The following is a 461,373-nucleotide window of genomic DNA, read 5'->3' as shown; positions in this document are numbered from 1 at the left end:
GCGCTATCGGGATATAGCGCAAGGGTGAGGGTGCCGAATCCCTTCGTCTCTTTGGCGACAAATTTCCGGAAAGTATTCCACTTGCCAGCATTATCTAAAGCATACCTTTCAGGCAGAAATGAACGGTCATGAGCGGGAGCAGAAAAGGATTCAGCTGGCGTACGTTCACGGTAATGAGACGTTAAACACTCCTTCAAGGCCAGATGCTTCACATCCTGAACGGTGATTCCTTTCGGTTTGGCTTGTGCGCTGCAACTTACCGCTAAAACCAGAGATACTATCCATATTTTTGTTTTCATTACATTTTCCTCAGTTAGTCAGGCAAGTTCTTCCAGAACGCCTCAATCAGCGGCTCATGCAGCCGCTTTTTTTGTACGCAAACGCCCAGCTCGAACGGTGTTTTCTCATCGCTGCGCTCCAGAATCATTACGCGGTTGCGCACCGGCTCCGGACTGTTTTCCAGCACCACTTCTGGCAGCAGCGCCACGCCGCAGCCGAGCGCCACCATCGACACCATTGCTTCATGCCCACCGACCGTGGCGTAAATCATCGGGTTACTGATTTTGTTACGTCGAAACCACAACTCAATGCGGCGGCGCACCGGCCCTTGATCGGCCATGATAAACGGCACCGTTGACCAGTCGGGCTTTTCGACTGATACCTGATTACGCACCGGACAGGGCAGCGCAGGCGCGATCAACACCACCGCCAGATTCTCCAGCATCGAAAACGCCACCGCGCCGGGCAAGGTTTCCGGTTTCCCGGCAATCGCCAGATCTGCTTCGCCCGTGACCACCTTTTCCATTGCATCGGCCGCATCGCCGGTGGTGAGTTTAATCTCTACGGAAGGGTGTTCCGCGCGGAAGCGATCGAGAATCGGTGGCAGATGGCTGTAAGCGGCGGTTACCGAACAGAAGATATGTAACTCGCCCGAGAGCGACGGCCCCTGCTGGTCAATAGTGTGGCGCAGTTGCTGATACTGCAACAAGGTTTGCTGGGCGAAAACGCGTAGCTCTTCCCCCGCTTCGGTCAGTGTCACCGTACGGTTATCTCGTACAAAAAGCGCCTGACCGAGATCGTCTTCCAGGCGCTGAATCTGCCGGGAAAGCGTAGACGGACTGACGTGCATCGCCCGCGCGCTGCGGCCAAAATGGCGGCTTTCGGCCAGATGCAGGAAGGTTTTCAGATCGCGTAAATCCACAGGCGTTACCCTCGATTTTGACGTTGCAGAAATTGCAATGTGACGTTGTGAATATATCAATTTCCGCAATAAATTTCCTGTTGTAATGTGGTGACATTCTCGCTCAACAGCGAACCGAACAATAAGAAGCACAACATCACGAGGAATCACCATGGCTAACTACTTCAATACACTGAACCTGCGCCAGCAACTGGCACAGCTGGGCAAATGTCGCTTTATGGGCCGCGACGAATTCGCTGACGGCGCGAGCTACCTTCAGGGTAAAAAAGTAGTCATCGTCGGCTGTGGCGCACAGGGTCTGAACCAGGGCCTGAACATGCGTGATTCCGGTCTGGACATCTCTTATGCCCTGCGTAAAGAAGCGATCGCTGAGAAGCGCGCGTCCTGGCGTAAAGCGACCGACAACGGTTTCAAAGTGGGCACTTACGAAGAGTTGATCCCGCAGGCGGATCTGGTGGTTAACCTGACGCCGGACAAGCAGCACTCCGACGTGGTGCGTTCCGTTCAGCCGCTGATGAAAGACGGCGCGGCGCTGGGCTACTCTCACGGTTTTAACATCGTAGAAGTGGGTGAGCAGATCCGTAAAGACATCACCGTAGTGATGGTTGCGCCGAAATGCCCGGGCACCGAAGTGCGTGAAGAGTACAAACGTGGGTTCGGCGTACCGACGCTGATCGCCGTTCACCCGGAAAACGATCCGAAAGGCGAAGGCATGGCGATTGCTAAAGCCTGGGCTGCTGCAACCGGCGGTCACCGTGCAGGTGTGCTGGAATCTTCATTCGTTGCGGAAGTGAAATCTGACCTGATGGGCGAGCAAACCATCCTCTGCGGTATGTTGCAGGCCGGTTCTCTGCTGTGCTTTGACAAGCTGGTGGAAGAAGGCACCGACCCGGCTTATGCCGAAAAGCTGATTCAGTTCGGCTGGGAAACCATCACCGAAGCCCTGAAGCAGGGCGGTATCACCCTGATGATGGACAGGCTCTCTAACCCGGCGAAACTGCGTGCTTACGCACTGTCAGAGCAACTGAAAGAGATCATGGCGCCGCTGTTCCAGAAGCATATGGATGACATCATCTCCGGCGAATTCTCCTCCGGCATGATGGCAGACTGGGCCAACGATGATAAGAAACTGCTGACCTGGCGTGAAGAGACCGGTAAAACCGCGTTCGAAACCGCGCCGCAGTATGAAGGTAAAATCAGCGAGCAGGAGTACTTCGATAAAGGCGTACTGATGATCGCAATGGTAAAAGCAGGCGTTGAGCTGGCGTTTGAAACTATGGTTGATTCCGGCATCATCGAAGAATCTGCATACTATGAATCACTGCACGAACTGCCGCTGATTGCCAACACCATCGCCCGTAAGCGTCTGTACGAAATGAACGTGGTTATCTCTGATACCGCTGAATACGGTAACTATCTGTTCTCTTACGCTTGTGTGCCGCTGCTGAAATCGTTCATGACTGAAATCCAACCGGGCGATCTGGGCAAAGCGATTGCCGAAGGTGCTGTTGATAACGCACAACTTCGCGATGTGAACGAAGCGATTCGTAGCCATGCGATTGAGAAAGTCGGGCAGAAACTGCGTGGCTATATGACGGATATGAAACGTATTGCGGTTGCGGGATAACTGAGCGCTGATGCCCTCACCCCGACCCTCTCCCACAGGGAGAGGGTGAAAACCGCACACATTTAACTTTTTCACCATCCGTTCCCTCTCCCAGCGGGAGAGGGTTAGGGTGAGGGGCCTCAGTTACGGTACAACACCTTAATGATGTGATAACCGAACTGGGTGTGCAGCGGGCCAGTCGGCTCCAGCACCGGGCAGGAGAACACCACTTTATCGAACGCCGGAACCATCTGCCCCTGGCGGAATTCCCCTAAATCGCCACCGCGTTTGCCTGATGGGCAAATGGAGTGTTTCTTCGCCAGCTTGCCAAAGTCGGCGCCGTTTTTAATCTGCTCCAGAAGATCCAGAGCGGTTTTCTCATCTTTAACCAGGATATGCAGTGCTGCTGCTGTTTTTGCCATGATATGCGCCTTCGAAAGGGGTCAATAAGGCTGGCGATTTTAGCATGCGTTATCGGCGATATAACACCTTGATGATGTGATAGCCAAATTTGGTTTTCACCGGCCCGTAGGGTTTCAACAATGGACAACTGAAGACGGCATCATCGAACGGTTTTACCATCATGCCTTGTTTGAATTCCCCTAAATCGCCGCCATTGCGCCCGGATGGGCAGCTCGAATAGCGTTTTGCCAGATGGTCGAAGCTGACGCCACGATCCAGTTTGGCGAGGATCTCGAGGGCGAGTTTTTCTGTTTTGACCAGAATATGCAGGGCTGCGGCGCTCTTTGCCATGGCGGGTTTCTCATCGTGTTGTACTGTTCAACACTTTACCATTCGGCGGGTAAATCTCTGCGCAACTTTCTGCTACAATCCTCCCCCCGTTCGAAGATTGAGCAATACTCCTATGCGTCTAAACCCCGGCCAACAACACGCTGTCGAATTCGTTACCGGCCCCTGCCTGGTGCTGGCGGGCGCGGGTTCCGGTAAGACTCGCGTGATCACCAATAAAATCGCCCATCTGATCCACCAGTGTGGTTACCAGGCGCGACACATTGCCGCAGTTACCTTTACCAATAAAGCGGCGCGTGAGATGAAAGAGCGTGTCGCGCAGACGCTTGGGCGCAAAGAAGCACGCGGCCTGATGATTTCGACCTTCCATACCTTGGGGCTGGATATCATCAAGCGCGAATATGCTGCTCTCGGGATGAAATCCAACTTCTCTCTCTTTGACGATACGGATCAGGTGGCCTTGCTCAAGGATCTGACCGAGGGGCTGATCGAAGACGATAAAGTGCAGCTGCAACAGCTGATCTCGACGATCTCTAACTGGAAAAACGATCTGAAATCGCCTGCACAAGCGGCAGCGAGCGCGAAAGGCGAGCGGGATCGTATTTTTGCCCATTGCTATGGCCTGTACGATGCGCACATGAAAGCGTGCAATGTCCTCGACTTCGATGACCTGATTTTGCTGCCGACGCTGCTACTGCAACGTAATGAAGAGGTGCGCGAGCGCTGGCAGAACAAGATTCGCTACTTGCTGGTGGATGAATATCAGGACACCAACACCAGCCAGTATGAACTGGTGAAGTTGCTGGTGGGGCAACGGGCGCGTTTTACTGTAGTGGGTGATGATGATCAGTCGATTTACTCCTGGCGCGGCGCGCGTCCGCAAAACCTGGTGTTGTTGAGTCAGGATTTCCCGGCCCTTCAGGTTATTAAGCTTGAGCAGAATTACCGTTCCTCGGGGCGCATCCTGAAAGCGGCGAATATCCTGATCGCCAATAACCCGCACGTTTTTGAAAAACGTCTCTTTTCTGAGCTGGGCTACGGGAAAGAGCTTAAGGTGCTGAGCGCCAACAATGAAGAACACGAAGCCGAGCGCGTGACCGGTGAGCTGATCGCCCATCACTTCGTGAACAAAACGCAGTATAAGGATTACGCGATTCTTTATCGCGGTAACCATCAGTCGCGAGTGTTCGAAAAATTCCTGATGCAGAACCGCATCCCTTACAAAATTTCCGGCGGCACGTCGTTTTTCTCGCGTCCGGAAATTAAAGACCTACTGGCATATCTGCGCGTGCTGACCAACCCGGACGACGATAGCGCGTTCCTGCGTATCGTCAACACGCCGAAGCGTGAAATCGGCGCGGCGACGATGCAAAAGCTGGGCGAGTGGGCGATGACCCGCAACAAAAGCCTGTTTGCCGCCAGCTTTGATATGGGCCTGACGCAAACGCTCACCGGGCGTGGGTACGAATCTCTCACCCGATTCACCCACTGGCTTAGCGAAGTGCAGCGTCTGTCCGAACGTGAACCCGTTGCGGCAGTGCGCGATCTGATTCATGGCATTGATTACGAGTCCTGGCTGTTTGAAACCTCCGCCAGCCCGAAAGCCGCCGAGATGCGGATGAAAAACGTCAACACGCTGTTTGGCTGGATGACGGAAATGCTCGAAGGCAGTGAAATCGACGAACCGATGACCCTGACGCAGGTGGTTACCCGCTTTACCCTGCGCGATATGATGGAACGGGGGGAAAGCGAGGAGGAGCTGGATCAGGTGCAATTGATGACGCTGCACGCGTCCAAAGGCCTGGAGTTCCCGTATGTGTTCCTGGTGGGGATGGAAGAGGGGTTATTGCCGCACCAGAGCAGCATCGATGAAGATAATGTCGATGAAGAGCGCCGTCTGGCCTACGTCGGCATTACCCGTGCGCAGAAGGAGCTAATCTTCACGCTGTGCAAAGAGCGCCGGCAGTACGGCGAACTGGTGCGCCCGGAGCCAAGCCGCTTTTTACTGGAACTTCCGCAGGATGATTTACAGTGGGAGCAGGAGCGGAAGGTGGTGAGCGCCGAAGAGCGAATGCAGAAAGGGCAGAGCCATCTGGCGAATCTGAAAGCGATGATGGCGGCAAAACGCGGCCAATAAAACAGTGCCGGGGAGCGGCCTCGCCTTACCCGGCCTGATAGAGCAAAAATTCTCTGAAGGTCGGATAAGCGAAGCGCCATCCGACATGCGCTTTTTTACTGCACGATCAACGGCCAGTGCACATAACTCTGCCACTGACATTCTTGATCAACAATCTCTTTACCCAGCGGATGATGCGCCAGCCAGCCCTCAGGCAGTTTCAACGTTAATGCCTCTTCGTTGGCTGTAATCGTGATTTGCGGCAAAAGATCGTCACGGCGGCGGTTGGCAAAGATAATCGCCAGGCGTAGCAGGCGACACAGATGCTCGGCCACGCGTGGCGGCACCGCATTTTGCTGATGCAGTGAAGAGAGATCGATGGCGTTAGTTTGGTTAAGCAGCAGTGTTGCCAGCAGTTTTTTCTGCGCGGGCGTAAAGCCTGGCAAATCAAGATTACGTACAAGATACGCCGCATGTGCTGGCGCTTGTTTGAAATCGACGCTCAAACCAATTTCATGAAGATGGCACGCGCTTAGCAGCAGTTCGCGGCTTAATGGCTCAATATCCCACTGTTTTTCAACCTGATCGGCAAAGTGAGACGCCAGTTGTGACACGCGTGCTGCCTGTTCGGTATCAACAATAAACCGGCGCTGTACATTGCGCAGCGTGCGGCTGCGGATGTCTTCGTCAACTGCCAGATGGAGCATACCGTAAACCAGGCCTTCGCGCAGGGCGCCACCGGCCAGCGTCATGCACTGGATATTCAGCTCAGTGAAAATGGCGATCAAAATCGCCAGACCGCTCGGGAACACTAACGCGCGTTCCAGCGTCAGGCCTTCGATTTCCAGCTCTTCCAGACGTCCACACTGAATCGCGCGCTGTTTTAACTGCTGAAGTTTGGCAAGCGTAATGCGCTCGTCCATCCCCTGCGCCATCATGATTTCCTGCAACGCCTGAACTGTGCCGGATGCCCCGACGCAGACTTTCCAGCCATGCGCGCGCAGCTCATCAGCGACCGGACGCAGCACATCACGCGCGGCTTTCTCCGCTTCGTCGAAGTTTTCCTGCGCCAGATTACGATCGGTAAAGAAACGCTCCAGCCAGGTGACACAGCCCATCGACAGGCTGAACAGTGAGGTAGTTTGCGCCCCTTTTCCCGTGACCAGCTCGGTACTGGCTCCGCCGATATCCACGACCAGACGACGATCGTCGCCGCCCGTAGTGTGCGCAACACCCTGATAAATCAGGCGCGCTTCTTCTTCACCGCGAATGACCTGCACCGGGCAGCCAAGAATCTCCTGCGCTTTATCGAGGAAATCTTGCGCATTCACAGCCAGACGAAGTGTTGCGGTCGCGACGACACGAATTTGCGGTTGGGGAATATCCTGTAAACGTTCGGCAAACAGGCGCAGGCATTGCCACCCGCGCTCCATCGCTTCTACCGATAGGATATTATCGCCGCTTAACCCCGCAGCCAGACGGACTTTGCGCTTGATGCGCGTCAGCGTCTGAATACTTCCAGCCACCTCACGAACAACCAGCATATGGAAACTATTGGAACCAAGGTCTATAGCTGCATACAGCGAGGTGGAACTGGGCATATTCTTTTAACCTGAACGACGACGATTACGTGGCGCGCCAGAACGGCGTGGACCATTGCCCTGACGCACACGCGTCAGACGTAACGGTTTCGGCAGATCGGTTAACAGCGCATCGGGATTGTACTTACTAACCGGAATGGAGTGACCGATATAGGTCTCAATCGCCGGCAGATTCAGCGCGTACTCTTCACAGGCGAGGCTGATAGAGTGACCGCGTGCGCCCGCGCGGCCGGTACGGCCAATACGGTGAACGTAGTCTTCACAGTCGTCCGGAAGATCGTAGTTAAAGACGTGCGTAACGGCAGGAATATGCAGACCGCGCGCGGCAACGTCAGTCGCAACCAGAATATCGAGGTCGCCACGGGTAAATTCTTCGAGAATACGCAGACGTTTTTTCTGCGCCACGTCGCCGGTCAGCAGACCTACGCGATGGCCATCTGCCGCCAGGCTACCCCAGATATCTTCGCAACGGTGCTTGGTGTTGGCGAAGATAATGGTGCGATCTGGCCACTCTTCTTCTAACAGCGTTTGCAGTAAGCGCATTTTTTCTTCGTTAGACGGATAGAAGAGCTCTTCTTTAATACGATGGCCCGTTTTCTGCTCAGGCTCGACTTCAACGTATTCGGCGTTGTTCATCTGTTCGAACGCCAGTTCGCGAACACGGTAAGAAAGGGTGGCAGAGAACAGCATGTTCAGGCGCTGGTTTGCCGGCGGCATACGACGGAACAGCCAGCGGATATCTTTAATGAAGCCCAGATCGTACATGCGATCGGCTTCGTCCAGCACAACAACCTGAATTGCCGCGAGATTAATATGGTTTTGCTTCGCGTAATCGATCAGACGGCCAGTGGTACCGATAAGAATATCGACGCCGCTTTCCAGCACTTTCAGCTGTTTATCGTAGCCGTCGCCGCCGTAAGCCAGCCCCAGTTTCAGACCCGTTGCCTGAGCCAGCGGCTCGGCATCGGCGTGAATCTGCACGGCGAGCTCACGCGTCGGCGCCATGATCAGCGCGCGCGGTTGGTTCACCTGGCGGTCAGCAATTGCCGGGTGAGAAAGAAGATAATGAAACGTTGACGTCAGGAACGCCATCGTTTTCCCGGTACCGGTTTGCGCCTGCCCGGCAACGTCACGACCCGCCAGCGTCAGCGGGAGTGCGAGAGCCTGAATGGGCGTACAATTATGAAACCCTTTAGTTTCAAGGGCTTCAATCACCTTCGGGTGCAGGGCGAAGTCGGAAAACTTCTGTTCTGTTAAATGTGTTTTGCTCATAGTGTGGTAGAATATCAGCTTACTATTGCATTAAGAAAGCGTATCCGGTGAAATAACGTCAACCTTTGTTGGCGAAAGTAGAATCAACACGCCGTTGATTAATGCTACACAACACATCAGGCTTATTCCTGTGGAGTTATATATGAGCGATAAAATTATTCACCTGACTGACGACAGTTTTGACACGGACGTACTCAAAGCTGACGGGCTGACACTCGTCGATTTCTGGGCAGAGTGGTGTGGTCCGTGCAAAATGATCGCCCCGATTCTGGATGAAATCGCTGACGAGTATCAGGGTAAACTGACCGTTGCTAAACTGAACATCGATCAGAACCCGGGCACTGCGCCGAAGTATGGCATTCGTGGTATCCCGACCCTGCTGCTGTTCAAAAACGGCGAAGTGGCTGCAACCAAAGTGGGCGCACTGTCCAAAGGTCAGCTGAAAGAGTTCCTCGACGCTAACCTGGCGTAAGAGATCCTTATACGGGCGTGCAGTGGTCCTAAAATAGACAGGACTCTGGACGCCCGGCTTCAGTCGTGCTAAGTTAACTTTGACTTCGTTTTAAACATATCTTTGTTTGAATCTTGTTCGACCCGATACTTCCCGTTGGTACAACGCGTGAAGTTGACAGATTCCTGGCTTGTCACTCTTTCCGTCTTGTCGTTTCAGCTCTGCGTACGCTCTTGTTACCAGACCGCGAACAGACATGAGTCGATGGCCGTAAACAGGCATGGATGACCCTGCCATACCATTCACAACATTAAGTTCGAGAATTACCCCGAGTTTAAGAACCCACACCATTATGAATCTTACCGAATTAAAGAATACGCCGGTTTCTGAGCTGATCACTCTCGGCGAAAATATGGGGCTGGAAAACCAGGCCCGTATGCGCAAGCAGGACATTATTTTTGCCATCCTGAAGCAGCACGCAAAGAGTGGCGAAGATATCTTTGGTGATGGCGTACTGGAGATATTGCAGGATGGATTTGGTTTCCTCCGCTCTGCAGACAGCTCCTACCTCGCCGGTCCTGATGACATCTACGTTTCCCCCAGCCAAATCCGCCGTTTCAACCTCCGCACAGGTGATACCATCTCTGGTAAGATTCGTCCTCCGAAAGAGGGTGAGCGTTACTTTGCGCTGTTGAAAGTTAACGAAGTTAACTACGATAAGCCGGAAAACTCGCGCAACAAGATCCTGTTCGAGAACTTGACCCCGCTGCACGCAAACTCTCGTCTGCGTATGGAACGTGGTAACGGTTCTACCGAAGACTTAACCGCACGCGTGCTGGATCTGGCCTCGCCAATTGGCCGTGGTCAGCGTGGCCTGATTGTGGCACCGCCGAAAGCCGGTAAAACCATGCTGCTGCAGAACATTGCGCAGAGCATCGCCTACAACCACCCGGACTGCGTACTGATGGTACTGCTGATTGACGAACGTCCGGAAGAAGTGACCGAGATGCAGCGACTGGTGAAAGGTGAAGTTGTCGCTTCTACCTTTGACGAACCGGCATCTCGCCACGTTCAGGTTGCGGAAATGGTTATCGAGAAGGCGAAACGCCTGGTTGAGCACAAGAAAGACGTTATCATTTTGCTCGACTCCATCACCCGTTTGGCGCGTGCCTACAACACCGTCGTCCCGGCTTCCGGTAAAGTGTTGACCGGTGGTGTGGACGCCAACGCCCTGCACCGCCCGAAACGCTTCTTCGGTGCCGCGCGTAACGTGGAAGAGGGCGGCAGCCTGACCATCATCGCCACGGCGCTGATCGATACCGGTTCCAAAATGGACGAAGTTATCTACGAAGAGTTTAAAGGTACAGGCAACATGGAACTGCACCTCTCTCGTAAGATTGCTGAAAAACGCGTCTTCCCGGCTATCGACTACAACCGTTCCGGTACCCGTAAAGAAGAGCTGCTCACCACTCAGGAAGAGCTGCAGAAAATGTGGATCCTGCGCAAAATCATTCACCCGATGGGCGAAATCGATGCGATGGAATTCCTCATCAATAAGCTGGCGATGACCAAAACCAACGACGACTTCTTCGACATGATGAAACGTTCGTAAACATCGTTGAGTAGAAAAACGCCACGCTTTGCGTGGCGTTTTTATTTTGTGGTTCCATACTGTCAATCAATAACAAATTTATCACTGATAGTTATCCTTTACGGCGTCAGGATTGCTTTGTTCGTAGAATTGGTTGTAAATCAGTCAATTTTCGGCAAATCTCATCCGACTTCCTCTTCTGATGAAGGCGTATCGTGGGTATACTTTCGCTATTAATATTCTCTGCGAGTTTATATTGTGAGTTTGCTTACCGTTGGTGCTGATCTGATCAGTATTTTTCTGTTCACGACCTTGTTCCTCTTCTTTGCGCGTAAAGCAGCAAAAAAAGTGGGTTTGGTGGACAAACCTAACTACCGTAAGCGCCACCAGGGTTTAATCCCTCTGGTTGGTGGGATTTCTGTGTATGCAGGGATCTGCTTCACCTTCGGTATCGTGGATTACTACATCCCTCACGCTGAACTCTACCTGGCCTGCGCCGGCGTTCTGGTATTTATCGGTGCGCTGGACGACCGTTTTGATATCAGTGTGAAAATTCGCGCCACGATTCAGGCGCTGATTGGCATTGTGATGATGGTGGTGGGCAAACTCTATCTTAGCAGCCTGGGCTATATCTTCGGTTCCTGGGAACTGGTGCTGGGGCCGTTCGGTTTCTTCCTCACGCTGTTCGCCGTATGGGCCGCTATCAACGCCTTTAATATGGTGGATGGCATTGATGGGCTGCTGGGTGGGCTCTCCTGCGTTTCCTTTGCGGCGATGGGACTGATTCTGTGGTTTGACGGTCAGACCAGCCTGGCAATGTGGTGCTTTGCGATGATTGCCGCCATTCTGCCGTATATCATGCTTAACCTTGGTATCCTTGGCCGCCGTTATAAAGTCTTTATGGGCGATGCGGGCAGTACGCTTATCGGCTTCACCGTTATCTGGATCCTGCTGGAAACCACGCAGGGTCAGCGCCATCCTATCAGCCCGGTTACCGCCTTGTGGATTATCGCTATCCCGCTGATGGACATGGTGGCCATCATGTATCGTCGTCTGCGCAAAGGAATGAGCCCCTTCTCACCAGACCGTCAGCATATTCATCACCTGATCATGCGCGCCGGTTTTACTTCCCGTCAGGCATTTGTACTCATTACGCTTGCCGCTGCGCTTCTGGCCTCAATCGGCGTGGCTGCCGAGTATACGCATTTCGTCCCGGAATGGGCCATGCTCATATTATTTTTGGTCGCTTTTTTCCTGTATGGTTATTGCATCAAAAGAGCGTGGAAAGTGGCGCGTTTTATCAAGCGCGTGAAGCGAAGAATGCGCCGCAACAGTGGCAAAACACAAAACTTAACCAAGTAATACTGGGGATGTAATGACTCAACCATTACCGAAAGCACAATCGCAGAGTGCTGAGAATGAACTGGATATTCGCGGTCTGTTTCGCACGTTATGGTCGGGAAAACGTTGGATTATTGGCTTTGCGGTTCTCTTTGCCGTCATCGTCCTGATTTATACCTTTTTTGCCCGTCAGGAGTGGAGCGCGACGGCGATTACCGATCGTCCTACGGTAAACATGCTGGGTGGCTACTACTCCCAACAGCAATTCCTGCGTAATCTGGATGCGAAGGCGAGCCCGGCGGGCACTATCCAGCCTTCAGTAATGGATGAGGCGTACAAAGAGTTCATTATGCAACTCGCCTCCTGGGATACGCGCCGCGATTTCTGGTCGCAGACCGATTATTACAAGCAGCGTATGGTAGGCAATTCTCGCGCCGATGCGGCATTGCTTGATGAGCTTATCAACGACATTCAGTTTATGCCGGGTGACGTGCTTAAAAGTGTCAGCGACAGCGTGAAGCTGACGGCGGAAACCGCGCCGGACGCCAACAACCTCTTGCGCCAGTATGTCGCATTCGCCAGCCAGCGTGCGGCGGGTCATCTTAACGATGAGCTTAAAGGTGCCTGGGCTGCGCGGACTATTCAGATGAAAGCGCAGGTGAAACGCCAGGAAGAAGTGGCGCAGACCATCTTTAATCGCCGCATTCACAGTGTCGAGTCTGCACTGAAAGTCGCGGAGCAACACAATATTTCCCGCAGCGAAACCGACGTTCCCGCCGAAGAGCTGCCGGATTCCGAACTGTTTATGCTGGGCCGCCCGATGTTACAGGCGCGTCTGGAAAACCTTCAGGCCAGCGGGCCGACCTACGATCTGGAGTACGATCAGGGTCGCGCTATGCTCAACACGCTCAATGTTGGGCCAACACTCGACCCGCGCTTTCAGACATATCGTTATTTGCGTACGCCAGAAGAACCTGTAAAACGCACCAGTCCACGCCGCGCATTCCTGATGGCGATGTGGGGTATCGTGGGTGCGCTGGTCGGTGCGGGTGTTGCGCTGACGCGTCGTCGCGTCCAGTAACAGCATCGTCTTAATGAAAGGCGATGGGCCTGTCTCATCCAATCGAAGAGAATCGATGTGAAAGTACTGACTGTATTTGGTACGCGTCCGGAGGCGATCAAGATGGCGCCTTTGGTTCATGCGCTGGCAAGAGATCCTCATTTTGAGGCCAAGGTCTGTGTCACCGCACAGCATCGAGAGATGCTCGATCAGGTGCTAAATCTTTTCTCTATTGTCCCTGATTACGACCTCAACATTATGAGTCCGGGTCAGGGGCTGACGGAAATTACCTGTCGAATCCTTGAAGGATTAAAGCCGGTTCTGGAATCATTCAAACCGGATGTCGTGCTGGTGCACGGCGACACCACCACCACCGCAGCCGCGAGTCTGGCCGCGTTCTATCAACGTATCCCAGTCGGTCACGTAGAAGCCGGGTTGCGTACGGGTAACCTCTACTCCCCGTGGCCGGAAGAAGCCAACCGTACTTTGACCGGGCATCTGGCCATGTATCACTTCGCGCCGACGGAAACGTCGCGCCAGAATCTGCTGAAAGAGAACATTGCCGACACGCGTATTTTTGTCACCGGTAATACGGTTATCGATGCGCTGTTTTGGGTGCGCGATCGCGTGCTGAACAACGAAACGCTGCGTAATGAACTCTCCCGGCGCTATCCTTTCTTAGCGAACGGTAAAAAGATGATTCTGGTTACCGGTCACCGCCGCGAAAGTTTTGGCCGCGGGTTTGAACATATTTGCCACGCGCTGGCTGAAATCGCGGCCACCCATCCGGATGTGCAAATTGTCTACCCAGTGCATCTCAACCCGAACGTTAGCGAGCCGGTGAACCGCATCCTGGGGCATGTGAAAAACGTCATTCTGATTGAGCCGCAGGATTATCTGCCTTTCGTCTGGTTGATGAATCACGCCTGGTTGATTCTCACCGATTCCGGTGGAATTCAGGAGGAAGCACCATCACTGGGCAAACCGGTGCTGGTGATGCGTGACGCCACCGAGCGCCCGGAAGCGATTGACGCGGGGACGGTACGCCTGGTGGGCACCGACAGCCGCCGGATTGTCGACGAAGTGTCGCGCCTGTTGCACGATGAAAACGAATATCAGGCGATGAGCCGGGCACATAACCCGTATGGTGACGGCCAGGCATGCGAACGTATCTTATCAGCCCTTAAAAATAATCAGGTAACGCTATGAGTTTCTCAACCATCTCGGTAATTGGTCTTGGTTATATTGGCCTCCCTACTGCGGCGGCCTTTGCATCCCGGCAAAAAGAGGTCGTCGGTGTGGATATCAACCAGCACGCGGTTGATACAATTAACCGTGGCGAAATTCATATCGTTGAGCCAGACCTCGACAGCGTTGTGAAGACAGCGGTAAGCGCGGGACATCTGCGTGCGACCACCACGCCAGTTGAAGCCGATGCCTACCTGATTGCGGTACCGACGCCGTTTAAAGGCGATCATGAACCGGATATGATCTTTGTTGAAGCGGCGGCGAAGTCGATTGCGCCAGTGCTGAAAAAAGGCGCGCTGGTGATACTTGAGTCGACCTCGCCGGTAGGCGCGACGGAGCAAATGGCCGCGTGGCTGGCCGATCTTCGCCCGGATCTCACCTTCCCGCAGCAGGCTGGCGAAAAATCGGATATCAATATCGCGTATTGCCCGGAGCGCGTATTGCCAGGGCAGGTGATGGTTGAGCTTATCAAAAATGACCGCGTGATTGGTGGTATGACGCCGGTGTGCTCCGCGCGTGCCAGCGAGTTGTATAACATTTTTCTTGAAGGCGAATGTGTAGTCACTAACGCTCGCACGGCAGAAATGTGCAAGTTGACGGAAAACAGCTTCCGCGACGTAAACATCGCCTTTGCTAACGAATTGTCGCTGATTTGCGCCGATCAGGGGATCAACGTCTGGGAGCTGATTCGTCTGGCGAATCGTCACCCGCGCGTAAACATCCTCCAACCGGGCCCTGGTGTGGGCGGTCACTGCATCGCTGTCGATCCGTGGTTTATCGTGGCGCAGAACCCGCAGCAGGCGCGCTTGATTCGCACCGCTCGCGAAGTGAACGATCACAAACCGTTCTGGGTGATTGATCAGGTTAAAGCCAACGTGGCGGATTGCCTGGCGGCGACCAACAAACGTGCCAGCGAACTGAAAATTGCCTGTTTTGGCCTGGCATTCAAACCGAATATTGATGACCTGCGTGAAAGCCCGGCCATGGAAATCGCCGAACTGATTGCCCAATGGCACGCCGGTGAAACGCTGGTCGTTGAACCGAATATTCATCAGTTGCCGAAAAAACTCGACGGGCTATGCACGCTGGTTTCTACCGACGATGCGCTGGCTCAGGCAGACGTGATCGTCATGCTGGTCGATCACAATGAATTTAAAGCCATCGCCGCCAGGAACGTCACTCAGTCGTTTATCGTCGATGCGAAAGGGGTGTGGCGTTGAAACGAATTCTGGTCACTGGCGGGGCCGGTTTTATCGGCTCGGCGGTTGTTCGTCATATCATTGAACAGACGGCAGATTCTGTTGTGGTGGTCGATAAGCTCACTTACGCGGGGAACCTCGCGTCGTTGGCCCCCGTCGCGGACAGCGAGCGTTTTGCGTTTGAGCAGGTTGATATCTGTGACAGCGCGGCGCTCACGCGCGTCTTTGGCGAATACCAGCCGGATGTGGTGATGCATCTGGCGGCGGAAAGCCATGTCGACCGCTCTATTGACGGCCCGGCGGCTTTTATCGAAACCAATATTGTTGGTACCTACACGTTGCTGGAAGCGGCGAGAAGCTACTGGAACACGCTGGCTGATGAGAAGAAATCCGCATTTCGCTTCCATCATATCTCGACCGATGAAGTGTATGGCGATCTGCATTCCGCCGATGATTTCTTTACCGAAACCACGCCCTACGCGCCCAGCAGCCCTTACTCCGCGTCGAAGGCAAGCAGCGACCATCTGGTGCGCGCATGGCTGCGTACCTATGGCCTGCCAACGCTCATTACGAACTGCTCGAACAACTATGGCCCGTACCACTTCCCGGAAAAACTGATTCCGTTGATGATCCTCAATGCGTTGGCGGGGAAATCGCTTCCGGTTTATGGCAATGGTCAGCAGATCCGCGACTGGCTGTATGTGGATGACCACGCGCGCGCGCTGTATCGGGTAGCGACAAAAGGTGCCGTTGGCGAAACCTACAATATTGGCGGCCATAACGAACGTAAAAACCTTGAGGTGGTCGAGACTATTTGTGCCCTGCTTGAAGAGCTGGTGCCGCACAAGCCGCAGGGCGTTGCACACTATCGCGATCTCATCACTTATGTTGCTGACCGTCCGGGGCACGACCTGCGTTATGCAATCGATGCATCGAAAATCGAACGTGAACTGGGCTGGGTGCCTGAAGAGACGTTCGAAAGCGGAATGCGCAAAACCGTGCAATGGTATCTTGCCAACGAAACCTGGTGGAAACAGGTGCAGGACGGCAGCTATCAGGGCGAACGTTTAGGTCTGAAGGGTTAACCCGGAGGAGAAAACGGATGAAAGGTATTATCCTGGCAGGCGGGTCCGGTACTCGCCTGCATCCTATTACGCGCGGCGTATCGAAACAGCTACTGCCCGTTTATGATAAGCCGATGATCTACTATCCGCTGTCAGTGCTGATGCTGGCGGGGATCCGCGACATTCTGATCATTACCACGCCTGAAGATAAAGGCTATTTCCAGCGCCTGCTGGGCGATGGTAGCGAGTTCGGTATTCATCTCGAGTATGCAGAACAGCCGAGCCCGGATGGGCTGGCGCAGGCGTTTATCATTGGCGAAACGTTCCTCAACGGCGAACCTTCTTGCCTGGTGTTGGGCGATAACATCTTCTTTGGTCAGGGCTTTAGCCCGAAATTACGCAGTGTCGCCACAAGAACCGAAGGCGCAACGGTCTTTGGCTATCAGGTGATGGACCCGGAACGCTTTGGCGTCGTGGAATTTGACGACAACTTTCGCGCGGTTTCGCTGGAAGAAAAACCTAAGCAGCCAAAATCCAACTGGGCGGTAACCGGCCTCTATTTCTATGACAGCAATGTGGTGGAGTACGCGAAACGGGTAAAACCTTCCGAACGCGGTGAACTGGAGATTACCTCTATCAACCAGATGTACCTGGAAGAGGGAAAACTCACCGTCGAGCTGCTGGGGCGTGGCTTTGCCTGGCTTGATACCGGTACGCACGACAGCCTGATCGAAGCGAGTATGTTTGTGCAGACAGTGGAAAAACGCCAGGGGTTCAAAATTGCCTGCCTGGAAGAGATCGCCTGGCGTAACGGCTGGCTTGATGACGAAGGCGTTAAGCGCGCCGCCGCTCAGCTCGCCAAAACCGGCTACGGCCAATATCTGCTGGAGTTGCTCCGTGCCCGTCCGCGCCAATATTGAGCCGCTGAACTGGGAAAACCAGTTCTTCGGCATCAACAGCGCGAAGGTTTGTTTTGACGAACAGGCCGAACCGTTGACGCCGGAAGCACTCAACGGCTGGTCGCGCGTGCAGGCTAAAATCGCCGCTCATCAGACAGATCGGCTGGATGCATTACAACAGCTGGGTTTTCAATTGGTGGAAGGCGAGGTCGATTTGGCGCTGACGGTTAAAGCCGTTGCCCATTCATCTGCCGGGGTGGCGACGGTTGACGATATTCCGCAACTGCGACAGCTTGCCGCACAGGCATTCGCGCAAAGCCGTTTTCGCGCGCCGTGGTATGCCATCGACGCCAGCGGGCGGTTTTACGCGCAGTGGATTGAAAACGCGGTAAAAGGCGCGTTCGACGATCAATGTCTGGTTTTCCGCCACGATGACGGCACGATCCGCGCATTTGTTTCGCTACGTAAATTGAACGCCAGTGAGGCGCGTATTGGCCTGCTGGCCGGGCGCGGCGCGGGCGCAGAATTAATGCAGGCAGCACTATACTGGGCGCAGACGCGCGGCCTGTCGACGCTGCGGGTTGCGACGCAAATCGGCAATACCGCAGCACTGAAACGCTACATTCAAAGCGGGGCGAATATTGTCAGCACCGCATACTGGTTATACAGGTGACACCATGATTCCATTTAACGCCCCGCCGGTGGTGGGAACCGAACTCGACTATATGCAATCCGCGATGGGCAGCGGCAAACTGTGCGGCGATGGGGGTTTTACCCGCCGCTGCCAGCAGTGGATGGAGCAGCATTTTGGCAGCGCGAAAGTGCTGCTGACGCCGTCCTGCACCGCATCGCTGGAGATGGCGGCGCTGCTGCTGGATATCCAGCCGGGCGACGAAGTTATCATGCCCAGCTACACCTTCGTTTCTACCGCCAACGCGTTTGTCCTGCGCGGAGCCAAAATTGTCTTCGTGGATGTGCGTAAAGACACCATGAATATCGATGAAACGCTGATCGAAGCAGCAATCACCGATAAAACCCGCGCGATTGTGCCGGTGCATTACGCAGGCGTGGCCTGTGAAATGGACACCATTATGGCCATCGCGAAAAAGCATAATCTGTTTGTCGTTGAAGACGCTGCACAGGGCGTGATGTCGACCTATAAAGGCCGCGCGCTGGGATCTATCGGTCATATTGGCTGCTTTAGCTTCCATGAAACCAAAAACTACACCGCAGGCGGAGAAGGCGGCGCGACGTTAATCAACGATAAAGCGCTGGTGGAACGTGCGGAGATCATCCGCGAGAAAGGCACCAACCGCAGCCAGTTTTTCCGCGGCCTGGTAGACAAATACACCTGGCGTGATATCGGCTCGAGCTACCTGATGTCCGATCTCCAGGCGGCCTATTTGTGGGCACAGCTGGAAGCGGCGGAACGTATTAACCAACAGCGCCTGGCGCTATGGCAAACCTACTATGACGCGTTGCAACCGCTGGCGAAATCCGGGCGTATTGAACTGCCGTCGGTGCCGGAAAACTGCGGTCACAATGCGCACATGTTCTATATCAAACTGCGTGATAATGACGATCGCAGCAAGCTTATCGCTTTCCTGAAAGAAGCCGAAATTCTGGCGGTCTTCCACTACATTCCGCTGCATACCTGTCCGGCAGGTGAGAAGTTTGGCGAATTCCATGGGGAAGATCGCTTCACCACCCAGGAAAGCGAGCGTTTGCTCCGTCTGCCGCTGTTCTACAATCTGGCGGCGGTCAATCAGCGCACGGTGATCAATACGCTGCTGAACTACTTCGCCTGATATGTCACTGGCTAAAGCTTCCGTGTGGACCGCCGCGTCCACGCTGGTAAAAATTGGTGTTGGCCTGCTGGTGGTCAAACTGCTGGCGGTCTCATTCGGGCCGTCGGGCGTGGGGCAGGCGGGTAACTTCCGTCAGCTGGTCACTGTATTAGGCGTGCTGGCGGGCGCGGGGATTTTTAACGGCGTTACTAAATTTGTTGCCCAGCATCATGACGACCCGACACAACTGCGTAAAGTGGTCGGTACCTCGTCGGCGATGGTGTTGGGGTTCTCCACGCTACTCGCTCTCGTTTTCCTGCTGGCTGCAGCACCTGTCAGCCAGGCGCTGTTTGGTCATACGGAATATCAGGGGCTGGTGCGTCTGGTTGCGCTGGTACAGATGGGCATCGCGTGGGCAAACCTGCTGCTGGCATTGATGAAAGGCTTTCGCGATGCGGCGGGCAATGCGCTCTCCCTGATTGCCGGGAGTTTTATTGGTGTTGTTGCCTATTACGCCTGTTATCTCTTTGGTGGATATCAGGGCGCGCTGCTCGGCCTGGCGCTGGTTCCGGCGCTGATCGTTATCCCGGCGGCGGTCATGTTGACGCGTCGCGGCACCATTCCGTGGGGATACCTGAAGCCGCGGTGGGACACGTGGCTTGCCGGTCAATTAGGCAAATTCACCCTGATGGCGCTCATCACCTCGGTTACGCTTCCCGTGGCGTATGTGATGATGCGAAACCTGATGGCGGCGCATTATAGCTGGAATGAAGTGGGGATTTGGCAGGGGGTAAGCAGTATATCCGATGCTTACCTGCAATTTATTACGGCGTCTTTTAGCGTCTATTTGCTGCCTACGTTATCGCGATTGACAGGAAAATCGGAGATTACCCGTGAAATCCTCCGATCCCTTAAGTTTGTCTTACCCGCCGTCGCGGCGGCGAGTTTTACCGTTTGGATATTGCGCGATTTCGCTATCTGGCTGCTCTTCTCCGCGAAGTTTGCCGCTATGCGCGACCTGTTTGCGTGGCAGTTGGTGGGCGATGTGCTGAAAGTCGGCGCTTACGTATTTGGTTATCTGGTGATTGCCAAAGCGTCGCTGCGCCTGTATATCCTTGCGGAAATCAGCCAGTTTACGCTGCTTACTGCGTTTTCACACTGGCTGATACCGGCGCATGGCGCGCTGGGCGCGGCACAAGCCTATATGGCAACCTACATTTTTTATTTCGCCCTTTGTTGCGGCGCGTTTTTAATCTGGCGTAAACGGCTATGACAGCACTGATACATGTTCTGGGATCGGATATCCCTCACCACAACCAGACCGTACTCCGCTTCTTTTCTGAAGAACTGGCAGGCACCAGCGAACATGCGCGCCAGTTTATGGTGGTGAGTCGTGACGAAAGCCTGGTGGCGACATACACCGCTCTGGCCATCGAGTGCTACCCCGATAAAGCGACGCTGGCAAAAGCGGTGGTCGCGCGGGCGAAGGCATCACGCGCGCAGCATTTCTTTTTCCACGGCCAGTTCAATACGGGCCTGTGGCTGGCGCTGCTGAGTGGCGGTATCAAACCTGCGCAGTTTAACTGGCACATTTGGGGGGCGGATCTCTACGAAGTCTCTCAGGGGCTGAAGTTCCGTCTGTTCTATCCGCTGCGCCGCATGGCACAGGCGCGGGTGGGATGTGTATTCGCCACGCGCGGCGATCTCAGCTATTTTGCTCGTATACACCCTCGCGTACACGGTGAACTGCTTTACTTCCCGACACGCATGGATCCGGCGTTAAATACGCTGGCACCGGGCGCGCCGCGTAGCGGGAAACTCACCATTCTGGTAGGGAACTCCGGCGATCGCAGTAACGAGCATATCGCCGCGTTAAAAGCGGTACATCAGCAGTTTGGCGACACGGTCACGGTAATTGTGCCGATGGGCTATCCGGCCAATAACGACGCGTACATTAATGAGGTGCGTGCCGCCGGGCTGGCGCTGTTTAGCGAAATGAATCTGCAAATTCTCAGCGAAAAGCTGGAATTTGACGACTATCTGGCGTTATTACGCCGCTGCGACCTGGGCTATTTTATTTTTGCCCGCCAGCAGGGCATTGGCACGCTGTGTCTGTTGATTCAGGCGGGTGTACCCTGCGTGCTCAATCGGCAGAATCCCTTCTGGCAGGATATGACTGAGCAGCACATCCCGGTTCTGTTTACGGAAGACGCGCTGGATGAAGCGGTTGTGCGTGAGGCCCAGCGTCAACTGGCGCTGGTGGATAAAAGCGCGATTACTTTCTTCCGTCCGAACTATCTGGGGCCCTGGCATCGTGCCCTGCGTTTAGCCGCCGGAGAGCCGACATGACGGAAATGCAATTCACTGGCCTGTTTGTGGTGTGGCTGCTGTCGTCACTGTTTATCGGCACGCTCACCTGGTTTGAGTTTCGTCGGGTGCGTTTTAACTTCAACGTTTTCTTCTCGTTGCTGTTTCTACTCACGTTCTTCTTCGGCTTCCCGCTCACCTGTACGCTGGTGTTCCGCTTTGACGTGGGCGTTGCGCCGCCGGAAGTTCTGCTGCAAACGCTGCTGGCCTCGGTCTGTTTCTACGCCGTGTACTACGTGAGTTATAAAACGCGCCTGCGTCCGGCGTCGTCCGGCGTACCGCGCAGGCCGCTGTTCACCATGAACCGGGTAGAGACTAACCTGACGTGGATCCTGCTGATGGGGCTGGCGCTACTGACGGTTGGCATCTTCTTTATGCATAACGGCTTCCTGCTGTTTAAGCTGCGCTCGTACAGCCAGATTTTCTCCAGCGAAGTGTCCGGCGTAGCACTGAAGCGTTTCTTCTACTTCTTTATTCCGGCGATGCTGGTGGTGTACTTCCTGCGTCCTGGCTGGAAAGCGTGGATCTTCTTCCTGCTCAGCACCGTGGCATTTGGTTTACTGACCTACGCCATTGTCGGCGGCACGCGCGCCAACATTATTATCGCCTTCGCCATCTTCCTGTTTATTGGCATTATTCGCGGCTGGATCTCGTTGTGGATGCTGGTGGCGGCGGGCGTGATGGGGATTGTCGGCATGTTCTGGCTGGCGCTGAAGCGCTATGGCATGAACGTGAGTGGCGACGAAGCGTTCTACACGTTCCTTTATCTGACGCGTGATACTTTCTCGCCGTGGGAAAACCTGGCGCTGCTGTTGCAGAACTACGACAAAATTGATTTCCAGGGGCTGGCGCCGATTGCGCGCGACTTCTATGTCTTCATTCCAACCTGGCTGTGGCCAGACCGTCCCGGCGTTGTGCTCAATACCGCCAACTACTTCACCTGGGAAGTGCTGAATAACCACTCCGGGCTGGCAATTTCCCCGACGCTGATTGGTTCGCTGGTGGTGATGGGCGGCGTGTGGTTTATCCCACTGGGCGCGGTGGTGGTGGGGCTTATCATTAAGTGGTTCGACTGGCTCTACATGCTGGGTAATGAAGAGACCAACCGCTATAAAGCGGCCATTCTGCACAGTTTCTGTTTTGGCGCTATCTTCAATATGATCGTGCTGGCGAGGGAAGGACTGGATTCATTTGTTTCGCGCGTGGTCTTTTTCCTGGTTGTTTTTGGCCTCTGTTTACTGGTGGCAAAACTGTTGTACTGGCTGTTTGAAAGCGCGGGGCTGGTTCACCAGCGATTTAAACAGCTTAAGCATGTTTGAAAAGGATACTCATGACTGATTCACATACCGCGCCAACCTACGAGCTGCGCGGTCTGAAGCTTGTCGGCTGGCGCAACATGCAGCATGCGCTGGACTTTCTTTATGCCGATGGGCAGCTCAAAAGCGGCACGCTGGTGGCGATTAACGCCGAGAAAATGCTGACGGCGGAAGATAACGCCGACGTCCGCACGCTTATTAACGCGGCGGAATATAAGTACGCCGATGGCATCAGCGTGGTGCGCTCGGTACGCAAAAAATACCCGCAGGCGGACGTCTCGCGCGTGGCCGGAGCCGATCTCTGGGAAGCCTTAATGGAACGGGCGGGCAGAGAGGGTACGCCAGTCTTTCTGGTGGGGGGGAAACCGGAAGTGATGGCCCAAACGGAAGCGAAGCTCCGTCAGCAGTGGAATGTGAATCTGGTCGGCACGCAGGACGGCTATTTTAAACCGGAACAACGGCAGGCGCTGTTTGAGCGCATTCGCGACAGCGGGGCGAAAATTGTCACCGTCGCTATGGGCTCGCCTAAGCAGGAGATCCTGATGCGTGACTGCCGTGAAATCTATCCGGATGCGCTCTATATGGGCGTGGGTGGCACCTACGATGTCTTTACCGGCCACGTGAAGCGCGCGCCGAAGTTCTGGCAGAATCTGGGGCTGGAGTGGCTTTACCGTCTGCTTTCACAGCCGAGCCGCATTACCCGCCAGCTCCGCCTGTTGCGCTATCTGCGCTGGCACTACACCAATCAGCTGTAATCCTTTCCTGAAAATGTGAATGATTGCGCAATATTTGCGCGATTCATTCGCATATTTAATACTTTGTTTGCCATTTATCAAAAATTGTTAAACCATTCGCACCCTTGATGGAAAATCCGTCTGTTTTTTGATATCCCCCTACCTGTAAGCGTTATGCGTTTTACACATAAAAATAACCGGCAATGACCGGAAATCATGCAAACACAAGAGGATTTATGGCAGAGAAAAAACCGGAGCTCCAGCGCGGTCTGGAAGCCCGTCACATTGAATTAATCGCCCTTGGCGGCACCATTGGTGTCGGCTTGTTCATGGGTGCTGCAAGTACACTTAAGTGGGCTGGTCCGTCAGTACTGCTGGCCTACATTTTGGCTGGGGTATTTGTCTTCTTCATTATGCGTTCAATGGGCGAAATGCTGTTTATCGAGCCGGTCACCGGGTCGTTCGCCGTTTACGCGCACCGCTATATGAGCCCGTTCTTTGGCTATCTCACCGCGTGGTCCTACTGGTTTATGTGGATGGCGGTGGGGATCTCGGAAATTACCGCCATTGGTGTCTATGTACAGTTCTGGTTCCCGGAGATGGCGCAGTGGATACCGGCGTTGATTGCCGTCGGGCTGGTGGCGCTGGCGAACCTGGCGGCGGTGCGCCTGTACGGTGAAATTGAGTTCTGGTTCGCGATGATTAAAGTCACCACCATCATAGTGATGATTGTGATTGGCCTCGGCGTGATCTTCTTCGGCTTCGGTAACGGCGGCCACTCGATTGGTTTTGAAAACCTCACGGCACACGGCGGCTTCTTTGCGGGTGGCTGGAAAGGCTTCCTGACGGCGCTCTGTATCGTGGTCGCCTCCTATCAGGGCGTTGAATTAATCGGCATGACCGCAGGTGAAGCGAAAAACCCGCAGGTCACCCTGCGCAGCGCGGTAGGTAAGGTGCTGTGGCGTATCCTGATTTTCTATGTCGGTGCGATCTTTGTCATTGTCACCATCTTCCCATGGAATGAAATCGGCACTAACGGCAGCCCGTTTGTCCTGACTTTCGCCAAAATTGGTATTACGGCCGCGGCGGGAATTATTAACTTTGTAGTACTGACGGCGGCACTTTCCGGCTGTAACAGCGGGATGTACAGCTGTGGCCGTATGCTTTACGCGCTGGCGAAGAACCGTCAGCTTCCTGCGGCGATGGCGAAAGTTTCGCGCAGCGGTGTTCCGGCGGCGGGGGTTGCGCTCTCTATTGTGATTCTGCTGATTGGCTCCTGCCTCAACTACATCATTCCAAACCCGCAGCGCGTGTTTGTTTATGTGTATAGCGCCAGCGTTCTGCCGGGCATGGTACCGTGGTTTGTGATTCTGATTAGCCAGATTCGCTTCCGTCGCGCGCACAAAGAAGCGATTGCCAGCCATCCGTTCCGCTCGCTGCTCTTCCCGTGGGCCAACTATTTAACGATGGCGTTCCTGGTTTGTGTGCTGATCGGCATGGGAATTAACGAAGATACCCGCATGTCGCTGTTTGTCGGGATCCTCTTTTTAGTGGCCGTTACCCTGGTTTATAAAGTTTTTGGCCTGAATCGGGGAGTGGATCTGCAAAAAGTGGAGAAATAAGCGACAAAACGCACAAACCCTGAGCAAACGATAATTTTCTTTAAAAAGGCACTAGACAGCGGGGTGGGAAGTCCGTATTATCCGACCCCGCAACGGCGCTAAGCGCCCGTAGCTCAGCTGGATAGAGCGCTGCCCTCCGGAGGCAGAGGTCTCAGGTTCGAATCCTGTCGGGCGCACCATTTACCCGGTGCTGGAGCTGCGGTGGTTTTGATAACCGCGTAAAAGATTTGCAGTGGTGGCTATAGCTCAGTTGGTAGAGCCCTGGATTGTGATTCCAGTTGTCGTGGGTTCGAATCCCATTAGCCACCCCATTATTTAAAAGTTGTGACAATGCGAAGGTGGCGGAATTGGTAGACGCGCTAGCTTCAGGTGTTAGTGTTCTTACGGACGTGGGGGTTCAAGTCCCCCCCCTCGCACCACGACTTTAAAGATTGAACTAAAAATTCAAAAAGCAGTATTTCGGCGAGTAGCGCAGCTTGGTAGCGCAACTGGTTTGGGACCAGTGGGTCGGAGGTTCGAATCCTCTCTCGCCGACCAATTTTGAACCCCGCTTCGGCGGGGTTTTTTGTTTTCTGCGCATCGCGCACATTTCTGAATTTCCCGCCATTCGCAAAAAACGCCCCTTTCGCAAATCTGCATATCACTATGATGGCGGATTCTGATGCTTAAGGATGGCGACGATGTCACACCAGATCCCAATCCGCGCGTTTCATGCGATGGCGAAACCCAGCGGATCCGAATGCAACCTCAACTGTACTTACTGTTTCTACCTGGAAAAGCAGGCGCTTTATTCCGACGCTGGTACGTGCTCGCGGATGAACGATGCGACGCTGGATGCTTACATCAAAAACTATATTGCTGCCGTTGAAGGGCAGGCTGAGGTGGCGTTTACCTGGCAAGGAGGTGAGCCGACGTTGCTGGGGCTAGACTTTTACCGGCGTGCAGTGGCATTACAGGCGAAATATGGCGCGGGTCGGCGCATCAGTAACAGTTTTCAAACCAACGGCGTGCTGCTGGATGATGAGTGGTGTACCTTTTTCCTGGAGCATCACTTTTTAATCGGCCTGTCGCTGGATGGCCCGGCAGATATTCACAATGCATATCGCCTGACCAAAGGCGGAAAGCCGACGCACAAGCTGGTGATGCGCGCACTGTCGTTACTCCAAAAACACGGCGTTGACTACAACGTGCTGGCCTGCGTAAACCGGCAAAGCGCGCTGGAACCGCGAAAAGTGTATGATTTTCTCTGCGAGGCTGGGGTGCAGTTTATCCAGTTTATTCCGGTGGTTGAGCGACAAGCCGGAACGTGGGAAGCCAAAGCAGGCCTTTCTTTGCATGGGCCCGGAAGCGAAAGCGCGGCAGAGGGGGTCACGGAATGGTCAGTCCGTCCGAGAGCGTACGGTGAATTCCTGACGGCGGTGTTCGAACGCTGGATCCAGCGCGATGTTGGCACTGTCTTTGTAATGAACATTGAATGGGCATTCGCTAACTTTGTCGGCGCGCCAGGCGCGGTTTGTCATCATCAGCCCACCTGCGGACGCTCGGTGGTGGTGGAGCATAACGGCGATGTTTACGCTTGCGATCACTACGTTTACCCGAAATATCATCTCGGCAATCTTCATCACCACACCTTTGCAGATATGATTGATGTTCCCGCTCAGCAGCAGTTTGGGCAGGATAAATATGCGCGCCTGCCATTGGCCTGCAAGCAGTGCGACGTATTAAAAGCGTGCTGGGGGGGTTGTCCCAGGCATCGCTTTATGCCCGGAAATGACGGCGATATAAACTATCTCTGCGAGGGATTCCGTCACTACTTCCGCCATTTACCACCCTATCTGAAAGCGATGCGCGACCTGATCGCCAGCGGCCGCCCGGCCAGCGATATCATGAAGGCGCATCTGATTTTTCCGCAAAAATAAAAAAGCCCGCTGATGATCGGCGGGCTTGTGTCCATGCGTTACAGTTTGATCTGCACTTTAGGTGGATACTTCTTCAGAATCTCCATGTAGGCATGCGCTTCTGTTTGCAGCGGCACACCCATCGGGATATGACGCACCCCGATAGAATCAGACTCCTGTGGATCGGTGTAGAGGTTAAAGACCATTGAGCCGGCGGTTGGCATCACGGCGCCGGTGAAACCGCCCTGATAACCACTTTGTGTAAAGGCATACGGCTGTTGGATGACCATATGGTACTTGAACTCATCCATACGAACCGCCGCCAACTGACCATTCAGGAAATAGTGCTCGGCCTTACGATTAGACTGACCATTGTCGCCTACGAAGAACGAGGTCTGGTCTACGCCATCGATAAAGGTGGTCTTCGGTACCAGTTTCGCCACTTCCGCGCCCGGATGCCCGGCCAGATCCAGCGTGGTCGGGAACAGGTCGGCGAGATCGACAATGCCATCAGATTTACGCGGCTGAATCATTCCTTTCCAGTAAACAAACGTTGGTACGCGCACGCCGCCTTCCCAGGTTGATCCTTTAGAGCCGCGGAACGGCGTACGACCATGCGGCGGCACTTCCGCTTCCGGGCCGTTATCGGAGGTGAAAACAATCAGCGTATTCTCGAGCTGACCGGTTTTTTCCAGCGTTTTATACAGATTGGCGAAGATATCATTCATCTCAACCATGCAATCGCTGTAGGAGGTGCGCGCCGGAGAACTGCCCGCGTATTTCGCATTCGGGTAGTTATCGAAGTGGCAACCGCGCGTACCGTAGTAGAGGAAGAATGGTTTATCGCTCTTCGCCATCTTATTGATAAAGTCGACGCCGTATTTCATCCAGCGCTGATCGAGATCTTCCATATACTTCGGCGTGATATCGGCAACGGCTTCCTGCTTACCACCGCGTACGGCGTGAACATCATCCTTGCTGAACGGCAGTTTTTTGATGTATTCCGAACGTGCCGGGCTGAGTGCCACTTCCGGGTTAACGTTCACGTCACGCCACTCGGTGTACATATCCGATACCGAATTAAAGCCGCGGAAATCGTCAAAGCCGACATTCTGCGGCTGCGAGCCTTCATTTTCGCCCATGTGCCATTTACCGATGGCCTGCGTCACGTAGCCCTGATCGTGCAACAGTTGCGGTAGCGTGGTGAGCCCTTCCAGCCCGCCAGGCATGCCATACATCGGTGGCATCAGAATGCCATGGTGAACGGAATACTGCCCGGTCAGAATAGTGGCGCGGGTTGGAGAAGAACTTGGCTGCGAATAGGCAGAAGTGAGAATTAACCCCTGGCTGGCGACGGCGTCAATATCTGGCGTTGGGTTGCCCACCGCCACACCGCCGCCGTTAAAGCCGACGTCCATCCAGCCGACATCATCCAGCAGGAAAATCACCACGTTCGGTTTCTTACCGGTTTTTTTCTGCAATTCAGCCAGTTTCTGCTGAGTTTGTTTGTCCTGCGCCGGATGCTGCATAACCGGCATCATGTTATCGGCAATTTTGGTTGCCGGGGTAACCAGGTACTGGTTAGGATGATCGTATCCCGCAAAGCCTTTACGCGCGGTGGCGGAAGCTGTTGTATCCGCAGCGTAGGCCAGGACAGGAAGGGCTGCAGCCATCGCGACAACAAGCAATTTTGGTGAAAAAGAAAAGTCCATTATTAATGCTCCGTTTTCATATCTTCCACATGAAGGAGTAATTTCGCAGTGAGGCGCATAAATATAAATTTCTGTAGAGATAAAAGATCATGCGCTTCATCATCCTACTCTCCAGACGTATGATTTGTAAGATAATGGAATGGCATCTCTTTGATTATTATTGCGGTTTTTAATTTTTTGCGAATGATTTATTTATATTTCATATGAATTCAATTATTAAATATACCCATAATTATATTTTTAATGAATGGGCGTTTATTATTTATTCTCCAAATGAATTTATAAAATAAATATCATGTTATTTGATTGGGGTAGAAAAGAAATACAATTTTTGTACAGAAAAATCCCATTCCTTCAGAAAGGGGATGATTTTGTGTCAAAGTGTGTGCAATAATGCGCGCCGTAGATGCTCATTCCATCTCTTATGCTCGCCTTCTGGCCTCATAAACTCAGGAATGACGCAGAGCCGTTTACGGTGCTTATCGTCCGATGACAGATGTCGCTCAGGCCTCATCAGACACCATGGACATAACGTTGAGTGAAGCACCCATTGTTGTCATAAAGACCTGTTTTAACGCCTGCTCCTGTGAGCAGGCGTTTTTTTATGGCTAAAAAAGGGGGCCGATTGGCCCCCTGAAGCAGTGATTATTGCGGTGGATTATTTTGCAAGGTAAGCATCAATCCATCGCGGCGCATCGCCGCAGCCTCTTCCGGCCTTTTCAGACGGTCGAGGGTGTCGGCAAGCCAGGCATAGTCGAAGGCATCGGGGCGCTGTTTAAGCGCGGCGCGGAAAGCGATGCTCGCTTCCTGCCACTCGCCGTGTTTCATCAGCGATTGGCCCAGCGTGCTCCAGAGCAGTGGACGATCGCCAACGCTCTTAATCTGCTGGCGCAGCATTTTTTCCAGTTGTTCCGGATTATTGGTGCGCAGACGCGGGATCAACAACACCAGACGATCGTCATACTGGCGTTTCAGCCCGTCGATGATGATTTGCTGCGCCGTGTCATGGTCGTCACACTCAATTAAGTGCTCCGCCATGGCTACCTGAAGCGGCACTTCGTGGCGCGTTTTACGGCTCTGGTTTTTCCACCAGTTGCGTAACCCTTCGCTTCCTTCGTCGGCACGGGCTTTATCCATCAGGCCAATCCACGCCTGTTGCTCCAGCGCGGCACGATGGGCTTCATCACCCACGTTGGCTTTCGCCATGGAAGGGATGATATCCAGCAGGGAGCTCCATGCGCCGGTGCGGATGTAAGCCTGCTCGGCAAGACGTAGCACTTCCGGATGACGCGGAGTAATTTCCAGCAGCTTATCGACGCCGTGGCGTGCCGCGTGATCTTCATTGCGCGCAAGCTGTAAACGCACGCGGGTGATTTCAACCGGAATCAAATCATTGCCGGCATTCTCTTCTGCGCGTTGCAGATGCTGATTGGCGCGTGCCTCATCACCGCGCTGTTGGGCGGCTTCGGCGGCCAACAGATAGTTCACCACCGGCTGTTCGGCGTGATCGGCATTTTTCGCCATCAGCTTCTCAACCTGCTGGTAATCGCCTTCTGCCAGTTTGAGCAGCGCCTGTTCCGTTTGCTTACGCGCGCGGCGGCGTTTGCGGCCTACGAACCAGCCGCGCGTATGCGCACCGGTGCGGAAGATGCGACGCAGCACCCATTCCAGGGCAAACAGCACCACCATGATGAGGATCATAATGATCACTAACCCGGTGACGCTGGTTTCGACATTGTAGTTATCCGTCTGGATCAGCACGTAACCCTGGTGCCCGGCGAGCATCGGGCCGACGACGATCCCGGCGATCAGCAGTGCGAAGAGTAATAAAACTTTCAACATGTTTACTCTCCTTGAGGCGCGGCAGGGGCAGGCGTTTCAGCCGGGGCGGCCGCAGCGGGCTGCGCCATCAGATTACGCACGCGCGTCTGCATCAGCTTTTCCAGAATCGGCTGGCTTTGCAGCGTTTCCGGCACGTTCATGGTGATGCTCTGCTGGCTCAGTTTATCAACGTCATCAAGGAAGCTTTTGGTGGTGGCATCGTCGGTGTCGTAGTAGGCGCGAACCCACGTCGACACGTTATCCAGCGCCTGTTTGTAAGTCTCTTCCTGATGACGCGGTACAGCCTGTGCGGCAACCAGCAAGCGCGAGCGAATATTTTCCCGCAGATAGATATCCTGATTCGGTGCTAACAGCGGAACGGCGGTCTCATCGCGGCGACGAATGGTGATAAAGCTATCCATAAAGTTCTGCCAGCTTTTTTGCAGATTCACGCGCCACTCGCCAATAGAACTGGAGAGCTCATCGCTATCGGCATCCATCGGGGAATCATCGGTGTTGTTATCCGCCAGACGCAGGTTATCCACTTGATTCGCCAACTGATTTACTTTCAGGATGATGCCATCGTAGTCCACCTGAGAAACCGCGCCCAGGCTTGCGATATCTTCAGTGATGGCGCGACGGGCGCTAATCAGGCTCGGGTCATTCATGTCGGCCAGACTGGCGTCGGCGCTTTTCAACAGCGCGGCGGCGGTGGTGACATCCTGATCGCTCCACAACTTGCGGCCAGCCAGCTTCACGAGGAAGTCAGACTGCGCCAGTAGCCAGGTTTTGGCATCGGTACCGGAAATGGCCGCCACTTTTTGCTGCACTTCATCGAGCTGTTTCGCCAGCGCATCGCGTTGATTCTGCGCCTCGGCAAGCTGTGCGGCCTGTTGTTTCAGCAGGGCATCGAATTGTGTTTTCTGATCGTCCTGCGCTTTTTGTAGTGTAACCAGTTGATTTGCCAGCGTGTCGTTGGCGGTGGTTTGATTTACGGCCTGCTGTTTTCCCCAGCCATACAGCCCCACGCCTGCCGCCAGCGCAATCGCGATCGCCACGCCGCTCAGCACCAGGCTGGTTTTCGCGCCGCCGGATTTCTTTTCGGCGTTCGTGGATTTTTGTGCTTCTGGCTGTGGCGTGGTCTCCACGGCCTCCCTGGTCTCTTCAACCACGGCGGAGTTTTCTTTTTGATCCGTCATTATGGCTTCCAGTTTTGAAGTTATTGTAGTGCGCGCAGCAGCGCATCGTTGTCAGCGCTATCGGCAACCTGAATTTCCTGCCAGCCCAGCTCCCGGGCCAGTTGTGCAAGACGCTCACTGACAACCAACAAACGGCAGCGCAGCAGCCAGTGCTCGCGATACCATTGCGGAATGAGTGCCCAAAGTTGATGTAACATTTCCCCGCTGGTGACGACGAGGGTCGACACCTCACGTTTTTGCCAGCGCATGGCTTCTGCCGCGCCATCATAATGGACAGCGCTGCGTTGATAACATTCACAGAATGTGACTTCAGCGCCGCGTGCGGCCAGCGTTTCGCCTAACAGTTCACGCCCGCCATTGCCGCGTAAGATGAGCGCTTTCTTACCCGCAATATTTTGTAATTCAGGTAATTGTAGCAAGACTTCACTGATTTCCCGATCCAAAGGATACCGTACCTGGCGACCGCTCACCTGATGCAACGCCAGCGCTGTGCTGCGCCCAATGGCGAAACAAGCCGCTTGCTGCGGCCAATGCTGGCCCTGCTGTTGCAGATGAGCGTGAGCATAGGACACAGCGTGCGGCGATAGCGCGAAGAGCAAATCGTCGGGGCGCAAAGCGTCCAGGGCAGGAGAGAGTGCCGCAAGTTCGCGACCGGGGGTGATTTCAATCAGCGGAAAGCTCCAGGCCACTCGCCCCAGTGTGCGCAGACGGCTCACTAATTCTTCTCCTTTTGGAGACGGGCGGGTGACCAGGATACTCATTCGGGCTTCTCTCCGTTGTAGACGGCGGTGAGGATTTCGCGCGCACCGTTGTTCAACAGCTCTTCAGCGAGCTCAACGCCCAGCCGTTCAGCATCTTCAGGCTTGCCGCGTCGTTCGCCGCGCACCATCTGTGAACCATCCGGCGCGCCAACCAGCGCGCGTAGCCACAGTTCACCGTTGTTGAGCTCGGCATAGCTGCCAATGGGTACCTGACAGCCGCCTTCCAGACGCGTGTTCATGGCGCGTTCCGCCAGTACGCGCGTGGCCGTTTGCGCATCGTTAAGCGGAGCCAGTAGCGTCCGCGTGTAGTCATCATCCAGGCGACATTCGATGCCGACGGCACCCTGGCCGACAGCCGGTAATGATTGCTCAGGCGGCATCGCCTGTCGAATGCGAGCGTCAAGTTTCAGACGTTTCAGACCGGCGACGGCCAGAATAATGGCGTCGTAATCGCCATTATCCAGTTTACCAAGACGCGTTCCGACGTTGCCGCGCAGAGAACGAATCTCTAAATCGGGGCGATATTCCGCAATCTGGCACTGGCGACGCAGGCTGGAGGTGCCGACGATGCTGCCTGCCGGTAAATCGTCCAGCGAAGCATAGCGGTTGGAGACAAACGCATCGCGCGGATCTTCGCGCTCACAAATGGTCGCCAGACCCAGGCCTTCAGGGAAATCGACGGGAACATCTTTCATGGAGTGAACGGCGATATCGGCCCGGTTTTCCAGCAATGCCAGCTCAAGCTCTTTTACAAACAGCCCTTTACCGCCCACTTTTGCCAGCGGGGTATCCAGGATCACATCGCCGCGTGTCACCAGCGGCACGAGTTCAACCGTCAGCCCCGGATGACAGGCCATCAGGCGGTCTTTAACATAGTGTGCCTGCCAAAGTGCAAGAGGACTTTGGCGTGTGGCAATTCTCAAAACTTTGTCTAACATGCTTGTTACCGTCATTGTCGTCCACGGCCCATCCTAACATTGTTGCTTTAATGATGTTAGTTTTCACGGTGTTTGGGTAATGTCTGGCTGGCCCGTATTTTCTGGAAGTTTCCAATATAGACCTAAACGTATTGTGGAATTTACAGATAACAAACGGTGCTACACTTGTATGTAGTGCAACTTTCTTTACGGTCAACCAGCAAGGTGTTAAATTGATCACGTTTTAAACCATTTGTTCGTCCGCACCACCATAATCATAAGGACGGACGACAAAGGCGACGATTCTTGTTGAAATTCTAAAAACCTCCGTACTTCCCTTTACGGGCGCTACGCCAGGTTTTGAACATCAGGCGATATGTCTTGTACCTCTATATTGAGACACTGAAACAGAGACTGGATGCCATCAATCAACTGCGTGTGGATCGCGCGCTTGCTGCCATGGGCCCTGCTTTCCAGCAGGTATACAGTCTACTGCCGACATTATTACATTATCATCACCCACTGATGCCGGGTTACCTCGACGGTAACGTTCCCAAAGGCATTTGCCTCTACACGCCTGATGAAACCCAACGCCACTACCTCGACGAACTTGAACTGCACCGTGGTATGCCGCCGCAAGCCTCGCCAAAAGGCGAGTTGCCAATAACTGGCGTCTACTCGATGGGCAGTACCTCGTCCGTTGGGCAAAGCTGCTCTTCTGACCTCGATATCTGGGTTTGTCACCAGTCCTGGCTCGATAACGACGAACGTCAACTTCTGCAACGTAAATGCAGTCTGCTGGAAAGCTGGGCCGCCTCGCTGGGCGTGGAAGTCAGCTTCTTCCTGATCGACGAAAACCGCTTCCGTCATAACGAAAGTGGTAGCCTGGGCGGCGAAGACTGCGGCTCCACGCAGCACATCTTGCTGCTGGATGAATTTTATCGCACCGCCGTGCGCCTCGCGGGGAAACGTATTCTGTGGAATATGGTGCCGTGCGAAGAAGAAGAGCATTACGACGACTACGTCATGACGCTCTATGCGCAGGGCGTGCTGACGCCGAACGAGTGGCTCGACCTTGGCGGGTTGAGTTCGCTGTCGGCGGAAGAGTACTTTGGCGCCAGCCTGTGGCAACTGTATAAGAGTATCGACTCACCGTACAAAGCGGTGTTGAAAACCCTGCTGCTGGAAGCCTACTCCTGGGAATACCCCAATACGCGCCTGCTGGCGAAAGATATCAAACAGCGCCTGCACGATGGCGAGATCGTTTCATTTGGTCTCGACTCCTACTGCATGATGCTGGAACGCGTGACCGACTACCTCAAAGCGATCGACGACGAAACGCGTCTGGATCTGGTGCGCCGCTGCTTCTACCTCAAAGTTTGCGAAAAGCTGAGCCGCGAACGCGCGTGCGTTGGCTGGCGCCGTGAAGTGGTGAGCCAACTGGTGAAAGAGTGGGGCTGGGACGAAGAGCGTCTGGCTAAACTGGATAACCGGGCGAACTGGAAGATCGATCAGGTGCGCGAGGCGCATAACGAATTGCTCGATGCCATGATGCAGAGCTACCGTAACCTGATCCGCTTCGCGCGTCGCAACAACCTGAGCGTCTCTGCCAGCCCGCAGGACATCGGTGTGCTGACCCGTAAGCTGTACGCGGCGTTTGAAGCGCTGCCGGGCAAAGTGACGCTGGTTAACCCGCAGATTTCACCGGATCTCTCCGAGCCGAACCTGACCTTTATCCACGTGCCGCCGGGCCGTGCCAACCGTACCGGTTGGTATCTCTACAACCGCGCGCCGAATATGGAAGCCATCGTCAGCCATCAGCCGCTTGAATATAACCGCTATCTTAATAAGCTGGTGGCGTGGGCCTGGTTTAACGGCCTGCTGACCTCACGTACCCGCCTGTTTATTAAGGGCAACGGTATTGTCGACCTCGCAAAACTGCAGGAGATGGTGGCAGATGTTTCCCATCACTTCCCGCTGCGTCTGCCTGCGCCGACGCCAAAAGCGCTTTACAGCCCGTGTGAAATTCGCCATCTGGCGATTATCGTTAACCTCGAATATGACCCGACGGCGGCTTTCCGCAATCAGGTTGTCCATTTCGACTTCCGTAAGCTCGATGTCTTCAGCTTTGGTGAAGAACAAAACTGCCTCGTCGGCAGCGTCGACCTGCTGTATCGCAACTCGTGGAACGAGGTGCGTACGCTGCACTTCAACGGCGAGCAGGCGATGATTGAAGCGCTGAAAACGATTCTCGGCAAAATGCACCAGGACGCCGCCCCGCCGGATAGCGTGGAAGTGTTCTGTTATAGCCAGCATCTGCGTGGCCTGATTCGTACCCGCGTCCAGCAGTTGGTTTCTGAATGTATCGACCTGCGTCTCTCCAGCACACGCCAGGAAACCGGGCGCTTCAAAGCGTTGCGCGTCTCCGGCCAGACCTGGGGTCTTTTCTTCGAACGCCTGAACGTCTCGGTGCAGAAGCTGGAAAACGCCATCGAATTCTATGGTGCCATCTCGCACAATAAACTGCATGGTTTGTCGGTGCAGGTTGAGACTAACCACGTCAAACTGCCGCAGGTGGTGGATGGTTTTGCCAGCGAAGGGATTATTCAGTTCTTCTTTGAAGATTCCGGCGAAGAGCAGGGCTTTAACATCTATATTCTGGATGAATCCAACCGCGCGGAAGTGTATCACCACTGCGAAGGCAGCAAAGAGGAGCTGGTGCGCGACGTCAGCCGCTTCTACTCCTCCTCGCACGATCGCTTTACCTACGGCTCAAGCTTTATCAACTTCAACCTGCCGCAGTTCTATCAGATTGTGAAAGTTGATGGCCGCGCGCAGGTTATTCCTTACCGCAGCCAGGCGATTGGCACACTCCCACCGAGTAACCAGGATAACGACGCCCCGTTGTTGCAGCAGTATTTTTCGTAAGTCAGTGATGGAAGGCCGGATAAGGCAAAGCCGCATCCGGCAATAAACCTTAGCGGAAGCTCACCGTCTCGCCTGCCTGCTGTGTGGCAGCCTGTTCCAGCAAATCCCAGAAGGTTTCGCCGCTGCGATCGCAAACCCACTCATCGCCTTTCAGGTCAAAATGGTAGCCGCCCTGCTTAGTTGCCAGCCATACCTGGTGCAGGGGTTCCTGACGGTTGATAATGATTTTACTGCCGTTCTCAAAACTGATGGTCAGCACGCCGCCGTTGATTTCACAGTCGATATCGCTGTCGCCGTCCCAGTCATCCAGACGCTCTTCGATGGTCATCCAGAGTGTGTCGGCAAGGCGATGAAATTCACTGTCGTTCATTGTTGTTTCCCGTTATTGAGTGATGATGGCAGTATACCGTGAAACAAAACACGTTGCAGTCGGGTGCTAAACGCTTGCTTTTACGCCTTCTCCTGCGATGATAGAAAGCAGAAAGTCTTGAACTACAGGTACCCTGGAATGAAGAACATTTTCCGACCGCTGGCCGTGTTGGCTGTGCTGTTTAGCCTTACCGGTTGCGGCCTTAAAGGCCCGCTCTATTTCCCACCGGCTGATAAAACGGCGCCGACGCCGACCAAGCCCGTGGATAGCCAGATCCAAACGGATTCGCCGGATCGTAACGATCGCGGTGATGACGGCGGCCCGACGCAGGTTAACTATTGATATCACCGTTCTGTTCCGCGTAACTGGAGTAGATAATGCAGTTCTCTAAAATGCATGGCCTTGGCAACGATTTTATGGTCGTCGACGCGGTGACGCAGAATGTGTTTTTTTCGCCGGAATTGATTCGTCGTCTGGCGGACAGGCATCTGGGCGTCGGCTTCGACCAACTGCTGGTCGTCGAGCCGCCCTACGATCCCGATCTTGATTTCCACTATCGCATCTTCAATGCCGACGGCAGCGAAGTGTCGCAATGTGGCAACGGGGCGCGCTGTTTTGCGCGTTTCGTGCGTCTGAAAGGCCTGACCAATAAACGTGACATTCGCGTCAGCACCGCCAACGGACGTATGGTATTGAGCGTGACGGACGACGATCTGGTTCGCGTGAATATGGGCGAGCCGAATTTCGAACCTTCGCAGGTGCCGTTCCGCGCCAACAAAGCGGAAAAGACCTATATTATGCGAGCAGCCGAGCAGACAGTATTGTGCGGCGTGGTCTCGATGGGTAACCCGCACTGCGTGATTCAGGTCGATGATGTTGAAACGGCGGCGGTTGAGTCGCTGGGCCCGGTGATGGAAAGCCACGATCGCTTTCCTGAACGCGCCAACATCGGTTTTATGCAGGTGGTTAAACGCGATCACATCCGTTTGCGCGTCTATGAGCGCGGCGCGGGTGAGACGCAGGCTTGCGGCAGCGGCGCTTGTGCGGCGGTGGCTGTGGGTATCCAGCAGGGGCTACTGGACGAAGAGGTTCGCGTGGAGTTACCGGGCGGACGCCTGGATATCGCCTGGAGAGGCCCGGGTCAACCGTTGTATATGACTGGCCCGGCGGCACATGTCTATGACGGATTTATTCACTTATGAAACACGTCGGGGAAGAACAGCAGGAAGCATTAAGCGCGCTCGACGATCGCGCTGTCGTGGATTATCTGTTGCAACATCCTGAATTCTTTATACGAAACGCCGCGGTCGTGGAACAGATGCGTGTTCCGCACCCGGTGCGCGGTACTGTGTCGCTGGTTGAGTGGCATATGGCGCGCGCGCGTCATCATATTCACACACTTGAAGAGAACATGGCGCTGCTGATGGAGCAGGCGACGGCCAATGAAGGGCTGTTCTACCGTTTGCTGCATTTGCAAAATCGCCTGGCGAGCGCGGAAAGCCTGGACGATTTGCTGCTACGTTTCCACCGTTGGGCGCGCGATCTGGGCCTGGCGGGGGCCTCTATCCGTCTCTTCGCCGATCGCTGGCGTCTGGGCGCACCGTCGAAATACACCCAACTGGTGCTGTCACGCCAGGCGTTTGAACCGCTGCGTATTCAGCGTCTTGGTCAGGAGCGCCACTATCTGGGCACGCTGAACGGCCCTGAACTGCTGGTGGTGCTGCCGGAAGCGAAAGCCGTTGGCTCGGTGGCGATGTCGATGATGGGCAGCGACGCTGACCTCGGCGTAATTCTGTTTACCAGCCGCGATGCACATCACTATGAAGCCGGGCAGGGTACGCAGCTACTGCAGGAAGTGGCGCTGATGCTGCCAGGCCTGCTGGAGCGCTGGATTGAGCGCGCATGAATGACGAACTTCTCTCTGCGGCGGTAGCGCGTTTCCTGCGTTATCTCGGCGTCGAGCGCCAGCTCAGCCCGATTACGCTTCTCAATTATCAGCGTCAGCTTGATGCCATCATTGAACTGGCCCAGCAGATGGGCCTGACGCGCTGGCAACAATGTGATGCTGCGATGGTGCGCAGTTTTGCCACCCGCAGTCGCCGAAAAGGGCTGGGGGCGGCAAGCCTGGCGTTACGCTTATCGGCGTTGCGCAGCTTTTTTGACTGGATGGTGAGCCAGGGCGAACTGCCCGCCAATCCGGCAAAAGGGATCTCCGCACCAAAAGCCCCACGTCATCTGCCGAAAAATATCGACGTCGATGACGTCAATCGCCTGCTGGATATCGATATTAACGATCCGCTGGCGGTTCGCGACCGCGCGATGCTGGAAGTCATGTACGGCGCGGGCTTGCGTCTTTCCGAACTGGTGAATCTGGACATCAAACATCTCGATCTCGACACCGGTGAAGTGTGGGTGATGGGCAAAGGCAGCAAAGAGCGCCGCCTGCCCATTGGCCGTAATGCGGTGGCGTGGATTGAACACTGGCTCGATTTACGCGGGCTGTTTGGTAGCGACGATGACGCGCTGTTTCTTTCAAAACTGGGGAAACGTATCTCGGCGCGCAACGTGCAAAAACGGTTTGCCGAGTGGGGCATTAAGCAGGGGCTGAACAGCCATGTGCATCCGCACAAGCTGCGCCACTCATTCGCCACCCACATGCTGGAGTCGAGCGGCGATCTGCGCGGTGTGCAGGAGCTGTTGGGGCACGCCAATCTCTCGACCACCCAAATTTATACCCATCTTGATTTTCAACACCTCGCCTCGGTGTACGATGCCGCGCATCCACGCGCTAAACGGGGGAAATAATGCGTTTTTACCGACCACTGGGCCACATCGCCGCACTGACGTTTGACCTGGACGACACCCTTTATGACAACCATCCGGTGATTGATCGCACCCAGCAGGAATCGCTGGCGTTTGTGCGCAGCTATCATCCGGCGCTGCGCCATTTCGAAAACCGCGATCTACAGCAACTTCGCGACGCGCTGCGCAACGCGGAGCCGGAAATTTATCACGATGTGACCGAGTGGCGCCGCCGCGCGCTGGAGCTGGGGATGCTGAACGCAGGCTTAACCGCGCAGGAAGCGGCGATTGGCGCTAACGCGGCGATGGCCAATTTCGCGCAATGGCGCAGCCGAATTGATGTTCCGCAGGAAACGCACGATACGCTGGCAAAACTTGCGGAAAAATGGCCGCTGGTGGCGATTACCAATGGTAATGCCCAGCCAGAATTATTCGGCCTGAACGACTATTTTAAGTTTGTACTACGTGCCGGGCCAGATGGCCGCTCAAAGCCATTTTCCGATATGTATCACCGGGCTGCTGAAAAACTGGATGTGCCGCATAACGCTATTCTGCACGTGGGCGATGACCTGACGACGGATGTTGCGGGGGCGATTCGCAGTGGATTACAGGCATGCTGGATCAAACCTCGGAATGCAGACCTGATGCAGGTGGCTGACAGCCGTTTACTGCCGCATATCGAAATTTCCCGGTTGGCATCGCTGACCTCGCTGATATAATCCTCAATAGTTCTGTATAAAATTCCAGGGTTTTGGCGGATGGCGCTAGGCGTATCCGCCCTACGGTAACGTAGGCCCGGTAAGCGAAGCGCCACCGGGCATTTCGCTGTTTATCTATTCTTAACGCGGCGGTGCCATCAATGGACGTTTCTTACCTGCTCGACAGCCTTAATGACAAACAGCGCGAAGCCGTCGCCGCTTCGCGCACCAACATGCTGGTGCTGGCTGGGGCGGGCAGTGGTAAGACGCGCGTACTGGTTCACCGTATCGCCTGGCTGATGACCGTGGAAAACTGCTCGCCGTACTCCATTATGGCGGTGACGTTTACCAACAAAGCGGCGGCGGAGATGCGTCACCGTATCGGGCAACTGATGGGCACCACCCAGGGCGGCATGTGGGTCGGCACCTTCCACGGGCTGGCGCACCGCTTACTGCGCGCACATCATCTGGATGCCAATCTGCCGCAGGATTTCCAAATCCTTGATAGTGAAGACCAACTGCGCCTGCTGAAACGTCTGATCAAAGCCATGAATCTCGACGAGAAGCAGTGGCCGCCGCGCCAGGCGATGTGGTACATCAACAGCCAGAAAGACGAAGGGCTGCGTCCGCACCACATTCAGAGCTACGGCAACCCGGTTGAACAAACCTGGCAGAAGGTTTATCAGGCCTATCAGGAAGCATGCGACCGCGCGGGGCTGGTTGATTTCGCCGAGCTACTGCTGCGCGCGCATGAACTGTGGCTTAACAAGCCGCATATCCTTCAGCACTATCGCGAGCGCTTTACCAATATCCTGGTGGACGAATTCCAGGATACCAACAACATTCAATACGCGTGGATCCGCCTGCTGGCAGGCGACACCGGTAAAGTAATGATTGTGGGTGATGACGACCAGTCAATCTACGGCTGGCGCGGTGCGCAGGTGGAAAACATCCAGCGCTTCCTCAACGATTTCCCCGGTGCGGAAACTATCCGTCTGGAACAGAACTACCGTTCAACCAGTAATATTCTGAGCGCAGCGAACGCCCTGATTGAGAACAACAACGGGCGCTTAGGTAAAAAACTGTGGACCGACGGTGCGGATGGCGAGCCGATTTCGCTCTATTGCGCCTTCAACGAACTCGACGAAGCGCGTTTCGTGGTTAACCGCATCAAAACCTGGCAGGACAACGGCGGCGCGCTGGATCAATGCGCCATTCTCTATCGCAGCAACGCCCAGTCGCGCGTGCTGGAAGAGGCGTTACTGCAGGCAAGTATGCCGTACCGTATTTACGGCGGTATGCGATTCTTCGAGCGTCAGGAAATTAAAGATGCGCTCTCATATCTGCGCCTGATCGCCAACCGCAACGATGACGCGGCGTTTGAACGCGTGGTGAACACGCCGACGCGCGGCATCGGCGACCGTACGCTGGACGTTGTGCGCCAGACTTCGCGCGATCGCCAGCTTACGCTGTGGCAGTCGTGCCGCGAGCTGTTGCAGGAAAAAGCGCTGGCAGGACGCGCGGCGAGCGCGTTGCAGCGCTTTATGGAACTGATTGACGCGCTGGCCCAGGAAACGGCGGATATGCCGTTGCACGTGCAGACAGACCGCGTGGTGAAAGACTCCGGCCTGCGCATGATGTACGAGCAGGAAAAGGGCGAGAAGGGCCAGACGCGAATCGAAAACTTAGACGAACTGGTGACGGCGACGCGCCAGTTCGCGTACAACGAAGAAGACGAAGATTTAATGCCGTTGCAGGCGTTCCTGTCTCATGCCGCGCTGGAAGCGGGCGAGGGGCAGGCGGATACCTGGCAGGACGCGGTGCAGTTGATGACGCTGCACTCGGCGAAAGGTCTGGAATTCCCGCAGGTGTTTATCGTCGGTATGGAAGAGGGCATGTTCCCGAGCCAGATGTCGCTGGAAGAAGGCGGGCGTCTGGAAGAAGAACGCCGTCTGGCCTACGTTGGCGTGACGCGTGCGATGCAGAAACTGACGCTGACTTATGCCGAAACGCGCCGCTTGTACGGGAAAGAGGTGTATCACCGTCCGTCGCGCTTTATCGGCGAGCTGCCGGAAAACTGTGTGGAAGAGGTGCGCCTGCGCGCCACCGTTAGCCGTCCGGTGAGCCATCAGCGCATGGGGACGCCGATTTCGGAAAACGACACCGGTTATAAACTCGGCCAGCGCGTACGTCACGCTAAGTTTGGCGAAGGCACCATTGTTAATCTGGAAGGCAGCGGCGAGCACAGCCGCTTGCAGGTGGCGTTCCAGGGGCAGGGGATCAAATGGCTGGTTGCGGCGTATGCAAAGCTGGAAACTGTCTAACTATCCGAAAGATATCGTTATTTTTTGAGAGTCTGCTAGCCTTACAGTGAATGAGGTAAATCTTACCATTTAGCATTCCGTTGCGTGTTGACGCGGTTTTTTTGCTGGCGTAACATGCGCGCACGATTACGCTAAGAGGACAAATGCCTTGGACACACCCAGTAGATGCTGGCTCACTCTCCTGTCATTCAGGAACAACTCCTAAGGCTATCCTCTTATGCTGATAGCCTTAGCGGTTGTCGGCGACTCGTGTCATTTCCCCGTCGCAATGAGTCAGGCTGTTTAATGGTCTGAAACCCAATTTGTTTCTGTGTGCCCACCGGCTGTCCGATAATTTTTTGCATTGGGAGTCCCGGTCATGCTGAGCGCATTTCAACTGGAAAAAAATCGTTTAACGCGTCTTGAAGCGGACGAAATCAGCCATCTCGCCAGTTCGGTGTGGGTTGATTTAGTCGAACCCGACGATGAAGAACGAAACCGTGTGCAAAAGGAATTGGGCCAGAACCTGGCCACGCGCCCTGAACTGGAAGACATCGAAGCATCCGCGCGTTTCTTTGAAGACGAAGACGGTTTACATATTCACTCCTTCTTCTTTTACGAAGATGCGGACGATCACGCAGGTAACTCCACCGTGGCATTTACCATCCGCGAAGGGCGACTCTTCACCCTGCGTGAGCGCGAATTGCCGGCGTTTCGTCTTTACCGTATGCGTGCGCGAAACCAGGCGATGGTGGACGGTAACGCCTATGAGCTTCTGCTCGATCTGTTTGAAACCAAGATTGAACAGCTGGCGGATGAAATCGAAAACATCTACAGCGATCTGGAAAAGCTGAGTCGCGTCATCATGGAAGGCCATCAGGGCGATGAATATGACGAGGCGTTGTCCACGCTGGCAGAGCTGGAAGATATTGGCTGGAAGGTGCGCTTGTGTCTGATGGATACCCAGCGCGCGCTTAACTTCCTGGTGCGTAAAGCGCGTTTACCGGCGGTGCAGCTGGAACAGGCGCGCGAGATCCTGCGAGATATCGAATCTCTGCTGCCACACAATGAATCACTGTTCCAGAAGGTCAACTTCCTGATGCAGGCGGCGATGGGCTTTATCAACATCGAGCAGAACCGCATCATCAAGATCTTCTCGGTGGTCTCCGTGGTCTTCCTGCCGCCGACGCTGGTGGCCTCCAGCTACGGGATGAACTTCGAGTTTATGCCGGAACTGAAGTGGAGCTTCGGCTACCCTGGTGCGATTATCTTTATGATGCTCGCCGGGCTGGCACCGTATCTGTACTTTAAACGGAAGAACTGGCTATAAGTCTGTTGCCGGATGGCGTTGCGCCATCCGGCACACGGTTAGCCCCGACGTCCCCGGCGCTGCGTATACACCGCATCCATAATAAAGATCGCCAGTGCCACCCAGATAAACGCAAACGTCACCATTTTATCGGCGCCTGGTGTTTCGCCGTAGAAGGTCACCGCCAGGATAAACATCAGCGTTGGGCCGATATACTGGAAGAAGCCCAGCGTCGATAAGCGTAAACGGGTTGCAGCACCGGTGAAACACAGTAGCGGGATGGTGGTGACTACGCCCGCGGCAATCAGCAGCAGGTTCAGCGACCAGCTGTTGCTCCCCATATGACTGGTCGCGCTGTCGGCAATGCCAAACAGATAAATTGCCGCGATCGGCAGTAGCCACAGGGTTTCAAATAGCATGCCGGTTTGCGCATCGACGGCGATTTTTTTACGTACCAGGCCATAAAACGCGAAGCTAAACGCCAGGCCGAGCGCAATTATTGGCAGCGAGCCAAATGTCCACAGCTGCACCAACACGCCGCAGGCGGCGAGAGCCACAGCTAACCACTGCATCCGGCGGAAGCGCTCGCCGAGGAACAACATCCCCAGCAGAATATTCACCAGCGGGTTAATGAAGTAGCCCAGGCTTGCTTCCAGCATGTGGTGGTTATTCACCGACCAGATAAACAGCAGCCAGTTACCGCCGATCAGCACGGCGGAGAGCGCCAGCATGACGATTTTCTTCGGCGTTTGCAGCAGCGCTTTCACTGTTGACCACTGACGGCTGATGCTGATGAGCGCCACCATGAAGAAGAAGGACCAGATCACGCGGTGCGTCAGGATTTCATCGGCGGGAACATAGTAGATAAGCTTGAAGTACGCCGGAGCGATACCCCAAATAAAATAGGCGGCGAGAGCGAGAAGCACGCCCTGCCGCGTCTGTTTGGCATCCATCGGAGTCATCCGTTACAAAAAAGTAAACTGATTTTACCCGATTTTACTGTTTATCCCACCATATATGTGGCGGTTGCGCTGGCGATGTGAACCTGCTCTTCGTTGTGCAGCTCCACGCGGGCGACGGCAACTTTATTGCCCGCCCGCAAAAGGGTGCTGGTGGCGGTGAAGCGATTGCCGCGCCCTGGACGTAAATAGTCGACGCGTAAATCGATAGTGCCCATCCGTGAAAGCCGCTGACGGAGCTCTTCTTCGTTGATGGTGTCATGGCGAGTTAACGTGCTGCCTACGCAGACCAGACCTGCCGCGACATCCAGCGCTGAGGCGATCACGCCGCCGTGGAGAATGCTTTGCGCCCAGTTTCCTACCATCATTGGCTGGTTATTAAAATTGAGTTTGGCGAAGTCTTTTTCATAACGTTCCAGCTCCAGGCCAAGCGCCCGGTTGAACGGCATATGGTAAACAAAGATTTCACCGACCAGCTTGAGCGCGGCATCGGCAGTGAGTTCAGCAGACATAACAACCCTTTCAATCGTTAATAAAATGTTGATTTTATGCCTATGAAATGTTGTTTTCTATATTAGGAATGGATTACTGAGCATTAAATGCTTAAGTATGTAAAATGAGAGACATTCACATATTCAACATAACAATTTATCAGTTCAGGAGAACATGACTGATGCAGCTCACCCGGAGTTGGTTATTGGCGGCAGTGCTGCCTGTTTCAGCGTTCGCGCAGGAAGCGACAATTAAATCGGTTCACGACACGCCTGCTGTAAAAGGCAGTATCATGGCTAACCTGTTGCAGGAGCATGATAATCCTTTCACGCTCTATCCTTATGAAAGCAACTACCTGCTTTACACCTGGACCAGCGATCTCAATAAAGAAGCGATCAGTTCCTACGATTGGGCCGAGCACGCGCGCAAAGATGAAGTGAAGTTTCAGCTCAGCCTGGCCTTCCCGTTATGGCGCGGCATTCTGGGTGATAATTCGGTGCTGGGCGCGTCGTATACCCAGCGATCCTGGTGGCAATTGTCGAACAGCGGCGAATCGTCGCCGTTCCGCGAAACCAACTATGAACCGCAGTTATTTCTTGGATTTGCCACCGATTATTCCTGGGCTGGCTGGACGTTGCGCGATGTTGAGTTTGGTTTTAACCATGACTCAAACGGTCGCTCAGATCCAACTTCCCGCAGCTGGAACCGTCTTTACACGCGCCTGATGGCGCAGAACGGCAACTGGCTGGTGGAAGTGAAACCCTGGTATGTAGTGGGAAATTCCAACGATAATCCCGATATCACCAAATATATGGGCTACTATCGTCTGAAAATCGGTTATCAACTAGGTGATGCGGTATTGAGCGCGCAGGGCCAGTATAACTGGAACACCGGCTACGGCGGCGCAGAAGTGGGCGTCAGCTATCCTATCAGTAAGCACGTTCGCCTTTATACCCAGGTTTACAGTGGCTACGGCGAATCGTTGATTGACTACAATTTCAATCAAACGCGCGTGGGCGTGGGTGTCATGCTTAACGATCTGTTTTAACAACGGCTTTCCTTCGACGTTGCGAGCATGGCCGAAGGAATTCGTCTAAAACGTTGCAGTTTAGAACGCAGGCGCTGAAAATAGCGCCTGTTTTAATTTTTCGGTTAACGGAGTCAATGTGGCACAGGCGGAAGTATTAAATCAGGAATCGCTGGCTAAACAGGTTTTGCAGGAAACCTTTGGCTATCAGCAATTCCGCCCGGGCCAGGAAACCATCATTGATACCGTGCTGGAAGGCCGAGATTGCCTGGTGGTGATGCCGACAGGCGGCGGCAAGTCGCTCTGTTATCAGATTCCGGCGCTGGTGCTGAATGGCCTGACGGTGGTGGTATCGCCGCTGATCTCGTTGATGAAAGACCAGGTCGATCAATTGATCGCCAACGGCGTGGCGGCGGCCTGCATCAACTCAACGCAAAGCCGCGAGCAGCAGCAGGAAGTGATGGCGGGTTGCCGTACAGGCCAGATTCGCTTGCTCTATATCGCGCCTGAACGCCTGATGCTGGATAACTTCCTTGAGCATCTCGCCCACTGGAACCCGGTGATGCTGGCGGTTGATGAGGCGCACTGTATTTCCCAGTGGGGCCATGATTTCCGCCCGGAATACGCCGCGTTAGGTCAGCTTCGTCAGCGCTTCCCGGCGTTGCCGTTTATGGCGCTCACCGCGACGGCGGATGACACGACGCGCCGTGATATTGTTCGCCTGCTGGGGCTGAACGACCCGCTTATTCAAATCAGCAGCTTCGACCGTCCCAACATTCGCTATATGCTGATGGAGAAGTTCAAACCGCTCGATCAGTTAATGCGTTACGTGCAGGAGCAACGCGGCAAGTCCGGCATTATTTACTGCAACAGCCGTGCGAAAGTAGAAGACACCGCCGCGCGCCTGCAAAGCCGTGGCATCAGTGCAGGGGCGTATCACGCCGGGCTGGATAACGCCGTGCGGGCGGACGTGCAGGAGAAATTCCAGCGCGATGACCTGCAAATCGTGGTCGCGACTGTCGCGTTCGGGATGGGTATCAACAAACCCAACGTGCGCTTTGTGGTGCACTTCGACATCCCGCGTAATATCGAATCTTATTATCAGGAAACGGGCCGCGCCGGGCGTGATGGCCTGCCTGCGGAAGCGATGCTGTTTTACGATCCGGCGGATATGGCGTGGCTACGTCGTTGCCTTGAAGAGAAACCTGCCGGGCCCCTGCAGGATATCGAACGCCATAAGCTCAACGCGATGGGCGCCTTTGCCGAGGCGCAGACCTGCCGCCGTCTGGTACTGCTGAACTACTTTGGCGAGGGACGTCAGGAGCCGTGTGGTAACTGCGATATTTGCCTCGACCCGCCAAAGCAGTACGACGGGTTGAATGACGCGCAGATTGCGCTCTCAACGATTTATCGTGTGAATCAGCGCTTCGGGATGGGGTACGTGGTGGAAGTGATTCGCGGCGCTAACAATCAGCGTATTCGCGAGTTTGGCCATGACAAGCTCAAGGTCTACGGCATGGGGCGTGAAAAGAGCCATGAGCACTGGGTGAGCGTGATTCGCCAGTTGATTCATATGGGCTTTGCGACGCAGAACATCGCCCAGCACTCCGCTCTGCAACTGACTGATGCCGCACGTCCGATTGTTCGTGGAGAGATTCCGCTGATGCTGGCGGTGCCGCGTATTGTCGCCCTGAAACCGCGCGTGATGCAGAAAGCCGCGGTGGGTAATTATGACCGTAAACTGTTTTCGAAACTGCGCAAGCTGCGTAAAGCGATTGCCGACGAAGAGAACATCCCGCCTTACGTGGTCTTCAACGATGCCACGTTGATTGAAATGGCAGAGCAAATGCCGGTTTCCGCCAGCGAAATGCTCAGCGTCAACGGCGTAGGAATGCGTAAACTGGAACGCTTTGGGAAAGAGTTTATGGCGCTGATCCGCGCACATGTCGATGGCGACGATGATGAGTAGTCAACCGCGCTAAAAAGTGCCAATATAGTTACTCACTGAATTATTCCCCGCGAGTACGTTATGTTAACTCTGTTTCTGACAGTGGCGCTGGTGCATATCATTGCGTTGATGAGCCCGGGCCCGGACTTCTTTTTCGTGTCGCAGACCGCGATCAGCCGCTCCCGTAAAGAAGCGATGATGGGCGTACTCGGCATTACCTGTGGCGTGATGGTGTGGGCGGGCGTGGCGCTGCTCGGCCTGAACCTGATCATCGAAAAAATGGCCTGGTTGCACACGATTATTATGGTCGGTGGCGGCTTGTACCTGTGCTGGATGGGTTACCAGATGCTGCGCAGTGCGCTGAAGAAAGAGAACCACGCGGCACCGGAACCGCAGGTTGAACTGGCAAAAAGTGGCCGCAGCTTTATGAAAGGCCTGTTGACTAACCTGGCAAACCCGAAAGCGATTATCTATTTTGGGTCTGTGTTTTCATTGTTCGTTGGCGACAGCGTGGGCGCGGATGCGCGCTGGGGCATTTTCCTGATGATTATCCTCGAAACCCTTGCCTGGTTTGCCGTCGTCGCGAGCCTGTTTGCATTGCCAGCCATGCGTCGCGGATATCAGAAAGCCGCGAAGTGGATCGACGGCTTTGCCGGTACGCTTTTCGCGGGCTTCGGTATTCATTTGATTATTTCGCGCTAAGCCGTTGACCCACTCCGAACGCATCGGGGTGGGTAGCCGTCTTAGTGCTGAAGCTGCTTTAGGTCATCCTGCGAAAGGCCGGTCATTTCCATGATGGTCTGAAAATCAAAGCCGCGTTGTAGCATGGCTTTCGCGACGTCGATAAGGGCAATCTGCTTACCTTCTTTACGCCCTTCCCGTCTTCCATCATTCAATAATTTCTCCGCCAGAGTCATCAGTTCCTCTCCATGTTGCGGCACGCGCTGTGCCAGCCCATACAGTAATGTTTGAACGTCTTTTTCTTCACCTGCCAGCATCATGTATTTTACCAGGGTGCGGATTTGTTGTCCGCTCATCTGCTCTAACGTCAATAGCTGCGCCAGTTTATCCAGCAACGTCGCCATGTCGCGCTGGCGGATATGCTTCTGAACCAGCGTCAGAGCAGCCATGCTTCGGTGCTGCATGATTTCGTCATCAGGGATCAGCGTGATATCGACCAGTGGAAATGCATGAAGATAGAGCTCGCGCGCGGTGTCCGGATCCGGAAAAGCATCGAGCCAGTTCATTGACCAGGGGTAAGGGCTGCGCTTGCCCTGATAAAACAGAATCGGGATCACCAGCGGCAGGGTTTTGTTCCCGGCTTCCAGATGACGCTGCATGGTGGCAATGGCATAGCGCAGCAAACGAAATGCCATATTCTCATCCGGTGAGCTTTGGTGCTCAATCAGAACATATACATACCCACTTCCCTTACTGGTTTCCACCGAATAGAGAACGTCGTTGTAATACTGGCGGAGATTCTCTTCTACAAAACTGCTGGCTTCCAGGTGGAGAGTGTCAAGTCGGCAGAGTTTTACCAGCGCAGGCGGCAGATGAATTTCGATAAAGTCGCGAGCCGTTTCTGGTCGGGATAAGAATGCCTTAAAGACTGCATCATGAGGAGTGGTTGCATCCGCCATTTTCATCGTCCATGTGTGAAATCTGGCGGCATTCTGGCACCGGGGAGGCGGAGGTAATAGCGCTAAAAAAAAGTTTCAGCGCAGGTTCCGAGCCTCCTCGAACGCAGGAGTTAACGTCTTTTCTCGTTCACTAAAATTTGCGTGCACCCTTCCATTTCACGCATGTCTCGCCGACGCCAGTAGCGCGCCAACCAGCATAAACAACGAACCAAAGACTTTGTTCAGCGCCTTCATTTGGCGTGGGCCTTTAATCCAGCTTGCGATTCGTTGAGCGAGGGTGGCATAGCCAATCATCACAATAATATCGACCACAATGGTGGTGATGCCGAGCACCACATACTGCATCACCTGTGGCTGATGGGGCACGATAAACTGCGGGAACAGCGCAGCCAGGAAGACGATGCTTTTGGGGTTGGTAAGATTAACAAACACCGCGCGTCGATAGAGCTTTGAGCGTGACTGGGATTGCGCGAGGGTGTTGAGGTCAATCGCCCCTGCCGCGCGCCACTGTTGGATGCCAAGCCAGATTAGATAGGCCGCGCCCGCCCATTTCAGCACTTCGAAAGCGAGCACGGAACGGGAGAACAGCGTCCCCAGACCCACGCCAACCAGCACAATATGAATGGCAAGCCCGGTCTGTAACCCGGCGATGGACGCGACCGCGCCGCGATAACCGTGGCTGATGGATGTGGTCATGGTGTTGATAGCGCCGGAGCCTGGCGAAAGGCTGAGAATTATGGATGTCAGCAGGTAGGCGAACCACCACTCAAAGGTCATGAGAATCTCCCTGATTATCTGTTTTTATGCCACAATACGCTATTGTATGAGTGTTGTGTCAGGCCTCACAAAAAAACGATTTTCAGCGGTTAGCAGGGGTGGAAGCCCGATGTTTCAGCAGCAAAAGGACTGGGAAACAAGAGAAAACGCGTTTGCCGCGTTTGCGATGGGGCCGCTGACGGATTTCTGGCGTCAGCGTGAAGAAGCGGAATTTCGCGGCGTGGATAACGTTGCGGTGCGCTTCGTGCGTTTTTGCTCTGCGCATCACGATCGCGTGGTGGTCATTTGCCCAGGCCGTATCGAAAGTTACGTGAAGTATGCCGAACTGGCCTACGACCTCTTCCACAGTGGGTTTGATGTATTGATTATCGACCACCGTGGGCAGGGGCGTTCAGGCCGGATGCTGTCGGATACCCATCGCGGTCATGTGGTAAAATTCAGCGACTACGTTGATGATTTGGCGGCATTCTGGGAACAGGAAGTCGCGCCGGGTCACTGGCGTAAGCGGTTTATTCTCGCGCACTCGATGGGTGGCGCGATAGCCACGCTTTTTTTGCAGCGTTATCCGCATCAGTGTGACGCACTCGCGCTTTGTGCGCCGATGTTCGGTATTATCATGCGCCTGCCTGAATGGATGGTGCGTCATATTCTCGATTGGGCTGAGGGCCATCAGCGTCTTCGGGAAGGATATGCTATCGGCACCGGGCGCTGGCGAGCGCTGCCGTTTAGCATTAACGTTCTGACGCACAGCCGTCAGCGTTATCGGCGTAACCTGCGTTTTTATGCGGATGAACCACGTCTGCGCGTGGGCGGGCCAACGTATCACTGGGTCCGTGAAGGGATCATTGCCGGTGAGCAGATCATCGCCGGTGCCTCCAACGATACGTTGCCAACGCTTATCATTCAGGCGGAAGAAGAGCGCGTAGTAGATAACCGCATGCATGACCGTTATTGTGAACTTCGCGCAATGGCGGGGCATCCCTGTGATGGGGATAAACCGCTTGTCATACAGGGCGCGTACCATGAGATCCTTTTTGAAAAGGACGCCATGCGCTCGGTCGCACTCAATGCTATCGTCGATTTTTTCTATCGACATACTTAAACCGGCATTTATGCCGCCAGGCTTAAAGGTAGAATTCTCTTATGTACCAGGTTGTTGCATCTGATTTAGATGGCACGCTCCTCGCTCCCGACCACCGCTTAACGCCGTATGCGAAAGAGACACTGAAATTATTGACCCAAAAGGGGCTGAATTTCGTGTTTGCGACGGGGCGTCATCATATCGACGTAGGGCAGATCCGCGATAATCTCGGGATTGAGGCCTACATGATCACCTCTAATGGCGCGCGCGTGCACGATACCAACGGTAATCTGCTGTTTGCTCACAATCTCGATCGTGATATTGCCGCCGATCTCTTTGGCGTGATGCACAGCAGCCCCGATATCATTACCAATGTTTATCGCGACGACGAGTGGTTTATGAACCGCCATCGCCCGGAAGAGATGCGCTTTTTCAAAGAAGCGGTGTTCAACTATCAGCTCTTTGAGCCGGGCCTGCTGGAGCCGGAAGGCGTCAGCAAAGTCTTCTTTACCAGCAATAACCATGAAGTCTTGTTGCCACTTGAGCAGGCGATTAACGCGCGCTGGGGCGATCGCGTGAACGTCAGTTTCTCCACGCTGACTTGTCTGGAAGTCATGGCGGGTGGAGTTTCCAAAGGTCACGCGCTGGAAGCCGTTGCGAAGAAACTGGGCTATAGCCTGCAAGACTGTATCGCCTTTGGCGACGGCATGAACGATGCCGAAATGCTGTCGATGGCGGGCAAAGGCTGCATCATGGCCGGCGCGCATCAGCGCCTGAAAGATTTGCATCCGGAACTGGAAGTGATTGGATCGAACGCGGATGACGCGGTGCCGCACTACCTGCGTAAGCTCTATCTTGATTAAAAAAATGACGACTGAGTATTTATTGCTCAGTCGTCAACCATTCTCTTCGCTACAATGCGTGTTCATCTTCCTGAGAGACATTCATTGTGGCGCTACTCATTATTACCACTCTTCTGTGGGCCTTCTCTTTTAGCTTTTACGGCGAGTATCTGGCCGGGCACGTCGACAGCTATTTTGCCGTGCTGGTGCGCGTTGGCCTGGCAGCACTCGTCTTTCTGCCGTTTCTGCGTACCCGTGGCAACAGCCTGAAAACGGTCGGCCTGTATATGCTGGTGGGTGCGATGCAGCTTGGCGTGATGTATATGCTAAGTTTCCGCGCGTATCTCTACCTGACGGTGTCCGAACTGTTGCTATTCACCGTGCTGACGCCGCTCTATATCACCCTGATTTATGACCTGATGAGCAAGCGTCGCCTGCGCTGGGGCTATGCGTTTAGCGCCTTGCTGGCAGTGATTGGCGCGGGGATTATCCGCTACGATCAGGTAACCTCGCACTTCTGGACGGGCTTGTTGCTGGTGCAGCTCTCCAATATCACCTTCGCGATGGGTATGGTGGGCTACAAACGTCTGATGGAAACCCGCCCGATGCCGCAGCATAACGCTTTTGCGTGGTTCTATCTTGGCGCGTTTTTGGTGGCGATTGTGGCGTGGTCGCTGTTGGGCAACGCTCAGAAGATGCCTGAAACCACGCTGCAATGGGGCATTCTGGTCTTTCTTGGCGTGGTGGCTTCCGGGATTGGCTACTTTATGTGGAACTACGGTGCCACGCAGGTGGATGCCGGAACGCTGGGTATTATGAACAATATGCATGTGCCGGCGGGGCTGCTGGTTAACCTGGCTATCTGGCATCAACAGCCGCACTGGCCGACATTCATTACAGGCGCGCTGGTGATCCTGGCGTCGCTGTGGGTGCATCGAAAGTGGGTCGCTCCGCGCTCTTCACGAACGGAAGATGATCGCACGCGTGGTTCCGCGCTGAACGAATAAACGCCTCCGTCACCGGCTGACGCTGCTCGCCATCGCGCACGGCGGCGTACAGTCGGCTCCACAAACCTTCACCCAGGGGTTTGGTGACCATCAGACCCTGGCGCTCAAAACTCTCCACCACCCAATGCGGCAGCGCGGCAATCCCCATGCGAGCGGCAACCATCTGAATCAACAATAACGTGTTATCGACGCTTTTCAGTGACGGGCTGATGCCCGCCGGTTGCAGGAAGTGACGCCAGATATCCAGGCGTGAGCGCTGCACCGGATAAATCAGCAGCGTTTCGCTGGCGAGATCGTCCGGCGTAATGCGCGTTTTTGCCGCCAGTGGATGGTCAGGCGCGATCACCAGACGCACCTCGTAATCAAACATCGGCGAATAGTGCAGCCCGCTGCGCGGCAGAATATCGGACGTCATGACCAGATCCAGCTCGCCCTGCTGCAGCGAAGGCTGCGGGTCAAATGTGACGCCGGATTTAAAATCCATCTCAACCTGCGGCCAGTTTTTATGGAAGTTTTCCAGTGCAGGCGTCAGCCATTGAATGCAGCTATGACACTCAATGGCAATGCGCAGGCGTGTCTGCTGTGGCTCGTTACAGGCCTGAAGTGCCTGGCTGATTTGCGGCAGCACCTGGTTTGCCAACTGGAGCAGGATCTCGCCCTGCGGCGTAAAGCGCAGCGGCTGGCTCTTACGTACAAATAGCCGAAAGCCAAGGCGCTGTTCCAGATCGCTGAACTGGTGGGAAAGGGCGGATTGAGTCTGATGCAGCGTGGCCGCCGCAGCGGCGAGCGACCCGCAGTTCCGCAACGCTTGTAGCGTCTTCAGATGTTTAACTTCGATCATGAAAGTCCTTCACTTCGGCATGAACAATTTGCGCTTGAGGAATATACAGTAACCGCCAATTATGGATGTGTAAACATCTGGACGGCTAAATCATGAAAATTCCATAAGGGGCATACCATGACCATTCTTAATCACATCCTCGGTTTCCCTCGCGTTGGCCTGCGTCGCGAGCTGAAAAAAGCGCAAGAAAGCTACTGGGCGGGGAAGTCGACTCAGGAAGAACTGCTGTCGGTTGGGCGTGAACTGCGCGCGCGTCACTGGGATCAGCAAAAACAGGCTGGTATCGACCTGCTGCCGGTGGGCGATTTCGCCTGGTACGACCATGTTCTGACGACCAGCCTGATGCTGGGTAACGTTCCGGCTCGTCATCAGAACAGCGATGGATCGGTGGATATCGATACCTTATTCCGCATTGGTCGCGGCCGCGCACCGACCGGTGAACCGGCGGCGGCAGCGGAAATGACCAAATGGTTTAACACCAACTACCATTACCTGGTGCCAGAGTTCGCCAAAGGCCAGCAGTTCAAGCTGACCTGGACACAACTGCTGGAAGAAGTGGACGAAGCGCTGGCGCTGGGCCATAACGTGAAGCCCGTGCTGCTGGGCCCGGTAACCTATCTATGGTTGGGTAAAGTCAAAGGTGAGCAGTTCGATCGTCTGAGTTTGCTGAACGACCTTCTGCCTGTTTATCAACAGGTGCTCAGTGAGCTGGCAAAACGCGGCATCGAGTGGGTGCAGATTGATGAGCCGGCACTGGTGCTGGAACTCCCGCAGGCGTGGCTAGAGGCTTATCAACCTGCTTTTGATGCCCTTCAGGGGGCGGTAAAATTGCTGCTGACCACCTATTTTGAAGGCGTCACGCCTAATCTGAATACCATTACTACTCTGCCGATCCAGGGCCTGCATGTTGACCTGGTTCATGGCAAAGATGATGTTGTCGAACTGCATAAGCGCTTGCCTGCCGACTGGCTGCTTTCCGCCGGGTTGATTAACGGACGTAACGTCTGGCGCGCCGATCTTACGGAAAAATATGCACAAATTTGCGAGATTGTCGGTAAACGTGAACTCTGGGTTGCCTCTTCCTGCTCGCTGCTGCATAGCCCTATCGATCTGAGCGTGGAAACGCGTCTGGATGCGGAGGTGAAAAGCTGGTTTGCTTTCGCTCTGCAAAAATGTGAAGAGCTGGCGCTGCTGCGCGATGCGCTTAATAGCGGTGATACGTCTGCGCTGGCAGCGTGGAGTGCCCCGATCCAGGCTCGTCGTCACTCGACCCGCGTGCATAATGCGGCGGTGGAACAACGCCTGGCGGCGATTACCGCGCAGGATAGCCAGCGTGCAAATGCGTATGATGTGCGGGCGCAAGCCCAGCGTGCGCGTTTTAATCTCCCGGCCTGGCCGACCACCACGATTGGTTCCTTCCCGCAAACCACGGAAATTCGCACTCTGCGCCTGGATTTCAAAAAGGGGAATCTCGACGCTAACCACTACCGCACGGGGATTGCAGAACAGATTAAACAGGCCATTGTTGAGCAGGAACGTTTAGGGCTTGATGTGCTGGTTCACGGTGAAGCCGAGCGTAACGACATGGTGGAATACTTCGGCGAACACCTGGACGGCTTTGTGTTTACGCAAAACGGCTGGGTACAGAGCTACGGTTCCCGCTGCGTGAAACCGCCAATTGTCATTGGTGACGTTAGTCGCCCGGAAGCCATTACCGTTGAATGGGCGAAGTATGCGCAGTCACTGACCGACAAACCGGTAAAAGGGATGCTGACGGGGCCGGTGACGATTCTCTGCTGGTCCTTCCCGCGTGAAGACGTGAGTCGTGAAACTATCGCCAAACAGATTGCGCTGGCGCTGCGTGATGAAGTCGCGGATCTGGAAGCGGCAGGTATCGGTATCATTCAGATCGACGAACCCGCGCTGCGCGAAGGTTTACCACTACGCCGTAGTGACTGGGACGCATACCTCCAGTGGGGCGTGGAAGCTTTCCGTATCAACGCGGCTGTGGCGAAAGATGACACGCAAATCCACACTCACATGTGTTACTGCGAGTTCAACGACATCATGGATTCAATTGCCGCGCTGGACGCCGACGTCATTACCATCGAAACCTCGCGCTCTGATATGGAACTGCTGGAGTCGTTTGAAGAGTTTGATTACCCAAACGAAATCGGGCCGGGGGTGTATGACATTCACTCGCCTAACGTGCCGAGCGTGGCGTGGATTGAAGCGCTGCTGAAGAAAGCCGAACAGCGCATTCCGGCGGAACGCTTGTGGGTGAATCCGGACTGTGGCCTGAAAACCCGCGGCTGGCCAGAGACCCGTGCGGCGCTGGCGAATATGGTGCAGGCGGCGCAGAATCTGCGTCAGGGGTAGAATGTTGAGGCCCGGTAAGCGAATGCATTACCGGGCAAAACGCTTATTTCTTGCCGCCATATTGCGCAAACCACGCCAGCATGCGCTGCCAGCCATCTTTCGCCGATTCTTCATGATAGCTCGGTCGATAATCCGCATTGAACGCGTGCCCGGCATCCGGATAGACAATAATTTCCGCTTTGGCATTCGCAGCGCGCAATGCCTGGCGCATGGTTTCCACCGTTTCAACCGGGATCCCGGTATCCTGACCGCCATAAAGACCGAGTACCGGTGCATTCAGGTCAACGGCGACATCGACCGGTTGTTTCGGGGAATTCAGTGACTTATCACCGACCAGACGACCATACCAGGCGACGGCAGCTTTCAACTGCGGATTGTGCGCCGCGTACAACCACGCGATGCGTCCGCCCCAGCAGAAGCCGGTGATTAACAGGCGGCTGGCGTCGCCGCCGTTGCGTGCCGCCCAGTTGGCGACGTGGTCGAGGTCTGCCAGTACCTGCGCATCAGGCACTTTACTGACCAGATTGTTAAACAGCGTCGGAATATCGGCGTAATCGTTAGGATCGCCCTGACGGAAATAGAGCTCCGGCGCAACGGCAAGATAACCTTCCTTTGCCAGACGACGGCAGATATCACGGATGTGTTCATGGACGCCAAAAATCTCCTGCACTACGATTACCACCGGAAGCGGGCCATCGCTCTGTTTTGGCCGCGCGTGGTAAGCGGGTAGCAGATCGCCCTGAGAGGGGATCGATGTTTCGCCAGCGGTAATTTCTTCCTCTGACGTGCGAACAGCGGTCGTCGCGTGAGGTGATGCTGCAGGTGCAAAACCAGGTTGGTTGTTGGTGGTCATGGCATTCTCCGTACCTTTAAATGAGCCTTTAGCGCTTCTTTAATATAGACAAATCACAGTGCCTGAATACGGGCGATTTTTGTGCAACAACGAAAGATATAACTTGTTAATGTGATGTGAATCACTTTTTGCATGGAATCTGCTGCAATAATTTTGATTGCTGGTGATGTCGGTCACGAAATATTGTCTTCGTCTTCTGTAAAGTGGCTTTTTGCTTCTTCTGACAAACCCGATCCACAGAGGAGTTTTCTATGTCTAAGTCTGATGTTTTTCATCTCGGCCTCACCAAAAACGATTTACAAGGGGCTACGCTCGCGATCGTCCCTGGCGACCCGGAGCGTGTGGAAAAGATCGCCGCGCTGATGGAAAAGCCGGTCAAACTGGCATCTCACCGCGAATTTACCTCCTGGCGTGCTGAACTTGATGGCAAGCCGGTCATTGTCTGCTCCACCGGTATCGGCGGCCCGTCCACCTCTATCGCTGTGGAAGAACTGGCTCAACTGGGCATTCGTACTTTCCTGCGCGTGGGCACAACAGGTGCTATCCAGCCAAATATCAATGTTGGTGATGTGCTGGTCACCACCGCATCCGTTCGTCTGGACGGCGCGAGCCTGCACTTTGCGCCGATGGAATATCCGGCTGTGGCTGATTTTGATTGCACCACCGCGCTGGTGGCGGCAGCGAAAGAGATTGGCGCAACCACGCATGTGGGCGTAACCGCATCCTCCGATACCTTCTACCCGGGACAGGAACGTTACGATACCTTCTCCGGCCGCGTGGTAAGCCGCTTCAAAGGCTCCATGGAAGAGTGGCAGTCAATGGGCGTGATGAACTACGAAATGGAATCAGCAACCCTGTTAACCATGTGTTCCAGCCAGGGGCTGCGCGCAGGGATGGTTGCGGGCGTGATTGTGAACCGTACTCAGCAGGAGATCCCGAACGCTGAGACGATGAAACAAACCGAAAGCCACGCGGTGAAAATCGTGGTGGAAGCGGCACGCCGCCTGCTGTAAACCTTCTTCTCTTCTTAAAGGCCGACACGTTCGGCCTTTTTCATTTTGCGTACCTCCTCGCAGGAAAAACCTTTCCAACTGGACATCTATACAGCACAATTCTATTTTTGCCGTAAGACGTTCATGCAGGGGGCATTGTGGATATCGCCATTCTTATCTATTTTCTGGTTGCACTGGCGGGCGTTGCGCTGGGCTGGCTGGCCGCGAGCTATCGCGTGGCGCAGCAGCGGGCGGAGCAACTGGCCGAAGAGCGCGATATTTACGGCGAACTGAGCGCCGCGAAACAGCAGTTGGCGCAGAACGCGCACTGGCGCGAGGAGTGCGAGCTGCTGAATAATGAACTGCGTAGCCTGCGTGAAATCAACACCTCGCTGGAAGCTGATTTACGGGAAGTGACCACGCGGCTGGAAGCCACGCAGCATCATGCGGAAGACAAAATTCGCCAGATGATCAACAGCGAGCAGCGCCTGAGCGAGCAGTTTGAAAACCTGGCAAACCGTATTTTTGAGCACAGTAATCGCCGGGTGGATGAGCAAAACCGTCAAAGCCTGAACAGTTTACTCACACCGCTACGCGAGCAGCTTGATGGTTTTCGCCGGCAGGTGCAGGACAGTTTTGGCCAGGAAGCAAAAGAGCGCCACACGCTGGCCCATGAAATTCGTAATCTGCAACAGCTGAATGAACAGATGACGCGTGAAGCCGTCAACCTGACGCGCGCGTTAAAAGGCGACAATAAAACGCAGGGTAACTGGGGCGAAGTGGTGCTGACGCGTGTGCTGGAAGCGTCTGGCTTGCGTGAAGGTTACGAGTACGAAACGCAGGTGAGTATCGAAACCGATACTCGCGCCCGCATGCAGCCGGACGTCATTGTTCGCCTGCCCCAGGGGAAAGATGTGGTCGTCGATGCCAAAATGACGCTGGTGGCTTATGAGCGCTATTTCAATGCCGAAGATGATTACACGCGTGAACTGGCGCTACAGGAGCATATCGCGGCGGTGCGAAACCATATTCGCCTGCTGGGGCGCAAAGATTATCAGCAGCTTCCGGGGCTGCGCTCGCTGGATTATGTCCTGATGTTTATCCCCGTTGAACCCGCCTTTTTGCTGGCATTAGACAGACAGCCCGAACTGATCAATGAAGCATTAAAAAATAACATTATGCTGGTAAGTCCTACTACTTTATTGGTAGCGCTGCGCACTATTGCCAATCTCTGGCGCTACGAGCACCAGAGTCGCAACGCGCAGCAAATCGCCGAACGGGCCAGCCGTCTGTATGACAAGATGCGCCTGTTCATTGATGATATGACTGCTATCGGGCAGAGCCTGGATAAAGCGCAGGACAACTATCGTCAGGCGATGAAGAAACTCTCCTCCGGGCGCGGAAACTTGCTGGCACAAACGGAAGCTTTCCGTCACCTCGGTGTTGAGGTGAAACGCGAGATTAATCCGGATTTAGTCGAGCAGGCTACGGCGCAGGATGATGAGTTTCGTTTGCGGCAAGGGGGTGATTCTAGCGATGACGATCCTCTGGCCGTGGAAAACGGTTAACCCTGTTTGAGGGAGTGTGACGGGGTTGAATCGTAGGGCAATTGCGCCCAATCTGTTACACTCCATGAACATTTTCTTTATAAGCAGGCTTAGAGATGGCTGAGGAATCACAAGACACGACGCACTTTGGCTTTAAGACAATCGCCAAATCCCAGAAGGAAGACATGGTCGCCCACGTTTTCCACTCTGTCGCCGCAAAATACGATGTGATGAACGACTTGATGTCGTTTGGTATTCACCGTTTATGGAAGCGTTTTACCATTGACTGTAGCGGCGTTCGTCGTGGGCAAACCGTCCTCGATTTGGCAGGCGGTACGGGCGATTTAACGGCGAAATTCTCTCGCATGGTGGGTGAAACCGGTCGCGTCGTGCTGGCTGATATCAACGACTCTATGCTGAAAATGGGGCGCGAAAAGCTGCGCAACCATGGCGTAATCGGCAATGTGGAATATGTTCAGGCGAATGCCGAGGCGCTGCCGTTCCCGGATAACACCTTCGACTGCATCACTATCTCTTTTGGCCTGCGTAATGTCACCGACAAAGAGAAAGCGCTGCGCTCAATGTATCGCGTCCTGAAACCGGGTGGCCGACTGCTGGTGCTCGAGTTCTCTAAGCCGATTATCGAACCGCTGAGCAAAGCCTACGATGCATACTCTTTCCACATTCTGCCGCGCATTGGTGAAATGGTGGCGAATGATGCAGATAGCTACCGCTATCTGGCGGAATCCATCCGTATGCACCCCGATCAGGAAACCCTGAAAGCGATGATGCAGGAAGCCGGAATGGACAACGTTGAGTACTTCAACCTGACCGCAGGCATCGTGGCGCTGCATCGTGGTTATAAGTTCTGACAGGAGGGCCAGATGCCTTTAAAACCCTTAGTGACGGCCGGCGTCGAAACGGCACTGAACACTTTTCTGTGGCGTGAGCGGGCGCTGAAACCTGCCCGGCAGCGCCTGGTGGGGAAAGTGTTGCGCGTTGAACTTAAAGAGTTCTCTTCGCCACTGGTGCTGGTGTTTAGCGAGCGGCAGGTCGATGTGCTGGGGGCGTGGGAAGGCGAGGCCGACTGTACTGTCGCGACGCGTATCGGCGTCCTGCCGCAACTGCGTAATCGTCAGCAACTCACGGCGCTTATCCGCAACGGTGACCTGGAAGTGCAGGGCGATATCCAGGTCGTGCAAAACCTTGTCGCACTCGCTGACCTGGCCGAGTTTGACCCGGCAGAACTGCTGGCACCCTATACCGGCGATATCGCCGCCGAAAGCGTCAGTAAAGTTCTGCGCGGCGGCGCGAAGTTTCTGCAGCAGAGCTTTGCACGCCAGCAGCACTACGTGGCGGAGGCCGTCACCGAAGAGTGGCGACTGGCACCCGGCGCGCTGGAGTTAGCCTGGTTTGCGGAAGAGACAATGGCTGTAGAACGTGCCGTTGAAGCGCTGACGAAGCGGCTGGAAAAACTGGAGGGGAAATGACGCCAGGAGAATTACGGCGCCTGTATTTTATCATCCACACCTTTTTGAGTTACGGGCTTGATGAGCTCATTCCCAAAATGCGCATCACCCTGCCGCTGCGAATCTGGCGTCGGATGTTGTTCTGGATGCCGAATCGCCACAAAAACCGCCCGCTGGGTGAACGCATGCGTCTGGCATTGCAGGAGCTGGGCCCGGTCTGGATCAAGCTCGGTCAGATGCTCTCTACCCGCCGTGATCTTTTCCCACCGCATATTGCCGACCAGCTCAGTATGTTGCAGGACCGCGTTGCCCCGTTTGACGGGGTGCAGGCGCAAAAACTGATGGAAAAAGCGATGGGGGATATCCCTATCGAAAGCTGGTTTGATGATTTCGATATTAATCCGCTGGCGTCCGCGTCGATTGCCCAGGTGCATACCGCGCGCCTCAAAGAGAACGGCAAAGAAGTGGTGATCAAAGTCATTCGCCCGGATATTCTGCCGGTTATCAAAGCGGATATGAAACTTATCTACCGTCTGGCGCGCTGGGTACCACGCCTGCTGCCGGATGGTCGGCGCCTGCGCCCGGTTGAAGTGGTGCGCGACTATGAAAAAACGCTGATTGATGAGCTGAATTTGCTGCGCGAAGCGGCGAACGCCATTCAGCTGCGCCGCAATTTCGAAGATAGCCCGATGCTGTATGTACCGGAAGTCTATTCCGATTATTGCAGCGAAAACATGATGGTGATGGAGCGCATCTATGGCATTCCGGTGTCGGATACCGAAGCGTTACTGAAGCAAAATACCAACATGAAACTGCTGGCCGAGCGTGGCGTGCAGGTCTTCTTCACCCAGGTATTCCGCGACAGCTTCTTCCACGCGGACATGCACCCGGGCAATATTTTTGTCAGCTATGAGCACCCGGAAGATCCCCAATATATCGGCATCGACTGCGGGATTGTTGGCTCATTGAATAAAGAAGATAAGCGCTATCTGGCGGAGAACTTCATCGCCTTCTTTAACCGCGATTACCGCAAGGTAGCGGAGCTACACGTTGATTCGGGCTGGGTTCCGCCAGATACAAATGTTGAAGACTTTGAGTTTGCGATTCGTACCGTGTGCGAACCTATCTTCGAGAAACCGCTGGCGGAAATCTCCTTCGGGCATGTGTTGCTAAACTTATTTAACACCGCGCGCCGTTTTAACATGGAAGTGCAGCCACAGCTTGTGCTGCTGCAAAAAACGCTGCTTTACGTGGAAGGCGTGGGGCGACAGCTCTATCCGCAGCTCGATTTATGGCAAACGGCGAAGCCGTTCCTTGAATCCTGGCTGAAAGATCAGATAGGCATTCCGGCTTTAGTACGCGCGCTGAAAGCCAAAGCACCGTTCTGGATCGAAAAAATGCCCGAATTACCGGAACTGGTGTACGACAGTTTGCGCCAGAGCAAACATTTACAGAGCAGTTTGGATAAGCTTGCCGGCGACATCACCGTGCATCGTACTCGTCAGGGTCAGTCACGGTATCTCTTTGGTATAGGTGCTGTTTTATTATTGAGCGGTACACTACTGTTAATAAATCGCCCGGAATGGGGCTTCATGCCTGCATGGCTCATGGGCGCAGGGCTGGTGGTATGGTTTGCCGGCTGGCGTAAAACGCGCTGAATTTTGCATCGCTATCACAAGGGCGCATAACGTATAATGCGTCAATGGTTATTTCATCATCTATCACAGAGGAAGATGTATGGGTGGTATTAGTATTTGGCAGTTGCTGATTATCGTCGTTATCGTGGTTCTGCTTTTCGGGACTAAAAAGCTGAGCTCACTGGGATCTGATTTGGGCGCGTCCATCAAGGGCTTTAAGAAAGCCATGGGTGATGAAGACGACAAGAAAGATAAATCGACTCAGGATGCGGATTTCACTGCAAAATCAATTACTGACAAGCAGGAAGACGCGAAGAAAGACGAAGCGAAACGCCACGACAACGAGCAGGTGTAATTCGTGTTTGATATTGGTTTCAGTGAACTGCTGCTGGTATTCGTGATTGGCCTTGTCGTATTAGGGCCAAAACGTCTGCCGGTCGCGGTTAAAACGGTTGTTGGCTGGATTCGCGCGTTGCGCTCGCTGGCGACAACCGTGCAAAACGAGCTGACCCAGGAGCTTAAACTCCAGGAATTTCAGGACAGCCTGAAAAAAGTGGAGAAAGCGAGCCTGGATACCCTTTCGCCAGAGCTGAAGGCGTCAATGGACGAACTGCGTGAAGCGGCGGAATCCATGAAGCGCTCTTACTCCATCCACGATCCTGAAAAGGCGAGTGATGAAGCTAACACTATCCATAACCCGATAGTGAAGGACAGCGAGGAGCAGCGCGCCGGGGTTACCCCGTCGACGGCCGAACATCAGGCCAGCACCGACGAGCAGGTTCCATCCCCCGCTGAAACCCACACGCCAGAAGCGGCGGCGGTCGGCGACTCTGAAAAAGAGAAAAAAACCGCTTCCGTTCCTGATTCATCCCCTGCATCAAGTGATAAATCGTAAACATGGGCGTAGAAGATACTCAACCGCTGGTGTCGCATCTGATTGAACTGCGTAAGCGTCTGCTTAACAGTATCATGGCGGTGTTCATCATTTTTCTGGCGTTAGTCTATTTCGCCAACGATATCTATCAACTGGTCTCTGCGCCGCTGATCCGGCAGATGCCCGTTGGGGCGACGATGATTGCAACCGATGTCGCCTCACCGTTCTTTACCCCCATCAAGCTGACCTTCATGGTGTCGATTATCCTGTCGGCACCGGTGATTCTTTATCAGGTGTGGGCCTTTGTTGCGCCAGCGCTGTATAAGCATGAACGCCGTTTGGTGGTGCCGCTGCTGGTTTCCAGTACGGTACTGTTTTACACCGGTATGGCCTTCGCCTATTTCGTGGTGTTCCCTCTGGCGTTTGGCTTCCTGACGCATGCCGCGCCTGCGGGCGTGCTGGTCTCGACCGACATTAAGAGTTACCTCGATTTTGTGATGTCGCTGTTCATCGCTTTTGGGGTTTCCTTCGAAGTGCCGGTGGCGATTGTGCTGCTCTGCTGGGTCGGTGTGACCACCCCGGAAGATCTGCGCAAAAAACGGCCTTACGTACTGGTTGGCGCGTTCGTTATTGGTATGCTGCTGACCCCGCCGGATGTCTTCTCACAAACGCTGCTGGCGATACCGATGTACTGTTTGTTTGAGGTTGGCGTGTTCTTCGCCCGCTTCTATACCGGCAAGCGAGCGACGCGTGACGAAGACGCGGAAGCTGAAGCTGAAGCCGATAAAAACGAAGAATAATATCACCGCCCGTCAGGGCGGTTTTCGTATGGAGCCGAGATGTTTGATATTGGCGTAAACCTTACCAGCTCGCAGTTTTCCCACGATCGTGACGATGTGATTGCCCGCGCCAAGGCCGCAGGTGTTAGCGGGATGTTGCTTACTGGCACTAATCGACATGAGAGCGAAGAAGCCCAGCGGCTCGCACAGCGCTTTGCCGGTTGCTGGTCCACCGCGGGTGTACATCCGCACGATAGCAGCAGCTGGAACGCGGAAGTGGAAGCGAGCATCCGTAAACTGGCGCAGCAGCCGGAAGTGGTGGCGATTGGCGAATGCGGGCTGGACTTCAACCGTAATTTCTCTACTCCTGCGGAGCAGGAAGCAGCGTTCAGCGCGCAACTCGCCCTGGCAGCGGAACTGTCGATGCCGGTCTTTATGCACTGTCGCGATGCCCATGCGCGTTTTCTGGCGTTGCTCGACCCGTGGCTGGATAAGCTGCCGGGCGGAGTATTGCACTGCTTCACCGGCACGCGCGAAGAGATGCAGGCCTGCATCGATCGCGGCCTGTATATCGGCATTACCGGTTGGGTTTGCGATGAGCGTCGCGGGCTGGAACTGCGTGAGCTGCTGCCGTTTATTCCTGCAGACAGGCTGATGATTGAAACTGACGCGCCTTACCTTCTGCCTCGTGACCTGTCGCCAAAACCGAAATCACGACGTAACGAGCCCGCCTTCATGGCGCACATCCTGACGCAAATTGCCCACTGGCGCGGCGAAGAGGCGCAGTGGCTGGAACACGTCACAGACAATAACGTTAAAGCACTGTTTAATATTGCGTTTTAGTTGCTGTCGGTTTTGCGAAAATCGGTGTTCTTCACGCTTTGCATGACCTGCTTGTTGAGCAGATTGAGCAGCAACATCGAGCGGGCTTCGCCGTCGGGCTCAGAGAAAATCGCCTGCAGACCTTCGAACGCGCCCTCGGTGATCACCACGCGGTCACCGGGGAACGGGGTGCTGGGGTCGGTAACGCCTTCCGGTTTGTACACTGAAAGCTGATGAATAACGCTGGAAGGGACTGTGGCCGGATGCATGCCAAAACGCACAAAATGGCTGACGCCGCGGGTCGCGTTAATAGTAGTGGTATGAATCACTTCCGGATCAAATTCAACAAACAGGTAGTTGGGGAAAAGCGGTTCACTGACTGAAGTGCGCTTACCGCGTACGATTTTCTCCAGGGTGATCATTGGCGTCAGGCAACTCACCGCCTGCCGTTCGAGATGTTCCTGAGCGCGCTGAAGTTGACCGCGTTTGCAGTACAGTAAATACCAGGCTTGCATAATGACTCTTTTCCACAATGTAGCGTGCAAGCATAACAAAAGTGTGATGCGATCGCGATGATAACTAACAGCGATAAGTCGAGCGTATTGGTTCACGTGATTTTAACAAAAATACAGCATCACAGCCTCATTCGCCGTATAATGAGGCGCTTACCAGGAGGCCATTAATTTCCCCATGAAATACCACGATCTACGCGACTTTCTGACATTGCTGGAGCAACAGGGCGAACTGAAACGTATTACGTTACCTGTTGACCCCCATCTGGAAATCACCGAAATTGCCGATCGCACCCTGCGTGCTGGCGGCCCGGCATTGCTGTTTGAGAACCCAACGGGTTACGACATGCCGGTGCTGTGTAATCTGTTCGGTACGCCAAGGCGCGTGGCGATGGGAATGGGGCAGGAAGATGTCAGCGCACTGCGCGAAGTGGGGAAACTGCTGGCCTTCCTGAAGGAGCCTGAACCACCGAAAGGGTTCCGCGATCTCTTTGATAAGCTCCCTCATTTCAAGCAAGTGCTTAACATGCCAACTAAGCGTCTGCGTGGCGCGCCCTGTCAGCAAAAAATTATCTCCGGCGATGACGTTGATTTATCGCGCATCCCGGTGATGACCTGCTGGCCAGAAGATGCGGCACCGTTAATCACCTGGGGGCTGACGGTTACACGCGGCCCGCACAAAGAGCGGCAGAACCTGGGCATTTATCGCCAGCAGGTGATCGGCAAAAATAAACTGATTATGCGCTGGCTATCGCATCGCGGCGGCGCGCTCGATTTTCAGGAGTGGTGTGCGGCGCATCCGGGCGAGCGATTCCCGGTATCCGTGGCGCTGGGCGCCGATCCTGCGACGATTCTGGGTGCGGTTACACCGGTGCCGGATACCCTATCGGAATACGCGTTCGCGGGTTTGTTGCGCGGTACCAAAACCGAAGTGGTGAAGTGCGTATCCAACGATCTGGAAGTGCCAGCCAGCGCGGAAATCGTGCTGGAAGGGTACATCGAAATCGGTGAGATGGCACCGGAAGGGCCCTATGGTGACCACACCGGTTACTACAACGAAGTGGATAACTTCCCGGTGTTTACCGTCACGCATATTACCCAGCGCGATGATGCAATTTATCACTCGACCTACACAGGTCGTCCGCCTGATGAACCGGCGGTGCTGGGGGTTGCGTTAAACGAAGTTTTCGTACCGATTCTGCAAAAGCAGTTCCCGGAAATTGTCGACTTTTACCTGCCGCCTGAAGGATGTTCTTATCGTCTGGCGGTTGTTACGATGAAAAAACAGTACGCCGGGCACGCGAAACGGGTGATGATGGGCGTATGGTCGTTTTTACGCCAGTTTATGTACACCAAGTTTGTTATCGTCTGCGATGACGATGTGAATGCGCGTGACTGGAATGACGTTATCTGGGCGATTACCACCCGTATGGACCCCGCGCGGGATACGGTACTGGTCGAAAATACGCCAATAGATTATCTGGATTTTGCCTCGCCGGTTTCCGGTCTGGGGTCAAAAATGGGGCTGGATGCCACCAATAAATGGCCAGGAGAAACCCAACGTGAATGGGGGCGTCCGATCAAAAAAGATCCGGCGGTTACGGCGCGTATCGACGCTATCTGGGATGAGCTGGCCATTTTTAGCGACAGCAAACGCGATTAACGCGGCTGTTCTGCCTGTTCAGGCACTGACGATTGGGGCAGTATTCCGACCCTGAAATGACTATAAGATCCGACAGAGGGAGCGCATGACAATTTTAAGCTGTAAAGTGACCTCGGTAGATGCCATCACCGACACTGTATATCGCGTCCGTTTAGTACCCGAAGCCCCATTCTCGTTCCAGGCGGGTCAGTATTTAATGGTCGTAATGGATGAGCGCGATAAACGCCCGTTCTCCATGGCCTCTACGCCGGATCAGCAGGACTATATCGAACTGCATATTGGTGCATCGGAGCTGAATTTATACGCGATGGCGGTAATGGATCGCATTCTGAAGGATCGCGAAATTGTCGTTGATATTCCTCATGGCGAAGCCTGGCTGCGCGATGATGAAGAACGGCCGCTGATTTTAATCGCGGGCGGTACGGGCTTCTCCTACGTGCGCTCTATTCTGCTGACTGCGCTGAAGCGTAACCCTAACCGTGATGTCACCATTTACTGGGGCGGCCGTGAAGAGAAACACCTGTACGATCTGGCCGAGCTGGAAGCGTTAACGGTGAATCATCCGAAGCTGAATGTTATTCCGGTTGTTGAGCAGCCTGATGATGAGTGGCGTGGACGCTCCGGTACCGTGCTGACGGCGGTCTTACAGGATTACGGTACGCTGGCGGAGCATGATATCTATATTGCAGGCCGTTTTGAAATGGCGAAAATCGCTCGTGACCTGTTCTGCAACGAACGTCAGGCGCGTGAAGACCGCCTGTTTGGCGATGCGTTTGCGTTTATTTAAGCAATAAAAAACCCGCCCCTGACAGGCGGGAAGAACGGCAACTAACCTATTTATTCGTAGGCCGTAGCCCGGCCTACAAGCACTTATACGCGTTCAAATACGGTCGCAATCCCCTGACCCAATCCAATACACATTGTCGCCAGACCGAACTGGGCGTCTTTGCGTTCCATCAGATTCAGCAACGTGGTACTGATTCGCGCGCCGGAGCAACCTAACGGGTGGCCCAAAGCGATCGCACCGCCGTTGAGGTTGATCTTCTCGTCGATTTGCTCCATCAGCCCCAGATCTTTAATACATGGCAGGATCTGCGCGGCAAACGCTTCGTTCATTTCGAACAGGTCGATGTCGCTTACTGACAGGCCGGCTTTTTTCAGCGCCAGCTTCGACGCCGGAACCGGGCCATAGCCCATGATAGACGGATCGCAGCCGACAACCGCCATCGAGCGTATACGCGCGCGCGGCGTGAAGCCCAGTTCGCGGGCGCGGCTTTCGCTCATGACCAGCATGGCGGAAGCGCCATCGGAAAGCGCAGAAGACGAACCAGCGGTGACCGTGCCGGTGACCGGGTCGAATGCTGGTTTCAGCGTCGCGAGTGCTTCAACCGTAGTTTCCGGGCGAATCACCTCATCGTAGTTAAATTGTTTCAGAACGCCGTCGGCATCGTGACCACCGGTCGGGACGATCTCATTTTTGAACGCGCCGGACTGGGTTGCGGCCCAGGCACGGGCGTGAGAGCGGGCGGCAAAGGCGTCCTGCATCTCACGGCTGATGCCGTGCATCCGCGCCAGCATTTCGGCGGTTAAGCCCATCATGCCTGCCGCTTTGGCGACGTTCCGGCTTAAGCCGGGGTGAAAATCGACGCCGTGGCTCATCGGTACATGGCCCATGTGCTCTACGCCGCCAATCAGACATGCATGCGCATCACCGGTCATGATCATACGTGCGGCGTCGTGCAGCGCCTGCATTGATGAGCCACACAGGCGGTTAACGGTGTTTGCAGGCACCGAGTGCGGTACTTCCGCCAGCAGGGCGGCGTTGCGCGCAATGTTAAAACCCTGCTCCAGCGTTTGTTGCACGCATCCCCAGTAAATATCATCAAGAGACGCCGCTTCGAGCGCCGGGTTGCGTGACAGCAGACTGCGCATCAGATGCGCGGAGAGATCTTCCGCGCGTACGTGACGGAATGCGCCGCCCTTTGAACGGCCCATCGGGGTACGAATTGCATCGACAATGACAACCTGTTCCATTGTGACTCCTTAAGCCGTTTTCAGTGTGCCAACCGGACGGGCGGGCTCCACTGCGGGATAATACGGTTCGTTATGACGCGCTTTATTGCGCAGACCTTCCGGCACGTCATACAACGGGCCGAGGTGCTGATACTGCTGCGCCATATCGAGATATTTTGCGCTACCTAACGTATCCAGCCAGCGGAATGCGCCGCCGTGGAATGGAGGGAAGCCCAGGCCGTAGACCAGCGCCATATCGGCTTCTGCCGGGCTGGCAATAATGCCTTCCTCCAGACAGCGCACCACTTCGTTGACCATCGGGATCATCATGCGGGCGATAATCTCTTCGTCGCTGAAGTCGCGTTTGGGTTGAGAAACATCGGCCAGCAGGCTGTCGGTTTGCGCATCTTCTTCTTTTTTCGGTTTGCCTTTGCTGTCTTCTTTGTAGCGCCAGAAGCCAAGGCCATTTTTTTGCCCGAATCGATTGGCTTCAAACAGAGCATCGATCGCATCGCGATAATCCTTCTGCATGCGCTGCGGGAAGCCTGCCGCCATCACTGCCTGTGCGTGATGAGCAGTGTCGATACCGACCACGTCCAGCAGATACGCCGGGCCCATCGGCCAGCCGAACTGTTTCTCCATCACTTTGTCGACTTTGCGGAAATCCGCACCGTCGCGAAGCAACTGGCTGAAACCGGCAAAGTAGGGGAACAGCACGCGGTTAACGAAGAAGCCGGGGCAGTCGTTAACCACGATCGGCGTTTTACCCATCTGGCTGGCCCAGGAAACCACTTTGGCGATGGTTTGCTCGCTGGTCTTTTTACCGCGAATGATCTCAACCAGTGGCATGCGGTGCACCGGATTGAAGAAGTGCATGCCGCAGAAGTTTTCCGGACGCTCCAGCGCGTCAGCCAGCTCGCTGATAGGAATTGTCGATGTGTTGGAGGCCAGAACAGCATCCGGGCGGACTTTTTGCTCGGTTTCTGCCAGCACCGTTTTTTTCACTTTCGGATTTTCAACAACCGCTTCTACGACCACGTCTACACGGTCGAACCCGGCGTAATCCAGCGTGGGCTGAATAGTGGAAATGACGCCTGCCAGCTTCAGACCATCAATTTTGCCGCGCTCCAGTTGCTTATTCAGCAGTTTGCTGGCTTCTGTCATGCCAAGCGTCAGCGATTTCTCGTTGATATCCTTCATGATGACCGGCACGCCTTTCCAGGCGGACTGATACGCGATACCGCCGCCCATAATACCCGCGCCCAGAACGGCGGCGTGTTTTGGCGCATCGGTGGTTTTGGCGAGTTTTTTCGCCAGACCTTTTACGTATTGATCGTTCAGGAAGATACCAACCAACGCGCGTGCTTCGTTGGTGTGCGCCAGCGGGACAAAGCTTTGGTTTTCCAGCTTCAGCGCGTCATCGCGCCCCAGACGGGCAGCGGCTTCAATGGTTTTCACCGCCGTAATCGGCGCCGGATAGTGTTTACCCGCCGTCTGCATCACCATGCCTTTGGCAATAGTGAAGCTCATGGTGGCTTCCACTTTACTGAGCTTCAGCGGTTCCAGCTTCGGACGACGCTTCGCGCGCCAGTCGAGATCGCCATTTATCGCCTGACGTAATACGGCCAGCGCGCCGTCGATCAGTTTCTCTTGTTTAACAACGCCATCCACCAGGCCGATTTTCAGTGCTTGTTCAGCGCCAACATCTTTCCCGGCGGCGATGATTTCCAGCGCGCTGTCGGCACCCAGCAGGCGTGGCATGCGCACGGAACCGCCAAAACCAGGCATGATCCCCAGTTTGGTTTCTGGCAGGCCGATGCGCAGGTCTGGCGTCGCTAAACGGTAATCGGTCGCCAGTACACACTCACACCCGCCACCCAGCGCGTAGCCATTTACGGCGGCGATGGTCGGAACCGGTAAATCTTCCAGACGGTTGAAGACGCTGTTGGCGAAATGCAGCCATTCGCTGAGCTGTTCTTCCGGCACCAGGAATAGCGAGAGGAATTCGGTAATGTCTGCGCCGACGATAAACGCCGCTTTTTCAGAGCGCAGCAGCAGCCCTTTCAGCTCTTTTTGTTTTTCGAGGACATCGAGCGCGTGACCGAGGCTGGCTACGGTCGCCGTATCTAATTTATTCACCGAGCCGGGGGCGTCGAACACCAGTTCGACAATGCCATCTTCCAGCCAGTTGAGGTACAGGGTATCGCCTTTGTAGAGCATGTCAGTCTCCTGAATCCAGCAGTGTAATCTGGTCGTACCAGATGAGGCTGAGTGTGGTTTTTATGTTAATAAAATGCAAATTACTCTTTAAATATTTGCTGGGGAGATCACGACTGGTGGAGATCACGCAGGTTCGGTGAGGTGTGCTAAGATGCGAAAACTTGAGGGCAAAAATGTACAAGGACTAAAAATGGAATCACTGGCTGCACTCTACAAAAATCATATCGCCACCCTGCAGGAACGCGCGCGTAACGCGCTCGACCGCTTCAAGCTGGACGCGCTGTTAATTCATTCTGGCGAACTGATGAATGTGTTCCTCGATGACCATGCGTATCCGTTCAAGGTCAACCCGCAGTTTAAGGCCTGGGTGCCCGTAACGCAGGTACCGAACTGCTGGCTGCTGGTGGATGGCGTCAATAAACCGAAGCTGTGGTTCTACTTGCCGGTGGATTACTGGCACAACGTTGAGCCGTTGCCGACCTCCTTCTGGACAGAGGAAGTTGAGGTGATTGCACTGCCGAAAGCGGACGGTATTGGTAGCCAACTGCCAGCGGCTCGCGGAAATATTGGCTATATCGGTCCGGTTCCGGAGCGCGCGATTGGCCTGGGTATTGCAGCCGACAAGATCAACCCGAAAGGGGTGATTGATTATCTGCACTACTATCGTGCTTATAAAACAGATTACGAACTGGCCTGTATGCGCGAAGCGCAGAAAACGGCAGTTAACGGTCACCGCGCAGCGGAAGAAGCTTTCCGTTCCGGGATGAGCGAGTTCGACATCAACCAGGCGTACCTGACGGCGACCGGCCATCGCGATACGGATGTACCGTATGGCAACATCGTGGCGCTGAATGAACACGCTTCTGTATTGCACTACACCAAACTGGATCACCGCGTGCCGTCTGAAGTGCGTAGCTTCCTGCTGGACGCTGGCGCGGAATACAACGGTTATGCCGCTGACCTCACCCGTACCTGGTCGGCAAACAGCGACAATGATTTCGCCCATCTGATCAAAGACGTGAACGACGAGCAACTGGCGCTGATCGCCACTATGAAAGCGGGCGTCAGCTATGTGGATTACCACATCCAGTTCCATCAGCGCATCGCAAAAATCTTGCTTAAACATCAGATCCTTACCGACATGAGCGAAGAGGCGATGGTTGAAAACGACCTGACCGGGCCGTTTATGCCACACGGTATTGGCCACCCGCTGGGATTACAGGTTCATGATGTCGCGGGCTTTATGCAGGATGACACTGGCACGCACCTGGCTGCGCCGTCGAAATATCCGTACCTGCGCTGCACCCGCGTGTTGCAGCCGCGCATGGTGCTGACCATCGAGCCGGGAATTTACTTCATCGAATCTCTGCTGGCGCCGTGGCGCGAAGGGCAGTTCAGCAAGCACTTCAACTGGCAGAAAATTGACGCGCTGAAACCGTTCGGTGGGATTCGTATCGAAGATAACGTCGTGATCCACGAGAATAACGTTGAGAACATGACGCGCGATCTGAAACTGGCGTAATGGAAAGTTGGCCGATACCGGCGTCGCCGGTCACGTTTACTGAAGAGATCAAAAAGAGCCGTTTTATCACCCTGCTGGCGCATACCGACGGGGTAGAAGCGGCGAAAGCGTTTGTTGAATCGGTGAGGGCAGAACATCCTGATGCTCGCCACCATTGTGTCGCCTGGGTTGCCGGGCGGCCCGATGATTCACAGCAGCTTGGCTTTTCAGATGACGGTGAACCAGCGGGAACGGCGGGTAAGCCCATGCTGGCGCAGCTTATGGGAAGCGGCGTTGGCGAAATTACCGCCGTGGTGGTTCGCTACTACGGCGGCGTGCTGTTGGGAACGGGGGGCCTGGTGAAAGCCTATGGCGGTGGTGTCCAGCAGGCGCTAAATCAACTCACAACACAAATCAAAACGCCATTAACCGAATATACTCTGTTGTGTGAATACGGTCAGTTGTCGGGGATAGAAACGCTGCTGGGGCAATTCTCTGGCGTCATTGTTACCAGTGATTATCAGGCATCGGTACAGCTACGCGTGGCGCTCCCACAAGCGAAAGTGGATGCTTTTACAGCAAAACTGGCTGATTTTAGCCGTGGTTCATTGCAATTGTTTGCGATTGAAGAATAATCCCCCTCCTTACTTTTATACCAAAGGAAGCGCCAGAGATGCATTTTCGTGCCATAACCCGAATTGTCGGACTTCTGGTCATCTTATTTTCGGGAACCATGATCCTTCCCGGCCTGGTGGCATTGATTTACCGCGATGGCGCCGGGCGGGCATTTACCCAAACCTTTTTTGTCGCGCTGGTGATTGGCTCATTACTGTGGTGGCCGAACCGCCGCGAGAAGGGCGAACTTAAATCGCGCGAGGGGTTTTTGATTGTGGTTCTGTTCTGGACCGTGCTGGGCAGCGTGGGTGCGCTTCCTTTTATTTTCTCTGAGCAGCCAAACCTCACGATAACCGATGCTTTTTTTGAATCCTTTTCCGGGCTGACGACGACCGGCGCGACGACACTGGTGGGCCTTGATTCACTTCCGCATGCGATTCTCTTTTATCGACAGATGCTGCAGTGGTTCGGCGGTATGGGGATCATCGTATTAGCCGTGGCGATTCTGCCTATCCTCGGCGTCGGGGGGATGCAGCTTTATCGTGCTGAGATGCCGGGGCCGCTGAAGGATAACAAGATGCGACCGCGTATTGCGGAAACGGCAAAAACCCTGTGGCTCATCTATGTGCTGTTGACCGTCGCTTGTGCGCTGGCGCTGTGGTTTGCGGGTATGCCGGCGTTCGACGCCATCGGTCACAGCTTCGCGACTATCGCGATTGGCGGCTTCTCGACGCATGACGCCAGCGTGGGCTATTTTGACAGCCCAACGATCAACACCATTATTGCTATCTTCTTACTGATCTCCGGGTGTAACTATGGCCTGCACTTCTCGTTACTGAGTGGGCGGAGCCTGAAGGTTTACTGGCGCGATCCGGAATTCAGAATGTTTATTGGCGTGCAATTGACGCTGGTCTTTATCTGTACGCTGGTGCTCTTTTTCCATAACGTTTACAGCTCGGCGCTGACGACGCTAAACCAGGCTTTCTTCCAGGTTGTGTCAATGGCGACGACGGCGGGCTTTACGACGGACAGTATCGCGCGCTGGCCACTCTTCCTGCCGGTGCTGTTACTCTGTTCCGCGTTTATCGGCGGCTGCGCCGGGTCGACGGGCGGGGGGCTGAAGGTGATTCGAATCCTGCTGCTGTTCAAGCAGGGGAACCGTGAACTGAAACGTCTGGTGCATCCGAACGCGGTGTACAGCATCAAGCTTGGCAACCGTGCGCTGCCGGAACGTATTCTCGAAGCGGTATGGGGATTCTTCTCTGCGTATGCGCTGGTGTTCATTATCAGTATGTTGGCGATTATCGCGACTGGCGTGGATGACTTCTCCGCGTTTGCCTCGGTAGTGGCAACGCTGAATAACCTTGGGCCTGGGCTTGGGGTGGTGGCGGATAACTTTGCCAGTATGAACCCGGTGGCGAAGTGGATCCTGATTGCGAACATGCTGTTTGGTCGTCTGGAAGTCTTTACGTTGCTGGTATTGTTTACCCCAACTTTCTGGCGCGAATAAGTGGAGCTTGCGTTGAAAACATTAATCCTCTTCTCTACCCGTGATGGTCAGACGCGTGAAATTGCCGCCTACCTCTCTTCTGAGCTTAAAGAGCTGGGCGTTGATTCAGAACTGGTGAATCTGAACCGTACTCAGGACATTGAGTGGGAACAGTATGATCGCGTCGTGGTGGGGGCGTCGATTCGCTATGGGCACTTCCATTCTGCGGTCGATCGTTTTGTGAAAAAGCATGCCGCGCAGATGCAGGCATTACCGAGTGCTTTCTTCTCGGTGAACCTGGTAGCGCGTAAACCTGAGAAACGCTCGCCGCAGACCAATAACTACACGCGTAAGTTTCTGTTGGCCTCGCCGTGGCAGCCAGATGCCTGCGCCGTTTTCGCCGGTGCGCTGCGTTACCCGCGTTATCGTTGGTATGACCGTTTTATGATCCGCCTGATTATGAAGATGACCGGCGGTGAAACGGATACCCGTAAAGAAGTGGTTTATACGGACTGGCAGCAGGTCGCTCATTTCGCTCGCGAAATTGCACATATTCCGCGCAAATAGCGTGCGAAGGGAGCGTATTGCCTGGAAAATGAGCTAACGAAAAGTTTTTTGTATTTTATGCTTGCGGGATCTCAATTACTCCCTATAATGCGCTCCCACTGACACGGCAACAGCCGCTTCGGTTGAAGAGAAAAATCCTGAAAATCAGGGTTGACTCTGAAAGAGGAAAGCGTATTATGCGCACCTCGCAACGGTGAGCTTCATGCCGCGTTGCACTGCTCTTTAACAATTTATCAGACAATCTGTGTGGGCACTCAACGATACGGATTCTTAACGTCGCAAGACGATAAATGAATACCAAGTCTCTGAGTGAACACGTAATTCATTACGAAGTTTAATTCACGAGCATCAAACTTAAATTGAAGAGTTTGATCATGGCTCAGATTGAACGCTGGCGGCAGGCCTAACACATGCAAGTCGAACGGTAACAGGAATCAGCTTGCTGATTCGCTGACGAGTGGCGGACGGGTGAGTAATGTCTGGGAAACTGCCTGATGGAGGGGATAACTACTGGAAACGGTAGCTAATACCGCATAACGTCGCAAGACCAAAGAGGGGGACCTTCGGGCCTCTTGCCATCGGATGTGCCCAGATGGGATTAGCTAGTAGGTGAGGTAATGGCTCACCTAGGCGACGATCCCTAGCTGGTCTGAGAGGATGACCAGCCACACTGGAACTGAGACACGGTCCAGACTCCTACGGGAGGCAGCAGTGGGGAATATTGCACAATGGGCGCAAGCCTGATGCAGCCATGCCGCGTGTATGAAGAAGGCCTTCGGGTTGTAAAGTACTTTCAGCGAGGAGGAAGGTGTTGTGGTTAATAACCACAGCAATTGACGTTACTCGCAGAAGAAGCACCGGCTAACTCCGTGCCAGCAGCCGCGGTAATACGGAGGGTGCAAGCGTTAATCGGAATTACTGGGCGTAAAGCGCACGCAGGCGGTTTGTTAAGTCAGATGTGAAATCCCCGGGCTCAACCTGGGAACTGCATTTGAAACTGGCAAGCTTGAGTCTCGTAGAGGGGGGTAGAATTCCAGGTGTAGCGGTGAAATGCGTAGAGATCTGGAGGAATACCGGTGGCGAAGGCGGCCCCCTGGACGAAGACTGACGCTCAGGTGCGAAAGCGTGGGGAGCAAACAGGATTAGATACCCTGGTAGTCCACGCTGTAAACGATGTCGACTTGGAGGTTGTGCCCTTGAGGCGTGGCTTCCGGAGCTAACGCGTTAAGTCGACCGCCTGGGGAGTACGGCCGCAAGGTTAAAACTCAAATGAATTGACGGGGGCCCGCACAAGCGGTGGAGCATGTGGTTTAATTCGATGCAACGCGAAGAACCTTACCTGGTCTTGACATCCACAGAACTTAGCAGAGATGCTTTGGTGCCTTCGGGAACTGTGAGACAGGTGCTGCATGGCTGTCGTCAGCTCGTGTTGTGAAATGTTGGGTTAAGTCCCGCAACGAGCGCAACCCTTATCCTTTGTTGCCAGCGATTCGGTCGGGAACTCAAAGGAGACTGCCAGTGATAAACTGGAGGAAGGTGGGGATGACGTCAAGTCATCATGGCCCTTACGACCAGGGCTACACACGTGCTACAATGGCATATACAAAGAGAAGCGACCTCGCGAGAGCAAGCGGACCTCATAAAGTATGTCGTAGTCCGGATTGAGTCTGCAACTCGACTCCATGAAGTCGGAATCGCTAGTAATCGTAGATCAGAATGCTACGGTGAATACGTTCCCGGGCCTTGTACACACCGCCCGTCACACCATGGGAGTGGGTTGCAAAAGAAGTAGGTAGCTTAACCTTCGGGAGGGCGCTTACCACTTTGTGATTCATGACTGGGGTGAAGTCGTAACAAGGTAACCGTAGGGGAACCTGCGGTTGGATCACCTCCTTACCTTAAAGAACCGTTCCTTGAAGTGCTCACACAGATTGTCTGATGAAAAGTAAATAGCAAGGCGTCTTGCGATTGAGACTTCAGTGTCCCCTTCGTCTAGAGGCCCAGGACACCGCCCTTTCACGGCGGTAACAGGGGTTCGAATCCCCTAGGGGACGCCACTTGCTGGTATGTGTGAGTGAAAGTCGCCGACCGTAATATCTCAAAACAGACTGTAAAGTCTTGTTTGAGATATTTGCTCTTTAAAAATCTGGATCAAGCTGAAAATTGAAACGACACACGTTAAGTGTGTTCGAGTCTCTCAAATTTTCGCAACACGGTGGTGTTTTACGAAACATCTTCGGGTTGTGAGGTTAAGCGACTAAGCGTACACGGTGGATGCCCTGGCAGTCAGAGGCGATGAAGGACGTGCTAATCTGCGATAAGCGTCGGTAAGGTGATATGAACCGTTATAACCGGCGATTTCCGAATGGGGAAACCCAGTGTGTTTCGACACACTATCATTACGTGAATACATAGCGTAATGAAGCGAACCGGGGGAACTGAAACATCTAAGTACCCCGAGGAAAAGAAATCAACCGAGATTCCCCCAGTAGCGGCGAGCGAACGGGGAGCAGCCCAGAGTCTGAATCAGCATGTGTGTTAGTGGAACGGTCTGGAAAGTCCGACGGTACAGGGTGATAGTCCCGTACACCAAAATGCATATGCTGTGAACTCGAAGAGTAGGGCGGGACACGTGGTATCCTGTCTGAATATGGGGGGACCATCCTCCAAGGCTAAATACTCCTGACTGACCGATAGTGAACCAGTACCGTGAGGGAAAGGCGAAAAGAACCCCGGCGAGGGGAGTGAAAAAGAACCTGAAACCGTGTACGTACAAGCAGTGGGAGCCTACTTGTTAGGTGACTGCGTACCTTTTGTATAATGGGTCAGCGACTTATATTCTGTAGCAAGGTTAACCGAATAGGGGAGCCGAAGGGAAACCGAGTCTTAACTGGGCGTTAAGTTGCAGGGTATAGACCCGAAACCCGGTGATCTCAGCCATGGGCAGGTTGAAGGTTGGGTAACACTAACTGGAGGACCGAACCGACTAATGTTGAAAAATTAGCGGATGACTTGTGGCTGGGGGTGAAAGGCCAATCAAACCGGGAGATAGCTGGTTCTCCCCGAAAGCTATTTAGGTAGCGCCTCGTGAACTCATCTTCGGGGGTAGAGCACTGTTTCGGCTAGGGGGTCATCCCGACTTACCAACCCGATGCAAACTGCGAATACCGAAGAATGTTATCACGGGAGACACACGGCGGGTGCTAACGTCCGTCGTGAAGAGGGAAACAACCCAGACCGCCAGCTAAGGTCCCAAAGTCACAGTTAAGTGGGAAACGATGTGGGAAGGCTCAGACAGCCAGGATGTTGGCTTAGAAGCAGCCATCATTTAAAGAAAGCGTAATAGCTCACTGGTCGAGTCGGCCTGCGCGGAAGATGTAACGGGGCTAAACTGTGCACCGAAGCTGCGGCAGCGACACTAAGTGTTGTTGGGTAGGGGAGCGTTCTGTAAGCCGTTGAAGGTGTGTCGTGAGGCATGCTGGAGGTATCAGAAGTGCGAATGCTGACATAAGTAACGATAATGCGGGTGAAAAACCCGCACGCCGGAAGACCAAGGGTTCCTGTCCAACGTTAATCGGGGCAGGGTGAGTCGACCCCTAAGGCGAGGCCGAAAGGCGTAGTCGATGGGAAACAGGTTAATATTCCTGTACTTGGTGTTACTGCGAAGGGGGGACGGAGAAGGCTATGTTGGCCGGGCGACGGTTGTCCCGGTTTAATCGTGTAGGTTTGCAGACCAGGTAAATCCGGTTTGCTTCAGGACTGAGACGTGATGACGAGGCACTACGGTGCTGAAGTGACAAATGCCCTGCTTCCAGGAAAAGCCTCTAAGCATCAGGTAACATCGAATCGTACCCCAAACCGACACAGGTGGTCAGGTAGAGAATACCAAGGCGCTTGAGAGAACTCGGGTGAAGGAACTAGGCAAAATGGTGCCGTAACTTCGGGAGAAGGCACGCTGATATGTAGGTGAAGCGGTTTACCCGTGGAGCTGAAATCAGTCGAAGATACCAGCTGGCTGCAACTGTTTATTAAAAACACAGCACTGTGCAAACACGAAAGTGGACGTATACGGTGTGACGCCTGCCCGGTGCCGGAAGGTTAATTGATGGGGTTAGCTGTAAGGCGAAGCTCTTGATCGAAGCCCCGGTAAACGGCGGCCGTAACTATAACGGTCCTAAGGTAGCGAAATTCCTTGTCGGGTAAGTTCCGACCTGCACGAATGGCGTAATGATGGCCAGGCTGTCTCCACCCGAGACTCAGTGAAATTGAACTCGCTGTGAAGATGCAGTGTACCCGCGGCAAGACGGAAAGACCCCGTGAACCTTTACTATAGCTTGACACTGAACATTGAGCCTTGATGTGTAGGATAGGTGGGAGGCTTTGAAGTGTGGACGCCAGTCTGCATGGAGCCAACCTTGAAATACCACCCTTTAATGTTTGATGTTCTAACGTAGACCCGTAATCCGGGTTGCGGACAGTGTCTGGTGGGTAGTTTGACTGGGGCGGTCTCCTCCCAAAGAGTAACGGAGGAGCACGAAGGTTAGCTAATCCTGGTCGGACATCAGGAGGTTAGTGCAATGGCATAAGCTAGCTTGACTGCGAGCGTGACGGCGCGAGCAGGTGCGAAAGCAGGTCATAGTGATCCGGTGGTTCTGAATGGAAGGGCCATCGCTCAACGGATAAAAGGTACTCCGGGGATAACAGGCTGATACCGCCCAAGAGTTCATATCGACGGCGGTGTTTGGCACCTCGATGTCGGCTCATCACATCCTGGGGCTGAAGTAGGTCCCAAGGGTATGGCTGTTCGCCATTTAAAGTGGTACGCGAGCTGGGTTTAGAACGTCGTGAGACAGTTCGGTCCCTATCTGCCGTGGGCGCTGGAGAATTGAGGGGGCTGCTCCTAGTACGAGAGGACCGGAGTGGACGCATCACTGGTGTTCGGGTTGTCATGCCAATGGCATTGCCCGGTAGCTACATGCGGAAGAGATAAGTGCTGAAAGCATCTAAGCACGAAACTTGCCCCGAGATGAGTTCTCCCTGAGACTTTAAGTCTCCTGAAGGAACGTTGAAGACGACGACGTTGATAGGCTGGGTGTGTAAGTGCAGCGATGCATTGAGCTAACCAGTACTAATGAACCGTGAGGCTTAACCTTACAACGCCGAAGATGTTTTGGCGAAGAGACATCGAGAAGTAAGCTTGACACAGATTACATTAACCGGCAATAAGCGGGTTAATACAACAGAATTTGCCTGGCGGCACTAGCGCGGTGGTCCCACCTGACCCCATGCCGAACTCAGAAGTGAAACGCCGTAGCGCCGATGGTAGTGTGGGGTCTCCCCATGCGAGAGTAGGGAACTGCCAGGCATCAAATTAAGAAGTATGGCACTGACCTTTGAGGCAGTTCGCTACTTGATAAGAGAGTAGGACAAAAGCGAAAGCTTTTGAACGTTGCGAAGCAACGGCCCAAAGGGTGAATCACAAAGTGATTCATAAACTGCCAGGCATCAAATTTAGTGTGCTGATATGGCTCAGTTGGTAGAGCGCACCCTTGGTAAGGGTGAGGTCCCCAGTTCGACTCTGGGTATCAGCACCAGTTTTTTCGGTTAAAGTTCGGCAGATTTAGAAAAGAATTTGTCTGGCGGCAGTAGCGCGGTGGTCCCACCTGACCCCATGCCGAACTCAGAAGTGAAACGCCGTAGCGCCGATGGTAGTGTGGGGTCTCCCCATGCGAGAGTAGGGAACTGCCAGACATCAAATAAAGCAAAAAGGCCATCCTCAGGGATGGCCTTTTTGCGCTGGTGCGAAAAAAACGCCGGCTGCGGCTTTGCCATATCCGGCCTGCAAAAGAACAATCCCCGCCGAAGGATACGAACCCGCAGGCCTGGTAAGCGCAGCGCCATCGGGCGATACCACGCGCACAATCCCCTCATATACGGTAAACTAGCGACGTTTTTGCATCAGGAAAGCAGCTATGAACCATTCCCTAAGACCCTGGAACACCTTCGGCATTGAACATCATGCGAAGCACATTGTATGCGCGGAAAACGAACAACAATTACTGAGCGCCTGGCAGCATGCGATTGCAGAAAGTCTGCCAGTTCTTATTCTGGGTGAAGGAAGCAACGTTCTCTTCCTGGAGGATTACGCCGGAACCGTCATCGTTAACCGGATTAAAGGTATCAATGTCACCGAGTCAACAGACGCGTGGCATCTCCATGTCGGGGCAGGTGAAAACTGGCATCAGTTAGTTCGTTATACGCTGGATAACAACATGCCGGGTCTGGAAAACCTGGCGCTGATCCCTGGTTGCGCCGGTTCATCACCTATTCAGAATATCGGTGCCTATGGCGTCGAGATTAAGCAGGTCTGTGAATTTGTCGACTGTGTCGAACTTGCCACGGGCAAACACCTGCGTTTAACAGCTACAGAGTGTCGCTTTGGTTATCGTGACAGCATCTTTAAACACGAATATCAGGATAAATACGCCATCCTGGCCGTGGGTTTCCGCTTAGCAAAAGCCTGGAAGCCCGTCCTGACGTATGGCGATCTGACGTGCCTGGATCCACAAACCGTTACGCCACGTGATGTCTTTGATTCCGTATGTCATATGCGAATGACGAAACTCCCGGATCCCAAAGTCAACGGTAACGCGGGAAGCTTCTTTAAGAACCCGGTCGTAGAGCGCGAGCATGCTGAAATATTGCTGGCTTCATTCCCTAACGCGCCGCATTACCCACAAGCTGACGGAACCGTAAAACTGGCGGCGGGCTGGCTTATCGACCAGTGCCAGTTGAAAGGCTATGTTTACGGTGGCGCGGCGGTACATCAGCAGCAGGCGTTGGTACTCATCAATCAGGATCATGCGACCAGTGATGATGTGGTTGCGCTGGCTCACCACGTGCGAACGCAGGTCGGCAAGAAATTTAATATTTGGCTGGAGCCTGAAGTGCGATTTATGGGGCCAACTGGTGAAGTAAATGCGGTAGAGGTCATTGCATGAAGGACAACACGATTCCCTTAACGCTGATTGCCATCCTGTCTGACGGTGAATTCCATTCCGGCGAACAGCTGGGCGAAAAGCTGGGCATGAGTCGCGCGGCGATTAATAAACATATCCAGACCTTGCGCGATTGGGGCGTCGATGTGTTTACCGTTCCTGGCAAAGGATATAGCCTGCCAGAGCCTATTCAGTTGCTGGAAGAAGAACGCATTCGCCAGCAAATTGAATATGGCAACGTAGCGGTCTTACCGGTTATTGATTCCACCAACCAGTATTTGCTCGATCGCATTCACGAGCTGCATTCCGGTGATGCCTGCGTGGCAGAGTATCAAACGGCAGGCCGCGGTCGCCGTGGTCGTAAATGGTTCTCTCCATTCGGGGCGAATCTCTATCTATCGATGTACTGGCGGCTTGAGCAGGGGCCTGCGGCGGCAATTGGCTTGAGTCTGGTAATTGGCATTGTGATGGCCGAAGTATTGCAAAGCCTGGGTGCCGATCAGGTGCGCGTAAAGTGGCCGAATGACCTGTACCTCAATGATCGCAAACTTGCCGGGATTCTGGTGGAATTAACCGGAAAAACGGGTGATGCAGCGCAAATTGTGATTGGTGCGGGAATTAACCTCGTTATGCGTCACGTTGAAAATGATGTGATCAATCAAGGCTGGATCAACCTTCAGGAAGCGGGGATCTCCATCGATCGTAATACGCTTGCCGTCCGTCTGATTAAAGAGCTGCGTGAATCACTTCGTCTATTTGAACAGGAAGGGCTGACACCATATCTGGCTCGCTGGAAAAAACTCGATAACTTTATTGATCGCCCGGTGAAGTTAATTATTGGCGATAAAGAAATCTTTGGTGTTTCTCGCGGTATTGATTCTCAGGGGGCATTATTGCTTGAGCAGGATGGGGTGATAAAACCCTGGGTCGGCGGCGAAATATCGTTGCGTAGCGCTGAATGAAAAAAGGGAGCCTCGGCTCCCTTTTCTATAAAAATTTATTTTCGCAGGCGGACTTGCTCAACCGAGTGATTAGCGCTTTTGGTTAAAATCAGGCTGGCACGCTCACGTGTAGGTAATATATTTTCCTTGAGATTCACAAGGTTAATTTCATTCCACAAGTTAGTCGCCACGTTTATCGCTTCATCTTTCGAAAGTTGTGCATAGTTGTGGAAATAAGAATCCGGGTCGGTAAATGCGCCCTCGCGGAATTTCAGGAATCGGTTGATATACCATGATTGAAGTAGTTTTTCCGGCGCATCAACATATATTGAGAAGTCGACAAAATCGGAAACAAATACATGATGTGGGTCGTGTGGATAATCCATCCCGCTTTGCAGAACATTTAACCCTTCAAGAATTAAAATATCCGGATGCGTCACCGTTTTATCGCCGTCAGGGATGACATCATAAATCAGATGCGAATAGACAGGCGCCGTCACGTCAGGTACCCCAGATTTCAGATCTGAAACGAATTTAACCAGACGATGCATATCATAAGACTGTGGGAAGCCTTTCTTCTTCATCAGTCCACGCTCTTTCAGCACCTCATTAGGGTGCAGGAAGCCATCGGTGGTAATTAGCTCAACGCGACGGTGTTCAGGCCAACGACTCAGTAACGCCTGCAAAACGCGCGCAGTCGTGCTTTTCCCCACGGCGACGCTACCAGCAATACTAATGATATAAGGAATACGTTGCCCGTTGGTGCCCAGGAACTGTTCCAGCACAGCCTGGCGACGCAGGTTAGAGCTGATATAGAAGTTGAGCAAACGCGATAAAGGCAAATAGATCTCGGCGACCTCTTCCAGCGACAGATCTTCGTTGATACCTTTCAACCGCTTGATTTCCCCTTCAGTCAGGGTCATTGGTACGGAATCACGAAGCGCAGCCCACTGGCTACGATTAAACTGTAGGTAAGGTGTCATTAACGTTTGCTCTTTTTTTCTCATAAGCATGTTCTGACCGCCGCCTTGACGTACACACGACGCATCAACATTCAGTTAATCAGGACAATGGGCAGGAGGTTAACACCAGATGGAAGAGAATAAGAAGAAAAAATCAAAATGAGTGATGCTTTCGTGCACAAACGCAACACATCATGGCTCTCCTCGAAAGTGTTATACATACTCCATGGCGCAGCCAATACCTGGTACGGTAGATAACACGGTAAACGTCCTTTAAGTGCTGCGTTAAAAACATCCATTTTCTGCTCTGATATTCGCCAGCTTGCCGTGTTTTTACGCAGTTGCGCACAAAATATGAGCAAGAGAACATTTTATGCAAATTTTTAGTTGCATGCAGGCGCAGGTCTCCCTAGAATGCGCGCTACTTGATGCCGACTTAGCTCAGTAGGTAGAGCAACTGACTTGTAATCAGTAGGTCACCAGTTCGATTCCGGTAGTCGGCACCATCAAGTGCCTGGTGGGGTTCCCGAGCGGCCAAAGGGAGCAGACTGTAAATCTGCCGTCATCGACTTCGAAGGTTCGAATCCTTCCCCCACCACCATCTTCGGTTACGCGAAAGCGCAACCTGAGTCGGAAGCTGTATCCACCGGCTCAAACAGGAGAGTGTTCTTCTCCTTAAACAGAAAGAACTGGGTAGCCGAGTTTCAGGATGCGGGCATCGTATAATGGCTATTACCTCAGCCTTCCAAGCTGATGATGCGGGTTCGATTCCCGCTGCCCGCTCCAGACGTGCTGATATGGCTCAGTTGGTAGAGCGCACCCTTGGTAAGGGTGAGGTCCCCAGTTCGACTCTGGGTATCAGCACCACTTCACTTCTCCTTCCCGTTTCTCTCTGTTTACTTTTAAATGCATTCAACAAGTCGGGCGTGTTGCCTGGTTGATGTGGTGATATCACCGATTTATCCGTGTCTTAGAGGGACAATCGATGTCTAAAGAAAAGTTTGAACGTACAAAACCGCACGTTAACGTCGGTACTATCGGCCACGTTGACCATGGTAAAACAACGCTGACCGCTGCCATCACTACCGTACTGGCTAAAACCTACGGCGGTGCTGCTCGCGCATTCGATCAGATCGATAACGCGCCGGAAGAAAAAGCTCGTGGTATCACCATCAACACTTCTCACGTTGAATATGACACCCCGACTCGCCACTACGCGCACGTAGACTGCCCGGGCCACGCCGACTATGTTAAAAACATGATCACCGGTGCTGCGCAGATGGACGGCGCGATCCTGGTTGTTGCTGCGACTGACGGCCCGATGCCGCAGACTCGTGAGCACATCCTGCTGGGTCGTCAGGTAGGCGTTCCGTACATCATCGTGTTCCTGAACAAATGCGACATGGTTGATGACGAAGAGCTGCTGGAACTGGTAGAAATGGAAGTTCGTGAACTTCTGTCTCAGTACGATTTCCCGGGCGACGACACGCCGATCGTTCGTGGTTCTGCTCTGAAAGCGCTGGAAGGCGAAGCAGAGTGGGAAGCGAAAATCATCGAACTGGCTGGCTTCCTGGATTCTTACATCCCGGAACCAGAGCGTGCGATTGACAAGCCGTTCCTGCTGCCGATCGAAGACGTATTCTCCATCTCCGGTCGTGGTACCGTTGTTACCGGTCGTGTAGAACGCGGTATCATCAAAGTTGGTGAAGAAGTTGAAATCGTTGGTATCAAAGAGACTGCTAAGTCTACCTGTACTGGCGTTGAAATGTTCCGCAAACTGCTGGACGAAGGCCGTGCGGGTGAGAACGTTGGTGTTCTGCTGCGTGGTATCAAACGTGAAGAAATCGAACGTGGTCAGGTACTGGCTAAGCCGGGTTCCATCAAGCCGCACACCAAATTCGAATCTGAAGTTTATATCCTGTCCAAAGATGAAGGCGGCCGTCATACTCCGTTCTTCAAAGGCTACCGTCCGCAGTTCTACTTCCGTACAACTGACGTGACGGGCACCATCGAACTGCCGGAAGGCGTAGAGATGGTAATGCCGGGCGACAACATCAAAATGGTTGTTACCCTGATCCACCCGATCGCGATGGACGACGGTCTGCGTTTCGCAATCCGTGAAGGCGGCCGTACCGTTGGCGCGGGCGTTGTTGCTAAAGTAATGAGCTAATTGCTGATAACATTTGACGCAATGCGCAATAAAAGGGCATCATTTGATGCCCTTTTTGTACGCTTTCGAAGCAGAACCTGGCTCATCAGTGATTTTATTTGTCATAATCATTGCTGAGACAGGCTCTGAAGAGGGCGTTAGTCCGAAACTTACTTTCGGTTTGGATCGCCTCGCACCCGCGGGGTGAAAATGTTTGTAGAATTCTTCTGACAGGTTGGTTTATGAGTGCGAATACCGAAGCTCAAGGGAGCGGGCGCGGCCTGGAAGCGATGAAGTGGGTTGTGGTTGCGGTGCTGCTGATTGTAGCTATCGTCGGCAACTATCTTTATCGTGACATGATGCTGCCATTGCGCGCGCTGGCCGTAGTAATTCTTATTGCTGCAGCGGGTGGTGTCGCGCTGTTAACGACAAAAGGAAAAGCGACCGTTGCGTTTGCACGTGAAGCGCGTACTGAAGTTCGCAAGGTTATCTGGCCGACTCGCCAGGAAACACTGCATACTACGCTTATCGTTGCTGCGGTAACCGCGGTAATGTCGCTGATCCTGTGGGGACTGGATGGTATTCTGGTTCGCCTGGTCTCTTTTATCACTGGCCTGAGGTTCTAAGATGTCTGAAGCACCTAAAAAGCGCTGGTACGTCGTTCAGGCGTTTTCCGGTTTTGAAGGCCGCGTAGCCACGTCGCTGCGTGAGCACATCAAATTACACAACATGGAAGAGCTGTTTGGCGAAGTCATGGTTCCGACTGAAGAAGTCGTTGAAATCCGTGGCGGCCAGCGTCGCAAAAGCGAGCGCAAATTCTTCCCAGGTTACGTTCTGGTCCAGATGGTCATGAACGATGCGAGCTGGCACCTGGTGCGTAGCGTGCCACGCGTAATGGGCTTCATCGGCGGTACTTCTGACCGTCCGGCCCCGATCAGCGACAAAGAAGTCGATGCGATTATGAACCGCCTGCAGCAGGTTGGTGATAAGCCGCGTCCGAAAACGTTGTTTGAACCGGGTGAAATGGTTCGCGTTAACGATGGTCCGTTCGCTGACTTTAACGGCGTCGTTGAAGAAGTGGATTATGAGAAGTCTCGCCTGAAAGTTTCTGTTTCTATCTTCGGTCGTGCGACCCCGGTAGAACTGGACTTTGCACAGGTTGAAAAAGCGTAATACAGCGATCAAAAAAGCAGCGATTTAATCGTTGCATGAGGCGCGAAATTGGCATACAATTTCGCGCCTTTTGTTTTTATGGGCACTGCCCGTAAGACGATATACATCACGGGGAGCCTCATCGAGGCGCTATTACCCAATTAGAGGAAATTGCAATGGCTAAGAAAGTACAAGCCTACGTTAAGCTGCAGGTTGCAGCTGGTATGGCAAACCCGAGTCCGCCGGTTGGTCCAGCACTGGGTCAGCAGGGTGTGAACATCATGGAATTCTGCAAAGCGTTCAACGCAAAAACTGATTCCATCGAAAAAGGTCTGCCGATTCCGGTTGTTATCACCGTTTACGCTGACCGTTCTTTCACCTTCATCACCAAGACTCCGCCGGCTGCAGTTCTGCTGAAAAAAGCTGCTGGTATTAAGTCTGGTTCCGGTAAGCCGAACAAAGAGAAAGTAGGTAAAATTTCTCGCGCTCAGCTGCAGGAAATCGCGCAGACCAAAGCTGCCGACATGACTGGCGCCGACATTGAAGCGATGACTCGCTCCATTGAAGGTACTGCACGTTCCATGGGCCTGGTAGTGGAGGACTAAGAAATGGCTAAACTGACCAAGCGTATGCGCGTGATCCGTGAAAAAGTTGATGCAACTAAACAGTACGACATCAACGAAGCTATTGCTCTGCTGAAAGAGCTGGCCACTGCTAAATTCAACGAAAGCGTTGACGTTGCTGTTAACCTCGGCATCGACGCTCGTAAATCTGACCAGAACGTACGTGGTGCAACTGTACTGCCGCACGGTACTGGCCGTTCCGTTCGCGTAGCCGTATTTACCCAGGGCGCAAACGCTGAAGCTGCTAAAGCTGCAGGCGCTGAACTGGTAGGTATGGAAGATCTGGCTGACCAGATCAAAAAAGGCGAAATGAACTTCGACGTTGTTATTGCTTCCCCGGATGCAATGCGCGTTGTTGGCCAGCTGGGTCAGGTTCTGGGCCCGCGTGGCCTGATGCCAAACCCGAAAGTAGGTACTGTAACGCCGAACGTTGCTGAAGCGGTTAAGAACGCTAAAGCAGGCCAGATCCGTTACCGTAACGACAAAAACGGCATCATCCACACCACCATCGGTAAAGTGGACTTTGACGCTGACAAACTGAAAGAAAACCTGGAAGCTCTGCTGGTTGCGCTGAAAAAAGCAAAACCAACTCAGGCGAAAGGCGTGTACATCAAGAAAGTTAGCATCTCCACCACCATGGGTGCAGGTGTTGCAGTTGATCAGGCTGGCCTGAGCGCTGCTGCAAACTAATGCCTTTACGTGGGCGGTGATTTTGTCTACAATCTTACCCCCCACGTTTGCTAACAAAAGTTAGCGGCTAAAAGATTTGTTCGTTGGAGCCTGGCCTATCCAGGCCTCCGTCGAAGACCGCAGGAGTTTCGCAAGAAACTTAATCCCCTGCGTAGACGGTGACAGAACGCTAAGATTATTTTTTAAAGTACTCTTTGGCTTGTTTCTGCTCACCGTATTTAAGACGCTCTATCCGTTTGGAAGAGTGAAGTGAGTTCCAGGGCATGAGCCCTGGCAAACATCCAGGAGCAAAGCTAATGGCTTTAAATCTTCAAGACAAACAAGCGATTGTTGCTGAAGTCAGCGAAGTAGCCAAAGGCGCGCTGTCTGCAGTAGTTGCGGATTCCCGCGGCGTAACTGTAGACAAAATGACCGAACTGCGTAAAGCAGGTCGCGAAGCCGGCGTATACATGCGTGTTGTTCGTAACACCCTGCTGCGTCGTGCTGTTGAAGGTACTGCATTTGAGTGCCTGAAAGACGCGTTCGTTGGTCCGACCCTGATTGCATACTCTATGGAACACCCGGGCGCTGCTGCTCGTCTGTTCAAAGAGTTCGCGAAAGCGAATGCAAAATTTGAGGTCAAAGCTGCAGCCTTTGAAGGTGAGTTGATCCCGGCATCGCAAATCGATCGCCTGGCAACCCTGCCGACCTACGAAGAAGCAATTGCACGCCTGATGGCAACCATGAAAGAAGCTTCGGCTGGCAAACTGGTTCGCACTCTGGCTGCTGTTCGCGATGCGAAAGAAGCTGCTTAATCGCAGTTATCTTTATCAAGCACTCGCTTACGTATAAACTTATTCTGATTTTCAGGAACAATTTAAATGTCTATCACTAAAGATCAAATCATTGAAGCAGTTGCAGCTATGTCTGTAATGGACGTTGTAGAACTGATCTCTGCAATGGAAGAAAAATTCGGTGTTTCCGCTGCTGCTGCTGTAGCTGTAGCTGCTGGCCCGGCTGAAGCTGCTGAAGAAAAAACTGAATTCGACGTAATTCTGAAAGCTGCTGGCGCTAACAAAGTTGCTGTTATCAAAGCAGTACGTGGCGCAACTGGCCTGGGTCTGAAAGAAGCGAAAGACCTGGTTGAATCTGCTCCGGCCGCTCTGAAAGAAGGCGTGAGCAAAGACGACGCAGAAGCACTGAAAAAATCTCTGGAAGAAGCTGGCGCTGAAGTTGAAGTTAAATAAGCCAACCCTTCCGGTTGCAGCCTGAGTAATTAGGCTGATGGCTGGTGACTTTTTAGTCACCAGCCTTTTTGCGCTGTAAGGCGCCAGTAGCGTTTCACACTGTTTGACTACTGGTTGTCCTGACAATGCTTGTTTCTATCGACGACTTAATATACTGCGACAGGGTGCTCGCTCTGTGTAAATCGCAACGAAATGATTTAAGCGTGATAGCAACAAGCATTGCGGAAAGTATCCATTTTCCGGTCAACAAAATAGTGTTGCACAAACTGCCTTTCAATTGGGCAGATGGGTCGACTTGTCAGCGAGCTGAGGAACCCTAATGGTTTACTCCTATACCGAGAAAAAACGTATTCGTAAGGATTTTGGTAAACGTCCACAAGTACTGGATGTGCCTTATCTCCTTTCTATCCAGCTTGACTCGTTTCAGAAGTTCATCGAGCAAGATCCTGAAGGGCAGTATGGTCTGGAAGCCGCCTTCCGTTCCGTATTCCCGATTCAGAGCTACAGCGGTAATTCCGAGCTGCAATACGTCAGCTACCGCCTTGGCGAACCGGTGTTTGACGTCCAGGAATGTCAGATCCGTGGCGTGACCTATTCCGCACCGCTGCGCGTAAAACTGCGTCTGGTGATCTACGAGCGCGAAGCGCCGGAAGGCACCGTTAAGGACATTAAAGAACAAGAAGTCTACATGGGCGAAATTCCGCTCATGACTGACAATGGTACCTTTGTTATCAACGGTACTGAGCGTGTTATCGTTTCTCAGCTGCACCGTAGTCCGGGCGTCTTCTTTGACTCCGACAAAGGTAAAACCCACTCTTCGGGTAAAGTGCTGTATAACGCGCGCATCATTCCTTACCGTGGTTCCTGGCTGGACTTCGAATTCGATCCGAAGGACAACCTGTTCGTACGTATCGACCGTCGCCGTAAATTGCCTGCGACCATCATTCTGCGTGCCCTGAACTACACCACTGAGCAGATCCTTGACCTGTTCTTTGAAAAAGTTGTTTTCGAAATTCGCGACAACAAGCTGCAGATGGAACTGGTGCCGGAACGCCTGCGTGGTGAAACCGCATCCTTTGACATCGAAGCCAACGGCAAAGTGTATGTTGAAAAAGGCCGCCGTATTACTGCGCGCCACATTCGCCAGCTGGAAAAAGACGATATCAAACATATCGAAGTTCCGGTTGAGTACATTGCTGGCAAAGTTGCGTCTAAAGACTACGTTGACGAATCTACTGGCGAGCTGATCTGCCCGGCTAACATGGAGCTGAGCCTGGATCTGCTGGCTAAGCTGAGCCAGTCTGGCCACAAACGTATCGAAACGCTGTTCACCAACGATCTGGATCACGGCCCGTACATCTCTGAGACTGTACGCGTCGACCCAACCAACGATCGTCTGAGCGCGCTGGTAGAAATCTACCGCATGATGCGCCCGGGTGAGCCGCCGACTCGTGAAGCAGCTGAAAGCCTGTTTGAGAACCTGTTCTTCTCCGAAGACCGTTATGACCTGTCTGCGGTCGGTCGTATGAAGTTCAACCGTTCTCTGCTGCGTGACGAAATCGAAGGTTCCGGTATCCTGAGCAAAGAAGACATCATCGAAGTGATGAAAAAGCTCATTGATATCCGTAACGGTAAAGGCGAAGTCGATGATATCGACCACCTCGGTAACCGTCGTATCCGTTCCGTTGGCGAAATGGCGGAAAACCAGTTCCGCGTTGGCCTGGTACGTGTAGAGCGTGCGGTGAAAGAGCGTCTGTCTCTGGGCGATCTGGATACCCTGATGCCTCAGGATATGATCAACGCCAAACCGATTTCTGCAGCAGTGAAAGAGTTCTTCGGTTCCAGCCAGCTGTCTCAGTTTATGGACCAGAACAACCCACTGTCTGAGATTACGCACAAACGTCGTATCTCCGCACTCGGCCCAGGCGGTCTGACCCGTGAACGCGCAGGCTTCGAAGTTCGAGACGTACACCCGACTCACTACGGTCGCGTATGTCCAATCGAAACGCCTGAAGGTCCGAACATCGGTCTGATCAACTCCCTATCCGTGTACGCACAGACTAACGAATATGGCTTCCTTGAGACGCCGTATCGTAAAGTGACCGACGGTGTAGTAACTGATGAAATTCACTACCTGTCTGCTATCGAAGAAGGCAACTACGTTATTGCTCAGGCGAACTCCAACCTGGACGATGAAGGCCACTTCGTAGAAGACCTGGTAACTTGCCGTAGCAAAGGCGAATCCAGCTTGTTCAGCCGCGACCAGGTTGACTACATGGACGTATCCACCCAGCAGGTGGTATCCGTCGGTGCGTCCCTGATCCCGTTCCTGGAACACGATGACGCCAACCGTGCATTGATGGGTGCGAACATGCAACGTCAGGCGGTTCCGACCCTGCGCTCTGATAAGCCGCTGGTTGGTACCGGTATGGAACGTGCTGTTGCCGTTGACTCCGGTGTTACTGCAGTTGCTAAGCGTGGCGGTACCGTTCAGTACGTGGATGCTTCCCGTATCGTTATCAAAGTTAACGAAGACGAGATGTACCCGGGCGAAGCAGGTATCGACATCTATAACCTGACCAAATACACCCGTTCTAACCAGAACACCTGTATCAACCAGATGCCTTGCGTATCTCTGGGTGAGCCGGTTGATCGTGGTGATGTGCTGGCTGATGGCCCGTCTACCGACCTCGGTGAACTGGCGCTGGGTCAGAACATGCGCGTGGCATTCATGCCATGGAACGGTTACAACTTCGAAGACTCCATCCTCGTCTCCGAGCGTGTTGTTCAGGAAGACCGTTTCACCACTATCCACATTCAGGAACTGGCATGTGTGTCCCGTGACACCAAGCTGGGGCCGGAAGAGATCACCGCTGACATCCCGAACGTGGGTGAAGCTGCGCTCTCTAAACTGGATGAATCCGGTATCGTATACATCGGTGCAGAAGTGACCGGTGGCGACATTCTGGTTGGTAAGGTTACGCCAAAAGGTGAAACCCAACTGACCCCAGAAGAGAAGCTGCTGCGTGCAATCTTCGGTGAGAAAGCGTCTGACGTTAAAGACTCTTCTCTGCGTGTACCGAACAGTGTGTCGGGTACCGTTATCGACGTTCAGGTCTTTACTCGCGATGGCGTGGAAAAAGACAAACGTGCGCTGGAAATCGAAGAAATGCAGCTCAAACAGGCGAAGAAAGACCTGTCTGAAGAACTGCAGATCCTCGAAGCTGGCCTGTTTAGCCGTATCTACGCTGTGTTGGTTGCCGGTGGCGTTGAAGCTGAGAAGCTCGACAAACTGCCTCGCGATCGCTGGCTGGAACTCGGCCTGACCGACGAAGAGAAACAAAATCAGCTGGAACAGCTGGCTGAGCAGTATGACGAACTGAAACACGAGTTCGAGAAAAAACTCGAAGCGAAACGCCGTAAAATCACTCAAGGCGACGATCTGGCACCGGGCGTGCTGAAAATCGTCAAGGTATACCTGGCCGTTAAACGCCGTATCCAGCCTGGTGACAAAATGGCAGGTCGTCACGGTAACAAGGGTGTAATTTCTAAGATCAACCCGATCGAAGATATGCCGCACGATGCTAACGGTACGCCGGTAGATATCGTACTGAACCCGCTGGGCGTACCGTCTCGTATGAACATCGGTCAGATCCTTGAAACCCACCTGGGTATGGCTGCGAAAGGTATCGGCGATAAGATCAACGCCATGCTGAAACAGCAGCAGGAAGTCGCGAAACTGCGCGAATTCATCCAGCGTGCGTACGATCTGGGCGCTGACGTTCGTCAGAAAGTTGACCTGAACACCTTCAGCGATGAAGAAGTTCTGCGTCTGGCTGAGAACCTGCGTAAAGGTATGCCGATCGCAACGCCGGTCTTCGATGGTGCGAAAGAGTCTGAAATCAAAGAGCTGTTGCAGCTGGGTGGCTTGCCGACTTCCGGTCAGATCACACTGTTCGACGGCCGTACGGGTGAGCAGTTCGAGCGTCAGGTAACCGTCGGTTACATGTACATGCTGAAACTGAACCACCTGGTTGATGACAAAATGCACGCGCGTTCTACTGGTTCTTACAGCCTGGTTACTCAGCAGCCGCTGGGTGGTAAGGCGCAGTTCGGTGGTCAGCGCTTCGGGGAGATGGAAGTGTGGGCGCTGGAAGCATATGGCGCGGCATACACCCTGCAGGAAATGCTCACCGTTAAGTCTGATGACGTGAATGGCCGTACGAAGATGTATAAAAACATCGTAGACGGTAACCATCAGATGGAACCGGGCATGCCGGAATCCTTCAACGTACTGTTGAAAGAGATCCGTTCGCTGGGTATCAACATCGAGCTGGAAGACGAGTAACTCTCGCTCAAACAGGTCACTGGTGCTGGCGTAACAGCCAGCACCAGATTGTGCTAACTCCGACGGGAGCAAATCCGTGAAAGATTTATTAAAGTTTCTGAAAGCGCAGACTAAAACCGAAGAGTTTGATGCGATCAAAATTGCTCTGGCCTCGCCAGACATGATCCGTTCATGGTCTTTCGGTGAAGTTAAAAAGCCGGAAACCATTAACTACCGTACGTTCAAACCTGAGCGTGACGGCCTTTTCTGCGCCCGTATCTTTGGGCCGGTAAAAGACTACGAGTGCCTGTGCGGTAAGTACAAGCGCCTGAAACACCGTGGTGTGATCTGTGAGAAGTGCGGCGTTGAAGTGACCCAGACCAAAGTACGCCGTGAGCGTATGGGCCACATCGAGCTGGCGTCTCCGACTGCGCACATCTGGTTCCTGAAATCTCTGCCGTCCCGTATCGGCCTGCTGCTCGATATGCCGCTGCGTGATATCGAACGTGTTCTGTACTTCGAATCCTATGTGGTTATCGAAGGCGGTATGACGAACCTGGAACGTAACCAGATTCTGACCGAAGAACAGTATCTGGACGCGCTGGAAGAGTTCGGTGACGAATTCGACGCGAAGATGGGTGCGGAAGCTATTCAGGCCCTGCTGAAAAGCATGGATCTGGAGCAAGAGTGTGAAACTCTGCGTGAAGAGCTGAACGAAACCAACTCCGAAACCAAGCGTAAAAAGCTGACCAAGCGTATTAAACTGCTGGAAGCGTTCGTTCAGTCTGGTAACAAACCAGAGTGGATGATCCTGACCGTTCTGCCGGTACTGCCGCCAGATCTGCGTCCGCTGGTTCCGCTGGATGGTGGTCGTTTCGCGACTTCTGACCTGAACGATCTGTATCGTCGCGTCATTAACCGTAACAACCGTCTGAAACGTCTGCTGGATCTGGCCGCGCCGGACATTATCGTACGCAACGAAAAACGTATGCTGCAGGAAGCGGTTGATGCCCTGCTGGATAACGGTCGTCGCGGTCGTGCGATCACCGGTTCTAACAAACGTCCTCTGAAATCTTTGGCCGACATGATCAAAGGTAAGCAGGGTCGTTTCCGTCAGAACCTGCTCGGTAAGCGTGTTGACTACTCCGGTCGTTCTGTAATCACCGTAGGCCCATACCTGCGTCTGCATCAGTGCGGTCTGCCGAAGAAAATGGCGCTGGAGCTGTTCAAACCGTTCATCTACGGCAAGCTGGAGCTGCGTGGTCTTGCTACCACCATCAAAGCTGCGAAGAAAATGGTTGAGCGCGAAGAAGCTGTCGTTTGGGATATCCTGGACGAAGTTATCCGCGAACACCCGGTTATGCTGAACCGTGCACCAACACTGCACCGTCTGGGTATCCAGGCATTCGAACCGGTTCTGATCGAAGGTAAAGCAATTCAGCTGCACCCGCTGGTTTGTGCGGCATATAACGCCGACTTCGATGGTGACCAGATGGCTGTTCACGTACCGCTGACGCTGGAAGCCCAGCTGGAAGCGCGTGCGCTGATGATGTCTACCAACAACATTCTGTCACCTGCGAACGGCGAGCCAATCATCGTTCCGTCTCAGGACGTTGTATTGGGTCTGTACTACATGACCCGTGACTGTGTTAACGCCAAAGGCGAAGGCATGGTGCTGACTGGCCCGAAAGAAGCAGAGCGTATTTATCGCGCTGGCCTGGCCTCTCTGCATGCGCGCGTTAAAGTGCGTATCACCGAATATGAAAAAGATGAAAACGGCGAGTTCGTTGCTAAAACCAGCCTGAAAGACACGACCATTGGCCGTGCCATTCTGTGGATGATCGTACCTAAAGGTCTGCCGTTCAGCATCGTGAACCAGGCACTGGGTAAGAAAGCTATCTCCAAAATGCTGAACACCTGCTACCGTATTCTGGGCCTGAAACCGACCGTTATTTTTGCAGACCAGACGATGTACACCGGCTTTGCTTATGCAGCGCGTTCAGGTGCATCCGTTGGTATCGATGACATGGTCATCCCAGAGAAAAAATACGAGATTATCAGCGAAGCGGAAGCCGAAGTTGCTGAGATCCAGGAACAGTTCCAGTCTGGTCTGGTAACCGCGGGCGAACGCTATAACAAAGTTATCGATATCTGGGCTGCGGCGAACGATCGTGTATCCAAAGCGATGATGGATAACCTGCAAACTGAAACCGTGATTAACCGTGACGGTCAGGAAGAGCAGCAGGTTTCCTTCAACAGCATCTACATGATGGCCGACTCCGGTGCACGTGGTTCTGCGGCACAGATTCGTCAGCTGGCGGGTATGCGTGGTCTGATGGCTAAGCCAGATGGCTCCATCATCGAAACGCCAATCACCGCGAACTTCCGTGAAGGTCTGAACGTACTCCAGTACTTCATCTCAACTCACGGTGCGCGTAAAGGTCTGGCGGATACCGCACTGAAGACAGCGAACTCCGGTTACCTGACTCGTCGTCTGGTCGACGTGGCGCAGGACCTGGTGGTTACTGAAGACGATTGTGGCACGCTGGAAGGCATCACCATGACCCCGGTTATCGAGGGTGGTGACGTTAAAGAGCCGCTGCGCGATCGCGTACTGGGTCGTGTAACCGCTGAAGACGTTCTGAAGCCGGGTACCGCGGACATTCTGGTTCCACGTAACACGCTGTTGCACGAGCACTGGTGTGATCTGCTGGAAGAGAACTCCGTTGACTCCGTCAAAGTGCGTTCTGTTGTATCCTGTGACACCGACTTTGGTGTATGTGCGCACTGCTACGGTCGTGACCTGGCGCGTGGCCACATCATCAACAAAGGTGAAGCTATCGGCGTTATCGCGGCACAGTCCATCGGTGAGCCGGGTACACAGCTGACCATGCGTACGTTCCACATCGGTGGTGCGGCATCGCGTGCGGCTGCTGAATCCAGCATCCAGGTGAAAAACAAAGGTAGCATCAAGCTCAGCAACGCGAAATCGGTTGTGAACTCCAGCGGTAAACTGGTTATCACTTCTCGTAACACCGAGCTGAAACTGATCGACGAATTCGGTCGTACCAAAGAAAGCTATAAAGTGCCTTACGGTTCTGTTATGGCGAAAGGTGATGGCGAACAGGTTGCCGGCGGCGAAACCGTTGCAAACTGGGATCCACACACCATGCCAGTTATCACCGAAGTAAGCGGTTTTGTTCGCTTCACTGACATGATCGACGGCCAGACCATTACTCGTCAAACTGATGAGTTGACCGGTCTGTCTTCTCTGGTGGTTCTGGATTCAGCTGAACGTACTACCGGTGGTAAAGATCTGCGTCCGGCACTGAAAATCGTTGATGCTCAGGGTAACGACGTTCTGATCCCTGGCACCGATATGCCTGCGCAGTACTTCCTGCCGGGTAAAGCGATTGTTCAGCTGGAAGATGGCATCCAGATCAGTTCTGGTGACACCCTGGCCCGTGTTCCGCAGGAATCTGGCGGTACCAAGGATATTACCGGTGGTCTGCCACGCGTTGCGGATCTGTTCGAAGCTCGTCGTCCGAAAGAGCCGGCAATCCTGGCTGAAATCAGCGGCATCATTTCCTTCGGTAAAGAAACCAAAGGTAAACGTCGTCTGGTTATCACCCCGGTAGACGGTAGCGAACCGTACGAAGAGATGATTCCGAAATGGCGTCAGCTCAACGTGTTCGAAGGTGAACGTGTAGAACGTGGTGACGTGGTTTCCGACGGTCCGGAAGCACCGCATGACATTCTGCGTCTGCGTGGTGTTCATGCTGTGACTCGTTACATCGTTAACGAAGTCCAGGACGTATACCGTCTGCAGGGCGTTAAGATTAACGATAAACACATCGAAGTTATCGTTCGTCAGATGCTGCGTAAAGCCACCATCGAAAACGCAGGTAGCTCCGACTTCCTGGAAGGCGAACAGGTTGAATACTCTCGCGTTAAGATCGCTAACCGCGAACTGGAAGCGAACGGCAAAGTGGGCGCAACGTTCTCCCGCGATCTGCTGGGTATCACCAAAGCGTCTCTGGCAACCGAGTCCTTTATCTCTGCGGCATCGTTCCAGGAGACCACTCGTGTCCTGACCGAAGCAGCCGTTGCGGGCAAACGCGACGAACTGCGTGGCCTGAAAGAGAACGTTATCGTAGGTCGTCTGATCCCGGCGGGTACCGGTTATGCGTACCACCAGGATCGTATTCGCCGCCGTGCAGCAGGTGAAGTACCTGCTACTCAGCAGGTGAGTGCGGAAGAAGCATCTGCCAGCCTTGCAGAACTGCTGAACGCAGGCCTGGGCGGTTCCGATAACGAGTAATCGTTAAGGTAGCGCTTAAAAAGCCAGTCGGGTTCCCGGCTGGCTTTTTTTATATCTGTCAAAAATCAATGGCTAAAAATTCTACGCATATCAAAAAACCACATTTATAAAGTGGATATAGTCAAAGCATCTTAGTAATCAAATAAATGATTTTTACACCCGGCACCGTCGTGTCGGGCGGGTTTTGTTGCCCTGAAAAAGTCGAAGGAGGAAAGGTAAAACAATAATCAGTGCACGACAAAATAGCGGATATTAACGGACAGGATTTGGGGGATGCATGGAATTTGCTATACAACTCATTATCATCTTAATTTGTTTATTCTACGGCGCACGGAAAGGCGGTATTGCGCTGGGCCTCCTGGGCGGCATCGGACTGGTTATTCTGGTCTTTGTTTTTCATCTTCAGCCAGGAAAACCGCCTGTCGATGTGATGCTGGTGATTATTGCTGTGGTGGCCGCTTCGGCAACGCTTCAGGCATCTGGCGGCTTAGATGTGATGCTGCAAATTGCCGAAAAACTTCTGCGACGTAATCCAAAGTATGTCTCTATTGTTGCGCCTTTCGTGACCTGCACGCTAACCATTCTCTGTGGTACCGGACATGTGGTGTATACCATTTTGCCGATCATCTACGATGTGGCGATCAAAAATAATATCAGGCCTGAACGTCCAATGGCGGCAAGTTCTATCGGCGCGCAGATGGGCATTATAGCCAGCCCGGTCTCCGTTGCCGTGGTCTCATTAGTGGCGATGCTTGGTAATTTCACCTTTAACGGTAAGCATCTTGAATTCCTCGATCTGTTATCCATTACCATTCCCTCAACGCTGCTTGGCATTCTGGCGATTGGTATTTTTAGCTGGTTCCGCGGGAAGGATTTAGATAAAGACCCGACCTTCCAGGCGTTTATTGCCGTACCGGAAAACCGTCACTATGTGTACGGCGATACGGCGACGTTGTTGGATAAAAAACTGCCCACCAGTAACTGGGTAGCGATGTGGATCTTCCTGGCATCCATTGCGGTTGTGGCACTACTGGGGGCGTTCTCTGAACTTCGCCCGGCCTTTGACGGCAAGCCATTGTCGATGGTGCTGGTCATCCAGATGTTTATGCTGCTTTCCGGTGCGCTGATTATCATCATCACCAAAACCAATCCGGCGTCGATTTCCAAAAATGAAGTCTTCCGTTCCGGGATGATTGCGATTGTTGCGGTGTACGGTATCGCCTGGATGGCGGAGACCATGTTCGGTGCACACATGTCTGAAATTAAGGGCGTGTTAGGCGAAATGGTGAAAGAGTACCCATGGGCCTATGCAATTGTGCTGCTGCTGGTCTCGAAATTCGTGAACTCTCAGGCGGCAGCGCTGGCGGCGATTGTTCCTGTTGCACTGGCGATTGGCGTGGATCCCGCGTATATCGTGGCCTCAGCGCCTGCCTGCTACGGTTATTATATTTTGCCAACCTATCCCAGCGACCTGGCGGCAATTCAGTTCGACCGTTCAGGTACCACGCATATTGGTCGCTTCGTGATTAACCACAGCTTTATTCTGCCGGGCTTAATTGGCGTGAGTGTCTCGTGCGTATTTGGCTGGGTATTCGCCGGGCTGTACGGTTTTCTGTAATAAAAAAGCAGGTGCCGTAAGGCACCTGCTCTAATGCGTCTGATTAGGCGGTGCGACGATAGAGTTCGATCATATCCGTCGCTAAATCCTGAATCACCATAGCGTTCATCAGATGATCCTGAGAGTGAACGGTGATCAAGTTAACCGGTAATTTACCGGTGCCTTCATCCAGACCAATAAGCTGTGTCTGAATGGTATGTGCATGCTTCACGTAGTCGTGTGACTCCGCCATCGCTTTTTCTGAACCGGCGAAATCGCCTTTGCGTGCCAGCTGTAACGCGGTTAATGCGGCACTACGTGCTGCGCCAGCGTTAACCAGCAGCTCCATAATGGTGGTTTCCAAATCTTCCATGCCAGCTTACTCCATCAGTTTGAGGGCTTTTTCCAGAACGGCATCACCTTTCATCATGCCGTAATCCATCATGTCGATAACCGCCACTTTTTTGCCCAGCGGATCGGCCTGCGCCTGCAGCTTAGCTTGCTCATACTTGACCTGAGGGCCAAGCAGAATGATGTCGGCTTCATTAAGATTGTCTTTGAATTCCGCGACCGGCACAGCTTTGATGGAAACCTCAATACCTTTCTTCTGAGCCGCGTCTTTCATACGTTGAACCAGCATACTGGTGGACATACCTGCAGCACAGCATAAAACGATGTTCTTCATAATTCGCCCTCATGTTCCTTGATGTCACATCTTTATCGCGGGAGAGAGGGTTCAACAACTGCTTTGCGGCGATTGTGTGTAAGCCATCACAAAGAAAGGCTGAAAAAACTGAAACCGGTTACATTTTTGCTGGTGGGGTAAAAAAAGCCCACGGCTGTGGGCTTATTCAGAGGGAGGGAGATCAGGACACGGTCGTGCGCAAAATCCGGTTTTTCCCCTGCTGCTTTGCTTTATACAGCGCTTCGTCAACGCTAACAATCAACTGCTCCAGCGATTCCATATTCCATTCGCCCAGCCCACCGCTGAAGGTCACGGTGAGCCCCTCTTCACGCCACGTACGTTGAGCGACTTTCTCACGCCAGTTTTCCAGCAGAGTGCGAGCGGAATCAATATGCGTTGCCGGGAAGATAACGGCAAACTCCTCGCCACCATAGCGATAAATCGAAATCTCATGCGGTTGCAGAATCTGTAACCCTTCGCGTGCGACGTTACGCAGTACAATATCGCCGTTAAGGTGCCCCCAGGTATCATTGATTGATTTGAAATTATCAACATCGACCAGTGCCAGTGCGAACGGTTGGTGATCGTTCATCAAGGCGGCAATGTCTCTATCAAAGGCCCGACGATTTTTACAGCCGGTCAGTGCATCGATCGTTGCCTGGCGAACGTAGGCCATTTCTCGCTCTTTATTGGTTTCAATGGCTTTGCTTAACATCGCTTCAAGCCTTGGCGCGCGGTTAACATCGCCGGTTTTGATGGCATTGATGATGTTCATTAACACGGAACGCGAGGCGTGGCGCAAATAGAGACCGAAGACGATGATGACAAAGGCGGCTACAGCAAATCCCCAGGCCACAATTACCGTCTCGTGATGGGCGAGGTCGGCGAGCGTACGGTCAGACACTTTGTAAATGACGAACCAGTCCGGGTTAGTGAATGAGTAATAGTAGAGCCAGGTTTTGCTCTTCCCGTCGTGTATTTCCCCTTCCGCGTTGGTCATTTGGTCCATCAGTTTTTCAGGCACCATATTACTGAACAGGCGGGTGGTATCCGGGTGAAGCACCGCCTTACCATTACGATTAACCACAAAAAATTCCCCGCTGACCGGCGATTGCATTTGTCGCAGGGTGTAGCTCATTGACGGTAAATCCAGATGAAATGCCAGTGTTCCTTTCAATTTTCCATCCGGAGAAACGACAGGCTTGGCCATCGTGATGGTGGTTTCGCGGGTAAAGAAATCGGTATACGGCTGCGTGTATCGAGAAAACAGCCCGGAATCGCCCTGAGCGCGGAACCAGGGGCGTTTGGTGGCATCAAACTCACTGCTGTCAGATGACGCCATCACCTGCGGGACGCGCAAATAATTCCCATGAGGATCGGCGACAGAAATAGACGTTACTGTTGGCATTAGCGCCAGCAGATGCATCATGAGCTCGGTGCCTTTCTCCGGATCGCGATTGACGACATTGTCCAGCTGTTCATTGTTCGATAAAAACGCCGTCGCGCGGCTTAAAATATAATCATCTTCGCGCAGGATAGATTCCATGTAATTCACCGCCATATTGTGGGTGAAGTTACGATTGATATGGTGGTAATCCTCAATGATATCTTTACGCTGATTAAGCATCACCAGGGTTGCAATGACCAGAAAGCTCAAAAGGATACCAGCGAAACTGATGATTATCGGTGTAGTAAACGACAGTTTCCTGCTATGAGTACTCATAACGTTTTCTTCGTTCCAGAAGGTGAATGGCAAAAGTATAAGGGGCCAGGAGGTGTTGTGCGGCGATATAAAAAACTTATGCTTTCCTTATTGTTTATAGGGTAATCAAATCAGAGACGCAAAAATAGTTGCCGATTATCTTAAAAGCGTAGGGGAGGCAGGGCGGAAGAGGAAGGAAGAGCCGCCCTGGTCAACATCCTGCTGACGAGGGCTAGCGTATTCCGCCACGTGCTATTCAACAACGCGCAAAGTGAGGCTCTGCGAGGCTCTTCGCAGAGAAAATCATGCCCTTACATCACTCTCTTCAGGGTTGCGAGGCGCGTCCCAGCCAGCCGTCCCAGTCTTTCCACACCGGCTGTAAACCACGCTCGCGCAGGGCATCCGCCACGGCTTCCGGCCTGCGTGCATCGTGTGGAGAAAATTGCTCCAGTTCAGGATGATCGTCCGCATAACCGCCCGGCTGCGTTTTGGAAAAAGCGCTCACATTGTTAATTGCCAGCGGGATCACGTTGTCGCGGAACCACGGCGATTCACGGGTGGAGAGCGACAGCTCAATGTCCGGCGAGAAAAGGCGAAACGCGCAGATCACCTGCACCAGTTGCTTTTCATCCATCAATGACGCTGGCTCAATACCGCCCGCGCAGGGGCGTAGGCGCGGGAAGGAGATCGAGTAGCGGCTTTGCCAGTAGTGGTGCTGAAGCCACAGCAAATGCTCGGCCACCATAAAGCAATCCACCCGCCAGCTGTCTGACAGACCAATCAGCGCGCCGAGGCCAATTTTATCAATACCCGCCTGGCCCAGGCGATCCGGCGTATCCAGCCGCCAGAAGAAATCCTGCTTTTTGCCTTTCAGATGATGATGGGCGTACTGCGCCTCGTGGTAGGTTTCCTGATAAACCATTACCCCGTCCAGCCCCAGCGTTTTCAGTTCAGCGTACTCTTCGGTTGAGAGCGGCTGCACCTCCATCTGTAGCGATGAAAACTGGCTGCGTATGGCGGGAAGATGGCGGCGAAAATAATCCATCCCGACTTTACTCTGATGCTCGCCGGTTACCAGCAGCAGGTGCTCGAAATTCATTGCGCGGATAGCCGCACATTCACGGGCGATTTCGGCCTCATCCAACGTCTTACGCTTGATGCGGTTGCTCATGGAAAAACCGCAGTAGGTACAGTCGTTGGCGCACAGGTTCGAAAGATACAGCGGCACGTAAAAACTGACGGTGTTGCCGAAGCGCTGGCGGGTAAGTTGTTGCGCCCGTTGCGCCAGGGGTTCGAGATAATCGGCAGCAGCAGGTGAGAGCAGCGCCATCATATCGTCACGCGTAAGATGGCGGGCGGCCAGCGCGCGTTCAACGTCGGCCGCGGTTTTACTGCTGATTTTCAGGCGCAGATCGTCCCAGTTGAGTTCACGCCAGCGATCGCTGAAGGTGTTCATGCGCTGGCCTCCAGGAAACCGGTTAATGGGCTGGTGGCGACAGCGTGCGCGCGTCGTGCACCCGGAACGGCCTGTCGGGCCAGGATACCGGCATCAACCGCCATACGAAACGCGTGCGCCATCATCACAGGATCATCGGCGACGGCAATGGCAGTATTCACCAGCACCGCGTCGGCGCCCATCTCCAGTGCCTGTGCTGCGTGGCTTGGTACGCCAATTCCCGCATCGACCACCACCGGTACATTTGCCTGAGCGATGATAATCTCTAACATCGCGCGGGTTTCCAGCCCCTGATTCGAACCGATCGGCGCACCCAGCGGCATCACGGCGGCACAACCCACTTCTTCAAGACGCTTACACAGCACCGGGTCTGCGCCACAGTACGGCAACACCACAAAACCTTCCTTGACCAGCAATTCAGCGGCTTTCAGGGTTTCGATAGGATCGGGCAACAGCCAGCGTGCGTCGGGATGAATTTCCAGTTTCAGCCAGTTTGTGCCCAGCGCTTCCCGGGCTAATTGCGCGGCGAAGACCGCTTCTTCCGCCGTTTTTGCGCCGGAGGTATTCGGCAGCAGCGTCACGCCCGCTTCACGCAGCGGTTCCAGAATGGCATCGTTATTCTGGCGTAAATCGACGCGCTTCATTGCCAGCGTGACAAGCTGGCTGCCCGATGCGCGAATGGCATCGACCATCACCTTTGATGATGCAAATTTTCCGGTACCCGTAAATAAATGGGAATCAAAGTTTTTATCGGCAATGCGTAACATGTCAGCCCCCGGCTATAACCTGAAAAAGCAGGATTCGATCGCCGTCCTGCACAATGTGATGTTCCCAACGCTCGCGCGGCAGGATTTGTTGATTGAGCGCCAGCGCGACGCCCGGCTTTAACTGTTCAAGCTGCGTGAGCAGGGCAGTGACGGAGAGCCCTTCAGCGCACGGCATCGGTTCATCATTAAAGTGAATCTGCATGGCGACCTCCGCAAACCGGGCAGTCCACCGCGCGATGCAGCGCCAGGTTTCGCCACTGGTGCGCGCGTGCGTCAAACAGGCGCAGGGTATTGCCGGTGGGCATGCCGCTTAATAGCTTGATAGCTTCCAGCGCCTGCAGTGTACCCATGACTCCCACTACCGGGCCGACTACGCCCGCCGTTCGGCAGTTGCGTTCCGGTTCGGCATCGTCAGGCCACAAGCAACGGTAACAACCTTGCGTCCACGGCGGCGTCAGTACCATCATCTGCCCGCCAAATCCCACCGCGCTGGCGGTAATCAGCGCCGTGTTCTGCGCCACACAGGCCGCGTTTATTGCCTGGCGCGTCGCCATGTTATCGGTGCAATCGAGCACCAGATCCGCATCCTGCACCGCCTGTCTGAGCGTGTCGCCCGCCAGCCGCTGCGAAAGTGTGACGAGGGTAATATCCGGGTTCAATTCCGCCAGCCGCGCACGCGTGGCCTCTGCTTTTGGACGGGCGATGTCGTGCGTGGAAAAGGCAATCTGACGATGCAGATTACTCAGGTGTACTTCGTCGTCATCGGCCAGCACCAGCGTGCCGACGCCCGCACCGGCAAGATACAACGCCGCAGGCGCGCCTAAGCCGCCCAGCCCGACGATAAGCACCCGGCTGGCGAGCAGTTTTTGCTGGCCCTCCACGGCGATATCTTCCAAGAGCATCTGGCGGCTGTAGCGCATAAAATCGCGATCATTCATCGCCCACTCCTGCCAGAGCCAGCAGTTTCGCGGTGGCGTCGCGCCAGTCTGCGGCCTGCGTAATCGCGCTCACGACAGCGATGCTGCCAACGCCTGTCGCCAGTACCGCCGGGGCGCGTTCAAGGCTAATGCCGCCAATGGCAACGGTGGGATAATCGTCCAGGCGTTTAATATGCGCGGCGAGCTGTTCCAGTCCCTGCGGCGCGGAGGGCATCTGCTTGGTTTGCGTTGCGAACACGTGACCCAGCGCGATATAAGAAGGCTGTGCCGCCAGCGCCATGTCGATTTCCATATCATCGTGGGTCGATACACCAAGGCGTAAATTGGCCGCGCGAATCGCCTTGAGATCGGTGGTTTCCAGGTCTTCCTGCCCCAGATGCACACCATAAGCCTGGTGTTTAATCGCCAGACGCCAGTAGTCGTTGATAAACAGACGCGCGTGATAACGACGACCGAGTTCAATCGCGGCAACCACATCAGCCTCTACCTCGTCGTCGCGTTTGTCTTTGATACGCAACTGGATCGTGCGTACGCCCGCTTCCAGCAAACGCGCAATCCACTCCACGCTATCGACAACCGGGTAGAGTCCTAAACGGAAAGGAACCGGGGGAAAATGGGGCTGATACATTATAAGTTCTCCTGAGGGATATAGAGTTCGCCACCCCGGGCGCGAAACTGACCGGACATTTCGTTCATCCCGGCCTCTGCGGCCTGTTTCGCCGCGTAATCGCGCACTTCCTGGGTGATTTTCATGGAGCAGAATTTGGGCCCGCACATTGAGCAGAAATGGGCAACTTTGCCTGACTCCTGCGGCAATGTTTCATCGTGATACGCGCGGGCGGTGAAAGGGTCGAGCGCCAGGTTGAACTGATCTTCCCAGCGGAATTCAAAGCGTGCTTTCGACATGGCGTTATCGCGAATCTGCGCGCCGGGGTGGCCCTTAGCCAGGTCGGCTGCGTGGGCGGCAATCTTGTAGGTAATAAGGCCTTGCTTCACATCTTCTTTGTTAGGCAGGCCGAGGTGCTCTTTTGGTGTGACGTAGCACAGCATCGCGCAGCCGAACCAGCCAATCATTGCTGCACCAATCCCGGAGGTAAAATGGTCGTAGCCTGGCGCAATATCGGTGGTGAGTGGCCCCAGAGTGTAAAACGGCGCTTCGTGGCAGTGCTCCAGTTCCTCGGTCATATTGCGACGAATCATCTGCATTGGCACGTGGCCCGGGCCTTCAATCATCACCTGCACGTCATACTCCCAGGCAATTTTGGTCAGCTCGCCCAACGTGTGCAGCTCCGCGAACTGTGCTTCATCGTTGGCGTCCTGAATAGAACCGGGGCGCAGGCCGTCGCCCAGTGACAGCGACACATCATAGGCGGCGCAGATTTCACAGATTTCGCGGAAGTGTTGATAAAGGAAGTTTTCCTGATGATGTGAGAGGCACCATTTCGCCATAATCGAGCCACCGCGCGACACAATACCGGTCAGGCGTTTTGCGGTCATCGGCACGTAACGCAGCAGCACACCCGCGTGGATGGTGAAGTAGTCGACCCCTTGCTCGGCCTGTTCCAGCAACGTATCGCGGAAGGCTTCCCAGCTCAGATCTTCTGCGATCCCGTTAACCTTCTCCAGCGCCTGGTAGATCGGTACGGTGCCAATCGGTACCGGGCTGTTACGCAGGATCCACTCGCGTGTTTCGTGGATATAGCGGCCCGTGGAGAGGTCCATCACCGTGTCGGCGCCCCAACGGGTTGCCCACACCAGTTTTTCCACCTCTTCTTCGATGGAAGAGGTGACGGCCGAGTTACCGATATTGGCGTTCACCTTCACCAGAAAGTTGCGCCCGATAATCATCGGTTCTGATTCCGGATGGTTAATATTCGCCGGGATAATCGCCCGACCTGCCGCCACCTCGGCACGGACAAACTCAGGTGTGATATTTTGCGGTAGCAGTGTGTCGAAACTTTGCCCTGGATGCTGCTGGCGCAACACTCCGCTACGAATACGCTCGCGCCCCATATTTTCGCGCAGGGCGATAAATTCCATCTCCGGGGTGATTACCCCCCGACGAGCATAATGGAGTTGAGTGACGCGCTTACCGGGGCGTGCGCGTTTTGGCGTCAGCAAACCGGTGAAGCGCAGTTCGTCGAGGAATTCATCCGCGAGGCGGGCCTGAGTATACGCGGAGCTGCGCGTTGTTAAGGTTTCGCTATCGGCGCGCGCGTCAATCCATGGTTGGCGCAGTTTTGCCAGGCCCTGGCGGACATCAATTTTTTCTGCCGGGTCGCCATAGGGGCCTGAGGTGTCATACACCGGAATCGCTTCGTTCTCTTCGTACTGCGGATTATCCTCAGTGCCGCCGATTAATGTGGGGCTAAGCTGAATTTCGCGCATTGGCACGCGTACGCCAGGCTGGGTACCTGCGAGATAAATACGGTGTGAGTGAGGGAAAGCGGTGCCTTCCAGAGTATCAATAAAGCGTTGAGCCTGTTCGCGTTGTTCGCGGCGAGTGAGTGTTGTAGTAGACATAGCGCATACCAGGTAAAAAGGATATGGCTTGTCAGACGACGGATGGAGTAATGGATGCACAGCGCCCGTGAAGGCAGAGGCATAATGCTGAATTACTCTTGTTCCCTTCGCAGGTATTAGCCTGATCAGGTTCCGCGGATCCCGAATTAACGGTCTCAGCCTGTGTTTTCACACGTGGCACTCCGACAAGATGTAGCCCCACAAATGAGGCGATGAATGTAAACTACGCGTTAATGCGTAAAATCTCAAGCGGGACGTTTGATCCCGGCGTTATTGTGCATCGCATCCAGTACGAGCATGATGAGCTTATCTTCGAGCACAAAACGTGCCTCCAGCGCTTCACCGATATCCGACAATGCTTGTTGAAATTCAAAACAATTATCGTGATCGATGGCTGTCTCCAGGCTCGAGTCGTAGTAGTCCATAATCTGCTGGGTATTGGCTTCCAGCTTTGGCCAGATTTTGGTGGCCGTTAAAAGCGCGGCGTCGCCTTCCAATTTATGCAAAATGCGTTCATAAATACTGAAGTGGCAGGAGGAGAGGTAGTCCACCAGTCGCTGACAAAAATCATCCAGTGCTTTTTCATTCAGCCGTATAAACGATTCTTTGCCAGGCTTAATACCAATCAGGTTGGAATAGGCGATAAGCAATTGCTTGCGAATGTTTAGCCAGCGGTCGACCAGTTTGTTACTGCCTCCAACATGCTCCGTCAGGCTTTCGAGCTGGTTTAACATGTGATTGACTCCGCACAAGTGGGTTTAAAGACTGCGCACTAAGATGTAACGATAATGTAAATAACATGCCAGTGAAGCAAAGGTAGTGCAATAGATATGGATCGTATAATTGAAAAATTAGACATCGGCTGGTGGGTCGTCAGCCATGAACAAAAATTGTGGTTGCCGGGCGGAGAATTACCCTGGGGTGAAGCGGGGAATTTCGATCTTGCGGGCCAACGTGCGCTGTTGATTGGGGAGTGGCAAGGCTCACCGGTGTGGCTGATTCAGCAACAGCGCCGCCATGATATGGGCTCGCTGCGGCAAATTCTCGACCAGGACGTGGGGTTGTTCCAGCTCGCCGGGCGTGGTGTACAACTGGCGGAGTTTTACCGCTCACATAAATTCTGCGGCTATTGCGGGCATACGATGCACCCCAGCAAAACTGAATGGGCGATGCTCTGCGACCACTGCCGTCAACGTTATTATCCGCAAATCGCACCCTGCATTATCGTTGCCATCCGTCGCGATGACACCATTCTGCTGGCACAACATACGCGTCATCGCAACGGCGTGCACACCGTGCTGGCCGGGTTCGTCGAAGTGGGCGAAACGCTGGAACAGGCCGTCGCGCGCGAAGTTATGGAAGAGAGCAGTATAAAAATCAAAAACCTGCGTTATGTTACCTCCCAACCGTGGCCGTTCCCGCAATCACTGATGACCGCATTTATGGCCGAGTATGACAGCGGCGAGATCGTGATCGACCCCAAAGAGCTGCTGGAAGCCAACTGGTATCGCTATGACGATTTACCGTTACTGCCGCCGCCGGGAACCGTTGCACGTCGACTCATTGAAGATACTGTCGCACTCTGCCGGGCAGAGTATGAGTGACACTCATGTTACACTGGCGTGAAAGAGCTCAAGGAATGGAAAAATGACCGAACTGAAAAACGATCGTTACCTGCGTGCGCTGCTGCGTCAGCCTGTGGATGTCACCCCTGTCTGGATGATGCGCCAGGCGGGCCGCTATTTACCGGAATATAAAGCCACTCGCGCCCAGGCCGGGGATTTTATGTCCCTGTGCAAAAACGCTGAGCTGGCTTGCGAAGTGACGCTTCAGCCGCTGCGCCGTTACCCGCTGGATGCAGCCATTCTGTTCTCCGATATTCTGACCATCCCGGATGCAATGGGTCTCGGCCTCTATTTTGAAGCGGGCGAAGGCCCACGCTTCACCTCGCCGATCGCCAGCAAAGCGGATGTTGATAAGCTGCCGATTCCGGATCCGGAAGGCGAACTGGGTTACGTGATGAACGCGGTGCGCACGATTCGCCGCGAACTAAAGGGCGAAGTGCCGCTGATTGGTTTCTCCGGCAGCCCCTGGACGCTGGCAACCTACATGGTCGAAGGCGGCAGCAGCAAAGCGTTTACCGTGATCAAAAAGATGATGTATGCCGAACCGCAAACGCTGCATCTGCTGCTCGATAAGCTGGCGCAAAGCGTCAGCCTCTATCTGAATGCACAGATTAAAGCTGGCGCGCAGTCGGTGATGATTTTCGACACCTGGGGAGGCGTGCTCACCGGTCGCGATTATCAGCAATTCTCGCTCTACTACATGCATAAAATCGTCGATGGCCTGCTGCGTGAAAACGATGGACGTCGTGTACCGGTCACGCTGTTTACCAAAGGCGGCGGCCAGTGGCTGGAAGCGATGGCGGAAACTGGCTGTGATGCGTTGGGTCTTGACTGGACAACCGATATCGCCGATGCGCGTCGCCGCGTGGGCCACAAAGTTGCGCTGCAGGGCAATATGGATCCATCCATGCTCTACGCGCAGCCTGCGCGCATCGAAGAAGAAGTGGCGTCCATTCTGGCGGGCTTCGGCAAGGGTGAAGGCCATGTGTTTAACCTCGGTCACGGCATCCATCAGGATGTGCCGCCGGAACACGCCGGGGCGTTTGTCGAGGCAGTACATCGTCTCTCTGTACCTTATCATCAGTAAGGAGTGGTTATGGATCTCGCGTCACTACGCGCTCAACAAATCGAACTTGCTTCCTCGGTGATCCGTGAGGATCGCCTGGATAAGGATCCCCCGGATCTGATCGCCGGTGCTGACGTGGGTTTTGAGCAGGGCGGTGACGTGACGCGAGCGGCGATGGTGCTGTTGAAGTATCCATCGCTTGAGCTGGTGGAGTATCAGGTGGCGCGCATTGCGACCACCATGCCTTACATACCCGGCTTCCTGTCCTTTCGCGAATACCCGGCGCTGCTGGCGGTGTGGGAAAAGCTGTCGCAAAAACCGGATTTAGTATTTGTCGATGGTCACGGTATCTCGCATCCGCGTCGTTTGGGGGTTGCCAGCCATTTTGGCTTGCTGGTGGACGTGCCGACGATAGGGGTGGCGAAAAAACGTCTCTGCGGCACATTCGAGCCGCTCGACAGCGAACCCGGCGCGTTATCCCCGCTGATGGATAAAGGCGAGCAACTGGCGTGGGTGTGGCGCAGCAAAGCGCGCTGTAATCCGTTGTTTATCGCGACGGGGCACCGCGTCAGCACTGATAGCGCACTCGCGTGGGTGCAACGCTGTATGAAAGGCTATCGATTGCCGGAGCCTACACGCTGGGCAGACGCTGTCGCCTCTGAACGCGCCGCCTTTGTGCGTCTTACAGCAAAATAACCACAATTCAGGTAAACTGCGGCTAATTTCCGCATTTGAGAACTCATCATGTTACAAAACCCGATTCACCTGCGTCTGGAGAAGCTGGAAAGCTGGCAACACGTCACGTTTATGGCCTGCCTGTGCGAACGCATGTACCCGAACTACGCCATGTTCTGTAAAGAGTCTGCGTTTGGCGACCCGCACGTTTATCGTCGTATTCTGGATCTCATCTGGGAAACGCTGACGGTAAAAGATGCCAAAGTGAATTTCGACAGCCAGCTCGAAAAGCTGGAAGAAGCGATCCCGGCGGCGGATGATTTCGACATGTATGGCGTTTATCCGGCGATTGATGCCTGTGTTGCATTGAGTGAACTGGTGCATTCTCGTTTAAGCGGTGAAACCCTGGAACACGCTATTGAAGTCAGTAAGAGTTCTATCACCACCGTGGCAATGCTGGAGATGACTCAGGCTGGTCGTGAAATGACCGATGAAGAGCTCAAAGAGAACCCGGCGGTGGAACAGGAATGGGATATTCAGTGGGAAATTTTCCGAGTTTTAGCCGACTGTGAAGAACGTGATGTTGAACTGATAAAAGGCCTGCGCGCAGACCTCAAAGAGGCTGGTGAGAGCAATATTGGTATAAATTTTAAGCAATGAGACAACAAAACGTGATTTACCGCCTGAATTGTCGTGCCTGAAGGCTTCCCTTCCGCCCCCCGTCTGGTCTACATTTGGGGGGCGAAAAAAAGTGGCTATCGGTGCGTGTATGCAGGAGAGTGCTTTTCTGGCATTTTCGTCGCACTCGATGCTTAGCAAGCGATAAACACATTGTAAGGATAACTTATGAACAAGACTCAACTGATTGATGTAATTGCAGACAAAGCAGAACTGTCCAAAACCCAGGCTAAAGCTGCTCTGGAATCCACTCTGGCTGCTATTACTGAGTCTCTGAAAGAAGGCGATGCTGTACAACTGGTTGGTTTCGGTACCTTCAAAGTGAACCACCGCGCTGAGCGTACTGGCCGCAATCCGCAGACCGGTAAAGAAATCAAAATCGCCGCAGCTAACGTGCCGGCATTTGTTTCTGGCAAAGCACTGAAAGACGCAGTTAAGTAAGACCGCGTGGCAGTGAACAGTTTTAGCGAAGGGGTGGTTTCACCCCTTTTGTCTATCTGGCGCTCTGTGACGGCGTTAGGTGGCATACTGTTGCTTTCTGCCTGTAGCCATAACAGCGCGTTGCCGCCGTTTACCGCTAGCGGCTATGCTGACGATCAGGGTGCAGTACGCATCTGGCGCAAAGATTCCGGCGGAGAAACCCATCTTCTCGCCGTTTCCAGCCCGTGGCACAATGGGGCCACTACAACCAGCGAATATCGCTGGCAGGGCGATCAGCTCTCGCTGATTGAACTGAATATATACAGTAAGCCTTCCGAACATATTCGTGCCCGTTTTGACAGCCGTGGTGAACTGAGCTTCATGCAGCGGGAAGTTGACGGACAGAAGCAGCAGCTCTCCAGCGACCAGGTAGCGCTTTACCGCTATCGCGCTGAGCAAATCCACCAGACCAGCGACGCATTGCGTCAGGGGCGCGTTGTACTGCGTCAGGGGCGCTGGCATGCGGATCACAGCGTAACGACCTGCGAAGGTGAGGTGGTGAAGCCTGACCTCGATAGCCGCGCGTTGGCGCATGTTGAAAACCGTCAGCGTCGTTCATCGGTAGAGGTGAGTATTGCCTGGCTGGAATCGCCAGAAGGGACGCAACTGTTGCTGGTTGCTAACCAGGACTACTGTACCTGGCAGCCAACAGAAAAGAATTTTTAAGCCTTTCGCTTAAGAGCTGGTGGCTTGGCCCGGTGTATCACCGGGCATCTGGGATCGTTAGTTACTCGCCTCGCTCGCGCGCAATTGCCCGATAACCAATATCAGTACGGCTAAAGCTACCGTCCCAGTGAATATCGTTCAACAGTGTGTAGGCGCGTTTCTGGGCTTCCTCAACGGTATGTCCCAGCGCCGTCACGCACAGCACGCGCCCGCCGCTGGTCACCACCTGCTCGTCATCTGCCAGTTTTGTACCCGCATGGAACACTTTACCGCCTTCCACTTCTTCCAGCGGCAGACCGTGGATCACGTCACCGGTGCGGTAATCACCTGGATAACCGCCCGCTGCCATCACTACGCCAAGCGAGGCGCGTTCATCCCACTCGGATGTTTTCTCGTCCAGCTTGCCTTCACAGGCCGCCAGGCAGAGTTCAACCAGGTCGGACTTCATGCGCAGCATAATCGGCTGGGTTTCCGGATCGCCAAAGCGGCAGTTGAATTCGATAACCTTCGGATTGCCCTGTTTATCGATCATCAGGCCTGCGTAGAGAAAGCCAGTGTAGGTATTACCTTCCGCCGCCATGCCTTTCACGGTTGGCCAGATGATACGTTCCATGGTGCGCTGATGAACCTCATCGGTCACCACCGGCGCAGGAGAGTAAGCGCCCATTCCGCCGGTGTTCGGCCCGGTATCTTTATCGCCTACACGTTTGTGATCCTGACTGGTGGCCATCGGCAGCACATGCTCGCCGTCCACCATCACGATAAAGCTCGCTTCTTCGCCGTCGAGAAACTCTTCGATAACAATGCGATGACCCGCGTCGCCAAAAGCGTTGCCTGCCAGCATATCGTGAACAGCCGCTTCCGCTTCTTCCAGCGTCATCGCCACGATCACGCCTTTACCCGCTGCCAGACCGTCAGCTTTAATGACGATCGGCGCGCCTTTCTCACGCAGATACGCCAGTGCAGGTTCTACCTCGGTGAAGTTCTGGTATTCCGCCGTGGGGATCTTATGGCGGGCCAGGAAATCTTTGGTAAACGCTTTAGAACCTTCCAGCTGCGCGGCACCTGCCGTTGGGCCGAAGATTTTCAGCCCGGCGGCGCGGAAGGTATCCACTACACCTTTCACCAGCGGCGCTTCCGGGCCGACAATGGTCAGATCTACCTTTTCGTTTTGCGCGAAGTCCAGCAGCGCCGGGATATCGGTCACGCCGATAGCGACGTTTTGCAGCGCAGGCTCCAGCGCCGTTCCCGCATTACCCGGTGCGACAAATACGGTCTCAACCAGCGGCGACTGCGCCGCTTTCCAGGCCAGCGCGTGCTCGCGCCCGCCGTTACCAATCACTAATACTTTCATTTGTCGCTCCATTAATGGCGGAAGTGGCGCATGTCGGTAAAGAGCATCGCAATACCGTGCTCGTCAGCAGCGGCAATCACTTCGTCGTCACGGATTGAACCGCCAGGCTGAATAACGCAGGTCACGCCTGCAGCGGCGGCAGCATCAATACCGTCGCGGAACGGGAAGAATGCATCGGAAGCCATTGACGAACCTTTCACTTCCAGACCTTCATCGGCAGCTTTAATACCGGCGATTTTGGCGGAGTACACGCGGCTCATCTGGCCTGCACCAATACCGATAGTCATATTGCCTTTGGCATAGACGATAGCGTTGGATTTCACGAACTTCGCCACTTTCCAGCAGAACAGCGCATCACGCAGTTCCTGCTCGGTCGGCTGACGTTTGGTGACGACGCGCAGTTCTTCTGCACCGACCATCCCCAGGTCACGATCCTGAACCAGCAAGCCGCCATTCACACGTTTGAAATCGAGGCCTGGAACACGTTCGGCCCACTGACCACAGGTCAGAACGCGCACGTTCTGTTTGGCGGCAGTGATTTTCAGGGCATCTTCGCTGGCGGACGGCGCAATGATCACTTCGACAAACTGACGAGAAATGATGGCCTGTGCGGTTTCGGCATCCAGCTCGCGGTTAAAGGCTATAATGCCGCCGAATGCGGAAGTCGGATCGGTTTTATACGCACGATCGTAAGCATCAAGAAGGGAATTACCGATAGCTACGCCGCAAGGGTTAGCGTGTTTCACAATCACACAGGCCGGTTCGGCGAACTCTTTCACGCACTCCAGCGCCGCATCGGTATCGGCGATGTTGTTGTAGGAAAGGGCTTTACCCTGAACCTGGGTTGCGGTGGCAACAGAGGCTTCTTTCACATTCTCTTCTATATAGAAGGCAGCCTGCTGGTGGCTGTTTTCGCCATAGCGCATATCCTGCTTCTTAATGAAGTTCAGATTCAGCGTGCGTGGGAAGCGACCGGCGGCGTCTTTACTTTCGCCGTGATAGGCCGGAACCATGCTGCCGAAGTAGTTGGCAATCATACTGTCGTAGGCGGCGGTGTGTTCGAAAGCTTTGATGGCGAGATCGAAACGGGTAGCAAGCAGAAGCGAACCTTCGTTAGCATCCATCTCTTTAATAATGGCGTCGTAGTCGCTGCTCTTCACCACGATGGCAACATCTTTATGGTTCTTCGCTGCGGAGCGCACCATCGTCGGGCCGCCGATATCGATGTTCTCAACTGCATCTTCCAGCGAGCAGCCTTCACGGGCAACGGTCTGGGCGAACGGATACAGGTTAACGACCACCATATCGATAGGCTCAATGTGGTGCTGTTCCATGATGGCATCATCCTGGCCGCGACGCCCCAGAATACCGCCGTGTACTTTTGGATGCAGAGTTTTTACGCGTCCATCCATCATTTCCGGGAAACCGGTGTAATCGGAAACTTCGGTCACCGGCAAACCTTTATCTGCTAACAGGCGCGCTGTGCCACCGGTAGAGAGCAGCGCCACACCACGTGCGGAGAGTGCCTGGGCGAATTCAACGATACCGGCCTTGTCAGAGACACTGAGCAGGGCGCGGCGGACTGGACGACGTTGTTGCATGGTAAATCCCCTGGATTTGACTATTACAGAGAGCGTTAGCTGAATTTTTCGCAAAAAACTCAGCTAACGCCCCTTACGGGGCATCCTTGTTTTGCGGTCGCATTGTAACGAAAACGTTTGCGCAACGCTCGCGAATTTTTCTTTTTCATTCAGGTTGTCCGATTTTCGTCATCTCCATCTCCCTTAGAAAGAAAAAAGATCGGCAGTTCTGTGGGTAACTCTGTGTATAAAAGGGTATAAGGCGGGGTTTTGCTGTGAATTTCAGCAGTCAGTAAAATTACTGCATATTTAGGGTTGCAGCCTCATGAGAACTCCCTATAATGCGCTCCCACTGACACGGCAACAGCCGCTTCGGTTGAAGAGAAAAATCCTGAAAATCAGGGTTGACTCTGAAAGAGGAAAGCGTAATATACGCCACCTCGCGACAGTTCGCTAAAGCGCGTCGCAACTGCTCTTTAACAATTTATCAGACAATCTGTGTGGGCACTCAATGATACGGATTCTTAACGTCGCAAGACGATAAATGAATACCAAGTCTCTGAGTGAACACGTAATTCATTACGAAGTTTAATTCACGAGCATCAAACTTAAATTGAAGAGTTTGATCATGGCTCAGATTGAACGCTGGCGGCAGGCCTAACACATGCAAGTCGAACGGTAACAGGAAGCAGCTTGCTGCTTTGCTGACGAGTGGCGGACGGGTGAGTAATGTCTGGGAAACTGCCTGATGGAGGGGATAACTACTGGAAACGGTAGCTAATACCGCATAACGTCGCAAGACCAAAGAGGGGGACCTTCGGGCCTCTTGCCATCGGATGTGCCCAGATGGGATTAGCTAGTAGGTGGGGTAATGGCTCACCTAGGCGACGATCCCTAGCTGGTCTGAGAGGATGACCAGCCACACTGGAACTGAGACACGGTCCAGACTCCTACGGGAGGCAGCAGTGGGGAATATTGCACAATGGGCGCAAGCCTGATGCAGCCATGCCGCGTGTATGAAGAAGGCCTTCGGGTTGTAAAGTACTTTCAGCGAGGAGGAAGGTGTTGTGGTTAATAACCACAGCAATTGACGTTACTCGCAGAAGAAGCACCGGCTAACTCCGTGCCAGCAGCCGCGGTAATACGGAGGGTGCAAGCGTTAATCGGAATTACTGGGCGTAAAGCGCACGCAGGCGGTTTGTTAAGTCAGATGTGAAATCCCCGGGCTCAACCTGGGAACTGCATTTGAAACTGGCAAGCTTGAGTCTCGTAGAGGGGGGTAGAATTCCAGGTGTAGCGGTGAAATGCGTAGAGATCTGGAGGAATACCGGTGGCGAAGGCGGCCCCCTGGACGAAGACTGACGCTCAGGTGCGAAAGCGTGGGGAGCAAACAGGATTAGATACCCTGGTAGTCCACGCTGTAAACGATGTCGACTTGGAGGTTGTGCCCTTGAGGCGTGGCTTCCGGAGCTAACGCGTTAAGTCGACCGCCTGGGGAGTACGGCCGCAAGGTTAAAACTCAAATGAATTGACGGGGGCCCGCACAAGCGGTGGAGCATGTGGTTTAATTCGATGCAACGCGAAGAACCTTACCTGGTCTTGACATCCACAGAACTTAGCAGAGATGCTTTGGTGCCTTCGGGAACTGTGAGACAGGTGCTGCATGGCTGTCGTCAGCTCGTGTTGTGAAATGTTGGGTTAAGTCCCGCAACGAGCGCAACCCTTATCCTTTGTTGCCAGCGGTTAGGCCGGGAACTCAAAGGAGACTGCCAGTGATAAACTGGAGGAAGGTGGGGATGACGTCAAGTCATCATGGCCCTTACGACCAGGGCTACACACGTGCTACAATGGCATATACAAAGAGAAGCGACCTCGCGAGAGCAAGCGGACCTCATAAAGTATGTCGTAGTCCGGATTGAGTCTGCAACTCGACTCCATGAAGTCGGAATCGCTAGTAATCGTAGATCAGAATGCTACGGTGAATACGTTCCCGGGCCTTGTACACACCGCCCGTCACACCATGGGAGTGGGTTGCAAAAGAAGTAGGTAGCTTAACCTTCGGGAGGGCGCTTACCACTTTGTGATTCATGACTGGGGTGAAGTCGTAACAAGGTAACCGTAGGGGAACCTGCGGTTGGATCACCTCCTTACCTTAAAGAACCGTTCCTTGAAGTGCTCACACAGATTGTCTGATGAAAATTAGCAGTAAAAAATCTCTGCAGGCTTGTAGCTCAGGTGGTTAGAGCGCACCCCTGATAAGGGTGAGGTCGGTGGTTCAAGTCCACTCAGGCCTACCAAATTCGTTCTGATACTGCGTTGCGGAATGACTCGCATACTTCAGTATGCTTCGCCATCCCACGCCTTGTCTCAAAACGAATTACGGTTACAGAGATTGACCTACGATGGGGCTATAGCTCAGCTGGGAGAGCGCCTGCTTTGCACGCAGGAGGTCTGCGGTTCGATCCCGCATAGCTCCACCATCTTTACTGCAAAAACCAAGAAAACTTCAGAGTGTACCTGAAAAGGTTCACTGCGAAGTTTTGCTCTTTAAAAATCTGGATCAAGCTGAAAATTGAAACACTGAATAGTCGAAAGATTATTCGTGAGTCTCTCAAATTTTCGCAACGCGAAGTGAAACATCTTCGGGTTGTGAGGTTAAGCGACTAAGCGTACACGGTGGATGCCCTGGCAGTCAGAGGCGATGAAGGACGTGCTAATCTGCGATAAGCGTCGGTAAGGTGATATGAACCGTTATAACCGGCGATTTCCGAATGGGGAAACCCAGTGTGATTCGTCACACTATCATTACGTGAATACATAGCGTAATGAAGCGAACCGGGGGAACTGAAACATCTAAGTACCCCGAGGAAAAGAAATCAACCGAGATTCCCCCAGTAGCGGCGAGCGAACGGGGAGCAGCCCAGAGTCTGAATCAGCATGTGTGTTAGTGGAACGGTCTGGAAAGTCCGACGGTACAGGGTGATAGTCCCGTACACCAAAATGCATATGCTGTGAACTCGAAGAGTAGGGCGGGACACGTGGTATCCTGTCTGAATATGGGGGGACCATCCTCCAAGGCTAAATACTCCTGACTGACCGATAGTGAACCAGTACCGTGAGGGAAAGGCGAAAAGAACCCCGGCGAGGGAGTGAAAAAGAACCTGAAACCGTGTACGTACAAGCAGTGGGAGCCTACTTGTTAGGTGACTGCGTACCTTTTGTATAATGGGTCAGCGACTTATATTCTGTAGCAAGGTTAACCGAATAGGGGAGCCGAAGGGAAACCGAGTCTTAACTGGGCGTTAAGTTGCAGGGTATAGACCCGAAACCCGGTGATCTAGCCATGGGCAGGTTGAAGGTTGGGTAACACTAACTGGAGGACCGAACCGACTAATGTTGAAAAATTAGCGGATGACTTGTGGCTGGGGGTGAAAGGCCAATCAAACCGGGAGATAGCTGGTTCTCCCCGAAAGCTATTTAGGTAGCGCCTCGTGAACTCATCTTCGGGGGTAGAGCACTGTTTCGGCTAGGGGGTCATCCCGACTTACCAACCCGATGCAAACTGCGAATACCGAAGAATGTTATCACGGGAGACACACGGCGGGTGCTAACGTCCGTCGTGAAGAGGGAAACAACCCAGACCGCCAGCTAAGGTCCCAAAGTCACAGTTAAGTGGGAAACGATGTGGGAAGGCTCAGACAGCCAGGATGTTGGCTTAGAAGCAGCCATCATTTAAAGAAAGCGTAATAGCTCACTGGTCGAGTCGGCCTGCGCGGAAGATGTAACGGGGCTAAACTGTGCACCGAAGCTGCGGCAGCGACACTAAGTGTTGTTGGGTAGGGGAGCGTTCTGTAAGCCGTTGAAGGTGTGTCGTGAGGCATGCTGGAGGTATCAGAAGTGCGAATGCTGACATAAGTAACGATAATGCGGGTGAAAAACCCGCACGCCGGAAGACCAAGGGTTCCTGTCCAACGTTAATCGGGGCAGGGTGAGTCGACCCCTAAGGCGAGGCCGAAAGGCGTAGTCGATGGGAAACAGGTTAATATTCCTGTACTTGGTGTTACTGCGAAGGGGGGACGGAGAAGGCTATGTTGGCCGGGCGACGGTTGTCCCGGTTTAAGCGTGTAGGTTTGCAGACCAGGTAAATCCGGTTTGCTTTAAGACTGAGACGTGATGACGAGGCACTACGGTGCTGAAGTGACAAATGCCCTGCTTCCAGGAAAAGCCTCTAAGCTATAGGTAACATCGAATCGTACCCCAAACCGACACAGGTGGTCAGGTAGAGAATACCAAGGCGCTTGAGAGAACTCGGGTGAAGGAACTAGGCAAAATGGTGCCGTAACTTCGGGAGAAGGCACGCTGATATGTAGGTGAAGCGGTTTACCCGTGGAGCTGAAATCAGTCGAAGATACCAGCTGGCTGCAACTGTTTATTAAAAACACAGCACTGTGCAAACACGAAAGTGGACGTATACGGTGTGACGCCTGCCCGGTGCCGGAAGGTTAATTGATGGGGTTAGCCGCAAGGCGAAGCTCTTGATCGAAGCCCCGGTAAACGGCGGCCGTAACTATAACGGTCCTAAGGTAGCGAAATTCCTTGTCGGGTAAGTTCCGACCTGCACGAATGGCGTAATGATGGCCAGGCTGTCTCCACCCGAGACTCAGTGAAATTGAACTCGCTGTGAAGATGCAGTGTACCCGCGGCAAGACGGAAAGACCCCGTGAACCTTTACTATAGCTTGACACTGAACATTGAGCCTTGATGTGTAGGATAGGTGGGAGGCTTTGAAGTGTGGACGCCAGTCTGCATGGAGCCAACCTTGAAATACCACCCTTTAATGTTTGATGTTCTAACGTAGACCCGTGATCCGGGTTGCGGACAGTGTCTGGTGGGTAGTTTGACTGGGGCGGTCTCCTCCCAAAGAGTAACGGAGGAGCACGAAGGTTAGCTAATCCTGGTCGGACATCAGGAGGTTAGTGCAATGGCATAAGCTAGCTTGACTGCGAGCGTGACGGCGCGAGCAGGTGCGAAAGCAGGTCATAGTGATCCGGTGGTTCTGAATGGAAGGGCCATCGCTCAACGGATAAAAGGTACTCCGGGGATAACAGGCTGATACCGCCCAAGAGTTCATATCGACGGCGGTGTTTGGCACCTCGATGTCGGCTCATCACATCCTGGGGCTGAAGTAGGTCCCAAGGGTATGGCTGTTCGCCATTTAAAGTGGTACGCGAGCTGGGTTTAGAACGTCGTGAGACAGTTCGGTCCCTATTCTGCCGTGGGCGCTGGAGAATTGAGGGGGCTGCTCCTAGTACGAGAGGACCGGAGTGGACGCATCACTGGTGTTCGGGTTGTCATGCCAATGGCATTGCCCGGTAGCTACATGCGGAAGAGATAAGTGCTGAAAGCATCTAAGCACGAAACTTGCCCCGAGATGAGTTCTCCCTGAGACTTTAAGTCTCCTGAAGGAACGTTGAAGACGACGACGTTGATAGGCTGGGTGTGTAAGTGCAGCGATGCATTGAGCTAACCAGTACTAATGAACCGTGAGGCTTAACCTTACAACGCCGAAGATGTTTTGGCGAAGAGACATCGAGAAGTAAGCTTGACACAGATTACATTAACCGGCAATAAGCGGGTTAATACAACAGAATTTGCCTGGCGGCACTAGCGCGGTGGTCCCACCTGACCCCATGCCGAACTCAGAAGTGAAACGCCGTAGCGCCGATGGTAGTGTGGGGTCTCCCCATGCGAGAGTAGGGAACTGCCAGGCATCAAATTAAGCAGAAGGCCATCCGAAAGGATGGCCTTTTTGCGCTGGTGCGAAAAAAACGCCGGATGCGGCTTTGCCTTATCCGGCCTACACATACGCCAGGTTCAACAACGGATACGGCTTCCCAAGATCGTCCACCTCGCTGCGTCCTGTCACCCTAAACCCCATCTTCTTATAAAATCCAACCGCCTGCACGTTCTGCTCATTCACATTAGTTGTTAACTTCGGGGCCTGGGAAAGCGCATGTTCCACCAACAAACGGCCAACCCCCATACCACGCGCATCAGGATCCACAAACAATGCATCCATATGCTGCCCGCTCAACAACATAAAACCGACCGGCTCATCCCGCACATTTGCTGCAACCCAAAGCGGTGCTTCCGGTAAAAATGAGCGTACCAGCCTCTCTAGCTCAGCCCGATACTCAGCAGATAAAAAGTGGTGTGTGGCATCGACAGAACGGCACCAGACAGCAACCAGCTTCTCTCCCTCATCATGGCGGGAACGACGAATACTAATAACCATAAATGCTCCTTTTATTTATTCTTATATTCTACGGTAATGTTGTCGGTGAAACTTTCTCACCTTTCACATGCAGACTCGACATTTCCCCTATTCCTGGTTATTGTCAGCTATCTGGATGTCTAAACGTTTATACGTATGTTGTGAGGTAATAAGGTTATGCCGATTCGGGTACAGGACGAGCTACCAGCCGTCAATTTCTTGCGTGATGAAAATGTGTTTGTCATGACCGCATCACGTGCAACAGGTCAGGAAATCCGTCCACTTAAGGTCTTGATTCTCAACCTGATGCCGAAGAAAATCGAAACGGAAAACCAGTTCCTCCGTCTTCTCTCTAACTCGCCGTTGCAGGTGGATATCCAACTGTTACGCATCGACGCGCGGGAATCACGCAATACCCCTGCCGAGCACCTGAATACCTTCTACTGCAATTTCGACGATATTCGCGACCAGAACTTCGATGGCCTGATTGTCACCGGTGCGCCGCTGGGGTTAGTTGAGTTTAACGACGTTGCCTACTGGCCGCAGATAAAACAGGTATTAGAGTGGGCGAAAGATCATGTCACTTCCACGCTGTTTGTCTGTTGGGCCGTCCAGGCCGCGCTGAACATTCTTTATGGCATTCCAAAACAGACCCGCAGCGACAAACTCTCTGGCGTCTATGAGCACCACATTCTCCAGCCGCATGCGTTGCTCACGCGCGGGTTTGATGACAGTTTCCTGGCTCCCCACTCACGCTACGCCGATTTCCCGGCGGCGCTGATTCGTGACTATACCGACCTCGATATTCTGGCGGAAACAGACGGTGGAGATGCTTATCTGTTTGCCAGCAAAGACAAGCGTATCGCATTTGTGACGGGTCACCCTGAGTACGATGCGAATACGCTGGCAGGTGAATTTTTCCGCGACGTGGAGGCCGGTCTCAACCCGGTAGTGCCGCACAATTACTTCCCGAAGAACGACCCGCAGAACACTCCGCGTGCTACCTGGCGAAGCCACGGTAATTTGCTGTTTGCCAACTGGCTCAACTATTACGTCTACCAAATCACGCCATACGATCTGCGGAATATGAATCCCACACTGGACTGATCGTCTACCTCTCTCGATCCTAAAGCGTTTCAGCACTCTTCCTCAGGCACCTTCGGGTGCCTTTTTTATTTCCGAAAAGCACCTCAATCATTTAAAAAATTTTAATTTCATTGTAATCATAAGGTTATGTGTTATTTAATTTAAAAATGGAAATCGTTTTTGATTTTTATTAAATCCTGGATAGTCTTAAAAGTGTTGAATGAAAACTATGCAGCGATCGTCCGCTCACCCCAGGGGGATCGATCGCAATACATAATGAGGATCAGCACAATGACACAACAGGCAACAACGGCGGATGAACTGGCGTTTACCGAACCTTTTACCGGGCAGGAGCAGCAGATCTTAACGGCAGACGCCGTCGAATTTCTCAGTGAACTGGTCGCGCGCTTTACGCCGAAGCGCAATAAATTGTTGGCTGCGCGTATTCAGCAACAGCAGGATATCGATGACGGTAAGTTGCCTGATTTTATTTCGGAAACTGCTTCCATTCGTAACGGTGACTGGAAAATCCGCGGTATCCCCGAAGACTTACAGGATCGCCGCGTAGAGATCACCGGCCCCGTTGAACGTAAAATGGTGATTAATGCCCTGAACGCCAACGTAAAAGTCTTTATGGCGGATTTCGAAGATTCGCTGGCACCGGACTGGAACAAAGTGATTGATGGGCAAATCAACCTGCGTGATGCCGTGAACGGCACCATCAGCTACACCAATGAAGCCGGGAAAATCTACCAGCTGAAACCCAATCCCGCGCTGCTGATTTGTCGCGTGCGTGGCCTGCATTTACCAGAAAAACACGTTACCTGGCGCGGTGAAGCTATTCCGGGCAGTTTGTTTGATTTCGCACTCTACTTTTTCCACAACTACAAAGCGTTGCTGGCGAAAGGCAGCGGCCCCTATTTCTACCTGCCCAAAACCCAGGCGTGGCAGGAAGCGGCCTGGTGGAGTGACGTCTTCAGTTATACCGAAGATCGCTTCGACCTGCCGCGCGGCACCATCAAAGCCACACTGCTGATTGAAACGCTGCCCGCTGTCTTCCAGATGGATGAAATTCTGCACGCACTGCGCGATCACATTGTCGGCCTCAACTGTGGCCGCTGGGATTACATCTTTAGCTACATCAAAACCCTGAAGAATCACCCGGACCGCGTATTGCCCGATCGCCAGGTCGTGACGATGGACAAACCGTTCCTTAGCGCTTATTCGCGCCTGCTGATCAAAACCTGCCACAAACGCGGCGCGTTCGCGATGGGCGGTATGGCGGCGTTTATCCCGAGCAAAGATGCTGAGCGGAATACCCAGGTGCTCAACAAAGTCAAAGCGGATAAATCCCTGGAAGCCAACAACGGCCATGACGGCACATGGGTGGCGCATCCGGGCCTGGCGGACACCGCGATGGCGGTATTCAACGATGTGCTTGGTGAGCATAAAAACCAGTTATTTGTGACCCGTAATGACGATGCCCCGATCACCACCGAACAGCTGCTGGCCCCTTGTGACGGTGAACGTACCGAAGAGGGGATGCGCGCCAACATTCGCGTCGCGGTGCAGTACATTGAAGCGTGGATCTCTGGCAACGGCTGCGTCCCTATTTACGGCTTGATGGAAGATGCGGCGACAGCGGAGATCTCCCGTACCTCCATCTGGCAATGGATCCACCATGAGAAAACCCTGAGCAACGGCAAAGCCGTCACCAAAGCCCTGTTCCGCCAGATGCTGGCCGAAGAGTTGTTGGTGATTCAGGAAGAACTGGGTGAGCACCGCTTCAGCAGCGGACGCTTCGACGATGCCGCGCGCCTGATGGAGCAGATCACCACCTCTGACGACCTTATCGACTTCCTGACTCTGCCAGGCTACCGCCTGTTAGCGTAAATCCACCACATAACAATATGGAGCATCTGCACATGAAAACCCGTACACAACAAATTGAAGAATTACAGAAAGAGTGGACTCAACCGCGCTGGGAAGGCATTCGCCGCCCCTACAGCGCCGAGGAAGTGGTGAAATTACGCGGCTCGGTTAACCCGGAGTGTACGCTGGCGCAACTGGGCGCGGCGAAGATGTGGCGGCTGCTGCATGGCGAATCAAAGAAAGGTTACGTCAACAGCCTCGGTGCGTTGACCGGCGGTCAGGCGTTGCAGCAGGCGAAAGCGGGTATTGAAGCTATCTATCTTTCCGGCTGGCAGGTCGCGGCTGACGCGAACCTGGCGTCAAGCATGTATCCGGATCAATCCCTTTATCCAGCCAACTCGGTTCCTGCGGTAGTCGATCGGATCAACAACACCTTCCGCCGCGCGGATCAGATCCAGTGGTCGTCCGGTATCGAACCGAACGATCCACGTTATACCGACTATTTCCTGCCGATCGTTGCTGATGCGGAGGCCGGTTTTGGCGGTGTGCTTAATGCGTATGAACTGATGAAATCGATGATTGAAGCCGGTGCAGCGGCAGTTCACTTCGAAGATCAGCTCGCGTCGGTGAAGAAGTGCGGTCATATGGGCGGGAAAGTGCTGGTTCCGACACAGGAAGCCATCCAGAAACTGGTTGCGGCGCGTCTGGCCGCCGATGTCATGGGCGTACCTACGCTGGTGATTGCGCGTACGGATGCCGATGCGGCAGATCTGATCACCTCTGATTGCGATGCTTACGACAGCGAATTTATTACTGGCGAACGCACCTGCGAGGGCTTCTTCCGCACGCGTGCTGGGATTGAACAGGCGATTAGCCGTGGCCTGGCATATGCACCCTATGCTGACCTGGTGTGGTGCGAAACCTCCACGCCAGATCTCGACCTCGCGCGCCGTTTTGCTGAGGCGATTCACACTAAGTATCCTGGCAAACTGCTGGCCTACAACTGCTCGCCGTCATTCAACTGGCAGAAAAATCTGGACGATCAAACCATCGCCAGCTTCCAGCAGCAGCTGTCGGATATGGGCTACAAGTACCAGTTTATTACCCTGGCGGGCATTCACAGCATGTGGTTCAACATGTTCGACCTGGCGCGCTCATACGCGCAGGGTGAAGGTATGAAGCATTATGTTGAGAAAGTGCAACAGCCTGAGTTTGAAGCGGGCAAACAGGGCTACACCTTCGTTTCTCATCAGCAGGAAGTGGGGACGGGCTACTTCGATAAAGTGACGACCATTATTCAGGGCGGCACTTCCTCGGTAACCGCGTTGACCGGTTCAACGGAAGAATCTCAGTTCTGATCCAGATGCCCGGTGGCGTCTTGCTAACCGGGTGCACACCGTTCTGTAGGCCGGACAAGCGTCAGTGGCATCCGGCATTACCGCGCACCGAACGAGGTCGATTATGCCGCGTGGCCTGGAATTACTGATTGCCCAAACTATTTTGCAAGGCTTTGACGCCCAATACGGGCGTTTCCTGGAAGTGACCTCCGGCGCGCAGCAGCGTTTCGAACAGGCCGACTGGCACGCTGTGCAGAAGGCGATGAAAAGCCGTATTCATCTTTATGATCATCACGTTGGCCTGGTGGTTGAGCAGTTGCGCTGCATCACCGATGGTAAAGGCGCGGATGCCGATTTTTTATTGCGTGTGAAGGAGCACTACACCGCGCTTCTCCCCGATTACCCTCGCTTTGAAATCGCGGAGAGTTTTTTTAACTCGGTCTATTGCCGGTTATTCGATCACCGCTCGCTCACACCGGAGCGGCTTTTTATTTTCAGCTCTCAGCCAGAACGCCGTTTCCGTACCATTCCACGTCCACTGGCGAAGGATTTCTTTCCCGAACACGGCTGGGGGATGTTGCTCAATCGCCTGCTTACGGATCTGCCATTACGCTTGCCGTGGCAGAATAAACAGCGTGATATCAATTACATCATTGCGCATCTAAGCGAAACCGTTGGCCAGGCGATGCTTCAACAATCGCATCTGCAGGTAGCGAACGAACTGTTTTATCGCAATAAAGCGGCGTGGCTGGTTGGCAAGCTGGTGACCCCCTCTGCCACGTTGCCCTTTTTAGTGCCTATTCATCGCACGGATGAAGGGGAGCTGTTTGTCGACACCTGCCTGACAACCGCGACGGAAGCGAGCATTGTCTTCGGCTTCGCTCGCTCCTATTTTATGGTTTATGCGCCACTGCCCGCGGCGATGGTGGAGTGGTTGCGTGAGATTCTGCCCGGCAAATCCACGGCGGAACTGTATATGGCGATTGGCTGCCAGAAGCATGCAAAAACCGAAAGTTACCGTGAATATCTGCACTATATCGCCAGCACCGATGAGCAATTTATTGAGGCGCCGGGCATTCGTGGCATGGTCATGCTGGTGTTTACGTTGCCAGGTTACGATCGCGTCTTTAAGGTCATCAAAGACAAATTTGCCCCGCAAAAAGAGATGAACGCCGCCCACGTTCGCGCATGCTACCAACTGGTAAAAGAACACGATCGCGTCGGGCGGATGGCCGACACTCAGGAGTTTGAAAACTTTGTGCTGGAGAAACGGCAAATCTCGCCTGCGCTGATGGCGCTCTTGCAGCAAGAAGCGCCGGAGAAAATCACCGAACAGGGTGATCACATCATTATTAGTCATCTCTATATCGAACGGCGTATGGTGCCACTCAATATCTGGCTCGAGCAATCCGAGGGACAGCAATTGCGCGATGCAATTGAAGAGTACGGCAACGCCATTCGCCAGCTCGCCGCCGCCAATATTTTCCCCGGTGATATGCTGTTTAAAAACTTTGGCGTCACGCGTCATGGCCGCGTGGTGTTCTACGATTATGATGAAATTTGCTACATGACTGAAGTGAATTTCCGCGATATCCCGCCACCGCGCTACCCGGAAGACGAGTTCGCCAGCGAACCCTGGTACAGCGTCTCGCCCGGCGATGTTTTTCCGGAAGAGTTTCGCCACTGGCTCTGCGCCGACCCGCGCATCGGCCCGCTGTTTGAAGAGATGCATGCCGACCTGTTCAGCGCCGACTACTGGCGCGGCCTACAGACGCGTATCAAAAATGGTCATGTGGAAGATGTCTACGCCTACCGTCGTCGCCAGCGATTTAGCGTGCGTTATGACACCGATCGTAGGCTGGATAAGGCGCTTGCGCCGCCATCCGGCGTTGTGCCCCGATCAGCCTGATGGCGCTTTGCTTATCAGGCCTGCAAGGATTCTGCAATATATTGAATTATAACTATTTTGTAGGATGGATAATGCGTTTACGCCGCATCCGGCAAGAACAAAGCGCACTATATCAGCAATCTGCAATGCCCCATCAGCGATGGGGTATGTATGTTATCGAATCCCACCATACGCCAGCGTCACTTCCTTCGCCGCCTTGATCACCATTGCGCCAAACTCGGTTACCCGGTCGTCGGTAATGCGTGATATCGGCCCGGATATGGAGATTGCCGCAAACGGCTCGCGGTGCTCGTCATAAATGCAGGACGCCACGCAGCGCAGCCCCAGCGCGTGCTCTTCATCATCAAACGAATACCCACGCTTGCGCGTTTGGGCGAGGTCTTCTTTCAGATGTACTGGCGACACCAGCGTCGCATGGGTATAGGCGTGCAGCCCTTTACGGTGCAATAAGCTGGTAACTTGCTCTTCGCTCAGTTGCGATAAAAATGCTTTACCCGCACCGGAGGCGTGCATTGGCAGTTTGCCGCCAATGGGTGCAGACATGCGCATTAACTGCGTGCACTGGACCTGGTCGATAATAATGGCCTGATGGTCGCTTTGATCCAGCACCGCCAGGTTGACCGTCTCGCCGGAGTCTTCCATCAGTTTACGCAGGATAGGGTGGACAATCGCCAGCAAATTACGGCTCTGCAAAAAGCTGCTACCGACGATAAATGCATGCGCGCCCACCGCCCAGTGCCCCAGCTCGCCCACCTGACGGACGAAACCCTGCTGTTGCATGGTGGTCAGCAAACGGTGAGTGGTGGAATTGGGCAGCCCGGCCTGTTGGGCGAGTTCGGTCAGCGCGACGCTACCGTTTGATTCGGCGATCCATTCCAGTAATTTCAGCCCGCGCGTTAAAGACTGAACCTGGCCACTCGGTGGAGCGGCGGCTGCGGCGGGTTTTCTTCCGCGCTTTGCGGGAACGGTGGCAACCATAGCGAACTCCTGTTTCTGTATCGTGGAAATCATTTTCGTTTTATTTGATTATAATGCAATCGCCAGAGTTACTGATCCGATGAGTCATGGTGAACTTGTCTCATGTAGCGCGTTGTTCTCTTTTCCACCATCAGGGTTTATGCCAGTATGGTCTATTGCCGTTTTTTTATCTGGGTTTGGTTGAGCGTGGTCGGGAGTGCGTGTGAGCAGCAAAGTTGAACAATTACGTCAGCAGTTAAATGATCGAATTCTGGTTCTGGACGGGGGCATGGGCACCATGATCCAGAGCTATCGCCTGAGCGAAGCGGATTTTCGCGGCGCACGTTTTGCCGACTGGCCATGCGACCTCAAAGGCAACAATGACCTGCTGGTGTTGAGCAAGCCGGAGGTGATCTCCGCCATCCATGATGCCTACTTCGCAGCGGGCGCGGATATCATTGAAACCAACACCTTTAACTCCACGACCATCGCCATGGCGGATTACCAGATGGAATCCCTGTCGGCAGAAATCAACTTCGCAGCGGCCAAACTGGCGCGCGCCTGCGCTGATGAGTGGAGCGCACGCACGCCGGAAAAACCGCGCTACGTGGCCGGTGTTCTTGGCCCCACCAACCGCACGGCGTCCATCTCTCCAGACGTCAACGACCCGGCATTCCGCAATATCACTTTCGATGGGCTGGTGGTTGCCTACCGGGAATCGACGAAAGCGCTGGTGGAAGGCGGCGCAGACCTGATTCTGATTGAAACTGTCTTCGACACCCTCAACGCCAAGGCCGCAATTTTTGCGGTAAAAGAAGAGTTTGAAGCCCTGGGCGTTGACCTGCCAATCATGATCTCCGGCACCATCACTGATGCTTCCGGGCGTACGCTCTCCGGGCAAACGACGGAAGCGTTTTATAACTCCCTGCGTCATGCTGAAGCCCTGACCTTTGGCCTGAACTGTGCGCTGGGGCCGGATGAACTGCGCCAGTACGTACAGGAACTGTCGCGTATTGCGGAATGCTACGTCACCGCGCACCCGAACGCCGGGCTGCCGAACGCCTTTGGTGAATACGATCTTGATGCCGACACGATGGCAAAACAGATTCGCGAATGGGCGGAAGCGGGCTTCCTCAATATTGTCGGCGGTTGCTGCGGCACCACGCCAGAGCACATTGCTGCGATGAGCCGCGCCGTTGCCGGGCTGCCACCGCGCAAGCTGCCTGAACTGCCCGTCGCCTGCCGCTTGTCTGGCCTGGAGCCGCTAAATATTGGCGACGACAGCTTGTTTGTGAACGTCGGTGAACGCACCAACGTCACCGGTTCCGCTAAGTTCAAACGCCTGATTAAAGAAGAAAAATACAGCGAAGCGCTGGATGTGGCGCGTCAGCAGGTGGAAAGCGGCGCACAGATCATTGATATCAACATGGATGAGGGGATGCTTGATGCCGAAGCGGCGATGGTGCGTTTCCTCAACCTGATTGCCGGCGAGCCGGATATCGCTCGCGTACCGATTATGATCGACTCCTCGAAATGGGAGGTCATTGAAAAAGGCCTGAAATGTATTCAGGGCAAAGGCATTGTTAACTCTATCTCGATGAAAGAGGGCGTGGACACCTTCATTCACCACGCCAAACTGCTGCGTCGCTACGGCGCGGCGGTGGTGGTAATGGCCTTTGATGAACAAGGTCAGGCCGACACCCGCGCACGTAAAATCGAGATTTGCCGCCGGGCGTACAAAATTCTCACCGAGGAGGTCGGATTCCCGCCGGAAGATATCATCTTCGACCCGAACATCTTCGCGGTGGCGACCGGGATTGAAGAGCACAATAACTATGCGCAGGACTTTATCGGCGCCTGTGAAGATATTAAACGCGAGCTGCCGCATGCATTGATTTCTGGCGGTGTCTCTAACGTCTCGTTCTCGTTCCGTGGCAATGACCCGGTGCGTGAAGCTATCCACGCGGTATTCCTCTACTACGCCATCCGCAACGGCATGGATATGGGGATTGTGAACGCCGGCCAACTGGCAATTTACGACGACTTGCCGGCTGAACTGCGCGACGCGGTGGAGGATGTGATCCTCAACCGTCGCGACGATGGCACTGAGCGTTTGCTGGATCTTGCCGAGAAATATCGCGGCAGCAAAACCGACGACACGGCCAATGCCCAGCAGGCCGAGTGGCGTTCGTGGGACGTCAATAAACGCCTTGAATACTCGCTGGTGAAAGGCATCACGGAATTTATCGAGCTGGATACAGAAGAAGCGCGTCAGCAGGCCGCTCGCCCGATTGAAGTGATTGAAGGCCCGTTAATGGACGGCATGAATGTGGTCGGCGATCTCTTTGGCGAGGGCAAAATGTTCCTGCCGCAGGTGGTGAAATCGGCGCGCGTCATGAAACAAGCGGTGGCGTATCTCGAACCATACATTGAAGCCAGCAAAGAGAAAGGCTCCAGCAACGGTAAGATGGTGATCGCGACCGTAAAAGGTGACGTTCATGATATCGGCAAAAATATCGTCGGCGTGGTGTTGCAGTGCAACAACTACGAAATCATCGACCTGGGCGTGATGGTGCCCGCCGACAAAATTCTGAAAACCGCCAAAGAAGTGAATGCGGACCTGATTGGCCTCTCCGGCTTAATCACCCCGTCGCTCGACGAAATGGTTAACGTGGCGAAAGAGATGGAGCGTCAGGGCTTCACCATTCCACTGCTGATTGGCGGTGCGACGACCTCAAAAGCGCACACGGCGGTGAAAATCGAGCAGAACTACAGCGGCCCGACGGTGTATGTGCAGAACGCCTCGCGCACCGTTGGCGTGGTTGCGGCGCTGCTTTCCGACACCCAACGTGACGACTTCGTCGCCCGCACGCGTAAAGAGTACGAGACCGTGCGTATCCAGCACGGGCGTAAGAAACCGCGTACGCCGCCGGTGACCTTGCAGGCCGCGCGTGAAAACGATCTGGCATTTGACTGGGCGAGCTATACGCCGCCGGTCGCTCATCGGCTCGGCGTACAGGAAGTGGAAGCCAGTATCGAAACGCTGCGCAACTACATCGACTGGACACCGTTCTTTATGACCTGGTCGCTTGCCGGGAAATATCCGCGCATTCTTGAAGACGAAGTCGTTGGCGAAGAGGCGCAGCGCCTGTTTAAAGATGCTAATGAGTTACTCGACAAACTGAGCGCCGAAAAAACGCTGAATCCGCGCGGTGTGGTCGGCTTGTTCCCGGCAAACCGTGTGGGCGACGATATCGAAATCTACCGTGACGAAACGCGTACGCACGTGCTCACCGTCAGCCGTCATTTACGTCAGCAGACCGAGAAAGTGGGCTTTGCGAACTACTGTCTTTCCGACTTTGTCGCACCAAAACTGAGTGGTAAAGAAGACTATATCGGCGCATTCGCCGTGACCGGTGGGCTGGAAGAAGATGCGCTGGCGGATGCTTTCGAAGCGCAGCACGATGATTACAATAAAATCATGGTGAAAGCGATTGCGGATCGCCTGGCGGAAGCCTTTGCCGAATATCTTCATGAGCGCGTGCGTAAAGTTTACTGGGGTTATGCGCCAAACGAGAACCTCAGCAACGAAGAACTGATCCGCGAAAACTACCAGGGCATTCGCCCGGCGCCCGGCTATCCTGCTTGCCCGGAACACACGGAGAAGGGCACCATCTGGAAACTGCTGGACGTCGAAAAACACACCGGCATGAAGCTGACGGAATCGTTCGCCATGTGGCCGGGTGCTTCGGTTTCCGGCTGGTATTTCAGCCACCCGGACAGCAAGTACTACGCGGTCGCGCAAATTCAGCGTGACCAGGTGGAAGATTACGCCCGCCGCAAAGGAATGAGTGTAGAGGAAGTCGAACGCTGGCTGGCGCCGAATCTGGGGTACGACGCGGATTAACGTCACTTTTCCTTACAACAAACAAGGCGCTCAATGAGCGCCTTGTCTCTTTATTGTGCGTAAACCCTTATACTTAAGGAAGGCTCTGCCGATTTTGCCCGGTGGCGCTGCGCTTGCCGGGCCTACACGGTTCGCAGCCGGATTCACGGCTTGCCTGTAGGCCGGATAAGCGCAGCGCCATCCGGCAGAACCGCGCAGATAGCCTCAGGAAAACAATAACGATAAGGAGAACCCCATTCTGTGTTAACGCTGTTACACCTGCTTTCCGCTGTCGCCCTGCTGGTTTGGGGCACCCACATTGTCCGCACGGGCGTGATGCGCGTCTTCGGCGCGCGCCTGCGTACCGTCCTCAGCCGCAGTGTTGAAAAGAAACCGCTCGCCTTCTGCGCGGGCATTGGCGTTACTGCGCTGGTACAGAGCAGTAACGCCACGACCATGCTGGTGACCTCTTTCGTCGCCCAGGACCTGGTCGCCCTGACGCCCGCTCTGGTGATTGTGTTGGGGGCCGACGTGGGGACCGCGCTGATGGCGCGTATCCTCACCTTCGATCTATCCTGGTTATCGCCGCTGCTGATTTTTATTGGCGTCATTTTTTTCCTTGGCCGCAAACAGTCTCGTGCCGGGCAACTGGGGCGTGTCGGGATTGGCCTCGGCCTGATTTTGCTGGCGCTGGAACTCATCGTCCAGGCCGTCACGCCGATCACCCAGGCCAACGGCGTACAGGTGATTTTTGCCTCGCTCACCGGCGACATCATGCTGGATGCTTTGATTGGTGCGATGTTCGCCATCATCAGTTATTCGAGCCTGGCCGCCGTGCTGCTGACTGCCACGCTGACTACGGCGGGGATTATTTCCTTCCCGGTGGCGCTGTGCCTGGTGATTGGCGCTAACCTTGGTTCCGGATTGCTGGCGATGCTTAATAACAGTGCCGCCAACGCTGCCGCTCGCCGCGTGGCGCTGGGCAGTTTACTGTTCAAGCTGGTGGGCAGTTTGATAATCCTGCCATTCGTCCGCGTTCTGGCGGATACGCTGCACAAACTGCCGCTGCCGGAATCGGAACTGGTTATCTATTTCCACGTCTTCTACAACCTGATTCGCTGCGTGGTGATGATCCCCTTCGCCGAGCCGATGGCGCGTTTCTGCAAACGGATGATCCGCGATGAACCTGAACTGGATGCACGCCTGAAGCCAAAGCATCTCGATACCACTGCACTCGACACGCCAACGCTGGCGTTGGCCAATGCCGCGCGTGAAGCGCTGCGTATCGGTGATGCGATGGAATTAATGCTGGAAGGGCTGAAAAAGGTGATGCACGGCGAGCCGCGTGAAGAGAAAGAGCTGCGCAAGCTGGCCGACGACATCAACGTGCTTTATACCGCCATCAAGCTCTATCTGGCACGCATGCCGAAGGATGAACTGGCGGAAGAGGAATCCCGACGCTGGGCGGAAATCATCGAGATGTCACTCAACCTGGAGCAGGCATCAGATATCGTGGAACGTATGGGCAGTGAGATTGCCGATAAATCACTGGCAGCCCGCCGCGCGTTCTCGGTGGAAGGGCTGAAAGAGCTGGATGCGCTTTACGACCAACTGCTGAGCAATCTGCAACTGGCTATGTCGGTGTTCTTCTCCGGTGACATCACCAGCGCCCGCCGCCTGCGTCGCAGTAAGCACCGTTTCCGCATACTGAATCGCCGTTACTCGCACGCGCACGTCGATCGTCTGCACCAGCAGAACGTACAGAGTATTGAAACCAGCTCGCTGCACCTTGGGCTTCTGGGCGATATGCAGCGTCTCAACTCGCTATTTTGTTCAGTGGCTTACAGCGTGCTGGAGCAGCCGGACGAAGACGACGAGCGGGATGATTATTAGTGCGTTTTGATGCCGGATACGGGCAGCGCATCCGGCAAAGGTCTTTACAGGTGGTGTCCTGCTTCCAGCGGCACCGCCTCTTCCCCGGCTTTAAACAGATAGTTGGTATTTGGCCCGCCAAGCGTCGCCACTTCACCGCTTACCTGAATCCAGTTACCCTCCGGCAAACCAATCACCGTCAGTTCCGGCGCGGCAACCAGCAGTTCGCGGATGCGCTGTTCGCGCGTTTCACCCTGGTGCCCTTCCGGCAGTGCATTGGTGAAGTGCGGGTTAATTTGCAGCGGGAACAGCCCCAGCGCATCAAATCCTTGCGGATCGACAATCGGCATATCATTGGTGGTACGAATCGTTGGGCAGGCCAGGTTCGAGCCTGCGCTCCAGCCGATGTAGAGCGCGCCGCGCTTCACCACATCAACAATCGGTGCCAGCAGCCCGCGTTCGCGGCTCTCTTTCAGTAACTGGAAGGTATTCCCGCCGCCGACAATCACCAGGTCCGCATTTTCAATGGCCGAAATCGGATCAGCAGCACGATGAATACCGACGACCGACACGCCCATCGGCTCAAACACCGCCGCCGTTTTTGCCGTGTAGGCGTCCCATGTTTGCGTCACGCCCGCGAAGGGAATAAAGACCGCCGAACGGCGACCGTTCAGCGCGCCACGAATCAGCGGTAGCGCATGTTCCAGCCAGGCTTTACCCGGCAGCGTCGAGTTACTTAACAGCAGCAGTTCCATTTTTTCTCCAGACAATCAGGGAATTAAGGGGATTGATAACTATGCTATCACGGCAGGTGATAAGACTCGCAGACGGGGTTCACGGAGTTCAGGAAGAAGCGTGCAAGTTGCAGGGTAATCTGTCAGCAGTGTTAATCGAAGCGCTGCTGGAGCCATTTCGCGATTTTCAACGTGCGCTTTATTCATGCCGGATGCGGCGTGAACGCCTTATCCGGCCTACAAACGCGTGCAAATTCAATATAGTGAAGGAACTCGTAGGCCTGATAAGCGTAGCGCATCAGGCGATGTTGCGTATGTCATCAGTCTGAGCGCCAGTTAAGGCGCTCCTGCCGCTCACCCCTCTCGCGCAAATCTTGCCGCTTCAGTTGTTGCGATAAATTCCCAGCTCGCGGGCGATTTGCGCCTGAGTCATATCCTGCTCGTAATAGAGTTGGGCAATCTTCACAATCAAACGGATATCGTCACTGTTTTCCATCGCCGCCTCCTGATTTTGCACATTTGTGCAAATATGCTTTTTAACCGCTTGATCTGATATAACCCCATCACGCTGGCCTTTAAAAGCGATTTTTCACTCTTTACTCGGGCTGAAATGGCGCTTTCTCTTGCACATTTGTTTCTGTTCGTCGCGGTCATCAGCACAGGTGTGCAGGTATTCGTAATAGATTGATTATCTTGATTTTGACCATGCAAAATTGCAGCGGGTTTGTGGCGACACTTTTGTGATAAAAGGTGTGGTAGATCACATTTAATTTCGACGTTGCTGCATAACCCTGTTTTTCCTCGCTAAGAGGTAAGGTATATTCCGCGTTTTAGAGGAGAACCTATGCTGCCCGACTCATCCATCCGTTTAAATAAATACATCAGCGAAAGCGGAATTTGCTCTCGACGCGAAGCCGATCGCTATATCGAACAAGGTAACGTTTTCCTGAACGGTAAACGCGCCACCATTGGCGATCAGGTGAAGCCTGGCGACGTTGTAAAAGTAAACGGTCAGTTGATTGAGCCACGCGAGGCAGAAGATCTGGTGCTGATCGCGCTGAATAAACCTGTGGGCATTGTCAGCACGACAGAAGATAGCGAGCGCGATAACATCGTCGATTTCGTCAACCACAGCAAGCGCGTCTTCCCGATTGGCCGCCTGGATAAAGATTCTCAGGGGCTGATTTTCCTCACCAACCACGGCGATCTGGTCAATAAGATCCTGCGTGCCGGGAACGATCACGAAAAAGAGTATCTGGTCACGGTGGATAAACCGGTGACGGATGAGTTCGTGAACGGTATGGCGGCAGGCGTACCGATTCTTGGCACGGTGACGAAGAAGTGCAAAGTAAAAAAAGAAGCACCGTTTGTGTTTCGCATCACGCTGGTACAGGGGTTGAATCGTCAGATTCGTCGCATGTGTGAGCACTTTGGCTACGAAGTGAAGAAGCTGGAACGTACGCGCATTATGAACGTCAGCCTGAGCGGTATCCCACTCGGTGAATGGCGTGATTTAACCGATGATGAATTGATTGATCTGTTTAAGCTGATTGAAAACTCTTCCTCAGAAGCGAAGCCAAAAGCAAAGGCCAAACCGAAAACGGCGGGTATCAAACGTCCGGTGGTGAAGATAGAAAAAACGGCTGAAAAAGCGAGCCGCCCGGCGTCCAACGGTAAGCGTTTTACCTCGCCGGGGCGTAAAAAAAAGGGGCGTTAATCAGCGCCTGCCGCGCGTTGGCGTATTCGCCGACCAGGAAAATGATGCTTCCGCATCCGGTTTATAAGCCTGCTTTTTCTTCAACTGGCGGGCTTTCTTCGCTTCAGCTTCGCGCTCAACCATCAGCTTATCGATATATTCCTTTTTGACGCTGTTCGTTTCAGCATTGGTCAACACGCGGCCATGTGCGATACGCGCACGGTCAAGCAGCGTTTTCAGTTCACGCTGCTCGCGTTCGGTCATCTCTTTTTGGGTAATGCGGGGGAGTGCCATGGTGGTGCCCTCAGTTGGCCAGAGGCTCCAGTGTACGGGAATACCCATCGGGCGGATAGCGTTGCTTGCCGGGCAATATTATATTGCCCGGCATGTAATCATCCCTCTTTCACCGCATCCCGAGCCTTCTCATCAAGCGGCTTCCCGGACCAGTAACCCGCCAGCAGCGAGCCGGAAAGATTGTGCCACACGGAGAACAGGGCGCCGGGCAGCGCCGCGAGCGGGCCGAAGTAGATTTTACCCAGAGCAGCCGCGAGGCCGGAGTTTTGCATCCCCACTTCAATGGCCAGCGTGCGACAGGTGGACTCATCAAAGCCAAACAGTTTCCCACCCCAGTAGCCGCCGAGCAGGCCAATCGTGTTATGCAGAATAACGGCGATAATCACCACAAAACCGACCGATGCAATGTGCGAAGCTGAACCGGCCACCACGGCGCTGATAATTGCCAGAATACACACCATTGAAAACGCAGGAAGAAAAGGCTCTACGGCTTTCACCACCCGTGGGAAGAGATGATGCACAATCAGCCCCAGGCCAATAGGGATCACCACAATTTGCAGAATGCTCAGCAGCATGCCCATCACGTCGACCTGAATATGCGCATCGACGTACAGACGGGTGAGTAATGGCGTGGCAATCACCCCAACCAGCGTAGAAACAGAGGAAATGGTGACTGATAGCGCGACGTCGCCTTTCGCCAGGTAAATCATCACGTTGGATGCAGTACCGCTCGCCACGCTGCCAACCAGCACCATGCCAGCAGAGAGTTCCGGCGGCATCTTAAACAGCAGCGCCAGCAGCCACGCGGCGAGAGGCATCACCAGATAGTGCAGGAAAATCCCCGCCGCAACCGGTGCCGGGCGTGAAAGTACGCGTTTAAAGTCGTCCACTTTGAGATGTACACCCATGCCGAACATAATCAGCATTAGCAAAGTGGGAACCCACGGGCCGATGGCGGTAAAGGTGGGAGGCGTGTAATAAGCGATAACGGAGAGCAGCAGCGCCCATAACGGGAACAGCCGGGTCAGAACAGCGAGCATGGTGTATTCCTTGCGATAGTGTTGTGTTTGCGTTTTTTATAAAAATGGCCGGGATCGAGCCCGGCCAGAGGTATTGTTTATCGCGTGGAAGGATATTATTCAAACAAATTATGATGCAGTTTCTGCACAACCTGTTCGGCTTCGCTACCGGGTACCAGGAAGCACAGGTTATGGCTGGAAGCACCGTAGCAAATCATGCGGATATTGAACGGTTCCATCACGCCGAACACCTCTTTACCTACGCCGCAGGCTTTAGAGAGGTCGTTACCAATCAGCGCGACCAGCGCGAGATTCTCTTCCACTTCGACGCGGCACAGTTCGGAAAGCTCCATCAGCAGCGACTGCGTCAGTAAGGTATCGCCGGTGGAGGTTGAACCAGTGGTATCCAGCGTTAACGCCACGCTCACTTCCGAGGTGGTGATCAAATCCACCGAAATATTATGACGCGCCAGAATGCCGAAAACTTCCGCCAGGAAACCGCGCGAGTGCAGCATATTGAGGCTATGCAGGGTCACCAGCGTTTGTTTACGACGCAGAGCCAATGCGCGGAACAGCGGCGGGTTTTGGGTTTTATTGCACACCAGCGTGCCGCCCGCTTTCGGATCTTTGCTTGAGCCAACAAACACCGGGATATCGCTGCGCACGGCAGGCAGCAGCGTGGCAGGGTGTAACACTTTCGCGCCGAAGGTCGCCATTTCGGCGGCTTCTTCAAAAGCGATTTCATCAATGCGTTTTGCCGTCGGGACAACGCGCGGGTCGGTGGTATAGATGCCCGGCACATCCGTCCAGATATCGACACGGGTTGCGTGCAGCGCTTCACCCAGCAGTGCCGCAGTGTAGTCGCTGCCGCCACGCCCCAGTGTGGTGGTGCGGCCTTTGGCTTCGCTGCCGATAAAGCCCTGCGTGATGACCATACCTTCAGCAAGACGCGGGGCCAGTTGCTGGGTTGCCAGCTCGGCCAGCGCCGCAACGTCCGGTTCGGCACGGCCAAAGCGGTCGCTCGTGCGCATCACTTTACGCACGTCAAACCACTGCGCCTGCACATCGCGCTGGCGCAGCACTTCAACGAACAGCAAGGTCGACATCAGCTCGCCGTGGCTGACCAGTTCATCAGTCAGCGCGGTTGAGGTGGCCAGAGAAGCCGCTTCCGCAAGCGTGGTGATATTTTCCAGCAGGCGTTCCACTTCTTCACGAATGACGTTTGGGTTCGCCAGGCGCTCCAGAATCGAGAACTGTATTTTGCGAATAGCATCCAGTTTGGCGAAGCGTTCGGTGGCTTCCAGCCCTTCGGCCAGCGCAACCAGCAGGTTGGTCACGCCTGCGGAGGCGGAGAGCACCACTAAACGAACATTAGGGTCAGAGAGAACCACGTCCGCGCTGCGGTTCATGGCATCAAAATCGGCTACGCTGGTGCCGCCAAATTTGGCGACGACAAAATCTGTCATTGTGTACTGCCTCGTGTCAGGGGTTCCTTTTTTCAGCCTTGGCACAAGGGAAGAGCGGTATACAGGGGGACGCAGAAACTACGATTTCCCCAGAAGTGCTCCACCTTGCGAAACGCCGGACTGCCAACGTTTCTGGTGACAACCCAGGGGATTCAGCCCCTGTAGCCGATAGCGAACGTGACCAGGCGTTCAGCCACCTCGGCGTTGCTCCCCCTCACGTATCTTTCGCGGACTGGCTCCTGAAATACGATTACCTGGGCAACGCGCCTCTTCTGGCCTGCGCCATGCGCAGGTAGTGCCTTTATAAATAAAGGCTTAAGCCACCCCTGTCAACGATGGGGTTATGCGGATTTTTCATGCAAAAAGGGGTGTCAGAAAAATCGCTTATGACAGCTATACTTTTTGCGTCTTCATGCCTTGTTTGTTGCCTGTAACACTAAAACGATCACAAATTTTTGTAACAGGCGCTACAATCGAGGGCAGTAACGATTCTCAAATCAGAAGGGTATTGCTAATGAAAAATATCAACCCAACGCAGACCGCTGCGTGGCAGGCACTACAGAAACACTTCGATGAAATGAAAGATGTCACTATTGCCGAGCTGTTTGCCAAAGATAGCGACCGTTTCAGCAAGTTTTCCGCTACGTTTGACGATCTGATGCTGGTGGATTTCTCTAAAAACCGCATCACGGAAGAAACCCTGAGCAAACTGCAGGATCTGGCGAAAGAGACCGATCTGAGCGGCGCGATTAAGTCGATGTTCTCCGGTGAGAAGATTAACCGTACCGAAGATCGCGCCGTGCTGCACGTGGCGCTGCGTAACCGCAGCAATACCCCGATTATCGTTGACGGCAAAGACGTGATGCCGGAAGTGAATGCCGTGCTGGATAAAATGAAAGGCTTCTCTGAAGCCATCATCTCCGGTAGCTGGAAAGGGTATACCGGTAAAGCGATCACTGATGTGGTCAACATCGGTATCGGTGGTTCTGACCTCGGCCCGTTCATGGTGACCGAAGCACTGCGTCCGTACAAAAATCATCTGAATATGCACTTTGTGTCTAACGTCGATGGTACTCACATCGCGGAAGTGCTGAAAACCGTTAACCCGGAAACCACGCTGTTCCTGGTGGCGTCCAAAACCTTCACCACGCAAGAAACCATGACCAACGCCCACAGCGCGCGCGACTGGTTCCTGGAAACCGCGGGCGATCAAAAACACGTGGCGAAACACTTCGCAGCGCTCTCCACCAACGCTAAAGCGGTGGGTGAATTTGGTATTGATACCGCCAACATGTTCGAATTCTGGGACTGGGTCGGTGGACGTTACTCGCTGTGGTCAGCTATCGGTCTGTCTATTATTCTCTCCGTGGGCTTCGACAACTTTGTTGAACTGCTCTCCGGCGCACACGCGATGGACAAACACTTCTCCACCACACCTGCGGAGAAAAACCTGCCGGTTCTGCTGGCGCTGATCGGCATCTGGTACAACAACTTCTTCGGCGCGGAAACTGAAGCGATTCTGCCGTATGACCAGTATATGCACCGTTTCGCGGCATACTTCCAGCAGGGCAACATGGAGTCCAATGGTAAGTATGTTGACCGCAACGGCAATAAAGTGGCGCATCAAACTGGCCCAATCATCTGGGGCGAGCCGGGTACCAACGGTCAGCATGCGTTCTATCAGCTGATTCACCAGGGCACCAAAATGGTTCCTTGTGACTTCATCGCACCGGCGATTACCCACAACCCACTTTCCGATCACCATCAGAAACTGCTGTCTAACTTCTTCGCTCAGACCGAAGCGCTGGCATTCGGCAAATCTCGCGAAGTGGTTGAACAGGAATATCGCGATCAGGGTAAAGATCCGGCTACGCTGGAACACGTTGTGCCGTTCAAAGTGTTCGAAGGCAACCGCCCGACCAACTCCATCCTGCTGCGCGAAATCACGCCGTTCAGCCTGGGCGCGTTGATTGCGCTGTATGAGCACAAAATCTTTACTCAGGGCGCTATCCTGAACATCTTCACCTTCGATCAGTGGGGCGTTGAGCTGGGTAAACAGCTGGCAAACCGTATTCTGCCGGAACTGAAAGATGGTAGCGAAATTAGCAGCCACGACAGCTCTACCAACGGCCTGATTAACCGTTATAAATCCTGGCGTGCATAAGTCGTCTTAATCTGAAAATGCCGGCGTAATAGCCGGCATTTTTTTATCGGATAAATCTCCTTGTCCGTGATCTCAGCTGAAAATTACCGATGAGCATATTCCTAAAACATAAATAGACCTGAATTAAATAAGGTCTTATTTTAGGAAAATACGTAGGTTGATAATAACAAGGTTTATCATAACTTTATGATTTAACGTGATTTATAACCAATAAATAATACTTATTTTTTTATTTTTTCTCATTTTCTTAAAATCTGAGCCCCTCTTCCCTTAACGCTAATTCCCGGTATTGAGTTGTGTATACTCGATGACGCCTGAATATTTCAGGTATACCCGCTTATTTTCAGGTTGTATGTGCGTGAGCCACGCATGTATTACATGCTGACTTTCATTCTGCAACCCGGAATTCCCAGGGTATGTACCTCCATTTATTCAATGAAGGGAAATTGTTATGAAGAAAATCCTCTATGGCATTTTTGCCATATCTGCGTTTGCGGCGGCATCCGCGTCAGCGGCACCGGTGGAAACCGGTGATGCGGCGGGCTCTGCGGCGACGTCTGTCTCCGCGGGGAGTTCTACCGCGACCAGCGCCAGCACCGTGAGTTCTGCGGTGGGTGTCGCGCTGGCAGCGACAGGTGGCGGTGATGGCTCCAATACCGGAACCACGACCACCACAACAACCAGTACCCAGTAATACGGGTGCGTTTACCCATAACCACACTTCGGTGTGGTTATTTTGCCCCTCGGAGAAACGTCGTGAAGCGACTTGCCATTATCACTCTTTGCCTGCTGCTTCAGGCGTGTTCATCCAGCACAAAAGGGCTGGGAAAATCGTTATGGGATAGCCTGTTCGGCACGCCCGGCGTGCAACTCACCGCGGACGATATCCAGAATATGCCCTATGCCAGCCAGTACATTCAGCTTAATAACGGCCCGCAGATTTTTGTGGCGCTGGCTTACTCGGAAAACGGTCAGCACAAGTGGGTCACCCAGGATCAGGCCACGCTGGTCACGCAGCATGGTCGTATCGTCAAAACGCAACTGGCGGGCGATAACCTGCTGGATGTCAATAACCTCGCCAGCGATCCGCTAGCCAAACCTAATCAGGTGGTGGATGGCGCAAGCTGGACGCGCACGATGGGCTGGACTGAACATCGCCAGGTGCGCTACGCCACCGCGCATTCCACCTTCCAATGGGGCGAGCGCGAAACGCTGACGTTAGCCGGCAGCGAGACATCGGTTCGCGTGCTTGAGGAAACGGTGACCACCGAACAAACGACCTGGCGCAACCGCTTTTGGATAGATGACGAAGGCCAGATTCGACAATCAGAACAATACCTTGGGGCGGGCTATTTCCCGGTGAAAACGACCCTGATCAAGGCCGCAAAACAATGAAAAAAATCACGTTAGTTGCAGGACTTTTTTGTGCCATGACGGGTGGCGCATTCGCAGCAGGCACCGTAGATGTTCATCGTGAAGGTGAGGCAAAAATGCTCACGTTGACCAATGCTGAACATCTGGCGGATCTCGTCGCACAGCCGCGCCTCGCCGGAAGCTGGTGGCGCGGCGCGGTGATTGCCGAACAGCAGGCGACCACGGTTGCTGAAAAACAACATCAGGCATTGCTCACCGCGTTAAGCCGCGCGGCGATGGAGTCGAGTGGAAGCGATGCCGCCGCCATTAACGCCTTACGCCAGCAGCTTCAGGCTATCAACGTCACGGGGCGGCAGTTTGTCTCTTTGGACCCGGATGAAGTTCGCATAGGCGAAGGGAAAAATCCTCCGCTTCAGGGGAAATACAGCCTGTGGGTGGGCAATGAACCCTCGACAATTACGCTTTTCGGTTTGATCAATCGCCCCGGCAAAGTGGCGTTTACGCCCGGGCGCGATGTCGCCAGCTACCTCAAAGAGGTTGATCGCCTGAGCGGCGGCGAGCGCAGCTACGCGTGGGTAATTTACCCCGATGGCCGCACGCTGAAAGCGCCTATCGCCTACTGGAACCGACGTCATATTGAGCCGATGCCCGGCAGCATCGTGTTTGTTGGCTTTGCCGATTCACTGTGGACGAAGAAATACGATGAACTCAACGTCGCTATTCTTCGCTCCCTGTCGCAGCGGATACCTGATTAATGAAGAAAAAATACCTCTACAGCCTGCTTGCGTTGGGCGTTAGCGCCGCATGCCATGCCGAAACGTATCCGGCACCCGTTGGCCCTTCGCAGTCTGATTTCGGCGGCGTCGGCCTGCTGCAAACGCCTACCGCGCGAATGGCGCGGGAAGGGGAAATCAGCCTTAACTATCGCGATAACGATCAATATCGCTACTACTCTGCTTCTGTGCAGCTTTTTCCCTGGCTGGAAACTACGCTACGTTATACCGACGTGCGCACCAAACAATACAGCAGCGTTGACGCGTTCTCGGGCGATCAAACCTATAAAGATAAAGCCTTCGACCTGAAGCTGCGCCTGTGGGAAGAGAGCTACTGGATGCCGCAGGTGTCGGTTGGTGCGCGTGATATCGGCGGTACCGGGCTGTTTGACTCGGAGTACATCGTTGCCAACAAAGCCTGGGGGCCATTCGACTTCTCGCTGGGGCTTGGCTGGGGTTATCTCGGCACCAGCGGCAACGCGACCAACCCGTTCTGCTCCTACAGCGATAAATATTGCCACCGCGATAACAGCTACCGCGAAGCGGGCTCGATGGACAGCAGCCAGATGTTTCGCGGCCCGGCGTCGTTTTTTGGCGGGGTAGAATATCAAACGCCCTGGCAGCCGCTGCGCTTGAAACTTGAGTATGAAGGTAATAACTATCAGCAGGATTTCGCCGGAAAACTGGACCAGAAAAGCAAGTTTAACGTCGGCGCTATTTATCGGGTTGCGGATTGGGCCGACGTTAACCTGAGCTACGAGCGCGGGAATACGGTGATGTTCGGCTTCACTCTGCGCACCAACTTCAACGACCTGCGTCCGTCCTATAACGACAACGCGCGACCGACATATCGTCCGCAGCCGCAGGACGCGATTCTGCAACATTCGGTGGTCGCGAATCAGCTTACCCTGCTGAAATATAACGCCGGATTTGCCGATCCAAAGATTCAAACTAAAGGCGATACGCTCTACGTCACCGGTGAGCAGGTAAAATATCGCGACTCGCGCGAAGGCATTGAGCGCGCCAACCGCATTATCATGAACGATCTGCCGGAGGGCATTCGCACTATCCGCATCACCGAAAATCGCCTCAACATGCCGCAGGTGACCACGGAAACTAACGTCGCCAGCCTGCAGCGTCACCTGGAGGGTGAACCGCTCGGCCATGAAACGCCGCTGGAGCAGAAACGTGTCACGCCGATTGTGCCGGAAACCACCGAGCAGGGCTGGTATATCGACAAATCGAGCTTCGATTTCCATATCGATCCGGTACTGAGTCAGTCGGTCGGCGGGCCGGAAAGTTTCTACATGTATCAGTTGGGCGTGATGGGCACGGCGGACTGGTGGGTGACCGACCACCTGCTGACCAGCGGCAGCCTGTTTGCCAACATCGCCAACAACTACGATAAGTTTAACTACACCAATCCGCCGAGCGACTCAAAACTGCCGCGCGTGCGTACCCACGTGCGTGAATATGTTGAGAATAACGTCTATGTGAATAACCTGCAGGCCAACTATTTCCAGTATCTGGGGAATAATTTCTACGGCCAGGTTTATGGTGGTTACCTGGAAACCATGTTCGGGGGCGCAGGTGTTGAAGCGCTTTATCGCCCGGTAGACAGCAACTGGGCGGTGGGTATCGACGCCAACTATGTGAAACAGCGTGACTGGCGCAGCGCGCAGGACATGATGAAATTCACCGACTACAGCGTGAAGACCGGGCATCTCACCGCCTACTGGACGCCGCCGTTTGCCCAGGACGTGCTGGTGAAAGCCAGCGTCGGTCAGTATCTGGCGGGCGATAAGGGCGGCACGCTCGACATCTCTAAACACTTCGACAGCGGCGTCGTGGTCGGGGGCTACGCCACCATTACCAACGTTTCCGGCGATGAGTATGGGGAAGGGGAGTTCACCAAAGGCGTGTATGTCTCGGTGCCGTTGGATCTCTTCTCCTCCGGCGCGACGCGCAGCCGTGCCGCGGTGAACTGGGTACCGTTAACCCGCGATGGCGGCCAGAAGCTGGGGCGCAAGTTTGATTTGTATGGGATTACCAGTGATAAGAGTATGAATTTCCGGTAATTGTGCGGTCTGTGTGCCGGATGGCGGCGGAAATGCCTTATCCGGCCTACGGGGATTTGAAGGTGCGATGCAACGTTTTGACGCGTTCTGTAGGCCGGATAAGACGGAGCCGCATCCGGCATTGCTCATGTAAAAAATGTAGATCCAGATCACATTTTTGCGTTATACAAGAGACTCAGCCTGCACAGGAGATGCCACCATGACATCACTCCCCCGTCCACGTGTCGAGTTTATCTCGACGATCTTACAGACTGTTCTCAACCTTGGGCTACTCTGCCTTGGCATGATACTGGTCATCTTTCTCGGCAAAGAGACGCTGCACTTAGCCGATGTGCTTTTTGCACCTGAGCGCACCAGCAAATACGAGCTGGTGGAAGGTCTGGTGGTTTATTTCCTCTATTTCGAATTTATCGCACTGATCGTGAAGTACTTTCAGTCCGGTTTTCACTTTCCGTTGCGCTACTTTATCTATATCGGGATCACCGCGATTGTGCGTTTGATCATCGTCGATCACACCTCGCCGCTCGACGTGTTGATCTACTCCGGGGCGATCCTGTTGCTGGTGATCACGCTTTGGTTGTGTAATTCCAAACGTCTGAAACGCGAATAAGCCTAATGGGATAAGCTCAAAAAAAATGGCGCTCCGAAGAGCGCCAAACAACAGTCACAAGTTAAATCGAGGATTGCAGTGGCTTTTCCCGTTTCCGGGAGGGTAGAACGAGGGTATTAACCTTTCACACCGCCTGCCGTCAGGCCATTGACAAGCCAGCGCTGCGCCAGCAGGAACACGACGGTAATTGGTATGGCGGAGAGTACGGCTGCCGCAGCAAAGTCACCCCACAGGTAGTTTTGCGGGTTAAGATATTGCTGCATACCAACCGCCAGGGTGTAGCTGTCCACATCACGCAGCAGCAGTGACGCGACCGGAACTTCGGTGATGGCAGCGATAAACGACAGAATAAATACCACCGCCAGAATCGGTACGGAGAGCGGCAGCAGTACCAGGCGGAAGGCCTGCCACGGTGTTGCGCCATCCAGCGCCGCTGCTTCTTCCAGCGAGCTATCGATGGTTTCGAAGTAGCCTTTAATCGTCCAGACGTGCAGTGCAATACCGCCTAAGTAAGCGAAGATTACGCCGCCGTGGGTGTTCAGACCGATAAACGGAATGTACTGGCCGAGACGGTCAAACAACGCGTACAACGCCACCAGAGAGAGCACTGCCGGGAACATCTGGAAAATCAGCATCCCTTTCAGCAGGGTCGCTTTACCCGGGAAACGCATACGGGCGAAGGCGTAAGCACAGGTTGTGGAAAGGGTGACGATGCCAATCGCGGTGATGCCCGCAATTTTTACCGAGTTCCACAACCACAGCAGAACCGGGAAGGGTGGCGGGGTGACGCGGCCATCAGCGTGTTCTACGCTAAAGCCCAGCGCCAGCCGCCAGTGCTCCCAGGAGATTTTTTCCGGGATCAGGCTCCCGGTGGCGAAGTTACCTTCGCGCAGTGAAATTGCGATAACCATCAGCAGCGGAAACATGATTGCCGCGATGAAGATCAGGAGTAACAGGTGCGTGGTGAATAAACGCAGTTTCTGAGATTTCGGTTGTACCATAGCCATTGTCGTTATCTCCCTTAATCAAACTTCATTCGCGTGGCTTTCAGGTTCACAATCGCCAGCGCACCCACCAACAGGAAGATAAGCGTAGCAATCGCCGCCGCGAGGCCGAAGTCCTGCCCACCGCCGCCTTCGAACGCGATACGGTAGGTATAGCTCACCAGCAGGTCGGTATAACCGGCAGGCGTCGTGGTGCCGAGTCGGTCCGGGCCGCCGTTAGTCAACAGTTGAATCAGAACGAAGTTGTTAAAGTTAAAGGCGAAGCTTGCGATCATCAGCGGCGTCAGCGGCTTAATCAGCAGCGGCAGCGTAATCTTGAAGAAGTTCTGGAACGGGCCTGCGCCATCCATTGCCGAGGCTTCATACAGGTCGTCCGGAATGGCTTTCAGCAGGCCCATGCACAGGATCATCATGTAGGGGTAACCAAGCCAGGTGTTAACGATGATAATCATCGAACGTGCGGTGGTTGGGTCGCTGAACCAGGCCGGTTTGATCCCGAACAGGGCGCTCAGCATCATGTTGATTTCACCAAAGCTCTGGTTGAACAAGCCCTTGAAAATCAGAATCGAGATAAAGGAAGGCACGGCGTAGGGCAGAATCAGCAGCACGCGGTAAATCGCTTTGCCTTTCAGGGCTTCCCACTGCACCAGGCACGCCAGTACCATGCCGACGGCAACGGTCAGGATGACGGTCAGTACGGAGAAGACAATCGTCCAGATGAAAATCGCGAAGAACGGCTTCTGAATCCCTTCGTCGGTGAAGACGCGGGTGAAGTTATCCCAGCCGATGGTCACGGTGTAGCCTGGGCTCAGTTTTTCGCCGGTCAGGTTCCCCGCCGCATCCACAGCCTGATAAAAGCCGGCATCGTTGTTTGGCAGGTACTTCACGCCGGTTTGGTTGTTGGTCAGCTCGTCGTTGGCACCCAGCGTGTACAGCGCGCGGGTACCGGAGAACTGACGCAGCGAACTCATCACCACTTTGCTTTCGTCTGGCAGAACAGCCGTTAACTGGTTCAGCGCCTGACGATTTTGGGTGATCACGCGCAGCGCCGCACGCTCGCCTTCCGGCAGGGCGTCAGTCTCTTTCAGTGTAATTTTTTGCTCGCCGCCAAATTTAAAGGCGTCGGAGAGGTAATTCTTGCCACTTTCACCGTCAGTCAGTGCCAGTTGCCACTCATCACCTGCCGGGAAAAGCGTGAAGTTGTAAGACTTACCCGCCTGATAAGAGCGGTCCATCAGCACCTGCTGTGCACGTTCAAAGGTGAGCTGGTTGGTGCTGCTGTAGTTGGTGAAGGCGATGGCGATGGTACAAATCAGGGGGAACAGAACGAACAGTCCCATCCCGGCCATGCCCGGATAAACATAGCGCCAGGCGTAGGTTTTACGGTTGGCGAAAATATAGAGGCCAGCTGAGCTTAAAATCAGCGTCATGATGGCGAACAGGTACTCCCCTTGTGCGTACATTAAAACTACAAGGTAACCCACCAGCAGGCCCAGCAGACCGATCGCTGACCACTTCAGCGCGTCACTTTGCCACCAATGTTTCTTTTTAATGACATCCATGGGGATCTTCCTCTACAACGATTGATCTTTTCTCCCTCTCCTGGGGGAGAGGGCCGGGGTGAGGGCGAACTTTTAACACAACCCTCACCCTAACCCTCTCCCTGAGGGAGAGGGGATAAAAGCATTACTTAGTGATACGGCCCTGCGCGTCTTTCAGTGCAGCATCGACAGTCTGACGACCGCTTGCGGCGTTGATGACTGCGGTGCGAACGGCATACCAGAAGGCGGACATCTGCGGGATGTTCGGCATGATTTCGCCTTTCTGGGCGTTATCCATGGTGGCCGCGATGCGTGGATCTTTCGCCAGCTCATCCTGGAAGGATTTCAGCGCGACGGCGCCCAGCGGTTTGTCCTTGTTCACTTCATCCAGACCCTGATCGGTCAGCAGGTAGTTTTCGAGGAACTCTTTCGCCAGCTCTTTGTTCGGGCTTGCGGCGTTGATACCGGCACTCAGCACACCGACGAACGGTTTAGACGGCTTGCCTTTAAAGGTCGGCAGCAGCGTTACGCCATAGTTGACCTTGCTCTTATCGATGTTGGACCATGCCCACGGGCCGTTGATGGTCATCGCGGTATCGCCTTTGTTAAAGGCCGCTTCAGCGATGGAGTAATCGGTATCCGCGTTCATGTGTTTGTTTTTAATCAGGTCAACCAGGAAAGTCAGACCCGCTTTCGCGCCAGCGCTATCTACGCCGACATCTTTCACGTCATATTTGCCGTTTTCAAACTTGAACGCATAACCACCGTCAGCAGCAATCAGCGGCCAGGTGAAGTACGGTTCTTGCAGGTTGAACATCAGGGCGCTCTTACCTTTCGCCTTCAGCTCTTTATCCAGCGCAGGAATTTCTTCCCAGGTTTTCGGCGGGTTCGGTACGAGGTCTTTGTTGTAGATCAGGGAGAGCGCTTCAACCGCAATCGGGTACGCGATCAGTTTGCCGTTATAGCGAACAGCGTCCCAGGTGAACGGATAGAGTTTGTCCTGGAAGGCTTTGTCCGGGCTGATTTCAGCCAGCAGGCCAGACTGTGCGTAGCCGCCGAAACGGTCATGCGCCCAGAAGATGATGTCCGGGCCGTCACCGGTTGCCGCAACCTGCGGGAATTTTTCTTCCAGTTTATCCGGGTGTTCAACGGTGACTTTAATGCCAGTGTCTTTCTCGAATTTCTTACCTACCTCGGCGAGACCGTTATAGCCTTTATCGCCGTTGATCCAGATAACCAGTTTTCCTTCTTCGATTTTCGCGAGGGCTGAGGCGGAAAACATCATCGTGGTCAGAGCAGACAGCGCGAGGATGCGAGCGCCAGTTTTAATTTTCATATATCCCGTCCTTTTTGGTGATGTACTCGTGGATACACAGAGGTGGTTTTTACAGGGATGAGTCTCCTTTTTTAGCAACCTCTTTCCATCCTCCCTTCCTCTACGCCCCGGGGGGTGTTTATGTGATCTCTGTTACATAAATCAGAGTTATGAGCCCTGGCGCACATAAAAAACGCCCCGATTTTGCAGGCCAGCTCACGATTTTCCCTGTCGCCCCTAACCCCCGGTGGCAGAACGCGTTTTCTCATCCTCCCGCCTCCTCCCCCATAAAAAACAAGGGGGGTGGAGGATTCGCGACAACAAGGGATACCCCATAGTTCAATCCATCTTGAATGTTTCTGATAGTGACGGGTTGTAACAAGGGAGAAGGCGATGGCAAACGTACAACTGCGAAATGTAACGAAAGCCTGGGGCGACGTGGTGGTATCGAAAGATATCAACCTGGATATCCAGGAAGGGGAGTTCGTGGTGTTTGTTGGGCCGTCGGGCTGTGGCAAATCTACACTGCTTCGCATGATCGCCGGGCTTGAGACGATTACCAGCGGCGACCTCTATATCGGGGAAACCCGGATGAACGACATCCCGCCTGCGGAGCGCGGTGTGGGCATGGTGTTCCAGTCTTATGCGTTGTATCCGCATCTCTCTGTTGCCGAAAACATGTCCTTCGGCCTGAAACTGGCTGGCGCGAAAAAAGAGGTCATTAACCAGCGCGTCAATCAGGTTGCCGAAGTATTGCAACTGGCACACCTGTTAGAGCGCAAACCGAAAGCGCTTTCCGGTGGTCAGCGTCAGCGTGTGGCGATTGGCCGTACGCTGGTGGCGGAGCCGAATGTGTTCCTGCTTGATGAACCGCTTTCCAACCTGGATGCCGCATTGCGCGTGCAGATGCGTATTGAAATTTCCCGCCTGCACAAACGTCTGGGCCGCACGATGATTTACGTCACCCACGATCAGGTCGAAGCGATGACGCTCGCCGACAAGATTGTGGTGCTCGATGCAGGCCGTGTCGCGCAGGTCGGTAAACCGCTTGAACTCTATCACTACCCGGCCGACCGCTTCGTCGCGGGCTTTATCGGCTCGCCGAAAATGAACTTCCTGCCAGTGAAGGTCACGGCAACGGCGATTGACCAGGTGCAGGTTGAGCTGCCAAACCGTCAACAGGTTTGGCTGCCGGTAGAAAGTAACAATGTCCAGGTCGGTGCCAATATGTCACTGGGTATTCGCCCTGAACATCTGCTGCCCAGCGACATCGCTGATGTCACCCTGGAAGGCGAAGTCCACGTAGTGGAACAGCTCGGTCACGAAACGCAAATTCATATCCAGATCCCCGCCATCCATCAGAACCTGGTCTATCGCCAGAATGATGTGGTGTTAGTAGAAGAGGGAGCCACATTCGCTATTGGCTTGCCACCAGAGCGCTGCCACCTGTTCCGTGAGGATGGCACCGCATGTCGTCGGTTGCATAAAGAGCCCGGCGTTTGATTCCCATAACAAAGGCACAAAACCCGGCTACAAGGGTTCGTGTTTCAAAGAAAAGCAATGATCTCAGGAGATAGAATGATGATTACTCTGCGCAAACTTCCCCTGGCAGTCGCCGTCGCGGCAGGCGTTATGTCTGCTCAGGCGCTGGCAGTCGATTTCCACGGCTACGCGCGTTCTGGTATTGGCTGGACAGGCAGCGGTGGTGAACAACAGTGCTTCCAGGCAACCGGCGCACAAAGTAAGTACCGTCTTGGTAACGAATGTGAAACCTATGCGGAACTGAAGCTGGGCCAGGAAGTGTGGAAAGAAGGTGATAAGAGCTTCTACTTTGACACCAACGTGGCGTACTCCGTTGCTCAACAGAATGACTGGGAAGGTACTGACCCCGCGTTCCGTGAAGCCAACGTTCAGGGTAAAAACCTGATTGACTGGCTGCCAGGCTCTACCATCTGGGCCGGTAAGCGTTTCTATCAGCGTCATGACGTGCACATGATCGACTTCTACTACTGGGATATTTCAGGCCCTGGTGCGGGTATCGAAAACGTCGATCTGGGCTTCGGTAAACTGTCTCTGGCAGCTACCCGTTCTCAGGAAGCCGGCGGTTCTTATGCGTTCAGCACACAGAACATTTACGACCGTACTAAAGACACAGCAAACGATGTATTCGACGTACGTTTAGCGGGTCTGGAAACCAACCCGGACGGCGTGCTGGAATTAGGTGTTGACTACGGTCGCGCCAATACCACTGATGGCTACAGCCTTGCCGACGGCGCATCGAAAGATGGCTGGATGTTCACCGCTGAACACACACAGAGCATGCTGAAAGGCTACAACAAATTTGTGGTTCAGTACGCGACAGACGCAATGACCACTCATGGTAAAGGTGTGAACCAGGGCTCTTACGGCTCTTCTTCCTTCACCGTAACTAACCCGGATGGCACGAAGACCAATTACGCGAATAACGTCATCAATAACAACGGTAACATGTGGCGTATCCTGGACCACGGCGCAATTTCTTTGGGCGACAAGTGGGATCTGATGTACGTCGGTATGTTCCAGAAAACCGATCTGGATAGCGACCTGGGTACTGACTGGTGGACCGTAGGTGTTCGTCCAATGTACAAATGGACGCCTATCATGAGCACCTTGCTGGAAGTTGGCTACGACAACGTGAAATCTCAGCAGACTGGCGATCGCAACAACCAGTACAAAATCACCCTGGCGCAGCAATGGCAGGCGGGTGACAGCATTTGGTCTCGTCCGGCTATCCGTGTCTTCGCAACCTATGCGAAGTGGGATGAAAAATGGGGTTACATCAAAGATGGTGACTCTGTAAGCCGCTTTGCTGCTGCGTCTAACTCTGGCATCAACACAACCAGCCGTGGCGACAACGATGAGTGGTCCTTCGGTGCACAGATGGAAATCTGGTGGTAATCGTCGATTAACCCAATGTAATGCCTAAAAGAGGGGCGTAAGCCCCTCTCTCTTTAAGCGCAGCGCGCTATTGCCTGGCGAGCGCTGAGCTCTGTATCTGAGGTAATAACAATGAAAATGAAGAAAAGTCTCGTCGCTCTCAGCCTCTGCGCAGGCCTTCTGGCAAGCGTACCGGCAGTCACCTTTGCAGATGTAAACTATGTGCCACAGAACACTTCTGCCGCACCAACGATTCCCACCGCTGCGTTACAGCAACTGACCTGGACGCCGGTGGATCAATCTAAAGTTCAGACCACCACGCTTTCCACGGGGGGCCAGAGCCTGAATGCGCCTGGCATCAGCGGCCCGGTTGCGGCCTACAGCGTGCCGGCCAACATAGGCGAACTCACCCTTACACTCAGCAGTGAAGTGAATAAACAAACCAGCGTATTTGCGCCGAACGTTCTGATTCTTGATCAGAACATGACGCCATCGGCGTTCTTCCCGTCAAGCTATTTCACCTATCAGGAGCCGGGCGTGATGAGCGCTGACCGTCTTGAAGGCGTAATGCGTCTGACGCCTGCGCTGGGTCAGCAGAAACTGTACGTGCTGGTGTTCACGACCGAAAAAGACCTGCAACAAACCACCAAATTACTGGATCCGGCTAAGTCCTACGCGAAAGGCGTGGGTAACGCGATTCCCGATATCCCGGATCCGATTGCCCGTCATATCACCGATGGCACGCTGAAACTGAAGGTAAAAACAAACAGCACTTCCAGCGTCCTGGTTGGCCCGCTGTTTGGCTCTTCAGGCCCGGCACCTGTCACGGTGGGTAACACTGCTGCACCGGCTTACACAGCTCCTGCCGCCGCAGCCGTCGCACCTGCGCCAGCACCGGTGAAGAAAAGTGAACCGATGCTGAATGACACCGAATCTTACTTCAACAAAGCCATTAAACAGGCGGTTGCGAGTGGTGATGTAGATAAAGCGTTGAAACTGCTGGATGAAGCTGAGCGCCTCGGCTCTACCTCTGCGAGATCCACCTTTATCAGCGCTGTAAAAGGCAAGGGGTAATAACATCCCCACAGCGCTGATGTTTAGGCTATGCCTTTCGGTGCGCCCCTCGGGGCGCACTTTTTTTTCAGTTGTGCACCATGCTGTTGCATAACTGTTGCGCCAATGATCGTATTTAGCCATTACTGCACTCCCGCCCGCCACAATCTGCGATACAATAGCGTCACTTTATGTACAGGAGAGTCAGGCATGACGCATCCCGCACTGACGCAACTGCGTGCGCTAAACTATTTTGACGCCATTCCCTCGCTCGACGCTGAACAACTCGACTGGCTGCTGCTGGAAGATTCCATGACCAAACGTTTCGAACAATATGGTGTGGTCAGCGTCACACTGATTGACGAAGGGTTTGTCACCCGCGATGCTATAGCGGAAGAGTTACCGTTGTTGCCCGACGAGCAACGCTACTGGCTACGAGAAATATTGCTGTGTGTGGACGGCGAGCCCTGGCTTGCCGGGCGCACCGTGGTACCCGAATCGACGCTGAGCGGCCCCGAACTGGCGCTGCAACAGCTTGGTAAGACGCCGCTGGGTCGTTACCTGTTTACGTCTTCCATGCTCACGCGTGATTTTATTGAGATAGGTTGCCATGCAGACCTCTGGGGGCGTCGTTCCCGCCTCCGGTTGAGTGGGAAACCGCTGCTCCTGACAGAGCTGTTTCTGCCTGCATCGCCGTTGTACTAAGAGGAAGAGAAAATGGAGTGGAGTCTGACGCAGAATAAGCTGCTGGCATTTCATCGCCTGATGCGCACCGACAAGCCGATTGGTGCCTTGCTGCTGCTGTGGCCGACCTTATGGGCGTTATGGGTTGCCGCGCCCGGCGTACCACCGTTGTGGATTCTGGCGGTGTTTGTCGCGGGCGTCTGGCTGATGCGCGCCGCTGGTTGCGTGGTGAATGACTATGCTGACCGCAAATTTGATGGTCATGTAAAACGTACCGCCAATCGCCCGTTACCGAGCGGTGCGGTGACGGAAAAAGAGGCGCGGACACTGTTTGCCGTGCTGGTTCTTCTGTCGTTCCTGCTGGTGCTGACGCTCAATACCATGACCATTCTGCTTTCGGTCGCGGGACTGGCGCTGGCGTGGGTTTATCCGTTTATGAAGCGCTATACCCATCTGCCGCAGGTGGTGCTGGGTGCCGCGTTCGGCTGGTCAATTCCGATGGCATTTGCCGCCGTCAGTGAATCATTGCCGCTGAGCTGCTGGTTGATGCTACTGGCAAACATCCTGTGGGCGGTGGCGTATGACACGCAGTATGCGATGGTTGACCGTGACGATGACGTGAAAATCGGCGTGAAATCGACGGCGATTCTGTTTGGTCAGTACGACCGCTTAATTATCGGTATTTTGCAGATTGGCGTGCTGGTATTGATGGCGGCGATTGGCTATCTGAACGGGCTTAACTGGGAGTTCTACTGGTCTATTTTCATTGCGGGCGCGCTGTTTGCGTACCAGCAGAAGCTGATTCAACACCGGGAACGCGCGGCCTGTTTCCAGGCATTTATGAACAATAACTACGTTGGGCTGGTGCTGTTTATCGGTCTGGCGATGAGTTACTGGCACTTCTAAAAGCGAAAAAGCCGGATTTTCATCCGGCTTTTTTATGGCGGGGGCGCTACGCTTGCCCGCCCTACAAGCTCCGAACCCGTAGGCCTGATAAGCGAAGCGCATCAGGCGTCTTTCGGCGCCGGTTCTTCGTCCTGCGTCACACTCTCAATCGTCAAACGCACGTCTGAGGTGATCAGGTTCGCCATCATCTGGTAAACCTTCATCGTCTCTTCCGGCTCGGCGTCGCCGCTGTCGCTGATATAGCCTTCATCACGCAGCGTCAGCACCAGCGATGAGAACACCGCTTTATCAAAGAACTCCGGCGAGTTAATACCGTGCAGCACCGACAGACGTTGCGCCACGGTACGGCTCTCTTTCTCCAGCGTACTGCGGTTCATCGATGGGTTCGCGCTCAGCAGCCAGAACGTAATGGCATAGCGTTGCAGCGTTTCACGTGCGCCTGCGGCCAGCAGTTGCAGAGTGCGGGAGTGCGACGGATTAATATGCAGCTCATCGCCCTGACGGGTGATCAGCGCCTGGCGCTCCATCTCGTCAACCAGCGTATCAATCACCGACGCCAGCTCTGCTTTTTCCCAGCGCAGGAACAGCTCGGCCTTCAGCATCGGGTAGAGCACTTCAACCATGTTCTGCACATCCGCGCGAGAAACATGGCGATGCTGGGTCATGATGGTCGCCAGCAGAGACGGCATGATCAGCATATGGGCGATATTGTTACGATAGTAGGTCATCAACACCGCCTGTTCGCGCGGCAGAATGATGATATCGCCGATGGTATCTTTCTCGACTTCGAACTTGTTCATCTGCAGCGCGTGGTCGATAAGCTCGCCTGCCGTCACGTTTGGCGTGGTGGCGTCCGGCGAATACGGTGCGTTGCGCAGCAGCGACAGGTAGCAATCCAACTGTTGAGTTAACTGTTCGCGGGTCAGTGAACGCTGACGAGACGCCAGCAGCGCAGTACAGCACAGGTTCATGGCGTTCGCCGCGCCTGCGTTGTTGATGCGCACCATCAGTTCGGCGGCGATACCGTTAACCGTCGGCGTCAGCCATGCCGGACGAATGGCTTCGATAGGATCGATAGACTCGCGCCACTCCGGTACGTGATGGTTCAGGTAGTTCATCAGCGGAATCGGCTCGCCGAAGTTAACGTAGCCCTGGCCCAGGTTACGCAGTTTGCTCAAGCCCTTGAGCATCTGCGGAAGACTCTCTTTCTCTTTGGTCGCGCCACGCAGTTCTTTTGCATACGTACCGACTTCCATCACGTGCTCGTAACCGATGTAAATCGGCACCAGCGTGATAGGACGTGTGCCGCCGCGCAGCATCGCCTGAATGGTCATCGACAGTGTACCGGTTTTCGGATCGAGCAAACGACCGGTACGGGAACGCCCGCCTTCCACAAAGTATTCAACAGAATAACCCCGGCTGAACAGCTCGCCGAGATACTCGCGGAACACGGTGGAGTAGAGTTTGTTGCCCTTAAAGGTACGGCGAATAAAGAATGCGCCCAGACGACGGAAAATCGGGCCGGCTGGCCAGAAATTCAGGTTGATACCGGCGGCAATATGCGGCGGCACCAGCCCCTGGTGATACAACACATAGGAGAGCAGCAGGTAGTCCATATGGCTACGGTGACACGGCACATACACAATCTCGTGGCCGTCGTGCGCCAGCTGGCGAACGCGCTCGGCGTTGTGCACGTTAATCCCCTGATAAAGCCGGTTCCAGGTGAAGCCCAGAATGCGGTCAGTCAGGCGAATCATCTCGTAGGAGAAGTTGGCGGCAATCTCTTCCATCAGCGCGATGGCGTTCTGCTGCGCTTTCTCATGGGAGATTTTTTTGCTGCGTGCTTCGTCTTCAACCGCTTTGGCAATCGCGCGCGAAGCGAGCAGCTTATTGAAGAGATCCTGACGTGCCGGCAGTCGCGGGCCTACCGCCGCCAGACGCTGGCGAGCGAAGTGCATACGCGCCACGCGCGCCAGTTTTTGCGCGATAATTTTATCGGTACCGTGTTCATCGGCCATACGGCGCAACGAGACGGACGGCGAGAAGCGCACAAAGCTGTCACGGCCCAGCCAGGAGACGGCGAAGAATTTCTGGATGCCGTTTAGCATGCGCAGCGGCGGGTTCACCTCGCCTTTTTCACGCCCCGGACGACGACCAAACATCACCGATACCGGCACCATCTGCACGTCCAGATTCGGATTGCTGCGATGCAGATCGAGATAGTCGTGGAACAGCTTGATAGACTCTTCTTTCGGCGTGTAATAGGTGAACACGCGCGGGCCGCCATGGATGAACACATAGCGGGGCAATAGGGTGCCGTCGATCTCCAGCGGCTCAAGCGGGTCGGGGAGATCGTGCGCCAGGCACTGGGCGCGCAAGGTCAGTAAGTCGGCCTTCGAGTTATAAGGCAGGACGTACATGATCGGGCGCGAGGTATCGAGCCCCAATTCCTGGGCAGGCTCTGCCGGAATAGACTTGCTTTTTACCAGTATGCTTAATGGTAAATTCAGTAATTTGTAGTAAATTCGTGGCCAACCGGACATAAACGATGTAAAGCCTCTGGTTAATCATGCAAATGCGCGGCAAGAATATCAGAAAGTCAGCAGGATTTCTGTTCTACCGCCGATAACAGCTACTGTCATTGATGCGTATAACGCTAAAAGGTTCTATTTAATGGCCAATAATACCACTGGACTCACCCGAATTATCAAAGCGGCTGGTTATTCCTGGAAAGGTTTTCGCGCAGCGTGGATAAACGAAGCTGCGTTCCGCCAGGAAGGGGTCGCCTCGGTTGTGGCCATTATCATCGCGTGTTGGCTGGACGTTGACGCCATTACCCGCGTCTTGCTGATAAGCTCCGTCCTTCTGGTGATGATAGTGGAAATTCTCAATAGTGCGCTGGAAGCGGTGGTCGACCGCATTGGTTCGGAGTATCACGAACTCTCCGGGCGGGCAAAAGACATGGGCTCTGCGGCGGTATTGCTGGCGATTTTCGTCGCGGTGATGACCTGGGCCGTACTGCTGTGGTCGCATTTCCACTGAGCCTCGCATAATCTGCGAAAACTCCTGTATTTTGTGCGTTTTGCGGTTCCAAAATAGCCGTTAACTGTATATACTCACAGCATAACTGTATATACACCCAGGGGGCGGAATGAAAGCGTTAACGACCAGGCAGCAAGAGGTGTTTGATCTCATCCGAGATCATATCGGCCAAACGGGCATGCCGCCGACACGTGCGGAAATTGCTCAGCGCCTGGGGTTCCGTTCCCCGAATGCGGCGGAAGAGCATCTGAAAGCACTGGCGCGTAAAGGCGTCATAGAAATTGTTTCGGGCGCATCGCGCGGTATTCGCCTGCTGGTGGAAGAAGAAACCGGCCTGCCGCTGATTGGCCGCGTTGCCGCCGGTGAGCCGTTGCTGGCGCAGCAGCACATTGAAGGTCACTATCAGGTCGATCCTTCGCTGTTTAAACCCAATGCTGACTTCCTGCTGCGTGTTAGCGGCATGTCGATGAAAGACATCGGTATTATGGACGGCGATCTGCTCGCGGTGCATAAAACCCAGGACGTGCGTAACGGTCAGGTGGTTGTTGCGCGTATCGACGAAGAAGTGACCGTAAAACGCCTGAAAAAACAGGGCAACGTCGTCGAACTGCTGCCGGAAAACAGCGAGTTTTCCCCGATTGTCGTCGATCTTCGCCGTCAGAACTTCTCCATTGAAGGGCTGGCCGTTGGCGTGATCCGCAACGGCGAATGGCTGTAATCCTCTCCCGATAACAACGGCGCACCATGCGCCGTTGTTCGTTCTCTTTTCTGTTCAGGTTCGTAAGCATGTCGCTCTTCACGGCTGCCGACAAGGCATTATGGCGTCTCGCCCTTCCCATGATTTTCTCCAATATCACGGTTCCCCTGCTGGGTCTTGTGGATACGGCGGTGATTGGTCATCTGGATAGCGCGGTCTATCTCGGCGGCGTGGCGATTGGCGCAACGGCGACCAGCTTCCTGTTTATGCTGCTGCTCTTTTTACGCATGAGCACCACGGGCTTAACCGCGCAGGCCTTCGGCGCGAAAGATCCCCTCCGGCTTGCCCGTGCGCTGGTGCAACCGCTGTTGCTGGCGTTAGGCGCTGGTCTGCTCATCGTGGTGTTTAAAGGGCCGCTTATCAATCTGGCGCTCACCATTGTTGGCGGGAGCGATGCAGTGCTCGAGCAGGCGCGGCGCTTCCTTGAAATTCGCTGGTTAAGCGCGCCCGCCTCGCTGGCGAACCTGGTGCTGCTGGGGTGGCTGCTCGGCGTTCAGTACGCGCGTGCGCCGGTGATTTTGCTGATCGTCGGCAACGTCCTGAACATTGTCCTCGACCTGTGGCTGGTGATGGGCCTGCATATGAACGTGCAGGGGGCGGCGCTGGCGACGGTGATTGCCGAATATGCCACGATGATCATTGGCCTGCTGATGGCGCGTAAGGTGCTGGTGCTGCGCGGGATTACCTCTGACATGCTGAAGACGGCCTGGCGCGGAAATATGCGCAGCCTGCTGGCGCTCAATCGCGACATTATGCTGCGCTCGCTATTACTTCAGCTCTGTTTTGGCGCATTGACCGTATTCGGTGCGCGGCTGGGCAGCGATGTGGTGGCGGTCAATGCGGTGCTAATGACCATGCTCACCTTCACCGCCTACGCGCTGGATGGCTTTGCCTATGCGGTGGAAGCGCACTCCGGGCAGGCTTACGGCGCGCGTGATGACAGTCAGTTGCAACAGGTCTGGCACGCGGCCTGCCGCCAGGCGGGGATTGTTGCACTGGTTTTTGCGCTGGTGTACGCGCTGGCGGGCAGTCATATCGTGGCGATGCTGACGTCGCTGCCGTCGTTGCAGCAGCTCGCCGATCGCTATGTGCTCTGGCAGGCCATATTGCCGGTAATTGGTGTCTGGTGCTACCTGCTGGACGGCATGTTTATCGGCGCAACACGCGGCGCGGAAATGCGTAACAGTATGGCCGTTGCCGCCGCCGGGTTCGCCCTAACGCTGCTGACGGTGCCGGTATTAGGCAATCACGGTTTATGGCTGGCGCTGGCGGTGTTCCTTGCACTGCGTGGCCTGTCGCTGGCGGTTATCTGGCGTCGCCACTGGCAAAAAGGCACCTGGTTCTCTTCGCAGACATAACGGCGAGGATGGTTAAAGATTCTGAATAGTGAATCGTCAGCGATATCCTCTTCTACACTTATTATCACGTTCAGCAGAAATGAACGCCGAAGGACGAAGTGATATCTCATCCATGATCGAATGATAAGGAGCTGATGATGAACAAAGACGAACTCAGCGGTAACTGGAAACAGTTCAAAGGTAAAGCGAAAGAGAAATGGGGCAAACTGACCGACGATGACATGACCGTTATCGAAGGCCGACGCGATCAGCTGGTCGGTAAAATCCAGGAACGTTATGGATATGCCAAAGACCAGGCAGAGAAAGAAGTGAGCGATTGGGAAACCCATAACGACTACCGTTGGTAGTCTCGCTGACGGCGTAACGCTTAACTCCCCTCAATAAGCGTATCCTGCCCGCTGGTACAAGGACGTGCCAACCCTCGTATTACCGTGCCTTTTTCTTGATCTGAATCGTGTGGTCGTGGTGGCAATGTTCTTGTGAACTGCATGCCTCTACTTCCACACATTCTGCGCACAGACCGTGCGCTTCAATCACATTATGGCGTAGCGCAAAGCCCATTCGTGCTGCGACCATATGCATAATATCTTCCACGCCTTCCGCACACTCTTCCTTCACCACACCACAGCGATCGCAAATAAACATCGCCGATGTATGCGTCGGTTGATCAAAAAGATGGCACAGCACATAGCTGTTGGTGGATTCCACCTTATGGACAAAGCCCTGCTCGAGTAAAAATTCCAGTGCGCGATAAACGGTAGGCGGCTTGGCCTGCGGCTCTTTCACGCGTAACAGATCGAGAAGATCGTATGCGCTGATCGCACCCTGTTGCAGGCTCAGCAGACGTAGCACTTCCAGACGCTGTGGAGTCAGGCGCACGCCGCGCTGCGCACACAGCTTTTCAGCCTGCGCCAACATATCTTGCGAAGTGGTCTTATCCATTATGCGTCCTCGCGCTACGGGGGAAATAGACCTCTACTTTACCATGTTATGGCAAAAACACCGAGTGCCTGAATAATCGCCAACCTGAGGTAAATCCTAAACCGCGTCATTTAGCCGGTCTGAACGGCATAAATGCTGGGAAGCGCTGTGTCGCTCATCTATAAATAGGAAGGGTAAATTAATAATAACGATAGGGCGAAAAGCCTGTTATATCCTGTTTTTTCACACGTAATTCCGCTTTTTCACAGCAATCGTTCTCCCTTATGCGTTATTCGCATGGGGGCATTTTCACCTGCAAATAAACGGTAAGACTGTGAAAAAAAACATTAAATATTCGCTTATTCCTTTGACGGCGTCTTTATTTATGGCAAATCAGGCGCATGCGGCTAATACCTGGTCAGAAGCGCGAAATGATGCGATGGGGGGTACCGGCGTTGCGTCGGCACATTACGGTAGCGGCGTACTGATTAACCCGGCGCTGTTGGCGAAAGCCAAACCGGACGATGACATTACGGTGATTCTTCCTGCCGTGGGCGCGCAAATTACGGATAAAGACAATCTCCAGGATGAAATCGACGATATTAATGACAAAGTTAATAACTATCGCGGCGTGCTTAACGATCTAACCTTGCAGGATATTTTGCTGGATCCTCAGGGTACGTTAGGGCAGTTTCAGGGGGCGGCGGGCGATCTGGCGAGCGAGCTGGACTACCTCAAGGGCAAAACCGCGCGCGCCAGCGGAGGAGCAGGGATTGCCGTCAGTATTCCAAACGACGTGCTCTCGGTGGCGTTTGTCACTAAAGCCTACGCGCATGGGCGGGTGAGCTCTGCAATCGATCAGGGCGATATCGACTATCTGCGGGGGATTGAACGCAGCCAGGTGACGGCGATCGCTGAGGCCGGGAAAGCGGTGGTGGGGGGCTCGGATGAAATCACCAAACACCTCAATTCTACCGCATCGGGCCGGGTGGCGATTGTCTCTGACTACGGCGTCGCGGTGGCGCGGCAGTTTGAGCTGGGCGATGTGCCCGTTTCGGTCGGCATCACGCCAAAGCTGCAAAAAACCTGGCTCTATAACTACACCACCTCCATCTACAACTACGATAGCAGCGACTGGAACAGCAGCCGCTATCGCAACGATGATACCGGCTTCAACGTCGATGCCGGTGTTGCGGCAGACTTTGGCGAGAACTGGACGGTGGGGGTGAGCGGGCAAAATCTGATCTCCCGTGATATCGATACCAAAGATGTCTTTATCACTAACGGCGAAACGGGCGTGACAACCAACTATAAAGATACCTACCAGATCCGCCCGCTGGTGACTGCTGGGGTGGCGTGGCATAACGATTTGCTGACGGTGAGTGCCGATAGCGACCTGACCGAAACGAAGGGATTTAAAAGCGAGGATAACTCGCAGTATGTTGGCGTCGGGGCGGAAGTTCGCCCGCTTGACTGGCTCGCCGTACGTGCCGGTTATCGTGCGGACGTGAAGAATAATGACAGTAATGTTTTCACCGGCGGTGTCGGTTTTGCGCCGTTTAACCGCGTGCATGTCGATCTGATGGGGTTGGTGGGGGAAGATGAAACCTGGGGGGCGGGTGCGCAGTTAAGCGTCACGTTCTGAGCCTTTTGCCGGATGCGCTACGCTTATCCGGCCTACCACGTGTATGCCGTTTGTTGGCCCGGCAAGCGAAGCGCCCCGGGCATCCAGCCGCACCTTAGCCACCGTAGGCCCGGCAAGCGCAGCGCCCCGGGCATCCAGCCGCACCTTAGCCACCGTAGGCCCGGCAAGCGAAGCGCCCCGGGCAATTCACCGTCTCATTGCCAATGCGCCATCGCAACCTTGCCTCACGGCTTTTTCTTTGTGCTATAGTAGCGCCCCTTTTTCAGAATGCTTAATAAATCGCCATGCCAGAATCTTCGTCCACCGTTTTCCCTGCACACCGTTTCTCCATCGCGCCGATGCTCGACTGGACCGATAGACACTGCCGCTACTTCCTGCGCCAGTTGTCGCGCCACACGCTGCTGTACACGGAAATGGTCACCACCGGGGCGATTATTCACGGTAAGGGTGACTATCTGGCTTATAACGACGAAGAGCACCCGGTTGCATTACAACTTGGCGGTAGCGATCCGGCGGCGCTGGCACAGTGTGCGAAACTGGCGGAAGAGCGCGGTTATGACGAGATTAACCTCAACGTCGGCTGCCCGTCCGATCGCGTGCAAAATGGCATGTTCGGCGCCTGCCTGATGGGTAATGCCCAACTGGTCGCCGACTGCGTGAAAGCGATGCGTGATGTGGTATCTATTCCTGTGACGGTTAAAACGCGTATCGGCATTGACGATCAGGATAGCTACGAATTTCTCTGCGACTTTATCAATACTGTTGCCGGGCGCGGCGAGTGCGAGATGTTTATCATCCACGCGCGTAAAGCCTGGCTTTCAGGCCTCAGCCCGAAAGAGAACCGTGAGATCCCGCCGCTGGACTATCCGCGCGTGTATCAACTCAAACGTGACTTCCCGCATCTAACCATGTCGATCAACGGCGGCATTAAATCGCTGGAAGAGGCGAAAACCCATCTGGAACATATGGATGGCGTTATGGTCGGGCGTGAGGCGTACCAGAATCCTGGCATCCTGGCGACAGTCGATCGCGAAATCTTTGGTGTCGAAGGCGCGGATGCAGACCCGGTTGCGGTGGTGCGCGCGATGTACCCCTACATCGAACGCGAACTGAGTAACGGCACCTATCTGGGACACGTGACCCGTCATATGCTGGGTCTGTTCCAGGGCATTCCGGGCGCGCGCCAGTGGCGTCGCTACCTGAGCGAGAACGCCCATAAAGCCGGGGCGGATATTAACGTGCTGGAGCATGCGCTGAAGCTGGTTGCCGATAAACGTTAATATTTCACTAAATCCTGGTCAAATTCACCACGCCCGGCACAATGTTGCCGGGCTTTTTTATGGAATATCAATACGTTAAATTTGGCATGATTCTTGTAAAAGCACAGACAGAGAATGACGATATCTTTGGGAGAGAGCCATGTTTGAGCTACTGTTTGTAATTGGATTTTTTGTGATGCTGCTGGTAACGGGCGTTTCACTACTGGGCATTATTGCCGCGCTTTTCGTCGCCACGGCGCTGATGTTTGTGGGCGGCTTATTCGCGCTGATGTTTAAATTACTGCCCTGGTTGCTGCTGGCGGTTGCGGTCGTGTGGGTGATTCGGGCGATTAAAATGCCAAAGATTCCCGAGTATCGTAGGGAGTATCGTAGTAATAACCGTTGGCGTTACTAAGGTATTGAGGCGTTCGTCACACAATAGAAATTTTGCATAAAACGGCGTAGGTTTCGCGTAATAAATCTGTCACTATTGCGCGGTTAACGAATTCATCGAGCTGTACCCTACATACAGCCGAACTAAAAAAAGTAAGGGCTTCCCAGGTGGAAGCCCTAAGCTTTTCTAGGGGATCAGCAAGCTCGAACCCTGCGTCGCACGGCTCTCAAGTACCTCATGCGCATGCTTCGCATCCGTCAGCGCGAACTTCTGATTTTCCGCTACATCGACTTTAATCACTCCGCTGGCAATCAACGAGAACAGCTCGTTACTCGCTTCCTGCAACTCTTCGCGCGTTGTCACATAGCCATAAAGGGAAGGGCGGGTCACATACAGCGAACCTTTCTGGTTGAGAATCCCCAGATTCACGCCTGTCACTGGCCCGGAAGAATTACCGAAACTCACCATCAACCCGCGACGTTGCAGACAATCCAGCGACGCTTCCCAGGTATCTTTTCCGACCGAGTCATACACCACGCGCACTTTCTTACCGCCAGTGATCTCCTTCAGACGTTCGACGATATTCTCATCGCGATAATTAATTACCTGCCATGCACCGGCCTCCAGCGCACGCTTGCCTTTTTCTGCGCTGCCGACGGTACCGATTAGCTTCGCGCCCAGCGCTTTCGCCCACTGACAGGCAATCAGCCCTACACCGCCCGCAGCGGCATGGAACAGGAACGGCTCGTCCGGTTGAATTTCATAGGTTTTACGCAGCAGATAGAACACCGTTAATCCCTTCAGGAACGAGGCCGCCGCCTGCTCAAAGGAAATGGCATCCGGTAAAATCGCAACCTTATCTTCTGCCACGTTATGCACTGCGCTGTATGCACCCAGAGCAGATTGGGCGTAGACCACGCGATCGCCTGGTTTAACGTGCTTCACATCGCTGCCGACTTTACTCACCACGCCAGCCGCTTCAGTACCCAGGCTGCTGGGCAGCGACGGCGGCGGATAAAGCCCGCTGCGGATATAGGTATCGATATAGTTAATGCCGATAGCTTTGTTCTCGACCTGTACTTCATGACTGGCCGGATCGGCGGGGGTGAACGAGACGGCTTTCAGTACTTCTGGCCCGCCATGCTTGTCAAATTCGATGCGTGTTGCCATGCTTCCTCCTGAACAATGTGGTAATCTTTTGCCTCTTTCTTTCTTTAAACCTTTAAACCTTTATCTCGGTAACTCCATTCACTATGGCAGCAAATAAACCCTTCAACAAACAACAGACTGAAGCGCGTGAGCGTGACCCTCAGGTCGCCGGGCTGAAAGTGCCGCCGCACTCGATTGAAGCGGAACAGTCGGTGTTGGGCGGTTTGATGCTGGATAACGAACGCTGGGACGACGTTGCCGAGCGTGTCGTATCTGATGATTTTTATACCCGTCCGCACCGCCATATCTTTACCGAAATGGGGCGTTTACAGGAAACAGGCAGCCCGATCGACCTGATTACGCTCGCGGAATCGCTGGAGCGTCAGGGGCAGCTTGATAGCGTCGGCGGTTTTGCTTACCTGGCAGAATTGTCAAAAAATACGCCAAGTGCGGCGAACATTAGCGCTTATGCTGATATCGTCCGCGAACGCGCCGTTGTCCGTGAAATGATCTCGGTAGCGAATGAGATCGCCGAGGCCGGGTTTGATCCTCAGGGGCGTACCAGCGAAGATTTGTTGGATCTCGCGGAATCCCGCGTCTTTAAAATCGCGGAAAGCCGCGCCAATAAAGATGAAGGCCCGAAAAATATCGCCGATGTGCTGGACGCCACCGTCGCGCGTATCGAGCAACTTTTCCAGCAGCCGCACGATGGTGTAACCGGCGTAAACACCGGCTATGACGATCTCAATAAGAAAACTGCGGGCTTGCAGCCGTCAGATTTGATTATCGTCGCCGCGCGTCCTTCGATGGGTAAAACGACATTTGCAATGAACCTCGTCGAAAATGCGGCGATGTTGCAGGATAAACCGGTATTAATCTTCTCGCTGGAGATGCCATCGGAACAGATTATGATGCGTTCTCTGGCGTCGTTGTCGCGCGTTGATCAGACCAAAATCCGTACCGGTCAGTTGGATGATGAAGATTGGGCGCGTATTTCCGGCACGATGGGCATTCTGCTTGAGAAGCGTAACATCTACATCGATGACTCCTCCGGCCTGACGCCGACAGAAGTGCGCTCTCGTGCGCGACGTATTGCTCGTGAGCATGGCGGTATCGGCCTTATCATGATCGACTACCTTCAACTGATGCGTGTACCGTCGCTTTCGGACAACCGTACGCTGGAAATCGCGGAAATCTCCCGCTCGCTCAAAGCGTTAGCGAAAGAATTACATGTGCCAGTGGTGGCGCTGTCGCAGCTTAACCGCTCACTGGAACAACGTGCCGATAAGCGCCCGGTCAACTCCGACCTGCGTGAATCTGGCTCAATCGAACAGGATGCCGACTTAATCATGTTTATCTACCGTGATGAGGTTTATCACGAAAACAGCGACTTAAAAGGCATTGCCGAGATTATTATCGGTAAGCAGCGTAACGGCCCGATCGGTACCGTGCGACTTACCTTTAACGGTCAATGGTCGCGTTTCGATAACTACGCGGGCCCGCAGTACGACGACGAATAACAATATTGATTCAGGTAACTCAAGCAAACACTTTTCAAGGAACACAAATGCAAGCGGCAACTGTAGTGATTAACCGCCGCGCTCTGCGACACAATCTGCAACGTCTGCGTGAACTGGCGCCTGCCAGCAAACTGGTTGCGGTGGTGAAAGCGAACGCCTACGGACACGGTCTTCTGGAGACCGCGCGAACGCTCCCCGATGCCGACGCCTTTGGCGTCGCACGTCTGGAAGAGGCCCTGCGGTTGCGCGAGGGCGGCATTACCCAGCCCATCTTACTGCTGGAAGGCTTCTTCAACGCCACCGATCTACCGGTTATCGCTGAACAGCAGCTTCATACCGCCGTGCATAACATGGAACAGCTGGAAGCGCTGGAAACTGCGCAGCTCAGCCGTCCGGTGACGGTATGGATGAAACTGGATACGGGCATGCACCGTCTCGGCGTGCGTCCGGAAGCGGCGGACGCGTTTTATCAACGTCTGAGCCAGTGCAAGAACGTCAGCCAGCCAGTCAACATCGTCAGCCACTTTGCGCGTGCCGATGAACCCGAGTGCGGTGCGACGGAAAAACAGCTCGATATCTTCAACACTTTCTGCGAAGGCAAGCCGGGGAAACGCTCTATCGCGGCATCCGGCGGCATTTTGCTGTGGCCACAGTCGCATTTCGACTGGGCGCGCCCAGGCATCATTCTCTACGGTGTATCGCCGCTGGAACAAAAGCCCTGGGGGCCGGATTTCGGTTTCCAGCCGGTGATGTCGTTGACCTCCAGCCTGATTGCCGTGCGCGAGCATAAAGCGGGTGAGCCGGTCGGCTACGGCGGTACCTGGGTCAGCGAGCGCGATACGCGCCTGGGCGTGGTGGCGATGGGCTACGGCGATGGTTACCCACGCGCTGCGCCGTCCGGCACCCCGGTGCTGGTTAATGGCCGTGAAGTGCCGATTGTTGGGCGCGTGGCGATGGATATGATCTGCGTTGACCTGGGGCCAGAAGCGCAGGATAAAGCGGGCGACCCTGTGGTGATGTGGGGCGAAGGACTCCCCGTTGAACGCATCGCGGAAATCACAAAAGTGAGTGCTTACGAACTTATTACACGTCTGACGTCGCGCGTGGCGATGAAGTACATCGACTGATTTTGTGGTGCCGGATGCGCTGACGCTTATCCGGCCTACAAATCGTGCTTTCACCCAGGACGGATAAGACGCAAGTCGCATCCGACAATGTTCCTGACAACATCCTCTCGATCTTCTTCCGCTTCCGGTTTATTGTGTTATTACCTGCCTTCTGTAAACCTGGAGAACCACCTCGTGTTTCAAAAAGTTGACGCCTACGCTGGCGACCCCATTCTCTCGCTGATGGAGCGTTTCAAAGAAGATCCGCGCAGCGACAAAGTGAACCTGAGTATCGGCCTGTACTATAACGAAGAGGGCATCATTCCCCAGCTTCAGGCCGTTGCTGAGGCCGAAAAGCGCCTTGCTGCTGAACCGCATAGCGCCTCGCTTTACCTGCCGATGGAAGGGCTGAATAGCTACCGTCAGGCCATTGCGCCGCTGCTGTTTGGTGCTGACCACCCGGTGTTGGCTGAGAAACGCGTCGCCACCATTCAGACACTGGGCGGCTCCGGAGCGCTGAAAGTGGGTGCAGATTTCCTCAAACGCTACTTCCCAAATTCCGGCGTCTGGGTCAGCGATCCGACCTGGGAAAACCACGTCGCCATCTTTGAAGGCGCGGGTTTTACCGTCAAAACGTATCCATGGTTTGACCCTGAGACCAACGGCGTGCGTTTTGACGCGTTGCTGGAAACCCTTAATGCGCTGCCTGCACAAAGCATCGTGCTGCTGCATCCGTGCTGCCACAACCCAACCGGCGCTGACCTGACTAACAGCCAGTGGGATGCGGTGACGGAAGTGCTGAAGGCGCGCAACCTGATCCCGTTCCTTGATATCGCCTATCAGGGCTTTGGCGGCGGCATGGAGCAGGATGCGTATGCCATCCGTACGATTGCAGCGGCGGGCTTGCCAGTGCTGGTGAGCAACTCATTTTCAAAAATTTTCTCGTTGTATGGTGAGCGTATCGGCGGCTTGTCCGTGGTCTGTGAAGATGCGGACGCCGCAGGACGTGTGCTGGGCCAGTTGAAAGCGACGGTACGCCGCAACTACTCCAGCCCGCCGACAACCGGCGCACAGCTTGTCTCTACCGTGTTGAATGACGACGCGCTGAAAGCCTCGTGGCTTGCGGAGGTAGAGGCTATGCGCACACGTATTCTGGATATGCGTCAGACGTTGGTGAACGTACTGAAAGAGGCGATGCCGCAGGGGAATTTCGATTACCTTCTTAAGCAACGCGGTATGTTCAGCTATACCGGCCTGAGCGCTGCGCAGGTTGATCGTCTGCGTGACGAGTTCGGCGTCTATCTGATCGCCAGCGGGCGTATGTGCGTTGCCGGGCTAAACTCCCGTAACGTGCACCGCGTTGCGCAGGCATTTGCGGCAGTAATGTAAGCAAGTGCTCACTCTTCGCGCGGCAACGCTGCTGCGCGAAGCGTCCCCTCTGTAAAAATGTGATCCCTTATCCTTTTTCCAGGATAAATCCTGGAAAATCCTTTCTTTCACTCCCTGTAACCGTTAAGGTCTTTCTAATTTTTTGAAGCATCACTCACTTTAAAACAAAAACAAGACGACGATTTAGGGAAAACTATGCGCAAGATCACACAGGCGCTGAGCGCCGTTTGTTTGTTGTTCGCGTTAAATAACACGGTTACCGCTCACGCTTCATCACCTTCTCCGCTTTATCCGGGTACGGATGTCGCTAAACTGGCCGAACAGGCTCCCATCCACTGGGTATCAGTGGCGCAAATTGAAAACAGCCTGATGAATCATCCACCGATGGCGGTGGGTTTTGATATCGATGATACGGTGCTGTTTTCCAGCCCCGGCTTCTGGCGCGGGCAGAAAACCTGGTCTCCGGGCAGCGAAGAGTATCTGAAGAATCCGGCGTTCTGGGAAAAAATGAACAATGGCTGGGATGAGTTCAGCATTCCAAAAGAAGTGGCGCGTTCACTGATTGCGATGCACGTGAAGCGCGGCGACAGCATCTATTTCATTACCGGGCGTAGCGAAACCAAAACGGAAACGGTCTCCAAAACGTTGCAGGACTATTTCCTGATCCCGGCGACCAGCATGAATCCGGTCATTTTCGCCGGTGACAAACCGGGCCAGAATACTAAAACGCAGTGGCTGAAAGAGAAGGGCGTAAAGGTCTTCTACGGCGATTCGGATAACGATATCTCGGCAGCGCGTGAAGCGGGTGCGCGCGGTATCCGCGTGTTGCGCGCCTCAAACTCCACCTATCGACCGCTGCCGCAGGCGGGTAAGTACAACGAAGAAGTGATTGTTAATTCCGAGTACTAAACGCCCAGCAGATAAATGATGCTTTTTTAGTCAAAAAACAGACGCCGGAAGGTTTCACCTTTCGGCGTCTTGTTGCACACTGAGGTGATGACGTTTGGCACACCGTGGCTCGTGAGACTAAGAGGTATAATATGACCAGTTCGGATCTTTTGGTGTACTGCATGGCGAAGAGTGGCGCAGAACAAAGCGTGCACAGCGACTGGAAAGCGACGCAGATTAAGGTCGCGGATGTGCTTTTCGCGATGGTTAAAGAGGTGGAGGAGCGCCCGGCAGTGTCGTTGAAAACCAGCCCGGAGCTGGCAGAACTGCTGCGTCAGCAGCACAGCGATGTGCGCCCCAGCCGTCATCTTAATAAAGCACACTGGAGCACGGTTTACCTCGACGGCACGTTGCCGGATTCGCAAATTTACTATCTGGTGGATGCCTCGTATCAGCAGGCAATCACGCTGCTGCCGGAACAAACCCGGCAGCAGCTAGCGAAATGACTACTTCAGCATCGGTTTAAGGAAGCGGGCCGTATGTGAGGCTTCACATTCGGCGACGGTTTCCGGTGTGCCAGAGACGAGTATTTCCCCGCCGCCGCTACCACCTTCCGGGCCGAGGTCAACAATCCAGTCGGCGGTTTTGATCACATCAAGGTTGTGCTCAATCACCACGATGGTGTTGCCCTGGTCGCGCAACTGGTGCAGGACTTCCAGCAGTTGCTGGATATCCGCGAAGTGCAGGCCGGTAGTCGGTTCATCAAGAATGTACAGGGTCTGCCCGGTGCCGCGTTTAGAGAGCTCACGCGCCAGTTTAACGCGCTGGGCTTCACCACCTGATAGCGTCGTCGCCGCCTGGCCGAGACGAATGTAGGTCAGGCCTACGTCCATCAGCGTTTGTAGCTTACGCGCTAGCGCCGGTACGGCATCAAAGAATTCACGTGCTTCTTCGATAGTCATATCCAGTACTTCGTGGATGGTTTTGCCTTTGTATTTAATCTCCAGCGTTTCGCGGTTATAGCGTTTGCCTTTGCACTGGTCGCACGGCACATAGATATCCGGCAGGAAGTGCATCTCAACTTTGATCACGCCATCGCCCTGACAGGCCTCACAGCGACCGCCGCGCACGTTAAAGCTGAAACGCCCTGGCGTATACCCGCGCGCGCGCGATTCCGGCACGCCCGCGAACAACTCACGCACAGGCGTGAAGACGCCGGTGTAAGTCGCCGGGTTAGAGCGCGGCGTACGGCCAATCGGGCTTTGGTCGATATCGATGACTTTGTCGAAATGCTCAAGCCCCTGAACGTCACGATACGGCGCCGGTTCGGCGATAGTCGCGCCGTTAAGCTGGCGCTGGGCGATCGGGAACAGCGTGTCGTTAATCAACGTTGATTTCCCGGAGCCGGATACCCCGGTAATACAGGTGAACAGACCAACCGGTAGCGTCAGAGTGACATCTTTCAGGTTGTTACCGCGCGCACCGCTCAGCTTCAGGACTTTTTCCGGATTGGCTGGTACACGTTTTTTCGGCACGTCGATTTTACGTTTGCCACTCATGAACTGGCCGGTTAACGACTCCGGTACTGCCATGATGTCGTCCAGCGTCCCTTCCGCGACAACCTGACCGCCGTGGACACCTGCGCCCGGCCCGATGTCGATAACGTGGTCAGCGGCGCGAATGGCGTCTTCGTCGTGTTCGACCACGATCACTGTGTTACCGAGGTTACGCAGGTGAATCAATGTGCCGAGCAGACGTTCGTTATCACGCTGGTGCAGGCCGATGGACGGTTCATCCAGCACGTACATCACGCCAACCAGCCCGGCACCAATCTGGCTTGCCAGACGGATACGCTGGGCTTCACCGCCGGAAAGCGTTTCCGCCGAGCGGGAGAGCGTCAGGTAGTTCAGACCAACGTTGACCAGAAACTTCAGGCGATCGCCAATCTCTTTCAGCACTTTCTCGGCGATTTTTGCGCGCTGGCCGGAAAGTTTCAGGTTGTTGAAGAAGTCCATCGCATGGCCGATGCTCATGTCGGAGATGGTCGGCAGCGGGGTATTTTCAACATACACGTGACGCGCTTCGCGACGCAGACGCGTACCTTCACAGCTGGCGCACGGACGATTGCTGATAAATTTCGCCAGTTCTTCGCGTACCGCGCTGGATTCCGTCTCTTTATAACGGCGCTCCATGTTATGCAGCACGCCTTCAAACGGATGGCGGCGCACGGAGGTATCGCCGCGATCGTTCATATATTTGAATTCGATGGATTCTTTACCGGAACCGTACAGCACCACTTTCTGCACTGACGCGTTCAGGCTGCCCCACGGGGCTTCAACGTCGAAATCATAGTGCTCCGCCAGTGAGCGCAGCATCTGGAAATAGTAGAAGTTACGGCGATCCCAACCGCGAATCGCGCCACCCGCCAGCGACAGCTCCGGGTTCTGGATGATGCGATCCGGATCGAAATATTGCTGTACGCCCAGGCCGTCACAGGTTGGGCACGCGCCCGCCGGGTTGTTGAACGAGAACAGACGCGGTTCCAGCTCGCTCATGCTGTAGCCGCAAATCGGGCAGGCGAAGTTGGCGGAGAAGAGCAGTTCGTCCGCTTTCGGGTCATCCATATCGGAGACGATCGCCGTGCCGCCGGAAAGCTCCAGTGCGGTTTCAAATGACTCGGCCAGACGCTGCGCCAGGTCTTCACGCACCTTGAAGCGGTCTATAACCACTTCAATGGTGTGTTTCTTTTGCAGCTCCAGCGTCGGCGGATCGGACAGGTCACACACTTCGCCATCAATACGTGCGCGGATATAACCCTGGCTTGCCAGGTTTTCCAGCGTTTTGGTGTGCTCGCCTTTACGCTCTTTAATGATAGGCGCCAGCAGCATCAGGCGTTTGCCTTCCGGCTGTGTTAGCACGTTGTCGACCATCTGGCTCACGGTTTGCGCTGCCAGCGGCACGTCGTGATCGGGGCAGCGCGGCTCGCCTACGCGGGCATACAGCAGACGCAGGTAGTCGTGAATTTCGGTAATGGTCCCGACCGTGGAACGCGGGTTGTGGGAGGTCGACTTCTGCTCAATAGAGATTGCAGGCGACAGCCCTTCAATATGATCGACATCCGGCTTCTCCATCAGCGACAGGAACTGGCGCGCATACGCAGAAAGCGATTCGACGTAGCGACGCTGCCCCTCGGCGTAAAGGGTGTCGAAAGCCAGTGAAGATTTGCCAGACCCCGACAGCCCGGTAACGACAATCAGTTTGTCGCGCGGGATGATGAGGTTGATATTTTTGAGATTGTGGGTGCGGGCGCCCCGAACTTCGATCTTATCCATTTACCTTTCCCGGTAGAGACTCGGCTTGCCAGATTTGTTTGAAGGACAAACGGCGGAAACGGCTAATTATGACACAATTCACCCTGAATGAATATACAGTAGTGGAATGTGCATTCCATATAACAGTGTAAGATATTCAACGCCAATGAGTTTTATGGAATGGGCCTCGCATGCTATCAAAACACCGCTTTGTAATGCTACAATCGCGCGTTTACACTATTTATAACCGTATTCAGTAACGCATCAGGAGAGACAATCATGGCCAGCAGAGGCGTAAACAAGGTGATTCTCGTCGGTAATCTGGGCCAGGACCCGGAAGTACGCTACATGCCGAATGGTGGCGCAGTTGCCAACATTACGCTGGCTACTTCCGAATCCTGGCGTGATAAAGCGACCGGTGAAATGAAAGAGCAGACCGAATGGCACCGTGTTGTGCTGTTCGGCAAACTCGCGGAAGTTGCGGGTGAATACCTGCGTAAAGGCTCTCAGGTTTATATTGAAGGCCAGCTGCGTACCCGTAAATGGACCGATCAGTCCGGCGTTGAAAAATACACCACCGAAGTGGTTGTAAACGTTGGCGGCACCATGCAGATGTTGGGTGGCCGTCAGGGCGGCGGCGCACCGGCAGGTGGTCAGGGTCAGCAGCAGGGCGGTTGGGGTCAGCCTCAGCAACCGCAGGGCGGCAACCAGTTCAGCGGCGGCGCGCAGTCTCGTCCGCAGCAGCAACAGTCCGCACCGGCACCGTCTAACGAACCGCCAATGGATTTCGACGACGATATCCCGTTCTGATTTTCAGACATAAAAAAACCTGCGAAAGCAGGTTTTTTTATGAATACGATTTTATCAGGTCAACACCATCGGCCATTCTGGCGGTGTCTGGCTCATCACTTCCACCATCACCTCTTTGATGTTATTGCAGATAGTTGCAATATCCACCATCGTAATCCCCAGCAACCCCGTTGCGAACCAGCAGGCAGACGCCACGCCCAGAACGCTACAAATCACCGCGAGACCCGCGTAATCGGCTTTACGTAAGCGAATTTTCAGCGTACTGGCAAGGAACATTAAAACGGCGCTAAACAGCGGCCAGCGTAACAGCACGACACCTGTAGAGATGGAAACCATGAGACCTTATCCTCAGAGATAAACGGTATGCCCTGACAGCGCGGCGTTCTCACGAAGGTGCGGTTCACTCTGGCTATCGACAGGCATTCACAAATGATATGAAACGCTGTTTTTGTTTCACTCTATAATGTGAACTATATCACAATTGCTGTTTTATTCACCAGAGGTAAACACAGCAAATTGCGCCATTTATCGCTGACAATAGTTACATAAGAGAAGGGATGGATGTAACTTTCTGTTTTATCTGTAGGCCGGATGCACGTAAGCGTCATCCGGCGCGGTGTTCATGCTGACAGACGGTGGCGATAGTCGCTCGGTGTGCGGTCGAATTCGCGGCGGAAGACACGTGAGAAGGTCTGCTGGGAAACATATCCCAGATCCATCGCAATATCGAAAATCGGTCGTTGCGTGTTACGCAACTCCTGCGCTGCCAATAACAGACGACGTTGACGAATGTAGTCGCCCAGCGTTTGATGCATCTCGGTGCGGAACATCCGTTGCAGGTACCACTTTGAGTAGCCGGATTTTTTCGCCACAACATCAATGTTCAGTGGTTGATCGATATGTTCATCTATCCATTCGATAAGCGTTTGAATAATTTCCCGATGGGACATAAGGCTCTCCCCGTTGTCTATTTTTGCTTCAACTTTTGTCTTGCTGGCGAGTATAATTCCTCAAGTTAACTTGAGGTAAAGCAGAAAATGGAAAAAAAACCAACGCGCATTAAAACGCTGCTCACGCCGGGCGAAGTCGCCAGACGTACCGGGGTTGCCGTCTCCGCTTTGCACTTCTATGAGAGCAAAGGGCTTATTCGCAGCCAGCGCAATGCGGGCAACCAGCGGCGATACAAACGTGATGTGCTGCGCTATGTGGCAATCATTAAAATCGCTCAGCGTTTGGGCATCCCGCTTGCCACGATCGGCGAGTCGCTGGGCGTGGTGCCGGAAGGGCATACGCTGGGGCAAAAAGACTGGAAACGCCTGACCACCCAGTGGCGTCAGGAGCTGGATAAACGTATTCACTCGATGGAAGCACTGCGCGACCAGCTTGATGGCTGCATCGGTTGCGGCTGTATGTCGCTGCGTGACTGCCCGCTGCGTAACCCTGGCGATAAGCTGGGGGAAGAGGGCACCGGCGCACGCCTGCTGGAAGACGATTAAAAAACGAAAGCGCCACAACTGGGCGCTTTCGTATGTTCCGGTCTTTGTCTTTCGCTCTATCCCACTGGTTCATGGGAGGGTTTCCCCCGACATCAGCATCCCTCGGTCGAGCTACGGGTTGGAGGTTCCGGTTTGTGCTGACACTTTAAGTCTACCTCTCCTCCCCCTGTTCGCCAGTTGAATTGACGTTTTTTTCGCCGCAATTTTTACTGGGATCGCCGTCTGTTCCTATAGTTAATTTGAACAAACCTGCGGAGAAAACCATGTTAACCGTCCATCATCTGAATCAATCCCGCTCGCAGCGCGTGCTCTGGGCACTGGAAGAATTAAACCTGCCTTACCAGATTGTCCGCTATCAGCGCGGTGCCGATATGCTGGCACCCGATTCCCTGAAAAAAATCCATCCGCTGGGTAAATCGCCGATTGTTGAGAACGACGGCCACGTTATCGCTGAATCCGGGGCGATTCTTGAGTATCTGCAAGAAATCGGCGATCCCGAAAGCCGCTTTAAACCGCAGGATATTGACGGAAAATTGCAGTATCGCTTCTGGCTGCACTATGCCGAAGGCTCGTTAATGTCGCTCATGATGATCAAACTGGTTTTGCAGATGCTGGGCAAATCTCCGGTGCCGTTGGGGTTGCGCACGGTGGGCAAAGTGCTGGGAACGGGCGTTCAGAAAGCCTGGCTGAATAATCAGTTAGCCACGCATGCCGGGTTTATCGAAGCACATCTTGCGAAGTCGACGTGGTTTGCGGGAGAGAGCCTGAGCATGGCAGACATTCAGATGAGTTTTCCGCTGTTTGCGTTGCTATCTCGTGGCGGAATATCGTCTCTGCCTAATATCACCGCGTGGAAAGAACGCGTGGAAGCGCGTCCGGCCTGGCAACAGGCAATTGAAAAGGGCGGCCCCTTTTCGCTACCCGGTGAGTAGCGCCCGATTTGCAACGAAATTGTTGTTGAATTGCGCATCAACGATAACGTTTGCGCATAGGTTGGTGATTTCTTCATCGTCTTAAGCGAAATTTAGCGAAATGGCATAAACATCAGTTGAAAATGGTGGCATAAAAACCAGATAATCGTTTGCCTTAAAATTCTGACGCCTTCTGCTGGCTTTTTTAACGTTTTATGCTTCGTCAAGTTGCCGAAAGGTGCTCAGGAAATGCCTATGCTGCATCCGTAGCGTAGGTGGTAACGCTCAACCGTTTTGTATGCGCGGAGTTAAACGTTTGCTTTTTTGCGGCTCCCCTTTGCCGCGAGGTTTAAGCACAAGGAGATGACGTTTAGCTGGCAGTGGATTGTCCACCACGTGTACGGACGAATGATAAAAATTTTCAGGGGATGTTTTCTATGTCTACGCCTTCAGCGCGTACCGGCGGTTCACTCGACGCCTGGTTTAAAATTTCTGCTCGTGGTAGCTCCGTTCGTCAGGAGATTGTCGCCGGTCTGACTACCTTCCTGGCGATGGTCTATTCCGTCATCGTCGTGCCGGGGATGCTCGGCAAAGCGGGCTTCCCGCCGGCAGCGGTCTTCGTGGCTACCTGTCTGGTAGCCGGTGTCGGCTCCATCGTGATGGGCCTGTGGGCGAACCTGCCGTTGGCTATTGGTTGTGCTATCTCGCTGACTGCGTTCACTGCCTTCAGTCTGGTGCTGGGGCAGCAAATCAGTATTCCGGTTGCGCTGGGCGCGGTCTTCCTGATGGGTGTTCTGTTCACCATTATTTCTGCGACGGGCATCCGTAGCTGGATTTTGCGCAATTTGCCGCAGGGCATCGCGCACGGCACGGGTATTGGTATCGGCCTGTTCCTGCTACTGATTGCGGCAAACGGCGTCGGTCTGGTTATCAAGAATCCGCTGGATGGCTTGCCGGTTGCGCTGGGGCATTTTGCCAGCTTCCCGGTGATTATGTCGCTGATCGGTCTGGCGATGATTATCGGCCTCGAAAAACTGAAAGTGCCGGGCGGCATTCTGCTGACCATCATCGGTGTGTCGATTGTCGGCCTGATTTTTGACCCGAATGTGCACTTCTCTGGTTTCTTCGCTATGCCTTCTCTGAGCGATGAACACGGTAACTCCCTGATTGGTAGCCTCGATATTATGGGGGCACTGAATCCGATCGTGCTGCCAAGCGTGCTGGCGCTGGTCATGACCGCGGTGTTCGACGCTACCGGTACCATTCGTGCCGTAGCCGGTCAGGCTAACCTGCTGGATAAAGATGGGCAGATTATCAACGGCGGCAAAGCGCTGACCACGGACTCCCTGAGCAGCGTGTTCTCCGCGTTTGTTGGCGCAGCGCCAGCGGCGGTGTATATCGAATCTGCGGCCGGTACGGCGGCGGGCGGCAAAACGGGCTTAACGGCGATAACCGTTGGCGTTCTGTTCCTGCTGATCCTGTTCCTCTCTCCGCTCTCTTACCTGGTTCCGGCCTACGCCACCGCTCCGGCGCTGATGTATGTCGGTCTGCTGATGCTGAGCAATGTGGCGCGCATCGATTTCAACGACTTTGTTGATGCAATGTCTGGCCTGATTACCGCCGTTTTCATCGTACTGACCTGTAACATCGTGACCGGCATTATGATTGGTTTCGCGACGCTGGTGGTTGGCCGCGTGGTATCGGGCGAATGGCGTAAGCTGAACATTGGCACTATCGTGATAGCGGTGGCGCTGGTGGCGTTTTATGCGGGTGGCTGGGCGATTTAATGCCTTGGTAGAGTGGATAAGGCTCTAGCCACCATATAGAAAAATGCGGGGCACGAAAGTGCCCCGCATTTTATTGCAATTTACTTACTTTAGATATTCCCTTCTGAAACGCCAGGCACCTGACTCGTTCTTAAATAATTCATAGCATTATGTTGAGCCTTTATGAAATCTGATTTGTGCAGATTAAGCGGCAATATCACATTCGACATGTTAACCCCTATGTAAACTGCGCCTGGATAGAATGCGCGGGAAGAGCTTCAAGCCAGGCGGTAGCGTGCGTGGGATTAATCAGGGAGGTTACATGTCATCAGAAGGCTTACGTTTCACCCTGGCGGTGTACGACATCGTGGAGATGGCAACGGCGGTGGTGAGCTTTCGCCTGTACCAGCATCACTGCACGCCGTTCATCCTGAATGTGGATATCGCCAGCGGGCTGTTCGACCTGACGGCGGAGGATTTTCTGAAGAAGAACGCGATGCTGACGGTCTGGCAGGGTGATATTGCGCAGCGTTACGTCAGCGGTATCGTCACGGAAGTCCTGCTTGGTGAGAACAACGGGTGGCAGATGCGCTATTCCCTGAGCATCAGCCCGCCGCTGTGGCGCGCAGGCTTACGGCAGAATTTCCGAATCTTCCAGCAGTAGGACATCCAGACGATATCAGCCCAGCTTCTAAATGAGAACGGGGTGACGGCGTGGATGCCGCTGTTCTATGAAGACCATCCGGCGCGGGAGTTCTGCGTGCAGTACGGGGAGAGCAACCTCGCAATACCGTGCGTGGGTCAGGAGGTGATAGGGGACTTCCTCAACGGCGACCCGGACCAGCCCGTCGGCACGGGACGTACCTACCATGAAGATAACCGTCCCCGGGTGATTTACCGGGAACGAAGACGCAGATGACCATCCGCTCGAAAACGTACAAGGGCAGCGACTTTAACGAGCTGCGCTTGGAGGACGCCACCAATAATGAGCAGGTGTATATCCATGCGCAGAAGAACATGAACACGGAGGTGCTTAACGACCGGACAACGGACGTGAAGCATGATCATACGGAGACCATCGGTAACGACCAGAAGATAACGGTGGTGAAGGGGCAGACGGTTCAGGTCGGCACCAAAAAAGAAGGCGGCCACGACCAGCGTATCACGGTACGTAATGACCAGACACTGAAGGTGACGAACGACAGGATGGTGAGCGTGAGCCATGATGACGGTCTGTACGTAAAAATGACCGAAAGGTGACGGTGGAAGGGAAGCAGGAGCACAAAACGACGGGGAACCACGTCAGCCTGGTGGAGGGGAAGCACAGCCTGGAGGTGAAGGGCGACCTGGCGAGGAAGATTACCGGTGCGCTGGGAATGAAGGTCCGGGATGAAATCGTACTGGAGAGCGGCGGTAAAATCACCCTGAAGGTGGGCGGCTCGTTTGTGGTCATCCATTCAGGCTGAGTGGACATCGTCGGGCCGAAAATCAATCTGAATAGCGGCGGTAGTCCGGGAACGCCGGTGCCGACGCTACAACCGGCGGTTCTGAAAGCGCTGGCAGATACGGGGGATGGAAGTACGGGAAGTGAAGGCACTGAGCCGCCACGGAAAAATGTCCAGGACACCTTCAAGCCCCCACTACAGGAGCCTGTACCACCACAACGGCTGGGAAGATTCTCACGATAAGGACTGAACATGAAAATAAGTTACCCCATCAGGGATACAGACGGAAAAGAGTTCGACTCACTGGACAAGATAATGCAGCTAATTGACGCAGAAACGCACGGAACATGGCTGCTGGGTGGAAACCAATTGTGGCACGGCGGCATACATATCAGCGACGTATCGAACCCCTTCTCTTCCCTGAATCCGGATGCGCTGAATACCGGAGAGCCGGTTCCTCTGCAGTTTATGGCCGACGGCACGATTGCAGCGTACCGGATAAATAATGATTACCTGAAAGGCCCCTACAAAGGGCAGCAACTCCGGTACAGCAGCACATTTGTTCTGGTGAAATCATTGTGCCAGCCTGACCCGCAAAAAGAAGAAAGCTGGCTGGAGTTCTACAGCCTGTATATGCATCTGGCCCCGGTGAAAGATTATCCGGCGTCTCCCTGCTATAAAGTGAAAGCCGGACACAGCGGTATACTGTTGCGTAAATATATCAACGGGCAAAACGGACTTCCAGAGGGTCAGGAGAGCGGGGATTATGTAACATACCAGGCTCCACCAAAAACCAGCAAAAAACTAAACGCAGGGGAGCGGTTTGTCTCATCGCGAACCGGGCGTTTTTACGTAACGAAGAACAATCAGACAGATTTGATGACATTCGGTCTGGTTCGCCTGCTGAACGGTGAAACGACGGAAAATGAGCAGTACTGGGTGACGCTGGACCCGGCGTTAATGGAGCAGGACGGTGAAATACAGGCGCTGATGCCAGCGTGGATGCTGAAGGCGAAGGTAAAAGGGGAATTTGACCGGGTGCAACTGGGGGGAGAAACGGCAGAATGGCAGGTCAGCGCCGGAACACCGGTCGGATTTATGGGATGTGAGGAATACCCCGGCGAAGGCGGCGGTCAGGTTGAGCGTGAGTGGTTTGTTCATCTTGAGGTGCTGAGTGCTGATGCCAGAATGCCGACATTTTTATCCAACCCGGCGGATGTTAAAGGGGAAAAACGAACAGTAATGGCCCCGAAAGGCAAAATGCTCTACGCCCGTCAGTCTGCGTCAGAACAGGAGACCTTTACTGCAACCGCAGCTACGCTGGGCGCGCAGTGTGTGCTTCCACGTGAAACGACAACACCGGCCATGGATGAATCGCAACAGTGGTGGTTTAACATCAGCGGAAGCGGCTGGCTACCACAGAAGGATGTTGAAGAGGTCGGGCAGTACGATTTACTGAAGCTGGGTTTTCAGCCACTGGAAGAGAACAGCAGTGGTGATATGACGTACAGCCCCTATGAAGGTTGGGTACCGGAAGCATTTGGTTCAATAAGCCGTGCCGCAGAGCAGGGAGATGAATGGCTGTACGAGCAGGTGCCGCCCTATTACCGTCAGCTGATGGCTGAAATGGATAAGGACGGTGACGGAAAAGTGACGGAAGAAGAAATCCGGCAGGCGCTGGTCGTGCGTGAACCACTGGTGAGGAATGTGGTCAATCATCTGACAGTCAGACACCACAGCGAATGGTATGGCGGGCGCTCAACGGGGCGGTGGGAAGGATTTTATAAAGACCTGGATACCGATGAAGTGGCATATTGTGAGAAGTGGCAGACAGATCTGGAGTGGATGAGAGAAGTGCCGCCATTCAGTGCTGATAGCCCGGTGTGGCATTTTCATCCGGTGGTGTTTTTGGACATGATGAAGCTTTCAGATAATGTTGTGACATATGAAAAATTGAAAAGAGTTTTTCCGCAAGCTTTGGATGAAGATATAAACATTGTGGTTAAAGAATTAAGAGGAAACCTTGTTACATTTAAACTAGACACACCAATAAGATTGAGGCATTTTTTCTCTCAAATAAAAGGTGAAGTAGGTGAACAAATGAAAGCGAAAACAGAAAGTTTTCAGTTCTCTCCTTCTACGTTAAGAGCATTTAGTTCTTATTATCGAGCGCATTCACCAGAATCTGAAGAGGATGGCTATGAGAAAAATTCAGCAGGAGTTTTTATCCGCCGAGCTAATGAACAGGCTATTGGGCGAAAACACTATCTGAGACTGAATGGTAACAGGCAAGATCATCCCGATGATGGTTATAATTTTAGAGGTAGAGGGTTAATTCAAATAACAGGATATGAAAAATATAACAGATTCTCTACAGAGTATAACCTTTATTGGTCAAGTACAGCTCCTGATACCGTCAATCATCCTGAAAAAATTAATGAGATGCCTTACGCTATTCGTAGTGCTCTATGGTTTTGGGTAAAATATAAACCTTATAATGCTGATACAGGGGGAGGTTATGATGATGTTGAAAATGTCACAAGAGCTGTGAATGGAGGTAGTATGGGGCTTACAGAGCGAAAAGAGGCTTATCGTCTGTGCGAACAGGTATTTTCATGAAAATATTATTATTATTGTTTATTTTCTCATTTTATTCCTATGGCAGTGAATGTGATTTTAATGAAACTCTTTTGGCATCATGTGCTTTTCCGGGAGGAAGGCGCGTAGCTGTATTTTGTGCAAACAATTTTAAAAATGAGTCTCGATATTTTTTAAAAAATGTTGATATTGTTGAGCTTGAAGTTAAATTCAACGATAAAAATAAATTAAAAAGATGGTTGGATTTAGGTACATACACAACTTACATAGGTTTTAATAAAGGATATTACTCATATCTTATTGGTATTCCTGAGGAAAAGCCAGATGCTGTAGCATTTTTTGACATTAAGAAGAATGGAAGAGTTATCAGTACTAAAAAATGTTCCGCCAACTCATTTGGTGAAAAAAAAATTAAGAATAATAGTATTGATGATGTGTTAGATGGAGTTGTAAGAGACAATGGGTTCAAATTTCCTTAAATGATTAATAGATATTATAACAAAGCTGAACATGAAAATTAGTTATCCCTTAAAGGATACAGACGGAAAAGAGTTCGACTCACTGGACAAGATAATGCGGCTTATTGACGCAGAAGCGAACGGAACCTGGTTGCTGGGCGGAAACCAATACAGAAGAAAAAAGGACCACCGCTATATCTAATGGAAATACACAGCAAGGTGATGGTTATAAATATCGTGGCCGTGGTTGTGTCCATTTGACGTGGAAGAATAACTACCTGAAAGCAAAAGAAAAATTTGGAATAGATTTTGTAAATAATCCAGAACTTGCTGGTGATTTTCAATATTCAGTGCCAATTATGGTCTGGGGGGATGGAAGAAGGGATTTTTACAGGTAAGAAAATTTCCATGTATATTAACAGTGATAAAATTGAATATGAAAACGCGCGGAAGGTTATTAATGGAAGTTATCAGAAGAAATTAATAGCTTCTTTTGCGGAGAAGTTTCAATCTATTCTAGAAAAAACATCAACTGCCCCTAAGGATTTTTAACTTGATCAGATATACGTTTATATTTTTGATAACGTTAATTTATAGTTACGCTACTACATGTGCCGGTAAAGAAATCATCTATGGATATGATAAATTTAATAATGAGATCTATGCACAATTTGGTCATGAAATAAAAAAAATGAAATTTATAATTGATTATGAAAATAATCCTTCTTATTCATTTGATTTTTTTTCTGGCGCCCCAGCAATAGTTTCCGATGGACGTTCATTGCATGATTTTACTGCATATGCAACATTAGAATATAAAGACAATCAATTCCATATTGATTGTCTTTATTACAATGTAAAAAGTAAGAAAAATGGTATTTTGATAAAGGAAGGCATGTGCGGGCTAAACACTCCTGTGCCACAAAATTATGCTGAATATATAGAGGGAAAAATAACTGACATTGAAAATAATATAGACTCATATGATACATCATTAATTCTTAATGGGAAGGTTAAACATATCTCAATAATAATTTATCGTGACGTAGATAATGTGTTTTATCAAGTCTATGATAGCAAACAGTCATTTTTAAATGACAAATATACTATTTTGCATATGAATAATAGTAGGGGGTGTGAAGTTTACGTTGGTAATCCATGGTGGGTAACTGATGCAACAATACCCTTGCAATTCAATATAATGACCGAGGATTCGAAGAATGGGAAGATTACCATAACTAACTCATCACCAAAATATTCAGATAGAGATATGTGTTCTTTATATCCGGCTATAAGTGTTAAACTTAGTAAGGCTTTTTTATATGATTCGTCATTGAAAATGAAAAAAGCATATTTAATTAAAAATTATAAGGTTAATCTTATATCAATTAGTGATGATGGTAAATGGTGTCGTATTGAGTATATTAATCAAAAAAATAAAAGTGTTTACGGGAACATGCAATGTACCAATTTAAATTTATGATTAATTCTGTAAGTTGATATCCTGTGCTGGATAGGAGCGCGAATACTGTGATACATATTAAGTGAGATCTTGCATTTAGCTTATTATTTCGGTTGTAAGTTAACAACTGAAACCATTAGGGTTCGAGCAGAAGGACAGCACATGAATATTAAAAATTCACTGAATTATATTCCTATAAATCCTGACTGTCGTCAGAAAGGGAAAATAAAGCATAAATGATCAGATATTTTATCTCTTATTATATGCGCTATCATTGCCGGTTCTGATGAATTGGTGGGTATTGAAGCTTTGTTGCAGGAACGGATACATTGGCTAAAAAAGGCAGGTCAGCGCCGGAACACCGGTCGGATTTATGGGATGTGAGGAATACCCTGGCGAAGGCGGCGGTCAGGTTGAGCGTGAGTGGTTTGTTCATCTTGAGGTGCTGAGTGCTGATGCCAGAATGCCGACATTTTTATCCAACCCGGCGGATGTTAAAGGGGAAAAACGAACAGTAATGGCCCCGAAAGGCAAAATGCTCTACGCCCGTCAGTCTGCGTCAGAACAGGAGACCTTTACTGCAACCGCAGCTACGCTGGGCGCGCAGTGTGTGCTTCCACGTGAAACGACAACACCGGCCATGGATGAATCGCAACAGTGGTGGTTTAACATCAGCGGAAGCGGCTGGCTACCACAGAAGGATGTTGAAGAGGTCGGGCAGTATGATTTACTGAAGCTGGGTTTTCAGCCGCTGGAAGAGAACAGCAGTGGCGATATGACGTACAGCCCCTATGAAGGATGGGTACCGGAAGCATTTGGTTCAATAAGCCGTGCCGCAGAGCAGGGAGATGAATGGCTGTACGAGCAGGTTCCGCCCTATTACCGTCAGCTGATGGCTGAAATGGATAAGGACGGTAACGGAAAAGTGACGGAAGAAGAAATCCGGCAGGCGCTGGTCGTGCGTGAACCACTGGTGAGGAATGTGGTCAATCATCTGACGGTCAAGCATCATAGCGAATGGTACGGCGGGCGCTCAACGGGTCGGTGGGAAGAATTTTATAAAGATCTGGACACCGATGAAGTGGCGTACTGCGAGAAGTGGCAGACAGACATGGAGTGGATGAGAGAGGTGTCGCCATTCAATAGTGATAACCCGGTATGGCATTTTCATCCGGTTGTGTTTTTGGACACTATTAATTCAAAATCTGTGTGTGCTTGCAACAGAGATATAACATTAGATGAATTAAAAAAAGTTGTTCCTACAGTAAGTGAAAATCTTCTTAAAAGTTATCTCTCCGATATAAATGCAGGGTTTATTCGGTTTGGTATGACCACTTGTAGAGAAAAAGCCCATTTTCTTGCGCAAATTATTCACGAGAGCGGTTACTTTAGATATACGAAAGAAATTAATGGCGAATCAGCCTCATATAGCCCGTGGTATGGCCGTGGCTTAATACAAGTTACAGGGGAAAGGAATTACACCGCCTATGGGGAATATATTAATGAGGACGTAACATCTTCAGATTCTGCAAGAGATAAACTCATATCCTCCCCACATTGCGTATTATCTGCATTTTGGTATTTCAATATATTTAAAAAAATAAATGAAGATGCAAAAAATAATGATTTTAATGAAATTACAGCAAAGATTAATGGAGGGTATAATCATTATGATGAACGGTTGTCGCTATTTAATAAATTGGTTCCTTCACTTGCTGCCGAGCATTTAAATCAGAAAGAAGTGAATGACGCTTTTTTGTTTGATGATAGTGGCGTATATGATAATAAAGTATATGCCTTGGGATGGGGAATATGGCATGATCCCGATAGCTCTCGAAGAGGTACCATCAAGAGTATCGAAGAAGCATTAAAAGGTTATAGAAGGGCGAAAGAATTAATTGACCTGCATCCGTTTCCCCAAGAAGGTCGTGAGGGTGAAAAAAAGTTTATGGAATAGGAAAAAGGAATATATCTACATTTGTAGAGAGACGAATAACTGAATTGGAGTAATTAATATGAAAGTTAACTCATTGGTTTTGCTTTTTTTGGTGCCTTTTTGTTTATTGGCTAAACAACAAACTACGGTAGGCTGTTTTAGCTCTGGGAAAACAAATTTAAAGTTTGTTGAAATATCGTCTGGTGATATTTTTTTAGGCTATGTGATTTATGAGAAATCCTCAAAATTCATACCTCTTGCGTTTATAAATAAATTGGAAGTGACTTTTGATGACAGGCCTTCTGAATTTAATTATGCATGGAGTGAGGTTATAAATGGCAAGGTTAATGGGTTGTATGCTGTTTCCACGCAGGGTGCAAGATTTAATTGGTTTTATTATAAATCAATGAGTGGGAAAATAACTGAATTTGAAGAAAATATTGAGGCATATAATAATGATGGTACTGATTGCAAATGGTCTGGGTGACCATTGTGCAGTTTTTTATGAAATGGATGTAGTGTTATTAAAATAATGATGCGACTAGATTTAATTTGTTTATTTTTAATTTAAATGTTTAATGATTTTAAGTTAGACATGAACGACTGACTGGAAAGAGGGATATTGTATCAGGGCAGGATCGTGGTGTGCCGTAGGCACAAAGATGCAAAACGGGACGTTTTGCATGTAATAAGCATAAGCTTGTAAAGAGATGGTGGCAGGCCCACCAAGATCTGTTGTCGGAAGTCGGTCCCAAACAACCCCGTTAGCTATGGCGAAGATCCATGGTAATAAATGCTGGAGTAGGATCAAACAAGAATTGTTCACATGTTAGGTATAGTGGGATGACTAAATCCCGACCTGTATTAAAGCGTCGTCAGGCCACTGCGCCATCAATATCGGAGGTCAAGAAGTGATATGATGAGCGCTTCTCCTTAAGTTAGCCTGCGGCATACTTTTAGTGATGGCATGGGAGAAACTACCAGTTAGTTATATGATCTAGAAGTTGAGCACCGCGCTAAGCTTCTGTTAACCAGCCATCGCTGGGCACGTTACTCGTACGACTGAGCGGCAATAACTGGACCCCGAAAGCAACGATTTCCTCAAGGTTGTGTCAGCGCGACAGCTGTTAACGATTTTTCGCATTTTTTTACCGGTCAATTTTTCATTTTAAGGATCGTCTCGTTTCCTTTTGCGTTACTCTGGTATGCGTATGATACAGAGGCATGACGCTTCATATTTTACGTTTTAGATAATAAGACAACGCTGCAAACAGGGATCGCATGGAAATATTCTTCACCATACTCATCATGACCCTCGTGGTCTCGCTCTCCGGGGTTGTAACCCGTGTCTTGCCATTTCAGGTGCCGCTGCCGCTGATGCAGATTGCCATCGGTGCGCTGCTGGCGTGGCCGACTTTTGGCCTTCACGTGGAGTTTGACCCGGAGCTGTTCCTCGTTCTGTTCATTCCGCCGCTGCTGTTCGCCGATGGCTGGAAAACGCCGACCCGTGAATTCCTGGAGCACGGTCGCGAAATCCTCGGCCTCGCCCTTGCGCTGGTTCTGGTGACGGTGGTTGGCATCGGTTTCCTGATTTACTGGCTGGTGCCGGGCATCCCACTGATTCCCGCATTCGCCCTGGCGGCGGTACTGTCGCCAACCGATGCGGTTGCGCTCTCCGGGATTGTGGGTGAAGGGCGCATTCCGAAGAAAATCATGGGTATTTTGCAGGGTGAAGCGTTGATGAACGACGCTTCGGGCCTGGTCTCGCTGAAGTTTGCCGTGGCAGTTGCCATGGGCACAATGGTCTTTACCGTTGGCGGCGCGACGCTTGAATTTCTGAAAGTCGCCATCGGCGGCATCCTGGCCGGTTTTGTGGTCAGTTGGCTGTATGGTCGCTCGCTGCGCTTCCTCAGCCGTTGGGGCGGCGATGAACCGGCAACGCAAATCGTGCTGCTGTTCCTGTTGCCGTTCGCGTCGTATCTGATTGCGGAACACGTCGGTGTTTCCGGCATTCTGGCGGCGGTCGCTGCGGGGATGACCATCACCCGTTCCGGCGTGATGCGAACCGCGCCGCTGGCGATGCGTCTGCGTGCCAACAGTACCTGGGCGATGCTGGAGTTCGTGTTTAACGGCATGGTGTTCCTGCTGTTGGGCCTGCAATTACCGGGTATTCTCGAAACGTCGCTGGTGGCTGCAGAAGCGGATCCAAACGTTGAAATCTGGATGCTGTTTACCGACATCCTGCTGATTTACGCGGCGCTGATGCTGGTGCGCTTTGGCTGGCTGTGGACGATGCAGCGCTTCAGCCAACGCTTCCTGAAGAAAAAACCGATGGAGTTTGGCAGTTGGTCAACGCGCGAACTGGCGATTGCTTCCTTCGCCGGGGTGCGCGGGGCGATCACCCTTGCCGGTGTGCTCTCTATTCCGCTGCTGCTGCCTGATGGCAACGTCTTCCCGGCACGCTATGAGCTGGTATTCCTGTCGGCGGGCGTCATTCTCTTCTCGCTGTTTGTCGGCGTCATTATGCTGCCGATTCTGCTGCGCCACATTGAAGTTCGTGATCTACCGCAGCAGCAAAAAGAGGAGCGTCTGGCCCGTTCTGCAACGGCAGAAGTGGCGATTGTCGCGATTCAGAAGATGGAAGAACGACTGGCGGCAGATACGCAGGAGAACATTGATAACCAGTTGCTGACGGAAGTCAGTTCCCGCGTGATTGGTAATTTGCGTCGCCGCGCCGATGGGCGTAACGACGTGGAAACCTCAATGCTGGAAGAGCAGCTGGAGCGTCGTTTCCGCCTGGCGGCGCTGCGTTCAGAGCGCGGGGAGTTGTATCACCTGCGTGCGACGCGGCAGATCAGTAACGAGACGTTGCAGAAATTGCTGCACGACCTTGATTTGCTGGAAGCGCTGTTGATTGAGGGTGAGTAATTCTCCCCCTCATCCTCACCCTCTCCCACAGGGAGAGGGATCCGATCGCAGAAGATTACATATTGGTGCCGGTTTTCTCCCTCTCCCTGTGGGAGAGGGCCGGGGTGAGGGGGACGAGCCTACTTCGGTAACCAAAACCCTTCACAGCACTTCAGCCACGCCTGGGCGCTGTGCGACAAATAAACCCCCTCCCGCCAAATCATGCCCAGCTGCCAGTGGAGTTCGCTCTCAAGCGGTAGCCAGCGCAGCGTTTTCGCATCCAGCCTTTCGCAAATCGGCTCCGGTAAAATCGCCACGCCGACGCCTGCCTGCACCATCGCCGCGAGGAAATCCCATTGGCCGCTGCGCACCGCGATACGCGGCTTCACGTTGTGTTGATTAAACAGATGCATCAACTGACGACTTAAGGCGAAATCTTCGTTATAGATAAGCAAAGGATGCGCCGCGAGCTGCTCGGGGGAAACTGATGTCTGTTCCAGCCACTCGCCGGAACGGGGAACCAGCACGCAAAGCGGATGGCTGAATAGCGGCAACGTCGCAAGGCCACTCTCTTCTTCCACCGGTAGCGCGGTCATGGCTAAATCAAGCTCGCCGTTCATCACCGCCTGCTGTACCGTCAGCCCGCCGAATTCGGACACTTTGAGTTCTACGCCGGGGTAACGCTGGCGAAACAGGCTGATGGGCCCGGCCATCATCATGCCGACCATTGGCGGGATGCCGAGGCGCAACTGGCCTTTATTGAGATGGTTGATATCGGTCAGTTCGGCTTCCAGTTGGCGAAATTCATCAAGGATCACCAGCCCGCGTTCAAATACTACCTGCCCGGTATCGGTGAGCAGCAATTTGCGCCCGTCGCGGATGAGCAGGGTGCTGTTGAGTTCATCTTCCAGATTTTTCAGCATCTTGCTGATAGTTGGCTGCGTGACGAAAAGTTTCTCCGCCGCGCGGGTAAAGCTTTGCTGACGTACCACTTCAACGAAATAGCGCAGCGTTCTGATGTCCATGATTATGCCTCGAAACTATACCTGCGATGAGTTTAATTCATTTCTGCCATCCTCGTGCGCTCACTATACTGTGCGCCTCTGATTTTTTCCGGACACTTCTTTCATGGCTGAGGCCTTAGGGCGCGTGATGCCCTCCGTTTTGCAACGTCTTCAGGTGCCGGTGCAGGTCATTCTGTACGCCGGGCTGTTTGTTTTTGCTGAATATCTGGTGAACTGGCTGAATCTGCCGCTGCCCGCCAACCTGGTGGGGATGGTGCTGATGCTGGCGCTGATTGTCTGTCGTATTGTGCCGCTGAAGTGGGTACGTGCGGGCTCGCGCTGGCTGCTGGCGGAAATGCTGCTCTTCTTCGTGCCCGCCGTCGTGGCAGTGGTGAATTACGCGCAACTGCTGATGGTCGATGGCTGGCGTATTTTTCTGGTGATTGCGCTCAGTACCATGATGGTGCTCGGCGCGACCGCCTGGGTGGTGGATAAAGTCTATCGCTACGAACTGAAGCGGATGCGCCATGAGTAACTTTCAACTGAGCGTGCTGTGTCTTGCGATTACGCTGGTGCTCTATTTCGCCAATAAACGTCTCTATCGCCGCTTTCGCAAATTGCCGCTGATGCCGCTGGTGTTAACGCCGGTTCTGCTGGTGCTGATGCTGGTGTTCGGCCACATCTCCTATCAAAACTATATGGGCGAAGCGCACTGGCTGCTGTGGCTGCTGGGCCCGGCGACCATCGCGTTTGCCGTGCCGGTGTACGACAATCTGGCGATCATCAAGCGTCACTGGATGTCACTCTCTGCCGGGGTGATTACCGCAACGGTGGTGGCGGTGACCAGTTCCGTCTGGCTGGCACGGCTGTTTACGTTGCCGGATGAGATTCAGCGCAGCCTGGCAGTGCGCTCTGTCACGACACCCTTTGCGCTGGCGGCGGCCAAACCCCTTGGCGGGCAGCCTGATTTGGTCGCGCTGTTCGTCGTGGTGACCGGCGTCTTTGGCATGGCGATTGGCGATGTGCTTTTTTTACGCCTGTCTATTCAGGAAGGGATGGCGAAAGGCGCAGGATTTGGCGCTGCGTCACACGGCGCCGGAACCGCACGCTCCTACGAGCTCGGCCCGCAGGAAGGCGTGGTGGCAAGCCTGGTGATGATGCTGTCAGGCGTGGTGATGGTGCTGGTTGCGCCGCTGGTGGGCTGGGTGATGTTCTGATTTTGTAATGAAGAAGCCCGCACGAGGCGGGCTTCGGTAATGACAGGGTGCTCAGAGGATAACCGAACACATAAAGAGTGGCGGGGATTGCTCCCCGCCGATGCTCTTACTCGGATTCGTAAGCCGTGAAAACAGCAACTTCAGTCTGGCTGGTTCGGAAATGAACCTCACAGAGATCCTTTCTCATTATCAGCGCCGCCAGTAAGGCGGTAATACAGATGATGATTAGGGCGACAAGCATCGCCTTATGCTGCTTCATGGCTCTCTTCTCCTTGACCTTTCGGTCTGTAAGAGGCAGTCTATATGTGTGTGGCATATAGTAAGCCTCGGGTTGATTGAAAAATCACTCGGGGCTTTTCTCTATCTGCCGTCCTGCAAATGCCTGAGACAGATAGCCTCAAGCACCCACACGCATTCTACTCCCTGCGCCTTTGTTTTCTCGATTGATGAAATCCGAATTTTCACCTCTGTTTCTGTTGTGACCATCCCTCTCAGCAAGACTTAAGCTTTGCCATCCCGGGCGTGTTTCATCAGACGTGAAACCAGGTCAAACTCCCGGAAATTGACCGGGCGCTGCTGCAGCATCGAAATATTCCCGGCAATCCCGGTGAGAATCGACATCGCCCCGGCACGGTGGTCGGCGGCGCGTTGCAGCGGGTCGTTGCCCGGCACACCGAAAAGATCCGCCAGCATCGCGTTATCGCCACCACCGTGGCCGCCTTCGCCAAGGGTGAAATCCGCTTTCCACGGTTCGGCAAACATCGGGAAGACGGTGATATCACACTGCTCCAGACTCCCTTCGTTTTCACGCTCGCCGCCTGCATTAACGTAGGATTTCTCGATAATTTTCATCTCCAGACGCCCTTCGGTGCCGTTGAACACCACGTTCAGCCCTTCCCACGGCAAGTAAGCGTTCAGGGAGTAGGTGAGCTGCACCTGATTCTGGTATTTCACCAGCACCGACAGGGTGTCTTCGATGGTAATCCCATCGCTAAAGACGCTCTGATCGCGGAAATAGTTATCTTCATGTTCGGCGTCCAGATAGAGCGCTTTAAGCTGCGGGTTTTCCGCCATTTCCAGCGCAAACGGATCATTTTTCGCTTCCGCGTAGCCGTGAGTGCGTGGATAGAACTGTGTCACGCCGCGTTTTTCGGCGTTCTCTTTGCCGTAGAATTGCAGGCTGCCTTCGGCATAAACGCGTTCCGGGTAGCTCGCCAGCCAGAAGTTCATCAGATCGAAATGGTGAGTGGATTTATGCACCAGCAGGCCGCCGCTGTTACGTTTTTCCCGATGCCAGCGACGGAAATAATCTGCCCCGTGCTCGGTATTGAGCAGCCACTCGAAGTGCACCGATGTGACCTGACCAATCACCCCCTGCATCAGCAGCTCGCGTATCTTGCTGTGATGCGGCGCGTAGCGATAGTTGAACGCCACGCGCACGGTATGCCCGGTTTCTTCGATGGCATCCAGAATGCGCAGGGCTCGCTTCTCATCGATGGTCATCGGTTTTTCGGTGATCACATCACAGCCCGCATGCAGCGCCCGCACAATATAATCATCATGGGTGCGATCCATGGTCGTGACGATAATACTATCCGGGCGGGTTTCGCGGATCATCTCTTCAAACTGCGCGGCTTTCCAGGTGGAAACGGGCGCGGCACCTTCCTTTTGCAGCAGCGTATTAGCGTAATTCATACGCGTCTGATTGGTATCGCAAAAGGCCACCAGTTTGGCATTCTCGCGCCATTGACCGCCGATAGCCGAAATATATAAACCTGCACGTCCTCCCGTGCCGACCAGCGCATATTTTTTCATTGTGTCCTCGATTATGATAAACGACAAAATAACGGCAGGATGTCGCGATGAAACGTATTCCCCACCAGTTGATGGAACTGAATAGCACCTTTATCTGGCACTGGCCCTGGTTTATTCAGGGTGTGCAGAGTGCGAAACAGCATGGTTTCACCGGGATAATCCTGCACCAACAGGAACTGCTTTCTATTCTGGCTACGCCCTCGCCATTGAGTCAGAAACTGAATGTCGAGAACCTTATTCATCAGCAAAATTACGCGCTGCTGTATTTAAAACGCGTTGACCGTTATCTGGCCGACAATAATTTATCTTTTTGGCTTCAGGGCGAAGCCGCGCCGACGGATGACATTATTAAGCGCAAATTTCCCGAGATGGCATTCGATGAAAAAAGCGCGCCCGATTTCTGGCCGCAGTTTTATGCGGCAATCATGCATCCGTTATTACAGGCGTTGCCGCATCTGAGCGGTTTAATTCTTAGCCTGACAACGCCCGCGTTTCAGACCTCCGGCTGGCAGCGCAGCCTGCATTCCGTCTGGAGCCTGCTACGCGGGCAGGGCAAAAAGCTGGTACTGCGTGACTTTATCGATGACAGCTGGCCGCGCCAGCAGCTCTCGAGCATTCTCGCGACGCTGCCGGGCGATGTGCGCGCCTCCATCAAAGCCACCGAGCTGGATTACCACCCCGGCTTCGCCAACCATCCCAATATCGCCACGCTGCCCGGCCACAATAAGTGGATCGAGTTTGACCTCTTCGGCACCGGCTACGGCTGGACGGCGCTGCCGTGCTATCTCGCTGATGAAATCAGCGGTCGCCTGAGCTGGGCGCTGAGCGTGGCGGAAAATGAAGTGGAAGCCATCACTTCCCGCGTCAGCTGGCAGTGGCTGCCCGATAGCCGGGTGATGGACTCTGTCAACGCCATCAATCTGCTTGGTCTGTCGGCGGCGAATCAACTTCAGGAGGGCGCGCTTACCACCTTCGAACGCTGGACTGAGCAGCAACAGCTTCGTTTCCGTTCCGTACAGGATAAACAGCGTCTCGCCGCCCTGCTGCATACCAGCTATGACTGGCTGTGCAAAACGCCCAACCTGCTGGGGCGGCGTATGCACTATCAAAGCCAAATCCCCGAAAGCCTCGCCCAGGCGCAGCAGTTGCTGCACATGGATACCCGCAGCGCCAACTGGATGCAGGCTTACCAGCCGCTGATGCCCACCGACGATCCGTCGCTTGGTAATGAGCAGCGCGAGCTGATCGCCCTTGAGAAAGAGACCGCCTGCTTCCTCGCCGCCAACGCTGTGCAAAGTCTGCGGGCGCTCATGCCGCGCATCACCTGCCCGAACAATACGCTGGAACAACTTCTTGCCGCCTGGCGTAACGCCGAGGTCTACAGCCAGATGTTTTCTCGCGTCGCTGCCAGCGTGACGCTGCTCACCTGGCACGATCATTACGGTAGTGAGCCTTCCGCCAGCGTACTTGCGGAACAGCAGAACGCGCTGCTGCGTTATGCCGATACGCTCGACCGCTGGCTGGACACGCCGCCCGCAGGCAGCCCGCTGTTTTTGTCGATGTTGCTGAACCCGGCGCGTTTGAGCCGTTTTGCTGACAGTTTGTCGATGGGGTAAGAATAGGGAGCGGCTCGCGAAAAGTCGTCTGTGGGAAGGATGAAGAAGAGCGGAGAAGTGTAGAAGGGGTAAATAGTGTGATAGAGATAGCGAATTGATGAAAATCAATGTGATGCAGATCGTTTTTTAACAGCTACAAAGCGTGATTTCAGTCACCAGACGGGCGTGAAAATGTGATTTTTGAACAACACGAAAATCAGTGGGATATGCTGGACGATCGCAAAGGCCCATCGAATCAGTTCTCTCTATGTAAAAGGTCTTGATAAATTCCGCTCAAAATCCCGCCGGGAGCAAACTCTTTTTTAATCCACAGTGTTACCTGTCCGGTGGCGGAGTGGCGCGTCGCCAGCAGCATACGAGAATCCTGACGTGGGTTGTGGATTTGTCGGGTGACCAGCAGTGATTGTTCTGCTGCTTTACGCACCATGTAGTCAGGTAAAAAACCGATTCCAGCGCCGAGGATCTGGCACTGGCATTTGGTGTTGAAATCGGGCACCAGCACCGATTCCTGACCGTGCAGCAGCCAGCCTACCTTCTTATTGATGGTATGCGCGGTATCTTCCACCATGATATTGGGATAAAGGCGTAGCTGACTTTCGGCGATGGGCTCCGGCATAAAGGCCAGGGGATGATCGGGGGCGATGGCGAAAACCCAACGAATCGCGCCAATTTCGGTGTAATCAATGCCGCCGCCGTCGAGCAGGGTATCCGGCGCGCCGATAGCAATGCTGGCCTGGTTATTGATCATCGCATCCCAGACGCCGTTATACACTTCCGTGGTGACGGTAATCTGGCAAGTGGGAAATTGCTTTTTCAACACCTGAAGCAAGCGGGCGGTATGTTCCGGTGTATAAAGCAACTGGTTGATACAAATGCGAATTCTTGTCTCTATTCCCTGGGCGATGGTATCAATACTGCGGCGAATGGCGTGAAAGTCATTGAGCAGATCGCTCGCTTTACGCAGAAAGTAGCGCCCGGATTCCGTCAGTTCTATGCTGCGGGTATTACGGGTAAACAGCACCACATCAAGGCCGGTTTCCATCCTGCGAATCGTGTAGCTGATGGCGGAAGTCGTCAGCCCTAACTCCTCCGCCGCTTTACTAAAGCTGCCGTAACGTGCGGCGGTGGTAAACGCCAGCAGGTTTTCTTCCGTAAAAATTGAGTTCATTTTCCTGCTCCGGTTACCGCATTATGCTCCTGTTTTACTGTAGTGATTCTCAGGGCAAAGTGACAATCACTTTTGAATAACTTTTAAAACTGATTACACCTTCTCTTTTGAGGTGGCTTCACTCAGCCTGCGCCCGGTATATTCCGAGATGAGTCCGATGCCGTTCCCGACGATAAAACCGGACAGCGCAACGGCCCAGTTAAGCCCGGTGGCGAAAAAAAGCGTCATGCCAAGAAAGCCGCCGGGAATAAACGAGGTCAGCCAGAAGCGCCCCTGCCAGACGATCGCCGCTGAGAAAGGAATAGTCATTATCACGCCAGCCAACCACGGCGAAAGCCCGGACGTGGTGGCTAACCAGCCCGTCGCCAGCGCGGCCAGAGAAGCCCATACCGCCCCGGAGACGTTAACGAACAGGCTTTTCGTAAATCCGGCTTTTCCGCCGCCAGCCGCATAGAAACTACAAAACGAGACAAAACCCGTTGTGCCTAATAACTCCCAACCTGGCGTCATTCCGACCCTGGAGGCCACCATTTGCCAGAGCCCTGCGCAAATACCGACGGTGATACCTGTTGCGGTGAGTCCGTTCATGGTGCCCCCCAATATCATGTTTTATGAATGTGTTGGTTTCGTTTCGGAACTATATCGAAATAAAACCCGGTTGAGTTAAGGGGTATAGAGGTAAAGGAACAAACAGTGTCTTAACGCACACTCTGCCTCCATTGTTGAATTACTTTCAATAATAAGGCGTGTTATGGCGAATTAAATTTAACCGCCTTCTTTTCCTGAAATTTCATTGCTATCCTCGATTTATGGATCAAACAGCCACATCATCAGCAGGGGGAATATTTATGACCACGAATAATTTGGCGAGTGAGTTTTTGCTGGCAGCCCAACATGGAAATGTTGATGCGCTCAGAAACTGTTTGCGGCAGGGTGTTGATGTTAATACACGTAATAGAACGAAGCAAACCGCCATTATTCTTGCGAGCCTGAATAAACATTATGACTGCGTGCAAATATTAATAGATGCAGGTGCAGATATTAATATGCAGGATAACATCTGTGCTAATCCTTTTCTGCTGAGTTGCCTGAATAATGATTTAACGCTTTTGAATTTAATTCTGCCCGCCAATCCCGATCTCAACCGTTTAACGCGTTTTGGCGGCGTGGGGCTGACGCCCGCCTGCGAAAAAGGCCATATCAATATTGTACGCGAATTATTAACCCGCACAGATATTAACGTTAATCAGACCAATTATGTTGGCTGGACGCCGCTGCTGGAAGCTATTGTGCTTAATGATGGCGGTGAAACGCAGCAGGCAATTGTACGTCTTTTACTGCAACACGGTGCCAGCCCGCATATGACCGATAAATACGGTAAAACGCCACTCGAACTGGCGCGCGAAAAAGGTTTTTCTGAAATTGCCGAACTGCTGATTGCGGCGGGTGCATAACGAAGGAGAATCGCCATTAACACACCACCATTCCGGTGTGTGCAGGCGCTAACGGCAGATGCAGGTTTTCTGGCCGAACGGGGTTCAGGGCAGATTGCACAGGTATTTAATCGGGCGGTTAATCTCTGGCTTCCTGCCCGGCGGCGATGGTTGACACTGCTGAGTGAAAGCTGTGATAACGCCCCAAATAGCTGTAGGTTAGCGCTCACTCACTTTGATGCTTCATTCCAGCCTGGCCAGTCGATTGAGTTGCATCATCATGGCGTCATGGTTGCTGATAAACTGAAAATTGATACGCTGTCATGCCGCTGCTGGCAGCCGCCTGATTTAACGCTAAGTCGCGAACGTTTTCGCCAGATTCCGTGGCTTAAATTGCGCGATATAATTTTGCAGCAACTACAAAAGCATGACACGCTTTTTCTGGGAGGCGGAAATAACCCTTTTTATCAGGCGATATCTGAGCAATTGCAGCGTAACCGGGAAATACTATTTAAGGCGCTACGTGGTAATTTAAATATCACGTCCGCCGTTACACAGATGATCGGTTTGGGCATCGGGCTTACGCCGTCTTCCGATGATTATCTGGTGGGAATGAGTGCAATTCTCTTTATTCCTGGTCACCCGGCAGCGCATCTGCGTGATGAATTTATATCGGCCCTGGCGTGTGCCGGAAAAAATACAACAAGCCTGAGTGCCACGACGCTCGAGGCGGCATTCGATTATCGTTATCGTGAAAATATTTATGCGTTTATTGCCAGCCTGATTAATGACCCCAGGCAATTATCGGAAAAGAACATCGCGGATATTAAAAGTATTGGCTCCAGTTCCGGCTGCGACATGCTGTTTGGCATGGCCGATGGTTGTGCGCTGAGCCAAACCTACGGAGGGAATTATGTCAGTTAAAATAGTCATTAAACCGAATACTTATTTTGATTCTGTCTCGCTGATGTCCATCTCCACGCGCGCAAATAAACTCGACGGCGTCGAGCAGGCATTTGTGGCGATGGCGACGGAAATGAACAAAGGCGTGCTGAAGAATTTAGGACTGCTGACGCCGGAGCTGGAACAGGCGAAAAACGGCGACCTGATGATTGTCATCAACGGCAAAACAGGCGCGGACAACGAGCAGTTGCTGGCTGAGATTGAAGAACTGTTCAATACCAAAGCGCAAAGTGGCTCGCATGAAGCGCGCTATGCCACTATTGCCAGCGCCAAAAAGCATATTCCGGCAAGTAACCTGGCGGTGATTTCCGTTAACGGTCTGTTTGCCGCCCGCGAAGCGCGTCAGGCGCTGCAAAACGACCTCAATGTGATGCTGTTTTCTGATAACGTCTCAGTTGAAGATGAACTGGCGCTCAAGCAACTGGCCCACGAAAAAGGGCTGCTGATGATGGGGCCTGACTGCGGCACGGCGATTATTAACGGCGCGGCGCTCTGCTTTGGTAACGCCGTGCGTCGCGGCAACATCGGTATAGTTGGTGCATCTGGCACCGGTAGCCAGGAACTGAGTGTCCGCATTCATGACTTTGGCGGCGGCGTTTCACAACTGGTTGGCACCGGGGGGCGCGACCTGAGTGAGAAAATTGGCGGCCTGATGATGCTCGATGCCATCGGCATGTTAGAAAACGATCCACAAACGGAAATCATCGCCTTAATTTCTAAACCGCCCGCGCCTGCGGTGGCCCGCAAAGTGCTGGAACGTGCGCGCGCCTGCCTCAAACCGGTGGTGGTTTGCTTCCTCGGTCGTGGCGAAACATCCGCTGATGAGCCGGGGCTACAGTTTGCCCGCGGCACCAAAGAAGCGGCGCTGAAAGCGGTGCTGCTCTCCGGCGTGAAACAAGAAACGCTCGACCTGCATTCGCTTAACCGGTCGTTGATTGCGGACGTGCGTACTCGCCTACAACCCCAGCAAAAATACATCCGTGGCCTGTTCTGCGGCGGCACGCTGTGTGACGAAACAATGTTCGCGGTGATGGAAAAACACGGCGATGTCTACAGCAATATCCAGCCCGATCCTGAATTCCGCCTGAAAGATATCAACCGCAGCATCAAACACACCTTCCTCGACTTTGGCGATGACGATTTTACCAACGGCAAGCCGCACCCAATGATTGACCCGACCAATCGCATCAGCCGCTTGCTCGAAGAAGCGCGCGATCCGGAAGTGGCGGTGATCGTGATGGATTTCGTGCTCGGATTTGGATCGCATGAAGATCCGGTCGGTTCCACCATCGACGCGATCAAAGAAGCGAAAGCGATCGCCGCTGCCGAAGGCCGTGAATTGATCATTCTCGCCTATGTGCTGGGCACCGATCTTGATACGCCATCGTTAGCACAACAGAGCCAGATGTTGCTTGATGCCGGCGTGATTCTGGCCAGCAGCAGCACCAATACCGGATTGCTGGCGCGTGAATTTATCTGCAAAGGGGAGGAAGCCTGATGAGCCCGTCACTGTTTAGCCAACCGTTGAACGTTATTAACGTCGGTATTGCCATGTTTAGCGATGACCTGAAAAAGCAGCATGTTGAAGTGACCCAGCTCGACTGGACGCCGCCGGGGCAGGGCAATATGCAGGTGGTGCAGGCGCTGGACAACATTACCGCTTCGCCGCTGGCAGATAAAGTCGCCGCCGCTAACCAGCAGGCGCTGGAGCGCATTATCCAGTCGCATCCGGTTTTGATTGGCTTTGATCAGGCGATTAACGTGGTGCCAGGCATGACGCCGAAAACCATTCTTCACGCCGGGCCGCCGGTCACCTGGGACAAAATGTGTGGCGCGATGAAAGGCGCGGTCACCGGGGCGCTGGTGTTTGAAGGGCTGGCGAAAGATCTCGACGAAGCGGCTGAACTGGCGGCCTCCGGAGAGATTACTTTCTCGCCGTGCCACGAACATGACTGCGTGGGGTCTATGGCGGGCGTCACCTCGGCCTCGATGTTTATGCACATCGTGAAAAACAAAACCTACGGCAACCTCGCGTATACCAACATGAGCGAGCAGATGGCGAAGATTTTGCGCATGGGCGCCAACGACCAGAGCGTGATTGACCGTCTCAAGTGGATGCGCGATGTGCAGGGGCCCATGCTGCGCGACGCGATGAAAATTATCGGTGAAATCGATCTGCGCTTAATGCTGGCGCAGGCGCTGCATATGGGCGATGAGTGCCATAACCGCAACAACGCCGGAACGACGCTGCTGATTCAGGCGCTGACGCCGGGGATTATTCAGGCCGGTTATTCCGTTGAGCAGCAGCGCGAAGTGTTTGAGTTTGTCGCCAGCAGCGACTACTTCTCTGGCCCGACGTGGATGGCGATGTGTAAAGCGGCGATGGATGCGGCGCACGGCATCGAATACAGCACCGTGGTGACCACCATGGCGCGTAACGGCGTCGAGTTCGGCCTGCGAGTCAGCGGCCTGCCGGGGCAGTGGTTTACCGGCCCGGCACAGCAGGTGATTGGCCCGATGTTTGCCGGGTATAAGCCTGAAGATTCGGGGCTGGATATCGGTGACAGCGCCATCACCGAAACCTACGGCATTGGTGGATTTGCCATGGCGACCGCGCCCGCCATCGTCGCGCTGGTGGGCGGTACGGTGGAGGAAGCTATCGATTTCTCCCGCCAGATGCGGGAAATCACCCTCGGTGAAAACCCCAACGTCACCATTCCGCTGCTCGGTTTTATGGGCGTGCCGTCGGCAATCGACATTACCCGCGTGGGTAGCAGCGGCATTCTGCCGGTGATCAACACCGCCATCGCGCATAAAGATGCGGGCGTCGGCATGATTGGTGCGGGCATCGTGCATCCACCATTCGCCTGCTTCGAGAAAGCCATTCTTGGCTGGTGCGAACGTTACGGCGTCTGACTGAGATGTTCATGCCGGAGGCGGCGTGAACGCCTTATCCGGCCTACAAATGGCACGAGAATTTGTAGGCCTGATAAGACGCGCGAGCGTCGCATCAGGCATTTTTCACCATTGCCGGATAGCAACAGAATCTGTAGGCCTGATAAGCGTAGCGCATCAGGCAGTCTGACGTTGGTCATAACCCCATCACCCTCTGTCGCGGACATAACAATATGAAAGAGCTTGTGGTCGTTGCCATTGGTGGCAACAGCATTATCAAAGATAACGCCAGTCAGTCGATTGAGCATCAGGCGGAGGCGGTGAAAGCCGTCGCCGATACGGTGCTGGAAATGCTGGCTTCCGATTACGACATTGTGCTGACCCACGGTAACGGGCCACAGGTCGGGCTGGATTTACGCCGCGCGGAGATTGCTCACGAGCGCGAAGGGCTGCCCTTAACGCCACTGGCGAACTGCGTGGCGGATACGCAAGGTGGTATTGGCTACCTGATCCAACAGGCGCTGAACAACCGGCTGGCCCGTCACGGCGAGAAAAAAGCCGTCACCGTGGTGACTCAGGTCGAAGTGGATAAAAACGATCCTGGATTTGCTCATCCCACCAAGCCCATCGGTGCATTCTTTAGTGAAACCCAGCGTGACGAATTACAAGAGGCAAATCCTGACTGGCATTTTGTTGAAGATGCCGGACGGGGCTATCGCCGGGTTGTTGCCTCGCCGGAACCCAAACGTATTGTCGAAGCACCCGCCATTAAGGCGCTGATCCAACAGGGCTTTGTGGTGATTGGCGCGGGAGGCGGTGGCATTCCCGTGGTGCGTACAGAAGCAGGCGATTACCAAAGCGTGGACGCGGTTATCGACAAAGATCTCTCCACTGCGCTGCTGGCGCGCGAAATTCACGCCGACATTTTAGTGATCACCACCGGCGTGGAAAAAGTGTGTATTCACTTTGGCAAGCCGCAGCAGCAGGCGCTGGATCGGGTGGATATTGCCACCATGACCCGCTATATGCAGGAAGGGCATTTCCCGCCTGGCAGCATGTTGCCAAAAATCATCGCCAGCCTGACGTTCCTGGAACAGGGCGGCAAAGAAGTGATTATCACCACGCCGGAATGCCTGCCAGCGGCACTGCGCGGCGAAACGGGCACCCATATTATTAAAACCTAAGGACGTAAGATGAAAGAAAATAATAGCCGCCGTGAGTTTCTGAGCCAGAGCGGTAAGATGGTCACCGCCGCTGCGCTGTTTGGTACGTCTGTGCCGCTTGCCCATGCGGCGGTCTCTGGCACCACCCACTGCGAAGCGAATAACACCATGAAAATCACTGACCCGCACTACTATCTCGACAACGTGCTGCTGGAAACCGGTTTTGATTATGAAAACGGTGTGGCAGTGCAGACCCGTACGGCGCGCCAGACCGTGGAAATTCAGAACGGCAAAATTGTTGCCCTGCGCGAGAACAAGCAGCATCCGGACGCCACGCTGCCGCACTATGACGCAGGTGGTAAGTTGATGCTGCCCACTACCCGCGATATGCATATTCATCTCGACAAAACCTTTTACGGCGGGCCGTGGCGCTCGCTCAATCGCCCGGCGGGCACCACCATTCAGGACATGATCGCGCTCGAGCAGAAAATGCTGCCGGAACTGCAACCGTACACGCAGGAGCGGGCGGAAAAACTGATCGATCTCTTGCAGTCGAAAGGCACCACCATTGCCCGCAGCCACTGCAATATCGAACCGGTTTCCGGCCTGAAAAATCTGCAAAACCTGCAGGCGGTGCTGGCGCGGCGTCAGGCGGGCTTCGAGTGTGAAATTGTCGCCTTCCCGCAGCACGGTTTGCTGCTGTCGAAATCGGAACCCTTAATGCGCGAAGCGATGCAGGCGGGGGCGCATTACGTCGGTGGGCTGGATCCCACCAGCGTCGATGGCGCGATGGAAAAATCCCTCGACACCATGTTCCAGATTGCGCTGGATTACGACAAAGGCGTCGATATACACCTGCACGAAACCACGCCAGCGGGCGTGGCGGCCATCAATTATATGGTTGAAACCGTAGAGAAAACGCCGCAACTGAAAGGCAAGCTGACCATCAGCCACGCTTTTGCGCTGGCAACGCTCAACGCGCAACAGGTGGATGAACTGGCGCACCGCATGGTGGCGCAGCAAATTTCTATCGCCTCGACGGTGCCGATTGGCACGTTGCATATGCCGCTCAAACAGTTGCACGACAAAGGCGTGAAAGTGATGACCGGCACTGACAGCGTTATCGACCACTGGTCGCCTTACGGCCTGGGTGACATGCTGGAAAAAGCCAATCTGTATGCGCAGCTCTATATTCGCCCTAACGAACAAAATTTGTCCCGTTCGCTGTTTTTAGCTACCGGTGATGTGTTGCCACTCAATGAAAAGGGCGAGCGTGTCTGGCCAAAAGCCCAGGATGACGCCAGCTTTGTGCTGGTGGACGCCTCCTGTTCCGCCGAGGCGGTCGCGCGTATTTCACCGCGCACGGCGACGTTCCATAAAGGGCAACTGGTGTGGGGGAGTGTGGTGTAGGATGCGGGTTTCCCCGGCCTTGCGACCGGGGAATCTACTGTTAATGCGCACGCCCCTGCTCGACGCCGAGGCCGGTTTGTGAGCGGATAAACTGAGCGCGGAACTGTTCCCGCTCAAGATTACCCTCAGCAGAGTTGTCGGTTGCCGAGAAGAACCAAATCCCCAGGAATGCCACGGTGATGGAGAACAGCGCCGGGTATTCGTAAGGGAAGATAGCTTTTTCGTGGCCGAGGATCTGCACCCAAATGGTTGGGCCGAGGATCATCAGCACCACCGCGGTTAGCAGGCCCAGCCATCCGCCCATCATGGCACCACGGGTAGTCAGTTTTGACCAGTACATGGAGAGCAGGATGATGGGGAAGTTGCAGCTCGCGGCAATGGCAAATGCCAGGCCGACCATGAAAGCGATGTTCTGGTTTTCAAACAGCACGCCCAGCACGATAGCAATCACGCCCAACACCAAGACGGTGATCTTCGATACCCGCAGTTCATCACGCTCGGTTGCGCCTTTACGGAAGACGTTAGCGTAAAGGTCATGTGAGACCGCAGAAGCACCTGCCAGGGTCAGCCCGGCAACCACCGCCAGAATGGTGGCGAAGGCCACAGCGGAGATAAAGCCGAGGAACAGGTTACCGCCGACCGCATTTGCCAGGTGAACCGCCGCCATGTTGTTACCGCCGATCAGCGCGCCAGCCGCATCTTTATAGACCGGGTTCGCCCCCACCAGCATGATAGCGCCAAAGCCGATGATAAAGGTCAGGATGTAGAAGTACCCCATAAAGCCGGTGGCGTAGAATACGCTTTTACGCGCTTCGCGGGCATCGCTAACCGTGAAGAAGCGCATCAGAATATGTGGCAGCCCCGCTGTTCCGAACATCAGGCCAAGGCCCAACGACAGCGCGGAAATCGGATCTTTCACCAGCCCGCCAGGGCTCATGATGGCTTCACCTTTCGGGTGAACCGCCATGGCTTCAGTGAACAGGTTATTGAAGCTGAAGCCCACGTGTTTCATCACCATAAAGGCCATAAAGCTCGCGCCAAACAGCAGCAGCACGGCTTTGATAATCTGTACCCATGTGGTGGCGAGCATGCCGCCAAACAGCACGTACATCATCATCAACACGCCCACCAGCACGACCGCGATGTGGTAGTTCAGTCCGAACAGCAGCTCAATCAGTTTACCCGCACCAACCATCTGGGCGATGAGGTACAGCGCAACTACCACCAGCGAGCCACAGGCGGAAAGAATACGAATGGGCCCCTGCTTCAGGCGATAGGAGGCCACATCGGCAAAGGTATAGCGGCCCAGGTTACGCAGACGTTCGGCAATCAGGAACAGAATGATGGGCCAGCCTACCAGGAAGCCCAGCGAGTAAATCAGCCCGTCGTAGCCAGAGGTAAAGACCAGTGCGGAAATTCCCAGGAATGAGGCGGCAGACATATAATCGCCCGCAATCGCCAGGCCGTTCTGGAAACCGGTGATGTTGCCGCCAGCGGTGTAGTAGTCATTACGCGAACGTACGCGTTTAGAGGCCCAGTAGGTAATCCCAAGCGTAAACACGACGAAAATTAAAAACATAATAATCGCCTGCCAGTTGGTTGGCTGGCGTTGTACGGCACCGCTGATAGCATCGGCTGCGTTAGCGGCGAAGGGTAGTGTGGCGGCAAGCGCCGTCAGGACTCGCTTCATGATGCTTTTACCTCGTGCAGTACCGCGTTGTTAAGACGATCGAACTCACCGTTCGCGCGCCAGATATAAATACCGGTCAGAACAAAGGAGATAAGAATCACGCCCACGCCAATCGGAATCCCCCGGGTAACGCTGGTTCCCGCATGCAGCGGCGTACCCAGCCAGCCAGGCGCGAAGGCAATCAGAAGAATAAAGCTGATGTAAACTGCCAGCATGATAATCGACAGAATGGTGGCAAACCGTTGCCGTTTTTCGACTAACTCCCTGAAACGCGCACTGTCTTCTATCCGCTGATAAATGGTGTCATTCATCACAGAGTCTCCAGAGGTAGGGTTGGGATGTTTTAATTCCCTCTCCCTTAAGGGAGAGGGTTAGGGTGAGGGGGAAAGGTGCCCATGACGGCCCTCACCCCGCCCCTCTCCCACGGGGAGAGGGAGAAAGGCTAAGTTATGAAGGCATGGTGATCGCCTGCTTCTCTTCGAGCAGTTTGTCTACCACGCCCGGATCGGCGAGCGTTGAGGTGTCGCCGAGGTTACTGGTATCACCCGCAGCAATTTTGCGCAGAATACGGCGCATGATTTTGCCCGAACGCGTTTTTGGCAGCGAATCCGTCCAGTGCAGCACGTCCGGCGTCGCCAGCGGGCCAATCTCTTTACGCACCCAGTTACGCACTTCGGTGTACAGCGCCGGCGTCGGCTCTTCACCATGATTCAGCGTCACGTAGGCATAAATCGCCTGGCCTTTAATGTTGTGTGGAATGCCGACCACTGCCGCTTCTGCGACTTTCGGATGCGACACCAACGCCGATTCGATTTCTGCCGTACCCAGACGGTGGCCGGAGACGTTCAGTACGTCATCAACGCGCCCCGTAATCCAGTAATAACCCTCTTCGTCGCGACGCGCGCCGTCACCGCTGAAATACATATTTTTGAAGGTGGAGAAGTAGGTCTGCTCAAAGCGCTCGTGATCGCCAAACAGCGTACGCGCCTGTCCCGGCCAGGAATCGGTGATCACCAGATTGCCTTCGGTTGCGCCTTCCTGCGGATTCCCTTCGTTATCCACCAGCGCAGGCTGTACGCCGAAGAACGGACGGCTGGCGGAACCGGCTTTCAGTTCAGTCGCGCCGGGTAGCGGGGTGATCATGAAGCCACCGGTTTCTGTCTGCCACCAGGTGTCGATCACCGGGCATTTCTCTTTGCCGATTTTCTTCCAGTACCACTCCCACGCTTCCGGGTTAATCGGCTCGCCGACGGAACCGAGAATGCGCAGGGAAGAGCGGTCGGTACCTTCAATCGCCTTATCGCCTTCCGCCATCAGGGCGCGGATCGCCGTTGGCGCAGTATAGAGAATGTTAACTTTGTGTTTATCGACGACCTGACACATACGCGCCGGGGTCGGTGAGTTTGGCACGCCTTCGAACATCAACGTAGTCGCCCCGCAGGCCAGCGGCCCGTAAAGCAGGTAGCTGTGGCCGGTAACCCAGCCCACATCCGCGGTACACCAGTAGATGTCGCCCGGATGGTAATCAAACGCATATTTGAACGTCGTTGCCGCATAAACCAGATAACCGCCGGTAGTGTGCAGCACGCCTTTGGGTTTGCCGGTTGAACCGGAGGTATAGAGGATAAACAGCGGGTCTTCGGCGTTCATCTCTTCTGGCTGGTGCTGGTCGTCGGCTTTTTCGATCAGGTCGCGCCACCACAGGTCGCGGCTTTCATGCCAGTCAATCTTGCCGCCGGTGCGCTTCAGCACCACCACGTTTTCAATGGTTTTGACGTTCGGGTTTTTCAGCGCGTCATCGACGTTTTTCTTCAGCGGGATCCCGCGCCCGGCGCGCACGCCTTCGTCAGCGGTGATCACCAGGCGTGAACTGGAGTCGATAATACGCCCGGCCACCGCTTCCGGTGAGAAGCCGCCGAAGATAACCGAGTGCACTGCACCAATGCGGGCGCATGCCAGCATGGCGACTGCGGCTTCCGGCACCATTGGCATGTAAATCGCGACCACATCGCCTTTCTTAATGCCCAGCGAAAGCAGGACGTTAGCGAAGCGGCAGACGTCGCGATGTAGCTCTTTATAGGTGATATTTTTGCTCTGGCTGGCGTCGTCGCCTTCCCAGATAATGGCGGTCTGGTCGCCGCGCGCGTGCAGATGTCGGTCGAGGCAGTTCGCCGCCAGGTTCAGGGTGCCATCTTCATACCATTTGATGGAGATGTTGCCCGGCGCAAACGAGGTGTTCTTAACCCTGGTATACGGTTTCATCCAGTCGAGAATTTTGCCTTCTTCTCCCCAGAATGCGTCAGGGTCGGAGATAGAGAGCTGGTATCTCTGCTGGTATTGCTCCGGGTTGATCAGGCAACGATCTGCAATGTTCGCAGGAATGGTGTGTTTATGTATTTGGCTCATGCTTTTTTTCTCCTTGTAAGATGTTAATAATATGTCGCCAAAAAGTTAATTGTAGGGGTATTGCGAGCTTTGTTTACTATTTGGGCGGCAGATCACGCATTATTAGAATTGTTCAAATAATGTGCATTCGATTCTTTGAAGGGAAATAATTGCCAGGAGTTATTTATGAAAATTGTGTCAAAAAAATATTATTTATAACAAAAACTTATAATAGTTTATTGGTAGAAATTAATGAGAATATGCATGTTTGAAGTGAAAAGCCCTGTTCTTAAAGGGTTGCGCAAGATACCGTCCAGATGATACTGATACTGCGCGTTAAAAAACCCCATAAACAAACGCAACACAAATCATCCCTTTCAAGTAGATGTCATTCCCTTTTGGAATGATAGCTTTCATTGAGGAAGTCTGTTGTTATGAAAAAAACGAGAATCAGCCTCGCCTGGCAGATTTTGATTGCCCTTATTCTGGGCATCCTGCTGGGTAGTTACCTGCATTATCATAGTGATAGCCGTGAATGGCTGATTGCTAACCTCTTATCACCGGCGGGTGATATCTTTATCCATCTGATTAAAATGATTGTCGTACCGATTGTGATTTCCACGCTTATCGTGGGGATTGCGGGCGTGGGCGATGCCAAACAGCTTGGCCGTATTGGCGCAAAAACCATTATCTATTTCGAAGTGATCACCACGGTGGCGATTATCCTCGGGATTACGCTTGCCAACGTCTTCCAACCGGGCGCGGGCATTGATATGTCGCAACTGGCGACGGTGGATATTTCGAAATACCAAAGCACCACGGCGGATGTACAGAGCCATGCGCATGGCCTGATGGGCACCATTCTTTCACTGGTGCCGACCAATATCATCGCGTCGATGGCGAAGGGCGATATGTTGCCAATCATCTTCTTCTCGGTGCTGTTTGGTCTGGGTCTTTCCTCTCTTCCTGCAACGCATCGTGAACCGCTGGTTACCGTTTTCCGTTCTATCTCCGAAACCATGTTTAAAGTGACCCATATGGTGATGCGTTATGCACCGGTGGGGGTCTTCGCGCTGATCTCGGTGACGGTGGCAAACTTTGGTTTCGCTTCACTGTGGCCGCTGGCGAAGCTGGTGATTCTTGTTTATGCCGCGATCCTGTTCTTCGCGCTGGTGGTGCTGGGTGCGGTTGCACGCATGTGTAAACTGAGCATCTGGACGCTGATCTTCATCCTTAAAGATGAACTGATTCTGGCTTACTCTACGGCGAGTTCCGAGAGCGTGTTGCCGCGTATTATCGAGAAGATGGAGGCCTATGGGGCGCCGCCGGCAATCACCAGCTTCGTGGTGCCGACTGGCTACTCCTTCAACCTGGATGGTTCAACGCTGTACCAGAGTATTGCGGCGATCTTTATCGCGCAGCTTTACGGCATTGAGCTTTCCATCTGGCAGGAAATTATTCTGGTGCTGACGCTGATGGTAACCTCGAAAGGGATTGCTGGCGTACCGGGCGTATCGTTTGTGGTACTGCTGGCAACGCTTGGCAGCGTGGGTATTCCGCTGGAAGGACTGGCGTTTATCGCCGGCGTTGACCGTATCCTCGACATGGCGCGTACCGCACTGAACGTGGTGGGTAATGCCCTGGCGGTGCTGGTTATCGCCAAGTGGGAACACAAATTTGACCGCAAAAAAGCGCTGGCGTATGAACGCGATGTGCTCGGTAAATTTGATAAGAAAGCGAATATGTAACGTTTGCCAATAAAAAAACGGGGATGATTTTCATCCCCGTTTTTGTTGGTTTGCCCCCTCACCCTAACCCTCTCCCAAAGGGAGAGGGAACCGATGGTGCACGTACTTAAATACAGCGCCGGTTTTCACCCTCTCCCTTTGGGAGAGGGCCGGGGTGAGGGGGGCTCCCCATCATTAACCCAACGCGCTTTCGCGCAGACGGGCTTTCAGCTTGTCGTATTCCTGAATCACATACTGCTCTGCCGCCTGTTGATCCGCAATCGGCTCAACGTTGACCGCGCAGTACTTATATTCTGGCGTCTTGGTAATCGGGCTTAAGTTTTCACTCACCAGCTCGTTACACGCGCCAATCCACCACTGGTAGGTCATATACACCGCGCCTTTGTTCGGGCGATCGCTCACCTGAGCACGGGTAATGATTTTCCCTTTGCGTGAATTGACCCATACCAGCGCTTCATCTTCAATGCCGAGGCGTGCCGCATCAGCCGTGTTGATTTGCGCGTAGCCTGGTTCATCCGCCAGCGCGGCCAGTGCCGCACAGTTACCGGTCATTGAACGGCAGGAGTAGTGCCCAACTTCACGCACCGTCGACAGTACCATTGGATACTCGTCAGTCAGTTTGTCGATAGGCGCAACCCAGTCGCAGGTGAAGAACTGCGCCAGACCATTTGGTGTGTCGAACTTCTCTTTAAAGAGATACGACGTTCCCTGGTCGGCGTCAGATTCATCGCGGCACGGCCACATGACATATCCCAGCTCGCCCATTTTTTCATAGGTTGCACCAAGGAAGTCCGGGCAAAGATGACGCAACTCATCCCAGATTTCCTGGGTGTTGTTGTAGTGCATCGGATAGCCCATGCGGGTGGCGATTTCACTGATAATCTGCCAGTCGGTTTTCAGGTCCCATTTCGGCTCAACGGCCTTGAAGAAACGCTGGAAGCCACGGTCAGCCGCGGTGTAAACCCCTTCGTGCTCACCCCAGGAGGTGGATGGCAGAATGACGTCAGCCGCCGAGGCGGTTTTGGTCATAAAGATGTCCTGCACAATCACCAGTTCCAGCTCATCGAACGCTTTACGCACGGCAGAGAGTTCAGCGTCAGTCTGGAGCGGATCTTCACCCATAATGTAGGCTGCGCGCACTTCACCGTGTGCGACGCGGTGCGGCAGCTCACTGATGCGATAACCGGTGTGTTCCGGCAGGCTCTCAACACCCCAGGCTTTGGCGAATTTCTCGCGGTTTTCCGGGAATTTGACGTACTGATAGCCCGGATAAGTATCCGGCAGTGCGCCCATATCGCACGCGCCCTGTACGTTGTTCTGACCGCGAACCGGGTTTACGCCGACGCTTGGTTTCCCAAGGTTGCCGGTCAGCATCGCCAGGCTGGTCAGAGAACGCACGGTTTCCACGCCCTGATAGAACTGAGTCACGCCCATGCCCCACAGGATCGCCGCGCTTTTCGCGGAAGCATACATGCGGGCGCACTGGCGAATTTCCTGCGCGCTCACGCCGGTAATGTCCTCGACGGACTCCGGTGTATAGCCTTCAACAATTTTACGGTACTCTTCGAAGCCCTCGGTACGACCCGCAACGAACGCCTGGTCATACAGATTTTCTTCGATAATGACATGCCCGATGGCATTGAGCAGCGCGATGTTCGAGCCGTTTTTCAATGCGATGTGCATATCAGCAATACGTGCAGTTTCAATTTTGCGCGGATCGCAGACGATAATTTTTGCCCCATTGCGTTTGGCGTTAATCACGTGATTCGCCACAATCGGGTGTGAATCTGCCGGGTTATACCCGAAGATGAACACGAGATCCGTGTTATCAATTTCTGTGATGGCATTACTCATTGCGCCATTACCGACCGACTGGTGCAGACCTGCAACCGATGGGCCGTGTCAGACACGTGCGCAGCAATCGACGTTATTGGTACCAATAACGGCGCGCGCAAATTTTTGCATCACATAGTTGGTTTCATTACCGGTGCCACGCGAGGAGCCGGTCGTTTGAATGGCGTCTGGGCCATATTTTGCTTTGATCGCGCTCAGGCGGTCAGCAACGTAATTCAGGGCTTCGTCCCAGGAGACGGCTTCCAGCTTGCCGCCGCGCTGGCGACGGATCATTGGGCTTTTCAGGCGCGGAGTCAGGATCTGGGTATCATTGATAAAATCCCAGCCGTAATAACCCTTCAGGCACAGCGTGCCCTGGTTGGTTTTCCCCATCGCCGCTTCAGCCTTAACGACTTTCCCGTTATCGACCACCAGGTTGATTTTGCAACCTGAGGCGCAATACGGGCAAACCGTGACGACTTTTTTCATCGGTCTTGCTCCAGTTTCAATCAGCGCGGACGCGCATAACGACCTCATTATGCAGGTTCTATGCCATGTTTTTATTGTGGGTATCCACGGATATTACGGGGATTTTTTAGACAAAACCCTGACGAAAAACAGTCTGTCGTCAGTTTTGACGTGTCGAAGAGGCGCCGCGTGACGGGGCACGCGGCGTGAGGGTTACTTTTGGTGAATGGCCTGATAGCCGCCGCCCAGCGATTTAATGAGCTGGATGTTCTCAATGATCCGATGGGTGTCGAGCATCATCAACGACATCTGTTCTGCCAGCACCGGAAGTTGCGCTTCGGTTGCCTGCAAGCGGCTGCCAAGGCCTTGCTTGTAGGCGGCTTGTGCGGCGGCCTGGGTATAACGCGCGGCGTCGACGCGTTCGGTCTGCATCACGCGCTGGTCGTTGAGTGTTTGCAGGCGCGAGCCGTTAATCGCCACATCACGAACCGCGTTGAGCACCGACTGGTTGTAGCGCTCAATCAGCATGTTGCTGCTGGCGCGCGTGCTCGCCAGATTAGCGTTCAGACGCCCACCGTCAAACAGCGGCAGACGCAGGCCGGGGATGAAGTTAATCTGCTTGCTCGGGCTTTTGAACATATCCTCAAGGTGGATGGCGTCGAAGCCGAAGAAGGCTTTGATATCGAAGCTCGGATAGAAGAGGGCGCGTGCGGCATCGACCTGACTTAGCGAGGCTTGTACATACCAGCGCATAGCCTGAAGATCCGGGCGACGAGCGAGCAGTTCATAGGAGAGCGACGATGGCAGCCCGGTATCAACCTGCGGCAGCGCCACCGGTTTGATGTCCGGCATATCGGTCGCACCGATGATGGCGCGCAACGATTCCCGCGTCTCTTTGATTTGCCCTTTTACTGCGGCGATTTGTTTTTCCACCGCCAGTAACTGCGCGCGCGCGCCGTGCCACGGTACTTTCGCCTCCAGCCCCTGCTTCACTTTGCTTTGATGGGCCAGCACCGCGTAATCAATCACATCACGCGTCTGCTCCAGCAAATCAAGCATCTGGTAGTTAGCCTGCTGGCTGTAATAAAGCTGGGCGACGCCGGTGGTCAGCGACAGTTCGACGGCGGCGGTTTCCGCCAGCGCCGCGTTTTTCGCGCCAATGGCGGCTTCCACGGCTGAACGATGTACGCCCCACAAATCGGGATCAAACCCGGCGACTACGCCGACGGTCGCTTCCGTATAGTAAGGGCCGTCCATCCCTAAACGCGGCGCATCCATGGCGTAGGGGCTCAGAAAGCCACTGGCCGAAACGCGCTGACGGTTCAGCATACCCAGCGCCGCCATTTGCAACCGTGAACCGGCTTCCAGCAGTTCAGCCTGCGATTGCGCTTTCTCTTCGTGCTGCTTTGCTTCGGCCAGCGTATGCGAACCGGCAAGGGTTTTAGCGATCAGCGCATCCAGTTGCGGATCGTGAAATTGCTTCCACCATTGCGCTTGTGGCCAGCCCTGGCTTGCCAGATGAATGTCGTCGGCGAGCTTAATTTGCTCGGGGGCGATCTGCGGGCTCGGCGTGCCATCTTTGCGGATCAACGCGCAGCCTGAGAGCAGCGTGGTGGTGCCGAGCAGGCTGCAAATCAGCAAGCGGGAAAAATGTCGGGTCATTGTGGCATAGCTCCTTGCGCCCGCGCGGCCTCTGGGGGCGGCGGGTTGCTCCAGTCGGGTAAAAGAGTGATGTGCTGCGCGGTCGGGTTGGCGTGCGCAGCCGGGCTCAATGTGGGGGTGGCGCTACAGTTCTGCGGCAGCCCGCTGGCGTAGGCGTCCAGCGCATCAGCGAGTGCGGCGGCGTAGTGTGCGTCGGGTTGTTTATCCCAGGTATTGAGGATTTCACGCCCCTGACGGATCACCGCCTGGCTGTGGCTGATTAACCGTTCACGTTCATCGACAGGAAGATGACGCTCAAGCGCCACGCGTTCGCACATCTCTTCACTGGCGTTTAACGCTGCGTGGCAGCCGATGCGCAATTGCAGGTAACCGCTGAGCGCCGCGCCACCCTGGGTATGTGGCAGACGCATCGCTTTGGCGATCATTGCCAGCGCGCCCGCCAGCTTCTGGGGCAGTGCGCGGGCTTCGCTTTCGGGCCAGATAAAGGTGTAGATCACCGCAGAGACGGCGGTGCCAATCAGGATCCCAATGGCACGGTCGCGGATTTCTACCAGGTCATAGGTGGGGCCAAACACGTTCTCCAGCGTGGCGAGGGCAAAGGTGACGACCATTTGCGTGCCGATGTAAGAGGAGCGTTCGGAACTGGTCGCCAGCCATGCGCCAAGCAGGAAAATCGGCGCCAGCACGCACAGCAGCTCAACAATATTGTCGAGCCATGGCATGACCAGCAGGGTAAACAGCAGCGCCAGAATCGCGCCGAGAAACGCACCGCCGAAACGCAGCCCCATCTTCTGATAAGAGGAGCCGATACTGGGATTCGCCACGATCACGCAGGTGAGCATGCAGGTGTGGATGCCTTCCCAGTCGACGCCGGAATAAAAGACATAACACACCATGCAGGCCAGTAGCGTTTTCAGGGCATAGCGGATGTAGACCGGATTCGTCCAGGCATCGGCGGCCATCGACGGCTGTTTTACGGCAGGCGCAGGCGGGGTGTCCGGGGCCATTTTGCCAAGCTGACTCACTGCCTGACACACGCCCGCCAGACCGCAACGCTGCGCGGCGGCAAGCTGCTGTTCGTCTGGTTGCCAGTCTCCGCGCCACGCATCACCGACGCGAATGGCCGCACACAGCGCATTCATTTCTGTGGCCAGTGTAGCCAGCAACGCCTGCACCGCCGGATCATGCGCCCAGGCGGCGGTATCAAAGCGGTTAAGCGTCGTGCGCAGGTAAGTTACAGTTGCCACGCAGGTTTGCCACCAGGCGCAATGGTTTTTCCACTCGACGTCGTCCGCCATGCAGAAAACGTTCAGTTTTTGCAGCGCCAGCGCGTCGCGCTCAAGCTGTTTGTCACTGACCGGTAAATCAGGCTGCGTTAAGCGTGTGGCGGCTTCTTGCAAATGTGCGCAAAGCCCGCTGCGCATCTGGCTAATCGCCCTCGCCGGGAACCACAGCACGCCCATCAACACCATCAGCAGCGTCGGGTAAAGCCCGACCACGATGCACCATAACGTCAGGCGCAGTACAATTTCCGGGTAATCAAGCATCCCCGGAAAAGTTTGCCCGTAAATCGCCACAATCGCCACGGCGAAGAACACCAGCCCCAGCTTATGGGTACGCATCAGGAACATACAGCCAATAAGGATCAGACTGGCAATGACCATACGCACCAGCGGATAGCCGTAAGACCATTTATAAATCAGGAACAGGCTGCCGATTTCCAGCACCGTGGCGACCAGAAAGAGAATCGCCACAAATTTGGTGTAGAAAGCGTTGGACTGGATGCCGTAAAACAGCACCGCCAGCGAGATCGCCACAAAGGGGATCTCGAAGGTCATGGAGATGAGCACCACCAGTAAGCAGCCCGCCCAGAGCTGCATTGTCTGCGGGAAGCGACCCGGGCGCTGTTCACTGAGCTCTGCATGAAAGAAACCCAGCAGTTTAACCAGTGGGAGCGGCAGATAATCAAGCGCCTTCATCATTGCGGCTCAAGGTTAGCAACCGCTGATGCGCCGATGCGGAACATCTCTTCGTCCGGATTCTCGACCAAAATTTTCACCGGAAAACGTTGGGCGACGCGAACCCAGTTAATGGAGCGGGACACGCGCGGCAGGCCACCGAGCACCATGCCGCCGTCGTCCGGCATTACACCGTAGCCGATAGAATCGACCTTGCCGGAAAATGTTTTGCCGGAGTCACTCATCAGGCGAAGGGTGGCGGGAGTACCACTGTGGATGTTTTTCAGCTCGGTTTCACGGAAATTGGCGATCACGTACCAGTGGTGAGTATCAATCAGGGTGAAAACCGGTTTCATGGCTGATGCGAACTGACCGACGCTGGTTTTCAGCGCCACCACACGACCATCAAACGGCGCGCGCACGGTCGCCATTTCCAGATGCAGCTCGGTGAGTGCGATATCCGCCCGCACCACATCGCGCTGGGCTTCCAGCGCATCGACGCCGCTAACCGCGCTGGCGGCCTGTTTTGCCTGTTCGAGGATAGCATTGAGATCGGCTTCTGCGGCACGTTGCGCTGTCCGGGCCCGGTCAACGTCTTCAGCGGAAACAAAGCCCTGCGCCAGCAGCGGCTCGGTGCGATTCAGCGTTTTGGTCGCCTGGGCGGCGGCGGCGCGCGCTTTCGCGACCGCCGCTTCTACTGAATCAGCGCCGTGTTGTTGGGCATTAACACTGCGCTGCATCAGCATAATTTGTTTGTCGAGCGCTTCAAGTGAGGCTTTGGCTTTCGCCAGGTTGGCTTCATAAGTGCGGGGATCGATGCGCATTAACACATCGCCTTTCTTAACCCGTTGGTTATCGTGCACGGCCATGTCGACAATGCGGCCGCTGACTTCCGGCACGACATCAATGGTGTCTGCATAAACATAGGCATCATTTGTGGAGGGCGCGCTGTCCAGGCGCCAGATGACATAAACCATAACGACAATAGCCGCCATCACCAGAATCAGGGCAGGCGCCTTTTTATTGGTCGGTTTTTTGGGCGTACTTTCCATGTGTGCGTCTCAATAGAATTAGAAGAAGGCCAGCCATAACAGCATGGAGAAAAGGGCGAATAGCGCGGTATAGGCCAGCCCTGGGTAGCCCAGATGCGGCGTGCTGTTCGTGCGAATAAGAATGCGGCGGACGATAAGCGTCAGGATGACGCCGCCAATAATGCAAAAAAGCCAGCCAGGGTAATACGCGCCTATCACCGGTATCGCGGGTGAAAAGGTGCAGCCCGACAGCAAAAACAGGGGAAGCAGAAGCAGCTTGCCTGAAAAAGAAAAAAACCTACCCATGTTTTATTTTCCTGGATAATAAATGGAGCTATTAATATTCCTGTTAATTTTGAATAAAAGTCGCCCGGTTGAACTGAAAAGTATAATCAGCGCGAACACGGCAAAATTGATTTAACTTGCGGAATTGATTATCCGGCCAGTGAATAATTCGAGTGCCCCGGCATAAGCCGGGGCGCGTTTATCACGTTTTCAAAATGATTAATTCGGCGTGACAATATTTGTCCACAGCTCGAATTTATCCATGCAAGAAATAATTTCATTTAATTTATTAGCGTTGCCAATAATTTTCACTTTCTTCGCTTTCACCAGATCGGCCATTTTTGCCTGACCCACCAGTACGTCGTGCAGATCGCTACGGCTCATATAGAACGACGCATCAACTTTCGGTTGCAGGGTTTTACGGTAGTTCAGTACGCTGTTTTCCAACGATAAATTCATATTATCGTTATTGGAGAAATTAAAGTTCAGGCTTATGTTTTTACCTGCGGCTTTCTCGCTATCCAGACGTACTGCCAGGTAATCCAGCAGCATCTCGACGGTCATGCCTTTAATGGTGTCGGAAGAGGCAGTGCTGGCGTGTTCGAATTTTTTCACGCCTTCACGCAGCTCTTTTGCGCCGGTCAGGTAGAAACCGCGCCAGGTGGCGGATTCAGCCTGATAGCCGAGCTGTTCGAAGGTGTCGGCCTGCAGATTTTTCGCAACCTGGTCGCCCGGATCGGCTGCAATCACCTGTTTCAGCAGTTCAGATGCCCAGCGGTAGTCGCCCTCGTTGTAGGCTTCACGTGCGAGGTTGATAGCATGTGCAGAGCCGCCCAGCGCTTTAACGTAGCGTTTACCCATATCCACCTGACCATACGGATTCAGGTTCGCCGGGTTACCATCGTAGTAGCCGAGGTAGAAGTTATACACCGCGCGGGCATTATGACTGACAGAACCATAGTAGCCACGGCTGGCCCAGTTTTTATCCAGCGTTTCCGGCAGATGAATCATATTGCCGATTTCATTCATGGTGTAACCCTGATTCGCTAAATGCAGCGTCTGGTCATGAATGTACTTGATGGTGTCACGATATTTGCCAATGTAATCATTGATGTGCTGATTTCCCCACACCGGCCAGGTGTGCGGCATAAACAGTACTTCGGCCTGCGAGCCCCATTTATCCAGCGTTTCGTTCAGATAATCAGTCCACTTCGCGGTATCACGGGTTTTCGCGCCGCGCAGGGTGTAGAAGTTATGCAGGGTGTGGGTGCTGTTTTCCGCTGTACACAGGGCTTTCAGCGCCGGAATGTAGAGGTGCATTTCAGACGGCGCTTCGCTGCCTGGTGCCATCAGGAATTCGAAATCCAGACCGTCGATCGTGAGTTTTTCACCGGTTTTGGTGACGGAGTGCGTCGGAGCAATAATGCTCGGGTCGCCGGTGGCGAGCGTTACGCCGAGGCCGTTGCCGATATTACCCTGGGCATTATGCGGCAGCAGCAGCCCATAAGAGTACAGCGCGCGGCGGCTCATGATATTCCCCGCCAGCACGTTTTCGCTGATCGCCTCCTCCATAAAGCCTTCCGGGGCGATGATCTGCACTTTGCCAGCTTTCACATCGGCTTCAGAAACAATCCCTTTTACACCGCCATAGTGGTCTGCGTGGCTATGGGTATAAATAACCGCCACAATCGGCTTCTGCGGGCGGTGTTTGAAATAGAGATCGAGACTGGCTTTGGCGGAGTTGGGGGTCACCAGCGGGTCGATGACGATAATGCCGGTATCGCCTTCAATAAAGGTGATGTTGGAAATATCCTGGCTGCGCACCTGGTACATGCGGTCAGTCACTTTAAACAGCCCGGAGATGCCATTGACCTGTGCCTGACGCCACAGGCTTGGGTTGATGGTGTCCGGTGCTGGCGCATTAATATCAAACTGGTAATCCAGCGCACGATAATAAACTTTACCGTCCGGTGTTCTTAATTTCCCTTCATCAAGCAATGGCGCGATAAAGCCACGCTGGGCGTCTTCAAAATCCTGGCGATTGTTAAATGGGAGGGATTGCTGATATTGCTGATTGACGGATTTCGTAAATGTACTGGCGTCTTTAGCGGTTTCTGCCGCACCCACCGATTGGCTCATTAGTGCCATAATGGCGGTCAGCGCCAGGCAGGTTTTGGTTAATTTGAATGTTCCATTCATAAAATATCTAATCTCCATTTAATTATTTGTGAAATAAATAATAAGAAAGGTGAAATGGAGAACATTATAATAATAACTTTTTGCTGTGGATATTTCGGTTGTGATCGAATTAACTATTATCGTTAGGTTATTGTGCTATTCAAATTTGAGAATACTCCGCTGTTTTACTTTCTAACGTTTCATTAACGTCATCTCACTCTGGTTGTGTGAGACTTTCCTGATGAAACGTTACCTTACCGTCTTGTTGTTTGTGCTGATGAGCCCGCTTGCGCATGCTGATGTGATTGATGATGCGATAGGCAACATTCAACAGGCGATTAATGATGCTTACAATCCTTCCAGCGACCGCGCCAGCGATGATGACGATCGTGATTACGACGATGGGCGTTATCGGAACGATAACAGCCGCCAGCAATATGACGACCGTCGCCGCCAACTGGAGGATCGACGCCGGCAACTTGATGACCGCCAGCGCCAGCTTGATCAGGAACGCCGGCAGTTAGAGGATGAGCGGCAGAGGCTGGAAGATGAGTATGAGCGGTGAGGGGAGTAGGTGCTGGCATGGCCCCTCACCCTAACCCTCTCCCACAGGGAGAGGGAACCGACTGCGCCTTTTCTCCCTCTCCCTGTGGGAGAGGGCCGGGGTGAGGGCATCAGCGCGCACATGACCAACCCCATCACTCCACCCTAATCACCATCCCATCAAACCCGGACTCAAACCCCGGCGGAAGCGCGTTCTCCATCAGCCACGCATCAAACTGGTGACTGATATGCGTCAGAATCACCCGTGGCGAGCGGATAACCTCATTCAGCGCCAGTACGCTATTTAAATCACAGTGATTACGCGGCGCATCCGCGCGCGGTGGGTGGCTACAATCAATCACCATCACCTGCGGATGATTATTAAGTAAAAATTTCACCGTTTTTTCCGGTAGCCCTGCGGTATCAGACAGCCACGCCACCCGGCTGTGCGCCGTTTCCAGCAAGTAACCGAAAGTGAGTTTTGAATGGTTGAGCGGCAACGGCGTCACCTGCAATCCCTGCAAATCGAACACCACAAACGGCTCCACCGTGTGGCTGAAATCAAGCAGGCCCGGATGTTTAAACAGATCGTCGCAGCCCTGTTCATCCGGCGGGCCGTAGACCGGGATCGTGTCGCCCACGCCCCAGCGTAGCGGGAACAGCCCCTGCACGTGATCCATATGATAGTGCGTCAGCAAAAACTGTCGGAACGATCCGGGCGACCAGCGATCGGTGAGATCGTGTAGCCCGGCGTCGATCAGGGTGATCGCGTCGTTAAACTTCACCACGCCGCTGCACGGCTGACGGCGATACTGCGGCGAGCGTCTCGCTCGGGCGCACGCCGCGCACGCGCAGCCCCATGCGGGAACGCCCTGTGCGCCGCCGGTGCCGGTGAGCGTGAGGGTCAGGCTCATGTTACAGCGCCTTGGTGAAGCGGAAGTGGCTCTGCTCGTAGCCTTCGCGCAGATAGAAACGATGCGCGTCGTGGCGCTTCACGTTGGTGGAAAGCTCGGTCATTTCGGCCCCGGCCTGGCGGGCTTCTTCTTCCGCCCACGCCAGCAACTTGCTACCAACGTTCAAACCGCGCGCCTGCGGCATCACTACCAGTTCCTGAATTTCGCCGATCCAGTTGACATGATGCAGATGAAACTGCAAATGCAGGCCGATCATGCCGATAACTTCGCCATCCAGCAGCGCCAGATGGTAGCGCATGTTTGGGTCGCGCAGGTTGGCGTTAAAGCCCACGCGAAACGCGTGATGGTCAAACTCCGCCTGTTTTAGCTCACATATCAATGCGTAAACCGCGTCGGTATCGTACTGCGTGGCTGGGCGAAGCTCACAAACAGGCATGGTGTTTCTCCTTCTGATGAATCAGCGTCAGCAGCGTGTCGACCGACTGGCGCAGGCTGCCGTCATTGTTGAGCGTATGGCAATCCTGTGGAGTATAGCGGGCGGCGCGCGCCAGACGGGCGTTAATTTCACTGGCGTTTTCTCGGCCACGCTTTTCCAGGCGCTGGCGCAGGATCTCCGGTGACACCTGTAAACAGATAGGCAGCAGGGCCGATTCATAGCGTGCCCGCGCCTGCGGCAGGTGCGCGCGCGAGCCGTTAACCACCACGTCGAACCCGGCGTGTAGCCAAAGGTCGATCTCCAGCCCGATACCGTAATAGTAGCTGTTAGCATGCCAGCTCAACGCGAAGAGTTGCTGCCCCGCGCGGGCAAAAAACTCCTGCTCGCTCAGGGCTATATGATTTTCACTTCCGGCGCTGGCGTCACGCGTGATGTAGCGATGCGCCACTAGTAGCTGCGTCTGTTCCCGCAGACGGAGTTCCGCCAGCAGACTGTCTTTCCCGGAGCCGGATGGCCCCATCAACCAAATCAGTTTTCCCATCTTCAGAACACCCTTTTCCCCTGACGCCAGACGTGGTCGATGTGAATGTGGTTGCCTTTGCGATGCGCCAGCACCAGGTCGGCGCGTTTACCCTCGCCAATCACCCCGCGATCCTGAAGATTCAGTGCCTGCGCCGGGTTTTTGGTTACCAGTTTCACCGCTTGCGGCAGCGTAAAGCGGTTGCTCTCGTCATCGGCGACGCGGAACGCCGCATCCAGCAGGCTGGCGGGGTAATAGTCGGAAGAGAGGATATCCAGCAGGCCAAGCTGCGCCAGTTCACTTGCCGCCACGTTGCCGGAGTGCGAACCGCCGCGCACAATATTCGGCGCGCCCATCAGCACGTTCATGCCATGCTTGCGTGAGGCTTCTGCCGCTTCGAACGTGGTGGGAAATTCGGCGATTACGCTGCCAAGCTGGTGGGATTCGGCGACGTGGGCGTGCGTGGCGTCATCGTGGCTGGCGAGCGCAATCTGGCGTGCGCGGCAGATCGCGGCAATGGTTTCGCGATTCGGCTGCGACCAGCGTGCGGCGAGCGCCAGCTGTTCCTCTTCGTACTGCTGCATCTGCGCATCGGTGAGCGAGTATTTGCCCTGATAATATTCGCGATACTTCTCGCGGTTGGCGAACTGGCGCTGGCCAGGGGAGTGATCCATCAGCGACACCAGCGTCACCGGTTCGCGCTGCACCAGTTTTTCAAACAGCGGCAGCGTGGTGTGGTGCGGCAGTTCGCAGCGCAGATGCAGGCGGTGTTCGGCGCGGTTGACGCCGCGTTTCTGCGTCTCTTCGATAGCGTTGATCATCTTCTCCAGATTCTCCAGCCGATCGCCGCCATCGCGCACGTCGCCAATCGCCACGGCATCCAGCACGGTGGTGATGCCGCTTGCCACCATCAGTGCGTCGTGGCTGCTCATCGCCGAGTGGGCGGGCCAGTCCACTTTTGGGCGCGGGGTGAAGAATTTATCCAGGTTATCCGTATGCAGCTCAATCAGCCCCGGCAGCAGCCAGCCACCTTCGCCGTCCATCGCTTCTGGCAGGCGGCTCCGGCTTTCGGCAAAGGCGCGGATTTCGCCGTCCTGTACCTCCAGCGAGCCGTGTACTACCTCGTTTTCCAGCACCAGCTTAATGTTATTGATAATCATGAAGAGGCTCCCATTGGGTGGAGGCGGTCGGCGACGTCGTTGCGCACGGCTTCGTCATGGAAGATACCGACGATGGCCGCGCCGCGGGCTTTGGCTTCGCGGATCAGTTCGATTACGGCGGCGCTGTTTTTGGCGTCCAGCGAGGCGGTAGGTTCGTCGAGCAGCAGAATGGGGTAATCGACGATAAAGCCGCGAGCGATGTTGACGCGCTGCTGTTCGCCGCCGGAGAAGGTCGATGGCGCAAGGTGCCACAGGCGTTCCGGCACGTTCAGGCGAGTGAGCAGACGCGCGGCTTTAGCGGCGCAGGCTTCACGCGGTACGCCGGTATCGAGCAGCGGCTGCATCACCACTTCCAGCGCCGAAATGCGCGGGATGACGCGCAGAAACTGGCTCACCCAGCCGACGGTGGTTTTGCGAATTTCCACCACTTTGCGCGCTGGCGCGGTGACCAGGTCTACCCATTCGTCGCCGTGTTTGATCTGGATCTGCCCTTCGTCGGGCAGATAGTTGGCGTACAGCGAGCGCAGCAGGGTTGATTTGCCGCTGCCGGAGTGACCGTGGAGCACCACGCATTCGCCTGCGTTGACGGTGAGCGAGGCGCGTTGTAAGACGGGCAGGCGCACGCCGTTTTGCTGGTGCAAAATGAAGGTTTTACTGACGTTTTGTACGTTAATCATTTTTCGCCTCGTGGTTCGCATATTGGGGATCGGCGCACGCATTGCCCCCTCACCCTAACCCTCTCCCTCGAGGGAGAGGGGACCGATTGTGCGCGGTGTTAAATTCGGCGCGTTCTTCTCCCTCTCCCTTGAGGGAGAGGGGGCCGATTGTGCGCGGTGTTAAATTCGGCACGTTCTTCTCCCTCTCCCCTCCGGGAGAGGGCCGGGGTGAGGGGAGCAGCGCGCACATTGCCCCCTCACCCTAACCCTCTCCCTTGAGGGAGAGGGGATCGATTATGCGCGGTGTTAAATTCGGCACGTTCTTCTCCCTCTCCCTGCGGGAGAGGGCCGGGGTGAGGGGAGCAGCGCGCAAGGTGTTGCAACTCAATTCTGCAAAACCGATGACACCAGCAACTGGGTATACGGATGATGTGGATCATCGAGCACGCGGTCGGTTAACCCACTCTCCACCACCTGACCCTGTTTCATCACCAGCAACCGATCCGCCAGCAGGCGGGCGACGCCCAGATCATGGGTGACGATCACCACCGCCAGGTTCAGCTCCACCACCAGGCCGCGCAGCAGGTCGAGCAGGCGCGCCTGCACCGACACATCCAGCCCGCCCGTTGGCTCATCCATAAACACCAGCTTCGGATGCGTCACCAGATTGCGGGCGATCTGCAAACGTTGCTGCATGCCGCCGGAAAAGGTGGTCGGCAGGTCATCGATACGGTTAGCCGGAATTTCCACCTCTTCCAGCCACTTCTGCGCGGTAGCGCGAATGTCGCCGTAATGACGCGCCCCGGTTGCCATCAGGCGTTCGCCGATATTGCCGCCTGCTGACACCTGACGGCGCAGGCCGTCGAGCGGATGCTGATGCACCACGCCCCATTCGGTGCGCAGCAGGCGACGACGGTCGGCCTCGCTCATTGCGTACAACGAACGGTTCTGGTAGTGAATTTCCCCCTGCTGCGGCGTCAGGCGAGCGGAAATCGATTTCAGCAGCGTGGTCTTCCCGGAACCGGACTCCCCGACAATGCCGAGTACTTCCCCCGGCCATAAATCAAAAGAGACATCGCTAAAGCCTTTGCCGGGTGCGTAAAGGTGGGTCAGGTTATTGACCGAAAGTAACGGTTGATTCATTGGCTTTTCGCCTCGCTCTGTTGGCGGCAGTAATCGGTATCGGAGCAGACAAACATGCGGTTTCCGGCGTCATCCAGCACCACTTCGTCGAGATAGCTGTGGGTTGATCCGCAAATCGCGCAGGGTTCATCCCACTGCTGAACGGTGAACGGGTGATCGTCAAAATCGAGGCTTTCCACGCGGGTAAACGGCGGCACGGCATAAATACGCTTCTCGCGCCCCGCGCCAAACAGTTGCAGGGCGGGCATCATGTCCATTTTCGGGTTATCGAATTTCGGGATGGGCGACGGGTCCATCACGTAGCGATCGTTTACCTTCACCGGATAGGCATATGTGGTGGCGATATGACCGAAGCGGGCGATATCTTCATACAGTTTCACCTGCATGATGCCGTACTCCTCCAGCGCGTGCATGGTGCGGGTTTCCGTCTCACGCGGCTCGATAAAGCGCAACGGTTCCGGGATCGGCACCTGAAAGATAATGATCTGATCTTCCGTCAGCGGTGTTTCGGGAATGCGGTGACGTGTCTGGATAAGCGTCGCATCGTCCGTGCGCTCGGTGGTATTCACCCCGGTCACGCGCTTAAAGAAGTTGCGGATCGACACGGCATTGGTGGTGTCGTCCGCGCCCTGGTCAATCACCTTCAGCACGTCGCTCTCGCCAATCACGCTGGCGGTTAGCTGAATGCCGCCGGTTCCCCAGCCGTAAGGCATCGGCATCTCGCGCCCGCCAAACGGTACCTGATAACCGGGGATCGCTACCGCTTTTAAGATGGCGCGGCGGATCATGCGTTTGGTCTGCTCGTCGAGGTACGCAAAGTTGTAGCCGCTCAGATTAGCCATGGTTCTGCTCCTGTTGCAGACGTTTGAGTAGCTCCAGTTCGGCCTGGAAATCGACGTAGTGCGGGAGTTTGAGGTGCGAGACAAAGCCTGCGGCTTCGACGTTGTCGGCATGCGCCAGCACAAACTCTTCATCCTGCGCCGGGCCTGTGGGGTACTCGCCGTACTCCGGCGCTTGCAGAGCGCGGTCGACCAGCGCCATCGCCATCGCTTTGCGCTCGCTCATGCCGAACACCAGCCCGTAGCCGCGCGTGAAGTGCGGCGGTTCATCCGGCGGGTCGATAAAACCGTTGACCATTTCACACTCGGTCATCAGCAGTTCACCGACGTTCACCGCAAATCCCAGCTCTTCCGGCACAATAGAGACGTCGATATAGCCACTGCGAATTTCGCCTGCGAACGGGTGATTGCGCCCGTAACCACGCTGGGTGGAGTAGGCCAACGCCAGCAAATAGCCCTCGTCGCCGCGCATTAACTGCTGCAAACGGGAGGAGCGTGAGCAGGGGTAAACCGGTGGCGTGCGGGTGATGTCATCCGGCTGAGCGCCATTATCCTCTTCAAACTTCGCCAGCCCCTGACGCGCCAGCAGGCTGAAGACGTGCGGCGACGGTTGCTGTTCGCTGTCGGCGGTGGTCAGCGTCGGCGCTTCGCCATTCGCCAGCAGGGTGAAATCGAGCAGGCGATGGGTGTAGTCGTAGGTTGGGCCAAGCAGCTGGCCACCGGGAATATCTTTATATACCGCCGAAATACGGCGTTCGAGACGCATCTCCGTGGTGTCGAGCGGCTCGCTCACCGCCAGCTTCGCCAGCGTCGTGCGGTAGGCGCGCAGCAGGAAAATCGCTTCAACGTTATCGCCGCTGGCCTGTTTCAGCGCCAGTGCCGCCAGTTCGCGGTCGGCAATACCACCTTCGGTCATCACGCGATCCACCGCGAGGTTAAGCTGCTGTTCAATCTGGGCGACGCTCAGTTCAGGCAAATCAGTATCGCCCCGGCGTCGGCTCTCTTGCAGGGCGTGGGCGGCGTCGATCGCCTTTTCGCCCCCTTTCACGGCAACGTACATCAGCACACCTCCACATGAGTGGTTCGTGGGATAGCCAGCAGGCGCTCGCCGCAGGTCAGAATCAGGTCGATGCCGAGCGGGAACGGATGTGGGCGCTCGGTGAGTTCGTGCAGAATGCACGCCGGTAGCTGCGGGGCGATCATCCGTTCTTCGGCAATACCCGCGCCGGTGAGGCGCAGCATGCGTCCACCGCTCAGGCTGGCGACCTGTAAAATCAGCATCGCGCCCGATTCCGGCGCAACGGCGGTGCCGGTGGAAAGGGCGTTGAGCTGCTCGGGGGTAATCGCTTCATCCGTCACCGCGAAGGTCGCCTGTTCCGGTTGATTGACCAGCGGCGCGTTGGTATGAAAACGCAGGCTCTGGCTGACGATATCGTTACTTACTTGCGCGGAAAGCCACACCGGCGTGTCGTTATCGGCCAGCGTCAGCAACACGCTGGTGGTGGCGATATTCAGCGGCTGCCAGCCGCGCTTGAGTTGATGCAGGGCGACGATTACGCCCGGCTCGCTCATCGCCTTTAACAGGCGACGAAAACTGTGCTGGGCATCCTGCACGGGAAGCATAAAAGCGGTTTCCAGGGTCATGCGTTGTCTCCGCGAACCATCGTAAAGAAGTCGACCCGGCTGGCGTTCACTTCGGCCTGGCGTGCGGCAATGCGTGCCATACGGTCAGCGTCCAGCGGGGCAATAAGCGTTTCTGATAAGTTTTGAAAGTGGCGAGATTGCTGCATCAGCGCGTCAATCAGCGCGCAGCGTTCGGCGTGCTGTTTATCACGCCCCAGCACCCAGCTGTAGCCGAGCGTGCCGTCAGTCAGGCGTACGGCGGCGCGGGTGAGCGTGGCGTCGCCGGCAAAAAAACGTTCGCCGTTGCCGCCCATCCGCGCCTGAATCTGCACCAGGCCCGTTTCGGCGGCGCGGATAACGTCATAGTCGGCGGTGATGTTCAGCGCCTTGAGGCGCGTTGCCAGTTCAGCCGGTTGGCTGTGCGCCAGTACGGACATCCAGTGCTGGCGGGTCGCGGTATCTGCGTGCATTCAGTGCTCCATAGTGAATTCAATCATGTCGGCGCGGGTCAGGCTGACGGAGTACTCCGCCGGGCTGCTTTCACCGTCACGGTGGTTAAGGGTGCGCACGCACAGCAGCGGCGACAGATTCGGGATTTCAAGGCGCTGGCACTCTTTGGCCTGGGCGCGGCGGGCGCTGATCCGCGTCTGGCTGCGGCGCAGCGCAATCCCCGTTTGCTCGCGCAGAAAATCGTGCAGCGAGCCGCTGTCGAAGCGTTGCAGCGTCGGCCAGAGCGTGAGGTCTGCGAAGTAGTGGTCAATCAAACAGAGCGCGACGCCGTTGACCCGGCGCAGGGTGCGCAGGTGGATAACGTTCTCGCCTTCGGTGATCCCCAGCGCGTCAGCGACGTGACCAGACGCGGGGCGCAGCACCGATAGCAGTTTTTCGCTGGTTGGGTGGCTACCCTGGTCCAGCAGGTTCTGGCTGAAACGCGCCTGGGCATTGAGCGGGTAATCGAACGGGCGCATCAGCACCAGCACGCCGACGCCCTGACGGCGCTGTACCCAGCCTTTCTCCACCAGTTGGTCGATGGCGCGGCGCAGGGTGTGACGGTTTACCTCAAAGCGCGCCGCCAGTTGCTGCTCAGCGGGGAGATAGTCGCCGCAGCGGTAGTGTTGACGAAGCTCCTGCTCAAGTTTTGCGGCTATCTCCTGATAGCGTGTTGGGTAGCTGGTCGGATGTGTAGACAAGTGCATAGCTTTCAATGCCTCGCTAATCAGATAAAGTGCTTACGCAACCGTTGAGAGAGGAAATCCAGCAGGCTGACCGTGACGATAATCAGCACCATCAGGGCGCAGGTTTGCTGGAACTGGAAACCGCGAATCGCTTCCCACAGGGTGACACCAATTCCGCCCGCGCCGACCATGCCGACGACGGTGGCGGAACGCACGTTGGATTCGAAGCGATAGAGGGAATAGGAAATCAGCAGCGGCATCACCTGTGGCAGCACGCCGTAGAGGATCTCTTCCAGTTTATTGGCACCAGTGGCGCGAATGCCTTCCACCGGGCCGGGTTCAATGGCTTCCACCGCTTCGGAAAGCAGTTTGGAGAGCACACCGGTGGTGTGGATAAACAACGCCAGCACGCCAGCGAACGGGCCGAGGCCGACAGCGACCACGAACAGCATGGCGAAGACCATTTCATTAATGGCACGGCAGGCATCCATCAGGCGGCGAATGGGCTGGTACACCCACCACGGCACCAGGTTTTCGGCGCTCATCAGGCCGAAGGGGATGGAAAGCACCACCGCCAGCGCGGTGCCCCAGACGGCGATTTGCAGCGTGACGGCCATTTCGGAGAGGTAATCCTGCCACTGGCTGAAATCGGGCGGGAAGAAGTCGGCGGCGAAAGTCGCCATGTTGCCGCCGTCTTTAATCAGCGTGAGCGGGGCCATTTCCGCGCCTTGCCACGAGATGACCAGCACGGCAAGAACAACGGCCCAACTGAAGAGCGAGAACCAGCTGCGCTTGGGTGAGGCGAGGGTGATGGTTTGCATGTTTGGCTCCGTTTAATGTTTTCTCCCTCTCCCTTTGGGAGAGGGCCGGGGTGAGGGCATCAGCGTGCGCATTTCCCCCTCACCCTAACCCTCTCCCTCAAGGGAGAGGGGACCGATCGCGTTCGTTGCTAAATGTGGTACCGGTTTTCTCCCTCTCCCTGTGGGAGAGGGCCGGGGTGAGGGCATCAGCGTGCACATTTCCCCCTCACCCTAACCCTCTCCCTCAAGGGAGAGGGGACCGATCGCGTTCGTTGCTAAATGTGGTACCGGTTTTCGCCCTTTCCCTGTGGGAGAGGGCCGGGGTGAGGGCATCAGCGTGCGCATTTCCCCCTCACCCTAACCCTCTCCCTCAAGGGAGAGGGGACCGATCGCGTTCGTTGCTAAATGTGGTGCCGGTTTTCTCCCTCTCCCTGTGGGAGAGGGCCGGGGTGAGGGCATCAGCGTGCACATTTTCCCCCTCACCCTAACCCTCTCCCTCAAGGGAGAGGGGGCCGATTGAGCACATTACTGCACCGCTTTACTCACCGAACTCATCGCGCTTAACGCGTTGTTCAGGCGGTCTAAATCATCCAGTTGCGCCTGAATCTCGGTGGTTTTCGCCAGTTTGTCCTGCTCATTCAGCCCTTTATTGCCTTTCACGCCCTGCATCTCTTTAAACAGCGCGAGCTGGCGAATCGGTACCAGTTGCAGGTCGCTGGACGCGCGGAACGGTGCCCAGCCCAGACGTTCCAGTACGGCTTTCTCTTCCGGCGTTTTGCCGTAGTTCATAAAGAAGTCGTAGATCTTGTCTTTGGTGGTTTCGGAAAGATTTTTGCGCCAGACGATCGGATCGCCCGGGATCAGCGGCGACTTCCAGATCACCTTCAGCTCTTTCAGCTTGTCCGGTGCGGAGGTTTTTAGCTTGTCGAGGTTTTCAGTGTTGTTGGTAGCGACATCCACCTGCTTATTGGCGACGGCCAGCGCGTTGGTTTCATGCCCGGCGTTCACCGTGCGCTTGAAGTCGCTGGCGGAGATATTGTTTTTAGCGAAGACGTAGTAACCGGGGACGAGGAAGCCAGAGGTGGAGTTAGGATCGCCATTGCCGAAGGTGAGATCTTTACGCTTCGCCAGCAGATCGTTCAGATTGTTGATCGGGCTGTCTTTGTTGACGATCAGCACGCTCCAGTAACCCGGCGATCCATCCGCCGCGACCGTCTGGGCGAAGACCTGGCCGTTGGCGCGATCCACTGCTTCCATTGCCGACAGGTTGCCGTACCAGGCGATATCCACTTTGTTGAAACGCATTCCCTGGATAATGCCCGCGTAGTCCGGGGCAAAGAAGGCGTTTACCTTCACGCCCAGCTTCTTCTCCATATCCTGCAAGAACGGCGTCCATTGCGGTTTCAGGTTTTGCTGTGATTCCGTTGAAATAATGCCGAAATTCAGCGCCTTTTCCTGCTCTTCGGCGTGCGCCGGGGTTAACAGGGTGCTGAGGCTGAACATGCTGGTGAAGGCCAGCGAGGCAATGATCTTCGCGTTCATTCGTTTTCCTCAATGATGGGGATGTCAGGCAGCTTTCGCGTTTTCTTCGACGCGGTTGATGCTGCGGTAGAGATGGTCAAAACGTTCGTTATCAAACTGTTGGCTGCTGCCGTCATAGAAAACATGCCCCTGACGCAGGGCGATGATGCGTTCGCAGTAGCGCAGGGCGTAATCCACCTGGTGCAGCGTGACGACCACGGTGATGCCGTCGTTCTGGTTGATGTCGCGCAGGGTGTCCATCACGATGCGGGCTGATTCCGGATCCAGCGAGGCGATCGGTTCGTCTGCCAGAATCACTTTCGCCTGCTGCATCAGCGCACGGGCAATCGCCACACGCTGCTGCTGGCCACCGGAGAGCGTGGAAACGCGCTGATGGGCAAAGTGCACCATGCCTACGCGGGTCAGCGCCTGTAGCGCCCGCTGTTTCTGCTCGCGGGTAAACCAGCTAAAACAGGTGCGCCAGAACGGCGTGCTGCCGAGCGCGCCAATCAGCACGTTCTCCAGTACGCTCAGGCGATTCACCAGATTGAATTGTTGAAAGATGTAGCCGGTATGGGCGCGGCTTTTGCGGATATCGCGCGCCAGACGGCCATTTTGCTGGACGGTGCGGCCCAGCAGTTTAACGCGACATTCCGGCTTTTTATCGCCGACAACCAGGCCGCTTAAGTGACGTAAAAGGGTGGATTTGCCGGAACCCGACGGCCCAAGCAGAGCCACCATTTCACCGTGATGAATGTTCAGATCAACCGCGTGCAGCGCCTGATGCTGATGAAAGGTTTTGCTCAGTTGTTCGACGCGGATAATCGTTTGCATGCTGGAGCCTCCCTAAAAAAGTGGCTCCATCGTGGCGAATTATTGTGACAGTTGGGTTAAGCGTGGGTGACGCGAAGATGAAGAGTTATGGTGAAAATGATGACAGCGGGAGGACGCGCCTCCCGCAGAGTTATCCGCCAGGCTGTTTGACGACGTTGATCATCCAGGGCAGGCCGTAGCGATCGGTGACTTTGCCGAAACCGTGCGCCCAGAATGTTTCCTGCCAGGCCATCTCAATCTGGCCTTCTGCGCCCAGGCTATCGAACCAGCGTTTTCCTTCGTTGACGTCCTGAGTATCCAGCACCAGCGTAAAGCCGCTGTAACCGGTATTTCCGCTTTGCGCGCCGTCGCTCATCATGATGTCGCTTCCTGCGATTTTCAGGTTGGCGTGGGCGATGGCGTTTTCAGGGTAGGTCTGGCCGGAGGGGCAGCCGTCGCTGCTTTCCTGCGCATCTTTCGGCATTTCGCCAAAGGTGATTTTGTAGAGCAGTTCCGCACCCAGCGTCTGTTGATAGTAGGCGATGGCATCGGCGCAGTTTCCGGCGAAAGCAATATAGGGACTTAACGGCATAATCGTTACCTCAGGTAAGAAGAGCCCATTAAGTGTAGTTCGAATTTTGTACAGATGAGGGGGCGGGAGGTTGTAGGCCTGATAAGACGCGTTAGCGTCGCATCAGGCATTTGGCACGGTTGCCGGATGCGGCGCGTGCGCCTTATCCGGCCTACCGATTGCGTGCCAACAGATAAAATCAGTTCTTTTTAACGAACTCAGATTTCAACTTCATCGGGCCGAATCCGTCGATTTTGCAATCGATGTTGTGGTCACCTTCCACCAGGCGAATGTTTTTCACTTTGGTGCCGATCTTCAGCATCGAAGAGCTGCCTTTGACTTTCAGATCTTTCACCACGGTGACGCTGTCGCCGTCGGCCAGCAGGTTGCCGTTAGCATCTTTCACAATCAGCTCATCGCTATCCTGTGCGGGTTCAGCGTCGTTCCATTCGTGGGCGCATTCCGGGCAGATGTACATGCCGTTATCTTCGTAAGTGTATTCGGAATTGCATTTCGGGCAGTGGGGTAATGACATGGGGATTTCCTCAAAAGTGCGAAAGGGCAATAAGCCCCTAAAAACCGGCATAATGCCGCAAACAGTCGCTAATGATAGCGCAAAACCACACTTTTGTCGGCGTTATTCCTGAAGGGGGAACAGAACCCCCTCCGAAGAGGGGGCGGGGGATGTTAGTGGTGAGCAGCCTGAGAGACACTGGCGGTGGCAGGGCTCTCCGTTGCGGGCACTTTTCCGAAACGTTTGGCATACAACGCGGTGATAATAGGTACCAGAATCGCGGTGACGATGACGCTTGCTGCTACCAGCGCGGTGGCTGAGGCGGCAACCGGGGCAAACGACGGGTTAATCTGGGCGATAATCACCGGGTTAGCGACTGCCGCTCCCGCTGCGGAGGAGGCCGCGACGCCCGCGGTACCATTACCGCCACCAATTACGCGGTCAGCAATAATCAGTGGGATACCGGTGATGATGATGACAGCAACACCCAGCGCAATACCCAGCAGGCCGGTGTCCATAATCACGTTCAGGTTGATGGTGTTACCCAGCGCGAAACCGAAGAACGGAATCAGTACCGGCGTGGCTTTGCTGAAGAAGGCGCGCAGGTCGTGGTCCAGGTTACCGAGCGTAAAGCCAATCAGGAATGGCAGCACCGCGCCGATGAAGTGGTGAGGCTCGAAAGAGGCCAGACCGGCAGAACCGAGAATAACCATGGTCATCAGCGGGCCAGATTCTAAAGACATCAGCACAAATGCGCCGGATTCTTCTTTCGTACCATATTGATTCATCAGGCTGGCATATAAGCCGCCGTTGGTCATATCCATGGCGGAAACGATGGCCAGCACGGAGAGCCCCGCGAAGAAGCCGGTCTGGATACCGTTCTCCGGAATAAACATGGCTGCAATCAGCGCTACAATCCAGGCGACGCCAATTTTGGTCAGCACCAGCGTGCCGGATTTACGTAAAACCGTTCCGGTTGCGCGTAAATCGATTGAAGCGCCGATACAGAAGAACCAGACAGCCAGAATCGGCACCGTGCCGCCAATCATGCCTTTTGTGAATGAACCAAAGTATTCGCCGGTGTTAGGCGCAAAAGTGTTTAATACGGCACCCAGCAGTAAAGGGATCAGCATCATCCCGCCAGGGATTCTTTCCATTGTGGCTTTAATTTTCATATTGCATCCTCGCTTCTCATCTGAACAACGACGGAAGAGGTTAAGAATAATAATTTCAACCAGTTACCCGAATCAGTCCTTTCGGGTATCTCTGTCCATGCGGCCGGAACGCGGTGGGTACAACGAGGAAGACATTCTTCCTGAAAAGCCCCGTGGTGCTGTTCCTGAAACTATGATGCATTTGGTGGAATTATGATTCAATCAAAATAAAACAGTGTTTTAGTTATATCGATCACATATTTTGACGAAATCTAACCTACTGCGGAGTGCGCAAATTTTGCTGTGAAAACTTTGTGAATTTATATGATGAGATTTATCTTGCGAAAATAATAAAGCGGGTAATTGTTTCTCGGGTTATTTGACATTTTTGAGTGTGTTTTTGGTAACACACTGCGTCAGCGCGTTGACGCAAAAAACCATTAAGATTGAACTTATTTACGAATTTCGACTCAACTTAACAACAGCGTGCATTTATTTGCGAAGTTGATCACAAATTTAAACGCTGGTAGGGTAAAAGGCCTGAGTCCAGACCGGAACCAACATTCCGGGGATTTTTTAACCACCTGTATTTTGCCTGTACAGGCGTCAACAGGTTTGATTGCACCGGGAGCGATCGCCACGTCATGACGTGTAAAGCGACGCTGTCATCCCCAAATGCGCTCCCGCGCAAGGGGCGCGCTAGCAGTACAAGCAAACCTGCTACGCTTGATTAACAGGAGTCTGCATTTTCCCGACTCCTCCGTACACCATGCGAACAGTGCGCTGTTCGACTCCACAGGGTGTGCGTTAACGGCGACAGTAAACGAGGAATACCCATGCTTCGAAGGAAAAAAGTTAAGCCGATCACGCTACGTGATGTCACGATTATCGATGATGCCAAGCTCCGTAAAGCCATCACCGCGGCCTCGCTTGGTAATGCTATGGAATGGTTCGACTTTGGTGTGTATGGCTTTGTGGCCTACGCCTTAGGTAAAGTCTTCTTCCCGGGCGCCGACCCCAGCGTGCAGATGATTGCCGCGCTGGCGACGTTCTCCGTACCGTTTTTAATTCGCCCGCTGGGTGGATTGTTCTTCGGAATGCTCGGCGATAAATATGGACGTCAGAAAATTCTGGCGATCACCATCGTTATTATGTCGATCAGTACGTTCTGTATTGGTTTGATACCCTCGTATGCCTCTATCGGTATTTGGGCTCCTATCCTGCTGTTACTGTGTAAAATGGCGCAGGGCTTCTCGGTGGGTGGCGAATATACCGGGGCATCCATCTTCGTTGCGGAGTATTCACCTGACCGTAAACGCGGCTTTATGGGCAGTTGGCTAGATTTCGGTTCTATCGCAGGCTTCGTACTGGGTGCGGGCGTGGTCGTGCTGATTTCCACCGTGGTCGGTGAGGAAAACTTCCTTGAATGGGGCTGGCGTATTCCGTTCTTTATCGCGCTGCCGTTAGGGATTATTGGCCTCTATCTGCGCCATGCGCTGGAAGAGACGCCAGCGTTCCAGCAGCACGTTGATAAACTTGAGCAGGGTGACCGTCAGGGTTTACAGGACGGGCCAAAAGTTTCCTTTAAAGAAATTGCCACGAAACACTGGCGTAGCCTGCTGGCGTGTATTGGTTTGGTTATCGCAACCAACGTCACCTATTACATGCTGTTGACCTATATGCCGAGCTACCTGTCGCATAACCTGCACTATTCGGAAGATCATGGCGTGCTGATTATTATCGCCATCATGATTGGTATGCTGTTTGTGCAGCCGGTGATGGGCCTGTTGAGTGACCGTTTTGGTCGTCGTCCGTTCGTCATTATTGGTAGCGTGGCGCTGCTGGTGTTTGCGATACCGGCCTTTATTCTGATTAACAGCAACGTGATTGGCTTGATTTTCGCCGGCCTGCTGTTACTGGCGGTGATCCTGAACTGCTTTACCGGCGTGATGGCATCGACGCTGCCGGCGATGTTCCCAACGCATATTCGCTACAGTGCGCTGGCTGCGGCGTTTAACATCTCCGTACTGATTGCCGGTCTGACGCCGACGCTGGCGGCCTGGTTGGTGGAAACCTCGCAGAACCTGATGATGCCGGCTTACTATCTGATGGTGATTGCGGTGATCGGCCTGATTACTGGCCTTACCATGAAAGAAACGGCCAACCGTCCGCTGAAAGGTGCGACGCCTGCCGCATCGGATATCGAAGAAGCGCGAGAAATTCTGCAGGAGCATCACGATAACATCGAGCATAAAATCGAAGATATCGATGCCGAAATCGCGACGCTTCAGGAGCAACGTACGCGGTTGGTGCAGCAGCATCCAAAAATTAACGAGTAATCGTGAGTTGACAATCGAGCCGGGTAGACGCAAGTCTTACCCGGTTTTTTTTTGGAAACATTCAACAAAAATTGCTATTTGACCTTTTTCTTTTTCTAGCGAAGCATTCATGTTTTAGATATATTTCGGGTGATTTATTGGATATGAAAATTATTTTAAGTGGATAAGGTTATATTTATTGTTCAGGGACTAAAAAAATACAATTCACTTTGCCCGAATAGCTAAACTCCCCGATAATGCGCCGGTTCATTATTTTAATATGGCGCAATTATATATATGCTAAATTTATTTATGGGCTTGGATATATACACCGGGCTTTTATTATTGCTTGCTCTGGCATTCGTCCTGTTCTATGAAGCGATTAATGGCTTCCACGATACGGCAAACGCGGTGGCGACGGTTATCTACACGCGCGCCATGAACCCACGGCTGGCGGTGGTTATGGCCGCAGCGTTCAACTTTTTTGGTGTACTGTTGGGCGGCCTTAGCGTGGCCTACGCCATTGTGCATATGCTACCGACGGATTTGCTGCTGAATATGGGGTCTTCGCATGGGCTGGCAATGGTCTTTTCGATGCTGCTGGCGGCAATTATCTGGAACCTGGGAACCTGGTTTTTCGGCTTGCCGGCGTCCAGCTCGCATACTTTGATTGGCGCGATTATCGGCATTGGACTTACCAACGCGATAATGAATGGCAACTCTGTGGTTGACGCATTAAATCTGCGCGAAGTGACGAAAATCTTCACCTCTTTAATTGTGTCGCCGATTGTGGGCCTGGTGCTGGCGGGCGGGCTGATTTTTTTACTGCGCCGTTTCTGGAGCGGCACCAAAAAACGCGCCCGTATCCACCGTTCGCCCGAAGAACGTAAAAAGAAAGGTGGCCTGAGAAAACCCCCGTTCTGGACACGAACCTCGTTGATCGTTTCGGCGGCGGGCGTGGCGTTTTCCCACGGTGCGAACGATGGTCAAAAAGGAATTGGTCTGGTGATGCTGGTGCTCGTCGGGATCGCGCCTGCCGGTTTTGTGGTCAACATGAACGCATCAGGATACGAAATTGCCCGTACCCGCGATGCCATCAACAACTTTGAGGTGTTCCTTGAGCAACGTCCGGCGCTGTTGAAAGCCATCACCACAACGGAGCAACCGGTGGCGACTGCACAGACAGCTGATAGGCAATCTGGCGCGTTTCACTGCCATCCGGCGAATACGATGGAGACTTTCGATCGTGTGAAAACCTTGCTCGCAGGTAATATAACTCACTACAGCGCGTTAGATGCGAGTCAGCGTAGTCAGTTACGCCGCATTATGCTCTGCATCTCCGATACCGCAGAAAAAGCGGCGAAGTCAGAAGGTGTGAATCCTAACGATCAGCAGATGTTGAAAAAACTGCGAAGCGACATTCTGAGCACGATTGAGTATGCGCCTGTCTGGATAATCATGGCCGTAGCGCTGGCGCTGGGTATCGGCACGATGATTGGTTGGCAACGTGTGGCGATGACCATTGGTGAGAAAATTGGCAAGAAAGGGATGACCTACGCCCAGGGGATGTCCGCCCAAATTACAGCGGCCATGTCTATCGGTCTGGCGAGCTACATCGGGATGCCCGTTTCCACCACCCATGTGCTCTCTTCCGCTGTCGCAGGCACCATGCTGGTGGATGGTGGCGGCTTACAGCGTAAAACGGTGACCAGTATTTTGATGGCGTGGATCTTCACGCTGCCAGCCGCCATCTTTTTATCCGGGGCGCTGTACTGGATTGCGCTGCAGCTTATCTGAGTGACACCCCTTAAGCCCGGTGATATACCGGGCTTAACAGGGTAATCAGCCCTGTGACAACGGCGTATACCCCCGGCGCTCCATAAAGCGCATCACCGCGTTTTCCGCGTCGTTCAGCACCTCATCCAGTGGTTTATTCGCATCGATATCAACCCGTTCGGCGCCGTTAAATGTGAGCTGCGGGGTAATCGCTATCTTCCGTGCCAGCGATTCTCGCTTATGATCGGGTTTCCGCGCACAGGCTACCTCAAGATCAACGTTCAGTTTAATGACTAAATCCGGTTTATGGCTGGCCATCCAGTGGAAGGCCTTGCGTTCACATTCAGCCAGCCATGAAACAAAACGGCTACCGGTCACATTGGGCGGAAAAACGGTACCGTCGTAAGCGCCGGGGATCTGCGCCTGAGGGTAGCGATCGGTTAACACGATTAATCCTTTTTTATGGCATGCCAGCATATGGCGAAAACGGAGCAGGCGGCGTACAACAAAAGCGGTAATTACCAGCGCGGGAAGCGGGCCGGGTAATTTTTTCGCCGTTTTCACCTGGTTGCGTTCTATGGTTTTATGCAGTGATTTACCCATTAAGGGGAGTTTGGTCACGGCACGACCAACGTTGCCAGCCTGTTTTCCCAGATGAACCTGTTCTGCAGGGCCATATTTTTTTAAGGTGGTAATCAGACGTTCACAGACAGTGGATTTACCGGAGCCGTCACTGCCAATAACGGCAATAACCGGCGGTGTTATTGACTGCATAAATAAATTCCTTATTTAATATATTCATATTAAATATTGTTTTGATAAATGTATTTAAGCGTGACGATAGTTTATCGCATGCTGACATTTAATTATTGTCACGACAATGCCGAAAAGATATTCTGAGCACAATGCCAGTAATATACAATCATTTCTTTAATAATGGATTTTCCATGAGCCAATATAATATTCAAAAGGTTAATCCACCTTTTGTCAGAGTGATTGCCATTGTCGGTTGTGATGGTTCCGGTAAATCAACACTGGCTTCGGCGCTGGTTGAAAAGCTTGCCGTAAACCTGCCTACGCAATTACTTTATCTTGGGCAATCCTCCGGGCGTATTGGCGAATGGATTACGCAGCTGCCGATTATCGGTGCGCCGTTTGGCCGGTATTTACGTGCCAAAGCCGCCAGGGTTCATGACTATCCTTCCTTACCGCCGGGCAACGTTAGCGCGCTGGTTATCTTTTTACTCTCCTGCTGGCGGGGCTGGAAGTTTCGCAAAATGCTGCGCAAAAGCCAGCAAGGTTATGTATTGATAACCGACCGCTACCCGCAGGTGGAAGTGCCCGGTTTTCGTTTTGATGGCCCGCAACTGGCAAAGACGCAAGGCGGTAACGGCTGGGTGTGTCTGCTCAGAAAAAAAGAACTGAAATTATATCGCTGGATGGCTTCTTATATCCCTGTGTTATTGATTCGCCTCGCGATTGATGAGCAAACGGCCTTCAGCCGCAAGCCCGATCATTCACTGGCGGCGCTGCATGAGAAAACTACCGTGATCCCTACACTCAATTTTAACAATGCGCCCATTCTTGAGCTGGATGGACGCCAGCCAGCGGATGCCGTCCTCGCTGAATCATTACGTTCGATTCAATCCGCGCTTTCCTGATTGCCGCAATCTGATTGTGACGAATTCAAGAGTGAACACCATGGAAACAACCAACCTCACCCCGGCCACAGTGCCTCAGACCGAATCTATTTCTGGTCTGATTGCGGTGGTGGGCTGCGATGGCACCGGTAAATCAACCCTGACCACGGATCTGGTGAAACAGCTACAAATGCAGTGGGTTACTGAGCGTCGGTATCTGGGGCTGCTTTCAGGAGAAGATGGCGACAAAATCAAAAAGTTACCGCTGATTGGTGTTTGGCTTGAGCGGCGACTGGCCGCGAAGTCGTCGAAGACGCAGAGCATGAAAAACCGATCGCCAGCGCTTTGGGCCGCGTTGATTATGTTCGCCTTTTCGCTTCGTCGGCGAGTGAAGTTACGCAGGGTTCAGCAACTGACGCAACGTGGCGTGCTGGTGGTGAGCGACCGCTTCCCCCAGGCAGAAATCTCCGGCTTTTATTACGATGGGCCGGGTATCGGCATTGAGCGCGCGACGGGGAAAATAAAGCAGCGACTGGCAGCGCGCGAGACGTTGCTATATCAGAACATGGCGCGCTATCAACCAGATTTAATTATTCGACTGATGATTGATGTCGAGACAGCGTTTTCGCGAAAGCCCGATCATGATTATGAAGAGCTGCGGGATAAAATCGACGTGATGTCGAGAATTCACTACAACGGTTCACGCATTATAGAGCTGGATGCGCGCGCACCTTATGCCGAGGTGCTGAAAAAAGCATTGTCGGCAGCCTCTGAGGTGGCTGCGATTTCAAAACGCCAGCGTGTGGCGAATTAATATGAACGGCTGCTAATAAAGCATTTAATTAAATTATGAATGCAAAGTATTTAATTCTTTGTTGAATATTAGAGCCTGACGGACTGTTATTATTACAATGAAAAATTGGTTTTCTGATGGCGCGTTCCGCACCATTATTCGCAATAGTGCGTATTTAGGCTCCAGTAATGTGGTGAGCGCTCTGCTGGGGTTGCTGGCACTCTCTTGTGCCGGTAAGGGCATGACGCCGGCGATGTTTGGCGTGCTGGTGGTTGTGCAGTCTTACGCCAAATCCATCAGCGATTTCATCAAGTTTCAGACCTGGCAATTGGTGGTTCAGTACGGCACGCCCGCACTGGAAAATAATAACCCGCAGCAGTTTCGTGATGTGGTGTCGTTTTCCTTCGGTCTGGATATCGCCAGCGGGGCTGTTGCTATTGTTGGTGGCATGGCGCTGCTGCCATTTCTCTCTCATTCCATGGGGCTGGATGCGCAAAGCTTCTGGTTAGCCATGCTTTATTGCACGTTGATTCCCTCGATGGCGTCATCCACGCCGACCGGCATTTTGCGAGCGGTCGACCGATTTGATCTGATTGCTATTCAGCAGGCGACAAAGCCTTTTCTGCGCGCGTTGGGTAGCGTAATTGCGTATTACGGTGATTTTGGTTTCGCCGGATTTGTGATTACCTGGTACGCCTCGAATCTGGTCGGCGGCACAATGTACTGGTGGTTTGCCGCCCGCGAACTGCGGCGCCGCCATATTCATGGTGCACTGCGTCCCCGGTTGTTTGAATCCGCGCGACGGATACCTGGCGCCTGGGGGTTCGTTTGGTCAACCAACATCGCGCACTCCATCTGGGCGGCCCGCAACTCATGCAGCACCGTGCTGGTAGGCGTAGTGCTGGGGCCAGCGGCGGCGGGGTTGTTTAAAATTGCCATGACTTTCTTTGATGCGGCGGGTACGCCTGCCAGCTTGCTGAGCAAAAGTTTTTATCCGGAAGTGATGCGCCTTGACCCACGCACAAAGCGTCCGTGGATGCTGGGCATTCGTTCTGCGCTGCTGGCCGGCGGGATTGGCATTTTGGTCGCGCTGCTGGTGATTGTGGTCGGCAAACCGCTTATCTCGCTGGTGTTCGGTGTGAAATACCTTGAAGCGTACGACTTAATTCAGGTCATGCTGGCGGCCATAGTGATTTCGATGGTGGGCTTCCCGCAGGAGTCGCTGCTGCTCATGGCGGGTAAACAGCGTGCTTTTCTCGTCGCCCAAACGTTCGCCTCTGCAGGTTACCTGATTTTGCTGATCGCCCTATCGCATATTTTCGGCGTGATGGGCGCGGCGTTCGCTTATTTCTTTGGTCAATGTCTCGACGTCCTGTTTTCGCTGGCGCCGACGCTACGGGCCTATTTTCAGCGTCATTTACTGGTCTTTAAAGGATCGACGGAGGGCGGAAAGTGATGGATAAACGTTTTGCACCTGAAGTGACCCGGCGCCTGTTTACGGCGGTAGAAGAGGACGATTACGTGGATGCGCAGGTCAGCCTGCCGCCGGTGATTGATTTACACTGCACGCCGGAAATCATTCAGGACAACTATGCATTGTGTCTGCAATTCTGGGAAGAGGGGGTAACGCGCCAGGATTTGCTCGATCTGACGTTGAAACAGGCAAGCGGTGTTGAACTCTCTGCAGCAGAACGCCTGCAGTACAAATATATGCGTGCGCGCTATAAGCATCTGCGTTTCGCCCAAAGGCTGTATCTGCAAAAACACCAGGCCGGTTTCCTGTTTGGCAAAACGACGGTCTATCTTGGGCGCTTTCAGGATGGATTTCGTAATCAAAAGAAGGATGTCATTGGCTTTTACGGCAGGCTGCTACGGGTGTATTTGAGCTCGCCGGTATGGGGGCTGGTGCGCTACCGCTTGCGCCATAGCACGCTGGCGAGCGTTGACAATTTTGTCGCCTGTCGCCGATCGCAAATGCAGACGCTAAAGACAATCATCGCTCGACCAAAGCTCACTGGGCGCGAATTCCATGACGTGCGAAAAATCATCAGCCAGCAGGTTTCGTTTTACGACACTCTGCGGTCGATTGACCCGGATAACCGCGAAGCATGTCAGGTTTCCCGCTTTTTGGCCGCCATCAACGGGCTGATGGGCGATAAGCATGATGAGATGGTGGCCGACGACATGGAAAATCGTCTGGCCTATGAGACGCCCGTGGCGCTGGACGAGGACATCCGCCAGCGCTTAGAACTGCTTCTGGCGCGCTTTCCGCTGTAAAAGGACGCTCAATACGATGATGGATAATCGATGGAGAGGCACATGCGCCATTATGCTGTTGATAACACTATTGAGTCTTCCCGGCCTGGCGGCGGCGCACAATTTTGTCGTGGGTAAGGCCGTTTCGCCAATCGCCATTAGTGACGGCGGCGAGCTGCAGCTAAATGACGACGATAGCATTGGTTATGACCCCTGGAACAGCGCGCAACTGGTGGGGAAAGTGCGCATAGTGCAGTACATCGCAGGGCGGAAATCGGCGAAAAAGAAGAATTCACTGCTGATTAAAGCCGTCGAGAAAGCGCACTTTCCTGGCGATGTGTTTCAGCCTACCACCATTGTGAATACCGATGATGTCATCTTCGGCACCGGCTATTTCGTGCGTGAGAAGATTGAGAAAAATAAGCGCCGATATGCCTGGGCGCAGTTTGTCATCGACGGCGGCGGCGTGGGGCGCAATAGCTGGCAGCTTCCGCAAGAGAGTTCCACCATTTTTGTCCTCAACCATCAGGGGCAAATCGTGTGGGCCAAAGACGGCGGCCTGACGGGAAAAGAGGTCAGCGAGGTGATTAAGCTGCTATGGGTGCTCATTTCTGAAAAAGAAAGGTCTGCGGCTAAACATGAAACTGATTGAGCGCTACATCATAGGGGGAACCTGTCGCCTGATGCTGATTATGGTCGGTTTTTTGATCTTCATTTTTACCTGCTACTGCGCACAACGTTATCTCACCGAAGCCGCTAACGGCACGCTGGCGCTGGAAGTGGTGTTGAGCGTGGTGTTCTATAAGGTACTGATTGCACTTGAGATGCTGCTGCCCGTCGCGCTGTATGTGTCGGTGGGCGTGACGCTGGGTCAGTTGTATACCGATTCGGAAATCACCGCCATGTCTGCCGCTGGCGCCAGCCCACTGCGTCTGTATAAAGCGGTTGTGTTTTTGGCTATCCCGTTGAGTATTCTGGTGATGTTGCTCTCTGTGTACGGTAGACCGTGGGCGTATGCGCAAATCTATCTGTTAGAACAGGAATCGCAGTCGGAGCTGGACGTTCGCCATTTGCAGGCGAAAAAATTCAACGTCAATGATAACGGCCGGATGATCATGGCCGAGATGATTCATCCTAAGTCGAATCATTTGAATGAAGCGCTGATTTACACCTCGGCAGCCGGAAAAACCAGTCTGTTCCGCGCGCAATCTATTGATGTGATCGACCCTTCCCCTCTGACGCCAACGGTGATGCTACACGCCGGAACGGCCTATACGCTCGACCAGGAGGGCAGCGACGATAACGAGCAAATTTACCGTAATCTTGAATTGCACCTCAATCCGCTGACGCAGCGGGTGGAAATTAAACGTAAAGCCAAACCGGCTGAGACGCTGTCGGTTTCCAGCGATCCGGCTGACCATGCGGAGCTACAGTGGCGAAAAAGCCGCGGCATCACCGCACTGTTGATGGCGATGTTGGCTATTCCATTAAGCCGCGTAAAACCCCGGCAAGGGCGCTTTGCCACGTTAATCCCGCTGACACTGATGTTCGTCGCGATTTTTTACGGCGGCAATGTTTGCCGAACGCTGGTGGCGAATGGCGCGATACCCCTGACGCCCGGCGTTTGGCTGGTGCCGGTTCTTATGCTTTTCGGCATGCTAGTGCTGATGGCGCGCGACTTCTCCTGGCGACAGACTTTTTTCCGATGACGTTATTGAGCCGATACCTGATGCGTTACCTCTTCACCGGTTTTGCGGCGGCGGCGGGACTGCTGCTGCCGTTGTTCAGTACTTTTAATCTGATCAACGAACTGGATGATGTCAGCCCTGGCGGCTATCACTGGACGCAGGCGATGCTGGTGGTGTTGATGACGCTCCCGCGCTGCCTTATCGATCTTGGGCCCTTCATCGCGCTGCTCGGCGGAATTGTCGGGTTGGGGCTGCTGTCGAAAAGCAGTGAGCTGACGGCCATTCGCAGTAGCGGTTTTTCCGTTTTCAGGATTGCAATGGTGGCCCTGTGCGCGGGCGTGATATGGGCGGTATCGCTGGGGGCGATTGATGAGTGGGTGGCCTCGCCTTTACAGCAGCGGGCGCTGCAAATGAGAAATGTGTCGATGGCCGCCGGGAACGGTATCGATATGACCGGGAATGTGTTGTGGGCTCGTCGCGATAATACGTTTATGACCGTGAAATCACTGAACGAGCAGGGGCAGCCTATGGGGGTGGAGATTTTTCACTATCGCGACGACCTCTCACTTGCGTTCTACATCTATGCCCGGAAAGCGACCATTGTGAAAGGCGATAAGTGGGTGCTTCAGGACGTGCGTAAAAAACAGTGGCATGAGGGCAGGGAAACGATTGAAAGCAAAGCAAGTTTACCGTGGAACGCCTTTTTCACCCATATGGGTCTGGACGTGCTCTCGTTGCCGGGAAATACCTTTTCCATTCGTCAGCTTAATCATTACATTGCCTATCTCAAGCAGACATACCAGCCCAGCATGGAGTACCAACTGGCGCTCTGGCAAAAGCTGGGGCGGCCAGTTTTAACGTTGGCAATGATCTTACTGGCGATTCCGTTTGCCTTTGTTACGCCGCGCTCGTCAGGGCTCGGCAGCCGCTTAGCCATGGGCGGTATTCTGGGGCTGCTGCTCTACATCAGTTATCAAATTATGGTTAATCTGGGATTATTGTTCGCCCTCAATGCGCCGTTAACTGCGCTGGCGTTGCCGACGGCCTGCGTGATTGTGGCGATACTCCTGGTGCGGAGATACGATCTGGTGCGGTGAGTGAGTCAGCCATGCGTCGTGATATGCGCATGGCTGAACTTGTTTCAGGACTTCAGCGCGGAGAAGGCCTGAATAATGGCATCGATCTCTTCATCGCTGTGCGCAGCGTTTATGCTACAGCGCAGCAAAGTGATTCCTGCTGGTGCAGCGGGTGGTAAAATCAGGTTCACATAAACGCCGGCTGTAATGAGTTCACGCCAGATCTTCAGACCTTCCTCTTTCGACCCGATAATCACCGGCACAACCGGGCTGATATGCGAACCGAGCTGATAGCCCAGTTTTTCCAACCCTTCATACAGACGATGCGCGTTATCCCACAATTTTTGCCGCAGCGCGGGCTGGGTGGCAATGGTGTGCAGAGAGGATCGCACGGAGGCGATGCTGGAAGGCGATGGCGAGGCGGTGAAAATATAGGGGCGGCTGCCATAGCGCAGCACTTCCATCTCTTTACCACCGACGGCGAAGCCGCCGATAGATGCGAGACTTTTACTGAAGGTGCCGACGATGATATCAACATCCTGCTCAACGCCGACCGCTTCAGCCAGCCCCCGCCCATGTAGCCCCATCACGCCAAAAGAGTGCGCTTCATCCACGATCAAAAAGCCGCCCAGACGGCGCTTAATATCGACAATCTCTGCCAGCGGCGCCACATCGCCGAGCATGCTGTAAATGCCTTCGACGATGATTATGGCGTCACGCGCACGCTCGCCCAAACGCACCATTCGGCGTTCGAGATCTTTCGCGTCATTGTGGCGGAAGCGAATAATCTCTGCGCCGCCCAGAGTACAGGCATCGTAAATGCTGGCATGACTGTCGGCGTCCAGCAGCACCACTGCGTTGTGGTCTGCCAGTGCGCTAATGACGCCGAGATTAGCCGTATAGCCGGTAGAAAAGACAATTGCGCTGGGACGATCGAAGAATTGCGCCAGTTCCTGCTCTAACGCAAGGTGCGGGCCGTAGCTGCCGTTCGCCATGCGCGACCCGGTGGTGCCGGTACCCTGCGCGGCTAACGCCGCCTGGCCCAGGGCGATGGCGTCGGCATTGAAGGTCAAGCCGAGATAGTTGTTGGTTCCCGCCAGAATGACCCGTTGTGTGCCAATGCGCCCCTGTGTGGCGGAATACACTTCGTCAATGCAGGTGCCAAAGGGGGTTATGCCGGAGGTGGAAAACTGCTCGCGCTCGCTGGCGAGACGTGAAAACTTATCATAAAGACTCATTGCGGTTCTCCAGCAGGGGAATTAAAGCATCACGCAATTGCACAGGGGTTCTGACATCCAGCAAGATATTGATAGGAATGGAAATATCGAATTCGTCTTCTAACTCCATCAATAAATCCATCACCTTTATCGACTCCAGGCCCAGATCGTTGACGAGATCACTGTCAGGCTTAATTTCCCGTCCATTTTCGATCATCTCCCGCAAGCAGGAGAGAATGTAATCCATCACTCTTTCACGATTTACCATAGAAATGTTGCCACACCTGTTATGTAGATAATCAAAATAGCCTGTTGTGTATTGCATGCGTCAGGCTAATCCCTGGAGACCAGTTAAAATCGTCGACGGCCTTTTTGATGTTTACCGACCAGTCCGGATGTGTGAGTTCGCATATTTTTGACCGGGTGAGCATCGGTTCTTTTCCTGTCAGCAGGCTGAGCCGCGTGTTGATATCCGCCATCATTTGCAGCAGATACCGGGGAACAGGTATTAATCTGACTGGCCCCTGACGCGCAGTGGCGCCGATGTTCTGAAGATCCTTCCAGCTATAACTCCCGGTGCCGTCGCCTAATTCGTAGGTATGTGCCTGCGGGGTTTCACTGGATAACCACTGCGTAACGGCCTGTGCCAGGTCGATCGCATGAATAAAAGAGAGCTTTGTGTCCGCCGCGCTGAGCTGGGGAAGAACCCCGCGTAACAGCCAGTTGAAGAGCGGTTTGAGTTCTTTGTCACCCGAGCCGTAAACGGCTGTGGGGCGGAAAACGCCCAGTGAGATCCCGGAGGACATTGCCGCTAATTTCTGTTCTGCCATATATTTCGAATTGGCGTACCAGGAGAGTTGAGGATGCCGCGCGGCCAGGGAAGAGATAAACAGAAATCGCTCGCAGTATCCGCCTTCTTTGGCGGCCTGCAGCAGACGCAGACTGCCCATCACATTACACTGGGTAAAAACATCCTCATTATGCCCACGTACCTGACCTGCGCCATGAACAAGGTATCGCGCGCCTTTTACCAGTTCCGCGAGAGAGTTCCTGTCTTCCAGTGAACCCTGGATCCAGGTGAGATGATGGCTTGAGTCATTACGCGGAACGCGGGTTAAGGCTCGAACCGTAAAACCGCGGGAAAGCAGACTGGCAAGAATATGCCTGCCAATAAAACCCGTTCCCCCCGTTACCGCGACCGTATGCGTCATTGCACTAAACCTGCCACCGGAGTTTGCGGCGAGCCAATGGTTTCGCCGAACGGACTTCGATAACGTCGTTTAGCCTCAGCGCGCGCGGGTTTACCGGACGAGGTGCGCGGAATGCTGTGCGGAGGAACAAATTCGATATCCGCCATCACGCCGAATTCACTTTGAATGCGTGCCATAAGCGCATGCAGCGTTTGCTGGCGCTGCTCTTCTGAGTTGATACGGCACTGAATCTGCAAGACAATCCGCTCTTGTGCGGTGACAAACGCAATCGCGTTGCCTGCATGAATGCCCAACTCTTTTTCCGCGACGTATTCAATGTCCTGTGGCCAGATATTTCGACCATGAATAATAATCAGATCTTTAATTCGCCCGGTGACGTAAAGATCGCCATCCAGCAGATAACCCAGATCGCCGGTATCCAACCAGCCGGTTGACTGAATTTCCTGTTGTGAGGCCATGTCCTGGAAATAACCGCTCATCAGGCTCGGCCCGGAAATACAGATATGACCGATTTCCCGCTCGGCCAGAGGTATACCCAGTTCATTGCGGATTTCAATGGCATGCCCTGGAAGGGCCTTGCCGCAGTTAGCGAAGGTGGAAATGGCGCGTGTTTGGGCGGTGGGCGCAACGGCTTTGCCTTGGCGCTCAAGAATATCACGGTCGATTTCATTGACTTGCAGCCCAGCGGCTTCAGCGGAGAAGCTCACCGCCAGCGCATTTTCGGCCAGACCATAGCAGGGCATAAAGGCGGAAGAGTCAAACTGCGCCTGACGAAAGCGTTCGCCGAACTCGGTTAACTGCTGCGCAGGAATAGGTTCTGCGCCAATGCCCGCCACACGCCAGCAGGAGAGATCGAGCTCGGCCAGATCGCGATCGTTGACGCGACGCAGGCACAGGTCATAGCCGAAAGGTGGCGCAACCGAGACCGTGCAGCGGTTTTGGTTGATTAGCTTTAGCCACTGGAGCGGGCGCATGGCAAAATCCTGCGTGCGCAGATAATCGACAGAGCGCTGCGTCGCGACCGGCGTTAATAGAAAGCCGACTAACCCCATATCATGATAGAAAGGCAGCCAGGAAACGCAACGATCGCTTGCGCGTAATTTTATCCCATCGTGGCTAATGACGCGTAAATTCGCCATTACCTCTCGGTGCGTAATAATAACACCGCGCGGGAAGCGGGTGCTGCCAGAGGTATATTGAAGGTAAGCAATATCATCGGGAGACGGCAGCGGGAGTTCCCCCTCTTTTTCTGCCAGCGCATTAAAGTCGGCATGGCTTAAAATATGAAGCGTGGCGTTATCTGTATTTTCTACATCAATAAGTGAGAGCCATTCATCACTGCTAATAATTGCGGCGGGTTTACAACTGGCCAATAAACCCTGAAGTTTGGTAGTGTAGGCGTCACGTTGCCCTACGCCCATTGGAATGGCGAGCGGAACAGCAACCAAACCGGCGTACTGACAAGCAAAAAAGGCTTCAACGAACCCGGCGCTGGTTTCGGCAATAAGCGCGACGCGCTCGCCCTTACCAATGTTCAGCGACAGCAATCGCCGTGCGCCAGCTCTCGCGCGTTGTTGCAGCTGGTGGTATTTCAGTGTGCTCTCAAGCTGGAGGCGCCGATCGTAGAAATACATACCGGCGCAACTCAGGGCTGCATAGTCCAACGCTTCCACCAGAGTGGGGAAGTCCGCATAGCGCATCGGCAGAGTCAGTGTTGGGTTATTGTCGGACATATACACCATGAATAATATTTAATTAAAAAGTTACAGGATAATTCGGCGAGGCTAATATAGTTTATATTGTTATGAAAGGTAAAGTTTAGAGTGGTCTTTATTTTGGTGGCTTGAATAATATATTCATTACATAGGGTTTGTTGCGTTTATTTATTATTTTTATCAATTGATAAGCGATTTTGTTGGCATTTATTGTAAATCTAAAATACGGGCTGTTTAGTAACCTGAGATGCTCTTTTTAAATTATTCATTGCTGTTATTTTTTAAAATATATAATGCAGGTTGTTTATGATTAGCGTTGAAAAAGTGGTGAGTAAGCGCGAACGCCAGGATTTTATCTCTTTTCCATCTTCACTTTATGGCGACGATCCCGCCTGGATTCCGCCTCTGATGATTGAACGTAAAGAGCACCTTTCTGAGAAGAACCCGGGCACGGAGCATATCCGCTGGCAGGCGTGGGTTGCACGAAAAAATGGCGCGCTGGTGGGGCGAATCACCGCGCAAATCGACACGCTGCACCGCGAGCGCTACGGCGATGACAGCGGACATATCGGGATGATTGATGCAATTGATGATGCGGACGTTTTCAGCGCGTTATTTTTGGCCGCGGAGGCATGGTTACGCGCGGAAGGGGCGCGAAAAATTACCGGCCCTTTTAGCCTGAACATCAATCAGGAGAGCGGCTTACTGATTGACGGATTTGATACGCCGCCTTTGGTGATGATGCCGCACGGTAAACCCTGGTATGGCTCGCGTGTAGAGCAACAGGGATATACCAAAGGCATTGATTTATTGGCCTATTGGATGAAACGTACTGATTTAATGTTTTCGCCCTCGCTTACGCGTCTGATGGATCAGGTACGCAAAAAGGTGACGATTCGCCGCATTAATCGCAAACGCTTTGCCGAAGAGATGCAAATATTGCGCGAGGTATTTAACTCCGGCTGGCAACATAACTGGGGGTTTGTCCCCTTCACCGAGCGTGAATTCGCCACGATGGGCGATCAACTGAAGTTTCTGGTGCCTGATGACATGATCTACATTGCGGAGATTGAGTCGACGCCCTGCGGCTTTATCGTGGGCATGCCCAATATTAATGAAGCGATTACCGATTTAAACGGTAGTTTGTTGCCGTTCGGTTGGGCGAAGCTGCTGTGGCGCTTAAAAGTGAGCGGTGTACGCACGGTGCGCGTGCCGCTGATGGGCATTTGCAAAGAGCATCAGTTTAGCCGGATTGGCCCGGTGATTGCGCTGTTGTTGATTGAAGCGCTGCGCGAGCCGTTTGCGAAGCGGCGCATCGATGCGCTGGAGATGTCCTGGATTCTGGAAACCAATACGGGAATGCGGACGATCCTTGAGAAAATTGGTGCTGCGCCTTATAAACGTTATCGGCTGTATGAGAAGGATTTAGGTGGGCAATTGCGCTGAATTGCGCCTGATGGCGCTGCGCTTATCAGGCCGACAAGATCACGTAGGCCGGATAAGGCAGTACGCCGCATCCGGCATTACGGTTTACACGATTACCGCTCGCGGAAGGCTTCCGCCCGGGCACGCAGAATCGGTTTTAACAGGTAAGCCAGAATGGTTTTTCGGCCCGTTATGATGTCCACCGAGGCGACCATTCCGGGGATGATTACCAGTGGTTTTTCATCGCTACCGAGGTGATTCTTCTTGGTGCGCAGGCGCACAATGTAGAAACTTTTCCCGTCTTTATCGGCCACCGTATCCGGGCTTATCTGTTCAAGCGTGGCTTTCAGGCCGCCATAGATGGTGTAGTCATAGGCGGTGAATTTCACCATCGCTTCCTGGCCGGGGTGCAGGAACGCAATATCTTGTGGGCGAATTTTAGTTTCAATCAGCAGAGTGTCATCCAGCGGGACGATTTCCACCAGGTCGCTACCCGGCTGGATAACCCCGCCGATGGTGTTGACCATCAACTGCTGCACGACACCGCGAACGGGTGAGGTCACCAGCGTACGGTTAACCCTGTCTTCAATCGCCTTACCGGAAGCCTGCGTTTTGCTGAGATCGGTGCGCGCTTCGTTAAGCTGGGAGAGCGCTTCGCTGCGATAACGATCGCGCGTTTCGCCAATCTTGTTTTCGATTTCCTTAATGGCGGCTTCCGCGCGAGGGATAGCCAGGGTGAGTGATTCCAGTTGGCCGCGCGTGTCGACTTCCGAGCGTCGCAGGCGCAGGATTTCCACCTTCGAAATCGCCCCTCTGGCAACCAACGGCTCCGACATACTGATTTCCTGTTGCAGCAGGCCAAGACTACGGCGGGTCTGGCTGGCTTTCGCCTGATAGTCCAGGAGTTCCTGTTTCTTCTGCACCAGTTGTTCATTCAGCCCGCTAATTTCGCTATGGATCCGCTGTCTGACGCTGGTGAAAAGTTGCATTTCACCATTGGCGATATCCGGCGATTTCTGTGTGATTTCCGGCGACAGTTCCAGCGTTTCTTTATCGGCAAGTTGTGCGGTAAGACGCTGAATGCGCGCTTCCAGCGCCAGACGGTCAGCTTCAGACTCCCCGGCGTTTGAGCGAAAACGCGTATCGTCCAGACGCAGCAGTGGTGCGCCTGCCTTCACGATTTCGCCTTCATGCACAAACACTTCCGAGACAATACCGCCTTCCAGGTTCTGCACTTTTTGCAGACGCGAAGACGGAATGGCGCGGCCATCGCCACGCGTGACTTCATCGATATCGGCCAGCGCAGCCCAGGTCAGCATGACCGCAAAGAATGCCAGAATCGCCCACAGGGTGATGCGCACCACGCGCGGGGAGTCATCGAGCAGCGCTTTATTGACTTCATTTGCAGTGAGTGTGCTTGCACTTTTATCGCCAAAAAGCCATTTTGTTAGACTCTTCAATAGGTTAGCGGTTCGCATGGATTTGCCCCTTCCTTAGTGCATTCATGACGCTTTCTTTAGGGCCGTCGGCAATGATTTTGCCGTTATCGAGAATAATCAAACGATCTACCAGCGACAGGAGCGATGCCCGGTGAGTAACCAGCAGCAACGTTTTGTTGCTGACGATGGGCGCAAGCGCTTTTTTGATCAAATCTTCGCTGGTGTTGTCCATTGAGCTGGTGGGTTCATCCATTAACAGGATGGGCGGGTCAAGCAGTAAGGCCCGGGCAAGTGCGACGGCCTGGCGTTGCCCGCCAGATAAATTCATTCCTCGTTCGCCCACCTGCATGTTGTAGCCAGAGGGGTGGCGACGAGCAAACTCATGCACGCCAGCCAGAGTGGCAGCACGAAGCATCGTCTCTTCATCAACATATCCCGCGCCACTTAGCAGGTTATCACGCAGTGTGCCGCTGAACAGGTGAATATCCTGCGGCGCATAACCAATATTGTGGCGAACATCGTTAATGTCGAGCTGGCGTGAATCAATACCATCAATAAGGATTGTCCCACCTTCAGGCTGATAAAAACCAACCAATAGTTTGGCCAGCGAGCTTTTACCTGAACCGCTACGCCCGATAATCCCCACTTTTTCCCCGGGCGTAATTTGTAGCGAGATGCCATTTAGCGAAACATATTGGTTTTGCGGATAACGGAAAACCACATCACGAAATTCTATCGCGCCAGAGAGCGTTTCGCGCTTCAACGGTACTTCATCACTTTCAACTTCTTGTTCCAGATCCATCATTCGATCGATGGTGGCTTTGGTCATCCGGGCGCGTTGATAGCGGGTGATCAAGCCACAAAGCTGGCCGATAGGCATCATTGCCCGGCGATTTAACAGGTAACAGGCGATTAAGCCCCCCATACTCAGGTTGCCAGCAATGATGCTATATACGCCGGCCACAATCAGGACGACGCCTCCAAACTGCTGGATCCAGGTGGTGAAATTGACCGCTATATAGGACAGCGATTTTACGCGAAGCTCCAGCTTACTGAGCTGGCTGATGATTTGTTCCCACTGGTACTGGCGTTCGCTTTGGGCATTGTTGACTTTGATTGCATCGAGCCCGGTGACGGTTTCAACCAGCATGGCTTGCCGTTCGGTTGAGAGGCGATAAGTTTTATGTACCTCAGCCAACAAGGGCTTCTGAATCATCCAGTTAACCAGTAATGCGATGGGGTAACAAAGAAGAGGAACGACGGCCAGCGGGCCGCCGATAATCGCAATGACCAGCAATATCAGTAAGGTAAAAGGCAGGTCAATGAGAGCGGTAAGCGTTAACGAAGACAGGAAATCCCTCACGGATTGATATTCCTGAAAGTTCTGCGTAAATCCCCCTACTCTTGCGGGGCGTTGCTTCATTTTCATCCCCAACAAACGCTCAAAGAGCGCTGCGGAAACAATCAGATCGGTCTTCTTACCCGCCAGATCGAGGCAGATTCCCCGCAATATCTTGAGAATCAGATCAAAAATAAACGCGATGGAGATGCCAATGGCCAGTACCCAAAGCGTGGCCGTCGCCTGATTTGGGACGACGCGATCGTAGACGTTCATCACAAAGAGCGGGGTCGCAATCGCGATGATATTGATGATAAAACTGGCGACGATGGAATCAAGGTAGAGGAATTTCGACAGTTTTAGCGTGTCTTTAAACCAGTTTTTGGTTTTCGGGATATCCGCTGTTGGCTGGCTGTCAAACTCATGCTCCGGCTGAAGAAAAATCACTTTCCCACTGTAGGTTTCAGCCAGTTTTTCCATGTCGAGCACCACTTCACCGCCTTCCGTTTCCGTCGGAAGCAGCCGGGCCCGATGTTGTTCATCCCAGCCAATCAAGACTGCCGCCTGCTCATTTTTCAGCAGCAGTATGGCGGGGAGAGACATGGCCGAGATCTTATCCAGCGGGCGATGCAGTACACGGGCTTTAAGCCCTGCGCGTTGTGCAGCACGCGGAAAAACACTTTGCGTGAGTAAGTTTGCCTGCAAGGGAAGGCCCGCCGTTAAGACGTTACGGCTGGTAATGATGTTGTGCAGTTTACAAACGATTATCAGCGAATCGAGCAAAGGATCGTCATGACTTTGACGCGGGTCGTCTCTGAGAGAATCCTCAGCAGTGGTGATCACAGGATCAAATGAATCAGGAGATGCGGCCATATTCAGACCCTCAAATTCCAGCGAAAATTCGCTAAGGCGCAAAGAAAATAGGGGCCAGTCCATCTGGAACAGATGAATTAGCCCGTGAGCCTAATATCACTTATTTCAGTTCAGGCAGATTGACATGAGCCGTTTGCTGCTCTTCTTCTGGCTGGGCCGCAGAAGGGGCCTGAATCTTGAGCTGTTTCAGCAGATCGCCAATTCGTGCGTTGATACGGTACGTTGTGAACATCTCAACGAATTGCATTTCGACGTAGCGGCGCTGAGCTGTGAAAACTTCGTTTTCACTGTCCAGCATATCCAGCAGGCTGCGTTCGCCAATACTAAATTGTTCCTGGTAGGCTGTGCGTACGATGGCGCTGCGTTCAGCGTAATCTTTTGCGATAGGTACCTGTTTCTTCGCATTTTCCCATGCGTTCCATGAGAGGCGTAACTCCTCATCTAACTGACGAAGCGCGTTGCGTTTGACATCCTGGGCTTCCTGCATTTTGTAAGCGTAGGAAGAGAGTTGTGCCTTGTCGCTGCCGCCATTGAATAAGTTATAACGCATCCTGACCATCGCCTGCCATTCCTGATCGTGGCCGCGCGTACCGTCGACGTTATTATCCATACGACGGCCAACATCAACGTCCACACTGGGATAGAAGCGGGATTTCGCCGCTTCATACTGTTGGCGAGTGGCTTCAACATCGGAATCAGCCTGCTTCAGAAGGGGGCTGTTCTCGAGCATCAGTTTACGCGCTTCGACCTGTGAGGCGGGGATCTGAGTCATAACCGGGAGTGACAGATCCGTTGCCTCTTTGCCCACAACGCTATAGTAATTGGCTTGCGCATCCTGCAGGTTGGTCTGTTCAGTGAGCAAATTATTCTGTGCTTGAGCGAGACGAGCCTGGGCCTGCTCGAAGTCTGCCGTTCGGCCCACGCCTTGTTCAGTACGAAGGCGAATCTGGTCAAAAACACGTTCATGATTTTTAAGATTTTCTTCGGCCAGTTGCACCATCTTTTGTCGCATTAATACATCCAGATATGTCTGGATAGCGTTTAGGGCAGTCACCTCGCTGGTGTTCATCACCGCGTGCGCCCGGGAATTTACGGTTGCCTGTTGCCTGGCAACTTCGCTGGTGGTGGCAAACCCATTAAAGAGATTCTGGCTCAGATTTATGCTGGATTCACTCCGGTGTAGATCGCGGCGATGATCGTTTGCTGCGCGCGTAGTGGCGTTATCTGTTTGTTCCCATCCTGTTCCTGCGGTGAGGTCAAGGGTGGGCAGATATCCCCCTTTCGCTGCGCGTAAATCTTGATCCGCGGAATAACGACTGTTGACTGAAGCACTGACCTGCGGATGCCACAGTAAACTGTCTTTCACCGCCTGTTCAAGTGTCGCTGCGCTAACGTTCTGCGCGAAAAGCAGTGGTAGAGAAAGAGTGGTTAATACGCGAATCGATTTATGCATGATGATGTCCTTTCATTATGTTCTGTTCCCTTGCTGGTGAGTTGGCCCACCAGAGGTAATGTCGTGAGACAAATGTAATGCGTTCAGAAGCTATGTAATTCAAAATATTCGACTTTGCCGCTCGAAGAGCGCAGATCGATGCAATGCGCACCCTTGCAGGGTGCGCATTTATCTCACCTGTCAGGACTCCGATTCTGGCTTCGCAATTAAGTGATCGACCTGTGATTCGTCAGAGATAGCCCAGACATCGCTGTTCTCAGCATCACCACCTTCGGCTGGTACATGCTGTACCTGCTGGCTATCGACCCGAGCGAGTTCTTCTGGCGTTTGAATAAGATCGCTAAGGTTTTGATTTCCTTCATTGTGAAGCAGGTCGTTGAAGTTTAAAGGTTCCTCCTGGCTCAACACTCCCTGCTCAGTTTCCAGCGGTTGTGTCGCGGCGGGGTCAGTATCCATTGTGGTTTTTCCCATCCCCGTTTCGCTTTGGTCTCCCAGAAGCGTCTGCAGCGAATCTGTTTCGCTGTCTGGTGTGAGCTGCGCGGTATCATACAAGACTGAGTCGAGGCTAAGCTGCGATGTATCAATGAGTAAGTTATCTTCATTGACTTCCTGCGGATCGTCTTCAGCATTTGCCTGCAAACTTGGATCGGTATTCTCAGTACTTTCGTCATGGGAGGATGACTGCGTTGACACGTCGCTTTCATCGGTTGATGAAACAGGCATGTCGGCAGAGTGCATGTCGATGCCCTCTGCTTCGCTGTCGTAAGCCATGCCTTCGTCACCATCAAAGATAAATTCGCTTTGATGATCGCCATCAATAGTGGTTTCCACATTCATGGTGATATCACCCAGATCTTGCTGGCCATCCGGCACCGTTACGGTCATCGTGCCTTTGTAGCCCGAAGTGCCGTCAGGGAAGGTGAGGGTATAAACGCCATTTTCATAGGTGACGGTTACAGAACCGGAAGGATCGCCACTGGTAAATGTTGCCCCTTCAGGAAGGCCCTCAAGGGTAACCTGCGTTAGCGATTCTGCGTCATCAGGGCTATCAAGCTGAATATCCAGCGTAAATTTCAGCGTCCAGGTCGCTTCGGTGTCGCCAGGATATGGGGAAAGACCGTCGCCATAGATGATGCCTTCAATATGGTTGGACGCAGGACTGCCCAGGATCATATTCCCGCTCTCTTTCCCATAGACGGCAATCGCGGTGAGTTCGTTCAGGTGACCATTGTTGGGGTCGCTGGCTTCTACCCTATAATCTTCTCCGGCACCCACCAGGAAGATGTAGTCCTTGTAACCCTCCCCACTGGTAATTTTATTACCCTGAACCTTCGAGACATCACTGTTGTTGTTAACGTCCAGAACAAAGATGTCACTGTAGTTTTCGCCTGCTTTGTCCGAACTGGCATTGCTCTTGTCGTAATAGACAATTTGGTTATTCGGATCGCTACAGGTGGGCGGTGTATCCCCTGGTGAGATCCAGACGCGTACGTTATCGCCAATAGCGACTATTTTCCCCTCAACCACATCGAACCCGAGTCCGCTGGGATCTTTGCTGCCGCCATTCACTTCAAGAAACTTGTCATCCGAAGGTTCGCCTGGATTTTCCTGCGGTGCGCCTGGCGTGACGTTTACGGTTAAGCGGTAGTCGGTGTCAGTGTCCGTATCGGTATCAGTGTCCGTATCGGTGTCGGTGTCCGTATCGGTGTCGGTATCCGTATCGGTGTCGGTATCGGTATCCGTATCGGTGTCGGTATCGGTATCGGTATCGGTATCTGTATCGGTGTCCGTATCGGTGTCCGTATCGGTGTCAGTGTCCGTATCGGTGTCCGTGTCTGTATCGGTGTCAGTGTCCGTATCGGTGTCTGTGTCCGTGTCGGTATCGGTGTCCGTGTCTGTATCGGTGTCCGTGTCTGTATCGGTGTCAGTGTCCGTATCGGTGTCCGTGTCGGTATCGGTGTCAGTGTCGGTATCGGTGTCAGTGTCTGTATCGGTGTCAGTGTCCGTATCGGTGTCGGTATCCGTATCGGTATCGGTATCCGTATCGGTATCGGTGTCCGTATCGGTATCGGTGTCCGTATCGGTGTCGGTATCGGTATCGGTGTCCGTATCGGTATCCGTATCCGTATCCGTATCGGTGTCAGTGTCCGTATCGGTGTCAGTGTCCGTGTCGGTATCGGTGTCCGTATCGGTGTCCGTGTCCGTATCGGTGTCAGTGTCCGTATCGGTGTCAGTGTCCGTATCGGTGTCGGTATCCGTATCGGTGTCGGTATCGGTGTCGGTGTCCGTATCGGTGTCTGTGTCCGTATCAGTGTCCGTATCGGTGTCCGTGTCTGTATCGGTGTCAGTGTCCGTATCGGTGTCGATATCCGTATCGGTGTCGGTATCCGTATCGGTATCGGTGTCCGTATCGGTATCGGTGTCCGTATCGGTATCCGTATCCGTATCGGTGTCTGTGTCCGTATCGGTATCAGTGTCCGTATCGGTGTCCGTATCGGTGTCAGTATCGGTATCGGTATCGGTATCGGTGTCCGTGTCTGTATCGGTGTCAGTATCCGTATCGGTATCGGTATCCGTATCGAGAATAGTCAGTTCTTCTTCAATTTCAGTATCAGGAAAGTTCAACCCATCCGTAGGGTATCCCGCAGTGGGATCGAGTATTTCTCCAGTAAGATCAAGAACGACATGCGTATGTGCGCCTCCAGCACCCGGCGTTCCGCTCTCAGCAACGGCCTGTGGCCCTGCCGCGGTTGCTTCAAGAGTTTGTGTTGGATCCATGCCATCGGCAATTGCCTGTTGGATTGCAGCAATGTCACTTGTCGTATCTTCTGCAGGAATGAAAGGGGTGGCGTTTGCGGTATTCCAATGGCTATCTCTGCCCAGATCGAGCGTTTTTCCATTCGGTAGAGTTATTGAAACTGCCCCGGTAGTGCTGGTTTCAATTTGCTCACCAGACAGGATTTTATCGCCCTCCACCAATAAACGCTTGCTTCCATCAGGGGAGATAGCGAAGGCTTGCCCGACTAACGCTTTTATTATTCCAACTACATCGCTCATAATACATTCCTCTTAATCTTACGTGAACGTTTCCATTTGTTCATGGCGGTGTGTTTTTAAATTAAAATATCTCCATGATTTTTATCGCTGTTTGTCTTGTTTCGATGCTTATCATCTCATATAAATTTCTTTGAGCTACTCGTTAGAGTTCGTCAAGTAAGACGATGGATTAATTGAACCCGGTTTGTAGTAATAAAATAATACGCAAAACATGTCGTTTCTTTGATTTTAATGTCGTTTTCTTAAGAAATTTCTGTAAAGAGATTTCCTGTCAGCGCACTGTTGTTTCGCAAACTTATGTTATTTGATTGTAGTAATCTGAAATGAAATTTCAATGAAAAGTTGTCTGTTGGTTGTTTATCTGTATCTCAATGAAAAAATAAGATTTTTTATCTTTGTGGCTATGCTCGCAAGGTGTGTTTCATTGATGAAGATTATTGTTTGAATCTAATTATAAAGTGAATCTTATGTGTGAGAGGTATCGTACTAAAAATAATATTCGTATAGTTAATGCATTTTCCCTGGTTTTATCATTCATTAATATTAAATGATGCTTAACGCATTTAGGAACGTTTTAATGATGTTTAAAGATTAATAGAGTGCTAAAGGTCGGTATTATCGATAGCATCAATAATACCGACCCTTTCATTATGAATCTTGATCGGGTTGAGCAATAAGGTGGCCGAGCTGTTCAGCCTCATTACTCGTCCAGACATCAGTTTGTCCTCCGCTCTCCGCCGGAACATGCTGCACGTCGTCAGGTTGGGAGTGGGGCGTTGCCTGATTATCGGTTTTAATTAAAGAACTCAGATCGTTGTGTTCATCGTCATGCACAATGTCACTGAGATTGACAGTATTTATCGGGTTCGTCTCACTTCCAGTTGTTTGATTCAATATCCCCATACCACCTGTTAAGGCAGAACCATGATCATCATCGGCCGATTCTGCATGGTGGAGTGCGTTGTCGATATCACCGAGAAGCATGTTGAGGGATGCCTCCGGCTCTGTGCTAGCCTGAGCGTTGATAGGCTCGCTACCGTCCAGCTTGCTAAGCTCAAGCGTATCGTTATCAATCAGTAACCCCATATCTTCATGATTATAATCGGTATTATTATCCTGGCGATCGTTATTCTCGTCCGTTTTTTCTGAAGCCCGGTGAGTATTTTCCTCAGAAAACAGATGCTCGGATGCGAAGGTTGCCGTGTGATCGCTGGCATGTTCCTCTGATTGCGTCTCGGGATGGTGCTGCTCATGTGCGTCTCCATCCGCGGTTAGCGTGTTCGTTGAATGATCATCTGAGAGCTCGCTTCCCTCATTACCGTTAATGGGAAGGGTATGCTCCCCACTGTTAGCGTCAATTTCACCAGAGTGATGCTCTTCACCTTCAACTTTAGTCGCGACATCAAGTTTAATATTACTCATGTCTGACAACTGCTCTGTTAATGAGAGTGTCAGTTTGGCGTCCAGGGTTGATCCCTCAACATCAATCCTGATGACACCATCATCATTGACGAGATAGTTTTTCCCGTCGTAATTGAGAGTCGTATCAGGTGGTAAGCCGGATAGCGTGATTGAAGTGATATGATCGCCTTCGTTAGCATCCAGATGAGCATCGATGTTGAGTTCATATTGCCAGGTTTTATGCATATCAGGATTGTTCGGGTCGAGCCCTTCTTTGCTGCCTGATATAACATCCGTGATCCGGTTGCTTCCGCTGTATCCTTTACCATCCACTGTAACGTTAATGCTTTCAAAATAGTTGATACTTTGGTTAACGTTCGCCGAACCGTACGATGAACTCCAGTTATCGGAACCGGCGACAAAAATGTAGTCATGTGCGGTACTGGTAGCGGATTCCCGGTTACCATTGACTGCATTCATTGCATGTTGCGTATTATCGCTTTGGGTATAGGTGCTCTGGCTATGTAAAACAAACACATCCGTCTTACCTACATGCCCATCCACATTACCCTGGGTGTAAACCTTGATATTTGCCTGGGGGATATCGCTGGAAACATACTTCCCGACATCTCCAGCAGATACCCAGATGATGACATTCTCGCCGACTGCAACGATGTTGCCATTTTCATCCACATCAAAGCCATTACCACTCGGATCCTTACTGCCACCATTAACTTCAGTGGTGTGAGAGGACTCAGTAGCCGTGAACGTTACATTGAGAGTGTGATTGTCATTGATATCGGTGTCGGTGTCGGAGTCCGTATCCGAATCGGTGTCTGTGTCGGTATCCGTGTCGGTATCCGTGTCAGTATCGGTATCAGTATCAGTATCAGTATCCGCATCCGTATCGGTGTCCGTGTCGGTATCGGTATCAGTGTCCGTGTCGGTATCGGTATCAGTGTCCGTGTCGGTATCGGTATCAGTGTCCGTGTCGGTATCGGTATCGGTATCGGTATCGGTATCGGTATCGGTATCAGTGTCCGTGTCGGTATCCATATCGGTGTCCATATCAGTGTCCGAATCCGTGTCGGTATCCGTATCGGTGTCTGTGTCAGTATCGCTGTCCGTATCGGTATCGCTGTCCGTATCGGTATCAGTGTCCGTGTCGGTATCCGTATCGGTATCGCTGTCCGTATCGGTATCCGTATCAGTGTCCGTATCGGTATCCGTATCGGTATCGGTATCAGTGTCCGTGTCGGTATCGGTGTCTGTATCCGTATCTGAATCGGTGTCTGTATCTGTGTCCGTATCGGTGTCGGTATCCGAATCGGTGTCGGTGTCCGTATCCAAATCCGTATCGAGGATCGTTAATTCTTCCTCAATATTCGAATCAGGGAACGCCAAACCCTCTGTAGGATAACCCGCGCCGGGATCGATGATTTCGCCTGTTAAATCGAGAACAACATGAGTATGGGCTCCGCCAGATCCCGGTGAGCCAGGCTCTATGGCTGTCTGAGGGCCCGCCGCGGTGGCTTCGAGAAGCTGAGTTGGATCCTGCCCGTCCTCAATAGCCTGCTGAATCGCTGCGATATCTGTGGTTGTTGTGTCAGGAAGAACGCCTGAAGTCATCCCGTTGCTATCCCAGTGACTATCGCGGCCGAGATCGAGCGTTTTACCATTCGGCAGAATGACTGATACCGCCCCAGTTGCGCTGGTTTCTATCTGCTCTCCCGCCATAATTTGGTCACCTTCCACCAGTAAGCGTCTGCTTCCATCAGATGAAATAGCAAATGCTTGCCCAACGATCGCTTTAATTATGCCGGCTACTTCGCTCATGTATTGCCCCTTTTCGTAAGAATACCTTCCATCGCACTTAATGTCTTTGCCGCGGATAGCACACTGATTTATCCCGTGTTTCAGTAAAATTTATATTTGATGTTAAATGATAACTGACTGATTTTGCTATTTAATATGGCTTTGCAAATTATCCTGTAATCATATATCGGTTGAACTTAATATAAATAGAAAAAATGTTCTTTGATTTAAATGTGGTTTTAATTGGATGTACTCGTTAAAAAATCTTATCTAAGAAGATTATTACTGCTCTAATTTAACGAGTAGTGAGTGCGTAATAATACGTAATTCTTTATCAAATTAACTGTTCGTCATCATCCTGAATTAAACCTTCCAGGCCACTTAGCCTTTGGCGAGCTTGAGCACGACTAAGGAGCTTACTTTGTGCTGCTGGCGGTAAATCAGTAATACTAATTATCCCTTTGCTCATAAGGACCTCAATCAGGTCTTCAAGTACGCGAACCATGTCGAGATCACTTTGCTGCAGTTGTTGCAATGTGGCTGCACGAAGCGTATTCATTTTAAGCCATTCGGCAATTTCTGCGGTGGTTTCCTCATATTGCTCCGTTGATTCCCGGAACGGAGAAGACTCAACGCGCAAAATTTTTCCGTCACTATCCCGTTCGATGAAATGCATAGATACACTCCTGATTGTTATTGAGTAAGGGTACTGGCGTCGCTAAAGTAACGACCCATCGCACCATACAGGCCAATATTTTCAAGTACGGCGAGCTCTCCGTCCGTTTCAACTCGCTCCGCAATGAGTGGCAGATTTATCTGGCGTGTGGCCCAGTATATGGCTTCGATGAAAAGCTTTTTATCTTCTTCATGATCAATATTACGGATGTAACCGCCGTCGACTTTAATCCACGCAAGCCCCCACTGTGGCAAGTTACCAATCAGATTGAAGCGGCCACCGAAGTGTTGAATGCCCAGGCGGCAACCCAATACGTTTAGTTTTTGTACCAGAATGCTCACCAGATCAGGATCCGGGAGTTCATTTTCATCCAGTTCCAGCGTCAGCCTGCCCGCAAGGTGGCGCGCATTTTTTAGCGGTTGTAGCAGGGCATTCATACTGGTTTCGTCAGCAACACTTTCACCACTGATGCTGAGTGCCAGGGGCTGAGTGGTTGCCTCCATTGCTTTTAATGTCTGTTTCAACATCACAATATCCATGCGACGGCTCAATGCAAGGCGATGGATCCATGGCATAAACCGACCCGCAGGAATAATCTCGCCATCTTCAGCTTTGATTCGGGCAAGTATTTTTTGGTGCAGGATAATATTCTTTCTGTCGCATTGATAAACGGGTTGGGAGAAAAGCTCAAACGCGTCATTTTGCAGCACTTGTTCCAGACGGTGATGCCAACGATGGCGATCGTCGTCGTTTTCTACATTGCCAGACATCTGAATATTGGCAAAAAAGCGCATTTCCGTTTCTGCCATTGCTAACGCCTGATCCGCCTGTAAGAGTACCGCCTGCGGCGTATCGCCAACAGTAAACGCCACTTGAGAGAAGTGCGCGACAGGCGTGACATCACTCATGCCCGTTTCGTAGAGTGATTTTAATTGCGTGTTGAGGGTTGCCATCAGGTTTTCCATCTCCTGGGGCAAAATAGCGGGCGTGATAATAGCAAATTCACCGCCGCGCACGCGGGCAAGAAATCCTTCTCCATGAAGGAAACGTTTCTGAAGCTGATGAAGGGTATCGGCGATAGCTTGCAATAATTGATCTGTCCTGGCGCCACCAAGACGTTGGTTAAGCCCAGTCAAATCTTGCACGCGTAATAAAATCAGATGACCTTCTGCGTGCTCGTCATCGCTGAGGCGAGATTGCAACTGAATATCAAAGGCGCGGCGGTTATTTAGCCCGGTCAGGCTATCATTATAAGCTTCTTCTCGAAGCTTTTCAGTTCGCGACGCCTGTTCGCTAAACAGCGCCTTAAGCTGGTTCACCATCATATTTGTTGCTTCCACCACGCGGCGTAGTTCTGGCGTTTTGGGGCGGGCTGGAAGGTTAAGAAATTCCCGACGGCTGATTGCCATCGCTTGTTCAACGATATAGTTAAGTGGACGCAAACTGCGGCGCAACATAAACATTGCCCCCAGTACGCACAGTACACTGCAAACGCTGAGCAGAATAAAACTGGCGATGAGGCTATCCCACAGGCGTGTCAGGGCGAACATGGGATGGCTAATGACTTCCACTCGTGCCACCTGCGACCAGCCACGCATCACTGTAGCCTCTCCTTGCCCTGGATTTAGCCTGACCAGATGCACAAACCAATCAGGGACACTGGCGTTTTGCGGCATGTTTTCTCTTTCGATAAGCGGCTTTCCGCTTTTGATATCCACAACCCGTATACGATAAAAGTAGCCGCTATCGAAGATTGAGTTCACCATCAACTCCGTCATGACCGGGTCGTCTATGTTCGCAGTCAACGAAAGCCCCAGCGCAGTGGCGCTGTCCTGAGCGTGGGCACTCAGTTGGTTATGATACTGCTCGCGCGAGCTTTCCAGCGTGACATAAAAGCTGCCGCAAAAGATGACCAGCGTGAACAGACAAATACCAATGAGTAGCTGTTTATAGAGAGACATGGCTACTTCCTATTCATTAATTACAAATCCTTCTGCACACATTTTGGTGAGAAGATCCTGCCAACGAGAAAGTTTTTTACTGTCGCCAACGCGTTTGTTTCCACCTGCCTGAGGCACCCATAATCCCTGTCCATTAAAGGAATAGACCGGGAGAAGGTCATTACGCTGGGTTGCCGGAAGAATTGCCGTTTTCAGATTATCCAGAATCAGCGGGGTGGCATCGGGCGTAGCGTACCAGGCCAGAACCATATGCGCCTGATTTAACTGCAAGGCTTTAACATAAGTGATTCGTAACTGACTGGCCGGAACGCCCATTTCACGCAGTGTAAAATATTTGGCCAGCGCGTAGTCTTCGCAATCTCCTGCTCCTTTGCGCAAGAGTTCGATTGGCGTGGCCCAGTAATCCTGTTGCTTCCAGACAGCAATATCATCGCGAAAGCGTATGCGACTGTTAAAAAAATGATTAACGCGATTCAGTTTATCTTTTACGTCACCCGGTGATGCGCTTTTCACCAGCAGAGCCCAATCATTGATATTACGTTGCGTCGCAGGTGTCGTCGGCCCATACAAACGTTGGGTTCGGGCATTGATAGTGTCGAAATCCCATCCGGCGAGCAGTCCTGGTGCAATGGCAAGCAACAGCACCAGAACACAGCATAACCACCGTTTCCGGAAAGAATATTGCGCTACATTCGCTATGGGCCCGTTCATTTCTCCGCTTTACCGTAAAAGGTTATGCTCTGAGGCCATGCTTTTTGCGCCAATATTTGCGATACGCAACGTAGCCTGAAAGATAGTGTCCGACATCGTCAATTCTGACATGCATTCGATGATGCCGAATGAAAAAGCTGCCTTTTATACGATCCGGTTTTTTGAAAAACATCGCAATTTCTGGCCAGAAAAAACCATTTGCCAGGTAGCGCGCGCGCGCTTCAAGCGCCACCTTAAATTTGCCGATGTCGAAACCGTCAAGTAATTGTTTATGCTCTGAGTTCGCGAGCCGGTCGATCATCCGCTCTGCCGCCATCATCAATTCCAGTAGGGTTGGATAGGTCGTCACCCTGTTAATAACGAAATCAAGATGATCGCGAACGTTATCCAGACCAAATTTATAGTAACGCGCTAATGGGCGATAAAGGGTAAGTTCATTGACGCCGTAGCCCATCCAGTGATCGTGCGCTTGCCAGTGTTTCTGAGCGATAAAATGATCCATCGCCCTCTCAACAATGGCCAGCCAGCGAGGCTCATGGGTTAGCCCATATAGACGCATTAACGCAAAAGTGGCTTCTCCATCATAGTAAATGGTTCTGTGTTCGGCCTTAAGGGAGAGATCGTGCGCATTATAGACATGGTTAAATCCCCCCGTTTCTGCAATTTGCATGTAACTGATGCCGTTCGCCAGTCGCTGCATTTGCGGTAAATAACGCTTATCTCCCGAGACGTCAGTATATTTAGCAAAAGCGAGAATACTGACAGCATTCCCACCCAGTTTGATTTCGTTTCCTTCATCGATCAGAAAATCGGCATGACTTCCATCGGGTAGCGTTCGGGTCTGAATCAACTCGGTAGACAAATAGGCTAACGCACGCTCTACCGTACGAAACTGTTCTGGATCCCGCGTCACTTCCCATCCTTCGAGCAGCGCGTAGGTTGATCCTGCATGGCGAACGGTGTTGTAGCCTTTGATGGGTTTATCGAAACAGGGATGCCATCCGTACTGGTATCGGCCTGTCTCAAGCGCCTGACGTTGAAGGTAATCAGCAGAAGAAAATATCATCGGATCGAGTTCATCCTGCCAATGTGGCAGTTTTCGATAACCGGAACGTTTACCCTGGGGCTCGATGGGATAGGCCTGCTCGCCATCGGTAAACAAGCTACGCGTGGTGAAACGCCAGAGCAGTTGCTCAGAATGTGCAGGCCATTGCAGCTCATAACCAAATTTCTTACGGGAAAAACTCGCCAGATTGATAGGATTGGGCGTCGCAACCCCCTCCGTCTGTTGATACAACAAAACGTTAGCGAGGATTTCCTGTTCCAGCATGGCGTGCTGAAAGCGATAATCGAAACTCAGGCCAAAGCGGAAATAATTGCGTTTCGTTTTGCTCAGTTTCGCCTGCAGGGCTGCCCAGGTTAGCGTTTCGATCTTATCGACGATGTCCACCCGTAGCCAAATCGGTGTAGTTGCCTGGGTATCTTGCCAATCCTGCAATGCCAAAATCCCTTTGAGCCAGGCTTTGTCCAGTGTATCTGCCTGTACACATAGCGTGTGGGCGCGTTCTTTACCGTTACAAACACTGAGAAAAAGTACACACTCCGGGAAGGGGGCTGGGTGAGCCGGCACATTCAGCCGATCGAGTTCGCTTCGCGCCTGGCTAATCAAATGGTTGAGAGACATCGTATTAATCTCACCGTGCGTTAAAAAAAGATCATAAATAAAGTTTCTGGCTTCCTGCGACAATAAGGGGTTGCCAGGTAAAGCCTGAAGCGTTTCTTTTGTCTGGATGAACAAGCGCCGTGGAGCGGATACACCACGTTTGATCATGTTGGTGTATCGATTTAAATAAAGGGCAAGGATATTATGCTTTTCATCTATGTTCAGATGCGGTTGTGCCATGACAAAATCGTAGGCTGAAAGGTATATCATTACCGCTTCTTTAGGACTGGTACCCTTAGCGGCTAAAGAAATATCATCAGCTTCATTAATGAAATAATACTTTTTACGATTTCCCAGGATGGCGATATTGCGGGCTACGCAATACATCTTCATCATGAACCAATTATCTTCTCTGATATGTATCTGTTCAGGGAAACGGATATGATTCTTCTTTATCAAATCTGTTTTGAGAAGTTTTCCAAATACGGTTAATGAACGATAAAGCTTTGTCTGAATGAAGGTCAGACCCTTTATGCTCTGTTCATAATGAAAGGCAGAATAGCTGATAGCACGCCGGCTACCCTCCGCTCTGAAATAGGGCATGCATACCATATCAATGGTAGTATCGGTTTGCGCAAAGCCAAGTGCATCTGAAAGTGTATGAGGGGTAATATAATCATCAGAGTCGATGAATAATGTCCATCTGCCAGTTGCGACTTCCAGACCATGGTTTCTTGGCATGGCGGCGCCCCCTGAATTCACGTTCCTTTTAAGGATGATAATGTTGGGAAAGTCGCAAACATAACGCAGAAGAACATTGTAGCTTTCATCCGTTGAGCAATCATCTATTAAGATGAGTTCTATATTATATTTTTCGTAGTCTGATTGCTTTAGCTTAGTTAAACAACGCGCGATCGCTTCCGCTCGATTGTAGACAGGAATAATAATTGAAACTTCTGGCTGCTGAGATGTTTCTCTCTTTATTATATCTTGAGTAAAGTCGGATGATCCTCCCGGCAACATGATATTCTCCCTCATATCAACATTTATTCATTTCCATCCCGGAAGACTTTAATCTCTCATGGTTCTGGAGAGAAAGCTATTTTTCTTACGAATATTGACTCTAAGTGATGCGCAGCTCACGAAGCGCATATGACGCATGCGGCTGTTGCACCAGGCGATGTTAATTGGATGAAAGGCGTCCTCGCATCCATCATACCGTAGTAAAACCAGAGCGGTAGTATCGCAGTCGCCTGATGGTTTGCTCGCAGCACATGTGTAGATACCTGAAAGGCTCTCTTACTATATAGAGTAGGTAGAAGTATGAGGAGAAGACTGGCATTTGATTTTATCGGGTAATAAGGAGAAAGGGCCGATTATCCGGTCAGGGAAACTGGCAATATCGTGTTGATTAAGTCTTTTTGTGGATAACTCTGTTGATAAATAGGTATAACATCGTCTTTTGCTGTGGATTTCGTCAGTCAGTAAAATTAGCGCAAATTAGGGGTTGCAGGCTCGGTATAACTCCCTATAATGCGCTCCCACTGACACGGAACAACGGCTTCCAGGCCACCGGGTTAGCAGGCTTCCTTCGGGAACGCCGCCAGAGAAAAGCGAAAATAAGCGCTTGACTCTGAAGGAGGAAGGCGTATTATGCGCACCTCGCAACGGTGAGCTTCATGCCGCGTTGCACTGCTCTTTAACAATTTATCAGACAATCTGTGTGGGCACTCAATGATACGGATTCTTAACGTCGCAAGACGATAAATGAATACCAAGTCTCTGAGTGAACACGTAATTCATTACGAAGTTTAATTCAAGAGCATCAAACTTAAATTGAAGAGTTTGATCATGGCTCAGATTGAACGCTGGCGGCAGGCCTAACACATGCAAGTCGAACGGTAACAGGAATCAGCTTGCTGATTCGCTGACGAGTGGCGGACGGGTGAGTAATGTCTGGGAAGCTGCCTGATGGAGGGGGATAACTACTGGAAACGGTAGCTAATACCGCATAACGTCGCAAGACCAAAGAGGGGGACCTTCGGGCCTCTTGCCATCGGATGTGCCCAGATGGGATTAGCTAGTAGGTGGGGTAATGGCTCACCTAGGCGACGATCCCTAGCTGGTCTGAGAGGATGACCAGCCACACTGGAACTGAGACACGGTCCAGACTCCTACGGGAGGCAGCAGTGGGGAATATTGCACAATGGGCGCAAGCCTGATGCAGCCATGCCGCGTGTATGAAGAAGGCCTTCGGGTTGTAAAGTACTTTCAGCGAGGAGGAAGGTGTTGTGGTTAATAACCGCAGCAATTGACGTTACTCGCAGAAGAAGCACCGGCTAACTCCGTGCCAGCAGCCGCGGTAATACGGAGGGTGCAAGCGTTAATCGGAATTACTGGGCGTAAAGCGCACGCAGGCGGTTTGTTAAGTCAGATGTGAAATCCCCGGGCTCAACCTGGGAACTGCATTTGAAACTGGCAAGCTTGAGTCTCGTAGAGGGGGGTAGAATTCCAGGTGTAGCGGTGAAATGCGTAGAGATCTGGAGGAATACCGGTGGCGAAGGCGGCCCCCTGGACGAAGACTGACGCTCAGGTGCGAAAGCGTGGGGAGCAAACAGGATTAGATACCCTGGTAGTCCACGCTGTAAACGATGTCGACTTGGAGGTTGTGCCCTTGAGGCGTGGCTTCCGGAGCTAACGCGTTAAGTCGACCGCCTGGGGAGTACGGCCGCAAGGTTAAAACTCAAATGAATTGACGGGGGCCCGCACAAGCGGTGGAGCATGTGGTTTAATTCGATGCAACGCGAAGAACCTTACCTGGTCTTGACATCCACAGAACTTAGCAGAGATGCTTTGGTGCCTTCGGGAACTGTGAGACAGGTGCTGCATGGCTGTCGTCAGCTCGTGTTGTGAAATGTTGGGTTAAGTCCCGCAACGAGCGCAACCCTTATCCTTTGTTGCCAGCGATTCGGTCGGGAACTCAAAGGAGACTGCCAGTGATAAACTGGAGGAAGGTGGGGATGACGTCAAGTCATCATGGCCCTTACGACCAGGGCTACACACGTGCTACAATGGCATATACAAAGAGAAGCGACCTCGCGAGAGCAAGCGGACCTCATAAAGTATGTCGTAGTCCGGATTGAGTCTGCAACTCGACTCCATGAAGTCGGAATCGCTAGTAATCGTAGATCAGAATGCTACGGTGAATACGTTCCCGGGCCTTGTACACACCGCCCGTCACACCATGGGAGTGGGTTGCAAAAGAAGTAGGTAGCTTAACCTTCGGGAGGGCGCTTACCACTTTGTGATTCATGACTGGGGTGAAGTCGTAACAAGGTAACCGTAGGGGAACCTGCGGTTGGATCACCTCCTTACCTTAAAGAACCGTTCCTTGAAGTGCTCACACAGATTGTCTGATGAAAAGTAAATAGCAAGGCGTCTTGCGATTGAGACTTCAGTGTCCCCTTCGTCTAGAGGCCCAGGACACCGCCCTTTCACGGCGGTAACAGGGGTTCGAATCCCCTAGGGGACGCCACTTGCTGGTATGTGTGAGTGAAAGTCGCCGACCGTAATATCTCAAAACAGACTGTAAAGTCTTGTTTGAGATATTTGCTCTTTAAAAATCTGGATCAAGCTGAAAATTGAAACGACACACTGTTAAGTGTGTTCGAGTCTCTCAAATTTTCGCAACACGGTGGTGTTTTACGAAACATCTTCGGGTTGTGAGGTTAAGCGACTAAGCGTACACGGTGGATGCCCTGGCAGTCAGAGGCGATGAAGGACGTGCTAATCTGCGATAAGCGTCGGTAAGGTGATATGAACCGTTATAACCGGCGATTTCCGAATGGGGAAACCCAGTGTGATTCGTCACACTATCATTACGTGAATACATAGCGTAATGAAGCGAACCGGGGGAACTGAAACATCTAAGTACCCCGAGGAAAAGAAATCAACCGAGATTCCCCCAGTAGCGGCGAGCGAACGGGGAGCAGCCCAGAGTCTGAATCAGCATGTGTGTTAGTGGAACGGTCTGGAAAGTCCGACGGTACAGGGTGATAGTCCCGTACACCAAAATGCATATGCTGTGAACTCGAAGAGTAGGGCGGGACACGTGGTATCCTGTCTGAATATGGGGGGACCATCCTCCAAGGCTAAATACTCCTGACTGACCGATAGTGAACCAGTACCGTGAGGGAAAGGCGAAAAGAACCCCGGCGAGGGGAGTGAAAAAGAACCTGAAACCGTGTACGTACAAGCAGTGGGAGCCTACTTGTTAGGTGACTGCGTACCTTTTGTATAATGGGTCAGCGACTTATATTCTGTAGCAAGGTTAACCGAATAGGGGAGCCGAAGGGAAACCGAGTCTTAACTGGGCGTTAAGTTGCAGGGTATAGACCCGAAACCCGGTGATCTAGCCATGGGCAGGTTGAAGGTTGGGTAACACTAACTGGAGGACCGAACCGACTAATGTTGAAAAATTAGCGGATGACTTGTGGCTGGGGGTGAAAGGCCAATCAAACCGGGAGATAGCTGGTTCTCCCCGAAAGCTATTTAGGTAGCGCCTCGTGAATTCATCTTCGGGGGTAGAGCACTGTTTCGGCTAGGGGGTCATCCCGACTTACCAACCCGATGCAAACTGCGAATACCGAAGAATGTTATCACGGGAGACACACGGCGGGTGCTAACGTCCGTCGTGAAGAGGGAAACAACCCAGACCGCCAGCTAAGGTCCCAAAGTCACAGTTAAGTGGGAAACGATGTGGGAAGGCTCAGACAGCCAGGATGTTGGCTTAGAAGCAGCCATCATTTAAAGAAAGCGTAATAGCTCACTGGTCGAGTCGGCCTGCGCGGAAGATGTAACGGGGCTAAACTGTGCACCGAAGCTGCGGCAGCGACACTAAGTGTTGTTGGGTAGGGGAGCGTTCTGTAAGCCGTTGAAGGTGTGTCGTGAGGCATGCTGGAGGTATCAGAAGTGCGAATGCTGACATAAGTAACGATAATGCGGGTGAAAAACCCGCACGCCGGAAGACCAAGGGTTCCTGTCCAACGTTAATCGGGGCAGGGTGAGTCGACCCCTAAGGCGAGGCCGAAAGGCGTAGTCGATGGGAAACAGGTTAATATTCCTGTACTTGGTGTTACTGCGAAGGGGGGACGGAGAAGGCTATGTTGGCCGGGCGACGGTTGTCCCGGTTTAAGCGTGTAGGTTTGCAGACCAGGTAAATCCGGTTTGCTTCAGGACTGAGACGTGATGACGAGGCACTACGGTGCTGAAGTGACAAATGCCCTGCTTCCAGGAAAAGCCTCTAAGCATCAGGTAACATCGAATCGTACCCCAAACCGACACAGGTGGTCAGGTAGAGAATACCAAGGCGCTTGAGAGAACTCGGGTGAAGGAACTAGGCAAAATGGTGCCGTAACTTCGGGAGAAGGCACGCTGATATGTAGGTGAAGCGGTTTACCCGTGGAGCTGAAATCAGTCGAAGATACCAGCTGGCTGCAACTGTTTATTAAAAACACAGCACTGTGCAAACACGAAAGTGGACGTATACGGTGTGACGCCTGCCCGGTGCCGGAAGGTTAATTGATGGGGTTAGCCGCAAGGCGAAGCTCTTGATCGAAGCCCCGGTAAACGGCGGCCGTAACTATAACGGTCCTAAGGTAGCGAAATTCCTTGTCGGGTAAGTTCCGACCTGCACGAATGGCGTAATGATGGCCAGGCTGTCTCCACCCGAGACTCAGTGAAATTGAACTCGCTGTGAAGATGCAGTGTACCCGCGGCAAGACGGAAAGACCCCGTGAACCTTTACTATAGCTTGACACTGAACATTGAGCCTTGATGTGTAGGATAGGTGGGAGGCTTTGAAGTGTGGACGCCAGTCTGCATGGAGCCAACCTTGAAATACCACCCTTTAATGTTTGATGTTCTAACGTAGACCCGTGATCCGGGTTGCGGACAGTGTCTGGTGGGTAGTTTGACTGGGGCGGTCTCCTCCCAAAGAGTAACGGAGGAGCACGAAGGTTAGCTAATCCTGGTCGGACATCAGGAGGTTAGTGCAATGGCATAAGCTAGCTTGACTGCGAGCGTGACGGCGCGAGCAGGTGCGAAAGCAGGTCATAGTGATCCGGTGGTTCTGAATGGAAGGGCCATCGCTCAACGGATAAAAGGTACTCCGGGGATAACAGGCTGATACCGCCCAAGAGTTCATATCGACGGCGGTGTTTGGCACCTCGATGTCGGCTCATCACATCCTGGGGCTGAAGTAGGTCCCAAGGGTATGGCTGTTCGCCATTTAAAGTGGTACGCGAGCTGGGTTTAGAACGTCGTGAGACAGTTCGGTCCCTATCTGCCGTGGGCGCTGGAGAATTGAGGGGGCTGCTCCTAGTACGAGAGGACCGGAGTGGACGCATCACTGGTGTTCGGGTTGTCATGCCAATGGCATTGCCCGGTAGCTACATGCGGAAGAGATAAGTGCTGAAAGCATCTAAGCACGAAACTTGCCCCGAGATGAGTTCTCCCTGAGACTTTAAGTCTCCTGAAGGAACGTTGAAGACGACGACGTTGATAGGCTGGGTGTGTAAGTGCAGCGATGCATTGAGCTAACCAGTACTAATGAACCGTGAGGCTTAACCTTACAACGCCGAAGATGTTTTGGCGAAGAGACAGACATCATTTTCAGCCTGATAACAGATTACATTAACCGGCAATAAGCGGGTTAATACAACAGAATTTGCCTGGCGGCAGTAGCGCGGTGGTCCCACCTGACCCCATGCCGAACTCAGAAGTGAAACGCCGTAGCGCCGATGGTAGTGTGGGGTCTCCCCATGCGAGAGTAGGGAACTGCCAGGCATCAAATAAAGCAGAAGGCCATCCGCAGGGATGGCCTTTTTGCGCTGGTGCGAAGAAAAAAGTGCCGGATGCGGCGGCGCCTTATCCGGTCTGCAAAAGAACAATTCCCCGCCGAAGGATACGGCTCTGCAGGCCCGGTAAACTCCGCGCCACCGGGCAATACCGCGCGCACAACGCCTCTCTGGCACTCTCTGAACGATACCTGCCCTGATACGACATCTAAAGATAAAAACGCTTCTCGTGGATTACAGCGATGATTTAAAAACGAAAAAGAAGTGAAAAAGGCAGAATGGAATACCAACCCCAGAAAAGCAAAAACCCAGCCATAGGCTGGGTTCTTTAAATAGTGGTGCCCGGACTCGGAATCGAACCAAGGACACGGGGATTTTCAATCCCCTGCTCTACCGACTGAGCTATCCGGGCAACGGGGCGCATTAAACCGTAAAGGGCCGTTGGCGTCAACGGGTTTCAGCAAAATAAGTGACAAAAACGCGTTAACTGCATGCTTTTCGTGCAAAACGCCCGAAAAGAGTACACTCAGGTCAATGCACCGCCCTGACGACACTGCGCAAAGCGTAGAATGTCTTCAGCCAGACGATGCGCCGTATCGACATCCACCTGGCTACGATTTACCAGCATTCGGCTCAGGCAGCCTTCCAGTACCAGTTCCATCTGTTTTGCCACCATTGCCGGGTCATCGACTTCCAGTTGAGTGAGCAGGTCGTGGCTAAACGTGTAGGCCGCTTGTTTCTGTTGATCCGCCAGTTGATGGATTGGATGGTCCGGGTCTGGATAAAAGGTACAGGCGGCGATAAAAAGGCAGCCAGGATAACGCTGATTGCTAACGCAGTCCGTCAGCGCGTTATAGCGTGCCAGCAGCTTTTGCTCAGCAGTCAATTCATCATCGAGCATCAGCTGACGACGCCAGATATCCACTTGCTGGCTAAGATAACGTAGCGCGTCATATAGCAGAGCTTCACTATCCGGCCAATAACGCCTTAGTTCATCCAGTGGACGATCGACACGTTCGGCAACCATCTCAAGCGTAGTGCTGGCTATCCCTCTGATCTCAAGTAAGTGGAGGGCTTCTCCCAGGACATCTTCACGTTGCACGGTGTTCTCCTTCGTTCCCAACGGTTTTTCCCGTCTAAAGTGTTGTCTACGGTTGGCGATCGCGCAAATGCGCGTTGAATGCCGCAGCATCCATAAATCCGGTTACCCGTTGTGTCGGCTGTTCCTGCCCCTCTTTATTGAAAAAGAGAATAGTAGGCAGGCCCAGTACGTTTAAATGCTTCAGTAGCGCGGCATTCTGCGCGTTGTTAGCCGTCACATCCGCCTGCAACAGTACGGTATTGCTTAACGCCTGTTGAACCTGTGAATCGCTAAAAGTGTACTTCTCAAACTCTTTGCAGGCTACGCACCACTCGGCGTAAAGATCTAGCATGACTGGCTGACCTTTGGCTCTCGCCAGCGCCTGGGTGAGTTCATCGACGCTGCTTATCTGAGTAAAGTTCAGATGAGGGCGATCCTGCGTGGCTTGCGTGTTGCCGAAGGCCCAGTCCTGTAACGGACGCACGCTGATTAATGCGGCAGCGAGCAGGACAATCTGCCCAAGCCGCATCCACGGCTTTTGCGCACCAAGGCTGGTGATAAACGCCCAGCCAAAGAATGCGACGCCGAGCAGTGACCATAACCGCAGGCCCCACGTCTCGCCAATAACCCGTTCCAGCAGGAAAACCGGCAATGCGAGGATCACAAAGCCAAACGCCGTTTTGACATGCGCCATCCACGGTCCGCTTTTCGGCAACAGGCGATTGCCAAAGACAGTAACCAGAATCAGTGGCAGACCCATCCCCAGTGCGTACAGATAAAGTATGCCGCCACCTAACAGCAAATTACCACTTTGCGCAATGTAGAGCAGGATGGCACTCAGCGGTGCGGTAGTACATGGAGAGCAGATCAGCCCGGCAATCGCGCCCATTGCGAAAACGCCGCCCAGAGACCCGCCCTGCTGGCGATTGCTCATCAACGTTAATCGCGTTTGTAGGGACGACGGTAGTTGCAGCGAGAACGCGCCAAACATCGATAGCGCCAGCAGGATAAACACCGCAGAGAGTCCAATGAGCACGTACGGATGCTGCAGCGCAGCCTGGAACTGCATGCCGGCGGCGGCGACAACCAATCCGAGCGCGGTATAGGTGAGCGCCATCCCCTGGACGTAGATAAACGCCAGCAGCAGCGCACGCGCCGTGGAGAGCCGCTGTTTACCGCCCAGCACGATCCCCGAAATAAGCGGATACATCGGCAGCACACAGGGCGTGAAGGCTATGCCTATGCCGATGAGCAGCGCCCAGAGCGCGGAGAAGGGTAAATCCGCGCTGGCGGGCACAGAGGTTTCGATCGGCGCGGTGGTTGCCACAACCGCACTCAGGGGAACGGTTCGGGTTTCGGGCGGATAGCAGAATCCCGCGTCAGCACAGCCCTGATACGTTACCGTCAGGGTCGCGCCCTGCGACGCCTGGTTAATCGTCACCGGTACGGTTAGCTGCTGACGATAAATCTCACTTTTGCCGTAGAATTCATCTTCATGCCACTGTCCGGCGGGCAGCACCAGCGGCGATGTTTGCGCCTGATTAGGGACGACCTTAATTTGCTGGCGGTAAAGGTAGTATCCCTCTTTAACCTGCCAGGTAAGATTGAGATCCTGTTGGTTCTGCTGAAAATCGAAAGCGAACGCCTGGTCCGCCGGAACAAAGTTAGAGCGGCCGGGCGCGTCGAACAGACCGGCAAAGGCGGATGTGCTGCACAGCAGCAGGATCAGCGTAAGGATGCGTTGAGCCATGAGAGATAATCGCTGTCTCCGTGAGTAACGGGTAAAACCAATAATTCCGGGGTCTGATACGGGTGATGAGACTTCAGGCAATCGAGCAGCGCCTGCTGATGTGTGAGGTCAGTTTTCAGTACCATCTGCACTTCGTACTCCTGCTCCAGCTTTCCTTCCCAGTAATAGAGCGACGTCGCGCCGGGAATGATTGTCGCGCAGGCGGCCAGTTTTTCCGCCAGCACTTTGGCGGCGAGATCCTGGGCAGTCGCTTCATCCGGGGCAGTACAGAGAACAACAACAGCGTCGGTAGTGCTCATCATCAACCTCGTATCGGTGAAAGAGGCAACTATAGCACGGTGTGGTGTGGGGGAGGCGCGAAACGGGCCGCATAGCGGCCCGGGTTTAAGGTTTTTTACTTACAGCATGATCCCGCCGAAGATGAAACCTAAGATGACGCACAGGGCGATGGCAATAACGCCAGGCACCAGGAAGGCGTGGTTAAAGACGTATTTGCCGATACGCGTTGAACCAGTATCATCCATTTCAACCGCCGCAAGCAGGGTTGGGTAGGTTGGCAGAACGAACAGCGCAGAAACCGCAGCAAAAGAGGCAATCGCTGTCAGCGGGGTAACACCCAGCATCAACGCGGCAGGCATCAGGGCTTTGGTGGTTGCCGCCTGGGAGTAGAGCAGGGTAGCGGCAAAGAACAGCACGACAGCCAGCAGCCATGGGTAGTTGTGCAGCAGATCACCCGCTACTTCCTGAATATCAGTGATATGCGCTTTCACGAAAGTATCACCCAGCCAGGCCACGCCCAGTACGCAGACACAGGCGCTCATACCGGATTTAAAGGTGCTGGCGTTGAGGATCTCGCCCGTATCAATTTTGCAGGTAAAGCAAATCAGCGTCGCGATAGTCAGCATGAAGACCACAATCGCTTCGTTACGCGGCAGTACCGGGTTCTGAATCAGGCCAACCGTGTCGCTGATGGCGGTAGCGTAGAACATTACCGCGACGATACCGATCAGGAACAGCAGCACAGAGCGTTTCGCGTGCGGTTTCAGTTTGAAGACCTGGCTTCCGCGCAGTTTCACTTCACCTTTAGCCAGACGCTCCTGATAAACCGGATCGTCTTTCAGTTCGCAGCCCAGGAAGTTACACACGCAGGCGGTGAGCATAACGGCAATCAGCGTGACGGGTATACAGATAGCCAGCAGCGTCAGATAGCTTACGCCCATCGGTTCCAGGATACCGGCGAAGAAAACCACCGCCGCGGAAATCGGTGATGCGGTGATCGCAATCTGTGAGGCGACAACGGCGATAGAGAGCGGACGAGACGGACGAATACCCTGCTCTTTCGCAACCTCGGTGATAACCGGCAGCGTGGAGAACGCGGTGTGCCCGGTCCCGGCCAGAATGGTCATAAACCAGGTGACCAGCGGAGCCAGAAAGGTGATGTACTTCGGATGACGGCGCAGCATACGCTCCGCCAGACTGACGAGGTAATCCATCCCCCCGGCAACCTGCATGGCGGCGATAGCCGCGATAACCGCCATGATGATTTCAATGACATCGAACGGAATTGCTCCTGGGTTAATTTGAAATAAAAGGGTGAGGATAAGAACGCCGAAGCCACCGGCAAAACCAATGCCGATACCGCCGAGCCTTGCTCCGAGATAAATCGCAAGCAGGACAATAACGAGCTCTGCACCAAACATATTAGCCTTCCTTGTGTTTACAAGTTGATATTAGAATGTTGTAGGTTGGTAAATCATAAAAAGCAAAAAGGGCATGTCATTGCTGACATGCCCTTTGTATCTTAACCGCTACTGTTACTGTTCGCTTTCATCTGTATAGCGTTTCGCTTTGTAGGCCGGGTGCATCAGGTTCTGTGCCGAGAAGATATCGTCCAGCTCAGCTTCTGTGAGCAAGCCGCGCTCCAGAACGACTTCACGTACGCTCTTACCGGTTTCAGCGCAAATCTTACCGACGATGTCGCCGTTATGGTGGCCGATGAACGGGTTCAGGTAGGTCACAATCCCGATAGAGTTGTAGACGTAACCTTCGCAAACCGCTTTGTTAGCGGTGATACCATCAACGCATTTTTCCAGCAGGTTGTAGCAAGCGTTGGTCAGAATGTGGATAGACTCAAACATTGCCTGACCAATCACTGGTTCCATCACGTTCAGCTGTAACTGACCCGCTTCGGAAGCCATGGTTACTGTGGTGTCGTTACCAATGACTTTGAAGCACACCTGATTAACCACTTCTGGCACAACCGGGTTAACTTTCGCTGGCATGATAGACGAGCCAGCCTGCAGTTCCGGCAGATTGATTTCATTCAGGCCAGCACGCGGGCCAGAAGAGAGCAAGCGCAAGTCGTTACAGATTTTGGACATCTTCACAGCCAGACGCTTCAGTGAGCTGTGAACCATCACATAAGCGCCGCAGTCAGACGTCGCTTCAATCAGGTCTTCCGCCGGAACCACCGCCAGGTTGCTGACTTCCGCCAGTTTCTGCACTGCCAGCTGCTGATAGCCATCCGGGGTGTTCAGGCGCGTACCAATAGCCGTTGCGCCGAGGTTAACTTCCAGCAGTAATTCCGCGGTGCGCAGCAGGTTTTTGGTTTCTTCATTAAGAAGCACGTTGAACGCGTGGAATTCCTGGCCGAGGGTCATCGGCACCGCATCCTGCAACTGGGTACGACCCATTTTCAGGATGTCCTGGAACTCAACCGCTTTACGCTGGAAGCCTTCGCCCAACTGATGAATCGCATCCACCAGTTTTACAATTGAGGTGTACACCGCGATGCGGAAACCGGTCGGGTAAGCATCGTTAGTGGACTGACATTTGTTAACATGATCGTTCGGATTCAGATACTGATATTCGCCTTTCTGATGTCCCATCAGTTCAAGGCCAATGTTCGCCAACACTTCGTTGGTGTTCATGTTAACGGATGTGCCCGCGCCGCCCTGGTAGACGTCAATCGGGAATTGATCCATGCATTTGCCGTTGTTCAGGACTTCATCACACGCCGCAATAATCGCGTTAGCAACGCCTTTTGGAATGGTCTGGAGTTCTTTGTTTGCCAGCGCAGCGGCTTTCTTCACCATCACCATACCGCGAACAAACTCTGGGATATCACTGATTTTACTGTTGCTGATATAGAAGTTTTCAATCGCTCTCAGAGTGTGAACGCCATAGTACGCGTCCGCAGGGACTTCCCTTGTACCTAACAGGTCTTCTTCGATACGAATGTTGTTTAGCATGTGAACCTTCTTTTGCAATCTGCCAATGAATTCACCAAATACGCAGAATTTACGAGGTTATGCGTATTTTCTGGCCGACGATTATGTCCTTAATCGACCCGGTGCCCGTGATCATATGCTGATGATAGCGAATTACAGTAATCTTGATCACTTATTACGAGGCGATTCTCATAAGATTTATTGATTTGTGAAATGGGTCACCGCTTGACCATTGTTGACAAAAATTTCTCGGCTGTCTGATTGAAAAATGACAGGCCGCCACCATTTACACTGGGTGACAGCAGCAAAATTTATACGTGAAGGCGAAAGCCTTCACGATTAACAGGAGAAGCCAGTGCGCTGGATACCGCTTATTGCTATTTTTCTTTATGTTTACATAGAGATATCGATTTTTATTCAGGTCGCCCATGTCTTTGGCGTCCTGCTCACATTAGTTTTAGTCATCTTTACTTCCGTGATTGGTATGTCGCTGGTGCGTAACCAGGGCTTCAAGAATTTCGTGCTGATGCAGCAGAAAATGGAAGCGGGAGAAAGTCCGGCGGCGGAGATGGTGAAAAGCGTTTCGCTGATTCTGGCGGGTTTACTGCTTTTGCTGCCGGGTTTCTTCACCGACTTCCTCGGCCTGCTGCTTCTGCTGCCGCCGGTGCAGAAACATCTGACCATGAAACTGTTACCGCATCTGCACTTTTCGCGCATGCCGGGCGGCGGGTTCAGCGCCAGCAACGATGGCGGGCAGACGTTTGATGGTGAATATCAACGTAAAGATGAAGAACGCGACCGTCTGGATCATAAAGACGATCGCTAAATGTGAGTGGAATGGCGCGGTTTACGCGCCATTACTTTTTGGCAGGAATAGCCAGAATACCGCCAGCATCACCACCGCATACAAGCCCTTCCATCCCACCATTGCCAGCAAAACGACGCAAAGCAGTGTCCCTATCGCCGCCAGCGCCTTATAGCGCCCCTTCAGCAATCGGCACCCGGCAAGCATGCACAGTAAATAGATAACAATGAAGATACCGTTGGCGTAGACGATAAGCGCATCAAGGTTGATATCGAGCCAGAAAATCGCCAGCGTGCTGATCACGCAGCAGCCTAATACAGCATTCAGCGCATTTACCGGGAGCTGTTTTTTCGACAGGCGGGAAAGGGGGCTCTGCGGTTTACTTTGCGCCTGCGTCCACACCAGACGCGCGAAGCTTTGAATATAAATGTTGAGACTGGCAAAGCAGGCGAGGTAGCCGATAACGCATGCAACCCACAATGCCTGAACGCCAAAGAGTTGCACTACGATGGTGGGTAGCGAGGCGGCAGCGGCCAGCTCGCTGTTATAGGCATTGAAGTGTAACACCACGACCGTACAGGCCCAGTAAACAGTACCGGCGAGCAGCAGGCCAATCATCAGCGCGCGGGGGAAATCGCGCTCCGGATTTTTGAATTCAGAGGCCAGATGGGCGAATGCCTCCAGGCCGACGAAGCACCAGAACATCACCGAGAGCGCCGAAAACAAATGGTTGGGTGCAATCTGCGTTACGGGGGGGAAGGGGATTTCGCTCAGGCGAATATCGCCAAACCACCAGATGGCGGCAATGAGTGCCACGATGAGTACTGCAACCAGCGTTTGCAGGTTGGCGCTGGAGCTTGCCCCGCGCGAGCCCAGCCACCAGACAATTGCTAGCGTGCCAATCTCCGCCAGCAACAACTGGCTGTCGTGCCAGCCAAACAGCGCCTGGCCGAATCCGGTGGCGATGTGTAATGCCGCCGGGAGACCGACGGGGATCACCGAAAGAAATAGCCAGCCGGTCACGCGTGCCAGGCGAGGGCCGAACGCCATGTCAACAAAGTGAGCCACCCCGCCCGCGCTGGGAAAGTGACGGCCCAGAATGGCGAAAACAATGGCGACGGGAAAGACAAGGATTATCAGAACGGGCCAGGCCCACAGGCTATCGCCCCCGGCAACGAGCGCCGCCAACGCAGGTACCGCAAAGACACCGGTACCCAGCAATGAAGTTGAAAGTAAACCCACACCCTGAGCCAACCCCAGCTCTTGTTTCAGACCACTCATGACCGCGTCCCGGCATTGGTAAAGAAATGAATAGTAACACAACCCTTATTGGCTGAAACGCAAGCGATTTACCCTGTTTTTCGCTGGGGTACACCGTTTCGCTGCGATCGCAATTTTTTCTGAAATTTTTTTCGACCTCCCCCTTGAAGGGGGGATGGCCCATCCCCATCTCTCTGGTCACTAGCCGGAAAACCGATTGCGGCCCGGCGTCACCCATAACTGATAAAGACTTTCTCAAAGGAGAGCTATCAATGAGTATTCGTCCGTTACATGATCGTGTGATCGTCAAACGTAAAGAAGTTGAAACGAAATCTGCTGGCGGCATCGTTCTGACCGGTTCTGCAGCAGCAAAATCAACTCGTGGCGAAATCATCGCTGTCGGTAAGGGTCGCATCCTGGAAAACGGGACTGTGCAGCCGCTGGACGTTAAAGTTGGTGACATCGTTATTTTCAACGATGGCTACGGTGTGAGATCTGAGAAGATCGACAATGAAGAAGTGTTGATCATGTCCGAAAGCGACATTCTGGCAATTGTTGAAGCGTAATCCGCGAACGACACTGAACATACGAATTTAAGGAATAAAGATAATGGCAGCTAAAGACGTAAAATTCGGTAACGACGCTCGTGTGAAAATGCTGCGCGGCGTAAACGTACTGGCAGACGCAGTTAAAGTAACCCTGGGCCCGAAAGGCCGTAACGTGGTTCTGGACAAATCTTTCGGTGCGCCGACCATCACTAAAGATGGTGTTTCCGTCGCGCGTGAAATCGAGCTGGAAGACAAATTCGAAAACATGGGCGCGCAGATGGTGAAAGAAGTTGCCTCTAAAGCGAACGACGCTGCAGGCGACGGTACCACCACCGCGACCGTACTGGCTCAGTCCATCATCACTGAAGGCCTGAAAGCTGTTGCTGCGGGTATGAACCCGATGGATCTGAAACGTGGTATCGACAAAGCGGTTCAGGCTGCTGTTGAAGAGCTGAAAGCGCTCTCCGTACCGTGCTCTGACTCCAAAGCTATCGCTCAGGTAGGTACCATCTCCGCTAACTCCGACGAAACCGTAGGTAAACTGATCGCTGAAGCGATGGATAAAGTCGGTAAAGAAGGCGTGATCACCGTTGAAGACGGTACCGGTCTGGAAGATGAGTTGGACGTCGTTGAAGGTATGCAGTTTGACCGTGGCTACCTGTCTCCGTACTTCATCAACAAACCGGACACCGGTGCTGTTGAACTGGAAAGCCCGTTCATCCTGCTGGCTGACAAAAAAATCTCCAACATCCGCGAAATGCTGCCAGTTCTGGAAGCAGTTGCGAAAGCAGGCAAACCGCTGGTTATCATCGCTGAAGATGTTGAAGGCGAAGCGCTGGCTACGCTTGTGGTTAACACCATGCGCGGCATCGTGAAAGTGGCTGCGGTGAAAGCACCGGGCTTCGGCGACCGTCGTAAAGCTATGCTGCAGGACATCGCAACCCTGACTGGCGGTACCGTTATCTCTGAAGAGATCGGTATGGAGCTGGAAAAAACGACCCTGGAAGATCTGGGTCAGGCGAAACGCGTTGTTATCAACAAAGACACCACCACCATCATCGATGGCGTGGGTGAAGAGTCTGCGATCCAGGGCCGTGTTGCTCAGATCCGCAAACAGATCGAAGAAGCAACCTCTGACTACGATCGTGAAAAACTGCAGGAACGCGTTGCTAAACTGGCAGGTGGCGTTGCAGTGATCAAAGTGGGCGCTGCTACTGAAGTTGAAATGAAAGAGAAGAAAGCACGCGTTGACGATGCCCTGCACGCGACCCGTGCGGCGGTAGAAGAAGGCGTGGTGGCTGGTGGTGGTGTGGCGCTGGTTCGCGTTGCAGCGAAACTGGCTGGCCTGACTGCTCAGAACGAAGACCAGAACGTGGGTATCAAAGTTGCGCTGCGCGCAATGGAAGCTCCGCTGCGTCAAATCGTGACCAACGCCGGTGAAGAACCGTCTGTTGTTGCTAACGCGGTTAAAGCGGGTGAAGGTAACTACGGTTACAACGCCGCAACTGAAGAATACGGTAACATGATCGACTTCGGTATCCTGGACCCAACCAAAGTAACTCGTTCTGCTCTGCAGTACGCGGCATCCGTTGCGGGCCTGATGATCACCACCGAGTGCATGGTAACCGACCTGCCGAAAGGCGACGCGCCTGATTTAGGTGCTGCTGGCGGTATGGGCGGCATGGGTGGTATGGGCGGCATGATGTAATCGTGCGCTATACCCCATAGCAACAAAGAAACCCCTGGTCAGAAATGACCGGGGGTTTTTCTTTTGGTCATCTTTTTAGTATAAGGTTTACACACGGACGACATGCGTCCAGCTCATTGATTGTGGGGAATAACATGCAGGTAAAATATTTAGCAGGGATCGTTGGCGCCACGCTGCTGTTAGCTGGCTGTAGTTCCAGCAACGAATTAAGTGCGGGTGGGCAGAATGTTCGCTTCGTTGAAGATAAGCCGGGCGCAGAATGCCAACTGTTAGGTACTGCAACAGGTAAGCAAGGAAACTGGCTTTCTGGGCAGATGGGTGAAGAGGGCGGCTCAATGCGCGGTGCGGCGAATGCGTTACGTAACCACGCGGCAGAGATGGGCGGCAACGTGATTTACGGTGTCAGCAGCCCCACTCAAGGCATGCTTTCAAGCTTTGTGCCTACCGACACCGAAATGAACGGTCAGGTTTATAAGTGCCCAAACTAATTATTCAGGGGCGCTAAGTGCCGGATGGCGACATATCGCCGCCATCCTGTGCCATCAGGCTGGCGTTTTTACCGACTGAACGCGTAAATGATACAGCGCGCGTAAGCACTGTTCCTGCGTCAGCTGCTGCCCGTTATTCGCGTTCAACGTTCTGACATACACCTGACACGGCGTGCCGGCCAGCTTTTTCAGTCGTGGGCTGAAATCGAGTAAGCGGCGAGAAATGGCCTGCGCTTCTTTGCTGCCCGACGGGGTACGCGTTTTGACAATGCTACCGCTGAAGCACTCTTTACCCGCTTTATCGGTAAAGCGATAAAGTACCGCCAGATAATGACTGAACAAATCGTGTTTCCATTGCGCCTGATCGTAGAAATCATATTCCAGACTGCCTTTTTCCTGACAATCGGCATCATAGAGTGGCAGAAAATCGAGCAGGGATGAAATACGCAGTGCCAGCTCTTTCATACCGGCATTATTAATAGAATGAATAATTGCTTTAACCAGAAGATCAATTTGCAATGCATTAATGGTTAATTCGACGTTATCACCACTGTGTAACTTCAAGGCGATCGTTAAATCATCTTTGCCATTGTGCGTTAATTCCAGACCATCGATGCGGTAATTCACATCGGCATGACGAAGTTCGTCTTCCTGAAGCGCCGGTACGCTTTCCAGCATCTTTTTGGCGGTTTTATCACGCGCTTTCTCATACTTCTGCCGATCATCGCCTTGCAGCTGATGTAGCGCCGCGAGACGGCTTTCCAGGGCGATGAAGAGGTCTCTGAGTACCAGCGCAGGGAAAAAGAAGAGGGATTCCTTGTTTTTTGGCTCTTTGATTTTTAAGGCCAATGCGACGAATGCATTTCCCTGACGAATAACACCAGTATTAACACCCTTAATATTTAATGCCATATTGGTTCTCCATAACCATATATCTTGTAAATAATTTGCCAGAAAATATAGATATATATTATTAATTGAGGCTATATCAGATGGGGAGGTAAAATATCACAGCTGTTACTGATGTCCAGATAATCTCAGTCGGGCAACTATTATTAATTAACTATATCGATAGTGAATAATATTGCCCTCATAATAGAGGGCAGATAAATTATTGCTGACGAAGCTGAAGGTCCAATGGCGTTTTGCTAGGCTCGCCGCCGATTTCACGCGCCAGTTTTGGCACCATATAACCGGAAATCAGTGTCAGAAGTTCGCGCATAATATGACGTGCTTCGTCATCGCTCACCAGGAAGTGGGCTGCGCCCTGCACTTTATCGAGAACGTGAAGGTAGTAAGGCATCACGCCCGCATCAAAAAGCGCGTTACTGAGGTCAGCAAGCGTTTGAGCATGATTGTTCACGCCGCGTAGCAGCACGCTCTGGTTTAATAGCGTCACGCCTGCCTGACGTAAACGCCCCATTGCGGCACGAAACGCATCGTCTATCTCTCTGGCATGGTTGATGTGATTCACCAGCAGGATTTGCAACCTACTTTGCGCAAAACGCGTAACCAGCTCATCGGTGATGCGTGCCGGAATAACAATGGGCAAGCGACTATGAATGCGCAGACGTTTTACATGCGGGAGAGCTTCCAGGTGTGTTATCAGCCACGCCAGTTCATGGTCTTTCGCCATTAGCGGGTCGCCGCCGGAGAAAATAATTTCGTCCAGCTCAGGATGCTGCGCAATGTAGTCGAGCGCGGCCTGCCAGTTGCGCTTGTTGCCCTGGTTTTCCGCATACGGGAAGTGACGACGGAAGCAGTAACGGCAGTTCACCGCACAGCCGCCCTTGACCAGTAACAACGCACGATTGTGGTATTTATGCAGGAGCCCTGGTACCACGCTGTGCTGCTCTTCCAGCGGATCGGTCGAGAAACCGGGCGCGGTGACAAACTCGTCCTGCGCGGTTAAAACCTGACGCAATAACGGGTCATTTGGGTTACCTTTTTCCATCCGGGCGATAAACGCGCGGGGAACGCGAAGCGGGAAAAGACGTTTCGCTTCTCTTCCTGCGAGCAATTTTTCATCAGCGTCTACATTTAAAAGACGTAATAGTTCATCCGGATCGGTCACAACATCGGCAAGTTGCGATAACCAATCTTCTCTGGATGGGGTATTTAGGGTTACAATATGCGCCATTTTGTGGCTTAGCTACCATTTCACAATTTCAGAGGGCCTTATGGCGACTTACTATAGCAACGATTTTCGTGCTGGTCTTAAAATCATGCTGGATGGCGAACCGTACGCGGTTGAATCCAGTGAATTCGTTAAACCAGGTAAAGGCCAGGCGTTTGCTCGCGTTAAACTGCGCCGCCTGCTGACCGGCACCCGTGTAGAGAAAACCTTCAAGTCTACTGACTCCGCTGAAGGTGCTGACGTTGTCGATATGAACCTGACTTACCTGTACAACGACGGTGAGTTCTGGCACTTCATGAACAACGAAACCTTCGAACAGCTGTCTGCTGATGCAAAAGCGATTGGCGACAACGCAAAATGGCTGCTGGACCAGGCTGAATGCATCGTGACCCTGTGGAACGGCCAGCCTATCTCCGTGACCCCGCCGAACTTCGTTGAACTGGAAATCATTGAAACCGATCCAGGTCTGAAAGGCGACACCGCAGGCACTGGCGGCAAGCCGGCGACCCTGTCCACTGGCGCAGTGGTTAAAGTTCCGCTGTTCGTTCAGATTGGCGAAGTGATCAAAGTGGATACCCGCTCTGGCGAATATGTATCCCGCGTGAAGTAATCCATGTTATAAATGGATGAATGAGGGCGCAGCACCGCGCTGCGCCTGATGATTTCAGGCAAGGATGATGACACGTACCGTTAAAACACTTCTACTGTTGATTGTCACTGGCACCCTGCTTAGCGGATGCAACACCGCGCGTGGCGTTGGTGAAGATATCAAAGATCTTGGCAGCATCATCTCTCACGCCGCCAGCTAACCTTCATAATTCTTAAATCGTTCTCCTTTTCCGTCGAAGCGCGGGAATTTGTCTATGCTTAACAGGCTACATGCATAAAACATTGACCATTAAAGGACGACATGATGATTAAGAAAACAATTGCAGCGTTTTTTACCGTGGTAGTGCTTTCATCTGTACTGACGGCGTGTAATACAACGCGCGGCGTTGGCGAAGATATTTCTGATGGTGGCAATGCGATTTCCGGTGCGGCCACTAAAGCTCAGCAGTAATTTGCACTCCTGAGCGGTACGGTGATGACCTCACCGTACCGCTCTTCCTGTTTGATCCTCGCGTTATCGATTGATAAAATATCCGCTCATTATCGCCTTGCGGGACGACCCGTAAGCGCCTCTTTTTCATCGGGGACGGCCCCATTTCTCTGGAGCCTGTTATGTCCTGGATTATTCTTCTTATCGCGGGTTTACTCGAAGTGGTGTGGGCGGTTGGCCTGAAATACACGCATGGCTTCAGCCGCCTGACGCCAAGCGTTATCACCATTGCGGCAATGATTGTCAGTATGGCGTTGCTATCGTGGGCGATGAAAAGCCTGCCGGTCGGTACGGCTTATGCGGTCTGGACGGGTATCGGCGCTGTGGGGGCTGCCATTACCGGTATTCTCCTGCTGGGTGAATCGGCAAGCCCCATGCGTCTGGCGAGCCTGGGGCTGATTGTTGCTGGCATTATCGGTTTGAAACTCAGCACCCATTAATGGGGCTGTTTCACCCAAATTAGCTTACTGACATCAAAACCTTGCCGGGTTGCGACGGCCAGCATTTGCTGTTTCATCTCATCAGAAATGGTCGGTGTGCGTGAGAGTATCCACAGATAGTCGCGATCCGGCCCGCAAACCAACGCGTGGCGATACTCTTTATCGAGTGCAATCACGTTATAGCCGCCATAGAAGGGGCCGAAGAACGATACCTTCAGGGCCGCACGATTTGGATCGCCCGTAAAATAGGCTTTCCCCTCCGTTTTCTGCCACATTGCCCGATCCGGGTTATAGCCTTTATTCGTCACATTCAGGCCGCCGTCATCACGCAGACGATAGGTTGCGGTGACCTGTTCCAGCCCGCGTTCAAATCGGTGATCAAATCGGGCAATCTCGTACCATGTGCCGAGATAGCGAGTTGCATCAAATGGAGTTACGACAGTAACGCCTTTCGGCGGTGTCGGGGAGCTGCAGGCAACCACCAAAAATGCGGCGGTGACGGCGGCGACAACGGGCAGGATGCGCATAGGAGTTTCCTTACTGGTTTTTTGTTAAGTGTAGATGACAGCAGGAAAATCGAGAGAGAATGGCCTGCTGAAACAGGCCAAAAATCACTTATTGCAGCGAATTCAGAATTTGATACGCAGCGGCTACACGTGCAGGGTTAGGGTAATTCTTGTTTGCCAGCATCACAATGCCGAGTTCTTTCTGCGGAACAAAAGCGACGTAGCTGCCAAATCCGCCGGTTGCACCGGTTTTATGCACCCATGATGCGCTTACGGCAGGTACAGGCGGCGTGACGGCTTTTGCAGGCAGAGCGGCGAGGGCGATTTTACTGTCGCTGCCGTTAATTATGGTGTCAGGGTTTACCGGCCAGTTCAGCATTTCCCAACCTAATCCCTGATACATATCGCCAATCTGCCAGTAGCGCGACTGCGCAAGCGTAATGCCCTGCTGCAGAGTCTTCTCGCTGATTTTGCTGGTGTCCATATTGAACTGCACCCAGCGGGCCATGTCCTGAATAGTGGATTTTACGCCATAAGCTTCGGCGTCCAGTTGACCAGGCGAGACATGCACGGCTTTCCCGTCGCGATAACCCCAGGCGTAGTGCTTCTGTTCGGCGGGCGGCACGGTTATCCACGTATGCGTGAGCTTGAGCGGCTGCAACACGCGCTCGGTCATGGCCTTCTCAAAGCTCTGACCGGACGGTTTCACCGCCATCGCGCCAAAAAGCCCAATGCTGGCGTTAGCGTATAAGCGATGCGTCCCCGGTGCCCATTCAGGTTGCCAGTTTTGGTAGTAGCGGCGTAGTTCAGTATCGGTAGTCACGTCTTCCGGCACCTGTAACGGTAATCCACCTGCGGTGTAAGTTGCGAGATGCAGCAGCGTAATGCCCTGCCACTGCTTACCGGTCAATTCCGGCCAGTACTTTGTTGCCGGATCATTCAGACTAATTTCCCCACGCGCAATCGCGTCGCCGCCCAGGACGCCGGTGAAGGTTTTACTGACTGACCCCAGCTCGAACAGCGTCTGTTGCGTGACGGGCTGCTTTTTCGCAACGTCAGCATCGCCCCAGGTAAAATAATACGGCGTGCCCTGATAGATGACCGCGACGGCCATGCCGGGAATAGCCTGCTCTTTCATGAGTGGTGTAATGGCGCGATTAACGATTTCCGTTATCTGTTGTTCAGTGTGGGGGGCGGCAAGTGCAGTACACGATGCGCCGAGCAGCAGCGCGCAGAGAGACGTTTTAAACATGACCAGGCTTCCATACAAAACGGCCCGCCAGTGGCGGGCCGGATTAACATTAGATTTTCATCAGATAGTGACGATACCAATCAGCGTCACAACCGTCAGAATAGCAGCCAGGCCGTAGAAAACCCACTTTCCGCTTGGAACGTGAATTTTCAGATCGTGCATCGCGTGGTGAATACGGTGTAAACCGCACCACAGCGGCAGCACAATCATCAGGAACAGAAACGCACGGCCAATAAAGCTCTGTGCAAAGGCCAGCACACGCTCATAGCTCAGCGCATCGCCCGGGAACAGCCCCAGCGGAAGCATGATACCAACCAGCAGGACAATCACCGGCGCGACGATCGCGCCCCACATTCCACCTGCGCCAAACAGGCCCCAGAATACCGGTTCGTCAGAACGTTTTGGATTTGGATTAATCACCCTGGCCTCCTTACCAGAACAGTGCCACAAACAGCACGACCACGGTGACGAGAGCCGTCACCACCCAGAGCCCTTTGATAATGGGCTCTGGCCCCATTTTTGCGTCTTTTACAATAATATTGGCGGCTTTCGGCGCTAGTTCAAACCAGGTTTTGGTATGCAGCAGCGCGCCCGCGAGGGTGATCAGATTCAGAATCACCACAATCGGGTTTTGCAGGAAACTGACAAAGTTTGCCCAGGACTCAGGCCCATGCTTCAGCGAAAAAAGGCCGCAAATCAGCAAAATGCTGAACCAGACAACGGTTACCGCCGTTCCTTCACGCAGCATATAGAAGCGATAAAACGGCAGATTTTTCCACCAGGTGGACGGCATTGGCCGCACATAGGGTTTGCGTTTAGTCGTCATGATGCACTCCTTAGCGTGGTTTCAGGGTAGCGATAAGAAAGTCTTTCGAGCTTTCCACTTTACCCTGCTGAATGGCCGCTGCCGGGTCGACGTGTTTCGGGCACACTTCGGAGCAGTAACCGACGAAGGTACAGGTCCAGACGCCATTCTGGCCGTTCAGCTGCGTCATACGTTCTTTCTTCCCATGATCGCGGCTGTCTTCGTTATAGCGATGGGCGAGCGTAATCGCCGCCGGGCCGATAAACTCAGGATTCAGACCAAACTGCGGGCAGGCTGCGTAGCACAGGCCACAGTTAATGCAGCCAGAGAACTGATGATACTTCGCCATCTGCGCCGGTGTCTGGTTATTCGGGCCCTGATCCGGCGTACGCGAGTTGCCGATGATGTATGGCTTAATGGCTTCCAGACTTTCGATAAAGTGCGTCATATCGACGATCAGATCGCGCTCGATCGGGAAATTGCCCAGCGCCTCAACCTTAATGCCTTTCGTGTAATCGCGCAGGAAGGTCTTACAGGCCAGCTTCGGCACTTTATTGACCATCATGCCGCAGGAACCACAAATCGCCATACGGCAGGACCAGCGATAGCTCAAATCGGGCGCCAGGTTATCTTTGATGTAGCCCAACGCATCCAATAGCGAAGTGGTTTCATCATAAGGCACTTCATAAAATTCGCTGTGCGGCGCGGAGTCCACTTCCGGGTTATAGCGCACCACTTCGATTTTCAGGTTATGCATCTCAGCCATTCGCTTTCTCCTTTTTATCGGCTGCTTCAGCTTCGCCACCGTAGACACGCTTGGCTGGCGGCAACGTGGTGATTTTCACATCGCTGTAGTCCAGACGCGTGGTGCCGTCGGCATCGCGGAAAGCAAGCGTATGCTTGAGGAAGTTGACGTCATCGCGCTCGGTGCAGCCTTCGTCCAGACGCTGGTGCGCGCCGCGGGACTCTTTACGCGCCATGGCCGAGTGCGCCATACATTCGGCGACATTCAAACCGTGGCCCAGCTCAATGGTGTAGAGCAGGTCAGTATTGAACACGCTGGAGGTATCGGTGATACGTACGCGTTTGAAGCGTTCCTGCAGCTCGGCCAGCTTATCGATGGTTTTCTGCATCAATTCCGGCGTACGGTAGATACCGCAGCCTTCTTCCATCGACAGACCCATTTCGTCGCGGATCTTCGACCAGTTTTCGCTACCTTCCTGATTAACCAGCGCTTTCAGGCGGCTTTCGACGTCAGCAACCTGAGCGTCCAGCGCGGCGTTGTTGGCTTCGCCTGCGGTTGCGGCGCGTTCCATTGCCTGTTCGCCCGCCATGCGACCAAAGACCACCAGTTCAGCCAGCGAGTTGGAACCCAGACGGTTTGCGCCATGCAGGCCGACAGAGGAGCATTCGCCCACCGCAAACAGCCCTTTGATGCGGGTTTCACACTGCTGATCGGTTTCGATACCGCCCATGGTGTAGTGCGCGGTCGGACGCACCGGAATCGGCTCTTTCACCGGATCGACGCCCACGTACGCTTTCGCCAGTTCGCAGATGAACGGCAGGCGTTCCAGTAGTTTTTTCTCGCCCAGATGACGCAGGTCGAGATAAACCACATCGCCGCGCGGCGTGGAGATAGTGTTGCCTTTACGCCACTCGTGCCAGAAGGCCTGAGAAACTTTGTCGCGCGGACCCAGTTCCATATATTTGTTTTTCGGCTCGCCCAGCGGGGTTTCCGGGCCCATACCGTAATCCTGCAGATAACGGTAGCCGTTTTTGTTGACCAGAATACCGCCTTCACCACGGCAGCCTTCGGTCATCAGGATGCCTGAACCCGGCAGGCCGGTTGGGTGATACTGAACGAATTCCATATCACGCAGCGGAATGCCATGGCTCAGCGCCATACCCATGCCGTCGCCGGTGACGATGCCACCGTTGGTGTTGTAGCGATAGACGCGGCCCGCGCCGCCGGTCGCCATCACCACCGCGTTGGCGCGAATCTGCACCAGCGTACCTTCCATCATATTCATCGCGACCAGGCCGCGGGCGTGGCCATCATCGACCAGAATATCGAGGACGAAATGTTCATCAAAGCGTTGAATTTGCGGGAATTGCAAAGAGGTCTGGAAGAGGGTGTGAAGCATGTGGAAGCCGGTCTTATCGGCGGCGAACCACGTACGTTCAATTTTCATTCCCCCGAAGCGGCGCACGTTCACGCTGCCGTCCGGACGACGGCTCCACGGACAGCCCCATTGCTCAAGCTGGGTCATCTCTGTCGGGCAGTGATGGACGAAGTAGTCCACGACATCCTGTTCACAGAGCCAGTCCCCGCCGGCGACGGTGTCGTGAAAATGGTATTCAAAGCTATCGTGATCCTGTGCGACGGCTGCGGAACCGCCTTCAGCCGCAACGGTGTGGCTGCGCATCGGATAAACTTTTGAGATTAAAGCTATTTTGGCGTTTGGATTAGCTTGCGCCGCGGCGATGGCTGCTCGTAGACCAGCTCCGCCAGCACCTATAATGGCAAGATCGGCTTGAAAGGTTTGCACGACATTCCTCCAGATTATTGTTATTCCGCACTCGCTCTAAGCAAAAGGTAGTTCACCTGATTACGACTCGCTATGGCGGAAACGTTTCCACTGCTCCTTTATGGGTAAAGCAGTATACCCGTAGAAATCTGAGGGAAATTTGATGTGTTCGATTATTTTTGAGTCTGATAGCCCCGAATCATCACTAATTATGATTAATTTAATTACTAAACTACCCCTTGCTACTCCCTTGCGCCGACTGACCACGCTAATAATTTCCGCACAAAATTTGTCTCGTTGACAGGTTACGAGTAGACTTCGTGCCCTTGTTTGAATCTGGAGAAAAAACCATGAGCGAGACGGCAACCTGGCAGCCGAGCGCATCCATCCCTAACCTGTTAAAACGCGCGGCTGTGATGACGGAAATTCGTCGTTTCTTTGCTGACCGCGGCGTGCTTGAGGTGGAAACGCCCTGTATGAGCCAGGCTACGGTAACTGATGTCCATCTGGTGCCGTTTGAGACTCGCTTTGTGGGCCCGGGGCATTCTCAGGGCGTGAATCTCTATCTGATGACCAGCCCGGAATACCACATGAAGCGTCTTCTGGCGGCAGGTTGTGGCCCGGTTTTCCAGTTGTGCAGAAGCTTCCGTAATGAAGAAATGGGGCGTCACCACAACCCGGAATTCACCATGCTGGAGTGGTACCGTCCGCATTTTGATATGTACCGACTCATCAACGAGGTGGATGATTTGCTGCAACAGGTACTGGAGTGCCAGCCGGCGGAAAGCCTCTCTTATCAACAGGCATTCCAGCGCCATCTGGAAATTGACCCGCTTTCTGCCGATAAAACGCTGCTGCGTGAGGTGGCTGCAAAATTGGATCTCAGCAACGTTGCCGATGCAGAAGAAGACCGGGATACCCTGTTACAACTGCTGTTTGCCTTCGGCGTAGAGCCGCACATCGGGAAAGATCGTCCGACTTTTGTTTACCACTTCCCGGCAAGCCAGGCGTCTCTGGCGCAAATCAGCGCTGAAGATCACCGTGTGGCGGAACGTTTCGAGGTCTACTTCAAAGGTATGGAGCTGGCGAACGGTTTCCATGAACTGACCGACGCGCGTGAACAGCAGCAGCGTTTCGAGCAGGATAACCGTAAGCGCGCCGCGCGCGGTCTGCCGCAGCAGCCTATCGATCAGAACCTGCTGGATGCGTTAGCCGCTGGTCTGCCTGATTGTTCTGGCGTAGCGTTGGGTGTCGATCGTCTGGTGATGCTGGCGCTGGACGCGGAGAAAATTGCCGACGTTATCGCCTTTACGGTCGATCGCGCCTGATATCTCTGCGCGGCTATCCCGGTAAAACATAGCCGCGCATTATTGAATTAGCTTGTTGTATTCATCCTGTTTAGTTAATGTAACTAACGCCGCTCTTTTTTACAGACTTTCCTTCGTTATCCGCCAATATTGTCACAATAATAATCTGGTTTTTTGCTACTATCCGCGCTTTCTTCCCTGCCAGTCGGCGTGGGATAACGTGATTTGCGTTATGACTCTTTTTGGAACGGCAAGATGAACCAGTCTCTAAAAAAGATGAGCCTCACCGGGCTTATTCTGATGATCTTTACGTCGGTGTTTGGCTTTGCCAATAGCCCGTCGGCATTCTATTTAATGGGCTACAGCGCCGCGCCTTTTTATATTCTCTCGGCACTCTTCTTCTTTATTCCTTTTGCACTCATGATGGCGGAAATGGGCTCGGCGTACCGCAAGGAAGAGGGCGGTATTTACTCGTGGATGAATAACAGCGTAGGGCCACGCTTCGCCTTTATTGGTACCTTTATGTGGTTCTCGTCCTATGTGGTCTGGATGGTCAGTACTGCGGCGAAAGTGTGGGTGCCATTTTCCACCTTCATGTGCGGCTCGGATCAAACTCAGGTGTGGGCTTTCGCTGGCCTGACGCCTACACAAGCTGTCGGCATTTTGGCGGTATGCTGGATGTTACTGGTGACGTTTGTTGCCTCCCGCGGGATCAATAAAATCGCCAAAATAACTGCCGTTGGTGGGATTTCAGTGATGTGCCTGAACCTGGTGCTGTTGGTCGTGAGTATCATCATTCTGGCGCTAAATGGCGGAAACTTTGCCGAACCGATTAACTTCGTCGCCTCGCCGAACCCCGGCTACCAGTCTGGTCTGGCGATGCTGTCTTTTGTGGTCTTTGCCATCTTTGCCTACGGCGGTATCGAAGCCGTCGGTGGGCTGGTGGATAAAACCGAAAACCCGGAGAAGAACTTCGCAAAAGGCATTATCTTCGCGGCGATTGTTATCTCTATCGGCTACGCGCTGGCGATCGTTCTGTGGGGCGTGAGCACCAACTGGCAGGCGGTGTTGAGTAATCGTGCTACCAACCTTGGTAATATTACCTATGTGCTGATGCATAGCCTGGGCGAAACGCTCGGGCATGCGCTGGGGTTAACCCCAGAGGCGACTACTTCGCTTGGAATAGGGTTTGCGCGCATTACTGGCCTGTCGATGTTCCTCGCGTATACCGGTGCGTTCTTCACCCTGATCTACTCGCCGCTGAAAGCCATCGTGCAGGGCACACCAAAAGCACTGTGGCCGACCTCCATCACGCGTCTGAACGCGAGCGGTATGCCGGAAACCGCAATGTGGGCGCAGTGTGGTCTGGTCTGTCTGTTTATCCTGCTGGTATCGTTTGGCGGTGATACGGCTTCCGCGTTCTATAACAAACTGACGCTGATGGCGAACGTCTCGATGACCCTGCCGTATCTCTTCCTTGCTCTGGCATTCCCGTTCTTCAAAGCGAAAACCGATCTGGAAAGACCGTTTGTTATCTTTAAAACGCGTGCTTCTGCACTGGTCGCCACCGTAGTCGTGGTGTTGATCGTGTCGTTTGCCAACATCTTCACCGTTATCCAACCGGTGATTGAAGCGAATGACTGGAGCAGTGCTCTGTGGATGGTTGGCGGGCCGATCTTCTTCTCGCTGATGGCGATGGGGATTTATGAGAACTATCGTCGCCGGACGGCGAATGCGCCTGAGTTGGCAATGGAGTAATCGAAAGGCTCGGTAGGCCTGATAAGCGAAGCGCCATCAGGCAATGGCGGGGAGCGTGATGCTGGCCCGCCCTACCGATCTCTTAAGCGACCTACAAACTTCCGGCCTTACGTCCACGTCCCGCGGACGTTAATGTTCTTCCCGCCGGTGTTTTCGTGCCACCCAGGCTTTCCAGACGCATCTGGAACGGTGGGAACGGCATATCGATGCCGTGCTCGCGGAAGCCCGCCAGAATCAACTGATGGATTTCGTGGCGTAACGGCATACGGTGCCCCATCTCCGCTGCGTAAATACGCAGTTCAAAGATTTGAATCCCTTGCTGCAGGTCGACCAGGAAGGCTTCCGGGGCCGGGTTATCAATTACCAGCGAGCAGCGCTGTGCCGCCGTCAGCAGAATCTGCGTCACCTCTTCACTGTCGGCATCCGACGGCGCAGGAATACTCAACACCACGCGGGTAACCGAATCCGACAGCGACCAGTTGATGAACTGCTCGGTGATAAAGGCCTTGTTCGGCACGATAATCTCTTTGCGGTCCCAGTCGCTGATGGTGGTGGCGCGAGTGTTGATCTTGGTGACGCTTCCGGTCAAATCACGAATAGTGACCGTATCGCCGATACGAATGGGTTTCTCAAACAGGATGATCAGGCCGGAAATAAAGTTGGCGAAAATTTCCTGTAACCCGAAACCAAGTCCGACACCGAGCGCGGCAACCAGCCACTGTAATTTCGACCACTCAATACCAATCATCGAGAAGCCAATCAGCCCGCCAAACAGCATCAGCAGGTACTTGGTGATGGTGGTGATCGCGTAGCCGGTGCCCGGCGTCAGGTTGAGGTGCTGCAGTAGCGCCAGCTCGAGGAGTGCGGGCAGATTTCGCACCAGTTGCGTAGTGATGATAAACACCAGAATCGCAATCAACACCGCCCCGAGCGTAATGGGTTCAATACTTTCCACGCCCTGCACGGTCGAGGAGACATCCCATAGCGAGATATTTTCCAGGAAGCCGAAAGCGGAGTGAATTTCAGACCACAGCACAATCACCGAAACCAGCGCGATGAGCATCAGAATTGAGCGTACCAGCCGCAGCGACTGTGCGCTGATGGTGTCGAGATCGACTTCACTCACCTCGGCTTCCACCGAGCCTTCAAGACTGGTCGGGTGCGTCTCTTCTTCACCTCGGGCACGGTTTGCCAGCATCTCTGCGCGTCGATGTTTGGCACGGTCGAACGCCAGACGACGACGCTGAATCAGCATCCAGCGGCGAATAACGTGGTAAATCACCAGCAACAGGAACCAGATAGCGACCGAGGTTTCCAGACGCGCCAGCAAGGCCTGTGATGTTGCCAGATAACCGACGGCTGCCGCTAAAATAGCAACCATTGGCGCACCGGAAAGCAGATTCCATAGCAGGCGGTTAACCATGTTATCGCCGTCGCCCTCTTTATCGAGCCAGAGGGGAATACCGGCGCGTTTCAGGCTGAGCGTGACCACCGCCAGCGCGCCACATATCAGGATGAAGCACAGCCTGCCTAATGAGGCGGAAAACTCGCGATCGTTGAGATTATCGAACATGATCAGCGCCATAATCAGCGGCACAATAAGCCCGATACTCATCAGATAGTAGCGCATCGCCCGAAGTACGCGGTTACGGGGCCAGCCGAAGTGCACGATGAACAGACCATTCGGGCGGGCAAAGGCGGCGCAGATCATCACCACCCACAGCAACGGCACGGTGGCGGTTACGCCATCACCAATCGCCACGGCAAGCGGGTAAGGCCAGGCCTCCTGAAGGCCATAGCCAAGCGTCGCCCACAGGACGGGCAGGGGAGAAGCGACCAGAATCGACCAGAAAACGGTACGCATGGTCAGCCAGAAATGATCCTGGGTGACCTTACCGACGCGTGCGCTGGAACGCTCCAGAAAACGGGTAAAGTGTTTGCGCGAACTGATACTGAAGCCCACCAGAATCAACGCCGCAAAGAGCGGTAGCAGCGTCTGCTTGCTGGTGAGCATCATCGCAGTGGCTTTACCTAGCTGGCTGAAGGTATCCAGCGAGATTAAGCGGCGCAGATCCTGCACCACTTCCAGCGGCCAACTGAAATCCATTGGCCGCACGTCTGAGGTCCAGAACAGATAGCGGTGGGTGGCTTCATTCACCTCTTTTAACGCGTCTTCCAGTTGGCTGTTGGAAACTTTCAGCTTGGTGAGCTCCAGAATCAGCGTGTCGCCGCCTTGCAACAGCGAGTTCAGCAATTCACGCTGGGTACGAAGCTGCGCTTCAAGAATGCGATTCTGCTCGGCGGTTAGCGGCTTGCCATCGGCCTGCTGAATTTGGCGCAGTTGCGGCTGCTTATTGAGTAAATCTTCATAGCGCAGGCGATGTACGCGCAGCTGCGCCATTTCAGTATCAAGCTGCTGGGGTTTGGGCATTTCCGGCAGGCGAGCAACCTGTGCACGTAACGCTTCGCCCAACAGATTAGAGGAACCCAGCCATTGCGACTGTTCACGCAGTGTGTTCAGCGCCTGACGAACCTGTAACGTTTGGCTGGTGGCCTGACGCTGCTGCGATGCGACCAAATCCATACGCTGCGCCTGCTGATTCAGCGCCTGAGAAAGCTCACGGTTAACTTTGAACTGATTAACAATACCGACGGGGAGGTTAGCGCTGTTTTCGGCAAGCAGTTCGGTGCTTTCCAGCGCCCGTTCGGCTTCGCGCTGGCGCTGGCTGTTGAGCTGATTGCGCAGCGCCTGAAGATACGCATCCAGCTGTTCGCCCTGTTTCTGCGCCAGTTCTGAACGCATACGCGACAGCTCCTGGCGATTATTCGCCGAAAGCTGCGCCAGTTCCAGTTCATCAACCAGCGCCTTCAGGCGTGCTGAATCGGCCTGTAACGCCAGGTTTTGCGCCTGCGCCTGTGGTGTGTTGGCCGTTTGCGCGCCGACGCGACGTTCCACTTCATTCAACTGGTGACGGGCATCGGTTTGCTGTTGCGGCAGCTGATTCAGAGAGTCAGCGATTTCCCGTGCGCGTTCCTGTTCCTGTTGCGCCAGGCGGCTTTTTTCCAGTAACTGGCTGCTGACCTGAAGGATTTCCTGGCTTAACGCATCAGCGCTCATGCCTTCCGGAACCTCGCGCGGCTCTTCGCGCAGGTTATTCAGTTGGGAACGTAATGTTTGGGAAAGTTTAGGAAAGTTGTCGATCACATGCTGATACTGCGTAGCGCGCTCAAGAGAGCCTTTGCGCTCCTCAAGCGCGTTCAGCGCACCTTGCAAGGTTTCAACGGTTTCAGGCTGGGCAGGTTTGGCGGATTTAGCCTGCTCCAGCTCCTGAGCTATTTGTTTACTGTCGGGGGCCGTCGCTGCGTACGCCCCCAGGCTGAGGCACCAGGCCATCAGGAAAGTGATAATCAGGCGCACGTCAGAACCCTTTTTTGAATTTAGCTTTCGTCTTTCTTATCGTCGACCAGTGGGCTGGCTTCAATTTCAGCCGCCACTTCTTCTTCCGGCAGGACTTCCGGCTCTGGAATTACCACGGCTTCGGTTGAGACTGCCAGCGGCTGGCCCAGTTTGGTCACCGAAAGGCTTTTCAGCTCTTCAATCAGCTGGACTTTGCCTGGCGCGAAGAGGTTGATGACAGTGGAACCCAGTTTGAAGCGCCCCATCTCCTGGCCTTTCAGCAGGGCAACGGAGCCTTCGTTATCGCCCGCCGGCCAGGTCCAGCGTTTGATAACGCCTTCACGCGGCGGCGTGATCGTACCTGCCCATACGGTTTCGATACTGCCAACGATGGTCGCGCCGACCAGAATCTGCGCCATCGGGCCAAATTCGGTGTCGAACAGGCAGATAACACGCTCGTTACGGGCAAACAGGTTAGGTACGTTCTGCGCGGTTAAATGGTTTACTGAGAAGAGATCGCCCGGGACGTAGATCATCTCGCGGAGAATACCGTTGCACGGCATATGGACGCGGTGATAGTCACGCGGCGACAGGTAAGTCGTGGCGAAAGTCCCGTTGCGGAAAAGATCGGCCATCAGGTAGTTGCCTGCCAGCAGTGCTTCCAGCGAATAGTCGTGACCTTTGGCCTGCAAAATTTTGTCTTCTTCGATACGGCCTAACTGGCTAATAACACCGTCGGCAGGCATCACCAGCACGTTCGGGTCGGTATTCAGCGGGCGCACATCGTCACGCAGCGGCCGCACAAAGAAATCGTTGAAGGTGCGATAGCTGGCGGTATCTGGTTTCTGCGCCTCTTGCATATCGACCTTGTAGTATTTCACAAACAGATCGATAACCAGTTTGGTCAGCCATCCTGCTCGCTTGCTCGCACCCCAGCCTGCGAGGCGGGTAAGCCACAGTTTAGGCAGAATGTATTGCAGTGAAAGTTTAAGATCGTTTAACAAAGTAGCCTCCAGGCCATGATGTGTCGTTCCTGAACCCGCATTATGCGCGGGCCCCAAAAGAAAAGGTGGCGATTTTAACGACGCACGCGATAAATGTCAGTCGCTAAAGCATAATTCTCAGTTATCACCATCAGAAAAGTTTTTACGCGTTTTTACCTGCGACATACTTTCCAGGATGCGGTGATAATTTTCGAATCGCGTCTCGGCAATTTTACCTTCTTCAACGGCTTCGCGGATGGCGCAACCGGGATCGGTGTCATGCTTGCAGTCGCGGTATTTGCACAAACCCAAATAATCATGGAATTCGACAAAGCCGTTGGTGATTTGTTCCGGCTCAAGGTGCCACAGACCAAATTCTCGAACGCCCGGAGAATCAATCACATCGCCGCCATGCGGAAAATGATACAGACGTGCGGCGGTCGTGGTGTGCTGGCCTAAACCGGAGTTATCGGAAACATCGTTGGTCAGGATCCGCTCTTCGTTGAGCCCCAGCAACGCATTCAGCAGACTTGATTTCCCGACGCCAGACTGCCCGGCAAAAATACTGATGCGGTCGGTCAGCGCTTCTTCCAGCGGTTTCAAGCCATCCTGTGTATGGCTGGAAACCATCAGCACGCGATAGCCAATGTTGCGGTAGATATCCATCTGCTCATTCACGAAAGCCATACTTTCGTCGTCCAGCAGATCGATTTTGTTCAGCACGATGATCGGCTCGACGTCCAGTGTTTCGCAGGCGACGAGATAACGGTCGATAATATTCAGCGACAGTTCCGGCAGAATGGCAGAGACGATAACGATTTGATCGATGTTAGCGGCGATCGGTTTGACGCCATCGTAAAAGTCCGGGCGCGTGAGTACTGAGGTTCGCTCATGTACCGCTTCGACGATCCCTTTGACGTTTACGCCTTCGGCTGCCGCTTTACCCGGACGCCAGACAACGCGATCGCCGGTTACCAGCGAACGAATGGTGCGGCGAATGTTGCAGCGGTGCGTCTCGCCGTCGGCGGATTCAACGTCAGCATGCATGCCAAAACGGCTGATTACGGTGCCTTCAGCGGTTTCACCAAACAGATTGTCATCGTAGTCGGGCTTCTCCGCAGTCGTTTTAAGACGGCGCTGGTGGTTAGCCGACACGCGACGCTGCTGACCTTTGGAGAGTTTATTTTTACTCAATCGTACAGACTCCTGGTCGCCCATAATGGGCAAAAGATCTATGATACACGCTATTTTAGATGAATATAGTCACGCGATAAGGGTGGAAAATAACATGAGTGCAGATGAAAACAACCTGATTTGGATCGATCTGGAGATGACCGGTCTCGATCCCGAGCGCGATCGCATCATTGAAATCGCAACCCTGGTGACTGACGCGAATCTGAACATTCTGGCGGAAGGCCCGACCATTGCGGTGCATCAGTCAGATGAACAACTGGCGCTGATGGATGAGTGGAACGTGCGCACGCATACCGGTAGTGGGCTGGTCGATCGCGTGAAAGCCAGCACCATTGACGACCGCGCGGCGGAGCTGGCTACACTTGAATTCCTCAAGCAGTGGGTTCCGGAAGGAAAATCGCCGATTTGCGGTAACAGCATCGGCCAGGACCGTCGTTTCCTGTTTAAGTATATGCCGGAACTGGAATCCTACTTCCATTATCGTTATCTGGATGTGAGCACGCTCAAAGAGCTGGCGCGTCGCTGGAAGCCGGAAATTCTGGACGGTTTTAAGAAGCAGGGTACGCACCAGGCGATGGATGATATTCGTGAGTCGGTGGCTGAACTGGCGTACTACCGTGAGAACTTTATTAAGCTCTGATTCTCGTCTTTGCCGGATGGCGCTTGCCATTCGGCGTAAAAAGCACCAGGATGATGAATTATTCGGCACTTGAACACTATTTCAAAAAAAACGCTTGAGAGGGGGTTGCAGCAAAAAGGATTTCTCGTATAATGCGCCTCCCGTAACGACAGAGAAATCGTTGTTACGACAGCAACAAATTTGCGGGAATAGCTCAGTTGGTAGAGCACGACCTTGCCAAGGTCGGGGTCGCGAGTTCGAGTCTCGTTTCCCGCTCCAAAATTTGAAAGATGCTTTCTAAGCATGCACCACCCAAGCGGGAATAGCTCAGTTGGTAGAGCACGACCTTGCCAAGGTCGGGGTCGCGAGTTCGAGTCTCGTTTCCCGCTCCAAAATTTGAAAAGTGCTTTCTAAGCACGCACCACCCAAGCGGGAATAGCTCAGTTGGTAGAGCACGACCTTGCCAAGGTCGGGGTCGCGAGTTCGAGTCTCGTTTCCCGCTCCAAATTTTCTTTCTGATTCGTTAAAACCACAGTGAAGTCGATTTGCTGAGGTGATTTTTCGTTTCTGAAATACTCTTGTAAACAGAGTTATCCACAGACCAGGACACTTTTACGGGAAGGTAGAATTCTTCGAACGGTGAACGGTATCTTTGTATCCCATTGAACATTATGGGAAAAATAATATTTCAAAATGTTATTTTGATCACTTGACCTCTCTGTGTGCTTTGAATCCCTTTGCTTTTTTATTTTTATTCACAGCCTGTGAATGTTTTACGCGTCACGCGGTAATCCCTTCTCAACCACTCTCACCAGCCGCTGTTTCTTGGGTAACTGCACCTCGACCACGCAGGCATTTCGCTTCTCAATTTGCTGCGCAATCGCCCATTCTATGTGTTCATCGAGAAGTGGGTGCTCACCTCGGCGCGTCTCAAGCGCCTCAATAACGGCCTTACTCCACGGTGCATTGCCCAGGGCAACGGCGATATTACGCAGCCAGCGCAAATGGCCGATACGACGAATGGGCGAACCTTCGGTCAGTTTCAGGAACCTCGCTTCATCCCAGGCAAAGAGTTCAATCAATTCTGGGGCATGTAGTGCCTTGCGCGGGCTGAAGTCAGCTTCGTCTGTCAGTTGTGAAAAACGATTCCACGGACAAATGAGCTGGCAATCGTCGCAGCCGTAGATACGGTTGCCCATCAGTGGACGAAATTCCTCCGGGATAGCGCCTTCCAGCTCAATAGTGAGATAGGAGATACAGCGACGTGCGTCGACGGTGTAAGGCTCCACGATGGCGCCGGTCGGACAAATAGTCATACAGGCTACGCAGCGCCCACACTCTTCGACCACCGGTTTATCGATGGGCAGCGGCAGATCGATCAGTAACTCGCCGAGGAAAAAGAACGATCCGGCGTCACGGCTAAGGATAAGTGAGTGCTTACCTGTCCAGCCAATCCCGGCTTTTTCGGCTAACGGTCGCTCCAGAATAGGCGCAGAATCGACAAAAGGTCTAAAATTCAGCGAGACGCACTGTTCCTGAATCAACTCGCCCAGCTTTTTGAGGCGATTACGCAGCAGCTTATGATAATCGCGTCCAAGCGCGTAGCGGCTGATATAACCGAGTTCGGGATTTTTCAGGGTGCTGGCAAAGGCTGCATTGGCGGGCAGATAGTTCATTCGCACGCTGATCACGCGCAACGTGCCGGGCAGAAGCTCATGAGGGCGGGCACGCATCATGCCGTGGCGGGCCATCCACTCCATCTCGCCGTGGTACTGTTTGTCCAGCCATGCCTGTAATTTTGGCTCGGAGGCGCTGAGATCGGTATCGGTGATACCTACCTGCTGAAAGCCCAGTTCAGTGCCCCATTGTTTGATTTGTTGCGCTAACTGATTGAGATCGAGGGGCTGTGACATGACGGACCATACATTGACGAGAAACTCTGCAAGTATACCACACTCCGTATGGGCTGCGGATGACCTGCGTCGCGCAGAGAAAGAGGCGGCAGACAGTCTTGGCATGACGTTGTTTGAACTGATGCTACGCGCGGGTGACGCTGCGTTTACGTTGGCGCGTGAAATATACCCGACAACTTCACACTGGTTGATTCTCTGCGGCCATGGCAACAATGGCGGTGATGGCTACGTGGTGGCGCGTCTGGCGCAGGCGGCGGGCATCAATGTCACGCTGCTGGCGCAAGAGAGCGATAAACCGCTGCCGGAAGAGGCCCATGCTGCGCGCGAGGCCTGGCTGAATGCGGGCGGGGTGATTCACTCGCCGCAAACCGTGTGGCCGGAAGAGACTGACCTTATCATCGACGCGCTACTCGGCACGGGTTTACAGAGCGCGCCGCGCGAGAATATCGCCCGCCTGATTGAACTGGCGAATCTACATTCCGCACCCATTTTCGCTCTCGATATTCCCTCTGGCCTGAACGCGCAAACCGGCACCGCGCCCGGTGCGGTGATCCACGCCGCGCATACCCTCACGTTTATTGCCCTCAAGCCGGGCTTATTAACCGGCAAGGCGCGAGATGTGGTCGGGCGTTTGCATCATCATGCGCTGGGGCTGGAACGCTGGCTGGAAGCACAGACGACGGATATCTATCGTGCCGACGTGTCACAACTCACCGCGTGGTTCCCGCCGCGTCGCCCGACGTCGCATAAAGGTGACCATGGCAAACTGGTGATTATCGGCGGCGATCACGGTACCGCTGGCGCGATACGCATGACAGGAGAAGCCGCACTGCGCGCGGGAGCTGGACTAGTGCGAGTGCTTACTCGCATTGAAAACGTTGCGCCGATTATTACCGCCAGACCGGAGCTGATGGTGCATGAACTGACGCCCGATATTCTGGATGAAAGTTTGCAATGGGCGGATGCGGTGGTCATTGGCCCCGGCCTCGGACAAAGCGCGTGGGGAAAACAGGCGCTGCGTAAAGTAGAAAACGTCTGTAAACCGATGCTGTGGGACGCCGATGCGCTGAACCTGCTGGCAATCAATCCCGATAAACGTCACAATCGCGTGTTAACCCCGCATCCTGGCGAAGCCGCGCGGTTACTGAACTGTCGCGTAACAGAAATTGAAGCCGATCGCTTACTTTCTGCTCAGCGTCTGGTAAAACGGTATGGCGGTGTTGTGGTGCTGAAAGGCGCGGGCACGGTGGTGGCCTGCGAAGCGGGGGCGATAACGCTGATCGACGCCGGAAATGCGGGGATGGCCAGTGGCGGCATGGGCGATGTGCTCTCCGGTATCATTGGCGCATTGCTGGGGCAGGCCTTCTCGCTTTATGATGCTGCCTGCGCGGGCTGTGTCGCGCACGGTGCGGCGGCGGATGAACTCGCGGCGCGCTTCGGTACCCGCGGTATGCTGGCCACCGATCTCTTTTCCACGCTACGGCGTGTTGTTAACCCGGATGTGATTGACGTAGACCATGATTAATCGAGTGATTCCCTTACCCGACGAGCAGGCGACCTTAGACCTCGGCGACCGCGTGGCGAAAGCCTGCGACGGCGCGACGGTTATCTATCTGTACGGCGATCTCGGCGCCGGTAAAACCACCTTCAGCCGTGGCTTCCTGCAAGCGCTGGGACACCGCGGCAACGTCAAAAGCCCAACTTATACCCTGGTCGAGCCGTATACCCTCGATAAACTGATGGTTTACCATTTCGATCTGTACCGCCTTGCCGATCCCGAGGAGCTCGAATTTATGGGGATCCGCGATTATTTCTCTAACGATTCCATCTGCCTGGTGGAATGGCCGCAGCAGGGTGCGGGTGTACTGCCTGAACCGGATATCGAAATACACTTAGATTACCAGGCGCAAGGGCGTGAGGCGCGCATAACCGCTGTCTCCTCATTGGGTGAGTCTCTGCTGGCGCGGTTTGCCGGTTAATTTTAGGGATCACGGGATGATTTTACGCGCAAAAGGTTGGCTGGCTGCGGCGCTGATGGTGTTCAGCGTTGGCGCATCGGCGGCAACATTATCCGATATTCAGGTTTCTAATGGCGATCAGCAGGCGCGCATTACCTTCAGTTTTATGGGCGATCCTGAATACGCATTTAGCCAGGATGGCCCGCGCAGCGTAGCGCTTGATATCAAACAAACGGGCGTGATTCAGGGGCTGCCGCTGCGGTTTAGCGGCGATAACCTGGTGAAAGCTATACGTTCCGGCACGCCTAAAGATGACCAGTCGTTACGTCTGGTGGTCGATCTGACGCAAAAGGGTAAAACCCAGGCGGTGAAAAAGCAGAACGGGGCAAGCTATACGGTAGTTTTCACCATCAATGCGGACGTTCCGCCGCCGCCGCCACCGCCTCCTGCACCGGTGATCGCTAAACGAGTTGACGCGCCGGTGGTAACGCCTGCACCTGCGCCGCGTCCGGTAGAACCAGCGCGTAATCCGTTTAAAACGCAAAACGATCGCATCACCGCGGTGACCAATACCGATACGGCGATTTCACGCCCGGCCAGCCGCACGCGCGTTGCTTCGGGCGACAAAGTGATTATTGCCATTGATGCGGGGCATGGTGGTCAGGACCCCGGCGCTATCGGCCCTGGTGGCACTCGTGAGAAGAACGTGACGATTTCCATTGCCCGTAAACTGCGCGCATTGCTTAACGACGACCCGATGTTTAAAGGTGTCCTCACTCGCGATGGCGATTACTTTATTTCGGTGATGGGCCGTTCAGATGTGGCGCGTAAACAAAACGCCCACTTCCTGGTGTCGATTCACGCCGATGCCGCACCGAGCCGTTCAGCAAGCGGTGCATCCGTTTGGGTGCTCTCTAACCGTCGCGCCAACAGCGAAATGGCCGGCTGGCTGGAGCAGCACGAGAAACAATCCGAGCTACTGGGCGGCGCGGGCGATGTGCTGGCAAACAGTCAGGCTGACCCGTATCTGAGCCAAGCGGTGCTGGATTTACAGTTCGGCCATTCTCAACGCGTAGGCTATGACGTCGCGACCAATGTGATAAGCCAGCTACAGCGTGTGGGCAATATCCACAAACGTCGCCCGGAACATGCCAGCCTTGGCGTACTGCGCTCGCCGGATATTCCGTCGATTCTGGTCGAGACCGGCTTTATCAGTAATACATCGGAAGAACGCCTGCTGGCCAGCGACGACTACCAGCAGAAACTGGCGGAAGCGATTTACAACGGGCTGCGTAACTATTTCCAGGCGCATCCGATCCAGTCTGGCCCACGAGAAGATCAGGCTCAGACGGCCAGCGCTAATGCTTCAACCGGAACGTTGATTAACTAAGGAGTCTTCATGCCGATTCGGGTTCTGCCGCCGCAGCTTGCGAACCAGATTGCCGCTGGCGAGGTGGTAGAGCGACCTGCGTCGGTGGTGAAAGAACTGGTGGAAAACAGCCTCGATGCGGGTGCAACCCGCATTGATATTGATATCGAACGCGGCGGTGCAAAACTTATCCGTATTCGCGATAACGGCTGCGGCATCAAAAAGGACGAGCTGGCGCTGGCGCTGGCTCGTCACGCCACCAGTAAAATTGCCTCGCTTGACGATCTTGAAGCCATTATCAGCCTCGGCTTTCGCGGCGAAGCGCTGGCAAGTATCAGTTCCGTCGCCCGTTTAACGCTTACTTCCCGCACGGCGGAACAGCCGGAAGCCTGGCAGGCTTACGCGGAAGGACGCGACCAGGACGTGACGGTGAAACCCGCCGCGCATCCGGTCGGCACCACGCTGGAAGTGCTGGATCTCTTCTACAACACTCCGGCACGGCGCAAGTTTATGCGCACCGAAAAAACCGAATTTAATCATATTGATGAAATCATTCGCCGCATCGCGCTGGCACGTTTTGATGTGGCGATTACCCTCAATCATAACGGCAAGATGATCCGTCAGTATCGCGCGGTGACGCAGGGCGCACCGCGCGAACGTCGGCTGGGCGCGATTTGCGGTACCGCGTTTCTTGAGCACGCGCTGGCAATTGAGTGGCAGCATGGCGATTTAACCCTGCACGGCTGGGTTGCGGATCCAAACCACACAACCCCGGCGTTAGCCGAAACTCAGTACTGCTACGTAAATGGCCGCATGATGCGCGACCGTCTGATTAATCACGCGATTCGCCAGGCTTGCGAGGATAAACTGGGTGCCGATCAGCAGCCCGCGTTTGTGCTTTATCTGGAAATCGATCCGCATCAGGTGGATGTAAACGTGCATCCGGCGAAACATGAAGTACGTTTCCATCAGTCGCGGCTGGTACATGACTTTATCTATCAGGGCGTGCTGAGCGTCCTGCAACAGCAAATGGAATCGCCGTTACCGTTGGATGAAGATGAGGACGAGCTCGCGCCGCGTCCGATCGCTGAAAACCGTGCAGCGGCGGGGCGCAATCAATTTGCCGAGCCGGCGGCAGCGCGTGAGCCTGAGCCCCCACGCTTCAACGCACCGTCTTCCGGTGTAAGTACACGCGGTGGCGCAAGCTGGCCGAATGCGCAGCCGGGATACCAAAAGCAGCAGGGCGCGCTCTATCGCCAGTTGCTGGATACGCCGAAAGCCCCGGAGAAATCACAGCCACCGACGTCAGATTCCCTGGCAGGACACAGCCAGAGCTTTGGCCGTGTCTTAACCATCGTGCCGCCGTGCTATGCACTGCTGGAGCGTGGCGGAAAACTCAGCCTGCTGGCGCTGCCCGTGGCGGAACGCTGGCTGCGTCTGGCGCAGCTCACGCCCGGTGAAACGCCGATTTGCGCGCAGCCGCTGTTGATTCCGTTGCGACTGAAAGCGAGTGATGTTGAGAGCAAGGCGTTGCAAACGGCACAGGCGCAACTTGCTTTGTTAGGCATTGATATTCTGGCAGAAGGGCAGCACGTGACCGTTCGCGCCGTGCCTTTACCCTTACGCCAACAAAATTTACAAAACTTGATTCCTGAACTGATAGGCTATCTGGTGCAACAAAGTCAGGTTGAGGCGGGTGATATTGCCCAGTGGCTGGCCCGTAACCTGGCGAGCGAGCATGTTCAATGGAACATGTCTCAGGCTATCGCGATGCTGGCGGATGTTGAACGACTCTGCCCACAGCTGGTCAAAGCACCTCCAGGTGGTCTGTTACAACCTGTTGATTTAGATTCTGCGATGAACGCCCTGAGAAATGAGTGACGTGACCGAGGCTCGCCTGCCAAAGGCAATTTTTTTAATGGGGCCAACCGCTTCCGGTAAAACGGCGTTGGCTATCGAATTACGTAAAGTTTTACCTGTAGAGTTGATTAGTGTTGATTCTGCCCTCATTTATCGAGGGATGGATATCGGGACGGCCAAGCCGGATGCGCAGGAACTGTCAGCCGCGCCGCACCGATTGTTAGACATTCTCGACCCGGCACAGGCGTACTCTGCCGCGGATTTCCGCCGCGATGCGCTGGCCGAAATGGCTGAGATTACCGCTGCAGGGCGAATTCCGCTTCTGGTTGGCGGAACGATGTTGTATTTCAAGGCGCTGCTGGAAGGATTGTCGCCGTTACCGTCGGCAGATCCCGAGGTCAGAGCGCGAATTGAGCAACAGGCCGCAGAGCTGGGGTGGACAGCGCTGCATGAGCAACTGAAGTCAATTGACCCGGTTGCCGCCGCGCGAATTCATCCAAATGATCCGCAAAGACTTTCCCGGGCACTGGAAGTTTTTTTCATTTCGGGTAAAACTTTAACGGAACTGACGCAAACGTCAGGAGACGCTCTGCCCTACAAGGTGCATCAGTTCGCCATCGCCCCGGCGAGCCGTGAACTGCTCCATCAGCGCATTGAGCAGCGTTTTCATCAGATGTTAGCTTCAGGTTTTGAAGCAGAAGTGCGGGCGCTTTTTGCCCGTGGAGATTTGCATACGGATATGCCTTCCGTTCGTTGTGTTGGATATCGCCAGATGTGGTCATACCTTGAAGGCGAAATCTCGTACGATGAAATGGTTTATCGAGGAGTTTGCGCCACGAGACAGTTAGCCAAGCGCCAGGTGACCTGGTTGCGCGGTTGGGATGGAGTTCACTGGTTAGATAGCGAACAACCTGAACAGGCGTTCAACGAAGTAATACAGGTAGTTGGTGATTGTGTAGACTGAATGTGTACAATTGAACCGTATTCGTGCGCAATTTTAAGGACCTGTGGGTTCTAAGTACAAATAAGCATATAAGGAAAAGAGAGAATGGCTAAGGGGCAATCTTTACAAGACCCGTTCCTGAACGCACTACGTCGGGAGCGTGTTCCGGTTTCTATTTATTTGGTGAATGGTATTAAGCTGCAAGGTCAAATTGAGTCTTTCGACCAGTTCGTGATCCTGTTGAAAAACACGGTCAGCCAGATGGTTTATAAGCACGCAATTTCTACTGTTGTCCCGTCCCGTCCGGTATCTCATCACAGCAATAACGCTGGCGGCGGCACCAGCAGTAACTACCATCACGGTAGCAACGCGCAGGGTTCTTCCACTGCGCCGCAAGACAGCGACGACACAGAATAAGTTATCGCTGTTTCCCGGTCGGGGAGCCTGGTTTACCCGGTTCCCCGCTGGTATTTTATGAGGAATTACGCTTGTTTGACCGTTATGATGCCGGTGAGCAGGCGGTGCTGGTACACATCTATTTTTCGCAAGACAAAGATATGGAAGATCTCCAGGAGTTTGAATCTCTGGTCTCTTCCGCCGGTGTCGAAGCAATGCAGGTGATTACTGGTAGCCGTAAAGCACCGCACCCAAAGTATTTTGTTGGTGAAGGTAAGGCTGTCGAAATTGCGGAAGCCGTAAAAGCGACAGGGGCTTCTGTCGTACTCTTTGACCATGCACTGAGCCCAGCCCAGGAACGTAACCTGGAGCAGCTGTGTGAATGCAGGGTGATCGACCGTACCGGTCTGATATTAGATATTTTCGCCCAACGTGCGCGTACTCATGAGGGTAAGTTGCAGGTTGAGCTGGCGCAGTTGCGCCATCTGGCGACGCGCCTGGTGCGTGGCTGGACCCACCTTGAACGGCAGAAAGGCGGGATTGGTTTACGCGGCCCGGGTGAAACCCAGCTTGAAACCGACCGTCGTTTACTGCGTAACCGTATTATGCAAATCCTCTCGCGGCTTGAAAAAGTGGAAAAGCAGCGTGAGCAGGGACGTCGTTCCCGAACTAAAGCTGATGTCCCGACGGTATCGCTGGTGGGTTACACCAACGCCGGGAAATCGACGCTGTTTAACCAGATAACCGAAGCGAAGGTTTACGCGGCAGACCAACTGTTTGCAACGCTGGACCCAACGCTGCGCCGTATTGATGTTGCTGACGTTGGCGAGACGGTGCTGGCGGATACGGTAGGCTTTATTCGCCACCTGCCGCACGATCTGGTGGCGGCGTTTAAAGCGACATTGCAGGAAACCCGTCAGGCGACGCTGCTGCTTCATGTTATTGACGCAGTCGATGTTCGCGTGCAGGAAAATATCGAGGCCGTGAATACAGTGCTGGAGGAGATTGACTCGCTTGAGATCCCGACGCTGTTGGTCATGAATAAAATCGATGTGCTGGACGATTTCGAACCGCGCATCGATCGTGATGAAGAAAATAAACCTGTCCGGGTCTGGCTTTCCGCGCAGACCGGGGCGGGTGTACCACTGCTTTTCCAGGCTTTAACCGAACGGCTTTCCGGGGAAGTAGCGCAGCATACTCTGCGTCTACCGCCGGAGGAAGGGCGTTTAAGAAGCCGGTTTTATCAGCTTCAGGCGATAGAAAAAGAGTGGATGGAGGAAGACGGCAGTGTCAGTCTGCAAGTTCGCATGCCGATTGTTGACTGGCGTCGCCTCTGTAAACAAGAACCGGCGTTGACCGATTACGTGGTCTAGCCGGCAGTTTGCCTGGAGCATGGAGTCATTTCGCCTGTCCCCTGCCGTCGCAAGACATTGGGGATCACCGCATAACAAATATGGAGCACATACATGGCGTGGAATCAGCCCGGTAATAACGGACAAGACCGCGACCCGTGGGGAAGCAGCAAACCTGGCGGCAACTCTGAGGGAAATGGAAACAAAGGTGGTCGCGAACAGGGGCCGCCCGATCTGGATGATATCTTCCGTAAGCTGAGCAAAAAGCTCGGTGGCCTCGGCGGCGGTAAGAGCGGTTCTGGCGGCGGTACAACCCAGGGGCCTCGTGCGCCAATGGGGGGGCGCATCGTCGGTATTGCAGCGGCAGCCGTTGTCATTATCTGGGCAGCCAGCGGATTCTATACCATTAAAGAAGCCGAACGTGGCGTGGTCACGCGTTTTGGTAAGTTCAGCCATCTGGTTGAGCCGGGCCTGAACTGGAAACCGACGTTTATCGATGAAGTCACGCCGGTGAACGTGGAGGCCGTGCGTGAACTGGCCGCTTCCGGCGTGATGCTGACCTCTGACGAAAACGTGGTGCGCGTTGAGATGAACGTGCAGTACCGCGTGACCGATCCGCAGCGCTATCTGTTTAGCGTCACCAGCGCGGACGACAGTCTGCGTCAGGCGACCGACAGCGCCCTGCGTGGTGTCATCGGTAAATACACCATGGACCGCATCCTGACCGAAGGTCGTACCGTTATTCGTAGCGATACCCAGCGCGAGCTGGAAGAAACCATTCGTCCGTACAACATGGGTATCACCCTGCTGGACGTCAACTTCCAGGCCGCTCGTCCGCCGGAAGAGGTGAAGTCTTCCTTCGATGATGCGATTGCCGCGCGTGAAAACGAGCAGCAATACATTCGTGAAGCGGAAGCCTACACCAACGAAGTTCAGCCGCGTGCGAACGGTCAGGCTCAACGTATTCTGGAAGAGGCCCGCGCCTATAAGACGCAGACCGTTCTGGAAGCCCAGGGTGAAGTGGCTCGTTTTGCCAAGATCCTGCCGGAGTATAAAGCCGCTCCGCAGATCACCCGTGAGCGTCTCTACATCGAGACCATGGAAAAAGTGCTGAGCCATACGCGTAAAGTGCTGGTTAACGATAATAAAGGTGGCAACCTGATGGTTCTGCCGCTCGACCAGATGCTGAAAGGCGGAAATGCTTCCGGTGCAAAGAGCGATAACAGCGGGGCCAACAACCTGCTGCGTCTGCCGCCGGCGTCTTCCTCCAGCAACAGCGGAGCGAGCAACACATCGTCCACCAGTCAGGGCGACATTATGGACCAACGCCGCGCTAACGCGCAGCGTAACGACTACCAGCGTCAGGGGGAATAACGATGCGTAAGTCAGTTATCGCGATTATCATCATCGTGCTGGTAGTGCTGTACACCTCTATCTTCGTCGTTAAAGAAGGTGAGCGTGGGATCAAGTTCCAGTTCAGCAGCGTCGTGCGCGACAGCGACAAAAAACCGTTAATCTATGAACCGGGTCTGCACTTTAAAGTCCCGTTTATTCAGTCGGTTAAAATGCTGGACGCGCGTATTCAGACCATGGACAACCAGGCCGATCGCTTTGTGACCAAAGAGAAAAAAGACCTGATCGTTGACTCCTATATCAAATGGCGCATCAGCGATTTCAGCCGCTACTTCCTGGCAACGGGCGGTGGTGACGTTTCTCAGGCAGAAGTGCTGCTGAAACGTAAGTTCTCTGACCGTCTGCGTTCTGAAATTGGTCGTCTGGATGTAAAAGACATCGTCACTGATTCCCGTGGTCGTCTGACCCTGGAAGTGCGTGATGCGCTGAACTCCGGTTCTGCGGGTACTGAAGACGAAGTGGAAACGCCAGCCGCGGATAACGCGATTGCCGAAGCCGCTGAGCGCGTTACCGCTGAAACCAACGGTAAAGTGCCGGTCATCAACCCGAACAGTATGGCGGCATTGGGTATCGAAGTGGTCGATGTGCGTATTAAGCAGATTAACCTGCCGACTGAAGTGTCCGAAGCGATTTACAACCGTATGCGCGCCGAGCGTGAAGCGGTTGCCCGTCGCCACCGTTCACAAGGTCAGGAAGAGGCTGAAAAACTGCGCGCAGCGGCTGACTATGAAGTCACCAAAACGCTGGCAGAAGCTGAGCGTCAGGGGCGTATCCTGCGCGGTGAAGGTGATGCCGAAGCGGCTAAACTGTTTGCTGATGCATTCAGTCAGGATCCGGACTTCTACGCCTTTATCCGTAGTCTGCGTGCCTATGAAAGCAGCTTCCAGAGCAATCAGGACGTGATGGTTCTGAGCCCGGACAGCGATTTCTTCCGCTACATGAAAACGCCGAACGCAACGGCGCGTTAATCGCCCCAGGCGTTAGTGCTTAAAAACCACCGCATCTTCGGATGCCGGTGGTTTTCTTTTATAAGGACGAAAAATGAATTCCACTATCTGGCTCGCGCTGGCGTTAGTTTTGGTGCTGGAAGGGCTGGGCCCAATGCTTTATCCGAAGGCCTGGCGCAAAATGATCGCGACGATGACCCAATTACCCGATACGATGTTGCGCCGATTTGGCGGCGGTCTTGTGGTTGCAGGGATTGTGATCTACTACATGTTGACGAAAACGATTAGCTGAACAAAAAGCGGCCTTTTCAGCATCATTTTGAATATAAAAAGTGCTGTATATCTGAAAAAGCGATGGTAGAATCCATTTTTAAGCAAACGGTGATTTTGAAAAATGGGTAACAACGTCGTCGTACTGGGCACCCAATGGGGTGACGAAGGTAAAGGGAAGATCGTCGATCTCCTGACAGAACGGGCTAAATATGTTGTACGCTACCAGGGCGGTCACAACGCAGGCCATACTCTCGTAATCAACGGTGAAAAAACCGTCCTCCATCTTATTCCATCAGGTATTCTTCGCGAAAACGTCACCAGCATCATCGGTAACGGCGTAGTGCTGTCGCCTGCCGCGCTGATGAAAGAGATGAAAGAACTGGAAGACCGTGGTATCCCGGTTCGTGAACGTCTGCTGCTCTCCGAAGCATGTCCGCTGATCCTCGATTATCACGTTGCGCTGGATAACGCACGTGAGAAAGCGCGTGGCGCGAAAGCGATCGGCACCACCGGTCGTGGTATCGGCCCGGCTTACGAAGATAAAGTCGCGCGTCGTGGTCTGCGTGTTGGCGATCTGTTCGACAAAGCAACCTTCGCTGAAAAACTGAAAGATGTGATGGAATATCACAACTTCCAGCTGGTGAATTACTACAAAGTCGACGCAGTTGACTACCAGAAAGTGCTGGATGATGTGATGGCGGTTGCCGACATCCTGACCGGTATGGTTGTTGATGTGTCTGACCTGCTGGACCAGGCGCGCAAACGTGGCGATTTCGTCATGTTCGAAGGCGCGCAGGGTACGCTGCTGGATATCGACCACGGTACCTATCCGTACGTAACCTCTTCCAACACCACTGCGGGTGGCGTGGCGACCGGCTCCGGCCTGGGCCCGCGTTATGTTGACTACGTACTGGGTATCATCAAAGCTTACTCCACTCGCGTGGGTGCGGGGCCGTTCCCGACTGAACTGTTTGATGACACCGGCGAGTTCCTGTGCAAACAGGGTAACGAATACGGTGCAACCACCGGTCGTCGTCGTCGTACCGGTTGGCTGGATACCGTCGCGGTTCGCCGTGCGGTGCAGATCAACTCCCTGTCTGGCTTCTGCCTGACCAAACTGGACGTACTGGACGGCCTGAAAGAGGTTAAACTCTGCGTGGCTTACCGTATGCCGGATGGCCGCGAAGTGACCACCACTCCGCTGGCAGCGGACGACTGGGAAGGCATCGAACCGATTTACGAAACCATGCCTGGCTGGTCTGAATCCACTTTCGGTGTGAAAGAGCGTAGCGGCCTGCCACAGGCAGCGCTGAACTACATCAAGCGTATCGAAGAAGTAACCGGTGTGCCGATTGATATTATCTCAACTGGCCCAGACCGTACCGAAACCATGATTCTGCGCGACCCGTTCGACGCATAATTGATGGAACTGCCCGGTAACGAGAGTCGCCGGGCCTGTAGGCCGGATAACGCGCATTACGCTGTATCCGGCTTAATATCTTGCAAGATCCGCGCTTTTTTCCTTCCCGCACCGAAAAAATTAGCGACCTGACTGGTGGCTGGTTTATCATCAATATAAATATCCGAAATTATTCTTCCCGAGTTCCTGTTCCCCTGAGGTTGATGTGCAGTTAACAAGCTTTACCGATTATGGATTACGCGCCCTGATTTATATGGCGTCGTTGCCGGATGGCAAGATGACCAGTATCTCTGAAGTGACAGAGGTCTATGGTGTGTCACGTAACCATATGGTGAAAATCATCAACCAGCTCAGCCGCGCGGGCTACGTGACGGCAGTGCGGGGGAAAAATGGCGGGATCCGGCTGGGCAAGCCGGCGGAGACGATTCGCGTAGGCGACGTTGTCCGCGAACTGGAACCTCTCTCGCTGGTGAATTGCAGCAGTGAGTTCTGCCACATCACGCCGGCCTGTCGATTGAAACAGGCGCTTTCTCAAGCCGTGCAAAGTTTTCTCAAGGAACTGGATCACTACACACTGGCCGATTTGGTTGAAGAGAATCAACCGCTTTATAAATTATTGTTGGTGGAGTAAAGACTATCGCCGACAACGATGACAACGGAGGAACCGATATGTCACAAGACCCTTTCCTGGACCGCGAAGCTGAAAAATACGCCAATCCTATCCCGAGCCGGGAATTTATCCTCGATCATTTAACAAAACGTGAAAAACCTGCCAATCGTGAAGAGCTGGCGGTTGAACTGAACATTGAAGGCGAAGAGCAGATAGAAGCGCTTCGCCGTCGCCTGCGCGCCATGGAGCGTGACGGGCAACTCGTCTTTACTCGTCGCCAGTGCTATGCGCTGCCGGAACGTCTTGATCTGCTGAAGGGCATGGTTATCGGTCATCGCGATGGCTATGGCTTCCTGCGTGTAGAGGGCCGTAAAGACGACCTGTATCTTTCCAGTGAGCAGATGAAAGTCTGCATGCACGGCGATCAGGTGCTGGCACAACCGCTGGGCGCGGATCGTAAAGGCCGCCGCGAAGCGCGCATTGTGCGTGTGCTGGAGCCAAGAACCGGGCAAATCGTAGGCCGCTACTTCACCGATGCAGGCGTCGGTTTTGTCGTGCCGGACGACAGTCGTCTGAGCTTTGATATTCTCATCCCGCCAGAAGCGGTGATGGGCGCGCGTATGGGCTTTGTGGTGGTGGTCGAACTGACCCAGCGCCCGACTCGCCGCACTAAAGCTATCGGTAAAATTGTCGAGGTGCTTGGCGATAACATGGGTACAGGCATGGCCGTTGACATGGCGCTGCGTACCCATGAAATTCCTTACGTCTGGCCGCCAGCGGTAGAAGCACAGGTTGCCGGGCTGAAAGAGCAGGTACCGGAAGAGGCGAAAATTGGCCGCGTGGATCTACGTGATTTGCCGCTGGTAACCATCGACGGTGAAGACGCGCGTGACTTCGACGATGCGGTTTACTGCGAGAAAAAACGCGGTGGCGGCTGGCGTCTGTGGGTTGCGATTGCTGACGTAAGCTATTACGTCCGTCCGCCAACTCCGCTGGACAAAGAAGCACGTAATCGCGGTACGTCCGTTTACTTCCCCTCGCAGGTTGTTCCTATGCTGCCGGAAGTGCTCTCTAACGGCCTGTGCTCGCTGAACCCGCAGGTTGACCGCCTGTGTATGGTCTGTGAAATGACCGTCTCATCGAAAGGCCGCTTAACGGGTTATAAATTCTATGAAGCGGTGATGAGCTCACATGCACGTCTGACCTATACCAAGGTGTGGCACATGCTGCAGGGCGATCAGGATCTGCGTGAGCAATATGCGCCGCTGGTTAAGCATATTGAAGAGCTGCATAACCTCTATAAAGTGCTGGACCAGGCGCGTGCTGAACGTGGTGGTATCTCATTCGAAAGTGAAGAAGCGAAGTTTATCTTCAATGCTGAACGTCGCATCGAACGTATTGAGCAGACGCAGCGTAATGACGCGCACAAACTGATCGAAGAGTGCATGATTCTGGCGAACATCTCGGCGGCACGTTTCGTTGAGAAAGCGAAAGAACCGGCGTTGTTCCGTATTCATGATAAGCCAACGACTGAAGCCATCACCGCATTCCGTTCCGTTCTGTCGGAGCTGGGTCTGGAACTGCCGGGTGGCAATAAGCCGGAGCCGCGCGATTACGCCGAGCTGCTGGAATCCGTCGCCGACCGTCCTGACGCGGAAATGCTGCAAACCATGCTGCTGCGTTCGATGAAACAAGCGATTTACGACCCGGAAAACCGGGGCCACTTTGGCCTGGCGTTGCAGTCGTACGCGCACTTTACCTCGCCGATTCGTCGTTATCCTGACCTGTCGTTGCACCGCGCCATCAAGTATCTGCTGGCAAAAGAGCAGGGCCATAAAGGCAACACCACGGAAACCGGCGGCTATCACTACTCAATGGAAGAGATGCTGCAACTGGGTCAGCACTGTTCTATGGCCGAGCGCCGCGCCGATGAAGCCACCCGTGACGTCGCTGACTGGCTGAAGTGTGACTTCATGCAGGATCAGGTGGGCAACGTCTTTAAAGGCGTGATTGCCAGCGTGACCGGCTTCGGTTTCTTTGTCCGTCTTGATGAGCTGTTCATCGATGGGCTAGTCCACGTTTCATCGCTGGATAACGATTACTACCGCTTCGACCAGATTGGTCAGCGTTTAATTGGTGAATCTGGCGGGCAAACTTATCGTCTGGGCGACCGCGTAGAGGTTCGTGTGGAAGCCGTCAACATGGACGAGCGTAAAATTGACTTCTCGTTGATTTCCAGCGAACGTGCGCCGCGTAACGTCGGTAAAACTGAACGCGAAAAAGCGAAGAAAGGCGCGGGAAATAAAAACGGTAGTCGTCGTCGCCAGGTTGGCAAGAAAGTGAATTTCGAGCCAGACAGCGTTTTCCGCAGTGAGAAGAAACAGAAGCCGAAAGCCGCGAAGAAAGAGGCGAGAAAAGCGAAAAAACCGTCTGCCAAAACGCAGAAAATTGCTGCCGCAACCAAAGCGAAGCGCGCGGCGAAGAAGAAAGTGGCGGAGTAAAACCCGCCCCCTCACCCTAACCCTCTCCCGCAGGGAGAGGGAACCGATCGAGCCGATGTTTGGTCCGGCACCGGTTTTCTCCCTCTCCCTTAGGGAGAGGGCGGGGTGAGGGTGACCTGATAACAACGTTAACAACGAGTCCATCAATGAGTGAAATGATTTACGGTATCCACGCAGTCCAGGCCCTGCTGGAGCGCGCTCCTGAACGTTTTCAGGAAGTCTTTATTTTAAAAGGCCGCGAAGATAAACGTTTGTTGCCGCTGATCCACGCGCTGGAAGCGCAGGGCGTGGTTATCCAGTTGGCGAACCGCCAGTACCTGGATGAGAAAAGCGAAGGTGCCGTGCATCAGGGCATTATTGCGCGCGTGAAGCCGGGTCGTCAGTATCAGGAAAACGATCTGCCGGATCTGCTCGCTTCGCTGGAAAATCCGTTCCTGCTGATCCTCGACGGCGTTACCGATCCGCACAACCTTGGCGCCTGCCTGCGTAGCGCCGATGCGGCGGGTGTACACGCGGTGATTGTCCCGCGCGATCGCTCCGCGCAGCTTAACGCGACCGCGAAAAAAGTGGCTTGCGGTGCCGCAGAGAGCGTGCCGCTGATCCGCGTCACCAACCTGGCGCGCACCATGCGTCTGTTGCAGGAAGAGAACATCTGGATCGTTGGTACCGCCGGCGAAGCCGATCATACGCTTTATCAGAGCAAAATGACCGGTCGCATGGCGCTGGTAATGGGGGCTGAAGGCGAAGGTATGCGCCGTCTGACTCGTGAACACTGCGACGAACTGATCAGCATCCCAATGGCGGGCAGCGTCTCCTCGCTGAACGTCTCCGTGGCGACAGGTATCTGCCTGTTTGAAGCGGTACGCCAGCGCGGTTAATGCGTCGTGCGTTGAAATCAAGCCATCCCACGGGATGGCTTTTTTGTGACCGCAATCCAGCGCCAAATGCTCACCTCTGTCCATACTTAAGGCACTGCCACTTGACGGAGGGAGACATATGTCCTGGCAAACGCACACCGTTTTTAATCAGCCTGGCCCGTTAAATAACAGCAATCTGTTTTTATCCGATGGCGCCCTGCGCGAGGCAGTGGTACGCGAAGGCGCAGGCTGGGATAGCGACCTGCTGGCGAGTATTGGCCAGCAACTCGGTACCGCCGAATCGCTTGAGCTGGGGCGGCTCGCCAACACCAATCCCCCTGAACTGCTGCGTTACGACGCCACCGGCACACGCCTTGACGATGTGCGCTTTCATCCCGCCTGGCATCTGCTGATGCAGGGGTTGTGCGCCAACCGGGTACACAACCTGCCGTGGGAAGAGGATGCGCGTGCAGGTTCGTTCGTTGCCCGCGCCGCGCGTTTTATGTTGCATGCACAGGTGGAAGCCGGAACGCTGTGCCCGATTACCATGACATTTGCTGCTACTCCCTTGCTGCAACAGGCGCTGCCAGGCGAGTTTAAAGCGTGGCTTACGCCGCTGCTGAGCGATCGCTACGATCCACATTTGTTGCCCGGCGATCAAAAACGCGGTTTGCTGATTGGTATGGGAATGACGGAGAAGCAGGGCGGTTCAGACGTGTTGAGCAATACCACCCGCGCGGAGCGCCTGGCGGATGGCAGCTATCGGCTGGTGGGGCACAAATGGTTTTTCTCGGTGCCGCAAAGTGATGCGCATCTGGTGCTGGCGCAGGCAAAAGGCGGGCTTTCCTGCTTCTTTATGCCGCGCTTATTACCTGATGGGCAACGCAACGCTATTCGTATCGAACGCCTGAAAGACAAACTCGGCAATCGTTCTAACGCCAGCAGTGAAGTTGAATTTCAGGACGCCATCGGCTGGCGTGTGGGGGAAGAGGGCGAGGGCGTGCGGCAGATTTTGCGCATGGGCGGCCTGACGCGTTTTGATTGCGCCCTGGGCAGCCACAGTATGATGCGTCGGTCGCTGTCGGTTGCGCTTTATCATGCGTTCCAGCGACAGGCATTCGGCAAGAATCTGGTCGATTTACCGCTAATGCGCCAGGTGTTGGGGCGGATGGCATTACAGATTGAAGGTCAAACCGCGTTTCTGTTTCGCCTTGCTGGCGCATGGGGACGGCAATCGCATGAAGCCGAACGGCTATGGGCGCGGCTGTTTACGCCAACAGCGAAGTTCGCCATTTGCAAATCGGGCATGCCGTTTGTCGCTGAGGCAATGGAAGTGCTGGGTGGATCCGGGTACTGCGAAGAGAGCGAGCTTCCGCGTCTTTATCGTGAAATGCCGGTTAATAGTATCTGGGAAGGCTCTGGAAATATCATGTGCCTGGACGTGCTGCGCGTGCTGACCAGGCAGCCGGATGCGCTGGAACTGCTGGCAGAGATGTGCGGCGAGGTGAAAGGCCAGGATCGCCACTACGATCGCCAGTGGCGGCAGTTACAACAGCGTTTACGCAAGCCGTCGGAAGCGCAGGGGCGCGAAATAGCGATGCAGATTTATCTTTTGGGGACGGGCGCACAAATGCTGAAATATGCGTCACCACCGATGGCGCAGGCCTGGTGTCGAATGATGCTGGATACACGTGGTGGCGTGTTGCTTAACGAGCAGGTTATCAGTGATGTGCTGTTGAGGGCGACAGGGGGCGTGTGAGGAAAAAAATGATGTCGTGGAAGAGCGGCTTTCTGCCTGTTACTCTTCCACGCGTTTTATTGTCTCAGGCATAGATAATCGCCTGTGCTCGCCAGTTGTCCGGTTGCTGCTCTTCGTACATCTGAACAATGCGATACCAGGAAGCACCTTGTTCATCCGCTTTCTGGGCAATGGCATCTTCGACATCTTGCTGACTACCGGAAATATTATTTACGGAAATCAACCCGATTTCATTCAGCCCGGTTACACAATCTGCGCTGGCAAATTCAGCCGACTGCGCCGCGCTGGTATTGGCACCGCCAGAAAAGAGCAGGGTAGATAAGGTAAGAGATCGTTTCATCGTCAGCTCCATATACAAAACCCCGTAGGGCAGTCCATAGCAGACGTCAGGGCATTTTTTCATCCGCTCCTTCGAATGAATCGTTGTTGACGCCATATTGCATCAGGGAAACGTGAATAAGGTACAAACCTGCGTAAATTTGATTCAACAATGTTGTTCATTATTTACGGTAAAGGATGGCTTGCGAATACCACTGCCCCGGAACCACCGTGCTGTCATCAATCATAATGATGACGTAGTAATCCGCTTTGGCCGCGGTCGCTTTGGCTTTCAGCGCGGCTTCGACATCCATTGGCGAGCCATATATCATGACGCTGATGGTGCCCATCCGCTGTAAACCTTCCGTCTGATTACGACGTATTTCTTGTGGAGTATCCGTTGCCGCCGGAGGAGCCACAGGCTTACCTTCCAGAATGCTGCAACTGCTCAACAATAACGCCAGTAACAGAGGTATAAAGCGACGCATAACCATATCCCGTTTCCTGATATTCACAGTGTAGTGGTATAAGGAAATTCCCATTAGGGGAATGTTCCCGATTTGTTATCTCAAGCGCTATTTTCGAATGAAAATCTCACGAAAGTGCAACTTGGTTCTCAATGTTAAAAATCAGACAAAGGATCATCTGCTAAAACCCCACTGCTTTGCCTGATATTCAGTATGCCGGAAGGAGGCAACCGATGATTGAACTGGAAATGCGTCTGCTCGCGGGGAATGAAATCCTGCATGCGTTCCCGAAGGGGTTCGCTGAACAACCGCTACCCTGCATTGTGTTTTATCATGGATTTACCTCTTCACACATGGTTTACAGCTATTTTGCCGTCGCGCTGGCGCAGGCTGGTTTTCGCGTGGTGATGCCGTGCGCGGCAGAGCATGGGGGGCGCTTTAATGGTGACGAAAACCAACGGTTACAGCACTTCTGGCAGATCCTGCTGCAAAACTTTCACGAGTTTCCGGCATTGCAGGAAGCGCTATACCGTGAACGACTGGTGAGTGAGGGGCGTCTGGCGGTGGCGGGAGCATCAATGGGCGGAATGACGGCGCTGGGTATCATGACGCATCATCCTGAGCTTAAATGTGTCGCCAGTCTGATGGGGTCGGGCTATTTCAGTTCGCTTTCCACAACCCTATTCCCCCCCGCTGAAGCGCAGCGTGCTGGCCTTGCGCCGCTGCTGGCCGAGTGGGATGTCAGCCAGCAGCTCGCCCGCGTAGCAGACAGGCCGCTGCTGCTCTGGCACGGAGATGCTGACGATGTCGTGCCGCCTGATGAAACATTTCGTCTGCAGCAGGCGTTGAGGCGTGAACAACTGGACGCTAATCTGACCTGTGTCTGGCAAGCTGGCGTCCGTCATCGTATTACGCCAGAAGCCTTAACCAGCGCCGTGGATTTCTTTACGCGCCATCTCTAAACACGCAGAACCTGCACACCTTGTGCTTCCAGCGCTTTAAGAATATCCGGGTCAGCCTGCTTGCCGGTGATCACCATATCGATTTCATCGGCGCGGCTGAACAGCATGCCGGCACGCTCGCCGATTTTGCTGCTATCAACCAGCACGGCGAGTTTACCGACAACATTCAGCATCTTTTGCTCAGCCATCGCGGTGAGCATATCCGTTTTATATAACCCTTCTGCGGTGAGACCTTTGCCGCTGGTGAACATCCAGTGGCCCGCGTAGAGACTGTTTTCGCTGCCCTGCGGGCTGAGCGTAATGGCGTGGCTGCGGTTGTACTGCCCGCCCATGATGATCACGCTGTCATGTTCCTGCTCGATCAGGTAATTCGCCAGTGGCAGATAGTTAGTGATGATTTGCACCGGTTTGCCGCAGATTTCCTGCCCCAGTAAAAATGCGGTAGAACCGCAGTTAATCACCACGCTTTCACCGGGCATCACCAGTTGTGACGCGGCTCTGGCAATTCGCACTTTCTCGTCGTGATTCAGCGCCTGATGAATATTCATCGGTGACCAGCGTGGACGCGGCTGATTGATGGCTTCGGCGCCATTGCGCACTTTTTTCAGTTTGCCGCTTTCATCAAGCTTATTGATGTCCCGGCGTGCGGTGGCGGGTGAAATCCCCAGTCGGGTCATCACCTGTTCCACGGTGACAAAGCCTGTCTGCGCCAGCAGCTCGAGTAATATTTGATGCCTTTGCGCTTCCGTCATGAGCTAATCCGATAAAAAATGATGAGCAAAGATGATATTTGAAATGTCACGAAAATACTATGTCGGGAGAGAACCGGATAGTCTCTATCCGGCAAAGAAAAGTGTTGCATGCCGGATACATGAAGCGTATCCGGCAGAACAAAAGCTTACAGGAACGATTTGAACGGCAGATCTGGTTCAATGGTGAAGCAGTCGTCGAAACCACGCGGATAGTGGTATTCGAAGTTGTCTTTATCCAGCGGCCAGGTAAATTTACCGCCTACCTGCCAGATAAACGGCTTGAAGCCATATTTCAGACGATCTTTTTTCATCTCCCACAGTACGCGGATCTCTTGTGGATCGGCCTGGAAGTTTGACCAGATATCGTGGTGGAACGGGATAACGACTTTCGCATTCAGCGCTTCGCCCATACGCAGCATATCGGCGCTGGTCATTTTGTCCGTAATACCGCGTGGGTTCTCTCCATAGGAGCCTAAAGCCACATCGATCTGATACTCGTTTCCATGCTTCGCATAGTAGTTAGAGTAGTGGGAATCGCCGCTGTGATACAGGGAGCCGCCCGGCGTTTTGAACAGGTAGTTCACCGCGCGATCGTCCATGCCATCCGGCAGGACGCCAGCTGCTTTTTGATCGGCAGGCAGGGTAATCAGTGCAGTACGGTCAAATGCGTCAAGCGCATGAATTTCGATATCTTTTACTTTCACCACGTCGCCTGGTTTGACCACGATGCAACGCTCTTTCGGTACGCCCCAGCCAATCCATAAATCCACGCAGGTTTTCGGCCCGATAAACGGCACATCATCAGCGCAATTCTGCATCACGGCGGCGGCGACGTTTACATCAATATGATCGTTGTGATCGTGCGTGGCCAGTACGGCGTCGATCTGACGAATAGCAAACGGATCAAGAACAAACGGCGTGGTGCGCAGGTTAGGCTGGAGTTTTTTTACGCCCGCCATGCGCTGCATCTGGTGACCCTGTTTCATCAGCGGATTGCCGTGGCTTTGTTTACCGGTGCCACACCAGAAATCGACGCAGACATTGGTATTACCTTCTGATTTCAACCAGATACCGGTGCAGCCCAGCCACCACATCGCAAATGTTCCCGGCGCTACTTTCTCCTGCTCAATTTCTTCGTTCAACCAGCAGCCCCATTCAGGGAAAGTGCTCAAAATCCAGGATTCACGTGTGATGGTTTCTACTTTACTCATGATTTATCCCTCTTAAATATTCAAAATACGTCATGCCGTGATTTGTTGTGATTGATAATGACGTGATTTTCTCAGGAATGCAATGGCTGTTTTTGTGCACTTTTGTATGAATATTTGACGAGATAAGACTTTTGTAACTTGATGAATCAAAGTGCGTTATTTTTAATTCATTGATTATGAAAGGATATATCCTGAGTGCTTTACCGTGCGTGAAAAGCACACTGTTTGTATGATTATTATTGCGGCGTAAGTCACATTTAATCAAATTGAATCTTGTTGTGATTATTTTTGATTATTAGAGTGTGCGAACTAACAGACGGACGTGCGCTGACCGCAGCGCCTTCATTTTCGGAGAGCGTTATGGATATCCTCTACAACATCTTTACCGTGTTTTTTAATCAGGTCATGACCAATGCCCCACTGCTGTTGGGTATCGTGACCTGTCTGGGTTACATCCTGCTGCGTAAAAGCGTCAGTGTAATTATCAAAGGCACTATCAAAACGATTATCGGTTTTATGCTGCTTCAGGCTGGTTCCGGCATTCTGACCAGCACCTTCAAACCGGTGGTGGCGAAAATGTCGGAGGTTTACGGCATTAATGGCGCAATTTCAGATACTTATGCGTCAATGATGGCGACCATCGACCGCATGGGCGATGCCTATAGCTGGGTGGGTTACGCCGTGCTGTTAGCGCTGGCGCTGAACATCAGTTACGTGCTGCTGCGTCGCATTACCGGTATTCGTACCATCATGCTCACCGGTCACATCATGTTCCAGCAGGCGGGACTGATTGCCGTTACGCTGTTTATCTTCGGCTACTCCATGTGGACGACCATTATCTGCACCGCGATCATGGTTTCGCTCTACTGGGGCATTACCTCCAACATGATGTACAAGCCGACGCAAATCGTCACCGATGGTTGCGGTTTCTCCATCGGACACCAGCAACAGTTTGCCGCGTGGATTGCTTATAAAGTCGCACCATTCCTTGGCAAAAAAGAGGAGAGCGTTGAAGACCTCAAACTGCCTGGCTGGCTGAACATTTTCCACGACAACATCGTCTCCACGGCGATTGTGATGACTATCTTCTTTGGCGCCATTCTGCTCTCCTTCGGTATCGACACCGTACAGGCAATGGCTGGCAAGGTGCACTGGACAGTCTACATCCTGCAAACCGGTTTCTCTTTTGCGGTAGCGATTTTCATCATCACTCAGGGCGTGCGCATGTTTGTGGCGGAACTCTCTGAAGCGTTTAACGGTATCTCCCAGCGCCTGATCCCGGGGGCGGTTCTGGCGATTGACTGCGCCGCTATCTATAGCTTCGCGCCAAACGCTGTGGTCTGGGGCTTTATGTGGGGCACCATCGGTCAGCTGATTGCGGTTGGCATCCTGGTCGCCTGCGGCTCTTCGATCCTGATTATTCCTGGCTTTATCCCGATGTTCTTCTCCAACGCCACCATCGGCGTGTTCGCTAACCACTTCGGCGGCTGGCGTGCGGCGCTGAAGATTTGTCTGGTGATGGGGATGATTGAAATCTTTGGCTGTGTCTGGGCGGTGAAACTCACCGGTATGAGCGCCTGGATGGGCATGGCCGACTGGTCAATTCTGGCACCGCCGATGATGCAGGGCTTCTTCTCCATCGGTATCGCCTTTATGGCCGTCATCATTGTAATTGCACTGGTTTATATGTTCTTCGCGGGCCGCGCGCTGCGTGCTGAAGAAGATGCAGAAAAACAATTGGCAGAACAGTCTGCTTAATAAGGAGTTTTGATTATGACCGTACGTATTCTGGCTGTGTGTGGCAACGGACAAGGTAGTTCCATGATCATGAAGATGAAAGTGGACCAGTTTTTAACCCAGTCGAACATCGACCACACGGTAAATAGCTGCGCGGTTGGCGAGTACAAAAGTGAACTGAACGGCGCGGATATCATCATCGCATCAACGCACATTGCGGGCGAGATCTCCGTCACTGGCAACAAATATGTGGTTGGCGTGCGCAACATGCTCTCTCCGGCTGACTTTGGCCCGAAATTGCTGGAAGTGATCAAAGAACATTTCCCGCAGGACGTGAAGTAAGGACGCGCCATGAAATTACGTGATTCGCTGGCGGAAAATAAATCTATCCGTCTTCAGGCCGAAGCTGAAACCTGGCAGGACGCGGTGAAAATCGGCGTTGATCTGCTGGTGGCGGCGGATGTTGTCGAGCCGCGTTACTACCAGGCGATTCTGGATGCGGTTGAACAGCACGGCCCGTACTTTGTGCTCGCGCCAGGCCTGGCAATGCCGCACGGACGCCCTGAAGAGGGCGTTAAGAAAACCGGCTTTGCACTGGTGACGCTGAAAAAACCGCTGGAGTTCAACCACGAAGATAACGACCCGGTGGATATCCTCATCACCATGGCGGCCGTCGATGCCAACACTCACCAGGAAGTGGGCATCATGCAAATCGTCAACCTGTTTGAAGATGAAGAGAATTTCGACCGTTTACGCGCCTGCCGTACCGAGCAGGAAGTACTGGATCTCATTGACCGCACCAACGCGGCTGCTTAAGAAGGAATTGAAGATGTCATTACCCATGTTGCAAGTCGCGCTGGACAACCAGACTATGGACAGCGCCTACGAAACCACTCGCCTGATTGCCGAAGAAGTCGACATTATCGAAGTCGGCACCATTCTGTGTGTGGGCGAAGGTGTACGTGCGGTTCGCGATCTGAAAGCACTCTACCCGCACAAAATCGTGCTGGCTGACGCCAAAATCGCCGATGCGGGAAAAATTCTTTCTCGTATGTGCTTCGAAGCTAACGCTGACTGGGTGACCGTGATTTGCTGTGCGGATATCAACACCGCCAAAGGTGCGCTGGACGTGGCGAAAGAGTTTAACGGTGACGTGCAGATCGAACTGACTGGCTACTGGACCTGGGAACAGGCGCAGCAGTGGCGTGACGCAGGCATTGGGCAGGTGGTTTATCACCGCAGCCGTGACGCGCAGGCCGCAGGCGTGGCGTGGGGCGAAGCGGATATAACCGCGATTAAACGCCTTTCCGACATGGGCTTCAAAGTAACCGTCACCGGTGGCCTGGCGCTGGAAGATCTGCCGCTGTTCAAAGGCATTCCCATTCATGTCTTTATCGCTGGCCGTAGCATCCGTGATGCCGCCTCTCCGGTTGAAGCCGCGCGTCAGTTCAAACGTTCCATCGCCCAACTGTGGGGCTAAGGAGCGGATATGTTGTCCAAACAAATCCCGCTTGGCATCTATGAAAAAGCGCTCCCCGCCGGGGAGTGCTGGCTGGAACGCCTGCAACTGGCAAAAACGTTGGGCTTCGACTTTGTCGAGATGTCAGTCGATGAAACTGACGAGCGTCTGTCGCGCCTCGACTGGAGCCGCGAGCAGCGTCTGGCGCTGGTGAATGCAATTGTTGAAACCGGCGTGCGCGTGCCGTCTATGTGTCTTTCTGCCCATCGTCGTTTCCCGCTGGGCAGCGAAGATGACGCGGTGCGGGCGCAGGGGCTGGAGATTATGCGTAAAGCTATCCAGTTTGCCCAGGATGTCGGCATTCGCGTGATCCAACTGGCGGGCTACGACGTTTACTACCAGGAAGCCAATAACGAAACGCGTCGTCGTTTTCGTGATGGCCTGAAAGAGAGCGTTGAGATGGCGAGCCGCGCGCAGGTGACGCTGGCGATGGAGATCATGGATTATCCGTTGATGAACTCCATCAGCAAGGCGCTGGGCTACGCGCACTATCTCAACAATCCGTGGTTCCAGCTTTATCCGGACATTGGCAACCTGTCGGCGTGGGATAACGACGTACAGATGGAATTGCAGGCCGGAATCGGGCACATCGTCGCGGTGCATGTGAAAGACACCAAACCGGGCGTCTTCAAAAACGTGCCGTTTGGTGAAGGTATAGTGGATTTCGAACGTTGCTTCGAAACGCTCAAACAGAGTGGTTATTGCGGGCCTTACCTGATTGAGATGTGGAGCGAAACGGCGGAAGACCCAGCGGCGGAAGTGGCGAAAGCGCGTGATTGGGTGAAAGCGCGCATGGCGAAAGCGGGCATGGTGGAGGCGGCATAATGCAAAAGCTCAAACAGCAAGTTTTTGAAGCCAACATGGATCTGCCGCGTTACGGGCTGGTGACCTTTACCTGGGGTAACGTCAGCGCCATCGACCGCGAACGTGGGCTGGTGGTGATCAAGCCCAGCGGCGTCGCCTACGAAACCATGCAAGCGGCCGATATGGTGGTGGTCGATATGAGCGGCAAGGTCGTAGACGGTCAGTATCGTCCGTCTTCCGACACCGCGACGCATCTCGAACTCTACCGTCGTTACCCGTCGCTTGGCGGCATTGTTCATACCCACTCCACGCATGCCACCGCATGGGCGCAGGCGGGGCTGGCAATTCCGGCGCTAGGCACCACGCACGCTGACTACTTCTTTGGCGATATCCCGTGTACGCGTGGATTAAGCGAAGAAGAAGTGCAGGGTGAGTATGAACTGAACACCGGCAAAGTGATTATCGAAACGCTGGGTGACGCCGAGCCGCTGCATACGCCGGGGATTGTGGTGTACCAGCACGGGCCATTCGCCTGGGGTAAAGACGCTCACGACGCGGTGCATAACGCGGTAGTGATGGAAGAAGTGGCGAAGATGGCGTGGATTGCGCGCGGTATTAACCCGCAGCTGAATCCCATCGACGGCTACCTTATGAATAAACACTTCATGCGGAAGCATGGCCCCAACGCCTATTACGGGCAGAAGTAACTAAGCGCCCCGTCGTTGAGTCTCCTCAGGGATGTCATCGGTCAGGCGACGGGGCCTTTTTTTAGTAATAAAGCGGCCTGCCAGGGATAAAAGACAGACCCTTATTCGTCTTTGTATATGGAATATTGCGGGGTTTCTATGGCGCTTAAAGGACTTTTTGTGAGAACCGATCCTGATCGTCGTCGCTATGGTGTGGCGACCTTTGTTGGATTCGCCGCAGGTATCATGTCGGCCTTTGTGAAGTGGGGGGCAGAAGTCCCTTTGCCACCGCGTACTTTTTCTGGCGGTCGGGATGAATTTAATCCGCCTTATATATTCTTACGAGATTATATGGGCATTGATCCTACTCAAACAGTCTATACCTTCTCTGAACATGTGATTAATCCTGTGATGGTAACGCACATTATTTTTTCGCTTGTTTTTGCGATTGGATATTGCGTTGTTGCAGAGTGCTTCCCAAAAGTGAAGCTCTGGCAGGGCGTCCTTGCCGGGTTAATCGTGACGGTTGCCGTGCATGGGATATTTTGCCCAGTATTAAATCTGACGCCACCGTTAACGGAACTACCAATCGATGAGTATGTTTCTGAAATATTGGGGCATGTTTTTTGGTTTTGGGTCATTGAGCTGATAAGACGTGATTTACGTAATCGCATAACGCATGAGCCTGACCCAGAGGTTGCGTTACCGTAAAATGTAAAATGCAGTTGTTCGGACAAACCGGACAACTGCATTTTCTGGCATATCACTGGTGCTTAACGATAAATATCGGCACTGGCATGTATCACGCCATTACTCCCCGGCTCATGCATTAATATCGGGCGGAAATATGTCGCGCCCTGAGCGTCGCTCTCTTCATTCAGCGCGAGCTCGGCCTCGCTGACCGTCGCGAGATTATGGTTGATATAAATGACCCCTAAGCTCTGCACATCGTCCATATTGCGAGCCTGGCGGGCGTCGATTTTGATGGCGGCGGAGACGTTTGCACTTAGAAACAGCGCCGCGAGAATGGCAATGGTGATGTTTTTCATCCTGTACGCTCCACTTCAGCACTGACGTTACGGTAACTTCGCTCCTCTCAAAACGGTTATTCTCTGATTAAAGTGTAATCGTTTCTTGTCGTGCAAATCGTGACCATTTTTGATGGGGTTGTTCAAAAAAGCAGCGTGTCTGATGCTGTTTGATTCTAAATCATCGCCTTAGACCCGCTTTACGCTTTGTGCGAATTATTTGTGCAATCACCTTGAGTTTCACAGGCCGTACAAGTATTATGACGCGTCAATTTTTCAGCCGCCCTTTAACACGTTCCTTGCCTCCATGGGCCGCGGCTGACCCAGACAGGAGGCTGAATAATCCGTAAGGAGCAATTCGATGCGTCATTACGAAATCGTTTTTATGGTCCATCCTGACCAGAGCGAACAGGTTCCGGGCATGATCGAGCGCTACACTGGTGCAATCACTGCAGCAGAAGGTACGATCCACCGTCTGGAAGACTGGGGCCGCCGTCAGCTGGCTTATCCGATCAACAAACTGCACAAAGCTCACTACGTTCTGCTGAACGTTGAAGCGCCGCAGGAAGCGATCGATGAGCTGGAAACTAACTTCCGCTTCAACGATGCCGTTATCCGCAGCATGGTTATGCGTACCAAACACGCTGTTACCGAAGCATCTCCGATGGTTAAAGCGAAAGACGAGCGTCGTGAACGTCGCGATGATTTCGCAAACGAAACCGCAGATGATGCTGAAGCTGGGGATTCTGAAGAGTAATTTCTGATGACCAACCGTCTGGCGCTGTCCGGCACCGTGTGCAGGGCTCCCCTTCGAAAGGTCAGTCCATCAGGAATTCCTCACTGCCAGTTCGTGCTTGAGCATCGTTCTGTGCAAGAGGAAGCCGGTTTTCACCGGCAGGCGTGGTGCCAAATGCCCGTTATTATTAGCGGACACGAAAACCAGGCCATTACTCACAGTATAACGGTCGGTAGCGCAGTCACCGTTCAGGGTTTTATCTCTTGCCACAAAGCAAAGAATGGCCTGACAAAAATGGTTCTGCATGCCGAGCAGATTGAATTGATAGATTCTGGAGACTAGCCATATGGCACGTTATTTCCGTCGTCGCAAGTTCTGCCGTTTCACCGCGGAAGGCGTTCAAGAGATCGACTATAAAGATATCGCTACGCTGAAAAACTACATCACCGAAAGCGGTAAGATTGTCCCAAGCCGTATCACCGGTACCCGTGCAAAATACCAGCGTCAGCTGGCTCGCGCTATCAAACGCGCTCGCTACCTGTCCCTGCTGCCGTACACTGATCGTCATCAGTAATCGGTCACGGTCCATTAATACGACTTTGAGAGGATAAGGTAATGCAAGTTATTCTGCTTGATAAAGTAGCAAACCTGGGTAGCCTGGGTGATCAGGTTAACGTTAAAGCGGGCTATGCTCGTAACTTCCTGGTACCACAGGGTAAAGCTGTTCCTGCTACCAAGAAAAACGTTGAGTTCTTCGAAGCACGCCGTGCTGAACTGGAAGCTAAACTGGCTGACGTTCTGGCTGCTGCTAACGCACGCGCTGAAGCAATCAACGCACTGGGCACCGTTACCATCGCGTCTAAATCTGGCGACGAAGGTAAACTGTTCGGTTCCATCGGTACTCGCGACATCGCTGATGCAGTTTCTGCTGCTGGCGTTGCTGTTGCTAAGAGCGAAGTTCGTCTGCCGAACGGCGTTCTGCGTACCACTGGTGAGCACGAAGTTGACTTCCAGGTTCACAGCGAAGTATTCGCTAAACTGGTTGTAAACGTTGTTGCTGAGTAATTAATTACTCATCACCACGACAAGACGCCGGCCCTGTGCCGGCGTTTTGCTTTTTATCGCCCCGCGTTAATGCTGGTATGGTAGCTATTTCTCATACAATCCATGATAATAAATGAAACGTTATTTTAACTCTGGTGTATGGAATGGAAACTGCCTGCCCGGCTCCTGTCTTTGCCCGTAAACATGTTGCATATGCCTGCGCAACGCTATGTTGCCTGTTATGGGGAAGTTCTTACCCTGCCATCAAAAACGGTTATGAACTCTTTCACATCGCGACTGACGACATTCCGTCGAAAATTGTCTTTGCTGGCTATCGGTTCCTGTTTGCCGGGCTGGTATTGCTGCTTTTCGCGCTGGCACAGCGTAAACCTATCGCACGCCTGAGCGGTCGCCAGTTCGGTCAGCTCACGCTGCTGGGGCTCACGCAAACCTCGATTCAGTACGCCTTCTTCTACATCGGACTTGCGTTTACTACCGGTGTGAAAGGCTCAATCATGAATGCGACAGGCACTTTCTTTAGCGTGCTGCTGGCGCACTTTATCTACCAGAATGACCGCCTGAGTTATAACAAAACCATCGGCTGCGTGCTGGGCTTTATCGGCGTGATGCTGGTGAATTTCAACCACTCGCTGGCGGATTTCAGCTTTGTCTGGCAGGGCGATGGTTTTGTCGTCCTGGCCGCCTTTATCCTGTCGGCGGCTACGCTCTATGGTAAGCGTATCTCACAAACGGTCGACCCGACGGTGATGACGGGCTGGCAACTGGCAATCGGTGGTGGCGCGTTAGTCGTGGGCGGCTATCTTACGGGCGGCCATCTGGCGATTGAGAGCACAACGGCGCTGGCTATTCTCGCCTATCTGGTGTTCCTCTCCTCCGTCGCTTTCGCCCTATGGAGCGTGATTCTCAAATACAACCGCGTCAGCATGATTGCACCGTTTAACTTTGTCATTCCGGTTGCGGGGACGGTGCTTTCGGCTATTTTCCTCGGCGAAAATATTCTTGAAGTGAAATACGCCGTGGCTCTGGTGTTGGTGTGTTCGGGGATTTGGTGGGTAAATAAAGTCAGCAAGAAATAAGGTCAGCCCGATGATGCCGTTATCATCGGGCGAGTAAATTACCGCGCGCGAATAAAACTGCCGTTCGGCTGGCGAGTAAACAGCACTTGTCCATTTCCGGTATCAATGGTTAGCCCCGTTACGACACCGCTGGCGTTCTGGCGAATTTGTACCATCTGACCGTTTTGTAGATTACTCAGCGGCTTGCCTGCACCCTCCACCTGTGCCATTGCGTAAACATCCGTTGCCGGAAGATTATGGTCGCGGAACAGTTGCGCCAGCGTTTTACCCGATTCTACCCGATAGGATCGCCATTGTTGGTCGATGCCCTGATTCTCCTGGAACGGCTGCGTTTGCGGCTGGCTCTGCGCCTGTGGCTGCTCTTGCTCCTGCGGCTGTTCTTCAGGAATGGGTTCCGGTTCAACGGGGGCAACCAGACCGGGATCGTTGCTCGGCGTCACCAGTTGCGTTTGCATTGGCGCGTTATCGGGCTGTGGGCGTGATTGTGACTGCACATCGAGCTGCGCAGTGCGGCTTACCGGATCGGGCGTAGTGTCGTCGTTGGACGGCAGCAGAAAGCCGATGACCACCGCCAGCGCTGCAATAATAATGCCACGGCGGTGCATGGTCGGTAGCGGATCCATGATGCGAAGATTATCCGGCGCATGCCAAATCTTCACCAGCGTAGGTTTCAACTCAAATCGCCCGGGCATGGTTTTCCTCCTGCTCCGCGTCTTTTATTATCCTCGTCACGAGTATAGCTGGCTAACTGCCTGAACGGCGAGGCAAAGCGCGCTTTCGCAACACATCCTAAGGCAAGATCATTCTCTCAGCCTATTGTTTCTTTTTCCCCGCGATTTGTCATCTTTCCTGACACAAAGTTTACCGTACAGAGCATGGCTGTTATGCTGCCCGCTACTTTATACCCGAAGAAAGGAAAGACAATGGCCACCCCGACTTTTGACACCATCGAAGCACAGGCAAGCTACGGCATCGGCCTGCAGGTAGGACAGCAACTGAGCGAGTCCGGTTTGCAGGGTCTGCTGCCGGAAGCACTGGTTGCCGGCATCGCCGACGCGCTGGAAGGCAAACAGCCTGCCGTGCCGGTTGAAGCGGTACACCGTGCGCTGCGTGAAATCCACGAACGTGCTGATGCGGTGCGTAAAGAACGTTTTGCGGCGATGGCGGCAGACGGTGTGAAATACCTGGAAGAAAACCGTGAGAAAGAGGGCGTAAACAGCACCGAATCGGGTCTGCAGTTCCGTGTTCTGACTCAGGGTGAAGGTGCAATTCCGGCGCGCACCGATCACGTTCGCGTGCATTACACCGGTAAACTGATCGACGGAACCGTATTTGACAGCTCCGTTGCCCGCGGCGAACCGGCTGAATTCCCGGTTAATGGCGTCATCGCAGGCTGGATCGAAGCGCTGACCCTGATGCCGGTTGGCTCCAAATGGGAACTGACTATTCCTCATAACCTGGCCTACGGCGAACGCGGCGCTGGCGCGTCCATCCCGCCGTTCAGCACCCTGGTCTTTGAAGTCGAGCTGCTGGAAATCCTGTAAGCTTCTGTCATCCCCTCTCCTTATGGTGAGGGGATGATTAAAATCAGTGGTTAATCCTTAAGTTAGACATTTGCTGGCGTTTTATCTTGCAAATACATCTATTGCGTGTATTTTTGTGACGTGTTTCCCATAGTTGGAGTGATATAACACTCACTTTTAACATATAATTAACATTATATTCAAATCATAGTATTCATCCCGCCGATTCTTACCTAATATCGAGTCATCCTATTATGGGATCGTCTCATTAGATGAAATAAAGGCCACAAGAGCCTGCACAACACAGACAGAACCAACAGGAAGAAAATCACATGGTAGATCAGATAAAAGTCGCAGCCGACGAAGAACAGGCTCCGGCCGAACAATCGCTGCGGCGAAACCTTACTAACCGGCATATTCAGCTTATTGCAATTGGTGGCGCAATTGGTACCGGGCTGTTTATGGGTTCCGGAAAAACCATTAGCCTTGCCGGCCCATCGATTATTTTTGTTTATATGATAATCGGCTTCATGCTCTTCTTCGTGATGCGTGCGATGGGCGAACTGCTTTTATCCAACCTCGAATATAAATCTTTCAGCGACTTCGCCGCCGACCTGCTTGGCCCATGGGCGGGCTATTTCACCGGCTGGACTTACTGGTTCTGTTGGGTGGTCACCGGCATGGCCGACGTTGTGGCGATAACCGCCTATGCGCAGTTCTGGTTCCCTGGGCTGTCGGATTGGGTCGCGTCGCTCGCCGTTGTTGTGCTGCTTCTGAGCCTGAACCTCGCTACCGTGAAGATGTTCGGTGAGATGGAGTTCTGGTTTGCGATGATCAAAATCGTCGCCATCGTGGGGCTAATTGTTGTGGGCCTGGTGATGGTGCTGATGCACTTCCAGTCGCCAAACGGCACCGAAGCTTCCTTTGCACACCTTTGGAATGACGGTGGCTGGTTCCCGAAAGGCATTAGCGGCTTCTTCGCTGGCTTCCAGATAGCGGTCTTCGCCTTCGTGGGGATCGAACTGGTGGGGACAACGGCTGCGGAAACGAAAGATCCGGAAAAATCCCTGCCGCGTGCGATCAACTCGATTCCGATTCGTATCATCATGTTCTACGTCTTTGCGCTGATCATCATCATGTCGGTCACCCCGTGGAGTTCTGTGGTGCCTGAGAAGAGCCCGTTCGTTGAACTGTTTGTGCTGGTCGGTCTACCGGCCGCGGCAAGTATCATCAACTTTGTGGTGCTGACATCAGCGGCATCTTCCGCAAACAGTGGCGTGTTCTCAACCAGCCGTATGCTGTTCGGCCTGGCACAGGACGGGGTAGCGCCGAAAGCGTTCGCTAAGCTCTCTAAACGCGCGGTACCGGCGAAAGGGCTGACCTTCTCCTGTATCTGCCTGCTGGGCGGCGTGGTGCTGCTGTATGTGAACCCAAGCGTGATCGCGGCGTTTACCATGATCACCACCGTCTCTGCGATCCTGTTTATGTTCGTGTGGACGATTATTCTGTGTTCTTACCTGGTCTACCGCAAACAGCGTCCGCATCTGCACGAGAAATCGATCTATAAGATGCCGCTGGGTAAAGTAATGTGCTGGGTCTGCATGGCGTTCTTTGCGTTCGTAATCGTTCTGCTGACGCTGGAAACCGATACCCGTCAGGCGCTGATCGTCACCCCGCTGTGGTTCGTGATTCTGGGGCTGGGCTGGATGTTCCTGAGAAAGAAAGCCATCGCTAAATAAGCGGATGGAAAATGTTAAAAAGGTGCTTAACGGCACCTTTTTTTATGCCCGTCTAAACGTATTCCGAAAATTATATTTGGCTGTATAAATAAACAGTGTTTTGCGCGGCGAGGGGTATGATTGCTGGCGGGTGCCTGAGGCTTTCTGACTTCAGGCTACTGCGGAGGTCGGAGAGAGGAGGCCCCAGGAAGATGTTAACTATCAACCTGAGGCTGACTACCCGACCCTAACAATCGGATAGTAGCCTCTTCTTCGCATGGAGGCAACGCGATGCTGACAAAATACGCCCTTGTGGCAATCATAGTGCTCTGTTTTACGGTGCTGGGATTGGCGTTAATGATGGGAGGTTCGCTCTGCGAATTGAGCGTCAAGGAGCGCGGTATTGAGTTTAAGGCTGTTCTCGCTTGCGAAACGAAGAAATAGCCGTTATGCGGGGAGCAATCCCCGCATAGTCGGATCCGATTCCTGGGAGAGGAACCTAAGGCACCTTTTTTATTCACCCGCCAGCGCGCGCGGGAACAGCACGTTGTTTTCGAGGCTGATGTGTTCCATCAGATCGTCGATCATTTCATTGATGCCGTTATACATCGCTTTCCAGGTGGTGCAGGCTTCGGGTGGAATGGTGACATTATTGGTGGTGTGCTTAATCACTTCCAGCAGTTCACCCGCTTCATCGTGCTCGCTTTCCATTACGCTGATGGGCCCCATCGCCTGGCTGCCCATGCCCTGTTTGATCATCGGGAACAGAATCTGCTCCTCTTTCATCATGTGGCTGGAGAGCTCCTGATGCAGCATCGTCAGATATTTAGCCAGCCCTTTTGGCACGTTTGGTTTATCGGCGTGTACGCGTTCAACTTTGGTGGCCTGTAAAATCAGTTCCGGCAGTTGTTCACGGTGGCGATCGTGGTAGCGTGGAATAATGTAATCGATGATTTCACCCAGCGGAGCGGTACGCCAGTCCTTCTCAATCGGCTGCTCAGCCAGTTTTGCCAGCTCAGATTCAATCACTTCAACGTCGAGTTCTTTGCGAGCCGCAGCGCGAGCCAGGGTTTGCTTACCGCCGCAGCAGTAGTCCATATCGTATTTACGAAACAGCGCGGATGCGCGTGGGATGGAGAGCGCCAGCTCACCTAAAGGTTGGTCGCGAAAGGCCATGGTCGTTACCTCGTCATCGATAATATAAGATGCATTTTAAATGCATCTTTATGGCGAAGATATACCCCTTTGGGGGTGTTTCGTAAGATGCGCGATCACATATTTTTTGCCTCTTTGCTCAGCTCCCGCAGCGCTGGCTTAACGGGCTTTGCCCGTACCGCAATCACCACGCCCAGCACCAGCAAGGCAATGCCGCTCAGGGTCAGCAGCGGCGGTACGTTCTGGCGAAGTATGAAGGTATAAAGCAACCCGGCCAGCGTCTCGAACACGATAAGCGGCCCAAGGATCACTGTAGGTAAACGCTGGCTGGCGATATTCCAGCACAGCGCGCCCACCCATGAGCAGAGTACGGCGATGGCAATCATCAGTGTGATAAAAACGAGCGGACGTGGGCCAAACGGCAGCGGAAAACCTTCAGGCTGGGTGCTCAGCCAGCTGCAGGCGGCAACATAACCCAGCAGCGACACCGGCAGTGTCACCAGCGCCTGTGCGGTGGCCCACATCATCGGATGTTTATCCGGGTTTTCGCGCAGCCAGCGCGCGTTACGCAGGGCATACCACGCCCAACACACAACCGAGACTAACGCCAGCGCGATACCCGATGCGTAGCGTATCCAGTTAAAGTCCTGCAAGCCGTGGCTTAACTCGGCGATATTCACGCACGCCAGACCAATACCAATACAGATAAGCGCCGGAGCCAGTTTTGACCAGGCGAGTTTGCCGTCGCGCTGGCTATAAAGAAGATTAGCGAAAACGGGAATGACGACGGGCAAGGTACCGATGATCATTGTTGTTACGGGCGCGCCGGTGCGCTGAATGGCGCCTGCCAGACACACGTAGTAAATCAGATTCCCCATCATGGTCAGCGCCAGTGCGGTAAACCAGTCGCGCCGGTTGAGCAGTTTTAACCGCGCGCGGCCCAGCCATGCCAGCGGTAAGGCGATAAGCCCCAGCGCCAGATAACGCCCGGTCGATTGCAGCACCGCAGGATATTCCGGCACGATCAACGGCCCGACAAAAATTAACCCCCACATTAATCCCGCCAGCAGAGCGTACAGCACACCACTAATCATTTTTACATCCACATTGACCACTGTTTGCCACAGTGTAGGCGGGCGCAGGGCGGGAATATTGTACAGGATTGCGCATTAGCGCCGGGAAACCTGTTTCTGGTAGCGCACCGGGGTAATCCCATACCGACGGGTAAAGGCGCGGGTGAGATGCGACTGGTCGGTTAATCCGGTTGCTGCAGCCACTTCCGCAGCAGGCATACCGTGGGTCAGAAACGCTTTTGCGCGCCACAGGCGGATCGCCATCAGCATTTGATGCGGAGTGACGTGGAAATGCGCTTTAAACTGGCGCTGAAAATGATACGGGCTTAGCGCCACGACTTGCGCCAGTTCGTCGAGTGTCACGGGCTGCATGTAGTTATCGTGCAGATAGTCGCGAACCTGGTCGAAGCGATGGCTGGCTTCCGCGTTCTGCGGCGCGTGGTGGGCGAAGGGGCGGAAGGTATCAATAAGATCGAGCAGAACGCCTTGTTGGGCCAGCGGATCGCGGGTATGCCACAACTGATATATCTGCTGGCCGATAAGCTGCGAGCGCTGCGGGTCATGGCGCAACACATCGCTAAACCACCAGTGACGAACGCCGGTGATCTCTTCAAGCTGCGTCGGGTCGAGGTAAATCATGCGATAACGCCAGCCGTCGGCAGTTTCCGCCTCACCCGTATGGAGTTCGTCGGGGTTCATGGTGACAATCGAGTTCACCGACGCGACATACTGGCTGCCGCGATAGCGAAAACGCTCCGCGCCCTGCTCAATAGTACCGATGCCGAAGGCTTCATGCGTATGTGGTTCGAAAGCGTAGCGGGAGATATGCGCGTGATACAACTCAACCCCCGGCACCTGTGCCAGGTGCCGGAAGTTGGCGCTATCTTTTTCGTCTGTGAAGTGGTCAGGTACGCCCTGCACGGCTTGGCTCCTCCGGTATCATCTCTTCATTATCGAAGATGACCCGGAAGGGCGCTATAAAATTTAACCCATGAGTAACCTTCACAGGATGTTTTTGACGCTCTCAGCAAGCGTGGTGGTCGGGCGGCCAATCAGTTTGCTCAGCGTTTTGCTGTCATCAAACAGACCACCTTTCGATGCGCCCGTATCGGAATCCGCCAACATGTCCGCCAGGCCAGCCGGCAGCCCGACGCCTTTCAGCGCAGCAGCGAAATCGGCTTCGCTCAGGTTCTGGTAGGTCACCGGTTTGCCGCTCTGTTTGGTCAACTCTGCCGCTAACTGCGTCAGCGTCCAGGCGCTGTCGCCTGCCAGTTCATACACCTTGCCTTCGTGATCGGCTTCGCTAATGACACGCGCAGCGGCGGCTGCATAATCGGCACGTGTCGCTGACGCAATTTTGCCGTCGCCCGCCGCGCCAATAAATACACCGTGTTCCAGCGCTGCCGGGGCGCTGGCGAGATAATTCTCGGTGTACCAGCCGTTGCGAAGTAGGGTGTATGCGATGCCGGAATCGGCCAGCATTTTCTCTGTTGCAACATGTTCCTCGGCGAGGCCGAGCGGTGATTTATCTGCGTGCAGCAGGCTGGTATAAGCGATAAATTTCACGCCCGCAGCCTTAGCGGCATTTATGACATTGCGGTGCTGGGTCGCACGCTGACCGACTTCGCTGGAAGAGATCAGTAGTAGTTTCTCCACACCCTGAAGGGCTGACTTCAGCGCGACCGTATCGCCGTAGTCGCCCTGGCGAACGTTAATACCTTGTTCGGTCAGCGCCTGCGCTTTTGCCGGGTTACGCACAATCGCCACAATAGTGCTGGCGGGAACGGTTTTCAGTAAGGATTCGATAACATGGTGGCCCAGTTGGCCGGTAGCGCCGGTAATTGCGATCATGGGGAGTCTCCGTCTGTTTGTCTTGTGTTTGATTACGCTAACACCAAAGCTTACTTTTAGTAAGTACGCACAAAAAGGTAAGTATGAAATGAGTCAGGTGAGCCTGTCGCAGCAGCTTAAAGAGGGAAATCTCTTCGCCGAGCATTGCCCGTCGCGTGATGTGTTGAAACATGTCACCAGCCGCTGGGGCGTATTGATTCTGGTGGCGCTTCGCGAAGGTACGCATCGCTTTAGCGATTTGCGCCGCAAAATGGGCGGGGTGAGTGAAAAGATGCTCGCCCAGTCGTTACAGGCGCTGGAGCAGGATGGTTTCCTCAACCGTGTTTCTTATCCGGTGGTACCGCCGCATGTGGAGTATAGCCTCACGCCGCTGGGCGAGCAGGTAAGCGAGAAGGTCGCCGCGCTGGCCGACTGGATTGAACTGAATTTGCCAGAGGTGCTGGCTGGGCGGGATGAGCGTGTGGGCTGATGCCCCTCACCCCGGCCCTCTCCCACAGGGAGAGGGAGAAAACTGGCGCAGAACGTTAATACCGCACTATCGGTTCCCTCTCCCTGTGGGAGAGGATTAGGGTGAGGGACATTACTTCCTCAAATCCACCTGATAAACCGCAAACCCGATATCATCGGTCGCCACCTGTTTCATCGGGTACTGTGCCTTCTCTTTAATAAACGCCGCTGCTTTCTCAGATGGCGAGGTTTCAAAGCGGATATCCAGCGCGGCCTTGCTGGCAATCGGCGCTAAGCGCCAGTTGTTATCCGCTGCCGGGTGAATGGCACCCGCGCGTTTCGATTCGGCACTTATCCAACTGGCCAGTACGGAGCGGTTCTCGTCCGGCGAGGCAAACGCGATATGTCCGTCGCCCGTGCCCGCGAACTTCCCGCCGTAGGCACGGTAGTTATTGGTCACCACCAGGAACGTTGCGTTCGGGTCGATCGGCTTCCCGTTAAATTTCAAATCCTTCACGCGTTCCGCTTTTGGGTTCACCGTCTGACATTCGCCATCGTAGCGTGCCGGTTGGCTGACATCAATTTGATACGTCACACCGTCAATAACGTCAAAGTTATAGGTGCGGAAGCCATCCCAGTTGATGAGCGACTGCGGTTTCGTGCTGGTTGGGTCAATCTGGTTAAACTGTCCGGCGGAACACTCCAGCCACTCCTTAACCTCTTTACCGCTGGCTTTCACCACGACCAATGTGTTCGGATAGAGATACAGATCGGCGGCGTTACGGAATGTCAGTTGACCTTTCTCGACCTCGACATAGCTCGCCGGGTCGTTCTTACGTCCACCGGCTTTAAACGGCGCGGCGGCGGAAAGCACCGGCAGTTTTGCCAGATCCGGATCGCCCTGAATATAATGCTCGACGTAGGCTTTCTGCGCCATATTGACGACCTGTACGGTCGGGTCGTCCTGCACCAGCGACAGGAAACTGTACATATTGTCGGACGATTTTCCGATAGGCTTGCTGACAAACTCGCGTGTGGCGTCGTGATCCGCTTTTAAAATGTCAACCAGCTTATTGTCTTCCGCTGCCAGCGATTTTTTCGCCGCCGTATCGTAGATGGGGCGTGCTTCCGCTTTCGACGACGTCACCTGCCACTTGCCGCTGTCGTTATTCAGCACCAGATCGACAACGCCCAGATGGTCGCCCCACATCCCCGGCATCACCGCAGGTACACCGTTCAGCGTCCCTTTACCAAGGTCGACGCCTTTGATATCTGCAAAATCTTTCCCCGGAAAAACGGCGTGCGCGTGGCCAAACATAATCGCATCGACGCCCGGCACTTCACTCAGGTAGTAAACGGAGTTCTCGGCCATCGCCTGATACGGGTCGGCTGAAAGCCCGGAGTGAGCAATTACTACCACCACATCCGCGCCGTTTTTACGCATCTCTGGCACATAGCGGCGGGCGGTTTCAGTGATGTCGTTAACCGTCACTTTGCCGTCAAGGTTGGCTTTATCCCAGGTCATGATTTGCGGCGGGACAAAACCGATATAGCCGATACGCAGCGTATGTGTTGCGCCGTCGTTATCTTTCACCGTGGTTTCTTTTATCAAATAAGGAGTAAAAAGCGGCTTCTTGCTCTTAACATCGATGATATTGGCGTTAATGTACGGAAATTTTGCACCGGCGATGGCCTTATGCAGGAAGTCCAGCCCATAGTTAAACTCATGGTTCCCCAGGTTTCCCACCACGTAATCGAGCGTGTTCATCGCCTTATAAACCGGATGGATATCCCCGGCTTTTAAGCCTTTTGCTGCCGCATAATCACCCATTGGGCTACCCTGAATGACATCGCCGTTATCAACCAGCACGCTATTTACTGCTTCCGCGCGGGCGGCGTTGATCAGGCTGGCCGTGCGGACCAGTCCGAATTTCTCTGTCGCAGAATCTTTGTAATAGTCGAAATCCATCATATTGCTGTGCAAATCAGTGGTTTCCATAATGCGGAGATCGACCGTGGCGGCATTGACGCTGGCGGCAATCAGCGTGGCCAGGAGCGTTGCGCTAAACTTAATCATCGGGAGGCGTCCTTTTCAGATCCAGGGCACATAAGAAAATGTATGTACATTCTATTGCTTACGAGAATGTGAATCATGCCAGAAAAGGATGAGCGGAAACCGGCAACGCTTCACAGATATCCTGACCCGGCGGTGCCGATGGGCATGGCGCAATGCGTGACGATGCGATATAAATAAAACAACGAGTTAACACCACTGTAATTTTAACGAGGTGGAGAATGTTAGAACAAGTATGTCAGCTTGCACGGAACGCGGGCGATGCCATTATGCAGGTTTATGATGGAGCGCTACCGATGGACGTTGCCAGCAAGAAAGACGATTCTCCCGTCACGGCAGCGGATATTGCAGCGCACCATGTGATTGTTAACGGCCTCAAGGCGCTGGCGCCTGACATTCCGATTTTGTCGGAAGAGGACCCGCCGGGCTGGGATGTGCGTCAGCACTGGCAGCGTTACTGGCTGGTGGATCCACTGGATGGCACTAAAGAATTTATTAAGCGCAACGGCGAATTCACCGTCAATATCGCCCTGATTGAGCACGGTAAGCCGGTGCTGGGCGTGGTGTACGCGCCGGTCACGAAGGTGATGTACAGCGCAGCGGAAGGCAAAGCGTGGAAAGACGAATGCGGCGTGCGTAAGCAAATTCACGCCCGCGATGCCCGCCCGCCGCTGGTAGTGATCAGCCGCTCACACAGTAACGATCCGGAACTCGCGGAATATTTACAACAACTGGGTGAGCATCAGACCACCTCTATCGGCTCCTCGCTCAAGTTCTGCCTGGTGGCGGAAGGGCAGGCACAGCTTTACCCACGCTTTGGGCCGACCTGTGTCTGGGATACCGCAGCAGGGCACGCGGTGGCCGTTGCTGCCGGGGCGCGGGTTCATGACTGGCAGGGGAAAACCCTTGACTACACGCCACGTGAATCCTTCCTCAACCCCGGCTTCCGCGTCGCTATTTTTTAAGTAATTTATGCAGCAGGGTCACCACCTGCTGCACTTCGTCCTGGGATAAGGCCCCATCTTTCGCCCACTGTACGCGGCCATCTTTATCCAGTACCGCAATGGCTGAACTCTCTTCTTCCAGTTGCCAGGCTTTCTTCACCACGCCGTTGCTGTCGACCACAATCTGCGACCACGGGAAGAGCTTTTTATTGCTCTCCAGACTGTTACGCACAAACATGCCAGTGCCCGGAATGGCATCGTCGGTATTAACAATGGTGGTAGTTTGATAACGATCATGGGGTAATTTCGCCGCTTTAATGGCTTCTATCAGCCCGGCATTCTTCTCTTTGGCAGAGGTGCGCCCGGCAATATGTTGCACCACTCGCACTTTTCCAGGAAGCTGCGCGCTATTCCAGTTTTTGTAGCTAAACTTATCATTGTCGAGCATCAATTCACCGCGATCGGCAACGCCTACCGCAGGTACGCGTTCCCCCTCTTTAAACGCGTGAGCGGACGCCATCAACGGCATTAACAGGCATGAAATGGCCAACAGAGAACGTAAGGTCATGGTGTGTCCTTCTTTTTATGCAGGTGATCCGACCACTTGGCCGATGCTTTTAAGCATAAGTGCTATTGATATGTTTTTCCCGCAAGGTTAGTGCCACTTTGTGGGGGAACGCACATAACCGCAGTAAATCGAAGGCTTATACTGTATTCATCGTATAGCTGAAAAGAAAATTCTCAATTATTGTAATAAAAAGGTAAATAAAGCTCCCTATACTAGGGTAGCTCTGTGGTTATGGACTATAGTTAACGGGTATTTAACATTGCGCCCCGGAGCGTTGAACCAAATTTGGAATCAACAAGGGCGTTATACTCGCAGGAGATAAGAATGAAAATTTTCCAACGCTACAACCCGCTTCAGGTGGCAAAGTACGTAAAAATCCTGTTCCGTGGACGGTTGTACATCAAGGACGTTGGTGCTTTTGAGTTTGATAAGGGGAAAATTTTGCTCCCCAAGATTAAGGACAAGCAGCACTATTCTGTGATGTCCGAGGTCAACCGCCACGTTATGCGTCTGCAAACCGAGATGGCATAACGGCAGCTAGCGGCAGAAAAGCAAACGGCTCCCAATGGGAGCCGTTGATGTTTTCAGAGACGTGTTTAAGCCGCTGTACCTTTCTCTTCGATTTCAGCCTGTTTTGGCACTAACACCGTCGGCTTATTATCGATTCGCGTGACCAGCAACTGGTCGATGCGGTAGTTATCAATATCCACCACCTCGAACTTGTAGCCGGAGAACTTCACTGCATCGGTGCGTTTCGGGATTTTACGCAGCATAAACATCATGAAGCCGCCGATGGTTTCGTAGTTGCCAGACTGCGGGAAGTCGTCGATATCCAGCACGCGCATCACGTCGTCAATCGGCGTGCCGCCGTCGATGAGCCATGAGTTTTCATCGCGCGCCACGATCTGCTCTTCCAGACCCTGGCCGACCAGGTCGCCCATCAGGGTGGTCATCACGTCGTTCAGAGTGATGATACCCACCACCAGCGCGTATTCGTTCATGATAACCGCGAAGTCTTCACCCGCCGTTTTAAAGCTTTCCAGCGCTTCAGAAAGGGTAAGCGTGTCCGGCACAATCAGGGTATTGCGGATCTGCACGCCGCTGTTCAGCGCCATACTCTGGTTTGCCAGCACGCGGTTCAGCAGATCTTTCGAATCGACATAACCAATGATGTGGTCGATATCTTCGTTACACACCAGGAACTTAGAGTGCGGATGCTCGGCCACTTTGTTTTTCAGGCTCTGCTCATCTTCATGCAGGTCAAACCAAATCACGTTCTCGCGCGACGTCATGGAAGAGGGCACAGTACGTGATTCCAGCTCAAACACGTTTTCAATCAGTTCGTGTTCTTGTTTACGCAGCACACCCGCCAGCGCGCCTGCTTCCACCACGGCATAAATGTCATCAGAGGTGATGTCATCTTTACGCACCATCGGCAGTTTAAAGATACGGAAGATGACGTTAGCGAGGCCGTTGAAGAACCAGACCAGCGGACGGAAGACCAGAAGACAGAAGCGCATCGGGTTGATGATGCGCAAAGCCACGGCTTCTGGCGAAATCATACCGATGCGCTTCGGCGTCAGGTCGGCGAACAGAATAAACAGGCCGGTCACCAGCGAGAAGGAAAGGATAAAGCTCAGCTGCTCGGCGAGCTCAGGAGACATGTAATTTAAAAACAGGCTGTGGAACGCCGGTGAGAATGCCGCATCGCCCACGATACCGCCGAGAATGGCGACCGCGTTAAGGCCAATTTGCACCACGGTGAAGAACATACCGGGGTTTTCCTGCATTTTCAGGATGCGTTGCGCATTCACATTGCCTTCATCGGCCAGCAGCTTGAGTTTGATTTTACGGGAGGCAGCCAGCGAGATCTCAGATATCGAGAAAAAGGCGCTGACGGCAATCAGGCAAAGTATTACTAAAATACTGTTTAACATATCTTATCCGACCGTTAAGGCCAGATCCTCGGAAGGGAAGTTGAACGTCGTGTGGAATACACTAAAAACCGGCCCGAAGGCACTGGACCGGCGAATTCGCAGCTAGTATAGCGTAAAAGAGTGTAAATTCGCCAGTGGGCGAGTTTTGCTTAACGGGGAAGGTCTATCCAGCGGCGCTGCGCCGAGGATTGATAAAGGGCGTTGACCATTTGCAGCGAGACCGCCGCATCGTGAATATCGGCCCCACCGTACTGCGTCGGGTCGAGGAGTGCCGCGTAGAAATCGTTGATGGCCTGGCGGTGGCTATCGCCCCAGTAGCGTTTAACGTTGCCGTGCGGCAGTTCATCGTTAATGAGTGCCGTGCGTTGTTCATCAACGACCTGCCAGAGTGTATTGCTTTCCAACTGGAGAAAACCGCGCTCAAAATGGATCTCCAGCGCCAGCGGGGAATCGGTGGTGTAGCAGTTGGTGGCGTAGAAAATGCCGCGCGCGCCGTTGTTAAACGCCATCGTTGCCATCGCTGAATCTTCGGTTTCGATAAGCGATTCAAGCAGGCTCGTTTCCACCACGCCCTTAATGCGCCGCACGCCGCCAGCAAACCACTGCATCAAATCCAGCGTATGAATCGCCTGATTAATTAACAGGCTGCCGCCTTCCGTGGCCCAGCGGCCACGCCATGGGCTGTCGTTATAGTACGCGCCGTGGCGATGCCAGGTGAGGTTCGCTTTGATGCTCAACATGTTGCCAAGCGTTCGATCCTGAATAATCTGGCGGATGCGCTGGCTGGTGGGGTTTAGGCGATTCTGGTAGCAGACCGCAAGCTGCGTATCGGCACGCTCGACGGCAGCCTGGATCTGCGCCAGTTCACTCCCATTCATGACGACAGGCTTTTCACTAAAAACGTGTTTGCCCGCCGCCAGTGCGGCGATGATCATCTCCCGGTGCAGGTGATGGGGTGTACAGATGTGCACCACATCGACCTTCGCATCGGCCAGCAGGTCGCGGTAGTCGGCGTAAAAGCGGCAATGATACTTTTCTGCCAACGCCCGGCCCTTGTCGACATCCGTATCAACAAGTGCGTACAGCCGGGCTTGCGGATGCTGGCGTATCGGCTCTGCATGACAACCGTGAATAGCGCCAGCGCCGATGATCGCGGCATGAATGGGTTCCATAATGCCTCCATTAGGCCTGTGCATTGGCCAGCATTTGCGCCTTCACGCACAGCTCGGCGGCTTTAAACGTGTGTTCCTGGGTCATGGCATTTTCGGTGCGGTTCAGGCAATCGAGAATCAACTGGCCGAAGTAGGGGAAGCCCACTTTACCCGCCACCGGATAGCGGAATTCGCCCTCTTTGTTGACCAGATAAACCACATCCTGCTCCTGACGGGTAATATCGACATACTTGCGAATTTCGATATAGCCGTCGGTGCCCAGCAACGTCAGGCGACCGTCGCCCCAGCTTGAAAGGCCGTCTGGCGTAAACCAGTCGCAGCGGAAATAGCCGGTTGCACCGTTATCGCCCGCCAGCATCGCGTCGCCGAAATCTTCAAACAGCGGATACTGCGGATGATTGACGTTGCGCACCTGGCTTGCCACCACGCGCGCGTTGCGGTTGCCGGTATAAAAGAGGAATTGCTCAATCTGGTGGCTACCGATATCGCACAGAATGCCGCCGAATAGCGCTTTATCGTAGAACCATTCCGGGCGGCCTTCGCCTTCGCGATGCGGCCCAACGCCCAGCGTTTGCATTACGCGGCCAATCGCCCCTTGTTCCACCAGTTGCCCGGCGAAGACGGCGCTTTCAACGTGCAGACGCTCGCTGTAATAGACCGCGTATTTACGCCCGGTTTCCCGCACTTTGCGTTTTGCCTGTTCCAGTTGTGCCAGGGTGGTCAGCGGCGCTTTATCGGTGAAATAATCTTTGCCTGCATCCATCACTTTCAGGCCCAGCGGGCAGCGCTCGCAAGGCACGGCAGCACCTGCAACCAACTGCACGCTGGCGTCGTTAAGAATGGTTTCCAGAGCGTCAGCCACCTTCACCTGCGGATACTGCTCGACAAATTTTGCCACTTTAGCCGGGTCGGGATCGTACACCCACTTCAGCGTTGCGCCTGCTTCAATCAGGCCGTTACACATGCCGTAGATGTGGCCGTGGTCCAGCGCGGCGGCGGCAATGATAAATTCGCCCGGTGCAACGACCGGCTGCGGTTTGCCCACCGGGGCGTAGTTCATACCGTCTTTGATGCTCATTGTTGTGTTCCTTTATGGCTGCGGTGCAGGGCTTTCCCCTCACCCTAACCCTCTCCCACAGGGAGAGGGGACCGGTTTTCTCCCTCTCCCTGTGGGAGAGGGCCGGGGTGAGGGCTTACCAGGTTCCGGACGCGTCCAGGGTTTTACTCTCGACGTTTTTATCCACTGACGTTGCAATGCGCTCATCTAAAAGCTGTTTGAACAACGCTTCATCCAGCGGCAGGTCGACCCAATTGTCCGTCCAGGTGGAAAGGTGCATTGCGTTTGAGAGCGTCAGGCCGCGAATCCCTTCCTGACCCGGTGCCAGTAGCGGTGTGCCGTGCAGTACGGCGGCGGCGAAATTGGCGGTGATCACATGATGATCGCTACATTCCGGTGCCACCGGAATGGTGACCTCCCAGCACTCCGGTTCGCCAAAGCCGTTTTGCCAACGGGCGTTGAATTCCGTTTCCGATTCGCGCAGACGCCAGAAGTGCAGCTTGCCCTCTTCAACCACTACTTTGCCGCGATCGCCAGCGATCTCCAGGCGGTTAGTGCCGGGGGCTTCCGCCGTGGTGGTGATAAACACGCCCGTCGCGCCGTTGGCGTACTCCGCGTAGGCGGTGACTTCGTTTTCGACTTCAATCTGGCGATGTTTGCCGAACTGGCAGAACGCGCGCACGCGGACGGGCATACCGACCAGCCATTGCCAGAGGTCGAGCTGGTGCGGATCCTGGTTGAGCAGCACGCCGCCGCCTTCGCCTTTCCAGGTGGCGCGCCAGCCGCCGGAGTTGTAGTAGCTTTGCGAGCGATACCAGTTGGTGATTATCCAGTTAGAACGGCGAATTTCGCCCAGTTCGCCGCTGTCGATCAGATCTTTCACTTTCTGATACAGCGGGTTAGGGCGTTGGTTGAACATCATGCCGAACACCACGTTACAGCCGCGCGCGAATTCATTCATCTCGCGTACCTGCGCGGTGTAGACGCCAGCCGGTTTTTCGCACAGCGTATGAATGCCCTGGCGCATCGCCATCATCGACAAGCGCGGATGCTCGTAGTGCGGCGTAGAGACAATCACCGCGTCAATCAGCCCGCTTTGCAGCATCTCCTGCGCATCGCTAAACAGCGCGATCTCTTCGCCCACTAACGCGCGAAGGGTCGCGTGTTTTTCAGGATTGTTATCGCACACCGCCGTCAGGCAGGCCTCTTTGACCGTTCCCGCCAGCAGATAGCGGGCGTGAACTGTACCGATATTCCCCACACCAATAATGCCAAACCGTACTTTCTTCATGCTGTACCTTGCGTCGTAAAAAGGGGTGATGTCTGCAACATAGGAAAGGTGAAACGGGGCGACAAACGGATTTTGTGAGAATGCTCGCAGGGAAAGCAGGAATATGGGCGAAAGGGTAAAAAAAGGTTTTAAAATCAGCTTACTGGTTCTGCAAATATTTGCAGAATTTGATTGCGAGTGAGATCACATCATGTCCGGAAAGCTGAAAATGAAGCAGATCGCCACCCAAACGGGCTACTCCATCAGCACCGTTTCGCGGGTGCTGAGCGGAAAATCGTACACCAGCGAAAAAGCACGCGCGGCGATAGTGAAATGCGCGCGGCGTTTAGGCGTGCTGGAAGAGATGGCGAGCGGGCGTTTGCTGATTAACGGCATCGCCGTGTTTGCGCCGGCGCGTACGTTTACCGCCAACGGCGACACTTTTTATCAGGAAGTGACCAAAGGCATTGCTGACGCAGTGGCCCCGCATGATGTCTATCTCTCCTGGTGCGGGCTCGAGGAGCGGCAGGCGGACATTCGCCTGTTTCTCGATAAGACCGGCAGTAAGCACATCAACGCGATCATTATTATCGGCACCGACGACCCCACAATCTTTAAGCTCGCCGCCAGTCTGAATAAACCCTGCGTGCTGATTAACTCGCATGACAAAGAGATGGCGCTCGATGCGGTGTCGCCGGATCACCACGCCATTGGTTACAGCGCGCTCCGTCATCTGTTTGAGAACGGGCATCGGCGCGTCTTATCGCTCACCTGCCTGCGGCGCGAAACGCTCTATACGCGTCTGGAAGGGATAAAACAGGCTTATCGCGACTACCATGTTCCGTTTGATCCAGAGCAGTCTCTGATTGTGACGGAAGGATTTTCCGCGCACGAAGCGGAACAGGCGCTGGATGGCTGGCTGAGTTGTCACCCACGCGATCGCTGGCCGGAAGCGATTTTCCCCGGAAGTTCAGGGATGGCGGTGGGCGTGCAGCGGGTGCTGACGCGTCATGGCCTGCGTGTACCGCAGGATATATCGTTAATGACCACCGATTTTGGCTGGCACCTGAAAAACGCCTCGGTGACGGGCGTCGAAGTGCCGTGCCGTGAGCTCGGGATTGAGGCCGTTCATCTGCTGCAAACCCGCCTGAACCGCCCGCAGGCACCCATCTTTAACCTGCTGTTGCAGGGGAAAATGCGCGAAGCGGGCAGCGTGGTCAGCGCCACGCGGCATACAGCCCGTGTGGCGATGTTTTCGTAACGTTACGCCTGCTGAGGCGGGAGACAGACACCAATTCCGCCGATACCGCAGTACCCGTACGGGTTTTTGTGCAGATACTGCTGGTGGTCATCTTCTGCATAGTAGAATGGTTTGGCGGCGGCGATTTCCGTGGTAATGCGACGATTGTCGCCCGCGCTTTTCATTGCGGCCTGGAAGCGTTCGGCGCTGGCGTGCGCTTCACGCTCCTGCTCCGGCGTCAGCACATAAATCGCGGAGCGATACTGCGTACCGTGGTCGTTCCCCTGCTGCATACCCTGCGCCGGGTCGTGATTTTCCCAGAATACCTGCAATAGCTGCGCATAGCTGATAACGGACGGATCATAGACCACGCGTACCGCCTCGGCGTGCCCGGTCAGCCCGGAGCAGACTTCGCGGTAGGTCGGATTGGGGGTGTAACCGCCGCTGTAGCCAGCCGCTGTGCTGTACACGCCAGGAAGCTGCCAGAACAGGCGCTCGACGCCCCAGAAGCATCCCATCGCGAATATGGCCACTTCCATGCCATCCGGAATATTCGTCATCGAGTGACCGTTAACGGCGTGTAACGTATCTACAGGCATCGGGGTGTTGCGTCCGGGAAGCGCATCCGATTGAGACACAAGGTGATTTTTCTCAAATAAGCTCATAGGACGGTCTCCTGATTACGGGATGAGCGGTTAAGGTTGTAACCAGGCGTGAGTTTTAACACAATAAACACGCCGAATACGTCTAGATTTAAACATAAGAATAATTTGGGGTGTTGTCTCTTTTTCAACCCGAGAATGTTTAGGGTTATTAAAAACAGAGCGCCATACGTATGAGCAGGGAATCAGTTGATACGTATCCGACGCCGTTATTGCCGTGGAAAGGCTTTCGTTTCCATCAGGGGTGGAAACAGGATATTCAGGAGAAAATGTGCGACAAATCCGCCAGTTATGTGTGGTCGGTTTACTGCTGACCAGCGGTGTTGCCAGTGCAGCGAATATACGTTTGCAGGTTGAAGGACTTTCAGGGCAACTGGAAAAAAACGTTCGAGCGCAGCTCTCGACGATTCAGGGTGATGAGGTCACGCCAGATCGCCGTTTTCGCGCGCGCGTCGATGACGCCATCCGTGAAGGCTTAAAAGCCCTCGGTTATTACGAACCGACTATCGATTTTGAACTTAAGCCGCCGCCGGCAAAAGGGCGTCAGGTGTTGCTGGCGAAAGTCACGCCGGGCGAACCGGTGCGCATTGGTGGCACCGACGTGATTCTGCGCGGCGGTGCGCGTACCGATAAAGATTATCTCGCGCTGCTGAAAACGCGTCCGGCGATAGGCACTATTCTCGATCACAGCGATTACGACGATTTCAAAAAAGGCTTAACCAGCGTTGCGCTGCGTCGCGGCTATTTTGATAGCGAATTCAAAAAGAGCCAGCTCGGTATCGCGCTCGATCGTCATCAGGCGTTCTGGGATATCGATTATGACAGCGGCGAGCGCTATCGCTTCGGCCCGGTCACCTTTGAAGGCTCGCAGATTCGTGAAGAGTATCTGCAAAACCTCGTGCCGTTTAAGCAGGGCGATTATTACCAGTCCAGTGACCTGGCAGAGCTGAACCGCCGCCTCTCGGCAACCGGCTGGTTTAAATCGGTGGTGGTCGCGCCAGAATTCGAAAAATCACGCAAAACGAAAGTGTTACCGCTGCATGGCGTGGTGTCGCCGCGCAGTGAAAACACCATCGAAACCGGTATTGGTTATTCGACGGACGTCGGGCCGCGCGTGAAGGCCACGTGGAAAAAACCGTGGATCAACTCCTATGGGCATAGCCTGACGACCAGCGCCAGCGTCTCATCGCCTGAGCAGATCCTCGATTTCAGCTACAAGATGCCGCTCCTGAAGAACCCGCTTGAACAGTATTATCTGGTGCAAGGGGGCTTTAAGCGCACCGACCTGAACGATACGGAAGCCGACTCCACCACGCTTGCACTCTCGCGCTACTGGGATCTTTCCAGTGGCTGGCAGCGGGCGATTAACCTGCGCTGGAGCTTCGACCACTTTACCCAGGGTAACGTCACCAACACCACCATGCTGCTGTACCCGGGGGTGATGATCAGCCGTACCCGCTCGCGCGGCGGCCTGATGCCGACGTGGGGCGATTCCCAACGTTACTCTATCGACTACTCCAACACCGCCTGGGGCTCAGACGTCGACTTCAGCGTCTGGCAGGCGCAAAACGTCTGGATTCGAACTTTATACGACAAACACCGCTTTGTGATGCGCGGCAACCTCGGCTGGATTGAAACGGGCGACTTTGACAAAGTACCACCGGACTTGCGTTTCTTCGCCGGGGGCGACCGCAGTATTCGTGGCTATAAATACAAGTCAATCTCGCCGGAATACGATGACGGCAAGCTGAAAGGGGCCTCGAAACTGGCGACGGGCTCGGTTGAGTACCAGTACAACGTCACCGGTAAATGGTGGGGCGCGGTCTTCATGGATGGCGGTGAAGCGGTGAGCGATATCCGCCGCAGCGACTGGAAAACCGGCGCGGGTGTAGGTGTTCGTTGGCAGTCGCCCGTTGGCCCGGTCAAGCTCGACGTTGCCGCGCCGCTGGGCGATAAAGACGAGCACGGTTTACAGTTCTACATCGGTCTGGGGCCTGAATTATGAGTTTATGGAAGAAGATAAGCCTCGGCGTACTGATTTTTATCGTGCTGCTTATCGGGGCGGTGGTGTTCCTGATTGGCACCACCAAAGGTTTGCATCTGTTATTCAACGCGGCGAACCGCTGGGTGCCGGGGCTGGAAATCGGCCAGGTGACCGGCGGCTGGCGCGATCTGACGCTGAAAAATGTGCGCTACACCCAGCCGGGTGTGGCGGTGAATGCGGGTGAGTTCCACCTGGCGGTGAAAACCGAATGCCTGTGGAGCAGCAGCCTGTGCGTGGATGATATTGCCCTGCGTGACGTCAACGTCGCCATCGACAGCAGCAAAATGCCGCCGTCCTCCCCGGCGGCAGAAGAGGAAGAGAGCGGCCCGCTGAATCTCTCTACGCCGTACCCCATTACGCTTAGCCGCGTGTCGCTCAACAATGTGAATATCAAAATCGACGACACTACCGTGTCGGTGATGGATTTCATGACCGGGCTGAACTGGCAGGAGAAAAACCTGACGCTGACGCCAACCACGCTGCAAGGGCTGCTGATCGCTTTGCCGAAAGTGGCGGATGTGGCGCAGAAAGAGGTGGTTGAACCGAAGATAGAGAACCCGCAGCCGCAAGAGAAACCGCTCGGCGAGACGATGAAAGATCTCTTCTCGAAACCAGTGCTGCCGGAGATGACCGATGTGCATCTGCCGCTCAATCTGAATATTGAATCTTTCAGCGGCGAACAGTTACGCGTAACCGGTGATACGGATCTGACCGTGTACAAGATGCTGCTGAAGGTCAGCAGCATCGACGGTAACATGAAGCTGGATACGCTGGATATCGACTCCAGTCAGGGAACGGTGAATGCCACCGGCACCGCGCAGCTGACCAACGACTGGCCGGTGGATATCACCCTCAACAGTACGCTCAATATCGACCCGTTGAAGGGCGAGAAAATCAAGCTCAAGCTGGGCGGTGATGTGCGTAAGCAACTGGAGCTGGGCGTGAATCTCTCTGGCCCGGTCGATATGTCACTGCGCGCGCAAACGCAACTGGCTGAAGCCGGATTGCCGCTGAATCTCGAAGTTAACAGCAAACAGCTCTACTGGCCGTTTACCGGCGAGAAGCAGTTCCAGGCTGACGATCTGAAACTGAAACTCAGCGGTAAGATGACCGACTACACCCTGTCGTTCGCGACGGCGGTGAAAGGTCAGGGCGTGCCGCCTGCCAACATTAAGCTGGATGCGAAAGGCAACGAACTTCAGGTCAACCTCGACAAACTCACCGTGGCGGCGCTGGAGGGCACCACCGAGCTGAAAGCTCTGCTCGACTGGCAGCAGGCGATCAGCTGGCGCGGTGAGCTGGCATTGCACGGCATCAACACGGCAAAAGAGGTGCCGGATTGGCCGTCGAAGCTGGATGGCCTGATCAAAACTCAGGGCAGCCTGTACGGCGGTACCTGGCAGATGGATGTGCCGTCGCTGAAAATCACCGGCAACGTGAAACAGAACAAAGTAAACGTTGATGGCTCCCTGAAGGGCAACAGCTACATGCAGTGGACCATTCCAGGCCTGCATCTTGAACTGGGGCGCAACAGTGCGGACGTGAAAGGTGAGTTGGGCGTTAAAGATCTCAATCTCGACGCCACTATTGATGCACCTAATCTGGATAACGCCTTGCCGGGGCTGGGCGGTACGGCGAAAGGCCTGGTGAAAGTGCGCGGCACGGTGGAAGCGCCGCAGTTGCTAGCGGATATCACCGCGCGCGGCCTGCGCTGGCAGGAGCTGACTGTCGGTCAGGTACGCGTGGAAGGCGATGTGAAATCCACCGACCAGATTGCGGGCAATCTTGATGTGCGTGTGGAGCGCATTGCGCAGCCTGGCGTGGATATCCGCCTGGTGGATCTCAGTGCCAAAGGTAGCGAGAAACAGCACACGCTGAATCTGCGCATCAACGGTGAACCGGTCTCCGGGCAACTGGCGCTGGCGGGCAGTTTTGATCGCAAAGAAGAGCGCTGGAAAGGCGCGCTGAGCGACACCCGTTTCCAGACACCGGTCGGCCCGTGGTCGCTGTCTCGCGCGATCGCGCTTGATTACCGTAACAAAGAGCAGAAAATCAGCGTGGGCCCGCACTGCTGGATTAACCCGAACGCTGAGCTCTGCGTGCCGCAGACCATCGATGCCGGAGCAACGGGCCGTGCACAGGTGAACCTCAACCGTTTCGACCTGGCGATGCTCAAACCGTTTATGCCGGAAGAGACGCAGGCCAGCGGCGTGTTTAGCGGTAACGCTGACGTGAGCTGGGACACCACAAAAGAGGGCTTGCCGCAGGGTAAAGTGACGCTTAATGGCCGCAACGTGAAGGTCACGCAAATCGTGAACGACGCACCGCTGCCGGTGGCATTTGACACGCTTAATCTCAATGCAGACCTGCACAACAACCGCGCCGAGCTGGGTTGGATGATTCGCCTGACCAATAACGGGCAGCTTGATGGTCAGGTACAGGTCACCGATCCGCAGGGGCGGCGTAATCTGGGCGGCAACGTCAACATCCGCAACTTCTCGCTGGCGATGATTAACCCTATCTTCGCAAAAGGCGAGAAAGCGGCAGGGACGCTGAACGCCAACCTGCGTCTCGGTGGCGACGTTCAGGGGCCGCAGCTATTTGGGCAAATGCAACTGAACGGTGTCGATCTCGACGCTAACTTCATGCCGTTCGACATGCAGCCGAGCCAGATTGCGATGAACTTCAACGGCACGCGCTCGACCCTGCAAGGGGAAGTGGTGACGCAGCAGGGACGCATTAGCCTGAGCGGCAACGCCGACTGGACGCAGATCGACAACTGGCGCGCCAGCGTGGCGGCGAAAGGGAGCCGGGTACGCATTACCGTGCCGCCGATGGTGCGTCTCGATGTCTCGCCGGATGTAGTATTTAACGCCACGCCGAGCCTGTTTACGCTCGACGGCAGCGTTGATGTGCCGTGGGCGCGCATTGTGGTACACGACGTACCGGAAAGCGCAGTGGGTGTCTCCAGCGATGAAGTGATGCTCAACGACCAGCTACAGCCGGAAAACCCGAAAACTGCGTCGATCCCGATCAACAGTAACCTGACCATTCACGTCGGCAACAACGTGCGTCTGGATGCGTTTGGCCTGAAAGCGCGACTCACCGGCGACCTGAAAGTGGCGCAGGATAAACAGGGGCTCGGCCTGAACGGGCAAATTAACATTCCAGAAGGGCGCTTCCACGCCTACGGCCAGGATTTGATTGTGCGTAAAGGCGAGCTGCTCTTCTCCGGCCCGCCTGACCAGCCGCTGCTGAACATCGAAGCCATCCGTAACCCGGATGCTACCGAAGATGATGTGACGGCAGGTATTCGCGTCACCGGCCCGGCAGACCAGCCGAAAGCCGAAGTCTTCTCCGACCCGGCGATGTCGCAACAAATGGCGCTCTCTTACCTGGTTCGTGGACAGGGGCTGGACAGCGATCAGAGCGACAGTGCCGCGATGACATCCATGCTTATTGGCCTGGGGGTTGCACAAAGTGGTCAGGTTGTGGGTAAAATCGGCGAGACATTTGGCGTAAGCAATCTGGCGCTGGACACGCAAGGGGTGGGCGACTCATCCCAGGTCGTGGTCAGCGGCTACGTACTGCCGGGTCTGCAGGTGAAATATGGTGTAGGGATCTTTGACTCCTTAGCGACACTCACGTTACGCTATCGCCTGATGCCTAAGCTATATCTGGAAGCGGTGTCTGGTATCGACCAGGCGCTTGATTTGCTCTATCAGTTTGAGTTTTAGCAATGCGAATATTTGTATACGGCAGTTTGCGGCGTAAACAAGGCAACAGCCACTGGATGACCAACGCCCAGTTGCTGGGCCAGCACAGCGTAGACGATTATCAACTGTACAGCCTGGGCCACTATCCAGGCGCCGTGCCGGGAACGGGCACAGTACACGGTGAAGTTTACCGGGTTGATGCGGCGACGATGGCTGAACTTGACGAGCTACGCACTAAAGCGGGTGAATATGCTCGTCACCTTATCCAAACGCCATACGGTAGTGCCTGGATGTACGTCTATCAGCGCCCGGTTGATGGGCTACCGCTGATAGAAAGCGGAGACTGGTTAGACAAAGACCAGTATTAATCCTTATAACGCCACCTTCGGGTGGCGTTGTTTTTTGTGCGCTGCAGCGTGCTTATTCTGCAACGCATCTTCGTTTTCTCTTCACTCACATGACTCTTTCCAGATTAATAAAAACGCGAGAAAGCGTGCTGGCGCGTTTGATACAGAAAAGGCAAACTCGTCGGGAACCTACTGAGTTATACTTTGTATAACTTCAGGAGGCGATATGCATGTAACCATCAAGAAATGGGGAAACAGTATGGGGATGGTCATTCCAGGCACCGTCGTCAAAGAGCTGAATCTGTCTGCCGGGCAGAACATGGAGGTCAATGTGAAAGAAAACCAAATTATCCTGACACCGCTAAAGCGGCACTATTCATTAGACGCTTTGCTGGCCGAATGCGACATCAATGCGCCTGCGCCAGGCGAAGATGACATTTGGGGTAAGAACGCTCCGCAAGGCGATGAAGCATGGTAAAAAGCACGGAATTTTCACGTGGAGATATCGTGCTGGTGGGCTTTGATCCCGCGAGCGGGCACGAACAAAAAGGTGTGGGGCGCCCAGCGCTCGTGCTTTCCGTCAGCGCCTTTAACCGGTTCGGGATGGTGCTGGTAGCACCCATTACGCAGGGGGGAAACTATGCGCGTTATGCCGGATTTACCGTTCCGTTGGGCTGCAAAAAGGGAGACGTTAGTGGTGTTGTGCTGGTTAATCAGTTTCGCATGATGGACTTACGCGCGCGCGGTGCGAAGAAAATGGGTGAGGCGAGCGCGGAAGTTATGGAGGATGTGTTACTTCGGGCGCAGGCGATTCTGGATTAGGCGGACTACGCGGTGATGCCTTCGGGCATAAAAAACACCGCCGAAGCGGTGTGAGAGTGATGACGAATGCAACATTGCCTGATGCGCTACGCTTATCAGGCCTACAATATTTCTGCAATTTATTGAATTTGCACTACTTTGTAGGCCGGATAAGGCGTTAGCCGCATCCGGCAATGCTGATACTCAGACATAAAAAAACACCGCCGAAGCGGTGTCTTTTATCGCGCAAAAAGAAAGCTTATTTCTTCGCACGCTCGAAGGAAGCAATGATTTCCGCTTTAGCCGCTTCAGCATTGTCCCAACCGTCAACTTTAACCCATTTGCCTTTTTCGAGGTCTTTGTAGTGCTCGAAGAAGTGGGTGATCTGCGCTTTCAGCAGTTCCGGCAGGTCGTTCACATCTTTGATGTGATCGTATTCTTTGCTCAGTTTGGTGTGCGGAACCGCAACCAGTTTGGCATCTTCGCCAGACTCGTCGGTCATTTTCAGCACGCCAACCGGACGGCAGCGAATCACAGAACCCGGCTGCAGCGGGTACGGCGTCGGAACCAGTACGTCAACCGGATCGCCGTCCAAAGACAGGGTGTGGTTGATGTAACCGTAGTTGCACGGATAGAACATCGCAGTGGACATGAAGCGGTCAACGAACAGTGCGCCGCTCTCTTTGTCGACTTCGTATTTGATAGGATCCGCGTTCGCCGGGATCTCGATAACGACGTAGATATCTTCCGGCAGATCTTTACCCGCAGGGACGTTGAGTAAGCTCATGTCTGTTTCCTTTAAAATGTATGGCAAACAAGTGGCGGGTATTATAGCCAACTCATCGCGAAAGTCTTGACCTGTTTTATCTCTTCTCTCATCCAGAGCGCCTTTTTCAGTGCCTTCCGATAGCTCTAAAATCCATAAAGTTAGCCGCATCCTGAATAAAATTGTGAAACCGTTTACATTGTCGTATTGATAGTCCCCAAATCGTACGAAAATTCTGCAATATCAATCATTGTCCTATCCCTGATTCCTCCTCAGCTCTTGCTAATACTGACAATTAACATTGTATTCACTTTCTTGAATTGTGATGTAACGCATTCTGTTACATTTGGGATTGTCTATAGTTTGTTCGCAGGCGTGTTTTTCACCAACAATAACCCTACGAGGATAACTTTATGTGGAAGCGCTTACTTCTTGTCACAGCAGTTTCCGCAGCCATGTCGTCTATGGTCATGGCTGCCCCTTTAACAGTGGGATTTTCGCAGGTCGGTTCTGAATCCGGCTGGCGCGCAGCGGAAACCAACGTTGCGAAGAGTGAAGCGCAGAAACGCGGTATCACCCTTAAAATCGCCGATGGTCAGCAGAAACAAGAGAATCAAATCAAAGCGGTACGCTCATTCATCGCCCAGGGTGTGGATGCCATCTTCATTGCGCCAGTGGTCGCAACAGGCTGGGAACCGGTGTTAAAAGAAGCGAAAGACGCGCAAATCCCGGTCTTCCTGCTTGATCGCTCGATTGATGTGAAAGACAAATCACTCTACATGACGACCGTCACGGCAAATAACGTACTCGAAGGGCAGTTGATTGGGGAATGGCTTACTAAAACTGTCGACGGCAAGCCATGTAACGTTGTTGAGCTGCAAGGCACAGTGGGCGCAAGCGTGGCGATTGACCGTAAGAAAGGCTTTGCAGAAGCCATCGCCAAAGCGCCAAACATCAAAATTATCCGTTCTCAATCCGGTGACTTTACCCGCAGCAAGGGTAAAGAGGTGATGGAGAGCTTCATCAAGGCCGAGAACAACGGCAAGAACATATGCATGGTTTACGCGCATAACGATGACATGGTGATCGGCGCGATTCAGGCGATTAAAGAAGCGGGGCTGAAACCGGGCAAAGATATCCTCACCGGCTCAATCGACGGCGTGCCGGATATCTATAAAGCGATGATTGCCGGGGAAGCAAACGCCAGTGTTGAACTGACGCCAAACATGGCCGGCCCGGCGTTTGATGCGCTGGAGAAATTCAAAAAAGACGGCACCCTGCCGGAAAAAGTCACCGTCACCAAATCAACGCTTTACCTGCCGGATACGGCGAAAGAAGAGTTAGAGAAGAAGAAAAATATGGGGTATTGAGTTTGGCCCCTCACCCCGGCCCTCTCCCACAGGGAGAAAACAAAAGCAGAACCTAACCATCCTCGCTATCCGTCCCCTCTCCCTGCGGGAGAGGGTTAGGGTGAGGGGAAAAACGGGACAGAATCTTACCATTTGCACAATCCATCCCCTCTCCCTGTGGGAGAGGGTTAGGGTGAGGGGGAAACCATGAGCACCAACCAACACCAGGAAATCCTCCGCACTGAAGGATTAAGCAAATTCTTCCCCGGCGTCAAAGCGCTGGATAACGTTGATTTCAGCCTGCGGCGCGGCGAAATAATGGCGCTGCTCGGCGAAAATGGTGCGGGGAAATCGACGCTCATCAAAGCCTTAACCGGCGTTTACCATGCCGATCGCGGCACAATCTGGCTGGATGGCATCACCATCTCGCCCAAAAACACCGCCCACGCCCAGCAGCTGGGTATCGGCACTGTGTATCAGGAAGTGAACCTGCTGCCCAATATGTCAGTGGCGGATAATCTTTTTATTGGCCGCGAGCCGAAACGCTTCGGTTTTCTGCGCCGTAAAGAGATGGAAAAGCGTGCCACCGCGCTGATGGAATCTTACGGATTTTCGCTGGATGTCCGCGAGCCGCTCAACCGCTTTTCCGTGGCGATGCAGCAAATCGTGGCGATTTGCCGTGCTATCGATCTCTCTGCCAAAGTGCTGATCCTTGATGAGCCCACCGCCAGCCTCGACACCAAAGAAGTGGAGATGCTGTTCACCCTGATGCGACAACTGCGCGATCAGGGCGTCAGCCTGATCTTCGTCACCCACTTTCTCGATCAGGTGTACGCGGTGAGCGATCGCATTACCGTGCTGCGCAACGGCGCGTTTGTGGGCTGCCGGGAAACCCGCGAATTGCCGCAAATCGATCTGGTAAAAATGATGCTTGGCCGCGAACTGGATACTCACGCCTTACATCGCGCAGGCCGCACATTGTTAAGCGACAAACCGATCGCCGCATTTGAAGGTTTCGGCAAAAAGGGCACCATCGAACCGTTCGATCTCCAGGTGCGCCCCGGAGAGATCGTCGGGCTGGCCGGATTACTCGGTTCCGGGCGAACCGAAACGGCGGAGGTGATCTTCGGCATCAAACCCGCTGACAGCGGCAGCGCGACGATCAAAGGTAAACGCCAAACCCTGCGATCGCCGCATCAGGCGTCCTGCCTGGGGATCGGCTTCTGCCCGGAAGATCGCAAAACCGACGGCATTATTGCCGCCGCGTCGGTGCGGGAAAACATCATTCTGGCGCTTCAGGCGCAGCGCGGCTGGCTGAGACCCATTCCACGCAAAGAACAAAACGAGATTGCCGAGCGCTTTATCCGCCAGCTCGGCATTCGCACACCGAGCGCTGAACAGCCGATCGAATTTCTCTCTGGCGGCAACCAGCAAAAAGTCCTGCTCTCACGCTGGCTGCTGACGCGCCCGCAGTTCCTGATCCTCGACGAACCCACGCGCGGGATCGACGTCGGCGCGCATGCAGAGATCATCCGCCTGATCGAAACCCTGTGCGCTGATGGGCTGGCGCTGCTGGTGATTTCATCTGAACTGGAAGAACTGGTGGGTTATGCCGACCGGGTAATCATCATGCGCGATCGCCGACAGGTGGCGGAGATCCCGCTCGATAAGCTCTCCGTTCCGGCCATTATGAATGCTATTGCGGCATAAGGAGTAAACCGTGATGCCACAATCTTTACCCCAGGCTGGCCAGCCCAAACGCCGCTTTAAATGGCCGACGGGAACGCCACAAATTATTGCGCTTATCCTGGTGCTGCTGGTTGATAGCCTCGTCTCGCCACACTTCTTACAGGTGGTGTTGCAGGATGGACGCCTGTTTGGCAGCCCGATTGATATCCTCAATCGCGCCGCTCCCGTTGCGCTACTGGCGATCGGTATGACGCTGGTGATTGCGACGGGTGGGATCGACCTATCAGTGGGGGCGGTGATGGCGATTGCCGGGGCGACGGCGGCCTCGATGACCGTTGCCGGGCACAGCCTGCCGATTGTGCTGCTCGCAGCGCTTGCCTCGGGGGCGCTGGCGGGGCTGTGGAACGGTATCCTGGTCGCCATCCTTAAAATTCAGCCCTTTGTGGCGACGTTAATTTTGATGGTCGCCGGGCGTGGCGTCGCGCAACTGATCACTACCGGGCAGATTGTCACCTTTGATTCACCGCATCTGGCGTGGCTGGGCAGCGGCTCGCTGCTGTTGTTCCCGACGCCGGTAATTATCGCGCTGGTGACATTGCTGATTTTCTGGCTGTTTACCCGCAAAACGGCGCTGGGCATGTTTATCGAAGCGGTGGGTATTAACATCCGTGCGGCGAAAAATGCCGGGGTAAACACGCGCATTGTGGTGATGCTGACCTACGTCCTGAGTGGCGTGTGCGCAGCCATCGCCGGGGTGATTGTGGCGGCGGATATTCGCGGTGCGGATGCCAATAACGCCGGGCTCTGGCTGGAGCTGGACGCCATTCTGGCGGTGGTGATTGGCGGCGGATCGCTGATGGGCGGGCGTTTTAACCTGTTGCTGTCGGTGGTGGGGGCGCTGATTATTCAGGGGATGAACACCGGAATTTTGCTCTCGGGTTTCCCGCCGGAGCTCAACCAGGTAGTCAAAGCGGTGGTGGTGCTGTGTGTGCTGATTGTTCAGTCACCGCGCTTTATTAGTTTACTGAAGGGGATGCGCGGCCATGATAAAACGTAATTTACCGCTGATGATCACGCTCGGCGTTTTCATCCTCGGTTATCTCTACTGCCTGACCCAGTTTCCCGGCTTCGCCTCGACGCGGGTCATTTGCAATATTCTCACTGATAATGCCTTTCTGGGGATCATTGCGGTCGGCATGACGTTTGTGATCCTTTCCGGGGGGATCGATCTCTCGGTCGGGTCGGTGATCGCCTTTACCGGCGTATTCCTCGCCAAAGCGATCGGCTTCTGGGGGATCTCACCGCTGCTGGCTTTCCCGCTGGTGCTGGTGATGGGCTGTGCGTTTGGTGCATTTATGGGGCTGCTGATTGATGCGCTGAAAATCCCGGCGTTCATCATTACGCTTGCGGGGATGTTCTTCCTGCGCGGCGTCAGTTATCTGGTCTCTGAAGAGTCGATTCCGATTAACCATCCCGTTTATGACACACTTTCAAGCCTCGCGTGGGTGATCCCCGGCGGCGGGCGCTTAAGCGCGATGGGGCTGTTGATGCTGATGGTGGTGGTGGTCGGAATTTTTCTCGCCCATCGCACGCGATTTGGTAATCAGGTTTATGCCATCGGCGGCAGCGCAACGTCAGCAAACCTGATGGGCATTTCCACCCGCAGTACAACGATCCGCATCTATATGCTTTCAACCGGGCTGGCGACGCTGGCGGGTATTGTCTTCTCAATCTACACCCAGGCGGGCTATGCGTTGGCGGGCGTCGGTGTAGAGCTGGACGCGATTGCGTCGGTTGTCATCGGTGGCACGCTGTTAAGCGGCGGAGTTGGAACTGTGCTCGGCACCCTGTTTGGCGTGGGGATTCAGGGCTTGATTCAGACCTACATCAACTTTGACGGTACGCTCAGTTCATGGTGGACGAAAATCGCCATCGGCATTCTGTTGTTTGTCTTTATCGCGCTGCAACGTGCGCTGACCGTGCTGTGGGAGAATCGGCAGAATGCGCCAGTGACAAGGGTGGCGACGAAGCTATAAAAAAAGGGAGCGAGGCTCCCTTTTCATTTTTTGGCGAATTTACGCGTCAGGGAACTCACGGATAAAACGTTCTACATCGTCGACCATATGGTCGTTACCGACGAAGAATGAACGACGCTGGTGCAGGGTTTCCGGCACGATATCCAGAATACGATTCACGCCGTCGCTGGCTTTGCCACCCGCTTGCTCCGCAAGGAATGCCATCGGATTGCACTCATACAGCAGACGCAGTTTCCCTTCCGGGTGGCTGGCGGTGCTTGGGTAGAGGTAAATGCCGCCTTTCAGCAGATTGCGATGGAAGTCCGCCACCAGAGAACCGATGTAGCGCGATGTGTACGGGCGCTGCGTAGATTTATCTTCTTCCTGGCAGAACTTAATGTACTTTTTCACGCCAGCCGGGAAACGAATGTAGTTACCTTCGTTAATGGAGTAAGTTTTGCCTTTTTGCGGGAAGCGCATGCGCTCCTGGCTCAGGCAGAACACGCCCAGTGATGGGTCGTAGGTGAAGGCATGGACGCCGCAACCGGTGGTGTAAACCAGCATGGTTGAGGAGCCATAAACCACGTAACCGGCAGCGACCTGCTTGTTACCCGGTTGCAGGAAATCTTCTTCAGTGACCGGCGTACCGACAGGGGTCACGCGGCGATAGATAGAGAAAATCGTCCCGACAGAGACGTTCACATCGATGTTGGAGGAGCCGTCCAGTGGATCCATCAACACAACATATTTCGCGTGTTCACACCCTTCAAAGACCACAATCTCGTCTTCTTCTTCGGATGCGATGCCAGCGACGATATCGCGGGCGCGCAGTGCGGCTTTCAGTTTTTCGTTGGCGAACAGATCGAGTTTTTGCTGCACCTCGCCCTGAACATTTTCAGCACCGCTGGCACCCAGGATATCAACCAGACCTGCTTTGTTGATATCGCGGTGGATGATTTTGGCACCTAACTTTATTGCCGACAGCAGAGCGGTAAGCTCACCGGTCGCATGAGAAAACTCATGCTGTTTCTCGACAATAAATTCACCTAACGTTTTCATAACACTTTCCCTGCAGTTAATGTGGAGTAAAGCGACTGCAACAATCTTAACAAAGAATAAAAAGAATGCGCACAGGTGAATCGCGCCAGCAAAGTACGGAATATCCTGAAATGCATTTCTCTGCTGGCGAACATGTGGGTAAAATGTGCGGTAGATAAAAGAAGGATAGTGACGTATGCGCATTCATATTTTGGGAATTTGTGGCACTTTCATGGGCGGACTGGCAATGTTGGCTCGCTCCCTCGGCCATGAAGTAACGGGCTCGGATGCGAATGTGTATCCGCCAATGAGCACGCTGCTTGAGAACCAGGGCATTGATTTAATTCAGGGATACGACGCCAGCCAGCTCGACCCGCAGCCGGATCTGGTGATCATCGGTAACGCCATGACGCGCGGGAATCCGTGTGTTGAAGCGGTGCTGGAAAAGAACATTCCGTACATGTCCGGCCCGCAATGGCTACATGATTTCGTCCTGCGCGACCGCTGGGTGCTGGCCGTTGCCGGTACGCACGGGAAAACCACCACGGCCGGCATGGCGACCTGGATCCTCGACGCGTGCGGCTACAAGCCGGGCTTTGTGATCGGCGGTGTGCCGGGCAACTTCGACGTTTCCGCGCGTCTGGGTGACAGCCCGTTCTTTGTGATTGAAGCGGATGAATACGACTGCGCCTTCTTCGATAAGCGTTCTAAATTCGTGCATTACTGCCCGCGCACGCTGATCCTCAACAACCTTGAGTTCGATCACGCGGACATCTTTGACGACCTGAAAGCGATTCAGAAACAGTTCCATCACCTGGTGCGCATCGTACCGGGGCAGGGGCGCATTATCTGGCCGGAAAACGACATCAATCTGAAACAGACGATGGCGATGGGTTGCTGGAGCGAGCAGGAACTGGTGGGCGAACAGGGCCACTGGCAGGCGAAAAAACTGAATGCTGATGCCTCCGAGTGGGAAGTGCTGCTCGATGGCGACGTTGTCGGTCAGGTGAAATGGGGCCTGGTGGGCGAGCACAACATGCACAATGGCCTGATGGCGATTGCTGCCGCGCGTCACGTCGGCGTTACGCCTGCGGATGCGGCGAACGCGCTGGGTTCGTTCATCAACGCCCGTCGCCGCCTTGAACTGCGTGGTGAAGCCAACGGCGTGAGCGTTTACGATGACTTCGCGCACCACCCGACAGCCATCCTCGCCACGCTTCAGGCGCTGCGCGGTAAAGTCGGCGGCACAGCACGCATTCTGGCGGTACTCGAACCCCGTTCCAACACCATGAAAATGGGCGTCTGCAAAGACGATCTCGCCCCGTCGCTGGGCCGCGCGGATGAAGTTTTCCTGCTTCAGCCGCAGCACATTCCGTGGCAGGTGGCCGAAGTGGCGGAAGCCTGCGTGCAGCCTGCGCACTGGAGCGCCGACGTCGATACGCTGGTAGACATGGTGCTGAAAACCGCGCATCCGGGCGATCACATTCTGGTGATGAGCAACGGCGGCTTTGGTGGTATCCACCAGAAACTGCTGGACGGCCTGGCGAAAAAAGCGGAACAGCAACAACAGTAACCTCACTCAGGTCAGGTTTCTGCGCAGCCAACCGGGAAACCGGTTGGCTTTTTTATTGGCAAATTTCTGCGGAGGACGTGGATGCTTTCGGCACATAAACTCACTTCAACAGACTCGGCGCTTTTTGCGCGCGTCGATGCGCTCTACGTGCAGGCTTTTCCGTGGCATGAACAGCGCGAACCTGCGGCGAAAGCGCAGGCACTTAACGACCCGCGCTATGCGCTGGAAGCGTGGTTTGACGATGAACAATTTGTGGGGATGAGCGGTAGCTGGCGGCTGGGAGAGATGCTTTATATTGAGCATCTGGCGGTTGATAGCGCGTTACGTTCAAAAGGTTACGGCAAGATTTTGCTGGCTGAACTTTTGACCCGCGCCCCGTTAACGGTGCTGGAGATCGACCCGCTTACCACGGAGGTTGCTCATCGGCGGCTGCGGTTTTATCAATCAATGGGTTTTGTCGCGAACCCGTGGGCGCACGCGCACCCGACGTATCATCAGGGGATTGCCGACCATGAGCTGGTGGTGCTGAGTTACCTGCAGGGGATCGATGCGACGGGGTATCAGCGGTTTAAGGAGGGGTTGTGCGGAGTGGTGATGGGGCTGAAACAACCCTCACCCTAACCCTCTCCCTGAGGGAGAGGGAACAGTCCGCACCTGTTTTCTCCCTCTCCCTGCGGGAGAGGGCCGGGGTGAGGGGAAACAAACCTGCTCCCGCCTTACCCTTCGTTCTCTGCCAGTTCGCGCAGATACTGGAAAATCAGACGCGAAGACTTCGGCGGCTTATTCCCTTCTTTCTCTTTCTTCGCGTTGCGGATCAGTGAACGCAGTTGCTGACGGTCAGCATTCGGCCACAGATTCAGGACTTCATCCATCGCTTCGTCACCGTTATCAATCAGACGATCGCGCAGTTGTTCCAGTTTATGGAACAGGGCAACCTGCTGATTGTGGCGGTTTTTCAGCTTATCCAGTGCCTGGCGAATCGGCTCGACGTCGCGGCTACGTAACATTTTACCGATCAGCTGCATCTGGCGGCGGCGACCTTCTTTCTTGATGCGCTGCGCCAGTTCAATGGCGGCACGCAGGTCATCATCGAGCGGGATTTTATCCAGCGCGTTTTTACCCAGGTCTACGATCTCACCGCCAAGCTGCTTCAGCTCTTCGGCATCACGTTTAATTTCACTCTTGCTGACCCAGATAATTTCATCATCTTCGTCCTCGATATCATCACCGGGCACGTCGTCGAGCCAGTCTTCGGGCTGCTTTGTCATTTCAGGCTCCTTAAAAAAGAGGCTAATACTAACAGCTTGGGCGCACACTGAGAAAGGGTTCTCTGTTAGACTTCAGGTAACTTTACCTAACATTATGGCATTGGCGATGAAAGTAATCACACAAGTTGCAGAACAGCGTATTGCGCTGGAAAAAGCTGTCTCCACCGCACTGGAACTGGCATCAGGCAAATCAGATGGTGCTGAAGTCGCGGTGAGTAAGACCACGGGCATTGGCGTCAGCACCCGTTATGGTGAAGTGGAAAACGTTGAATTTAATAGTGATGGTGCGCTTGGCATCACCGTCTATCACCAGAATCGTAAGGGCAGCGCGTCCTCAACCGATCTCAGTCCGGACGCCATCGCGCGAACGGTTCAGGCGGCGCTGGATATTGCGCGCTATACCTCACCAGATCCGTGCGCGGGCGTTGCGGATAAAGATCTGCTGGCCTTCGATGCGCCGGATCTCGACCTGTTCCATCCGGCTGAAGTGACGCCGGATGAAGCCATTGAATACGCCGCCCGTGCGGAACAGGCGTCGCTGAAGGCTGACAAACGCATCACCAATACCGAAGGCGGCAGCTTTAACAGCCACTACGGTATCAAAGTGTTTGGTAACAGCCACGGCATGCTGCAAAGCTATTGCTCGACGCGCCACTCGCTCTCCAGCTGTGTGATAGCCGAAGCCGACGGTGATATGGAACGCGATTACGCTTATACCATTGGCCGTGCGTTGGGCGATCTGCAAACGCCGGAAGCCGTTGGTGAAGAGTGTGCCCGCCGCACGCTGGCACGTCTGTCGCCGCGTAAACTCTCTACCATGAAAGCGCCGGTGATTTTCGCCAACGAAGTGGCAACCGGTCTGTTTGGACATCTGGTCGGTGCGATTGCCGGTGGTTCGGTGTATCGCAAATCGACCTTCCTGCTCGATTCTCTCGGTAAGCAGATTCTGCCGGAGTGGCTCACCATTGAAGAACACCCGCACCTGCTGAAAGGGCTGGCCTCCACGCCATTCGATAGTGAAGGTGTGCGCACTGAGCGCCGCGACATCATCAAGGATGGCGTGCTGATGCAGTGGCTGCTGACGAATTACTCTGCGCGTAAGCTGGGCCTGAAGAGCACCGGTCACGCGGGCGGCATCCACAACTGGCGCATCGCCGGTCGCGGCCTGAGTTTTGAAAAGTTGCTTAAAGAGATGGGGACAGGTCTTGTCGTCACGGAATTGATGGGACAAGGTGTCAGCGGTATTACCGGCGACTATTCTCGCGGTGCATCCGGTTTCTGGGTCGAAAATGGCGAGATCCAGTATCCGGTCAGTGAGATTACGATCGCAGGAAATCTGAAAGATATGTGGCGTAATATCGTCACGATTGCTGACGATATCGAAACGCGCAGCAATATCCAGTGTGGCTCCGTGCTTCTGCCGGAGATGAAAATCGCCGGGCAATAACGCCCGGTTTTTACGGACGCGCCCTGCCGCGTCTGATTGCTTAATAATAAAAAAGGAAGTGAGCAATGCGTAAAAAACTCTTAGCAATGTTGGCCGTATCCTCTCTTGCGTTGGGCGCGGCAGCACCTGCGTTCGCCGATCTCGAAGAGGATATGGATACGCTGGCGAAAAACCTCAAAGTGGTGGAGAGCACTTCGGATGCGACTGAGCTGAAAGCGGCGCTCACCGAAATGCGTACCGCCGCGCTGGACGCCCAGAAAGAGACCCCGCCGAAGCTGGAAAGCAAAGCGGCTGATAGCGCCGAGATGAAAGATTATCGTCACGGCTTTGATGTCCTGGTCGGGCAAATTGATGGCGCGCTGAAGCTGGTGAATGAAGGCAAAGTGCAGGAAGCCAAAGCGGCGGCGGAAGACTTTAAAGCCACGCGCAACGAAAACCACAAGAAGTTTCGTTAATTCCAGGGAGGCGGTGATATCACCGCCTTTTTTATTTTTGTTGTTCTCTGATATTATATATTCTAAATTTTCAATCTATTCTTTGAGCTTATTAATCGGAATATTACATATAATGGAATATATAATTATTATTGCTGTTTTTTTGGTAATGCTAAGTGCGTTGCTGAATAAAAAGAAACCGCGCAAGTCATTCAAATCTTCAGCTAAATCTGAAAACCAACTCGATATTGTCGCCCGTAGTGACTTCCACAAAAGTAAACTGATGAACAAAGAGGAGTATGGCCTCTTTGTTCGCCTGGAGCCGCTGCTAAAGGCTAACCGACCGGGCTATCGACTTTTTACGCAGGTCAGTATGGGGGAAATTATTAGTTCCCCGAATAAAAGCGCCTATTTCTGCGTCAATAATAAACGCGTCGACTTTGTTATTATTTCGCCCTATGGCGATCCGCTCGTGGTCATTGAGTATCAGGGGAGTGGCCATTATCAGGGAAATGCCATTCAGCGCGATGCGGTAAAAAAGGAAGCCTGCCGAAAAGCGGGGGTGGCTTTTATTGAGCTTACTGATAAATACAGCGACAGGGATTTGGATAATATTATTTTGCAAATTCCAAAATAGCGCTCGTTTTTATGCCGGATGCGCTTCGCTTATCCGGCCTACAAATCACTGCCCTCGTAGGCCGGATAAGCGAAGCGCATCCGGCAATGACACCGCACATAAGCAAACCTTATCCACCTCACAATTTTGCACAAATCCACCACACGTTTTCCCCCATTAAATTTCCATTTCAGGACATATTCGCGTGATGAATATCACGCTTTTCCGCCGATAAATCGTTAAAACCGCAAATTTTGTGGCACAGATCACTGGCCTCCTTCGCCTTTCCACTTTGAAGTGGAAAACAACTCGCTACAAACCTGCAACGCGCATCGTTACTTTGAACCCAGAGCCATTAACGGGGTAAGACGAGTGATGAATGCAGCGGTAGTGAACAATGATGTGGAACCGGCAGCGCAAACAGAACAGCTTGCCGACACCATGCTGAAGCAGGTTTTCGCCCTGTTACGCAGCCACAACATTATCCCCAACGACGTACAGGAACAGATGCTGACTTCCCACCTGCGCGCAATGGCGCATCGGTCTGTGACCGGTGAGCCACTGCCAGAGGTAGATGCCAGCCTGTTCGACGAAATTTCACCAGAATCAATGCAACTTGCCCGCGAAGTGGTCGCGCAGTTTGGCAATCTTCCTGACGAAGAGTCCTGGCTGCTTTCCGTTCACTTCGAAGTCGCAAAAGAAAACCTTTAAGGAGCAAAACATGGAACAGATTACCGTTGTGATTGGCGATCGTTTAGGCAAAGGCCAGAAAGTGGCCGCAGGCGTTGAGAAAGCCGGTGGTCGTGCGGTTGTTGTCCCGGGCGTGGCGGCAGATATGAAGTTGGGCGATGTCATGAAAGCGGAAAACGCCACTTTTGGTATCTCTTTCTGCGGCAGCGGCGGTGCAGGTGCAATCACCGCCCAGACCAAATATGGCTACAAAGCCAAATACGGCATGCGCTCTGTTGATGAAGGCGTCACCGCGATTAATGAAGGCTGCAACGTGCTGGGCTTCGGTTTTATGGATAAAGAAGAGCTGGGCGAGCGTCTGGTACAGGCGTGGCAGAAGAAGTACGGCGCGTGAGTATGAAACAACAATTCACCAAAACGGTGAGAGTCAAAGGGAAAGGCGACGCCAAAGCGCGCGCCTTTGCCGATGCGCTAAACCATGTCCAGGCCGCGGTGATGAAAGATACACCGCACATCTTACTGCGTATTGAGCCACAGGATGTGCAGGTTGTTCATGCGTATGAAGCGGTGCGCAAAGAAGCGTTCTTATTCTTCTTTTTGCGCCGGGAACGACGCACCTACAGCGTGGAGCTGGACGTGACCGTCAACGTGACCGCCATCAATCTCGACAACGTGGATTTCGTCACGCAGAGCTAAATCACACAGAAGGGCAGACTGATGTTCTTAATTATATTAATAAAATCGCTCATTATCGGCGGCCTGGTTGGCGTCGGTGTAGGGGCCGGTGCTGCACGCATGTTCCATGCGCCTACCACGCAAGGTATGGGCGCGTTTCGTACGTTGGGGGAGCTGAACTCCTGTGAAGGCGACCCGGCGTCACACTTCTCCTTTGGCCTTGGCTTCTTCTTTAACGCCTGGGCCTCTTCCGTTGCAGCAGGTTCATTTACCCAGGACGTTGACCACCGCATCATCCCGAACTGGGGCGCGGCGGCACTGATGATCAAAAACCGTAACGTTGGCGAGACGCTGCACGATCCGAAGAAAATGGCGATTGCCTGTGGCGTGATCGGCATGCTGGTTGTCACCTTCCTCAACTTAACCGCCTCCTCAGTACCCGAATCACTCCAGGTGACCGCTGTGAAGGTACTGGTTCCGGCAGCGAACCTGCTGGTGAATACGGTGATGCCGGTTATCTTCTGGCTGGCGGCGATCGACGCGGGTAAAAAATCCGGCTTCTGGGCCACCGTCTTTGGCGGCGCGGCGCAGATGATCATGGGGAACGCCGTGCCGGGTCTGGTGCTGGGTATTCTGATTGGTAAAGGTGTTGAAGAGAGCGGCTGGAACCGCATCACCAAAGTGATGATGAGCGCCATCGTGGTGCTGTTTGTCCTGAGCGCCTTCTTCCGCGGCTTCGATATGAAGATGATCGAATCCTTCCATCTGACCGTGCCGAACTGGCTCGATCTGATCCACAACTCGCTCAGCGGCAAATAACGGGAGCCTCGAAATGGAACAGAATAAAGGTTTTTGGTATGCCGACTGGTCGTTCCCGATCTTTGTTGGTCTGCTCTCCTCCGGCGTGTTCGCCGGGACGCACATGTACTACCTCTACGGTATTGGCGCATTTAACGAAGTGGCGTTTGTCTCCATGCTGCGCGCCGGGATTGATACCGGTGCTTACGGCGCGGTGGCGGCGTTTGGCGCAAGCTTCCTGTTTGCCCGCATCATCGAAGGCTCGCTGGTGGGGATTCTGGACATCGGCGGCGCGATCCAAACCGGCGTCGGCCTCGGCGTTCCGGCGCTGCTGCTGGGCGCGGGCATCATGTTCCCGGTGACCAACTTTATCGCTTCACTGATTACCGGCCTGGTGATTGGCCTGGCGATTGGTTACGTCATTATTCTGGCGCGTAAGTTCACCATTAATCAGAGCGACTCGACCTACGGGGCCGACGTGATGATGGGCGCAGGTAACGCCTCTGGCCGCTTCCTTGGCCCATTGATTATTCTCAGCGCGATGACCGCCTCCATTCCAATCGGTATCGGTTCCCTGCTTGGCGCGCTGCTTTTCTACCTCTGGCAAAAGCCGATTACCGGCGGTGCGATTCTGGGTGCAATGTTGTTTGGTGCACTGTTCCCAATCGCGATTAGCTAACTCCCCGCGGGCGTGAAAACGCCCGCTCTCTCAGGAGAATGAGATGTTTGATTTACTCCTGCGCGGTGCGCGCCTCGTCGACGATATCCTGACCGATATCGCCATTCAGGATGGCTTAATCCACGCGCTGGGTGACCTGACGTCACCCGCAAAGAAAACCATTGATCTGCACGGCAACTACTACGTCAGCGCGGGCTGGATTGACTCCCACGTTCACTGCTACCCGAAATCACCGATTTATCACGACGAACCCGATAGCGTAGGCATCGCCACTGGCGTGACGACCGTTATCGATGCCGGTAGCACCGGGGCAGATGACGTGGATGAATTCTATGAACTCACTCGCCAGGCGGCGACTGACGTTTACGCGCTGCTGAATATCTCGCGCGTCGGGCTGATTGCCCAGAACGAGCTGGCCAATATGGCCAATATCGACGCCGACGCGGTACACCAGGCGGTGAAACGCCACCCTGATTTTATCGTCGGGCTGAAGGCACGGATGAGCAGCAGTGTCGTGGGTGAAAACGGCATCACGCCGCTGGAACATGCGAAAGCGATGCAGAAAGCCAACGGCGATTTGCCGCTGATGGTGCATATCGGCAACAACCCGCCGAACCTGGATGAGATTGCCGACCTGCTGAGTGCTGGCGACATCATTACCCACTGCTACAACGGCAAACCGAACCGCATCCTGACGCCGGAAGGCGAACTGCGCGCATCGATTACGCGTGCGCTCAAGCGTGGCGTTCGTCTCGATGTCGGCCACGGTACCGCCAGCTTTAGCTTTGAGGTGGCGAAACGCGCCATCGAGATGGGCATTCTGCCGCACACCATCAGTTCCGATATCTACTGCCGTAACCGCATCGACGGCCCGGTACGTTCGCTGGCGCTGGTGATGTCCAAATTCCTCGCCATTGGCCTGTCGCTGCCGCAGGTGATTGCCTGCGTGACCACGCATGCCGCTGAAGGGCTGCGCTTGACCCGCAAAGGTCGCCTGGCGCCGGGGATGGACGCGGATCTGACGATCTTCACCGTGAAAGATCAACCGATGAGCCTAACCGATGCGGAAAACGTTTCGCTTCAGGCTGACAAAATTCTGGTGCCGCTGGCTGCCGTTCGTGCAGGCAAGGGCTATATGACCGAACAAGGGAGTGCAGAAAATGCCTTCGATTTTTGAGAAATACAATTTAAAGCAAGTGATTAACACCTCTGGCCGCATGACCGCGCTGGGTGTTTCAACCCCGCGCCCGGAAGTGGTACAGGCCGCGATGGACGGCATGAACCAGTATTTCGAGATGAAAGACCTGGTCAATAAAACCGGCGAGTACATTGCTAATTTGCTGGATGTGGAAGGGGCGACGGTGGTCTCCTGTGCGTCGGCAGGCATTGCGCAGTCCGTGGCGGCGGTGCTCGTTAAAGACAGCGACTGGCTGCTGGAAAACCTGCACGTCACGCCAATTGAGAACAACGAAATCGTCCTGCCCAAAGGTCATAACGTCAACTTCGGTGCGCCGGTGGGCACCATGGTTGCGCTGGGCGGCGGCAAGCTGGTGGAAGCAGGCTACGCTAACGAATGTTCCGCAGCACAGCTGGCGGCGGCAATTACCCCGCGCACGGCGGCTATCCTGTATATCAAATCTCACCACTGCGTGCAGAAAAGCATGCTCAGCGTTGAGCAGGCGGTTGTTGTCGCTCGCAAACACAATCTACCGTTGATCGTCGATGCGGCGGCGGAAGAAGACCTGCAGTGCTACTACCGTTCGGGTGCAGACCTGGTCATTTACAGCGGCGCGAAAGCCATCGAAGGGCCAACCAGCGGGCTGGTGATCGGCAAAACCCAGTATGTCGAGTGGGTAAAACGCCAGTCAGCGGGCATTGGCCGCGCGATGAAAGTGGGTAAAGAGGGCATTCTCGGCCTGACTTGCGCCATTGAACATTACCTTACCGCAACGAAAGAGAGCGGTGCTGAAATGGTGGCGAAGATGACGCCGTTTATCGACGCACTGAATACGCTCAACGGTGTATCCGCGCGCGTAGTCTGGGATAGCGCCGGGCGTGACATCGCGCGTACCGAAATTAAATTCGACGAAGCCGTTACCGGTATTGGCACAGGCGAGCTGGTTGATGCGCTCAAGCAGGGGCAGTACGCCATCTACTTCCGTGGCTACAAAGCCAACGAAGGCATTATCGAAGCCGACGTGCGCAGTGTTGACCAGGCGCAACTGGATATTGTTGCCCGCCGTATTGCTGAAGTGATTAAACAGGAGATTAACGCATGAAACTGACCCCAAACTTTTACCGTGACCGCGTCTGCCTGAACGTTCTGGCGGGTAGCAAAGAGAACGCCAGCGAGATTTATGAAGCGGCGGAAGGTCATGTGCTGGTGGGCGTGCTCTCCAAAAATTACCCGGACGTGGCCAGTGCCGTAGCGGATATGCGTGATTACGCGGCGCGGATTGATAATGCGCTCTCCGTTGGCCTGGGCGCGGGCGACCCGAATCAGTCGGCAATGGTCAGCGCCATCTCCGCTGAAGTGCAGCCGCAGCACGTCAACCAGGTCTTCACCGGTGTCGGAACCAGCCGTGCGCTGCTAGGGCAAAATGACACCGTAGTGAACGGTCTGGTCTCGCCAACCGGCACGCCGGGCATGGTGAAAATATCCACCGGGCCGCTGAGCAGCACCGCACCGGATGGCATCGTGCCGGTTGAAACGGCGATCGCTCTGCTGAAAGATATGGGCGGCAGCTCAATCAAATACTTCCCGATGGGCGGCCTGAAGTGCCGTGATGAGTATAAAGCGGTGGCAGAAGCCTGCGCGCGTCATGACTTCTGGCTGGAACCAACGGGGGGGATCGATCTGGAGAACTTCAGCGAGATCCTGCAAATTGCCCTCGATGCTGGCGTAAGCAAAATCATCCCGCACATCTACAGTTCTATTATTGATAAAGCCAGCGGCAATACTCGCCCGAACGACGTGCGCGCGCTGCTGGAGATGACGAAGGCGTTAGTGAAGTAATAAGGGCCCCCTCACCCCGGCCCTCTCCCGCAGGGAGAGGGTGAAAATCAGCGCAGGTCTTTCACATTTGCACTGTCGGTTCCCTCTCCCTGTGGGTGAGGGTTAGGGTGAGGGGGGAACTCATCACACCATTCCCAAGGAGCCACCATGCACCCATCCCGCCACCTGCTTGTCGCTTCACTTTCTCTGCTTGCTACAACCGCCATCGCGCAGACGCAATACGCGTGGGTGGGCACCTACAACCCCAACGGTGAAGGCGTTTACCGCTTAACCCTCGACAGCAAAACCGGGGCGTTAAGCGATAAAACCCTGGTCAGCACGCTGCCCAACGCCGCGCAGCTTACCGTCTCTGCCGATGGCAAAACCCTGTATGTCGCGAGCGAAGAAGAGAAGGGCGTGGTGCAGGCGCTGCGGGTGGATGAGAAGGGCGCTCTCCATAAGCTGAATCAGGTTTCATCTGGCGGCGCGGGCCCGGTATATCTCTCATTGACGCCTGGCGGAAAACATCTGCTGGTGGCGAATTACGTCAGCGGTTCCGTGGCGATGTTGCCGGTGAAAGCTGATGGCAGTCTGGCGGAGGCCAGCGATTTTCATCAGGATGCGGGTGATCCTGGCGCCGCGAAACCGGCGGCTGCGGTCAAAGGCAGTTTTGCCGCCAGCGATCATAACGGCCCGCATGCCCACATGATCGCCGCCGATCCCAGCGGGAAATATGTTTTTTCTACCGATCTGGGCCTCGATCGGATCTACCAGTATCGTCTGGATGAAAAGAACGGCACGTTGATCCCCAACACGCCGCCGTTCATCAATGCGTCGTCACCGGGCGCGGGGCCGCGTCATTTTGTGTTTACAGCAAAAGGTGATGGGCTTTTTGTGATCAACGAAGAGTCTTCTACGCTGACGCATTACCACCTGGATGCAGCAACCGGGCAACTCCAGGAAGGGAAAACGGTGTCATCGCTGCCGAAAGCGTATCAGGGAACCAGCTTCGCCGCCGGGCTGGCAATCAGCGCTGACGGAAAACAGCTCTATGTTGCCAATCGTCTGCACAACAGTATTGCTCACTTCACGGTTATGAATGATGGCTCATTGATTCATAATGATAATATATGGACGCGAGGCGACTACCCGCGCAGCCTGACGCTGGATAGCGAGGGCCGCTGGCTGTACGTAATGAATCAGCGCAGCGATAACATCACCCGTTTTCGCGTCGCGCCTGACGATGGCACGCTGACATTTGTCCCTGAATACACATCGGTCGGCAGCCCATCGCAGATGGTGATTTCGTTTAACCCCTGAGGCGTAATAAGGAAACTGACGTGCGATTCCCCAACCAACGTTTAGCCCAACTGTTCAATTTACTGCAAAACGAAGTTTTGCCGCAGGATGAGCTGGCTGCACGATTGTCCGTTTCCACCCGTACTGTTCGCGCCGATATCTCGGCGCTTAATGCCTTACTGGAGAGCTATGGCGCGCAGTTTACGCTGACGCGCGGCAGCGGTTATCAGCTCAATATCAGTGACCCCAATCGTTACCAAAAACTGGAAGAGAGCGCGCCGAGTACGCTGCGTATTCCACGTACCGCCAGCGAGCGCGAACATTCGCTGGCGGTGCGCTTTCTTACGTCCGCATTTTCTCTCAAGCTGGAAGATCTGGCGGATGAGTGGTTTGTCAGCCGCGCCACGCTGCAAAACGACATGATCGCCGTACGCGAGCGTTTTCAGCGTTATCAGTTGACGCTCGAGACGCGTCCGCGTCACGGCATGAAGCTGTTTGGCAGTGAAGTCTCTATTCGCGCCTGCCTGACGGATATCCTCTGGGAACTGCCGCAGCAGGAAGGGTTTAATGCGCAACTGATGGCGGAAGCGCTCAATGCGGGGGCCATCACCTCGCTTACCGCGACGTTGCAGGAAACGCTCACTCGCTATGCGATTCGCCTGACCGACGAAGGTGAACGCTTCATTCGTCTTTACTGCGCGGTGGCGGTACGCCGCATCAGTGAAGGATTCCCGCTGGCAGAATTTGCGGCAGAAGAAGAGGTATCGCAGAACGTGCGCGACGCGGCGCGGGATATTGCCGCAGCAATTCAGGCGCTTGCCGGTAAACCGCTGGCCGACTCTGAAAAAGCCTGGCTGTGCGTGCATATTTCCGCACGTCAGACGCAGCAGGTTTCGCCAAGCGCTATCAGCGCCGACGACGCCGAAGCGTTGGTGGACTATATCCTCAGCTACATCAACAGCCACTATAACTATAACCTGCAAAACGACGACCAGTTGCATGCGGATCTGCTCACCCATATTAAAACCATGATCACCCGCGTGCGCTATCAAATCATGATTCCTAACCCGTTGCTGGATAACATCAAACAGCACTACCCGATGGCGTGGGATATGACCCTGGCGGCGGTATCGAGCTGGGGAAAATACACGCCGTACACCATCAGTGAAAACGAAGTTGGGTTCCTGGTACTGCACATCGGCGTAGGGCTGGAGCGGCACTACAACATTGGCTATCAGCGCCAGCCGCGCGTCTTGCTGGTGTGCGACACCAGTACGGCGATGGTGCGCATGATTGAAGCGGTGCTGCAGCGTAAATATCCGCAGATTGACGTGACCGATGTGCTTTCGCTGCGTGATTACGAACAGCGGGAAAGCATCAGTGAAGACTTCGTTATCTCGACCGCGCGCATCAATGAAAAAGATAAACCGGTAGTCACGATTGCGCCGTTCCCGACCGAGTTCCAGCTTGAACAGATCGGCAAACTGGTGCTGGTAGACCGCACCCGCCCGTGGATGCTGAACAAATATTTCGATGCGGCACATTTTCGCATTATCGACGGCGATATCGACCAACAGACCTTATTTAGCGAACTTTGCGCTCAGCTTCATGATGAAGGCTTTGTTGACGCCGAGTTCCACGCTTCAGTTGTAGAACGTGAAGCCATCGTCAGCACCATGCTCGGCGACGGCATCGCGCTGCCTCACGCCCTGGGATTGCTGGCACAAAAAACAGTGGTCTACACGGTGCTGGCGCCGCAGGGAATTGCATGGGGCGAGGAAACCGCGCACGTCATCTTCCTGCTTGCGATCAGCAAACGCGAGTATGAAGAGGCGATGGCGATCTACGATATTTTCGTCACCTTCCTGCGCGAACGCGCAATGGCGCGGCTGTGCAGCTGCCGGGATTTCGAGGATTTCAAGACAGTGGCAATGGAGTGTGTGAGTCGGTTTTGAAGAGGGGCGGGCGACGCCCCTTGTTTAACGCAGGTGGTGCACTACCTGATTGCTGCTGCCGCGCCAGATAAGGGCCGGGTCTTTTAAATCCTGCACAAATTTACCGTCGACCAGCACGTTGATGAGATCGACTACTTCCATTTGCGCAGCGTTCAGTTCGTCCAGCTTGTAGCCGGTCCACACCCAGATATCTTTCCCCTGACATTCCGTGTGTATACGTTTAACCAGTTTGAGAATTTCCGGTACGTTTTGCGGATGCAATGGGTCGCCGCCGGAGAGTGAAATCCCCTGACGTTTCACGCGTGTGTCGTTGAGATCGGCGATAATACGGTCGGCCATTTCAGTCGTGAACGGCATGCCGGAATTCACGCGCCAGGTGCTTTTGTTATAACAGCCCGGGCATTCATGTACGCAGCCCGCCACAAACAGCGTGCAGCGCGTGCCGGGGCCATTGACGATATCGACAGGGTAGTACTGATGGTAATTCATGGTTTTTCTTATTGAGTATGGTGCGGGTTGTGGCTCTCACCCTAACCCTCTCCCGCAGGGAGAGGGGACCGACCGGGCAGATCATAGAGGTCGTCGTGGTTTTCTCCCTCTCCCTTGGGGAGAGGGACGGGGTGAGGGGCAGCCGTTTAACCGATCTGCCCGTTGCCGAGGTGTTTCACGCGGCGTTTCACTTCTTCCTGCTTACCGGCGTTAAACGGACGCGCATCCGGGCTGCCTAAATAGCCGCACACGCGGCGGGTGACCGACACGCGGGACGCGTCGTGGTTGCCGCATTTCGGGCAGGTAAAGCCTTTGCTGGTACACTCGAACTCACCGGTAAAGCCGCACTCATAGCATTCATCAATCGGCGTGTTGGTGCCGTAGTACGGCACGTGCTGGTAGCTGTAATCCCAGACGTCTTCCAGCGCTTTCAGGTTGTGCTGAATGTTTGGGTACTCGCCGTAGCAAATGAAACCGCCGTTCGCCAGCGGCGGATACGGGGCTTCAAAGTCGATTTTGTCGTACGGGTTAACTTTTTTCTCCACGTCCAGGTGGAAGCTGTTGGTGTAGTAACCTTTATCGGTCACGCCCGGTACCACGCCGAATTCGGCAGTATCAAGGCGGCAGAAGCGGTCACACAGGTTTTCACTTGGTGTGCTGTAGAGGCTGAAACCGTAGCCGGTTTCCTCTTTCCACTGGTCAACGGCCTGGCGCAGACGTTCAACAATGGCAGTGCCTTTGGCGCGCAGTGCTTCATTGTCATAAACGTGTTGATTACCAAACAGCGCGTTGATGGTTTCGTGAATACCGATGTAGCCCAGCGAGATAGACGCACGACCGTTTTTGAAGATTTCAGAGACGTCATCGTCAGCCTGCAAACGCACGCCGCATGCGCCTTCCATATACAAGATTGGGGCCACGCGCGCTTTCACGCCTTCCAGACGCGCGATGCGGGTCATCAGCGCTTTACGTGCCAGCACCAGACGTTCGTCCAGCAGTTTCCAGAACGCGTCTTCATTGCCTTTCGCTTCCAGCGCGATGCGCGGCAGGTTCAGGCTGATCACGCCAAGGTTATTACGGCCATCGTGGATCTGCTCGCCGTTTTCGTTTTCCCACACGCCGAGGAAGCTGCGGCAACCCATTGGCGTTTTGAACGAACCGGTGACTTTCACAACCTGGTCGTAGTTGAGGATGTCCGGGTACATGCGCTTGCTCGCGCATTCCAGCGCCAGCTGTTTGATGTCGTAGTTGGCATCGCCCGGTTTGTGGTTCAGGCCGTCGCGGATGGCGAACACCAGTTTCGGGAACACGGCGGTTTTACGGTTTTTGCCGAGGCCCGCAATGCGATTACGCAGAATGGACTGCTGAATCAGGCGTGATTCCCAACTGGTGCCGAGACCAAAACCGAAGGTGACGAACGGCGTTTGGCCGTTGGCGGTATGCAGCGTATTGACTTCATATTCCAGCGACTGGAAGGCGTCGTAGCACTCTTTCTCGGTGCGGGAGTGCGCGTAGCCTTCGGCGTCCGGAATCTGCCACTCTTCAGCGGTCTGACGATGTTTATTGAAGCTGGCGGTCACGAACGGGGCCAGAACTTCATCGATACGGTTAATGGTGGTGCCGCCATAAATGTGGCTGGCCACCTGCGCGATAATCTGCGCGGTAACGGCCGTCGCGGTAGAGATGGATTTCGGCGGCTCGATTTCCGCGTTACCCATTTTAAAGCCCTGCGTTAGCATTCCTTTCAGATCGATCAACATGCAGTTGAACATCGGGAAGAACGGGGAGTAATCAAGGTCGTGATAGTGGATAACGCCGCGTTCGTGCGCCATCACCACGTCGTGCGGCAGCAGGTGCTGACGGGCGTAGTGCTTCGCGACGATACCGGCCAGCAGGTCACGCTGGGTAGGGATCACTTTACTGTCTTTATTGGCGTTTTCATTGAGCAGCGCCGAGTTGGTTTGCTCAACCAGACCGCGAATTTCCTGGTTCAGACGGCCACGCTTTTCACGCTGGCTATCGCGGTCATGGCGATATTCGATATAGGCGCGCGCCAGCTGCTTATACGGGCCAGACATCAGCTGGTTTTCAACCGCGGTCTGGATCTCGTTGATATCAACCTGGCTACGGCCTTGCATCTGCTCGCTTACGATTGCCGCGACGGTGGCGCAATAGTCTGCGTCATCGACTCCCGCTGCTTTAGCGGCACGCAGGATAGCTTCCTGGATGCGCTCTGATTTGAACGGCACTTTACAGCCATCGCGTTTCATCACATGCGGTGTCATGATCACTCCATTATAAAAACAGGTTATCCACAGAACTGAAGTCGGGGCGGGGGCGAGATTTACAAAGCCTGCCCGCGTGTTAGCGCTTCTCCAGTCAAATTTATCCACATCTCACCCCCTTTCTTCATTGGAAGGGTATGGTGATATTGTAGACGATAAACCCAATATGTTGGGTCGGCGAGCATTCTAAGGTCTATATATAGTGATTTGCATCAAACAAGTTTGCGATTTTATTGATGTAGGACAAAGTAAAAATCGAAGCGTACAGATGGCGGGCGCTACGGCTAATGTAAATATTGCAGTGCTGAGTTTTGCTTAAAAATTCAACAAAAACAGTAGGATTTGTCGGGAGCCGGCGACCGGGAGTCGCCGGTTGAGAGGGTTAATTTTGTAGCCACCAGACCGCTTCAAAAGGCCGTAGCGTCATTTCAGACGGTGCACTTGCCACTTCGTCATAGTTGCTGATTAATGCCGTCCATTCGCCGTGAGCGGCGTCTGGCTGCCAGTGTTGAAGTTCTGCGCTAAGGTTGGCGACAACCAGCAGCGTTTGCCCCTTCCATTGACGGCGATAGCACCACAAAGCGGGGTGATCGGGCAGAAGATCCTGATAATCACCCCACGTCAGAATCGGCGTGGTTTTACGTAACGCGATCAATTGCTGATAGGTGTAGAACACCGAACTCGGATCGCTCAGCGCTCTATCGACGTTGATCGCTTCATAGTTGTCGCACAGGGCGATCCACGGTGTGCCGGTGGTGAACCCGCCGTGCGCGTCGCCATTCCATTGCATCGGTGTGCGGCTGTTATCGCGTGATTTACTGGCGAGGATCGCCAGTAAGGTTTGCGCATCCTGGCCCTGCGCTAAGCGCTCGGCGAACATATTGTGGCTTTCCACGTCGCGATAATCGGTGATCTGCGTGAAATGCGGGTTGGTCATGCCAATCTCTTCGCCCTGATAAACATAAGGCGTGCCCTGCATACCGTGCAGCACCATGGCCAGCATTTTGGCGGCGGGCAAGCGATACTCGCCTTCATCGCCAAAGCGCGAAACAATGCGCGGCTGATCGTGGTTACACCAGAACAGCGCATTCCAGGCGCGATTATGCATGCCCTGCTGCCAGTGGCTGAACAGTGCTTTCAGGGCGACGTAGTCCGGCTTCGCCAGCGTCCATTTTTCGCCGCCGGGATAATCGACTTTCAGGTGGTGGAAGTTAAAGGTCATCGAGAGCTCACGCCCATCCAGCGCGGCGTACTGCTGGCAGTTTTCCAGCGAGGTTGACGACATCTCGCCGACGGTCATTAACTCGCGCGGCGTAAAGACATCACGGCTCATCTCCTGCAAAAACTCATGGGCACGCGGGCCATCCGTATAGAAACGACGACCATCGCCGTCCGGGTCAGAAGGGAAAGCCTGATCTTTTGAAATCAGGTTCACTACATCGAGACGCAGGCCGTCGACGCCGCGATCGGCCCAGAACTCGCACACTTTTTTCAGCTCGGCGCGCACAGCCGGGTTTTCCCAGTTGAGATCCGCCTGCTCCGGCGCAAACAGGTGCAGATAATATTGCTCGCTCTCCGCGTGCCACTGCCAGGCGTTGCCGCCAAATTTCGAGCGCCAGTTGTTGGGCGGGATGCCCGGTTCGCCGTCACGCCAGATGTAGAATTCGCGGTATGGGCTCGCTTTATTCAACGATTCGCGGAACCAGGCGTGCTGCGTTGAGGAGTGGTTGAGCACCATATCCAGCACGATGCGAATACCGCGCGCTTTCGCCTCGGCCACCAGTTCATCGAAATCGTCCAGTGTGCCGTAGGCCGGATCGATGGCGGTGTAGTTCGCCACATCGTAGCCGTTATCGACCTGCGGTGAGACATAGAAAGGGGTCAGCCAGATGGCGTCAACGCCCAGTTTTTTCAGATAGTCGAGGCGGTAGGTTACGCCGCGTAGATCACCGGTGCCGCTGCCGGTCGTGTCCTGAAAACTCTTCGGATAAATTTGATAAATAACGCCGTTCTGCCACCAGTGGGGAAGAATATTCATAGTGCTGTCCTGAAATGCGAAGGGGCGCAAGGGCGCCCCAAAGTGAAAACATTAAACAATCTGCAAGGTGCCCTGACGGTGTTTACGCTGGTAAACCACCGAGGTGAGAATGATTGGAATAACAATGGCAATTAGCATTGCCAGGCTATAGACCTGCCAGTAGGTTGGCTGGATGGAAAGAATGCCCGGCAGGCCGCCGACGCCAATTCCGTTTGCCATGACGCCGCTCAGGCCGCACAGCAGACCCGCGAGGCCGGAACCGACCATGGCGCACAGCATCGGGAAACGATACTTCAGGTTGATGCCGTACATGGCCGGTTCGGTTACGCCGAGGAAAGCGGAGATGGCGGCAGGTACGGAAATTTCACGCTCGTTCTGTTTACGGCTGCAAATAATGATCCCCACGACCGCCGAAGCCTGCGCAATGTTAGAGAGCGCAATCAGCGGCCACACCGGCGTGCCGCCCATGCTCTGAATCATCTGCATGTCGATGGCAAGCGTCGTCTGATGAACGCCGGTGATCACCAGCGGCGCGTACAGGAAGCCGAACAGCGCAGCGCCAACCGGTGCGAAGCTGCCGGTCATCAGGTGACGCACAGCAAAGGCGACGCCGTCGCCAATCATGCGGCCAAACGGGCCGATAAAGGCGTGAGCAAGGAAGACCGCCAGAATCAGCGAGCAGACCGGCACAATCACCAGATAGAGGTAATCCGGCACGATGCGCTTCATGCGCGTTTCAATATAGCCGAGCGCCAGGCCCGCCAGCAGCGCCGGGATCACCTGCGCCTGATAGCCGACTTTCGCAATGGTAAAAAGGCCGAAGTTCCACACTTCCGGCACCTGTTGACCCAGAAGGTAGGCGTTCATCAACTGCGGGGAGACCAGCGTAACGCCGAGTACGATACCCAGAATCGGCGTACCGCCCATTTTGCGTACCGCCGACCAGCAGATACCCACCGGTAAATAGAAGAAGATGGCCTCGCCAATCAGCCATAAGAAATCGTAGATGCTTTGCAGCGACGGGTACATTTGCGCCAGCGTCTGACCGTTACTCATCGGCAGATCGCCGATTACGTTGCGGAAACCGAGGATCAAACCCCCGCTAATCAGCGCCGGCAGCAGCGGGAAGAAGATCTCCGCGAAGTGCGAGATCATCCGTTCATGCCACTTCATGTTCTGGCGCGCCGCCAGTTTGGCCTGCTCTTTATCTGCCGCCGCCTGGCCGGTTGAGGCGATTAGCGCGCTGTAGTAATCGCCGACTTCGGTACCGATGACGACCTGAAATTGACCGGCATTGGTGAAGCAGCCTTTCACCATCGGCAGTTCTTCGATGGCTTTCGGATCGGCTTTTGCCGGGTTGTTGAGGACAAAGCGTAAGCGGGTAATGCAGTGGCTGACGGTAGCGATGTTATCGCGCCCGCCGACCAGCTCGATAAGTTTATCGATGTTCTGCTGATTTATTTTACTCATTATGAAAACCTCAGTGCCGAGGAGAGATATTGTGTTGATGACCTGAGCAGTAGCCTATCCGTTAACCGATTTTTGGAAAATGGGAACGTTCCCGAAACGCAGCGAGGATCACATAATTTACGCGTTCAGGCTTAGATGAGGTTGGCGGGAATAATAATTTGACGCGGTTCGGCGCGTCCGGTTATCTGGCCTATCAGCTGTTCTGCCGCCTGGCGTCCTGCGTCGGCATAACCGGGATCGACGGTGATTATTTCCGGGTGCAGAAACTTCATCAGCGGCGTATTACCGACGCTGGCAAGCTGCACGGAATCCATGCGTTCCTGCTGGAAATATTTGCTCGCGCCCAGCGCCAGCGTATCGGTGGCGCACAGCAGGGCGGTGGTGTCCGGCGTCATCACTTTGCTGGCGTATTCAAAACCCTGCTTCATGGCGAGACCGGGCAGCGCGGAGACTGGGTTCAGTTTGTGTTTTTTACAGAAAGCGAGATAGGCATCGTGGCGGCGTTTGCCGGTGGTGACGTCGCTGTGGGGCACGCCCAGATAGCTAATATGACGATGCCCCTGGTCGTAGAGGCGCTGCATTAAGATGCTGATGGCGCCTTTGTCGTCATAACATACGGAGGCGAAACCTTTCGCGTCGCGCGCCACCATCACCAGCGACGACTGCCAGTTCGCCAGCATGGTTTCATTGACGCCGGTAAAGCCGAACAGCACCACGCCGTCGATGTTACGTCGCTTCAGCATGCCCAGGTGCTCTTCTACTTTCTCGGGTGAGAACTGGCTTTCCATCATGATGGGGTCGTAACCCTGCTCATAAAAGGCGGGCAGCATGGTCTGTACCGCCAGGTTTTCGGAAAGTGAATCAAGGCGCGTGACGATAATGGCGACCACTTTATCGCTCTGCCCACGCATAGCGCGCGCGGAGCGGGAAGGAGAGAAACCGTGTTGATTCATCACCGCTTCAACACGTTCACGGGTACGATCGCTGACGCCGCTTTCATTATTCAACACGCGGGAGACGGTCGATTTCCCCACTCCGCTCAGGCGTGCAATATCTTTAATGGTCAGCCGGTTCTGCATCTCGTTTCCCGTGTTAATAAAATGTTATTTCAGACTCAGTGTTTCATCCTACGCAAACAATGTGCAATGAGCAAAGTCTGGTTTACGTTCGGTTTAGTTGCCGGGAGGTATTATACCGCCCGAACCGTCACAAACATTATGGTTTTATACCTATAATGTGCGGCATATTTCATCATTCATCTTACCGGAGGCCGTATGGATCCCGATCCCACCCCTCTCCCACACGGGAGCGTAATTTTCCGGTAAGTCAGTTTTCGCTGCCTTACCGAGCACGTGAGGCAGTGACATCCCTGATGTCCCTGTAGAAAAATTAAGTGCCTGACAGGCAAGAATTTGTTGCGCCTGTCAGCCGAGCTGCGTCCGTATTTTACGGATGCGGGGGACGTTTTATGCTGAAAAATATGACCCGGCAGCTGCTTGCACAGCTTAGCCGCCACCTGCCACGCCGTTTAGTCCAGCGTGACCCGATGCCGGATGGCAAAAATCTCACTGGCGTACCGATGCCGGATTCTCTGAGTCAGCACTGCCTGAAAGTGGCAATGATGGAGGAAGAAGCCGTCTGGCATGCGTTTGACAGCCATCCTGAAGGGCTCAACGAGGCCGAAGTCGCGGCAAAACGCGAGCAATACGGCGATAACCAGATCCCGGCGCAGAAGCCCGCGCCGTGGTGGGTTCATCTGTGGAGCTGCTACCGCAATCCGTTCAACCTGCTGCTGACGGTGCTCGGCATCGTGTCCTACTCGACGGAAGATCTTTTCGCCGCTGGCGTGATTGCGCTGATGGTGGCGATTTCCACACTGCTTAACTTTGTGCAGGAAGCCCGCTCCACCAAAGCCGCCGACGCATTAAAAGCGATGGTGAGCAACACCGCTACCGTGCTGCGGGTGGTGAATATTCAGGGCGAAAGCCGCTGGTGTGAAATACCGCTCGACCAGCTTGTTCCGGGCGATATTGTCAAACTGTCGGCGGGCGACATGATCCCTGCAGACCTGCGTGTTGTGCAGGCGCGCGACCTTTTTGTGGCCCAGGCATCGCTCACCGGTGAATCTCTGCCGGTTGAGAAAGTCGCGCGCAGCCGTGACCCACAACAGGCGAACCCGCTTGAGTGCGATACCCTCTGCTTTATGGGCACCACGGTGGTGAGCGGCTCGGCGCAGGCCATCGTCACGGCGACGGGCGGCCACACCTGGTTTGGTCAACTGGCCGGGCGCGTCAGCGAGCAGGAGAGTGAGCCGAATGCGTTCCAGAAAGGCATCAGCCGCGTCAGTATGCTTCTGATCCGCTTTATGCTGGTGATGACGCCAATCGTGCTGTTGATCAACGGTTATACCAAAGGCGACTGGTGGGAAGCGGCGCTGTTTGCGCTGTCGGTTGCCGTCGGCTTAACACCGGAAATGCTGCCGATGATCGTCACTTCGACGCTAGCGCGCGGGGCGGTGAAGCTCTCAAAACAGAAAGTTATTGTGAAGCACCTTGATGCGATTCAGAACTTTGGCGCGATGGATATCCTTTGCACCGATAAAACCGGAACGCTGACGCAGGATAAAATCGTACTGGAAAATCACACTGATATTTCCGGGAAGGCCAGCGAGCGTGTGCTGCATACCGCCTGGCTTAACAGCCACTATCAGACCGGCCTGAAAAATCTGCTGGATACCGCCGTGCTGGAAGGTGTGGATGAAAACGCCGCACGTGCGCTTTCCGGGCAGTGGCAGAAAGTGGATGAAATTCCATTTGATTTCGAGCGTCGCCGGATGTCGGTCGTGGTGAGCGAACGCCCGTCCGTGCACAAACTGATCTGCAAAGGCGCGTTGCAGGAGATCCTCAACGTCTCAACGCAGGTGCGTCATAACGGCGAAATCGTTCCGCTGGATGAAACCATGCTGCGCCGCATTAAACGCGTCACCGACACGCTGAACCGTCAGGGGCTGCGCGTGGTGGCAGTGGCAAGCAAATATCTGCCCGCGCGTGTGGGTGACTACCAGCGTATTGATGAATCCGACCTGATTCTCGAAGGTTACATCGCATTCCTCGACCCGCCGAAAGAGACGACGGCACCGGCGCTGAAAGCGCTGAAAGCGAGCGGTATCACCGTGAAAATTCTCACTGGCGACAGCGAGCTGGTGGCGGCGAAAGTGTGCCATGAAGTCGGACTTGAAGTCGGCGATGTGGTGGTGGGGAGCGATATCGAGACATTAACGGACGATGAACTGGCGGCACTGGCGCTGCGTACCACGCTGTTTGCGCGCCTGACGCCGATGCATAAAGAGCGCATCGTAACGCTGCTGCGCCGCGAAGGGCATGTCGTGGGCTTTATGGGCGATGGCATTAACGACGCGCCTGCGCTGCGTGCGGCGGACATCGGTATTTCTGTCGATGGTGCGGTGGATATCGCTCGCGAAGCTGCCGACATCATCCTGCTGGAAAAAAGCCTAATGGTGCTGGAAGAGGGGGTTATCGAAGGCCGCCGGACGTTTGCCAACATGTTGAAATACATCAAGATGACGGCCAGCTCTAACTTCGGTAACGTCTTCAGCGTACTGGTGGCGAGCGCATTCCTGCCGTTCCTGCCGATGTTGCCGTTACATCTGTTGATTCAGAACCTGCTGTACGATGTATCCCAGGTCGCGATCCCGTTTGATAACGTTGACGACGAGCAGATCCAGAAACCACAGCGCTGGCAGCCGGCTGAACTGGGGCGCTTTATGATCTTCTTCGGGCCGATCAGCTCCATCTTCGACATTCTGACTTTCTGCGTGATGTGGTTTGTCTTCCACGCCAACGTGCCGGAAGCGCAGACCCTGTTCCAGTCCGGCTGGTTTGTCGTGGGGTTACTGTCGCAGACGCTGATTGTGCATATGATCCGTACGCGCCGTATACCGTTCATCCAGAGCCGCGCCGCATGGCCGCTGATTATCATGACGTTGGTAGTGATGGTCGTCGGTATCGCGCTGCCGTTCTCGCCGCTGGCAGGGTATCTGCAGTTGCAGGCGTTGCCGCTCTCTTACTTCCCGTGGCTGGTGGCAATTCTGGCGGGGTATATGACGCTGACGCAGATGGTGAAAGGGTTCTTTAGCCGTCGGTATGGTTGGCAGTAAAGAAGTGCCGGGTGGCGTAAGCTTACCCGGCCTACGCGTCATATGGCGTAGGCCTGATAAGCGTAGCGCCATCAGGCGCTTGCCGCGTCGCGATTAGCGACGTACCGCAATCGCTTCAATTTCAATCTTCACATCTTTCGGCAGACGCGCCACTTCCACACAAGAACGTGCCGGGAAGGTCGCGTTGTGCTCGGTGAAGAACGCTTCATACGTGGCGTTAACGGTCGCGAAGTCATTCAGATCTTTCACGAAAACGGTCGTTTTCACGATATCGCCTACTTTCAGGCCTGCAGATTCAACGATCGCTTTTACGTTATCCAGCGACTGACGTGCCTGTGCGGCTACATCTGCCGGCACTTCTCCGGTTTTCGGATTCACCGGGATTTGGCCGGAGGTGATGATCATGCTACCCAGATCAACGCCCTGAACGTAAGGTCCGATAGCGGCTGGTGCATTTTCCGTCGCGAGTACTTTGCTCATGTTTTCTCCAGAATTACAGCGTTAAGAATGTTCCCGGCCATTATAGCAGCCGGGATTTCATTACCAACCTCAATTAGTTGGCCAGCACCACATAATGGGAAAACTCTTTTTCGCAGTATTTACATTTGAGCGCGATGTCATCTGCGCGTTTTTTCACTGCAAAGCTGGATGATACCGGTTCGGCGTGGCTAATGCAGTTGCTGTTCGGGCAAACCAGTACGTTATCAATACGTTCCGGCAAGCTTGGGCGTGATTTCCCAACCACTTCGTACTCTTCAATACGGTTAACTGTCGCCTGCGGTGCATAGAGCGAAAGCTGATTAACCTGTTCATCAGTCAGGAACGTATTTTCGATTTTAATCAGGTCTTTGCGGCCCATCTCTCCGGAAGGCAGGTTCAGGCCGATAGTGATGCGCTGGTCTGTCTCGGTCAGCTTGAACAGGGTCAGCAGCTTAAAGCCCACCTGTGCCGGGATATGGTCGATTACCGTGCCACGTTTAATGGCTTCTACCTGAAGTTTATTATCGTGTGTCATAGTCATTTCCCCTTACAGATCCAGGTCGCGAGTCAGAACCAGTGCCAGTAACGCCTGGCGTGCGAAGATGCCGTTGCCAGCTTGCTGGAAGTACCAGGCGTGCGGCGTTTTATCGACATCCGTGGTGATTTCATCAATACGCGGCAGCGGGTGTAGCACTTTCATATTGTTGCGGGCGCCTTCGAGGTCGGCGGCGCGCAGCACGAACTGTGCCTTCACGTTGGCGTATTCCGACGGATCCAGCCGCTCTTTCTGTACGCGCGTCATATAAAGGATATCCACTTCCGCCATCACTTCCTCTATGGAGGAGTGCAGGCTCCAGGCAATCCCTTTCTCGTCCAACATATCCAGAATGTACTGCGGCATCGCCAGCGCGTCCGGGGCGATAAAGTAGAAGCGGTTGCCGTTAAATTTCGCCAGCGCCTGGGTCAGGGAGTGAACGGTACGGCCATATTTCAGGTCGCCGACCATCGCCACGTTGAGATTTTCCAGGCGGCCCTGCGTTTCCTGAATGGTGAAGAGGTCGAGCAGCGTTTGCGTCGGGTGCTGGTTGGCGCCATCACCGGCGTTTAACACCGGAATGCCGCCGGAGAACTCGGTCGCCAGACGCGACGCGCCTTCCTGCGGATGGCGCATTACAATGGCGTCGACGTAGGTGCTAATCACCGAAATGGTATCCGCCAGCGTTTCACCTTTTTTACCCAACGAGGTGTTGTTGCTATCGGAGAAACCGACCACGCTCGCGCCCAGACGATGCATTGAGGTTTCAAACGACAAGCGGGTACGGGTCGACGCCTCGAAGAAACAGCTGGCAATCACTTTGTGCTTCAGCAGTTCCGGTTGCGGGTTTGCTTTCAGCTTTGCAGCGGTAGCCAGTACCAGTTCCAGATCGTCGCGACTCAGGTCGTTAATGGAAATGATATGTTTTTGATACAGCGGATTAGCCATGTTTTTCTCCTGACGCCTGCGCAAAAAAAAAGCCCCTTAAATAAGGGGCTTCGAGAATGAGTGAGCAACGGAAGAAAACGGCAGGCCAGCGTCTGTTTTCAGACGCGGTAAGACGCGATGTCGTACACACTGAACCATAATTCCTCCCGGCAAACGGGACGGGATTATACGCAGGTCTGTTTTTGACGCAAGAGATTAATGCACACTTTATCCATGGGAAACGATTGTTGATGCATGAATATTCATTAATGACGATGACTTCAGGACACTTTGTAAGCGTATACCCCGGTATTGATGGCGTCTCCATTCTGCGCAGTAGCGTGCAATGATTGTTCCAGTCCTGTTTTTAGCTCTCTGAGCTGAGCGAAGTAAGGACTGCCATCTTCGTGATGTGCCAGGCATTGTGCAATTTTCGTAAAGACGAACTGTTTGTCCTCAGACCGTAACTCCTCTTCTGCAATTATGGACAGAAAGATAATGGCTTCGCCTGTCTCAATAAAACCGTATTTCCTTAATAAGGTAATCAATTCATTTCGTTGCATATCATCGCGCGTCCGTATTGGGGGCACGTGTCCTGTACTCCCGTATCTACTTTATATTGAATAGTTTCTTTTGTTGACTATTTCACGTGTTCTTACGATGTAATGAGCGTGAATCCTTCATTTATAGGTTCCATATATAAAAATTAGCATTCTTGTCAACATTGCTACAGTGTGAGTTAATGAGCTATAGAAATGTATTATGAATTAATCATTTTCGTCCTAATATTAAGAATTTTCCAAATTTGGTGCGAGATATTAATTAATTGCTACCTAATTTTTATAATGATAGTTCTGATGTTAGTTATCCGTGTTGCAAATAAAAATACCCCTTGCTAGAATATCTCGTGGTTTCTGTAGGGTTTTTTGATAAAAACCACTGATGGTGTTTTTGCATTTTATCTCTATTAACCTGACCATGTTTTTCTAACGGAAGAAGTAAATGCCTTACTTTATAGATTGAGATGCCACAGTAGTTGGCAAGCTCTCTTGTAGATAGTCCCTCAGCGCTATGCTTTTTTAATAAATGCAGAATGAACTCTTGCTCTGGAGCTTTTACAACAGCATGGCTTGTAACGCCCATTTCCGTTGCTAATACCCGCAGACTACTGAGAAACGCGTTGTGACTTTTCTTTAAAACTTCTGAGTCACAGGAGTGCAATGCTAATTTCATCTGGCGATACCCCGTGTTCTTGAAGACGTAATCAGTATGCTTCCGGGCGGCGTTGGTAGCAACATTAGCCTTGGATGATGGTAAAAACAGCGTTTTTATCTAAAATTTACACTGAATTTAACAATAGATTCTACTTATCAGTGGCGATGGTTGAGCACCGTAGTGATGGAGATAAGAATGAGGTTCGACATAGAGGGATTTGTTACATTTGATACAGAAGACGCCTCACTTGTAAACCTGTTGACTGGAGATAGCATTGAGTTATCTCAAACCTCCAATCGATTATTGAAAGAACTGTTATTTCATCGTGGTGACATTCTGTCGCGTGGAGAGATTTTTCAATCCGTTTTTGATAGATATGGTGCCAGAGCGTCAAATAGTAATCTAAATCAGTATATCTCAACACTGCGTAAAGGATTGAGTGAGCTGGGGATTGAGAAAGATGTCATTATAACCGTTCCCAGAGTAGGTTTTAGAATCTCTGATACCGTCCACATTACCAGCGACAGCGAGTATCAAACGCCGATTTATGAAAATGTAAATCTGGAAGATAAAAAATTTAAATATGGCTATTCATTTTATTTAATCCTTTTTAAGGTGTTTTTTTTAATGATAGCTCTTGCTTCTTTGATGATCATAGCCATAGAAAAAGTTACGCCAGATTTGTTTTTACAAAAAATCGTACAGGATAAATGTGTCGTCTACATGCCATCATCACAGACGCTGGACGAACTGTCGAATGAGTTCGGCATGACACATCAGTTTGACTGCACGACGGCTAAAGAACTGCACATCTATAAGCAAACCGTGAACAGTCGCTTAGGTATTAACAGACAGCTTCTTATCATTGAATGTGATATCAATAAAAATAAATGCATGAGTTACTATGTCAGAGAAAAGAAAAATGCTTAATAAAATAGCACTGTTAATTCTTGTCATTACTATTATCTCAGTATGTGCCTTTATCAGTTATGATTCATCAACTTCTTTTTCTTGTGAGTCAGAATTCTCTATTGTTCAGAGTATCAACAATGAAGATGTTCATTCTGAGGGGATCATCTCATTAGAAATGACAAGAAGTAATATTTTTATCAGTATTGATGGTTTGTTAACGTACAATGATAATAAGTATATAATATCGCGAAAACTAAAAGCGGATTATAAAAGGGCAAATAATGGTTTACATTGGTATAAATTATCTAAAATAAAGCAATCACGTGATGATTCAGATAACATAAACGAGAATATTGCTAACGACTTATTGTTTGGAACGCGTTCTAAAGATAAGATTACAGCAGAAAAGATTGTAGAGGATAAGATTATTTATCTTAACAAGCTAAATAATAACCTATTATTGATTGGTAATCATACATTTCCGCAATATGGGTGTAAACGGCAATAGCCAGTGTAGCGCTCACCTCATTCTTGCCTGATGTCAGGTAGATGTTCTAAAAGACTATGAAAATAAATTTAATAGAAACATTGAGTTGCGTTTCAAGGATAGTGGATTTAATTCATCCAAAATTGAATCTACATCATGTCAGAACGGCCTTCATCGCATGGAATTTGGCCCGTGAAGCGTACTTTTCACCTGCGCAGTGTCGTAAAACTCTACTGGCTGCGTTGCTGCATGATATTGGTGGGTTAAACGAAGAATCACGGCTTGAGCCACTAAGTTATTGTGATAATGAACTCAATAATCATGCGCTTATTGGTGGGGAGCTTCTTGCTGGTATTCCACTTCTTAACCCCCTTAGCGATATTGTTCGCTATCACCATACACATTGGGATAATGGTAAAGGAAAGATGATCGATGCTGACTACGTTCCAGAAGAAAGCCATGTCATCTACCTTGCCGATCGTATTGATGTTTTATTAGCGAACTATCGTAGCGAAAATATTTCGACTATGCGTGAGGTGCTCACCGAAATTATACTGGATGGTTCACACACTCTTTATAAACCAGAGTATGTACAGGCATTCAGGAAGATGGCGAAGAGGGATCATTTTTGGGCGGTGATGCAATCAACCCGCTATCAGGATTATATTCAGGAGATCCCTCGAATTTATAATGATTCCCTCTCTCTTCATAATTTTCGCGATATCTCAAGCCTCCTGGCGTTTGTTATTGATGAATTTAGTCAGGAAAATGTTCAGCATTCACTGATGGTTGGGCGTATTTCAGGCTACCTGGCAAATGAAATTGGCATTGCGCCGGAACAGTGCCTGAAGGTCGAGATAGCAGGGCTGTTACACAACATCAGGAGCCTGGACCGCTATGCAAAACCTGATTCACACGATGTCGAGGAACAAACCTGGCAGGCGTTGGCGCCTATTGAAGGTATGGGTGAGATTGCTGATTGGTGCCGTTTACTCCATGTATCGGTCAGAGAAAAACCCTATCCTTTCGAAGCCGATATTTTGCTGGCCAGCCATAGCTTAGCGACGTTGCTGGGTAAGGCGTCTTCTCTGATGTTGTTTCAGGATCAAATCACGACCATAGCGGATATACCACCCGTGCTGGCGCATTTGGCTCGTCAGCGAAGTGCGGCTCTGATGCAAATTGCGCAGGAATCAGCGAAGGAACGGCGGGAACTGGTTACGCGGATTGCGCAACTTAATAAAGCATTAAACCGCGAGAAGCGTTAATTCTCGCGGTTCTGGCTGTCAGGCTGACAGGCCTCCATCCAGGATGAGCGTTTGGCCAGTCATATAGCGACTTTCTTCACCTGTCAGAAAGGCGACGGCCTGCGCCACCTCCTGTGGGTGCCCGAGTCGGCGTAGCGGTATGTTTTGCCGCAATGCTTTGAGCTTTTGTTCGGGTATGGCCTGAATCATGTCACTTTCAATCAACCCTGGTGCAAGACAGTTTACCCGAATACCGAAACGCCCCACTTCTCGTGCCAGCGAACGCGCCAGACCCATCATTGCCGCTTTGCTGGCTGCATAAGCAGTTTGACCACTATTACCCATCACGGCGCTGACTGACGACATCAGAACCAGTGAACCGTGTCCTTCAGTCATCATGACTGGCAGCAATTGATGATTCCAGTTAACGATAGAAATCAGATTATTATCCATAATCTCGCGCCACTCATTCGCAGTCTGGTGAATGTGAAGTGCGTCTTTGGTCATCCCAGCGTTATGAACAATGGCTGAGGGTGCGCCAAAATCTGCAAGCAGCCGCGCGGCGAGGGTAGAGACCTCGGCCTCGTCGCTGCCATCACAGCAAAATCCTCTCACCCATGTTGAGGTATTGAGGGCCTGCGCTTTCAGCATTGTGTGGTTAATCGAGTCCTCATTTCTCCCTGTGAAGACAATGTTCCAGCGTGATTGCAGGTGTGTCACCAACGCCTGACCAATTCCGCGGCTACCGCCGGTGATAAGCATCCATTTTTGAGTCATATCAGGCCGCCATTTCCTGCGCGATATGCTGGCACAGTTCGTCGAGTGTCATGAGCGGGTTTTGAATAAATGTTTCCGGGCGTAGCGTGACGTCAAATTCCCGTTTTGCCAGAACCATTAGCTCAACGTAGTCAAGGCTGTCCAGTTCAAGCTCCGCCAGTGTGGTGTCTGGCTTGAATGTCCCTGACTCCAGATCTTTAGCGTCGCAAATCATGTCACTCACTTTGTTGTAAATCAGATCATATTGACTCATAGCTTTTTTCCTTCTTATTGCAGATTAAGTGTGAGGGCCGATTTTTAAGGTAATCGCGCTCCAGATACCTTTGTCCTGATAACGTGTACTGGCCGCAATGCGGACGATTGCACCCAGAGAGATGTCACCAACGACTAACGCGTCGTGCGTAAGTATTGTTAAGGTCTCCGTAGGGATGTCAGGTGACCATTGAGCAAAAAGATGTGCATCAAAGACGGTTTCCTGATGGGTTTGCACGACGGGGTAGCGTGTAAATATGCCTTCCAGCGTGGTTCCGGTAGGAAGAAGCGGAGATATCACCTTCTGGCGCAATAGAGAATCATCATGCAATACGTGACGAAAAAGCAGGGCGTCAAGGTAATGCCACTGCTGTGCATTGGGTAACAGGGGGGCGAACGCCTGCTGTAATGTGTATTGCGCTGACTGACTTAACACCGTACTGCCCGCCATCCTGGATGTGGGGAGCGCCATTGCGGGGGTAAGCTGACAGGTTATCGCCGGGTGCGCATCGGCCAAATCAATAACCGTGGCGGCGTTCGTTTTACTGTTATCGCGCTGGAGTGCGTAGCGCGTGTCGCACCACAGCGGTTTACGCAGACGTACTGCGCACTTCACAAAGGGCAGTGGATGGTAACCTGAAGCCATAAATTGCTTCACATCGAGCAGTGCCCGCATCCCATGCACGCTGAGGTTTTCTCCGCCTCGCTTTTCGACCCACTGTTTATCGAAATGAATCGGGTTGAAGTCGCCGGAAAATGCGGCCCACTGCCAGGCATCCTGAAGGCTGTACCGGAGAAGCATTATGCGTGTTTCTCCAGAATCAGCGCCGCATTGGCGCCCCCAAAACCAAAGCTCAGATTCAGGGTGCGCGTTACGCTGCCCTTGCGGTGGCCTTCCGCGATATAGTCGAGATCACAATTCGCATCGGGTTTGGTCAGGTTGGCTGTCGCAGGCATGATCCCGGAGGCGATCGCCTGTAGGCAAATAATGCTCTCGAAGCTTCCCGCTGCCGCAATTAAGTGACCGGACCAGGATTTAGTACTGGAGATCGGTGTGGTGTAAGCCGCCTGACCTAGCGCCAGCTTCAACGCGTCTGTTTCATTGAGATCGTTAAGGGGGGTTGATGTGCCATGCGCGTTGATATAGTCCACGGCCTCGGGAGGAAGTCCGGCCTGTTTCAGCGCATGTGTAATGGTTGCCACGCGTGCCAGGCAATCTTCGGCGGGCGAGGTGAAATCATACGCATCGGAGAAGTTGGCATATCCCGTGATTTCGCCAAGTATATTGGCGCCTCTTGCCAGCGCGCTTTCGCGCTCTTCCAGGCAAAGTACGGCTGCACCCTCAGAAAGTACAAACCCATTACGCAAAAGGCTAAACGGGCAACTTGCCCGACGGGGATCGTCTGTTTCTTTACTCAGTGCACCCAGCACATCAATATTCCATATCGCACAGTCGCTGGTGAGTGATTCACCCGCGCCTGCCAGCATCATTTGTGTTTTACCGCGACGAATTATCTCGAATGCATCGCCAATAGCCATCGTGCCAGTGGCACAGGCGGCAACGACGGTATTTTGATAACCGCGCAAATTCCAGTACTGACTGCAGGCCGCTGTTGCCGCATTTGGCATGGAAAAGAAGCAGTTAAAGGGCGAGGTTACGCCTGTTTTTTCAAACTCACCCGCCGCATGATAGCTTTCGTCAAGACCCGCCCAGCCCGTCCCCATGATGACGCCACAGGCAAGAGGATCATAAAACGCCTCCGGCTGAAGGCCGGCAAATGCCATGTCTATCGCCTGACGTGCTGCCCCCAGCGTCAGGCGAGCAAAACGTGGAAGACGGCGACGGATCGCCGCCGGAACGCCTCTCAGATCCGGTTCGTTATCAATTAGCCCGAGAAAATGCGTATTGATGTTTAGCGCGGTTTTATCGATATAGCGATAGCCTAAACGGTTCGCCATAATGGCCTGCCAGCTCTCCTGAGCCGTTGCGCCGAGCGGCGTGATGGCGCCGTAACCGGTGACGACGACGCGCTTGAGTTCGTTATTCAACTTCATGATTTTCCATCCTGTTTTTGCGTTTCACCGCCTCCCTGTGCCAGCCAGAATTGCAGCGTGGCATAGAGATAATCGTATTGGGTTTGCGCCAGCGTATTCTCCAGTGTCAGCAGATCATCCTGAGCGTTTAGTAGCGTCTGAAAGTCCACCGCGCCGGCCTGGTAGCGGCTTTGCGTAAGCGCTAACCGCCGCTGGCTGATCGCCAGTGATTGATGTAAACGAGTACGTTGCTCCTCCGCACTTACGCGCTGCTCCATCGCGTTGTCGACTTCCGAAAGTGCGGTATAGGCCGTGCTGCGAAACGAGATAGCGGCTTGTTTCACCTGCAGGTTGGCCTGTTGAATAGTGAGCTGTGTGGTATTCCACTGAATAAAGGGCAGCGCCAGCGAGCTTCCGATGGTGCGAATGGGGTCGCGAAACCATTGATGGAAAACCTGACTGCCCGCGCTCAGAGATGCCTCAAGTGATAGCGAAGGATAAAAGCCCAAACGTGATGCATCGTAACCAGCCAGCGCCGCGCGAAGTCGAGACTCCGCGGCCTGAATATCGGGACGACGCGCAATAACCTGCAACGGCACGCGTTGTGCAACCGGTACTTGCTGATGTGTGTCCAGAGACTGAGCCTCATCGGTATGTTGCTCTGCCGGGCGGTTGAGCAGCAGCGCGAGGGCATTGCGTGCGTTTTCACGCTGTTGTTCCAGGGTTCGCAATTGGTTCTGACGGCTTATCAGCGTTTGTTGCGATTGCAGAAGATCCAGTTGGCCCACTTTTCCGGCATTAAACCAGGACGTTACCTGCTCGACAGTTTGCCTGGAAATTGTGATTCCCGCTTTCTGATTACTGATCTGTTGGTTGTACAGCGCGATACTCCAGTAGAGTTGCGCCGTTGTGCCGATTGTTGAAAGGACGGTTGCGTCATAATCCTGCTGACTGGCGACGGCTTTCCATACGCTTTGCTCACGCGTGCGTGCCAGTTTTCCCCACAGATCAATCTCATAGCTCAGCGATAACCCGCTACTGTAACTCTCCTGTGAGGCCTGACCGTTGCGTAGAGATTTGCTGTTGCTGACCGAATTGGTCAGAGAAACCTCCGGCGTCAGGTTGGTCTGGGTTAGCCCTGCGGCGACCCGGGCTTGCTGAAGTGTGATCGCGGCGGCAGCCAGATCGTTATTACTTTCCAGTACCTGATTAATGATGCGAGACATTCTCGGATCGTTAAAACCCTGCCACCATTGCGCAGAGGAGGGCTGATGCGTTTTTGCATCCTGCGGGGCGTTCTTCTGCCATTGCACAGGCAGCGACAGCAGGGGGCGCTGATAATCGCTACGGGTGAATTGCCCGCAGCCGTTAAGTAACAAAAAAAGGGGCAGTAAGTAGAGCGTTTTCATTCGCGGGCTAATGCCTCGGTTGGGTTGAGTCGGGCTGCTCTACGCGCGGGAAAATAGCCAAATGTCAGGCCAATCAGAGCAGAAAAACCACATGCCATGACTACCGGCGAGGCGGTGAAAACCATGGAAAATTCATCGGTGAACAGAGAGAACAACGAGCCGAAAAGCCATGATCCCAGCACCCCGGTTATGCCGCCGAGGGTACAAATCATGACGGCCTCTATCAGAAACTGATTCATGATGTCTGAAGGGCGCGCGCCAACGGATAAACGAATGCCTATCTCATGTGTTCGTTCCGTGACCGAAACAAGCATGATGTTCATCACTCCAACTCCGCCAACCAACAGAGAAATGGCGGCAATCGCGGTGATTAATAACGACATGGAGTCGGAGGTTTTTTGTAATGCGCTGGCGAGCTGATCGTCGGTCTGGGTGAAGAAATCTTTTTTACCATGCTCGCGCAACAGCAAGCGTTCCGTTCGGGAGGCGGCTTCCTGTGGCGTTAACGTATCGGCGAAACGCAGCGTTATGGCTTCTAACGGTTTTTCACCGGTAATGCGCTGTTGCAGAGCGGTATAAGGGATCCAGGCCGACATGAAACCGCCAACCACTTTAGGGCCGGGTTTACTGGCGACACCGATAATTCGCCAGGGGGCGCCAGCAACCTGGACTATCTGCCCTAAAGGATCGTCCCCTTCGGGGAAGAGAGTGTCCCGACCCGTCTCATCAATCACCAGAACCGGTTCACCTTCCGCGACGTCACGCCGCGTAAATCCATTGCCTTGCACGAAGCGTAATCCCTGTAAGGCAAAGTAGTCCTGAGAGACCCCTGAAAACATCGTCGATGAGTCATAGCCTTTGCGCACGATGATATTCATGCTGCTGACAAGGGGGGATACGCCGATGACCCAGGGTTGTTTTTGTAGTGTGTGAATATCGTCCTGAGAAAGCGCCCTCTCCATTTCCGGGCGTTTTTCACCCCATCCGGTACCGGGACGAATCTCGAGTGTGGTTGTTCCAAGCTTACCTATTTCACTCATGATTGCCTGACGTGCGCCTTCGCCGACGGCCATTGAAGACACAACGGAGGAGATGCCGATGATGATCCCCAGCATAGAGAGAAATGCACGCAGCCGATGGCCCAGCAATGAGCGCCATGCCATGCGAATGGACTCGTAAAGACTACGACCTAATGAGGCGCGACCATTGTCGCGTTCGGGTGACGATGGGCATGCCGGAGCACCGTTTTTCGTTCGGGTATGTCGCGTGTCAGCGACGATCTTTCCGTCGCTAATTTCAACGATCCGCTGCGCCTGTCGAGCGATCTTAAGATCGTGAGTGACAATAATGACGGTATGCCCGGTCGCATGCAGTTGGTGGAGAACATCCATCAGCGCTTTGCCGCTCACGCTATCGAGCGCGCCAGTGGGTTCATCCGCGAGAATTACTTTCGCGCCATTGATCAGGGCCCGGCAGATACTCACGCGCTGTTGCTGGCCACCCGAAAGCTGAGCAGGACGATGATGTAGCCGGTTACCAAGCCCCAGTTTTTCAGCCAGTTCCTGCGTACGAGTAATCCGTTCCTCTTCGGGCATTGCGGTGTAAAGCGCGGGAATGGCGATGTTCTCTTGCGCGGTCAAATAAGGCATCAGGTGATAGCGCTGGAAAATAAAACCCAAATAGCGGCTACGCAGCTCGGCAAGCAGCGCGCTGTCTGCATCGTGAACCGGGGTTCCTGCGATGTAGACCTCGCCCGTCGTCGGCTTATCGAGGCAACCAATGATATTCATCAGCGTCGATTTCCCTGAGCCCGATGCGCCCACAATCGCCACCATCTCACCTTGTTCGATAGAGAGCGATACCGCATTCAGAACGCGGATTTTCTGTGTTCCGGCAGTGAATTCGCGGGAGACACGATGCAGTTCAATGATGGGTTGCATGTGTTATCCCCGGGCCATTTCCTGTTGAACAATGACCTGGTCGCCCGCGTTCAGACCTTCCAGAACTTCGGCATACTGACGGTCATTGATGCCGATACGAACGGTGGTTTCGTGACGTTTGCCATCCTTCAGCACGGAGACTTTGTAATGATCGGCATTGAGGGCATGACCCAGGGCGGCAATCGGAATACGTGAGACGTTTTTTGCTTGTGCTACGCGGACGAATACCTGGGCCGTCATGGATGTTTTCAGCTCGCGCTGCGTGTTAGCGACATCAAAAGCGCCAATGTAGTACACCGCGCTGGTTTGTTGAGTACTTGCGCTACTGCTGGTGCTCTGATCTTCCAGCGCTTCCTTTGGCGCGGGTTGCACGCTGCCCATTTCGCCGTGATAGCGTTTATCCGGATTTGCAATGACATAGAACCAGAGTGGCTGTCCGGCATGGATTTTCTGGATATCCGCTTCGGAAATTCGCGTTTCGACACGCATGTGGTCCAGTTCCGCAAGAACCAGAATAGTCGGGGCCGTTTGTGAAGAGACGATAGTTTGCCCTTCGCGGGTGACAATACCCAGAACCTCGCCGTCAATAGGGGCGAGGATCCGCGTATACCCCAGGTTGGCGCTGGCGGTTTTTACCGCCATCTCGGCCTGGACGATCTGCGCGTTATTCACATCAACCTGCTGCAACTGAGCGTCATACTGCGCTTTTGCCTGCTCATAGTCGCTGCGAACTGCCGAGCCATCACGCAGCATCCTGCGTTGTCTGTCATACTCCAGGCGATACTGCGTGAGGGTGGCCTGAGAAGAGAGCTTCTGGGCTTTTGCGCTGGCTAACTGCGCTTGTGCATTGTTGAGATCGGACTCCTGCAACGTTGGATCAATCTCCGCAAGCAACTGGCCCTTTTTCACTCGTTCGCCCTGGCGCACATAAAGCTTGCGGAGCTGGCCGTTGACCTGCGCCCCGACATTAACCTGGAGTGCAGGTTTGAGAGTGCCGGTCACCAGCACAACTTTTTCGATATCGCCTTTGTCGATTTTTTCAACCTGCCATGTTTCCTGGGGCGAAGGCGTAGCGAGATAAAACATGGCGAAAGCAAAAGCGAGGATCGTGCCTGTGCCGACACAAAGCATGATTTTTCGAGTGCGGGCGGTCACTGCGCGCCAGATGTTCATGTATTTATTTCTCTGTTAACGTGCTGGAGGGAGTACGAGGCGCGATTTGGGTGAGCTGCCCCGCGTTGAGCCGATAAATATGCTGAAATTCCGCCAGCAGCGGCTCACTGTGGGTGACGACAATCAGTGACTTACCGGTTGTGCGGCAATGGTGATGGATGGCTTTCATCACAATGCTGGCGGTGGCGTCATCAAGGTTGGCTGTGGGCTCGTCCAGCAACAATAGGGGTCTTGCGCTATAAAGCGCTCTGGCGAGTAACAAGCGCTGGCGTTGTCCCAAAGAAAGCGCTGCGTGACTTTCGCGAATCAACGCATCAATCCCCCCCGGGAGCTGCTGTACGACGTCGTTCAGCGCCAGCGATTCCAGCAGAGCCTCAATACGACTACGGTCGCGCTCGCGGTACTGGCTATCAAACAGCGTAATGTTTTCTCTAACGGAGGCATTAAACAGAATATCTTCCTGGCTTTGCAGACAGACCCATTGCGCCAGCAGTTGACGGGGGACGGGGTGGTTGTGCGTACAGCACGTTCCTTCTTGCGGTGAAAACAGCCCGGCTATCAGCCTCAGAAGCGTACTTTTACCCGCCCCGGACTCGCCAATAATGGCGATGTGTTCACCCGCAGGTAAGGAGAGCGAAAGGGATTTCAGGATCGCTATGTCCGGATCGTAGGCGTAGGTGATATCGGTAAAATGCAAATCAGGCGTGCCGTCTGTCGGCTGTTGTAATTCGGCTTCAGGCATCGCGTCGTTAACGGTTTGTGCAAACAGGCTATGGGCGCGGGTATCAATAATATGAAGCTGAGATTTTTGAATAATCGAGAAGAAAATCCGCGTCACGTAAGAGGTGAAAATTTGTCGCAGGAAGCTATAAGCAAAGAAATCGCCCAGTGAGATCAGTTTGCTGTGCACCATCGGCAGTACTACCAGCATAAACACCACCATCTCAAGGCTTCCGGTGAGCTGATACAGCCCTTCCTTCACTTGCTGGTAGATCTTCTGACGCTGCAGGCAGGAAAAGAGATCGTGGCTATACCACGCAAACAGCGCTTTACGGTGACTTTCCAGCCCCGCGCTCTTGATGGTGAGTACGCCCTGCAATGTTTCCATAAAGAAGTCATTGAGTGCGGCACTTTTCAGTTGTAATTGCTGGGTATACCAGCGGTCGCGCAAGACCGCCCAGACGCTAATTAGCCCCATTACGGTAACGCCAACGGCAGAAATGGCGGCCAGAATAGGGGCAATCCAGAACATAATACCGATGGCAATCGTGCAGATGATCCAGTCAGAGCGCAGCGCGTTATCCAGCTCTATTTTTTGCAGCAGCCCGCCTTGCCAGGCGGTAAAGCGGCTGAAAATTTCCCCCGGCGCACGCTTTTCAAAAAAGCGTAGAGGGTTGCTGAGTAAACGCGCAAATCCCTTGCTGCCGTTGACCAGAACGAAACGTTTGATGACACGTTCGCTAATCACCCTTACCGCTAACGCCATAAGCGTGGAAACAATGAATGCGACAATAAACCAGCCGTATGCGAAGGTGCTATTCTCCGTGCTGGAAAAGGCCTGATTGATTGCATTGCTGACCATGGTTGGCATCAGGAACAGCGTTAAAGAGACCAGAAACGTCAGGATCATCAGGCGATAAATGCCAGGTACGGTAGACGTTTCCTGGAAGCTCATGGCACGCGGTGCGGTGCGGGTGTCTGTTGAAAGGGGTAAAACTGGCCCGGCAAACTGACTATTATCAGAGTCGACAATCAGCGCATAGCCGCTGATTTCCTGTTTTAGTGCGCTAAAAGGCAGCCATTGCTCGCCTACCGCAGGATTCATCACGCAAACCTGATGCCCTTTACGCCATGCCAGTAGCACATAGTGGCTTGCGCCATAGTGCAGGATGGCGGGCAGAGGAAGCTCGTCCAGCTCATGATGTTCGAAGAGAACAGGCGTTGTCGCAATTCCCAGGCGCCCCATAATAGACATCAACGTATTTAACGACGTGCCGTGATCGGAAGCGGGGAAAAGCGTACGCAGTGTTTCCAGAGAGACGTTTCGCCCCTGTGTTTGCGCCAGCATTGCCGCACAGGCAAGCCCACATTCGTTGGTCTCTTCCTGAAAAATAAGCGTGGGGATCGTGTTTTTCATTATTATGTTTAGTGATTGATAAAATAGAGAGAATGGCTATGCCAAAGCAGCCATTCATGGGGATGTTCTTGCAGAGTCTGTTCAATGACACGCGGCAAAACGCGGGCGGTATCGCCAGCATTCACCGGTGGATGAATATGGATCTGCAAAGTGCTCTCGTAAGAGAGGTGATAGAACACAACCTGAGCTGACATCGCCCCGGCAAGACGAACAATACCGTTATGCAGACGCGCTGCGCGACCAAACAGGTGGCAGGGTAATTTTGCGCTCAGTGCACCTTCGGCCTGTGACGTGTAATCGGGGGAAATATCGGGAAACAGAATCATGTTCTGCTCACCCTTTACTACGTCGGCCAGCAAAGCGGTCAGGCCTGACGCCAGGGCTTTACTGTCCTGATGGATTGAGTAGTAGGAGAGGGCAATTCCACCCATCTCACGTGCCTGCTGGTCATAAAGTTCTGCGCTTGAAGAGACAATAACGCCAGCCTTTTCCGGCGTTACGCTGGCACCGACCATTGCAGCTAATACATCGGATACGCAATGCAGCGGTGCAAGAATAACCGGGATCCGCTTTTGATGGAGAGGTGCGACAACCGCGTCGAGTTCGCTGGCACAGCGGGCAATTTGCTGGCGAACGGCACTGTTTTGCCCCCATGTTGCCGCTTCTTCCAGTAATCGACGGCGCACGGCAATCCAGGCAGCGTTAATATGGCCATTTTTACCCGTCAGGCAACGGTAGTTTTCTGTGGCCACCGCGCGTTGATGGCGAAATGGACGTCCGATTAGGCCGAATGCACACAATACGCGTGCGATACCTGTCAGAACTAAAATCGGACAATGGCGCATGAGCTTACGCAAAAGAAATACACCGACATTGGAAAAGGGACGGCGTATTGAGTGTAAATATTCAGCGCTATTTCTAACGCTGAATACACCCCAGATAATCAGAAAGCGGATCACTGTGATTATTTATCCTTTTCGAGCAACTGCATCATGCGTTGTGCGAACTCCGGGAAATCACGGTCCTGAGCGACAACATAGCGTTTATTGATAATGAACATGGGCGTAGCGTTGATGTTATAAAATTTAGTGATCTCAGCCATTTCCTGAAGACGTTGTTTTACCGCGGTACTGTCATTCGCATGTTTATAGTCAGAAAGGCTGATGTTATTTTTTTTCAGCCAGTCTTTCAGCGCTTTTTCATTTGAGATGTTAATACCACGCGTAATCACGGCGTTATATGCGCTATCACGCATTTTTTCCTCAATGCCCATTTCTTCAAGCGTGGCGAAAACAGAGGCAAAGGCTGCCAGTCCATTGCTGTCATCAGCAATATGAATAGACTTGAATTTATATCCTGCGGGCAGACCTTTGGCAAAATTAGAGAGGTTTTCTTCGTTCGCAGCACAATAGTGGCAGCCATAAGACATGACTTCGATAATGCTGTTCTCTTCTGTTATTGGACTGTCCGCTACCTGAGCTGCACTTATCTCACGAAACGGTAATGTTTGATTGTCGTCCGACTTAAATGTGTTAAATACAAACAGGTGATAACATAATACCGTCATCAATGATGAAATAATAATCAAGAATAGAGAATAACCAATGATGCTAATGCGTTTGTAACGGTAAGTCATATCAGCCTCGCAGTTAACTAGCAAAATACACAGAGGGGAATCCCCTCTGTGTATCGTGTTACCGTTCAGAAATTAACGGTTTGGTACACCGCCACATTTGCTGGAATCAGCATTTTGTACAGTGGTGGTGGAACCGTGTTTGTCGGTGCACGTTGTGATCAGTTTGCAGGAGGTCACCCCGCCTACAGTCACGTTCTCATAGGTGCTTTCGCAAGTTTTGCAGCAACCGCCAACAATTTTTGCAGCTTCGATAGAGTTAATTTTTTTCATCTGTAATTTCCTTACATTAGGTTTAATTTATGCAATCACTTGCACTGACATACCAGTGAATTAATGCACCGGTAAATTCTTTATCATCGCACGCTAGGGTAAAGGCGTAGGCGCGACAAGAACTTTAAATGCATTAAATAATGCAATGTTGTTCTCTATTTTTAACTTTTTCATTAAATGACGCTTGATGAGACTTAATCGACGTATATCAACGCTGACTTCATGAGCTATCTGGGAAAGTGACTTTCCTTTGAAAATTTCCTCTATCAGCCACAATTCATCACTGGAAATAATTCTGCTCGTGTTATCATTCCGCAGTTCTTTTCGAATGTATTTGGTCAATGTGTCACTAAAGCAATTGTTTTCATGTTGACTGTTTAATAAATCCTTGAAGAAAGTCGTGATGCTTTTTATAGACTCACTTTTCAATAACCAGTTTGCATTCGGCAGCAAAGAGTAGAGTGCAAAAAAGAACGGTAAACTGCTTTTATTTAGCAAGATAACCAATTTTTTATGCCTTTCCTGATAATGCTTTTTCAATGTGCTCAATACCGTAAAACGATCTGACGGTAAACTGTCCAGGTCGCAAAGGATCCAGTTGATGTGTTTATCATTGTTCACATCTTCCAGTACATTAACCAGCTGTGAAAAACTATCAGAGCAGGAAATAGCGCTTTGCTCATCAATGAAATCACTCAGTACCGTTTTCATTCCTTCTGTGAAAAAGACATTCTTGTCGTAAAGGAAATATTGATGCATCATTCCCAAAATCCTTTCAGGCGCAATTACTGATAATTCAACGTATAGTTTGCTGTGGCGGTAAAGGGCCCGGTGGTGAGCGTGCCCCCGGATAACGCATCCGGTTCACCTTCGACAAAGGCTAAAAAATTAAGCTGCAGCGCAGTGTCGGTAATTGCCGTCGCGTTGGTCGGTACATCCAACTGAATTGGCGTTTGATCGCTTTCCAGCAACCCGATACCGATTCCCCCGGCATTACCAGGCGTGACCGCTTTTATCGCTAATCGATCGGTCATATTGCTGTTTTCCGTTCCGCTGAATGTCACGGTAACGGCGTTAAAAACGCCGGGATTGCAGTTTTGTAATTTAATGGAAAACGGTACCGGAGTACTTTTGCCAGTGGCATAGAGTGATTTTGTGGAGATTTCACCAAAATCCACCGGTACACGCTCCGATTCAGGAGCAATACTGCACGGGTAGGCGACAACGACCCCTTTGAAACTCAGGTCTCCACCAATCAGCTCCCCCATGGCCAGCACTGAAAAAGAAGGGGAGAAAGCCAGCATTGCCACTGCGCTTATGATTAACTTTCGCATCATTCCTCCTACTGGAACTCGGCGACGACAGTCGCTGATGAGTGGAATTCCCCTTCAGGAATCACGGAGGTGCTGCTTTTAGCAATCGGCGCGGCAATAAGATTCCAATCGCCCTCGTTGTTGGAGAAACCCGGTACGTTGTAAAACGTGTTCGGTGCAACGGCATTGCCGGATGTGTCCTTAAGCGAAATACCCAATTCCGAGCGATCGACCGATCCTGTTGTGCTCAGGTATTTCCCGTCGTCAAAGGCGGGGTCTGCTTGTTGGATCCCGAGTTTGATATTAAGCGCACCTGAGGAGAAACTGCCGCCTTCACATTTCACGTGAATAGGAACGTTTTGGCTGTAATTGGAACCATTAAGCATGTTACCGGTTCCCGGTATGGTGCCAAAATCGACTACAATTGGCGTCCCCTGATTGACCGTGCATTTATCTGGTACGGTTATGACGCCAGACGCGATGGTAATCTGAGACAGCGCCGTTTGGCCCATCGCACCTGCACCCAGACGTCCATATAAGCGTGCAATCTCCGCGCCCTGTAGGTTAACGCCGTTGATAATCGGTTTGGTTATCATAAACGTCACACGGCCTTTTGCGCCCGACGTAAAGCTGTTCGCCAGAACCGTGGAAGGGGGAGTGCAATTGTTCTGAAACGCATTATTGGAAATGGCGCTAAACGGAACGGTTTTGTACTCCCGGAGTTCCCCGCCGATATAGATCTCAATTTTGACATCCATATAGTCGTTTAGCTTCAGATAACCCGCGCTGCTACCTGATTGCGTCAGTGTCGCTTCCGACATGTAGTAAACCGGCTGGTTTGTCATCGACTGGCTGCAATACGCCCTTCCCTGGAACATGCCATCAAGATCGAATTCATTGGGGATTGTCACTCCGGCCTGGTTAGAGGTGATGTCCTGATTTTCAACATTAATCAGGTATTGATATGTGCCGTTGACCGGAACAATTTCGCCATCCAGCGCCGCTTGGGCGGTAAAAGACATGATCGCCAGTGCCAGGCCGCTACAACACGGAAAAGAAGCCGCGAACTTCATCATAAGTACTCCATTTTCAGACGAATCAAACCGCGGAAATCCCCGGCGGTAACGCGGGTTGTTGTTGCTTCCAGTGCGGCCATAAAGGTCAATTCGCTATCGCCCGTTTTTACCAGATAGGGACGCTCCGTCTGATTGAGTTCGAGCGGTTTCCCATCCACATCAAGCAGTCGAATGCCTGCGCCACGCGTGCTGCCTTCAGTGTGTAATAATTGACTGTTGGTGCCGTCGGACTCGCCAATAAATGTCAGTTGAACCGCTTGTTCGCCCGTGGTCCAGGCTCGCCAGTTGTTGGCGGTGGTTTTAGACGCGACGCTTCCCCGCACCATCGACGCCCCTTTAAGACAATCTTTTAAATAGACTTTTATCAGTACCGGTTGGCTGCGATCGCCTGCCTGGTGGAAACGGCGCGCGCTAATTTCACCTATCTCAACATCCTGAATTCGGCTCTTCATTGCCATCACACAAGGTGAAGCGAAAACGGAGCCATGGAACCGGACAATGCCGCTATCTTCACCGCTATGATCCTGATCGTTATGCTGAGGCAACAACGGCGTACTTGCCCAGGCATTTGCCGCGATGCTTAAGGTCAGAAGCGCAATTAAGGAATATCGATTTCGCATTGCCAGTTTCCTTTTGTGTTAATCCTGTTGAGCTGCGGGTAACGCTTTACAGGTACTGCCATCGCAACGGTATTTCAGCTCGGGATGGCCGCCGTAGTCATTCACGTACATCATTGAAAACTCACCGACACCCGCATCCGTAATGGCAAATTGCTGGCTTGATTTCGGTGCGATCATAATTCCCGGGAAACGGGTAATTTTCTGACCCGCTTTAGAAAGTCCGATGACGGTGACGTAATAAGGCGTCGGGTTCTGTGCCGTCATTTGTGCGCCGTTTTTCTGGAACGTCACCTGGTCTTGCCAGATTTCACTCTTGCTTTTGGGAATGATTGCCGCCGGTCGATAAAACAGCTTGATGCGTGATTGCATAGCCAGTTGCAGCACGTTAGGTTTATCCGGCTTAGGTGGAATTTCCCGAACGTTGAGATAAAAAAGGCTCTCTCTGTCCTGCGGCAGTTTTTCTACCCCATCGGTTTTGGTGACGCGGGCAATCCCTTTCTGTCCACCATTGATACGCTGCAAAGGGGGGAGCACAACCAGCGGAGAGGTGATCCGGTTGCCTTTTTCATCTTCTACCCATGACTGCGCCAGAAAAGGAATGTCCGGGCTGGTATTGGATAAATTTGCGCTCGCTGAAGCGTCTTTTTCGGTAATGATGACGCGTGTGCGATCAAGTGAGACGCCAGCCTGCGCGTAGCTGCTGAGAACGCCCAGCATCATGCCTGCTATCCAGCGGCCATTATTTCTTTTCATGCTCATTTTTAGCCTTTTATAACAATGAGATAACTTTATTTAAGCGTTTTAGCGGCACGGCAGCAGTGCGCCTGATAGCGTGCTGTTGCTGCCGGACAATGCCGGTATGCTGACCTTGCACTGATCCTTACCGCCCCAATTCACACGCAGTGTTTCATCCGGGTTAACGCCCGCCAGCCAGGCTTTTCCATCTTCCAGCACCATCGCAACGCTGACGCCATCGGCGTTATAGACTTCTGCGCCAAATGGCGGAGTGCTGTTATCGGCAAGTCGAATATTCCCCATCATTTTCATCCCCTTCGCCATACCAAAGGCCTGATAACCAATTGCACCTTCCGTAAGCGTGGTCGTACTGATGGCTTTTGAGGGTTCGATATCGCTATCCATCGCATCGACGTCCACACGCGTGTCAAAGCTGTTGTAGCTCACGACGTCCGGTACCACGGCGATACCAAAGAGGTTGGTACGCGCTTTTTGGCCGTTGAGCGGGACGCCAGCGATACCATTGGTGTCGACCATCATGCGGGCCGTATTAAGCGTTGCGCCGCTGTTATGCATGGCTGCGCCGTGACGTGTTGCCGTAAATCCGCCGCGCAACGTGGTGCTCAGCGCCATGTAATGGCCTTGCTGATAGCTGGCGTTCGTATTGATTTCTGCAAGTTGTGAACGATGCTGGTAGTAGCCATCAACGTTGGCATATCCGCTTTGGCTGGCACCGGCACGAACGCGCCATAAATTGTTGTAATCGCTGTTATCGGTGTAGGACGCCATGGGGCTGGTTTTGCCGTTATTGCTTTGAATATCCAGACCCGCCCATTTGTTGTCGCCAATCGGTACCGATAGCGAGAACGCGATGGAGTCATCACGGCGGCCCTGGTAATCCGTACGATAGGCGGAGAGGTTGGCACTGATACCGCTTATCTCGCCAATGCGGAAAGAACGGCCAACGGATACGCCGTAACGATCCTGACTTCTCTTATCCCAATAGTTTTGGTGGGTATAGGTCAGAAACAGCGTGGTCGATTTCCCGGCTTCTCCTGCCCAGAATGTTTTATTACCGGTGATGGTATAGATCTCTTTTTCACGCCCCAGATTGTCAAAACCCTGATAGCGATCGTCCAGATACTGGGCCATTGAGCGGAAGTTTTCTTCAGAGAAGCGATAGCCTGCAAAGGTGATAGCACTGTTGTATTCATCAAATGTTTTGGCGTAGCTCAGTTTCCATGACGTGCCCTTTAAGCGTTGTCCATCACGCTGACGGCTCCAGGATTCTGTTGCGTCGACGGAAATGGCACCCAGTATGCTCAGGTCACGACCAATACCCACAGAGGATGCGGTGTACTCTTCGCCGGATGTTTGTAAGCCACCATACAGCGACCATGCATTACTTATCCCCCAGGAAAAATCACCTGAGACAAAAGATGGCCCCTGAAACTTATGGTTATAGCGCGATGGCGTCCCGCCAGAGATGTTGTAGCGAACGTAGCCTGGGCGGGTCAGATACGGGATGTTGGCCGTGTTAACCTGAAATGACGAGACAGAGCCATCCTGTTCTTCAACGCGCACGTCCAGTGTCCCGCGCACGGAACTGCGGAGATCCTGAATGTTAAACGGCCCTGCCGGAACGGTCGTTTCGTAAATGACACGGCCACTTTGGCTAACGGTCACTCGGGCACTGCTTTTGGCTATTCCGTGTATTTCAGGTGCATAGCCTTGTAGTGCTGGCGGCAGCATGCGCTCGTCACTGGCAAGGTTGGCCCCGGTAAAGCGCAGCGTGTCAAAAACCTGGGAGTTGAGATAGATTTCGCCGACGGTAAGCTTCGCGGCCATCGTTGGTAGCGGACGATAGGCATAAAACTGATTCCAGTCGAAATCAAACTGATGATTGCTGTTTGAGTAGTTAGTCTGGTATTCGCCGCGTATGCGCCATGCCCCGACGTTGACGCCGGCCTGACCATAACCCGATACCGAGTTGTAGTTTTCACTGCCATCAAACTGGCGAGTCAGCTGTCCGCTCAGGCTGTAGTCGAAAATTGCGCCGGCAATGCCCTGGTCCCAGCGCTCTGGCGGAGTCCAGTTTGGATCGTTATATTTCATCCATGCCTGTGGGACGGTGATATCCAGTACCCCGGCATAGTTAGTTAATTTTGCGCCAGCCAGACTTTGCAGTGAATAGCAATTCTCGTAGACCTGTTTAACCTGCAGCAGCGCGTCCTCTTTTAACGCCAGTTTGGCCAGCAGATCGCCACTGATGCAGGGCTGACTGCTCTTGCCTTCAGATACGGCAACGTACTGGATCTTTTCTTGCCCGACAGGTTGGCTGTTTATACGGATATCGAGCAGGTAGGTTCCTGGCGTAACGTAGTTGTCAGTAGAGAAGCGCGTGAGATCAACATGCGAACGATCGGCCGCATCCAGGACGTCGGTATTAAATTCAACGCTGTCGTCTGCATATCCGGTGGAGCAATAGCAGAACATAATCACCTTGATAGCAATTATCGATATTCTTGTTTTTAATTTTACCGACATGATTTTCGTCCTGAATAAACCATTGAAATACGAAGTATCCCGCTACGGATTAATCACGAATTAGTTGTAATCAATGAAAAAACGCGCTGTAGCATAAAATTCACCCGTTTTAATATGTTGTTTTACGGGAATAAGTGATGCTGTAAATTTCAAAATATTATCTTCATCGCTCAATTCGTATCCTGGTGATGGCTTCCCCAATGTGAGAATTTCACCATACTGATCGCGTAAACGAATACCTACGCCATCTGCGTCACCGTTGGTGAGCAGGGCAGTGGGATCGCTTGCAGAGGTATCACCAATGAACGTCACATTGGCAAAGGGATACTGATTCTCCGCATTCCCTTTTATTACAATGGAGCATCCCATCAATTGAACAAAAAAGGGATGAGTCAAAATACCCTCTTCGTTCATATTCAACGAATGGGCAGAAATATCGCCAAATTCAATCCCAATATCGCGACTGTTAGGGTTGATACTGCAGGCAGCCTCAATGAGTTCGCCGTTCATTGCCAATTTCCCTGGGGTCATTGTTGAGGCCTGAGTGAATGAGGCACTCAGTAGCGCACATGACACAAACGGTAATAAGAGCGATTGACTTATTTTCATGTGGCTCCCCTGTCAGTGTTATCCGCGGATAGTGCGGGGAATGCTCCCCGCACTATGCCCTTCCTTGTGATTACTGGTAATCGATCTGGAAGTTAACGGTGGACTGGAAAGCACCCGCAGTAACGGTGTTCGCGTCGTTGTCAGCTTTCAGATAGGCCACGAAAGGAATCGTGTTAGTACCGTCTACCAGTTGAACTGCGCTGGTACCCTGGCCCCAAACAACATCCTGGCTTGCGCTGTCACGCAGACCAATACCTGCGCCAGAAGCGGTGCCGGAAGTGAAGGCCGCCAGCGTATCGTCAGACGGGTTGATGGTGGTCGGGGTGTAGGAAACCACTGCGCTGGTTGCGACAGTCGTATCGCAATCCTGCAGTTCAATATTTTTCTGCACATTACCGGCACGAGCACCGTTAGCCAGCGCAGATACTGGAATCTGACCGAAATCAACGCTTACCGGGCTTGAATTAGCAGCCAGGCCACAAGCGGTATTTACCAACTCACCCTGAAATTCAATCTGACCATTGGTGGTGTCAGCTAGTACAGACATGGAGCTCATTGCAGCAGTGAACGCTACAGCCATAGCGACTTTATTCATTTTCATAACAACATCCTCGTTATACTCGTACCCTAATTAATAGAGTGCTTGATCCTCCGAAATTAATCGGCGATAGCTTCAAAGCACTTTGTTTGTTCCAATAAAGTCCCTGGCAATAATTAAAGAAACTTAATTCTTTGGTTCAATTAATGCCCCTCCTTGGAACTGCTGAGGATACTAGCAAAAATTATTTTTGCGTAAAAGCATCACAAACTGTATGCATTAAGTGCGAATTTAAATTCCGTTATTTTTATTTGCATCGGTTTATATCTCGCGAGAGTTAAGGAAAAATCTTAAATCACGTCACTTGCAGTGGCGAATGCTGGAGGAATCAATTCAATACCCGCAATGAAAAATTGCTGTATATCGAATATTCTTATTTTTTTATTAGATGGGAAAAGGCATGTTTTATGTTTTGCGTGGTATCGCTTTTCTATTAGATAACAAGTTTAACATTAATGAAACATATTGTCGTCGATCATAGTTCCGCTGATGCGCCGGAAAAAGTAGTGGTATGGCAGCCAGAATTCTCGTATAACAAATGAAAATGAAACGATGTTTTAATTGAGGTATTACCATGATTGTTGGCAACATCCATAATGTGCAGCCGTGGCTGCCGGAAGCCCTGCGCCAGGCGATCGCGCATGTTAAAGCTGAAGTGACTGATGCCACCGCGTTGGGCAAACATCCCATCGACGGCGACCGCGCCTTTTATCTGGTAGCGGAAGATATGACCGAGCCGTGTGAACAGCGCCGTGCCGAGTATCACGCGCGTTATCTGGATATCCAGATTTTGGTGAAAGGGCAAGAAGGTATGACCTTCAGCACGCTGCCCGCGGGCGCGCCGGAGACCGACTGGCTGGCGGATAAAGACATCGCTTTCCTGCCGGAAGGAAATGAAGAGAAAACGGTCGTTCTGAACGAAGGCGATTTCGTGGTCTTCTATCCGGGTGAAGTGCATAAGCCGCTGTGTGCGGTCGGGACGCCAGCGAAAGTACGCAAAATTGTTGTGAAGATGCTGGTCGAGTAAAGCTCTTCTCCGGCCTACATGCTTCGCGCACCCAGGCCGGAGAGATATTCTCTTACTGGCTTAACGTCGCCACCATCACCGCTTTGATAGTGTGCATGCGGTTTTCGGCCTGGTCGAAAACGATGCTTGCCGGGGATTCAAATACCTTGTCGGTGACTTCCATCCCACCGTACAGCCCATACTCTTCGGCCATTTTTTGGCCGAGCGTGGTCTGATCGTCATGGAACGCAGGCAGGCAATGGAGGAATTTCACCTGCGGGTTGCCGGTGAGCGCCATCATTTGGCTATTCACCTGATAATCACGCAGCAGCGCAATGCGTTCCGCCCATTTCTCTTTGGCTTCGCCCATTGATACCCACACGTCGGTGTAGATAAAGTCAGCGCCCTTCACACCCGCCGCAATATCTTCGGTGAGGGTAATGTTACCGCCATTCTTCAGCGCCAGCGCTTTACATTCGGTCACCAGGCTCTCTTCCGGCCAGCATTCCTGTGGGGCAACCAGACGCAGATCAAGCCCGGTCAACGCGGCAGCTTCCAGCATCGAATTGCCCATGTTGTTACGCGCGTCACCTGCATAAACCAGCGTCATCTCATTGAAGGCTTTACCCGGTAAATGCTCCTGCATGGTAAGCAAATCAGCCAACAATTGTGTTGGATGAAATTCGTTGGTCAAGCCGTTCCACACCGGTACGCCCGCGTATTGCGCCAGCGTCTCAACAATCTCCTGGCCGTAGCCGCGATACTGAATACCGTCATACATCCGGCCCAGCACGCGAGCGGTGTCTTTAATCGATTCTTTGTGGCCAATCTGGCTGCCACTTGGGCCGAGATAGGTCACGCGAGCGCCCTGATCGTATGCGGCAACTTCGAAAGAGCATCGTGTGCGGGTCGAGTCTTTTTCGAAGATGAGCGCGATGTTTTTACCGGTCAGTTTTTGCGTCTCTTTGCCGCTTTTTTTATCGGCTTTCAGTTGGGCGGCGAGTTGTAGCAGGGTGTTTAACTCAGCAGGGGTAAAATCGAGTAATTTTAAAAAATGCTTTTGATAAAAATTCGACATCTTGTCCTCGCATGGCTAGTGCCATCTATTGAATTAAAATTCAATTTATATGTATGAATATTCAATTGCAACCCCGGTACACAAATCTTTCTCGTAAAGGTGGAGGCAATGCTTGCGGTATGTGACAATAAGAGTAACGCCACATTACGAGGAACGAGCCATGGCAAACCCGGAATTACTGGAAGAGCAGCGTGAAGAGACGCGCCTGATCATTGAAGAACTGCTGGAAGACGGCAGCGATCCTGATGCGCTGTATACCATTGAACACCACCTCTCTGCCGATGACTTCGACGCGCTGGAGAAGTTCGCGGTTGAAGCCTTCAAAATGGGCTACGAAGTGACCGAACCGGAAGAGCTGGAAGTGGAAGAGGGCGACACCGTCATCTGCTGCGATATCCTCAGCGAATCCGCGCTGAATGCCGATCTCATCGACGCACAGGTTGAGCAACTGATGACGCTGGCTGAGAAATTTGAAGTCGAATATGACGGTTGGGGCACTTACTACGAAGATCCTAACGGCGAAGAAGGCGACGACGAAGATGACGTCGACGAAGATGATGATGGTGTACGTCACTAAGCATCACTCTCCCACGGCAGCGCCTGCTGCCGTGGGGCAAGGATAAAGCATGGATTACCCGCACATACTCTCCCCCGTTCTTACTTTCCTTCACTGCGCTACCCCACAGGCCTGGCTTGATAAAGCCCGTGACCCGGCGAATTTGCCGCTTTTGTTAACCGACCATTTGGTGTGCGAGTTGAAAGCGGCGCAAACGGCTATGCTGCTGGTGCGTAAATATGTCGCCGATAAACAGGGCGCAGACGCGCTACTGGCGTGGCTACAACCGTATGAAGCGTTTGCGTTTCGCGATGGGCCGGAGCCGGATTTTGTCGCGCTACATAAACAAATAGGCAAAAGCGTAATGCCGCAGACCGACGATCCGTGGGGGCAGGCACTGATCGACAGCATGGTGCTGTTGATCAAAGAGGAGTTGCATCACTTCTGGCAGGTCCGCGAAGCGATGGCCGCGCGTCAGATCCCTTATGTCAAGATCACCGCCAGCCGCTACGCGAAAGGCATGCTCAAGGAGGTGCGTACGCACGAGCCGCTGACGCTGATTGATAAACTGATTTGCGGAGCCTATATCGAAGCGCGTTCCTGCGAGCGTTTTGCCGCGCTGGCGCCGTACCTCGATGAGCCATTGCAGAAGTTTTATCTCTCACTGCTGCGCTCTGAAGCCCGCCATTATCAGGATTATCTGGCGCTGGCGCAGCAGGTATCGAAAACGGATATTACCCCGCGCGTGCGCTTCTTCGGTGAAGTGGAAGCGGCATTAATTAGCACGCCGGATGACGAGTTTCGTTTTCATAGCGGCGTGCCGATGTGAATCGAACGCATTAAAGCGCTTTCAGCATCCGCACTTCACAATCCACGTGGCCGGTGCAGCCCAACGGTTCGCTGATATGCTCGAAGCCTAAGTGCTCATACAAACCAATGGCTTCGCGCAGAAACTCGGTGGTTTCGAGATAGCAGTGCCTGAAACCCTGTTCACGCGCGTGATCGAGCGCCATCAGCGCTAACTTCTTCGCCAGCCCCTGACCGCGCACAGAAGAAAGAAAATACATCTTCTGCAATTCGCAGATATCCGGTTCGCTACAGCCTAACGGTGCAACGCCACCGCCGCCAACCACCTGACCATCTTGCTCAACCACCCAATACGCGGCACCAGGCTGGCTGTAAACCTCATACAGCTCGTCCAGATTCGGATCGGCAACGGTATAGCCTTTGTCGGCGGTCAGGCCATATTCAGCGGAGACCTGGCGAATAACGCTGGCAATAGCGGGATTATCGTCAGCGGTGAGCGGGCGCAGCGTGGCGGCGACCGGGGATATAACACTCATAGCGAAACTCGAAATAATTTGTGACGGAGATATGCAGTTAATAACACCGCAGGGCGGGTGAGTGCAAGCGAGGATAATTCAGGAAGGAAAATTGGGTGCGTGCCTGAGTGGAGGCCGGATACGCAATGCGGCATCCGGCAACTAAACAGGCACAACCTCAGGGCATTACAGCGCGGCGATGACCGCCTGCTGTTCAATCAGCTTGGCTTTCGCTTCAGCGTAACCGTCCAGCTTCTCACGCTCTTTGGCGATCACTGCTTCCGGCGCACGCGCCACAAAGCCTTCGTTAGACAGTTTGCTTTCGATGCGGCTGATTTCACCTTCGATTTTCGCCACTTCTTTCGCCAGACGCGCCAGCTCATCTTCTTTGTTGATAAGGCCAGCCATCGGGATCAGCAGCTCAGCGCCGTCGATGATTTTGGTTACCGATACCGGGCCTTTTTCATCGGCTGGCAGCACGGTGATGCTCTCCAGACGCGCCAGGTTCAGCAGGAAGCTACGGTTATCGTTTACACGACGCTCCGCATCTTTACTGCAACCGCGCAGCAGCAGTTCCAGCGGTTTGCCTGGGGCGATGTTCATTTCTGCACGGATGTTACGTACAGCGACGATCGCCTGTTTCAGCCACTCGGTATCGGCCAGTGCCGCTTCATCCACCTGAGACGCATCGAATTCCGGGAACGGCTGCAGCATGATGGTATCGGCGGTGATACCGCAAATCACTTTCACACGCTGCCAGATGGTTTCGGTGATAAACGGAATGATCGGATGCGCGAGGCGCAGCAGACCTTCCAGCACGGTCACCAGCGTATGGCGAGTACCACGCAGTTCCGCTTCAGAGCCCCCGGTCATCACCGGCTTGGTCAGCTCCAGATACCAGTCGCAGAACTGGTTCCAGGTGAATTCATAGAGAATGCCCGCAGCGATATCGAAGCGGTAGCTATCCAGCGCTTCACGGTACGCTTTCACGGTCTGGTTGAATTCCGCCAGAATCCAGCGGTCTGCCAGCGACAGCGTCATTTCGCCGCCGTTGAAGCCGCAATCCTGATCTTCGGTGTTCATCAGCACAAAGCGGCTAGCGTTCCACAGCTTGTTACAGAAGTTACGGTAACCTTCCAGGCGTTTCATGTCCCAGTTGATATCGCGACCGGTAGACGCCAGCGCCGCCAGGGTGAAGCGCAGGGCGTCAGTGCCGTGCGGCTCGATGCCGTTCGGGAACTGTTTCTCGGTACGCTTGCGGATTTTCTCCGCCATCTGTGGCTGCATCATGTTGCCGGTGCGTTTCTCCAGCAGGTCTGCCAGCGAAATTCCGTCAACCATATCCAGTGGGTCAATTACGTTACCCTTGGATTTGGACATCTTCTGGCCTTCGTCATCACGAATCAGGCCGGTCATGTAAACGGTGTGGAACGGTACCTGCGGCTTGCCATTTTCATCTTTAATGAAGTGCATGGTCATCATGATCATGCGGGCAATCCAGAAGAAGATGATGTCGAAGCCGGACACCATCACGCTGGTTGGGTGGAACTGACGCAGGGCGTCGGTGTTTTCCGGCCAGCCGAGGGTGGAGAAAGTCCACAGCGCGGAAGAGAACCAGGTATCAAGAACGTCTTCGTCCTGACGCAGGGCGACGTCGGCGCCGAGGTTGTTTTCCTGACGCACTTCTTCTTCGGTGCGGCCAACGTAGACGTTACCTTCGTTGTCGTACCATGCCGGGATACGGTGACCCCACCACAGTTGGCGAGAGATACACCAGTCCTGAATATCGCGCATCCAGGAGAAGTACATGTTTTCGTACTGCTTCGGCACAAACTGAATGTCGCCGTTTTCAACCGCTTCAACTGCCGGTTTCGCCAGTACATCGGCACGTACATACCACTGATCGGTCAGCATCGGTTCGATAACCACGCCGCCACGGTCGCCGTAAGGCACGGTCAGATCGTGCGGTTTAATCTCTTCCAGCAGGCCGAGGGCATCAACGGCGGCAACGATCGCTTTACGCGCGGCAAAACGTTCCAGTTTCTGGAACTCTGCCGGGATCTCATTGGAGTAAACGTCAGATTCGTTACCTTTGGTGTCGTACACTTCCGCCGTTTCGCGAATGTCACCATCAAAGGTCAGAATGTTAATCATCGGCAGTTGATGACGACGACCGACTTCATAGTCGTTGAAATCATGCGCCGGCGTGATTTTCACGCAGCCGGTGCCTTTTTCCATGTCGGCGTGTTCGTCGCCCACGATCGGAATGCGGCGGTTAACCAGCGGCAGGACAACGAATTTACCGATCAGATCTTTATAACGCGGATCTTCCGGGTTCACGGCCACGCCGGTATCGCCCAGCACGGTTTCCGGGCGGGTGGTGGCGACAACCAGATAATCTTTACCGTCTGCGGTTTTCGCGCCGTCGGCCAGCGGATAGCGGATGTGCCACATTGAGCCTTTTGACTCGCGGTTTTCCACTTCCAGGTCAGAGATGGCGGTACGCAGTTTCGGATCCCAGTTTACCAGGCGCTTGCCACGGTAAATCAGGTCTTCTTTGTAGAGGCGTACGAAGACTTCTTTCACGGCATTGGAAAGCCCTTCGTCCATGGTGAAGCGCTCGCGCTCCCAGTCCACAGAGTTGCCAAGACGGCGCATCTGACGGGTAATGGTGCCGCCGGATTCCGCTTTCCACTGCCAGATTTTGTCGATGAACGCATCGCGTCCATAGTCGTGACGGGTTTTACCTTCTTCAGCGGCAATTTTGCGCTCAACCACCATCTGGGTGGCGATACCGGCATGGTCGGTCCCCGCCTGCCAGAGGGTGTTTTTACCCTGCATGCGCTGGTAGCGAATCATGGTATCCATGATGGTTTGCTGGAAGGCGTGACCCATATGCAAACTGCCGGTGACGTTCGGCGGCGGGATCATGATGCAGAAACTTTCCTGGCTTTCATCGCCATTCGGTTTGAAATAGCCCTGCTTTTCCCAGTGCTCGTAAAGCGGCTGTTCGATATCTTGTGGGTTGTATGTCTTTTCCATTATTTCCAGGTTGCCGTGTTCAGGTTGAAACCAGCCACGCGGTAAGCTTTGTATCGTTCGCGCGCCAGTTGTTTAAGCGAATCTTCGTAAGGAACGAAGTCTATCACTTCTGTGAAAGCGGTGGCAAAATCTGCGAAATTGAGTCGCAGACTGATCAGTATATCGCGCGGGCTACTGTTACGCTTTTGCGGCCAGGCAATTTCGACCGGCGCACCACCGCGTGGGCCTTCGCCCGCGAGATTATGCGGCACAAAACTCTCCGCCGGGCGCGCCCATAGCGCTTCATCCAGGCGAATGGCCTGCTGCTCATCTTCACAGGCAATCAGCACGCGCTTACCACTGCGCCAACGTTCTGCGGCAACATCGCACACCAGTTGCTCGACGGCGCTCAAGCCATCGACGGTGGTTTCGTTGTCCAGAAGATAGAACGTCGCATTCTTCATATATGGGGCTTCTTGTGGTGGATTTAAATGTGTTGGACCCCTCACCCTAACCCTCTCCCTCAGGGAGAGGGGACTGACAGTGCAAAGTTCAAAGACCTGCTCTGGTTTTCTCCCTCTCCCTAAGGGAGAGGGCGGGGTGAGGGTGTTTCCCTTAAAGCCTTAATTTACTCTTCGCCGTTAAACCCGGCGCGATTAAGCAGGAACTGCGACAGCAGCGCTACCGGGCGGCCCGTGGCGCCTTTGGCTTTACCGGAGCGCCATGCGGTACCCGCGATATCCAGGTGAGCCCAGTTGTACTTACGCGTAAAGCGCGACAGGAAGCAGCCCGCGGTAATCGCGCCGCCAGGACGGCCACCGATGTTTGCCATATCGGCAAAGTTCGACTCCAGTTGATCCTGGAACTCATCGGCCAGCGGCAGACGCCATGCGCGATCGCCCGCCTGCTCAGACGCGCCAATCAGCTCGTGCGCCAGCGGATTGTGGTTCGACATCAGGCCCGTGATGTGATGGCCCAGTGCAATCACGCACGCGCCGGTCAGCGTCGCCACATCGATAACTGCTTCCGGCTCGAAACGCTCAACGTAGGTTAACACGTCGCACAGTACCAGACGGCCTTCGGCGTCGGTGTTCAGCACTTCGACCGTTTGACCGGACATCGTCGTCAGCACGTCGCCCGGGCGATATGCGCGCCCGCCCGGCATGTTTTCACAGCCTGCCAGCACGCCAACCACGTTAATCGGCAACTGAAGTTCCGCTACCATGCGCATTACGCCATAGACTGCCGCCGCGCCGCACATGTCGTACTTCATCTCGTCCATGCCTTCGGCAGGCTTGATGGAGATACCGCCGGAATCGAAGGTCAGGCCTTTGCCGACCAGTACGATCGGGCGGGCATCTTCGGAGGTGTTACCTTTATACTCAATCACCGACATCAGCGATTCGTTCTGCGAACCGTGGCCGACTGCCAGATACGAATGCATACCCAGCTCTTTCATCTGCTGCTCGCCAATCACGCGGGTTACCACGTTCTTGCTGTAGCTGTCTGCCAACTGGCGCGCCTGCGATGCGAGGTACGCGGCGTTACAGATGTTTGGCGGCATATTGCCAAGATCTTTCGCGGCTTTAATCCCGGCGGCAATGGCCAGGCCGTGCTGAATCGCACGTTCACCGCTGGTCAGTTCACGGCGGGTTGGCACGTTGAAGACCATTTTACGCAGCGGACGGCGCGGCTCAGTTTTATTCGTTTTCAGCTGATCGAAGCTGTACAGCGTCTCTTTTGCCGTTTCTACGGCCTGACGCACTTTCCAGTAGTTGTTGCGGCCCTTAACGTGCAGCTCGGTCAGGAAGCAAACGGCTTCCATCGACCCGGTATCATTCAGGGTGTTGATGGTTTTCTGAATGACCTGCTTATACTGACGCTCATCAAGCTCGCGTTCTTTACCGCAGCCAATCAGCAGAATGCGCTCTGACAGCACGTTCGGAACGTGGTGCAGCAACAGCGTCTGGCCAGGTTTACCTTCCAGTTCGCCGCGACGCAGCAGGGCGCTGATATAGCCGTCGCTGATTTTATCGAGCTGTTCGGCAATCGGGGAAAGACGGCGCGGTTCAAAAACGCCGACCACGATGCAGGCGCTCCGCTGTTTTTCCGGGCTACCGCTTTTTACACTGAACTCCATGGACTACGCTCCTGAATCTTAAAGACAACGGCGGTGGCTACAGTTAGAATTGCAAGCTTTCGTAACTCATTTCCGCTGTTGCGGTGACTTCGTGTTAATCTTAACGTTATTACGGTGTTGGCACGTCAGAAGCAAGTCCTGAAACGTGAAACCGCTGAGTCATCTAATCTTAGCGATGTTTTCGACGACTCAAGAGAATAAATGACGTTTAAGCCATGAAACAAGCTATTTTCCTGCAATAAGACGGGTTTTTACGGGCGTATTTATAGTGATAATCATAAGATATCTGGTGCGGGAGACGCTTAAAAGCCAGCTTGCGATCCTCTTCATCCTGCTTCTGATCTTCTTTTGTCAGAAACTGGTGAGGATCCTCGGCGCGGCGGTAGACGGCGAGATCCCGACAAACCTGGTGCTCTCATTGCTGGGGCTGGGCGTGCCTGAAATGGCGCAATTGATCCTCCCCCTGAGCCTGTTCCTTGGCTTATTGATGACGCTGGGCAAACTCTACACCGAAAGTGAAATTACGGTGATGCATGCCTGCGGCCTCAGTAAAGCCGTGCTGATTAAAGCCGCCATGGTACTGGCGCTGTTCACCAGTATTATCGCGGCAGTGAATGTCATGTGGGCAGGGCCGTGGTCCTCTCGCCACCAGGATGAAGTGCTGGCGGAAGCGAAAGCCAACCCAGGCCTTGCGGCGCTGGCGGCGGGTCAGTTTCAGCAGGCGACGGACGGCAACTCGGTGCTGTTTATTGAAAGCGTCGATGGTAGCAGTTTTAAAGATGTGTTTCTTGCGCAGTTGCGCCCGAAAGGTAACGCGCGTCCTTCCGTTGTAGTGGCCGATTCCGGCCATCTCTCGCAGTTGAAAGATGGTTCTCAGGTGGTGACCTTAAACGAAGGTACCCGCTTTGAAGGTACCGCGATGCTGCGTGATTTCCGCATTACCGATTTTAAAGATTACCAGGCGATTGTCGGTCATCAGGCGGTGACGCTGGATCCGAACGACACCGATCAAATGGACATGCGCACCCTGTGGAACACCAACAATGACCGCGCGCGCGCTGAATTCCACTGGCGTATCACGCTCGTGCTGACGGTGGCTATAATGGCGCTGATGGTGGTTCCGCTGAGCGTGGTCAATCCGCGTCAGGGCCGTGTGCTGTCGATGCTGCCGGCGATGCTGCTGTATCTGGTTTTCTTCCTGCTGCAAACCTCGCTCAAATCAAATGGCGGCAAAGGCAAGCTCGACCCGGCAATCTGGATGTGGGTGGTGAACCTCTCCTATCTGGCGCTGGCGATCGTGTTGAACCTGTGGGATACCATCCCGATGCGTCGCTTCCGTGCGCGTTTCTCGGCTAAAGGAGCGGTGTGATGCAGCCATTTGGTGTTCTTGACCGCTATATCGGTAAAACCATCTTTACCACCATCATGATGACGCTGTTCATGCTGGTGTCGCTCTCCGGCATCATTAAGTTTGTCGACCAGCTTAAAAAAGCCGGGCAGGGGAACTACGATGCGCTGGGCGCCGGGGTGTATACCCTGCTCAGCATGCCAAAAGATATCCAAATCTTCTTCCCGATGGCGGCCCTGCTGGGGGCGCTGTTAGGTCTGGGGATGCTGGCGCAGCGCAGTGAACTGGTGGTGATGCAGGCTTCCGGCTTTACGCGTATGCAGGTGGCGTTGTCCGTAATGAAAACGGCGATTCCGCTGGTACTGCTGACCATGGCGATGGGCGAATGGGTTGCTCCGCAGGGCGAGCAGATGGCGCGTAACTACCGTGCGCAGGCGATGTATGGTGGTTCGTTGCTCTCAACCCAACAGGGGATGTGGGCGAAAGATGGCCATAACTTTGTTTATATCGAACGGGTGAAAGGTAACGACGAACTGGGTGGGGTAAGCATTTACTCCTTCAACCCGGAGAAACGTCTGCAGTCCGTTCGCTACGCGGCCTCCGCGAAATTTGATCCGGAAAACAAGGTGTGGCGTTTGTCGCAGGTGGATGAATCTAATCTGACGGACAGCAAGCAAATCACTGGCGCGCAAACCGTAAGCGGCACCTGGAAAACCAACCTCACGCCTGACAAACTTGGCGTGGTGGCGTTAGACCCGGATGCGCTTTCCATCAGCGGCCTGCACAACTATGTGAAGTACCTGAAGTCGAGTGGCCAGGATTCCGGCCGTTATCAGCTTAATATGTGGAGCAAAGTCTTCCAGCCGCTCTCAGTGGCGGTCATGATGCTGATGGCGCTGTCGTTCATCTTCGGCCCGCTGCGTAGCGTGCCGATGGGTGTGCGTGTCGTCACCGGTATCAGCTTTGGTTTTGTGTTCTATGTACTTGACCAAATCTTCGGCCCGTTGACGCTGGTTTACGGCATCCCGCCAGTGATTGGCGCGCTGCTGCCCAGCGCCAGCTTCTTCGTGATTAGCCTCTGGCTGATGATGCGAAAAGCATAACGTTTTGAAAAAGGGAGCGAAAGCTCCCTTGTTGTTTCCGGCTAACCTGTTGCTCTGAACCGTCCCCTCTCCCTGCGGGAGAGGGCCAGGGTGAGGGGAACAGACCGCACAACCCCTTACCGCCGTCTTCCCCCGAGCAAACTCCCCAGCATCCCACGCACAATCTGGTTGGTCACCTGGCGCACCGCGCTTTTCGCCGCTGTTTGCACGATGCCATCTTTCTTGCCGCCGCGCGGCCCGGTGGTGCCGAACAAAATATCCTTCAGCCCGCCAAGAATACCGTCATCGACTTCAACCGCTTTGCCTTTGGCTGCTGGGGCGTTGGCCTTTTCGGTGCTCGCCTGTACGTCTTTTTGCAACATTTCGAATGCAGACTCGCGATCGACCGCATCTTCATATTTCCCGTACAACGGCGAGTTGTTGATCAGCCCGTTACGCTCATCGTCGGTAACCGGCCCCATACGTGAGCATGGCGCAATTACCATCGCGCGTTCGACCACCGACGGGCTGCCTTTGGCATCCAGGAACGAGATTAACGCCTCGCCGGTACCCAATTCCTGAATCGCTTTTTCTGTATCAAACGCCGGATTCGCGCGCATGGTTTGCGCCGCCGTTTTCACCGCTTTCTGATCTTTTGGCGTAAAGGCACGCAGCGCATGCTGCACGCGGTTGCCCAACTGGCCGAGCACCGCATCCGGAATATCCGACGGGTTTTGCGACACAAAATAGACGCCCACGCCTTTTGAACGAATCAGGCGGATCACCTGCTCGATTTTATCCAGCAGCACCTGCGGTGCATCGTTGAACAGCAGGTGCGCTTCATCAAAGAAGAACACCAGTTTCGGTTTCTCAAGATCGCCTGCTTCCGGTAGCTGTTCATAAAGCTCGGAGAGCATCCACAGCAGGCTGGCTGCGTAGAGTTTCGGCATCTGATAGAGCTTCTCGGCGCTGAGGATGTTAATGATGCCTTTACCGTTGTTGTCGGTGCGCATCCAGTCTTTGATATCCAGCATCGGCTCGCCAAAGAAATGCTCGGCACCTTGCTGCTCCAGCGTCAGCAGCCCGCGCTGAATCGCCCCCACCGACGCGCTACTGATATTGCCGTACTGATTCTGGAATGACTTCGCGTTATCACCGATGTATTGGGTAATGGCGCGCAGATCTTTAAAGTCCAGCAGCAGTAAGCCCTGGTCGTCGGCGATGCGGAAGATAATGTTCAGCACGCCGGTCTGCACTTCGTTAAGATTCAGCAGACGTGCCAGCAGCAGCGGGCCGAGATCTGACACTGTCGCGCGCAACGGGTGGCCTTTCTCGGCGAAGATATCCCATACTACCACCGGATTTGCGTGCGGCTCCCAGTCTGTGACGCCAATCTTGCTCAGGCGCTCCTGAAGCTTTTTTGATGCCTGGCCTGCCTGCGCAACGCCCGTCAGGTCACCTTTTACATCCGCCATAAACACCGGCACGCCAATCTCTGAGAACGACTCCGCCATCTTTTGCAGGGTGACGGTCTTCCCGGTACCGGTCGCACCGGTGATTAGCCCGTGACGATTCGCCATTCCCGGCAACAGATGCAGCTCTTTATCCTGCGTGCGTGCAATTAGCAAAGGTGCGCTCATTTAATTTTTCCTCCATTTATCTGCGTCGAGTATAGGCAAATTGCCAGCAAAAGGCGGCAGGAAATTCTGAGCTTTGCGGCGCTTTATCCAGCGCGAACTATGCTTTGCATACGGTTTGCATTTTTTTGGAAGGTTATGTCCAGATTCTTTTATGACGATCGCAAACAGCTGGTCAACGATGCGATTGAAGGTTTAGTGTTATCCGCACCGCACGGCAACCTGATGCGGCTCGATATTGACCCGGCGATTCGGATTGTCGCGCGCAGCGACTGGGATAAAAGCCGGGTAGCGGTGATTTCCGGCGGGGGGGCCGGGCATGAGCCCGCCCATGCAGGGTTCGTTGGAAAAGGCATGCTGACGGCGGCGGTATGCGGTGATTTATTCGCCTCGCCCAGCGTCGATGCAGTACTTAACGCCATTGTGGCGGTGACGGGTGACCGGGGTTGCCTCTTAATCGTCAAAAACTATACCGGGGATCGCCTTAACTTCGGCCTGGCGGCGGAGAAAGCCAAACGCTACGGTCTGAAGGTCGAGATGGTGATTGTCGCCGATGATATCGCGCTGCCGGACAACAAACAGCCGCGTGGCATCGCAGGCACCGCGCTGGTGCATAAAATTGCGGGCTACGCGGCCGAGCACGGTAAATCGCTTAGTGAAGTACGTGACATCGCGCAACAGGCAAGCGACAACGTCTTCAGCCTGGGCGTGGCGATGGAGAACTGCAACCTGCCGGGCAGCGACGACGCGCAAGGGCGCATTAAACCGGGGCAAGTGGAACTGGGACTGGGTATTCACGGTGAACCGGGCGCATCGGTGGTCGAAAGCCACAACAGTAAAGCGCTGATCGACATGCTGGTTAAGCCACTCAAAGCGCAGGTTGGCGATGCACGGGTGGCGGTGCTTATCAACAACCTCGGCGGCGTCTCGGCGCTGGAGATGGCACTGCTCGCCAAAGAGCTGGCGCACTCGGCATTACAGGAACAGATTGCCTGGCTGATTGGCCCGGCGCCGCTGGTGAGTTCGCTGGATATGAAAGGCTTCTCGCTTTCGGTATTAAAACTGACACCGGATTTTGAACGCGCCTTACAGGCGGATGTGGAAACGGTAGGCTGGTTAAAACCGGTCGCCTTCGCACCGGTAAAAACCGTCAAACACAGCAAAGTGTACGATGACCTGGACATTCGGCCGTCCGATAACCCGACGGTTGCCGCACGAGTAAGTCAGATAGTTCAAACGCTTATCCAACTGGAGAACCGTCTGAACGCGCTGGATGCTAAAGTCGGCGACGGCGACACCGGCTCCACCTTTGCGCTGGGCGCGCGTGACATCGCTGATCTGCTCGACAAGGGCGAACTGCCGCTTAACAACAGCGCGCAACTGCTGCAACTGGTAGGCGATCGGCTTGCTACGGTGATGGGCGGTTCCAGTGGCGTGCTGATGTCCATCTTCTTTACCGCTGCCGGGCAATCCCTCCAGCGTGGCGACGCGCTGGCGGATGCGCTATTGAAAGGGCTGGCGCAGATGAAACAGTACGGCGGAGCCGATCTCGGCGACCGCACGCTTATCGACGCCCTGCAACCGGCGCTGGAGGCCTTGCGTGACAAAGATCTGCCTGCCGCCGCTCATGCCGCAAAAGTCGGGGCCGAGAAAACCGCGTCCATGCAAAAAGCAGGCGCGGGGCGAGCGTCGTACGTCAACAGCCAGAACCTCGCAGGTGTGACCGACCCGGGCGCTGTGGCGGTGGCAGACGTGTTTGCCGCACTGGCAAAAGGCTAAACGAGAGAACCGGCGGCAAAGCCGCCGGAATGGCATCAAAAATCAGCCTTCAGCACCACACGGTAACGGGCTTTCCCGTCGCGCAAATGCTGCAACGCATCGTTAATCTTCGACATGGGGAACAGTTCGGTCGTAGGCGTCACGCCGCTACGCCCGGCAAACTTCATCAACTTACGCAGTTCGGCCGGGTTACCCGTTGCCGACCCGGAGATACTGCGGTCGCCGCCAATCAGCGTAAAGGCGGGCACCTGCAGCGGTTTCAGCACCGCACCAACCGTATGGAAGTTACCGCCAGAGGCCAGCGCTTCGAAGTACGGCTGCCAGTCGAGGTCAACGCTTACGGTATTGATAATCAAATCGAACTGGCCAGCCAGCGCTTTCAGCGCTTCCGGATCGCGGCTGTTCACCACGTTATCGGCGCCCATCGCGCGCACTTCCTGCTCTTTCGATGGATTGGAGCTGAATGCCGTCACGTCCGCACCCATCGCGCGCAGCAGTTTGATAGCAATGTGCCCAAGCCCGCCAATACCGATAACCCCAACGCGGCTGGTGGCCGTCACGTGATGCATCAGCAACGGTTTAAAGACGGTGATACCGCCGCACAGCAGCGGGCCTGCGGTTTCGATATCGATGTTCTCCGGTAGCGGGATCACCCACTGCCAGTCTGCGCGCAGCTTATCGGCAAAGCCACCGCGATTCAGAATGGTCGGCAGCGACCCTTCCGTACAGTTGATCTGATTGCCGCTGATACAGGCATCGCAATGCCCACAGCTGCGCGCCGTCCAGCCAATGCCCACGCGCTGGCCCACTTTCAGGCCTTTATTCTGCGCAGCGCTACCCAGCGCCACCACATGACCAATCACCTCATGACCCGCAACCAGCGGATACTGGGACATACCCCATTCGTTATCGATCATCGACAAATCGGAATGGCAGACCCCGCAGTAATCAACCTGAACTTCCACATCTTCCGGCAGAAGTTCCCCCGCGTCGTACTCCCAAAATTCCAGAGTATCGCCCGCATTTTTCGCGGCGTAGCTTTTGATGATGGACATCGTACTTCCCTCACTATGGTGTTGAACTGACAGTGTAGAGCAAGCGGCAGGGCGGTGCTTAGCGGAATGCGCCAGGAAAATGGTTTGGTGAAGGGCAAAGAGTGTGACCCGGTTCAGGGAACGCTGATTTTTTCAACACTTAGCGCGCAGAACGCGCGGTGCCGCTTGCAAGGTGGCGTGCGACAGGTATAATCCACTCGTTTTCCGCATACCCTTCAGTGCCGAAGTGGCGAAATCGGTAGACGCAGTTGATTCAAAATCAACCGTAGAAATACGTGCCGGTTCGAGTCCGGCCTTCGGCACCATCGGAACATCAATAGACGTCAACGGACGTCTTTTTTTGTGCCTGAAATCCAGTATTTACCCATCATTCCCGCTATATTAACTCTCTTAAGGTCAATCGACTTCAACGTACATCTACCAACAGATGTTGGTACAGATGATGGTATTTCCGGTTCGATAATGCTTGTACCAACAGGGAGGGGATAAGCATGGCTCTAACAGACATCAAAGTCAGAACAGCCAAGCCAACGGATAAGCAATACAAACTGACCGATGGCAATGGTATGCATCTTCTCGTCCACCCAAATGGTTCAAGATACTGGCGTCTGCAGTACCGCTATGGCGGAAAGCAAAAGATGCTGGCTTTAGGTGTTTACCCTGACGTATCTCTTGCAGATGCCAGAGCTCGTCGCGATGACGCTCGTAAGCTTTTAGCAAACGGCATCGATCCGGGAGATAAAAAGAAAAATGATAAGATTGAGCAGGAGGAAGCACGTACTTTTGAGCAGCTTGCTATTGAGTGGCATGCCACAAATAAAAAGTGGTCGGAAGAACATAGTCGACGAGTGCTTAAAAGCCTAGAGGACAATCTCTTCCCTGCCATAGGTAAGCGGAATATTGCCGAACTAAAAACGCGCGACCTTTTAGCGCCCATCAAAGCTGTTGAGTTGTCTGGGCGTCTTGAAGTGGCTTCCCGTCTACAGCAGCGCACCACGGCAATTATGCGCTACGCCGTACAAAGTGGTTTGCTGGACTACAACCCCGCGCAGGAGATGGCTGGCGCTGTTGCTTCAAGTAACAGGCAGCATCGGCCTGCTCTGCAGTTGAAGCGAATCCCTGAGCTTCTGAAGCGCATTGATAGCTATACCGGAAGACCCCTTACTAGGCTTGCCGTCGAACTCACGCTCTTGGTATTCATTCGTTCAAGTGAACTACGCTTTGCCCGTTGGTCTGAGATCGATTTCGAAACATCAATGTGGACAATACCTGCAGAGCGCGAAGCTATTGAAGGAGTAAAGCATTCACAGCGTGGTTCAAAAATGCGTACGCCTCATCTGGTGCCGCTTTCTCATCAAGCTTTAGCGATTCTTAAAGATGTGTACAAACTTAGTGGTGATCGCGATTTTGTTTTCATCGGCGATCATGACCATCGCAAACCGATGAGTGAAAACACGGTGAACAAGGCGCTGCGCGTTATGGGTTATGACACGAAGGTAGAGGTTTGTGGGCACGGTTTCAGGACAATGGCCTGTAGTTCATTGATCGAGTCTGGATTGTGGTCGAGGGATGCAGTGGAAAGGCAGATGAGCCATATGGAACGTAACTCAGTACGCGCAGCTTACATTCATAAGGCCGAACATCTTGATGAACGGCGACTGATGCTGCAGTGGTGGGCTGATTTTTTGGATGCGAATAGGGAAAGCGAAGTTAGCCCTTATGACTTTGGCAAGTAGTCTAATTCCTGATGCTTGCTATGTTCGAATTTGAAAAGCCGGCTTGAACTATAACCCATACTTTTTTATAACTGTATTATTCTGGCGACTCAGAGGTGCACTATGAAAACTTTCGATACTCAACTTGCGATGAGCATTGTATCGCACTCAACGGGAGGTTTTAGTTATGACACACTCGCTAGGGCATTGATTTCTAAAGATAAAAACGAAAATTCTGACGTCCTTCTTGAGTCATGTCGAAATTTTTGTCTCTCTCTTGAGGAAAAAGGTATTCTGAGGCGATGCCAAAGATGTTCTCATTCTCAAGATGAGTATTTCGAGTATATTCCTCACTAACATCAGTCCCTGAAAATTTTTTCAGGGACTGATTACTCCGTTCTTGTCATCCCCTTTTTTCTCCTGTAGCTTGTGTAACACGATTCTGGGGGGCGATTGTGAGCAACATCAACTTAATAACCACATGTACAAACGGCAAACACTACGGTAGTAGGGATATATTGAGTCTGAGTCAATTTTCATCAGGCCGAACCCCTTCAAATGTGCTCGTGAATTCTTGGTGCAATGCTCTGAATGAAGCTATTTCTACATATGCAACTGTATGTGCAGAGGATCTTTATAAAGGTGGGCACTGGGCGACAGCTAAAGCCATCTTAGATGATTATCCTATTGATTTATGGATTATTTCTGCTGGTTTAGGACTCCTTCACCACAAAGACAATGTTGTACCTTATAAAGCGACCTTTGCTGTTGGATATGACGAATCAATACCATTGTATTCTCAAGAATATGTAGGGAAAAGTTTTCATAGAACATGGTGGAAAGAAATAACCAATAGATCTATTTTTAAATCTAAGCATCCTACATCTATTGTAGAATTAATGAAAAAAAGAAAAAGAGACTATTATATTATCTGTGGCTCTCCAGATTATATTAATGCAATTGAACTAGATATCATTAATGGTCTTGAGTATCTAGTTGATGCGAAAAAACAACTGCTTATTATAACTTCCAAAAAAATCAATGGTAGGTTAACTACATACCTTTTCAAAACCAACCAAAATATGGTTCAGTGGCTGAGATGCAATATGCTCATGCTTAATATCAGTGTGGCAAAATACATTGTGAAGGAATTTACGTCAAAACAACTCAATGATTTAAATGAGTTATCTCAAAAGTTAATAGAAGAACTCAAGGAGTTACCTGAGCGTGAAGTGAAAAAAGGAATTCGTCGTAGTCCGGAGGAAGTTAAGTCTTTCATTTTAAAGATTATGGAAAAAAATCCTGGTATCAGTGCAACACACGCGTTGCGTGAATTTCGTGACTCGGGAAATTCATTTGAGGAAAAACGTTTTCGGGCTGAGTTTATGGCCCTGAGAGAGGCTAAACCTTAATGCTACTTGCCTGGGTTTCATGGTAGAATCCCCCGTTTTTTGAGGCTTTGCAGTGGCGTCACAGGAGAGTAAGTTGTCGAAGCTAAAGTATTTTTTCCCTGATAGTCAGGATTTTATCGATCCCAGTTTCGACTTCTTCCGCGAAACGCGTAACGAACATCGCGTGCGTCAACGTGACGATCAGTATCCGCATGAGGTTTTTCCTCATCCTTACGATGGTATGCTGGTTTCTAAAGCTGTAGTTGATGGTCTTGGCGGCGGCGAAAGCAAATATACTCGTGCCCAGCGTTTGCGTTACTTTCGAAATGGAATGAAGCACTTTTTCCGTCTGCCGGAAAATATGGAAACTATGGGTGATTGCGGAGCCTTCACCTATGTTAATCAGGACGTCCCGCCATACCGTGTGGAAGAGGTGATTGAGTTTTACGAAACTTCCCGCTTTAACCATGGCGTTTCTCTCGATCATATCGTTTTTGGCTATGAAAAACCTGGTGAGGTATTCAGTGGCGAAGTATTGACTGAGTGTCGCCGACGCCAGGATATCACGCTGACCTTGGCTCAAGAGTTTTTAAATAAGTCTCAAAAGTCCTGTTTCACCCCCTTTGGCGTTGCACATGGATGGAGCAAAACCTCCTACCGTCAGTCTGTAGAGGCCCTGCTGGCCATGGGATACAAAAATATCACTATGGGGGGGATGGTGCCGTTGAAAACGGCGCAGATCCTAGAGACTCTCGAAGAGATTAAGCCGTTGCTGAAAAGTGATACGCGTGTTCACTTGCTTGGTATTGCCCGTCCAGAGAGTTTCTCCGACTTTATCAAGTTTGGTGTGACCAGTATTGACTCGACTACACCGCTTCAGCAGGCCTTCAAAGATCGAAAAAACAACTATCATACGCTTGATGGCCCGGCCTATACCGCTGTGCGTGTCCCTCAGTTTGATGCGAATCCAAGTTTGAGTCGCAAAATTAAATCTGGCGTGATTGATCAGGATATTGCACGGCATCTGGAAAAGGATGCCATGAATGCCCTGTTCGAATACGATAAAGGGGCTTTGTCCCTTGAGAAGGCTCTTGATACAGTCCTGGCTTATGAACGTCTGCATTCGGGTGAAAAAGAGGCCGACAAAATTCGTGCGGATTATGAACGTACGCTAGGAGAACGACCCTGGAAACAATGCCAGTGCAATATTTGCCAGGCCATCGGTATCAATGTCATCATTTTCCGCGGAGCAGAACGTAACCGTCGCCGCGGTTTCCATAATATTCAGGTGTTGTACAACCGTTTACAGCACACATTGTCATTACGCTCAGAGGAACTGTCATGAGTGAATATCGTGTTCCTGCCCTGCGAATCCGACAGGGTGAGGAGAGGCAACTCTATAGCCTTGCGATAGAAGGTAAACAGATCAGCAAAATTGCAGCGATTTCGCGTATTCGTCGCGGCGAAGAGAGTTTGGTTGGTTATCAGCGTCCAGAAGTACGTAACCATATTCGCGAAATTCAGCGCTACATTGAGAGTGCAAATCCGATGATACCAAACCCGGTGATTATCGCTTTTGATAAGCGTGTGCGTTTTGAACCGCTTACAGATAATGACGACATGGGACATCTGGTAATACCTTTCTCCGAAGATAAGGATTTTGAGAAGCCAGGTTTTATTGTGGATGGTCAACAACGTACTGCTGCTTTGCGGGATGCAGAAATCAATTCGTTTATGATGCCGGTCTCCGCTTTTATCGCTAATGACGCGGAAGAACAGCGTGAACAGTTCATGCTGGTTAACTCCACAAAACCGTTGCCCAAAACGTTGTTATACGAACTGGCACCGCATACCCACGGTCGTTTGCCATCCGATCTGCAAATGCGTAAGTTTCCTTCACTGCTGACTCAACGACTGAACTTCGGCGAAGGTTCACTTGCAGGGCGTATCAAAACGGCGACCAATCCTGATGGGGTTATTGCTGACAACTCGATGATCAAAATGATCGATGCCAGTCTTCGCGAGGGAGCATTGTATCGCTTCCGTGACCCGGCGACAGGGTTGGGGGATGAAGGGAAGATGGTGAAATTGCTGAATAACTTCTGGTCGGCTGTGGAAACTGTGTTTACTGATGACTGGGATAAAAAGCCTCGCTATTCCCGCTTGTTACATGGCGTTGGTATTCTTGCGCTTGGCAGCTTGATGGATGAAATCGATCAGGTCCATCAGGACTATAAAGGTGAACCTGGCTGGACTGAGATCCCTTCCTACACTCGTTTTGTCGAAGAGCTAAACCGAATAAAGCCGCTTTGTGCATGGAGCAGTGGCGTGTGGAACTTCGGCACAGATATTGATGGTCAGCCTATCGTCCGTAAATGGAACGAACTGCAAAATCTTTCAAAAGATATATCTTTGGTTACTGACTATTTGGTAACTAGCTATATGAAAACTGTCAATGCAGATATCAAATAAGGGTGACAACCCAATTGGCATTAGAAGTATCGAGTGCTGATTATCGACGTGGGGGCTGCAGATATGGTGCAGAAGTTCAAATTCTGTGCAAGCGCCAGACAGCCCCCATGCTTTCATTCTTATCATCAAACGCTGACCTTGTTACGATATATGTTCGTAACTCATGAAAAATCGAAATTTTTTTTTGAAATTTAGTCATTTCACGAGTTTTGAAATCCGGTAAATAAGTCATAGGCCGCCCCGGATTACCCACCAATCCCCCTAAAAGTCATAGTAGACTAGTAACCGTGATCCCCCTCCTTGACAATCATCTTTACGGGTTGCAGTGTATGACATTGACCTTGTATTCAGTGATATTATACGTATAAAAAATCACCATTAATCAAAGGCTTTTAAAATCACTGTTACGCACAGCAAATTTATGGATGGATATATGCCCCTTGAAGCTGGCGACCTCGTTGACTCGCCTTATGGAATCGGCAAAGTTATTCGCATTAACAATAATGATGCTCTAATTAAGTATTTCGATTCTCCCGTAAATTATGAAGGCATAGAGCAAACTGTCGAAGTAAAACACCTAAAAAAAGCCGAACTCCACGCGGAAAGTCTGGTTTATCGCTACGACTACGAGGTTGCACACTGGCAGATTGCACGTGTTGTTGGTGCTGTGCCTGGAGGGGTGCGTTTGCATTTTCCTAACAAGCAGCAGGAAGATGTCAGCTTAAATGATATCTTTGTGCGCTGGGATCGCCCTATCAGCGATGCTGCGGCCCTTCTGGCCGAGCGCATTACCTATACCCCCTTCTGGCAAGATGCCCGTCTAGCTTATCAGCATCAGATGCTGAAACAACGCAACGCTTGTGCTGGGATTACCTCTTCGCTGTCGTCCAGTATTGAACTCGAACCTTACCAGTTGGCCGTCGCGCGTCGGGTGTTATCTGACCCTATTCAACGCTATCTGTTGGCTGATGAAGTCGGCCTCGGGAAAACCATCGAAGCTGGGCTGATCGTGCGTCAACACGTCACGGAAAATCCGCTCACCCACTGCGTGGTGATTGTGGCGCCTGGAGTTCTGCACCGGCAGTGGCAGCAGGAACTTTCTGCACGTTTTCACCTGGAGGAACTGCTTAATAAGTCGATCCATATCATTGATATGGCCGCCTTCAGCACAGCGGACCCCCTGTCGTTCCGCCCCGATATGCTGGTGATTGACGAAGCTCATCAGGTCGGTGCCTGGGCATGGGATGCAGAGTACGAGCAGCGCTACGCTAGTGTGAACTACTTGGCGCAACAAAGTGAAAAATTGCTATTACTATCAGCGACGCCCGTAACTGGCAATGAAAAGAACTTCCTGGCCATGCTGCATCTGCTGGATGCTAAAAATTACCCACTGACTGACACTGGCTTACAGAAATTTCAGCAGCGTATCCAGCAGCGCGAAGAAATAGGTTCACTGTTCTACGCGTTTAACTGTGATAACGACAACATGACGCTGGAAGAGAACCTGGAAGCGTTGACTAGGATGTTTCCTGAGGATGAAGTACTAAACGGGATGGCTTCACAGTTGCTTCCCCATTTAGATATGATGCAACCGCTGCGGAGTGAGGCGCGTGATCTGCTGATCAATAAAATCCGCCACTACATTGGTAACCGTTACCGTCTGCACCACCGCCTGCTACGCAACCGCCGTAGCAACCCCGCCATTAGTGTCCTGATGCCTGGCTTGTCCGGCCTATCACTAAAAAAATATGCCACGACGAACGCCAGCAACGACATGATGATCGCCTGGCGCGAATCGGCAATAATGATGCACCCACAAGACCCCACGTTGGCGGCAATTTATCAGTTACTGTTTGAAGCCGCTATCGCTACGCCGGAACTACTGGCCCGGCTTGCAAACTATCGCTTACAGCAGGAGTCACTTGGTGCCGTGCAGGGCTTTCTCTATAGTGATTCACAGCTTGCGCTGTTGCAGCATCCGCTGTTTGATGGCGAGAAGGAGATCCTGCTTGAGCTGATAGACCGCTGCAAAATGGAGTGTGACAGCAAGCGCCAGCGCTTAATTGATGTATTGGAAAAACTTCTGGATAGTAACGTCAGAGAACTCCCTTATATTGTGGTGTTCTGTGACCAGCCATGGGTAGCCGACCAGGTATTTACCGACCTGATGATACCATTTATTGGCAAAATCCAGCGCCATAACCCCGACAAAGAAGTGCGCTTTGGCAAGGGAAGCAAATGCCAGATCTTAGTGTGCGATCGCCGGGCTGAAGAAGGTGTCAATCTGCACGGCGGGCGCAAGATTGCGCTGCATTACGACTTGTTGCTGTCGCCTAACCGTATGGAACAGCGTCTTGGCCGCTTGAATCGCTACTGCGCGACTGAGAGTGCGACTACTATCCTCAGCATGGCGCTGGTGAGTGAAGCAGAGGGTCTGCAAAATCAGTGGCTGACTATTCTCAATGAAGTGTTCGATGTCTTCGAAGAGTCGATTGCAAGCCTACAATACTTGATTGATGAGGAATTACAGCGGCTTATTTCCAATCTTTACCCGCTGGGTGAAGAGAGCATGATGCAACTCAGTGCGCGTCTGGCTGGTGAAGATGGCCGCCTTACGGTGGAAAAGCAGCGCATCGAAATGCAGGAAGTCCTGCTGCAAATTGATGGCGATATCATCGAAGCCAGAGAGTATGCCGATGCACTGGCGGATATAGATGAGAATGAAGATGAATTCCGCCGCTGCGCTCGTAATCTGATAGGTAATGTACTGAAATTCGATTTTATTCCAGATGAGAAAGATCCATCGATATTCCGCTATCGCTTCAACCCTGGTGATAGAGGGACGGGCACCTTAGTCAGTCCACAGCGCCTACAAAAACACTGCCTGCTGGGCTTTGATCTCAACCAATCTAGCGGAAGTTCGCCCATGACTTGGCCGCTTAGCTACTACCGGGCTGATACCTCTCAGGGTAAAATCCGCCCGGCTCGCTTGGGTGAACCTTTCCATGATGCCATCCTTCAAATGCTGGATTTTGAAGAACGCGGTGTTGCTAGCGCGATTATCCGCATCACACCAGGCATGGGCGATGAAAATATTTTTTTCCGCTACGATTTTCTGATTGAAGCTGATGTCAATACACCAGCACTGCAACGACTGGCCGACCATCTGATGCCTCCTGAAACCATTACCTTGTGGCTGGACCAGGCCGGCGAGCAGGTCACCAACGCAGAGGTGTTGATGATACTTAATGAAGACTATAAACCGAAGGATAAGGGCGGACGCCACCTAAATCTCAATGAGGAACGCTGGGCGCAGATCTCCCATTGCATCAGCGCTAAAGATTGGCGCACCTGGTGTAACGATAGCTATAGCATAGCCCAGCGCCTGGCGGTGGAACAGTTCGCCACACAACAGGCTCTCAGCCTGAGCCGACTGGAACATTATCTAAGCAGCGCCGCGCTGCATCATGCTAACCGGCAGGAGACAGGGCAGACGCTGCGCCAGGGTATTGCACAGGCGAAAATGACCTGCCTGGCGACGCGTGCCTTAATCATTGCATCAGAAGCTATATTGGATGAGGACTCATAAACCGGATGAATCTGGCGCAACTGATTGATAATGATTTTATTTCATCAAGGTTGAGTGAGTGCCTGCTGCCAGAGGCGACTGCCGGACACCTCGACCGCCGGGCGTTGATCCGTGACTGGCTGTACCGGGAAAAACATGCCCACCACAACGATAACGAACTGACCGTCCCTGATGACAGCCACCCTGGCTGGCCAAGACAGGAGGAGTGGGAAGCCAGCGGTATTAACTGTCAACGACTAGGTCAGACCTTTCTGCTCAGCGCTGGCCCTGCTTGGTGTCCGCAGTGGCTGGAGCAGGGAAACGGCATGCCTTTTCTCGCCAGCGATCAGCACCAATTCTGCCGCCAGGACACTCGAGTACCGATGGACTATGTCCTGCGCCGTTACTTCAAGAAGGACAACTATATCAGCTATCAGGCACCGGGCCAGCGCGATGCGGTACGCCGGGCTCTGTTCGCCCCACCAGGCAGTACGCTATTGGTCAATTTGCCCACTGGCACCGGGAAAACACTGGTAGCGCAAGCATTAGCTCTGACAGTCTCAGCTCCCGGGGCACTTTGTGTACTGATCGCCCCGACCACGGCGCTGGTGTTGGAGCTGGCTAGCCGTTTCCGGAAGTTACTGATTGAAGCAGGGAACAAAGCAGAATCTGTCACCGGCTGGTATAGCGGCTTACCGGCGCAGGATAAATATGATACGTACATGCGTATCCGTGTGGGTGAGCAGCGGCTGATCGTCACCTCTCCTGAAGCGACCTGCAGTTCCCTGCAGTTCGCCTTATTTGAAGCAGCAAAACAGGGAGGGCTGAGGCATGTTATTGTTGATGAAGCGCATATTGTCGCCAGCTGGGGGAACGACTTTCGCCCGCATTTCCAGCAACTTGGTGGCTTAATTCGCGGGCTGAAGCGCGTCAGCCGTGAAGCGAATCTTACACCGTGCTCAACACTGCTGATGAGTGCGACTATCACCGAAGCCAGTCGTAAAATCCTGCGCGATACCTTCGATCAGGAGATGAGCGAAGTCCATGCCTGCCATCTGCGCCCGGAACCTGCTTACTGGTGTTATCGGGCAAAAGACCACAGCGACAAACGGGATAAGGTGCTGCAATCGCTGGCTCATGCGCCACGCCCGCTGATCCTCTACGTGACACGACCGAAAGAAGCTGAAGAGTGGGCGCAACAGTTGCGTTTGCAGGGGTATCAGCGTTTGGCAACATTTACCGGTGATACGCCGAGTGAAGTACGCCGAAGCCTGCTGGAAAAATGGGATAAAAACCAGCTGGATATCATGATTGCGACCTCAGCATTTGGCGTAGGTATGGATAAAAACGACGTGCGCACAGTGATCCATGCCACAGTGCCGGAAAACATGGACCGCTTCTACCAGGAAGTGGGACGTGGTGGACGCGATGGCTATGCCTGCACCTCACTGCTAATTTACAATCATCAGGATGTCAAACAGGCAGAACATCTGTCCTCACAAAAGTTGATTGGTCTTGAGTTGGGCCTGGAACGCTGGAAAAAGTTATGGGGCAGTGCCGAATCGGTGGGCGACAACCTGTATCGTATTGATATAGAGAGGATCCATAGCGGCCTTAATTTCCGCAGCAAACAAAATAAATTATGGAACTTGCGTACCGTACTGATGATGGTGCGTGCAGGAGTGCTGGAACTGGATGCCGATCTACAAAACCCGCCAGACAAAAAAGACTTTGCCGATGTTAATCGCTACGAAGCGGCAAAAGAGCAAATCATCCGACAGAACGGAAACTCACTGGTAGTACGCATCCTGCGTAGTCACCACACCGGAGAAGAAATGTGGAAAACACATATTATCCCCTCCCGTGAAGAGACGCTGCAAGCTGCAAGGGCTAACCATAATGCATTAATCAACTGGCTGCATACGCCACTGAGCAAACCGCTGTGCGAGGCACTTGTGGATCTCTACTCGATGGCGGAATTTATTCCGGGTCACGCCTGTGGTGGTTGCCCTGCCTGTCGCGATAAGCAGGCGCTTACTAATAATTACCTGAGTCCACCTCCGCTGTTGCTTAACCCGCCAGCGTCGGTGGCACAGCAGGCGTTAAGCCGCTGGCAGGCGCTCAGCGGCCTATCTTACTCCAGTTGCTTTATCACCTATCAGCCAGTCAACGACGATGAGTGGGAACGTGAGAACTGGTATCACCGTGTCGCGACGCTATTGGTGCAACTGCATCTTAGAGGCATTGTCCAGCGCGTCTGGGCAGATCCTGCCTTGTTGCATAGTATATTTAGCGCCATTCCGCGCGGTGAGCGCCTGATCTTGTTGAGTGACGAATTGCCTGCACGTGATGAGCCAGCGCCGGATAACGATGTAATGGCCGAGTTGGCAGAGTTGGTACTTCCCACTCAAGAGTCCTGCGCCAATGGTTACCTGCCGCCTTTCAATCCAGCACCATTACAACTGACGCTGATCCCGCATGATATGCCCGATCCTCACCATCCTGGCGGGGCGCATTACGTTCTTCTCGATAATCACAATTGGATCACCATCGAACAACTTCAAAGGAAACTAGACAGTGTCGATTATCAATAATGCCCATGGTGGCAGCCAGTATGCCGTGCTGGCCGCATTTTATCAGGTGCTGAAAGCCAGCCCGAAGAACCAACTACCGCGTGAAAAGCTGATGGCGCTCTGTGCACCGGAAACATTGCAAACCGGCGACTCACAAAATGCACGTGGTAAAGCGTCTCAGGAATTAAGAGCATGGCTGGACTTGGGGTTACTGACGGAAGAAAAAGTAGAAGAGACAACACAAATCAGTTTCAACGCGAACTATTTCAGCACAAAAAGTATGCCGCTGCGCCAGGCTGCGCGCCGCTGTTTACAGGCTCAGGAAAATAACAGTGACCTGAGTTCACGCGATGAACGCGCCGTCGACCTTACCCTTTTGGCTGCGTTGCTGCTGGCGCTGGATGTCTATCAGAACGCAGAAATCAAATCGGGCAACCTTGAAGTGCTGGTGAACACGTTTATACCTGATTTTCGTATCAACAGTAATGAAATTGCTGTCGTTCCGGGGTATCTCAGTTGGCTGGGCTTTGCTCAACAACTCACTCGCGACAGTTACGCCATTGACCCCACCGATTCTATTCGTGAAGAGTTACCGTTCCTTATGCGTGTTGGCGAACAACTTTCCATCGGCGAAGTGCTGCAACGTCTTAATCGGGCGCTCCCGGTGCTAGATGGTGGCAGTTATCGCCAGCAGGTCGAGGAGCGTATCAGTCTGTATGGCTGGCACTCTCTTAGCCCTAACCGCCTTTCCACCTCGCTGTCGCGTGCGCTGCTGCGGCTTCAGCTTTCCGGAGTAATCAACATGAAGGCTGAGTCTGACGCCAGCGGCGCAATGCAGTTAACCGGCCGGAACGGCAGCGTGCTGCGTACCGTAACCCATCTGACCTTAAATGATGTGGGAGTCCACTAATGCCACAACTACAGAGCTACTGGCCCAGCGAGCAGAACGTTACTGCCTGCATCCTAACCGAGGCTGAGTCACTGGCTGACAGCCAGTTGCTGGCGGTGCATGAATCGATGCGTCTCGACCGCATTGAGTTTCAAAGTGGTAAGGTCACGCAGGTGGGAGAGGGGGCGTTGCTGGACTTTCTGCTTGAACATAACCGCCCGCTGCCGCTAATTGGCGCTTCTGGCGTGGGGAAATCCCACTTGGTACGCTGGGTTCATGCTCAGCTCAAACGTCGTGAAGATCATGCGAAATACCACATTATCCGCATCCCCAAAAATGCTTCTCTGCCACGTGTACTTGCCGCCATTCTGGAAGGTCTTGACGGCGAGGAGTATCAGAGTATTCGTGAAAAGGTTAACGGAGTTGGAAAGCAATTAATCCCCGAAAACGTTGCCGAACATATTGCTCTTAAATTGCGTCAAGCGCTAAACGCAGCATATACAGATGCCATTGAAGAGCTTCGCCAAGAAAAAATGGGAAAAATTCAGCTGGAAGAAAGCAGAAAAAAGCAGCTGGAAGAAATTCAACAACACGCAGCATCATCCCGACTGCCCGCGCTGTTTTTTGACAGCGTGATGACGCAGTATTTCACTGCTCCTGGCGCCTGTCTTCACAATATAGCGCAGCGCTTCTGCCAGGGAGCTAATGACGACAGTATTGCCAACTTGCGGTATGAAATGTCTGCGGAAGACTTCACCTTCAACGGACTGGACTTCAGGCAGGTTTCACCAACAGTGCTTCCCTACCTGCGCAACCAACAGTTGCTTACCAGTGATGAAAAAAAGCAAGCAGCGGCTCGCGTTGTCAACGTGGTGCGCAGCCAGGCGTTAGAAGACACCTTCGTCGAACTATTTAGCTTTAACCGGGCCAATTTCCAGGATCTGATGCGTATGATCCGCCGACAGCTGCTGGCAGAAGGTCGCGACCTGATCCTTCTTGTGGAAGATCTTACCGCCACCTCGGCGATTGAAGATGTCCTGATCGCCTGTCTGATAGAGGAAGATGAGTACGACGGCAAAAAGGTTTTATGTACTCTAAGATCGATTATTGCGGTTACTGAGGGTCACGATAGCTTTAAGCGCCTACGTAATACACTAGGCACCCGCGCCCGCTACGAATGGGTGATCCAGCAGCATGCCAGCGAAAACGATGTCGCACTGAAAAAACGCGTTATTGACTTTTGCGGCCGCTATCTCAACGCTGCCCGTCACGGCGCTGCTGCTCTGGAAACTTATCACCTCCAGCAGGACGCGCAGTGTTATCAGGAGATTCCTGTATGGCAGGATCAGGAGGTGCTGGAGAACGAATCTGCTGCGCCAGCGCTGGCCAGTTTTGGCAGCACTAGCATTGGTCATCCGCTGTTTCCCTTCAACCCAGCAGCCATTGGGCAGTTGGTAGAACGACACTGCAAAGTTAAAGAACAAGGCCTTGTGTTTATCCCGCGTAATATTTTGCATGAAATTTTGCGCGAACCACTGAAAAAGTATCGCCAGAATTATCTGGACGGGCAGTTCCCGCCATCACAATTTGCTGAGATTGTATGTAACCCGGCATTACAGCAGAGGGTACGCCTGGAAGGCCTCAGCCAGCCTGAGCGGATTAATTCACTGCTGGCTGTTTGGGGGGGAAATAGTACAAACCTGGCAGGTCTTACGCCCGCTATCTGTAAAGAGTTTGGTCTGCCGGATGCGGCAGTACTGTTGGGGGGCGGTGGAACGCCACCGGAACCAGCACCGGAACCAGTACCGGAACCTGTACCAGTACCGGAATCAGTACCGGCACCACCATCACCACTTGATGAATGGAAACTCGTGCTGGATAAATGGCACCAGAGCAAGACGCTCGAGCAAACCAGAGCCCGCGACATTCGTAAGTGGCTCCTGGAAGCGCTGAATGCCCGTATCGACTGGTCAACTGAGCTTATCCAGACCTCTCTCATGGCCAGCTCAGCAAAAACTCAGGGTAGGATCCACTTGCCCGGCGTGCTTGTAGGGAATCAGTCACATCCGCTGGTGAAGCTTGAAGATACTCCTGAGTTGCGTAGCGCCTGTCTGGCGATGGCGCACTTCAACCATTATCAGAGTTGGGATTATGACGGCAGTGAGATCGACTACGCCGCCTTTCATAGTTTCATGGATTGCATTGAGCACGAAGTAAAACTCAAGGTGTTGCAGGAAGAACGCGATGAGCTTTCTAGTATCATTAACGATCTGCAGTTAAGTGGTTCATTCCTTGGGTTGGATGGATTATCAGCATCCCATCCGACCACGCTGGTGCAGGCACTGTTAACGGAACCGCAAGTCGCAAACAGCAACCATCCACTGCTGGATGAGTTCTTAACCCAAGCGCGCGACACCGTGATTGATGAGCATCTGAAACGTCGCGAGCGTTTAATCGCGCTTACGGCGGCGAAAAAACCGGGTGCTCAGCCGTATGCTATTAACGGCTTAATGCTGGTGGAGGCGTCTAAGAAACAACTGCCAGACGCTGGCAAACAACCGGGCAAGATCCATGAAGTCAAAAGTAAGCTCGGTGGCTACCGCACCCTGCTATTGAAGACCCAAGAGAGCATCACTGAACGCCTGAGCGACGGCAACAGCGCCAGCCTGGCAGCGGTGAACCTCTGCGACACCATGAAGGAGATAGTCGAACTGGCGAATAGCGCGGACGTCGCCCGTCCAATGGGTGAAACTGTACCGGTACTGCTGAAGTTGCTGAAGAACTGGAAAGATCCAGAGCTGAAAAAACTGATCAGACAACTGGAAAAACTGACGTTGCCAGCCGATAACTCGCACATGTTGATGAGAGAGATCCTTGCCATCAATGGCGAGCAGTTTGAGGCGTTTCGACAGTTATTAGAGACTTGGGGCAAGTTCGAAGACGCCACCGACAAGTATGTGCAACAGCGTATAAGCGATAAGGGCGGAGACCAAGTTGAGGATGCAGAAAACCAAGTTACAGATACCCTGGCAAACCTGGCTGAACAGTTAACGCTGCTGGAGGCGGACTTATCATGAGTGAAGTAAACATCAATGACGTGGTAACTCCCGTAGCCAGCGTACCGGAAGAACGCGGTGTTTTTGCACGGCGCAGCGGTGATTTTAAAGCACGCCTTCAACGCTACCAACAAATGGAGAAAGCTCAGGATATCCGCGATAACCTGCTGCGGATAGCAAAAAAAATCGATACTCCGACTCAAACACTAGCACAGGCCCTCTGTAGCTATAGGGTGTTAAGGCAGGTCCACGACGATGAAACGGGTAAGCCGATTGTTGGTCCGTTTGACCGTGCGACTTTCGGCAATCCACAAATCCTGCTGACGGCCTTTTGCCAGCAGTACGCGACGCATAAACATGATGTTGAGCAAGAGGGTGAACTTGCCCTGCTTACTCAAGAAATTAGGCGCTTAGCCAGCGAACTCAGCACGCACACCACCGCGGCGTGGGTTAACTATATTCGCGGATTAAAAGCGCAGTGGGAAGTGGATCAGAGACTGTTCAGTAACTTGGCGCATCAGGAAGGACAACGAAAAGTACAACAGCACTACAGTGATCTCGTGGAAAAGTTCACCAGCAGTAGCCGGGGGCTGCCGAAAACCATTGAAGAATTTGATACGGTGAGAGACCTGCATGAGAAACTCTGCCAGCAACGCGGAGCACTTAAGCTGGATGTGCCAGAAGAGGTCAATCTCTTCCTCAAAGCCGTAGCCGGGCAAGGTGCCACGCTCGATATGTTGACGCCTAATGTACTCAGTTGGCTGACGGAAGAAGACGACCCGACGCGCTATCGCATAAGACGCCTGTAAGGAGCCGTAGTTTCAATGGAACAGATTATTCGCGCAGTACTTGATGGGCTGGAGTCGCAGGAGGCGGTACTCCTCACTTGGGGTAACACACAAGGTTTTTTCACTGAGACCGAGCTCCGTAATACTATTTCTCAGGTCTTACAGAACCACCCGCTCGAGGCCAACGGCCTAACTAGTTTTGGCATAGCGAAAGTTATGATCGATCGTGGATTGCTACTGCGTCACCAGCAAAATGGTGTTTCGGTGTTTCGTACTCGCATGGCGGAGGCAGTGCGCCTTTACAGCCAGTTGCGCCAGATGTTTCCTAAGCACGGCCTTAATAATAACTGGCGTACCGCATCGACGTTGGTGTCCGACTATCGCTTCTTACGCCGCCAACGCAAATACCCGAAGCGTAACCAACAGGCTGCTGAAGTTTTGCAGCAACTTGATGAAATAACTGGTTTTACCTCTACGCACCGCCAGTTACTGTCGGCCCTGCTCAGCCATTCGAGCGGAATGTACAACCTCGCCTACTTTCAACAAGAAGCCTGCAAAAACGTACTGCGCGGATTGCAGCAGAGCCAGCACCGCTCGACTGCTACCATTGTCTGCGCCGGAACTGGGACTGGTAAAACTTTGGCGTTCTATCTGCCTGCTCTGACCTTTATCGGCAGTGAACTGGTCGCCAAAAGAAAAGATGCGGTAAAGGCGCTAGCAATTTACCCTCGCAATGAACTGCTGAAAGATCAGTTTATCGAAACGCTGCGTCAGGTACGTAAACTGAACGGTTTGCTGGAAGAAAAAGGCGTGCGCAAAGTACGTATCGCCGCTCTTTTCGGCATGGTGCCGCTAGATAAAGACGCGATTTATCGTGACTACATGAAAACGGCTTGGAGCCGGCATCGTGACGGCATGTCCTGCCAGTATATTCCCTGCCCGACGGATAGCTGTCGTGGCAAAATGGTCTGGCGCACCGCTGATCTTGAAAACAGCTTTGAACGTCTGCATTGCGATAGCTGTACGCAGACCATCGAGCCTGATGAAGTGATCCTGACGCGTAAGCGTATGAAGATCGAACTGCCAGATATTTTGTTTACCAGCACCGAAATGCTGAATAAGCAGATGGGCAACCCGTTTCTGGCATCGCTGTTTGGCATCGGCAAAAATGTCGTCCCGCCATCGATGATGCTGCTTGATGAGGTGCATACCTATTCCGGCGTCAGCGGTGCACAGAACGGCATGCTGATCCGCCGCTGGCGGCATCTGTCCGGTGCTACACCGCACTTTGTTGGACTGTCCGCAACGTTGGAGCAGGCGACGCGCTTTATGGCTTCGTTAACCGGGTTGGAAGAGTACCTAGTGGCGGAAGTTAGTCCGATCGAAGACGATATGGAGACAGAGGGCGCGGAGTATATGCTGGCTCTACGTGGCGACCCGGCGTCCCGCTCTAGCCTTTTGTCCACCACCATTCAGGCCTCCATGCTAACCAGGCGTATGCTCGACAACGCCGCAGTGCCGGTCAGCAACGGTATGTACGGCACGCGCAGTTTTGTATTTACAGATGATATTGACGTCATTAACCGCCTCTATTTCCAGCTACTAGATGCCGAGGGTCGTTACTCGAATGGCAATATCAATGCCAAAAAAGAACCGCTGGCGATGCTGCGCGGCGATGCGCCAAATGAAGAGAAATTTACCTTTGGTCAGCAATGGCCGTTGGCTAAAATGATTGGCCATACACTCGATTCTGCTGACCGCAGCAACGTTAAGCGCACCTCTTCGCAGGATGCTGGCGTCGACCATGCTGCGGATCTGATTGTCGCTACCGCGTCACTTGAGGTCGGATTTAACGACCCGAACGTCGGTGCCGTTATCCAGCATAAAGCCCCGCGCGATAATGCCCAATTCCTGCAGCGTAAAGGGCGTGCTGGACGTCAACGAACCATGCGCCCGTGGACCGTGGTTGTGCTGTCCGACTATGGCCGTGATCGCATGGCATTTCAGTGCTACGAAAACCTGTTTGAGCCGGTACTAAAGGCGCGCCAACTGCCGGTCGGCAACAGTTACGTACTGCGTATGCAGGCGGCCTTTGCCACTATGGACTGGCTCTCCAGCCGTAACGAGTATCTTAATCAGTGTAATCGTGGTATCTGGGATGACCTATCCGTCCCGCAGGACAAAGGTAAGCCATCTGAAGCTCAGTCAAAGCTGGCCGATCTGATTGAAGACCTTCTGAACAGCCAGAAAACCCAGCAGGAGTTTAACTCATGGTTGGCTGAAGCACTGGGGATTAAGGACGAAAAACTGCTGCAGTCATTGCTGTGGCAACCCCCACGCGCGATTATGACCGCGTTTCTTCCTACGGTACTTAGAAGACTGCGCTCCAACTGGTCGCGCCTTGGCACTGAGCAGGCCGATAACTGCCGCAAAAGCACGCCGATGCCTGATTTTATACCGTCCGCGTTGTTTAACGACCTCTGCCTGCCGGAGTTACAGATTAACCTGCTAGGTGAAGTCGGTCAGGAACCCGATGCGCACAGCATGCCGATTTTGCAGGGGATGAAAGATTTTGCCCCGGGGCGTATCAGCAAGCGCTTTGCCATCAAAAACATTCGCGAATGCCACTGGCTAGTGCCGAAAAAACTCGAGCTGAAAGATGGTTCGCATCCATTCCCGATTGATGATTACTGCCCGCCAGACAAACGGGAGTCCATGCCCGATTGTCACATTACCACTCGCACTGGCATGCAGGTTATCCCTTGCTTCCGCGCCTGGGAAGTGACTGCCAGCACGCCACCAGATGACCTTAAACTGAGTGAAACCTCAAACGCGTTTCTTAACTGGCACAGCGAGATCCGTCCACCTCAGAACGGCATCCCTGCGGAAGTGCCATCCAACAATGCCTGGCAGGATATTTTCCAGCAGGTGGAGTTTTACAGCCACCAGCAGCACTGTCCGATCGAAGCCGTGCGCTTTGCCACCGGATCACGTGCCAATATTAAATTCAGCGACCAGCGTGAAGACCTGCAGATTGACTTCAAATTTGAACACCAAGGCGAACCCGCTGCGTTTGGCTTCTCGCTGTGGGTAGATGCGATAAAATTCCAGTGTCGGTTACCTAATTTTGATCTCGCTAGCATCAGCAACAACCGTGAACTGGTGGCCGGATTGCGCACAGCGCGCTTCCTGTATGAAGTCAGCCACGACGAGGCAATCAGTGTTAATACTTTCCTCGGCGGTTGGCTGGCAGAAACTGTCCTGGCAGGTATTGGCAGCGAAGCAGTATTGAAAAACTGCACCCCGGAGCAGGCGTTCCGCGCAATGGAACACAACAGCGCAGGGATCGCCTTGATTGACGTTCCTGCTCGAATCTTCCAGACGTTGTATGATGTGCAGACCGGTGAAGAGATAGAGCAGGATCTACAGCAAAGCTTGCGTGAACTGTTGTCCCAAGCTCCGGTGATGGCAAGAATTGCCGACTGGGTGGAACTGCTGTGGCAACCGCTGGATAACACCTGGTTGGAGTGGTTGACCCTCAACTTCACCAACACACTGGGTGCGGCGCTGCTGCAAACCGCTATGCAGTTGTGCCCAGATGCCGACGACAACGACCTAATCCTTGACCTCAACGGTGGGCCGGTGCGCACTGCGCTGCTCGCGCCTGACCAGCGCGAAATCTGGCTGTCGGAAACCACCGTGGGCGGTGGCGGTATCATTGAGAAGATCCAACAGATTTACCGTGAAGATCCGCGCAGTTTCTTCGAGTTGCTAGACTTTAACCTCAGTCCAGGCGACTACGAAACAATGGACAATAATGTCTGGCACCTGCTGCAAACCATGGTAAACCCGACATCATCCCTGCCTGCGTGTATGAACGAAATGCGCCTTGCCAACGATCATGCCAGCCAGGTTCAGGCGCAGCGCAACTTGCTGGGAGAATTGCAGCGCAGCGGCTTTATGACCAGCCACAGCTTCCTGTCGGCGATCAACACCCGCCTATTACGGCCGGGGACCGATGCCAGCAGCGATGTCTTTTTACTGCAACTGCAACAGGATTGGCGACAGCAGGAGCAGCGACTGGGTATTGAACTACCACAGCGTGTCTATGCCTTTACCTGTAGTCAGTCCAGCGCGCTTGACCAGCAACTACAACAAGCTAGCCAAGGGCAGCACAACTTGGAGAGTTGGCGTTTAAATACCTGTAATGGCCTACTGTGGCCACGTGGCCATACCATTCGTGATAGCTGGCTAACTTGGTACAACCCTTACAGCTTTGCCGGGCCAACCGAGCGCCTCCTGCTGGCCCATGTGGTGCAGCACAGTTGTGCTCAGGTGACGCTCAGCCAACCAGACTGGATGCAGCAGTGTCACCAGCATCTGGAAAATAATGGTAAATGCGAGTTACTAGCCGAACCGGGCGATGCAATAAATGAGGCCATCGCTACTCTTTTAGTCACCCCAGTAGAAATGTATGGGTTGTTCTTCTACCCGCGCGTCAGTGCCCTGCGCCGCCACAACAATGACACCTTCGCCATGATTGAAATTCCGGAGGCGATCCAATGAATACCCGTCGTATCTTTAAATCCAGAACCTCACGCCAGAGTGAAGTTCTTGATGTACTCAGCTCCTTGTTGGTAGCGGAGATCGCTCAGCCCAGCGCGGAATTGTGGATAGTCTCGCCGTGGATCACCGACCTCGACCTGCTGGATAATCGCACCGGCCGTTTCGACTACCTCGAACCAGCCTGGGGACAGCGTCAGGTGCAGACCTCAGAACTGCTGGCGCGTGCGGTAGCCAACGGCGGTACGCTTAAAGTGATGACCAACGAGACCCAGCATAATGCACGCTTTATCCGCCAGTTAACCGAACGCGTCGCCAACTACGGCATGCTGGATAACCTGTACATTGGCCAGAAAGAGGTACTGCATACCAAAGGGTTCCTCGGAGATCATTTCTTCCTAAGCGGTTCAATGAATCTGACGATCGGCGGGATCGTGATCAATGATGAACAGATTAACTTGACCACAGACAAAACCGCCATCGTGCAGGCGTTGTTAGCATTTAACGACTTTTACCAACCGGCACAGGGAGGTGTGCAATGAACAGCGCTGATAGCGAAAAGTTCCTGCGAGCCTTTTTCCATAGAGAAAACAATATTATCTCTTGGGAAAAAATCGCGGGTGGCCTGCTAGAAGCATCAACCCAACAGCGGTTGACCCCCTGGCTTAACGATGTCCGCAACGGATGCTTCCCGGTGATCCTGCCGCGTGTAGTAAAGGGCAGTAACGATAAAGTGACTTGGTATGCAATGGCCGATGAGGAACGAGACTATGCGGAGTTGCGCGAGTTATTAGACGCGCACGTCGGCACCTCGTGGTCTGACTTTAACCGCCAGCGCACGATGCTGGATCCGAGCGACCCGGTGGAAAAAGCGTTGATAGACCACTATAGCGATAGAGTATACAAATTTAGCTCGCTTTCTCAGTCGAGGATCCCGGAGATTTTCAATGGCATTGAGCGCTTGCGCCAACAACTCGCCAGCCGCCCGATTCACCAGCTCATACTTTTACGCCCGCGTGGCCGTATTCTGCGTGACGTCCGTGCCGCCTTGCGTCGACGTGATGTGCCGCAGACTCGCCTCTATCTGCAGGAACTACGTGAAGCTGGTGGCATAGGCCATATTAACGAACTGTTTATCGAACTGCGCTGCATGGCTCTGGAAGGTGATGCCAAAAGCCTGCTAGATTCGACTCAGTTGCGACAGGTCTTGGATATGCCGCACCCGTTGGTGTTGGCTGAAGAAGTGATGACGGTTTTCTATCAGCAGTTTCTGCTGAAGTATGAGCAGTTGAGCGACCTCGCAGCCCAACGACAAGCATTTAATATTTTGCTGGTGAAGAACGTACCGCGCCTGTTCCAAGTGACGCAGGGTATAAACACGCCATCGGCGATCAAAAATATCCTACTGTGGTTACTTTCTGACACACAAAGTGATCCTGCAAGACTGAGGGAACAGGCACAACAAGTGGTTGCCGGTATGAAGGGGGCAACAGACGATGACCGGCACTGGATCCGCCGGTTGCTGGAAGCATTCCCGGCCGTTGCTGTGGCCTCGCTACCGGTGGCGAGCACCGATGAATTGCTTGCCAGAGCCGATGAATATCCTGAAAGCGTTCTGAAAGAATTACTGTTACTACCGGTCAGTGCTCGCGGTGCAGCTATTGCTTTGCAATGTGCTTGGGTCATAGGCAGTGCAGAAGCTGCTGTGAAGGCTGTAAGCTATCTGCAACAACTGGCTCAACAAGAGCGCGACTTGTTACTGGCGAAACCGGCCTTCCAGCGTTATTACACTGCCTTACAGTTGATGCTGCCATCCAAACGAACAGAACATGATACTGCAGGTATCAATAACTGGCAGGACTGGTTGAAGGAAGTCTTAAATAACCCTCGATGGTCGGGGGCGATAGAAGCGGTAGAACAGGCCTGCGGCCAATGGAACGCAGCGGCTTTCCAGCCCGAGGCATTTGTTTCGTTGCTGGATAAAACCAACAACTGCGCCAGCATGGTGTTGCGCGATGCCATTCCAGTACTGCTCGAGTGGCTGGATAACCATCAAACAAGTGCTTCCTGGCAGTCTGTCCGGTTAGCATTGCTGCAACAATTGGCGCTGGACGACAATAGTTCTCGCGAAGATATCTTTACTGCCTGTGATCTAACACGCGGTTATTTAGAGGGCGATAGTAATGCGCACGATTACCGCGAACTAATAGAAAACCTGCAGATGATGATCGAGAGTTCAGGTACCACCAGCGCTAGCGCCTGGCTGGATTTGCTGGAACTGTTCTTGGTCTACCCAACTGCTGACCAACTTGCCAGAGAACAATTATTCAATCTGGTACTCAACATGTTTTACCGCAACCCAGCCCGCTATAGTAAATTGCAGTGGAACCTATTGGCTCAGTTTGCTGGTGAGTGCGGACTTGTCTGTGAAATTCCCCCACAAATTTTAGAGGAAAGTGGGGAGAAAAATGATGAGGTTCGTGTCGGATCAACATTGAATGACAAGGTAGTGGGCATTTATACATTGACTGAGTCGGTAGCACAGCGTGTGAAAAAACAACTACTAGCCGATTATCCTCAGGCCGATATTCGCCTCAACAACGATAAAGGCGGCTCAACCATGCTGCGTTCATTGGCTAGAGAAGCGGATGTATTTATTTTTGCTTGGCTTAGTTCTAAACATTCTGCTTATTACGCGATAAAGGAAGAGCGAGGGGATAAACCATTATTGCAACCTTCTGGAAAAGGCAGTACGAGTATGCTGGACTGCATACGTAGTTATCTTAAATTGTAGTAAAGGTAAAAAACTTAGCTGTAACCTATAACGTCACAGCTAAGTTCAATCTCGGGCTATTCACCCCGATACACGCAACCCGCACTACAGGTTTCTTTCACCATGACAGCACTCAGAATTGGCAACTGTGTTTTAACCTGACTCCATATCCATTTGGCGAGTACTTCGCTGGTTGGGTTTTCCAAGCCAGGGATGTCGTTGAGATAGTAGTGGTCCAGGCGATCTAGCGTCGGCTTGAAAATGGCCTTGAGTTCAGCGAAATCAATAATCCAACCTGTGTGTTTATCAACTTCACCAGTTATCTCAAGGCGCACGACAAAAGAGTGTCCGTGTAAGCGGCCGCATTTATGGCCTTTAGGAACATTGGGAAGACGGTGTGCGGCTTCAAATGTGAAATCTTTGTATAACGTAGTTTTCATGGTGACCTCATTTTTTGTTATACAGTAACAATAAGAAGCAAGATTTCCTAGCATTTAAGAATGAGCATTAGCACGCTTGTGTATTCCGACCCAAACCGGATTGTTTTCGATTGTGAGCCTCTTTGCAGGATGAGCATGCAACTCAATTGGACGTTATCGCTAGTCACAGCCTTACATCGACTAATATCACCGCTTCGTACGTAAGTTTAAAGATTGGCGGCAAAAAAGAGCTTCAGCATTCTCATGACGCTATTTCAGTTGGATAACTGAAATCTCCACTACGACAACTCAGGCTGTAACTAACTGGTCTCGCATGGTGCGCAGAGCCAGACGGCTTTA

Annotated in this window: 393 protein-coding genes, 18 tRNA genes, 10 rRNA genes, 4 pseudogenes and 2 riboswitches (2 of these 427 running past the window's edge); of the genes and pseudogenes, 251 read left to right on the top strand and 174 right to left on the bottom strand. The window is 53.5% G+C overall.

What is annotated here, in order from left to right; all coding sequences use genetic code 11:
- Positions 1-299 carry the 5' portion of a hypothetical protein gene (locus tag ACOXYR_RS20885; protein ID WP_421356207.1) on the bottom strand. It extends 88 nt beyond the left edge of the window, so only the first 299 of its 387 coding nucleotides appear in the window; the start codon lies at positions 297-299; its stop codon lies beyond the left edge, outside the window.
- Positions 300-313: 14 nt separating this feature from the next.
- Positions 314-1,201 carry an HTH-type transcriptional activator IlvY gene (gene ilvY, locus ACOXYR_RS20880; protein ID WP_108476933.1) on the bottom strand — a complete coding sequence of 296 codons (888 nt, stop codon included), beginning with the start codon at positions 1,199-1,201 and terminating at the stop codon, positions 314-316.
- 151 nt (positions 1,202-1,352) lie between these two features.
- Between ilvY and ilvC the strand changes: the two genes are divergently transcribed.
- Positions 1,353-2,828, top strand: a complete 1,476-nt coding sequence (ilvC, locus tag ACOXYR_RS20875; protein ID WP_113859165.1) for a ketol-acid reductoisomerase — start codon at positions 1,353-1,355, stop codon at positions 2,826-2,828.
- 119 nt (positions 2,829-2,947) lie between these two features.
- On the opposite strand, the gene ppiC (ACOXYR_RS20870) is transcribed toward ilvC, so the two are convergent.
- Both ppiC (ACOXYR_RS20870) and ppiC (ACOXYR_RS20865) read right to left on the bottom strand, forming a co-directional pair.
- Positions 2,948-3,229 carry a peptidylprolyl isomerase PpiC gene (gene ppiC / locus ACOXYR_RS20870; RefSeq protein WP_108476931.1) on the bottom strand — a complete coding sequence of 94 codons (282 nt, stop codon included), beginning with the start codon at positions 3,227-3,229 and terminating at the stop codon, positions 2,948-2,950.
- A 49-nt stretch (positions 3,230-3,278) separates the two neighbouring features.
- Positions 3,279-3,560: a peptidylprolyl isomerase PpiC gene (ppiC, locus tag ACOXYR_RS20865; protein WP_015966459.1), complete on the bottom strand. Its 282-nt coding sequence runs from the start codon at positions 3,558-3,560 to the stop codon at positions 3,279-3,281.
- A gap of 112 nt (positions 3,561-3,672) precedes the next feature.
- Here ppiC (ACOXYR_RS20865) and rep point away from each other — a divergent pair, with 112 nt between their 5' ends.
- Complete coding sequence (gene rep / locus ACOXYR_RS20860) at positions 3,673-5,694, top strand: DNA helicase Rep (RefSeq protein WP_108476929.1); 2,022 nt, start codon at positions 3,673-3,675, stop codon at positions 5,692-5,694.
- A gap of 95 nt (positions 5,695-5,789) precedes the next feature.
- On the opposite strand, the gene gppA is transcribed toward rep, so the two are convergent.
- Both gppA and rhlB read right to left on the bottom strand, forming a co-directional pair.
- Complete coding sequence (gene gppA, locus ACOXYR_RS20855; RefSeq protein ID WP_421356208.1) at positions 5,790-7,274, bottom strand: guanosine-5'-triphosphate,3'-diphosphate diphosphatase; 1,485 nt, start codon at positions 7,272-7,274, stop codon at positions 5,790-5,792.
- A 6-nt stretch (positions 7,275-7,280) separates the two neighbouring features.
- A complete protein-coding gene (rhlB, locus tag ACOXYR_RS20850; protein ID WP_015966456.1) occupies positions 7,281-8,546 on the bottom strand; it encodes an ATP-dependent RNA helicase RhlB in 1,266 nt (421 codons plus the stop codon).
- Positions 8,547-8,688: 142 nt separating this feature from the next.
- Between rhlB and trxA the strand changes: the two genes are divergently transcribed.
- From trxA to ACOXYR_RS20745, 21 genes are all read left to right on the top strand, one after another.
- On the top strand, positions 8,689-9,018 hold the full coding sequence (gene trxA / locus ACOXYR_RS20845) for a thioredoxin TrxA (RefSeq protein ID WP_004386384.1): 330 nt from the start codon (positions 8,689-8,691) through the stop codon (positions 9,016-9,018).
- A gap of 160 nt (positions 9,019-9,178) precedes the next feature.
- The gene (locus tag ACOXYR_RS20840) at positions 9,179-9,271 is read left to right on the top strand and encodes a rho operon leader peptide (protein ID WP_146745485.1); all 93 of its coding nucleotides are present in this window, start codon (positions 9,179-9,181) and stop codon (positions 9,269-9,271) included.
- A 78-nt stretch (positions 9,272-9,349) separates the two neighbouring features.
- The gene (rho, locus tag ACOXYR_RS20835; protein WP_001054528.1) at positions 9,350-10,609 is read left to right on the top strand and encodes a transcription termination factor Rho; all 1,260 of its coding nucleotides are present in this window, start codon (positions 9,350-9,352) and stop codon (positions 10,607-10,609) included.
- A 237-nt stretch (positions 10,610-10,846) separates the two neighbouring features.
- Positions 10,847-11,950, top strand: coding sequence for a UDP-N-acetylglucosamine--undecaprenyl-phosphate N-acetylglucosaminephosphotransferase (gene wecA / locus ACOXYR_RS20830; protein ID WP_113859160.1), 1,104 nt, complete (start codon positions 10,847-10,849; stop codon positions 11,948-11,950).
- A 13-nt stretch (positions 11,951-11,963) separates the two neighbouring features.
- The gene (gene wzzE / locus ACOXYR_RS20825) at positions 11,964-13,010 is read left to right on the top strand and encodes an ECA polysaccharide chain length modulation protein (RefSeq protein WP_350435815.1); all 1,047 of its coding nucleotides are present in this window, start codon (positions 11,964-11,966) and stop codon (positions 13,008-13,010) included.
- A 57-nt stretch (positions 13,011-13,067) separates the two neighbouring features.
- The gene (gene wecB, locus ACOXYR_RS20820; protein ID WP_350435814.1) at positions 13,068-14,198 is read left to right on the top strand and encodes a non-hydrolyzing UDP-N-acetylglucosamine 2-epimerase; all 1,131 of its coding nucleotides are present in this window, start codon (positions 13,068-13,070) and stop codon (positions 14,196-14,198) included.
- Complete coding sequence (gene wecC / locus ACOXYR_RS20815; protein WP_421356209.1) at positions 14,195-15,457, top strand: UDP-N-acetyl-D-mannosamine dehydrogenase; 1,263 nt, start codon at positions 14,195-14,197, stop codon at positions 15,455-15,457. The genes wecB and wecC overlap by 4 nt, the downstream gene beginning before the upstream one ends.
- Entirely contained in the window at positions 15,454-16,521 is a 1,068-nt protein-coding gene (rffG, locus tag ACOXYR_RS20810; RefSeq protein ID WP_421356210.1) for a dTDP-glucose 4,6-dehydratase, read from the top strand. Before wecC ends, rffG begins: the two co-directional genes overlap by 4 nt.
- 17 nt (positions 16,522-16,538) lie before the next feature.
- Positions 16,539-17,420, top strand: a complete 882-nt coding sequence (rfbA, locus tag ACOXYR_RS20805; RefSeq protein ID WP_421356211.1) for a glucose-1-phosphate thymidylyltransferase RfbA — start codon at positions 16,539-16,541, stop codon at positions 17,418-17,420.
- Positions 17,398-18,072, top strand: a complete 675-nt coding sequence (gene rffC / locus ACOXYR_RS20800; protein WP_421356212.1) for a dTDP-4-amino-4,6-dideoxy-D-galactose acyltransferase — start codon at positions 17,398-17,400, stop codon at positions 18,070-18,072. The genes rfbA and rffC overlap by 23 nt, the downstream gene beginning before the upstream one ends.
- A 4-nt stretch (positions 18,073-18,076) precedes the next feature.
- Positions 18,077-19,207 (top strand): dTDP-4-amino-4,6-dideoxygalactose transaminase, encoded by a 1,131-nt coding sequence (rffA, locus tag ACOXYR_RS20795; protein ID WP_189624491.1) that lies wholly within the window; start codon positions 18,077-18,079, stop codon positions 19,205-19,207.
- A 1-nt stretch (position 19,208) separates the two neighbouring features.
- Complete coding sequence (gene wzxE / locus ACOXYR_RS20790) at positions 19,209-20,459, top strand: lipid III flippase WzxE (protein ID WP_421356213.1); 1,251 nt, start codon at positions 19,209-19,211, stop codon at positions 20,457-20,459.
- Positions 20,456-21,535 (top strand): TDP-N-acetylfucosamine:lipid II N-acetylfucosaminyltransferase, encoded by a 1,080-nt coding sequence (locus ACOXYR_RS20785; protein WP_421356214.1) that lies wholly within the window; start codon positions 20,456-20,458, stop codon positions 21,533-21,535. The genes wzxE and ACOXYR_RS20785 overlap by 4 nt, the downstream gene beginning before the upstream one ends.
- Entirely contained in the window at positions 21,532-22,872 is a 1,341-nt protein-coding gene (gene wzyE, locus ACOXYR_RS20780; protein WP_415729252.1) for an ECA oligosaccharide polymerase, read from the top strand. Before ACOXYR_RS20785 ends, wzyE begins: the two co-directional genes overlap by 4 nt.
- A gap of 11 nt (positions 22,873-22,883) precedes the next feature.
- Positions 22,884-23,624, top strand: a complete 741-nt coding sequence (wecG, locus tag ACOXYR_RS20775) for a lipopolysaccharide N-acetylmannosaminouronosyltransferase (RefSeq protein WP_113859151.1) — start codon at positions 22,884-22,886, stop codon at positions 23,622-23,624.
- A gap of 215 nt (positions 23,625-23,839) precedes the next feature.
- Complete coding sequence (thrP, locus tag ACOXYR_RS20770; protein WP_108476916.1) at positions 23,840-25,225, top strand: bifunctional threonine/serine APC transporter ThrP; 1,386 nt, start codon at positions 23,840-23,842, stop codon at positions 25,223-25,225.
- Between the two features lie 102 nt (positions 25,226-25,327).
- Positions 25,328-25,404: transfer RNA gene (locus ACOXYR_RS20765), tRNA-Arg, on the top strand.
- A 56-nt stretch (positions 25,405-25,460) separates the two neighbouring features.
- Positions 25,461-25,536, top strand: a tRNA-His gene (locus ACOXYR_RS20760).
- A 21-nt stretch (positions 25,537-25,557) separates the two neighbouring features.
- Positions 25,558-25,644, top strand: a tRNA-Leu gene (locus ACOXYR_RS20755).
- 41 nt (positions 25,645-25,685) lie between these two features.
- Positions 25,686-25,762: transfer RNA gene (locus ACOXYR_RS20750), tRNA-Pro, on the top strand.
- A 143-nt stretch (positions 25,763-25,905) separates the two neighbouring features.
- Positions 25,906-27,144, top strand: coding sequence for an anaerobic sulfatase maturase (locus tag ACOXYR_RS20745; RefSeq protein WP_421356215.1), 1,239 nt, complete (start codon positions 25,906-25,908; stop codon positions 27,142-27,144).
- A gap of 38 nt (positions 27,145-27,182) precedes the next feature.
- Here the strand turns inward: ACOXYR_RS20745 and ACOXYR_RS20740 are convergent, their stop codons facing one another.
- The 5 genes from ACOXYR_RS20740 to hemC form a co-directional block, all read right to left on the bottom strand.
- Positions 27,183-28,835, bottom strand: a complete 1,653-nt coding sequence (locus tag ACOXYR_RS20740; RefSeq protein WP_421356216.1) for a sulfatase-like hydrolase/transferase — start codon at positions 28,833-28,835, stop codon at positions 27,183-27,185.
- Positions 28,836-29,480: 645 nt separating this feature from the next.
- Positions 29,481-30,677 carry a protoheme IX biogenesis protein HemY gene (hemY, locus tag ACOXYR_RS20735; RefSeq protein ID WP_113859148.1) on the bottom strand — a complete coding sequence of 399 codons (1,197 nt, stop codon included), beginning with the start codon at positions 30,675-30,677 and terminating at the stop codon, positions 29,481-29,483.
- A 2-nt stretch (positions 30,678-30,679) separates the two neighbouring features.
- On the bottom strand, positions 30,680-31,855 hold the full coding sequence (gene hemX / locus ACOXYR_RS20730) for a uroporphyrinogen-III C-methyltransferase (protein WP_421356217.1): 1,176 nt from the start codon (positions 31,853-31,855) through the stop codon (positions 30,680-30,682).
- Positions 31,856-31,875: 20 nt separating this feature from the next.
- The gene (gene hemD, locus ACOXYR_RS20725) at positions 31,876-32,616 is read right to left on the bottom strand and encodes a uroporphyrinogen-III synthase (protein ID WP_113859146.1); all 741 of its coding nucleotides are present in this window, start codon (positions 32,614-32,616) and stop codon (positions 31,876-31,878) included.
- On the bottom strand, positions 32,613-33,554 hold the full coding sequence (gene hemC / locus ACOXYR_RS20720) for a hydroxymethylbilane synthase (RefSeq protein WP_421356218.1): 942 nt from the start codon (positions 33,552-33,554) through the stop codon (positions 32,613-32,615). The genes hemD and hemC overlap by 4 nt, the downstream gene beginning before the upstream one ends.
- 360 nt (positions 33,555-33,914) lie before the next feature.
- Between hemC and cyaA the strand changes: the two genes are divergently transcribed.
- On the top strand, positions 33,915-36,461 hold the full coding sequence (cyaA, locus tag ACOXYR_RS20715) for a class I adenylate cyclase (RefSeq protein WP_108476909.1): 2,547 nt from the start codon (positions 33,915-33,917) through the stop codon (positions 36,459-36,461).
- A 49-nt stretch (positions 36,462-36,510) separates the two neighbouring features.
- Here cyaA and cyaY read toward each other — a convergent pair whose 3' ends face one another.
- The gene (gene cyaY, locus ACOXYR_RS20710) at positions 36,511-36,831 is read right to left on the bottom strand and encodes an iron donor protein CyaY (protein ID WP_042292793.1); all 321 of its coding nucleotides are present in this window, start codon (positions 36,829-36,831) and stop codon (positions 36,511-36,513) included.
- A 138-nt stretch (positions 36,832-36,969) separates the two neighbouring features.
- Here cyaY and lptM point away from each other — a divergent pair, with 138 nt between their 5' ends.
- The 8 genes from lptM to corA all read left to right on the top strand — a co-directional run bounded on the left by lptM (position 36,970) and on the right by corA (position 43,964).
- Positions 36,970-37,173 carry an LPS translocon maturation chaperone LptM gene (gene lptM, locus ACOXYR_RS20705; protein ID WP_015966433.1) on the top strand — a complete coding sequence of 68 codons (204 nt, stop codon included), beginning with the start codon at positions 36,970-36,972 and terminating at the stop codon, positions 37,171-37,173.
- 35 nt (positions 37,174-37,208) lie between these two features.
- Positions 37,209-38,033 carry a diaminopimelate epimerase gene (gene dapF, locus ACOXYR_RS20700; protein ID WP_015966432.1) on the top strand — a complete coding sequence of 275 codons (825 nt, stop codon included), beginning with the start codon at positions 37,209-37,211 and terminating at the stop codon, positions 38,031-38,033.
- Entirely contained in the window at positions 38,030-38,737 is a 708-nt protein-coding gene (locus ACOXYR_RS20695) for a DUF484 domain-containing protein (RefSeq protein WP_108476908.1), read from the top strand. The genes dapF and ACOXYR_RS20695 overlap by 4 nt, the downstream gene beginning before the upstream one ends.
- A complete protein-coding gene (gene xerC, locus ACOXYR_RS20690) occupies positions 38,734-39,636 on the top strand; it encodes a tyrosine recombinase XerC (RefSeq protein ID WP_189624481.1) in 903 nt (300 codons plus the stop codon). The genes ACOXYR_RS20695 and xerC overlap by 4 nt, the downstream gene beginning before the upstream one ends.
- Entirely contained in the window at positions 39,636-40,352 is a 717-nt protein-coding gene (yigB, locus tag ACOXYR_RS20685; protein ID WP_108476906.1) for a 5-amino-6-(5-phospho-D-ribitylamino)uracil phosphatase YigB, read from the top strand. Before xerC ends, yigB begins: the two co-directional genes overlap by 1 nt.
- A gap of 140 nt (positions 40,353-40,492) precedes the next feature.
- A complete protein-coding gene (gene uvrD, locus ACOXYR_RS20680) occupies positions 40,493-42,655 on the top strand; it encodes a DNA helicase II (RefSeq protein WP_015966428.1) in 2,163 nt (720 codons plus the stop codon).
- Between the two features lie 148 nt (positions 42,656-42,803).
- Positions 42,804-42,860: a YsgD/CorL family protein gene (gene ysgD, locus ACOXYR_RS20675; RefSeq protein ID WP_350435819.1), complete on the top strand. Its 57-nt coding sequence runs from the start codon at positions 42,804-42,806 to the stop codon at positions 42,858-42,860.
- Positions 42,861-43,013: 153 nt separating this feature from the next.
- A complete protein-coding gene (corA, locus tag ACOXYR_RS20670; protein WP_108476905.1) occupies positions 43,014-43,964 on the top strand; it encodes a magnesium/cobalt transporter CorA in 951 nt (316 codons plus the stop codon).
- Between the two features lie 38 nt (positions 43,965-44,002).
- On the opposite strand, the gene rarD is transcribed toward corA, so the two are convergent.
- Both rarD and yigI read right to left on the bottom strand, forming a co-directional pair.
- On the bottom strand, positions 44,003-44,896 hold the full coding sequence (gene rarD / locus ACOXYR_RS20665) for an EamA family transporter RarD (protein ID WP_108476904.1): 894 nt from the start codon (positions 44,894-44,896) through the stop codon (positions 44,003-44,005).
- A 50-nt stretch (positions 44,897-44,946) separates the two neighbouring features.
- A complete protein-coding gene (yigI, locus tag ACOXYR_RS20660) occupies positions 44,947-45,414 on the bottom strand; it encodes an acyl-CoA thioesterase YigI (protein ID WP_015966425.1) in 468 nt (155 codons plus the stop codon).
- 161 nt (positions 45,415-45,575) lie between these two features.
- Here yigI and pldA point away from each other — a divergent pair, with 161 nt between their 5' ends.
- From pldA to rhtC, 3 genes are all read left to right on the top strand, one after another.
- Positions 45,576-46,442, top strand: coding sequence for a phospholipase A (gene pldA / locus ACOXYR_RS20655; protein ID WP_421356219.1), 867 nt, complete (start codon positions 45,576-45,578; stop codon positions 46,440-46,442).
- 118 nt (positions 46,443-46,560) lie between these two features.
- The gene (gene recQ / locus ACOXYR_RS20650) at positions 46,561-48,390 is read left to right on the top strand and encodes an ATP-dependent DNA helicase RecQ (protein WP_421356220.1); all 1,830 of its coding nucleotides are present in this window, start codon (positions 46,561-46,563) and stop codon (positions 48,388-48,390) included.
- Positions 48,391-48,450: 60 nt separating this feature from the next.
- Positions 48,451-49,071, top strand: coding sequence for a threonine export protein RhtC (gene rhtC / locus ACOXYR_RS20645; RefSeq protein WP_108476901.1), 621 nt, complete (start codon positions 48,451-48,453; stop codon positions 49,069-49,071).
- Positions 49,072-49,112: 41 nt separating this feature from the next.
- Here rhtC and ACOXYR_RS20640 read toward each other — a convergent pair whose 3' ends face one another.
- Together ACOXYR_RS20640 and rhtB are read right to left on the bottom strand one after the other, a co-directional pair.
- Complete coding sequence (locus ACOXYR_RS20640; RefSeq protein ID WP_421356221.1) at positions 49,113-50,015, bottom strand: Rpn family recombination-promoting nuclease/putative transposase; 903 nt, start codon at positions 50,013-50,015, stop codon at positions 49,113-49,115.
- Between the two features lie 150 nt (positions 50,016-50,165).
- On the bottom strand, positions 50,166-50,786 hold the full coding sequence (gene rhtB / locus ACOXYR_RS20635; RefSeq protein WP_108476899.1) for a homoserine/homoserine lactone efflux protein: 621 nt from the start codon (positions 50,784-50,786) through the stop codon (positions 50,166-50,168).
- 109 nt (positions 50,787-50,895) lie between these two features.
- Between rhtB and pldB the strand changes: the two genes are divergently transcribed.
- From pldB to bioP, 3 genes are all read left to right on the top strand, one after another.
- Positions 50,896-51,888, top strand: a complete 993-nt coding sequence (gene pldB, locus ACOXYR_RS20630; protein WP_421356222.1) for a lysophospholipase L2 — start codon at positions 50,896-50,898, stop codon at positions 51,886-51,888.
- Positions 51,889-51,929: 41 nt separating this feature from the next.
- Entirely contained in the window at positions 51,930-52,730 is an 801-nt protein-coding gene (yigL, locus tag ACOXYR_RS20625; protein ID WP_113859137.1) for a sugar/pyridoxal phosphate phosphatase YigL, read from the top strand.
- Between the two features lie 86 nt (positions 52,731-52,816).
- Positions 52,817-53,716, top strand: coding sequence for a biotin transporter (gene bioP, locus ACOXYR_RS20620; RefSeq protein WP_421356223.1), 900 nt, complete (start codon positions 52,817-52,819; stop codon positions 53,714-53,716).
- Here the strand turns inward: bioP and metR are convergent.
- Positions 53,604-54,557, bottom strand: a complete 954-nt coding sequence (gene metR, locus ACOXYR_RS20615) for an HTH-type transcriptional regulator MetR (protein WP_421356224.1) — start codon at positions 54,555-54,557, stop codon at positions 53,604-53,606. The genes bioP and metR overlap by 113 nt on opposite strands.
- A 117-nt stretch (positions 54,558-54,674) precedes the next feature.
- Between metR and metE the strand changes: the two genes are divergently transcribed.
- Positions 54,675-56,936 (top strand): 5-methyltetrahydropteroyltriglutamate--homocysteine S-methyltransferase, encoded by a 2,262-nt coding sequence (gene metE / locus ACOXYR_RS20610; protein ID WP_421356225.1) that lies wholly within the window; start codon positions 54,675-54,677, stop codon positions 56,934-56,936.
- A gap of 43 nt (positions 56,937-56,979) precedes the next feature.
- Here metE and ACOXYR_RS20605 read toward each other — a convergent pair whose 3' ends face one another.
- Positions 56,980-57,789 carry a dienelactone hydrolase family protein gene (locus ACOXYR_RS20605; protein ID WP_108476893.1) on the bottom strand — a complete coding sequence of 270 codons (810 nt, stop codon included), beginning with the start codon at positions 57,787-57,789 and terminating at the stop codon, positions 56,980-56,982.
- A 251-nt stretch (positions 57,790-58,040) separates the two neighbouring features.
- On the opposite strand from ACOXYR_RS20605, the gene udp reads away from it, so the two are divergent.
- The 9 genes from udp to tatD all read left to right on the top strand — a co-directional run bounded on the left by udp (position 58,041) and on the right by tatD (position 65,930).
- Entirely contained in the window at positions 58,041-58,802 is a 762-nt protein-coding gene (gene udp / locus ACOXYR_RS20600) for a uridine phosphorylase (RefSeq protein ID WP_108476892.1), read from the top strand.
- 137 nt (positions 58,803-58,939) lie between these two features.
- The gene (rmuC, locus tag ACOXYR_RS20595; protein ID WP_421356226.1) at positions 58,940-60,349 is read left to right on the top strand and encodes a DNA recombination protein RmuC; all 1,410 of its coding nucleotides are present in this window, start codon (positions 58,940-58,942) and stop codon (positions 60,347-60,349) included.
- A gap of 95 nt (positions 60,350-60,444) precedes the next feature.
- Complete coding sequence (gene ubiE / locus ACOXYR_RS20590) at positions 60,445-61,200, top strand: bifunctional demethylmenaquinone methyltransferase/2-methoxy-6-polyprenyl-1,4-benzoquinol methylase UbiE (protein WP_108476890.1); 756 nt, start codon at positions 60,445-60,447, stop codon at positions 61,198-61,200.
- A 12-nt stretch (positions 61,201-61,212) separates the two neighbouring features.
- Positions 61,213-61,818 (top strand): ubiquinone biosynthesis protein UbiJ, encoded by a 606-nt coding sequence (ubiJ, locus tag ACOXYR_RS20585; RefSeq protein ID WP_108476889.1) that lies wholly within the window; start codon positions 61,213-61,215, stop codon positions 61,816-61,818.
- Positions 61,815-63,455 carry a ubiquinone biosynthesis regulatory protein kinase UbiB gene (ubiB, locus tag ACOXYR_RS20580; protein WP_108476888.1) on the top strand — a complete coding sequence of 547 codons (1,641 nt, stop codon included), beginning with the start codon at positions 61,815-61,817 and terminating at the stop codon, positions 63,453-63,455. The genes ubiJ and ubiB overlap by 4 nt, the downstream gene beginning before the upstream one ends.
- A 79-nt stretch (positions 63,456-63,534) precedes the next feature.
- The gene (gene tatA, locus ACOXYR_RS20575; protein WP_015966408.1) at positions 63,535-63,789 is read left to right on the top strand and encodes a Sec-independent protein translocase subunit TatA; all 255 of its coding nucleotides are present in this window, start codon (positions 63,535-63,537) and stop codon (positions 63,787-63,789) included.
- Positions 63,790-63,792: 3 nt separating this feature from the next.
- The gene (gene tatB, locus ACOXYR_RS20570; RefSeq protein WP_108476887.1) at positions 63,793-64,329 is read left to right on the top strand and encodes a Sec-independent protein translocase protein TatB; all 537 of its coding nucleotides are present in this window, start codon (positions 63,793-63,795) and stop codon (positions 64,327-64,329) included.
- 2 nt (positions 64,330-64,331) lie between these two features.
- Entirely contained in the window at positions 64,332-65,108 is a 777-nt protein-coding gene (tatC, locus tag ACOXYR_RS20565; protein WP_108476886.1) for a Sec-independent protein translocase subunit TatC, read from the top strand.
- 39 nt (positions 65,109-65,147) lie between these two features.
- Positions 65,148-65,930 carry a 3'-5' ssDNA/RNA exonuclease TatD gene (tatD, locus tag ACOXYR_RS20560; protein WP_189624475.1) on the top strand — a complete coding sequence of 261 codons (783 nt, stop codon included), beginning with the start codon at positions 65,148-65,150 and terminating at the stop codon, positions 65,928-65,930.
- Here tatD and rfaH read toward each other — a convergent pair.
- A complete protein-coding gene (rfaH, locus tag ACOXYR_RS20555) occupies positions 65,927-66,424 on the bottom strand; it encodes a transcription/translation regulatory transformer protein RfaH (RefSeq protein WP_108476884.1) in 498 nt (165 codons plus the stop codon). The genes tatD and rfaH overlap by 4 nt on opposite strands.
- 175 nt (positions 66,425-66,599) lie before the next feature.
- On the opposite strand from rfaH, the gene ubiD reads away from it, so the two are divergent.
- The gene (gene ubiD / locus ACOXYR_RS20550) at positions 66,600-68,084 is read left to right on the top strand and encodes a 4-hydroxy-3-polyprenylbenzoate decarboxylase (RefSeq protein ID WP_108476883.1); all 1,485 of its coding nucleotides are present in this window, start codon (positions 66,600-66,602) and stop codon (positions 68,082-68,084) included.
- A gap of 85 nt (positions 68,085-68,169) precedes the next feature.
- The gene (gene fre / locus ACOXYR_RS20545) at positions 68,170-68,871 is read left to right on the top strand and encodes an NAD(P)H-flavin reductase (protein ID WP_108476882.1); all 702 of its coding nucleotides are present in this window, start codon (positions 68,170-68,172) and stop codon (positions 68,869-68,871) included.
- A gap of 83 nt (positions 68,872-68,954) precedes the next feature.
- Here fre and fadA read toward each other — a convergent pair whose 3' ends face one another.
- Together fadA and fadB are read right to left on the bottom strand one after the other, a co-directional pair.
- The gene (fadA, locus tag ACOXYR_RS20540; RefSeq protein WP_189624474.1) at positions 68,955-70,118 is read right to left on the bottom strand and encodes an acetyl-CoA C-acyltransferase FadA; all 1,164 of its coding nucleotides are present in this window, start codon (positions 70,116-70,118) and stop codon (positions 68,955-68,957) included.
- 9 nt (positions 70,119-70,127) lie between these two features.
- Entirely contained in the window at positions 70,128-72,317 is a 2,190-nt protein-coding gene (gene fadB / locus ACOXYR_RS20535) for a fatty acid oxidation complex subunit alpha FadB (protein ID WP_421356227.1), read from the bottom strand.
- 190 nt (positions 72,318-72,507) lie between these two features.
- Here fadB and pepQ point away from each other — a divergent pair, with 190 nt between their 5' ends.
- The 12 genes from pepQ to birA all read left to right on the top strand — a co-directional run bounded on the left by pepQ (position 72,508) and on the right by birA (position 84,449).
- A complete protein-coding gene (gene pepQ, locus ACOXYR_RS20530; protein ID WP_421356228.1) occupies positions 72,508-73,839 on the top strand; it encodes a Xaa-Pro dipeptidase in 1,332 nt (443 codons plus the stop codon).
- The gene (locus tag ACOXYR_RS20525; RefSeq protein ID WP_108476878.1) at positions 73,839-74,453 is read left to right on the top strand and encodes an IMPACT family protein; all 615 of its coding nucleotides are present in this window, start codon (positions 73,839-73,841) and stop codon (positions 74,451-74,453) included. The genes pepQ and ACOXYR_RS20525 overlap by 1 nt, the downstream gene beginning before the upstream one ends.
- 38 nt (positions 74,454-74,491) lie before the next feature.
- Positions 74,492-75,943, top strand: a complete 1,452-nt coding sequence (gene trkH / locus ACOXYR_RS20520; RefSeq protein ID WP_015966397.1) for a Trk system potassium transporter TrkH — start codon at positions 74,492-74,494, stop codon at positions 75,941-75,943.
- A 12-nt stretch (positions 75,944-75,955) separates the two neighbouring features.
- Positions 75,956-76,489, top strand: coding sequence for a menaquinone-dependent protoporphyrinogen IX dehydrogenase (gene hemG / locus ACOXYR_RS20515; RefSeq protein WP_108476941.1), 534 nt, complete (start codon positions 75,956-75,958; stop codon positions 76,487-76,489).
- A gap of 356 nt (positions 76,490-76,845) precedes the next feature.
- A 16S ribosomal RNA gene (locus ACOXYR_RS20510) occupies positions 76,846-78,385 on the top strand.
- An 85-nt stretch (positions 78,386-78,470) separates the two neighbouring features.
- Positions 78,471-78,546: transfer RNA gene (locus ACOXYR_RS20505), tRNA-Glu, on the top strand.
- Between the two features lie 190 nt (positions 78,547-78,736).
- Positions 78,737-81,642 (top strand): 23S ribosomal RNA (locus ACOXYR_RS20500).
- Positions 81,643-81,738: 96 nt separating this feature from the next.
- Positions 81,739-81,854 (top strand): 5S ribosomal RNA (gene rrf, locus ACOXYR_RS20495).
- Between the two features lie 153 nt (positions 81,855-82,007).
- Positions 82,008-82,083, top strand: a tRNA-Thr gene (locus tag ACOXYR_RS20490).
- A 41-nt stretch (positions 82,084-82,124) separates the two neighbouring features.
- A 5S ribosomal RNA gene (gene rrf / locus ACOXYR_RS20485) occupies positions 82,125-82,240 on the top strand.
- Together the 16S, 23S and 5S rRNA genes with 2 tRNA genes alongside form the textbook arrangement of a ribosomal RNA operon.
- Positions 82,241-82,461: 221 nt before the next feature.
- Entirely contained in the window at positions 82,462-83,490 is a 1,029-nt protein-coding gene (gene murB, locus ACOXYR_RS20480) for a UDP-N-acetylmuramate dehydrogenase (RefSeq protein WP_421356730.1), read from the top strand.
- On the top strand, positions 83,487-84,449 hold the full coding sequence (gene birA, locus ACOXYR_RS20475) for a bifunctional biotin--[acetyl-CoA-carboxylase] ligase/biotin operon repressor BirA (protein ID WP_108477205.1): 963 nt from the start codon (positions 83,487-83,489) through the stop codon (positions 84,447-84,449). Before murB ends, birA begins: the two co-directional genes overlap by 4 nt.
- 35 nt (positions 84,450-84,484) lie before the next feature.
- On the opposite strand, the gene coaA is transcribed toward birA, so the two are convergent.
- Complete coding sequence (gene coaA, locus ACOXYR_RS20470) at positions 84,485-85,435, bottom strand: type I pantothenate kinase (protein WP_041686545.1); 951 nt, start codon at positions 85,433-85,435, stop codon at positions 84,485-84,487.
- A gap of 385 nt (positions 85,436-85,820) precedes the next feature.
- Here coaA and ACOXYR_RS20465 point away from each other — a divergent pair.
- The 14 genes from ACOXYR_RS20465 to dcuB all read left to right on the top strand — a co-directional run bounded on the left by ACOXYR_RS20465 (position 85,821) and on the right by dcuB (position 101,496).
- A tRNA-Thr gene (locus ACOXYR_RS20465) sits at positions 85,821-85,896 on the top strand.
- Between the two features lie 10 nt (positions 85,897-85,906).
- Positions 85,907-85,991 (top strand) — tRNA-Tyr (locus ACOXYR_RS20460).
- A 110-nt stretch (positions 85,992-86,101) separates the two neighbouring features.
- Positions 86,102-86,176: transfer RNA gene (locus ACOXYR_RS20455), tRNA-Gly, on the top strand.
- Positions 86,177-86,181: 5 nt separating this feature from the next.
- Positions 86,182-86,257: transfer RNA gene (locus tag ACOXYR_RS20450), tRNA-Thr, on the top strand.
- Between the two features lie 118 nt (positions 86,258-86,375).
- Positions 86,376-87,560, top strand: a complete 1,185-nt coding sequence (gene tuf / locus ACOXYR_RS20445; protein WP_003031109.1) for an elongation factor Tu — start codon at positions 86,376-86,378, stop codon at positions 87,558-87,560.
- 221 nt (positions 87,561-87,781) lie between these two features.
- Positions 87,782-88,165 carry a preprotein translocase subunit SecE gene (secE, locus tag ACOXYR_RS20440; protein WP_003862342.1) on the top strand — a complete coding sequence of 128 codons (384 nt, stop codon included), beginning with the start codon at positions 87,782-87,784 and terminating at the stop codon, positions 88,163-88,165.
- Position 88,166: 1 nt separating this feature from the next.
- A complete protein-coding gene (gene nusG, locus ACOXYR_RS20435) occupies positions 88,167-88,712 on the top strand; it encodes a transcription termination/antitermination protein NusG (protein ID WP_003862341.1) in 546 nt (181 codons plus the stop codon).
- A gap of 155 nt (positions 88,713-88,867) precedes the next feature.
- A complete protein-coding gene (rplK, locus tag ACOXYR_RS20430; protein WP_015966392.1) occupies positions 88,868-89,296 on the top strand; it encodes a 50S ribosomal protein L11 in 429 nt (142 codons plus the stop codon).
- A 3-nt stretch (positions 89,297-89,299) separates the two neighbouring features.
- Positions 89,300-90,004 carry a 50S ribosomal protein L1 gene (gene rplA, locus ACOXYR_RS20425; protein WP_108477142.1) on the top strand — a complete coding sequence of 235 codons (705 nt, stop codon included), beginning with the start codon at positions 89,300-89,302 and terminating at the stop codon, positions 90,002-90,004.
- Between the two features lie 296 nt (positions 90,005-90,300).
- A complete protein-coding gene (gene rplJ / locus ACOXYR_RS20420) occupies positions 90,301-90,798 on the top strand; it encodes a 50S ribosomal protein L10 (protein ID WP_038865708.1) in 498 nt (165 codons plus the stop codon).
- 66 nt (positions 90,799-90,864) lie between these two features.
- Positions 90,865-91,230 carry a 50S ribosomal protein L7/L12 gene (gene rplL / locus ACOXYR_RS20415; RefSeq protein ID WP_006176746.1) on the top strand — a complete coding sequence of 122 codons (366 nt, stop codon included), beginning with the start codon at positions 90,865-90,867 and terminating at the stop codon, positions 91,228-91,230.
- 319 nt (positions 91,231-91,549) lie between these two features.
- Positions 91,550-95,578: a DNA-directed RNA polymerase subunit beta gene (gene rpoB / locus ACOXYR_RS20410; protein WP_015966389.1), complete on the top strand. Its 4,029-nt coding sequence runs from the start codon at positions 91,550-91,552 to the stop codon at positions 95,576-95,578.
- Between the two features lie 76 nt (positions 95,579-95,654).
- Positions 95,655-99,878: a DNA-directed RNA polymerase subunit beta' gene (rpoC, locus tag ACOXYR_RS20405; protein WP_108477141.1), complete on the top strand. Its 4,224-nt coding sequence runs from the start codon at positions 95,655-95,657 to the stop codon at positions 99,876-99,878.
- Between the two features lie 277 nt (positions 99,879-100,155).
- Positions 100,156-101,496 (top strand): anaerobic C4-dicarboxylate transporter DcuB, encoded by a 1,341-nt coding sequence (dcuB, locus tag ACOXYR_RS20400; protein ID WP_108477140.1) that lies wholly within the window; start codon positions 100,156-100,158, stop codon positions 101,494-101,496.
- Positions 101,497-101,539: 43 nt separating this feature from the next.
- On the opposite strand, the gene ACOXYR_RS20395 is transcribed toward dcuB, so the two are convergent.
- From ACOXYR_RS20395 to rsd, 10 genes are all read right to left on the bottom strand, one after another.
- Positions 101,540-101,848, bottom strand: coding sequence for a PTS lactose/cellobiose transporter subunit IIA (locus ACOXYR_RS20395; protein WP_108477139.1), 309 nt, complete (start codon positions 101,846-101,848; stop codon positions 101,540-101,542).
- Positions 101,849-101,854: 6 nt separating this feature from the next.
- Positions 101,855-102,160, bottom strand: a complete 306-nt coding sequence (locus ACOXYR_RS20390) for a PTS sugar transporter subunit IIB (protein ID WP_108477138.1) — start codon at positions 102,158-102,160, stop codon at positions 101,855-101,857.
- 181 nt (positions 102,161-102,341) lie between these two features.
- Positions 102,342-103,883, bottom strand: a complete 1,542-nt coding sequence (locus tag ACOXYR_RS20385; RefSeq protein ID WP_421356631.1) for a sensor domain-containing diguanylate cyclase — start codon at positions 103,881-103,883, stop codon at positions 102,342-102,344.
- 304 nt (positions 103,884-104,187) lie between these two features.
- The gene (gene thiH, locus ACOXYR_RS20380) at positions 104,188-105,318 is read right to left on the bottom strand and encodes a 2-iminoacetate synthase ThiH (protein ID WP_108477136.1); all 1,131 of its coding nucleotides are present in this window, start codon (positions 105,316-105,318) and stop codon (positions 104,188-104,190) included.
- A complete protein-coding gene (gene thiG, locus ACOXYR_RS20375) occupies positions 105,315-106,085 on the bottom strand; it encodes a thiazole synthase (RefSeq protein ID WP_421356630.1) in 771 nt (256 codons plus the stop codon). The genes thiH and thiG overlap by 4 nt, the downstream gene beginning before the upstream one ends.
- A gap of 1 nt (position 106,086) precedes the next feature.
- A complete protein-coding gene (thiS, locus tag ACOXYR_RS20370) occupies positions 106,087-106,287 on the bottom strand; it encodes a sulfur carrier protein ThiS (protein ID WP_108477134.1) in 201 nt (66 codons plus the stop codon).
- Positions 106,271-107,023, bottom strand: a complete 753-nt coding sequence (locus tag ACOXYR_RS20365; protein WP_415729165.1) for a HesA/MoeB/ThiF family protein — start codon at positions 107,021-107,023, stop codon at positions 106,271-106,273. The genes thiS and ACOXYR_RS20365 overlap by 17 nt, the downstream gene beginning before the upstream one ends.
- Positions 107,016-107,651 carry a thiamine phosphate synthase gene (thiE, locus tag ACOXYR_RS20360; protein WP_421356629.1) on the bottom strand — a complete coding sequence of 212 codons (636 nt, stop codon included), beginning with the start codon at positions 107,649-107,651 and terminating at the stop codon, positions 107,016-107,018. The genes ACOXYR_RS20365 and thiE overlap by 8 nt, the downstream gene beginning before the upstream one ends.
- Positions 107,651-109,546 carry a phosphomethylpyrimidine synthase ThiC gene (gene thiC, locus ACOXYR_RS20355; protein WP_421356628.1) on the bottom strand — a complete coding sequence of 632 codons (1,896 nt, stop codon included), beginning with the start codon at positions 109,544-109,546 and terminating at the stop codon, positions 107,651-107,653. Before thiC ends, thiE begins: the two co-directional genes overlap by 1 nt.
- 85 nt (positions 109,547-109,631) lie before the next feature.
- Positions 109,632-109,741: riboswitch (TPP riboswitch) on the bottom strand.
- Positions 109,742-109,791: 50 nt separating this feature from the next.
- Positions 109,792-110,280: a sigma D regulator gene (gene rsd / locus ACOXYR_RS20350; RefSeq protein ID WP_108477130.1), complete on the bottom strand. Its 489-nt coding sequence runs from the start codon at positions 110,278-110,280 to the stop codon at positions 109,792-109,794.
- 96 nt (positions 110,281-110,376) lie between these two features.
- Here rsd and nudC point away from each other — a divergent pair, with 96 nt between their 5' ends.
- The 6 genes from nudC to ACOXYR_RS20320 all read left to right on the top strand — a co-directional run bounded on the left by nudC (position 110,377) and on the right by ACOXYR_RS20320 (position 114,736).
- A complete protein-coding gene (nudC, locus tag ACOXYR_RS20345; protein WP_108477129.1) occupies positions 110,377-111,150 on the top strand; it encodes an NAD(+) diphosphatase in 774 nt (257 codons plus the stop codon).
- 43 nt (positions 111,151-111,193) lie between these two features.
- A complete protein-coding gene (gene hemE / locus ACOXYR_RS20340) occupies positions 111,194-112,258 on the top strand; it encodes a uroporphyrinogen decarboxylase (protein WP_421356627.1) in 1,065 nt (354 codons plus the stop codon).
- Between the two features lie 9 nt (positions 112,259-112,267).
- A complete protein-coding gene (gene nfi / locus ACOXYR_RS20335) occupies positions 112,268-112,933 on the top strand; it encodes a deoxyribonuclease V (protein WP_113859265.1) in 666 nt (221 codons plus the stop codon).
- Between the two features lie 48 nt (positions 112,934-112,981).
- Positions 112,982-113,572, top strand: coding sequence for a YjaG family protein (locus ACOXYR_RS20330; RefSeq protein WP_113859264.1), 591 nt, complete (start codon positions 112,982-112,984; stop codon positions 113,570-113,572).
- A gap of 186 nt (positions 113,573-113,758) precedes the next feature.
- The gene (hupA, locus tag ACOXYR_RS20325; protein ID WP_001044509.1) at positions 113,759-114,031 is read left to right on the top strand and encodes a nucleoid-associated protein HU-alpha; all 273 of its coding nucleotides are present in this window, start codon (positions 113,759-113,761) and stop codon (positions 114,029-114,031) included.
- 12 nt (positions 114,032-114,043) lie between these two features.
- The gene (locus ACOXYR_RS20320) at positions 114,044-114,736 is read left to right on the top strand and encodes a DUF1481 domain-containing protein (protein ID WP_108477143.1); all 693 of its coding nucleotides are present in this window, start codon (positions 114,044-114,046) and stop codon (positions 114,734-114,736) included.
- Between the two features lie 61 nt (positions 114,737-114,797).
- Here ACOXYR_RS20320 and purD read toward each other — a convergent pair whose 3' ends face one another.
- Both purD and purH read right to left on the bottom strand, forming a co-directional pair.
- Complete coding sequence (gene purD, locus ACOXYR_RS20315; RefSeq protein ID WP_113859263.1) at positions 114,798-116,090, bottom strand: phosphoribosylamine--glycine ligase; 1,293 nt, start codon at positions 116,088-116,090, stop codon at positions 114,798-114,800.
- A gap of 11 nt (positions 116,091-116,101) precedes the next feature.
- Positions 116,102-117,691: a bifunctional phosphoribosylaminoimidazolecarboxamide formyltransferase/IMP cyclohydrolase gene (gene purH, locus ACOXYR_RS20310; protein WP_189624527.1), complete on the bottom strand. Its 1,590-nt coding sequence runs from the start codon at positions 117,689-117,691 to the stop codon at positions 116,102-116,104.
- 589 nt (positions 117,692-118,280) lie between these two features.
- Here purH and ACOXYR_RS20305 point away from each other — a divergent pair.
- From ACOXYR_RS20305 to rrf (ACOXYR_RS20285), 5 genes are all read left to right on the top strand, one after another.
- Positions 118,281-119,820: ribosomal RNA gene (locus ACOXYR_RS20305) — 16S ribosomal RNA — on the top strand.
- A gap of 70 nt (positions 119,821-119,890) precedes the next feature.
- Positions 119,891-119,967, top strand: a tRNA-Ile gene (locus ACOXYR_RS20300).
- Positions 119,968-120,074: 107 nt separating this feature from the next.
- A tRNA-Ala gene (locus ACOXYR_RS20295) sits at positions 120,075-120,150 on the top strand.
- A gap of 173 nt (positions 120,151-120,323) precedes the next feature.
- Positions 120,324-123,228 (top strand): 23S ribosomal RNA (locus ACOXYR_RS20290).
- 96 nt (positions 123,229-123,324) lie between these two features.
- A 5S ribosomal RNA gene (gene rrf, locus ACOXYR_RS20285) occupies positions 123,325-123,440 on the top strand.
- Positions 123,441-123,527: 87 nt separating this feature from the next.
- On the opposite strand, the gene ACOXYR_RS20280 is transcribed toward rrf (ACOXYR_RS20285), so the two are convergent.
- Entirely contained in the window at positions 123,528-123,965 is a 438-nt protein-coding gene (locus ACOXYR_RS20280; protein ID WP_421356709.1) for an acetyltransferase, read from the bottom strand.
- A gap of 156 nt (positions 123,966-124,121) precedes the next feature.
- Between ACOXYR_RS20280 and metA the strand changes: the two genes are divergently transcribed.
- From metA to aceK, 4 genes are all read left to right on the top strand, one after another.
- A complete protein-coding gene (gene metA / locus ACOXYR_RS20275) occupies positions 124,122-125,051 on the top strand; it encodes a homoserine O-acetyltransferase MetA (RefSeq protein ID WP_108475973.1) in 930 nt (309 codons plus the stop codon).
- A gap of 270 nt (positions 125,052-125,321) precedes the next feature.
- Positions 125,322-126,923 (top strand): malate synthase A, encoded by a 1,602-nt coding sequence (gene aceB, locus ACOXYR_RS20270; RefSeq protein WP_421356708.1) that lies wholly within the window; start codon positions 125,322-125,324, stop codon positions 126,921-126,923.
- A 32-nt stretch (positions 126,924-126,955) separates the two neighbouring features.
- The gene (aceA, locus tag ACOXYR_RS20265) at positions 126,956-128,260 is read left to right on the top strand and encodes an isocitrate lyase (protein ID WP_421356707.1); all 1,305 of its coding nucleotides are present in this window, start codon (positions 126,956-126,958) and stop codon (positions 128,258-128,260) included.
- A 103-nt stretch (positions 128,261-128,363) separates the two neighbouring features.
- Entirely contained in the window at positions 128,364-130,148 is a 1,785-nt protein-coding gene (gene aceK, locus ACOXYR_RS20260; RefSeq protein WP_421356706.1) for a bifunctional isocitrate dehydrogenase kinase/phosphatase, read from the top strand.
- Positions 130,149-130,301: 153 nt separating this feature from the next.
- On the opposite strand, the gene iclR is transcribed toward aceK, so the two are convergent.
- Positions 130,302-131,126, bottom strand: a complete 825-nt coding sequence (gene iclR / locus ACOXYR_RS20255; RefSeq protein ID WP_147251897.1) for a glyoxylate bypass operon transcriptional repressor IclR — start codon at positions 131,124-131,126, stop codon at positions 130,302-130,304.
- A gap of 202 nt (positions 131,127-131,328) precedes the next feature.
- Here iclR and metH point away from each other — a divergent pair, with 202 nt between their 5' ends.
- The gene (gene metH, locus ACOXYR_RS20250; RefSeq protein WP_108475978.1) at positions 131,329-135,012 is read left to right on the top strand and encodes a methionine synthase; all 3,684 of its coding nucleotides are present in this window, start codon (positions 131,329-131,331) and stop codon (positions 135,010-135,012) included.
- Positions 135,013-135,252: 240 nt separating this feature from the next.
- A complete protein-coding gene (locus ACOXYR_RS20245) occupies positions 135,253-136,884 on the top strand; it encodes a Na/Pi cotransporter family protein (RefSeq protein ID WP_108475980.1) in 1,632 nt (543 codons plus the stop codon).
- A gap of 44 nt (positions 136,885-136,928) precedes the next feature.
- Here the strand turns inward: ACOXYR_RS20245 and pepE are convergent, their stop codons facing one another.
- Together pepE and ACOXYR_RS20235 are read right to left on the bottom strand one after the other, a co-directional pair.
- Entirely contained in the window at positions 136,929-137,618 is a 690-nt protein-coding gene (gene pepE / locus ACOXYR_RS20240) for a dipeptidase PepE (protein WP_350436854.1), read from the bottom strand.
- Between the two features lie 370 nt (positions 137,619-137,988).
- Positions 137,989-138,093: pseudogene (locus ACOXYR_RS20235) on the bottom strand (sugar-binding transcriptional regulator); the annotation flags it as partial.
- A 348-nt stretch (positions 138,094-138,441) separates the two neighbouring features.
- On the opposite strand from ACOXYR_RS20235, the gene rluF reads away from it, so the two are divergent.
- Entirely contained in the window at positions 138,442-139,314 is an 873-nt protein-coding gene (gene rluF / locus ACOXYR_RS20230) for a 23S rRNA pseudouridine(2604) synthase RluF (protein WP_421356471.1), read from the top strand.
- On the opposite strand, the gene ACOXYR_RS20225 is transcribed toward rluF, so the two are convergent.
- From ACOXYR_RS20225 to lysC, 3 genes are all read right to left on the bottom strand, one after another.
- Positions 139,315-139,587 (bottom strand): YjbD family protein, encoded by a 273-nt coding sequence (locus tag ACOXYR_RS20225; RefSeq protein WP_108475990.1) that lies wholly within the window; start codon positions 139,585-139,587, stop codon positions 139,315-139,317. It abuts the gene before it with no gap.
- 98 nt (positions 139,588-139,685) lie between these two features.
- Entirely contained in the window at positions 139,686-140,627 is a 942-nt protein-coding gene (panS, locus tag ACOXYR_RS20220; RefSeq protein ID WP_108475993.1) for a ketopantoate/pantoate/pantothenate transporter PanS, read from the bottom strand.
- A 95-nt stretch (positions 140,628-140,722) separates the two neighbouring features.
- Entirely contained in the window at positions 140,723-142,072 is a 1,350-nt protein-coding gene (gene lysC, locus ACOXYR_RS20215; protein WP_421356472.1) for a lysine-sensitive aspartokinase 3, read from the bottom strand.
- A gap of 85 nt (positions 142,073-142,157) precedes the next feature.
- A riboswitch (Lysine riboswitch) is annotated at positions 142,158-142,352 on the bottom strand.
- A 234-nt stretch (positions 142,353-142,586) separates the two neighbouring features.
- Here lysC and pgi point away from each other — a divergent pair.
- From pgi to psiE, 6 genes are all read left to right on the top strand, one after another.
- A complete protein-coding gene (pgi, locus tag ACOXYR_RS20210; RefSeq protein ID WP_015966346.1) occupies positions 142,587-144,236 on the top strand; it encodes a glucose-6-phosphate isomerase in 1,650 nt (549 codons plus the stop codon).
- 451 nt (positions 144,237-144,687) lie between these two features.
- Entirely contained in the window at positions 144,688-144,930 is a 243-nt protein-coding gene (gene yjbE / locus ACOXYR_RS20205; RefSeq protein ID WP_015966345.1) for an exopolysaccharide production protein YjbE, read from the top strand.
- A 62-nt stretch (positions 144,931-144,992) separates the two neighbouring features.
- Complete coding sequence (locus tag ACOXYR_RS20200; RefSeq protein ID WP_195826303.1) at positions 144,993-145,631, top strand: YjbF family lipoprotein; 639 nt, start codon at positions 144,993-144,995, stop codon at positions 145,629-145,631.
- On the top strand, positions 145,628-146,365 hold the full coding sequence (locus ACOXYR_RS20195; RefSeq protein ID WP_421356473.1) for a capsule biosynthesis GfcC family protein: 738 nt from the start codon (positions 145,628-145,630) through the stop codon (positions 146,363-146,365). Before ACOXYR_RS20200 ends, ACOXYR_RS20195 begins: the two co-directional genes overlap by 4 nt.
- On the top strand, positions 146,365-148,461 hold the full coding sequence (locus ACOXYR_RS20190) for a YjbH domain-containing protein (RefSeq protein WP_421356474.1): 2,097 nt from the start codon (positions 146,365-146,367) through the stop codon (positions 148,459-148,461). The genes ACOXYR_RS20195 and ACOXYR_RS20190 overlap by 1 nt, the downstream gene beginning before the upstream one ends.
- A 199-nt stretch (positions 148,462-148,660) precedes the next feature.
- A complete protein-coding gene (psiE, locus tag ACOXYR_RS20185) occupies positions 148,661-149,071 on the top strand; it encodes a phosphate-starvation-inducible protein PsiE (protein WP_015966341.1) in 411 nt (136 codons plus the stop codon).
- A gap of 116 nt (positions 149,072-149,187) precedes the next feature.
- Here the strand turns inward: psiE and malG are convergent, their stop codons facing one another.
- The 3 genes from malG to malE form a co-directional block, all read right to left on the bottom strand.
- On the bottom strand, positions 149,188-150,078 hold the full coding sequence (gene malG, locus ACOXYR_RS20180; RefSeq protein ID WP_108475999.1) for a maltose ABC transporter permease MalG: 891 nt from the start codon (positions 150,076-150,078) through the stop codon (positions 149,188-149,190).
- Positions 150,079-150,092: 14 nt separating this feature from the next.
- On the bottom strand, positions 150,093-151,637 hold the full coding sequence (gene malF, locus ACOXYR_RS20175; protein ID WP_113859020.1) for a maltose ABC transporter permease MalF: 1,545 nt from the start codon (positions 151,635-151,637) through the stop codon (positions 150,093-150,095).
- 124 nt (positions 151,638-151,761) lie between these two features.
- Positions 151,762-152,952: a maltose/maltodextrin ABC transporter substrate-binding protein MalE gene (gene malE, locus ACOXYR_RS20170; RefSeq protein ID WP_108476001.1), complete on the bottom strand. Its 1,191-nt coding sequence runs from the start codon at positions 152,950-152,952 to the stop codon at positions 151,762-151,764.
- Positions 152,953-153,324: 372 nt separating this feature from the next.
- Between malE and malK the strand changes: the two genes are divergently transcribed.
- The 5 genes from malK to ubiA all read left to right on the top strand — a co-directional run bounded on the left by malK (position 153,325) and on the right by ubiA (position 158,490).
- The gene (gene malK, locus ACOXYR_RS20165; protein WP_108476002.1) at positions 153,325-154,434 is read left to right on the top strand and encodes a maltose/maltodextrin ABC transporter ATP-binding protein MalK; all 1,110 of its coding nucleotides are present in this window, start codon (positions 153,325-153,327) and stop codon (positions 154,432-154,434) included.
- Between the two features lie 75 nt (positions 154,435-154,509).
- Positions 154,510-155,868, top strand: coding sequence for a maltoporin (locus ACOXYR_RS20160; RefSeq protein ID WP_108476003.1), 1,359 nt, complete (start codon positions 154,510-154,512; stop codon positions 155,866-155,868).
- A 111-nt stretch (positions 155,869-155,979) separates the two neighbouring features.
- The gene (malM, locus tag ACOXYR_RS20155) at positions 155,980-156,921 is read left to right on the top strand and encodes a maltose operon protein MalM (RefSeq protein WP_421356475.1); all 942 of its coding nucleotides are present in this window, start codon (positions 155,980-155,982) and stop codon (positions 156,919-156,921) included.
- 189 nt (positions 156,922-157,110) lie between these two features.
- Positions 157,111-157,605 (top strand): chorismate lyase, encoded by a 495-nt coding sequence (gene ubiC, locus ACOXYR_RS20150; RefSeq protein WP_108476005.1) that lies wholly within the window; start codon positions 157,111-157,113, stop codon positions 157,603-157,605.
- Between the two features lie 12 nt (positions 157,606-157,617).
- Entirely contained in the window at positions 157,618-158,490 is an 873-nt protein-coding gene (gene ubiA, locus ACOXYR_RS20145) for a 4-hydroxybenzoate octaprenyltransferase (RefSeq protein ID WP_108476006.1), read from the top strand.
- 101 nt (positions 158,491-158,591) lie between these two features.
- Here the strand turns inward: ubiA and plsB are convergent, their stop codons facing one another.
- Positions 158,592-161,033 (bottom strand): glycerol-3-phosphate 1-O-acyltransferase PlsB, encoded by a 2,442-nt coding sequence (plsB, locus tag ACOXYR_RS20140; protein ID WP_113859022.1) that lies wholly within the window; start codon positions 161,031-161,033, stop codon positions 158,592-158,594.
- Positions 161,034-161,163: 130 nt separating this feature from the next.
- Between plsB and ACOXYR_RS20135 the strand changes: the two genes are divergently transcribed.
- From ACOXYR_RS20135 to ACOXYR_RS20120, 4 genes are all read left to right on the top strand, one after another.
- Complete coding sequence (locus ACOXYR_RS20135; RefSeq protein ID WP_113859023.1) at positions 161,164-161,532, top strand: diacylglycerol kinase; 369 nt, start codon at positions 161,164-161,166, stop codon at positions 161,530-161,532.
- Positions 161,533-161,641: 109 nt separating this feature from the next.
- Complete coding sequence (gene lexA, locus ACOXYR_RS20130) at positions 161,642-162,250, top strand: transcriptional repressor LexA (RefSeq protein WP_108476009.1); 609 nt, start codon at positions 161,642-161,644, stop codon at positions 162,248-162,250.
- A 68-nt stretch (positions 162,251-162,318) separates the two neighbouring features.
- Entirely contained in the window at positions 162,319-163,647 is a 1,329-nt protein-coding gene (gene dinF / locus ACOXYR_RS20125) for an MATE family efflux transporter DinF (protein ID WP_189624382.1), read from the top strand.
- Positions 163,648-163,784: 137 nt separating this feature from the next.
- A complete protein-coding gene (locus ACOXYR_RS20120) occupies positions 163,785-163,994 on the top strand; it encodes a CsbD family protein (RefSeq protein ID WP_108476011.1) in 210 nt (69 codons plus the stop codon).
- A 79-nt stretch (positions 163,995-164,073) separates the two neighbouring features.
- Here the strand turns inward: ACOXYR_RS20120 and zur are convergent, their stop codons facing one another.
- The gene (zur, locus tag ACOXYR_RS20115; RefSeq protein ID WP_108476012.1) at positions 164,074-164,589 is read right to left on the bottom strand and encodes a zinc uptake transcriptional repressor Zur; all 516 of its coding nucleotides are present in this window, start codon (positions 164,587-164,589) and stop codon (positions 164,074-164,076) included.
- A gap of 313 nt (positions 164,590-164,902) precedes the next feature.
- Here zur and ACOXYR_RS20110 point away from each other — a divergent pair, with 313 nt between their 5' ends.
- The 3 genes from ACOXYR_RS20110 (at position 164,903) to pspG (ending at position 167,887) form a co-directional block, all read left to right on the top strand.
- A complete protein-coding gene (locus ACOXYR_RS20110) occupies positions 164,903-166,213 on the top strand; it encodes a conjugal transfer protein TraF (RefSeq protein ID WP_407731890.1) in 1,311 nt (436 codons plus the stop codon).
- A gap of 284 nt (positions 166,214-166,497) precedes the next feature.
- A complete protein-coding gene (dusA, locus tag ACOXYR_RS20105) occupies positions 166,498-167,493 on the top strand; it encodes a tRNA dihydrouridine(20/20a) synthase DusA (RefSeq protein ID WP_350437015.1) in 996 nt (331 codons plus the stop codon).
- Between the two features lie 139 nt (positions 167,494-167,632).
- A complete protein-coding gene (pspG, locus tag ACOXYR_RS20100; protein WP_421356476.1) occupies positions 167,633-167,887 on the top strand; it encodes an envelope stress response protein PspG in 255 nt (84 codons plus the stop codon).
- Positions 167,888-168,052: 165 nt separating this feature from the next.
- Here pspG and ACOXYR_RS20095 read toward each other — a convergent pair whose 3' ends face one another.
- On the bottom strand, positions 168,053-169,036 hold the full coding sequence (locus tag ACOXYR_RS20095; RefSeq protein ID WP_415729076.1) for a quinone oxidoreductase: 984 nt from the start codon (positions 169,034-169,036) through the stop codon (positions 168,053-168,055).
- A gap of 83 nt (positions 169,037-169,119) precedes the next feature.
- Here ACOXYR_RS20095 and dnaB point away from each other — a divergent pair, with 83 nt between their 5' ends.
- The 5 genes from dnaB (at position 169,120) to ACOXYR_RS20070 (ending at position 174,424) form a co-directional block, all read left to right on the top strand.
- Complete coding sequence (gene dnaB / locus ACOXYR_RS20090) at positions 169,120-170,535, top strand: replicative DNA helicase (protein ID WP_108476017.1); 1,416 nt, start codon at positions 169,120-169,122, stop codon at positions 170,533-170,535.
- 47 nt (positions 170,536-170,582) lie between these two features.
- A complete protein-coding gene (gene alr / locus ACOXYR_RS20085) occupies positions 170,583-171,662 on the top strand; it encodes an alanine racemase (RefSeq protein WP_108476018.1) in 1,080 nt (359 codons plus the stop codon).
- A gap of 174 nt (positions 171,663-171,836) precedes the next feature.
- Positions 171,837-173,030 carry an aromatic amino acid transaminase gene (gene tyrB / locus ACOXYR_RS20080; protein ID WP_415729077.1) on the top strand — a complete coding sequence of 398 codons (1,194 nt, stop codon included), beginning with the start codon at positions 171,837-171,839 and terminating at the stop codon, positions 173,028-173,030.
- A 195-nt stretch (positions 173,031-173,225) separates the two neighbouring features.
- Positions 173,226-173,939, top strand: coding sequence for an acid phosphatase AphA (aphA, locus tag ACOXYR_RS20075; protein ID WP_189624388.1), 714 nt, complete (start codon positions 173,226-173,228; stop codon positions 173,937-173,939).
- 131 nt (positions 173,940-174,070) lie between these two features.
- Positions 174,071-174,424 carry an MmcQ/YjbR family DNA-binding protein gene (locus tag ACOXYR_RS20070; RefSeq protein ID WP_108476021.1) on the top strand — a complete coding sequence of 118 codons (354 nt, stop codon included), beginning with the start codon at positions 174,071-174,073 and terminating at the stop codon, positions 174,422-174,424.
- On the opposite strand, the gene uvrA is transcribed toward ACOXYR_RS20070, so the two are convergent.
- The gene (uvrA, locus tag ACOXYR_RS20065) at positions 174,425-177,250 is read right to left on the bottom strand and encodes an excinuclease ABC subunit UvrA (RefSeq protein WP_108476022.1); all 2,826 of its coding nucleotides are present in this window, start codon (positions 177,248-177,250) and stop codon (positions 174,425-174,427) included.
- Between the two features lie 258 nt (positions 177,251-177,508).
- On the opposite strand from uvrA, the gene ssb1 reads away from it, so the two are divergent.
- The gene (gene ssb1 / locus ACOXYR_RS20060) at positions 177,509-178,039 is read left to right on the top strand and encodes a single-stranded DNA-binding protein SSB1 (RefSeq protein ID WP_015966315.1); all 531 of its coding nucleotides are present in this window, start codon (positions 177,509-177,511) and stop codon (positions 178,037-178,039) included.
- A 54-nt stretch (positions 178,040-178,093) separates the two neighbouring features.
- Here the strand turns inward: ssb1 and ACOXYR_RS20055 are convergent, their stop codons facing one another.
- A complete protein-coding gene (locus tag ACOXYR_RS20055; RefSeq protein WP_108476023.1) occupies positions 178,094-178,375 on the bottom strand; it encodes a YjcB family protein in 282 nt (93 codons plus the stop codon).
- Between the two features lie 284 nt (positions 178,376-178,659).
- Complete coding sequence (gene soxS, locus ACOXYR_RS20050; RefSeq protein ID WP_015966313.1) at positions 178,660-178,989, bottom strand: superoxide response transcriptional regulator SoxS; 330 nt, start codon at positions 178,987-178,989, stop codon at positions 178,660-178,662.
- An 87-nt stretch (positions 178,990-179,076) separates the two neighbouring features.
- Between soxS and soxR the strand changes: the two genes are divergently transcribed.
- The 11 genes and pseudogenes from soxR (at position 179,077) to ACOXYR_RS19995 (ending at position 193,039) form a co-directional block, all read left to right on the top strand.
- A complete protein-coding gene (soxR, locus tag ACOXYR_RS20045; protein ID WP_108476024.1) occupies positions 179,077-179,535 on the top strand; it encodes a redox-sensitive transcriptional activator SoxR in 459 nt (152 codons plus the stop codon).
- 263 nt (positions 179,536-179,798) lie between these two features.
- Positions 179,799-180,467 (top strand): glutathione S-transferase family protein, encoded by a 669-nt coding sequence (locus tag ACOXYR_RS20040; protein WP_421356477.1) that lies wholly within the window; start codon positions 179,799-179,801, stop codon positions 180,465-180,467.
- A 416-nt stretch (positions 180,468-180,883) separates the two neighbouring features.
- The gene (locus ACOXYR_RS20035) at positions 180,884-182,233 is read left to right on the top strand and encodes an NCS2 family permease (protein ID WP_108476026.1); all 1,350 of its coding nucleotides are present in this window, start codon (positions 180,884-180,886) and stop codon (positions 182,231-182,233) included.
- A 301-nt stretch (positions 182,234-182,534) separates the two neighbouring features.
- A pseudogene (locus ACOXYR_RS20030) lies at positions 182,535-183,900 on the top strand (bacteriophage T4 gp5 trimerisation domain-containing protein).
- A 9-nt stretch (positions 183,901-183,909) separates the two neighbouring features.
- On the top strand, positions 183,910-186,276 hold the full coding sequence (locus ACOXYR_RS20025; protein ID WP_421425929.1) for a chitinase: 2,367 nt from the start codon (positions 183,910-183,912) through the stop codon (positions 186,274-186,276).
- Positions 186,273-186,734, top strand: a complete 462-nt coding sequence (locus ACOXYR_RS20020) for a hypothetical protein (RefSeq protein ID WP_407732377.1) — start codon at positions 186,273-186,275, stop codon at positions 186,732-186,734. The genes ACOXYR_RS20025 and ACOXYR_RS20020 overlap by 4 nt, the downstream gene beginning before the upstream one ends.
- Before the next feature lie 104 nt (positions 186,735-186,838).
- Positions 186,839-187,111: a glycoside hydrolase family 19 protein gene (locus ACOXYR_RS20015; RefSeq protein WP_407732376.1), complete on the top strand. Its 273-nt coding sequence runs from the start codon at positions 186,839-186,841 to the stop codon at positions 187,109-187,111.
- A 155-nt stretch (positions 187,112-187,266) separates the two neighbouring features.
- On the top strand, positions 187,267-188,196 hold the full coding sequence (locus ACOXYR_RS20010) for a hypothetical protein (RefSeq protein WP_421356738.1): 930 nt from the start codon (positions 187,267-187,269) through the stop codon (positions 188,194-188,196).
- A gap of 352 nt (positions 188,197-188,548) precedes the next feature.
- Positions 188,549-190,132 (top strand): hypothetical protein, encoded by a 1,584-nt coding sequence (locus ACOXYR_RS20005; RefSeq protein WP_421425930.1) that lies wholly within the window; start codon positions 188,549-188,551, stop codon positions 190,130-190,132.
- A 58-nt stretch (positions 190,133-190,190) separates the two neighbouring features.
- Entirely contained in the window at positions 190,191-190,598 is a 408-nt protein-coding gene (locus ACOXYR_RS20000; protein WP_421356550.1) for a hypothetical protein, read from the top strand.
- Between the two features lie 794 nt (positions 190,599-191,392).
- Positions 191,393-193,039: a Na+/H+ antiporter gene (locus ACOXYR_RS19995; RefSeq protein WP_108476036.1), complete on the top strand. Its 1,647-nt coding sequence runs from the start codon at positions 191,393-191,395 to the stop codon at positions 193,037-193,039.
- A gap of 119 nt (positions 193,040-193,158) precedes the next feature.
- Here the strand turns inward: ACOXYR_RS19995 and ACOXYR_RS19990 are convergent, their stop codons facing one another.
- Positions 193,159-194,043 (bottom strand): LysR family transcriptional regulator, encoded by an 885-nt coding sequence (locus ACOXYR_RS19990; protein WP_108476037.1) that lies wholly within the window; start codon positions 194,041-194,043, stop codon positions 193,159-193,161.
- A 103-nt stretch (positions 194,044-194,146) separates the two neighbouring features.
- Between ACOXYR_RS19990 and ACOXYR_RS19985 the strand changes: the two genes are divergently transcribed.
- Both ACOXYR_RS19985 and ACOXYR_RS19980 read left to right on the top strand, forming a co-directional pair.
- Positions 194,147-194,557 carry a CidA/LrgA family protein gene (locus ACOXYR_RS19985; protein ID WP_108476038.1) on the top strand — a complete coding sequence of 137 codons (411 nt, stop codon included), beginning with the start codon at positions 194,147-194,149 and terminating at the stop codon, positions 194,555-194,557.
- A complete protein-coding gene (locus tag ACOXYR_RS19980) occupies positions 194,550-195,239 on the top strand; it encodes an LrgB family protein (RefSeq protein ID WP_113859035.1) in 690 nt (229 codons plus the stop codon). Before ACOXYR_RS19985 ends, ACOXYR_RS19980 begins: the two co-directional genes overlap by 8 nt.
- Before the next feature lie 106 nt (positions 195,240-195,345).
- Here the strand turns inward: ACOXYR_RS19980 and ACOXYR_RS19975 are convergent, their stop codons facing one another.
- Both ACOXYR_RS19975 and ACOXYR_RS19970 read right to left on the bottom strand, forming a co-directional pair.
- Positions 195,346-195,498: a Hok/Gef family protein gene (locus ACOXYR_RS19975; RefSeq protein ID WP_208638242.1), complete on the bottom strand. Its 153-nt coding sequence runs from the start codon at positions 195,496-195,498 to the stop codon at positions 195,346-195,348.
- 242 nt (positions 195,499-195,740) lie between these two features.
- Positions 195,741-197,054, bottom strand: coding sequence for a Gfo/Idh/MocA family protein (locus tag ACOXYR_RS19970; RefSeq protein ID WP_421356549.1), 1,314 nt, complete (start codon positions 197,052-197,054; stop codon positions 195,741-195,743).
- Positions 197,055-197,101: 47 nt separating this feature from the next.
- On the opposite strand from ACOXYR_RS19970, the gene ACOXYR_RS19965 reads away from it, so the two are divergent.
- Positions 197,102-198,670 carry a hypothetical protein gene (locus ACOXYR_RS19965; protein WP_421356548.1) on the top strand — a complete coding sequence of 523 codons (1,569 nt, stop codon included), beginning with the start codon at positions 197,102-197,104 and terminating at the stop codon, positions 198,668-198,670.
- A gap of 235 nt (positions 198,671-198,905) precedes the next feature.
- Here the strand turns inward: ACOXYR_RS19965 and ACOXYR_RS19960 are convergent, their stop codons facing one another.
- Both ACOXYR_RS19960 and ACOXYR_RS19955 read right to left on the bottom strand, forming a co-directional pair.
- Positions 198,906-199,838, bottom strand: a complete 933-nt coding sequence (locus ACOXYR_RS19960; RefSeq protein WP_113859039.1) for a LysR substrate-binding domain-containing protein — start codon at positions 199,836-199,838, stop codon at positions 198,906-198,908.
- Between the two features lie 93 nt (positions 199,839-199,931).
- Positions 199,932-200,426 carry a DUF1097 domain-containing protein gene (locus ACOXYR_RS19955; protein WP_113859040.1) on the bottom strand — a complete coding sequence of 165 codons (495 nt, stop codon included), beginning with the start codon at positions 200,424-200,426 and terminating at the stop codon, positions 199,932-199,934.
- A 260-nt stretch (positions 200,427-200,686) separates the two neighbouring features.
- Here ACOXYR_RS19955 and ACOXYR_RS19950 point away from each other — a divergent pair, with 260 nt between their 5' ends.
- The 6 genes from ACOXYR_RS19950 (at position 200,687) to ACOXYR_RS19925 (ending at position 207,702) form a co-directional block, all read left to right on the top strand.
- Positions 200,687-201,292 (top strand): ankyrin repeat domain-containing protein, encoded by a 606-nt coding sequence (locus tag ACOXYR_RS19950; protein ID WP_189624427.1) that lies wholly within the window; start codon positions 200,687-200,689, stop codon positions 201,290-201,292.
- Between the two features lie 39 nt (positions 201,293-201,331).
- Positions 201,332-202,195: an oxamate carbamoyltransferase subunit AllH family protein gene (locus tag ACOXYR_RS19945; RefSeq protein ID WP_421356547.1), complete on the top strand. Its 864-nt coding sequence runs from the start codon at positions 201,332-201,334 to the stop codon at positions 202,193-202,195.
- A complete protein-coding gene (gene fdrA / locus ACOXYR_RS19940; RefSeq protein WP_421356546.1) occupies positions 202,185-203,732 on the top strand; it encodes an acyl-CoA synthetase FdrA in 1,548 nt (515 codons plus the stop codon). The genes ACOXYR_RS19945 and fdrA overlap by 11 nt, the downstream gene beginning before the upstream one ends.
- Positions 203,732-205,150, top strand: coding sequence for a YlbE family protein (locus ACOXYR_RS19935; protein WP_421356545.1), 1,419 nt, complete (start codon positions 203,732-203,734; stop codon positions 205,148-205,150). The genes fdrA and ACOXYR_RS19935 overlap by 1 nt, the downstream gene beginning before the upstream one ends.
- A gap of 212 nt (positions 205,151-205,362) precedes the next feature.
- Positions 205,363-206,313 carry a carbamate kinase family protein gene (locus ACOXYR_RS19930; protein ID WP_108476049.1) on the top strand — a complete coding sequence of 317 codons (951 nt, stop codon included), beginning with the start codon at positions 205,363-205,365 and terminating at the stop codon, positions 206,311-206,313.
- Positions 206,314-206,322: 9 nt separating this feature from the next.
- A complete protein-coding gene (locus ACOXYR_RS19925) occupies positions 206,323-207,702 on the top strand; it encodes an amidohydrolase family protein (RefSeq protein WP_113859046.1) in 1,380 nt (459 codons plus the stop codon).
- Between the two features lie 40 nt (positions 207,703-207,742).
- Here ACOXYR_RS19925 and actP read toward each other — a convergent pair whose 3' ends face one another.
- The 3 genes from actP to acs all read right to left on the bottom strand — a co-directional run bounded on the left by actP (position 207,743) and on the right by acs (position 211,798).
- Complete coding sequence (actP, locus tag ACOXYR_RS19920) at positions 207,743-209,392, bottom strand: cation/acetate symporter ActP (RefSeq protein ID WP_113859047.1); 1,650 nt, start codon at positions 209,390-209,392, stop codon at positions 207,743-207,745.
- Positions 209,389-209,703, bottom strand: a complete 315-nt coding sequence (locus tag ACOXYR_RS19915; RefSeq protein ID WP_108476052.1) for a DUF485 domain-containing protein — start codon at positions 209,701-209,703, stop codon at positions 209,389-209,391. Before ACOXYR_RS19915 ends, actP begins: the two co-directional genes overlap by 4 nt.
- A gap of 136 nt (positions 209,704-209,839) precedes the next feature.
- Positions 209,840-211,798: an acetate--CoA ligase gene (gene acs, locus ACOXYR_RS19910; protein ID WP_421356544.1), complete on the bottom strand. Its 1,959-nt coding sequence runs from the start codon at positions 211,796-211,798 to the stop codon at positions 209,840-209,842.
- 413 nt (positions 211,799-212,211) lie between these two features.
- On the opposite strand from acs, the gene gltP reads away from it, so the two are divergent.
- Positions 212,212-213,525 carry a glutamate/aspartate:proton symporter GltP gene (gene gltP / locus ACOXYR_RS19905; RefSeq protein WP_421356543.1) on the top strand — a complete coding sequence of 438 codons (1,314 nt, stop codon included), beginning with the start codon at positions 212,212-212,214 and terminating at the stop codon, positions 213,523-213,525.
- Between the two features lie 174 nt (positions 213,526-213,699).
- On the opposite strand, the gene fdhF is transcribed toward gltP, so the two are convergent.
- From fdhF to ACOXYR_RS19875, 6 genes are all read right to left on the bottom strand, one after another.
- Complete coding sequence (gene fdhF, locus ACOXYR_RS19900) at positions 213,700-215,847, bottom strand: formate dehydrogenase subunit alpha (RefSeq protein ID WP_350436382.1); 2,148 nt, start codon at positions 215,845-215,847, stop codon at positions 213,700-213,702.
- Between the two features lie 192 nt (positions 215,848-216,039).
- The gene (locus ACOXYR_RS19895; RefSeq protein WP_421356542.1) at positions 216,040-217,488 is read right to left on the bottom strand and encodes an MdtP family multidrug efflux transporter outer membrane subunit; all 1,449 of its coding nucleotides are present in this window, start codon (positions 217,486-217,488) and stop codon (positions 216,040-216,042) included.
- Positions 217,485-219,467, bottom strand: coding sequence for a multidrug efflux transporter permease subunit MdtO (gene mdtO / locus ACOXYR_RS19890; RefSeq protein ID WP_421356552.1), 1,983 nt, complete (start codon positions 219,465-219,467; stop codon positions 217,485-217,487). The genes ACOXYR_RS19895 and mdtO overlap by 4 nt, the downstream gene beginning before the upstream one ends.
- Positions 219,467-220,498 (bottom strand): multidrug transporter subunit MdtN, encoded by a 1,032-nt coding sequence (mdtN, locus tag ACOXYR_RS19885; RefSeq protein ID WP_421356541.1) that lies wholly within the window; start codon positions 220,496-220,498, stop codon positions 219,467-219,469. The genes mdtO and mdtN overlap by 1 nt, the downstream gene beginning before the upstream one ends.
- Positions 220,499-220,516: 18 nt before the next feature.
- A complete protein-coding gene (locus ACOXYR_RS19880) occupies positions 220,517-220,783 on the bottom strand; it encodes a YtcA family lipoprotein (protein ID WP_108476058.1) in 267 nt (88 codons plus the stop codon).
- A 198-nt stretch (positions 220,784-220,981) separates the two neighbouring features.
- Entirely contained in the window at positions 220,982-222,961 is a 1,980-nt protein-coding gene (locus tag ACOXYR_RS19875) for an alkyl/aryl-sulfatase (protein WP_108476059.1), read from the bottom strand.
- Between the two features lie 220 nt (positions 222,962-223,181).
- Here ACOXYR_RS19875 and yjdP point away from each other — a divergent pair, with 220 nt between their 5' ends.
- On the top strand, positions 223,182-223,505 hold the full coding sequence (yjdP, locus tag ACOXYR_RS19870) for a DDRRRQL repeat protein YjdP (protein WP_108476060.1): 324 nt from the start codon (positions 223,182-223,184) through the stop codon (positions 223,503-223,505).
- 133 nt (positions 223,506-223,638) lie between these two features.
- Here the strand turns inward: yjdP and phnP are convergent, their stop codons facing one another.
- The 17 genes from phnP to kdgT all read right to left on the bottom strand — a co-directional run bounded on the left by phnP (position 223,639) and on the right by kdgT (position 237,343).
- Complete coding sequence (gene phnP / locus ACOXYR_RS19865; protein ID WP_108476061.1) at positions 223,639-224,397, bottom strand: phosphonate metabolism protein PhnP; 759 nt, start codon at positions 224,395-224,397, stop codon at positions 223,639-223,641.
- A 1-nt stretch (position 224,398) separates the two neighbouring features.
- The gene (gene phnO, locus ACOXYR_RS19860) at positions 224,399-224,833 is read right to left on the bottom strand and encodes an aminoalkylphosphonate N-acetyltransferase (protein ID WP_407731922.1); all 435 of its coding nucleotides are present in this window, start codon (positions 224,831-224,833) and stop codon (positions 224,399-224,401) included.
- Positions 224,820-225,374 (bottom strand): ribose 1,5-bisphosphokinase, encoded by a 555-nt coding sequence (gene phnN, locus ACOXYR_RS19855; protein WP_421356540.1) that lies wholly within the window; start codon positions 225,372-225,374, stop codon positions 224,820-224,822. Before phnN ends, phnO begins: the two co-directional genes overlap by 14 nt.
- Positions 225,375-225,376: 2 nt before the next feature.
- Positions 225,377-226,513 carry an alpha-D-ribose 1-methylphosphonate 5-triphosphate diphosphatase gene (gene phnM, locus ACOXYR_RS19850; RefSeq protein WP_421356539.1) on the bottom strand — a complete coding sequence of 379 codons (1,137 nt, stop codon included), beginning with the start codon at positions 226,511-226,513 and terminating at the stop codon, positions 225,377-225,379.
- Entirely contained in the window at positions 226,510-227,190 is a 681-nt protein-coding gene (phnL, locus tag ACOXYR_RS19845) for a phosphonate C-P lyase system protein PhnL (RefSeq protein ID WP_421356538.1), read from the bottom strand. Before phnL ends, phnM begins: the two co-directional genes overlap by 4 nt.
- Positions 227,191-227,553: 363 nt before the next feature.
- Positions 227,554-228,312 (bottom strand): phosphonate C-P lyase system protein PhnK, encoded by a 759-nt coding sequence (phnK, locus tag ACOXYR_RS19840; RefSeq protein ID WP_350437389.1) that lies wholly within the window; start codon positions 228,310-228,312, stop codon positions 227,554-227,556.
- Positions 228,309-229,154, bottom strand: coding sequence for an alpha-D-ribose 1-methylphosphonate 5-phosphate C-P-lyase PhnJ (gene phnJ, locus ACOXYR_RS19835; protein WP_113859057.1), 846 nt, complete (start codon positions 229,152-229,154; stop codon positions 228,309-228,311). Before phnJ ends, phnK begins: the two co-directional genes overlap by 4 nt.
- Positions 229,147-230,211, bottom strand: coding sequence for an alpha-D-ribose 1-methylphosphonate 5-triphosphate synthase subunit PhnI (gene phnI / locus ACOXYR_RS19830; protein ID WP_108476065.1), 1,065 nt, complete (start codon positions 230,209-230,211; stop codon positions 229,147-229,149). The genes phnJ and phnI overlap by 8 nt, the downstream gene beginning before the upstream one ends.
- Positions 230,211-230,795 carry a phosphonate C-P lyase system protein PhnH gene (phnH, locus tag ACOXYR_RS19825; RefSeq protein WP_421356728.1) on the bottom strand — a complete coding sequence of 195 codons (585 nt, stop codon included), beginning with the start codon at positions 230,793-230,795 and terminating at the stop codon, positions 230,211-230,213. Before phnH ends, phnI begins: the two co-directional genes overlap by 1 nt.
- Entirely contained in the window at positions 230,792-231,244 is a 453-nt protein-coding gene (gene phnG / locus ACOXYR_RS19820) for a phosphonate C-P lyase system protein PhnG (protein ID WP_421356727.1), read from the bottom strand. The genes phnH and phnG overlap by 4 nt, the downstream gene beginning before the upstream one ends.
- On the bottom strand, positions 231,245-231,970 hold the full coding sequence (gene phnF, locus ACOXYR_RS19815) for a phosphonate metabolism transcriptional regulator PhnF (protein ID WP_108476068.1): 726 nt from the start codon (positions 231,968-231,970) through the stop codon (positions 231,245-231,247).
- Positions 231,971-231,990: 20 nt separating this feature from the next.
- Entirely contained in the window at positions 231,991-232,770 is a 780-nt protein-coding gene (phnE, locus tag ACOXYR_RS19810; protein WP_421356726.1) for a phosphonate ABC transporter, permease protein PhnE, read from the bottom strand.
- A 504-nt stretch (positions 232,771-233,274) separates the two neighbouring features.
- Positions 233,275-234,291: a phosphonate ABC transporter substrate-binding protein gene (gene phnD / locus ACOXYR_RS19805; RefSeq protein WP_108476070.1), complete on the bottom strand. Its 1,017-nt coding sequence runs from the start codon at positions 234,289-234,291 to the stop codon at positions 233,275-233,277.
- Between the two features lie 24 nt (positions 234,292-234,315).
- Positions 234,316-235,104, bottom strand: a complete 789-nt coding sequence (gene phnC, locus ACOXYR_RS19800; RefSeq protein WP_421356640.1) for a phosphonate ABC transporter ATP-binding protein — start codon at positions 235,102-235,104, stop codon at positions 234,316-234,318.
- Positions 235,105-235,234: 130 nt separating this feature from the next.
- Entirely contained in the window at positions 235,235-235,675 is a 441-nt protein-coding gene (gene yjdN, locus ACOXYR_RS19795) for a VOC family metalloprotein YjdN (RefSeq protein WP_108476072.1), read from the bottom strand.
- Between the two features lie 178 nt (positions 235,676-235,853).
- Entirely contained in the window at positions 235,854-236,189 is a 336-nt protein-coding gene (locus ACOXYR_RS19790; RefSeq protein ID WP_015966275.1) for a zinc ribbon domain-containing protein YjdM, read from the bottom strand.
- 152 nt (positions 236,190-236,341) lie between these two features.
- Positions 236,342-237,343 (bottom strand): 2-keto-3-deoxygluconate transporter, encoded by a 1,002-nt coding sequence (gene kdgT / locus ACOXYR_RS19785; protein ID WP_108476073.1) that lies wholly within the window; start codon positions 237,341-237,343, stop codon positions 236,342-236,344.
- 815 nt (positions 237,344-238,158) lie between these two features.
- Between kdgT and proP the strand changes: the two genes are divergently transcribed.
- Both proP and pitA read left to right on the top strand, forming a co-directional pair.
- On the top strand, positions 238,159-239,661 hold the full coding sequence (gene proP / locus ACOXYR_RS19780) for a glycine betaine/L-proline transporter ProP (protein ID WP_108476074.1): 1,503 nt from the start codon (positions 238,159-238,161) through the stop codon (positions 239,659-239,661).
- Between the two features lie 276 nt (positions 239,662-239,937).
- Entirely contained in the window at positions 239,938-241,437 is a 1,500-nt protein-coding gene (gene pitA / locus ACOXYR_RS19775) for an inorganic phosphate transporter PitA (protein WP_421356641.1), read from the top strand.
- 45 nt (positions 241,438-241,482) lie between these two features.
- Here pitA and ACOXYR_RS19770 read toward each other — a convergent pair whose 3' ends face one another.
- Positions 241,483-242,190: a dTMP kinase gene (locus tag ACOXYR_RS19770; protein ID WP_415729289.1), complete on the bottom strand. Its 708-nt coding sequence runs from the start codon at positions 242,188-242,190 to the stop codon at positions 241,483-241,485.
- Between the two features lie 173 nt (positions 242,191-242,363).
- Here ACOXYR_RS19770 and ACOXYR_RS19765 point away from each other — a divergent pair, with 173 nt between their 5' ends.
- The 7 genes from ACOXYR_RS19765 to lptG (ACOXYR_RS19735) all read left to right on the top strand — a co-directional run bounded on the left by ACOXYR_RS19765 (position 242,364) and on the right by lptG (ACOXYR_RS19735) (position 248,890).
- Complete coding sequence (locus tag ACOXYR_RS19765) at positions 242,364-243,077, top strand: nucleoside/nucleotide kinase family protein (protein WP_108476077.1); 714 nt, start codon at positions 242,364-242,366, stop codon at positions 243,075-243,077.
- A 40-nt stretch (positions 243,078-243,117) separates the two neighbouring features.
- Positions 243,118-243,870 (top strand): nucleoside/nucleotide kinase family protein, encoded by a 753-nt coding sequence (locus ACOXYR_RS19760; RefSeq protein WP_407731930.1) that lies wholly within the window; start codon positions 243,118-243,120, stop codon positions 243,868-243,870.
- 97 nt (positions 243,871-243,967) lie between these two features.
- Positions 243,968-245,305: a lipopolysaccharide biosynthesis protein gene (locus tag ACOXYR_RS19755; protein WP_421356642.1), complete on the top strand. Its 1,338-nt coding sequence runs from the start codon at positions 243,968-243,970 to the stop codon at positions 245,303-245,305.
- Positions 245,302-246,126 carry a hypothetical protein gene (locus tag ACOXYR_RS19750; RefSeq protein ID WP_421356643.1) on the top strand — a complete coding sequence of 275 codons (825 nt, stop codon included), beginning with the start codon at positions 245,302-245,304 and terminating at the stop codon, positions 246,124-246,126. The genes ACOXYR_RS19755 and ACOXYR_RS19750 overlap by 4 nt, the downstream gene beginning before the upstream one ends.
- A gap of 19 nt (positions 246,127-246,145) precedes the next feature.
- Positions 246,146-246,757, top strand: coding sequence for a YtfJ family protein (locus ACOXYR_RS19745; RefSeq protein WP_421356651.1), 612 nt, complete (start codon positions 246,146-246,148; stop codon positions 246,755-246,757).
- Entirely contained in the window at positions 246,744-247,814 is a 1,071-nt protein-coding gene (gene lptF, locus ACOXYR_RS19740) for an LPS export ABC transporter permease LptF (RefSeq protein ID WP_421356644.1), read from the top strand. Before ACOXYR_RS19745 ends, lptF (ACOXYR_RS19740) begins: the two co-directional genes overlap by 14 nt.
- The gene (lptG, locus tag ACOXYR_RS19735) at positions 247,811-248,890 is read left to right on the top strand and encodes an LPS export ABC transporter permease LptG (RefSeq protein WP_407731935.1); all 1,080 of its coding nucleotides are present in this window, start codon (positions 247,811-247,813) and stop codon (positions 248,888-248,890) included. Before lptF (ACOXYR_RS19740) ends, lptG (ACOXYR_RS19735) begins: the two co-directional genes overlap by 4 nt.
- A gap of 44 nt (positions 248,891-248,934) precedes the next feature.
- Here lptG (ACOXYR_RS19735) and spt read toward each other — a convergent pair whose 3' ends face one another.
- The 4 genes from spt to ACOXYR_RS19715 are packed head-to-tail and all read right to left on the bottom strand — an operon-like array spanning position 248,935 to position 253,039.
- The gene (gene spt / locus ACOXYR_RS19730; protein ID WP_407731936.1) at positions 248,935-250,107 is read right to left on the bottom strand and encodes a serine palmitoyltransferase; all 1,173 of its coding nucleotides are present in this window, start codon (positions 250,105-250,107) and stop codon (positions 248,935-248,937) included.
- The gene (locus ACOXYR_RS19725) at positions 250,094-250,354 is read right to left on the bottom strand and encodes an acyl carrier protein (RefSeq protein ID WP_108476084.1); all 261 of its coding nucleotides are present in this window, start codon (positions 250,352-250,354) and stop codon (positions 250,094-250,096) included. Before ACOXYR_RS19725 ends, spt begins: the two co-directional genes overlap by 14 nt.
- 31 nt (positions 250,355-250,385) lie before the next feature.
- Entirely contained in the window at positions 250,386-251,297 is a 912-nt protein-coding gene (locus ACOXYR_RS19720; protein ID WP_421356645.1) for an NAD-dependent epimerase/dehydratase family protein, read from the bottom strand.
- Positions 251,294-253,039, bottom strand: a complete 1,746-nt coding sequence (locus ACOXYR_RS19715) for a fatty acyl-AMP ligase (protein WP_421356646.1) — start codon at positions 253,037-253,039, stop codon at positions 251,294-251,296. The genes ACOXYR_RS19720 and ACOXYR_RS19715 overlap by 4 nt, the downstream gene beginning before the upstream one ends.
- 279 nt (positions 253,040-253,318) lie before the next feature.
- On the opposite strand from ACOXYR_RS19715, the gene ACOXYR_RS19710 reads away from it, so the two are divergent.
- Positions 253,319-254,458 (top strand): N-acetyltransferase, encoded by a 1,140-nt coding sequence (locus tag ACOXYR_RS19710; protein ID WP_421356647.1) that lies wholly within the window; start codon positions 253,319-253,321, stop codon positions 254,456-254,458.
- A gap of 92 nt (positions 254,459-254,550) precedes the next feature.
- Here the strand turns inward: ACOXYR_RS19710 and ACOXYR_RS19705 are convergent, their stop codons facing one another.
- The 9 genes from ACOXYR_RS19705 to ACOXYR_RS19665 form a co-directional block, all read right to left on the bottom strand.
- A complete protein-coding gene (locus ACOXYR_RS19705) occupies positions 254,551-255,915 on the bottom strand; it encodes an HlyD family type I secretion periplasmic adaptor subunit (protein WP_421356648.1) in 1,365 nt (454 codons plus the stop codon).
- The gene (locus ACOXYR_RS19700) at positions 255,902-258,088 is read right to left on the bottom strand and encodes a type I secretion system permease/ATPase (protein WP_421356649.1); all 2,187 of its coding nucleotides are present in this window, start codon (positions 258,086-258,088) and stop codon (positions 255,902-255,904) included. The genes ACOXYR_RS19705 and ACOXYR_RS19700 overlap by 14 nt, the downstream gene beginning before the upstream one ends.
- Positions 258,089-258,188: 100 nt before the next feature.
- Complete coding sequence (locus ACOXYR_RS19695; RefSeq protein ID WP_108476089.1) at positions 258,189-259,541, bottom strand: TolC family outer membrane protein; 1,353 nt, start codon at positions 259,539-259,541, stop codon at positions 258,189-258,191.
- Between the two features lie 180 nt (positions 259,542-259,721).
- Positions 259,722-262,598, bottom strand: coding sequence for a retention module-containing protein (locus tag ACOXYR_RS19690; RefSeq protein ID WP_421382157.1), 2,877 nt, complete (start codon positions 262,596-262,598; stop codon positions 259,722-259,724).
- 648 nt (positions 262,599-263,246) lie between these two features.
- Positions 263,247-265,835, bottom strand: a complete 2,589-nt coding sequence (locus ACOXYR_RS19685; protein WP_421425932.1) for a retention module-containing protein — start codon at positions 265,833-265,835, stop codon at positions 263,247-263,249.
- 313 nt (positions 265,836-266,148) lie between these two features.
- Positions 266,149-266,490 carry a tryptophan synthase subunit beta gene (locus ACOXYR_RS19680; RefSeq protein WP_421356716.1) on the bottom strand — a complete coding sequence of 114 codons (342 nt, stop codon included), beginning with the start codon at positions 266,488-266,490 and terminating at the stop codon, positions 266,149-266,151.
- A 17-nt stretch (positions 266,491-266,507) separates the two neighbouring features.
- Positions 266,508-268,451 (bottom strand): cyclic di-GMP receptor LapD, encoded by a 1,944-nt coding sequence (gene lapD / locus ACOXYR_RS19675; RefSeq protein WP_421356717.1) that lies wholly within the window; start codon positions 268,449-268,451, stop codon positions 266,508-266,510.
- A gap of 9 nt (positions 268,452-268,460) precedes the next feature.
- Entirely contained in the window at positions 268,461-269,162 is a 702-nt protein-coding gene (gene lapG / locus ACOXYR_RS19670) for a cysteine protease LapG (protein ID WP_421356718.1), read from the bottom strand.
- 22 nt (positions 269,163-269,184) lie between these two features.
- Entirely contained in the window at positions 269,185-271,848 is a 2,664-nt protein-coding gene (locus tag ACOXYR_RS19665; RefSeq protein ID WP_421356719.1) for a glycosyltransferase, read from the bottom strand.
- 810 nt (positions 271,849-272,658) lie between these two features.
- Here ACOXYR_RS19665 and ACOXYR_RS19660 point away from each other — a divergent pair.
- The 4 genes from ACOXYR_RS19660 (at position 272,659) to rrf (ACOXYR_RS19645) (ending at position 277,671) form a co-directional block, all read left to right on the top strand.
- Positions 272,659-274,199 (top strand): 16S ribosomal RNA (locus ACOXYR_RS19660).
- Positions 274,200-274,284: 85 nt separating this feature from the next.
- Positions 274,285-274,360 (top strand) — tRNA-Glu (locus ACOXYR_RS19655).
- 191 nt (positions 274,361-274,551) lie between these two features.
- A 23S ribosomal RNA gene (locus tag ACOXYR_RS19650) occupies positions 274,552-277,456 on the top strand.
- A gap of 99 nt (positions 277,457-277,555) precedes the next feature.
- Positions 277,556-277,671 (top strand): 5S ribosomal RNA (gene rrf, locus ACOXYR_RS19645).
- A gap of 347 nt (positions 277,672-278,018) precedes the next feature.
- On the opposite strand, the gene ACOXYR_RS19640 is transcribed toward rrf (ACOXYR_RS19645), so the two are convergent.
- The 6 genes from ACOXYR_RS19640 to aspA form a co-directional block, all read right to left on the bottom strand.
- A tRNA-Phe gene (locus tag ACOXYR_RS19640) sits at positions 278,019-278,094 on the bottom strand.
- 114 nt (positions 278,095-278,208) lie between these two features.
- Positions 278,209-278,784, bottom strand: a complete 576-nt coding sequence (locus ACOXYR_RS19635; protein WP_113858078.1) for a transcriptional regulator — start codon at positions 278,782-278,784, stop codon at positions 278,209-278,211.
- Between the two features lie 46 nt (positions 278,785-278,830).
- Entirely contained in the window at positions 278,831-280,513 is a 1,683-nt protein-coding gene (locus ACOXYR_RS19630; protein WP_421356632.1) for a protein-disulfide reductase DsbD, read from the bottom strand.
- Positions 280,489-280,812 carry a divalent cation tolerance protein CutA gene (gene cutA, locus ACOXYR_RS19625; RefSeq protein ID WP_108476099.1) on the bottom strand — a complete coding sequence of 108 codons (324 nt, stop codon included), beginning with the start codon at positions 280,810-280,812 and terminating at the stop codon, positions 280,489-280,491. The genes ACOXYR_RS19630 and cutA overlap by 25 nt, the downstream gene beginning before the upstream one ends.
- 99 nt (positions 280,813-280,911) lie before the next feature.
- Entirely contained in the window at positions 280,912-282,213 is a 1,302-nt protein-coding gene (locus ACOXYR_RS19620; protein WP_113858080.1) for an anaerobic C4-dicarboxylate transporter, read from the bottom strand.
- 114 nt (positions 282,214-282,327) lie between these two features.
- Complete coding sequence (aspA, locus tag ACOXYR_RS19615) at positions 282,328-283,764, bottom strand: aspartate ammonia-lyase (RefSeq protein ID WP_015966241.1); 1,437 nt, start codon at positions 283,762-283,764, stop codon at positions 282,328-282,330.
- 334 nt (positions 283,765-284,098) lie between these two features.
- Here aspA and ACOXYR_RS19610 point away from each other — a divergent pair, with 334 nt between their 5' ends.
- Positions 284,099-284,569 (top strand): FxsA family protein, encoded by a 471-nt coding sequence (locus ACOXYR_RS19610; RefSeq protein WP_108476101.1) that lies wholly within the window; start codon positions 284,099-284,101, stop codon positions 284,567-284,569.
- A gap of 21 nt (positions 284,570-284,590) precedes the next feature.
- On the opposite strand, the gene yjeH is transcribed toward ACOXYR_RS19610, so the two are convergent.
- Positions 284,591-285,829, bottom strand: coding sequence for an L-methionine/branched-chain amino acid transporter (gene yjeH / locus ACOXYR_RS19605; protein ID WP_189623806.1), 1,239 nt, complete (start codon positions 285,827-285,829; stop codon positions 284,591-284,593).
- 251 nt (positions 285,830-286,080) lie between these two features.
- On the opposite strand from yjeH, the gene ACOXYR_RS19600 reads away from it, so the two are divergent.
- From ACOXYR_RS19600 to ACOXYR_RS19590, 3 genes are all read left to right on the top strand, one after another.
- A complete protein-coding gene (locus ACOXYR_RS19600) occupies positions 286,081-286,374 on the top strand; it encodes a co-chaperone GroES (protein ID WP_421356633.1) in 294 nt (97 codons plus the stop codon).
- A 43-nt stretch (positions 286,375-286,417) separates the two neighbouring features.
- Positions 286,418-288,064, top strand: coding sequence for a chaperonin GroEL (gene groL, locus ACOXYR_RS19595; protein ID WP_015966238.1), 1,647 nt, complete (start codon positions 286,418-286,420; stop codon positions 288,062-288,064).
- A 134-nt stretch (positions 288,065-288,198) separates the two neighbouring features.
- Positions 288,199-288,552: a DUF4156 domain-containing protein gene (locus ACOXYR_RS19590; protein WP_108476103.1), complete on the top strand. Its 354-nt coding sequence runs from the start codon at positions 288,199-288,201 to the stop codon at positions 288,550-288,552.
- A 54-nt stretch (positions 288,553-288,606) separates the two neighbouring features.
- Here ACOXYR_RS19590 and yjeJ read toward each other — a convergent pair whose 3' ends face one another.
- Entirely contained in the window at positions 288,607-289,464 is an 858-nt protein-coding gene (yjeJ, locus tag ACOXYR_RS19585; RefSeq protein WP_421356634.1) for a YjeJ family protein, read from the bottom strand.
- 199 nt (positions 289,465-289,663) lie between these two features.
- Entirely contained in the window at positions 289,664-290,692 is a 1,029-nt protein-coding gene (epmB, locus tag ACOXYR_RS19580) for an EF-P beta-lysylation protein EpmB (RefSeq protein WP_421356635.1), read from the bottom strand.
- A gap of 40 nt (positions 290,693-290,732) precedes the next feature.
- Here epmB and efp point away from each other — a divergent pair, with 40 nt between their 5' ends.
- The 4 genes from efp to sugE all read left to right on the top strand — a co-directional run bounded on the left by efp (position 290,733) and on the right by sugE (position 292,228).
- A complete protein-coding gene (efp, locus tag ACOXYR_RS19575) occupies positions 290,733-291,299 on the top strand; it encodes an elongation factor P (RefSeq protein ID WP_108476106.1) in 567 nt (188 codons plus the stop codon).
- A 67-nt stretch (positions 291,300-291,366) separates the two neighbouring features.
- A complete protein-coding gene (locus ACOXYR_RS19570) occupies positions 291,367-291,498 on the top strand; it encodes an entericidin A/B family lipoprotein (protein WP_421356639.1) in 132 nt (43 codons plus the stop codon).
- A gap of 104 nt (positions 291,499-291,602) precedes the next feature.
- A complete protein-coding gene (ecnB, locus tag ACOXYR_RS19565; RefSeq protein ID WP_015966233.1) occupies positions 291,603-291,749 on the top strand; it encodes a lipoprotein toxin entericidin B in 147 nt (48 codons plus the stop codon).
- Between the two features lie 161 nt (positions 291,750-291,910).
- Positions 291,911-292,228, top strand: a complete 318-nt coding sequence (sugE, locus tag ACOXYR_RS19560; protein WP_015966232.1) for a quaternary ammonium compound efflux SMR transporter SugE — start codon at positions 291,911-291,913, stop codon at positions 292,226-292,228.
- On the opposite strand, the gene ACOXYR_RS19555 is transcribed toward sugE, so the two are convergent.
- The 6 genes from ACOXYR_RS19555 to frdA all read right to left on the bottom strand — a co-directional run bounded on the left by ACOXYR_RS19555 (position 292,225) and on the right by frdA (position 297,340).
- Entirely contained in the window at positions 292,225-292,755 is a 531-nt protein-coding gene (locus ACOXYR_RS19555; protein ID WP_015966231.1) for a lipocalin family protein, read from the bottom strand. The genes sugE and ACOXYR_RS19555 overlap by 4 nt on opposite strands.
- Positions 292,756-292,843: 88 nt before the next feature.
- On the bottom strand, positions 292,844-293,986 hold the full coding sequence (gene ampC / locus ACOXYR_RS19550; protein WP_421356636.1) for a CMY2/MIR/ACT/EC family class C beta-lactamase: 1,143 nt from the start codon (positions 293,984-293,986) through the stop codon (positions 292,844-292,846).
- A gap of 60 nt (positions 293,987-294,046) precedes the next feature.
- Complete coding sequence (frdD, locus tag ACOXYR_RS19545) at positions 294,047-294,406, bottom strand: fumarate reductase subunit FrdD (RefSeq protein WP_108476109.1); 360 nt, start codon at positions 294,404-294,406, stop codon at positions 294,047-294,049.
- Positions 294,407-294,416: 10 nt separating this feature from the next.
- On the bottom strand, positions 294,417-294,812 hold the full coding sequence (gene frdC / locus ACOXYR_RS19540; protein WP_108476110.1) for a fumarate reductase subunit FrdC: 396 nt from the start codon (positions 294,810-294,812) through the stop codon (positions 294,417-294,419).
- Positions 294,813-294,822: 10 nt separating this feature from the next.
- Positions 294,823-295,557: a succinate dehydrogenase/fumarate reductase iron-sulfur subunit gene (locus ACOXYR_RS19535; protein WP_015966227.1), complete on the bottom strand. Its 735-nt coding sequence runs from the start codon at positions 295,555-295,557 to the stop codon at positions 294,823-294,825.
- Positions 295,550-297,340, bottom strand: coding sequence for a fumarate reductase (quinol) flavoprotein subunit (gene frdA / locus ACOXYR_RS19530; protein WP_108476111.1), 1,791 nt, complete (start codon positions 297,338-297,340; stop codon positions 295,550-295,552). The genes ACOXYR_RS19535 and frdA overlap by 8 nt, the downstream gene beginning before the upstream one ends.
- A 329-nt stretch (positions 297,341-297,669) precedes the next feature.
- Here frdA and epmA point away from each other — a divergent pair, with 329 nt between their 5' ends.
- Together epmA and yjeM are read left to right on the top strand one after the other, a co-directional pair.
- The gene (epmA, locus tag ACOXYR_RS19525; RefSeq protein WP_421356637.1) at positions 297,670-298,647 is read left to right on the top strand and encodes an elongation factor P--(R)-beta-lysine ligase; all 978 of its coding nucleotides are present in this window, start codon (positions 297,670-297,672) and stop codon (positions 298,645-298,647) included.
- 234 nt (positions 298,648-298,881) lie between these two features.
- Entirely contained in the window at positions 298,882-300,384 is a 1,503-nt protein-coding gene (gene yjeM, locus ACOXYR_RS19520) for a glutamate/gamma-aminobutyrate family transporter YjeM (RefSeq protein ID WP_108476113.1), read from the top strand.
- 91 nt (positions 300,385-300,475) lie between these two features.
- On the opposite strand, the gene mscM is transcribed toward yjeM, so the two are convergent.
- The 3 genes from mscM to rsgA all read right to left on the bottom strand — a co-directional run bounded on the left by mscM (position 300,476) and on the right by rsgA (position 305,958).
- Positions 300,476-303,802, bottom strand: a complete 3,327-nt coding sequence (gene mscM, locus ACOXYR_RS19515; protein WP_421356638.1) for a miniconductance mechanosensitive channel MscM — start codon at positions 303,800-303,802, stop codon at positions 300,476-300,478.
- A 20-nt stretch (positions 303,803-303,822) separates the two neighbouring features.
- Positions 303,823-304,785: an archaetidylserine decarboxylase gene (gene asd, locus ACOXYR_RS19510; protein ID WP_350435381.1), complete on the bottom strand. Its 963-nt coding sequence runs from the start codon at positions 304,783-304,785 to the stop codon at positions 303,823-303,825.
- Positions 304,786-304,902: 117 nt separating this feature from the next.
- Entirely contained in the window at positions 304,903-305,958 is a 1,056-nt protein-coding gene (gene rsgA / locus ACOXYR_RS19505; RefSeq protein WP_189623802.1) for a small ribosomal subunit biogenesis GTPase RsgA, read from the bottom strand.
- Positions 305,959-306,052: 94 nt separating this feature from the next.
- Here rsgA and orn point away from each other — a divergent pair, with 94 nt between their 5' ends.
- From orn to ACOXYR_RS19485, 4 genes are all read left to right on the top strand, one after another.
- Entirely contained in the window at positions 306,053-306,598 is a 546-nt protein-coding gene (gene orn, locus ACOXYR_RS19500; RefSeq protein WP_108476117.1) for an oligoribonuclease, read from the top strand.
- A gap of 182 nt (positions 306,599-306,780) precedes the next feature.
- A tRNA-Gly gene (locus ACOXYR_RS19495) sits at positions 306,781-306,856 on the top strand.
- A 37-nt stretch (positions 306,857-306,893) separates the two neighbouring features.
- Positions 306,894-306,969 (top strand) — tRNA-Gly (locus tag ACOXYR_RS19490).
- 37 nt (positions 306,970-307,006) lie between these two features.
- Positions 307,007-307,082, top strand: a tRNA-Gly gene (locus ACOXYR_RS19485).
- Between the two features lie 268 nt (positions 307,083-307,350).
- Here the strand turns inward: ACOXYR_RS19485 and queG are convergent.
- Positions 307,351-308,490 (bottom strand): tRNA epoxyqueuosine(34) reductase QueG, encoded by a 1,140-nt coding sequence (queG, locus tag ACOXYR_RS19480; RefSeq protein ID WP_108476118.1) that lies wholly within the window; start codon positions 308,488-308,490, stop codon positions 307,351-307,353.
- Here queG and nnr point away from each other — a divergent pair.
- The 15 genes from nnr (at position 308,489) to ACOXYR_RS19405 (ending at position 326,148) form a co-directional block, all read left to right on the top strand.
- Positions 308,489-310,015 (top strand): bifunctional ADP-dependent NAD(P)H-hydrate dehydratase/NAD(P)H-hydrate epimerase, encoded by a 1,527-nt coding sequence (nnr, locus tag ACOXYR_RS19475; protein ID WP_421355702.1) that lies wholly within the window; start codon positions 308,489-308,491, stop codon positions 310,013-310,015. The two genes, queG and nnr, sit on opposite strands and share 2 nt — an antisense overlap.
- Complete coding sequence (gene tsaE / locus ACOXYR_RS19470; protein ID WP_015966217.1) at positions 310,008-310,469, top strand: tRNA (adenosine(37)-N6)-threonylcarbamoyltransferase complex ATPase subunit type 1 TsaE; 462 nt, start codon at positions 310,008-310,010, stop codon at positions 310,467-310,469. The genes nnr and tsaE overlap by 8 nt, the downstream gene beginning before the upstream one ends.
- Before the next feature lie 16 nt (positions 310,470-310,485).
- Positions 310,486-311,838, top strand: a complete 1,353-nt coding sequence (gene amiB / locus ACOXYR_RS19465; protein ID WP_407731952.1) for an N-acetylmuramoyl-L-alanine amidase AmiB — start codon at positions 310,486-310,488, stop codon at positions 311,836-311,838.
- 9 nt (positions 311,839-311,847) lie between these two features.
- Positions 311,848-313,698, top strand: coding sequence for a DNA mismatch repair endonuclease MutL (gene mutL / locus ACOXYR_RS19460; protein WP_421355701.1), 1,851 nt, complete (start codon positions 311,848-311,850; stop codon positions 313,696-313,698).
- Complete coding sequence (gene miaA, locus ACOXYR_RS19455) at positions 313,691-314,641, top strand: tRNA (adenosine(37)-N6)-dimethylallyltransferase MiaA (RefSeq protein WP_113858094.1); 951 nt, start codon at positions 313,691-313,693, stop codon at positions 314,639-314,641. Before mutL ends, miaA begins: the two co-directional genes overlap by 8 nt.
- An 84-nt stretch (positions 314,642-314,725) precedes the next feature.
- Entirely contained in the window at positions 314,726-315,037 is a 312-nt protein-coding gene (hfq, locus tag ACOXYR_RS19450) for an RNA chaperone Hfq (RefSeq protein WP_108476123.1), read from the top strand.
- Between the two features lie 71 nt (positions 315,038-315,108).
- The gene (gene hflX / locus ACOXYR_RS19445) at positions 315,109-316,389 is read left to right on the top strand and encodes a ribosome rescue GTPase HflX (protein WP_421355700.1); all 1,281 of its coding nucleotides are present in this window, start codon (positions 315,109-315,111) and stop codon (positions 316,387-316,389) included.
- 93 nt (positions 316,390-316,482) lie between these two features.
- Complete coding sequence (gene hflK / locus ACOXYR_RS19440; RefSeq protein WP_189623799.1) at positions 316,483-317,742, top strand: FtsH protease activity modulator HflK; 1,260 nt, start codon at positions 316,483-316,485, stop codon at positions 317,740-317,742.
- 2 nt (positions 317,743-317,744) lie between these two features.
- Positions 317,745-318,749: a protease modulator HflC gene (gene hflC, locus ACOXYR_RS19435; RefSeq protein ID WP_015966210.1), complete on the top strand. Its 1,005-nt coding sequence runs from the start codon at positions 317,745-317,747 to the stop codon at positions 318,747-318,749.
- Between the two features lie 73 nt (positions 318,750-318,822).
- A complete protein-coding gene (locus tag ACOXYR_RS19430; protein ID WP_015966209.1) occupies positions 318,823-319,020 on the top strand; it encodes a DUF2065 domain-containing protein in 198 nt (65 codons plus the stop codon).
- 102 nt (positions 319,021-319,122) lie between these two features.
- Positions 319,123-320,421, top strand: a complete 1,299-nt coding sequence (purA, locus tag ACOXYR_RS19425; RefSeq protein ID WP_108476127.1) for an adenylosuccinate synthase — start codon at positions 319,123-319,125, stop codon at positions 320,419-320,421.
- A gap of 205 nt (positions 320,422-320,626) precedes the next feature.
- Positions 320,627-321,052, top strand: a complete 426-nt coding sequence (gene nsrR / locus ACOXYR_RS19420; protein WP_108476128.1) for a nitric oxide-sensing transcriptional repressor NsrR — start codon at positions 320,627-320,629, stop codon at positions 321,050-321,052.
- Positions 321,053-321,090: 38 nt separating this feature from the next.
- Positions 321,091-323,532 carry a ribonuclease R gene (gene rnr / locus ACOXYR_RS19415; protein WP_421355699.1) on the top strand — a complete coding sequence of 814 codons (2,442 nt, stop codon included), beginning with the start codon at positions 321,091-321,093 and terminating at the stop codon, positions 323,530-323,532.
- A gap of 146 nt (positions 323,533-323,678) precedes the next feature.
- The gene (rlmB, locus tag ACOXYR_RS19410) at positions 323,679-324,410 is read left to right on the top strand and encodes a 23S rRNA (guanosine(2251)-2'-O)-methyltransferase RlmB (RefSeq protein WP_108476130.1); all 732 of its coding nucleotides are present in this window, start codon (positions 323,679-323,681) and stop codon (positions 324,408-324,410) included.
- 118 nt (positions 324,411-324,528) lie between these two features.
- The gene (locus ACOXYR_RS19405) at positions 324,529-326,148 is read left to right on the top strand and encodes an isovaleryl-CoA dehydrogenase (protein ID WP_108476131.1); all 1,620 of its coding nucleotides are present in this window, start codon (positions 324,529-324,531) and stop codon (positions 326,146-326,148) included.
- A gap of 64 nt (positions 326,149-326,212) precedes the next feature.
- Here ACOXYR_RS19405 and yjfN read toward each other — a convergent pair whose 3' ends face one another.
- Positions 326,213-326,488 carry a DUF1471 family protease activator YjfN gene (gene yjfN, locus ACOXYR_RS19400; RefSeq protein WP_015966203.1) on the bottom strand — a complete coding sequence of 92 codons (276 nt, stop codon included), beginning with the start codon at positions 326,486-326,488 and terminating at the stop codon, positions 326,213-326,215.
- 160 nt (positions 326,489-326,648) lie between these two features.
- On the bottom strand, positions 326,649-326,960 hold the full coding sequence (gene bsmA / locus ACOXYR_RS19395) for a biofilm peroxide resistance protein BsmA (RefSeq protein WP_113858098.1): 312 nt from the start codon (positions 326,958-326,960) through the stop codon (positions 326,649-326,651).
- Positions 326,961-327,166: 206 nt separating this feature from the next.
- Here bsmA and yjfP point away from each other — a divergent pair, with 206 nt between their 5' ends.
- The gene (gene yjfP / locus ACOXYR_RS19390) at positions 327,167-327,895 is read left to right on the top strand and encodes an esterase (RefSeq protein WP_421355698.1); all 729 of its coding nucleotides are present in this window, start codon (positions 327,167-327,169) and stop codon (positions 327,893-327,895) included.
- Here the strand turns inward: yjfP and ulaR are convergent.
- On the bottom strand, positions 327,892-328,647 hold the full coding sequence (gene ulaR, locus ACOXYR_RS19385; protein ID WP_108476134.1) for an HTH-type transcriptional regulator UlaR: 756 nt from the start codon (positions 328,645-328,647) through the stop codon (positions 327,892-327,894). The genes yjfP and ulaR overlap by 4 nt on opposite strands.
- A 146-nt stretch (positions 328,648-328,793) precedes the next feature.
- Positions 328,794-329,858, bottom strand: coding sequence for an L-ascorbate 6-phosphate lactonase (gene ulaG, locus ACOXYR_RS19380; protein WP_015966199.1), 1,065 nt, complete (start codon positions 329,856-329,858; stop codon positions 328,794-328,796).
- 360 nt (positions 329,859-330,218) lie between these two features.
- On the opposite strand from ulaG, the gene ulaA reads away from it, so the two are divergent.
- The 7 genes from ulaA (at position 330,219) to ACOXYR_RS19345 (ending at position 335,315) form a co-directional block, all read left to right on the top strand.
- On the top strand, positions 330,219-331,616 hold the full coding sequence (gene ulaA, locus ACOXYR_RS19375; RefSeq protein ID WP_108476135.1) for a PTS ascorbate transporter subunit IIC: 1,398 nt from the start codon (positions 330,219-330,221) through the stop codon (positions 331,614-331,616).
- A 15-nt stretch (positions 331,617-331,631) separates the two neighbouring features.
- Positions 331,632-331,937, top strand: a complete 306-nt coding sequence (gene ulaB / locus ACOXYR_RS19370) for a PTS ascorbate transporter subunit IIB (RefSeq protein WP_108476136.1) — start codon at positions 331,632-331,634, stop codon at positions 331,935-331,937.
- A 9-nt stretch (positions 331,938-331,946) separates the two neighbouring features.
- Complete coding sequence (gene ulaC / locus ACOXYR_RS19365; RefSeq protein ID WP_000776505.1) at positions 331,947-332,411, top strand: PTS ascorbate transporter subunit IIA; 465 nt, start codon at positions 331,947-331,949, stop codon at positions 332,409-332,411.
- 13 nt (positions 332,412-332,424) lie between these two features.
- A complete protein-coding gene (gene ulaD / locus ACOXYR_RS19360) occupies positions 332,425-333,075 on the top strand; it encodes a 3-keto-L-gulonate-6-phosphate decarboxylase UlaD (RefSeq protein ID WP_108476137.1) in 651 nt (216 codons plus the stop codon).
- A gap of 9 nt (positions 333,076-333,084) precedes the next feature.
- A complete protein-coding gene (gene ulaE / locus ACOXYR_RS19355) occupies positions 333,085-333,939 on the top strand; it encodes an L-ribulose-5-phosphate 3-epimerase UlaE (protein ID WP_182110928.1) in 855 nt (284 codons plus the stop codon).
- Positions 333,939-334,625 (top strand): L-ribulose-5-phosphate 4-epimerase UlaF, encoded by a 687-nt coding sequence (gene ulaF, locus ACOXYR_RS19350; RefSeq protein ID WP_108476139.1) that lies wholly within the window; start codon positions 333,939-333,941, stop codon positions 334,623-334,625. Before ulaE ends, ulaF begins: the two co-directional genes overlap by 1 nt.
- A 138-nt stretch (positions 334,626-334,763) precedes the next feature.
- Complete coding sequence (locus ACOXYR_RS19345; protein ID WP_108476225.1) at positions 334,764-335,315, top strand: YagU family protein; 552 nt, start codon at positions 334,764-334,766, stop codon at positions 335,313-335,315.
- Between the two features lie 62 nt (positions 335,316-335,377).
- Here ACOXYR_RS19345 and yjfY read toward each other — a convergent pair whose 3' ends face one another.
- Entirely contained in the window at positions 335,378-335,653 is a 276-nt protein-coding gene (gene yjfY, locus ACOXYR_RS19340; RefSeq protein ID WP_108476140.1) for a DUF1471 family protein YjfY, read from the bottom strand.
- Positions 335,654-335,993: 340 nt separating this feature from the next.
- Between yjfY and rpsF the strand changes: the two genes are divergently transcribed.
- The 5 genes from rpsF (at position 335,994) to ACOXYR_RS19315 (ending at position 338,509) form a co-directional block, all read left to right on the top strand.
- Entirely contained in the window at positions 335,994-336,389 is a 396-nt protein-coding gene (rpsF, locus tag ACOXYR_RS19335; RefSeq protein WP_015966190.1) for a 30S ribosomal protein S6, read from the top strand.
- 6 nt (positions 336,390-336,395) lie between these two features.
- Positions 336,396-336,710 carry a primosomal replication protein N gene (gene priB, locus ACOXYR_RS19330; RefSeq protein WP_015966189.1) on the top strand — a complete coding sequence of 105 codons (315 nt, stop codon included), beginning with the start codon at positions 336,396-336,398 and terminating at the stop codon, positions 336,708-336,710.
- A 4-nt stretch (positions 336,711-336,714) separates the two neighbouring features.
- Positions 336,715-336,942 (top strand): 30S ribosomal protein S18, encoded by a 228-nt coding sequence (rpsR, locus tag ACOXYR_RS19325; RefSeq protein ID WP_000135199.1) that lies wholly within the window; start codon positions 336,715-336,717, stop codon positions 336,940-336,942.
- Between the two features lie 41 nt (positions 336,943-336,983).
- Positions 336,984-337,433 (top strand): 50S ribosomal protein L9, encoded by a 450-nt coding sequence (gene rplI / locus ACOXYR_RS19320; RefSeq protein ID WP_015368607.1) that lies wholly within the window; start codon positions 336,984-336,986, stop codon positions 337,431-337,433.
- Positions 337,434-337,576: 143 nt separating this feature from the next.
- The gene (locus tag ACOXYR_RS19315) at positions 337,577-338,509 is read left to right on the top strand and encodes a DMT family transporter (protein WP_108476141.1); all 933 of its coding nucleotides are present in this window, start codon (positions 337,577-337,579) and stop codon (positions 338,507-338,509) included.
- A gap of 38 nt (positions 338,510-338,547) precedes the next feature.
- Here the strand turns inward: ACOXYR_RS19315 and ACOXYR_RS19310 are convergent, their stop codons facing one another.
- Entirely contained in the window at positions 338,548-339,201 is a 654-nt protein-coding gene (locus ACOXYR_RS19310) for a LysM-like peptidoglycan-binding domain-containing protein (protein ID WP_108476142.1), read from the bottom strand.
- 231 nt (positions 339,202-339,432) lie between these two features.
- Between ACOXYR_RS19310 and fklB the strand changes: the two genes are divergently transcribed.
- From fklB to ACOXYR_RS19295, 3 genes are all read left to right on the top strand, one after another.
- Complete coding sequence (gene fklB, locus ACOXYR_RS19305; protein ID WP_015966186.1) at positions 339,433-340,053, top strand: BamJ family beta-barrel-assembly machinery protein; 621 nt, start codon at positions 339,433-339,435, stop codon at positions 340,051-340,053.
- A 311-nt stretch (positions 340,054-340,364) separates the two neighbouring features.
- Complete coding sequence (gene cycA, locus ACOXYR_RS19300) at positions 340,365-341,771, top strand: D-serine/D-alanine/glycine transporter (protein WP_108476144.1); 1,407 nt, start codon at positions 340,365-340,367, stop codon at positions 341,769-341,771.
- 270 nt (positions 341,772-342,041) lie between these two features.
- Complete coding sequence (locus tag ACOXYR_RS19295) at positions 342,042-342,194, top strand: Hok/Gef family protein (protein ID WP_108476145.1); 153 nt, start codon at positions 342,042-342,044, stop codon at positions 342,192-342,194.
- A gap of 69 nt (positions 342,195-342,263) precedes the next feature.
- On the opposite strand, the gene ytfE is transcribed toward ACOXYR_RS19295, so the two are convergent.
- From ytfE to ACOXYR_RS19275, 4 genes are all read right to left on the bottom strand, one after another.
- Positions 342,264-342,926, bottom strand: coding sequence for an iron-sulfur cluster repair protein YtfE (gene ytfE, locus ACOXYR_RS19290; RefSeq protein ID WP_421355697.1), 663 nt, complete (start codon positions 342,924-342,926; stop codon positions 342,264-342,266).
- Between the two features lie 95 nt (positions 342,927-343,021).
- A complete protein-coding gene (locus ACOXYR_RS19285; RefSeq protein ID WP_421355696.1) occupies positions 343,022-343,999 on the bottom strand; it encodes a DMT family transporter in 978 nt (325 codons plus the stop codon).
- Between the two features lie 75 nt (positions 344,000-344,074).
- Positions 344,075-344,899, bottom strand: coding sequence for an AraC family transcriptional regulator (locus ACOXYR_RS19280; protein ID WP_421355695.1), 825 nt, complete (start codon positions 344,897-344,899; stop codon positions 344,075-344,077).
- A gap of 81 nt (positions 344,900-344,980) precedes the next feature.
- A complete protein-coding gene (locus ACOXYR_RS19275) occupies positions 344,981-345,829 on the bottom strand; it encodes an SDR family oxidoreductase (protein WP_421355694.1) in 849 nt (282 codons plus the stop codon).
- Between the two features lie 88 nt (positions 345,830-345,917).
- On the opposite strand from ACOXYR_RS19275, the gene ACOXYR_RS19270 reads away from it, so the two are divergent.
- The gene (locus ACOXYR_RS19270; RefSeq protein WP_421355693.1) at positions 345,918-346,298 is read left to right on the top strand and encodes a winged helix-turn-helix transcriptional regulator; all 381 of its coding nucleotides are present in this window, start codon (positions 345,918-345,920) and stop codon (positions 346,296-346,298) included.
- 111 nt (positions 346,299-346,409) lie between these two features.
- Here ACOXYR_RS19270 and ACOXYR_RS19265 read toward each other — a convergent pair whose 3' ends face one another.
- A complete protein-coding gene (locus tag ACOXYR_RS19265) occupies positions 346,410-348,353 on the bottom strand; it encodes a bifunctional 2',3'-cyclic-nucleotide 2'-phosphodiesterase/3'-nucleotidase (protein WP_421355692.1) in 1,944 nt (647 codons plus the stop codon).
- Between the two features lie 218 nt (positions 348,354-348,571).
- Here ACOXYR_RS19265 and cysQ point away from each other — a divergent pair, with 218 nt between their 5' ends.
- The gene (cysQ, locus tag ACOXYR_RS19260; protein ID WP_421355691.1) at positions 348,572-349,315 is read left to right on the top strand and encodes a 3'(2'),5'-bisphosphate nucleotidase CysQ; all 744 of its coding nucleotides are present in this window, start codon (positions 348,572-348,574) and stop codon (positions 349,313-349,315) included.
- Here the strand turns inward: cysQ and ACOXYR_RS19255 are convergent.
- Positions 349,305-349,862 (bottom strand): YtfJ family protein, encoded by a 558-nt coding sequence (locus ACOXYR_RS19255; RefSeq protein ID WP_350435395.1) that lies wholly within the window; start codon positions 349,860-349,862, stop codon positions 349,305-349,307. The genes cysQ and ACOXYR_RS19255 overlap by 11 nt on opposite strands.
- Positions 349,863-350,186: 324 nt before the next feature.
- Between ACOXYR_RS19255 and ACOXYR_RS19250 the strand changes: the two genes are divergently transcribed.
- Positions 350,187-350,393 carry a DUF1107 domain-containing protein gene (locus ACOXYR_RS19250; protein ID WP_015966176.1) on the top strand — a complete coding sequence of 69 codons (207 nt, stop codon included), beginning with the start codon at positions 350,187-350,189 and terminating at the stop codon, positions 350,391-350,393.
- A 65-nt stretch (positions 350,394-350,458) separates the two neighbouring features.
- Here the strand turns inward: ACOXYR_RS19250 and paeA are convergent, their stop codons facing one another.
- The 4 genes from paeA to ACOXYR_RS19230 all read right to left on the bottom strand — a co-directional run bounded on the left by paeA (position 350,459) and on the right by ACOXYR_RS19230 (position 355,319).
- A complete protein-coding gene (paeA, locus tag ACOXYR_RS19245; protein ID WP_108476154.1) occupies positions 350,459-351,799 on the bottom strand; it encodes a polyamine export protein PaeA in 1,341 nt (446 codons plus the stop codon).
- A gap of 149 nt (positions 351,800-351,948) precedes the next feature.
- Positions 351,949-352,971 (bottom strand): Gfo/Idh/MocA family protein, encoded by a 1,023-nt coding sequence (locus ACOXYR_RS19240; protein ID WP_421355690.1) that lies wholly within the window; start codon positions 352,969-352,971, stop codon positions 351,949-351,951.
- 10 nt (positions 352,972-352,981) lie between these two features.
- On the bottom strand, positions 352,982-354,049 hold the full coding sequence (locus ACOXYR_RS19235; protein ID WP_113858108.1) for a Gfo/Idh/MocA family protein: 1,068 nt from the start codon (positions 354,047-354,049) through the stop codon (positions 352,982-352,984).
- A gap of 115 nt (positions 354,050-354,164) precedes the next feature.
- Positions 354,165-355,319 (bottom strand): Gfo/Idh/MocA family protein, encoded by a 1,155-nt coding sequence (locus tag ACOXYR_RS19230; protein WP_421355689.1) that lies wholly within the window; start codon positions 355,317-355,319, stop codon positions 354,165-354,167.
- 190 nt (positions 355,320-355,509) lie between these two features.
- Between ACOXYR_RS19230 and ACOXYR_RS19225 the strand changes: the two genes are divergently transcribed.
- Positions 355,510-356,559: a LacI family DNA-binding transcriptional regulator gene (locus tag ACOXYR_RS19225; protein ID WP_350435406.1), complete on the top strand. Its 1,050-nt coding sequence runs from the start codon at positions 355,510-355,512 to the stop codon at positions 356,557-356,559.
- 2 nt (positions 356,560-356,561) lie between these two features.
- Here ACOXYR_RS19225 and msrA read toward each other — a convergent pair whose 3' ends face one another.
- Entirely contained in the window at positions 356,562-357,203 is a 642-nt protein-coding gene (gene msrA, locus ACOXYR_RS19220) for a peptide-methionine (S)-S-oxide reductase MsrA (protein WP_113858110.1), read from the bottom strand.
- 268 nt (positions 357,204-357,471) lie between these two features.
- Between msrA and tamA the strand changes: the two genes are divergently transcribed.
- The 5 genes from tamA (at position 357,472) to ACOXYR_RS19195 (ending at position 364,129) form a co-directional block, all read left to right on the top strand.
- Positions 357,472-359,205, top strand: coding sequence for an autotransporter assembly complex protein TamA (gene tamA / locus ACOXYR_RS19215; RefSeq protein ID WP_421355688.1), 1,734 nt, complete (start codon positions 357,472-357,474; stop codon positions 359,203-359,205).
- On the top strand, positions 359,202-362,981 hold the full coding sequence (gene tamB / locus ACOXYR_RS19210; RefSeq protein ID WP_421355687.1) for an autotransporter assembly complex protein TamB: 3,780 nt from the start codon (positions 359,202-359,204) through the stop codon (positions 362,979-362,981). The genes tamA and tamB overlap by 4 nt, the downstream gene beginning before the upstream one ends.
- 2 nt (positions 362,982-362,983) lie before the next feature.
- Positions 362,984-363,328, top strand: a complete 345-nt coding sequence (locus tag ACOXYR_RS19205) for a gamma-glutamylcyclotransferase family protein (protein WP_108476161.1) — start codon at positions 362,984-362,986, stop codon at positions 363,326-363,328.
- Between the two features lie 205 nt (positions 363,329-363,533).
- Entirely contained in the window at positions 363,534-363,785 is a 252-nt protein-coding gene (locus ACOXYR_RS19200; protein WP_421355686.1) for an AbrB/MazE/SpoVT family DNA-binding domain-containing protein, read from the top strand.
- Positions 363,779-364,129, top strand: coding sequence for a type II toxin-antitoxin system ChpB family toxin (locus tag ACOXYR_RS19195; RefSeq protein ID WP_108476163.1), 351 nt, complete (start codon positions 363,779-363,781; stop codon positions 364,127-364,129). Before ACOXYR_RS19200 ends, ACOXYR_RS19195 begins: the two co-directional genes overlap by 7 nt.
- 238 nt (positions 364,130-364,367) lie before the next feature.
- On the opposite strand, the gene ppa is transcribed toward ACOXYR_RS19195, so the two are convergent.
- Entirely contained in the window at positions 364,368-364,895 is a 528-nt protein-coding gene (gene ppa, locus ACOXYR_RS19190; protein WP_108476164.1) for an inorganic diphosphatase, read from the bottom strand.
- Between the two features lie 392 nt (positions 364,896-365,287).
- Here ppa and ytfQ point away from each other — a divergent pair, with 392 nt between their 5' ends.
- The 4 genes from ytfQ (at position 365,288) to yjfF (ending at position 369,948) form a co-directional block, all read left to right on the top strand.
- Positions 365,288-366,244, top strand: a complete 957-nt coding sequence (gene ytfQ, locus ACOXYR_RS19185; protein ID WP_108476165.1) for a galactofuranose ABC transporter, galactofuranose-binding protein YtfQ — start codon at positions 365,288-365,290, stop codon at positions 366,242-366,244.
- 186 nt (positions 366,245-366,430) lie between these two features.
- Positions 366,431-367,933, top strand: coding sequence for a galactofuranose ABC transporter, ATP-binding protein YtfR (gene ytfR / locus ACOXYR_RS19180; RefSeq protein ID WP_421355685.1), 1,503 nt, complete (start codon positions 366,431-366,433; stop codon positions 367,931-367,933).
- A 10-nt stretch (positions 367,934-367,943) separates the two neighbouring features.
- Complete coding sequence (gene ytfT / locus ACOXYR_RS19175) at positions 367,944-368,969, top strand: galactofuranose ABC transporter, ATP-binding protein YtfT (protein ID WP_113858115.1); 1,026 nt, start codon at positions 367,944-367,946, stop codon at positions 368,967-368,969.
- On the top strand, positions 368,956-369,948 hold the full coding sequence (gene yjfF, locus ACOXYR_RS19170) for a galactofuranose ABC transporter, permease protein YjfF (RefSeq protein WP_421355684.1): 993 nt from the start codon (positions 368,956-368,958) through the stop codon (positions 369,946-369,948). Before ytfT ends, yjfF begins: the two co-directional genes overlap by 14 nt.
- Positions 369,949-369,987: 39 nt before the next feature.
- On the opposite strand, the gene fbp is transcribed toward yjfF, so the two are convergent.
- On the bottom strand, positions 369,988-370,986 hold the full coding sequence (gene fbp / locus ACOXYR_RS19165; RefSeq protein ID WP_108476169.1) for a class 1 fructose-bisphosphatase: 999 nt from the start codon (positions 370,984-370,986) through the stop codon (positions 369,988-369,990).
- A gap of 175 nt (positions 370,987-371,161) precedes the next feature.
- Between fbp and mpl the strand changes: the two genes are divergently transcribed.
- Both mpl and ACOXYR_RS19155 read left to right on the top strand, forming a co-directional pair.
- Positions 371,162-372,538 carry a UDP-N-acetylmuramate:L-alanyl-gamma-D-glutamyl-meso-diaminopimelate ligase gene (mpl, locus tag ACOXYR_RS19160; RefSeq protein ID WP_108476170.1) on the top strand — a complete coding sequence of 459 codons (1,377 nt, stop codon included), beginning with the start codon at positions 371,162-371,164 and terminating at the stop codon, positions 372,536-372,538.
- An 81-nt stretch (positions 372,539-372,619) separates the two neighbouring features.
- On the top strand, positions 372,620-373,159 hold the full coding sequence (locus tag ACOXYR_RS19155; protein WP_421355683.1) for a GNAT family N-acetyltransferase: 540 nt from the start codon (positions 372,620-372,622) through the stop codon (positions 373,157-373,159).
- A gap of 95 nt (positions 373,160-373,254) precedes the next feature.
- Here ACOXYR_RS19155 and yjgA read toward each other — a convergent pair whose 3' ends face one another.
- On the bottom strand, positions 373,255-373,806 hold the full coding sequence (gene yjgA / locus ACOXYR_RS19150; protein WP_015966156.1) for a ribosome biogenesis factor YjgA: 552 nt from the start codon (positions 373,804-373,806) through the stop codon (positions 373,255-373,257).
- 94 nt (positions 373,807-373,900) lie between these two features.
- On the opposite strand from yjgA, the gene pmbA reads away from it, so the two are divergent.
- The 13 genes from pmbA (at position 373,901) to ACOXYR_RS19085 (ending at position 385,394) form a co-directional block, all read left to right on the top strand.
- Complete coding sequence (gene pmbA, locus ACOXYR_RS19145; protein ID WP_108476172.1) at positions 373,901-375,253, top strand: metalloprotease PmbA; 1,353 nt, start codon at positions 373,901-373,903, stop codon at positions 375,251-375,253.
- A 65-nt stretch (positions 375,254-375,318) separates the two neighbouring features.
- Entirely contained in the window at positions 375,319-375,708 is a 390-nt protein-coding gene (gene cybC, locus ACOXYR_RS19140; protein WP_108476173.1) for a cytochrome b562, read from the top strand.
- A gap of 112 nt (positions 375,709-375,820) precedes the next feature.
- A complete protein-coding gene (locus tag ACOXYR_RS19135; protein WP_350435515.1) occupies positions 375,821-376,324 on the top strand; it encodes a DUF2726 domain-containing protein in 504 nt (167 codons plus the stop codon).
- A 351-nt stretch (positions 376,325-376,675) separates the two neighbouring features.
- Complete coding sequence (locus ACOXYR_RS19130; RefSeq protein WP_108476175.1) at positions 376,676-377,014, top strand: PRD domain-containing protein; 339 nt, start codon at positions 376,676-376,678, stop codon at positions 377,012-377,014.
- 10 nt (positions 377,015-377,024) lie between these two features.
- Positions 377,025-377,387: an SFCGS family glycine-rich protein gene (locus ACOXYR_RS19125; RefSeq protein WP_008786042.1), complete on the top strand. Its 363-nt coding sequence runs from the start codon at positions 377,025-377,027 to the stop codon at positions 377,385-377,387.
- A gap of 2 nt (positions 377,388-377,389) precedes the next feature.
- Positions 377,390-377,689 (top strand): DUF4312 family protein, encoded by a 300-nt coding sequence (locus tag ACOXYR_RS19120; protein WP_015966150.1) that lies wholly within the window; start codon positions 377,390-377,392, stop codon positions 377,687-377,689.
- A 21-nt stretch (positions 377,690-377,710) separates the two neighbouring features.
- On the top strand, positions 377,711-378,487 hold the full coding sequence (locus ACOXYR_RS19115; protein ID WP_108476176.1) for a DUF4311 domain-containing protein: 777 nt from the start codon (positions 377,711-377,713) through the stop codon (positions 378,485-378,487).
- Between the two features lie 13 nt (positions 378,488-378,500).
- Complete coding sequence (locus ACOXYR_RS19110; protein WP_015966148.1) at positions 378,501-379,145, top strand: DUF4310 family protein; 645 nt, start codon at positions 378,501-378,503, stop codon at positions 379,143-379,145.
- Positions 379,146-379,188: 43 nt separating this feature from the next.
- The gene (locus tag ACOXYR_RS19105; protein ID WP_421355682.1) at positions 379,189-380,322 is read left to right on the top strand and encodes an amidohydrolase/deacetylase family metallohydrolase; all 1,134 of its coding nucleotides are present in this window, start codon (positions 379,189-379,191) and stop codon (positions 380,320-380,322) included.
- Entirely contained in the window at positions 380,306-381,424 is a 1,119-nt protein-coding gene (locus ACOXYR_RS19100) for a DgaE family pyridoxal phosphate-dependent ammonia lyase (protein WP_113858121.1), read from the top strand. The genes ACOXYR_RS19105 and ACOXYR_RS19100 overlap by 17 nt, the downstream gene beginning before the upstream one ends.
- Complete coding sequence (gene dagF / locus ACOXYR_RS19095) at positions 381,421-382,161, top strand: 2-dehydro-3-deoxy-phosphogluconate aldolase (protein WP_189623775.1); 741 nt, start codon at positions 381,421-381,423, stop codon at positions 382,159-382,161. The genes ACOXYR_RS19100 and dagF overlap by 4 nt, the downstream gene beginning before the upstream one ends.
- A 147-nt stretch (positions 382,162-382,308) precedes the next feature.
- Positions 382,309-383,460 (top strand): lactonase family protein, encoded by a 1,152-nt coding sequence (locus tag ACOXYR_RS19090; RefSeq protein WP_421355681.1) that lies wholly within the window; start codon positions 382,309-382,311, stop codon positions 383,458-383,460.
- Between the two features lie 20 nt (positions 383,461-383,480).
- Complete coding sequence (locus ACOXYR_RS19085) at positions 383,481-385,394, top strand: BglG family transcription antiterminator (RefSeq protein WP_108476181.1); 1,914 nt, start codon at positions 383,481-383,483, stop codon at positions 385,392-385,394.
- Positions 385,395-385,418: 24 nt separating this feature from the next.
- Here the strand turns inward: ACOXYR_RS19085 and nrdG are convergent, their stop codons facing one another.
- The 5 genes from nrdG to treR all read right to left on the bottom strand — a co-directional run bounded on the left by nrdG (position 385,419) and on the right by treR (position 392,755).
- Complete coding sequence (nrdG, locus tag ACOXYR_RS19080; protein WP_108476182.1) at positions 385,419-385,883, bottom strand: anaerobic ribonucleoside-triphosphate reductase-activating protein; 465 nt, start codon at positions 385,881-385,883, stop codon at positions 385,419-385,421.
- 146 nt (positions 385,884-386,029) lie between these two features.
- Positions 386,030-388,168 (bottom strand): anaerobic ribonucleoside-triphosphate reductase, encoded by a 2,139-nt coding sequence (nrdD, locus tag ACOXYR_RS19075; protein ID WP_421355680.1) that lies wholly within the window; start codon positions 388,166-388,168, stop codon positions 386,030-386,032.
- A 382-nt stretch (positions 388,169-388,550) separates the two neighbouring features.
- Entirely contained in the window at positions 388,551-390,206 is a 1,656-nt protein-coding gene (gene treC / locus ACOXYR_RS19070) for an alpha,alpha-phosphotrehalase (RefSeq protein WP_421355679.1), read from the bottom strand.
- A 51-nt stretch (positions 390,207-390,257) separates the two neighbouring features.
- On the bottom strand, positions 390,258-391,676 hold the full coding sequence (gene treB, locus ACOXYR_RS19065) for a PTS trehalose transporter subunit IIBC (protein ID WP_350435510.1): 1,419 nt from the start codon (positions 391,674-391,676) through the stop codon (positions 390,258-390,260).
- Positions 391,677-391,807: 131 nt separating this feature from the next.
- Positions 391,808-392,755 (bottom strand): trehalose operon repressor TreR, encoded by a 948-nt coding sequence (treR, locus tag ACOXYR_RS19060; RefSeq protein WP_421355678.1) that lies wholly within the window; start codon positions 392,753-392,755, stop codon positions 391,808-391,810.
- A 389-nt stretch (positions 392,756-393,144) separates the two neighbouring features.
- Between treR and mgtA the strand changes: the two genes are divergently transcribed.
- A complete protein-coding gene (gene mgtA, locus ACOXYR_RS19055) occupies positions 393,145-395,853 on the top strand; it encodes a magnesium-translocating P-type ATPase (protein ID WP_421355677.1) in 2,709 nt (902 codons plus the stop codon).
- A gap of 93 nt (positions 395,854-395,946) precedes the next feature.
- Here mgtA and ridA read toward each other — a convergent pair whose 3' ends face one another.
- From ridA to ACOXYR_RS19035, 4 genes and pseudogenes are all read right to left on the bottom strand, one after another.
- Positions 395,947-396,333: a 2-iminobutanoate/2-iminopropanoate deaminase gene (gene ridA, locus ACOXYR_RS19050; RefSeq protein ID WP_113858131.1), complete on the bottom strand. Its 387-nt coding sequence runs from the start codon at positions 396,331-396,333 to the stop codon at positions 395,947-395,949.
- Between the two features lie 73 nt (positions 396,334-396,406).
- Positions 396,407-396,868 carry an aspartate carbamoyltransferase regulatory subunit gene (gene pyrI, locus ACOXYR_RS19045; RefSeq protein WP_015966133.1) on the bottom strand — a complete coding sequence of 154 codons (462 nt, stop codon included), beginning with the start codon at positions 396,866-396,868 and terminating at the stop codon, positions 396,407-396,409.
- Between the two features lie 12 nt (positions 396,869-396,880).
- Positions 396,881-397,816: an aspartate carbamoyltransferase gene (gene pyrB / locus ACOXYR_RS19040; protein WP_350435503.1), complete on the bottom strand. Its 936-nt coding sequence runs from the start codon at positions 397,814-397,816 to the stop codon at positions 396,881-396,883.
- Positions 397,768-397,894: pseudogene (locus tag ACOXYR_RS19035) on the bottom strand (pyrBI operon leader peptide); the annotation flags it as partial. The pseudogene ACOXYR_RS19035 and the gene pyrB, both read right to left, overlap by 49 nt.
- 39 nt (positions 397,895-397,933) lie before the next feature.
- Between ACOXYR_RS19035 and ACOXYR_RS19030 the strand changes: the two are divergent.
- Positions 397,934-397,999 (top strand): annotated as a pseudogene (locus ACOXYR_RS19030) (hypothetical protein); the annotation flags it as partial.
- A 77-nt stretch (positions 398,000-398,076) separates the two neighbouring features.
- Here the strand turns inward: ACOXYR_RS19030 and ACOXYR_RS19025 are convergent.
- Together ACOXYR_RS19025 and ACOXYR_RS19020 are read right to left on the bottom strand one after the other, a co-directional pair.
- Positions 398,077-398,358 (bottom strand): hypothetical protein, encoded by a 282-nt coding sequence (locus ACOXYR_RS19025; protein ID WP_189623769.1) that lies wholly within the window; start codon positions 398,356-398,358, stop codon positions 398,077-398,079.
- Positions 398,359-398,659: 301 nt separating this feature from the next.
- A complete protein-coding gene (locus ACOXYR_RS19020) occupies positions 398,660-399,028 on the bottom strand; it encodes a FaeA/PapI family transcriptional regulator (protein WP_189623768.1) in 369 nt (122 codons plus the stop codon).
- Positions 399,029-399,205: 177 nt separating this feature from the next.
- On the opposite strand from ACOXYR_RS19020, the gene ACOXYR_RS19015 reads away from it, so the two are divergent.
- The 3 genes from ACOXYR_RS19015 to ACOXYR_RS19005 all read left to right on the top strand — a co-directional run bounded on the left by ACOXYR_RS19015 (position 399,206) and on the right by ACOXYR_RS19005 (position 401,677).
- The gene (locus tag ACOXYR_RS19015) at positions 399,206-399,940 is read left to right on the top strand and encodes a winged helix-turn-helix domain-containing protein (RefSeq protein ID WP_421355676.1); all 735 of its coding nucleotides are present in this window, start codon (positions 399,206-399,208) and stop codon (positions 399,938-399,940) included.
- Entirely contained in the window at positions 399,915-400,430 is a 516-nt protein-coding gene (locus tag ACOXYR_RS19010) for a hypothetical protein (RefSeq protein ID WP_421355675.1), read from the top strand. Before ACOXYR_RS19015 ends, ACOXYR_RS19010 begins: the two co-directional genes overlap by 26 nt.
- Before the next feature lie 101 nt (positions 400,431-400,531).
- Complete coding sequence (locus ACOXYR_RS19005; RefSeq protein ID WP_229837688.1) at positions 400,532-401,677, top strand: HD-GYP domain-containing protein; 1,146 nt, start codon at positions 400,532-400,534, stop codon at positions 401,675-401,677.
- 18 nt (positions 401,678-401,695) lie between these two features.
- On the opposite strand, the gene ACOXYR_RS19000 is transcribed toward ACOXYR_RS19005, so the two are convergent.
- From ACOXYR_RS19000 to ACOXYR_RS18910, 19 genes are all read right to left on the bottom strand, one after another.
- Positions 401,696-402,433, bottom strand: a complete 738-nt coding sequence (locus ACOXYR_RS19000) for an SDR family oxidoreductase (RefSeq protein ID WP_189623764.1) — start codon at positions 402,431-402,433, stop codon at positions 401,696-401,698.
- A gap of 1 nt (position 402,434) precedes the next feature.
- Positions 402,435-402,686: an acyl carrier protein gene (locus ACOXYR_RS18995; RefSeq protein WP_421355674.1), complete on the bottom strand. Its 252-nt coding sequence runs from the start codon at positions 402,684-402,686 to the stop codon at positions 402,435-402,437.
- A 24-nt stretch (positions 402,687-402,710) separates the two neighbouring features.
- Positions 402,711-403,487, bottom strand: coding sequence for a hotdog family protein (locus tag ACOXYR_RS18990; RefSeq protein ID WP_421355673.1), 777 nt, complete (start codon positions 403,485-403,487; stop codon positions 402,711-402,713).
- On the bottom strand, positions 403,487-404,740 hold the full coding sequence (locus tag ACOXYR_RS18985) for a beta-ketoacyl-[acyl-carrier-protein] synthase family protein (RefSeq protein WP_189623761.1): 1,254 nt from the start codon (positions 404,738-404,740) through the stop codon (positions 403,487-403,489). The genes ACOXYR_RS18990 and ACOXYR_RS18985 overlap by 1 nt, the downstream gene beginning before the upstream one ends.
- On the bottom strand, positions 404,737-406,128 hold the full coding sequence (locus ACOXYR_RS18980; protein ID WP_189623760.1) for a TolC family protein: 1,392 nt from the start codon (positions 406,126-406,128) through the stop codon (positions 404,737-404,739). Before ACOXYR_RS18980 ends, ACOXYR_RS18985 begins: the two co-directional genes overlap by 4 nt.
- On the bottom strand, positions 406,125-408,068 hold the full coding sequence (locus ACOXYR_RS18975; RefSeq protein ID WP_189623759.1) for an ABC transporter permease: 1,944 nt from the start codon (positions 408,066-408,068) through the stop codon (positions 406,125-406,127). The genes ACOXYR_RS18980 and ACOXYR_RS18975 overlap by 4 nt, the downstream gene beginning before the upstream one ends.
- A 3-nt stretch (positions 408,069-408,071) precedes the next feature.
- Positions 408,072-409,241 (bottom strand): efflux RND transporter periplasmic adaptor subunit, encoded by a 1,170-nt coding sequence (locus tag ACOXYR_RS18970; protein ID WP_373300334.1) that lies wholly within the window; start codon positions 409,239-409,241, stop codon positions 408,072-408,074.
- 4 nt (positions 409,242-409,245) lie between these two features.
- On the bottom strand, positions 409,246-411,378 hold the full coding sequence (locus ACOXYR_RS18965) for a peptidase domain-containing ABC transporter (protein ID WP_421355672.1): 2,133 nt from the start codon (positions 411,376-411,378) through the stop codon (positions 409,246-409,248).
- An 8-nt stretch (positions 411,379-411,386) separates the two neighbouring features.
- Entirely contained in the window at positions 411,387-412,337 is a 951-nt protein-coding gene (locus ACOXYR_RS18960; RefSeq protein ID WP_421355671.1) for an ABC transporter, read from the bottom strand.
- 5 nt (positions 412,338-412,342) lie between these two features.
- A complete protein-coding gene (locus ACOXYR_RS18955) occupies positions 412,343-413,014 on the bottom strand; it encodes a DsbA family protein (RefSeq protein ID WP_421355670.1) in 672 nt (223 codons plus the stop codon).
- 72 nt (positions 413,015-413,086) lie between these two features.
- On the bottom strand, positions 413,087-413,284 hold the full coding sequence (locus tag ACOXYR_RS18950; protein WP_015966117.1) for a DUF4762 family protein: 198 nt from the start codon (positions 413,282-413,284) through the stop codon (positions 413,087-413,089).
- Between the two features lie 93 nt (positions 413,285-413,377).
- On the bottom strand, positions 413,378-414,046 hold the full coding sequence (locus ACOXYR_RS18945; RefSeq protein WP_421355669.1) for a DNA-binding response regulator: 669 nt from the start codon (positions 414,044-414,046) through the stop codon (positions 413,378-413,380).
- A gap of 23 nt (positions 414,047-414,069) precedes the next feature.
- Entirely contained in the window at positions 414,070-414,621 is a 552-nt protein-coding gene (locus tag ACOXYR_RS18940) for a fimbrial protein (protein WP_478212401.1), read from the bottom strand.
- Positions 414,622-414,626: 5 nt separating this feature from the next.
- Entirely contained in the window at positions 414,627-415,673 is a 1,047-nt protein-coding gene (locus ACOXYR_RS18935; protein WP_421355668.1) for a fimbrial protein, read from the bottom strand.
- Positions 415,670-416,293 (bottom strand): fimbrial protein, encoded by a 624-nt coding sequence (locus ACOXYR_RS18930; protein ID WP_421355667.1) that lies wholly within the window; start codon positions 416,291-416,293, stop codon positions 415,670-415,672. The genes ACOXYR_RS18935 and ACOXYR_RS18930 overlap by 4 nt, the downstream gene beginning before the upstream one ends.
- A gap of 18 nt (positions 416,294-416,311) precedes the next feature.
- Positions 416,312-417,052, bottom strand: coding sequence for a fimbrial biogenesis chaperone (locus ACOXYR_RS18925; protein ID WP_421355666.1), 741 nt, complete (start codon positions 417,050-417,052; stop codon positions 416,312-416,314).
- 42 nt (positions 417,053-417,094) lie between these two features.
- Entirely contained in the window at positions 417,095-419,575 is a 2,481-nt protein-coding gene (locus tag ACOXYR_RS18920; protein ID WP_421355665.1) for a fimbria/pilus outer membrane usher protein, read from the bottom strand.
- 60 nt (positions 419,576-419,635) lie between these two features.
- Positions 419,636-420,184: a fimbrial protein gene (locus ACOXYR_RS18915; RefSeq protein WP_421355664.1), complete on the bottom strand. Its 549-nt coding sequence runs from the start codon at positions 420,182-420,184 to the stop codon at positions 419,636-419,638.
- 70 nt (positions 420,185-420,254) lie between these two features.
- Complete coding sequence (locus ACOXYR_RS18910) at positions 420,255-420,785, bottom strand: fimbrial protein (RefSeq protein ID WP_015966109.1); 531 nt, start codon at positions 420,783-420,785, stop codon at positions 420,255-420,257.
- Between the two features lie 571 nt (positions 420,786-421,356).
- Between ACOXYR_RS18910 and ACOXYR_RS18905 the strand changes: the two genes are divergently transcribed.
- The gene (locus ACOXYR_RS18905) at positions 421,357-421,809 is read left to right on the top strand and encodes a YhcH/YjgK/YiaL family protein (RefSeq protein ID WP_108476193.1); all 453 of its coding nucleotides are present in this window, start codon (positions 421,357-421,359) and stop codon (positions 421,807-421,809) included.
- Positions 421,810-421,861: 52 nt separating this feature from the next.
- On the opposite strand, the gene argF is transcribed toward ACOXYR_RS18905, so the two are convergent.
- Positions 421,862-422,866, bottom strand: a complete 1,005-nt coding sequence (gene argF / locus ACOXYR_RS18900) for an ornithine carbamoyltransferase (protein WP_421355663.1) — start codon at positions 422,864-422,866, stop codon at positions 421,862-421,864.
- Entirely contained in the window at positions 422,836-423,009 is a 174-nt protein-coding gene (gene argL, locus ACOXYR_RS18895) for a putative translational regulatory protein ArgL (protein WP_421355706.1), read from the bottom strand. The genes argF and argL overlap by 31 nt, the downstream gene beginning before the upstream one ends.
- A 17-nt stretch (positions 423,010-423,026) precedes the next feature.
- Here argL and rraB point away from each other — a divergent pair, with 17 nt between their 5' ends.
- Together rraB and miaE are read left to right on the top strand one after the other, a co-directional pair.
- Positions 423,027-423,443 (top strand): ribonuclease E inhibitor RraB, encoded by a 417-nt coding sequence (gene rraB / locus ACOXYR_RS18890; RefSeq protein WP_149462925.1) that lies wholly within the window; start codon positions 423,027-423,029, stop codon positions 423,441-423,443.
- A 49-nt stretch (positions 423,444-423,492) separates the two neighbouring features.
- Positions 423,493-424,251, top strand: a complete 759-nt coding sequence (miaE, locus tag ACOXYR_RS18885; protein ID WP_421355662.1) for a tRNA isopentenyl-2-thiomethyl-A-37 hydroxylase MiaE — start codon at positions 423,493-423,495, stop codon at positions 424,249-424,251.
- Positions 424,252-424,261: 10 nt separating this feature from the next.
- Here miaE and ACOXYR_RS18880 read toward each other — a convergent pair whose 3' ends face one another.
- The 4 genes from ACOXYR_RS18880 to pepA all read right to left on the bottom strand — a co-directional run bounded on the left by ACOXYR_RS18880 (position 424,262) and on the right by pepA (position 429,905).
- Entirely contained in the window at positions 424,262-424,765 is a 504-nt protein-coding gene (locus ACOXYR_RS18880) for a GNAT family N-acetyltransferase (RefSeq protein ID WP_108476197.1), read from the bottom strand.
- Positions 424,766-424,930: 165 nt separating this feature from the next.
- Positions 424,931-427,786, bottom strand: coding sequence for a valine--tRNA ligase (locus tag ACOXYR_RS18875; RefSeq protein WP_113858138.1), 2,856 nt, complete (start codon positions 427,784-427,786; stop codon positions 424,931-424,933).
- Complete coding sequence (holC, locus tag ACOXYR_RS18870) at positions 427,786-428,229, bottom strand: DNA polymerase III subunit chi (protein WP_108476199.1); 444 nt, start codon at positions 428,227-428,229, stop codon at positions 427,786-427,788. The genes ACOXYR_RS18875 and holC overlap by 1 nt, the downstream gene beginning before the upstream one ends.
- 164 nt (positions 428,230-428,393) lie before the next feature.
- Positions 428,394-429,905 carry a leucyl aminopeptidase gene (pepA, locus tag ACOXYR_RS18865; protein ID WP_108476200.1) on the bottom strand — a complete coding sequence of 504 codons (1,512 nt, stop codon included), beginning with the start codon at positions 429,903-429,905 and terminating at the stop codon, positions 428,394-428,396.
- A gap of 268 nt (positions 429,906-430,173) precedes the next feature.
- Here pepA and lptF (ACOXYR_RS18860) point away from each other — a divergent pair, with 268 nt between their 5' ends.
- A complete protein-coding gene (gene lptF / locus ACOXYR_RS18860) occupies positions 430,174-431,274 on the top strand; it encodes an LPS export ABC transporter permease LptF (RefSeq protein WP_108476201.1) in 1,101 nt (366 codons plus the stop codon).
- Complete coding sequence (gene lptG, locus ACOXYR_RS18855) at positions 431,274-432,356, top strand: LPS export ABC transporter permease LptG (RefSeq protein ID WP_108476202.1); 1,083 nt, start codon at positions 431,274-431,276, stop codon at positions 432,354-432,356. The genes lptF (ACOXYR_RS18860) and lptG (ACOXYR_RS18855) overlap by 1 nt, the downstream gene beginning before the upstream one ends.
- Positions 432,357-432,472: 116 nt before the next feature.
- On the opposite strand, the gene ACOXYR_RS18850 is transcribed toward lptG (ACOXYR_RS18855), so the two are convergent.
- On the bottom strand, positions 432,473-433,975 hold the full coding sequence (locus ACOXYR_RS18850; protein ID WP_421355661.1) for a helicase HerA-like C-terminal domain-containing protein: 1,503 nt from the start codon (positions 433,973-433,975) through the stop codon (positions 432,473-432,475).
- Between the two features lie 135 nt (positions 433,976-434,110).
- Here ACOXYR_RS18850 and ACOXYR_RS18845 point away from each other — a divergent pair, with 135 nt between their 5' ends.
- Positions 434,111-435,751: a dihydroxyacetone kinase subunit DhaK gene (locus tag ACOXYR_RS18845; protein ID WP_421355660.1), complete on the top strand. Its 1,641-nt coding sequence runs from the start codon at positions 434,111-434,113 to the stop codon at positions 435,749-435,751.
- Between the two features lie 35 nt (positions 435,752-435,786).
- On the opposite strand, the gene ahr is transcribed toward ACOXYR_RS18845, so the two are convergent.
- Entirely contained in the window at positions 435,787-436,806 is a 1,020-nt protein-coding gene (ahr, locus tag ACOXYR_RS18840; RefSeq protein WP_421355659.1) for an NADPH-dependent aldehyde reductase Ahr, read from the bottom strand.
- Positions 436,807-437,026: 220 nt separating this feature from the next.
- Here ahr and ACOXYR_RS18835 point away from each other — a divergent pair.
- From ACOXYR_RS18835 to dpdD, 13 genes are all read left to right on the top strand, one after another.
- A tRNA-Leu gene (locus tag ACOXYR_RS18835) sits at positions 437,027-437,111 on the top strand.
- Between the two features lie 186 nt (positions 437,112-437,297).
- On the top strand, positions 437,298-438,542 hold the full coding sequence (locus ACOXYR_RS18830; protein WP_241515500.1) for a tyrosine-type recombinase/integrase: 1,245 nt from the start codon (positions 437,298-437,300) through the stop codon (positions 438,540-438,542).
- A gap of 539 nt (positions 438,543-439,081) precedes the next feature.
- Positions 439,082-439,933 (top strand): hypothetical protein, encoded by an 852-nt coding sequence (locus ACOXYR_RS18825; RefSeq protein ID WP_421355705.1) that lies wholly within the window; start codon positions 439,082-439,084, stop codon positions 439,931-439,933.
- Between the two features lie 73 nt (positions 439,934-440,006).
- On the top strand, positions 440,007-441,257 hold the full coding sequence (dpdA, locus tag ACOXYR_RS18820) for a tRNA-guanine transglycosylase DpdA (RefSeq protein WP_421355658.1): 1,251 nt from the start codon (positions 440,007-440,009) through the stop codon (positions 441,255-441,257).
- Positions 441,254-442,384: a DGQHR domain-containing protein DpdB gene (gene dbpB / locus ACOXYR_RS18815; RefSeq protein ID WP_103774113.1), complete on the top strand. Its 1,131-nt coding sequence runs from the start codon at positions 441,254-441,256 to the stop codon at positions 442,382-442,384. Before dpdA ends, dbpB begins: the two co-directional genes overlap by 4 nt.
- A gap of 433 nt (positions 442,385-442,817) precedes the next feature.
- Positions 442,818-445,973 carry a protein DpdE gene (dpdE, locus tag ACOXYR_RS18810; RefSeq protein WP_421355657.1) on the top strand — a complete coding sequence of 1,052 codons (3,156 nt, stop codon included), beginning with the start codon at positions 442,818-442,820 and terminating at the stop codon, positions 445,971-445,973.
- 5 nt (positions 445,974-445,978) lie between these two features.
- Positions 445,979-448,546 carry a protein DpdF gene (gene dpdF, locus ACOXYR_RS18805; protein WP_421355656.1) on the top strand — a complete coding sequence of 856 codons (2,568 nt, stop codon included), beginning with the start codon at positions 445,979-445,981 and terminating at the stop codon, positions 448,544-448,546.
- Positions 448,530-449,435 (top strand): protein DpdG, encoded by a 906-nt coding sequence (gene dpdG / locus ACOXYR_RS18800; protein WP_000022531.1) that lies wholly within the window; start codon positions 448,530-448,532, stop codon positions 449,433-449,435. The genes dpdF and dpdG overlap by 17 nt, the downstream gene beginning before the upstream one ends.
- Positions 449,435-452,491: a protein DpdH gene (dpdH, locus tag ACOXYR_RS18795; RefSeq protein WP_421355655.1), complete on the top strand. Its 3,057-nt coding sequence runs from the start codon at positions 449,435-449,437 to the stop codon at positions 452,489-452,491. The genes dpdG and dpdH overlap by 1 nt, the downstream gene beginning before the upstream one ends.
- Positions 452,488-453,279, top strand: a complete 792-nt coding sequence (locus ACOXYR_RS18790) for a hypothetical protein (RefSeq protein WP_421355654.1) — start codon at positions 452,488-452,490, stop codon at positions 453,277-453,279. The genes dpdH and ACOXYR_RS18790 overlap by 4 nt, the downstream gene beginning before the upstream one ends.
- Before the next feature lie 15 nt (positions 453,280-453,294).
- Entirely contained in the window at positions 453,295-457,824 is a 4,530-nt protein-coding gene (dpdJ, locus tag ACOXYR_RS18785; protein ID WP_421355653.1) for a protein DpdJ, read from the top strand.
- Positions 457,821-458,363: a phospholipase D-like domain-containing protein DpdK gene (dpdK, locus tag ACOXYR_RS18780; RefSeq protein WP_001097549.1), complete on the top strand. Its 543-nt coding sequence runs from the start codon at positions 457,821-457,823 to the stop codon at positions 458,361-458,363. Before dpdJ ends, dpdK begins: the two co-directional genes overlap by 4 nt.
- Entirely contained in the window at positions 458,360-460,615 is a 2,256-nt protein-coding gene (dpdD, locus tag ACOXYR_RS18775) for a protein DpdD (protein ID WP_421355652.1), read from the top strand. Before dpdK ends, dpdD begins: the two co-directional genes overlap by 4 nt.
- A gap of 56 nt (positions 460,616-460,671) precedes the next feature.
- Here the strand turns inward: dpdD and queD are convergent, their stop codons facing one another.
- Together queD and ACOXYR_RS18765 are read right to left on the bottom strand one after the other, a co-directional pair.
- The gene (gene queD / locus ACOXYR_RS18770) at positions 460,672-461,034 is read right to left on the bottom strand and encodes a 6-carboxytetrahydropterin synthase QueD (protein ID WP_169330404.1); all 363 of its coding nucleotides are present in this window, start codon (positions 461,032-461,034) and stop codon (positions 460,672-460,674) included.
- 299 nt (positions 461,035-461,333) lie between these two features.
- Positions 461,334-461,373, bottom strand: the final stretch of a protein-coding gene (locus ACOXYR_RS18765) for a DUF7828 domain-containing protein (protein WP_374693103.1). Its footprint extends 287 nt past the window's final position; only the last 40 of its 327 coding nucleotides appear in the window; its start codon lies off the right edge, out of view — the gene reads right to left on this strand; it ends in the stop codon at positions 461,334-461,336.

Source organism: Pseudocitrobacter faecalis (assembly GCF_965231525.1).
Classification (GTDB): domain Bacteria; phylum Pseudomonadota; class Gammaproteobacteria; order Enterobacterales; family Enterobacteriaceae; genus Pseudocitrobacter; species Pseudocitrobacter faecalis.
This window is presented reverse-complemented; position numbering and strand designations above follow the sequence as displayed.

Bases quoted from the DNA above. Each gene is read 5' to 3' on its own strand.
- ilvC (WP_113859165.1), top strand. From the start codon at position 1,353: ATGGCTAACTACTTCAATACACTGAACCTGCGCCAGCAACTGGCACAG.
- ppiC (WP_108476931.1), bottom strand. From the start codon at position 3,229: ATGGCAAAAACAGCAGCAGCACTGCATATCCTGGTTAAAGATGAGAAA.
- ppiC (WP_015966459.1), bottom strand. From the start codon at position 3,560: ATGGCAAAGAGCGCCGCAGCCCTGCATATTCTGGTCAAAACAGAAAAA.
- rep (WP_108476929.1), top strand. From the start codon at position 3,673: ATGCGTCTAAACCCCGGCCAACAACACGCTGTCGAATTCGTTACCGGC.
- gppA (WP_421356208.1), bottom strand. From the start codon at position 7,274: ATGCCCAGTTCCACCTCGCTGTATGCAGCTATAGACCTTGGTTCCAAT.
- rhlB (WP_015966456.1), bottom strand. From the start codon at position 8,546: ATGAGCAAAACACATTTAACAGAACAGAAGTTTTCCGACTTCGCCCTG.
- trxA (WP_004386384.1), top strand. From the start codon at position 8,689: ATGAGCGATAAAATTATTCACCTGACTGACGACAGTTTTGACACGGAC.
- rho (WP_001054528.1), top strand. From the start codon at position 9,350: ATGAATCTTACCGAATTAAAGAATACGCCGGTTTCTGAGCTGATCACT.
- wzzE (WP_350435815.1), top strand. From the start codon at position 11,964: ATGACTCAACCATTACCGAAAGCACAATCGCAGAGTGCTGAGAATGAA.
- wecC (WP_421356209.1), top strand. From the start codon at position 14,195: ATGAGTTTCTCAACCATCTCGGTAATTGGTCTTGGTTATATTGGCCTC.
- rfbA (WP_421356211.1), top strand. From the start codon at position 16,539: ATGAAAGGTATTATCCTGGCAGGCGGGTCCGGTACTCGCCTGCATCCT.
- rffA (WP_189624491.1), top strand. From the start codon at position 18,077: ATGATTCCATTTAACGCCCCGCCGGTGGTGGGAACCGAACTCGACTAT.
- wzxE (WP_421356213.1), top strand. From the start codon at position 19,209: ATGTCACTGGCTAAAGCTTCCGTGTGGACCGCCGCGTCCACGCTGGTA.
- ACOXYR_RS20785 (WP_421356214.1), top strand. From the start codon at position 20,456: ATGACAGCACTGATACATGTTCTGGGATCGGATATCCCTCACCACAAC.
- wzyE (WP_415729252.1), top strand. From the start codon at position 21,532: ATGACGGAAATGCAATTCACTGGCCTGTTTGTGGTGTGGCTGCTGTCG.
- wecG (WP_113859151.1), top strand. From the start codon at position 22,884: ATGACTGATTCACATACCGCGCCAACCTACGAGCTGCGCGGTCTGAAG.
- thrP (WP_108476916.1), top strand. From the start codon at position 23,840: ATGGCAGAGAAAAAACCGGAGCTCCAGCGCGGTCTGGAAGCCCGTCAC.
- ACOXYR_RS20745 (WP_421356215.1), top strand. From the start codon at position 25,906: ATGTCACACCAGATCCCAATCCGCGCGTTTCATGCGATGGCGAAACCC.
- ACOXYR_RS20740 (WP_421356216.1), bottom strand. From the start codon at position 28,835: ATGGACTTTTCTTTTTCACCAAAATTGCTTGTTGTCGCGATGGCTGCA.
- hemY (WP_113859148.1), bottom strand. From the start codon at position 30,677: ATGTTGAAAGTTTTATTACTCTTCGCACTGCTGATCGCCGGGATCGTC.
- hemX (WP_421356217.1), bottom strand. From the start codon at position 31,855: ATGACGGATCAAAAAGAAAACTCCGCCGTGGTTGAAGAGACCAGGGAG.
- hemD (WP_113859146.1), bottom strand. From the start codon at position 32,616: ATGAGTATCCTGGTCACCCGCCCGTCTCCAAAAGGAGAAGAATTAGTG.
- hemC (WP_421356218.1), bottom strand. From the start codon at position 33,554: ATGTTAGACAAAGTTTTGAGAATTGCCACACGCCAAAGTCCTCTTGCA.
- cyaY (WP_042292793.1), bottom strand. From the start codon at position 36,831: ATGAACGACAGTGAATTTCATCGCCTTGCCGACACACTCTGGATGACC.
- lptM (WP_015966433.1), top strand. From the start codon at position 36,970: ATGAAGAACATTTTCCGACCGCTGGCCGTGTTGGCTGTGCTGTTTAGC.
- dapF (WP_015966432.1), top strand. From the start codon at position 37,209: ATGCAGTTCTCTAAAATGCATGGCCTTGGCAACGATTTTATGGTCGTC.
- ACOXYR_RS20695 (WP_108476908.1), top strand. From the start codon at position 38,030: ATGAAACACGTCGGGGAAGAACAGCAGGAAGCATTAAGCGCGCTCGAC.
- xerC (WP_189624481.1), top strand. From the start codon at position 38,734: ATGAATGACGAACTTCTCTCTGCGGCGGTAGCGCGTTTCCTGCGTTAT.
- yigB (WP_108476906.1), top strand. From the start codon at position 39,636: ATGCGTTTTTACCGACCACTGGGCCACATCGCCGCACTGACGTTTGAC.
- uvrD (WP_015966428.1), top strand. From the start codon at position 40,493: ATGGACGTTTCTTACCTGCTCGACAGCCTTAATGACAAACAGCGCGAA.
- corA (WP_108476905.1), top strand. From the start codon at position 43,014: ATGCTGAGCGCATTTCAACTGGAAAAAAATCGTTTAACGCGTCTTGAA.
- rarD (WP_108476904.1), bottom strand. From the start codon at position 44,896: ATGGATGCCAAACAGACGCGGCAGGGCGTGCTTCTCGCTCTCGCCGCC.
- yigI (WP_015966425.1), bottom strand. From the start codon at position 45,414: ATGTCTGCTGAACTCACTGCCGATGCCGCGCTCAAGCTGGTCGGTGAA.
- pldA (WP_421356219.1), top strand. From the start codon at position 45,576: ATGCAGCTCACCCGGAGTTGGTTATTGGCGGCAGTGCTGCCTGTTTCA.
- rhtC (WP_108476901.1), top strand. From the start codon at position 48,451: ATGTTAACTCTGTTTCTGACAGTGGCGCTGGTGCATATCATTGCGTTG.
- ACOXYR_RS20640 (WP_421356221.1), bottom strand. From the start codon at position 50,015: ATGAAAATGGCGGATGCAACCACTCCTCATGATGCAGTCTTTAAGGCA.
- rhtB (WP_108476899.1), bottom strand. From the start codon at position 50,786: ATGACCTTTGAGTGGTGGTTCGCCTACCTGCTGACATCCATAATTCTC.
- pldB (WP_421356222.1), top strand. From the start codon at position 50,896: ATGTTTCAGCAGCAAAAGGACTGGGAAACAAGAGAAAACGCGTTTGCC.
- yigL (WP_113859137.1), top strand. From the start codon at position 51,930: ATGTACCAGGTTGTTGCATCTGATTTAGATGGCACGCTCCTCGCTCCC.
- metR (WP_421356224.1), bottom strand. From the start codon at position 54,557: ATGATCGAAGTTAAACATCTGAAGACGCTACAAGCGTTGCGGAACTGC.
- metE (WP_421356225.1), top strand. From the start codon at position 54,675: ATGACCATTCTTAATCACATCCTCGGTTTCCCTCGCGTTGGCCTGCGT.
- ACOXYR_RS20605 (WP_108476893.1), bottom strand. From the start codon at position 57,789: ATGACCACCAACAACCAACCTGGTTTTGCACCTGCAGCATCACCTCAC.
- udp (WP_108476892.1), top strand. From the start codon at position 58,041: ATGTCTAAGTCTGATGTTTTTCATCTCGGCCTCACCAAAAACGATTTA.
- ubiE (WP_108476890.1), top strand. From the start codon at position 60,445: ATGGCTGAGGAATCACAAGACACGACGCACTTTGGCTTTAAGACAATC.
- ubiJ (WP_108476889.1), top strand. From the start codon at position 61,213: ATGCCTTTAAAACCCTTAGTGACGGCCGGCGTCGAAACGGCACTGAAC.
- ubiB (WP_108476888.1), top strand. From the start codon at position 61,815: ATGACGCCAGGAGAATTACGGCGCCTGTATTTTATCATCCACACCTTT.
- tatA (WP_015966408.1), top strand. From the start codon at position 63,535: ATGGGTGGTATTAGTATTTGGCAGTTGCTGATTATCGTCGTTATCGTG.
- tatC (WP_108476886.1), top strand. From the start codon at position 64,332: ATGGGCGTAGAAGATACTCAACCGCTGGTGTCGCATCTGATTGAACTG.
- tatD (WP_189624475.1), top strand. From the start codon at position 65,148: ATGTTTGATATTGGCGTAAACCTTACCAGCTCGCAGTTTTCCCACGAT.
- rfaH (WP_108476884.1), bottom strand. From the start codon at position 66,424: ATGCAAGCCTGGTATTTACTGTACTGCAAACGCGGTCAACTTCAGCGC.
- ubiD (WP_108476883.1), top strand. From the start codon at position 66,600: ATGAAATACCACGATCTACGCGACTTTCTGACATTGCTGGAGCAACAG.
- fre (WP_108476882.1), top strand. From the start codon at position 68,170: ATGACAATTTTAAGCTGTAAAGTGACCTCGGTAGATGCCATCACCGAC.
- fadA (WP_189624474.1), bottom strand. From the start codon at position 70,118: ATGGAACAGGTTGTCATTGTCGATGCAATTCGTACCCCGATGGGCCGT.
- fadB (WP_421356227.1), bottom strand. From the start codon at position 72,317: ATGCTCTACAAAGGCGATACCCTGTACCTCAACTGGCTGGAAGATGGC.
- pepQ (WP_421356228.1), top strand. From the start codon at position 72,508: ATGGAATCACTGGCTGCACTCTACAAAAATCATATCGCCACCCTGCAG.
- ACOXYR_RS20525 (WP_108476878.1), top strand. From the start codon at position 73,839: ATGGAAAGTTGGCCGATACCGGCGTCGCCGGTCACGTTTACTGAAGAG.
- trkH (WP_015966397.1), top strand. From the start codon at position 74,492: ATGCATTTTCGTGCCATAACCCGAATTGTCGGACTTCTGGTCATCTTA.
- murB (WP_421356730.1), top strand. From the start codon at position 82,462: ATGAACCATTCCCTAAGACCCTGGAACACCTTCGGCATTGAACATCAT.
- birA (WP_108477205.1), top strand. From the start codon at position 83,487: ATGAAGGACAACACGATTCCCTTAACGCTGATTGCCATCCTGTCTGAC.
- coaA (WP_041686545.1), bottom strand. From the start codon at position 85,435: ATGAGAAAAAAAGAGCAAACGTTAATGACACCTTACCTACAGTTTAAT.
- tuf (WP_003031109.1), top strand. From the start codon at position 86,376: ATGTCTAAAGAAAAGTTTGAACGTACAAAACCGCACGTTAACGTCGGT.
- secE (WP_003862342.1), top strand. From the start codon at position 87,782: ATGAGTGCGAATACCGAAGCTCAAGGGAGCGGGCGCGGCCTGGAAGCG.
- nusG (WP_003862341.1), top strand. From the start codon at position 88,167: ATGTCTGAAGCACCTAAAAAGCGCTGGTACGTCGTTCAGGCGTTTTCC.
- rplK (WP_015966392.1), top strand. From the start codon at position 88,868: ATGGCTAAGAAAGTACAAGCCTACGTTAAGCTGCAGGTTGCAGCTGGT.
- rplA (WP_108477142.1), top strand. From the start codon at position 89,300: ATGGCTAAACTGACCAAGCGTATGCGCGTGATCCGTGAAAAAGTTGAT.
- rplJ (WP_038865708.1), top strand. From the start codon at position 90,301: ATGGCTTTAAATCTTCAAGACAAACAAGCGATTGTTGCTGAAGTCAGC.
- rplL (WP_006176746.1), top strand. From the start codon at position 90,865: ATGTCTATCACTAAAGATCAAATCATTGAAGCAGTTGCAGCTATGTCT.
- rpoB (WP_015966389.1), top strand. From the start codon at position 91,550: ATGGTTTACTCCTATACCGAGAAAAAACGTATTCGTAAGGATTTTGGT.
- dcuB (WP_108477140.1), top strand. From the start codon at position 100,156: ATGGAATTTGCTATACAACTCATTATCATCTTAATTTGTTTATTCTAC.
- ACOXYR_RS20395 (WP_108477139.1), bottom strand. From the start codon at position 101,848: ATGGAAGATTTGGAAACCACCATTATGGAGCTGCTGGTTAACGCTGGC.
- ACOXYR_RS20390 (WP_108477138.1), bottom strand. From the start codon at position 102,160: ATGAAGAACATCGTTTTATGCTGTGCTGCAGGTATGTCCACCAGTATG.
- ACOXYR_RS20385 (WP_421356631.1), bottom strand. From the start codon at position 103,883: ATGAGTACTCATAGCAGGAAACTGTCGTTTACTACACCGATAATCATC.
- thiH (WP_108477136.1), bottom strand. From the start codon at position 105,318: ATGAACACCTTCAGCGATCGCTGGCGTGAACTCAACTGGGACGATCTG.
- thiG (WP_421356630.1), bottom strand. From the start codon at position 106,085: ATGTTACGCATTGCCGATAAAAACTTTGATTCCCATTTATTTACGGGT.
- thiS (WP_108477134.1), bottom strand. From the start codon at position 106,287: ATGCAGATTCACTTTAATGATGAACCGATGCCGTGCGCTGAAGGGCTC.
- ACOXYR_RS20365 (WP_415729165.1), bottom strand. From the start codon at position 107,023: ATGAATGATCGCGATTTTATGCGCTACAGCCGCCAGATGCTCTTGGAA.
- thiE (WP_421356629.1), bottom strand. From the start codon at position 107,651: ATGTATCAGCCCCATTTTCCCCCGGTTCCTTTCCGTTTAGGACTCTAC.
- thiC (WP_421356628.1), bottom strand. From the start codon at position 109,546: ATGTCTACTACAACACTCACTCGCCGCGAACAACGCGAACAGGCTCAA.
- rsd (WP_108477130.1), bottom strand. From the start codon at position 110,280: ATGTTAAACCAGCTCGAAAGCCTGACGGAGCATGTTGGAGGCAGTAAC.
- nudC (WP_108477129.1), top strand. From the start codon at position 110,377: ATGGATCGTATAATTGAAAAATTAGACATCGGCTGGTGGGTCGTCAGC.
- hemE (WP_421356627.1), top strand. From the start codon at position 111,194: ATGACCGAACTGAAAAACGATCGTTACCTGCGTGCGCTGCTGCGTCAG.
- nfi (WP_113859265.1), top strand. From the start codon at position 112,268: ATGGATCTCGCGTCACTACGCGCTCAACAAATCGAACTTGCTTCCTCG.
- ACOXYR_RS20330 (WP_113859264.1), top strand. From the start codon at position 112,982: ATGTTACAAAACCCGATTCACCTGCGTCTGGAGAAGCTGGAAAGCTGG.
- hupA (WP_001044509.1), top strand. From the start codon at position 113,759: ATGAACAAGACTCAACTGATTGATGTAATTGCAGACAAAGCAGAACTG.
- purD (WP_113859263.1), bottom strand. From the start codon at position 116,090: ATGAAAGTATTAGTGATTGGTAACGGCGGGCGCGAGCACGCGCTGGCC.
- purH (WP_189624527.1), bottom strand. From the start codon at position 117,691: ATGCAACAACGTCGTCCAGTCCGCCGCGCCCTGCTCAGTGTCTCTGAC.
- ACOXYR_RS20280 (WP_421356709.1), bottom strand. From the start codon at position 123,965: ATGGTTATTAGTATTCGTCGTTCCCGCCATGATGAGGGAGAGAAGCTG.
- metA (WP_108475973.1), top strand. From the start codon at position 124,122: ATGCCGATTCGGGTACAGGACGAGCTACCAGCCGTCAATTTCTTGCGT.
- aceB (WP_421356708.1), top strand. From the start codon at position 125,322: ATGACACAACAGGCAACAACGGCGGATGAACTGGCGTTTACCGAACCT.
- aceA (WP_421356707.1), top strand. From the start codon at position 126,956: ATGAAAACCCGTACACAACAAATTGAAGAATTACAGAAAGAGTGGACT.
- aceK (WP_421356706.1), top strand. From the start codon at position 128,364: ATGCCGCGTGGCCTGGAATTACTGATTGCCCAAACTATTTTGCAAGGC.
- iclR (WP_147251897.1), bottom strand. From the start codon at position 131,126: ATGGTTGCCACCGTTCCCGCAAAGCGCGGAAGAAAACCCGCCGCAGCC.
- pepE (WP_350436854.1), bottom strand. From the start codon at position 137,618: ATGGAACTGCTGCTGTTAAGTAACTCGACGCTGCCGGGTAAAGCCTGG.
- rluF (WP_421356471.1), top strand. From the start codon at position 138,442: ATGCTGCCCGACTCATCCATCCGTTTAAATAAATACATCAGCGAAAGC.
- ACOXYR_RS20225 (WP_108475990.1), bottom strand. From the start codon at position 139,587: ATGGCACTCCCCCGCATTACCCAAAAAGAGATGACCGAACGCGAGCAG.
- panS (WP_108475993.1), bottom strand. From the start codon at position 140,627: ATGCTCGCTGTTCTGACCCGGCTGTTCCCGTTATGGGCGCTGCTGCTC.
- lysC (WP_421356472.1), bottom strand. From the start codon at position 142,072: ATGACAGATTTTGTCGTCGCCAAATTTGGCGGCACCAGCGTAGCCGAT.
- pgi (WP_015966346.1), top strand. From the start codon at position 142,587: ATGAAAAATATCAACCCAACGCAGACCGCTGCGTGGCAGGCACTACAG.
- yjbE (WP_015966345.1), top strand. From the start codon at position 144,688: ATGAAGAAAATCCTCTATGGCATTTTTGCCATATCTGCGTTTGCGGCG.
- ACOXYR_RS20195 (WP_421356473.1), top strand. From the start codon at position 145,628: ATGAAAAAAATCACGTTAGTTGCAGGACTTTTTTGTGCCATGACGGGT.
- ACOXYR_RS20190 (WP_421356474.1), top strand. From the start codon at position 146,365: ATGAAGAAAAAATACCTCTACAGCCTGCTTGCGTTGGGCGTTAGCGCC.
- psiE (WP_015966341.1), top strand. From the start codon at position 148,661: ATGACATCACTCCCCCGTCCACGTGTCGAGTTTATCTCGACGATCTTA.
- malG (WP_108475999.1), bottom strand. From the start codon at position 150,078: ATGGCTATGGTACAACCGAAATCTCAGAAACTGCGTTTATTCACCACG.
- malF (WP_113859020.1), bottom strand. From the start codon at position 151,637: ATGGATGTCATTAAAAAGAAACATTGGTGGCAAAGTGACGCGCTGAAG.
- malE (WP_108476001.1), bottom strand. From the start codon at position 152,952: ATGAAAATTAAAACTGGCGCTCGCATCCTCGCGCTGTCTGCTCTGACC.
- malK (WP_108476002.1), top strand. From the start codon at position 153,325: ATGGCAAACGTACAACTGCGAAATGTAACGAAAGCCTGGGGCGACGTG.
- ACOXYR_RS20160 (WP_108476003.1), top strand. From the start codon at position 154,510: ATGATGATTACTCTGCGCAAACTTCCCCTGGCAGTCGCCGTCGCGGCA.
- malM (WP_421356475.1), top strand. From the start codon at position 155,980: ATGAAAATGAAGAAAAGTCTCGTCGCTCTCAGCCTCTGCGCAGGCCTT.
- ubiC (WP_108476005.1), top strand. From the start codon at position 157,111: ATGACGCATCCCGCACTGACGCAACTGCGTGCGCTAAACTATTTTGAC.
- ubiA (WP_108476006.1), top strand. From the start codon at position 157,618: ATGGAGTGGAGTCTGACGCAGAATAAGCTGCTGGCATTTCATCGCCTG.
- plsB (WP_113859022.1), bottom strand. From the start codon at position 161,033: ATGTCCGGTTGGCCACGAATTTACTACAAATTACTGAATTTACCATTA.
- ACOXYR_RS20135 (WP_113859023.1), top strand. From the start codon at position 161,164: ATGGCCAATAATACCACTGGACTCACCCGAATTATCAAAGCGGCTGGT.
- lexA (WP_108476009.1), top strand. From the start codon at position 161,642: ATGAAAGCGTTAACGACCAGGCAGCAAGAGGTGTTTGATCTCATCCGA.
- dinF (WP_189624382.1), top strand. From the start codon at position 162,319: ATGTCGCTCTTCACGGCTGCCGACAAGGCATTATGGCGTCTCGCCCTT.
- ACOXYR_RS20120 (WP_108476011.1), top strand. From the start codon at position 163,785: ATGAACAAAGACGAACTCAGCGGTAACTGGAAACAGTTCAAAGGTAAA.
- zur (WP_108476012.1), bottom strand. From the start codon at position 164,589: ATGGATAAGACCACTTCGCAAGATATGTTGGCGCAGGCTGAAAAGCTG.
- dusA (WP_350437015.1), top strand. From the start codon at position 166,498: ATGCCAGAATCTTCGTCCACCGTTTTCCCTGCACACCGTTTCTCCATC.
- pspG (WP_421356476.1), top strand. From the start codon at position 167,633: ATGTTTGAGCTACTGTTTGTAATTGGATTTTTTGTGATGCTGCTGGTA.
- ACOXYR_RS20095 (WP_415729076.1), bottom strand. From the start codon at position 169,036: ATGGCAACACGCATCGAATTTGACAAGCATGGCGGGCCAGAAGTACTG.
- dnaB (WP_108476017.1), top strand. From the start codon at position 169,120: ATGGCAGCAAATAAACCCTTCAACAAACAACAGACTGAAGCGCGTGAG.
- alr (WP_108476018.1), top strand. From the start codon at position 170,583: ATGCAAGCGGCAACTGTAGTGATTAACCGCCGCGCTCTGCGACACAAT.
- aphA (WP_189624388.1), top strand. From the start codon at position 173,226: ATGCGCAAGATCACACAGGCGCTGAGCGCCGTTTGTTTGTTGTTCGCG.
- ACOXYR_RS20070 (WP_108476021.1), top strand. From the start codon at position 174,071: ATGACCAGTTCGGATCTTTTGGTGTACTGCATGGCGAAGAGTGGCGCA.
- uvrA (WP_108476022.1), bottom strand. From the start codon at position 177,250: ATGGATAAGATCGAAGTTCGGGGCGCCCGCACCCACAATCTCAAAAAT.
- ssb1 (WP_015966315.1), top strand. From the start codon at position 177,509: ATGGCCAGCAGAGGCGTAAACAAGGTGATTCTCGTCGGTAATCTGGGC.
- ACOXYR_RS20055 (WP_108476023.1), bottom strand. From the start codon at position 178,375: ATGGTTTCCATCTCTACAGGTGTCGTGCTGTTACGCTGGCCGCTGTTT.
- soxS (WP_015966313.1), bottom strand. From the start codon at position 178,989: ATGTCCCATCGGGAAATTATTCAAACGCTTATCGAATGGATAGATGAA.
- soxR (WP_108476024.1), top strand. From the start codon at position 179,077: ATGGAAAAAAAACCAACGCGCATTAAAACGCTGCTCACGCCGGGCGAA.
- ACOXYR_RS20040 (WP_421356477.1), top strand. From the start codon at position 179,799: ATGTTAACCGTCCATCATCTGAATCAATCCCGCTCGCAGCGCGTGCTC.
- ACOXYR_RS20035 (WP_108476026.1), top strand. From the start codon at position 180,884: ATGTCTACGCCTTCAGCGCGTACCGGCGGTTCACTCGACGCCTGGTTT.
- ACOXYR_RS20025 (WP_421425929.1), top strand. From the start codon at position 183,910: ATGAAAATAAGTTACCCCATCAGGGATACAGACGGAAAAGAGTTCGAC.
- ACOXYR_RS20020 (WP_407732377.1), top strand. From the start codon at position 186,273: ATGAAAATATTATTATTATTGTTTATTTTCTCATTTTATTCCTATGGC.
- ACOXYR_RS20005 (WP_421425930.1), top strand. From the start codon at position 188,549: ATGGGATGTGAGGAATACCCTGGCGAAGGCGGCGGTCAGGTTGAGCGT.
- ACOXYR_RS20000 (WP_421356550.1), top strand. From the start codon at position 190,191: ATGAAAGTTAACTCATTGGTTTTGCTTTTTTTGGTGCCTTTTTGTTTA.
- ACOXYR_RS19995 (WP_108476036.1), top strand. From the start codon at position 191,393: ATGGAAATATTCTTCACCATACTCATCATGACCCTCGTGGTCTCGCTC.
- ACOXYR_RS19990 (WP_108476037.1), bottom strand. From the start codon at position 194,043: ATGGACATCAGAACGCTGCGCTATTTCGTTGAAGTGGTACGTCAGCAA.
- ACOXYR_RS19985 (WP_108476038.1), top strand. From the start codon at position 194,147: ATGGCTGAGGCCTTAGGGCGCGTGATGCCCTCCGTTTTGCAACGTCTT.
- ACOXYR_RS19980 (WP_113859035.1), top strand. From the start codon at position 194,550: ATGAGTAACTTTCAACTGAGCGTGCTGTGTCTTGCGATTACGCTGGTG.
- ACOXYR_RS19975 (WP_208638242.1), bottom strand. From the start codon at position 195,498: ATGAAGCAGCATAAGGCGATGCTTGTCGCCCTAATCATCATCTGTATT.
- ACOXYR_RS19970 (WP_421356549.1), bottom strand. From the start codon at position 197,054: ATGAAAAAATATGCGCTGGTCGGCACGGGAGGACGTGCAGGTTTATAT.
- ACOXYR_RS19965 (WP_421356548.1), top strand. From the start codon at position 197,102: ATGAAACGTATTCCCCACCAGTTGATGGAACTGAATAGCACCTTTATC.
- ACOXYR_RS19960 (WP_113859039.1), bottom strand. From the start codon at position 199,838: ATGAACTCAATTTTTACGGAAGAAAACCTGCTGGCGTTTACCACCGCC.
- ACOXYR_RS19955 (WP_113859040.1), bottom strand. From the start codon at position 200,426: ATGAACGGACTCACCGCAACAGGTATCACCGTCGGTATTTGCGCAGGG.
- ACOXYR_RS19950 (WP_189624427.1), top strand. From the start codon at position 200,687: ATGACCACGAATAATTTGGCGAGTGAGTTTTTGCTGGCAGCCCAACAT.
- fdrA (WP_421356546.1), top strand. From the start codon at position 202,185: ATGTCAGTTAAAATAGTCATTAAACCGAATACTTATTTTGATTCTGTC.
- ACOXYR_RS19935 (WP_421356545.1), top strand. From the start codon at position 203,732: ATGAGCCCGTCACTGTTTAGCCAACCGTTGAACGTTATTAACGTCGGT.
- ACOXYR_RS19930 (WP_108476049.1), top strand. From the start codon at position 205,363: ATGAAAGAGCTTGTGGTCGTTGCCATTGGTGGCAACAGCATTATCAAA.
- ACOXYR_RS19925 (WP_113859046.1), top strand. From the start codon at position 206,323: ATGAAAGAAAATAATAGCCGCCGTGAGTTTCTGAGCCAGAGCGGTAAG.
- actP (WP_113859047.1), bottom strand. From the start codon at position 209,392: ATGAAGCGAGTCCTGACGGCGCTTGCCGCCACACTACCCTTCGCCGCT.
- ACOXYR_RS19915 (WP_108476052.1), bottom strand. From the start codon at position 209,703: ATGAATGACACCATTTATCAGCGGATAGAAGACAGTGCGCGTTTCAGG.
- acs (WP_421356544.1), bottom strand. From the start codon at position 211,798: ATGAGCCAAATACATAAACACACCATTCCTGCGAACATTGCAGATCGT.
- gltP (WP_421356543.1), top strand. From the start codon at position 212,212: ATGAAAAAAACGAGAATCAGCCTCGCCTGGCAGATTTTGATTGCCCTT.
- ACOXYR_RS19895 (WP_421356542.1), bottom strand. From the start codon at position 217,488: ATGACCCGACATTTTTCCCGCTTGCTGATTTGCAGCCTGCTCGGCACC.
- mdtO (WP_421356552.1), bottom strand. From the start codon at position 219,467: ATGAAGGCGCTTGATTATCTGCCGCTCCCACTGGTTAAACTGCTGGGT.
- mdtN (WP_421356541.1), bottom strand. From the start codon at position 220,498: ATGGAAAGTACGCCCAAAAAACCGACCAATAAAAAGGCGCCTGCCCTG.
- ACOXYR_RS19880 (WP_108476058.1), bottom strand. From the start codon at position 220,783: ATGGGTAGGTTTTTTTCTTTTTCAGGCAAGCTGCTTCTGCTTCCCCTG.
- ACOXYR_RS19875 (WP_108476059.1), bottom strand. From the start codon at position 222,961: ATGAATGGAACATTCAAATTAACCAAAACCTGCCTGGCGCTGACCGCC.
- yjdP (WP_108476060.1), top strand. From the start codon at position 223,182: ATGAAACGTTACCTTACCGTCTTGTTGTTTGTGCTGATGAGCCCGCTT.
- phnP (WP_108476061.1), bottom strand. From the start codon at position 224,397: ATGAGCCTGACCCTCACGCTCACCGGCACCGGCGGCGCACAGGGCGTT.
- phnO (WP_407731922.1), bottom strand. From the start codon at position 224,833: ATGCCTGTTTGTGAGCTTCGCCCAGCCACGCAGTACGATACCGACGCG.
- phnN (WP_421356540.1), bottom strand. From the start codon at position 225,374: ATGGGAAAACTGATTTGGTTGATGGGGCCATCCGGCTCCGGGAAAGAC.
- phnM (WP_421356539.1), bottom strand. From the start codon at position 226,513: ATGATTATCAATAACATTAAGCTGGTGCTGGAAAACGAGGTAGTACAC.
- phnL (WP_421356538.1), bottom strand. From the start codon at position 227,190: ATGATTAACGTACAAAACGTCAGTAAAACCTTCATTTTGCACCAGCAA.
- phnK (WP_350437389.1), bottom strand. From the start codon at position 228,312: ATGAATCAACCGTTACTTTCGGTCAATAACCTGACCCACCTTTACGCA.
- phnJ (WP_113859057.1), bottom strand. From the start codon at position 229,154: ATGGCTAATCTGAGCGGCTACAACTTTGCGTACCTCGACGAGCAGACC.
- phnI (WP_108476065.1), bottom strand. From the start codon at position 230,211: ATGTACGTTGCCGTGAAAGGGGGCGAAAAGGCGATCGACGCCGCCCAC.
- phnH (WP_421356728.1), bottom strand. From the start codon at position 230,795: ATGACCCTGGAAACCGCTTTTATGCTTCCCGTGCAGGATGCCCAGCAC.
- phnG (WP_421356727.1), bottom strand. From the start codon at position 231,244: ATGCACGCAGATACCGCGACCCGCCAGCACTGGATGTCCGTACTGGCG.
- phnF (WP_108476068.1), bottom strand. From the start codon at position 231,970: ATGCACTTGTCTACACATCCGACCAGCTACCCAACACGCTATCAGGAG.
- phnE (WP_421356726.1), bottom strand. From the start codon at position 232,770: ATGCAAACCATCACCCTCGCCTCACCCAAGCGCAGCTGGTTCTCGCTC.
- phnD (WP_108476070.1), bottom strand. From the start codon at position 234,291: ATGAACGCGAAGATCATTGCCTCGCTGGCCTTCACCAGCATGTTCAGC.
- phnC (WP_421356640.1), bottom strand. From the start codon at position 235,104: ATGCAAACGATTATCCGCGTCGAACAACTGAGCAAAACCTTTCATCAG.
- yjdN (WP_108476072.1), bottom strand. From the start codon at position 235,675: ATGCCGTTAAGTCCCTATATTGCTTTCGCCGGAAACTGCGCCGATGCC.
- ACOXYR_RS19790 (WP_015966275.1), bottom strand. From the start codon at position 236,189: ATGTCATTACCCCACTGCCCGAAATGCAATTCCGAATACACTTACGAA.
- kdgT (WP_108476073.1), bottom strand. From the start codon at position 237,343: ATGAAAATTAAAGCCACAATGGAAAGAATCCCTGGCGGGATGATGCTG.
- proP (WP_108476074.1), top strand. From the start codon at position 238,159: ATGCTTCGAAGGAAAAAAGTTAAGCCGATCACGCTACGTGATGTCACG.
- pitA (WP_421356641.1), top strand. From the start codon at position 239,938: ATGCTAAATTTATTTATGGGCTTGGATATATACACCGGGCTTTTATTA.
- ACOXYR_RS19770 (WP_415729289.1), bottom strand. From the start codon at position 242,190: ATGCAGTCAATAACACCGCCGGTTATTGCCGTTATTGGCAGTGACGGC.
- ACOXYR_RS19765 (WP_108476077.1), top strand. From the start codon at position 242,364: ATGAGCCAATATAATATTCAAAAGGTTAATCCACCTTTTGTCAGAGTG.
- ACOXYR_RS19760 (WP_407731930.1), top strand. From the start codon at position 243,118: ATGGAAACAACCAACCTCACCCCGGCCACAGTGCCTCAGACCGAATCT.
- ACOXYR_RS19755 (WP_421356642.1), top strand. From the start codon at position 243,968: ATGAAAAATTGGTTTTCTGATGGCGCGTTCCGCACCATTATTCGCAAT.
- ACOXYR_RS19745 (WP_421356651.1), top strand. From the start codon at position 246,146: ATGGATAATCGATGGAGAGGCACATGCGCCATTATGCTGTTGATAACA.
- lptF (WP_421356644.1), top strand. From the start codon at position 246,744: ATGAAACTGATTGAGCGCTACATCATAGGGGGAACCTGTCGCCTGATG.
- lptG (WP_407731935.1), top strand. From the start codon at position 247,811: ATGACGTTATTGAGCCGATACCTGATGCGTTACCTCTTCACCGGTTTT.
- spt (WP_407731936.1), bottom strand. From the start codon at position 250,107: ATGAGTCTTTATGATAAGTTTTCACGTCTCGCCAGCGAGCGCGAGCAG.
- ACOXYR_RS19725 (WP_108476084.1), bottom strand. From the start codon at position 250,354: ATGGTAAATCGTGAAAGAGTGATGGATTACATTCTCTCCTGCTTGCGG.
- ACOXYR_RS19720 (WP_421356645.1), bottom strand. From the start codon at position 251,297: ATGACGCATACGGTCGCGGTAACGGGGGGAACGGGTTTTATTGGCAGG.
- ACOXYR_RS19715 (WP_421356646.1), bottom strand. From the start codon at position 253,039: ATGGTGTATATGTCCGACAATAACCCAACACTGACTCTGCCGATGCGC.
- ACOXYR_RS19710 (WP_421356647.1), top strand. From the start codon at position 253,319: ATGATTAGCGTTGAAAAAGTGGTGAGTAAGCGCGAACGCCAGGATTTT.
- ACOXYR_RS19705 (WP_421356648.1), bottom strand. From the start codon at position 255,915: ATGCGAACCGCTAACCTATTGAAGAGTCTAACAAAATGGCTTTTTGGC.
- ACOXYR_RS19700 (WP_421356649.1), bottom strand. From the start codon at position 258,088: ATGGCCGCATCTCCTGATTCATTTGATCCTGTGATCACCACTGCTGAG.
- ACOXYR_RS19695 (WP_108476089.1), bottom strand. From the start codon at position 259,541: ATGCATAAATCGATTCGCGTATTAACCACTCTTTCTCTACCACTGCTT.
- ACOXYR_RS19690 (WP_421382157.1), bottom strand. From the start codon at position 262,598: ATGAGCGATGTAGTTGGAATAATAAAAGCGTTAGTCGGGCAAGCCTTC.
- ACOXYR_RS19685 (WP_421425932.1), bottom strand. From the start codon at position 265,835: ATGAGCGAAGTAGCCGGCATAATTAAAGCGATCGTTGGGCAAGCATTT.
- ACOXYR_RS19680 (WP_421356716.1), bottom strand. From the start codon at position 266,490: ATGCATTTCATCGAACGGGATAGTGACGGAAAAATTTTGCGCGTTGAG.
- lapD (WP_421356717.1), bottom strand. From the start codon at position 268,451: ATGTCTCTCTATAAACAGCTACTCATTGGTATTTGTCTGTTCACGCTG.
- lapG (WP_421356718.1), bottom strand. From the start codon at position 269,162: ATGAACGGGCCCATAGCGAATGTAGCGCAATATTCTTTCCGGAAACGG.
- ACOXYR_RS19665 (WP_421356719.1), bottom strand. From the start codon at position 271,848: ATGTTGCCGGGAGGATCATCCGACTTTACTCAAGATATAATAAAGAGA.
- ACOXYR_RS19630 (WP_421356632.1), bottom strand. From the start codon at position 280,513: ATGGCTCAACGCATCCTTACGCTGATCCTGCTGCTGTGCAGCACATCC.
- cutA (WP_108476099.1), bottom strand. From the start codon at position 280,812: ATGAGCACTACCGACGCTGTTGTTGTTCTCTGTACTGCCCCGGATGAA.
- ACOXYR_RS19620 (WP_113858080.1), bottom strand. From the start codon at position 282,213: ATGTTTGGTGCAGAGCTCGTTATTGTCCTGCTTGCGATTTATCTCGGA.
- aspA (WP_015966241.1), bottom strand. From the start codon at position 283,764: ATGCTAAACAACATTCGTATCGAAGAAGACCTGTTAGGTACAAGGGAA.
- yjeH (WP_189623806.1), bottom strand. From the start codon at position 285,829: ATGAGTGGTCTGAAACAAGAGCTGGGGTTGGCTCAGGGTGTGGGTTTA.
- ACOXYR_RS19600 (WP_421356633.1), top strand. From the start codon at position 286,081: ATGAGTATTCGTCCGTTACATGATCGTGTGATCGTCAAACGTAAAGAA.
- groL (WP_015966238.1), top strand. From the start codon at position 286,418: ATGGCAGCTAAAGACGTAAAATTCGGTAACGACGCTCGTGTGAAAATG.
- ACOXYR_RS19590 (WP_108476103.1), top strand. From the start codon at position 288,199: ATGCAGGTAAAATATTTAGCAGGGATCGTTGGCGCCACGCTGCTGTTA.
- yjeJ (WP_421356634.1), bottom strand. From the start codon at position 289,464: ATGGCATTAAATATTAAGGGTGTTAATACTGGTGTTATTCGTCAGGGA.
- epmB (WP_421356635.1), bottom strand. From the start codon at position 290,692: ATGGCGCATATTGTAACCCTAAATACCCCATCCAGAGAAGATTGGTTA.
- efp (WP_108476106.1), top strand. From the start codon at position 290,733: ATGGCGACTTACTATAGCAACGATTTTCGTGCTGGTCTTAAAATCATG.
- ACOXYR_RS19570 (WP_421356639.1), top strand. From the start codon at position 291,367: ATGACACGTACCGTTAAAACACTTCTACTGTTGATTGTCACTGGCACC.
- ecnB (WP_015966233.1), top strand. From the start codon at position 291,603: ATGATTAAGAAAACAATTGCAGCGTTTTTTACCGTGGTAGTGCTTTCA.
- sugE (WP_015966232.1), top strand. From the start codon at position 291,911: ATGTCCTGGATTATTCTTCTTATCGCGGGTTTACTCGAAGTGGTGTGG.
- ACOXYR_RS19555 (WP_015966231.1), bottom strand. From the start codon at position 292,755: ATGCGCATCCTGCCCGTTGTCGCCGCCGTCACCGCCGCATTTTTGGTG.
- ampC (WP_421356636.1), bottom strand. From the start codon at position 293,986: ATGTTTAAAACGTCTCTCTGCGCGCTGCTGCTCGGCGCATCGTGTACT.
- frdC (WP_108476110.1), bottom strand. From the start codon at position 294,812: ATGACGACTAAACGCAAACCCTATGTGCGGCCAATGCCGTCCACCTGG.
- ACOXYR_RS19535 (WP_015966227.1), bottom strand. From the start codon at position 295,557: ATGGCTGAGATGCATAACCTGAAAATCGAAGTGGTGCGCTATAACCCG.
- epmA (WP_421356637.1), top strand. From the start codon at position 297,670: ATGAGCGAGACGGCAACCTGGCAGCCGAGCGCATCCATCCCTAACCTG.
- yjeM (WP_108476113.1), top strand. From the start codon at position 298,882: ATGAACCAGTCTCTAAAAAAGATGAGCCTCACCGGGCTTATTCTGATG.
- orn (WP_108476117.1), top strand. From the start codon at position 306,053: ATGAGTGCAGATGAAAACAACCTGATTTGGATCGATCTGGAGATGACC.
- nnr (WP_421355702.1), top strand. From the start codon at position 308,489: ATGACGGACCATACATTGACGAGAAACTCTGCAAGTATACCACACTCC.
- queG (WP_108476118.1), bottom strand. From the start codon at position 308,490: ATGTCACAGCCCCTCGATCTCAATCAGTTAGCGCAACAAATCAAACAA.
- tsaE (WP_015966217.1), top strand. From the start codon at position 310,008: ATGATTAATCGAGTGATTCCCTTACCCGACGAGCAGGCGACCTTAGAC.
- amiB (WP_407731952.1), top strand. From the start codon at position 310,486: ATGATTTTACGCGCAAAAGGTTGGCTGGCTGCGGCGCTGATGGTGTTC.
- mutL (WP_421355701.1), top strand. From the start codon at position 311,848: ATGCCGATTCGGGTTCTGCCGCCGCAGCTTGCGAACCAGATTGCCGCT.
- miaA (WP_113858094.1), top strand. From the start codon at position 313,691: ATGAGTGACGTGACCGAGGCTCGCCTGCCAAAGGCAATTTTTTTAATG.
- hfq (WP_108476123.1), top strand. From the start codon at position 314,726: ATGGCTAAGGGGCAATCTTTACAAGACCCGTTCCTGAACGCACTACGT.
- hflK (WP_189623799.1), top strand. From the start codon at position 316,483: ATGGCGTGGAATCAGCCCGGTAATAACGGACAAGACCGCGACCCGTGG.
- hflC (WP_015966210.1), top strand. From the start codon at position 317,745: ATGCGTAAGTCAGTTATCGCGATTATCATCATCGTGCTGGTAGTGCTG.
- ACOXYR_RS19430 (WP_015966209.1), top strand. From the start codon at position 318,823: ATGAATTCCACTATCTGGCTCGCGCTGGCGTTAGTTTTGGTGCTGGAA.
- purA (WP_108476127.1), top strand. From the start codon at position 319,123: ATGGGTAACAACGTCGTCGTACTGGGCACCCAATGGGGTGACGAAGGT.
- rnr (WP_421355699.1), top strand. From the start codon at position 321,091: ATGTCACAAGACCCTTTCCTGGACCGCGAAGCTGAAAAATACGCCAAT.
- rlmB (WP_108476130.1), top strand. From the start codon at position 323,679: ATGAGTGAAATGATTTACGGTATCCACGCAGTCCAGGCCCTGCTGGAG.
- ACOXYR_RS19405 (WP_108476131.1), top strand. From the start codon at position 324,529: ATGTCCTGGCAAACGCACACCGTTTTTAATCAGCCTGGCCCGTTAAAT.
- yjfN (WP_015966203.1), bottom strand. From the start codon at position 326,488: ATGAAACGATCTCTTACCTTATCTACCCTGCTCTTTTCTGGCGGTGCC.
- bsmA (WP_113858098.1), bottom strand. From the start codon at position 326,960: ATGGTTATGCGTCGCTTTATACCTCTGTTACTGGCGTTATTGTTGAGC.
- yjfP (WP_421355698.1), top strand. From the start codon at position 327,167: ATGATTGAACTGGAAATGCGTCTGCTCGCGGGGAATGAAATCCTGCAT.
- ulaR (WP_108476134.1), bottom strand. From the start codon at position 328,647: ATGACGGAAGCGCAAAGGCATCAAATATTACTCGAGCTGCTGGCGCAG.
- ulaG (WP_015966199.1), bottom strand. From the start codon at position 329,858: ATGAGTAAAGTAGAAACCATCACACGTGAATCCTGGATTTTGAGCACT.
- ulaA (WP_108476135.1), top strand. From the start codon at position 330,219: ATGGATATCCTCTACAACATCTTTACCGTGTTTTTTAATCAGGTCATG.
- ulaB (WP_108476136.1), top strand. From the start codon at position 331,632: ATGACCGTACGTATTCTGGCTGTGTGTGGCAACGGACAAGGTAGTTCC.
- ulaC (WP_000776505.1), top strand. From the start codon at position 331,947: ATGAAATTACGTGATTCGCTGGCGGAAAATAAATCTATCCGTCTTCAG.
- ulaD (WP_108476137.1), top strand. From the start codon at position 332,425: ATGTCATTACCCATGTTGCAAGTCGCGCTGGACAACCAGACTATGGAC.
- ulaE (WP_182110928.1), top strand. From the start codon at position 333,085: ATGTTGTCCAAACAAATCCCGCTTGGCATCTATGAAAAAGCGCTCCCC.
- ulaF (WP_108476139.1), top strand. From the start codon at position 333,939: ATGCAAAAGCTCAAACAGCAAGTTTTTGAAGCCAACATGGATCTGCCG.
- ACOXYR_RS19345 (WP_108476225.1), top strand. From the start codon at position 334,764: ATGGCGCTTAAAGGACTTTTTGTGAGAACCGATCCTGATCGTCGTCGC.
- yjfY (WP_108476140.1), bottom strand. From the start codon at position 335,653: ATGAAAAACATCACCATTGCCATTCTCGCGGCGCTGTTTCTAAGTGCA.
- rpsF (WP_015966190.1), top strand. From the start codon at position 335,994: ATGCGTCATTACGAAATCGTTTTTATGGTCCATCCTGACCAGAGCGAA.
- priB (WP_015966189.1), top strand. From the start codon at position 336,396: ATGACCAACCGTCTGGCGCTGTCCGGCACCGTGTGCAGGGCTCCCCTT.
- rpsR (WP_000135199.1), top strand. From the start codon at position 336,715: ATGGCACGTTATTTCCGTCGTCGCAAGTTCTGCCGTTTCACCGCGGAA.
- rplI (WP_015368607.1), top strand. From the start codon at position 336,984: ATGCAAGTTATTCTGCTTGATAAAGTAGCAAACCTGGGTAGCCTGGGT.
- ACOXYR_RS19315 (WP_108476141.1), top strand. From the start codon at position 337,577: ATGGAAACTGCCTGCCCGGCTCCTGTCTTTGCCCGTAAACATGTTGCA.
- ACOXYR_RS19310 (WP_108476142.1), bottom strand. From the start codon at position 339,201: ATGCCCGGGCGATTTGAGTTGAAACCTACGCTGGTGAAGATTTGGCAT.
- fklB (WP_015966186.1), top strand. From the start codon at position 339,433: ATGGCCACCCCGACTTTTGACACCATCGAAGCACAGGCAAGCTACGGC.
- cycA (WP_108476144.1), top strand. From the start codon at position 340,365: ATGGTAGATCAGATAAAAGTCGCAGCCGACGAAGAACAGGCTCCGGCC.
- ACOXYR_RS19295 (WP_108476145.1), top strand. From the start codon at position 342,042: ATGCTGACAAAATACGCCCTTGTGGCAATCATAGTGCTCTGTTTTACG.
- ytfE (WP_421355697.1), bottom strand. From the start codon at position 342,926: ATGGCCTTTCGCGACCAACCTTTAGGTGAGCTGGCGCTCTCCATCCCA.
- ACOXYR_RS19285 (WP_421355696.1), bottom strand. From the start codon at position 343,999: ATGATTAGTGGTGTGCTGTACGCTCTGCTGGCGGGATTAATGTGGGGG.
- ACOXYR_RS19275 (WP_421355694.1), bottom strand. From the start codon at position 345,829: ATGATCGCAATTACCGGCGCTACCGGCCAACTGGGCCACCATGTTATC.
- ACOXYR_RS19270 (WP_421355693.1), top strand. From the start codon at position 345,918: ATGAGTCAGGTGAGCCTGTCGCAGCAGCTTAAAGAGGGAAATCTCTTC.
- ACOXYR_RS19265 (WP_421355692.1), bottom strand. From the start codon at position 348,353: ATGATTAAGTTTAGCGCAACGCTCCTGGCCACGCTGATTGCCGCCAGC.
- cysQ (WP_421355691.1), top strand. From the start codon at position 348,572: ATGTTAGAACAAGTATGTCAGCTTGCACGGAACGCGGGCGATGCCATT.
- ACOXYR_RS19255 (WP_350435395.1), bottom strand. From the start codon at position 349,862: ATGACCTTACGTTCTCTGTTGGCCATTTCATGCCTGTTAATGCCGTTG.
- ACOXYR_RS19250 (WP_015966176.1), top strand. From the start codon at position 350,187: ATGAAAATTTTCCAACGCTACAACCCGCTTCAGGTGGCAAAGTACGTA.
- paeA (WP_108476154.1), bottom strand. From the start codon at position 351,799: ATGTTAAACAGTATTTTAGTAATACTTTGCCTGATTGCCGTCAGCGCC.
- ACOXYR_RS19240 (WP_421355690.1), bottom strand. From the start codon at position 352,971: ATGGAACCCATTCATGCCGCGATCATCGGCGCTGGCGCTATTCACGGT.
- ACOXYR_RS19235 (WP_113858108.1), bottom strand. From the start codon at position 354,049: ATGAGCATCAAAGACGGTATGAACTACGCCCCGGTGGGCAAACCGCAG.
- ACOXYR_RS19230 (WP_421355689.1), bottom strand. From the start codon at position 355,319: ATGAAGAAAGTACGGTTTGGCATTATTGGTGTGGGGAATATCGGTACA.
- ACOXYR_RS19225 (WP_350435406.1), top strand. From the start codon at position 355,510: ATGTCCGGAAAGCTGAAAATGAAGCAGATCGCCACCCAAACGGGCTAC.
- msrA (WP_113858110.1), bottom strand. From the start codon at position 357,203: ATGAGCTTATTTGAGAAAAATCACCTTGTGTCTCAATCGGATGCGCTT.
- tamB (WP_421355687.1), top strand. From the start codon at position 359,202: ATGAGTTTATGGAAGAAGATAAGCCTCGGCGTACTGATTTTTATCGTG.
- ACOXYR_RS19205 (WP_108476161.1), top strand. From the start codon at position 362,984: ATGCGAATATTTGTATACGGCAGTTTGCGGCGTAAACAAGGCAACAGC.
- ACOXYR_RS19200 (WP_421355686.1), top strand. From the start codon at position 363,534: ATGCATGTAACCATCAAGAAATGGGGAAACAGTATGGGGATGGTCATT.
- ACOXYR_RS19195 (WP_108476163.1), top strand. From the start codon at position 363,779: ATGGTAAAAAGCACGGAATTTTCACGTGGAGATATCGTGCTGGTGGGC.
- ppa (WP_108476164.1), bottom strand. From the start codon at position 364,895: ATGAGCTTACTCAACGTCCCTGCGGGTAAAGATCTGCCGGAAGATATC.
- ytfQ (WP_108476165.1), top strand. From the start codon at position 365,288: ATGTGGAAGCGCTTACTTCTTGTCACAGCAGTTTCCGCAGCCATGTCG.
- ytfR (WP_421355685.1), top strand. From the start codon at position 366,431: ATGAGCACCAACCAACACCAGGAAATCCTCCGCACTGAAGGATTAAGC.
- yjfF (WP_421355684.1), top strand. From the start codon at position 368,956: ATGATAAAACGTAATTTACCGCTGATGATCACGCTCGGCGTTTTCATC.
- fbp (WP_108476169.1), bottom strand. From the start codon at position 370,986: ATGAAAACGTTAGGTGAATTTATTGTCGAGAAACAGCATGAGTTTTCT.
- mpl (WP_108476170.1), top strand. From the start codon at position 371,162: ATGCGCATTCATATTTTGGGAATTTGTGGCACTTTCATGGGCGGACTG.
- ACOXYR_RS19155 (WP_421355683.1), top strand. From the start codon at position 372,620: ATGCTTTCGGCACATAAACTCACTTCAACAGACTCGGCGCTTTTTGCG.
- yjgA (WP_015966156.1), bottom strand. From the start codon at position 373,806: ATGACAAAGCAGCCCGAAGACTGGCTCGACGACGTGCCCGGTGATGAT.
- pmbA (WP_108476172.1), top strand. From the start codon at position 373,901: ATGGCATTGGCGATGAAAGTAATCACACAAGTTGCAGAACAGCGTATT.
- cybC (WP_108476173.1), top strand. From the start codon at position 375,319: ATGCGTAAAAAACTCTTAGCAATGTTGGCCGTATCCTCTCTTGCGTTG.
- ACOXYR_RS19135 (WP_350435515.1), top strand. From the start codon at position 375,821: ATGGAATATATAATTATTATTGCTGTTTTTTTGGTAATGCTAAGTGCG.
- ACOXYR_RS19125 (WP_008786042.1), top strand. From the start codon at position 377,025: ATGGAACAGATTACCGTTGTGATTGGCGATCGTTTAGGCAAAGGCCAG.
- ACOXYR_RS19120 (WP_015966150.1), top strand. From the start codon at position 377,390: ATGAAACAACAATTCACCAAAACGGTGAGAGTCAAAGGGAAAGGCGAC.
- ACOXYR_RS19115 (WP_108476176.1), top strand. From the start codon at position 377,711: ATGTTCTTAATTATATTAATAAAATCGCTCATTATCGGCGGCCTGGTT.
- ACOXYR_RS19110 (WP_015966148.1), top strand. From the start codon at position 378,501: ATGGAACAGAATAAAGGTTTTTGGTATGCCGACTGGTCGTTCCCGATC.
- ACOXYR_RS19105 (WP_421355682.1), top strand. From the start codon at position 379,189: ATGTTTGATTTACTCCTGCGCGGTGCGCGCCTCGTCGACGATATCCTG.
- ACOXYR_RS19100 (WP_113858121.1), top strand. From the start codon at position 380,306: ATGCCTTCGATTTTTGAGAAATACAATTTAAAGCAAGTGATTAACACC.
- dagF (WP_189623775.1), top strand. From the start codon at position 381,421: ATGAAACTGACCCCAAACTTTTACCGTGACCGCGTCTGCCTGAACGTT.
- ACOXYR_RS19090 (WP_421355681.1), top strand. From the start codon at position 382,309: ATGCACCCATCCCGCCACCTGCTTGTCGCTTCACTTTCTCTGCTTGCT.
- nrdG (WP_108476182.1), bottom strand. From the start codon at position 385,883: ATGAATTACCATCAGTACTACCCTGTCGATATCGTCAATGGCCCCGGC.
- nrdD (WP_421355680.1), bottom strand. From the start codon at position 388,168: ATGACACCGCATGTGATGAAACGCGATGGCTGTAAAGTGCCGTTCAAA.
- treC (WP_421355679.1), bottom strand. From the start codon at position 390,206: ATGAATATTCTTCCCCACTGGTGGCAGAACGGCGTTATTTATCAAATT.
- treB (WP_350435510.1), bottom strand. From the start codon at position 391,676: ATGAGTAAAATAAATCAGCAGAACATCGATAAACTTATCGAGCTGGTC.
- treR (WP_421355678.1), bottom strand. From the start codon at position 392,755: ATGCAGAACCGGCTGACCATTAAAGATATTGCACGCCTGAGCGGAGTG.
- mgtA (WP_421355677.1), top strand. From the start codon at position 393,145: ATGCTGAAAAATATGACCCGGCAGCTGCTTGCACAGCTTAGCCGCCAC.
- ridA (WP_113858131.1), bottom strand. From the start codon at position 396,333: ATGAGCAAAGTACTCGCGACGGAAAATGCACCAGCCGCTATCGGACCT.
- pyrI (WP_015966133.1), bottom strand. From the start codon at position 396,868: ATGACACACGATAATAAACTTCAGGTAGAAGCCATTAAACGTGGCACG.
- pyrB (WP_350435503.1), bottom strand. From the start codon at position 397,816: ATGGCTAATCCGCTGTATCAAAAACATATCATTTCCATTAACGACCTG.
- ACOXYR_RS19025 (WP_189623769.1), bottom strand. From the start codon at position 398,358: ATGCAACGAAATGAATTGATTACCTTATTAAGGAAATACGGTTTTATT.
- ACOXYR_RS19020 (WP_189623768.1), bottom strand. From the start codon at position 399,028: ATGAAATTAGCATTGCACTCCTGTGACTCAGAAGTTTTAAAGAAAAGT.
- ACOXYR_RS19015 (WP_421355676.1), top strand. From the start codon at position 399,206: ATGAGGTTCGACATAGAGGGATTTGTTACATTTGATACAGAAGACGCC.
- ACOXYR_RS19010 (WP_421355675.1), top strand. From the start codon at position 399,915: ATGTCAGAGAAAAGAAAAATGCTTAATAAAATAGCACTGTTAATTCTT.
- ACOXYR_RS19000 (WP_189623764.1), bottom strand. From the start codon at position 402,433: ATGACTCAAAAATGGATGCTTATCACCGGCGGTAGCCGCGGAATTGGT.
- ACOXYR_RS18995 (WP_421355674.1), bottom strand. From the start codon at position 402,686: ATGAGTCAATATGATCTGATTTACAACAAAGTGAGTGACATGATTTGC.
- ACOXYR_RS18990 (WP_421355673.1), bottom strand. From the start codon at position 403,487: ATGCTTCTCCGGTACAGCCTTCAGGATGCCTGGCAGTGGGCCGCATTT.
- ACOXYR_RS18985 (WP_189623761.1), bottom strand. From the start codon at position 404,740: ATGAAGTTGAATAACGAACTCAAGCGCGTCGTCGTCACCGGTTACGGC.
- ACOXYR_RS18980 (WP_189623760.1), bottom strand. From the start codon at position 406,128: ATGAAAACGCTCTACTTACTGCCCCTTTTTTTGTTACTTAACGGCTGC.
- ACOXYR_RS18975 (WP_189623759.1), bottom strand. From the start codon at position 408,068: ATGCAACCCATCATTGAACTGCATCGTGTCTCCCGCGAATTCACTGCC.
- ACOXYR_RS18970 (WP_373300334.1), bottom strand. From the start codon at position 409,241: ATGAACATCTGGCGCGCAGTGACCGCCCGCACTCGAAAAATCATGCTT.
- ACOXYR_RS18965 (WP_421355672.1), bottom strand. From the start codon at position 411,378: ATGAAAAACACGATCCCCACGCTTATTTTTCAGGAAGAGACCAACGAA.
- ACOXYR_RS18955 (WP_421355670.1), bottom strand. From the start codon at position 413,014: ATGACTTACCGTTACAAACGCATTAGCATCATTGGTTATTCTCTATTC.
- ACOXYR_RS18950 (WP_015966117.1), bottom strand. From the start codon at position 413,284: ATGAAAAAAATTAACTCTATCGAAGCTGCAAAAATTGTTGGCGGTTGC.
- ACOXYR_RS18945 (WP_421355669.1), bottom strand. From the start codon at position 414,046: ATGATGCATCAATATTTCCTTTACGACAAGAATGTCTTTTTCACAGAA.
- ACOXYR_RS18940 (WP_478212401.1), bottom strand. From the start codon at position 414,621: ATGATGCGAAAGTTAATCATAAGCGCAGTGGCAATGCTGGCTTTCTCC.
- ACOXYR_RS18935 (WP_421355668.1), bottom strand. From the start codon at position 415,673: ATGATGAAGTTCGCGGCTTCTTTTCCGTGTTGTAGCGGCCTGGCACTG.
- ACOXYR_RS18930 (WP_421355667.1), bottom strand. From the start codon at position 416,293: ATGCGAAATCGATATTCCTTAATTGCGCTTCTGACCTTAAGCATCGCG.
- ACOXYR_RS18925 (WP_421355666.1), bottom strand. From the start codon at position 417,052: ATGAGCATGAAAAGAAATAATGGCCGCTGGATAGCAGGCATGATGCTG.
- ACOXYR_RS18920 (WP_421355665.1), bottom strand. From the start codon at position 419,575: ATGTCGGTAAAATTAAAAACAAGAATATCGATAATTGCTATCAAGGTG.
- ACOXYR_RS18915 (WP_421355664.1), bottom strand. From the start codon at position 420,184: ATGAAAATAAGTCAATCGCTCTTATTACCGTTTGTGTCATGTGCGCTA.
- ACOXYR_RS18910 (WP_015966109.1), bottom strand. From the start codon at position 420,785: ATGAAAATGAATAAAGTCGCTATGGCTGTAGCGTTCACTGCTGCAATG.
- ACOXYR_RS18905 (WP_108476193.1), top strand. From the start codon at position 421,357: ATGATTGTTGGCAACATCCATAATGTGCAGCCGTGGCTGCCGGAAGCC.
- argF (WP_421355663.1), bottom strand. From the start codon at position 422,866: ATGTCGAATTTTTATCAAAAGCATTTTTTAAAATTACTCGATTTTACC.
- rraB (WP_149462925.1), top strand. From the start codon at position 423,027: ATGGCAAACCCGGAATTACTGGAAGAGCAGCGTGAAGAGACGCGCCTG.
- miaE (WP_421355662.1), top strand. From the start codon at position 423,493: ATGGATTACCCGCACATACTCTCCCCCGTTCTTACTTTCCTTCACTGC.
- ACOXYR_RS18880 (WP_108476197.1), bottom strand. From the start codon at position 424,765: ATGAGTGTTATATCCCCGGTCGCCGCCACGCTGCGCCCGCTCACCGCT.
- ACOXYR_RS18875 (WP_113858138.1), bottom strand. From the start codon at position 427,786: ATGGAAAAGACATACAACCCACAAGATATCGAACAGCCGCTTTACGAG.
- holC (WP_108476199.1), bottom strand. From the start codon at position 428,229: ATGAAGAATGCGACGTTCTATCTTCTGGACAACGAAACCACCGTCGAT.
- pepA (WP_108476200.1), bottom strand. From the start codon at position 429,905: ATGGAGTTCAGTGTAAAAAGCGGTAGCCCGGAAAAACAGCGGAGCGCC.
- lptG (WP_108476202.1), top strand. From the start codon at position 431,274: ATGCAGCCATTTGGTGTTCTTGACCGCTATATCGGTAAAACCATCTTT.
- ACOXYR_RS18850 (WP_421355661.1), bottom strand. From the start codon at position 433,975: ATGAGCGCACCTTTGCTAATTGCACGCACGCAGGATAAAGAGCTGCAT.
- ACOXYR_RS18845 (WP_421355660.1), top strand. From the start codon at position 434,111: ATGTCCAGATTCTTTTATGACGATCGCAAACAGCTGGTCAACGATGCG.
- ahr (WP_421355659.1), bottom strand. From the start codon at position 436,806: ATGTCCATCATCAAAAGCTACGCCGCGAAAAATGCGGGCGATACTCTG.
- ACOXYR_RS18830 (WP_241515500.1), top strand. From the start codon at position 437,298: ATGGCTCTAACAGACATCAAAGTCAGAACAGCCAAGCCAACGGATAAG.
- dbpB (WP_103774113.1), top strand. From the start codon at position 441,254: ATGAGTGAATATCGTGTTCCTGCCCTGCGAATCCGACAGGGTGAGGAG.
- dpdE (WP_421355657.1), top strand. From the start codon at position 442,818: ATGCCCCTTGAAGCTGGCGACCTCGTTGACTCGCCTTATGGAATCGGC.
- dpdF (WP_421355656.1), top strand. From the start codon at position 445,979: ATGAATCTGGCGCAACTGATTGATAATGATTTTATTTCATCAAGGTTG.
- dpdH (WP_421355655.1), top strand. From the start codon at position 449,435: ATGCCACAACTACAGAGCTACTGGCCCAGCGAGCAGAACGTTACTGCC.
- ACOXYR_RS18790 (WP_421355654.1), top strand. From the start codon at position 452,488: ATGAGTGAAGTAAACATCAATGACGTGGTAACTCCCGTAGCCAGCGTA.
- dpdJ (WP_421355653.1), top strand. From the start codon at position 453,295: ATGGAACAGATTATTCGCGCAGTACTTGATGGGCTGGAGTCGCAGGAG.
- dpdK (WP_001097549.1), top strand. From the start codon at position 457,821: ATGAATACCCGTCGTATCTTTAAATCCAGAACCTCACGCCAGAGTGAA.
- dpdD (WP_421355652.1), top strand. From the start codon at position 458,360: ATGAACAGCGCTGATAGCGAAAAGTTCCTGCGAGCCTTTTTCCATAGA.
- queD (WP_169330404.1), bottom strand. From the start codon at position 461,034: ATGAAAACTACGTTATACAAAGATTTCACATTTGAAGCCGCACACCGT.